478 protein-coding genes, 9 pseudogenes, 1 riboswitch and 1 other annotated feature (2 of these 489 only partly in view) are annotated in these 461,373 nt (G+C 40.5%); of the genes and pseudogenes, 85 read left to right on the top strand and 402 right to left on the bottom strand.

The window, feature by feature from the left end; genetic code table 11:
• From NKR21_RS10075 to NKR21_RS10065, 3 genes are all read left to right on the top strand, one after another.
• Nucleotides 1-197: the 3' portion of a glycoside hydrolase family 1 protein gene (locus NKR21_RS10075; RefSeq protein WP_144456536.1), read on the top strand. Its footprint begins 1,279 nt before the window's first position; only the last 197 of its 1,476 coding nucleotides appear in the window; its start codon lies beyond the left edge, outside the window; it ends in the stop codon at nucleotides 195-197.
• A 227-nt stretch (nucleotides 198-424) separates the two neighbouring features.
• Nucleotides 425-823 (top strand): MerR family transcriptional regulator, encoded by a 399-nt coding sequence (locus NKR21_RS10070; protein WP_012010139.1) that lies wholly within the window; start codon nucleotides 425-427, stop codon nucleotides 821-823.
• A 30-nt stretch (nucleotides 824-853) separates the two neighbouring features.
• Nucleotides 854-1,780 (top strand): alpha/beta hydrolase fold domain-containing protein, encoded by a 927-nt coding sequence (locus tag NKR21_RS10065; RefSeq protein WP_144456538.1) that lies wholly within the window; start codon nucleotides 854-856, stop codon nucleotides 1,778-1,780.
• Nucleotides 1,781-1,979: 199 nt separating this feature from the next.
• Here the strand turns inward: NKR21_RS10065 and NKR21_RS10060 are convergent, their stop codons facing one another.
• From NKR21_RS10060 to NKR21_RS10050, 3 genes are read right to left on the bottom strand one after another with little or no spacing between them, the layout of a single operon-like run.
• Nucleotides 1,980-2,297: a monooxygenase gene (locus NKR21_RS10060; protein ID WP_144456540.1), complete on the bottom strand. Its 318-nt coding sequence runs from the start codon at nucleotides 2,295-2,297 to the stop codon at nucleotides 1,980-1,982.
• Nucleotides 2,298-2,308: 11 nt separating this feature from the next.
• Nucleotides 2,309-3,235 (bottom strand): DsbA family protein, encoded by a 927-nt coding sequence (locus NKR21_RS10055; protein ID WP_144456542.1) that lies wholly within the window; start codon nucleotides 3,233-3,235, stop codon nucleotides 2,309-2,311.
• Between the two features lie 26 nt (nucleotides 3,236-3,261).
• Nucleotides 3,262-3,822 carry an NADPH-dependent FMN reductase gene (locus NKR21_RS10050; RefSeq protein ID WP_012010131.1) on the bottom strand — a complete coding sequence of 187 codons (561 nt, stop codon included), beginning with the start codon at nucleotides 3,820-3,822 and terminating at the stop codon, nucleotides 3,262-3,264.
• Nucleotides 3,823-4,002: 180 nt separating this feature from the next.
• Here NKR21_RS10050 and NKR21_RS10045 point away from each other — a divergent pair, with 180 nt between their 5' ends.
• The 3 genes from NKR21_RS10045 (at nucleotide 4,003) to NKR21_RS10035 (ending at nucleotide 5,496) form a co-directional block, all read left to right on the top strand.
• Entirely contained in the window at nucleotides 4,003-4,572 is a 570-nt protein-coding gene (locus tag NKR21_RS10045) for a TetR/AcrR family transcriptional regulator (RefSeq protein ID WP_144456544.1), read from the top strand.
• A 72-nt stretch (nucleotides 4,573-4,644) separates the two neighbouring features.
• Nucleotides 4,645-5,070 (top strand): MarR family winged helix-turn-helix transcriptional regulator, encoded by a 426-nt coding sequence (locus tag NKR21_RS10040; RefSeq protein WP_012010129.1) that lies wholly within the window; start codon nucleotides 4,645-4,647, stop codon nucleotides 5,068-5,070.
• 78 nt (nucleotides 5,071-5,148) lie between these two features.
• On the top strand, nucleotides 5,149-5,496 hold the full coding sequence (locus NKR21_RS10035; protein WP_088002775.1) for a DoxX family protein: 348 nt from the start codon (nucleotides 5,149-5,151) through the stop codon (nucleotides 5,494-5,496).
• A gap of 71 nt (nucleotides 5,497-5,567) precedes the next feature.
• Here NKR21_RS10035 and NKR21_RS10030 read toward each other — a convergent pair whose 3' ends face one another.
• Complete coding sequence (locus NKR21_RS10030; protein ID WP_012010127.1) at nucleotides 5,568-5,756, bottom strand: hypothetical protein; 189 nt, start codon at nucleotides 5,754-5,756, stop codon at nucleotides 5,568-5,570.
• 99 nt (nucleotides 5,757-5,855) lie between these two features.
• On the opposite strand from NKR21_RS10030, the gene NKR21_RS10025 reads away from it, so the two are divergent.
• From NKR21_RS10025 to NKR21_RS10010, 4 genes are all read left to right on the top strand, one after another.
• On the top strand, nucleotides 5,856-6,260 hold the full coding sequence (locus NKR21_RS10025) for a TetR/AcrR family transcriptional regulator C-terminal domain-containing protein (RefSeq protein WP_367399322.1): 405 nt from the start codon (nucleotides 5,856-5,858) through the stop codon (nucleotides 6,258-6,260).
• Nucleotides 6,261-6,399: 139 nt separating this feature from the next.
• The gene (locus NKR21_RS10020; protein ID WP_144456546.1) at nucleotides 6,400-7,050 is read left to right on the top strand and encodes a helix-turn-helix transcriptional regulator; all 651 of its coding nucleotides are present in this window, start codon (nucleotides 6,400-6,402) and stop codon (nucleotides 7,048-7,050) included.
• Nucleotides 7,051-7,061: 11 nt separating this feature from the next.
• A complete protein-coding gene (locus NKR21_RS10015) occupies nucleotides 7,062-7,436 on the top strand; it encodes a RidA family protein (RefSeq protein ID WP_144456548.1) in 375 nt (124 codons plus the stop codon).
• Between the two features lie 72 nt (nucleotides 7,437-7,508).
• Entirely contained in the window at nucleotides 7,509-8,612 is a 1,104-nt protein-coding gene (locus NKR21_RS10010) for a threonine synthase (protein ID WP_144456550.1), read from the top strand.
• Nucleotides 8,613-8,764: 152 nt separating this feature from the next.
• Here the strand turns inward: NKR21_RS10010 and NKR21_RS10005 are convergent, their stop codons facing one another.
• Nucleotides 8,765-9,109, bottom strand: a complete 345-nt coding sequence (locus tag NKR21_RS10005; protein WP_012010123.1) for a winged helix-turn-helix transcriptional regulator — start codon at nucleotides 9,107-9,109, stop codon at nucleotides 8,765-8,767.
• A 123-nt stretch (nucleotides 9,110-9,232) separates the two neighbouring features.
• Between NKR21_RS10005 and NKR21_RS10000 the strand changes: the two genes are divergently transcribed.
• Complete coding sequence (locus NKR21_RS10000) at nucleotides 9,233-9,814, top strand: NAD(P)H-dependent oxidoreductase (protein ID WP_144456552.1); 582 nt, start codon at nucleotides 9,233-9,235, stop codon at nucleotides 9,812-9,814.
• Between the two features lie 127 nt (nucleotides 9,815-9,941).
• Here the strand turns inward: NKR21_RS10000 and NKR21_RS09995 are convergent.
• Nucleotides 9,942-10,259: pseudogene (locus NKR21_RS09995) on the bottom strand (branched-chain amino acid transporter permease).
• A 31-nt stretch (nucleotides 10,260-10,290) separates the two neighbouring features.
• Nucleotides 10,291-10,896 (bottom strand): annotated as a pseudogene (locus tag NKR21_RS09990) (AzlC family ABC transporter permease).
• A 606-nt stretch (nucleotides 10,897-11,502) separates the two neighbouring features.
• Here NKR21_RS09990 and NKR21_RS09985 point away from each other — a divergent pair.
• The 7 genes from NKR21_RS09985 to NKR21_RS09955 all read left to right on the top strand — a co-directional run bounded on the left by NKR21_RS09985 (nucleotide 11,503) and on the right by NKR21_RS09955 (nucleotide 19,369).
• Nucleotides 11,503-11,802 carry a zinc-binding dehydrogenase gene (locus tag NKR21_RS09985; RefSeq protein ID WP_049754905.1) on the top strand — a complete coding sequence of 100 codons (300 nt, stop codon included), beginning with the start codon at nucleotides 11,503-11,505 and terminating at the stop codon, nucleotides 11,800-11,802.
• 326 nt (nucleotides 11,803-12,128) lie between these two features.
• The gene (locus NKR21_RS09980; protein ID WP_144456554.1) at nucleotides 12,129-12,560 is read left to right on the top strand and encodes a MarR family winged helix-turn-helix transcriptional regulator; all 432 of its coding nucleotides are present in this window, start codon (nucleotides 12,129-12,131) and stop codon (nucleotides 12,558-12,560) included.
• 117 nt (nucleotides 12,561-12,677) lie between these two features.
• Nucleotides 12,678-13,712 carry an NADH:flavin oxidoreductase/NADH oxidase gene (locus NKR21_RS09975; protein WP_144456556.1) on the top strand — a complete coding sequence of 345 codons (1,035 nt, stop codon included), beginning with the start codon at nucleotides 12,678-12,680 and terminating at the stop codon, nucleotides 13,710-13,712.
• A gap of 647 nt (nucleotides 13,713-14,359) precedes the next feature.
• Entirely contained in the window at nucleotides 14,360-14,992 is a 633-nt protein-coding gene (locus NKR21_RS09970; RefSeq protein ID WP_144456558.1) for a hypothetical protein, read from the top strand.
• Entirely contained in the window at nucleotides 14,985-16,865 is a 1,881-nt protein-coding gene (locus tag NKR21_RS09965) for a DDE-type integrase/transposase/recombinase (RefSeq protein WP_144456560.1), read from the top strand. Before NKR21_RS09970 ends, NKR21_RS09965 begins: the two co-directional genes overlap by 8 nt.
• A gap of 15 nt (nucleotides 16,866-16,880) precedes the next feature.
• Nucleotides 16,881-17,879: an ATP-binding protein gene (locus NKR21_RS09960; protein WP_306442824.1), complete on the top strand. Its 999-nt coding sequence runs from the start codon at nucleotides 16,881-16,883 to the stop codon at nucleotides 17,877-17,879.
• Nucleotides 17,880-17,902: 23 nt separating this feature from the next.
• Nucleotides 17,903-19,369, top strand: coding sequence for a TniQ family protein (locus tag NKR21_RS09955; RefSeq protein ID WP_144456562.1), 1,467 nt, complete (start codon nucleotides 17,903-17,905; stop codon nucleotides 19,367-19,369).
• A gap of 7 nt (nucleotides 19,370-19,376) precedes the next feature.
• Here the strand turns inward: NKR21_RS09955 and NKR21_RS09950 are convergent, their stop codons facing one another.
• Together NKR21_RS09950 and NKR21_RS09945 are read right to left on the bottom strand one after the other, a co-directional pair.
• The gene (locus tag NKR21_RS09950; protein ID WP_034325122.1) at nucleotides 19,377-19,925 is read right to left on the bottom strand and encodes a recombinase family protein; all 549 of its coding nucleotides are present in this window, start codon (nucleotides 19,923-19,925) and stop codon (nucleotides 19,377-19,379) included.
• A gap of 241 nt (nucleotides 19,926-20,166) precedes the next feature.
• Nucleotides 20,167-20,511, bottom strand: a complete 345-nt coding sequence (locus tag NKR21_RS09945) for a helix-turn-helix domain-containing protein (RefSeq protein WP_186299464.1) — start codon at nucleotides 20,509-20,511, stop codon at nucleotides 20,167-20,169.
• Between the two features lie 137 nt (nucleotides 20,512-20,648).
• On the opposite strand from NKR21_RS09945, the gene NKR21_RS09940 reads away from it, so the two are divergent.
• Nucleotides 20,649-21,653 (top strand): DGQHR domain-containing protein, encoded by a 1,005-nt coding sequence (locus NKR21_RS09940; protein WP_144456566.1) that lies wholly within the window; start codon nucleotides 20,649-20,651, stop codon nucleotides 21,651-21,653.
• A gap of 237 nt (nucleotides 21,654-21,890) precedes the next feature.
• Nucleotides 21,891-22,394, top strand: a complete 504-nt coding sequence (locus tag NKR21_RS09935) for an arsinothricin resistance N-acetyltransferase ArsN1 family A (protein ID WP_222115987.1) — start codon at nucleotides 21,891-21,893, stop codon at nucleotides 22,392-22,394.
• A gap of 30 nt (nucleotides 22,395-22,424) precedes the next feature.
• Here NKR21_RS09935 and NKR21_RS09930 read toward each other — a convergent pair whose 3' ends face one another.
• Both NKR21_RS09930 and NKR21_RS09925 read right to left on the bottom strand, forming a co-directional pair.
• A complete protein-coding gene (locus tag NKR21_RS09930; protein ID WP_144456570.1) occupies nucleotides 22,425-23,723 on the bottom strand; it encodes an NAD(P)-binding domain-containing protein in 1,299 nt (432 codons plus the stop codon).
• 60 nt (nucleotides 23,724-23,783) lie between these two features.
• Nucleotides 23,784-24,107 (bottom strand): ArsR/SmtB family transcription factor, encoded by a 324-nt coding sequence (locus NKR21_RS09925; protein ID WP_144456572.1) that lies wholly within the window; start codon nucleotides 24,105-24,107, stop codon nucleotides 23,784-23,786.
• A gap of 233 nt (nucleotides 24,108-24,340) precedes the next feature.
• Here NKR21_RS09925 and NKR21_RS09920 point away from each other — a divergent pair, with 233 nt between their 5' ends.
• The 6 genes from NKR21_RS09920 (at nucleotide 24,341) to NKR21_RS09895 (ending at nucleotide 29,083) form a co-directional block, all read left to right on the top strand.
• On the top strand, nucleotides 24,341-24,655 hold the full coding sequence (locus NKR21_RS09920; protein WP_034646476.1) for a metal-responsive transcriptional regulator AseR: 315 nt from the start codon (nucleotides 24,341-24,343) through the stop codon (nucleotides 24,653-24,655).
• Between the two features lie 12 nt (nucleotides 24,656-24,667).
• The gene (locus tag NKR21_RS09915; RefSeq protein ID WP_144456574.1) at nucleotides 24,668-25,966 is read left to right on the top strand and encodes an arsenic transporter; all 1,299 of its coding nucleotides are present in this window, start codon (nucleotides 24,668-24,670) and stop codon (nucleotides 25,964-25,966) included.
• Nucleotides 25,967-25,980: 14 nt separating this feature from the next.
• Nucleotides 25,981-26,400: an arsenate reductase (thioredoxin) gene (arsC, locus tag NKR21_RS09910; RefSeq protein WP_034325128.1), complete on the top strand. Its 420-nt coding sequence runs from the start codon at nucleotides 25,981-25,983 to the stop codon at nucleotides 26,398-26,400.
• Between the two features lie 202 nt (nucleotides 26,401-26,602).
• A complete protein-coding gene (gene thsA, locus NKR21_RS09905) occupies nucleotides 26,603-27,454 on the top strand; it encodes a Thoeris anti-phage system NAD(+) hydrolase ThsA (protein WP_053069923.1) in 852 nt (283 codons plus the stop codon).
• Nucleotides 27,444-28,016 carry a Thoeris anti-phage system ThsA activator ThsB gene (gene thsB, locus NKR21_RS09900; protein ID WP_144456576.1) on the top strand — a complete coding sequence of 191 codons (573 nt, stop codon included), beginning with the start codon at nucleotides 27,444-27,446 and terminating at the stop codon, nucleotides 28,014-28,016. Before thsA ends, thsB begins: the two co-directional genes overlap by 11 nt.
• Before the next feature lie 233 nt (nucleotides 28,017-28,249).
• The gene (locus NKR21_RS09895) at nucleotides 28,250-29,083 is read left to right on the top strand and encodes a hypothetical protein (RefSeq protein ID WP_144456578.1); all 834 of its coding nucleotides are present in this window, start codon (nucleotides 28,250-28,252) and stop codon (nucleotides 29,081-29,083) included.
• Nucleotides 29,084-29,543: 460 nt separating this feature from the next.
• Here NKR21_RS09895 and NKR21_RS09890 read toward each other — a convergent pair.
• Nucleotides 29,544-30,091, bottom strand: a pseudogene (locus tag NKR21_RS09890) (sugar O-acetyltransferase).
• A 202-nt stretch (nucleotides 30,092-30,293) separates the two neighbouring features.
• On the opposite strand from NKR21_RS09890, the gene NKR21_RS09885 reads away from it, so the two are divergent.
• The 3 genes from NKR21_RS09885 to NKR21_RS21185 all read left to right on the top strand — a co-directional run bounded on the left by NKR21_RS09885 (nucleotide 30,294) and on the right by NKR21_RS21185 (nucleotide 32,171).
• On the top strand, nucleotides 30,294-31,472 hold the full coding sequence (locus tag NKR21_RS09885; protein ID WP_144456580.1) for an MFS transporter: 1,179 nt from the start codon (nucleotides 30,294-30,296) through the stop codon (nucleotides 31,470-31,472).
• A gap of 194 nt (nucleotides 31,473-31,666) precedes the next feature.
• Nucleotides 31,667-32,002, top strand: a complete 336-nt coding sequence (locus tag NKR21_RS09880) for a hypothetical protein (protein WP_144456582.1) — start codon at nucleotides 31,667-31,669, stop codon at nucleotides 32,000-32,002.
• 43 nt (nucleotides 32,003-32,045) lie between these two features.
• Nucleotides 32,046-32,171, top strand: coding sequence for a hypothetical protein (locus tag NKR21_RS21185; protein WP_008343787.1), 126 nt, complete (start codon nucleotides 32,046-32,048; stop codon nucleotides 32,169-32,171).
• A 51-nt stretch (nucleotides 32,172-32,222) separates the two neighbouring features.
• On the opposite strand, the gene parC is transcribed toward NKR21_RS21185, so the two are convergent.
• The 3 genes from parC to NKR21_RS09865 all read right to left on the bottom strand — a co-directional run bounded on the left by parC (nucleotide 32,223) and on the right by NKR21_RS09865 (nucleotide 37,435).
• Nucleotides 32,223-34,661, bottom strand: coding sequence for a DNA topoisomerase IV subunit A (parC, locus tag NKR21_RS09875; RefSeq protein ID WP_088002818.1), 2,439 nt, complete (start codon nucleotides 34,659-34,661; stop codon nucleotides 32,223-32,225).
• A gap of 2 nt (nucleotides 34,662-34,663) precedes the next feature.
• Nucleotides 34,664-36,631, bottom strand: a complete 1,968-nt coding sequence (gene parE, locus NKR21_RS09870; RefSeq protein WP_012010116.1) for a DNA topoisomerase IV subunit B — start codon at nucleotides 36,629-36,631, stop codon at nucleotides 34,664-34,666.
• Between the two features lie 390 nt (nucleotides 36,632-37,021).
• Nucleotides 37,022-37,435, bottom strand: a complete 414-nt coding sequence (locus NKR21_RS09865) for a CoA-binding protein (RefSeq protein ID WP_144456584.1) — start codon at nucleotides 37,433-37,435, stop codon at nucleotides 37,022-37,024.
• A 154-nt stretch (nucleotides 37,436-37,589) separates the two neighbouring features.
• Here NKR21_RS09865 and plsY point away from each other — a divergent pair, with 154 nt between their 5' ends.
• Both plsY and NKR21_RS09855 read left to right on the top strand, forming a co-directional pair.
• Complete coding sequence (gene plsY / locus NKR21_RS09860) at nucleotides 37,590-38,171, top strand: glycerol-3-phosphate 1-O-acyltransferase PlsY (protein ID WP_144456586.1); 582 nt, start codon at nucleotides 37,590-37,592, stop codon at nucleotides 38,169-38,171.
• Nucleotides 38,172-38,272: 101 nt separating this feature from the next.
• The gene (locus NKR21_RS09855) at nucleotides 38,273-38,560 is read left to right on the top strand and encodes a HesB/YadR/YfhF family protein (protein ID WP_012010113.1); all 288 of its coding nucleotides are present in this window, start codon (nucleotides 38,273-38,275) and stop codon (nucleotides 38,558-38,560) included.
• A gap of 39 nt (nucleotides 38,561-38,599) precedes the next feature.
• On the opposite strand, the gene NKR21_RS09850 is transcribed toward NKR21_RS09855, so the two are convergent.
• The 7 genes from NKR21_RS09850 to acnA form a co-directional block, all read right to left on the bottom strand.
• Nucleotides 38,600-38,911: a hypothetical protein gene (locus NKR21_RS09850; RefSeq protein WP_012010112.1), complete on the bottom strand. Its 312-nt coding sequence runs from the start codon at nucleotides 38,909-38,911 to the stop codon at nucleotides 38,600-38,602.
• A gap of 3 nt (nucleotides 38,912-38,914) precedes the next feature.
• Entirely contained in the window at nucleotides 38,915-39,337 is a 423-nt protein-coding gene (locus NKR21_RS09845) for an acyl-CoA thioesterase (protein ID WP_012010111.1), read from the bottom strand.
• A gap of 103 nt (nucleotides 39,338-39,440) precedes the next feature.
• Nucleotides 39,441-39,683: a small acid-soluble spore protein Tlp gene (gene tlp, locus NKR21_RS09840; RefSeq protein WP_012010110.1), complete on the bottom strand. Its 243-nt coding sequence runs from the start codon at nucleotides 39,681-39,683 to the stop codon at nucleotides 39,441-39,443.
• Between the two features lie 13 nt (nucleotides 39,684-39,696).
• A complete protein-coding gene (locus NKR21_RS09835; RefSeq protein WP_008357830.1) occupies nucleotides 39,697-39,840 on the bottom strand; it encodes an acid-soluble spore protein N in 144 nt (47 codons plus the stop codon).
• Nucleotides 39,841-39,891: 51 nt separating this feature from the next.
• On the bottom strand, nucleotides 39,892-40,017 hold the full coding sequence (locus NKR21_RS09830) for an FbpB family small basic protein (RefSeq protein ID WP_003211002.1): 126 nt from the start codon (nucleotides 40,015-40,017) through the stop codon (nucleotides 39,892-39,894).
• 71 nt (nucleotides 40,018-40,088) lie between these two features.
• Nucleotides 40,089-40,592: a TlpA family protein disulfide reductase gene (locus NKR21_RS09825; protein ID WP_012010108.1), complete on the bottom strand. Its 504-nt coding sequence runs from the start codon at nucleotides 40,590-40,592 to the stop codon at nucleotides 40,089-40,091.
• A gap of 74 nt (nucleotides 40,593-40,666) precedes the next feature.
• On the bottom strand, nucleotides 40,667-43,396 hold the full coding sequence (gene acnA / locus NKR21_RS09820) for an aconitate hydratase AcnA (RefSeq protein ID WP_012010107.1): 2,730 nt from the start codon (nucleotides 43,394-43,396) through the stop codon (nucleotides 40,667-40,669).
• 220 nt (nucleotides 43,397-43,616) lie between these two features.
• Here acnA and sspO point away from each other — a divergent pair, with 220 nt between their 5' ends.
• The 4 genes from sspO (at nucleotide 43,617) to NKR21_RS09800 (ending at nucleotide 45,119) form a co-directional block, all read left to right on the top strand.
• Nucleotides 43,617-43,763, top strand: a complete 147-nt coding sequence (gene sspO / locus NKR21_RS09815) for a small acid-soluble spore protein O (protein ID WP_012010106.1) — start codon at nucleotides 43,617-43,619, stop codon at nucleotides 43,761-43,763.
• Nucleotides 43,764-43,779: 16 nt separating this feature from the next.
• Nucleotides 43,780-43,926, top strand: a complete 147-nt coding sequence (locus tag NKR21_RS09810) for a small acid-soluble spore protein P (RefSeq protein ID WP_012010105.1) — start codon at nucleotides 43,780-43,782, stop codon at nucleotides 43,924-43,926.
• Between the two features lie 102 nt (nucleotides 43,927-44,028).
• The gene (locus tag NKR21_RS09805) at nucleotides 44,029-44,430 is read left to right on the top strand and encodes an Hsp20/alpha crystallin family protein (protein ID WP_144456588.1); all 402 of its coding nucleotides are present in this window, start codon (nucleotides 44,029-44,031) and stop codon (nucleotides 44,428-44,430) included.
• 260 nt (nucleotides 44,431-44,690) lie between these two features.
• Nucleotides 44,691-45,119, top strand: a complete 429-nt coding sequence (locus tag NKR21_RS09800; RefSeq protein WP_044141405.1) for a DUF2621 domain-containing protein — start codon at nucleotides 44,691-44,693, stop codon at nucleotides 45,117-45,119.
• A gap of 19 nt (nucleotides 45,120-45,138) precedes the next feature.
• On the opposite strand, the gene NKR21_RS09795 is transcribed toward NKR21_RS09800, so the two are convergent.
• Together NKR21_RS09795 and NKR21_RS09790 are read right to left on the bottom strand one after the other, a co-directional pair.
• Nucleotides 45,139-45,621 (bottom strand): CcdC family protein, encoded by a 483-nt coding sequence (locus tag NKR21_RS09795; protein WP_012010103.1) that lies wholly within the window; start codon nucleotides 45,619-45,621, stop codon nucleotides 45,139-45,141.
• Between the two features lie 94 nt (nucleotides 45,622-45,715).
• The gene (locus NKR21_RS09790) at nucleotides 45,716-46,423 is read right to left on the bottom strand and encodes a cytochrome c biogenesis CcdA family protein (RefSeq protein WP_012010102.1); all 708 of its coding nucleotides are present in this window, start codon (nucleotides 46,421-46,423) and stop codon (nucleotides 45,716-45,718) included.
• Between the two features lie 208 nt (nucleotides 46,424-46,631).
• Between NKR21_RS09790 and NKR21_RS09785 the strand changes: the two genes are divergently transcribed.
• On the top strand, nucleotides 46,632-46,805 hold the full coding sequence (locus NKR21_RS09785) for an aspartyl-phosphate phosphatase Spo0E family protein (RefSeq protein ID WP_369810454.1): 174 nt from the start codon (nucleotides 46,632-46,634) through the stop codon (nucleotides 46,803-46,805).
• Between the two features lie 263 nt (nucleotides 46,806-47,068).
• Here NKR21_RS09785 and NKR21_RS09780 read toward each other — a convergent pair whose 3' ends face one another.
• The 6 genes from NKR21_RS09780 to yneA form a co-directional block, all read right to left on the bottom strand.
• Nucleotides 47,069-47,287 (bottom strand): YneF family protein, encoded by a 219-nt coding sequence (locus NKR21_RS09780; protein WP_003212379.1) that lies wholly within the window; start codon nucleotides 47,285-47,287, stop codon nucleotides 47,069-47,071.
• Between the two features lie 84 nt (nucleotides 47,288-47,371).
• Nucleotides 47,372-47,818 (bottom strand): sporulation inhibitor of replication protein SirA, encoded by a 447-nt coding sequence (gene sirA, locus NKR21_RS09775; RefSeq protein WP_012010100.1) that lies wholly within the window; start codon nucleotides 47,816-47,818, stop codon nucleotides 47,372-47,374.
• Nucleotides 47,819-48,015: 197 nt separating this feature from the next.
• Entirely contained in the window at nucleotides 48,016-50,019 is a 2,004-nt protein-coding gene (gene tkt, locus NKR21_RS09770; RefSeq protein WP_119124943.1) for a transketolase, read from the bottom strand.
• Between the two features lie 187 nt (nucleotides 50,020-50,206).
• The gene (locus NKR21_RS09765) at nucleotides 50,207-50,437 is read right to left on the bottom strand and encodes a DUF896 domain-containing protein (protein WP_003211509.1); all 231 of its coding nucleotides are present in this window, start codon (nucleotides 50,435-50,437) and stop codon (nucleotides 50,207-50,209) included.
• Nucleotides 50,438-50,506: 69 nt separating this feature from the next.
• Complete coding sequence (locus NKR21_RS09760; RefSeq protein WP_012010098.1) at nucleotides 50,507-51,154, bottom strand: YneB family resolvase-like protein; 648 nt, start codon at nucleotides 51,152-51,154, stop codon at nucleotides 50,507-50,509.
• 17 nt (nucleotides 51,155-51,171) lie between these two features.
• Entirely contained in the window at nucleotides 51,172-51,483 is a 312-nt protein-coding gene (yneA, locus tag NKR21_RS09755) for a cell division suppressor protein YneA (protein ID WP_003211955.1), read from the bottom strand.
• Nucleotides 51,484-51,642: 159 nt separating this feature from the next.
• Between yneA and lexA the strand changes: the two genes are divergently transcribed.
• Nucleotides 51,643-52,263, top strand: a complete 621-nt coding sequence (gene lexA, locus NKR21_RS09750) for a transcriptional repressor LexA (RefSeq protein WP_012010096.1) — start codon at nucleotides 51,643-51,645, stop codon at nucleotides 52,261-52,263.
• Between the two features lie 45 nt (nucleotides 52,264-52,308).
• Here the strand turns inward: lexA and NKR21_RS09745 are convergent, their stop codons facing one another.
• Nucleotides 52,309-52,743 (bottom strand): hypothetical protein, encoded by a 435-nt coding sequence (locus tag NKR21_RS09745; RefSeq protein WP_012010095.1) that lies wholly within the window; start codon nucleotides 52,741-52,743, stop codon nucleotides 52,309-52,311.
• 294 nt (nucleotides 52,744-53,037) lie between these two features.
• Here NKR21_RS09745 and NKR21_RS09740 point away from each other — a divergent pair, with 294 nt between their 5' ends.
• On the top strand, nucleotides 53,038-53,580 hold the full coding sequence (locus NKR21_RS09740) for an IseA DL-endopeptidase inhibitor family protein (RefSeq protein ID WP_012010094.1): 543 nt from the start codon (nucleotides 53,038-53,040) through the stop codon (nucleotides 53,578-53,580).
• 31 nt (nucleotides 53,581-53,611) lie between these two features.
• Here the strand turns inward: NKR21_RS09740 and NKR21_RS09735 are convergent, their stop codons facing one another.
• The 7 genes from NKR21_RS09735 to NKR21_RS09705 all read right to left on the bottom strand — a co-directional run bounded on the left by NKR21_RS09735 (nucleotide 53,612) and on the right by NKR21_RS09705 (nucleotide 63,306).
• Entirely contained in the window at nucleotides 53,612-54,460 is an 849-nt protein-coding gene (locus tag NKR21_RS09735; RefSeq protein WP_012010093.1) for an STAS domain-containing protein, read from the bottom strand.
• Between the two features lie 139 nt (nucleotides 54,461-54,599).
• Nucleotides 54,600-54,980, bottom strand: coding sequence for a NucA/NucB deoxyribonuclease domain-containing protein (locus NKR21_RS09730; protein ID WP_253602583.1), 381 nt, complete (start codon nucleotides 54,978-54,980; stop codon nucleotides 54,600-54,602).
• 261 nt (nucleotides 54,981-55,241) lie between these two features.
• Nucleotides 55,242-56,150: a trypsin-like serine peptidase gene (locus NKR21_RS09725; RefSeq protein WP_041815555.1), complete on the bottom strand. Its 909-nt coding sequence runs from the start codon at nucleotides 56,148-56,150 to the stop codon at nucleotides 55,242-55,244.
• Between the two features lie 194 nt (nucleotides 56,151-56,344).
• Nucleotides 56,345-59,488, bottom strand: coding sequence for a bifunctional cytochrome P450/NADPH--P450 reductase (locus NKR21_RS09720; protein WP_144456592.1), 3,144 nt, complete (start codon nucleotides 59,486-59,488; stop codon nucleotides 56,345-56,347).
• Nucleotides 59,489-59,509: 21 nt separating this feature from the next.
• Nucleotides 59,510-60,088, bottom strand: coding sequence for a TetR/AcrR family transcriptional regulator (locus NKR21_RS09715; protein WP_012010089.1), 579 nt, complete (start codon nucleotides 60,086-60,088; stop codon nucleotides 59,510-59,512).
• Nucleotides 60,089-60,313: 225 nt separating this feature from the next.
• Nucleotides 60,314-61,024 carry a DUF421 domain-containing protein gene (locus NKR21_RS09710; RefSeq protein ID WP_144456594.1) on the bottom strand — a complete coding sequence of 237 codons (711 nt, stop codon included), beginning with the start codon at nucleotides 61,022-61,024 and terminating at the stop codon, nucleotides 60,314-60,316.
• Between the two features lie 65 nt (nucleotides 61,025-61,089).
• A complete protein-coding gene (locus NKR21_RS09705) occupies nucleotides 61,090-63,306 on the bottom strand; it encodes an RNA ligase (protein ID WP_144456596.1) in 2,217 nt (738 codons plus the stop codon).
• Nucleotides 63,307-63,416: 110 nt separating this feature from the next.
• Between NKR21_RS09705 and NKR21_RS09700 the strand changes: the two genes are divergently transcribed.
• Nucleotides 63,417-63,608: a TIGR00366 family protein gene (locus NKR21_RS09700; protein WP_137054585.1), complete on the top strand. Its 192-nt coding sequence runs from the start codon at nucleotides 63,417-63,419 to the stop codon at nucleotides 63,606-63,608.
• A 12-nt stretch (nucleotides 63,609-63,620) separates the two neighbouring features.
• Here NKR21_RS09700 and NKR21_RS09695 read toward each other — a convergent pair whose 3' ends face one another.
• The 7 genes from NKR21_RS09695 to NKR21_RS09665 all read right to left on the bottom strand — a co-directional run bounded on the left by NKR21_RS09695 (nucleotide 63,621) and on the right by NKR21_RS09665 (nucleotide 69,612).
• Nucleotides 63,621-64,529: a DMT family transporter gene (locus NKR21_RS09695; RefSeq protein WP_144456598.1), complete on the bottom strand. Its 909-nt coding sequence runs from the start codon at nucleotides 64,527-64,529 to the stop codon at nucleotides 63,621-63,623.
• 146 nt (nucleotides 64,530-64,675) lie between these two features.
• A complete protein-coding gene (locus tag NKR21_RS09690) occupies nucleotides 64,676-65,398 on the bottom strand; it encodes a LutC/YkgG family protein (protein WP_144456600.1) in 723 nt (240 codons plus the stop codon).
• Nucleotides 65,398-66,819: a LutB/LldF family L-lactate oxidation iron-sulfur protein gene (locus NKR21_RS09685; protein ID WP_144456602.1), complete on the bottom strand. Its 1,422-nt coding sequence runs from the start codon at nucleotides 66,817-66,819 to the stop codon at nucleotides 65,398-65,400. The genes NKR21_RS09690 and NKR21_RS09685 overlap by 1 nt, the downstream gene beginning before the upstream one ends.
• 21 nt (nucleotides 66,820-66,840) lie before the next feature.
• Nucleotides 66,841-67,557, bottom strand: coding sequence for a (Fe-S)-binding protein (locus tag NKR21_RS09680; protein WP_144456649.1), 717 nt, complete (start codon nucleotides 67,555-67,557; stop codon nucleotides 66,841-66,843).
• Nucleotides 67,558-67,723: 166 nt separating this feature from the next.
• A complete protein-coding gene (locus NKR21_RS09675) occupies nucleotides 67,724-68,575 on the bottom strand; it encodes an SDR family oxidoreductase (RefSeq protein ID WP_144456603.1) in 852 nt (283 codons plus the stop codon).
• 101 nt (nucleotides 68,576-68,676) lie between these two features.
• Nucleotides 68,677-69,090 carry an Rrf2 family transcriptional regulator gene (locus NKR21_RS09670; RefSeq protein ID WP_144456605.1) on the bottom strand — a complete coding sequence of 138 codons (414 nt, stop codon included), beginning with the start codon at nucleotides 69,088-69,090 and terminating at the stop codon, nucleotides 68,677-68,679.
• 48 nt (nucleotides 69,091-69,138) lie between these two features.
• Nucleotides 69,139-69,612 carry a VOC family protein gene (locus NKR21_RS09665; protein WP_144456607.1) on the bottom strand — a complete coding sequence of 158 codons (474 nt, stop codon included), beginning with the start codon at nucleotides 69,610-69,612 and terminating at the stop codon, nucleotides 69,139-69,141.
• Between the two features lie 160 nt (nucleotides 69,613-69,772).
• Here NKR21_RS09665 and NKR21_RS09660 point away from each other — a divergent pair, with 160 nt between their 5' ends.
• Nucleotides 69,773-70,216: a DUF2188 domain-containing protein gene (locus NKR21_RS09660; protein WP_144456609.1), complete on the top strand. Its 444-nt coding sequence runs from the start codon at nucleotides 69,773-69,775 to the stop codon at nucleotides 70,214-70,216.
• Between the two features lie 23 nt (nucleotides 70,217-70,239).
• Here the strand turns inward: NKR21_RS09660 and ku are convergent, their stop codons facing one another.
• Complete coding sequence (gene ku, locus NKR21_RS09655) at nucleotides 70,240-71,088, bottom strand: non-homologous end joining protein Ku (protein WP_012010078.1); 849 nt, start codon at nucleotides 71,086-71,088, stop codon at nucleotides 70,240-70,242.
• A gap of 116 nt (nucleotides 71,089-71,204) precedes the next feature.
• On the opposite strand from ku, the gene NKR21_RS09650 reads away from it, so the two are divergent.
• Complete coding sequence (locus tag NKR21_RS09650) at nucleotides 71,205-73,070, top strand: DNA ligase D (RefSeq protein ID WP_144456611.1); 1,866 nt, start codon at nucleotides 71,205-71,207, stop codon at nucleotides 73,068-73,070.
• A 34-nt stretch (nucleotides 73,071-73,104) separates the two neighbouring features.
• Complete coding sequence (locus tag NKR21_RS09645) at nucleotides 73,105-73,800, top strand: YoaK family protein (protein ID WP_012010076.1); 696 nt, start codon at nucleotides 73,105-73,107, stop codon at nucleotides 73,798-73,800.
• Nucleotides 73,801-73,840: 40 nt separating this feature from the next.
• On the opposite strand, the gene NKR21_RS09640 is transcribed toward NKR21_RS09645, so the two are convergent.
• From NKR21_RS09640 to NKR21_RS09620, 5 genes are all read right to left on the bottom strand, one after another.
• On the bottom strand, nucleotides 73,841-74,074 hold the full coding sequence (locus tag NKR21_RS09640) for a hypothetical protein (RefSeq protein WP_144456613.1): 234 nt from the start codon (nucleotides 74,072-74,074) through the stop codon (nucleotides 73,841-73,843).
• Nucleotides 74,075-74,532: 458 nt separating this feature from the next.
• Nucleotides 74,533-75,645, bottom strand: coding sequence for a response regulator aspartate phosphatase (locus NKR21_RS09635; protein WP_144456615.1), 1,113 nt, complete (start codon nucleotides 75,643-75,645; stop codon nucleotides 74,533-74,535).
• A gap of 256 nt (nucleotides 75,646-75,901) precedes the next feature.
• Entirely contained in the window at nucleotides 75,902-76,858 is a 957-nt protein-coding gene (locus NKR21_RS09630; protein WP_253602582.1) for a BclA C-terminal domain-containing protein, read from the bottom strand.
• 44 nt (nucleotides 76,859-76,902) lie between these two features.
• Nucleotides 76,903-77,247 carry a DUF3992 domain-containing protein gene (locus NKR21_RS09625; RefSeq protein WP_012010072.1) on the bottom strand — a complete coding sequence of 115 codons (345 nt, stop codon included), beginning with the start codon at nucleotides 77,245-77,247 and terminating at the stop codon, nucleotides 76,903-76,905.
• Between the two features lie 74 nt (nucleotides 77,248-77,321).
• Nucleotides 77,322-77,975 (bottom strand): CotZ-related putative spore coat protein, encoded by a 654-nt coding sequence (locus NKR21_RS09620; RefSeq protein WP_144456617.1) that lies wholly within the window; start codon nucleotides 77,973-77,975, stop codon nucleotides 77,322-77,324.
• Between the two features lie 406 nt (nucleotides 77,976-78,381).
• Between NKR21_RS09620 and NKR21_RS09615 the strand changes: the two genes are divergently transcribed.
• Nucleotides 78,382-78,753 carry an iron chaperone gene (locus NKR21_RS09615; protein ID WP_144456619.1) on the top strand — a complete coding sequence of 124 codons (372 nt, stop codon included), beginning with the start codon at nucleotides 78,382-78,384 and terminating at the stop codon, nucleotides 78,751-78,753.
• 52 nt (nucleotides 78,754-78,805) lie between these two features.
• Here NKR21_RS09615 and NKR21_RS09610 read toward each other — a convergent pair whose 3' ends face one another.
• Both NKR21_RS09610 and NKR21_RS09605 read right to left on the bottom strand, forming a co-directional pair.
• Nucleotides 78,806-79,387, bottom strand: coding sequence for an undecaprenyl-diphosphatase (locus tag NKR21_RS09610; RefSeq protein ID WP_144456621.1), 582 nt, complete (start codon nucleotides 79,385-79,387; stop codon nucleotides 78,806-78,808).
• Between the two features lie 140 nt (nucleotides 79,388-79,527).
• Nucleotides 79,528-80,069 (bottom strand): annotated as a pseudogene (locus tag NKR21_RS09605) (GNAT family N-acetyltransferase).
• Between the two features lie 201 nt (nucleotides 80,070-80,270).
• On the opposite strand from NKR21_RS09605, the gene NKR21_RS09600 reads away from it, so the two are divergent.
• Nucleotides 80,271-80,720 carry a macro domain-containing protein gene (locus NKR21_RS09600; protein WP_144456623.1) on the top strand — a complete coding sequence of 150 codons (450 nt, stop codon included), beginning with the start codon at nucleotides 80,271-80,273 and terminating at the stop codon, nucleotides 80,718-80,720.
• Between the two features lie 228 nt (nucleotides 80,721-80,948).
• On the opposite strand, the gene NKR21_RS09595 is transcribed toward NKR21_RS09600, so the two are convergent.
• The 4 genes and pseudogenes from NKR21_RS09595 to NKR21_RS09580 all read right to left on the bottom strand — a co-directional run bounded on the left by NKR21_RS09595 (nucleotide 80,949) and on the right by NKR21_RS09580 (nucleotide 84,635).
• Nucleotides 80,949-81,992, bottom strand: a complete 1,044-nt coding sequence (locus tag NKR21_RS09595; protein WP_144456625.1) for a YdcF family protein — start codon at nucleotides 81,990-81,992, stop codon at nucleotides 80,949-80,951.
• A 51-nt stretch (nucleotides 81,993-82,043) separates the two neighbouring features.
• Nucleotides 82,044-82,394, bottom strand: a complete 351-nt coding sequence (locus NKR21_RS09590; protein WP_253602506.1) for a DUF1093 domain-containing protein — start codon at nucleotides 82,392-82,394, stop codon at nucleotides 82,044-82,046.
• Nucleotides 82,395-83,057: 663 nt separating this feature from the next.
• Nucleotides 83,058-84,313, bottom strand: a pseudogene (locus NKR21_RS09585) (Y-family DNA polymerase).
• The gene (locus NKR21_RS09580) at nucleotides 84,306-84,635 is read right to left on the bottom strand and encodes a YolD-like family protein (RefSeq protein WP_144456627.1); all 330 of its coding nucleotides are present in this window, start codon (nucleotides 84,633-84,635) and stop codon (nucleotides 84,306-84,308) included. The pseudogene NKR21_RS09585 and the gene NKR21_RS09580 overlap by 8 nt, the downstream one beginning before the upstream one ends.
• A gap of 143 nt (nucleotides 84,636-84,778) precedes the next feature.
• Between NKR21_RS09580 and NKR21_RS09575 the strand changes: the two genes are divergently transcribed.
• Together NKR21_RS09575 and NKR21_RS09570 are read left to right on the top strand one after the other, a co-directional pair.
• Nucleotides 84,779-85,396 carry a hypothetical protein gene (locus NKR21_RS09575; protein ID WP_144456629.1) on the top strand — a complete coding sequence of 206 codons (618 nt, stop codon included), beginning with the start codon at nucleotides 84,779-84,781 and terminating at the stop codon, nucleotides 85,394-85,396.
• Between the two features lie 34 nt (nucleotides 85,397-85,430).
• Entirely contained in the window at nucleotides 85,431-85,772 is a 342-nt protein-coding gene (locus NKR21_RS09570; protein ID WP_144456631.1) for a hypothetical protein, read from the top strand.
• Nucleotides 85,773-85,880: 108 nt separating this feature from the next.
• On the opposite strand, the gene NKR21_RS09565 is transcribed toward NKR21_RS09570, so the two are convergent.
• The 7 genes from NKR21_RS09565 to NKR21_RS09540 all read right to left on the bottom strand — a co-directional run bounded on the left by NKR21_RS09565 (nucleotide 85,881) and on the right by NKR21_RS09540 (nucleotide 91,348).
• Complete coding sequence (locus NKR21_RS09565; RefSeq protein WP_144456633.1) at nucleotides 85,881-86,450, bottom strand: SMI1/KNR4 family protein; 570 nt, start codon at nucleotides 86,448-86,450, stop codon at nucleotides 85,881-85,883.
• Entirely contained in the window at nucleotides 86,431-86,529 is a 99-nt protein-coding gene (locus NKR21_RS21265) for an HNH endonuclease (RefSeq protein WP_144456656.1), read from the bottom strand. The genes NKR21_RS09565 and NKR21_RS21265 overlap by 20 nt, the downstream gene beginning before the upstream one ends.
• Before the next feature lie 74 nt (nucleotides 86,530-86,603).
• On the bottom strand, nucleotides 86,604-87,083 hold the full coding sequence (locus tag NKR21_RS09560; RefSeq protein WP_144456635.1) for a TIGR01741 family protein: 480 nt from the start codon (nucleotides 87,081-87,083) through the stop codon (nucleotides 86,604-86,606).
• A 5-nt stretch (nucleotides 87,084-87,088) separates the two neighbouring features.
• The gene (locus tag NKR21_RS09555) at nucleotides 87,089-89,014 is read right to left on the bottom strand and encodes a T7SS effector LXG polymorphic toxin (protein WP_144456637.1); all 1,926 of its coding nucleotides are present in this window, start codon (nucleotides 89,012-89,014) and stop codon (nucleotides 87,089-87,091) included.
• A 167-nt stretch (nucleotides 89,015-89,181) separates the two neighbouring features.
• On the bottom strand, nucleotides 89,182-89,349 hold the full coding sequence (locus NKR21_RS09550; RefSeq protein WP_186299642.1) for a hypothetical protein: 168 nt from the start codon (nucleotides 89,347-89,349) through the stop codon (nucleotides 89,182-89,184).
• Between the two features lie 164 nt (nucleotides 89,350-89,513).
• A complete protein-coding gene (locus NKR21_RS09545; protein WP_144456639.1) occupies nucleotides 89,514-90,164 on the bottom strand; it encodes a response regulator transcription factor in 651 nt (216 codons plus the stop codon).
• 5 nt (nucleotides 90,165-90,169) lie between these two features.
• Nucleotides 90,170-91,348: a histidine kinase gene (locus NKR21_RS09540; protein WP_144456641.1), complete on the bottom strand. Its 1,179-nt coding sequence runs from the start codon at nucleotides 91,346-91,348 to the stop codon at nucleotides 90,170-90,172.
• A 188-nt stretch (nucleotides 91,349-91,536) separates the two neighbouring features.
• Between NKR21_RS09540 and NKR21_RS09535 the strand changes: the two are divergent.
• Nucleotides 91,537-92,864, top strand: a pseudogene (locus NKR21_RS09535) (IS1182 family transposase).
• A 307-nt stretch (nucleotides 92,865-93,171) separates the two neighbouring features.
• Here NKR21_RS09535 and NKR21_RS09530 read toward each other — a convergent pair.
• From NKR21_RS09530 to NKR21_RS09500, 7 genes are all read right to left on the bottom strand, one after another.
• Entirely contained in the window at nucleotides 93,172-95,739 is a 2,568-nt protein-coding gene (locus NKR21_RS09530) for a collagen-like repeat preface domain-containing protein (RefSeq protein ID WP_301287562.1), read from the bottom strand.
• A 271-nt stretch (nucleotides 95,740-96,010) separates the two neighbouring features.
• Nucleotides 96,011-96,430 (bottom strand): hypothetical protein, encoded by a 420-nt coding sequence (locus NKR21_RS09525; protein WP_144497077.1) that lies wholly within the window; start codon nucleotides 96,428-96,430, stop codon nucleotides 96,011-96,013.
• Nucleotides 96,431-96,583: 153 nt separating this feature from the next.
• Complete coding sequence (locus NKR21_RS09520) at nucleotides 96,584-96,859, bottom strand: hypothetical protein (protein ID WP_144458581.1); 276 nt, start codon at nucleotides 96,857-96,859, stop codon at nucleotides 96,584-96,586.
• 571 nt (nucleotides 96,860-97,430) lie between these two features.
• A protein-coding gene (locus NKR21_RS09515) for an IS3 family transposase (protein WP_483298366.1) occupies nucleotides 97,431-98,581 on the bottom strand; the annotation gives its coding sequence in 2 pieces (ribosomal slippage) (nucleotides 97,431-98,287 and nucleotides 98,287-98,581; 1,152 coding nt in all).
• 79 nt (nucleotides 98,582-98,660) lie between these two features.
• The gene (locus NKR21_RS09510; RefSeq protein ID WP_144458515.1) at nucleotides 98,661-98,888 is read right to left on the bottom strand and encodes a hypothetical protein; all 228 of its coding nucleotides are present in this window, start codon (nucleotides 98,886-98,888) and stop codon (nucleotides 98,661-98,663) included.
• Nucleotides 98,889-99,028: 140 nt separating this feature from the next.
• Nucleotides 99,029-99,280, bottom strand: a complete 252-nt coding sequence (locus tag NKR21_RS09505) for a hypothetical protein (protein ID WP_238389142.1) — start codon at nucleotides 99,278-99,280, stop codon at nucleotides 99,029-99,031.
• Between the two features lie 137 nt (nucleotides 99,281-99,417).
• A complete protein-coding gene (locus tag NKR21_RS09500; protein WP_238389155.1) occupies nucleotides 99,418-99,687 on the bottom strand; it encodes a spore coat protein in 270 nt (89 codons plus the stop codon).
• Between the two features lie 868 nt (nucleotides 99,688-100,555).
• On the opposite strand from NKR21_RS09500, the pseudogene NKR21_RS09495 reads away from it, so the two are divergent.
• Nucleotides 100,556-101,140, top strand: a pseudogene (locus tag NKR21_RS09495) (site-specific integrase); the annotation flags it as partial.
• A gap of 118 nt (nucleotides 101,141-101,258) precedes the next feature.
• Here the strand turns inward: NKR21_RS09495 and glnA are convergent.
• From glnA to spoVK, 5 genes are all read right to left on the bottom strand, one after another.
• Complete coding sequence (glnA, locus tag NKR21_RS09490) at nucleotides 101,259-102,593, bottom strand: type I glutamate--ammonia ligase (RefSeq protein WP_012010051.1); 1,335 nt, start codon at nucleotides 102,591-102,593, stop codon at nucleotides 101,259-101,261.
• Nucleotides 102,594-102,652: 59 nt separating this feature from the next.
• The gene (locus tag NKR21_RS09485) at nucleotides 102,653-103,063 is read right to left on the bottom strand and encodes a MerR family transcriptional regulator (RefSeq protein WP_012010050.1); all 411 of its coding nucleotides are present in this window, start codon (nucleotides 103,061-103,063) and stop codon (nucleotides 102,653-102,655) included.
• A 91-nt stretch (nucleotides 103,064-103,154) separates the two neighbouring features.
• Nucleotides 103,155-104,435: a methionine gamma-lyase family protein gene (locus NKR21_RS09480; RefSeq protein WP_144458512.1), complete on the bottom strand. Its 1,281-nt coding sequence runs from the start codon at nucleotides 104,433-104,435 to the stop codon at nucleotides 103,155-103,157.
• 18 nt (nucleotides 104,436-104,453) lie between these two features.
• Nucleotides 104,454-105,716, bottom strand: a complete 1,263-nt coding sequence (hflX, locus tag NKR21_RS09475) for a GTPase HflX (protein WP_144458511.1) — start codon at nucleotides 105,714-105,716, stop codon at nucleotides 104,454-104,456.
• Nucleotides 105,717-105,837: 121 nt separating this feature from the next.
• Nucleotides 105,838-106,797, bottom strand: coding sequence for a stage V sporulation protein K (spoVK, locus tag NKR21_RS09470; RefSeq protein WP_144458509.1), 960 nt, complete (start codon nucleotides 106,795-106,797; stop codon nucleotides 105,838-105,840).
• A gap of 320 nt (nucleotides 106,798-107,117) precedes the next feature.
• On the opposite strand from spoVK, the gene NKR21_RS09465 reads away from it, so the two are divergent.
• Nucleotides 107,118-107,876, top strand: coding sequence for an N-acetylmuramoyl-L-alanine amidase (locus NKR21_RS09465; protein ID WP_012010047.1), 759 nt, complete (start codon nucleotides 107,118-107,120; stop codon nucleotides 107,874-107,876).
• Nucleotides 107,877-107,942: 66 nt separating this feature from the next.
• On the opposite strand, the gene NKR21_RS09460 is transcribed toward NKR21_RS09465, so the two are convergent.
• The 9 genes from NKR21_RS09460 to NKR21_RS09420 form a co-directional block, all read right to left on the bottom strand.
• A complete protein-coding gene (locus tag NKR21_RS09460) occupies nucleotides 107,943-108,560 on the bottom strand; it encodes a hypothetical protein (RefSeq protein WP_144458507.1) in 618 nt (205 codons plus the stop codon).
• Nucleotides 108,561-108,644: 84 nt separating this feature from the next.
• The gene (gene nrdF, locus NKR21_RS09455) at nucleotides 108,645-109,625 is read right to left on the bottom strand and encodes a class 1b ribonucleoside-diphosphate reductase subunit beta (protein ID WP_003212452.1); all 981 of its coding nucleotides are present in this window, start codon (nucleotides 109,623-109,625) and stop codon (nucleotides 108,645-108,647) included.
• 17 nt (nucleotides 109,626-109,642) lie between these two features.
• A complete protein-coding gene (gene nrdE, locus NKR21_RS09450) occupies nucleotides 109,643-111,745 on the bottom strand; it encodes a class 1b ribonucleoside-diphosphate reductase subunit alpha (protein ID WP_012010045.1) in 2,103 nt (700 codons plus the stop codon).
• Entirely contained in the window at nucleotides 111,705-112,097 is a 393-nt protein-coding gene (gene nrdI, locus NKR21_RS09445; RefSeq protein WP_041816236.1) for a class Ib ribonucleoside-diphosphate reductase assembly flavoprotein NrdI, read from the bottom strand. The genes nrdE and nrdI overlap by 41 nt, the downstream gene beginning before the upstream one ends.
• 265 nt (nucleotides 112,098-112,362) lie before the next feature.
• Nucleotides 112,363-112,575 carry a hypothetical protein gene (locus tag NKR21_RS09440; protein ID WP_003212415.1) on the bottom strand — a complete coding sequence of 71 codons (213 nt, stop codon included), beginning with the start codon at nucleotides 112,573-112,575 and terminating at the stop codon, nucleotides 112,363-112,365.
• Nucleotides 112,576-112,647: 72 nt separating this feature from the next.
• Nucleotides 112,648-112,977, bottom strand: coding sequence for a YmzC family protein (locus NKR21_RS09435; protein WP_144458505.1), 330 nt, complete (start codon nucleotides 112,975-112,977; stop codon nucleotides 112,648-112,650).
• Nucleotides 112,978-113,134: 157 nt separating this feature from the next.
• Nucleotides 113,135-113,356 carry an RNA chaperone Hfq gene (gene hfq, locus NKR21_RS09430; RefSeq protein ID WP_003211269.1) on the bottom strand — a complete coding sequence of 74 codons (222 nt, stop codon included), beginning with the start codon at nucleotides 113,354-113,356 and terminating at the stop codon, nucleotides 113,135-113,137.
• A 25-nt stretch (nucleotides 113,357-113,381) separates the two neighbouring features.
• On the bottom strand, nucleotides 113,382-114,338 hold the full coding sequence (gene miaA / locus NKR21_RS09425) for a tRNA (adenosine(37)-N6)-dimethylallyltransferase MiaA (protein ID WP_144458503.1): 957 nt from the start codon (nucleotides 114,336-114,338) through the stop codon (nucleotides 113,382-113,384).
• A gap of 69 nt (nucleotides 114,339-114,407) precedes the next feature.
• On the bottom strand, nucleotides 114,408-114,809 hold the full coding sequence (locus NKR21_RS09420) for a YmaF family protein (RefSeq protein ID WP_012010041.1): 402 nt from the start codon (nucleotides 114,807-114,809) through the stop codon (nucleotides 114,408-114,410).
• Between the two features lie 104 nt (nucleotides 114,810-114,913).
• Here NKR21_RS09420 and NKR21_RS09415 point away from each other — a divergent pair, with 104 nt between their 5' ends.
• The 4 genes from NKR21_RS09415 to erbB all read left to right on the top strand — a co-directional run bounded on the left by NKR21_RS09415 (nucleotide 114,914) and on the right by erbB (nucleotide 116,522).
• Nucleotides 114,914-115,165, top strand: coding sequence for a hypothetical protein (locus NKR21_RS09415; protein WP_012010040.1), 252 nt, complete (start codon nucleotides 114,914-114,916; stop codon nucleotides 115,163-115,165).
• Nucleotides 115,166-115,277: 112 nt separating this feature from the next.
• Nucleotides 115,278-115,823 carry a TetR/AcrR family transcriptional regulator gene (locus NKR21_RS09410; protein ID WP_012010039.1) on the top strand — a complete coding sequence of 182 codons (546 nt, stop codon included), beginning with the start codon at nucleotides 115,278-115,280 and terminating at the stop codon, nucleotides 115,821-115,823.
• Nucleotides 115,823-116,140, top strand: coding sequence for an SMR family multidrug efflux transporter EbrA (erbA, locus tag NKR21_RS09405; protein WP_012010038.1), 318 nt, complete (start codon nucleotides 115,823-115,825; stop codon nucleotides 116,138-116,140). The genes NKR21_RS09410 and erbA overlap by 1 nt, the downstream gene beginning before the upstream one ends.
• Nucleotides 116,141-116,153: 13 nt before the next feature.
• Entirely contained in the window at nucleotides 116,154-116,522 is a 369-nt protein-coding gene (gene erbB / locus NKR21_RS09400) for an SMR family multidrug efflux transporter EbrB (protein ID WP_144458350.1), read from the top strand.
• A gap of 46 nt (nucleotides 116,523-116,568) precedes the next feature.
• Here erbB and NKR21_RS09395 read toward each other — a convergent pair whose 3' ends face one another.
• The gene (locus NKR21_RS09395) at nucleotides 116,569-117,018 is read right to left on the bottom strand and encodes an OsmC family protein (RefSeq protein WP_012010036.1); all 450 of its coding nucleotides are present in this window, start codon (nucleotides 117,016-117,018) and stop codon (nucleotides 116,569-116,571) included.
• A gap of 77 nt (nucleotides 117,019-117,095) precedes the next feature.
• Nucleotides 117,096-117,830 (bottom strand): poly-gamma-glutamate hydrolase family protein, encoded by a 735-nt coding sequence (locus NKR21_RS09390; RefSeq protein ID WP_012010035.1) that lies wholly within the window; start codon nucleotides 117,828-117,830, stop codon nucleotides 117,096-117,098.
• Nucleotides 117,831-118,415: 585 nt separating this feature from the next.
• Here NKR21_RS09390 and NKR21_RS09385 point away from each other — a divergent pair.
• Nucleotides 118,416-119,741 (top strand): S8 family peptidase, encoded by a 1,326-nt coding sequence (locus NKR21_RS09385; RefSeq protein WP_088001365.1) that lies wholly within the window; start codon nucleotides 118,416-118,418, stop codon nucleotides 119,739-119,741.
• Nucleotides 119,742-119,833: 92 nt separating this feature from the next.
• On the opposite strand, the gene NKR21_RS09380 is transcribed toward NKR21_RS09385, so the two are convergent.
• The 3 genes from NKR21_RS09380 to NKR21_RS09370 all read right to left on the bottom strand — a co-directional run bounded on the left by NKR21_RS09380 (nucleotide 119,834) and on the right by NKR21_RS09370 (nucleotide 122,685).
• Nucleotides 119,834-120,982, bottom strand: a complete 1,149-nt coding sequence (locus NKR21_RS09380; RefSeq protein WP_012010033.1) for a Rap family tetratricopeptide repeat protein — start codon at nucleotides 120,980-120,982, stop codon at nucleotides 119,834-119,836.
• A 165-nt stretch (nucleotides 120,983-121,147) separates the two neighbouring features.
• A complete protein-coding gene (locus NKR21_RS09375) occupies nucleotides 121,148-121,897 on the bottom strand; it encodes a poly-gamma-glutamate hydrolase family protein (protein WP_012010032.1) in 750 nt (249 codons plus the stop codon).
• Nucleotides 121,898-122,208: 311 nt separating this feature from the next.
• The gene (locus tag NKR21_RS09370) at nucleotides 122,209-122,685 is read right to left on the bottom strand and encodes a CarD family transcriptional regulator (RefSeq protein WP_012010031.1); all 477 of its coding nucleotides are present in this window, start codon (nucleotides 122,683-122,685) and stop codon (nucleotides 122,209-122,211) included.
• 568 nt (nucleotides 122,686-123,253) lie between these two features.
• On the opposite strand from NKR21_RS09370, the gene NKR21_RS09365 reads away from it, so the two are divergent.
• Nucleotides 123,254-123,652, top strand: a complete 399-nt coding sequence (locus NKR21_RS09365) for a hypothetical protein (RefSeq protein WP_041815536.1) — start codon at nucleotides 123,254-123,256, stop codon at nucleotides 123,650-123,652.
• 125 nt (nucleotides 123,653-123,777) lie between these two features.
• Complete coding sequence (gene bslA / locus NKR21_RS09360; protein WP_003211006.1) at nucleotides 123,778-124,311, top strand: biofilm surface layer hydrophobin BslA; 534 nt, start codon at nucleotides 123,778-123,780, stop codon at nucleotides 124,309-124,311.
• Between the two features lie 738 nt (nucleotides 124,312-125,049).
• Here bslA and NKR21_RS09355 read toward each other — a convergent pair.
• The 32 genes and pseudogenes from NKR21_RS09355 to NKR21_RS09200 form a co-directional block, all read right to left on the bottom strand.
• Nucleotides 125,050-126,330: a collagen-like protein gene (locus NKR21_RS09355; protein WP_313959871.1), complete on the bottom strand. Its 1,281-nt coding sequence runs from the start codon at nucleotides 126,328-126,330 to the stop codon at nucleotides 125,050-125,052.
• Nucleotides 126,331-126,916: 586 nt separating this feature from the next.
• Nucleotides 126,917-127,717, bottom strand: a complete 801-nt coding sequence (locus NKR21_RS09350) for a peptidoglycan recognition protein family protein (RefSeq protein ID WP_144458202.1) — start codon at nucleotides 127,715-127,717, stop codon at nucleotides 126,917-126,919.
• A gap of 51 nt (nucleotides 127,718-127,768) precedes the next feature.
• Complete coding sequence (locus tag NKR21_RS09345; protein WP_144458204.1) at nucleotides 127,769-128,032, bottom strand: phage holin; 264 nt, start codon at nucleotides 128,030-128,032, stop codon at nucleotides 127,769-127,771.
• A 19-nt stretch (nucleotides 128,033-128,051) separates the two neighbouring features.
• Nucleotides 128,052-128,264, bottom strand: coding sequence for a BhlA/UviB family holin-like peptide (locus tag NKR21_RS09340; protein WP_034324986.1), 213 nt, complete (start codon nucleotides 128,262-128,264; stop codon nucleotides 128,052-128,054).
• Between the two features lie 62 nt (nucleotides 128,265-128,326).
• Nucleotides 128,327-128,506 carry an XkdX family protein gene (locus NKR21_RS09335; protein WP_144458206.1) on the bottom strand — a complete coding sequence of 60 codons (180 nt, stop codon included), beginning with the start codon at nucleotides 128,504-128,506 and terminating at the stop codon, nucleotides 128,327-128,329.
• The gene (locus NKR21_RS09330; RefSeq protein ID WP_144470421.1) at nucleotides 128,503-128,787 is read right to left on the bottom strand and encodes a hypothetical protein; all 285 of its coding nucleotides are present in this window, start codon (nucleotides 128,785-128,787) and stop codon (nucleotides 128,503-128,505) included. The genes NKR21_RS09335 and NKR21_RS09330 overlap by 4 nt, the downstream gene beginning before the upstream one ends.
• Nucleotides 128,788-128,802: 15 nt before the next feature.
• On the bottom strand, nucleotides 128,803-130,620 hold the full coding sequence (locus NKR21_RS09325) for a BppU family phage baseplate upper protein (RefSeq protein ID WP_253602505.1): 1,818 nt from the start codon (nucleotides 130,618-130,620) through the stop codon (nucleotides 128,803-128,805).
• Nucleotides 130,621-130,632: 12 nt separating this feature from the next.
• Nucleotides 130,633-133,137: a peptidase G2 autoproteolytic cleavage domain-containing protein gene (locus tag NKR21_RS09320; RefSeq protein ID WP_144458210.1), complete on the bottom strand. Its 2,505-nt coding sequence runs from the start codon at nucleotides 133,135-133,137 to the stop codon at nucleotides 130,633-130,635.
• Nucleotides 133,138-133,176: 39 nt separating this feature from the next.
• The gene (locus NKR21_RS09315) at nucleotides 133,177-134,922 is read right to left on the bottom strand and encodes a phage tail protein (protein ID WP_253602504.1); all 1,746 of its coding nucleotides are present in this window, start codon (nucleotides 134,920-134,922) and stop codon (nucleotides 133,177-133,179) included.
• 12 nt (nucleotides 134,923-134,934) lie between these two features.
• Complete coding sequence (locus NKR21_RS09310; protein WP_144458214.1) at nucleotides 134,935-135,768, bottom strand: phage tail domain-containing protein; 834 nt, start codon at nucleotides 135,766-135,768, stop codon at nucleotides 134,935-134,937.
• Nucleotides 135,769-139,785, bottom strand: coding sequence for a phage tail tape measure protein (locus NKR21_RS09305; protein WP_144500034.1), 4,017 nt, complete (start codon nucleotides 139,783-139,785; stop codon nucleotides 135,769-135,771). It lies immediately after the preceding gene.
• A gap of 15 nt (nucleotides 139,786-139,800) precedes the next feature.
• The gene (locus tag NKR21_RS09300) at nucleotides 139,801-139,995 is read right to left on the bottom strand and encodes a hypothetical protein (protein ID WP_144458218.1); all 195 of its coding nucleotides are present in this window, start codon (nucleotides 139,993-139,995) and stop codon (nucleotides 139,801-139,803) included.
• Nucleotides 139,996-139,997: 2 nt separating this feature from the next.
• Entirely contained in the window at nucleotides 139,998-140,333 is a 336-nt protein-coding gene (gene gpG / locus NKR21_RS09295) for a phage tail assembly chaperone G (RefSeq protein ID WP_144458220.1), read from the bottom strand.
• Between the two features lie 38 nt (nucleotides 140,334-140,371).
• Nucleotides 140,372-140,998 (bottom strand): major tail protein, encoded by a 627-nt coding sequence (locus NKR21_RS09290; RefSeq protein WP_144458222.1) that lies wholly within the window; start codon nucleotides 140,996-140,998, stop codon nucleotides 140,372-140,374.
• 11 nt (nucleotides 140,999-141,009) lie between these two features.
• Complete coding sequence (gene gp17, locus NKR21_RS09285; protein ID WP_144458224.1) at nucleotides 141,010-141,378, bottom strand: tail completion protein gp17; 369 nt, start codon at nucleotides 141,376-141,378, stop codon at nucleotides 141,010-141,012.
• A complete protein-coding gene (locus NKR21_RS09280) occupies nucleotides 141,375-141,758 on the bottom strand; it encodes an HK97-gp10 family putative phage morphogenesis protein (protein WP_106072761.1) in 384 nt (127 codons plus the stop codon). Before NKR21_RS09280 ends, gp17 begins: the two co-directional genes overlap by 4 nt.
• The gene (locus tag NKR21_RS09275) at nucleotides 141,751-142,116 is read right to left on the bottom strand and encodes a phage head closure protein (protein ID WP_144458226.1); all 366 of its coding nucleotides are present in this window, start codon (nucleotides 142,114-142,116) and stop codon (nucleotides 141,751-141,753) included. Before NKR21_RS09275 ends, NKR21_RS09280 begins: the two co-directional genes overlap by 8 nt.
• Nucleotides 142,052-142,393 (bottom strand): head-tail connector protein, encoded by a 342-nt coding sequence (locus NKR21_RS09270; protein WP_144458228.1) that lies wholly within the window; start codon nucleotides 142,391-142,393, stop codon nucleotides 142,052-142,054. Before NKR21_RS09270 ends, NKR21_RS09275 begins: the two co-directional genes overlap by 65 nt.
• A 14-nt stretch (nucleotides 142,394-142,407) precedes the next feature.
• Nucleotides 142,408-142,854, bottom strand: a complete 447-nt coding sequence (locus NKR21_RS09265; RefSeq protein WP_144458230.1) for a collagen-like triple helix repeat-containing protein — start codon at nucleotides 142,852-142,854, stop codon at nucleotides 142,408-142,410.
• Between the two features lie 25 nt (nucleotides 142,855-142,879).
• Nucleotides 142,880-143,176, bottom strand: coding sequence for a hypothetical protein (locus NKR21_RS09260; RefSeq protein ID WP_144458232.1), 297 nt, complete (start codon nucleotides 143,174-143,176; stop codon nucleotides 142,880-142,882).
• 19 nt (nucleotides 143,177-143,195) lie between these two features.
• The gene (locus tag NKR21_RS09255; protein WP_144458234.1) at nucleotides 143,196-144,383 is read right to left on the bottom strand and encodes a phage major capsid protein; all 1,188 of its coding nucleotides are present in this window, start codon (nucleotides 144,381-144,383) and stop codon (nucleotides 143,196-143,198) included.
• Nucleotides 144,384-144,418: 35 nt separating this feature from the next.
• A complete protein-coding gene (locus NKR21_RS09250; protein WP_144458236.1) occupies nucleotides 144,419-145,051 on the bottom strand; it encodes an HK97 family phage prohead protease in 633 nt (210 codons plus the stop codon).
• Nucleotides 145,044-146,284 (bottom strand): annotated as a pseudogene (locus tag NKR21_RS09245) (phage portal protein). The gene NKR21_RS09250 and the pseudogene NKR21_RS09245 overlap by 8 nt, the downstream one beginning before the upstream one ends.
• A gap of 5 nt (nucleotides 146,285-146,289) precedes the next feature.
• Complete coding sequence (locus tag NKR21_RS09240) at nucleotides 146,290-146,472, bottom strand: hypothetical protein (RefSeq protein ID WP_144458240.1); 183 nt, start codon at nucleotides 146,470-146,472, stop codon at nucleotides 146,290-146,292.
• 11 nt (nucleotides 146,473-146,483) lie between these two features.
• The gene (locus tag NKR21_RS09235; protein ID WP_144458242.1) at nucleotides 146,484-148,196 is read right to left on the bottom strand and encodes a terminase large subunit; all 1,713 of its coding nucleotides are present in this window, start codon (nucleotides 148,194-148,196) and stop codon (nucleotides 146,484-146,486) included.
• Entirely contained in the window at nucleotides 148,196-148,699 is a 504-nt protein-coding gene (locus NKR21_RS09230; protein WP_144458244.1) for a phage terminase small subunit P27 family, read from the bottom strand. The genes NKR21_RS09235 and NKR21_RS09230 overlap by 1 nt, the downstream gene beginning before the upstream one ends.
• Nucleotides 148,700-148,785: 86 nt before the next feature.
• Nucleotides 148,786-149,109, bottom strand: coding sequence for a transglycosylase (locus NKR21_RS09225; protein ID WP_144458246.1), 324 nt, complete (start codon nucleotides 149,107-149,109; stop codon nucleotides 148,786-148,788).
• The gene (locus tag NKR21_RS09220; RefSeq protein ID WP_144458248.1) at nucleotides 149,099-149,458 is read right to left on the bottom strand and encodes an HNH endonuclease; all 360 of its coding nucleotides are present in this window, start codon (nucleotides 149,456-149,458) and stop codon (nucleotides 149,099-149,101) included. The genes NKR21_RS09225 and NKR21_RS09220 overlap by 11 nt, the downstream gene beginning before the upstream one ends.
• A complete protein-coding gene (locus NKR21_RS09215; RefSeq protein ID WP_186299676.1) occupies nucleotides 149,430-149,642 on the bottom strand; it encodes a hypothetical protein in 213 nt (70 codons plus the stop codon). The genes NKR21_RS09220 and NKR21_RS09215 overlap by 29 nt, the downstream gene beginning before the upstream one ends.
• Nucleotides 149,623-149,940 carry a hypothetical protein gene (locus NKR21_RS09210; protein WP_186314829.1) on the bottom strand — a complete coding sequence of 106 codons (318 nt, stop codon included), beginning with the start codon at nucleotides 149,938-149,940 and terminating at the stop codon, nucleotides 149,623-149,625. The genes NKR21_RS09215 and NKR21_RS09210 overlap by 20 nt, the downstream gene beginning before the upstream one ends.
• 148 nt (nucleotides 149,941-150,088) lie before the next feature.
• Nucleotides 150,089-150,457 (bottom strand): RlpA-like double-psi beta-barrel domain-containing protein, encoded by a 369-nt coding sequence (locus NKR21_RS09205; RefSeq protein ID WP_144458252.1) that lies wholly within the window; start codon nucleotides 150,455-150,457, stop codon nucleotides 150,089-150,091.
• 149 nt (nucleotides 150,458-150,606) lie between these two features.
• The gene (locus NKR21_RS09200) at nucleotides 150,607-152,010 is read right to left on the bottom strand and encodes a polysaccharide deacetylase family protein (RefSeq protein ID WP_144458254.1); all 1,404 of its coding nucleotides are present in this window, start codon (nucleotides 152,008-152,010) and stop codon (nucleotides 150,607-150,609) included.
• Between the two features lie 848 nt (nucleotides 152,011-152,858).
• On the opposite strand from NKR21_RS09200, the gene NKR21_RS09195 reads away from it, so the two are divergent.
• Nucleotides 152,859-153,113 (top strand): hypothetical protein, encoded by a 255-nt coding sequence (locus tag NKR21_RS09195; RefSeq protein ID WP_144458256.1) that lies wholly within the window; start codon nucleotides 152,859-152,861, stop codon nucleotides 153,111-153,113.
• 57 nt (nucleotides 153,114-153,170) lie between these two features.
• Here NKR21_RS09195 and NKR21_RS09190 read toward each other — a convergent pair whose 3' ends face one another.
• The 16 genes from NKR21_RS09190 to NKR21_RS09115 form a co-directional block, all read right to left on the bottom strand.
• Nucleotides 153,171-153,605, bottom strand: coding sequence for an ArpU family phage packaging/lysis transcriptional regulator (locus tag NKR21_RS09190; RefSeq protein ID WP_144458258.1), 435 nt, complete (start codon nucleotides 153,603-153,605; stop codon nucleotides 153,171-153,173).
• Nucleotides 153,595-154,098, bottom strand: coding sequence for a sigma factor-like helix-turn-helix DNA-binding protein (locus NKR21_RS09185; RefSeq protein WP_144458260.1), 504 nt, complete (start codon nucleotides 154,096-154,098; stop codon nucleotides 153,595-153,597). Before NKR21_RS09185 ends, NKR21_RS09190 begins: the two co-directional genes overlap by 11 nt.
• Nucleotides 154,099-154,112: 14 nt before the next feature.
• Nucleotides 154,113-154,304 carry a hypothetical protein gene (locus NKR21_RS09180; protein WP_144458262.1) on the bottom strand — a complete coding sequence of 64 codons (192 nt, stop codon included), beginning with the start codon at nucleotides 154,302-154,304 and terminating at the stop codon, nucleotides 154,113-154,115.
• Nucleotides 154,305-154,402: 98 nt separating this feature from the next.
• The gene (locus NKR21_RS09175; RefSeq protein ID WP_044139830.1) at nucleotides 154,403-154,594 is read right to left on the bottom strand and encodes an XtrA/YqaO family protein; all 192 of its coding nucleotides are present in this window, start codon (nucleotides 154,592-154,594) and stop codon (nucleotides 154,403-154,405) included.
• A gap of 96 nt (nucleotides 154,595-154,690) precedes the next feature.
• A complete protein-coding gene (locus tag NKR21_RS09170) occupies nucleotides 154,691-154,906 on the bottom strand; it encodes a hypothetical protein (RefSeq protein ID WP_144458264.1) in 216 nt (71 codons plus the stop codon).
• Nucleotides 154,903-156,228, bottom strand: a complete 1,326-nt coding sequence (dnaB, locus tag NKR21_RS09165; RefSeq protein ID WP_144458266.1) for a replicative DNA helicase — start codon at nucleotides 156,226-156,228, stop codon at nucleotides 154,903-154,905. The genes NKR21_RS09170 and dnaB overlap by 4 nt, the downstream gene beginning before the upstream one ends.
• Nucleotides 156,225-156,584, bottom strand: coding sequence for a replicative helicase loader/inhibitor (locus NKR21_RS09160; protein WP_144458268.1), 360 nt, complete (start codon nucleotides 156,582-156,584; stop codon nucleotides 156,225-156,227). Before NKR21_RS09160 ends, dnaB begins: the two co-directional genes overlap by 4 nt.
• Nucleotides 156,577-156,870: a hypothetical protein gene (locus tag NKR21_RS09155; protein WP_253602503.1), complete on the bottom strand. Its 294-nt coding sequence runs from the start codon at nucleotides 156,868-156,870 to the stop codon at nucleotides 156,577-156,579. Before NKR21_RS09155 ends, NKR21_RS09160 begins: the two co-directional genes overlap by 8 nt.
• Nucleotides 156,871-156,934: 64 nt before the next feature.
• Nucleotides 156,935-157,219, bottom strand: a complete 285-nt coding sequence (locus NKR21_RS09150; RefSeq protein ID WP_144523929.1) for a hypothetical protein — start codon at nucleotides 157,217-157,219, stop codon at nucleotides 156,935-156,937.
• Nucleotides 157,220-157,367: 148 nt separating this feature from the next.
• Nucleotides 157,368-157,778: a hypothetical protein gene (locus NKR21_RS09145; RefSeq protein WP_144458270.1), complete on the bottom strand. Its 411-nt coding sequence runs from the start codon at nucleotides 157,776-157,778 to the stop codon at nucleotides 157,368-157,370.
• Nucleotides 157,779-157,930: 152 nt separating this feature from the next.
• Complete coding sequence (locus NKR21_RS09140) at nucleotides 157,931-158,683, bottom strand: hypothetical protein (RefSeq protein ID WP_144458272.1); 753 nt, start codon at nucleotides 158,681-158,683, stop codon at nucleotides 157,931-157,933.
• 353 nt (nucleotides 158,684-159,036) lie between these two features.
• A complete protein-coding gene (locus NKR21_RS09135) occupies nucleotides 159,037-159,225 on the bottom strand; it encodes a hypothetical protein (protein WP_144534287.1) in 189 nt (62 codons plus the stop codon).
• Nucleotides 159,222-159,572, bottom strand: coding sequence for a hypothetical protein (locus NKR21_RS09130; protein WP_144458276.1), 351 nt, complete (start codon nucleotides 159,570-159,572; stop codon nucleotides 159,222-159,224). Before NKR21_RS09130 ends, NKR21_RS09135 begins: the two co-directional genes overlap by 4 nt.
• A 409-nt stretch (nucleotides 159,573-159,981) precedes the next feature.
• Nucleotides 159,982-160,632 (bottom strand): Rha family transcriptional regulator, encoded by a 651-nt coding sequence (locus tag NKR21_RS09125; RefSeq protein ID WP_144458278.1) that lies wholly within the window; start codon nucleotides 160,630-160,632, stop codon nucleotides 159,982-159,984.
• 129 nt (nucleotides 160,633-160,761) lie between these two features.
• Nucleotides 160,762-161,031 carry a group-specific protein gene (locus NKR21_RS09120; RefSeq protein WP_106035595.1) on the bottom strand — a complete coding sequence of 90 codons (270 nt, stop codon included), beginning with the start codon at nucleotides 161,029-161,031 and terminating at the stop codon, nucleotides 160,762-160,764.
• Complete coding sequence (locus tag NKR21_RS09115; protein ID WP_144458280.1) at nucleotides 161,031-161,234, bottom strand: helix-turn-helix domain-containing protein; 204 nt, start codon at nucleotides 161,232-161,234, stop codon at nucleotides 161,031-161,033. Before NKR21_RS09115 ends, NKR21_RS09120 begins: the two co-directional genes overlap by 1 nt.
• Nucleotides 161,235-161,535: 301 nt before the next feature.
• Between NKR21_RS09115 and NKR21_RS09110 the strand changes: the two genes are divergently transcribed.
• From NKR21_RS09110 to NKR21_RS09100, 3 genes are all read left to right on the top strand, one after another.
• Nucleotides 161,536-161,955, top strand: coding sequence for a helix-turn-helix domain-containing protein (locus NKR21_RS09110; RefSeq protein ID WP_144458282.1), 420 nt, complete (start codon nucleotides 161,536-161,538; stop codon nucleotides 161,953-161,955).
• An 18-nt stretch (nucleotides 161,956-161,973) separates the two neighbouring features.
• Entirely contained in the window at nucleotides 161,974-162,228 is a 255-nt protein-coding gene (locus tag NKR21_RS09105; RefSeq protein ID WP_253602502.1) for an ImmA/IrrE family metallo-endopeptidase, read from the top strand.
• A gap of 223 nt (nucleotides 162,229-162,451) precedes the next feature.
• A complete protein-coding gene (locus NKR21_RS09100; protein ID WP_144458284.1) occupies nucleotides 162,452-163,564 on the top strand; it encodes a site-specific integrase in 1,113 nt (370 codons plus the stop codon).
• Nucleotides 163,565-163,614: 50 nt separating this feature from the next.
• On the opposite strand, the gene mutL is transcribed toward NKR21_RS09100, so the two are convergent.
• The 3 genes from mutL to cotE all read right to left on the bottom strand — a co-directional run bounded on the left by mutL (nucleotide 163,615) and on the right by cotE (nucleotide 168,783).
• Nucleotides 163,615-165,516 (bottom strand): DNA mismatch repair endonuclease MutL, encoded by a 1,902-nt coding sequence (gene mutL / locus NKR21_RS09095; RefSeq protein WP_119124865.1) that lies wholly within the window; start codon nucleotides 165,514-165,516, stop codon nucleotides 163,615-163,617.
• A gap of 20 nt (nucleotides 165,517-165,536) precedes the next feature.
• Complete coding sequence (mutS, locus tag NKR21_RS09090) at nucleotides 165,537-168,113, bottom strand: DNA mismatch repair protein MutS (protein WP_144458286.1); 2,577 nt, start codon at nucleotides 168,111-168,113, stop codon at nucleotides 165,537-165,539.
• A gap of 124 nt (nucleotides 168,114-168,237) precedes the next feature.
• Nucleotides 168,238-168,783 (bottom strand): outer spore coat protein CotE, encoded by a 546-nt coding sequence (gene cotE, locus NKR21_RS09085; RefSeq protein ID WP_003212450.1) that lies wholly within the window; start codon nucleotides 168,781-168,783, stop codon nucleotides 168,238-168,240.
• Between the two features lie 334 nt (nucleotides 168,784-169,117).
• Here cotE and NKR21_RS09080 point away from each other — a divergent pair, with 334 nt between their 5' ends.
• Nucleotides 169,118-170,473 carry an IS1182-like element ISBpu1 family transposase gene (locus NKR21_RS09080; protein ID WP_253602501.1) on the top strand — a complete coding sequence of 452 codons (1,356 nt, stop codon included), beginning with the start codon at nucleotides 169,118-169,120 and terminating at the stop codon, nucleotides 170,471-170,473.
• Nucleotides 170,474-170,575: 102 nt separating this feature from the next.
• Here NKR21_RS09080 and ricA read toward each other — a convergent pair whose 3' ends face one another.
• From ricA to NKR21_RS08445, 127 genes and pseudogenes are all read right to left on the bottom strand, one after another.
• Nucleotides 170,576-171,010 carry a regulatory iron-sulfur-containing complex subunit RicA gene (gene ricA, locus NKR21_RS09075; protein WP_003211238.1) on the bottom strand — a complete coding sequence of 145 codons (435 nt, stop codon included), beginning with the start codon at nucleotides 171,008-171,010 and terminating at the stop codon, nucleotides 170,576-170,578.
• A 1-nt stretch (nucleotide 171,011) separates the two neighbouring features.
• On the bottom strand, nucleotides 171,012-172,538 hold the full coding sequence (miaB, locus tag NKR21_RS09070) for a tRNA (N6-isopentenyl adenosine(37)-C2)-methylthiotransferase MiaB (protein WP_012010025.1): 1,527 nt from the start codon (nucleotides 172,536-172,538) through the stop codon (nucleotides 171,012-171,014).
• 158 nt (nucleotides 172,539-172,696) lie between these two features.
• A complete protein-coding gene (locus NKR21_RS09065; protein WP_041815531.1) occupies nucleotides 172,697-173,875 on the bottom strand; it encodes a glycine C-acetyltransferase in 1,179 nt (392 codons plus the stop codon).
• A complete protein-coding gene (gene tdh / locus NKR21_RS09060; RefSeq protein ID WP_144456040.1) occupies nucleotides 173,875-174,939 on the bottom strand; it encodes an L-threonine 3-dehydrogenase in 1,065 nt (354 codons plus the stop codon). The genes NKR21_RS09065 and tdh overlap by 1 nt, the downstream gene beginning before the upstream one ends.
• Before the next feature lie 173 nt (nucleotides 174,940-175,112).
• Nucleotides 175,113-178,157 carry an efflux RND transporter permease subunit gene (locus tag NKR21_RS09055; RefSeq protein WP_012010022.1) on the bottom strand — a complete coding sequence of 1,015 codons (3,045 nt, stop codon included), beginning with the start codon at nucleotides 178,155-178,157 and terminating at the stop codon, nucleotides 175,113-175,115.
• 202 nt (nucleotides 178,158-178,359) lie between these two features.
• Entirely contained in the window at nucleotides 178,360-178,620 is a 261-nt protein-coding gene (spoVS, locus tag NKR21_RS09050; RefSeq protein WP_003211281.1) for a stage V sporulation protein SpoVS, read from the bottom strand.
• A gap of 201 nt (nucleotides 178,621-178,821) precedes the next feature.
• Nucleotides 178,822-179,616 (bottom strand): TIGR00282 family metallophosphoesterase, encoded by a 795-nt coding sequence (locus NKR21_RS09045; protein WP_012010021.1) that lies wholly within the window; start codon nucleotides 179,614-179,616, stop codon nucleotides 178,822-178,824.
• A gap of 87 nt (nucleotides 179,617-179,703) precedes the next feature.
• Nucleotides 179,704-181,266: a ribonuclease Y gene (gene rny, locus NKR21_RS09040; RefSeq protein ID WP_003211958.1), complete on the bottom strand. Its 1,563-nt coding sequence runs from the start codon at nucleotides 181,264-181,266 to the stop codon at nucleotides 179,704-179,706.
• A gap of 233 nt (nucleotides 181,267-181,499) precedes the next feature.
• Entirely contained in the window at nucleotides 181,500-182,675 is a 1,176-nt protein-coding gene (locus NKR21_RS09035; protein WP_144456038.1) for a serine hydrolase domain-containing protein, read from the bottom strand.
• Between the two features lie 144 nt (nucleotides 182,676-182,819).
• A complete protein-coding gene (recA, locus tag NKR21_RS09030) occupies nucleotides 182,820-183,857 on the bottom strand; it encodes a recombinase RecA (RefSeq protein WP_088001380.1) in 1,038 nt (345 codons plus the stop codon).
• Nucleotides 183,858-184,033: 176 nt separating this feature from the next.
• Nucleotides 184,034-185,284 (bottom strand): competence/damage-inducible protein A, encoded by a 1,251-nt coding sequence (locus tag NKR21_RS09025; RefSeq protein WP_012010019.1) that lies wholly within the window; start codon nucleotides 185,282-185,284, stop codon nucleotides 184,034-184,036.
• Nucleotides 185,285-185,300: 16 nt separating this feature from the next.
• Nucleotides 185,301-185,882 (bottom strand): CDP-diacylglycerol--glycerol-3-phosphate 3-phosphatidyltransferase, encoded by a 582-nt coding sequence (gene pgsA, locus NKR21_RS09020; protein WP_012010018.1) that lies wholly within the window; start codon nucleotides 185,880-185,882, stop codon nucleotides 185,301-185,303.
• A 75-nt stretch (nucleotides 185,883-185,957) separates the two neighbouring features.
• Entirely contained in the window at nucleotides 185,958-186,869 is a 912-nt protein-coding gene (locus NKR21_RS09015; protein ID WP_041815525.1) for a helix-turn-helix domain-containing protein, read from the bottom strand.
• 23 nt (nucleotides 186,870-186,892) lie between these two features.
• Nucleotides 186,893-187,684, bottom strand: coding sequence for a DUF3388 domain-containing protein (locus NKR21_RS09010; protein ID WP_003211480.1), 792 nt, complete (start codon nucleotides 187,682-187,684; stop codon nucleotides 186,893-186,895).
• Nucleotides 187,685-187,816: 132 nt separating this feature from the next.
• Nucleotides 187,817-188,074, bottom strand: a complete 258-nt coding sequence (locus NKR21_RS09005; protein WP_003211590.1) for a DUF3243 domain-containing protein — start codon at nucleotides 188,072-188,074, stop codon at nucleotides 187,817-187,819.
• Between the two features lie 73 nt (nucleotides 188,075-188,147).
• On the bottom strand, nucleotides 188,148-188,876 hold the full coding sequence (gene ymfI, locus NKR21_RS09000; RefSeq protein ID WP_088001386.1) for an elongation factor P 5-aminopentanone reductase: 729 nt from the start codon (nucleotides 188,874-188,876) through the stop codon (nucleotides 188,148-188,150).
• A gap of 31 nt (nucleotides 188,877-188,907) precedes the next feature.
• On the bottom strand, nucleotides 188,908-192,027 hold the full coding sequence (locus NKR21_RS08995; RefSeq protein WP_144456036.1) for an MMPL family transporter: 3,120 nt from the start codon (nucleotides 192,025-192,027) through the stop codon (nucleotides 188,908-188,910).
• A complete protein-coding gene (locus tag NKR21_RS08990; RefSeq protein WP_012010014.1) occupies nucleotides 192,005-192,481 on the bottom strand; it encodes a MarR family winged helix-turn-helix transcriptional regulator in 477 nt (158 codons plus the stop codon). The genes NKR21_RS08995 and NKR21_RS08990 overlap by 23 nt, the downstream gene beginning before the upstream one ends.
• 150 nt (nucleotides 192,482-192,631) lie before the next feature.
• On the bottom strand, nucleotides 192,632-193,924 hold the full coding sequence (yfmH, locus tag NKR21_RS08985) for an EF-P 5-aminopentanol modification-associated protein YfmH (protein WP_119124859.1): 1,293 nt from the start codon (nucleotides 193,922-193,924) through the stop codon (nucleotides 192,632-192,634).
• A complete protein-coding gene (gene yfmF, locus NKR21_RS08980) occupies nucleotides 193,921-195,201 on the bottom strand; it encodes an EF-P 5-aminopentanol modification-associated protein YfmF (protein WP_012010012.1) in 1,281 nt (426 codons plus the stop codon). The genes yfmH and yfmF overlap by 4 nt, the downstream gene beginning before the upstream one ends.
• Nucleotides 195,202-195,346: 145 nt before the next feature.
• Nucleotides 195,347-198,463, bottom strand: a complete 3,117-nt coding sequence (locus NKR21_RS08975; RefSeq protein ID WP_144456034.1) for an MMPL family transporter — start codon at nucleotides 198,461-198,463, stop codon at nucleotides 195,347-195,349.
• A 332-nt stretch (nucleotides 198,464-198,795) separates the two neighbouring features.
• On the bottom strand, nucleotides 198,796-200,010 hold the full coding sequence (gene bcbE / locus NKR21_RS08970; RefSeq protein WP_253602579.1) for a bacillibactin exporter BcbE: 1,215 nt from the start codon (nucleotides 200,008-200,010) through the stop codon (nucleotides 198,796-198,798).
• Nucleotides 200,011-200,112: 102 nt separating this feature from the next.
• Nucleotides 200,113-200,838: a GntR family transcriptional regulator gene (locus NKR21_RS08965; RefSeq protein ID WP_144456030.1), complete on the bottom strand. Its 726-nt coding sequence runs from the start codon at nucleotides 200,836-200,838 to the stop codon at nucleotides 200,113-200,115.
• A 165-nt stretch (nucleotides 200,839-201,003) separates the two neighbouring features.
• Entirely contained in the window at nucleotides 201,004-203,376 is a 2,373-nt protein-coding gene (locus tag NKR21_RS08960; RefSeq protein ID WP_144456028.1) for an FtsK/SpoIIIE family DNA translocase, read from the bottom strand.
• 110 nt (nucleotides 203,377-203,486) lie between these two features.
• Complete coding sequence (locus NKR21_RS08955; RefSeq protein WP_144456026.1) at nucleotides 203,487-203,723, bottom strand: YlzJ-like family protein; 237 nt, start codon at nucleotides 203,721-203,723, stop codon at nucleotides 203,487-203,489.
• Complete coding sequence (locus NKR21_RS08950) at nucleotides 203,720-204,448, bottom strand: ClpP family protease (protein WP_003212436.1); 729 nt, start codon at nucleotides 204,446-204,448, stop codon at nucleotides 203,720-203,722. The genes NKR21_RS08955 and NKR21_RS08950 overlap by 4 nt, the downstream gene beginning before the upstream one ends.
• 124 nt (nucleotides 204,449-204,572) lie before the next feature.
• The gene (gene rnjB, locus NKR21_RS08945; RefSeq protein WP_012010007.1) at nucleotides 204,573-206,240 is read right to left on the bottom strand and encodes a ribonuclease J2; all 1,668 of its coding nucleotides are present in this window, start codon (nucleotides 206,238-206,240) and stop codon (nucleotides 204,573-204,575) included.
• 171 nt (nucleotides 206,241-206,411) lie between these two features.
• Entirely contained in the window at nucleotides 206,412-207,278 is an 867-nt protein-coding gene (dapA, locus tag NKR21_RS08940) for a 4-hydroxy-tetrahydrodipicolinate synthase (RefSeq protein WP_119124855.1), read from the bottom strand.
• Between the two features lie 30 nt (nucleotides 207,279-207,308).
• Nucleotides 207,309-208,523, bottom strand: coding sequence for an aspartate kinase (dapG, locus tag NKR21_RS08935; RefSeq protein WP_012010005.1), 1,215 nt, complete (start codon nucleotides 208,521-208,523; stop codon nucleotides 207,309-207,311).
• A gap of 92 nt (nucleotides 208,524-208,615) precedes the next feature.
• Complete coding sequence (gene asd, locus NKR21_RS08930) at nucleotides 208,616-209,635, bottom strand: aspartate-semialdehyde dehydrogenase (RefSeq protein WP_012010004.1); 1,020 nt, start codon at nucleotides 209,633-209,635, stop codon at nucleotides 208,616-208,618.
• A 139-nt stretch (nucleotides 209,636-209,774) separates the two neighbouring features.
• Nucleotides 209,775-210,368 (bottom strand): dipicolinate synthase subunit B, encoded by a 594-nt coding sequence (dpaB, locus tag NKR21_RS08925; RefSeq protein ID WP_012010003.1) that lies wholly within the window; start codon nucleotides 210,366-210,368, stop codon nucleotides 209,775-209,777.
• Nucleotides 210,365-211,267, bottom strand: coding sequence for a dipicolinic acid synthetase subunit A (gene dpaA, locus NKR21_RS08920; protein WP_012010002.1), 903 nt, complete (start codon nucleotides 211,265-211,267; stop codon nucleotides 210,365-210,367). Before dpaA ends, dpaB begins: the two co-directional genes overlap by 4 nt.
• Nucleotides 211,268-211,390: 123 nt before the next feature.
• Complete coding sequence (locus NKR21_RS08915) at nucleotides 211,391-211,663, bottom strand: YlmC/YmxH family sporulation protein (RefSeq protein WP_012010001.1); 273 nt, start codon at nucleotides 211,661-211,663, stop codon at nucleotides 211,391-211,393.
• A 70-nt stretch (nucleotides 211,664-211,733) separates the two neighbouring features.
• The gene (locus tag NKR21_RS08910; RefSeq protein WP_012010000.1) at nucleotides 211,734-212,657 is read right to left on the bottom strand and encodes an aminoglycoside phosphotransferase family protein; all 924 of its coding nucleotides are present in this window, start codon (nucleotides 212,655-212,657) and stop codon (nucleotides 211,734-211,736) included.
• 73 nt (nucleotides 212,658-212,730) lie between these two features.
• A complete protein-coding gene (locus NKR21_RS08905; RefSeq protein ID WP_003212188.1) occupies nucleotides 212,731-213,960 on the bottom strand; it encodes a M16 family metallopeptidase in 1,230 nt (409 codons plus the stop codon).
• Nucleotides 213,961-213,993: 33 nt separating this feature from the next.
• Entirely contained in the window at nucleotides 213,994-214,887 is an 894-nt protein-coding gene (locus tag NKR21_RS08900; protein ID WP_224925448.1) for a polysaccharide deacetylase family protein, read from the bottom strand.
• A 174-nt stretch (nucleotides 214,888-215,061) separates the two neighbouring features.
• Nucleotides 215,062-217,179, bottom strand: coding sequence for a polyribonucleotide nucleotidyltransferase (gene pnp / locus NKR21_RS08895; protein WP_012009998.1), 2,118 nt, complete (start codon nucleotides 217,177-217,179; stop codon nucleotides 215,062-215,064).
• A gap of 180 nt (nucleotides 217,180-217,359) precedes the next feature.
• Complete coding sequence (rpsO, locus tag NKR21_RS08890) at nucleotides 217,360-217,629, bottom strand: 30S ribosomal protein S15 (protein WP_012009997.1); 270 nt, start codon at nucleotides 217,627-217,629, stop codon at nucleotides 217,360-217,362.
• 140 nt (nucleotides 217,630-217,769) lie between these two features.
• Nucleotides 217,770-218,735 (bottom strand): bifunctional riboflavin kinase/FAD synthetase, encoded by a 966-nt coding sequence (ribF, locus tag NKR21_RS08885; protein ID WP_012009996.1) that lies wholly within the window; start codon nucleotides 218,733-218,735, stop codon nucleotides 217,770-217,772.
• Between the two features lie 18 nt (nucleotides 218,736-218,753).
• Nucleotides 218,754-219,683, bottom strand: a complete 930-nt coding sequence (gene truB, locus NKR21_RS08880; protein ID WP_012009995.1) for a tRNA pseudouridine(55) synthase TruB — start codon at nucleotides 219,681-219,683, stop codon at nucleotides 218,754-218,756.
• A 68-nt stretch (nucleotides 219,684-219,751) separates the two neighbouring features.
• Complete coding sequence (rbfA, locus tag NKR21_RS08875) at nucleotides 219,752-220,102, bottom strand: 30S ribosome-binding factor RbfA (protein WP_007499525.1); 351 nt, start codon at nucleotides 220,100-220,102, stop codon at nucleotides 219,752-219,754.
• Between the two features lie 17 nt (nucleotides 220,103-220,119).
• Nucleotides 220,120-220,398, bottom strand: a complete 279-nt coding sequence (locus tag NKR21_RS08870) for a DUF503 domain-containing protein (RefSeq protein ID WP_012009994.1) — start codon at nucleotides 220,396-220,398, stop codon at nucleotides 220,120-220,122.
• Nucleotides 220,395-222,515, bottom strand: coding sequence for a translation initiation factor IF-2 (gene infB / locus NKR21_RS08865; protein WP_012009993.1), 2,121 nt, complete (start codon nucleotides 222,513-222,515; stop codon nucleotides 220,395-220,397). Before infB ends, NKR21_RS08870 begins: the two co-directional genes overlap by 4 nt.
• Nucleotides 222,516-222,534: 19 nt before the next feature.
• Nucleotides 222,535-222,837, bottom strand: a complete 303-nt coding sequence (locus tag NKR21_RS08860) for a YlxQ family RNA-binding protein (protein WP_012009992.1) — start codon at nucleotides 222,835-222,837, stop codon at nucleotides 222,535-222,537.
• Nucleotides 222,824-223,114 (bottom strand): RNase P modulator RnpM, encoded by a 291-nt coding sequence (gene rnpM, locus NKR21_RS08855; RefSeq protein ID WP_041815520.1) that lies wholly within the window; start codon nucleotides 223,112-223,114, stop codon nucleotides 222,824-222,826. Before rnpM ends, NKR21_RS08860 begins: the two co-directional genes overlap by 14 nt.
• A 15-nt stretch (nucleotides 223,115-223,129) precedes the next feature.
• On the bottom strand, nucleotides 223,130-224,245 hold the full coding sequence (gene nusA, locus NKR21_RS08850) for a transcription termination factor NusA (protein WP_007499530.1): 1,116 nt from the start codon (nucleotides 224,243-224,245) through the stop codon (nucleotides 223,130-223,132).
• A gap of 32 nt (nucleotides 224,246-224,277) precedes the next feature.
• Complete coding sequence (gene rimP / locus NKR21_RS08845; protein ID WP_003211398.1) at nucleotides 224,278-224,751, bottom strand: ribosome maturation factor RimP; 474 nt, start codon at nucleotides 224,749-224,751, stop codon at nucleotides 224,278-224,280.
• A gap of 238 nt (nucleotides 224,752-224,989) precedes the next feature.
• Nucleotides 224,990-226,123, bottom strand: a pseudogene (locus NKR21_RS08840) (glycoside hydrolase 5 family protein).
• Nucleotides 226,124-226,141: 18 nt separating this feature from the next.
• On the bottom strand, nucleotides 226,142-227,371 hold the full coding sequence (locus NKR21_RS08835) for an endo-1,4-beta-xylanase (protein ID WP_012009989.1): 1,230 nt from the start codon (nucleotides 227,369-227,371) through the stop codon (nucleotides 226,142-226,144).
• 84 nt (nucleotides 227,372-227,455) lie between these two features.
• The gene (locus NKR21_RS08830; RefSeq protein WP_012009988.1) at nucleotides 227,456-229,561 is read right to left on the bottom strand and encodes a glycoside hydrolase family 48 protein; all 2,106 of its coding nucleotides are present in this window, start codon (nucleotides 229,559-229,561) and stop codon (nucleotides 227,456-227,458) included.
• Nucleotides 229,562-229,591: 30 nt separating this feature from the next.
• On the bottom strand, nucleotides 229,592-231,442 hold the full coding sequence (locus tag NKR21_RS08825) for a glycoside hydrolase family 9 protein (RefSeq protein ID WP_144456024.1): 1,851 nt from the start codon (nucleotides 231,440-231,442) through the stop codon (nucleotides 229,592-229,594).
• 418 nt (nucleotides 231,443-231,860) lie between these two features.
• Nucleotides 231,861-236,114 carry a PolC-type DNA polymerase III gene (locus NKR21_RS08820; protein ID WP_251183697.1) on the bottom strand — a complete coding sequence of 1,418 codons (4,254 nt, stop codon included), beginning with the start codon at nucleotides 236,112-236,114 and terminating at the stop codon, nucleotides 231,861-231,863.
• Nucleotides 236,115-236,249: 135 nt separating this feature from the next.
• The gene (locus NKR21_RS08815) at nucleotides 236,250-237,947 is read right to left on the bottom strand and encodes a proline--tRNA ligase (protein WP_012009985.1); all 1,698 of its coding nucleotides are present in this window, start codon (nucleotides 237,945-237,947) and stop codon (nucleotides 236,250-236,252) included.
• Between the two features lie 79 nt (nucleotides 237,948-238,026).
• Entirely contained in the window at nucleotides 238,027-239,292 is a 1,266-nt protein-coding gene (gene rseP / locus NKR21_RS08810; protein ID WP_012009984.1) for an RIP metalloprotease RseP, read from the bottom strand.
• Nucleotides 239,293-239,298: 6 nt separating this feature from the next.
• Entirely contained in the window at nucleotides 239,299-240,450 is a 1,152-nt protein-coding gene (gene dxr, locus NKR21_RS08805) for a 1-deoxy-D-xylulose-5-phosphate reductoisomerase (protein ID WP_012009983.1), read from the bottom strand.
• 38 nt (nucleotides 240,451-240,488) lie between these two features.
• Nucleotides 240,489-241,283 (bottom strand): phosphatidate cytidylyltransferase, encoded by a 795-nt coding sequence (locus NKR21_RS08800; protein WP_041815514.1) that lies wholly within the window; start codon nucleotides 241,281-241,283, stop codon nucleotides 240,489-240,491.
• A 12-nt stretch (nucleotides 241,284-241,295) separates the two neighbouring features.
• The gene (locus tag NKR21_RS08795; protein ID WP_012009981.1) at nucleotides 241,296-242,078 is read right to left on the bottom strand and encodes an undecaprenyl pyrophosphate synthase; all 783 of its coding nucleotides are present in this window, start codon (nucleotides 242,076-242,078) and stop codon (nucleotides 241,296-241,298) included.
• Nucleotides 242,079-242,207: 129 nt separating this feature from the next.
• Complete coding sequence (gene frr, locus NKR21_RS08790; protein WP_012009980.1) at nucleotides 242,208-242,765, bottom strand: ribosome recycling factor; 558 nt, start codon at nucleotides 242,763-242,765, stop codon at nucleotides 242,208-242,210.
• Between the two features lies 1 nt (nucleotide 242,766).
• Nucleotides 242,767-243,489 (bottom strand): UMP kinase, encoded by a 723-nt coding sequence (pyrH, locus tag NKR21_RS08785; RefSeq protein ID WP_003210919.1) that lies wholly within the window; start codon nucleotides 243,487-243,489, stop codon nucleotides 242,767-242,769.
• Nucleotides 243,490-243,623: 134 nt separating this feature from the next.
• Nucleotides 243,624-244,505: a translation elongation factor Ts gene (gene tsf, locus NKR21_RS08780; RefSeq protein WP_012009978.1), complete on the bottom strand. Its 882-nt coding sequence runs from the start codon at nucleotides 244,503-244,505 to the stop codon at nucleotides 243,624-243,626.
• A gap of 92 nt (nucleotides 244,506-244,597) precedes the next feature.
• Nucleotides 244,598-245,332, bottom strand: coding sequence for a 30S ribosomal protein S2 (gene rpsB / locus NKR21_RS08775; protein ID WP_003212093.1), 735 nt, complete (start codon nucleotides 245,330-245,332; stop codon nucleotides 244,598-244,600).
• A 155-nt stretch (nucleotides 245,333-245,487) separates the two neighbouring features.
• Nucleotides 245,488-246,027: a hypothetical protein gene (locus NKR21_RS08770; protein WP_012009977.1), complete on the bottom strand. Its 540-nt coding sequence runs from the start codon at nucleotides 246,025-246,027 to the stop codon at nucleotides 245,488-245,490.
• A 21-nt stretch (nucleotides 246,028-246,048) separates the two neighbouring features.
• Nucleotides 246,049-246,816: a FliA/WhiG family RNA polymerase sigma factor gene (locus NKR21_RS08765; RefSeq protein ID WP_012009976.1), complete on the bottom strand. Its 768-nt coding sequence runs from the start codon at nucleotides 246,814-246,816 to the stop codon at nucleotides 246,049-246,051.
• Between the two features lie 24 nt (nucleotides 246,817-246,840).
• Complete coding sequence (locus NKR21_RS08760) at nucleotides 246,841-247,341, bottom strand: chemotaxis protein CheD (RefSeq protein ID WP_003212153.1); 501 nt, start codon at nucleotides 247,339-247,341, stop codon at nucleotides 246,841-246,843.
• Complete coding sequence (locus NKR21_RS08755; RefSeq protein WP_012009975.1) at nucleotides 247,341-247,967, bottom strand: chemotaxis protein CheC; 627 nt, start codon at nucleotides 247,965-247,967, stop codon at nucleotides 247,341-247,343. The genes NKR21_RS08760 and NKR21_RS08755 overlap by 1 nt, the downstream gene beginning before the upstream one ends.
• Nucleotides 247,968-247,979: 12 nt before the next feature.
• Nucleotides 247,980-248,441 (bottom strand): chemotaxis protein CheW, encoded by a 462-nt coding sequence (locus NKR21_RS08750; protein WP_012009974.1) that lies wholly within the window; start codon nucleotides 248,439-248,441, stop codon nucleotides 247,980-247,982.
• Between the two features lie 24 nt (nucleotides 248,442-248,465).
• Nucleotides 248,466-250,496 (bottom strand): chemotaxis protein CheA, encoded by a 2,031-nt coding sequence (locus NKR21_RS08745; RefSeq protein WP_119124851.1) that lies wholly within the window; start codon nucleotides 250,494-250,496, stop codon nucleotides 248,466-248,468.
• A gap of 5 nt (nucleotides 250,497-250,501) precedes the next feature.
• Nucleotides 250,502-251,575 (bottom strand): protein-glutamate methylesterase/protein-glutamine glutaminase, encoded by a 1,074-nt coding sequence (locus tag NKR21_RS08740; protein WP_144456020.1) that lies wholly within the window; start codon nucleotides 251,573-251,575, stop codon nucleotides 250,502-250,504.
• Nucleotides 251,572-252,477: a MinD/ParA family protein gene (locus NKR21_RS08735; protein WP_012009971.1), complete on the bottom strand. Its 906-nt coding sequence runs from the start codon at nucleotides 252,475-252,477 to the stop codon at nucleotides 251,572-251,574. Before NKR21_RS08735 ends, NKR21_RS08740 begins: the two co-directional genes overlap by 4 nt.
• Nucleotides 252,474-253,589: a flagellar biosynthesis GTPase FlhF gene (gene flhF, locus NKR21_RS08730; protein ID WP_144456018.1), complete on the bottom strand. Its 1,116-nt coding sequence runs from the start codon at nucleotides 253,587-253,589 to the stop codon at nucleotides 252,474-252,476. The genes NKR21_RS08735 and flhF overlap by 4 nt, the downstream gene beginning before the upstream one ends.
• Complete coding sequence (gene flhA / locus NKR21_RS08725; protein ID WP_012009969.1) at nucleotides 253,589-255,622, bottom strand: flagellar biosynthesis protein FlhA; 2,034 nt, start codon at nucleotides 255,620-255,622, stop codon at nucleotides 253,589-253,591. The genes flhF and flhA overlap by 1 nt, the downstream gene beginning before the upstream one ends.
• A gap of 29 nt (nucleotides 255,623-255,651) precedes the next feature.
• Entirely contained in the window at nucleotides 255,652-256,740 is a 1,089-nt protein-coding gene (flhB, locus tag NKR21_RS08720) for a flagellar biosynthesis protein FlhB (RefSeq protein WP_012009968.1), read from the bottom strand.
• The gene (gene fliR / locus NKR21_RS08715) at nucleotides 256,737-257,516 is read right to left on the bottom strand and encodes a flagellar biosynthetic protein FliR (RefSeq protein ID WP_012009967.1); all 780 of its coding nucleotides are present in this window, start codon (nucleotides 257,514-257,516) and stop codon (nucleotides 256,737-256,739) included. The genes flhB and fliR overlap by 4 nt, the downstream gene beginning before the upstream one ends.
• A 6-nt stretch (nucleotides 257,517-257,522) precedes the next feature.
• Nucleotides 257,523-257,792: a flagellar biosynthesis protein FliQ gene (gene fliQ, locus NKR21_RS08710; protein WP_003211206.1), complete on the bottom strand. Its 270-nt coding sequence runs from the start codon at nucleotides 257,790-257,792 to the stop codon at nucleotides 257,523-257,525.
• Nucleotides 257,793-257,808: 16 nt separating this feature from the next.
• Complete coding sequence (fliP, locus tag NKR21_RS08705) at nucleotides 257,809-258,474, bottom strand: flagellar type III secretion system pore protein FliP (protein WP_007499580.1); 666 nt, start codon at nucleotides 258,472-258,474, stop codon at nucleotides 257,809-257,811.
• Nucleotides 258,467-259,126, bottom strand: a complete 660-nt coding sequence (gene fliZ, locus NKR21_RS08700; RefSeq protein WP_012009966.1) for a flagella biosynthesis regulatory protein FliZ — start codon at nucleotides 259,124-259,126, stop codon at nucleotides 258,467-258,469. Before fliZ ends, fliP begins: the two co-directional genes overlap by 8 nt.
• A gap of 18 nt (nucleotides 259,127-259,144) precedes the next feature.
• A complete protein-coding gene (locus NKR21_RS08695) occupies nucleotides 259,145-259,507 on the bottom strand; it encodes a chemotaxis protein CheY (RefSeq protein ID WP_007499584.1) in 363 nt (120 codons plus the stop codon).
• Nucleotides 259,508-259,534: 27 nt separating this feature from the next.
• Entirely contained in the window at nucleotides 259,535-260,659 is a 1,125-nt protein-coding gene (fliY, locus tag NKR21_RS08690) for a flagellar motor switch phosphatase FliY (RefSeq protein WP_012009965.1), read from the bottom strand.
• Complete coding sequence (gene fliM / locus NKR21_RS08685; RefSeq protein WP_003212239.1) at nucleotides 260,649-261,647, bottom strand: flagellar motor switch protein FliM; 999 nt, start codon at nucleotides 261,645-261,647, stop codon at nucleotides 260,649-260,651. Before fliM ends, fliY begins: the two co-directional genes overlap by 11 nt.
• A 32-nt stretch (nucleotides 261,648-261,679) precedes the next feature.
• Nucleotides 261,680-262,108, bottom strand: coding sequence for a flagellar basal body-associated protein FliL (gene fliL, locus NKR21_RS08680; protein ID WP_012009964.1), 429 nt, complete (start codon nucleotides 262,106-262,108; stop codon nucleotides 261,680-261,682).
• Entirely contained in the window at nucleotides 262,105-262,320 is a 216-nt protein-coding gene (swrD, locus tag NKR21_RS08675; RefSeq protein ID WP_012009963.1) for a swarming motility protein SwrD, read from the bottom strand. The genes fliL and swrD overlap by 4 nt, the downstream gene beginning before the upstream one ends.
• Nucleotides 262,321-262,357: 37 nt before the next feature.
• Nucleotides 262,358-263,149 (bottom strand): flagellar basal body rod protein FlgG, encoded by a 792-nt coding sequence (flgG, locus tag NKR21_RS08670; protein WP_144456016.1) that lies wholly within the window; start codon nucleotides 263,147-263,149, stop codon nucleotides 262,358-262,360.
• A gap of 17 nt (nucleotides 263,150-263,166) precedes the next feature.
• Nucleotides 263,167-263,613, bottom strand: a complete 447-nt coding sequence (gene flgD, locus NKR21_RS08665) for a flagellar hook assembly protein FlgD (RefSeq protein ID WP_003211424.1) — start codon at nucleotides 263,611-263,613, stop codon at nucleotides 263,167-263,169.
• Nucleotides 263,613-264,944, bottom strand: a complete 1,332-nt coding sequence (locus NKR21_RS08660) for a flagellar hook-length control protein FliK (RefSeq protein WP_088001453.1) — start codon at nucleotides 264,942-264,944, stop codon at nucleotides 263,613-263,615. Before NKR21_RS08660 ends, flgD begins: the two co-directional genes overlap by 1 nt.
• Nucleotides 264,945-265,643: a MotE family protein gene (locus tag NKR21_RS08655; RefSeq protein ID WP_119124848.1), complete on the bottom strand. Its 699-nt coding sequence runs from the start codon at nucleotides 265,641-265,643 to the stop codon at nucleotides 264,945-264,947.
• A gap of 12 nt (nucleotides 265,644-265,655) precedes the next feature.
• Entirely contained in the window at nucleotides 265,656-266,099 is a 444-nt protein-coding gene (gene fliJ, locus NKR21_RS08650; RefSeq protein ID WP_034620036.1) for a flagellar export protein FliJ, read from the bottom strand.
• Nucleotides 266,100-266,107: 8 nt separating this feature from the next.
• The gene (fliI, locus tag NKR21_RS08645; protein WP_012009957.1) at nucleotides 266,108-267,424 is read right to left on the bottom strand and encodes a flagellar protein export ATPase FliI; all 1,317 of its coding nucleotides are present in this window, start codon (nucleotides 267,422-267,424) and stop codon (nucleotides 266,108-266,110) included.
• On the bottom strand, nucleotides 267,421-268,185 hold the full coding sequence (gene fliH / locus NKR21_RS08640) for a flagellar assembly protein FliH (RefSeq protein ID WP_012009956.1): 765 nt from the start codon (nucleotides 268,183-268,185) through the stop codon (nucleotides 267,421-267,423). The genes fliI and fliH overlap by 4 nt, the downstream gene beginning before the upstream one ends.
• Nucleotides 268,178-269,194: a flagellar motor switch protein FliG gene (gene fliG / locus NKR21_RS08635; protein WP_012009955.1), complete on the bottom strand. Its 1,017-nt coding sequence runs from the start codon at nucleotides 269,192-269,194 to the stop codon at nucleotides 268,178-268,180. Before fliG ends, fliH begins: the two co-directional genes overlap by 8 nt.
• Before the next feature lie 11 nt (nucleotides 269,195-269,205).
• Entirely contained in the window at nucleotides 269,206-270,798 is a 1,593-nt protein-coding gene (fliF, locus tag NKR21_RS08630) for a flagellar basal-body MS-ring/collar protein FliF (RefSeq protein WP_012009954.1), read from the bottom strand.
• A gap of 49 nt (nucleotides 270,799-270,847) precedes the next feature.
• Complete coding sequence (gene fliE / locus NKR21_RS08625; protein ID WP_003212183.1) at nucleotides 270,848-271,165, bottom strand: flagellar hook-basal body complex protein FliE; 318 nt, start codon at nucleotides 271,163-271,165, stop codon at nucleotides 270,848-270,850.
• Between the two features lie 11 nt (nucleotides 271,166-271,176).
• Nucleotides 271,177-271,629: a flagellar basal body rod protein FlgC gene (flgC, locus tag NKR21_RS08620; RefSeq protein ID WP_012009953.1), complete on the bottom strand. Its 453-nt coding sequence runs from the start codon at nucleotides 271,627-271,629 to the stop codon at nucleotides 271,177-271,179.
• Entirely contained in the window at nucleotides 271,629-272,018 is a 390-nt protein-coding gene (flgB, locus tag NKR21_RS08615; RefSeq protein WP_012009952.1) for a flagellar basal body rod protein FlgB, read from the bottom strand. Before flgB ends, flgC begins: the two co-directional genes overlap by 1 nt.
• A 286-nt stretch (nucleotides 272,019-272,304) precedes the next feature.
• Nucleotides 272,305-273,084, bottom strand: a complete 780-nt coding sequence (gene codY, locus NKR21_RS08610; protein ID WP_012009951.1) for a GTP-sensing pleiotropic transcriptional regulator CodY — start codon at nucleotides 273,082-273,084, stop codon at nucleotides 272,305-272,307.
• Nucleotides 273,085-273,118: 34 nt separating this feature from the next.
• On the bottom strand, nucleotides 273,119-274,519 hold the full coding sequence (hslU, locus tag NKR21_RS08605; protein WP_119124847.1) for an ATP-dependent protease ATPase subunit HslU: 1,401 nt from the start codon (nucleotides 274,517-274,519) through the stop codon (nucleotides 273,119-273,121).
• Nucleotides 274,520-274,535: 16 nt separating this feature from the next.
• Nucleotides 274,536-275,081 carry an ATP-dependent protease subunit HslV gene (hslV, locus tag NKR21_RS08600; RefSeq protein ID WP_003211247.1) on the bottom strand — a complete coding sequence of 182 codons (546 nt, stop codon included), beginning with the start codon at nucleotides 275,079-275,081 and terminating at the stop codon, nucleotides 274,536-274,538.
• A gap of 14 nt (nucleotides 275,082-275,095) precedes the next feature.
• Nucleotides 275,096-276,013: a tyrosine recombinase XerC gene (xerC, locus tag NKR21_RS08595; RefSeq protein WP_119124846.1), complete on the bottom strand. Its 918-nt coding sequence runs from the start codon at nucleotides 276,011-276,013 to the stop codon at nucleotides 275,096-275,098.
• Between the two features lie 62 nt (nucleotides 276,014-276,075).
• Nucleotides 276,076-277,380 (bottom strand): FADH(2)-oxidizing methylenetetrahydrofolate--tRNA-(uracil(54)-C(5))-methyltransferase TrmFO, encoded by a 1,305-nt coding sequence (gene trmFO / locus NKR21_RS08590; protein WP_034662383.1) that lies wholly within the window; start codon nucleotides 277,378-277,380, stop codon nucleotides 276,076-276,078.
• A gap of 70 nt (nucleotides 277,381-277,450) precedes the next feature.
• Complete coding sequence (gene topA / locus NKR21_RS08585; protein ID WP_058014000.1) at nucleotides 277,451-279,526, bottom strand: type I DNA topoisomerase; 2,076 nt, start codon at nucleotides 279,524-279,526, stop codon at nucleotides 277,451-277,453.
• Between the two features lie 193 nt (nucleotides 279,527-279,719).
• Nucleotides 279,720-280,622 carry a DNA-processing protein DprA gene (gene dprA, locus NKR21_RS08580; protein WP_119124844.1) on the bottom strand — a complete coding sequence of 301 codons (903 nt, stop codon included), beginning with the start codon at nucleotides 280,620-280,622 and terminating at the stop codon, nucleotides 279,720-279,722.
• Nucleotides 280,623-280,685: 63 nt separating this feature from the next.
• Complete coding sequence (gene sucD / locus NKR21_RS08575) at nucleotides 280,686-281,588, bottom strand: succinate--CoA ligase subunit alpha (RefSeq protein WP_119124843.1); 903 nt, start codon at nucleotides 281,586-281,588, stop codon at nucleotides 280,686-280,688.
• A gap of 22 nt (nucleotides 281,589-281,610) precedes the next feature.
• On the bottom strand, nucleotides 281,611-282,771 hold the full coding sequence (sucC, locus tag NKR21_RS08570) for an ADP-forming succinate--CoA ligase subunit beta (protein WP_012009945.1): 1,161 nt from the start codon (nucleotides 282,769-282,771) through the stop codon (nucleotides 281,611-281,613).
• Between the two features lie 176 nt (nucleotides 282,772-282,947).
• On the bottom strand, nucleotides 282,948-283,223 hold the full coding sequence (locus tag NKR21_RS08565) for a FlhB-like flagellar biosynthesis protein (RefSeq protein ID WP_012009944.1): 276 nt from the start codon (nucleotides 283,221-283,223) through the stop codon (nucleotides 282,948-282,950).
• A complete protein-coding gene (locus NKR21_RS08560; RefSeq protein ID WP_144456014.1) occupies nucleotides 283,220-284,956 on the bottom strand; it encodes a glycosyltransferase in 1,737 nt (578 codons plus the stop codon). Before NKR21_RS08560 ends, NKR21_RS08565 begins: the two co-directional genes overlap by 4 nt.
• A gap of 27 nt (nucleotides 284,957-284,983) precedes the next feature.
• The gene (locus tag NKR21_RS08555) at nucleotides 284,984-285,748 is read right to left on the bottom strand and encodes a ribonuclease HII (RefSeq protein WP_144456012.1); all 765 of its coding nucleotides are present in this window, start codon (nucleotides 285,746-285,748) and stop codon (nucleotides 284,984-284,986) included.
• A 76-nt stretch (nucleotides 285,749-285,824) separates the two neighbouring features.
• Nucleotides 285,825-286,673: a ribosome biogenesis GTPase YlqF gene (ylqF, locus tag NKR21_RS08550; RefSeq protein WP_088001465.1), complete on the bottom strand. Its 849-nt coding sequence runs from the start codon at nucleotides 286,671-286,673 to the stop codon at nucleotides 285,825-285,827.
• Between the two features lie 88 nt (nucleotides 286,674-286,761).
• The gene (rplS, locus tag NKR21_RS08545) at nucleotides 286,762-287,109 is read right to left on the bottom strand and encodes a 50S ribosomal protein L19 (RefSeq protein ID WP_012009940.1); all 348 of its coding nucleotides are present in this window, start codon (nucleotides 287,107-287,109) and stop codon (nucleotides 286,762-286,764) included.
• 137 nt (nucleotides 287,110-287,246) lie between these two features.
• Nucleotides 287,247-287,978: a tRNA (guanosine(37)-N1)-methyltransferase TrmD gene (gene trmD, locus NKR21_RS08540; RefSeq protein ID WP_144456010.1), complete on the bottom strand. Its 732-nt coding sequence runs from the start codon at nucleotides 287,976-287,978 to the stop codon at nucleotides 287,247-287,249.
• Nucleotides 287,975-288,499 carry a ribosome maturation factor RimM gene (rimM, locus tag NKR21_RS08535; RefSeq protein WP_144456008.1) on the bottom strand — a complete coding sequence of 175 codons (525 nt, stop codon included), beginning with the start codon at nucleotides 288,497-288,499 and terminating at the stop codon, nucleotides 287,975-287,977. The genes trmD and rimM overlap by 4 nt, the downstream gene beginning before the upstream one ends.
• Before the next feature lie 8 nt (nucleotides 288,500-288,507).
• On the bottom strand, nucleotides 288,508-288,894 hold the full coding sequence (locus NKR21_RS08530) for a YlqD family protein (protein ID WP_003211186.1): 387 nt from the start codon (nucleotides 288,892-288,894) through the stop codon (nucleotides 288,508-288,510).
• A gap of 103 nt (nucleotides 288,895-288,997) precedes the next feature.
• Nucleotides 288,998-289,243, bottom strand: a complete 246-nt coding sequence (locus tag NKR21_RS08525; protein WP_012009937.1) for a KH domain-containing protein — start codon at nucleotides 289,241-289,243, stop codon at nucleotides 288,998-289,000.
• A complete protein-coding gene (gene rpsP / locus NKR21_RS08520; RefSeq protein WP_003212139.1) occupies nucleotides 289,243-289,515 on the bottom strand; it encodes a 30S ribosomal protein S16 in 273 nt (90 codons plus the stop codon). Before rpsP ends, NKR21_RS08525 begins: the two co-directional genes overlap by 1 nt.
• A gap of 105 nt (nucleotides 289,516-289,620) precedes the next feature.
• Entirely contained in the window at nucleotides 289,621-290,961 is a 1,341-nt protein-coding gene (gene ffh, locus NKR21_RS08515) for a signal recognition particle protein (RefSeq protein WP_041117374.1), read from the bottom strand.
• Nucleotides 290,962-290,974: 13 nt separating this feature from the next.
• On the bottom strand, nucleotides 290,975-291,307 hold the full coding sequence (locus NKR21_RS08510) for a putative DNA-binding protein (protein ID WP_012009935.1): 333 nt from the start codon (nucleotides 291,305-291,307) through the stop codon (nucleotides 290,975-290,977).
• 142 nt (nucleotides 291,308-291,449) lie between these two features.
• Nucleotides 291,450-292,436 carry a signal recognition particle-docking protein FtsY gene (gene ftsY, locus NKR21_RS08505; protein ID WP_003211188.1) on the bottom strand — a complete coding sequence of 329 codons (987 nt, stop codon included), beginning with the start codon at nucleotides 292,434-292,436 and terminating at the stop codon, nucleotides 291,450-291,452.
• A 22-nt stretch (nucleotides 292,437-292,458) separates the two neighbouring features.
• Nucleotides 292,459-296,019, bottom strand: coding sequence for a chromosome segregation protein SMC (gene smc / locus NKR21_RS08500; protein WP_144456006.1), 3,561 nt, complete (start codon nucleotides 296,017-296,019; stop codon nucleotides 292,459-292,461).
• 105 nt (nucleotides 296,020-296,124) lie between these two features.
• On the bottom strand, nucleotides 296,125-296,868 hold the full coding sequence (gene rnc / locus NKR21_RS08495) for a ribonuclease III (protein ID WP_012009932.1): 744 nt from the start codon (nucleotides 296,866-296,868) through the stop codon (nucleotides 296,125-296,127).
• A 184-nt stretch (nucleotides 296,869-297,052) separates the two neighbouring features.
• Nucleotides 297,053-297,286, bottom strand: a complete 234-nt coding sequence (gene acpP, locus NKR21_RS08490) for an acyl carrier protein (protein ID WP_012009931.1) — start codon at nucleotides 297,284-297,286, stop codon at nucleotides 297,053-297,055.
• 81 nt (nucleotides 297,287-297,367) lie between these two features.
• Nucleotides 297,368-298,111, bottom strand: coding sequence for a 3-oxoacyl-[acyl-carrier-protein] reductase (gene fabG / locus NKR21_RS08485; RefSeq protein ID WP_058014008.1), 744 nt, complete (start codon nucleotides 298,109-298,111; stop codon nucleotides 297,368-297,370).
• Nucleotides 298,111-299,055, bottom strand: coding sequence for an ACP S-malonyltransferase (gene fabD, locus NKR21_RS08480; protein WP_119124838.1), 945 nt, complete (start codon nucleotides 299,053-299,055; stop codon nucleotides 298,111-298,113). The genes fabG and fabD overlap by 1 nt, the downstream gene beginning before the upstream one ends.
• A gap of 15 nt (nucleotides 299,056-299,070) precedes the next feature.
• Nucleotides 299,071-300,069, bottom strand: a complete 999-nt coding sequence (gene plsX, locus NKR21_RS08475) for a phosphate acyltransferase PlsX (protein ID WP_119124837.1) — start codon at nucleotides 300,067-300,069, stop codon at nucleotides 299,071-299,073.
• A 15-nt stretch (nucleotides 300,070-300,084) separates the two neighbouring features.
• Nucleotides 300,085-300,651 carry a transcription factor FapR gene (gene fapR, locus NKR21_RS08470; protein WP_012009927.1) on the bottom strand — a complete coding sequence of 189 codons (567 nt, stop codon included), beginning with the start codon at nucleotides 300,649-300,651 and terminating at the stop codon, nucleotides 300,085-300,087.
• Between the two features lie 112 nt (nucleotides 300,652-300,763).
• A complete protein-coding gene (gene recG / locus NKR21_RS08465; RefSeq protein ID WP_119124836.1) occupies nucleotides 300,764-302,812 on the bottom strand; it encodes an ATP-dependent DNA helicase RecG in 2,049 nt (682 codons plus the stop codon).
• Nucleotides 302,790-303,692 (bottom strand): L-serine ammonia-lyase, iron-sulfur-dependent, subunit alpha, encoded by a 903-nt coding sequence (gene sdaAA / locus NKR21_RS08460; protein ID WP_012009925.1) that lies wholly within the window; start codon nucleotides 303,690-303,692, stop codon nucleotides 302,790-302,792. Before sdaAA ends, recG begins: the two co-directional genes overlap by 23 nt.
• A 20-nt stretch (nucleotides 303,693-303,712) precedes the next feature.
• Nucleotides 303,713-304,375 (bottom strand): L-serine ammonia-lyase, iron-sulfur-dependent subunit beta, encoded by a 663-nt coding sequence (sdaAB, locus tag NKR21_RS08455; protein WP_012009924.1) that lies wholly within the window; start codon nucleotides 304,373-304,375, stop codon nucleotides 303,713-303,715.
• 149 nt (nucleotides 304,376-304,524) lie between these two features.
• Nucleotides 304,525-306,204, bottom strand: coding sequence for a DAK2 domain-containing protein (locus tag NKR21_RS08450; RefSeq protein ID WP_144456003.1), 1,680 nt, complete (start codon nucleotides 306,202-306,204; stop codon nucleotides 304,525-304,527).
• 15 nt (nucleotides 306,205-306,219) lie between these two features.
• Entirely contained in the window at nucleotides 306,220-306,582 is a 363-nt protein-coding gene (locus NKR21_RS08445) for an Asp23/Gls24 family envelope stress response protein (protein ID WP_003211680.1), read from the bottom strand.
• 271 nt (nucleotides 306,583-306,853) lie between these two features.
• On the opposite strand from NKR21_RS08445, the gene rpmB reads away from it, so the two are divergent.
• Nucleotides 306,854-307,042 (top strand): 50S ribosomal protein L28, encoded by a 189-nt coding sequence (rpmB, locus tag NKR21_RS08440; protein WP_003212514.1) that lies wholly within the window; start codon nucleotides 306,854-306,856, stop codon nucleotides 307,040-307,042.
• Nucleotides 307,043-307,111: 69 nt separating this feature from the next.
• Here the strand turns inward: rpmB and spoVM are convergent, their stop codons facing one another.
• The 17 genes from spoVM to NKR21_RS08355 form a co-directional block, all read right to left on the bottom strand.
• Nucleotides 307,112-307,192 carry a stage V sporulation protein SpoVM gene (spoVM, locus tag NKR21_RS08435; protein WP_008354550.1) on the bottom strand — a complete coding sequence of 27 codons (81 nt, stop codon included), beginning with the start codon at nucleotides 307,190-307,192 and terminating at the stop codon, nucleotides 307,112-307,114.
• Nucleotides 307,193-307,263: 71 nt separating this feature from the next.
• Nucleotides 307,264-307,908: a thiamine diphosphokinase gene (locus NKR21_RS08430; protein ID WP_144456001.1), complete on the bottom strand. Its 645-nt coding sequence runs from the start codon at nucleotides 307,906-307,908 to the stop codon at nucleotides 307,264-307,266.
• A 60-nt stretch (nucleotides 307,909-307,968) separates the two neighbouring features.
• Nucleotides 307,969-308,619 carry a ribulose-phosphate 3-epimerase gene (gene rpe / locus NKR21_RS08425; RefSeq protein WP_144455999.1) on the bottom strand — a complete coding sequence of 217 codons (651 nt, stop codon included), beginning with the start codon at nucleotides 308,617-308,619 and terminating at the stop codon, nucleotides 307,969-307,971.
• Between the two features lie 3 nt (nucleotides 308,620-308,622).
• Nucleotides 308,623-309,519: a ribosome small subunit-dependent GTPase A gene (rsgA, locus tag NKR21_RS08420; protein ID WP_144455997.1), complete on the bottom strand. Its 897-nt coding sequence runs from the start codon at nucleotides 309,517-309,519 to the stop codon at nucleotides 308,623-308,625.
• Nucleotides 309,520-309,531: 12 nt separating this feature from the next.
• Nucleotides 309,532-311,487: a Stk1 family PASTA domain-containing Ser/Thr kinase gene (gene pknB, locus NKR21_RS08415; protein WP_144455995.1), complete on the bottom strand. Its 1,956-nt coding sequence runs from the start codon at nucleotides 311,485-311,487 to the stop codon at nucleotides 309,532-309,534.
• The gene (locus NKR21_RS08410; RefSeq protein WP_144455993.1) at nucleotides 311,481-312,251 is read right to left on the bottom strand and encodes a Stp1/IreP family PP2C-type Ser/Thr phosphatase; all 771 of its coding nucleotides are present in this window, start codon (nucleotides 312,249-312,251) and stop codon (nucleotides 311,481-311,483) included. Before NKR21_RS08410 ends, pknB begins: the two co-directional genes overlap by 7 nt.
• Nucleotides 312,252-312,254: 3 nt before the next feature.
• Complete coding sequence (gene rlmN / locus NKR21_RS08405; protein ID WP_012009917.1) at nucleotides 312,255-313,337, bottom strand: dual-specificity RNA methyltransferase RlmN; 1,083 nt, start codon at nucleotides 313,335-313,337, stop codon at nucleotides 312,255-312,257.
• A 3-nt stretch (nucleotides 313,338-313,340) separates the two neighbouring features.
• Nucleotides 313,341-314,684 (bottom strand): 16S rRNA (cytosine(967)-C(5))-methyltransferase RsmB, encoded by a 1,344-nt coding sequence (gene rsmB / locus NKR21_RS08400; RefSeq protein WP_144455991.1) that lies wholly within the window; start codon nucleotides 314,682-314,684, stop codon nucleotides 313,341-313,343.
• The gene (gene fmt, locus NKR21_RS08395; RefSeq protein WP_144455989.1) at nucleotides 314,671-315,624 is read right to left on the bottom strand and encodes a methionyl-tRNA formyltransferase; all 954 of its coding nucleotides are present in this window, start codon (nucleotides 315,622-315,624) and stop codon (nucleotides 314,671-314,673) included. The genes rsmB and fmt overlap by 14 nt, the downstream gene beginning before the upstream one ends.
• Nucleotides 315,625-315,629: 5 nt before the next feature.
• Nucleotides 315,630-316,112 carry a peptide deformylase gene (gene def / locus NKR21_RS08390; protein WP_119124833.1) on the bottom strand — a complete coding sequence of 161 codons (483 nt, stop codon included), beginning with the start codon at nucleotides 316,110-316,112 and terminating at the stop codon, nucleotides 315,630-315,632.
• 15 nt (nucleotides 316,113-316,127) lie between these two features.
• Nucleotides 316,128-318,536: a primosomal protein N' gene (gene priA, locus NKR21_RS08385; protein ID WP_144469878.1), complete on the bottom strand. Its 2,409-nt coding sequence runs from the start codon at nucleotides 318,534-318,536 to the stop codon at nucleotides 316,128-316,130.
• Nucleotides 318,533-319,750: a bifunctional phosphopantothenoylcysteine decarboxylase/phosphopantothenate--cysteine ligase CoaBC gene (gene coaBC / locus NKR21_RS08380; protein WP_144455985.1), complete on the bottom strand. Its 1,218-nt coding sequence runs from the start codon at nucleotides 319,748-319,750 to the stop codon at nucleotides 318,533-318,535. Before coaBC ends, priA begins: the two co-directional genes overlap by 4 nt.
• A 117-nt stretch (nucleotides 319,751-319,867) precedes the next feature.
• On the bottom strand, nucleotides 319,868-320,071 hold the full coding sequence (rpoZ, locus tag NKR21_RS08375) for a DNA-directed RNA polymerase subunit omega (RefSeq protein ID WP_003211647.1): 204 nt from the start codon (nucleotides 320,069-320,071) through the stop codon (nucleotides 319,868-319,870).
• A gap of 3 nt (nucleotides 320,072-320,074) precedes the next feature.
• Nucleotides 320,075-320,689, bottom strand: coding sequence for a guanylate kinase (gmk, locus tag NKR21_RS08370; protein ID WP_003212381.1), 615 nt, complete (start codon nucleotides 320,687-320,689; stop codon nucleotides 320,075-320,077).
• Nucleotides 320,690-320,698: 9 nt separating this feature from the next.
• Nucleotides 320,699-320,968 (bottom strand): extracellular matrix/biofilm regulator RemA, encoded by a 270-nt coding sequence (gene remA, locus NKR21_RS08365; RefSeq protein WP_008344898.1) that lies wholly within the window; start codon nucleotides 320,966-320,968, stop codon nucleotides 320,699-320,701.
• A gap of 76 nt (nucleotides 320,969-321,044) precedes the next feature.
• Nucleotides 321,045-321,920, bottom strand: a complete 876-nt coding sequence (locus tag NKR21_RS08360) for a YicC/YloC family endoribonuclease (protein WP_119124831.1) — start codon at nucleotides 321,918-321,920, stop codon at nucleotides 321,045-321,047.
• Between the two features lie 83 nt (nucleotides 321,921-322,003).
• Nucleotides 322,004-324,679 carry a calcium-translocating P-type ATPase, SERCA-type gene (locus NKR21_RS08355; protein WP_144455983.1) on the bottom strand — a complete coding sequence of 892 codons (2,676 nt, stop codon included), beginning with the start codon at nucleotides 324,677-324,679 and terminating at the stop codon, nucleotides 322,004-322,006.
• Nucleotides 324,680-324,843: 164 nt separating this feature from the next.
• Here NKR21_RS08355 and NKR21_RS08350 point away from each other — a divergent pair, with 164 nt between their 5' ends.
• Nucleotides 324,844-326,553, top strand: coding sequence for an Rqc2 family fibronectin-binding protein (locus NKR21_RS08350; RefSeq protein ID WP_144455981.1), 1,710 nt, complete (start codon nucleotides 324,844-324,846; stop codon nucleotides 326,551-326,553).
• Between the two features lie 30 nt (nucleotides 326,554-326,583).
• Here NKR21_RS08350 and NKR21_RS08345 read toward each other — a convergent pair whose 3' ends face one another.
• The 59 genes from NKR21_RS08345 to NKR21_RS08060 all read right to left on the bottom strand — a co-directional run bounded on the left by NKR21_RS08345 (nucleotide 326,584) and on the right by NKR21_RS08060 (nucleotide 388,081).
• On the bottom strand, nucleotides 326,584-327,087 hold the full coding sequence (locus tag NKR21_RS08345; RefSeq protein ID WP_012009908.1) for a precorrin-2 dehydrogenase/sirohydrochlorin ferrochelatase family protein: 504 nt from the start codon (nucleotides 327,085-327,087) through the stop codon (nucleotides 326,584-326,586).
• A complete protein-coding gene (locus NKR21_RS08340; RefSeq protein ID WP_088001503.1) occupies nucleotides 327,068-327,853 on the bottom strand; it encodes a sirohydrochlorin chelatase in 786 nt (261 codons plus the stop codon). Before NKR21_RS08340 ends, NKR21_RS08345 begins: the two co-directional genes overlap by 20 nt.
• A gap of 75 nt (nucleotides 327,854-327,928) precedes the next feature.
• The gene (gene cobA, locus NKR21_RS08335) at nucleotides 327,929-328,684 is read right to left on the bottom strand and encodes a uroporphyrinogen-III C-methyltransferase (protein ID WP_119124826.1); all 756 of its coding nucleotides are present in this window, start codon (nucleotides 328,682-328,684) and stop codon (nucleotides 327,929-327,931) included.
• 29 nt (nucleotides 328,685-328,713) lie between these two features.
• Nucleotides 328,714-329,307 (bottom strand): adenylyl-sulfate kinase, encoded by a 594-nt coding sequence (gene cysC, locus NKR21_RS08330; protein ID WP_119124825.1) that lies wholly within the window; start codon nucleotides 329,305-329,307, stop codon nucleotides 328,714-328,716.
• A 14-nt stretch (nucleotides 329,308-329,321) separates the two neighbouring features.
• On the bottom strand, nucleotides 329,322-330,458 hold the full coding sequence (gene sat, locus NKR21_RS08325; RefSeq protein WP_144455979.1) for a sulfate adenylyltransferase: 1,137 nt from the start codon (nucleotides 330,456-330,458) through the stop codon (nucleotides 329,322-329,324).
• Between the two features lie 55 nt (nucleotides 330,459-330,513).
• Entirely contained in the window at nucleotides 330,514-331,578 is a 1,065-nt protein-coding gene (locus NKR21_RS08320) for a sulfate permease (protein ID WP_144455977.1), read from the bottom strand.
• Nucleotides 331,579-331,591: 13 nt separating this feature from the next.
• The gene (locus tag NKR21_RS08315) at nucleotides 331,592-332,293 is read right to left on the bottom strand and encodes a phosphoadenylyl-sulfate reductase (RefSeq protein WP_003211029.1); all 702 of its coding nucleotides are present in this window, start codon (nucleotides 332,291-332,293) and stop codon (nucleotides 331,592-331,594) included.
• 41 nt (nucleotides 332,294-332,334) lie between these two features.
• Nucleotides 332,335-332,388, bottom strand: coding sequence for a hypothetical protein (locus tag NKR21_RS21260; protein ID WP_224925447.1), 54 nt, complete (start codon nucleotides 332,386-332,388; stop codon nucleotides 332,335-332,337).
• A 138-nt stretch (nucleotides 332,389-332,526) separates the two neighbouring features.
• Nucleotides 332,527-332,629: riboswitch (SAM riboswitch) on the bottom strand.
• Nucleotides 332,630-332,768: 139 nt separating this feature from the next.
• A complete protein-coding gene (gene pyrE, locus NKR21_RS08310) occupies nucleotides 332,769-333,407 on the bottom strand; it encodes an orotate phosphoribosyltransferase (protein ID WP_119124823.1) in 639 nt (212 codons plus the stop codon).
• A 7-nt stretch (nucleotides 333,408-333,414) separates the two neighbouring features.
• Nucleotides 333,415-334,119: an orotidine-5'-phosphate decarboxylase gene (gene pyrF, locus NKR21_RS08305; RefSeq protein WP_119124822.1), complete on the bottom strand. Its 705-nt coding sequence runs from the start codon at nucleotides 334,117-334,119 to the stop codon at nucleotides 333,415-333,417.
• Nucleotides 334,091-335,023: a dihydroorotate dehydrogenase gene (locus tag NKR21_RS08300; protein WP_088001517.1), complete on the bottom strand. Its 933-nt coding sequence runs from the start codon at nucleotides 335,021-335,023 to the stop codon at nucleotides 334,091-334,093. The genes pyrF and NKR21_RS08300 overlap by 29 nt, the downstream gene beginning before the upstream one ends.
• Nucleotides 335,017-335,793: a dihydroorotate dehydrogenase electron transfer subunit gene (locus NKR21_RS08295; RefSeq protein ID WP_119124821.1), complete on the bottom strand. Its 777-nt coding sequence runs from the start codon at nucleotides 335,791-335,793 to the stop codon at nucleotides 335,017-335,019. Before NKR21_RS08295 ends, NKR21_RS08300 begins: the two co-directional genes overlap by 7 nt.
• Nucleotides 335,790-339,005 (bottom strand): carbamoyl-phosphate synthase (glutamine-hydrolyzing) large subunit, encoded by a 3,216-nt coding sequence (gene carB, locus NKR21_RS08290; protein WP_119124820.1) that lies wholly within the window; start codon nucleotides 339,003-339,005, stop codon nucleotides 335,790-335,792. The genes NKR21_RS08295 and carB overlap by 4 nt, the downstream gene beginning before the upstream one ends.
• Complete coding sequence (locus tag NKR21_RS08285; RefSeq protein WP_012009896.1) at nucleotides 338,990-340,084, bottom strand: carbamoyl phosphate synthase small subunit; 1,095 nt, start codon at nucleotides 340,082-340,084, stop codon at nucleotides 338,990-338,992. Before NKR21_RS08285 ends, carB begins: the two co-directional genes overlap by 16 nt.
• Entirely contained in the window at nucleotides 340,081-341,367 is a 1,287-nt protein-coding gene (locus NKR21_RS08280) for a dihydroorotase (protein WP_144455975.1), read from the bottom strand. Before NKR21_RS08280 ends, NKR21_RS08285 begins: the two co-directional genes overlap by 4 nt.
• Nucleotides 341,351-342,274 carry an aspartate carbamoyltransferase catalytic subunit gene (locus NKR21_RS08275; RefSeq protein WP_012009894.1) on the bottom strand — a complete coding sequence of 308 codons (924 nt, stop codon included), beginning with the start codon at nucleotides 342,272-342,274 and terminating at the stop codon, nucleotides 341,351-341,353. Before NKR21_RS08275 ends, NKR21_RS08280 begins: the two co-directional genes overlap by 17 nt.
• A 129-nt stretch (nucleotides 342,275-342,403) precedes the next feature.
• Complete coding sequence (locus NKR21_RS08270) at nucleotides 342,404-343,732, bottom strand: solute carrier family 23 protein (RefSeq protein ID WP_144455973.1); 1,329 nt, start codon at nucleotides 343,730-343,732, stop codon at nucleotides 342,404-342,406.
• Between the two features lie 154 nt (nucleotides 343,733-343,886).
• Nucleotides 343,887-344,429 (bottom strand): bifunctional pyr operon transcriptional regulator/uracil phosphoribosyltransferase PyrR, encoded by a 543-nt coding sequence (gene pyrR / locus NKR21_RS08265; protein WP_012009892.1) that lies wholly within the window; start codon nucleotides 344,427-344,429, stop codon nucleotides 343,887-343,889.
• Between the two features lie 170 nt (nucleotides 344,430-344,599).
• Complete coding sequence (locus tag NKR21_RS08260) at nucleotides 344,600-345,514, bottom strand: RluA family pseudouridine synthase (RefSeq protein ID WP_119124816.1); 915 nt, start codon at nucleotides 345,512-345,514, stop codon at nucleotides 344,600-344,602.
• Nucleotides 345,511-345,978 carry a signal peptidase II gene (gene lspA / locus NKR21_RS08255; protein WP_012009890.1) on the bottom strand — a complete coding sequence of 156 codons (468 nt, stop codon included), beginning with the start codon at nucleotides 345,976-345,978 and terminating at the stop codon, nucleotides 345,511-345,513. The genes NKR21_RS08260 and lspA overlap by 4 nt, the downstream gene beginning before the upstream one ends.
• 94 nt (nucleotides 345,979-346,072) lie before the next feature.
• A complete protein-coding gene (locus NKR21_RS08250; protein ID WP_088001532.1) occupies nucleotides 346,073-346,447 on the bottom strand; it encodes a TraR/DksA family transcriptional regulator in 375 nt (124 codons plus the stop codon).
• A 160-nt stretch (nucleotides 346,448-346,607) separates the two neighbouring features.
• Entirely contained in the window at nucleotides 346,608-349,373 is a 2,766-nt protein-coding gene (ileS, locus tag NKR21_RS08245; RefSeq protein ID WP_012009888.1) for an isoleucine--tRNA ligase, read from the bottom strand.
• Between the two features lie 59 nt (nucleotides 349,374-349,432).
• Nucleotides 349,433-349,671 (bottom strand) — a binding site (T-box leader).
• A 59-nt stretch (nucleotides 349,672-349,730) separates the two neighbouring features.
• Nucleotides 349,731-350,225, bottom strand: coding sequence for a DivIVA domain-containing protein (locus NKR21_RS08240; RefSeq protein WP_003211323.1), 495 nt, complete (start codon nucleotides 350,223-350,225; stop codon nucleotides 349,731-349,733).
• A 26-nt stretch (nucleotides 350,226-350,251) separates the two neighbouring features.
• The gene (locus tag NKR21_RS08235) at nucleotides 350,252-351,028 is read right to left on the bottom strand and encodes a YlmH family RNA-binding protein (protein ID WP_144455971.1); all 777 of its coding nucleotides are present in this window, start codon (nucleotides 351,026-351,028) and stop codon (nucleotides 350,252-350,254) included.
• A 53-nt stretch (nucleotides 351,029-351,081) separates the two neighbouring features.
• Nucleotides 351,082-351,363 (bottom strand): YggT family protein, encoded by a 282-nt coding sequence (locus NKR21_RS08230; RefSeq protein WP_144455969.1) that lies wholly within the window; start codon nucleotides 351,361-351,363, stop codon nucleotides 351,082-351,084.
• 6 nt (nucleotides 351,364-351,369) lie between these two features.
• Nucleotides 351,370-351,828 (bottom strand): cell division protein SepF, encoded by a 459-nt coding sequence (gene sepF / locus NKR21_RS08225; RefSeq protein WP_003212271.1) that lies wholly within the window; start codon nucleotides 351,826-351,828, stop codon nucleotides 351,370-351,372.
• A 1-nt stretch (nucleotide 351,829) separates the two neighbouring features.
• Nucleotides 351,830-352,519 carry a YggS family pyridoxal phosphate-dependent enzyme gene (locus NKR21_RS08220; RefSeq protein ID WP_144455967.1) on the bottom strand — a complete coding sequence of 230 codons (690 nt, stop codon included), beginning with the start codon at nucleotides 352,517-352,519 and terminating at the stop codon, nucleotides 351,830-351,832.
• Nucleotides 352,520-352,525: 6 nt separating this feature from the next.
• Nucleotides 352,526-353,389: a peptidoglycan editing factor PgeF gene (pgeF, locus tag NKR21_RS08215; RefSeq protein WP_144455965.1), complete on the bottom strand. Its 864-nt coding sequence runs from the start codon at nucleotides 353,387-353,389 to the stop codon at nucleotides 352,526-352,528.
• 212 nt (nucleotides 353,390-353,601) lie between these two features.
• The gene (locus tag NKR21_RS08210; RefSeq protein ID WP_008344958.1) at nucleotides 353,602-353,838 is read right to left on the bottom strand and encodes a YlmC/YmxH family sporulation protein; all 237 of its coding nucleotides are present in this window, start codon (nucleotides 353,836-353,838) and stop codon (nucleotides 353,602-353,604) included.
• A gap of 79 nt (nucleotides 353,839-353,917) precedes the next feature.
• A complete protein-coding gene (locus tag NKR21_RS08205) occupies nucleotides 353,918-354,694 on the bottom strand; it encodes an ABC transporter ATP-binding protein (RefSeq protein WP_041816233.1) in 777 nt (258 codons plus the stop codon).
• A 129-nt stretch (nucleotides 354,695-354,823) separates the two neighbouring features.
• The gene (locus NKR21_RS08200; RefSeq protein ID WP_007499733.1) at nucleotides 354,824-355,180 is read right to left on the bottom strand and encodes a PTS glucitol/sorbitol transporter subunit IIA; all 357 of its coding nucleotides are present in this window, start codon (nucleotides 355,178-355,180) and stop codon (nucleotides 354,824-354,826) included.
• 26 nt (nucleotides 355,181-355,206) lie between these two features.
• Entirely contained in the window at nucleotides 355,207-356,217 is a 1,011-nt protein-coding gene (gene srlE / locus NKR21_RS08195) for a PTS glucitol/sorbitol transporter subunit IIB (protein ID WP_012009881.1), read from the bottom strand.
• Nucleotides 356,218-356,230: 13 nt separating this feature from the next.
• A complete protein-coding gene (gene srlA / locus NKR21_RS08190) occupies nucleotides 356,231-356,761 on the bottom strand; it encodes a PTS glucitol/sorbitol transporter subunit IIC (RefSeq protein ID WP_003210918.1) in 531 nt (176 codons plus the stop codon).
• Nucleotides 356,762-356,779: 18 nt separating this feature from the next.
• Nucleotides 356,780-357,211: a transcriptional regulator GutM gene (locus NKR21_RS08185; protein WP_003212289.1), complete on the bottom strand. Its 432-nt coding sequence runs from the start codon at nucleotides 357,209-357,211 to the stop codon at nucleotides 356,780-356,782.
• 12 nt (nucleotides 357,212-357,223) lie between these two features.
• Entirely contained in the window at nucleotides 357,224-358,468 is a 1,245-nt protein-coding gene (locus NKR21_RS08180; protein ID WP_012009880.1) for an NAD(P)H-dependent oxidoreductase, read from the bottom strand.
• A gap of 243 nt (nucleotides 358,469-358,711) precedes the next feature.
• A complete protein-coding gene (locus tag NKR21_RS08175; RefSeq protein ID WP_012009879.1) occupies nucleotides 358,712-359,650 on the bottom strand; it encodes a sugar-binding transcriptional regulator in 939 nt (312 codons plus the stop codon).
• A gap of 151 nt (nucleotides 359,651-359,801) precedes the next feature.
• The gene (gene sigG / locus NKR21_RS08170) at nucleotides 359,802-360,581 is read right to left on the bottom strand and encodes an RNA polymerase sporulation sigma factor SigG (protein WP_003211879.1); all 780 of its coding nucleotides are present in this window, start codon (nucleotides 360,579-360,581) and stop codon (nucleotides 359,802-359,804) included.
• Nucleotides 360,582-360,723: 142 nt separating this feature from the next.
• On the bottom strand, nucleotides 360,724-361,443 hold the full coding sequence (sigE, locus tag NKR21_RS08165; RefSeq protein ID WP_012009878.1) for an RNA polymerase sporulation sigma factor SigE: 720 nt from the start codon (nucleotides 361,441-361,443) through the stop codon (nucleotides 360,724-360,726).
• A 58-nt stretch (nucleotides 361,444-361,501) separates the two neighbouring features.
• On the bottom strand, nucleotides 361,502-362,431 hold the full coding sequence (gene spoIIGA / locus NKR21_RS08160; RefSeq protein WP_012009877.1) for a sigma-E processing peptidase SpoIIGA: 930 nt from the start codon (nucleotides 362,429-362,431) through the stop codon (nucleotides 361,502-361,504).
• 233 nt (nucleotides 362,432-362,664) lie between these two features.
• Nucleotides 362,665-366,141 carry a S8 family peptidase gene (locus NKR21_RS08155; protein WP_144455963.1) on the bottom strand — a complete coding sequence of 1,159 codons (3,477 nt, stop codon included), beginning with the start codon at nucleotides 366,139-366,141 and terminating at the stop codon, nucleotides 362,665-362,667.
• A gap of 291 nt (nucleotides 366,142-366,432) precedes the next feature.
• A complete protein-coding gene (gene ftsZ / locus NKR21_RS08150) occupies nucleotides 366,433-367,578 on the bottom strand; it encodes a cell division protein FtsZ (RefSeq protein WP_003211613.1) in 1,146 nt (381 codons plus the stop codon).
• Between the two features lie 33 nt (nucleotides 367,579-367,611).
• Nucleotides 367,612-368,934: a cell division protein FtsA gene (gene ftsA / locus NKR21_RS08145; RefSeq protein WP_012009874.1), complete on the bottom strand. Its 1,323-nt coding sequence runs from the start codon at nucleotides 368,932-368,934 to the stop codon at nucleotides 367,612-367,614.
• A 159-nt stretch (nucleotides 368,935-369,093) separates the two neighbouring features.
• The gene (locus tag NKR21_RS08140) at nucleotides 369,094-369,462 is read right to left on the bottom strand and encodes a small basic family protein (RefSeq protein ID WP_003210988.1); all 369 of its coding nucleotides are present in this window, start codon (nucleotides 369,460-369,462) and stop codon (nucleotides 369,094-369,096) included.
• Nucleotides 369,462-370,187 (bottom strand): DUF881 domain-containing protein, encoded by a 726-nt coding sequence (locus tag NKR21_RS08135; RefSeq protein WP_144455961.1) that lies wholly within the window; start codon nucleotides 370,185-370,187, stop codon nucleotides 369,462-369,464. The genes NKR21_RS08140 and NKR21_RS08135 overlap by 1 nt, the downstream gene beginning before the upstream one ends.
• Before the next feature lie 20 nt (nucleotides 370,188-370,207).
• Nucleotides 370,208-370,897, bottom strand: a complete 690-nt coding sequence (locus NKR21_RS08130) for a DUF881 domain-containing protein (RefSeq protein ID WP_003211621.1) — start codon at nucleotides 370,895-370,897, stop codon at nucleotides 370,208-370,210.
• A complete protein-coding gene (locus NKR21_RS08125) occupies nucleotides 370,894-371,673 on the bottom strand; it encodes a cell division protein FtsQ/DivIB (protein WP_012009871.1) in 780 nt (259 codons plus the stop codon). Before NKR21_RS08125 ends, NKR21_RS08130 begins: the two co-directional genes overlap by 4 nt.
• 127 nt (nucleotides 371,674-371,800) lie before the next feature.
• Complete coding sequence (gene murB, locus NKR21_RS08120; RefSeq protein WP_144455959.1) at nucleotides 371,801-372,712, bottom strand: UDP-N-acetylmuramate dehydrogenase; 912 nt, start codon at nucleotides 372,710-372,712, stop codon at nucleotides 371,801-371,803.
• A gap of 31 nt (nucleotides 372,713-372,743) precedes the next feature.
• Nucleotides 372,744-373,838, bottom strand: coding sequence for an undecaprenyldiphospho-muramoylpentapeptide beta-N-acetylglucosaminyltransferase (gene murG, locus NKR21_RS08115; protein WP_119124807.1), 1,095 nt, complete (start codon nucleotides 373,836-373,838; stop codon nucleotides 372,744-372,746).
• A 197-nt stretch (nucleotides 373,839-374,035) separates the two neighbouring features.
• Entirely contained in the window at nucleotides 374,036-375,136 is a 1,101-nt protein-coding gene (gene spoVE, locus NKR21_RS08110; RefSeq protein WP_003212197.1) for a stage V sporulation protein E, read from the bottom strand.
• Between the two features lie 59 nt (nucleotides 375,137-375,195).
• A complete protein-coding gene (murD, locus tag NKR21_RS08105) occupies nucleotides 375,196-376,542 on the bottom strand; it encodes a UDP-N-acetylmuramoyl-L-alanine--D-glutamate ligase (protein WP_391509294.1) in 1,347 nt (448 codons plus the stop codon).
• Nucleotides 376,543-376,551: 9 nt separating this feature from the next.
• On the bottom strand, nucleotides 376,552-377,526 hold the full coding sequence (gene mraY, locus NKR21_RS08100; RefSeq protein WP_003211854.1) for a phospho-N-acetylmuramoyl-pentapeptide-transferase: 975 nt from the start codon (nucleotides 377,524-377,526) through the stop codon (nucleotides 376,552-376,554).
• Nucleotides 377,527-377,661: 135 nt separating this feature from the next.
• Nucleotides 377,662-379,137, bottom strand: a complete 1,476-nt coding sequence (locus tag NKR21_RS08095; RefSeq protein ID WP_041816230.1) for a UDP-N-acetylmuramoyl-L-alanyl-D-glutamate--2,6-diaminopimelate ligase — start codon at nucleotides 379,135-379,137, stop codon at nucleotides 377,662-377,664.
• 212 nt (nucleotides 379,138-379,349) lie between these two features.
• Nucleotides 379,350-381,269 carry a stage V sporulation protein D gene (locus NKR21_RS08090; protein WP_012009866.1) on the bottom strand — a complete coding sequence of 640 codons (1,920 nt, stop codon included), beginning with the start codon at nucleotides 381,267-381,269 and terminating at the stop codon, nucleotides 379,350-379,352.
• Between the two features lie 126 nt (nucleotides 381,270-381,395).
• A complete protein-coding gene (locus NKR21_RS08085; RefSeq protein WP_222117050.1) occupies nucleotides 381,396-383,546 on the bottom strand; it encodes a penicillin-binding protein in 2,151 nt (716 codons plus the stop codon).
• Between the two features lie 7 nt (nucleotides 383,547-383,553).
• Entirely contained in the window at nucleotides 383,554-383,901 is a 348-nt protein-coding gene (gene ftsL, locus NKR21_RS08080) for a cell division protein FtsL (protein WP_012009864.1), read from the bottom strand.
• 37 nt (nucleotides 383,902-383,938) lie between these two features.
• Nucleotides 383,939-384,871, bottom strand: a complete 933-nt coding sequence (rsmH, locus tag NKR21_RS08075) for a 16S rRNA (cytosine(1402)-N(4))-methyltransferase RsmH (protein WP_012009863.1) — start codon at nucleotides 384,869-384,871, stop codon at nucleotides 383,939-383,941.
• Between the two features lie 66 nt (nucleotides 384,872-384,937).
• Nucleotides 384,938-385,369, bottom strand: coding sequence for a division/cell wall cluster transcriptional repressor MraZ (gene mraZ, locus NKR21_RS08070; protein ID WP_003211163.1), 432 nt, complete (start codon nucleotides 385,367-385,369; stop codon nucleotides 384,938-384,940).
• Nucleotides 385,370-385,497: 128 nt separating this feature from the next.
• Nucleotides 385,498-387,117, bottom strand: coding sequence for a bacillithiol biosynthesis cysteine-adding enzyme BshC (gene bshC, locus NKR21_RS08065; RefSeq protein ID WP_144455953.1), 1,620 nt, complete (start codon nucleotides 387,115-387,117; stop codon nucleotides 385,498-385,500).
• A 64-nt stretch (nucleotides 387,118-387,181) separates the two neighbouring features.
• Complete coding sequence (locus NKR21_RS08060) at nucleotides 387,182-388,081, bottom strand: 2-dehydropantoate 2-reductase (protein ID WP_144455951.1); 900 nt, start codon at nucleotides 388,079-388,081, stop codon at nucleotides 387,182-387,184.
• Between the two features lie 209 nt (nucleotides 388,082-388,290).
• Between NKR21_RS08060 and NKR21_RS08055 the strand changes: the two genes are divergently transcribed.
• Nucleotides 388,291-388,770: an N-acetyltransferase gene (locus NKR21_RS08055; protein ID WP_003211702.1), complete on the top strand. Its 480-nt coding sequence runs from the start codon at nucleotides 388,291-388,293 to the stop codon at nucleotides 388,768-388,770.
• A 46-nt stretch (nucleotides 388,771-388,816) separates the two neighbouring features.
• Here NKR21_RS08055 and gerR read toward each other — a convergent pair whose 3' ends face one another.
• The 3 genes from gerR to NKR21_RS08040 all read right to left on the bottom strand — a co-directional run bounded on the left by gerR (nucleotide 388,817) and on the right by NKR21_RS08040 (nucleotide 390,208).
• Nucleotides 388,817-389,356 (bottom strand): sporulation-specific transcriptional regulator GerR, encoded by a 540-nt coding sequence (gene gerR / locus NKR21_RS08050; RefSeq protein ID WP_144456044.1) that lies wholly within the window; start codon nucleotides 389,354-389,356, stop codon nucleotides 388,817-388,819.
• Between the two features lie 138 nt (nucleotides 389,357-389,494).
• Complete coding sequence (gene rpmF / locus NKR21_RS08045) at nucleotides 389,495-389,668, bottom strand: 50S ribosomal protein L32 (protein WP_144455949.1); 174 nt, start codon at nucleotides 389,666-389,668, stop codon at nucleotides 389,495-389,497.
• Between the two features lie 21 nt (nucleotides 389,669-389,689).
• Nucleotides 389,690-390,208: a YceD family protein gene (locus NKR21_RS08040; RefSeq protein WP_003210956.1), complete on the bottom strand. Its 519-nt coding sequence runs from the start codon at nucleotides 390,206-390,208 to the stop codon at nucleotides 389,690-389,692.
• Nucleotides 390,209-390,414: 206 nt separating this feature from the next.
• Between NKR21_RS08040 and NKR21_RS08035 the strand changes: the two genes are divergently transcribed.
• Nucleotides 390,415-391,659 carry a nucleotidyltransferase gene (locus NKR21_RS08035; protein ID WP_186299631.1) on the top strand — a complete coding sequence of 415 codons (1,245 nt, stop codon included), beginning with the start codon at nucleotides 390,415-390,417 and terminating at the stop codon, nucleotides 391,657-391,659.
• 38 nt (nucleotides 391,660-391,697) lie between these two features.
• Here the strand turns inward: NKR21_RS08035 and NKR21_RS08030 are convergent, their stop codons facing one another.
• Both NKR21_RS08030 and NKR21_RS08025 read right to left on the bottom strand, forming a co-directional pair.
• Nucleotides 391,698-392,726, bottom strand: a complete 1,029-nt coding sequence (locus NKR21_RS08030) for a SepM family pheromone-processing serine protease (RefSeq protein WP_088001568.1) — start codon at nucleotides 392,724-392,726, stop codon at nucleotides 391,698-391,700.
• Nucleotides 392,727-392,730: 4 nt separating this feature from the next.
• Complete coding sequence (locus NKR21_RS08025) at nucleotides 392,731-393,510, bottom strand: patatin-like phospholipase family protein (RefSeq protein WP_012009855.1); 780 nt, start codon at nucleotides 393,508-393,510, stop codon at nucleotides 392,731-392,733.
• A gap of 158 nt (nucleotides 393,511-393,668) precedes the next feature.
• Here NKR21_RS08025 and ylbJ point away from each other — a divergent pair, with 158 nt between their 5' ends.
• Complete coding sequence (ylbJ, locus tag NKR21_RS08020) at nucleotides 393,669-394,877, top strand: sporulation integral membrane protein YlbJ (protein ID WP_144455945.1); 1,209 nt, start codon at nucleotides 393,669-393,671, stop codon at nucleotides 394,875-394,877.
• Between the two features lie 13 nt (nucleotides 394,878-394,890).
• Here ylbJ and coaD read toward each other — a convergent pair whose 3' ends face one another.
• From coaD to NKR21_RS07975, 9 genes are all read right to left on the bottom strand, one after another.
• Complete coding sequence (gene coaD, locus NKR21_RS08015; RefSeq protein WP_012009853.1) at nucleotides 394,891-395,373, bottom strand: pantetheine-phosphate adenylyltransferase; 483 nt, start codon at nucleotides 395,371-395,373, stop codon at nucleotides 394,891-394,893.
• A gap of 3 nt (nucleotides 395,374-395,376) precedes the next feature.
• Nucleotides 395,377-395,934: a 16S rRNA (guanine(966)-N(2))-methyltransferase RsmD gene (rsmD, locus tag NKR21_RS08010; protein ID WP_012009852.1), complete on the bottom strand. Its 558-nt coding sequence runs from the start codon at nucleotides 395,932-395,934 to the stop codon at nucleotides 395,377-395,379.
• 310 nt (nucleotides 395,935-396,244) lie between these two features.
• Nucleotides 396,245-396,517 (bottom strand): YlbG family protein, encoded by a 273-nt coding sequence (locus tag NKR21_RS08005; RefSeq protein WP_144455943.1) that lies wholly within the window; start codon nucleotides 396,515-396,517, stop codon nucleotides 396,245-396,247.
• 66 nt (nucleotides 396,518-396,583) lie between these two features.
• Nucleotides 396,584-397,033, bottom strand: a complete 450-nt coding sequence (ricF, locus tag NKR21_RS08000) for a regulatory iron-sulfur-containing complex subunit RicF (RefSeq protein ID WP_007499807.1) — start codon at nucleotides 397,031-397,033, stop codon at nucleotides 396,584-396,586.
• A gap of 57 nt (nucleotides 397,034-397,090) precedes the next feature.
• Nucleotides 397,091-397,498: a hypothetical protein gene (locus NKR21_RS07995; RefSeq protein ID WP_012009851.1), complete on the bottom strand. Its 408-nt coding sequence runs from the start codon at nucleotides 397,496-397,498 to the stop codon at nucleotides 397,091-397,093.
• A 72-nt stretch (nucleotides 397,499-397,570) separates the two neighbouring features.
• Complete coding sequence (locus NKR21_RS07990; protein WP_012009850.1) at nucleotides 397,571-397,819, bottom strand: YlbE-like family protein; 249 nt, start codon at nucleotides 397,817-397,819, stop codon at nucleotides 397,571-397,573.
• A 19-nt stretch (nucleotides 397,820-397,838) separates the two neighbouring features.
• Complete coding sequence (locus NKR21_RS07985; protein WP_012009849.1) at nucleotides 397,839-398,252, bottom strand: YlbD family protein; 414 nt, start codon at nucleotides 398,250-398,252, stop codon at nucleotides 397,839-397,841.
• Between the two features lie 109 nt (nucleotides 398,253-398,361).
• Nucleotides 398,362-399,405, bottom strand: coding sequence for a CAP domain-containing protein (locus NKR21_RS07980; protein ID WP_012009848.1), 1,044 nt, complete (start codon nucleotides 399,403-399,405; stop codon nucleotides 398,362-398,364).
• 124 nt (nucleotides 399,406-399,529) lie between these two features.
• Nucleotides 399,530-399,952, bottom strand: a complete 423-nt coding sequence (locus tag NKR21_RS07975) for a CBS domain-containing protein (RefSeq protein ID WP_012009847.1) — start codon at nucleotides 399,950-399,952, stop codon at nucleotides 399,530-399,532.
• Between the two features lie 161 nt (nucleotides 399,953-400,113).
• On the opposite strand from NKR21_RS07975, the gene NKR21_RS07970 reads away from it, so the two are divergent.
• On the top strand, nucleotides 400,114-400,479 hold the full coding sequence (locus tag NKR21_RS07970; protein ID WP_144455941.1) for a YugN family protein: 366 nt from the start codon (nucleotides 400,114-400,116) through the stop codon (nucleotides 400,477-400,479).
• A 35-nt stretch (nucleotides 400,480-400,514) separates the two neighbouring features.
• Here NKR21_RS07970 and ctaG read toward each other — a convergent pair whose 3' ends face one another.
• The 6 genes from ctaG to cyoE all read right to left on the bottom strand — a co-directional run bounded on the left by ctaG (nucleotide 400,515) and on the right by cyoE (nucleotide 406,679).
• Entirely contained in the window at nucleotides 400,515-401,390 is an 876-nt protein-coding gene (gene ctaG, locus NKR21_RS07965) for a cytochrome c oxidase assembly factor CtaG (RefSeq protein WP_144455939.1), read from the bottom strand.
• Between the two features lie 30 nt (nucleotides 401,391-401,420).
• The gene (gene ctaF / locus NKR21_RS07960) at nucleotides 401,421-401,750 is read right to left on the bottom strand and encodes a cytochrome c oxidase subunit IVB (RefSeq protein WP_003211520.1); all 330 of its coding nucleotides are present in this window, start codon (nucleotides 401,748-401,750) and stop codon (nucleotides 401,421-401,423) included.
• Nucleotides 401,751-401,752: 2 nt separating this feature from the next.
• Nucleotides 401,753-402,373 carry a cytochrome c oxidase subunit III gene (ctaE, locus tag NKR21_RS07955; RefSeq protein ID WP_003210862.1) on the bottom strand — a complete coding sequence of 207 codons (621 nt, stop codon included), beginning with the start codon at nucleotides 402,371-402,373 and terminating at the stop codon, nucleotides 401,753-401,755.
• A complete protein-coding gene (gene ctaD / locus NKR21_RS07950) occupies nucleotides 402,373-404,244 on the bottom strand; it encodes a cytochrome c oxidase subunit I (protein WP_012009844.1) in 1,872 nt (623 codons plus the stop codon). Before ctaD ends, ctaE begins: the two co-directional genes overlap by 1 nt.
• A 171-nt stretch (nucleotides 404,245-404,415) precedes the next feature.
• Entirely contained in the window at nucleotides 404,416-405,483 is a 1,068-nt protein-coding gene (coxB, locus tag NKR21_RS07945) for a cytochrome c oxidase subunit II (RefSeq protein ID WP_003212202.1), read from the bottom strand.
• Between the two features lie 278 nt (nucleotides 405,484-405,761).
• Entirely contained in the window at nucleotides 405,762-406,679 is a 918-nt protein-coding gene (gene cyoE / locus NKR21_RS07940) for a heme o synthase (protein ID WP_047201764.1), read from the bottom strand.
• Nucleotides 406,680-407,072: 393 nt separating this feature from the next.
• On the opposite strand from cyoE, the gene NKR21_RS07935 reads away from it, so the two are divergent.
• Entirely contained in the window at nucleotides 407,073-407,996 is a 924-nt protein-coding gene (locus NKR21_RS07935; protein ID WP_003210766.1) for a COX15/CtaA family protein, read from the top strand.
• A 40-nt stretch (nucleotides 407,997-408,036) separates the two neighbouring features.
• Here the strand turns inward: NKR21_RS07935 and NKR21_RS07930 are convergent, their stop codons facing one another.
• The 5 genes from NKR21_RS07930 to glsA all read right to left on the bottom strand — a co-directional run bounded on the left by NKR21_RS07930 (nucleotide 408,037) and on the right by glsA (nucleotide 415,849).
• A complete protein-coding gene (locus NKR21_RS07930; protein WP_144455937.1) occupies nucleotides 408,037-409,470 on the bottom strand; it encodes a cryptochrome/photolyase family protein in 1,434 nt (477 codons plus the stop codon).
• A 99-nt stretch (nucleotides 409,471-409,569) separates the two neighbouring features.
• Nucleotides 409,570-413,016 carry a pyruvate carboxylase gene (pyc, locus tag NKR21_RS07925; protein WP_144455935.1) on the bottom strand — a complete coding sequence of 1,149 codons (3,447 nt, stop codon included), beginning with the start codon at nucleotides 413,014-413,016 and terminating at the stop codon, nucleotides 409,570-409,572.
• Nucleotides 413,017-413,096: 80 nt separating this feature from the next.
• On the bottom strand, nucleotides 413,097-414,308 hold the full coding sequence (gene ftsW, locus NKR21_RS07920) for a putative lipid II flippase FtsW (protein ID WP_144455933.1): 1,212 nt from the start codon (nucleotides 414,306-414,308) through the stop codon (nucleotides 413,097-413,099).
• 207 nt (nucleotides 414,309-414,515) lie between these two features.
• Nucleotides 414,516-414,797, bottom strand: a complete 282-nt coding sequence (locus NKR21_RS07915) for an Fpa/YlaN family protein (RefSeq protein ID WP_003212509.1) — start codon at nucleotides 414,795-414,797, stop codon at nucleotides 414,516-414,518.
• A 122-nt stretch (nucleotides 414,798-414,919) separates the two neighbouring features.
• Nucleotides 414,920-415,849 (bottom strand): glutaminase A, encoded by a 930-nt coding sequence (gene glsA / locus NKR21_RS07910; RefSeq protein WP_012009839.1) that lies wholly within the window; start codon nucleotides 415,847-415,849, stop codon nucleotides 414,920-414,922.
• 120 nt (nucleotides 415,850-415,969) lie between these two features.
• Between glsA and NKR21_RS07905 the strand changes: the two genes are divergently transcribed.
• On the top strand, nucleotides 415,970-416,449 hold the full coding sequence (locus NKR21_RS07905) for a hypothetical protein (protein WP_012009838.1): 480 nt from the start codon (nucleotides 415,970-415,972) through the stop codon (nucleotides 416,447-416,449).
• Between the two features lie 15 nt (nucleotides 416,450-416,464).
• On the opposite strand, the gene NKR21_RS07900 is transcribed toward NKR21_RS07905, so the two are convergent.
• Nucleotides 416,465-417,787, bottom strand: coding sequence for a PhoH family protein (locus NKR21_RS07900; RefSeq protein WP_144455931.1), 1,323 nt, complete (start codon nucleotides 417,785-417,787; stop codon nucleotides 416,465-416,467).
• 140 nt (nucleotides 417,788-417,927) lie between these two features.
• Here NKR21_RS07900 and NKR21_RS07895 point away from each other — a divergent pair, with 140 nt between their 5' ends.
• Both NKR21_RS07895 and NKR21_RS07890 read left to right on the top strand, forming a co-directional pair.
• Nucleotides 417,928-418,545, top strand: a complete 618-nt coding sequence (locus tag NKR21_RS07895) for a YhcN/YlaJ family sporulation lipoprotein (protein WP_012009836.1) — start codon at nucleotides 417,928-417,930, stop codon at nucleotides 418,543-418,545.
• Between the two features lie 101 nt (nucleotides 418,546-418,646).
• A complete protein-coding gene (locus tag NKR21_RS07890; RefSeq protein WP_012009835.1) occupies nucleotides 418,647-418,877 on the top strand; it encodes a YlaI family protein in 231 nt (76 codons plus the stop codon).
• 31 nt (nucleotides 418,878-418,908) lie between these two features.
• On the opposite strand, the gene NKR21_RS07885 is transcribed toward NKR21_RS07890, so the two are convergent.
• Nucleotides 418,909-419,190 carry a YlaH-like family protein gene (locus NKR21_RS07885; RefSeq protein ID WP_049754946.1) on the bottom strand — a complete coding sequence of 94 codons (282 nt, stop codon included), beginning with the start codon at nucleotides 419,188-419,190 and terminating at the stop codon, nucleotides 418,909-418,911.
• A gap of 96 nt (nucleotides 419,191-419,286) precedes the next feature.
• Nucleotides 419,287-421,125: a translational GTPase TypA gene (gene typA, locus NKR21_RS07880; protein ID WP_144455929.1), complete on the bottom strand. Its 1,839-nt coding sequence runs from the start codon at nucleotides 421,123-421,125 to the stop codon at nucleotides 419,287-419,289.
• Nucleotides 421,126-421,238: 113 nt separating this feature from the next.
• On the opposite strand from typA, the gene NKR21_RS07875 reads away from it, so the two are divergent.
• Nucleotides 421,239-421,418 carry a DUF5325 family protein gene (locus NKR21_RS07875; protein ID WP_003211596.1) on the top strand — a complete coding sequence of 60 codons (180 nt, stop codon included), beginning with the start codon at nucleotides 421,239-421,241 and terminating at the stop codon, nucleotides 421,416-421,418.
• A gap of 274 nt (nucleotides 421,419-421,692) precedes the next feature.
• Nucleotides 421,693-422,328, top strand: coding sequence for a hypothetical protein (locus NKR21_RS07870; protein WP_012009832.1), 636 nt, complete (start codon nucleotides 421,693-421,695; stop codon nucleotides 422,326-422,328).
• A gap of 157 nt (nucleotides 422,329-422,485) precedes the next feature.
• Here the strand turns inward: NKR21_RS07870 and NKR21_RS07865 are convergent, their stop codons facing one another.
• Nucleotides 422,486-423,292 (bottom strand): inositol monophosphatase family protein, encoded by an 807-nt coding sequence (locus NKR21_RS07865; protein ID WP_144455927.1) that lies wholly within the window; start codon nucleotides 423,290-423,292, stop codon nucleotides 422,486-422,488.
• A 133-nt stretch (nucleotides 423,293-423,425) separates the two neighbouring features.
• Nucleotides 423,426-423,614, bottom strand: coding sequence for a hypothetical protein (locus tag NKR21_RS07860; protein ID WP_003211901.1), 189 nt, complete (start codon nucleotides 423,612-423,614; stop codon nucleotides 423,426-423,428).
• Between the two features lie 282 nt (nucleotides 423,615-423,896).
• Between NKR21_RS07860 and NKR21_RS07855 the strand changes: the two genes are divergently transcribed.
• On the top strand, nucleotides 423,897-424,532 hold the full coding sequence (locus tag NKR21_RS07855) for a DUF1054 domain-containing protein (protein ID WP_012009830.1): 636 nt from the start codon (nucleotides 423,897-423,899) through the stop codon (nucleotides 424,530-424,532).
• 30 nt (nucleotides 424,533-424,562) lie between these two features.
• On the opposite strand, the gene NKR21_RS07850 is transcribed toward NKR21_RS07855, so the two are convergent.
• Nucleotides 424,563-424,832 carry a UPF0223 family protein gene (locus NKR21_RS07850; protein WP_012009829.1) on the bottom strand — a complete coding sequence of 90 codons (270 nt, stop codon included), beginning with the start codon at nucleotides 424,830-424,832 and terminating at the stop codon, nucleotides 424,563-424,565.
• A gap of 190 nt (nucleotides 424,833-425,022) precedes the next feature.
• Here NKR21_RS07850 and NKR21_RS07845 point away from each other — a divergent pair, with 190 nt between their 5' ends.
• Entirely contained in the window at nucleotides 425,023-426,495 is a 1,473-nt protein-coding gene (locus NKR21_RS07845; RefSeq protein ID WP_119184394.1) for an aminotransferase class I/II-fold pyridoxal phosphate-dependent enzyme, read from the top strand.
• 43 nt (nucleotides 426,496-426,538) lie between these two features.
• Here the strand turns inward: NKR21_RS07845 and NKR21_RS07840 are convergent, their stop codons facing one another.
• Entirely contained in the window at nucleotides 426,539-426,658 is a 120-nt protein-coding gene (locus NKR21_RS07840; RefSeq protein ID WP_003212464.1) for a GapA-binding peptide SR1P, read from the bottom strand.
• Between the two features lie 316 nt (nucleotides 426,659-426,974).
• Here NKR21_RS07840 and NKR21_RS07835 point away from each other — a divergent pair, with 316 nt between their 5' ends.
• On the top strand, nucleotides 426,975-427,355 hold the full coding sequence (locus NKR21_RS07835; RefSeq protein WP_253602576.1) for a hypothetical protein: 381 nt from the start codon (nucleotides 426,975-426,977) through the stop codon (nucleotides 427,353-427,355).
• A gap of 116 nt (nucleotides 427,356-427,471) precedes the next feature.
• On the opposite strand, the gene lpdA is transcribed toward NKR21_RS07835, so the two are convergent.
• The 5 genes from lpdA to NKR21_RS07810 form a co-directional block, all read right to left on the bottom strand.
• A complete protein-coding gene (gene lpdA / locus NKR21_RS07830) occupies nucleotides 427,472-428,884 on the bottom strand; it encodes a dihydrolipoyl dehydrogenase (RefSeq protein ID WP_003211097.1) in 1,413 nt (470 codons plus the stop codon).
• A gap of 4 nt (nucleotides 428,885-428,888) precedes the next feature.
• Complete coding sequence (locus NKR21_RS07825; protein WP_088001598.1) at nucleotides 428,889-430,232, bottom strand: dihydrolipoamide acetyltransferase family protein; 1,344 nt, start codon at nucleotides 430,230-430,232, stop codon at nucleotides 428,889-428,891.
• 107 nt (nucleotides 430,233-430,339) lie between these two features.
• On the bottom strand, nucleotides 430,340-431,317 hold the full coding sequence (pdhB, locus tag NKR21_RS07820) for a pyruvate dehydrogenase complex E1 component subunit beta (protein ID WP_012009824.1): 978 nt from the start codon (nucleotides 431,315-431,317) through the stop codon (nucleotides 430,340-430,342).
• A gap of 3 nt (nucleotides 431,318-431,320) precedes the next feature.
• Complete coding sequence (pdhA, locus tag NKR21_RS07815) at nucleotides 431,321-432,436, bottom strand: pyruvate dehydrogenase (acetyl-transferring) E1 component subunit alpha (protein WP_012009823.1); 1,116 nt, start codon at nucleotides 432,434-432,436, stop codon at nucleotides 431,321-431,323.
• A gap of 410 nt (nucleotides 432,437-432,846) precedes the next feature.
• A complete protein-coding gene (locus NKR21_RS07810) occupies nucleotides 432,847-433,515 on the bottom strand; it encodes a YkyA family protein (protein ID WP_012009822.1) in 669 nt (222 codons plus the stop codon).
• A 234-nt stretch (nucleotides 433,516-433,749) separates the two neighbouring features.
• On the opposite strand from NKR21_RS07810, the gene NKR21_RS07805 reads away from it, so the two are divergent.
• The gene (locus tag NKR21_RS07805) at nucleotides 433,750-433,938 is read left to right on the top strand and encodes a YjcZ family sporulation protein (protein WP_041816227.1); all 189 of its coding nucleotides are present in this window, start codon (nucleotides 433,750-433,752) and stop codon (nucleotides 433,936-433,938) included.
• A 112-nt stretch (nucleotides 433,939-434,050) separates the two neighbouring features.
• Nucleotides 434,051-434,608, top strand: a complete 558-nt coding sequence (gene def, locus NKR21_RS07800; RefSeq protein WP_144455923.1) for a peptide deformylase — start codon at nucleotides 434,051-434,053, stop codon at nucleotides 434,606-434,608.
• A 239-nt stretch (nucleotides 434,609-434,847) separates the two neighbouring features.
• Here the strand turns inward: def (NKR21_RS07800) and NKR21_RS07795 are convergent, their stop codons facing one another.
• A complete protein-coding gene (locus NKR21_RS07795; protein WP_012009819.1) occupies nucleotides 434,848-435,627 on the bottom strand; it encodes a Cof-type HAD-IIB family hydrolase in 780 nt (259 codons plus the stop codon).
• Between the two features lie 395 nt (nucleotides 435,628-436,022).
• On the opposite strand from NKR21_RS07795, the gene NKR21_RS07790 reads away from it, so the two are divergent.
• Nucleotides 436,023-436,232, top strand: coding sequence for a DNA-dependent RNA polymerase subunit epsilon (locus NKR21_RS07790; protein WP_003211882.1), 210 nt, complete (start codon nucleotides 436,023-436,025; stop codon nucleotides 436,230-436,232).
• 5 nt (nucleotides 436,233-436,237) lie between these two features.
• Nucleotides 436,238-437,905 carry a ribonuclease J1 gene (rnjA, locus tag NKR21_RS07785; protein WP_012009818.1) on the top strand — a complete coding sequence of 556 codons (1,668 nt, stop codon included), beginning with the start codon at nucleotides 436,238-436,240 and terminating at the stop codon, nucleotides 437,903-437,905.
• A 99-nt stretch (nucleotides 437,906-438,004) separates the two neighbouring features.
• Here the strand turns inward: rnjA and ade are convergent, their stop codons facing one another.
• The 5 genes from ade to NKR21_RS07760 all read right to left on the bottom strand — a co-directional run bounded on the left by ade (nucleotide 438,005) and on the right by NKR21_RS07760 (nucleotide 443,276).
• Nucleotides 438,005-439,735, bottom strand: a complete 1,731-nt coding sequence (gene ade / locus NKR21_RS07780) for an adenine deaminase (RefSeq protein WP_144455921.1) — start codon at nucleotides 439,733-439,735, stop codon at nucleotides 438,005-438,007.
• A gap of 262 nt (nucleotides 439,736-439,997) precedes the next feature.
• A complete protein-coding gene (locus NKR21_RS07775; RefSeq protein WP_012009816.1) occupies nucleotides 439,998-440,666 on the bottom strand; it encodes a potassium channel family protein in 669 nt (222 codons plus the stop codon).
• Nucleotides 440,667-440,703: 37 nt separating this feature from the next.
• Nucleotides 440,704-441,540 carry a gamma-glutamylcyclotransferase family protein gene (locus tag NKR21_RS07770; RefSeq protein ID WP_144455919.1) on the bottom strand — a complete coding sequence of 279 codons (837 nt, stop codon included), beginning with the start codon at nucleotides 441,538-441,540 and terminating at the stop codon, nucleotides 440,704-440,706.
• Between the two features lie 4 nt (nucleotides 441,541-441,544).
• On the bottom strand, nucleotides 441,545-442,855 hold the full coding sequence (locus NKR21_RS07765; RefSeq protein ID WP_119124793.1) for an ATP-binding protein: 1,311 nt from the start codon (nucleotides 442,853-442,855) through the stop codon (nucleotides 441,545-441,547).
• Nucleotides 442,856-442,997: 142 nt separating this feature from the next.
• The gene (locus NKR21_RS07760) at nucleotides 442,998-443,276 is read right to left on the bottom strand and encodes a transcriptional regulator AbhA (RefSeq protein ID WP_034662686.1); all 279 of its coding nucleotides are present in this window, start codon (nucleotides 443,274-443,276) and stop codon (nucleotides 442,998-443,000) included.
• Between the two features lie 275 nt (nucleotides 443,277-443,551).
• Between NKR21_RS07760 and mreBH the strand changes: the two genes are divergently transcribed.
• The 3 genes from mreBH (at nucleotide 443,552) to NKR21_RS07745 (ending at nucleotide 446,104) form a co-directional block, all read left to right on the top strand.
• A complete protein-coding gene (gene mreBH, locus NKR21_RS07755; protein ID WP_012009812.1) occupies nucleotides 443,552-444,559 on the top strand; it encodes a rod-share determining protein MreBH in 1,008 nt (335 codons plus the stop codon).
• Nucleotides 444,560-444,633: 74 nt separating this feature from the next.
• Nucleotides 444,634-444,765 carry a protein YkpC gene (locus NKR21_RS07750; RefSeq protein WP_003210922.1) on the top strand — a complete coding sequence of 44 codons (132 nt, stop codon included), beginning with the start codon at nucleotides 444,634-444,636 and terminating at the stop codon, nucleotides 444,763-444,765.
• A 106-nt stretch (nucleotides 444,766-444,871) separates the two neighbouring features.
• Nucleotides 444,872-446,104, top strand: coding sequence for an aminopeptidase (locus tag NKR21_RS07745; protein ID WP_144455917.1), 1,233 nt, complete (start codon nucleotides 444,872-444,874; stop codon nucleotides 446,102-446,104).
• A 39-nt stretch (nucleotides 446,105-446,143) separates the two neighbouring features.
• Here the strand turns inward: NKR21_RS07745 and NKR21_RS07740 are convergent, their stop codons facing one another.
• Nucleotides 446,144-447,763, bottom strand: coding sequence for an ABC-F family ATP-binding cassette domain-containing protein (locus NKR21_RS07740; RefSeq protein WP_050945126.1), 1,620 nt, complete (start codon nucleotides 447,761-447,763; stop codon nucleotides 446,144-446,146).
• Nucleotides 447,764-447,906: 143 nt separating this feature from the next.
• Between NKR21_RS07740 and NKR21_RS07735 the strand changes: the two genes are divergently transcribed.
• Entirely contained in the window at nucleotides 447,907-448,182 is a 276-nt protein-coding gene (locus NKR21_RS07735; RefSeq protein WP_088003904.1) for a hypothetical protein, read from the top strand.
• A gap of 61 nt (nucleotides 448,183-448,243) precedes the next feature.
• Here the strand turns inward: NKR21_RS07735 and lepB are convergent, their stop codons facing one another.
• The 8 genes from lepB to yknW all read right to left on the bottom strand — a co-directional run bounded on the left by lepB (nucleotide 448,244) and on the right by yknW (nucleotide 456,541).
• Complete coding sequence (gene lepB, locus NKR21_RS07730; protein WP_253602575.1) at nucleotides 448,244-448,816, bottom strand: signal peptidase I; 573 nt, start codon at nucleotides 448,814-448,816, stop codon at nucleotides 448,244-448,246.
• 211 nt (nucleotides 448,817-449,027) lie between these two features.
• Complete coding sequence (locus NKR21_RS07725) at nucleotides 449,028-450,923, bottom strand: PTS fructose transporter subunit IIABC (protein WP_012009806.1); 1,896 nt, start codon at nucleotides 450,921-450,923, stop codon at nucleotides 449,028-449,030.
• Nucleotides 450,924-450,936: 13 nt separating this feature from the next.
• On the bottom strand, nucleotides 450,937-451,848 hold the full coding sequence (pfkB, locus tag NKR21_RS07720; protein WP_088003908.1) for a 1-phosphofructokinase: 912 nt from the start codon (nucleotides 451,846-451,848) through the stop codon (nucleotides 450,937-450,939).
• Entirely contained in the window at nucleotides 451,845-452,600 is a 756-nt protein-coding gene (locus NKR21_RS07715; protein WP_119124791.1) for a DeoR/GlpR family DNA-binding transcription regulator, read from the bottom strand. The genes pfkB and NKR21_RS07715 overlap by 4 nt, the downstream gene beginning before the upstream one ends.
• A 320-nt stretch (nucleotides 452,601-452,920) precedes the next feature.
• Nucleotides 452,921-454,114 (bottom strand): ABC transporter permease, encoded by a 1,194-nt coding sequence (locus tag NKR21_RS07710; RefSeq protein ID WP_144455913.1) that lies wholly within the window; start codon nucleotides 454,112-454,114, stop codon nucleotides 452,921-452,923.
• Nucleotides 454,101-454,802: an ABC transporter ATP-binding protein gene (locus tag NKR21_RS07705; RefSeq protein WP_144455911.1), complete on the bottom strand. Its 702-nt coding sequence runs from the start codon at nucleotides 454,800-454,802 to the stop codon at nucleotides 454,101-454,103. The genes NKR21_RS07710 and NKR21_RS07705 overlap by 14 nt, the downstream gene beginning before the upstream one ends.
• On the bottom strand, nucleotides 454,799-455,905 hold the full coding sequence (locus NKR21_RS07700; RefSeq protein ID WP_144455909.1) for an efflux RND transporter periplasmic adaptor subunit: 1,107 nt from the start codon (nucleotides 455,903-455,905) through the stop codon (nucleotides 454,799-454,801). The genes NKR21_RS07705 and NKR21_RS07700 overlap by 4 nt, the downstream gene beginning before the upstream one ends.
• Before the next feature lie 9 nt (nucleotides 455,906-455,914).
• Nucleotides 455,915-456,541 (bottom strand): YknW family membrane protein, encoded by a 627-nt coding sequence (yknW, locus tag NKR21_RS07695; protein WP_144455907.1) that lies wholly within the window; start codon nucleotides 456,539-456,541, stop codon nucleotides 455,915-455,917.
• Nucleotides 456,542-457,060: 519 nt separating this feature from the next.
• Here yknW and NKR21_RS07690 point away from each other — a divergent pair.
• Complete coding sequence (locus NKR21_RS07690; protein ID WP_003211488.1) at nucleotides 457,061-457,438, top strand: Rok-like winged helix domain-containing protein; 378 nt, start codon at nucleotides 457,061-457,063, stop codon at nucleotides 457,436-457,438.
• A 46-nt stretch (nucleotides 457,439-457,484) separates the two neighbouring features.
• Here the strand turns inward: NKR21_RS07690 and moaD are convergent, their stop codons facing one another.
• The 6 genes in view from moaD to NKR21_RS07660 are tightly spaced (at most 29 nt apart) and all read right to left on the bottom strand, a layout consistent with a single transcriptional unit that may run on beyond the window.
• A complete protein-coding gene (gene moaD / locus NKR21_RS07685) occupies nucleotides 457,485-457,718 on the bottom strand; it encodes a molybdopterin converting factor subunit 1 (protein WP_044142043.1) in 234 nt (77 codons plus the stop codon).
• Nucleotides 457,711-458,202, bottom strand: a complete 492-nt coding sequence (locus NKR21_RS07680) for a molybdenum cofactor biosynthesis protein MoaE (RefSeq protein WP_144455905.1) — start codon at nucleotides 458,200-458,202, stop codon at nucleotides 457,711-457,713. Before NKR21_RS07680 ends, moaD begins: the two co-directional genes overlap by 8 nt.
• Nucleotides 458,199-458,723: a molybdopterin-guanine dinucleotide biosynthesis protein B gene (gene mobB, locus NKR21_RS07675; protein WP_144455903.1), complete on the bottom strand. Its 525-nt coding sequence runs from the start codon at nucleotides 458,721-458,723 to the stop codon at nucleotides 458,199-458,201. Before mobB ends, NKR21_RS07680 begins: the two co-directional genes overlap by 4 nt.
• Nucleotides 458,705-459,982, bottom strand: a complete 1,278-nt coding sequence (locus NKR21_RS07670) for a molybdopterin molybdotransferase MoeA (protein ID WP_186299630.1) — start codon at nucleotides 459,980-459,982, stop codon at nucleotides 458,705-458,707. The genes mobB and NKR21_RS07670 overlap by 19 nt, the downstream gene beginning before the upstream one ends.
• Nucleotides 459,983-459,991: 9 nt before the next feature.
• Complete coding sequence (locus NKR21_RS07665) at nucleotides 459,992-461,008, bottom strand: thiazole biosynthesis adenylyltransferase ThiF (RefSeq protein ID WP_144455899.1); 1,017 nt, start codon at nucleotides 461,006-461,008, stop codon at nucleotides 459,992-459,994.
• 29 nt (nucleotides 461,009-461,037) lie between these two features.
• A protein-coding gene (locus NKR21_RS07660) for a molybdenum cofactor guanylyltransferase (RefSeq protein WP_144455897.1) crosses the window boundary here: on the bottom strand, nucleotides 461,038-461,373 show its 3' portion. It continues 246 nt past the right edge of the window; 336 of the gene's 582 nt are visible here — the last part of the coding sequence; its start codon lies beyond the right edge, outside the window; it ends in the stop codon at nucleotides 461,038-461,040.

Genomic DNA, 461,373 nt, shown 5'->3' with positions numbered 1-461,373 from the left:
GTGTCGACTTAATGGGGTATACGCCTTGGGGTTGCATTGACTTAATTAGCTGCGGAACATCTCAAATGAGTAAACGCTATGGTTTGATCTATGTAGATCAAGACGACAGAGGGAATGGTACATTGAATCGTTACAGAAAGGATTCCTTCTACTGGTACAAAAATGTGATTGCAACAAATGGAGAAGATTTATCATAATCTAGAATGAATGATGAAAACACCATCGCGCCCGCCTTTATTTGACGGGCGCGATGGTGTTTGATTTGTTAACTGAAAAGTAACCCAAATCATGTCATAAAAGCACTAGATATCTCCTCGCTACAATAAACAAAAACTGGTCAAAAAATGTTTCACCTTGACCTTGAAGTATAGTTCAACCTTTATAATGTACATATAGTAAGAAAAATAATGAAAAAGGAGTAACGATGGAGTTGATGACTAGAGGAGAACTTGCCAAAAAAACAGGAGTAAGTCCTGCCGCAATTCGTTACTATGAAGAGCACAACATATTGCCTGCTCCAAGACGACGTTCAAACGGTTACAGATTCTATACAGAAGACTATGTTGTGAAGATTCAATTGATCAAAGATGCAAAAACGCTGGGTTATTCATTAAAGGAAATAGCTGAAATTATGAACATGCTAAGTCAAGACATAGACCTTGATACCCTAAGGGAAATTGTCCATCTTAAACATGAAGAAATTGAAAAGAAAATTAAAAGCCTTCGTCTCATTCAAGACCTTTTATCTAACTTATTAAAAACCCCTGAAACAAAAGTACACGTCTACCTGGAATCATTTCGTGTACCAAATCAGGATGATTAATCATCATATTGAGTGTTAGGAGAGAAAAAAATGAGTGTAGAAATTTATCATGGTGAGCGTTCTAAAGAAAGTATTCAATTTGAAACATTATTCGCTTCGCAAAGTAATAAAGAGAGTTTTTCTAGTATTGAACATACAAAAAAATTTCTTGAACAAAAAGGAATTGAAAATACCCAGCCTTATACCATTGGGGATGATGTAAAGTTAATTAGTGTGGTACAAGAGGAGACATTCGAAGGCATGCAAGTGTTCACATTGAATGAACAAGCATCACAAAATCAAAAAGTCATTCTCTATCTTCATGGTGGTGCGTGGACAAATCAGCCTTTGAATGTCCATTGGTGGTTCATGGATAAAATGGCCCAATCACTCGATGCGAAAGTGGTCGCTCCTATCTACCCAAAAGTGCCTCATTATAGCTACAAGGATACGTATCCGAAAATTCTTAATCTATATAAAGACCTTCTGAAAACCGCCGGAAGTGCCAATCAATTGACAATCATGGGAGATTCAGCTGGCGGAAATATCTCACTTGGTCTGGCACACCTTTTAAAGAAGGAAGGTCTGCCACAGCCGAAGGATATTATTTTATTATCTGCATGTGTTGACATGAGCTTAAGCAATCCTCTCATGTTTGAATATGCAAAGAAGGACCCGATTCTAGGTCATGAAGGAATGGAAGTCATTGCAAAGATTTGGACAGCTGATCAACATGTCACTGATCCATTGATCAGTCCCATATACGGTGACTTCAAAGGACTTGCGAAGATTACTCATTTTATTGGAACACATGATATGTTATATCCAGATGCCCTAAAGCTCGATGAAAAACTAACAGAACAAGGAATAGACATCAAAACCTTTGTTTATCCTGAAATGCTGCATTTGTTTGTTGTCATGCCAATTCCTGAGGCACAAGATGCCGCGGAGAAAATCATTCAAGTGATCAATCGTTAGGGATTCGGTTCACACCTAGAAAGGGTACATGTTCTGATGTAAATAGGCGAAAAAGCTGCTTACTTGAAAGCAGCCTTTTTCAATTGAATATGAAATACATTCTGAATGTCAATTCACTACAGTTTAAACGGTCTTTTGGCTGGTTAGTAAAGGAGAGTGAAGTTCAGTTCATCACCTCATGTTTGATATAATTCATATCTCAATCTTTATGCGTTTTGAATGGACCTTTTGTAATATGAGTCAGCTCACAGTTTATATCAAAGATTTTCGCATTGATGTCTGTTATGCCAAAGCTCGTGATTCTTTTAGAATGCATATCGAGATATGTTTCGGCTGCTTCTTTTGTTTCAAATAAATAAATCCCGCCAGCCTCATTTTTCTCAGGATTCTCCGTCCATATCTTCCATATGAACCCGTCCTCTTCATTAATACTTCTCGCTAAATCAGAAAACTCTTTTGCCAATTCATCTCCGAAAGGACCATTCATCTTAAAATCCACTTGTAATACGTAAGCCATCATCATTCTCCTTATGTTGAAGTTGTGAAATACTGTTCTCCTAGAACTTCTTTCATTTGGAACGATTCTTGTGAAAGTTCTTTCTCCATAAAAGAACGCACATCCGATTGTTCAACATCGTACATCACTTCAATCTCTTTAGAGAAGAGACATTTTTCTTTTTCGAGTAAGGCAGAAACCACGGGGAGCTTCTTCGGTTGAAGCTCTTCTGTGTTTAAAGCTTGCTTTAATCCATCAATATAGACGTCTAATGGTCGACCACCCGTGATTTTAACTCCTTTATTTTCTTCGTTGACGAAGATGATGGTCGGAAAACCTCTTGCACCGAGGTCTCGAACAAGAGCAAAATCTTGATTTAATAAGTCTTGTCCGCTTGGGAGCTCCGCTTCATGTAAAATCACATCTCCATTCAGTCCAAGGTTATTAACGATATCAATCAAAACCGCGATATCCGATATATTTTGATTGAATGCAAATAGCGCTTCTCTTGCACGGCGTAAAAACGTATAGGCTTGTTCATCACCGTGATGTTTTTGAATCACTTTGAACACACGAGAGGATGGGTATGAGGATTGAACAGGATTGTCAATCATTAAGGACCCATCTATTGGCATGCGAGAATGTTCTCCGACTTTTCTCCAGTGACCCGCAACATCAGCAGGCTTATAAATTCCGTTTGCAGGATCAATTGGACCGTCATGCCATTTCTCTAGCAGTCCACCTAACACAGTCTGGAAATGAAAATAATGTCCATATTCCTCTTTCAAACGACGTAGGACAGGTTCAATTGCCCAGCAATGAGAACAAATTGGATCTGTTACATAGTAGAGTGTAATGGTTTTTTTAGGTTGGTGAAAGTCAATGACTTGGATATCTTCCTCTTCACCTACACCACATACACCAGTTTCTAAATCACAAAACATGTCATTGTTTTTCAAGTTATTTCCTCTTTTCTGTTTAAGTATTAATGTCTGATGGTTTTTAAAGCTGTAGACCAAGATACGACTTCAACCAGCATCGTATCAACCGTTTCTTCATGAAACGCTGCTGGCTTAAAGGTTGTCATATGTTCAAAGTCAGTAAAAAGACTTAGCCCAGGTTGAGTACGAACTGTTGCAACAGCCGGAACAGATAAAATTAACCGTAAGTTATTTGCTGCTGTCACACCTAGAGAAGAACCATAGCTGACAATTCCAGCTGCCTTGTTGTTCCATTCAGTATATAAGTAATCAATCGCATCTTTCAGTCCAGCTGTGACCGCTTTGTTGTATTCAGGCGTGACAAAAATAAACCCATCAAGCTCACTCACTTTTTTTGACCATGCATGCGCTTCTGGTGTTTGATAATCCTTTGACATGAGGGCAGGTGCTGGTTCGTTGTAGCGAGGCAGCTCATAATCCTTAATATCAACGATCTCAAAAGTAGCATCCGTTCGTTTATCTGCGATGGATTTTACCCATTCCGCTACTTGAATATTAACTCTTGAATCTCTTGTACTACCAGTGATAATCCCTATTTTAATCATGATATTTCCTCCTCAATTGTTCAGGAATACTCGTTTCCTGATCCGTTGTTTGAATCAAGCCATCATTTGCTTTACAATTGAATCTTAAGACAGAATGAGTGAGATCAACACCAATAATTTCTTCAATTTGTTGTTTATCCAACAGATTGAAGCATGTGTTTAAAAAGAAGGGGGAAGAAGATGACGCAGCCAAAGACAGATCCACGCGTATTAAGAACACGCAAATTAATAATGGAGTCATTTATCAAGCTTTCATCAAAAAAGGAATTTAACGATATTACGGTGAAAGATGTGACAGCAGAAGCCATGATTAACCGAGCGACGTTTTATTATCATTTTGAGGATAAATACGATTTATTAGATAAAACACTCTCAGAAGTATTGTCGATTAATTTAGAAAGTATCAATTTTAATAATAGTAAACTAGATGAAGATACAATGATGAATATCTTTAAAGCGCTAGCCAGTTTTCAACAATCTCTGCATAACCGGTGCCAAGTAGAATATGAAACTGAACTTGCTCCAATTGTTCGAGAACAGCTTGAAATTATTTTTTATCAATTGTTAGTGAATCAATATACTAATGTCGAAAAACAAGTGTTGAAGGTCACGGCTGTTTTTTTAAGCTGGGGGATTCACGGAGCTTCTGTTGAATGGAGAAAGAATAGTTCGCACATTTCTTCAGAAAAATTTATCAAATCAGCATTGCCGTATATCATGTCAGGTATTGATTTTAAGCATAACCGGTAGACAATTTGACAATGCGTCACCGCTCCACTAATATAAATGCTATAGCATATAAAATGATGATAGGGTGTTTACATGAAGTTACACGATTTAATAGGTTATCTCGTTCATCGCACTGATGTGAAAATGACGAATTATTTTACGAATAGGTTAAAGCCGTACGGAGTTACACCAGAACAGTGGGGTATTATTAGTATTCTTAACCATGAAAAAGGGACGACTCAAAAAGAATTGGCAGAAGGCATTGATAAAAATCAAACCACTGTCGTCAGAATGATCCAGTCAATGGAACGAAAAGGGCTTGTCAAAAAAATCTTTAATGAACAAGACCGGCGCTCGCATCATTTGTTTTTAACAGAAAAAGGAGACGAGATTAAAAAGGCGATTCTTCCTGTCGTCATAGATGCACATCGAACTGTGACAAATCAATTAAGCGATGAAGAGATTCAACAATTAAAATTACTTTTAAACAAATTATTTCATTCAGACTATCCGTCTTGATAATTCTGTAAAGCAGGAACAACCTCTATTTTCGCACGATATATGCTACGACATATAAATTTCACTTTTTAGAAAGATGTGATCACTATTTTCATTCTTATTTTACAAATTGTATTGGCCGTTTTCTTTTTCCTCACAGGAACGAAAATCATATCAGGGAAAATGGCAGAAGAGTTCAAACGATTTGGTTTACCTGCATTTTTCAATGTTTTAACGGGGGCTCTTGAGCTAATAGGCGCCGCTGGAATGCTCGCCGGCATATGGATGCCAACATTAGCATTATTATCAGGCTTATTGTTAGGAGGCACGATGCTGGCAGCTGCATTTACTCTGATCGTATTGGCCAGAGATCCCATTAAAAAAGCAATTCCTGCACTTGTTTTATTCGCTCTTAGTATTGGGGTCAGTCTATACCACTTTCTTTAAATTCATATCAAGGTAAGTCACAAACCTAAACAAATCTCCATTGTTCCATTGTTGGATGTTGTTTAGGTTTTTTAGCGATTGAATCGTCTTCGAAGAACTAAGCATGAGACAGCAAATACTACGAAAGCGCCCGCTGATCCAGCAGCAAACATCAGCTCAGTTTGTTCTGGTTTGGCTTTGAATAACAAAGGGATAGAAAGAATAAGCGCGGCACCACTAAAGCCTAATCCTAATATCAACATGGCCAATAATTTATTCATAGAAACACCTCTTACACTTAGATTTAGAACCATGGAGACCAATTGATCCAAAGTGTATCATATGATGGTGGGGGATTGGTTTCTTTTCATTAAAACACAATCATAAAACAAATAATTATAACGAACACTCTGCTATTCGAGAAACCTGGTCTCGCTGAAATTTCTCTTTCCACCATTCCACAAGGAACGAACTTTCTTCAGTTGACCGAACATCTTCTCGCTGCATTGCATGAAGGCGGGATCAAATCTACATCCGCTGCATGGGGAGTAGACCTATTGCTGTTATACGTATCTTCGGTAGCATACGAAAAGGTCTCTTGGAAAAAACATGAATCTTCGCAGGTTTCAGACACAAAAAAAGCATTTCATGATGCAGACAAGACGCGTTTTCCTTTCATTCATCGTGTAAAAGAAGAATTGTTTGCAGGTGATCCCGTTTCAATGGAACGATTCCGATGGGGAATTGACGTCATTTTGTATGGAATCCAGCAAAAAGACAATTAGAAAGGAGCACAAGTAAAAGGCAGTCAATGGCTGCTTTTTTTATATGGTATTTTTCAAAACATATAAATAAATCTATATATTGTTTTTATATATAAAAAATTATATAATCTAGTGGAATAAAAAAATGAGGTGCTTAGGCATGGAACATATTAAAAAGTTATTAGAGAGTTATATTCCTTTAGCAAAATCTACTGCAAAAATGTTTGGACCAAATTGTGAAGTGGTGATTCATGATTTAACGATCCCTCAAGCATCTGTCATGTTTACTGTAAATAACCATGTGACAGGAAGAGAAATCGGCCAATCATTTGATCATCTAGTCAAGACTGTATTACAATCAGAAGATTTTAAAGAAGATTATCTGGCTGGTTATACATTTGTAACAGAAGATAAGCGTAAAATTCGTTCTTCGACTTCATTAATACGTGATTCAAAGCAAAAAGTGATTGGCGCTTTCTGTATTAATTTTGATATTGAAGCCCTAAATCAAATGCAGCAATTTATAGATACTTTTCTTACTACACAAGTGGAAGCTCAAGGTGCAGAAATAACATCAAATGATGATCTTGAAAATGTGGAAGAAATAGTGGATCAATTGATTCAACAAATCATTCAAAATAGTGTTCACCCAGTCATGAAACGTCATGAAAAAATTGAACTAATTAAATTCATGGATGAAAAGGGCATTTTTTTAATGAAAGGATCTGTTGAAAAGGTCGCATCTATGCTAGGCATTTCCAAAGTAACCGTCTATAGCTATTTGGATGAAATTAAAAATAAATCGAGGTAAGGAGTGTCAACATGGAAAGCATACTCGAGGTAGGAAATCTAAAATCAAACGGGCACTATGCATTCGCAACCATTCATCAAAACACAGTCTATGTTTCGGGACAATTTGCCATCAATCCCGAAACGACAGAAAAAGAGTTCGGTCCCATTGAAGAAGAGACATTACAAGCGCTTAAGAATGTAGAGATGATTGTAGAGGCTGCGGGAAGTAAAAAAGAGAAGATTTTGCGCATGACATTATACATTTCGGATATTCATTTATGGGACAAAGTCGATGCTGTTTATACGGAATTTTTCGGTGAACATAAACCAGCGCGTACGATTGTTCCAACGGATGAATTACATTTTGGTTTTAAAATTGAAATAGATGCCATTGCATATATTTAAGATATTTTTTTGCCTACTCTATATAAAAAATTATATTTCATATAAAAAAATATTCAAAGGGGTAGATGATTGATGAATCAATTAATTTGTCACCATTGCGGGAAAAAATATGAGATGACACCAACTCTATGGAAATGTGATTGTGATGGCGTATTAAATCTAGTGAAAGATACCCCGAAAATAGACGTAGCAGCTTGGAATCACTATCCAAACTCCTTATGGCGTTATGTTGAAACCATGCCATTTTCAAAAGGTTCCAACACTTGGGAAACGGTCACAATGGGGGAGGGTCAATCCCCTTTAATCGTACTAGATCCTCATGAGCCAAACACTTATGTAAAAGTTGATTTTATGATGCCGACATTATCCTTTAAAGACCGAGGAGCCGCTGTGTTAATGACACATGCAAAAGAATTAGGGGTTTCAAAGGTGATTGCTGATAGTAGTGGGAATGCAGGAACGGCGATTGCAGCTTATGCAGCACGTTGCGGTATCGCCTGTGACATCTATCTAAGCGATGACACTTCACCCAAAAAAGTCGCTCAAATCAAAGCCCATGGCGCAACGATTAAAGAAATTCACGGGACGCGAGAGGACATTGCAGCTGCAGCACAAAAGGCAGTAGACAATGAAAAAGTTTTTTATGCAAGTCATGTCTATAACCCTTATTTTTTTGAAGGCACTAAAACATACGCCTATGAAATCTATGAACAACTAAATGGAGCACCTGATGCTTTAATCATTCCGGTTGGAAACGGCACTCTCCTCCTAGGGGCGTATTATGGTTTTAAAGAGTTATTTGAAAATGGTTTGATTCTTAAAATACCGAAAATCATTGCCATACAAGCGAAAAACTGTGCACCTCTTGTGAAAGCTTATCAAAATGAAGAGAAATCAGCATCGCCTGTCACAAATAAAGGGACCTTAGCAGAAGGGATAGCCATTGCTGCCCCGGCGCGCTCTAAACAAATTTTAGAAGCTGTACAAGATACCAATGGTACATTTATAGATATTGAAGAAGATGAGATATTGAATGCGCGCTCTAAACTTAGTGAGAAAGGATTTTATGTGGAAGTAACATCTGCAGTCAATTTTGCTGGCTACATGAAATATCAAAAGAAACCAGAAGAAACCATTGTCATACCTCTTTGTGGGGCAGGGATAAAATCAAAATAACCTGAGAGAACAATCACGCAGAACGCTCTCTATCTGGCAGAAGGAATGGAGTTAGCGCATCAACAAAATGAGCCAATGGGATTGAAATAAGATGAGAAGAAAGCTACTTTAGAAAGCATGGTTAAATCGCAGTAGCTTTCTTCCCAGTCTACCTAATTATTTTTCATTTGTTCCTCTCCCCAATAACATATCTCATCTAATACAGGCATCAGTGATAAACCCTTTTCAGATAAACGATATTCTACTTTTGGAGGCACTTGAGGATATTCTTTACGATGAATTAAGTGATCCGCTTCAAGCTCTTTTAGTGTGTTGGTTAATGTTTTAAAAGAAATCGTTCCTAGCATACGTTTCAGCTGATTATAGCGAACAGGACCATCGTTTGTATATAAAGCATACAGAACTGGCATTTTATATTTCCCGCCAATTAGTGACAAAGTATACCCAAAACCAGTATCTTTTAGGTCAGCTTTCGTCTGAAAGGACTCCTCATTCATTTTACACACTCCTTTTGGTTAGTATCGCACTTTAATTACCGTACTTGTAGCTTGTTATAGCATACAATAAAATGAATGTACATCAAAATATGATGCAAATCTCAGAAAAAGGGTGAATGAATAATGAAAACGATTGTCTATGCACATCCTTGGGATGGAAGCTATAATCATGCCATTTTGACTTCTATAACAGAAAATCTAGAAACAAAGAAAAAACCATTTCAAGTGATCGATTTATATAAAGATGGGTTTAATCCTGTTTTTTCAACTGAAGAATTGCAATATTTCAATAAAGGAGATACGCCTTATCAATTAGTAAAGGATTATCAAGAGAAATTAAATCAGTCAACTGAATTGATCTTTATATTTCCTGTCTGGTGGTGGGATTTACCTGCTATTTTAAAAGGATTTATTGATAAAGTGATGTTAAGAGGTTTCGCATTCTTGGAAGATAAAAATACTGGTGCTTTGAAGGGCTTATTGACAAATATAAAAAAAACAACCGTGATCTCAACATCTACAACAGATAAGGATTATATAGAGTCTGAAGCTGGAAATGCGATTCAAAGCGTTTTTATTAACAGAACGCTAGCTGACTTGGGAATTAAAAATGAAGACACCAAATGGATTCATTTTTCGAGAGTTAACTTAACAACAGATGAAAAGAGAATGATATTTTTAAAAGAAATAGCTCAAAATATTTAATTTACTGTTTCAACAATTTTCGGTAACAAATCAAATTATGTATGCAAGCAAAACAACACTCAAGATTTTGGTTCTGAACTATAGAGAGTTGATTTTAATCTAAATGAAAGAAGTGTTTTTTTACAATCTATTTAAAAACTAGTTGAACAAGCAACATATAAGTAATTGTGCCACCAGCTATTGAAAGCAACATACTCCTTTTCCAGTAATGCAGAGCAACTATTAAGAAAATAGCGATTCATTCAGGAATACCATGTGTTCCTAAATGAAAATTGACATCTCTTACGCAATAGATGACCAATAGTCCAAGAACAGCTGGTGGTAAGAATTTCCCTAAATATTGTTTGATTGTAGGATTAGGCTTATTTGCAGAAAATATAATAAACGGAAGCATGATGACTAATACGACAACTCCTAAAGTGATAATTTTCTGCGCTAATGTCATTGTTCCATAACTCGTCTTTTTGTACTCGTATTCATAATGCAAGAATGCTTAATATTAATGCCATTGCAGGTAAACTGTGATGCTTTTTTCCCTTCATCCATTAATCTAGAAAAATAACCACAAACAATGCAGCCATAACAAACTCTAAACCCTTTGTTTGAAAGTGAATAAAGGATCTAAATAAACCTCCAATCGTTGCTCCAAATACCCAATAAAAGTGATTAAGTAAGGTGATAAACAAGAACTAGCTCTTATCTATATTTTTAGATATTTTAGCTGTGCTATTAATCGCAAAAGATTCAACGCACAGACCAAAGATTAAATAGCCCTTTTTTCCCTGTCCCTTTATATTTATCCAACATTGATAAATCATAAAATAAATGGCGGGCATTCAGCCTCATTGTTAAAATGCTGCATTTAATGGATTAAAAGCTGTCAGTAACAGAATGGCTGCAACAAATTCCATAGAAACCGCAAATATTAAGAGACTCATTAATGTAGCATAAACAGGGTGGAATCCAAGTGAATTCATAAATATTCCGTAAGCTGAACCTAAAAATAAAAACCCAGTCAGAAAAGGCAGGATACTTGGAAAAGCAGCTTTAAACGCTAAAAGAATTTTTTCTCTTTGTTTCATGTTTTCACTCCCATTGAATTCATTTAATATCAGTTATAACACGCTATATACATACAGAAATAACAACTTTGTATCCACTACAATATTAAGTTTCAGAAATTAATTGCATTGAAGAGCAACTAATTCTAAAATAATGTAAAATCCCCTTACAATTAATGAAAATGTATGGGATTTAAAAAGGCGCTAAAAATGCCGATTAATTCAATCCCAAACCGAAAGAAACAGAAGTAATATTAAATTTGATAGCCGCGGGACTGAATCACTGTGATTTATTTATTCTTGATAGACACAAATCTACAGAACCACCAGTAATCATTTGATTAGATGGTACTGGAGTAATCGATGCTGTTGGTACTGAGGTGCATCTTGTTCGAGTGGGAAATCAAGTCATCATAAATCCAGGAATTGGGTGGAAGGATAACACAAATGACCTCCTGAAGGTTTTTCAATACTTGGCCATCCTGATCATGGCACTTTTGCAGAAAAAATTGCGATTACTGCTGATAATGTAGCACCTAAGCCTAAACACTTATCTTGGGATGTATTGTCACTTTGTAGCAATCGTTTATGTGACTGCACGATCAGATGAAAAGAGCCCAAAAGCGATTGAGTTTGGCGCAGATAAAGCGATTGATAGTAATGAAAATTTGGGATCAGTTGCTTGATGGAGAAAAAGTGGATCTTGTAATTGACTCAGTTGGTGCTGCTACGATTTACAAGTCTCTACACCAGGTAATACAAGTGGGGACGATCGTTACCTTCGGTGCCTCCGCTGGAGATATAGCCCAAATTAATTTGCGTGATTTTTTCAATGGACAGGTGACCCTTTTAGGCTCTACTATGGGAAGCAATGAAGAGTTTCTAGAAATGATTGAATTTATAAAACAACATGGAATTAAGTATTGATCGAGTTTATCCTTTAAATGAATTCAAAAAAGCTTTCAGTGGAATTGAATCCTCAAATCAATTGGGCAATATTGGCTTTTTTATTTAATTAAATCCAAATGAAAAATCACACACAATGGTTATATCTGTTTTTTTATTGTTATTCCCTACCTATAAGTCTATATAGTGTATCAAGCTCTATTTTAGATGTTGAGACAACAAATAAGAAAATCAGTGTTTCTTACGTATTTAAGTGATATGATTTTATCATACATGTGTTTGTAAGATGATAAGCAAATAAGCGCATAGTACAGTAGTAGCTATTTATATGTTAAAAGGGTGATGTTATGAGTAAGGAGTTGCAGCTGGAAGTTTTAAAAAACTGGGTGAATTTTAACGCGATGACAGACAAGATTATAAATGAATTAGAAACTGCTTTAAAAGAACAAAATAATATATCCCTGAAAGAATTCTATGTGATGTATTATTTATCACAAGAAACTGATCGTAAGTTGCGATTACAACAACTCCAAGAGTTGATAGGGTTAAGTCAAAGTGCAATGTCACGATTAGTAGGTAGGCTCGAAGCCAAAACGTGTGGTTCATTAGAAAGATCCACTTGCGAGGATGATAAGCGTGGTATTTATACTTCTTTAACACAATCTGGGGAAGAAAGGTTTGGACGAGCATTACAAACCTTTAATTTAGCCATGAAAGAAATCGAAGAGAATCAAAAAAGTATCATTTTTGATATTTTAAAGAAAAAAGGGAACAACTAAGAAGAGGGAGATCTTTTGATCCCTCATGTAAACATGACTATTGACAGGAACAACTAGAGATGTTAGATTAGGAAAGTAAATGCAGATGCATGCAAATTTTATGAGGAGTTGACCACAATGAAAGAGCAGAATATATTTGATCCATTTACTTTGAAAGGGTTAGAGGTAAAGAATCGTATTATGATGTCTCCGATGTGCCAATACAGTGTAGATAAGAAAGACGGCATAGCAACTGATTGGCATTATATTCACTATGTAAGTCGTGCTATTGGGGGGGCAGGGTTAGTAATGGTGGAAATGACAGATGTCGAACCTGATGGACGTATTTCAGATTATGACTTAGGTTTATGGTCAGAAGAACAAGTCCCGGCATTAAAACGAATTGTAGACGGCATTCATCAATACGGAGCTAAAGCAGCTATTCAAATTGCCCATGCTGGTCGAAAAGCTGAAGATGCAGAGGTGCCAGTAGCTCCTTCAGCCATCCCTTTTGATGAGAATTCAAAAACACCAAGAGAATTAACGACAGATGAAGTTTATGAATTGATTGAAAAGTTTCGTAGATCTGTAAGGCTTGCTGTCAAAGCAGGGTTCGACGCTATTGAAATTCATGGCGCTCACGGTTATTTAATTCATCAATTTCACTCTCCATTAACAAATAAGAGAACAGATGAATTCGGTCAAGATCTTACAAAATTCGGATCAGAAATCTTGAAAGCTGCAAAAGAGGAAATCCCAGATGATATGCCTCTCATTATGCGTATTTCTGCTAAAGAGTATGTAGATGGAGGTTATAATATTCAAGATGCTATTGAATTAGCCAAAGCATATCATCAAGCAGGTGCTGAGATTTTCGATATTTCCTCAGGCGGAGAAGGGCAGATTCCTGCGATGAATAGGCCTGGAACACACGCAGCGTACCAAGTTCCATTAGCAAGAGAAATTAAAAAAGCATTAAATGTGCCAGTTATAGCTGTAGGACGTTTAGATGATCCGATTTTAGCAAATGCAGTTGTCGGTACGGAAGATGCAGATCTAGTTGCTGTAGGAAGAGGGATGCTCCGTAATCCATATTGGGCACTGGAAGCAGCAAAACAATTAAGAAAATCAACTGACGAATTGGTTCCAAAACAGTATGAAGCTGGTTTCTAAATAGAATATTATTACAACCTCAAGGGTGCAATGATTTGGTAATTTTCATTGCACCTTTTTCGTAAGCTACTTTAAAATCCCTGATTCGATAATGTATTGGTCATAGAGCAATTTCATTACATATAAGTAAAAGTGAGTACATTATTGAAATAAAAGTGGATCTACAATAAACCCCGTAAATAAACACTTCTAATGGATCTATGTTTACTTCGTTGTACATCAGAACAACCAATTAGTGAACAGGTATGAAAATGTTAAATAAATTATTAGAAGCAGGAAGGGGGTTCAGAATGAACCCTTGTTCACGTCCTGAATGGACCCTTATTCATGTCCCTGTACAACAATGGATCCACTTTTAGTTCATTAATGGATCCATGTTTACTTCGCTGTTGTACAACGAAGTAAACATAGATCCATTATATTCGTTGTCAACACTAGTCAAATAAGTACTTTATCTTTTAATGGATCCACTTTTATGTTCCTTTTACAGGAAGTAAAAGTGGATCCATTATTATTTAGGGAAGTAAACATAGATCCATTCTGAACAACTTAACCACTACTACTGAGATATTTTGAAGATTTATAGAAGGGTATTGTAGAACATTGTCGAAATTTTATAGAAATATCTTGTTAAAAGAGGTGTATACATGTATTCGCCCATTAACATTAAAAGAAGCAGTAAATTTGGCAATAACTATTGGGAAGCATACAGTCCTAAATTAAAACGGAATGTTCGTTTGTTCAGTGATCTGGAATATGATTTTTGGGTTCTTGTTGAAACAGACCCTAAAATCCTCACTTTTTGCGAAAGACCTTTTGAAGTTAAGTATTTCAATAAAAATAACAAGGTTTTAAAAACATTTTTTAATATGTGGGTGAAGTGGAAGAATGGCCATGAGGAATTCATAGTGGTTAAATATTCAACAAATGTTACTTCAACAAATATTAAAATCCTAGAACAATGGTGTCAAGAATACAAGAAAAACTTTGCAATTCGTTCCGAAATAAATATAAGAGGCAATACTGTCCTACTAGAAAACATGAAATTAATATTACCTTATCTTAGTAATAGGAGTCACCCCATTGACACAGACCTTTATGTAATAAAACAAGAAATTCAAAGAAACAAACATTCAGTTGGTTATTTAGAAGATCGTTTAAGTATTGGTTCTTCTAGAATAAAAGAGGCAATATTTCATCTCTATAGTAAAGGGATAATCGACGCTAATCTGCATTGCATTCCTTTTGGACGTAATTTGGAGGTGTGGATTAATGAGTAGAAACCGTTTTTATGAGAGTGAAAATATTCCTTCAGAGCTTTTAGATACTTCTTTGTGGCCAAAAGTGTTAGTTGATCAATTAGATGAATCATCGAAAACAGTATTTTTAACTAGAAAACAAGCTGTTGAGCTTTATTTGAAGAATGAGAAAACATTGAATGAAATTCGTGATATTACCGGAATTACTCGAGCAAATGTCCGTAAATATACAAAACGTTGTTTAGAAACAGATAAAAACAATGAAATATGGGGTTTTCGTGCTTTAATTCCCTTCAAAAAAACGAGATCACATCAACGGAAAAATTTTAAATCTGAAAGTTTCGCTGGTGTATTTCAACAACTTCTTGATACTTATCCATCGATAGATGACATCATCCATGACTACTGTAAAAAAAATAACCGTATTAATAATAAAGTCCTCCATAAAAAATTCCTAGATGCTTGCCGAAGCGTAGGTTTAACTATTAAAGATTACCCCTTTAATACGGAATCAAATGGATTAAGAACTCTCCAAAAATATACTAAAACAATCAAAAATAGAAATTTTAAAAAACAACAAGTTTATTCTCAACACTCCATAATTAGTAGGCCATTTCAAAGAGTTCAATTTGATGGCCATAGGATCGACAGCGTTATTGCTATCACTTTTAAAACTCCAGAAGGAGACGAGATTGTAGAAGTGTTGAATCGAATATGGTTGCTCGTAGTTATCGACGTAGCTACTCGAGCGATTTTAGGTTATCACCTCTGCCTTAATAAAGAGTATTCAGCAAATGATGTATTACATTGTATTAAAAATTCAATCGTACCACACGAGCCAAAAACACTTACCATTCCTGGATTAAAGCTCTCCTCAAGTGGCAACTTTCCTTCGGAGAATATCAAATCAACTCAATGGGGATTATGGGATGAATTTCACTATGATAATGCTAAAGCAAACTTATCAAATATTGTGAGAGATCGTTTAACACAAGTAATTGGATGCTCAATTAATGCTGGACCTGTTAGAACACCTGAGCGTCGGGGAATTATTGAAAGATTCTTTAGAACTCTTGAAGAAAACGGATATCATAAACTTTCAACAACAACTGGAAGCCACCCTAAAGATCCGATACGAAGGGCTCCTGAACAAAAAGCAATTAAATACCGTGTTTCGGCTGCACACTTAGAAGAAATAACAGAAGTTTTAATTGCAAATTATAATGGCACCCCAAACGAAGGTGTGAATAATTTGACACCATTAGAAGCTATTGAACAAAGGCTCGCAAGAGGTATGTATATACGACAAATACCTGAAGAAAAAAGAAGTGAGGTGATATTTTTTTATATGAAAGCCGAACGAACTATTCAAGGAAATAAAGAAAATGGCCAACGACCACACATTAACTATGAGGGGGTAAAATATTACAACGAAATTTTATCAAGATCCTTTGAACTGATTGGAACAAAATTGACGATTTTAGTGAATACAGAAGATTTGCGAATTGTGAAAGCTTTTTTACCTGACGGCAGCGAATTTGGGATGCTTACTGCATTTGGTAAATGGGGGATTACCCCTCATGATTTAAAAACCAGAAAAACGATTAATAAGCTGCGGAAAAGAAAAATGATCCATCTATTACAGGAAGACGATCCAATTGATGTCCTGACAAAACATTTAGAAAAAGAAGCAAGAAAAAACAAAAACTCAAGAAATACACTTGCTAAACTAAACCGATATATTGAAACTCATCAAAGTACCAATGATGTTTTAATTGAGCCAATAGAAAAAGCTGATTTTGAGCAAAAAAAGAATAACAATACCTTACCTTCCAACAAAAATAAGCCTTCAGATGTTTCATCACGAAGACTCACTAAAACAATCATGTATTAAATAGGGGGTGTTTACTTGAATACGAACGAAGAGAGATCAACTATGGAGTTCATGGATAGACCTTATGTTTCAAAGGGAAGTCATCCAGTTGAAAATGGAAGGTATTTAATTGCGACTAATGAAATCGATCGATTATACGACTCTATTTGCCATTGGATAAATAATCGTGCACCTGGGGCTATCGTCTATGGAAGACCTAGATTAGGAAAGAGCAAGGCCATTGAATATATCCGCAAAATATTAACTTCAGAATTTGATATGATGTTGCCAGTTTACAAAATAATATGTCGACATTACAAAAATGCGAATGAAGGTATCTTCTTTGAAGATATTCTAAAAGATATAGGGCACAATTTACCCTTCAATGGTAAGGCAAATATAAAACGTGATAGACTCTCAAGATTTTTAATTGAGCAAGGGGAAAAGTCTAGACAACACAGAGTCATTTTATTCTTAGATGAAGCCCACAGATTACAAGAATTACATTATGGTTGGTTAATGGATATATATAATGAATTAGATTTTGCAGGTGTCCACCTTACTGTTATATTAGTTGGTCAAAATGAATTACTTTATCAAAGAACAGCTTTTATACGAGCAAAAAAAGCTCAATTAATTGGGAGATTCATGGTTCATGAATATGAATTCACAGGAATAAAAGATTTAAAAGATCTAAAACCCTGTTTATCAGGATATGATAATGATTCTGAATATCCAATAGGTAGTGGCTGGTCATATGCAAGATACTTTTTTCCAAAAGCTTTTGATGAAGGCTATAGATTAAACCAATGTGCTGAGGATTTGATGGAGGTATTTACTGAATTGCGAAGAAAAGCCGGTTTAACTAAGCCTGTGGAAATTCCAATGCAATATTTAACGCTTACCATTGAATATGCCCTCAGAAAATTTGGAGCGAACGGAGAGAACCTAGAGTGGTTATCAAAAGCTCATTGGGAAGAAGCAATCACAAGATCAGGCTATGTTGAGTCAGAAATTTACTTAGACATTATATAAATTAGGAGTGGAAAAAATTCCGAATGAAGAATCAAATACACTTTTTAGAACCAAGCCCTCTAATAAAAGAATTCGCTTGGAATAATGATTGGATTGTACCTTTCGAATCCCCATGGGGGATATTCGAGAAATTTAAATATGCTAATCGTATAAAAAGTCAAGATATCTTCAACTTGTTCGGTACTCAACACTTAAAGAAATTAAAGTCCACTACAAAAAATAAATCGGCACGTAGTTTAATTACACTTGAAGGACTAGATAATACGTCTCTTGTAAAAATTTTGAATTTTCAATTAAAGAGACATAATGAACATATTATTTCGAAACTTACTAACGTATTACCTGGCAATCACTCTATCTACTTTCATAAACATTTAAGATTCTGTCCAAAGTGTATAAAACAAGGATATCACAGCATTTATCACCAATTTAAATTAATGCATGTTTGCCCATTTCATATGGTCCCATTAACTTCAGAATGTCCGAAATGCAAAATGGCTTTTCTTTATGAAATCACAGATTCATTTACTCTTGAACCCTTTAGATGTGATTGTGGTTATTATTTATTTTCACCTAAGAAAGGGAAGAGTTACTCAGCAATTTGGAAGAAAAATAAAAAACTCAAAGTAACCTTAGAAATTTTGATGAGATGGGAAAAATTCAATTCATCAAGTATAGCTAACAAATTTCATATTCACTATCATCCAGAAATAGACTTAACCAATTACCAGGATGCTATGACGAAGATTTTAGAAGCTGCTGACCACTCAACAAATACGGAACAAGGAACTGCTCACAACATAATTAAATCAACACCCTTAATTCGAACATTACGAGAGGAACAGCACTATAGGTTTATTAAAAGAGATCAAACAAAATCAATTGAAGAAACCAGCACATATGATAATACGAAAGAGATCTATCGTTTATCAAAAGCAACGTTAAACTCACTCAATAGACATCTAGAAAAAAGCATGTATAAACATAAAAAATGTATTAAAGATTGCACATCACTTTATTTTCTCCATTCACCAAAAATCAATTGGATTTGTCCTGCAGCCTATGCATATGTTTTTTGGCAAGTATTTACAAAAGCGGAATTAAAATTTATTTGTAACAATGATGAAAGGCGAAGGTATAACCTTGGGTTGTATCATTCTAATTACGACTTCACACACTCCCAAGATATCACTTATATAAGAGATTTATATTGGTGGTTAGATAATCATTGTGATTGTAAACCTTCTGAAATAAACTGGGTATTGAAAAGAGTGCTTATTCATTTAAAGATGAATCATTTCAACAATTGGACACGAATAAGCACTAGCGGATCAAAAGAAAGACACTTTTATTACGAGCCTCCATTTAAGCTTGAAGGCTTACCATTTTATTTAATTTTAATCCCTAAAGATAAAGGTTTACCTTTAGAATTTCATTTTTGGGAAGAAGAAAGAGAACCATACTTAATAATTCATTCTAAAGAAGAGTAAACTTGTTTTACTCTTCTTTAATTGCTCTGTACAAGGTTGCTGGTGAAATACCCGTAATTTCCTGTATTTCTCGAACAGTCATTCTTTTGGAATGATATAATGCCAATGCTTGATTTAATTTCTGCTTATTAACTTTCGGTCTACCGCCTTTTCTTCCTCTAGCTCTAGCTGCCTTAAGCCCAGACAATGTTCGTTCTCGAATGATGTCCCGTTCAAACTCGGCCAAAACCGATAACATACCAAACATCGCTTTACCAGCTGCCGTACTTGTATCTAAATTATCTTGTATACTAATAAATTCAACATTTTTATTACGAAGATTTTCTGCGATCTCTATTAAACTTTTTGTTGACCTGGCTAAGCGATCTAATTTATAAACAACAAATTTATCACCAGCTCGTAGCATTCTTAAAGCATTCATTAGTTCAGTTCTATCATCTCGCGCACCTGAAACCTTTTCTTGGAAAATTTCATCACACCCAAATTCTGAGAGGGAATCTATCTGCAAGTTTAATGATTGATCAACTGTACTAACTCTTGCATATCCTATTATCAAAAAACCACCTCTTTTTTGTGAATATTCAATTAAATTATATCAAAAAGGTGCATTATTGACATATAGATATTGAGATAAGTTTTGATATAGAATTGCAACCTTAATACAAAAATTTTGGTTTTAAAAACAACATTATCAAAAACCATCGTTTTTGATACACGAAAAAGCGTGGTTAATATTCCCAACCCCGCTTTTGAAATTCGTCTGCATTTTTTCAAGGAAAATTCGCTTTTCCTTAATTTCACTTTTTGGTCTTTGAATCAATCGTTTCAAAAATTTCCTGAGATATTTTATTTATAAGCTCTACTTCAGAGTGAGATCGAGTAGAGAGTAAACTAACATGAGCTTTTAAATTTTCAAGCAAATTATCTTCTTCACTAACAGAAAAAAAAGTAGCTGGTTTAACTTCTAGTACCAGTAACAATTTTTCTAATGTGTCGAGTGTAATATTTCTTTCACCACGTTCAACACCTGCAATATAAGATGCTTGATGACCAGATTCTTCAGCAAACTTTTCTTGAGTCCATCCTTTAGCTTTTCTCAAACCTCGAAGACGTTGCCCTACGAAATTAATTAATTCATCCAACGTAATCACCTCTCTTTAAGCCTAGAGAGGTGGCTAACCTCTTAACAGATAACTAAAGTGTAAAATTACCATTGAAAAATAAACTTATAAGTACTATATTGAATTCATATTTTTGAATAAGTTCGGAGGTTTAGAATTTGACAACTAAGAAGGAACTATCTAACTCCATTGTCATAGAAAATGTAATTCAAGCAAAATTAAGAGGGAAGGTAGTTTATCAAAGTAGTGTTTCAGCTACAGAAGCATTAAAAATGGTTTTTGTAAAACCATTTAATGATCCCTCTGGCAAAGGATATCAACGACCTGTCAGTGCCAAAAGATGCAAGGACTTTGTTGATTACTTATCTACGGGGGAAAATGCTCTTTTCACACCTATTTTAATTAATGCAGGAGGGAATTGGCAGTTTACAGCATACGATAGTCTAAGACCTTCTTTCGGACGCTTGATATGCAAAAAGAGAGGGTCACTTATGGATGGTCAGCATCGATTAGGTGGAATTAAGTTATATTTAGAAGAAACAAATGCATTCATTAATGTGCCATTTTTAGCTTTTCATTATTTAGAAGATGAAGAGGAGATCAGTTTATTTGATACTATCAACACTAAAGCTAAAGGTATAGGATCTTCTTTAAGCCGATACCTAAAAAGAGACTCAGAAGATTTGAGTTGGGTGGCAGCCCAACTTATTATCCATCCAGACAGTCCATTTCATGAATTAGGAACAATTGTAGGTCTGAGAACAACTTCTAAACGTGTTACTTTACAAAACATTTATAATACTCTCGTCTATTTAACAAAACAGAACAAACTATCTGAGTTGTCAAAAGAAAAATTATTAAGAGTATCTTTAATTTATTTTGACGAAATCAAAAAGCTGTTTCCTGATGATTGGGGTAACTATAAAGAATCAAAACTAACTCATATCGTTGGGATAAATGCTTTGTCGATAATAGGTTCAGAAATCTTGCCTAAAAGTTTAAATAATGAATCCATGCAAATAGACTTAAAAATTTTAAATTCATTCTTATACAAGCTTGAAAAAATTGACTGGTCTGTTCAAGGGGAAATGAAATATTTAAAAGGCGTATCAGGTTCAAAGACTTTAGCTAAAGAACTACTTAGTCTGTTGGATGAGAAATAAGAGATTCGCAAATTAACAAACTGTACTGCAGCTCATATGATTCACTCTAGTTTTTATTTTATGAGGCGCGTTGAAAAAGACCAAAAGAATAAAATCTTTTGGTCTTTTCATGCATTCTAAGTAAAACTTTGTAATACAAATTGACTTTAATCTATTTAATTGGTTACTTTATTTAATACCGAGACTTCAATCATTAAAAGAATACAAGATTTTTAAATTCACACTATAAAGATGGAGATGGGAAGTATGCTTAAAATTAGAGAGGCCAACAATTCTGATCTGATTGAAATATTAGATATTTATAACCAAGGGATTATTGATAAAATAGCCACTTTAGAAGTTGAAAAGAAAAATATCATTTACATGACAAAATGGTTCACTGATCGGTCTGAAAAATATAAAATTGTTGTTGCTGAATTAAATTCACAGGTAGTAGGGTGGGTGGCACTTAACCCATACTCTCATCGATGTGCTTATCAAGGTGTTGCTGATTTATCTATATATATCCGTCGTAATCAAAGAGGGAAGGGTATTGGTAAAGCACTCTTATCTAATATAGAAAAAGAAGCAGTTAAATCTCAAATACATAAAATTGTCTTATTCACCTTCCCATTTAATGAATTAGGACAAGGTTTATATAAATCAATGGGGTATAGGGAAGTCGGCATATTCAAAGAACAAGGGAAAATCGATAATGTTTATGTTGATGTAATGGCTATGGAAAAAATACTATCTAATTAAGCAGACCCCAAAAAGAGGTCTGCTTTTTATTTATTCATCAATACAACAAGACGTTTTCTCAACTTTAGGTTTTAAAGCAACTTTACAAACACCCGTTTCAGGTAACTTAAGTTCTACACGCTCAGCAGATTCTTTATCACCAGTCATATAAGCAACAACAGATCGAGCCTGCTCATAACCGGTGGCTAATAAAAATGTAGGTGCTCTTCCATAACTTTTGGACCCAATGATATAAAAGTTTGTTTCTGGTTGTCTCAGTTCTTTTTCACCATGTGGTCGCACAGTGCCACAACTGTGTATGTTAGGATCAATAAGGTCAGCTAGATCCGGCACGCACTCTAATGCTGAATCAAATGTATGGCGAATTTCTCTTAGGAACTTAAAGTCAGGTCTTGCCCCAGTATTCGCAATCACTTCGTCTATATTATCGATTGTAATTTTTTCTTTTTTCTGGATGCCAATGATTTTTAACTTGCTATTAAAAGTTTGTTCAATATTTTGAATCAACATTGAAGGTAAGACTCTTACTAATCCTTTATCTAAAATTTGTCTCAATCTAATGCCTAATTGACCTCTTGCAGGCAATTGATCATTGCTTTCTCCTCCGAATACCTCACTAATATCATGCTTTCTTAAAATCCATATAATTTCTGTGTTTTTTGATGTCTTTTTTAGCTCTGCCAGCTCAAGCAAAGTGTTTACAGCAGAATGACCACTGCCAACCACTGCAACTGTTTTATTTTGATACCGAATCAGATCACGATTTAAAACATCAGGAATGCCATAATAAATCCGATCAGCAACTCTTTTTTCATTTTCAGTCATAATCCCTTCAGCATTTATTGGGTTAGGGTTTTGCCACGTACCAGTGGCATCAATAACCGCCTTAGCCTCGTAAGTTTTTTCTTCTTGATTATTTAATTTCACTCGAATGATAAAAGGTACTAGATCTCTGTCTTTTGTTTTAACTTTATCAACACCTTTTTTGCCAATATGGAGAACTGGGCTATTTAAATAAATATGTGGTTTCATTTCTGGAAGTTCAGTTAATGGTTTTAGATATTGGGTAACAATTTCTTTTCCTAATGGGAGTTCATCTTTACAAGGGAGGGGGATCTGGTGTTTTTCTAGCAATTCCCTTGCAGCTTGATCAATATTAAACTCCCATGGTGAAAACAGGCGTACATGTCCATAATCTAAAAAATGATTCCCAATTTGTTTGCCTGATTCAAATAAGAGGAATGATTCATTTCTTTTAATAAGATGTGCAGCTGCGGCAATACCAACTGGGCCACCGCCAATAATAACTACTGGTAAGTTTTTTTTCATTTTATGTAACTCCTTATAAATCAATTTTTTTTGATTAATTAGTTAAAAATAATTCCCTTCCTAGCAAGAAGGGCGAAATAAGCAACATAGCTCTGGTGAAAGTAAATGATTCACTTCTTTTTCATTTAAGGAATAATAGCTCCATGTACCTCTTGTTTCTTTTGTGATTAAATCTGCATCTAATAAGATTTTTAAATGATATGACAATTTAGATTGTGTCATCTGAAATTGCTCAATTAGATCACAAACACAAGTAGGGCCGTTTTCGCAAAGAACGTTTAATAAATACAGCCTTTTTTTATCAGATAATGCTTTGAACTTCAGTTCGTAATGCTCAAATGTATCCACTAGCTGTTTATTTTCTAAGGGAAAGGAAAGGGACATAGAATTCTCCTTTTTCATTAATCAATTTTTTTTGATGAATAAATCATAAAATAAATTAAAAAGAAAATCAATCGATAATTTTTACGAGAATAAATTTTTGTTTAAATTCATATAATCAATTGATTATATAAGTTTTCAGTTATATAATGTTGAAGGAGTTGATAACAAGGACCGTCACTTTTGAAAAAGGGGGAATCATTGTGACTGCAGATGTTTCAATTGGTGTAACAAATATGTCGAATTGTTTAAAAACACTCAGTGATCAAACAAGACTGATCATGATGAAATTGTTTTTGGAGAAAGAATATTGTGTGTGTGAACTGGTAGATATGTTCGAAATGAGTCAACCAGCTATTAGTCAGCATTTACGAAAATTAAAAAAAGCTGGATTTGTTCATGAGAACAGAAAAGGGCAGTGGCGTTATTATTCAATAAATACACTGTCTCCAGAATTTGAGACGATTCGTATCATCTTAAATCAAATTGATAAAGAAGATGACCTTTTAAAAAGTATACAACATAAAGCAACAAACATTTCTTGTTCGTAAGGAGGGATGGGTTTGAGTTTTGCCGTTTTATCATTAATCATATTTTTATTAACTTTGGTATTGGTTATTTGGCAGCCAAAAAATTTATCCATAGGGTGGTCCGCATGTGGAGGAGCTATTTTAGCATTAATCGTAGGTGTTGTGAATGTTGACGATGTGATCACCGTGACAGGCATTGTTTGGAATGCGACTTTAGCTTTTGTCGCCATTATCGTCATTTCACTCATACTTGATCGAATCGGCTTTTTTGAATGGGCAGCATTGCATATGGCAAAGGCTGCAAAAGGCAGTGGGCTACGTATGTTTGTGTATGTGACCATCCTTGGTGCAATCGTCGCTGCTCTATTTGCAAACGATGGTGCAGCACTTATTTTGACACCCATTGTTTTAGCCATGGTCAGAGCATTAAACTTCAATGAAAAAATAGTATTCCCTTTTATTATCGCGAGTGGGTTTATTGCAGACACAACTTCACTGCCCCTTGTCGTTAGTAATTTAGTGAACATTGTAACAGCCGACTATTTTAACATTACGTTTATTGAATATGCATCCAGAATGGTTGTTCCAAACCTTTTTTCATTGCTTGCGAGTATCACTGTACTGTACCTTTTCTTTAGAAAGAGTATACCTAAATGCTATGATATGAATGATTTAAAACACCCGAGTGAAGCAATAAAAGATCCAAAGATGTTTAGATTATCTTGGTATATATTAGCTTTTTTATTGATTGGTTATTTTGCAAGCGAATTCTTATCTATACCTGTATCTGTCATAGCTGGTGTGATTGCCATTTTATTCTTGATCATTGCACAAAAAAGCCCTGCTGTTCAAACAAAAAGCGTTCTAAAAGAAGCTCCCTGGGCGATCGTTTTCTTTTCCATAGGTATGTACGTTGTTGTCTATGGCATGCGAAATGCAGGTCTTACTGATGCTCTTTCAAGCGTGATTCAAGCTGTAGCAGATCAAGGTTTATTAGCAGGGACTCTTGGTATGGGATTTATAGCAGCGATTCTTTCATCTGTCATGAATAATATGCCGACGGTCATGATCGATGCATTGGCCATATCCGGCACCGATACACAAGGAATGATGAGAGAAGCGTTAATATACGCAAATGTCATTGGTTCTGATTTAGGACCAAAAATTACGCCCATTGGCTCCTTAGCAACACTACTATGGCTCCACGTCCTTTCTCAAAAAGGTGTGAAGATTTCCTGGGGGACATATTTCAAAATAGGGGTCATTTTAACTGTACCAACACTATTCATTACACTTTTAGCATTGTATTTCTGGCTAATGATTATACATTAAAGGAGACGATCAACATGTCAAAGAAAACAATATACTTTTTATGTACCGGTAATTCTTGCCGCAGTCAAATGGCTGAAGGTTGGGCTAAAAAACATCTTGGAGATGAGTGGAAGGTCTATAGTGCTGGTATCGAAGCTCATGGATTAAATCCGAATGCTGTAAAAGCAATGAAAGAAATAGGGATTGATATTTCTAATCAAACGTCTGACCTGATTGATCAGAAAATATTGCATCACGCTGACTTAGTCGTAACACTATGCGGGGACGCAGCTGATAAATGCCCGATGACTCCACCTCATGTCAAACGTGTCCATTGGGGCTTTGATGATCCAGCAAAAGCAGAAGGAACAGAAGAAGAGAAGTGGGCATTTTTCCAAAGGGTAAGAGATGAAATTGGAGATCGATTGAAACAGTTTGCTGAGACTGGAGAATAGGTGCTGACTTTAAGGCGAATTCCATTGAAAATCTAATAATGAAGAGGGCCAAGTCACTGGCTCTCTTTTTTGCATTAATTAATAGATAAGACATAATCGTTCATAAGATTTATGTTATAGTTCTAAATTCATATTTTTATTGTAATAAATTGAAAATAATCATATAATAGGTAATGTTTAAAATGCTAATATTGGAGGTTTTATGTGGAAATTTAAAGAATTAATAACAGATAAACAATTTTTAACTTGGGCTATAGGCATCCTTCTTATAACTATACCAAGTTGTGTGGGTACGATCATTTCATTTCTAGACTTGGATGCTCGTAGTAGATTGATTATTTTGCTTATGGTAGTAGCATTATCACTAGTCATAATAATTTTTCGTTTCATTAGACTACTTTTTCTGAGTAACATCACTCTTAATCTCAATGGTTCCGAAGTTGAAATTAAAAAAGGTAATATTTTTGAAGTGCCACGAAATAATTATAAAGTTATAGCATTTAATGAGTTTTTTGACACTCAGGTAGATGACGTAATAATTGCTCGCGAAACATTAAATGGTCAGTATATAAATCGATATTATTCAGATCAAGATATCTCAAAGTTAGATCAGGAAATTAAAGATGACGTGAAACTTAAAATTGAAGAAAAGAATGTTGAAAGACCTCTTGGGGGAAAAACAACACGTTACACATTGGGATCAGTCTTTAAAGATATGGATTTTTTTCTTGTCGCTTTTTCGAAGTTCGATAGGGAGAATCGTGCCCATTTAAAGCTAAATGAATATGCGAGTTGCATGCTAAATGTATGGAATGAAGTCAATACTTTACATGCAAGCAAAGAAGTGTTTATTCCATTATTAGGTTCTGGGATAACAAGACATGTGGATTCTGATGTTGGAGTCAATGAACTATTACATATAATGTTGTGGACATTTCAAATCAGTAAAGTAAAGTTTAGAGAACCAGCCAAAGTTACAATTCTTTTATACAAAGATGATCACAAGAAGATTAATTTTTATAAGTTAAAGGAGTTTGAGAAGAATGGGTTATAGAAATGGAAATTATGCAGCATTCTATGTCAGTGAACCGTTTAATGAAAGCAGTTTAGGGGCTAATGCGACAAAGGATTTTGTGTCATATAACATGTTAAGAGCATGGAAAGGCAAAGATAGTAACTACCCATTTAATGACTCCCATGATAAGACGTACAATGTACGGGACGGAAGTGACTGGGATAAAACATTAAAGCCAAGATTAAGAAAAAGATTAGATCAATCAAAAAATATAATCTTCTTCTTAAGTAAGCATACTGAAAACAGCAAAGCTTTGCGAGAAGAAATTGATTACGGAATTAATGTGAAGGGGCTACCAGTTATCGTTGTATACCCTGAATTTACCGAAAAGAGTGACATCATCGACTGCACTACAAAGACTATCAGATCCGAAGTGGTAAACTTATGGAGTAGAGTCCCTATTTTTAATGACTCTATGTTAAAGGTACCAACTATTCATATTCCATACAAAAAACACCTAATTAAACAGACTTTAGAGGACAAAGATTTTATGGTTAATTCAAAAATCGCTGCAGGTTCGTATCATTTTTATCGATGTTAATATATTAAGGGGACTTTATTCAAGTCCTATAGGTAACTCATTTAGTCAATAATTAAATTCAAAAACTTTTATGACTGATTTAATTTATTGGACATAGAGGTTTTTGATTTTTAATATTACATACAAAAAGGTAGTTGGAGATGGATAAGAGGGAGTGTACAACAATGGATCCACTTTTACCTTCTAGTACATAAATCACATTGTTCTATCTAAGTCAAAAGGAGAGGTTATTTTTGAATGACAGTAGAAGGAAAGATATCCAACAAACAGGGCGTGAGTTAGCTCTTGATACTTTTTTAAATGTTAGTAGTGACACAGCTGCTGATGTTGCAAAGGAATCTTTAACAAGCATGACAGGTGATATTCTTGTTGATGCAGCGAGTTCACTAATTCCTGGGATCTCAGGTGCGGTTCAAAGTTATAAACGTGCCCGTTTTGAAAGAAACATCAAAACATTCACAGAAGAATTGCAATCTAAAATAGAGGAAATCCGTTTAAATCTAGAATCAAAAACATTTGAACAAAAAGAACAGATTGATCAGTTATTTCAATATGTGCTGGATTACGTTATAGACGAACAACAGGAAGAAAAAATACGATATATGGTAAATGGATTTGTGAATATTACTGAACATCACGATGTTTCGAATGACTTTATCCTAACCTATTACGACGTCTTAAAAGAACTTAGAATGGTGGATATATCTGTTCTTAGACTTATGTATGTTTCTTGTTATTCATTTGATCAAGAATCAAAAGAAACGTTTCAGATAATTATGGACAGACATGAGATAAGCTATGAGCAATATGAAGCAGTACGTAGAAATTTACTTAGGATAGGAGTGGTAACAACAAGAACCGAGTTGAAAATCACGGATGATCTTGAGGAAATTTCAAATGCATTTAAAGAACTATACTCCTTTTTAGACAAGTTAACAAATCCGAAGTTTAAACGTTCATTACCAAAATTAAAAGAACCAAAATTTAAGTCAAAAGACAATTTTGAGATCTCCAAGTTTGGACGTGATTTTGTAGAATTTTTCTTAGAGTCAGAACAACCAGAATAAACAATGGATCCATTTTTAATTCGAGGACAGGAAGGGGGTTCAGAATGAACCCTTGTTCACGTCCTGAATGGACCCTTATTCATGTCCCTGTACATCAGAACAACCAGTTAGTGAACAGGAGATTTAATGAATTTGTGTTTTGCTCTTAAATTTTGTAGGAATAATGGTAACAAGTATCACTGGTTAACAGTTATGAAGAAGAACAAATTAAATTACACTTAGGGAAAGTTGAAGATTTATGTACATTAAAAAACAATGGATCCACTTTTAGTTCATTAATGGATCCATGTTTACTTCGCTGTACAACAGGACCGTTGTACATGTCCGAAAGTATGTATTCTCATTTATTAGTTTACATAATATATATTCTAGGAAGTTAAACAATGAAAGCATTTCTTTTGTCTCAATTCTAAGTATACTTATCTTATTGAGACAAAAAAGAAAAATCAAAATCCTACGTTTATTCGCCAGATTTTGATTCATCCAGATACTTTATGATTTTCGCTGGATTTCCGCCAACCACGACATTTGCTGGGACACTTTTTGTCACAACGGCACCAGATGCTATGACAGCTGGATTAATAATAGCGCCGCCGCCAATCCATACGTGGTTTCCAATGGTGACTGGTTTACCAAATTCAATGCCTTTTGCACGTTCTATTGGATCAAGCGGATGACCAGCCGTATAAATATGTACATTCGGTCCTAATAAACAATGATGTCCAATGGCAATTTTGCATACGTCTAATAACACCGCATCAAAATTCGCAAAAAATGCTCGCCAACTTCGATATTGTATCCGTAATCACACTGCAGTCTTCCTTCAAAAACGACATCATCGCCGCAAGCACCTAATAATTCCTTTAAAATGGATGTTCTTTTTTCAGGCTGATTGGTTTGCTGATATGAAAATGTCAATTGTCTCGCTCTTTCTCGATCTGCGATCAAGGTTTCGTCACTAGATACATAATGTTCTCCTTGAATCATTTTTTCTTTCTCACTTTTCATATTGATCCTCTCCTCCCCTTCTATTTATCATATCACCTATATGTTTATTTTATCTTCTTATCAGAAGAATTGGGAAGGTATGAATTTTTTGCCTAAGATTGCCCCTGTTCCTGCCCCAAGTTATTTACGAATCGCCCTGTCTCATTTATAATCGAGTAGATTTGTTCAGGAACAGATACATCTTTAAATGTGAGGGATTTACATGGAATTAAAGTGGTATAAAGCCATCATTATCATTTTCACGATGTCTGGTATCTCCATTTCCACATGGTTTTCACGGACACCAGAAGTGAGAGATTTGTTACAAGCCAATACAGGAACGATGGGTCTTATCCTACTCGGCTTATCCGTTGGTTCAATTGTTGGACTTGTTCTTTCAAATGTATTTGTTCGAAAAAAAGGCGGACGAGTGGCGATTGTCATTAGTGCTTTTTTGATGTTTCTGGGGTTCATCACACTTGCTGTTGGTTCGACCCTCTCTTCTATCTTTGTCGTCACAGCCGGGCTATTTCTTTTTGGAGCAGGTTCAGGTATGTGCAATGTGGCGATGAACCTAGAAGGGACAGAAATTGAATATAGGATTAAGAAAACCATTTTGCCTATATTGCACGCTTCCTTTAGCATTGGTACTTTAATTGGAGCAGGAGCTGGCATTCTTTTTATCCATCTAGGGATCTCTGTGTTGAATCACTTACTTGTCATTGCCCTTCTTTTCTTTCTCAGCATCTTCATTTGTACCAAGTTTATTCCGCACGGGACTGGAATGGATCAGCATGAGAAGCACTCGCAGCCAGATACATTAGATCATCATCAAACGCCGTGGCTGAATAAACGAACAATCTCTCTTGCCATGATCGCCTTATGTCTTGCGTTTGTCGAAGGATCTGCTAATGACTGGATTCCACTTGCAATGGTGGATGGATACCAGGTTTCACATTCCATGAGTACAGTCATCTATGCGTTATTTTTATGCGGGATGATTAGCGGTAGATTAATTAGCGGACGTTTGATCGACCGTTTCGGCAGGGTGTTATTGCTAAGAGTTGCGATTGTATCAGCTGCTGCTGGACTATTCTTGGTCATTTTAAAGATCTCTCTTGTGGTATGCATGATATCGATCTTTTTATGGGGACTTGGCGCTTCTTTAGGCTTCCCACTAACCATTTCTGCTGCTGGTGATGATAGCCGGTATGCCGTGAAACGAGTCAGCATTGTGACCTTATCAGGTTACACCGCCTCTCTTTCTGGTCCGCCTATATTAGGGCTTCTTGCAAATCAAGTTGGACTGCTTCACGCCTTTATTTTTGTTTTATTCGCCATATGTATAGCGGGAATCTTTACAAAAGCTGTCGCAAAACCGCATGCATCACAAATTCACTAAAAGTGTCTGATCCTCGATCATGGCACTTTTTTTAAATTTAAAAAATAAAATTGAAACCTTTCATGAAGTGAAACAGTCCTATAAATGTCCTGATGTTTATCGCTTTTTTAAAGAGGGAAAGTAAAAAAATAAGACTTTTCAAATAACAGAAAACGTGGTAAGATCATGAAAATAAACAGGAAGGGGTGAGATAAATGAAAAAAAATATGCTGCTAAAATTAGCTGTCTTATTCATAGCACTCGCAAGTTTTCATTTGTTCTCAATGCCTCATTCCGTTCAGGTATACCATCATGCAAAGGTGGTTGCCGATCAAGAATCACATGAGATGAAAATCGCTCAGACTATGGGCGATGAAAAGAAACAAAAACATGTGAGCGCAGTATTTGCCGCATTTACAGTACTGCTGATGATTGGCAGTATGACAGCTGGATTTGCACGCATCACTCATACTGATCAATATGACCGGAAAAAGAAGCATTTACTTGCAGTGTTCTATCAATCTTCTTATTTGCGACTATCTCGTGTTTAACCCAACCATTTAAATCAAAACAAAAATTGGGAGGTTTTACACGATGTTATTTTTCTTAAGAGTATTCATTCTAGGTCTATTCTCTGTCACTTCACTTTCTCTTTTCGTTTACCAAGGAATTGAAGTAGTTCACGCCATTACAAGCATGTTTGGCAACCACGAGAGCTAAGGCCTGTATATATAAGAAACCCCCTGCTGATCGCAGGGGGTTTTCGTTTGCTTATTTATTGTCATCTGGTGCAGGTTGAGGTGCGACAAGAACATGTGTTACTTCTCCCTGCTCTTCCTCATCTACAATAAATGATCCATTGCTATAGCGGTCATTCGCTCTTAGAGTAGAGATATCAAGTGGAATTGTTGCACCCTTCTCTGTATCAATCTCAAGTGTATCGTGCAGTGATGCAGCGATGACAGACACAATACGATGCGGGTTTTTCTTTAATTCTCTAAGCATCAGAACTCCGCGTTTGGCTCTAGATGTTTTATCAAATTCAGAGAGGTTCATTCGCTTCACAGCCCCTCTTTGCGTCGTCAGCACGAGGACATCGTTCTTTGGATCAATGATCTGGCCAGAGACTACTTCGTCCCCATCCTTCAAGTTGATGCCTTTGACACCAGCCGCTCTCGGACCAACAACACTTACTTCTTCTTCATCAAACCACAAACCATAACCATTTTTCGTCGCAATAAACAATTCCTGCTGTCCTGTTGTCACATGGACATCTACGAGCTCATCGTCCCCTTTTAGATTCAAGGCGACAAGCGGTTTTGAATAGCGCTGCGCTTTATATTGAAGAAGCTCTGTTTTCTTCACCATTCCGCCTTTTGTAAAGAACAGAAGATAAGATGTTTCATCAAATTCTTTAATTGGAATGGCTTTTTGGATAGATTCATCACGGTCAATCGAAATGATATTCGTAATATGCTGTCCCATGTCTTTCCAGCGTATGTCTGGCAGCTGATGCACAGGACAATAAATGTAGCTCCCTTTATTCGTGAATAGTAGGAGGACATCCGTTGTATTCATTTCAAACTGATGAATCAGGCGGTCTGTATCCTTCATGCCAAAGTCCTTACCGTTAGAAGCAGCATAGGAGCGCTGACTTGTCCGTTTGATGTACCCATCCTTCGTCACCGTGACGTAAACATCCTCTGAGGCAATCATTACTTCTAGGTTAATCTTAATTTCTTCAATTTTTTCCTCAATGACAGATCGTCTGTCATCAGCATATGTCTTTTTGAGCTTTTTCAAACTGTTTGTAATGACCTTTAACAGCTTTTTCTCGTTACCTAAAATGTCTTCAAGTTCTGCAATACGCACATCAAGCTCATTCGCTTCGTCTCTTAATTGCGTAATATCTGTATTCGTTAAACGATATAACTGGAGGGACACAATCGCTTCTGATTGTGCTTCTGTAAAGTCATATTTCTCCATCAAATTGTTTTTCGCATCTCGCTTATCATTAGAGGAGCGAATTGTGGCAATGACTTCATCTAAGATAGATAGCGCCTTAATTAATCCATCTACAATATGGTGGCGTTCCTTCGCTTTTCGAAGCTCGTATGCTGAACGGTTCGTCACCACTTCTTTTTGATGGGCAATATATGCATCAAGTATAGTTGTCAGTGTCATTAAGGTTGGTCTACGATTATGTATCGCTACCATATTAAAGTTATATGGAATTTGCAGATCTGAGTTTTTATATAAGAAATTCAAAACACCATTTGCATCTGCTTCTTTTTTCAGCTCTACTACGATTCGAAGGCCAGTCCTGTCAGTCTCGTCTCGAACCTCTGAAATTCCTTCCACTTTTCTTTCAATTCGGAACTCGTCCATCTTTTTGACAAGGTTGGCTTTATTCACTTCATAAGGAATCTCTGTGATCACAATTTGCTGGCGTCCGCCGCGGATGGTTTCAATCTCCGCTTTTCCGCGAATCATGATCTTTCCTTTGCCTGTTTCATAAGCCTTTTTAATGCCGTCTACCCCTTGAATAATTCCGCCTGTTGGGAAATCTGGACCTTTGATGACTGTCATTAAGTCCTCAACCGTACAATGCGGCTGTTCGATTCGTTTAATGACACCATCAATCACTTCTCCTAGATGATGCGGCGGGATATCAGTAGCATAACCAGCAGAAATACCTGTTGACCCATTCACAAGAAGGTTTGGGAACATCGCTGGTAAAACAACAGGCTCCTTGCTTGTATCATCAAAGTTTGCGACAAACTCGACCGTTTCCTTGTCTAAGTCCTTTAAGAGCTCTGAAGCAATCGCAGATAGCCTTGCTTCCGTATAACGCATGGCAGCAGGCGGATCACCATCGATACTCCCGTTATTTCCATGCATCTCAATGAGCACATTCCGCACTTTCCAATCCTGACTCATTCTCACCATCGCTTCATAAACAGATGAGTCTCCGTGCGGATGATAGTTACCAATCACGTTACCGACTGTTTTCGCAGCTTTACGGAAGTTTTTATCTTGCGTGTTTCCTTCTGCGTACATCGCATATAAGATTCTTCGTTGTACAGGCTTTAATCCATCTCGCGCATCTGGCAGCGCACGGTCTTGGATAATATATTTACTATAGCGACCAAACCGGTCTCCGATGACTTCTTCTAATGGTAAATCATGAAATCGTTCTTGTTGTGCCATGTTTAAACCTCCTCAGCTAGCGACAAGTTTTCATTTTCAAGAATGTTACTTTCCTCATCAAGTCCAAAGGCGACATTCTTCTCAATCCATTTACGACGTGGTTCTACTTTGTCACCCATTAATGTCGTGACGCGGCGTTCCACTCGTGCAGCATCGTCGATTTTGACTCTGACAAGTGTTCTCGATTCTGGATTCATTGTCGTTTCCCATAGCTGGTCGGCGTTCATTTCACCTAAACCTTTATAGCGCTGAATCGTGTACCCTTTTCCAACTTTCTTCAGTACGTCATCCATTTCTTCATCAGACCATGCATACTCAATCACTTCCTTTTTCCCTGAGCCTTTGCTGACTTTATATAAAGGCGGTAGTGCAATAAACACTTTGCCATGCTCAATCAGCGGCTTCATATAGCGGTAGAAGAATGTGAGCAGAAGCACTTGAATATGCGCTCCATCTGTATCAGCATCTGTCATGATCACGATTTTGTCATAATTGATGTCTTCTACATTAAAATCGACACCGACGCCTCCACCGATCGCATGAATAATGGTGTTGATTTCTTCATTTTTGAAAATATCAGCAAGTTTCGCTTTTTCTGTGTTAATGACCTTTCCACGAAGCGGCAGCACCGCTTGGAATTTACGGTCACGTCCTTGTTTTGCTGACCCGCCTGCTGAGTCTCCCTCTACTAGGTACAACTCGTTTCTTGCCGGGTTTCTAGATTGAGCAGGTGTTAATTTTCCGCTCAGGGTTGCTTCGGACTTCTTCCGTTTCTTCCCGCTCCTTGCTTCTTCACGTGCTCTTCTAGCAGCTTCTCTTGCCTGCTGCGCTTTAATCGCTTTTCTCACAAGAAGAGTTGCTGTTTCTCGGTTTTCTTCAAGGAAATAAGCTAGCTTTTCAGAAATAACAGCATCAACAGCTGAGCGAGCCTCACTTGTCCCAAGCTTTCCTTTTGTCTGACCTTCAAATTGAAGCAGTTCTTCAGGAATTCTGACAGAAATAATAGCAGACAGCCCCTCGCGAATATCAGTGCCCTCTAAGTTTTTGTCTTTTTCTTTTAAAAGGGCGACTTTGCGCGCATATTCATTAAAGGCTCTCGTCATTGCCGTTTTAGCACCAGACTCATGTGTACCGCCATCTTTTGTTCTCACGTTATTGACGAAAGAAAGAATATTTTCCGAGTAGCCATCATTGAATTGAAATGCAAAATCTACTTCAATGGATTGATGCTCTCCTTCAAATGAGACCACTTCACTCAGAACATCTTTTTCTTCATTTAAATAAGCAACGAAGGCTTCAATGCCTGTTTCATAATAAAAGGTTTCTTGTACATCATGTCGTTCATCAATCAGCTCTATTTTTAATCCTTTTAATAAAAAGGCAGATTCTCTTAAACGTTCTGATAACGTATCGAAATTATAAGTGGTGACACTAAACATGGAGCGATCTGGTTTAAAATGAATCAGTGTTCCGGTTTTTTTTGTTTTTCCGACTTTTTCAAGTGACGTCACAGGTTTTCCGCCGTTTTCAAACCGCTGATGATAGATATAGCCATCACGTTCAATTGTGACAGTAAGCCACTCTGACAGCGCGTTTACAACAGACGCCCCAACTCCGTGAAGCCCACCACTTGTTTTATATCCGCCTTGACCAAATTTTCCGCCTGCGTGAAGGACCGTTAAAATGATCTCGGGTGTCGGTTTTCCAAGCTTATGCATACCAGTAGGCATTCCACGTCCTTTATCCTGGACGGAAATGCTGTTATCTTTATGTATTTTGACAACGATATGATCTCCATGGCCAGCGAGTACTTCATCGACAGAGTTGTCTACAATCTCATAGACAAGGTGATGAAGGCCGCGTGAATCCGTTGACCCAATATACATTCCCGGACGTTTACGGACCGCTTCAAGTCCCTCTAGCACCTGAATAGAATCATCGTTATAATCTACTTGCTGCTTTTTAACCAAATGCTTAATCCCCTTTCACTAACAAACATAACCGGCAAATCATCAAATGATCTCTCTAGATTTTAATGATGATCATGCTGCTCATTACTGTCCACTTTAATAAGCTGCATCATCACCATGCATGTGTTTCAACAAAACATGCTCCTTTGCACGGCTATGAGAACTAGAAGTCCATTATAAACAAGACTGTTTGATAAGCCAAATGCAATCATATGATGATTTTTACAAAACAGAACAAATGTTCTATCTTTATCTTATCGCTCTTTTTGTTGATATGCAAGATCACCGATATGTCCCTGTCGCCTTATTTTATCGCTTTCTTCTAGAATCGCAAATATATTTCTGCAACAAAAAAGCAAAAATCCTTGAAAACCAAGGATTTTTGACGATTTAATGAGTTTTTGTCATTGCATGAGCTACCTTGATACATAAATCCATGATGGCAACCCTGCCATTTTCCTCAATTAGCCTTTTCGCTTCTTCGTGATAGATGCCTTGCTGCGCCCAAAAAACAGGTGCGTCGATTTCAAGAAATTCTTCTACCACTTCGGGCAAAAACTCTGAACGTCTGAAAACATTCACGATATCAACAGGCTCTTTGATCTCTTTTAGTGAAGCGACTGCTTTCACACCAAGTGCTTCATCGATCGTTGGATTCACCGGAATGATCTCATAACCGGCATCCTGCATCGCTTTAGATACCATATATGACGTTCGGTGCGGCTGATCTGATAATCCAACAACAGCAATTCGTTTACTGCTCTTTAAAATACGACCAATTTCTTGTTTCGAAGGATGATTCATCCAAACACCCCTTTTCTTCTATTTTAGCGAACTTCTGCTTAAAAACAAAGCTGAATCCATCTGCATTTGATTTTTTCAAAAAAAGATCCCCATGTTTTTCATAAGATCATGTTAAAATGTAAGACAAGAGGGAGAATATAAAGGAGTTATGCAGATGTTAATTGCTTTGATGTTTATTTTGGCTTATCTTCTCGGCAGTATTCCATCCGGTCTCATTGTCGGGAAAGCTGCAAAGGGTATTGATATCCGTGAACATGGCAGCGGCAACCTAGGTGCGACGAATGCATTTCGTACGCTTGGCGTAAAAGCAGGGTCTATTGTTATTTCTGCTGATATATTAAAAGGGACTCTCGCTTCTGCTTTACCGTTTTTCATGCAACTGGACATGCATCCCTTATTAGCGGGGGTTGCTGCTGTTATCGGACACAGCTTTCCTATCTTTGCAAAATTTAAAGGGGGAAAAGCAGTCGCTACATCTGGCGGCGTGTTATTATTTTATGCCCCATTCTTATTTATCACGATGATCGCTGCTTTTTTCTTATTTTTATACATTAGTAAATATGTTTCATTATCATCTATGCTGACCGGCATCTATACATTCATTTACAGCATATTCACCAAAGATGTATTTTTAATCATTGTTGTTGCCGTTCTTGCTGGTTTTGTGATCTACAGACACATCGCCAACCTCAAACGAATCCTCAACAAAACTGAACCGAAAATCAAATGGCTCTAGCCGTTTCATAAGTTTCATTCTGTGGTAAAAGTAAAGAAAAGCTGTTTTTTGCATCCTGCATTTTAAAAAAACAGCATAACTTCAAAAAAGGGGCGATCACATTGAAATTAACGATTAAAGAAGATGCACTCAATTGGTACAAGGATGAATTAGATTTAGAAAAAGGTGATCAAGTTCGCTTTTTTGTGAGATATGGCGGGTGCAGTAATGTACAAAAAGGCTTTTCTCTCGGCGTCGCAAAAGATGAACCTCAAAATGCCGGCGCAACCGCTGAAATAGAAGGTATTACTTTCTTCGTGGAAGAAAGTGATATGTGGTATTTTGACAACCATGATCTGCATATTGATTATAACGAGTCTGTAAAAGAACCAGAATTTCATTATGAATAAACAAAAAAGATACCTCATCCCTCGGGTATCTTTTTTGTTTTATCCTTCAATATATAGCCCATATTCCTGAATGTTTCCTAAAGACCGCTCCTTTTGCAGGATTCTTTTTTGCGTTTCACCGATTAAGTCAAAGTGAGGAAACCCTACGCGATCGTGAATCCATTCTTTTTTGAGTCCATGTTTTTCTCCCCATTCAATTAACTGCTTCATATCCTGACAGGCTGCTTTAGTAACGGTATTGGCATGCGGGAAACGGTCATCAAGCCAATAATGGGTTAAAAACGCCATTTCTCCTTGCTGAACAGCTGATTTCCACGCATTTAAATCGCTTCTTTTAATACCAAACGCCATGAATTAAACCTGCTTCTTCGACTGTTCATATACTTTGTGCCAGGCAGGAAATGCTTTTCTAAATTGAATAGGTCTAAAGGTGTCTTTGTCTACACAGATATGCGAGGTTGTCCCTGTAATCGCTGTTTTTCCATCAGGCTTTTGAATTTCGTAGCCATATACCGTTTTGAGTCCATTGTATTCTTCAATCCAAGTATGAACTGTTGCTGTTTCACCGTACAGGAGTGGTTTTTTATATTTCACCTGCAAATCTATAACGGGTGCAAGAGCGCCTTCTGCTTCTAGCTGTGCATAGGAAAATCCTAATTCTTTAATCAGGGCTGTTCTGCCGACTTCCATCCAGATTAAATAATTGGCATGATACACAATGCCCATTTGGTCTGTTTCCGCATAACGGACTTCTATTTCTTTTTTAGATACATACACGTTTTCATCGCTCTCCTATCAAAACCTAAGGTCTCTGCCATTTTACCACAATCGAAATGGTTCTTCTAAAAGGAGGCAATAAAATAAACCAGGAATCCCTGGTTTATTCAGTATAGCCATTTTTTCTTGCTGCTTCTTCGTCCTTAATCTCCGAACGCATAGCATCAATGCTCATTTTTCGATTTTCATTTTTTTGCTTGATCATCTGTTTTTCTTGATCTGTCGAAAGGGCCATCGCTGCTTCAGATTCATCGATATTGTCAAGGGTGTTTTCGATCATATCTTGCAGCTTTTCAACATTATCAGAACGATCATCTGGATTGGATTGATATGACTTTTCATTCATCTTAATACCCTCCTTATTCGCCCTTCGTCTGGATCACATCAGGCTGTTCATTTGATTTATTATGCATCTTTTTACCTTTATTGCGTTTGTATGCGACAGGTTTTGTCCCTAAATGGTCTGGTGTAAACTGCGCTTGTTTATCATGCTCTCTACCCATCATTCATCCCTCCCTCCTCTTTAGGATGAACGAAAAAGGAGAATTCATAACTTATTTCTGTCTAAAACGCTCTTCCAACTTTTCTTCAAGCTGGTTTAAAAATTCCTCATTGCTTAATAATTCTTTTTTATTTTCAAGTACAAGCTCTTCAAATGTACGTCGTTTTCTTCTTCTCATTGTACTCACCTCCAGTAGTTGTATTTCATTTTCGCCAAAACATTTAGAAAATAAGCAAAAAAGCTGAATCATTATAGATCCAGCTCTTGCTCAATTTCTTTTTTTGTCAGCATTTGATGCTTCACAGACATGATACGTCCTTTTTCATCTAATATGTATGTCGTGGGGTAAGAAAGCACTTGATATCGTGCTTGAATGCCTTTTTGATCCAATAAAATAGGAAAACTCAGCTTTAATTCATCTGCAAATGCTGCAACATGATCTACACTTTTTTCAGTGGTCGTCAAATTCACTGCAAGTACTTCGACTTGATCATATTCGCTTCTAATTGCGTCTAGATCCGGCATTTCTGTCCTGCATGGCTTACACCATGTCGCCCAAAAATTGACGAGCACCTTTTTCCCTTGATAATCAGATAACGAGGCCGTTTGACCGTCTAGGGTTTTCAGTTCAAAATCAGGGGCTTGATCCCCATTTTCAAGACCGATTGCGGGCTCTTTTGGTTCAAGTAAATTCCACACAAGTAAACCAATCAACAAAAGTAAAACAGCGCTTGCTATTCCTTTTTTCCACATGATGGATCCTCCACTATTTTTAAAAAAAGAAGAGAAAGCTGTCTAGGCGCCTTCTCTTCTTTGCTGTATGAGTATTAGTTGCTTGCCAATTTTTCACGAAGTACCATTTGAAGGATACCGCCATGACGATAGTAGTCAATTTCGACTTCACTATCAAAACGAACAACCACTTCAAATGTTTTCTCATTGCCATCTGTATCAATTGCTTTGACAGTGACAAGATCACGTGGACGAACAGTTTCATCAACATGAACTTCAAATGTTTCTGTTCCTGTTAGACCATAAGTTTCTGCACTTTCTCCGTCTTTAAACTGTAAAGGAAGTACACCCATGAAGACAAGGTTACTTCTGTGGATACGCTCAAAGCTTTCAGCTAGAACAAATTTAATTCCAAGAAGGTTTGTTCCTTTTGCAGCCCAGTCACGTGAAGAACCCATTCCGTAGTCTTTACCTGCTAAGATCGCAAGACCGGTACCATCTTCTTTATAACGCATGCATGCATCATAAATGGATGTTACTTCACCAGTTGGCCAATAAGTTGTATATCCGCCTTCTGTTCCTGGTGCGATTTGGTTCTTAATACGGATGTTTGCAAAAGTACCTCTCATCATGACATGGTGGTTACCACGGCGAGATCCGTATGAGTTAAAGTCTCTAGGCGATACGCCTCTTTCTTGCAAGTATTTACCCGCAGGTGTGTCTTTACCAATTGCTCCAGCTGGAGAAATATGGTCAGTCGTCACAGAGTCACCGAACTTGGCAACGACGCGCAAGCCTTTAAGCGGTTCAACCTTACCAGGTTCAACTGATAGGTTTTCAAAGAATGGCGGGTTATCAATGTATGTGGAATTTTCATCCCATTTGTACAATGCATCATCCGTCGTTTTAATTTCATTCCAGCGCTCATTGTTGTCAAAAACAGTTTCATACTCTGAACGGAAGAGTTCAGGTGTAACTGTGCTTTTCACGACACTGTTGATTTCGTCCATTGATGGCCAAATGTCATTGAAATAAACGTTCTCACCATTTTTGTCCACACCGATAGGATCTTTTGTTAAATCGATATTGACCGTACCAGCAAGTGCATACGCCACAACTAATGGTGGAGATGCAAGGTAGTTTCCTTTCACAAGCGGATGGATACGTCCTTCAAAGTTACGGTTACCTGATAAAACAGAAGTGATCAGCAGATCATTTTCAGAGACAGCATCCTCAATTTCTTGTGCAAGCGGTCCTGAGTTTCCGATACATGTTGTACAGCCATACCCAACGATATTAAACCCGAGGTCTCTTAAGTATGGAAGAAGTCCTGAGTTCACGAGGTACCCTGTCACAACCTTAGAACCTGGTGCTAGTGACGTTTTCACGTAGTTTGGCACCTTCATACCAAGCTCACTTGCTTTCTTCGCAACAAGACCTGCTCCGATTAAGACGTATGGGTTCGATGTATTCGTACAGCTCGTAATCGCTGCAATCGCAATTGCACCTGTCTTCATCACAGCTTTTTCACCATTTGCTAGATCAAATTCAATTTGTTTATCCAGCTCTGATTTTTCTAAGCCAAACCCTTGGTTACCAGCTGGGCTTTCAATGTGCTCATGGAAAGTCTCTTTCATTTTAGAAAGTGGAATCAAATCTTGTGGACGCTTTGGACCAGATAAGTTTGATTCAATTTGAGAAAGATCAATTTCCACAACATCCGTAAAAATTGGCTCTTCTGCATCTGGCGTATAGAATAAGCCATTTGCGCGAGAATATTCTTCAACGATATTAATTTGCTCTTCATCGCGTCCAGTCAGGCGAAGGTAAGCAAGAGCTTCCTCATCTACTGGGAAGAATCCGCAAGTAGCCCCGTATTCAGGCGCCATGTTCGCAATCGTTGCACGATCCGCTAACGGCAGCTGTGCAACGCCTGGTCCGAAGAATTCAACAAATTTGTTCACTACGCCTTTTTCACGAAGAACTTGTGTCACTTTTAGTGCAAGGTCAGTTGCAGTCGTTCCGTTTGGAAGCTCTCCAACTAATTTAGCACCAATGACTTCTGGTACTGGGAAGTATGAAGGCTGACCTAGCATACCAGCTTCCGCTTCAATACCACCAACGCCCCATCCAAGTACGCCGATCCCATTGATCATGGTTGTATGAGAGTCAGTACCAACCAATGTATCTGGATAAGTGATGATCTCGCCATCTTCTTCAATCGCATGAACAACACTTGCAAGGTACTCTAAGTTTACTTGGTGAACAATTCCTGTTGCAGGCGGAACAGCTTGATAATTATTAAACGCTTTCTTTGCCCAGCTAAGGAAGTTATAACGCTCTGCGTTACGTTCGAATTCTAAATCCATGTTAATGTTTAATGCATCTTCAGTTCCAGCTTTATCAACTTGTACTGAGTGGTCAATGACAAGGTCAACTGGAATTTCAGGGTTGATTTTATCCGGATCCCCACCTACATCTGCCATTGCTTTTCTTAAAGAAGCAAGGTCAACGACGGCTGGTACACCCGTGAAGTCTTGTAAAATAACACGAGAAGGTTTGAATGGAACATCGATTTCTTTGACCTCGGCAGTTCCCCATTTTGCCAAGTTTTCAACGTGTTCCTTTTTGATCACTCTACCGTCTACTTGGCGAAGCACTGATTCTAAAAGTACCTTAATGGAATAAGGCAGCTTAGAAACATTTCCAATTCCTTGTTTCTCTAGTGCTTCTAACGAATAATAGTGATACGTTTTCCCATTTGTCGAAAACGTTTTTCTAGATTGAAAAGCGTCTTGTTTAGCGACTTGCTGCTGTTTCGACATATCCAAAATCCCCCTTTTGATGATCAAGATCAATTTCAATTCTCAGAAAAATCGTCGTATTTCACCACAATTTTCTCACAATTTCATCTTAAAACAAATTCATACATAAGTAAATAACAATGCTTTTATTAAATTCAATAAGTTTATCTTATCATTAGGAAATGATTACTCTTCATAATCGAGGCAGAGCGGGTTCATACTACAATTGAGGTGATAGAACATGACAAAACGTAAAGCCAATCATGTGATTAACGGCATGAACGCAGCCAAAAGCCAAGGAAATGGTGCAGGCTATATTGAAGATGATCAGCTCGTTTTAACAGCAGAACAAAGACAAAACAATAAAAAACGTAAAAAAAATCAATAAGAAAGGAGCCAGTATCATGACGAATAAAAACACAGGAAAAGACATCCGTCAAAACTCGCCTAAAGAACATCAAAGCGGACAGCCTGAGCCATTATCAGGCAGTAAAAAAGTGAAGAACCGTAACCATACAAGACAAAAGCACAATTCTCATCACGATATGTAAGCATTCTCCTCTCATCCCGTTGCAAAGCGGGATGTTTTAGGTCTTTCACACATTTCAGTTCTCAACATATTATTTATTATGAGATGTGATGGAGGAGTGTTTATGGAGAATGAAAAGCAATCGAATTCCTCTGATTTTCTTGAAATAGACGATTGGCTCAATGTTTTAATGGACGATCCATTTGCCTGGTATGATGAACACCTCCCAATTGACCTTTATGAAACAAGCCGTGATTATATTGTTGAGATTGATGTCTCTACTCTGTCGATCACTGATGTAAAGCTGACCTTCGCTGGACATGAGCTCACTCTCACTTACACTGTACAAAAGCCAAATGATCAAGGCGAACAGCCAATTGGAAAAAGTGTCATGCTCCCTTTTTGCTTGAACGACAAAGAGATTGAAACAGAATACGAAAACCGAATCATTTCGATAAGAATTAAAAAAAGTTCTGACCATTCAAGCGGTGCATTTTCTTTTCAAATCCCGCATTTCAAACATTAAGAGCCCACCTTCATTTGGTGGGCTCTCTTCCGTTCGTGTCAAGTCAATACCTTTTGCGAACCACCATGGCCAAATAGTAGAATCGCTATATGATAAGGTATTCTTTTTCTACTAGATGGTTTGGGTCTTTCTAGTAAATGGGCACTTATGACTGAAAAAAGGCGTTCATAGAGATAAGAGACATACATTTTTGTTATTTTCTTCTATCATCTCTTCATGTAAAATAAGATAGAGATACTAGGGGTATAAGGAGTGAGAACATGTTAAGCGGCTGGTTTTTGTGGTTCATTTTATTTTGGGGTACGGTGATGATCGGATTACTCGCAATCGGTGGCTTTTTTATGTTTCGCAAATTTCTAAAACGATTGCCGAAGGAAGATGGGAAATCAGAGCTTGATTGGCAGGATGAATATATTCAAAAGAGCCTCCATTTATGGCGGGAAGAAGACAAACAGCTTTTAAATGAACTTGTCTTACCTGTTCCAGAACTGTTTAGAGATGTCGCCAAAGAAAAAATTGCAGGAAAAATTGGCGAGTTGGCATTAAAAGAACAAGCTGCCAGCATTAATTTAGACTTAATCATTCGCGGCTATATTATCGCTACACCAAAGCGTGATCATAAGTTTTTATTGAAGCGTCTTCAAGAAAAAAACATCGATCATACGCCATATGAAGCATTATTAAAATAACCTCCTTATAAAAGGAGGTTTAATTCATTTGAACCTGTTGTGGATCTAACTGCTTAGACATCTTTCTAAACGACAAATACATGGCAACGCGCCAAGGCACAATCATGCCAAAGGCAAGTATCCAAAACATTCCGCTTAGAGAGCCATAATCAATAGAAGAACTCAGGATCGTCTTCATTCCGATACGAAGAACAAGAAGTCCAATGAGAATAAACACAAATGCTTTTGACCGCTTTAAGTAAATCTCATTCCCTCTAATTTCAAACTTTGATGTTTTGATTAAAAAGATGGAGAAAAACATCCCCACTGTGATTGCCTCGAGAAATTCAGCCCCAGTTACCTGAAACATTGGAACAAAAAACATCAAAGCTCCAGTGCTCATGAAAATAGGAGGTAATATAATTTTTTTTGCAGTTGCCGGTTTTGCAGATGACTTAATGCGAATAAACATGACAGCTACCGCCATACATACCGCAATTATAGAAGAGATTAAGACCATCATATCAAATCATTCCTTTATTCTTTAAGGTCAGCCTATGTATAATATACTCCAATTGACGAAAAAAAACCATTCGCCGCGACTGTAGAAAACGATTTCAAAAGCCAGTAAATCCGCCAAATAAGGAAGAGAACATGATGATAATCCATGTGAGAAGATCAAAGAACAGCAATAACCCTACCACAATCATAATGATCCCACCAATTTTCATGATAAGCTGCTGACGCTTTCTGATCCATGCCATTTTCGTGATGAAGAAAGATAGAATAAAAAACGGGACGGCAAAGCCAAGGACATATGCAATCATATAAGGCACAGCCGACTCTGGATTGTTACTAGCAAGCGCGATAACGGCAGATAAAATTGGTCCTGTACAAGGTGTCCATCCAGCGGCAAAGCCCATTCCGATGAGAATCGACCCAAAAAAACCCGCAGGTCGGTTTTTGAACTGCATTCTCTTTTCTCCCATGAGGAATGAAGGCTGAAATACCCCGAGCGTCATAAAGCCAAAGAAAATAATAAGAATGGCTCCAACCTGACGAATGGCTTGATGGTAATCATCAAAAAACTTCCCAACAAACGATGTCCCAAAGCCAATCGCAATAAAGATAATAGAGAACCCAACTAAAAAGAATAAAGTATGAAGTAGACTTCTTCTTCTCAGCATCACCTTCTCAGATTTCACTTCATCCATACTAACACCCGTAATATAAGATAAAAAGGCTGGATAAAGCGGCAGACAGCATGGTGAGATAAAAGAAAGGAACCCTGCTCCAAAGGCTAAAAAGAAATTCAAATCTGTCAAAAGAACACCCCCTTCTTACAATATACAATAAGAGATGACAAAATCATTTCATTTTTTTTACATCCTCTCAATAAAGATGGTCTATTCTCTTAAAACCTTATATAATTTAATTTGACATCAAGATAACGAATCCTTTAAATTTGAAAATAAACCTTAAAATGGATATAATAGAATCGATTCTTTTTATCAAGATTTGCATGAAAGGAACATGACTTTGGTAAAAACATCATTATTAACTCAAATCGAAGAAAAAAGAGAAGAGCTGATGAAAGTTGTCTTGCACAATGGGATGACATCAACAGTGACCATCGAACATAGCCAGCAGCTAGATCATCTCCTCTTACAATATCAACGACACTTACACTCAAACTCAGCCAACTAATCATATCTCATGGAATTTGTCATGCCGCACGATTTTTAGATCAGTTGATATGTGTGAACATAAACGAAACAAAACCTCTGATCACAGGGGTTTTTGTTTTTTTAGAAGGAAGTTGAAGCCAAAATAAAAACCACCTTCCCTGCTTCATTTAGGCAAGTACAGTGGTTTTAAAGCGTCTGATGAAGGTGAATTCAATAAAGAAGGGACAACGCTTGTCCATTCTTTATAACCATGTTCCATCTATGATCATAATATCGTACGTATTATTTCGCTTGGTTGTTCATGGCTTTCATCATTTGATTGATTTTCTTCTGGGACGGTTTCATGCCCATTTGCATCATCATCATTCGAAGCATTTGTTCATTAATTGGTGGATTCTTTTTCAAGTAGCTCATCATATACTTACGAGCAATAAAGAATCCGAGTGCAACTCCTGCAAGCAGTGCAACAACGCCTACAAGGATGACAACCCATAAATCCATAATTCTTCCTCCTTCATGTTGTCTCGTATAAAGTGTACTAAACAAAAGGCTATTATACAACATTTCGCGTTCAATTTTATTTTTTTAAACAAAATTCCTCACTTTTACCGGATTGAGCCACCCGTGCTTCTTTGAACCGAAGTCCATCGCAAGGAAGCAAGGACTAATTTTTCTCAGCACTTCAAAAAACACTGCTTCTGCTTCATAACTGCCGGTGGCAGACATTTGGATATAGCGATCTTTTATGATAAATGCAGCCGTTCCTTTTCCATCAGGTAAGGAAGCGCTGTATATCGAGCCAATTTGTGTATAGTGAATATTCGTTAAGTTGTTCATTAATCGCTGGTGCATATGAAAAGCAGGGATTCGTTTCGTCACGTAATCCACTTGTTTCACAAGCATCACCAATTCATCTTCCGTGCGATTCGTCCAGTGTAACGACTCAAACAAATGAAACAAAATTGATTCTCTACCAAAATAATGATGCGCAAATTCATCCTCAATCCAATAAATATAATAATGGCGTTCCATGTCTATCCCTTCCTTTCACATTTCGTCAATCTCGTATATTGCTTGTATTATACAAAAATGTGAAAGAAAGAATTGTCTATATATGAAGCAAGAAGAAACTAGTTTTGTCAAAAAAACAAGAAAAAAGAAAAAAGTTTGCAGAGCGGATGAAAATGCTCTGCAAACAGTTGAAAAAAAGCATGATGCTTGGAGACTGATTATTTGTTCAGCTTCGCTTTCACACGGCTGACGACATTGCTGACCGTAAAGCCGTATTTCTCAATAATGGTTTCACCAGGTGCAGATGCACCAAATTTATCAATGGCAATTACGTCACCATCGAGACCAGTGTAACGCTCCCAGCCAAGTGAAGCTCCCATTTCAATCGCAACACGAGCCCGCACTGCTGTCGGAAGGACTGACTCTTTGTATTCGTCAGACTGCTGATCGAATCGATCCCATGCAGGAAGACTGACAACAGATGCGCGGATACCCTCTTTTTCAAGTGCCTTTTGCGCTTCAATCGCTAAACCAACCTCAGATCCAGAAGCGAGTAGAAGTGCTTCTGGCTGTGCATCAGCTGCTTCCACGACAACGTATCCACCCTTTTCTACTCCTTCATATGCCTTCTCAGGTGCTTGATCAATCGTTGGAAGGTTTTGACGAGTCAGAACTAGTGCTGTCGGTTTATCCGTTGAAGATACAGCAAGTTTCCACGCTGCAGCTGTCTCGTTCCCATCCGCAGGGCGAATGACAGAAAGGTTTGGCATCGCACGTAATGAAGCAAGCTGTTCAACCGGCTCATGCGTCGGGCCATCTTCACCAACAGCGATACTGTCATGAGTAAAGACATAAGTAACTGGAAGTCCCATTAAGGCAGCAAGACGAATCGCTGGTCTTAAGTAATCTGAGAAAACAAAGAACGTTCCGCCGAATACACGAAGGCCGCCGTGAAGTGCCATACCGTTTAATGCGGCACCCATTGCAAATTCTCTGACACCGAACCAAATGTTCTTGCCGGCATAATGATCTTTCCCAAAATCGTCTGTGTTTTTGATCGTTGTTTTGTTTGAACCTGCAAGGTCAGCAGAACCACCAATGAAGAAAGGTACTTGCTTCGCAATGCCATTTAAGACTTCGCCTGAAGAAGCGCGGGAGGCAAGACTTGAGCCTGCTTCATAAACAGGAACCTCTTGATCCCAATTCTCAGGAAGCTTTCCTTCAATCGCAAGCTTCAATTGAGCTGCTAGCTCAGGGTATTCTTTTTCATATTGCGCAAATTGTTCATTCCAAGCTGCTTCTTTTTTCTGACCAGCGTCTTTTACAGCTTCTTTGAAATGATCGTACACTTCAGAAGGTACATGGAAATCTTCTTCAAACGTCCAAGAGTATGCTTCCTTCGTCAGCTTTGCTTCGTCGCTGCCAAGTGGTGCACCATGCACACCAGACGTTCCTGCACGGTTTGGCGATCCGAAACCGATGGTTGTTTTCACTTCGATCAGTGTAGGTCTGTCTGTGCTTTGTTTTGCCTTTTCAATAGCAGCTGTCACTTCTTCAATGTTGTTGCCGTCTTTTACGTAAAGAACTTCCCAGTTCATCGCTTCAAAACGATTCTTCACATTTTCAGAGAATGAACGATCTAGGTCGCCATCTAAAGAAATATCATTTGAATCATAAAGAACAATTAAACGTCCTAAGCCTAAATGACCAGCAAGGGAAGCAGCTTCAGAGGAAATCCCCTCCATTAAGTCTCCATCTCCGCAAATGCTGTATGTATAGTGATCTACAACATTAAAGTTGTCTTTGTTATACGTTTCCGCAAGATGTCTTTCTGCAAGTGCCATACCAACTGCCATGGCAATCCCCTGTCCTAAAGGACCTGTTGTGGCATCTACGCCTTCTGTATGTCCAAATTCAGGATGTCCAGGTGTTTTGCTACCCCATTGGCGGAATTGTTTTAGATCATCGATGCTCAGGTTGTATCCGCTTAAATGAAGCATGCTATATAGAAGCATAGAACCATGTCCCGCAGATAATACAAAACGGTCTCTGTTAAACCAATTTGGGTTTTGCGGACTTACGTTTAAGTGATTCGTCCATAAAGCGTATGCCATTGGTGCAGCACCCATCGGCATTCCAGGGTGACCGGAATTCGCTTTTTCAATTGCGTCTATGGAGAGAGTACGTATTGTTGCAATAGATTTCAATTCAATCGTTTCCATATAAATCCCCTTCCGTATCTTGTGTACACCATTATCATAAATCTACTGTCCTTTTTTCACAACTATTTCACGCTGAAAAAGAGTGATTTTATCACATTTAGTTTATCGATCACCTAAAAAGTTATGCAAAAATGAAAAAAGATGAGAATGTTTTTCCCATCTTTTCAAAATTCAAGAAATCATACGCTTAATGAAGGTTTTGATCTCTTTCTCTTTTTAATTTTTCTGGTGTGACATCGTTTCCTTCAGGGTCAACGATTTTCACGGTTTTAAGTGTATTTTTCATAGAAGAACGAAAAGCTTTTAAATACTCTTCTCTTAATTGCTTTTGTTCTGTTTTTTCAGCGTCTGACAATCCGGTCTCTTTTGACTTTTTTGAAAGCTCATTGATTCTTGCAAGCTGATTTTTAGAAATCATGACTAACTCCTTTAAAACATTTTCTCTACATACTACTAAATATCGATCACTTTGACAACAAATCAAGCTTTAGGTGATCAAACCTTTTTCATATTCTTGATACCTTCTATGAACCGTTGCTTTTGAAATGTCAAAACCTAGTGCCTGAAGAGTTGCTGCGATTTCGGCGAAGGTCATGTTGTTCTTTCTTAATCGAACAATTTCTGAAATCGGCACTTCAATACGCTCACGGCCAGGCGCATGATCCTGCTGTTTTAAATTCAGTTCGGGCTGATACCCGCCTTCTACGGCTCTTCTCATTCCCCGCTTGATTTTCAGGTTATGAATTTTTCGTTGATATTCTTCAACGACTCCGACGATCTCAATCACCATTTCATCAGCTTCTGAAAGCTCAAGCTCCCCTCTATGAAACGTACTGTACACTTTCACATTTTCTTTAAAAAGACAATGAAGAAGCGCAATTTTTGCTTGTCCTCTTCCGAGACGTGTTTCATCCTGGATAAGAACAGCATCAATTGACTTTTCTCTTAGTGTAGCTAGCATATCAAACACACCATCGCGATCTAGATCATACCCGCTTGCTTTTTCTTTAATAACTTTAACCACATTCATCTTGTGCATAGCAGCTAAAGCCAGCAATTCTTCTTCTTGTCTCTTCAGCGAGGTTTCCTGCTCTTCTTTGACAGTGCTTACTCTCGCATAGATGATTGCATTCATGTCTTCAATCGACCTTTCTACTGTACTGTTGCAAGTTGATATACGACTGGATGCTCTTTTTTGACTGGTATGACAAGGATGTCACCAGGCTGGATTTCTGTTGAAGCAAGATCATTGTGCTGAGTGACCCAGTCAATAAACGCATTTTTATCAATAGATTTGCTGTCGTTTACTTGATCAGCTAACCCCCAAAGCGTATCACCTGATTGAACTTCTATTTTAACATATTGATTTGGATCATTATGGCTTGTGACTGCAATAAGTGAGAGAAATATGCCAACGATGAATGAGAATACCCCAATAAAAATAATAGATTCTTTTAACCTCATAATGTCATCTCTCCTAATAGAATGTGTGTTCGTTCTTTCTGTCACTTATTATAAATACGAACAAACGTTTCTGTCAAACGTTTTTTTCGAACCTATGTTTGTACTGTTAGGAAAAACATGCTATAATTTCTTTAAAATTGACGTTTTGAGGTGCAAAAGATGACGAAGCTATCAAAAAGACAACTCGATATCCTGACATTCATCAAAGAAGAAGTAAAAAGTAAGGGCTATCCCCCATCCGTTCGTGAAATTGGAGAAGCTGTCGGTCTAGCATCCAGTTCAACGGTTCATGGACATTTAGCTAGACTAGAAACGAAGGGCTTAATAAGAAGAGACCCGACAAAACCTAGAGCGATCGAAGTACTAGATGAAGAGGAATTGAATATTCCAAAGAGTGCTGTAATGAACGTACCAGTCATCGGAAAAGTAACAGCAGGCTTGCCTATTACGGCTGTTGAGAATGTAGAAGAATACTTCCCTCTTCCTGAAACTTTTGCAGCACCGGATGAACAAGTGTTTATGCTTGAAATTATGGGAGAAAGTATGATTGATGCAGGCATTTTGGACAAGGACTATGTCATTGTGCGTCAGCAAAGCACTGCTAACAATGGAGATATTGTCGTCGCCATGACAGAGGAAGATGAAGCGACAGTGAAACGTTTTTATAAAGAAGATACACACTTTAGATTACAGCCAGAAAACCCATCTATGGAACCGATTATTTTACAGAATGTAAGTATACTAGGTAAAGTGATTGGCGTATTTAGAAATATTCACTAAAAAAAGCCGGTATTTCATCAGCTAATGATGAGAACCGGCTTTTTTTTATGAACAAGAATAGGCAAGAATACTCGAGCTTGGGAAGGAACCAAATGTAAAGTTCGGCCAAATAAAGCCCGTTGTTCTCCCGAAAGGCTGTGAAGATAAGACATACATTAAAAATACTTGACCGTTTCTCATTAAGACAATCGTCCATCTTCTATTACATCCCGCAGCGAATTGAACCGATTGCTGCCCTCCACCTGTTTGCCCTGAAATTAGTGACTGCATGCTTTGAGGCTGTGATAATGCTTGCTGATATTGCGAAATAATATGCTGTGGTGGAGCTGGCGGGGCTGAGCCACTAGATCCGTGCCCGGTGCCTCCTCCCCCGAATGGGAATCCTGGAAATCCTCCAACTTGTGAAGGAAACGACGGAAAACCTTGCATCTGCCTATCATATGAGTACCCATTCCACATACCTTCATACGGATAATACATATTCAACACCACTTTCTTAGTCATTCATCACGATAGTATATGACATAAATGAAAAAGCGTGTTAAACGTCCAAAAAGAAACTTTTCCAAAAAACGTTTTGTTCTTCTTTAGAACGGTTAAATACTAGATATAAAGAAAAAATAAAAAAATGAAAACTTTTTGCCACCCTCAAACGTTATATATATAGAAAGAAAAGAAATAAAAAACATTTTAATTTAACACTTGTAATATCGCTGTAATTATTGTAACATTTGTAACATAAGAAGTTTTCATTGAGAAAAGGAGGCAATTGCCTTGAAAAAATTATTCGTTTTATTAACTGCTATTATGCTTATGATCTCATTACAATCTACAACATTGGCCGCTTCTAAAAAACCAGCCACTTTGACAAATAAAGAAGCGTTACATATTGCCCTTGATGCACGAGAACACTTTTGGAGTGCGATGTCAGGCTACAAAATTAAGGAACATTCTGATTACAAATTAAAATCATTTAGCTATAAAGACATGACTTACAACTATCTTTCTAAAACATTTGATACAAAGAAAAAACTAAACAGCTACCTATCTCAAGTTTTCACAAAAGAAGCCATCAATCAAGGTTTAAAAGACTACCAGTTCATTGTTCATAAAGGTAAAATGGCTGTTCCAGTTGGCGACGGAGACAATATGCTTAATTGGGATAAAGCAACACCTAAACTTGTCTCTAACAAACAAACAGTCCGCACATATGAATTCACTGTCCCAACACTTGACGGGCGCAAAGTAAAAAGAACAGTTACGTTCGAAAAAGGACAAAAAGATTGGAAAGTCACAAAAATTGACGCTGTTATCTAAATAAAAACCAGGCCATTAATCGGCCTGGTTTTTATATTGGAGAAAATTCAGTCATGCGTTCTAATGCGTGAGCAAGTGATGCTGCCGTGCGAAATTCATTAAAAGGAAGCCCGAGCTGTACAGCGGTTTGGGCAATTTCTGGTCTGATTCCTGAAATGGTTGTCTCTACTCCAATTAACCGAAGTGATGTGACAAGATCAAAAATTTGCTGAGCCACCATTGTATCAATAATGACAACGCCCGATAAATCAATACATAAATGCTGCACACCTTTTTGTGAGCACTGTTTCAGCGTATTTTCTAAAATAATCTTTGCTCTCGCTGTATCAATATCACCTACTAACGGCAATAACGCAATATGGCTTTTTAAAACAATGACAGGTGAACTTAGCTCGTAAATCATGTCTCTTTGTGCCACGAGCTTCTTCGTTGTATTTTTCACGTATTGCTGAATGAACACATGAATTGAAATATTAAATGCCTCTGAAATTAAATCATACCAATAAAAGATGCGGTCAATATCAATATCATCTTGGCGCTGCTTAATAAATTCTTTTAAGTAATGAAGGACCACTCTTTGATTAGACATGTATTCTCTCACAACATAATCTAATGGTGTGTTTAAATGCTTCGGATCACTGGCTAAGTCTTCAGACCACTTCTTAAACTCAGTATGTAAATACGTCTTGTCTTCAATAAGCGCACGTATAAAATGCTGGTAATAATCTTGATTTTGCCGTTTCAGCTCTGATATGATGCTGGAATCTGTTGAACGATAGATTGATTCTGGATCATCATCCTCAATTGAATCATACCAGGTTTCAGTCAGTTTCTCTGCATGTTGCATGAAATAGTCGTATAATGCACGGTTCTTATCCATAAGCATATATCCCTTCACATTCTGTCATTGAATTGTATCTTATAGGTCAATTGTACACTGAATCTTTTGTCCCTGCGAACTCCAATACGCTCTAAGCGAACAAAAAAGACACCTACTCATAGGCGCCACTCTTTTAGTTTTATTTCACAATAAATAATATTCTTTTCCCATCAGGATACCTACTCATCTGGTGTCCGACCCAGGAGCCTGCTCCCCTATTGTCAGACGGGCTGACATATTGAACACTCGCCCCTTTTCCTCCTTCAAGACAAACGGCCATTGGCCACTCATCTCGGTCGAATCCCGGTTTAGTCGGAATGCCTTTTAAAGATTCTTGCCTGCGAGCATCTGCTCCATTTCGGTCTATCGTACACACATCGGAATGCCCTTTTCGAATGGCTTCTTGAATATGACTGCCTGTTTCAGGATACCGTTCCTTTGGAAATTGAATGACATGATCATATCGTTCCGCACCTTTTGCCGCATGTTCCTCCCCAAAACCACCTAACAGCGTGCCCATCCATATCACAAAGCACAAAGCAACAGCAGCCATCCAGCCTCTTCTCATCTTCAAAAGTGTGAGACCTCCTCATTTTTTTCAAGCAGAATCTTGACTTAAAGGGAATGTGTCATTTTAATGTATGAGTCGTTCTCGAATGACATGTGAAAAAATGAAGAGGCTGAGAGGTCAATGGATCTTTCAAGCGTATACAGATAGACACTTATTTCCATATAAAAAAGCTTGTCCCCTATGAAGGAAACAAGCTTTAGCCTCTAGCTTTTATTGCGCTTTTGCATAGTTGATAAATTCAACAAAGGCAGCTGTCGCTTTTGGACCGCCATTAATCGTTCCGTTTGAATACCCTGCGTTATGAACCCCAACGATTTGCTGATTTTGATCTAGCATCGCTGAGCCTGAATTTCCGCTAAATGTATCAATCGTATAGTATGCGAGGTTCGTATCTTCTCTTGTCACAGAACCTGACATCTCCCATTGCGAGATCTTGCCAGTCGATCTCATTTTATCACCTGGATATCCAGAAATTTTAATCGTTGTCCCAGTTAAGTTTGTCACCTGACGGATGGAACGGTAACCGACTGTATTGCCAATGTTCGTATCTGTTTTGATTACAGCAAAATCATATTGGCTCGCACCTGTATTGATATATCCGCTTGGCACATAGAATTCCGTCATTTTTGCTGAGCCATTCACTGCTGTGCTATCGTTCATGCCTGGATACACCGATCCTTTTGCACTATAACTTCTTGATGCTGTATTGTACACACAGTGTCCGTTTGTCAAAATTTTGTTAGGGGCAATAAGTGTCCCTGTGCAGCTTGAGCCGCCAAAAGTAATATAAGCAATTGAATTGTATGGTGCTACTCTTGTGTTTGCTACTTTTGTTCTACCATCGTCTCCAATGACGACTTTCGTTTGAGAGTCTTTTAAATATTTTGATAGTGGTTTTACTTTTTCGCCAACAGTAGAAGATAGATCATCCACTTTGTCAAAGGATGAGGGGGATTTCGAATCATTGTGGAAATCACTTGAAGAGATCACCTTTCCATCAGAAGTCACCATGTCATAATCAGACGTTAGTACTGAATCCGATGCCGCATGGGCAAAACTAGGCACACTTAAAGCACCAAAAACGAGTAGAGAAGGGAGTAACATTTTCACCTTTTTCATCATATTCCTCCTTTATATCCTATATCAAAAATCATACGATTGTTTCATATTGGAGTAAATGAGAGAATATTCTTATTTTTTAAAAATATTTCATTATTAAATTAGGTGTTTTGAATCTTTCCAACTTTCATTCTATCGATCTCACCTTTCTTAATGAAAAGGAAAAACCGCCTAATTGGCGGCCTTTCTTCTTGTTAGCTCCATACATCTTTTACATATCTATTATTATTTGCTAGGGTTGTTAGCCAATTTTCAGCATCTTCCTTCGAGCATTGTTTCTCGTGTTGATAGAGGTCGATCAATGTAGACTCTACGTCTGGTGCCATGACTTTTCCGTCTCCGCACACGTAAAGGTACGCACCTTCATCGAGTAATTTGATGAGCATACCGCCGTCTTCTTTTAACAAATGCTGGACATATACTTTTTGGTCTTTGTGACGAGAATAAGCCCGGCGGATGTGAACAACTCCTTTTTGCGCTGCAAGCTGCATTTCCTCAAAATACAGATCATCTTCATGAGGGTGACGGCAGCCAAAATACAGGTGAGCTTCACCTAGTCGCTTGCCTTCCTTCTGCCACACTTCTCTTGCCTGAACAAATCCTCTAAATGGAGCGATTCCTGTACCAGGTCCGATCATGATCATCGGTGTTTCGGATGAAGGCGGCAGCTGGAATCCTGCCTGCGCTTCGTGAAGGAAGCAGGCGACTTCTTCTCCTTTTTGCAGATCGCATAAATAGTTTGATGCGACTCCTGCATATTCACCGCGGCCGCTCCACGCTTTCCCTTTCACAACCGCCACTGTGATACTGACTCTTTTTTCATCGACCTTTGGTGAGCTAGAAATAGAATAATAGCGCGGCTTCAAACCTGGTAAAAGTGCTAAAAAGTGCGCAAATGGCATTTCACATGCTTCATATTGATCTAGTAAGTCCAGCATGGTGACTCGTTTCTTTAAAATAGCTTCTTGATATGCTTCACCAGCCATTTGCTCAAGCTCCACGCAATGAGGCGGACAAACTGTATACGAGGCAAGCTCTCTTAGCTGTGTACGTGTTGCCGGTTCTTGAAGCTCAACATGTGACGCAAGTAATTCTCTTATTTGAATAGGCTGACCTAAAGGTAAGTGATTTGCTTCTTTCTCAGAAGAAAGCTTGATGTGCTGCTTAGGATCTAGATTGAAGCGATCAATCACCCGCTGAACGAGTACATCACGATTTTTCGGAACAATTCCGATATGATCCCCTTCTTTGTATTTTTTCCCTTCAGGTAGTCGCAACTCTATATGTCTTGTTTTCCGCTCACTTTTTTGAGATTGTAATTCTTCATTTTTCAGTACAACAGCTGAAAAGGCACCATATGTTTTCGCCACAGGACGTTCTACTAGCTCATTTGTATAAGCTACTGATAGTTTTGGGGTTTCCTTACCTTTCTCTTGGAAGGTGAGCTGAAATTCTTTTGCTAACTGCTCGAAGACTGTTTTCTGAAATGTTTCTTTATCCTCATCCATATCTCCGCCTGCGTCACCTTCTCCTAAATCAGCTACACGCTTTGCCCCTTTACTTTCAAGTGCTTCATCAATGAGACGAGGAATACGCTGGTACGTACTTGCCCAATTTCGATCCCCGCATCCAAACACAGTAAATGTCACGTTTGTTAAATCCTTCTCTTTATCCTGCGTGACCCAATCCACAAATGTTTTCGCATGGTCAGGCGGATGTCCATTGTATGAAGCGGTCACGATAAGAACTGCACCTTTTTCTGGTAATTTGCGTGCATAGTCATCGAGCGGAGCCGTGGTCACATCAAACCCTTTTGCTTTTCCGTCTTCAGCCAATTCGTTTGCGATTTGCTGCGCTGTACCAAGATTTGATCCATATAAAACAAGTAGTGGTGTACCATGACTCTTCACTTTAGACTCTTCAATGGTGGTGCTTTTTTTTGTTTCTTCTTTCGGTGGTGCCATAAAGAGTTGCTGCTTCCTTGGCCGCACTTTGATTTTAAAATCGTTTGGCTTAATCGTTAAAGATTCTTTTAAATTAAGTTCGTATGATGTGTTATCAATCAATTCCATGTTGTGCAAGACCATTGCCAGTACCATAGTGGCTTCATGAAGAGCAAATTGCATACCAATACATGCACGCTGTCCATTCCCAAAAGGCTTGTAGGCATGCTGCGGGATCTTTTCAGGGTGCAGAAAACGCTCTGGTTTAAATTCTTCCGCATCCTCTCCCCATACCGCTTGATCACGGTGTAATTTAGGGAGCAGAACGGAAACACTTTGGTTCTTTTTAATCGAGTATTTCCCTCCGATAATTGTGTCCTCTTTCGCATAAAGAGAGAACGTAGGCGCTGTTGGCCAGAGGCGAAGGGCTTCATTTAAAACCATACGAGTGTAAGTTAGTTTCTGTACCTGCTTAAATGTTGGCAGTTCGCCTTGCAGCACATCATCTGCTTCTTGGACGGCTTTCTTTAATTTTTCTGGATTCTTTAATAAGAAATAAATCGCAAAGGATAACAGCCCGCTTGTTGTTTCGTGCCCAGCTATTAAGAAGGTGATGATTTGATAGCGAATATTTTCATCTGACAGGCGCTCACCTGTTTCAGGGTCCTTTGCATGAAGCATGAGGGACAGTAAATCATTGCCCGTTTTATCTTGTTTTCTCCTTTCTTGAATAATATCGTCTACTAATGTCTTCATAAAATCTACATTTTCTTCAAATTTTTTTCTTCTTTTGATCATTAATTTATCTGCAACCGGCAACCTACTTGCTTGTTCCATCGCTTCGTTTAACCCGTTCAGCATGCTTTCGATGAAAGGATGCTGATTTTCTTTATAAAAGCTGTTAAACCTGAAGTCAAAACCACAAAGTCCAATCGTATCTAAAGTGAGCTTTGTCATATCCTCTGCTACTTCAATTTCTTCATCACGGCCTGTTCTTTGCCATTTTTGTACAAGCTGTGTGGCAATATCGAGCATCATCTCATGGTAGCCCTTCATGGCCTGCTGACTAAACGCCGGCATCAAGATGTGATGAGCCTTTCTCCAGTTCGGTTCTTCTGTCCAGCTTGTAAATAACCCATCCCCTGAAAATGTTCTTACTTTATTCAGACTGCTCCCGATGAATTTATCAAAACGGCTCTCATCAAATACTTCTTTGGCAAGTTCATGGCTGGAAACAAAAATACTTGTTGCTTTTGAAAATTCAAATTGAAAGATCGGTCCTAATTCATCTGCCAGCCGCCAAAAGGATTGAGAAAGCTCTCCCTTTTTGATATGAGGAATATTTTTAAAAGGTCCGTATGTTTTGGGTTTTGGAATGATTGATGTTTGTTGCATGGTCCCGCTCCCTTTCATTCATTAAGATGCAACGCTGATAGCGCGCCATAAACTTTGCTCAATGTCCTCTAGAAATTCAATCGTTGGCTCTATTCCGTCTGCAAGAATTTGTTTATGCAGCTGTACAAAGGCACCAAATACAATCGATAAAATGGTTCTACCTGAGAGATTTGGATGAATCCCATCCCTTTTTCCTTCTTCAAAGATCAGGAATAGCTCATGTAACAAATGCTGCATTTTCTCTTTGCTCGTCTCGTCTAAGTAATGGGATCTTCTATCAATTTCTAAGAAATATAGCCCGCTTGGATTCTCCTTTGTAAATAAAACGAGGCAATAGAATACATGCTTAAAGTACGCACGAATACTTGCCTTTGGATCTGGACTGTTTGTGTTCATTTTTTCGATAAAAGCAGAAAGGCTACGCTGATACAAAATATTGACGAGTGCCTCTTTACTGTCGAAATAACGGTAAATGGTTCCTGCTCCGACGTTTGCTCTTTTTGAAATCATCGGCATCGTGGTGCCATCAAATCCCCGTTCAATAAATAAGTCTAGTGAAGCCTTCATGATCTGTTCTTGTTTATCAGTCACTGCTGGCACTTCATCCCCTCCTCATCTAATAGGAATGAACATTCATTCCGCATGCGGTATATTATATTAATATTTTAATTTCTTCTATATATACTTAAACATACTTATTTTTCTTCGTCATCACATTTTCTGAAAATAATAATAATTAAGAAATGATGCCTAGTCAGGCAGCACCCAAAGGACTTAGAAACATTGACAGATATGTGTCATGCAGGGTACTTCAGCACTACACCTTCATTCTTGATCAATCGGAGAGTGAATGTGGTCGTCATATGTATCAATATATAAACTGCCATTACTTGAGCGGACTGCGTATACAATGTCCTTTAAGGAGAGCTGCCTTTTCTTAAGCTCTTCATCTATCCATTCCACAGTTAATTGATTTTCATGAATGTTTTTCAAAATGAGCTTTCCGTCCATGATCACTTCGATCGGCATGTAGACCTCGGCCTTCTTATACAATTGAAGATCCTTTCGAGTGATATTTTCAAATGAAGGATATTTTTTCACTGACATATGTCCATCTGTTTCAATCATGGCAAATTCAACTTCGCTAATATCAAAAATGTCTTTTTCTCTCAGCTGCTGATTTAAATAATCAAGGGTATACCTCATTCCCTTCATATTCTCTTCAAGAATTTTGCCATTTTGTATGACAAGGGTTGGTTTACCAGCCATAAATCCTCTCAATTTCCGGCTCCTTAAAGCAATCAGTGAAATCACATAAATGATGATGACAAGTGTGACAAAGGAAATCGTCGTGTGATGAAATGGAAGCGTTGTATTAAACGCGAGACTCGCCGCAATTGAACCTAAGCTGATGGCTGCTATAAAATCAAAAATATTCATTTGAGCAATGGTTTGCTTTCCAAGAAGACGTGCTCCGCCAAATAAAATCGCAAAAGCAAACATCGTCCGTAAAATGACTTCAATATGGTCAGGCATGTCAGGGCCACCCCTTTCATTTGCAACAAAAAAAGCCTTTTCCTTAGAAAAGACTCCTTTTTAGACTATGCATTTATTCCATCTTTATTCAACTGGGCAGCATCGCTTTGCTCAAATTGTGAGCGCAACTCGATAATGGAGCTATTTCTCACAGCATGGGCATCTTGCTCAAGAAGCCACGTATAAAATCTAGCTTGCTCTGCTGTTTGCAATGCTTGGATATATTTTTGCGTGGAACGCTTCTCTGCAACGCGCTGCTTGATCGCGCGCATCTGCTTCCAGAATTGATAATAAGGAAGTTTGAGCTTGGTCATAAAGCCGCGATGATCCTCAATGACATATCCCTCTTCTTTAATCGAATCGTCATGAGAAACGGCCTGATACCATTTATAAAAAGACGTCCAATCTTGGAACACAGCCACTTCCTGCTTGCTGGATATTCCAAGCTGTTCGCTTACTCTTTGCACTTCAGTAAATGGTGCCTTTTCATAACTTAGCTGACGCTTCACAATATCAAGTAAAATGAGTTGATCATGATCATATGTGATAACATGTGGGTCTTTCTCTGGCAAAATGACTTCAAACACAAGAGATACATTGTGGTCACTTACGTATGATTTGATGTAGTCGACCTGCACATCTCCGAATGTCTGATAGAATAACTCTTCCACCCAAGAAGCATGCTGATTTTGCTTCACATGAGATGTATACGATTTAGACGTAAACACCAATTCATCTTCCATTTCGTTATACCCAACCGTCCCTAAATATCCATTTGCTTTATCATAGACGGTAACAGGAAATTGAAGGTGGTTCACTAAATGATGCATTTTTGTCTCAGGACGCTCATCAATGTTAAAAAATTTGTTGTAGCTTCTTGAAACAATCTGTTTTGACACCATATTGACAAACAAGCCTCTTGCCTTTACATTCACATCATCCCACTTCCGCTCACTAAACGCTTTTTTCGTAAAATTAAAAGATGAAATATGATGCGGAAGCTTTAATTCCTGTACATATTCATGCTGATCTAAGTGAGCTAAAAAGTCGTCCAGTGAAATATCTGGTTGAATGGCAGCCGATGTCTTTTTCTCAGAAGCTCTATAGACTGGGTTGTCAATTTCATGAGTCTCAATCCCGTCAGCTGTGATTTTCAACACCCTAAGATGTCCCCCAAATTCAACCTGACCTTCTAGATTATAAGACCTTTCCGCTGCTTGAATAGGTAGCCTATATAAATTGCGATGCCCGTGAATTTGAATAACATCTAATCCAGCGGTATTTTGAACAAACAAGTGATCAATGTCATCTGAATATTCACCTACACCGTGGATGAGCTGCTGTGTTGAGACATGTAGAAGCTCTTCTGGCAAATGAGCAAGACCTCCGTGGGTAACTAGAAATGTCTTGCCATGGTACGTAAAATAAGTAAGCTGATGAAATGTTCTGACAAACTTCCGTACTTCTTTTAAATCAAACTCTGCTGCTTCAATTTCAGGTGCAGTATGCCTGTTGAACATATTGCTTCTTACTTTTTCACCATGTGCAAACCGGTATAAATGCTGATCATGATTACCCTCAATCACAATGACATTCCGGCATTCTCTATGTGCGAGCATCCATGCTAATACTTCCTTGTTTTCTATTCCTCTATCAAGCAAATCACCTGCAAAGATATAAAGTTCATTTTCTTTAATGTCTCCTTGCAAATAGGTGGTCAGAGCGGTATGACAGCCGTGAATATCTCCAAAGACATGAATGGCCTCATATTGATCGAAGGATCGAGGCTGATAGGTCATCACTTGCGAATATTCCTCAGGCTGCAAGACCGTCACCCATGATGGGACCTTTTCTGTTTTTAACCGCTCGTTCATTTGATATAAAACAGACTCCCGTACAACTTTGTGAGCTTCACGTGAGCGATTTTGCAGGAGAGCTGTTTCAAGTGGCACCTGCGTGAAGTCGATGACGTACACCCTGTAACGATACGATGTGGCCAGCGATTTATATTGAGATATCGATTTGCTTGAAATATGCGTGGCATCGACCACAGTAAAGTCTCCGCGTTCCATACGTGCTGTAAGCAATTCAAATAATAAAGACCAGACTTTGTGGTCATGTTTGCTTGAAATTTCTGGTTTCCCATTGACAGATAACTGAGGCGGCTGGGTCAAAAGACGGATTTGATCCGCTGATAACGTGTAAGGCTCTAAGCCTTGGGCTTTGATCCAAGTTGATTTCCCTACGCCTGGGAGACCTCGTAAAAGGACTAAAGTTCTCATATTGGTTCTCCTTTAATAAGTGATATTTTACCTATTATAGATAAATAATGGATAAATCTCAATCTTTTATTGATTATGGTGATATATAGATAGAAAGGGAGGTTTTACATATGTCTAACGGAGAGAATATGGCATTTAACATAGGTGATCTTCTATTTCAAGTGTTCTCTCTTCTATTCATTGCTGCGATCGTGACGATCATTGTCATCGCTTTTCGAATGATCAGAAGAAAACGAATGGAATTGAAGAAGGTTGAGGAAAGATTGAACAAAGTGATTGAAAAAAACGATTTAAAAGAGTAAAAAATCCGGGATTTAACCGGATTTTTTTTGTTTCATCACAATTCCTTGCCGCTGCTGCATCAAAAAGAAAAAGACACCTAAAAGGACAAGAAAACCTCCACACATTTGGAGCAGTGTGACTTTTTCTCCAAGTAGCCATACAGCAAGAATCGTGGCTCCAACAGGCTCGCCAAGGATACTCATTGAAATAGTTGTGGCATTGACATAGGTTAAAAGCCAATTATTAATGACATGAGACATGGTAGGAATGATCGCAAGTAATAAAAAGATCCCCCACTCTTTACTGGGATAACCTGTAAAAGGAGTTTGCTGAATCAAATTGAATAAAATTAAAAAAAGACCGGCAAATCCAAACACACAAAAACTATAAATCCAATGAGATATCTTTCTGACAGCCTGTTGACCTATTAATAAATAACAAACAACTGCGATCACACTTAAAAAGGATAAAATGTCTCCTAGGATGGCTTCCTGGCTATGACCTATGTCTCCCCACCCAATCATAAGTGCACCAACTATCGCGGCACACATCGTCAAAAGTGCGGGCAGCGTCGTTCGTTCACGGAAAATGAGAAAGCCGCCTAATAAGGAGACCATTGGCTGCAGGGCGATGATAATCGTTGAGCTTGCCACAGTCGTCAGCTTTAGTGAGCCAAACCACAACACAAAATGGAGTCCTAAAAAGAAGCCTGACATACATAAGAAAAACCAGTCTCTTCGCTGAATCGAGAGAAATTCTTTTTTTCGTAGCAGGATAAACGGCAACATAAAAACCGCGGCAAAGATCATTCGATACATGCTTAAAATAGCAGAAGGTGCATTTGACCATTTCACAATAATCGCAGAAAACGAAATGGCAATAATCGAAATCACAAGCGGTAGAGCAATTGATTTCTTTTGAGCAGTAGACTTCATGTCCATAAGCAGCAGCTTCCTTTACATCAGCAGTAGATGAGAAGTTCATCTTGTATGTCGTCATCTTACTATGTCAAATCCGCTAGAGGCAAGATGATTTTTAAACTTATGTAAGCTTTTTTGCATGAAAAAAGGCTTTCATCTCGAAAGCCCTATTCATCATCTATCAATAGATAAACCGCCCGAACGGGACCATGAACCCCTACTACCAAATTCATCTCAATATCCGCAGAGTTACTCGGACCTGATATGAAATGAATCGCACCTTTCGCCTGCTCTCCTTCTTCTACCAAGCGATTGAGAGTCGAAACAGCTTGAATCATCCGCGGAACCACCGTGCTTTTTTCAATACACACGATATACATCATCGGTAAAAAATGCAGTGCTCTTCCTTGGCTCTGATGGGATGAAAGGACGATCGTCCCTGATTCTGCTAAAGTGTAATCACTAAATACAACCGAATACGCCGCTTGTTCTGCTAGCCTGATATTTTCTTCCCTTGATGCCTCAGCATTCCAGCTTGTGACTGCGAATCCTTCGTGCTGCAAGCTGTCAAACATCGGATAAAATCCATACTGTTCAAAACGATGATCGCCCGATGTCATCACAGAACCCTCTCCATACTCTGTCATCAATGATCGTAGTGCAGAGGGCGCTTTCTCTGGGGTTGTTTCGATCACTCTTGTGTGAATTCGTTGACATTGCATCTTCAATTGCTCGACTAGCTCTTCTTTAGACAAAAGTCCGTTTGTTTCCCACTGCACTTGATGCTTCCAAGCCGGACGCTGAATAGAGGCAGACGAGGATGAATCTTTCCCTAATTGCTGACGGATATGAGTTAAAAACGATTCTCGGTGAGAAATGGTTCCCTTCATCACTGCTCCTCCTTCTGTCTCTTTTTAAACCAATCTCTGAATCTTTCTTTACTTGGAGCTGGCAGGTCACGAATATCTGTCCAATTCTTTAAAGGACCTATACCTTTTGAAATCTGTCCGTTTGAAGCCATACGATTCATCAATAGAGGGGCTGCTTTTGTTCCGAATTGATACATCCCGGGAGTCGATGCGCCCATTCCGAACATTTTCATCGCCATCATTTCAGATTTAGGCGCTCTTCCCTCTTTTTCAACGATGACTTGTCGATGTTTTATTAATAACTCGTGAAGCGGAATCTTTACTGGGCAAGCATCTGTACAGGCTGCGCAAAGGCTTGATGCAAAGGGAAGCTCTTGATAGTCATCATAGCCGCCAAGAAGCGGTGATAAAACAGCACCAATTGGCCCCGGGTAAATCGATCCGTATGAATGTCCGCCCACATGCCGGTAAACTGGGCACACATTGATGCAGGCTGCGCACCGAATACATTGGAGAACAGGCTGAAAGGCCGTACCTAATATATTGGACCGCCCATTGTCCACAATGACCAAGTGAAATTCTTCTGGTCCATCGACTTCTTCTTCTCCTTTTGGTCCGACGACAGAAATGTAACTCGTTAATTTCTGACCGACTGCACTTCTGCACAAAAGACCAACAAGGACATCTAGTTCCTCCATCGTTGGAACCATCCGTTCCATGCCCATAACGGCGATATGTGTCTTCGGGATAGCCGTGACTAGATCCGCATTCCCTTCATTTGTCACAAGGCAAATGGAACCTGTATTGGCGACAGCAAAATTACAGCCGGTGACACCCATATCTGCTTCGAGGAACTTTTCACGTAATATAGCTCTCACAAAACTCGTCATATCTTCAGGTGTCTCTGACATCTCATATCCGAGCTTTTCGTGAAAGACTTCTCGTATTTGTTCTTTTGTCATGTGAAGAGCAGGTGCCACAATATGTGAAGGGGGTTCATGATCATCTACTTGCAAAATATACTCGCCAAGGTCACTTTCCACCACCTCACAGCCGATCTCTTCAAGGGCTTGATTCATTTCAATTTCTTCTGTGACCATTGATTTTGATTTAACGATCTTTTTGGCTTCTTTTTTCTGTGCCACATGTTGAATATACGCTGATGCCTCTTCTTTTGTTTTTGCAAAAAAGACATGTCCTCCGCGTGCACTAACGCTTTCACTTAATTGGTATAAGTAGTCGTCAAGATGCGTCAGCGTATGCTGCCTGATTTCCTCGCCAAGTTCTCGCCACTTCTCCCAGTTACCAAGCTCTTCGCTCGCAGATAGCCGCCTTTCATACAGGCGTTCCTGCGCTGAGGAGACTGCTCCTCTCATAACTGTATCTTCTAATCCTTCCCCGATTCGTTCTTTAAAGGCCTTCGCTCCAATTTTCATACTCATGTGCCGTTCCCCCTCTTAAACTCAGCGGCTATTTAACACCTCTGCGATATGCATCACTTGAATGGGTTTATCAAGACGATTCAGTCTCCCGCCAATATTGAGAAGGCAGCCGCAGTCGGCACCAATGATGTATTGAGCGCCTGTCTCCTCTATGCTTTGGACTTTTTCATCGACCATTTGCTCAGAAATAGGTGTCATTTTTACTGAAAAGGTCCCTCCAAATCCGCAGCAATTTTCTGCACGCGGCAATGGTGTCATCGACAAATCTTTGACATTTGACAACAGTGTGAAAGGAGCTTCCTTAATTCGCAGCAGCCTCGTCATATGACAGGATGTGTGATAGGTTGCGTTGCCTTTCAGGCTCGCGCCTACATCTGTGACGTGTAATATATCAACAATAAACTCGGTTAATTCATATGTTTTTTCAGCAAGTGCTTCAGCTTGTGTTGACCACACTGGGTCTTCTTTTAAAAGTTGAGGATATTCTAAAAACATCGCCTTACAAGAACCTGACGGCGTCACGACATATTCAGCTGTTTCAAAGGCTTTGATCATGTTTTTTGCTGCTTTAATGGTTTCTTTTGTAAAGCCGCTGTTAAAGGCTGGCTGTCCGCAGCACACTTGTGATTCTGGAAATTCCACTTCAACACCGAGTCTTTCCAACACTTCCACTGTCGCCTTTCCTACATTTGGCTGCATCGTGTCAATTAAACAAGTAACGAATAAATGGACTTTCATCGGCGAACTTCCCTTCTTTGCTGCAATTTGATTCATCAATTTGGTCCTCTGATGACGAAATAACAAGTCTTATTTTCATTTTAATCCCAAATTTCTGAAATTTCAACGAAGTGATTTGTCTAAATTTGGACAAAAAAACGCCCTTTTAATTGGGCGTTTTTGATGTTTATTTTGAAATCATTTCACCAATTTTTTCTTTAATAGGTGTTAAGGGTCTGGCTAATAAGGTTTCGAAATCATGGCTTTCAACGGCTAATGCACCATCGCGAATCCCGCTTTGAATGGCTTTGACAAATGGCACCGCTTCTTTTGGTACACCATTAGAAGCTAAAAATTCTCCAAATGTGTCGACATCAATTTGCTCCACCTTGATCTCTTTTCCGCTCACTTCACTAACAATGTGAGCAAGTTCAGTATGCGTCCGAAGAGGTCCTGACAGTTCATATGTCTCCTTGTCATGTTCAGAAAGTGTTAACGCATTTGCGGCCGCTTCTGCGTAGTCATTTCTTGTTGCCCAGCCAACCTTGCCATCACCAATTGGACTTAAAAATGGTGCGCCACTTACGGCTGCTAGTATCGTATCTTTTTCATTTTCTACATACCAGTTGTTTCTTAGAAACACATGAGGAATGCCGGAGGCCACAATGGCTTCTTCAGTTTTTGCGTGGTCATGTGCAAGGACAAGCTGACTCTCTCTTGCATTCACAACGCTTGTATATGCAATAAAGGATACACCAGCTGCTTTCGCCGCTTGGATGGCAGCCTTATGCTGCTCGACGCGGTCTCCATCGGCTGTTGAAATGATCAGAAGGCGGTCAATGCCTTGAAAGGCTGCCTTAAGGGTGTCTGGCTGAGTAAAGTCTCCGTGGCGTACATCTACCCCAGTTTCCTTTAAATGTGCTGCTTTTTGCGGATCTCGAACACTCACCGCAATTTGTTCAGCTGGTACCTTTTTAAGTAAATGCTGGACAACGAGCGATCCGAGCTGTCCTGTTGCGCCTGTTACTAATAACTTCATAATGTTTGACCTCCTCATTTTTTGTTCAACGGTGATGTGTATTCGTTATAATCAAAATGGTTACAACAAAGGTGTAAAAAAAGCTCTAATGTACGAGCTTTTTATTCCGCCTCTGTCAACAATTGCTGGATTGTGACTTGTTTGAGGTAATTTTCAAGCGCTGCTTGAGCTTCTTTTAGTTCACTTCTCAGTCTTGTATCCATCGCTTGACCAATTGGACATGCGATGACTGGCTGATGAAAGTTAAACAATTCTTCATCCTCGCTTACATCGACAGCACGGTACACATCTAATAGCGTGATTTCCTCTGCCGGCCTTTTTAAGTAAGCACCGCCTACTCCGCGTCGTATCTCAATAAGACCCGCCCGTTTGAGCATTGCCATCATTTTTCGAACAATCGCTGGATTTGAATTCACACTTTCTGCAATAAAATCTCCTGTACACTCTTTTGGTACACCTGCAATAAATGACATAATATGAACAGCAATCGGATACCTACTGCTAATTTGTTTCACAATCTTTCACCACCGTTGTAATCAATATAGTTACAATAAGTGATTTTGTCAATCAATATACGGATTTTTCTTTCGATCCCAGTCTTCATATGTCATGATATCGTAGTCTTCTTCTGTATCGAGCTCAAGCGGCGCAATGCATTCAAGCAGATTTCCATCTGGGTCAAGAAAATAGATCGCTGCATGAAATTGCGGCGGATTATCAAGAACTAAAGGCTGCTCCTCTTCTGAAAAGCCAAACATTGGGTGAACACCGATGCCTTTTTCAACTAGCCAAGCCTTGATTTGTTCGATACTAGACGTTGTAATTTGAAAAGCAACGTGCCGGGTCGAAGGATGATATGGGAAGTCATTGATATCTACTTTCCACAAGCCAAGCCAGCCCTTTCCTTTTTCAATCCATAAAAAAGCAACTCGTTCATTTTCGTGAGCAAGTGTCAATTCCAATTTTTCATAAAACGCAATCGACGCCTTCAAGTCACTCACAGGTAAATGGGCTTCATACAAACCTTTTATCATCATCAAAACCACTCCTTTTCTACCTTCTATTCTGCGGGGTTTGAAAAAATTCCGCCTCAGTAAAACGATGTATTTTGCCCCCTTCATTGGTTTGAGAAAAATGATATGTTTGATCCATTACAGATGGGGGAAGGTGTTCAAATAAAAGAAAGGAGCGTTTTATATGCCTTGGACGATGAATGATTATCCGGATTCATTTCAATCGTTAGACCGCATTATTCGAAAAAAAGCACTTGAGATTGCTAATAAAATGATACAGGAAGGCTATGACGAAAGTAGAGCCATTCCAATTGCAATCAGTCAAGCGAAAGAATGGAAAAAAAACGCAACGGAGAAAGAGATCGAGGATTTCACAGCTCATGGTTCTGTGACGCCATCTAAAGACAGCAGCTCCGCAAGACCAGAACTTATGGATCATGCGCAGCATGTCGTCAAACACGAAGAAGGCTGGGCGGTTCAAACAGAGAAAGCAAAACGAGCAAGTGAGATCAAAGAAACGAAACAAGAAGCAATCGACCGGGCAAAGGAGATTGCCTCTAATAAAGGGACTTCCGTTGTTATCCATAGCAAAGATGGGAACATTCAAGACGTGTTAAAACCGCAATAAGACCGCCCATGAGCGGTCTTTTCTTATGCATTCTTTTCTTTTTTCGCTGGTGTTTTTCTTTTTTTAGGCGCTGCCTTTTTCGCTTTGGCTGGTTTTGATCGATCGATTGAAGCCTGAAGAGCTGCCATTAAATCCGTCACATTGGATGCCGGATCTTTTTTACCTGTCGTTTCTGGCTGAACGGTATGTTCTCCAGATATTTTATCTCCGATTAAATTCATCAGCTGTTCTCTGTATTCATCCTGATAGGCTGCTGGATCAAAAGTTGTGGTTAACTGTTCGATTAAAAGAAGGGCTGTATCTAACTCCTTTTTCACAATGTTTTCTTCTTGGGGGATATTCGGTACATCTGATACTTGTCTAATTTCATCTGGAAAATGAATGGTTTCCATCAGCAAAATATGTTCATAGCACCTAACGATCGCTAATTGCTCCTTTGAGCGGATCATAATCTTTGCCACACCAATTTTCCCCGATTCCTCTAAAGCTTTTCTTAATAATGAATATGCTTTCGCACCGCCGGTATCTGGTGATAAAAAATAACTTCTTTCATAATAGATTGGATCAATCTCCTCTATCTTCACAAAATCAATGATTTCAACGGCTTTTTCTTCATTTTCTTTTCGAAGTTTTTCAAGCTCTTCCTCGTCTAATTCAATGAATTTGTTTTTTGCATACTCGTACGCTTTTACAATTTGTTCTGGTGCCACCTCTTCCCCGCAGTTGGCACAAACCTTTTTATAGTTAATGGGCGTGTGACACTCTTTATGCAGCTGTCTTAATTTAATATCTTTGTTCTCTGTAGCGGTAAACAGCTTCACTGGAATATTGACTAGCCCAAAGCTAATGCCGCCTTTCCAAACCGTATGCATCGCGTCGCCTCCGTTCTTTTCTCCTTACTATGCAATGTTTTCGTCAGACTTATGTATGCGAATGAAAATTTCATCCCACTCTAAGAACACATCATATGAGGAAGTGACATGCACAAATGAAACCTATGCGATTAACGGCTGCACATGATGTTCCTACCGGTGCAGACTGGGTGTATGAATTAAAATATGACGGCTTTCGAGTCATTCTGACGTGGGATCAAAACGAAATTCATTTAGAAAGCAGAGCCGGAAAACGATTAAACGAACAGTTTCCCGAGGTGATTGAACAGTGCGAACAATTAAGGGATCATTTTGCTCCTTTATTACCATTGACGTTTGATGGAGAATTGGTCTTTTTGCTGGATGAACAACAAAGCGACTTTGCGAGGGTTCAGCAAAGGGGCAGGCTGAAAAACAAAGAGGCGATTAAGCTGCAGGCTGAGCGGTTTCCATGTCATTTGATCGCATTTGATTTATTAAGATGCAAAGGGAAATCTCTCATTGATTTGCCGTTGATGGAAAGGAAAACACAATTACAGCAAGTTTTCAAAGCAGCAAAACTCCCGTCATCTGTTCAGCTTGAGCACCCTTCCCTTCTTCAACTCATTCATACAGACACAAATTCTGAACATATGAAAAAACTGATGACGACCTATCTTGCAGAAGGACTTGTTGCGAAAAAAAGGACGAGTAAATGGCACGACCATACCCGGTCAAAAGAATGGCTCAAAGTCAAAAACTGGCGATATGTTTCTGTCATTGTGACTCGTTTTGATAAAGAAAATGGCTACTTTCAGGGCTGTATTTATCAAGATCATCATCTCACTGAGGTTGTCCAATTCAAGCATGGATTTTCTAAAGAAGAAGAACAAACGCTACGTACACTCTTTCAGACAAATGGCAAGCAAACAGGGGCATCAGCATATGAAATCCCACCATCTATCGTCGCGAGCATTGCTTGTATCTCCTTTGATGGGTCCGCCTTAAGAGAGCCACGTTTTTCTTCCTTTTTACTGGATACTGATCCAACGGCGTGTACGTTTCAGCAAATGCTCAAACAGCTATATCCTCTTCCTACTGTCATTGAGATCACTCATCCTGAAAAACCAATTGTGCCGGCTCTTCATCTGAATAAGGCAGATTACTTACTTTATTTGAGACAAGCTGCTCCTTATCTCTTGCCCTTTTTACGTGAAAGACGGCTGACTTTAATTCGGTTTCCTCATGGTGCTGGGGATGAATTCTTTTATCAAAAGTCGACACCTGATTATGCGCCAGATTATGTGTTGACCGATCAAGCTGATGATATTGCTTACACAGTTTGTAATGATCCTCAGACGCTTCTTTGGCTCGGCAACCAGTTGGCAATGGAATTTCATATTCCTTTTGAAACAAGGGATACGGACAGGCCAACCGAAATCGTCTTTGATTTAGACCCACCGTCTGTTAACGAGTTTCATCTAGCCATAGAAGCTGCTAAGCGAATCAAAACGCTTTTAGACGGTCTTTTTCTCACAGCCTTTATTAAAACAAGCGGTGGTAAAGGACTGCAAGTTTATATTCCATTAAAGAAAAATGCCTTCACATACGAAGAAACGAGAACATTTACCGCGTTTATATGTCAATTTTTATGTGAACAAGCACCTGAGTTATTTACTTTGGAACGTCTTAAAAAAAAACGTGGCAATCGCTTGTATTTAGACTATATTCAGCACGATGCTGGAAAAACAATCATTGCGCCTTATTCACCGAGAGGAAATGAACTTGGACTTGTAGCGACACCGCTTGAATGGGACGAACTCCATCAAGATGGACTTCACCCTTCTTTGTTTACCATGCCATCTGTGATAGAGCGTCTAAAGGAAAAAGGCGATCCATTCCGCCGCATGAGGCACCTTGTAAATGATGACACGTTCAGACAAGTTTTGCATCGACTTGAGGACATGATCCCAGCACATAAGATGGACATACGCGGTCATTAAGCGTTACACTTATTCATTAGAGAGTAAGAAAGGGATGACCATTTTGACCGCACATTCATTTCGAAATATCGCACTTATTTTCTTGTGCCTATCAGCAGGTATTGTGGATGTGATTGGCTATTTGAGCTTAGGGCATGTGTTTACAGCCAATATGACAGGTAATATCGTGCTGCTTGGCATTGCAGCAGGAAGCTCCTTGCAGCTTACGGCCCTTCATTCCATCACCGCACTAAGTGGATTTGTTTTAGGGGTTTTACTAGCTGTTGTGATAGGCGGAAAGCATGAGAAAACGTTTTGGCCAAAAGCCGTTACACGTATCTTTATCATAGAGGTCATGATACTACTTCTATTTGCTCTCATGACCATTTTCCCTTATACACAAGGTGCTTATTTTATGCTGATTATCCTTTTAAGTATGGCCATGGGCCTGCAGACAGCGGCCGCCCGCAAATTAAATGTGGCTGGCATTTCCACAACGGTTCTAACAAGTACACTCGCTAACCTATTTGAGGATTTGGCTCAGCGCATTTCACATCGGGAAAAAAGAAAAGCTCCCATTGAGCATGTCAGTTTCATGCGAATAGGCTCTATTGTCTTTTACTGCTTAGGTGCTGCTTTAGCGGCATACACAGATGCATTCGACCCTTTTATCATCATTTGGCTGCCTATCTCTATCCTTGGCATCATTGTGATAACTGCTTCAATTAAGCACTTTCATCAATTGAAATAGCCAATCATTAGATGGCTATTTCAATCACTGTAATGAAACACTAATAACTTCTTACATAAAAACCGGGAGGACGCCCCATAATGAACGTGGAGCCATACGGATAACCAGAAAATGTCCCGAATCCACCGTATCCAGGGAAACCGCCTAAACCTGAGAACACACCAGGGCTCACATAATACCCGCCAAAGCCGATATGAGAACCAACCGGCCCAATATGTGCTCCGCCGCCGCTAAAACCGCCTCCATGAAAGCCTCCGTATACTCGTGGATACATACAATCACCTGCCTTCGGCTAACACCTATCACATCATATGCATGACAAATGGAGCGGTGTTCCGGCTTTTTCTATTACTTCTATGTACAATAGACCAATTCGAGAAAATTTGAATGAAAAGTCCTGCAAAAAATTAAATTAAGCAAAGAAAGGTGACCTTTTTAACTTGTTGCCTTGCCCTATATTTATTTAGAATAATGGGGCAGGTAACAAATTTGCACACCCCCTTTGTTGCGAATTCTTCTTATTAAACGTTCTTGTAGCGTTTAATAAGAAGAGCCTATTAACCACATAAAAAAACCCTTGCTGACGATCATCAACAAGGGCAAGAGATACATGGTGGATTAGCCACCAATGATTTTTTCTGCTACTTCGAAAGAACCCGCAACGTTTTGAGTCAGAACTGACGCAGCGATCGCTAAACCTACAACGAATAATACTTTTAGACCTGTTTTCATTTAAATCAACCCCATTCTTTTCATATGTAAATCCGCTTCTAAACTTTTGTTCAAGTAAAAAACAGACTGCTCATAAAGTGCTTGCTTTTCACAATACTTAGCTGCAAAATGTGAAAGCTCTTTTACTTCATGATATTCGTTCTTCTCTTCTAACTTTCTTAATTTCTCATCAATTTGCTGAAATCTTTGTGGTGCATTCGTTAAGTAAAGGTCATGGACGATGCCTATTTTCAGCTGAAACACTTCATGAGAAGCATCTTTTATTCTCGCATACGCAGCCTCTATATATTGGCTTGCACGCTGCTTTTCACCAATCACACAGAGTTCCCGGCTAATCAGATACGTAGAATGGAAAAAGAAATCCGACTCGTAATATTCTTGATGGGACAATGCTTTTTCAAGGTGACGTACTGACTCTTTCGGTTTGTTCCAAAATGAATACAAAATGGCCACATTGTGATGAAGCTGAGCCAGCATAAAATCATCCTGCTCGCTTGTCAAAACCTCTTCCGCCAGACGATAATTTTCAAGTGCCTCTTCATACCGGCCGATCTCTGTCTGATTCGCCGCTATGAGAGAATACGAAAGTGCCGTTCTTCTTTCATAATGCTTATGCCGTTTATAAACGTGAAGAGCTCTGCGAATATAGCTTAATGAGAGCATGATATGACTAAGCCGGTAGTAAAGCCAGGCCACCTTAAAATCAAAATCAGCACGTTCGATCTCACTTGGAATTTTATCTAAGAGCTTTTCAGCACTTTGATACATTTGCAATGCAACCTCATAGTTCCCTTGATGTTGCTCATACACACCCTCATAAAAATCAAAATAGTAGGCAAGTCGGTTAGATAAGTCCTCCTCTTTTTTTCCGTGAAGACTTTCTATACTTTTGGTTGAAACACTGCCCTTTTGACCTCTTAAATTGTACATGAGAATGTGATGCCTCTTCTCAAGAAGAGAATAATACATCAGGATGTCCGCATCATCAATTTCCTCTACTGCTTGTTTCGCTTTAGCAAATAGCCGTTCTGCCTCATCTGCATGATCTTTTTTAATTTCCATGTTCCAGTCATTTAATAATGATGCCAATTCCGCAACAGGAATCTTGCTCATTCTACACCCCCAATCACCTTCAGCTGCAACACATGATTTCACTAAATATGGAACTTCTATTAGCAATTGCTAATTAGTCCATTTGAGATCATTTTAATATGAATCACTTGAATCTTCAATAACCGTTTCCTTTGAAAATGCGTTTCTTTCTTCTAGTCAATGAAGTTTGCGTAAAAATTCCGCCTTTTTTCAATTTTAAAGTAACCAGTCACCCTCGTGATGAAATAAAAAAAGCCCTTTTTTGGGCTTTTAGTTCTTATTCCAATCGTATGATGGTAAGTGCCGCTCCAACAGACCCTCCCCCAAGTAACACCACTGTTGCGACTAAACCGAAAATTTGGAGAGAAATTTGGTTACCCGCTGCAAGTGTTGTAATGAGTGATACGTTGTAGGTAGATGCTGATAAAGCGGGTGTTAATATTGAACCAGCAATGGCAGATCCGCTGTTAATCAGCCTTGTTCCAGCAAGCAGCGCTGCATTTGTGTTCACTTGATATGTGATGAAATAGCGACCCGAGACCGGCACTGTAAAAATCGTATTTCCACCACTTGCTGTAAAACCATCTAAGCTCTGATTATTAGGCAAAGAAACCGCTGTTCCGCCTAAGACAACAAGCACTGTACTTCCCGACGTATTGGATGCGTACATTGAGTTAGCGGTTACAATTGTGCCGGTCGCGCCGGTTACTCCAGTTACACCTGTTGGGCCTGTTGGACCCGTTATTCCGGTTGACCCAGTTGGACCCGTTGCTCCGGCTGCTCCTGTTGAACCTGTTATTCCGGTTGAGCCGGTTGAGCCTGTTGCTCCCGTCGAACCTGTTGCTCCTGTTGCACCTGTTATTCCAGTTGCGCCTGTTGCCCCCGTTGCTCCGGTTACTCCGGTTGCTCCCGTCGAACCTGTTATTCCGGTTGAGCCTGTTGCTCCGGTTACTCCGGTTACTCCGGTTACTCCGGTTGCTCCGGTTACTCCGGTTGCTCCCGTTACACCTGTTGCTCCTGTTGCTCCTATTGCACCTGTTATTCCAGTTGCTCCTGTTGCACCTGTTATTCCAGTTGCTCCTGTTGCCCCCGTTGCTCCGGTTACTCCGGTTGCTCCCGTCGAACCTGTTATTCCGGTTGAGCCTGTTGCTCCGGTTATTCCTGTTGCACCTGTTGCTCCCGTCGGGCCTGTTGGACCCGTTATTCCTCCACACATATTAAGCTGGGCGCACATGCCTCTCACTTCTTTCAAGCTGTGGAATCTTCAAGACATACACACTAATACTGATAATTGAGAGAAAAAGAAACGACAATACTCCCAGTCGAGGTCCCACCAGTAGCTACAATCCCAATGGAGTTCAGATCACTAAGTGTAATGGATTGGCTCTCTCCTGGAGCTACAGTGAAGTCTGGAACAGCCGCACCGTTGACCTCTAATGTCACAGTTGGAGCTACAGCCACGATTCCGTTGTTTTCCACCATAATGGTCCCGTTTATGACAAATGGTGTTCCATCCGTCCAAACGACTACTGGATCCGCTGCTGCTGCTAAATCGACTGTGAAACATACCGCATCATTCACAAATCCTGTTTGCTCATTACTACACCCGCCTAATATAGCCATTTTAACCCTCCTTCAACCTATTCTTGATAGACTATGATCTAGTGATCTACGAAGATTGTGCGATTATCCCAGACTCACAGCCTTATTTTTTTCCTTTGCACCATGTTCAATTGAATGTCTAGGCATGCTTGCACCTTTTCAACGGTTTGATGATTGAAAATCAACATCATATCTTTGACAGTAATCGAGCGACTTTCTCCCTTTTGAACACATATATCATGACATGCTCTTTTCGTTTGAATCGTGATAGTAACTGGCACATCTTGATCATCATGATGATGCAAAACCACTGTTGCTGTATTGAGTAATTTTGTTCCATTCCGCCAGATTTCAATCGAACTGGGCGATGTTGAAAAACCAAGAAGGATGTGGTGAGGTTCTATGTTCTTTAAAATGAGTGCATCATAGACGGGCAGATCTGCTTCAATCATTCCGCATAAAAAAGAAAGATCAACAAGGATCTTTGAACTGGATCGATATAAAACTTTCTGACAACATGTCGATCGCATGCAGCATGGGACAAGAAGCTCTAGCACCACACAATTCTGTTCTTCATTGATGGAAAGCAGAGAAAAATAGCAAGTCTTAAACACACTTTTTTCAAAGAACACCCATGAGTAGAAAGGTTCTCCATCTTCCATGAGTAGCAAAAAAGGAGGACTCATTGAACGCTTGTGAGTAAAGCTTTCATTTTTTGTTTGATTGTTTATCTCTTTCATTTTACTCATTAACAGGTTTGTCACTTTCCATCAACCCAATTCAATGCTGTATACAAATCCATATGGTCTTTTATCATATGTGCCTTTGACTATTTTGTGCGATTCGCCTAAAGATCAGTAACTAATTATCAGCGCAGCTTTTCATTTATCCAGTTTCTTTATATAATATGAACAATAACTTCCGCGCCTCAGTAGCTCTAGAAGGGAAGAGCGCCGTAAAACAAATTGTAGCTAACGGGTCGCAAGGCAAGGGTTTCAGAAGCACCGAAAAGCACACGAGCTGAGACAGGTGAAATTCCTGTCGGTGAAATTCCGTAGGGAAGCGTGTTGCCCCTAGCCTATGCTTACGAAAGGAGTGCGGGTTCGAATCCCGTCTGAGGCTTATGAGGTAAATGGAATGGGAGGATAAAACATCATGCATGTGTTTGAAGAATATGTAAGCAACATTGGTAATCCAGAGCTGAAGCAACGCACGCAAGACATTTTACAATGGATATTAGACACATTCCCTGAACTAGAGCCAAGAATTGCTTGGAATCAGCCCATGTTCACAGACCATGGCACATTTATTATTGGGTTTAGCGTGGCAAAACATCACATTTCTGTCGCACCAGAAGGTAAAGGAATTGAACACTTTTCAGCTGACATTGTACAAGCGGGTTACGATCATGGAAAAAAGATGTTTCGCATGAAGGAAAGCTTGCCAGTTGACTATCCTCTCCTAAAGAAAATCATCGAATTTAATATCGAAGACAAAGCGGATTGTACAACGTTTTGGCGAAAATAAAAAGAACCCCGATCTGAGCCATAAACAGATCGGGGCATTTTACTACAACATGTTATTTTGTACTCTTCCTTACAACGTTCTGCTCAAGCCACTCATAACAAGACAAGATGGCATTCACGCTCCTTTGGCATATCGGCAAATAGACAACAGTGACCGCTGTTAAACTCGCTATGATAGCACCTGCTAAGACATCAAATGGATAATGGACACCGACCCAAATCCTTGAAAAACCAACGGCGCACGCTATGAGCAGCCAGTAAACATGGCGTTTGTGAAAGAGCCAAAAGATTAGACAAACAGAAAAAATAAAGATGGTATGATCACTCGGAAAAGAGTTATTCACTTCCTTTTGAATCAAAAGATTGACGTGGCTCATTTCTGCAAAGGGCTGCTGATTGAAATAAAAGATCCCTGCGATTTTCCCAAGTAACTCTGCTAATATGAAGGTCAGTCCGGCAGATACGACCATCGCCCTATTGTACCTGCTGCGATTTTGAAACCATACAAACAGACACATGAGCGCTGCTAACAGCACTGTATATTCAGCTAGTCCAATAAATATCGGATTCAAGTAACCATGATCAATACTGAGCTGATTCACCCACCTAAATAAATCTTCATTGAATCGCCGCATCTCATTTCATTCCTTTTTCCCCGATTTATGACAAGGATAAATGAAATAAGATAACTCCTCCATCGAATGAACGAACAAACTATGGAATCATATGACATGTTTGTCACTTTGCTATCACTAAACATTATTCACTTTCTGGTCTAAAGAGAGTGATGTTGCTCCCATTCCTTTTTAAGTAAAGCATATTGGTACGTGTTTTCATATTTAGGGGTGCCGTCCTCATATGTAGTAAAAGAAATAAACTCAAGAAAAAAGCCTTCTTTTCGCATGCATAGTCGCTCACATAATGCCTGGGAACGGACATTATCATCTTCTACATAAGCATAAAGCCGCCTTGCTCTCTTTTCTACAAACAAATAGGACAAAAATGCTTCAGCACTCTCTCGTGCATATCCCTTTCCTTCATAAGCTTCATTGAAATTCCAGCCGATTGAATACGTATCAGGCTCCTCTTTTAATGAAACAACTCACCGATCGTCTGCCCACTTTCTTTTAAACAAACCGCTATATATGAATGATCTTCTTTTCTCTTTTGCACGATAGCCAAAGCTTCTTCTAATGTAGAAATTCGATCAGTGAGAAAACAATTTACTCTTGGATTAGACAAGTACTCAAGCATTCCTGCTGCATCTTCATCGCAAAACGGTCTAAGAATTAAACGATTCGTTTCTATTTGATTCATAAATAACTCCTCTTTGCATCATTTCGTATTTTCTAGCCTCTCCATATTTTAGATGACATGGACAGACTTTGACAATCAAGTTATCGTAAACTGTCTTCAATAAATGAAACTCATTAAAAATATTTTGCTATTAAATAATTTGATCAAAACTGATAAAATAGAACCTATGTTTCTATTTTAATGAAAAAGGGGTTACACGATATGATCAAAACAGTGGATGGCAACATTTTAGAGGCAAGTGAAGACATCATCTGTCACCAGGTGAATTGTAAAGGCGTCATGGGCGCTGGATTAGCCAAACAAATCAAAAGCAAATACCCCAATGTATACAAAGAGTATAAACAATTATGTACAGAACAAGTAGATGACTTGCTAAGTTCCGTTCAACTCATCTCAACAAATGACAGAAAAACAATTGCCAACCTATTCGCTCAAACCGGATACGGAAGAAAAAGAATGCAAACGGATTACGATGCCTTACGCAGCTGCTTACAAAGCCTAAAAGACACAGTAACCCATTCAAACCAAACGTCCATCGCCATTCCTTACGGGATCGGCTGTGGACTGGCGGGTGGCGATTGGACGATTGTGGAAGAGATGATTGAAGATGTACTGGGTGATTGTGAGGTGACGGTTTATCAGTTTAGATAATGGAATGAGGTTTTTTGAAACATAATGACAAAACCCTCCTTAAATTGGAGGGTTTTGTACTTTAGTTATCTTCTTTATTTTTTAAATAATTGAATACAGCTTCTTCTGATTCACCTAAAATATGTTCTCGAAGACTTCGAATTACTGAGATGTTAACGAATGAAATAAACAGTGTCCCCCTCTCCACCGCTGCATCACGGAATAAATTAAAGATATTACGTCTTTTCCTTAATATATAACTCTTGCTATTATACTTATTAAAACAGCTAAAATTGTTGAGATCATAACTATACCAATAATTAATGAATGTTGTCGCTTCTTCATACTTATAATAGCTACATACTCTCTTATAAAGGCATTTATCCAAAAATAAAGCTTTGTCTTAGAACCATAACCATATATTTTTAAACCCATTTCTTTAGCTATTAAAGACGCTCTCAATATATGGAAATTACTCGATACTAGTACAGCCTTATAGTTTTTACTCAATCTACTCATTATATCTTTTGAATAAAGAATGTTTTCTTCCGTTGTTTTAGAGCGTGTTTCTTCTATTATGACATTATCATTTAAACCTTTTTGTTTAGCATAGTTTGCCATTGCTTTCCCTTCGGGTAAACTTTCATCTTCTCCCTGGCCGCCAGAAAATATTATTTTAATACTTTCATTATTCTCATATTTGTTACGGATTTCTATAGCTTTATCAATTCTACTTGCTAGTAAAGGGGGTACTTTATCATTTATTAAGCCACTACCTAAGACAACAATAAAATCAGGCCGTTCAATTATAGGTAACTTTTGCAAAAAATATGTATTTACAAAAACTATAATATGTACTATAAAATATGTATAAACGATTGTAATTCCAATACTAATAAACCCTACCTCCCTAATATACTGATAATTATTTAAAATCGCAATACATACTATATATAAGATTAAACTAACTAAAACGATTAATGTTAAGCTATTTGCAAACTTTTTACCTTCTAATTTCCTTACTTTGATTCCATTATATAAAAGAAAAGGTAAAAACCACCATAAAAAACTTAAATAGAAGACCATAAGGATAACTAGTAAAAGTACGCCTAGAATGGGGATTATAGAAACTTTACCCAGCAATGAGATGAGGCTAAAGGGAAATAAAACTACGGAGGTTATTACTAAAAAACCGTTAATCATATTTCTTCGATCATACAATATTGATAGTATTAAACTGATTACTGATAATATAAATAGAAACCATAAAAATAAAATCAGCCATATATCCATAATATTCTCCAATTCATAATTATTTAAGAATCCATAAACATGCTATAATGTTTATGGATTCTTATTTTTTTCAAAATTAGACTTAGATGTTTCTTCAATCTTACTTACTATAGACCTTCTTTCTTCCCATTTAACAAGGTATGCTTGATTCTTCTTAATTGGATTCAATAAGCTCAATTTAAGATTTTCACTCTTACCATCTTTATAACCTGATACTTCATAAATATAATACTTGATTGACTTCCCTTGATCATTTGTCTCATGTTTTATTTTAGGGTCTTCAGTATTATAAATATAATAATCATTTGTTTTATAGTAACCTTGATCAGAAAATAAATAATACCCTCCGAATGATGCCATTCCTAAAATAACTAAAAATAATATTAATGCAAACTTATTCATAATTTTATTCTCCTCTTTAATCTAATAAATTGCTGTATATATAATTACAACAATAATCATTATTGACACACTTGATAAGAATATATACTTATTTCTATTTATTTTTCAAACTGTAGAATCTTCACTGTACATATACCGACTTTTAACCATATATAATCCTACTATGAAGAAGTTAAGAATTTGTATACTGTCATTCACGATAAAATCTCATCCCATAAACACGAAAAGTTTTTATAATAACACTAATAAGATAAACAGACATAATGCTTAGGGCTATGTTTATTAATATACTAGATGATAATCCATATAAAACCACAACAATAAATCCCAGTAAAACATAATGCCGGTATATTATTGCAAAACCTCTAATGAAATCTAAACTCTTTATTCTTTTATTCATTGCTCACTCCTTTTAAATTCTAAATTGCATACGTATAATAACTTCATTATCTGAGATGCTTTTTAGACATCCATTATTTTTTCCTTACATCTTTAACATATCATATTATAATAAAGGCTCACTACAATATTATGTGACAATTACTGTATCTATATAACAATATTGTCACTTTCAAAATTATAACATGTGAACAAATCAGCAAATGATTGGTGATTTAATGCAGTATTACTTATATATAACTGAAAAAATGCATATTTTCAATATTAGCTTCTATGACCACCAGTTAAACCAGCTCTGTGCAATGCAGTACCGCCTTTCGTGTATGAAACAGCCCTCAACAATGCTTTTGAACCATATTTATTTCTAGTGCCATCCTTAACATAACCCAACTGTCTTTTTTTCTCTAATCCTCTTTCATCGAATAAAGTTAACTGTTGATTGGCATCTTCTTCAATTTTCCCTAATGTGACTGAAATACTTCTGACCGTCTTATGCTGATATAACGTGTTAAACAACTCCGTACACGTGTTATAGATGTCCATAGTGATATTGGTTGGACTTTCAATTGTCTTGCTTCTGTGGAACCCACCGTCATATTCTTCTTTGCTATATCCGATACCTAAACTAATCGTTCTTCCTACTTTGTTATGATCCCTCGTTCGTTTAGCAACCTCTTCACATATTTCGAGAATGACTGCTTTTATTTCATCTTTTGTCGTGTAGTCTCTGAGTAAAATCTGACTTTTCCCAAAACTCACTTGTCCCTGTAACACTGGTGCACCTATTTCAGATAAATCAATTCCCCAAGCATGGTGGAACATCTGATTCCCCATCACTCCGAACTTCTTTTCTAAAGTTTCAAGTGAATATTTAGCTAATGCGCCAACTGTGAATACTCCCATTCGATTCAAATTTTGTTCCATTCGTCTCCCAATTTCCCACATTTTAGAGATTGGTCTAACTGGCCATAGTTTCTCTGGAATGTCTTCATATCTCCATCTGACGATACCATTTGACGCTTTCTTGCTTTCTAAATCCAAAGCAAGTTTGCTGATCAGCATATTGTCACCGATCCCAATTGTACAAGGTAAGCCAAATTTCCGCATGATAGCATCCTGTATGTGTTCTGCTATTTCTTCAACACTGTTCCACATTCTCATAACACCATCAACTTTTAAAAAGGATTCATCTATGGAGTAAGTGTGAACATCACAATCTGGAACGTAACGATAAAACAATTAAGTGATTTTCGTTGAAACGTTTATAAAGGTATCCATTTTAGGGTTAACTATATGGATTCTTGAATCATTGGGAATCTCGAATAGCCTCGATTCTGTCTTAATCTTAAAATCTTGTTTGAGTTTAGGGCTTGCTGCTAACACGACACTCCCCTGTCTCTCTGTGTTGCCAACTACAGCTAAATAACACTCTAATATCATAACTGCTGAAATGGAAGCGTAGAAGGATTTCATGTCTACACACAGTATTTTTGACGTGGAAACTTGGTGTAATCAATCATAAGAAACTCCCACTATATCATCTAATAAAATAAAGTGAATATCATCTGACATATCCTTTATATGCAGCACCTTTTTTTCGTAATTGATGTATTGTGTGAAACCTTTAAGTTTATTGACAATTCCTGACTCATAAATTGAAAAAATTAACGGCTTGTTAACACTCATTGCGTAAGCAATTGTTGCTTCAAACTCTTCTGCTTGTTGTTCATCTATAATTGGTTTATCTATTTTTTTCGTTTCTGCTAAATCATGCTTAAGTCGTGCAACATGCTCAGGTAACATCATAGCTGTCCATTTAATCGCACCTCTGTCTCTAAGCATTTAATCACTCCTTCTTGAATGATTAAATAGTTACAGAACAAACGTTCTTTATCAATGTATTTTCAGAACTTTTGTTCGATGTAAAATTGGTATACAAATTCTATCCTTCTGTTAATTTATGTATAACAATTAGGAGGTTAACAATGTCACTTACATCGAACTTAAGCAAAGTAACACAATTCAAAGAAATAGTTGCTGCTATTGCGCCTAAAAAGAAAGATTTCAAGACTGCAAGTGGGAATAATCCCTTTTCTAAAGAGTATGAAATGTTAGTGCCATACACATTGGAGAAATCATCTGATGCAAGCTTAATAGGGACTGCCTTTGATTACTTGGCAAGGTTTAGAATAGCCCAAATAATAAATAAAAAAATGAGATTCGAAGAACTTGTTGCCTATAAAGGACTAAAAAAATTGCAGAAAGACACTGGAAATAATGGCTTAGAAGATAAATATTATTCGTCTATTCAAAAAGGAATTGATATGTATGTCAAAGGTGATTTAGCATTAAATAGTGATGTTTGTGTGACCGCCTTAAAACTTGGGAATCTAGAGAGATATTCTAGAGCGAATGTGCCAGGGGTTACTGAGGCTGATATTTTCGATATACAAAAAATAGACATGTTAACTAATGAACTCACTGGATTAATGGAGACATTTGAAGAAAAATTCATTAGCAGTGGATTTGTTAAAACAGACAGCAAAGTAGTTTTCAATCCTCACTTTGGGGTTGCTTCCCTAAGATGCAGATATTCTAGTTGATGATGTGTTATATGATTTCAAAGTGGTTAAAGATGTGGGATACAAGTCTGCGGACGTTCTTCAGCTAACTGGATACTTCCTTCTTAATCAACTTTTAAAGGAAATAGAGCACAACTATAACGTATCAGAAAGCCTTCCTTTCGATGACATTGAATTCAGTAAAATTTGTCTTTATAAAGCAAGATTCGGCGAATGTGAATACTTTGATTTTAATGATATCAACGACCAAGATATTCGTGCTGCGCTTATAAGACTTGCTGAATACTTTTTGAGCAATCCTGATAAAACTGTTAAGTATACATTTTTAAAAGCAAATCCTCATTATGATCTAGCTGACTATGATGATGCTTTGCGTTCTATAGCTAATTCAAACTAAGGCACCCCTTTTTGGTGTTTTTTAAATTAAAAAGGATGCATTTCAGCAACCTTTAAACTTAAATGTCATTAAATTAAAAGCAACATTCATAGATAGTTTGTATAACTTTTAGTCTCTCTCCTTTAACATTTTTATGAGATCGTCACTAAGTTGGATATCAATATCTTCTGTATCACTATCTTCATCATCATCTTCAACAACAAATAACCCTTCAATAAACCCAGTAAAAGTATCAGCAATCAGGAACAGATCCTGGTCTCTATCTCTAAGTTCATGATCCCAAAAATAAATTTCCCCTTGATTTATTTCACTAACATCTAAACAAATTAGGTCTCCGCCATCTGCGTCTGCGATAGGAATTATTTGTTCTAGTAATTGTTCTTTATATGTTTTTATGGCTTCTCGTATATCATAATCATTCTGTTCCAATCCATAAAACAATTCGACTGGCACTGATTCACCAACTAACCAAACTGGTTTTTCTCTTAGAGAGGTATATACATTGTCCTCAATCCAACATTCCCCGTATTCATTAATAAAACTTTTATAATCAGAAGAAATGTGATATCCGTTTTCTTCTTCTATTTTATTCATTTCGTATAATAAACTATTTGTTTTGGTTGATCTGATATCAATAGTGTATTGATCAAGTTTTTCTTTAATCCATTGAAAAATCATTTTTGTAGCCTCCTCTTAAGTCTGATGCTCCACCAATATGTGGCACATTTTTATGTAAGTCAGTCGGAACAAGTTGGATCTTCTTAGCCTACTTTTTCTAGAGCCAATTCATATCTAATACAAAAACCCTCCTTTATTTTGGAGGGCAGTGTGTTAGTTGTTTTCTTCTTTATTTTTAAGATAATTCAGCACGGCTTCTTTATCTTTCTCGTCTTCGGGTAAAAACCCGAACGTTTTATACTCCCATACAGCTCTTCTCTGGATACCATAAAGCCCTATAGATAAAATATCTTCATAGCCATAATTAATTGAGAATTTACCTGTTTTATCTAATTGGAGGGTAGCTGTTGTCCAAGCACCTAAATTAATTTGTACATATGCTTTTTTCAATTCTTCAAAAATTTTACTGAGTTCGTATAATAAGTGAATGTATGTTGATTTACTTACATTATATTTAAGTGGAATTTCATGTCCATAAACATACTCTTCACTATTAGTCTCGTTGAAACAAAATGTAATTCCAGCCGAATCATCTAGTATTTCTGCATACATCCAAACTTTATCCCAATCACACGGTATTAATTCATTAATTGATTCTGCTATTTTTTTATAATAGTGTTCTATTGATTCCATTATCTTTAACCTCCAGGTTGATTCTTGATAAATTCTTGAACATAACTTTTTCCGATTTTATATTCTACAAAAAAACTCTCGGGTCTTAACAAATCACCCTGATAAATAGGCTCAATACTTACCTCTACATGTTTTGGTGGAATCTCTTTTAGTGCAGCCAACCATTCCTGCTCCATGTTGTACCATTTACCGCCACTTCTATTAATCTGTGAACTCATCGGCACAAGATTATCAATATCCCCAGACCCTTTAAAAATAGATGCAATCAAATGACCTCCGTCATCTTTTAATAATCGGTCTGGCTTACCTGAATTAGACTGAGCATATTGGTTTCTTTTGACCTCCCCGTATTTTAAATCACTTGCTTCGACTTTGACAATACGTCCATAGTGAACGGTAGTGTATGAGTACCCTTGTTTTGTTGTATAAACTACATTTGGTTTTAATACCTTCTTGCGTTTCCATTTCACATATTGATCTCCGTAACTGACAACAGTCGGTGGTGATTTTGGTGCAGGTAATCGTCTACCTGTCTTAGAGATACCATATACAGGCTGATTGTCCAAGTGTTTTGCCATGGAAAGAAGTTTACTTTTTAGATTCTCCCCATCAAACACATTGTAAGGAAGTTTCCCTCCACCAGCCATTTGAAACTTTGGTGAGTACGGCAATAGATTCGGAAGAGAGACTTTGTCTAATGATTTTGCTCCTTGTTCAAGCCCTTTCTTCACTGTAGTTTTCGCTGCGGTTGTCCACGTTTTTGTGATGGCTCCCGCCCCTTTAGAACCAAAGACAATTTCTGCGAGTGAACCAGTCGCATAGGCGAACCAGTGTGACCGTGAATACGCATCACCATCTATGACTTCTTTTTCGAATGAGTCTGAAATCGCTTTTCCAATCGCTTTTGATGTTTCAATTGGATGAGAAACAGCCGTTACGACTGATTCTACGGCGCCACCAGGATCTGTTACAAGATCGTAGATGCCTACTACTGTATCTTTGGCCACATCATATAGACCCACTGCAGCACCTTTTACACTATCAACGAATACATCTGATGCTTCTTCCTGCGCTTTGATTTGGAGCAGCTGGCTATAATACAATTTTTGATCGTAAGAAAGATTTTCATATCCAATTTCGTCTACAATCTCAAAGTATTTCTCTACTGATAGACACGAAGGATCATTGAGCTTTTCTTTCAATTCTTTGATTCTTCTTTTCTCTTTTTCTTCTTTTTTCGCCTTTAAATATGCTTTCACCTGTGCATCGATTTTATCATGATTCTTGTACACATCTGTCTCATGAAATGCTTTTGCATCATAATACATGGGCTGAGCGTTCTTACCTTTTCCTGTAGCAGCCATCTTTTTTGTATAAAAAGTTGCAAGGTGCTTCTCAATCGCTTCTGATTTTTCGTGTTCTGTTTTTAGCGCATGATCTAATGTATGTATAGCCTCAATTGCATCTTTTCTTTTTTTGTTAGCATCATCTAAATGCTCATCTACCTCTTTGTTGGAAAATGTCTGTAATTCAATCAAATCACTAATATCGTCAAAAATCGTTGATAGAGCTTCTTTTTGTTCCTTGACCATATCTTTATTGTTTTGAATGCCTTGCTTCAATTGAGCATCTAGGAAATGCTCATCAATAAATGTACTCCCTCCTAATGATTCATCATCTAGCTTCCCTTTCACTCCATCTAAAAAAGCCTTTTGCATATCGATAAAATCAAGATAAGTGTCTGTGTATAGTGCAAGATCATTATAAAAAGCTTTGATATTATCAGCACCTTTTCCAGTAAACTCATCACCTAATCCCGATACACCTTTCAGTGCTTTTTTCACAAGTTTCATCTCTTCTTGAAGCTCATGATAGGCCTTTGACCTCTGTTCGACAGCTGATAGTAAAGATGGAGCATCTAATATTTTCATATAAAAAGACTCCTTTTATGGAATATTCTTTTACTAGAATACCATAAGGAGCCTGACACTTTAATCCATTTTATTGTTTATTAACCAATTATCCATACAGAGCTACCTCTTGATGCGAAGGTTTTGAAAAACACGCCTGTGTCATGCCATGCATAAGAGCATGTCTTTTATTGATCTTTTAGTTTTTTGAAAACCACAAATTGATATAATCCAAATAGTACGGTTAAGGTGATAATTGCAGTAAATATCTGATCGACTGGAAGCAAGAAATATACGACAATAAAAGATAAAAGCAAAACAAAATAACCTATGCTGAACGCTTTTTTGAATGTCATTTATTTGACCTCCTTTTTCAATCCTATCACGTTTCACCTCACTACATAACCAATTTTCCCCTAATGAACAAAAAAAGACCCCACCCCTTTAAGGATAGGCGTTTTATTTTAATGCTTTTTGGAGTATCGTCTTTGTGGATAATTAGAAGTTCCTAATGATTCATTTAAAAATGAATGATGCCAAATTCTACTGCCGTTTTAATTGCTTCAGCTCTTGATATAACTTCTAGTTTTTGATAAATATTTGTTAAATGTTCTTTTACCGTTCTTTCTGAAATCCCTATATCAAATGCGATTTCTTTACTTCTAAAACCTCTTGCCACCGCTTGCAAAAAAAGCAGCTCTTTTCCAGTCAGCAAGCTGTTCTCTCTTTCTGTTTTTTCTTGAGTTTCCTGATGTTCTGTTGACTCAAAAATTTTTGTAGCTACATTTGATTGAAGTAAAATGTCTCCTCTTATAGCAGCTTCAATCGTGTTAAATAAATCTTCTCTACTGGCATCTTTTAATAGGTAGCCTTTTGCACCCAATTTCAGCCCTTGAACCATCAATTTATCTTCATTATATGTAGTCAGTATGAGCACTGGAATATTTAATTGAAGAGATTGCATTTCTCTCAGCATATCAAGCCCATTCATTCTAGGCATGTTCAGATCGAGTAACACAAGGTCCGGCGCTTCCTTCTTCATCACATCCAGTCCAATATCTCCATCTTCCGCTTCTCCAACTACTTCAAACCGGTGATCTGTTTCAAGAATTAATTTTAATCCTTCTCTAACTACATAATGGTCATCAACAATCACAATTCGATAAGACAATGTATTTACTCCTTTTTCAAAGGTATGGTAACCGTTACTTGTGTACCTTCATTTTTTGTACTTTTCAAGCAGATTTGTCCGTTTACGAGTCGTACACGTTCTGTCATACCAATTATGCCATAATGTCCAAAAGTGGATTCATTTTTTTTCTCATCAAATCCCACTCCATTATCTTTAACTTCTAAATAAATTTGGTCGTCTTGTTGTTCCAAGACCACCCAAACGAGACTGGCTTTGGCATGTTTTGCGATATTTGTTAAGCATTCACTGACAATATAAATAGTATGTTCTATAAGAAAAGGCGACACTTGATAAGAGTCAGATATTTTCTTATGAACTGGAATATTCGTCGCCTCCATAAAGCGATTAACTTCACTCTTAACCGAATCAGCTAAATCATGTTGATCTTTCCCTTGCATTCTAAGATCGTCAATAACCATTCGTGCCTCAGCCAATGTTTTTCGCGCTTGGCTCATTGAACCTTTAATAATATTTTGAGCACGCGTCACATTCTGCTTGTCTAAGTGTGCTTGAACTGCTTCAAGCTGCATAATAATACCTGCAAGTCCTTGGGCTAGAGTATCGTGTAGGTCTCGCGCCATTCTTTGACGTTCATTTGCAAGTGTCAGCTCCTCAACTTGTCGGTGTGCGAGCTCTAGCTCTTTTAGAAAGATTTGTGTTCTAATTCTAGCTTTCACTTGTCTAAAAAATAAAATAGAATACGCGAAGACCACAATTAAAATTAAAAATAAAATAGGAATGTATACCGTCAGATCATCTGTATCATTAACTAAAATAAGTGCAAGAAAGAAAAGCACATAAAAGCTAAGCCCTGTCAATATCACCTTCAAGGTATGATAGTACACACCAATACTTTGTGCAATGAGAACCGGTAAGAGACCTATTAGGATGACAGGGGAGGCTGCTTGCATGACTGAGACACAAAGTAAAACGATAATCCCTTGAATCAGAAAATATACCCATGGATTATTTTGGAACCAATAGAATGACCACCAATGTAATATAAGATGTATGATAATGAGTGCAGAAAAAAACAAACCCGACATCGACCATTGTGTAGTGATAAATTGAATATAAAAAAGACCTGACTGAGTGTCAGCCAGGCTCACAAAGGGGTCAATCCTATTCTTATTATAACTAAAACAAAACAGCCAACCGAACATTTGTTCTTATTTTATATTTCGAAATTTTCCAAAATAAAGTAAAATATATTTATAGATATTTTATTTAATTAAATCAAAAGGAGGCATCAAATGAACACAGGGTTATTTGAAAGTTTTATTAGGAACATGCTTAAAGAAGGACTTGATAAGATACTTCACATATCACTCTAAAGGAAGGTGTTTTTCTCATGTTCCACACTAGAAATTCTTCTCAGCACGAAGCCGAATTTGTATTGCTAGATCAACTGGTCGAAGTGGATCACCTGCTTCGTAAAATTGATCAGTACATTGACTTTTCATTTATCGTAGATAAAGTAAAACCCTATTATAGTGAGAATAAAGGTCGTCCTTCTCTTGATCCGCTTATTTTGTTCAAAATGATGTTTATCGGATACCTTTACGGTATCCGTTCTGAAAGACAACTCGAAAAAGAAATTTACTATAACATGGCGTATAGATGGTTTTTAGGTTTGAACATCAATGATCCCGTTCCCCATCACTCCACTATTAGTTGGAATCGTCGTACTCGATTTAAAAATACAACGATTTTTCAAGACATTTTCGATGAGATTGTGCTTCAAGCTATCAATCATGATATGGTAGGAGGTCGCGTTCTTTTTACTGATTCAACTCATCTTAAAGCCAATGCTAATAAACATAAATATACGAGAAAAACGATTGAACAAGATACCCAGAACTATATCAATGATTTAGAAGAAGCAGTCCAAGAAGATCGGGTGGCACATGGAAAAAAGCTCTTAAAGGTAAAAGAGGAGGTGAAAACAGAAAAAGACATTCGTCAAAGTATGACTGATCCTGAAAGTGGCTATCTATATCGCGAAAACAAGCCTGAAGGCTTTTTCTACCTAGACCACCGGACAACAGATATGAAGTATAATATCATCACCGATGCTCATGTCACGCCTGGAAATGTCCATGATTCTGTTCCATATCTTGATCGGTTAGATCACCAAATCGCACGATTTGGTTTTCAAGTAGAAGCTGTTGCGCTTGATTCAGGTTATTTGACAACACCAATTTGTAAAGGTTTATCTGATCGACATATTTTTGGTGTCATTGCCCATAGACGTTTTCATCCAACAAGAGGATTATTTGAGAAGTGGAAATTTCAGTATGATTCTGAAAATGATCATTACATATGCCCAAAAGGTGAGAAGCTTTTATATACGACAACAGATCGAAAAGGTTATCGATTCTACAAATCAGATCCTAAAAAATGTGCATCGTGTCCTTTCCTTGAAAGATGCACAAGGTCGAAAAATCATCAAAGAGTCATCTCAAGACACATATGGGAAGAACATAAAGAAAAGATCAGACAGAATCGTCTAACTGTCTCTGGAAAAGAGCTATATAAAAAAAGAAAAGAAAAAATAGAGCGAAGCTTTGCAGATTCAAAACAACTGCATGGGCTTCGCTACTGCCGGTTAAGGGGGAAACAAAATGTGCGTGCCAGAACATGAAAAAGATTGCCACACACCTAGCGAAGCTAGGCTAGGTGTGTGGGAGGCCTTTTTCATTAAATCTCATCCATCATAATTACGATGAAAATAAAAAAGCCTGTAGAAAACATGAGTTTCTCTACAAGCTGACAGACCATGTTTGGTCTGTTTTAAATTTACCTATAAATTTTGAGATATTGCATTTCTATCGATCATAGTCGTGTTTCGATCAGTCGGTGATAGTATACACTCTTCTGCTACAGCAATCCCCTTAAAAGACCTCAATAAAGAACTTTAGTGACTAATTAAACACACTTCTATTACTACAATCCTGACCCTTACATTTCAACTGAAGATCAGAAATTAATTATTGATTTTGAAAAGGGTAAGCCTTAAAGTACTAACTGTAATTGGCTGCCCGCTTATATTGACTAATCTGAACACCGTTCCTGCAGGGACTACGCCAGAAAAACCTATAGCTGATACTTGTTCACCTGTTGAAGTTCCGTTGACAATACCACTTGAAGTACCACTACCACCACCCAAAACTCCATTTGTTGAAACACCTATACTAATTGGGCCTGCTTGAGTAGCAACCGCACTAACTTGTGCAGATATATAATAGTTACCACTTTGTTGTACGGTAAATGTATCTGGAGCAGTAAAAGTTACATTATCTAAAAATTGGTTCCCAACTAATGAAAAGTTTCCATTACTAGCTACGGTTTGAGTAGTACCATTACTAGTAGAAGCCGAGGCTGTTGATAACGTTCCAGTGGCACCCGTTGGACCGGTTGCTCCCGTGGCTCCTGTGGCTCCGGTCGCTCCGGTTGCTCCCGTGGCTCCGGTTGCTCCCGTGGCTCCTGTGGCTCCGGTCGCTCCGGTTGCTCCCGTGGCTCCGGTTGCTCCCGTGGCTCCGGTTGCTCCGGTCGCTCCGGTTGCTCCCGTGGCTCCCGTGGCTCCTGTGGCTCCCGTGGCTCCGGTTGCACCCGTGGCTCCGGTTGCTCCCGTGGCTCCGGTTGCACCCGTTGGACCGGTTGCTCCCGTGGCTCCTGTGGCTCCGGTCGCTCCGGTTGCTCCCGTGGCTCCGGTTGCTCCGGTCGCTCCGGTCGCTCCTGTATCTCCGGTCGCTCCTGTTCCTGTTGCTCCCGTGACACCCGTGGCTCCGGTTGCTCCCGTGGCTCCCGTGGCTCCTGTGGCTCCCGTGGCTCCGGTTGCACCCGTGGCTCCGGTTGCTCCCGTGGCTCCGGTTGCTCCTGTCGCTCCGGTTGCTCCTGTTCCTGTGGCGCCTGTGGCGCCTGTCGCTCCCGTGGCTCCGGTTGCACCCGTGGCTCCGGTTGCACCCGTGGCTCCTGTTCCTGTGGCGCCTGTGGCGCCTGTCGCTCCCGTGGCTCCGGTTGCACCCGTGGCTCCTGTTCCTGTGGCGCCTGTGGCGCCTGTCGCTCCCGTGGCTCCGGTTGCACCCGTGGCTCCGGTTGGTCCTGTTCCTGTGGCGCCTGTCGCTCCCGTGGCTCCGGTTGCACCCGTGGCTCCGGTTGCACCCGTGGCTCCGGTTGGTCCTGTTCCTGTGGCGCCTGTCGCTCCCGTGGCTCCGGTTGCACCCGTGGCTCCGGTTGCACCCGTGGCTCCTGTTCCTGTGGCTCCGGTTGCACCTGCACCCGCTATCAACGTGTAATCTGGTGATGTTCCTGGCGTGCCCGTTGGAGGCGCCGTATTCACGATATACGTACTTCCATTGGACGTCACAACTTGACCTACTGGATAACCTGGTGATGCTGTTGGATCGAATGGTACAATTCCTGTTAAGCCTACTCCGGTCGCTCCTGTTGGACCTGCTGGGCCGCTTGAACCAGTCGCTCCACTAGTACCTGTGGCTCCTGTTGCACCTGCACCCGCTATCAACGTGTAATCTGGTGATGTTCCTGGCGTGCCCGTTGGAGACGCCGTATTCACGATATACGTACTTCCATTGGACGTCACAACTTGACCTACTGGATAACCTGGTGCTGCTGTTGGATCAAATGGCACAATTCCTGTTAAACCTACACCGGTCGCTCCTGTTGGACCTGTTGGGCCGCTTGAACCAGTCGCTCCACTAGTACCTGTGGCTCCTGTTGCACCTGCACCCGCTATCAACGTGTAATCTGGTGATGTTCCTGGCGTGCCCGTTGGAGGCGCCGTATTCACTAGATACGTGCTTCCATTGAACGTCACCGCTCTACCCACTGGATAACCTGGTGCTGATGCTGGATCGAATGGCACAATTCCTGTTAGTCCTACTCCAGTCGCTCCTGTTGGACCCGTGGCTCCTGTGGATCCTGTACCTGTTGCACCGGTAGCTCCTGTAGCACCCACACCCGCTATCAATGTATAATCTGGTGATGTTCCTGGCGTGCCTGTTGGAGACGCCGTATTCACTAGATATGTGCTTCCATTGGACGTCACCACTTGACCTACTCGATAACCAGGCGCTGATGCTGGATCGAATGGCACAATTCCTGTCAAACCTACACCCGTCGCTCCTGTTGCCCCTGCACCTGCTATCAACGTGTAATCTGGTGATGTTCCTGGCGTTCCTGTTGGAGATGCCGTATTCACTAGATATGTGCTTCCATTGGACGTCACCACTTGACCTACTCGATAACCTGATGCTGATGCTGGATCAAATGCTACAATTCCTGTTAGACCTACACCTGTCGCTCCTGTTGCCCCTGCTGGGCCGGCTGGACCTGCTGCACCCGCCGGGCCGGCTGGACCTCTCCTACCTGGTCGACCTTGAATAACACACACACACGGATCCTTTCCACAACATGGGTTTTTCCTTACTCTCTTACAGCTATCACACTCCCAACCGTAATCTTCATGCGAGTCATACCAACTTCCTCTTTTATTAGATGGACATGATTTTCCGCAATGTCTACATCTTTTCATAAGATCACCTCAAGGCCATACTATTAAATAATATGATTTTGGTTCTGATCAATTAACCCTCATTATGTTGATTTAGACATTTTATTATTGATTAGTATGTATAATGTTCTTTTTCTTATATAGTTTATTTCTTTATTATTAAGGATCATATCTAAAATATGTAATCGTTATTTGGAGAGAGCCCGATTATAGTAAGAACACCTGAATTATTATCCTTCAATTTATCAAATGGATAATAATCATTAAATTGTAGGCTTTTATCCTTTAATTTCTAGATAATTGATTCATACATGTTTCTTAGCAACTGATTATCTGATTCCCTAAAATGAGCAATTTCATGTATTCTTTTTGGATCTTCATCAATTGCTTGAACAAATTTAGTTATAGCTTTATTCGCTGAATCATTCATAGCGCCCGAGAATTCTTTTAGTGAACCTGAATACGTTGAGAGCGAATTCGAGTATAGATGATCATACCCTTCTATGATTTTATAATCTCTAATGAGACTGTCAGATAATTTATTTCTAAAGCTATTTTCATCATAAATGTCTTTACTGATATGGAAACCACCATGTAAATAGTGAACCTCCATATTTGTTAACAATTCTATATTTTTATCATAATTAGTTGTAAATATCTCATCAAACTGTGAAAACCAATTCATTAATCCTTTTGGATATAAATGGAACAATTAGTTAATATCACCATTATTATTTATAGAATCCAGGAAAAAACATTTAAGTGCTTCTTGAAAATTAAATTTTTCTGGATTCGTTATATGATTATACCTACAAAAAAACTCATGATGCATAAAAATAGTCTTCAAAACCTATTTGGTAGTATCTCAGTTTCCTTTATGGAATCTATATCTTTGTATAAAATTACGTAATTCTGCTTCTTCCCTTTTTCCTATATGTATTTGAATTTTACTTCTTATTATTTTCGAACTAAATGCATAGAGTCTTTCAAAATATTCTTTTATTTCATAAGGATAAATATCTTCAGGAAAGTTTCCTTCTTCAATATTTTTTATCGCCCTATCTATTATATTTCTATTTGTGTATTCAACACCACCAAATTGAATACTTATTCTTTTTCCAACTAATACAATACTTCTCAATAATTTCTTCCCCTTTCTTATTTAATACAATAATTTCACTGAAATGTACAGAAGTCCGTTGAAAGTCGCGACCTATTCTTTCATTCCAATTTAGTGATAAGAGTATCTAAATTTGTCTATAGATTGTTTTAGTGAATCGTACTCGAGATCTCCTGGCTGCAGATCGATACGGGGATTATTTTGGTGCAGGGTTAATTTTATGTACGGGAATTGTTTTGATATTCATAATATATCGCCTCCAATTAAAAAACACCTTATCTCCTAAGGTGTTCAGTACTTATTTAAAAATTCTATTTAGAATTTCATCCAAGCATTCTTGTAATAATCGTTTATAAAAGCTTAATTCATTTAGTTCAACTTTATCCTTATATGTAAAGTACCCCCATAGCCCAACAGCCAAAACAGCAACAAAAATAACAACAGTAATTTGAATACGTATATCTTCTATTACTACTAGAAGATAATCATTACTATATTTTGGTTGGTTACCTAAAACGAATGCTAGGATTACATAAAAAGCTGCAGTAGTATGGGACTGACCCCCGTTTTTGAGTCAGGAATCAAAACACCTTTATACAGCCAATTGCCGATAGTTTATCGGTGATTGGTTGTTTAGTTTCGTTTGAATACGAATGTTGTTATAATAATAAATGTATTCTTTGACAGTGCGTTCTACGATGGTGGTCGTAGTGCGATCAATCCTGTTAAGATAGAACGTTTCAGACTTTAGTGAGGAATGAAACGATTCGATGGAGGCATTATCAGCGGGCGTCCCTTTACGGGACATGCTCATGGTAATGCCTTTTATATGAACAGCTTTCTGATACTCGTAAGATGTATACACAGAACCTTGATCGCTATGTAACACGCAATTCTCAGGCAGTGCTGGGAGCTGATTAAGTGTGTTTAAGATAAAGTCTGTGTCCTGCTTATCACCAATCGTAAAAGCAATCACTTCTCCATTATATAAATCCAATATACTGGAAAGGTACAATTGTTTCTGTCCATAAGGCAAATACGTGATGTCCGTTACTAATTTTTCAAGAGGGCGATCAGACTGAAAATTCCGATCCAGTATATTACCGGCTACGGCATAAGGCTGCCCATTCTTCTTACGCTTTTTCATTTTAACCCGGCATTGCCACTGGTTTTTCTGCATGATACGTTGAACAGTTTTATGGTTAATACGCATTCTCATTTTTAGTATGGCTGTGATTTTCCGATAACCATATCGATATTTGTGCTTTCGGCACAACGTGCCGACCTGTTTCTCTAGTTGTCTTTTAGAATGAGTCTGAGTCAAATCCTTTTTCCATCTATAATACGAAGTACGTAAGATGCCTAAATGGACACAGATGTCCTGTACCGTCATCGTTTTGCGCAATTCTTCTACCAGTTTGATTGACGTTTCCTTATCAACCTCCTTTCAAATTCGTTGTACTTTTTTAAAACTTCATTCTGTTGACTCAAATAGCGATTTTCTACCTGTAGTCTCTCTAATTCAGAAGAGTACTCGGGACCCTTTCCATAGGTATATTGTTTTCCAACAGGTTGTTCGAACCTGTGTGTATCCCCAGCTTTATGCCATCTCACCCATGTCTGAACCTGCGTCTTATTCTTGATATTCAATTCCTGCATGATCTCTTTCATAGGTACGCCTGCCAACCTCATTTCCACAGCCTTCTGTTTGACTTCAACCGGATAACTCACTCTTGTCCCCATAGAAAAAACACCTCCATGTTTTATTTCGGATCACAACGATCCGTTTTCAAACTTGAAGGTGTTTTTTATTTGTCTCATCTTATGGGGTCAGTTCCGTATAGCTTAAAGCTTTTGTATTATGTATCATATCCTCAATCCTACCCCAAAGCATTTTAATTTGTTTTCTATCATGATCATCCTTAATTTCCTTTTTAAATTTTTCTTGTTCAGAAAAATTAGCAATATGCATATTTTTCCCAAACTGTTGCAAATATAGTTGTGCGTTTGTAGCATCATCAAATGACGTTTTACTGTTAGTTTTATTCAAAAAACTCACCTCCTAAACTTATATCGGAGATGAGTTGGGAATTTTTAGGCATTCAGTGAAATGGTTTTATTTAACGTAAAATTCAGATGTATAGAACGTACCAACAGTTTCAACGTGGTTACCATGTTTATCGTAACGTTCTACTTCAACCTTGAATCAATATGTACCTTTCTTGATATCGAATTCATCGTACTGTTTCTCTGCTGGGTTAAGCGGTTTGGTGAATTGGTTTTAATCGTCTCCCACTTTCCATAAACCTTGCGCTGCGGAATAAGGTTCGGTTCTGCGATATAGTCATTGTCATTTTTGACAGCAATACGAACAACCTTATCCTTTCCTAAAATGTGATTCGCTTTTTTTGGATTAGCAGATACACCAAATTTTGATGCCATGCTTATCAGCTCCCTTTTTATATTTTCGCGCTCCTATCCCTCACCAAAAGCACGTGCAGCCATACACCCAAAAAGATGACTATTCCCATAAAAAAAACGCCCCAGAGGGACGCTCAATATAAAAGTAAGATTAAATTTTATCTATTCACACGACGACAACAAGGATTTTTCAAGTCACTTCCACAATCGTACTCTTCAACACAGCACTCACTCTCATACGATTCTGTCACTGGATAAAAATTCTCAATCCTTTTGATGTGTTTATTTACATTTGTAATATGAGTTGGATGAATTCGTCTGATTGTATTCTCACTAGTTGTTTTTTTGACGATATTACGTGTTGGTGAAACAATTGTTTCGTCCTTACAATGATTTCCTTTACGAGAACCAAAGAAAAAATCGTCCATTCTGTTGCGGCTCATATCAACACCCTTTCAACAGTTTTTACTTTCATCACAGCATATGAAAAAATAGTCAGATTGTCCTCCACAAGTATCATTAAAAATGGAAAAATCCACTTATTAACCATGTTATTTTCTCCGGATACGGCCGCCTTGTCGAAAGTACGTTTCGCGTCTCGTGCCCATTATTTCTTCCTAATCGCGCGTCGTTATCGGATCAGCACCTCTCTTCTTACTATTAGAACAAGGAGCAATGCTTTTAAATTGCTTTAATGTCTCTTTAGAAACAGAATCCCTGATCTCATTTCACTCGCTCCTTGCCGAATAAGCACCACCATACGCTATTCGCCTAAATAGATTTAGCAATGATGACTACACTCCGAGAGGATGCCAAGTACAGTCAATCATCAATTAAAATGAAAAACTGTCCTCGATACGGCTGCCGCAGACCAGCTGCTATCCAGGCTCAGAATGCCCCTCTCGTATGGCCATATTCCTCAACACCTTTGTTCCGTATCCAGATACGCCATTGATAAGGGAAAGACGCGTCTCCCAATAAAAAAAGCGGACACCAATCAAGGCACTTAAAGTGCTCAATGATCAGCGTCCGCAGGTTCTTCCTTCTGGACAAAATATTCACGTTCGTTTTGCTTGTCTCTATCATACGATGATCCACTTAGGAAAAAAGGTACCCTTTTTATCCCCCTTTTTGTCGGTTTTTTATCGGCATTACAAATAAAAAAAGTGCCCATAAAGATGGACACTCTAGTTTTAAAAATCATGTTCAAAATCGATGTCATATAAATCAACCCATTCAACAAAATCAGGCATAGCTTTTGTACTTAAAAAGTGTTGAACAATTCTATATGCTTCTTATGGGTACATATATTATATATACTTTAAAACCTTGTTGAGCACAGGGATGCGAAAAGGTGAAGCAGCAGCTTTACAATGGACCGATATTGATTTAAAAAATAAAAAAATAAGTATAACTAAAACTCTTGATTTTAGAGCAAAAAATCAAAAGGAGCTATTCGGTGACCCAAAAACCTTTACATCAAAACGGATCATAACTATTGATCAACAATTGGCTAATGAACTACACGATTTAAAAAGACGTCAAAATGACGCCAAACTTGTTCTTAATGACGTTTACATGCATGCAATGAATTTAGTATTCTCACGGAAAGATGGTTCTCCCCTTCCGAAATCATCTTTATTCAATGCATTTGAACGTATACTTAAACAAGCTGGCCTACCAAAAATGCCTATCCATGCCCTTCGACACACCCACACCGTTTTACTTTTAGAATCTGGGGCATCTATGATATATGTTCAAGAGCGACTGGGCCACAAAAGCATTAGAGTAACATCTGATATTTATTCTCATATCAGCAAAAAAATTGACCTGGATTCAATGAATAAATATGAAGAGTATATCTCCAAGATAATGGAGTGATTTTTTTATCATTTTTTGTGGGTGAATTGTGGGTGGCGGCTTCTTCATTTTGAAATATTAGAAACACCCACAAAAATAAAATCCCCCTGAAGCCAATGGCTCCGAGGGGTTTTCTTTATTAATACTGAGACATATACTGATCGCGTTCCCATGGGTGTACTTGGGTTCTAAACATATCCCATTCGATTTCTTTTGATTCGATGAAATGTTCGAATAAGTGATCGCCTAGTGCGTTGACCATTACTTCGTTAGACTTGAGAAGCTCAAGTGCTTCTGCAAGTGTTGCAGGCAGATCAGAGATGCCGTTTTCAAGGCGCTCTTCTTTGTCCATGACATAGATGTTTCTGTCGATTGGAGCTGGTGCGTCTAGTTTGTTTTTAATGCCGTCAAGACCTGCTGCAAGTAATACGCTTAGTGCAAGGTATGGGTTTGCAGATGGGTCTACGCTGCGCACTTCTACACGTGTGCTGATACCGCGTGATGCTGGGATACGGATCAAGGGGCTACGGTTTTGTGCACTCCATGCCACATAGCAAGGTGCTTCATAACCAGGTACAAGACGCTTGTAAGAGTTCACCGTTGGGTTTGTGACCGCTGTGAAGCTTGTTGCGTGCTTCACGATACCTGCGATAAAGTGTCTAGCTGTCTCGCTTAATTGTAAATCTGCTTTTTCATCAAAGAATGCGTTTTTGCCATTTTTGAATAATGATAGGTTACAGTGCATACCAGATCCGTTTACACCGAACAATGGTTTTGGCATGAATGTCGCATGAAGTCCGTGCTTTCTCGCAATTGTTTTAACAACGAGTTTGAACGTTTGAATGTCATCACAAGAGCGGATAGCGCCTGCATATTTAAAGTCAATTTCATGCTGTCCAGGTGCTACTTCGTGGTGAGACGCTTCAATTTCAAAGCCCATTTCTTCAAGCTCAAGCACGATATCACGGCGGCAGTTTTCGCCTAGATCTGTTGGTGCAAGGTCAAAGTATCCACCTTTATCGTTTAGTTCAAGCGTTGGTTCGCCTTTTTCATCTAATTTAAATAAGAAGAATTCTGGCTCAGGTCCAAGGTTGAAATCACTAAATCCTAGGTCTTCCATTTCCTTTAAAATACGCTTTAAGTTGTTACGTGGGTCTCCATCAAATGGCGTCCCGTCTGGTTTGTAAATGTCACAAATAAAGCGTGCAACTTTACCTTTTTCTGCTGTCCAAGGGAAAATAACAAATGTGTTGAGGTCTGGGTATAGATACATATCTGATTCCTCAATACGTACGAAACCTTCAATAGATGAACCGTCAAACATACATTTGTTATCGAGAGCTTTTTCTAACTGGCTCACAGGAATCTCAACATTTTTAATCGTTCCGAGAATGTCTGTAAATTGCAGACGGATGTACTTTACGTTTTCCTCATTTACTAATTTTACGATATCTTCTCTTGTGTATTTTGCCATTTCGTAAAACTCCTCCCCTACAAAAGGTAAAATTGTATAGCAATGCTTTTGCTAATTGGTTAACGGAAGAACCTTGACATATCCCCCTGCCTAAAGGTCGTTCCTTGTTGGAAACGTCCAGCCTGAATAAGTTCCTTCTTCAGTAGCTTCCTGAGTTCATCATCTGTCAAGTTGTGCTTCGCTGTGGTTTTCTCCTCGGTCTTTGCATCAGACACTGGATGCTCTGCCTCAGCTTTGGCAAAAAGTTTTTTGATTCCTGCCATGTTTACACCTTGTTCGATGAGGTTTTTAATTTCTAGTAATTTATCAACATCATGGAAAGAAAATAATCGGCGATTCCCATCACTTCTTGCTGGAAATACTAATCCATTTTCCTCATAATAGCGAATTTGCCTTGCAGATAATTCTGTTAGCTGCATGACAATCCCAATTGGGAATAAAGGCATTGAGCGGCGAATGTTATCACTCATCTCAACTGTCTCCTCCTCTTTGCTTAAATTTATTATATGTCATGTTATATTATGTGTCAACACTATGTTAGGAATATTAACATGGATTTTTTTATTGAGCAGGTATGTCGATAAAACCTTGTTCCAATAAGGCATCTACAGCACTGCAAATTGCATTTTTTACATGTGCATACGTGAGTCCACCTTGAACATAGGCTGTATAAGGTGGTCTGATCGGTCCATCGGCTGACAATTCGATACTAGCCCCTTGGACGAAAGTGCCCGCTGCCATAATGACATCATCCTCGTATCCCGGCATATAGCTTGCATGCGGTGTGACGTGACTGTTGATCGGAGATGCATATTGAATCGCCTGGCAGAATGCAATCATCTTTTTAGGATCTCCAAATTCGACGGATTGAATTAAATCTGTTCTTTTCGCATTCCATGCTGGGTTCGTTTGGAATCCGAGCTTCTCAAGAAAACGAGCCGTGAACACTGCACCTTTTAAGCTTTGCGCCACAACATGCGGTGCTAAGAAAAATCCTTGATACATCTCCTGAAGCGCATACAGCGAGGCACCCGCTTCACTGCCGATGCCTGGAGATGTCATTCGATAAGAGCAAGCTTCTACCCATTTTTCTTTTCCAACGATGTAGCCGCCAGTTTTGGCAAGCCCGCCGCCTGGGTTTTTAATAAGGGAACCGGCCATAAGATCCGCTCCCACATGACATGGCTCTTGTAATTCAGTAAATTCACCATAACAGTTGTCCACAAACACAATGATTTCTTCATTCATCTCTTTCACAAATGAAATCATTTGCTCGATTTCTTCAATTGTAAAGGAAGGCCTTGACGCATAACCTTTTGAACGCTGAATGCCGATCACTTTTGTTTTAGAGGAGATCGACTTTTTTACTTTGTCATAATCAACGGATCCATCTTGGCGCAAATCAATGGCCTTGTAATCAATCTGGAAGTCTTTTAATGAGCCTGTCCCTTCTTTGCCGCGAATTCCTACAATTTCTTCTAACGTATCGTATGGTTTTCCCGTCATATAAATCAATTCATCGCCAGGTCTTAGCACACCGAATAACGCAATGGAAATCGCATGTGTACCGGAAATGATCTGCGGACGGACAAGGCCGCTTTCTCCTCCGAAGACATCCGCATAAATTTTTTCTAACGTGTCTCTTCCCATATCGTCGTAGCCATAACCGGTTGTTGGATTAAAGTGAGAGTCACTGACTCTATGCTTTCGGTAGCTTTCAAGCACCCGCCACTCATTTTGTTCACTCTTTTGATCAATTTGCTGATGCACGTGTAAAATGTCTTGCTCTGTTTCTGCTGCTACTTTTTCTAAAATACTACCGTGTTTTAATGTATGAAACATCTTAATTTAATTCCTTTCTTACAACATATACTTCTTGATTTGACCTAATATGGTCTGCTCCTCACCACTAAATCCGGTGATGTCATAAAGTTCTGCTTCTTTTTGAAATTCCAGTGATTCTACAAGCGTTTCTGATTTTAATGCAGAGATGAGCTTTCCTTCATACGCTGGGATTTTCACATGATATGGCTTTAAAAAGGCTTTTTTCAGCTCAGCCATGATATCTTCTTTTAACCGCTTCACATCTTCTTCGCGTCTCGCACTGATTAATAGATGACGGTGCTTTGAAGATGGGATGAAATCCGGTCTGATTTGATCTTCTTTGTTATAAACCGTCAGCATTGGAATACGATCTGCTTCTAATTCCTCTAACAACTCATGAACCGTTCGTTCGTGCCCTTCGTAATCCTCATTAGAAGAATCGATGACATGAAGTAAATAATCGGCTTCTTTCACTTCTTCAAGAGTGGAACGAAATGCCGCAATGAGTGTTGTTGGGAGGTCTTGGATAAAACCAACGGTGTCTGAAATGAGCACACTGTAGCCAGATGCTAATGTCATCTTACGTGTCATTGGATCAAGTGTCGCAAACAGCAAATCCTCTTCATGACTATCTGCATCTGTTAACTGGTTAAACAAAGTGGATTTTCCGGCATTCGTATACCCAACAATGGCGATTTGGAACACACCATTTTTCTTCCGGCGTTCCCGGTATCTTGTACGGTGTTCTTTGACGGTAGATAATTGCCCGTTAATTTCATGAATACGGTTTCGAATATGGCGTCTATCTGTTTCAAGTTTTGTTTCACCTGGACCTCTTGCGCCAATTCCGCCTCCTTGTCTTGAGAGGCTGATCCCTTGTCCGCTTAGTCTCGGCAAGGCATACTGAAGCTGAGCAAGCTCTATTTGTAGCTTCCCCTCTCTTGTCCGCGCTCTTTTTGCAAAGATGTCCAAAATCAATTGTGTTCGATCGATAATTTTCACTTCTAAGGCAGTTGCCAAAGCTTTTAGCTGACTCGGAGACAGTTCGTCGTTAAAAATAATGACATCACATTCGAATTCCTCGCAAAGCACTTCAAGCTCTTCTACTTTCCCTTTACCGATATATGTTGCGCTGTCTTGTCTATTTCTCTTCTGCGTCATTACGCTGACAGCTTCACCACCAGCCGTTTTGGTTAAGGAAGCTAATTCTTCCATTGAGTATTGAAAGCGTTCATCCGTGACATGCGGCAATTGACAGCCGACAAGGATCGCTTTTTCTGTCATTTCATGTTCATTCAACGTCAGTTGTTTCCTTTCTGTACTTAAGTTTTCAGTAGTACCATCATACCAAACACATCACACGTATACCACTATTCGGATGGTTTATTTTAGTATCTCTTTACAAAAAGGATACGCCATTTTAAGTAGGCGTATCCTCTTTCATTTGGAGATCGTGACTTTTAATCGTAAGCAAATCTTTTTTATCATAATGATCCACTAGTAGGAGTCTCATCGCTTGGGTTCGAATAGCCTTTTCAATCGTGTTTCTCACAAAGCGGCCGTTGCTGAATTTTGCTGGACTTGTGGTACTTTTAATATGCATTATATAATCACGCAGCTTCCATTCAGCTTCTTGGGTAAATATATATTCTCTGTCAGCCATCATCCGTTTGGCAATGTCCATGAGCTGATCGACGGTATAATCAGGAAAGCTGATATTGATCGGAAATCTGGATTGCAGTCCGGGGTTTAAAGATAGAAAATGATCCATTTCCTTGGAGTAGCCAGCAAGAATGAGAATAAATTCGTGCTGTTTGTCCTCCATATGTTTGACTAAGGTATCAATCGCTTCTTTCCCGAAATCCTTTTCGCCTCCGCGGGCAAGAGAATAGGCTTCGTCGATGAACAAAATGCCGCCTAGTGATTTTTTAATTAAGTCTCTTGTTTTTTGAGCAGTATGACCGATGTACTCCCCGACAAGATCTCCGCGTTCCGCTTCAATTAAGTGACCCTTTGAAAGGACATTCATTTCAAAGAAAAGCTTCCCGACTAGCCTTGCAACCGTTGTTTTCCCTGTGCCTGGATTTCCTTTGAACATCATATGAAGCGCTTGTTTACCTACCTTTAACCCTTGTTCCTGCCTTTTTTGATTGACAAAGATCCAAGCATAAATTTCTTTTATGTTTCGTTTCATTTCATCCATACCGACAAGGCTATTCATTTCACGTTCTATTTCCCGTAAGATGCTGTGTTTTGCCTCATTTTTCTGCAATGCTTCTAGGTATTCTGCCTCTGAATCTGCATCAACCAATACTTGCTTTTGTCCATTAAGTATAATATTGATTTGACCGTTGTTTTTATATGTGACAGCTCGCTCCAACGTATTCACCTCTCGCTCTTCTCTCTTTATTCTATTCGGGTGGAGCTGTAATCGTGACAATCGCCCGCTTAAGCCCAAGTTTGCTGTCAAAATGACCCGAGATACCGAATATTGTAGGGATTTCTGCGGTTTCCCAGGAAATGATGTGCTATTTCCATTGTATTCATCCCATTTAGGCGGACAAACCAACAATTTGTTTTTTCTTAGAAAAATGTAGCTTTCTCATCACAAAATGTGCAGAAAAGAGTCTCGATGATTTCCGCATTTTGTACAGGCAATTTTTCTATTTACTCATAAAATAAAGACGAGGTGATGAATAGATGGTGAAAATTTTTATTGATCCTGGCCATGGAGGAACAGATTCTGGAGCTGCTGCTAATGGACTTTTGGAGAAAAATATCACACTGCAAATTGCGATTTTATTGAGAGATATGTTGATTAGTGATTATGATGACGTTTCCGTCCGCTTAAGTCGTTCGATTGACCAATCCGTCACTTTGGCCCAGCGTACAAATGCAGCAAACAGCTGGGGAGCTGACTATTTCGTGTCTATTCATATTAATGCAGGCGGGGGCACAGGTTTTGAAAGCTATGTGTATCCTGGCGTTTCAGCACCGACCACCACGTATCGCAATTCCCTTCATGATGAAATTGTTCGCTCGGTGGATTTTGCCAACCGCGGCAAGAAAACAGCGAACTTCCACGTTCTTCGAGAAACTTCTATGCCCGCTATTTTAACAGAGAATGGTTTCATCGATACGACAGCTGATGCAAATAAGCTTCGCAACGCGACCTTCCTTCAAGGCATCGCTCGCGCTCATGCCACTGGATTAGAGAAAGCCTTTCAGCTGAAAAAAAAAGCAAGTAATCTTTATAAAGTACAGGCTGGAGCTTTCAAGGTGAAAGCCAATGCAGATGAATTAGTAGCCACGCTGAAATCAAAAGGCTTTGACGCCTTCGTTGTATTAGAGGGCGGCATGTTCCGAGTGCAAGCAGGGGCTTTTCGTACAAAGCAAAATGCGGATGACCTCGTCGCAAGATTGAAACAGGCCGGTCATGACGCATTCGTTTTCCAATAACTGAAGCTGTAATAACGAAATAAACCGGCTCAAGTTTGATGATGAGCCGGTTTATAATTGATTCGTTTATGCTAAAATGTTCACGACAAATTGAGACCACGTTTCAAGTCGATCGAAGTATTCAGGCTTTTTCAAATCGGATGATTTCATCCATTTTCCTGAGATTTGATCTGTTTCTTTCACTTCTACATGAGCACCTGGAGATAATTCAAGCGCTGATAACAGTCCAATGTGCACACGGCCGACACTGTTGTCATCATCATTAATTAATCCAAGGGTTTTCATCTCAAGCTTGTCTGCTTCTTGGATAGAAAGTTCCTCGTCTAGCTCACGGTCCGTATTTTCTTTTAGAATTTCAGCAAAGTTTTTGCCTTCGATGAAATTCATGTGACCACCAAAGCCAAGAGATAACTTATGATGCAATCGAGTCTCTCCCCCGCCTTGAAGCCTTTCATATACATACACTTCGTCCTCACGCTTAATCACGACATAAGGAATTGGCTGCTTGAAGTCAGGATTTTCTTCCGCATCGCCTCTACGCATCTGCTCGAAGTGCTCTTCGATTTCTTTCATAATTGTGTTGATTGTTTCCTCTTCACTATTCACACCATTAAACGCAAGCGTTTCATTTTGGAACACGCGAGTGCGCGGTGCAACTAGTATGATTTCATCCATTTTTCCCATGTTCGGTAACCTCCAGTATGTAACGCATTGTATGAAATGGCAAAAAGCCAAAACGAGTGATGCGTTTTGACTTTTACGCCTTACTTATGATTCATCTCCAAAGAAGAAGTCGTCATCTTTTAACGGCTCAACCGTCGCCTTTTTGTAGCCGTTCCCTTTCATTGAGAAGAAGTCATGCGATTTTGTTTTTGTATTGAGTCCGTTCAATACAATTGGATTGATCTCTTCTTCTTCAAAGTAAGGGGCAAATCCAAGGTTCATTAACGCTTTATTGGCATTGTAACGAATGAACTTTTTCACATCATGCGATAAATTGACTTGGTCATATATATCTTCCGTGTAATGAAGTTCATTTTCATAAAGCTCGTTCAAGAGGTCAATAGAGAAATCGTACAGCTCTTTTTGCACGTCAGGCGTTTGTTTGTTGTAAATTTCTTGTGCTAATAATCCAACGTATACACCATGAATCGCTTCATCACGCAAAATCAAGTTGATGATTTCACCACTTTGCATGAGCTTTCCTTGACCATAGAAATAAAGTGGGTAGTAAAAACCACTGTAAAACAGGAAGCTTTCTAAATAAACAGAAGCAACCATTGCTTTAAAGAGTGAAATCGGATCGTCCTTCTGAATCGAACGGTATAAGCTAACAATCATATCTGCTTTCTTTTGCAAGAATTTATTCTTTTTGACCCATTCAAACACTTCACTGATCGTTTCAGTTGGTGCAAGTGTCATGAAGATATTTGAGTATGATTTCGCATGTACCGCATTTTCCATCATCGCCATAAAGTTTAATACCGCTTTACGCTGATGACCTTCTACATGTTCAGCCACAATCGGCATCCCTGTATTTCCTTGTTCTGTATCAAGTAAAGTCAGTCCAGCAAGTACCTTCATGTACGTATCTCGCTCTTTTTCACCTAAATATTTCCACGTTAAGAGATCCCCGTTTAAGGAAATCTCTTCAGGAAGCCAGAACTGCTTCACATTTTGGTTGTAAAACATTTGTGTAAAATCGTCTTCGTGTTTTGACCAGTTGGCTGCATCATAAATTTTTGTCACGTTAAACTCTCCTTTAATCAAACAACACAAGAAAGACAGCCTTCCTGCCCTGTATCCTTCGTTCTCGCATAATAAAGTGTTTTAATGCCTTTATGGTGTGCATACAGATCGATGCGGTTTAGGTCACGCGTCGTCATCGTATCTTTCAGGAATAGTGTAAAGCTGATTCCTTGATCGACGTGCTGCTGAATCGTTGCGATCATATCGACCACTTTAAACATATCCATATCGTACGCTTCTTTATAGAAGAACCAGTTTTGCGCTGAAAGACCTGGCATTGGGTAATACGTTTTGCTGTTGCCGTATGTTCTTTCTTCGATACGTTCCATAATTGGCATAACAGAGGCTGTTGCCGATTGCACATAAGAAATGGAACCAGTTGGTGCAATACATAAGCGGTAGCTATGGTACATGCCATTTTCCGCTACAAAGTCTTTGAGTGCTGCCCAGTCTTCTTTTGTTGGAATATGCATGCCTTCAAATAATGCGGCTGCTTTTTCCGTTTTTGGTGTGAAATCATTCTCCACATATTTATTGAAGTACTCGCCCGTTGCGTAGCCAGATCCTTCATAACGATGGAATGTTTCTCCTTTTTCTTTTGCAAGCTCACTTGAGCGTTTAATTGAATAGTAGTTCACCATCATAAAGAACGTATTCGCAAAGTCTCTTGCTTCTTCACTTTCATAGGCCATTTGGTTTTGAGCCAAATACCCGTGAAGGTTCATCGCGCCAAGCCCGATTGATTTCATCGCCTTGTTCGCTTTTCGAACAGCCGGTGCATTGCGAATATCTGTTGTTTCAGATACAAGCGTTAGTGAGTCTGTTGCAAGTTTGACCGTTTTTTCGATCGATTTGTTTTTCATGACATTCATAATATTTAATGAACCAAGGTTACAAGAAATATCAAGACCAATTTCATCTTCTTGGTCATAGTCTGCGTAAGAAGAGACCTCTGAAGCTTGAAGCACTTCTGAGCAAAGGTTTGAGAATTTCACTCGTGAGATATGGTTTAATGCATGCTCTCTATTCACATTATCTTGGAACATGATATATGGATAGCCTGATTCTGAGCGAAGAACAGCCAATTTTTCAAGAAGCTTTCTCGGATTGACTTTTTCTTTTTTGACTTTCGGATTTTCTACAAGCTCATCATACATTTCTTCCATGTCCATCTCATCAAGATGCTGTCCATATTCTTTATAGACTGTGTGCGGATAGAAAGTGTAAGCTGTTTTATCTTCTCTTGCAAGCTCAATAAATTTATCCGGGATGACGACACCGATGGACAATGTTTTCACACGCACATCTTCATCTGCAGAGATTTTTTTTGTATCTAAGAAATCATTAATATCTCTGTGGAAAATATTAAGGTAGGCACTGCCTGATCCTTGTCTTTGTCCCATTTGATCTGCATATCTGAATGCATTATCAAGAAGCTTCATCACGCCGACGACACCTTTTGTCGCATTTTCAACATCTTTGATTGCCTCGCCTTTGGCACGAAGTTTTGACAAGTTCAAGCTGACGCCGCCGCCTAATTTTGAAAGCTGCATTGAAATATCAATCGCTCTTGAAATATCGTTTAATGAGTCATTCACTTCAAGCAAGAAGCAGCTCACAAGCTCACCGCGTCTTTTACGTCCCGCATTTAAGAATGTTGGTGTACTTGGCTGATATTCCTGATTGATCATCAGTTCTACAAACTCAAGGGCTTTTGCTTTATCTCCACCCGCAAAGAAAAGCGCTACAACTGAAATACGGTCTTCATAGCGTTCAAGGATTTTCTTTTTATCATTTGTTTTCAGTGCATAGTCGTTGTAAAACTTAAACGCACTCATGAATGATGGGAATCTAAATTTCTTCGCATATGCAGCTTCGAATACCTCTTTAATATCCGCCATGCTGTACTGTCTTAAAAATTCTTCCTCATAGTAGTCGTTTTCTATTAAGTAATCAATCTTCTCTTCTAAGTTGTGAAAGAAGACTGTGTTTTGATTAATATAATCTACGAAATAACTATGTACAGCTTCTTTGTCCTTATCGAACTGAAACTTTCCTTCTTTTTGAATCATAATCTCGTTATTTAATTGTATCCACTTTGGAACCTGATTTTGTGACAATTCTTTCTACCTCCTGTGTAAACAATTCAACATCCCTTTTTGTTCCGCTTAGTTCAAAGGTGTGCAAAATAGGAACTTGATATTGTTTAGAAATCGTATCGGCGCTTTTGGCAAAATTATCTCCCCACACTTTGTTTCCACTCACTGCTACACCAAGTAAAAGGTGAGCATTTTTCTCTAAAAAGGATTGAGTGGTACTAGGGACTTGTCCAAATCCTGTCGTAAAGGTGACGAGAATAAACGGCGTATCCAAAAACTCTTCTCCAGTCAATTTTTGTTTGTCTGTAAAAGGGGTCTTGTCCAAAAAGCGTTGAACATTTCCTGTTTTTGAATCAAATACGATTTGAATCAATTCCATCACGACCTAGTTTTTAGTATTGTTGATCATTTCGTTATTCACTATATATAGTATACTATGTTTTTTCAAAACACAACATATAGATGTTCAAAACGAAAAAAATCAACCAACCCGGCCGAACATTCATAGCCGAACTCGTACGTTCAAATAAATAGAGCAGAACAGGATCTAAAAATAGACTGCTCTACTCTCTATTCAACTGAAACCGAAATCTATCATAACACGAAAAAAAATCGCTTAGTAGACTAGACTTTTTGTTTTATTTTTTGTAGGCATCGCACTGTAAATCTTCTGACACTTCTGTAATTTCCACTTCAACACCTAATTCTTTTAGCACCGCTTCAAGCGCAGAGACGATTGAAGCTTCTCTGACTAATTCTTTCCCATTTACAGAAACGCTTGTTCCATATTCGAAACAGGAGTCGTCTTCACAAGTTTGTTCCCAATGATTAATTTTAATTTTGTGTGTCATGAACTCATCCTTTTCTGTCTAGATGTCTGATTATAGTGTAGCGACTTCACATTCATTTGTAAATTTACGTGCTTACTCTTCCACAGAATTGTCATCATCATAATCTTCGTCCCACTCATCTATGTATTTTGTTTTAATCAGGGTCAGTTCTCCCTCTTTTTCATCAAACCGGTACACCTGTACTTCATCATCTTTCACAACAGCGAAGTGATTATTTTTTAGTGCAACAGCTGATTGTAACAGACCTTCTATATCTCCATGATCATCTTGGTTAGAATAGTTATGCCAGCTTTCCTGCCTGGATTCAATGTTTGAAATGGCGCACGATCCAAATAAGACAACAATCCCAATTAGTAGAAGGATCACTCTAATTCTTCTTAATTCAAGCTCTGCGTTTTCCATATCGTTTCACCTTCCTTCATATCCAATAAGGGATTATACGCAGAATAGGCAGAAAAGTTTCATGGCATGCAAAATAGCCCCTCTGCACTGACAAAAAACGTAGCGGGTTCCGGCCGGTTTAATCGCAGATGCATGGGGCTATTAGGTCGAACATATCCTATTCTAATTCTAGATTTACATTCTTTTGAGGAGCAAATGTAGAAATGGCGTGTTTATAAATAAGCTGCTGCTTCCCTTCTGTTTCAAGCAGCACCGTGAAATTGTCAAATCCTTTCACTTGACCGCGAAGCTGAAAGCCATTCAGTAAGAATACTGTGACAAATGTATTGTCTTTGCGGATTTGATTCAAAAATTGGTCCTGAATATTAATCGGTTTCATGTTTCGTCCTCCTTGATTCTGATACCTACAGTTTCGCTTTAAGTCCAAGCTTTCCTGCTATATATGCGAAAATTTCCTCTTTTTTGTCTGAAAAGTGGCAAGGCGGTGTCATGTCGAACCAAGTGACATCCATTTTATTACGGAACCACGTGAACTGACGCTTCGCATATCTACGGGAATTTTGCTTTAATTGCTGAATGGCTTCATCCAGTGAGCAGTCACCTTGGAAATACGTATACAACTCTTTATAACCAATCGCTTGAACCGATTGACAATCCTTCAAGCCAGATTGATAAAGTGCGCTCACTTCCTCAATTAAGCCTTCATCTATCATCATATCAATTCTTTGGTGAATGCGCTCGTACAAAAGCTCTCGGTCCATTTTCAGCCCAATGAAGGCTGTATCATAAAGAGGAACTTCTTGATGACCATTTTGCATTTCCGACATTTTCTGACCTGTTGTATGGATCACTTCCAGCGCCCGGATCACGCGGCGGACATTATTCGGATGAATGGCTTTTGCAGCATCAGGGTCTACCGCCTTTAGCTTTTCGTGTAGCTGAAGGGGGCCATGCTGCTGTTCAAAAAGCGCCATTTCTTCTCTAAAAGCAGGGTCACTTTTTTCATCGGTAAATGTGTAATCATATAAAACAGATTGAATATACAAACCTGTTCCGCCGACAATCATGGGTGTTTTCCCTCTAGCGGCAATCTCTTTGATTTTCATACGGACTAGCTGCTGAAATTCAGCTGTAGAAAAAGATTCGTCCGGCTCTTTAATATCAATTAAGTGGTGCGGGACACCATCCATTTCTTCAGAGGTGATTTTAGCTGTACCAATGTCCATTCCTTTGTAAATCTGCATAGAATCACCGCTGATAATTTCTCCATTAAATGCTTTTGCTATATGAATGCTCAGTTTTGTTTTGCCGACAGCGGTCGGTCCTACTAATACAATCACTGGTTGTTTCGTTTTTTTCATAACATCACTCTCTTTTACAAACTGCCTACAGTATAGCATAACTTCTCTTTCTCTCCTATAGAACGACTATCACCAGCCGAGTGGTTCATTTCCGACCACTTCATATGTTTTTCCTTTCAAACGGTGCGTATGCGTTGGCCGCTCCTCGTCGGGGCTAAAGACGACTCCTCCATATGGAATAGGGACAGAATCGTTATAGGCTGAATACGTGACTTCCTCAATCTCGTGATAATGCGTACCGTCCACTCTCGGTATCGCAGGCCCTGTGATGCCATAATATCTGTGAAAATGCCCTCTCTCAAAAGAAGTAATTCCGCGATAGTAATGAGTATGCTGATCGGTACTGCTTCCATTGACAGGTTGGGAAATACCTTCTATTAAATGATAATGCTCTTCTGTTACATCCGTTCTTGCTTTATAAGCATGAGCATGAGGCGGACATTTTGCCCAATCAGATGGATACAGGCCCATTTTTAACATTCCTCCTTATTATAGGTGTTCACCCAAACACATATAGGCCAATCGAATACACTGTTGTCAGTTACAGTGATTTTATGTGAGAGGAGCCTTTTTTTATGAATTATTTTGATGCACCGCCATTTATGCAAGAAGACATGCGAAGACCTTTTGGTTTTGGCTTTGGACGCCCGGGTTTTGGGTTTGGGAGACCTGGATTTGGTTATGGCAGACCTGGATTCTTTGGACCTCCATTTTTAGGTGGTTTTGCTGGAGGGCTGCTTGCAGGATCTTTACTCGCGCCAGGATATGGCTATGGGTACCCTTATCCGCCGCCATACCCGCCATACGGACCATACCCTTATTATTAAATATGACGTTTTAGTGAAAACATCTGCTCATAAAATGAATCGATTGACACACTAGTTTTTCATAGGTTAACATTTACTTTACCGACCGTTCAGTAAAGTAGGTGTTTTTTTTATGTCTAAAACCAAAAAAGAGCAAATCTTTGATGCAGCTGCCCGCACGATTTTAGAAGAAGGATTAAGTCAGCTTACCCTTCAGCAAGTGGCAGAGCATGCACATATGACCAAAGCCGGCCTGCTTTATCATTTTGCAAGCAAGGAAGAGCTCATCCAAAAAATGAATGAGCACGCAATTCTTTGCTTTCGTCAGCAGCTCAAAACGTATCAAGAAACTTACAAATATGAAAAAGCGCCTTACGTCCATGCATATATATCGGCCACATTACATGACCTTGATCATCAAAACACGACTCAGCTATGTACAAGTATGCTTGCTACTATGTCATTTGATGAAACGTTATTGAACCCTTGGCGTGATTTTTATGCAGAGTTCAAAGCGAAAGCAGCTGAGGAAATCAATGACCCTGCATTGAGCCACCTAATCCGTCTTGCATGTGATGGAATATGGTTTTCAGAAATGTTTCAGCTTGAACCGCTGAACCGAGAGGAAAAAACCCTTTTACTTCATCGGATTTTACACCTATTAGAGGAGGGGGCATAATGATCCTTGGATATCTTTTTCTAGCTGTGGCCATTTTTTCAGAAGCCATTGGCGCCGTGATGTTAAAATTCTCAAATGGCTTTACTCGCTTTAAGCCGAGCGCTGTCGTTGTGGCTGGCTATACACTTGCCTTTTATATGCTGTCATTGACACTGAATATCATTCCGCTTAGCATGTCTTATGCAACATGGTCTGGGGTTGGTACAGTCCTCACGGCTATTTTTGGCGTGCTTTTTTTCAAAGAAACCTTGAACCAAAAAGCAGTCATTGGGATGGCAATGCTTGTCTCAGGGGTCGTACTTTTAAATATGTCATAAAGGATGTGAGATCATGAAAGGAATGCTCTATTTAACAGGGGCTATTTTGACAGAGGTTTTTGGCAGTACGATGCTAAAGCTTTCACAAGGTTTTTCGCAAATGCTGCCGAGTATTGGGGTCCTGATCGGATTTGGGTTGGCCTTTACATTCCTCAGTCTGGCACTTAAAACGATTGACCTTTCGTCTGCTTATGCGACATGGTCTGGTGTTGGAACAGCACTCACTGCTCTTATCGGACTTGTGATATTTGACGAAACCATTCACATAAAAGGCTTCATTGGTCTTGCACTAGTGATATGCGGCGTGATTGTCTTGAATTTGTCAAAAAAACAAAAAGAAGAAACGAAAGAACAAATCGATCAAACCGAATGGACGTTATAAAAAAAGTCATTTTCTCCATTTATTAAGAGAAAATGACTTTTTGTTTTTATCCGCCTAGTTGAATGGTTTCTTCTAAGGAAATGTCCACATTACCTTGAACAGCTCTTGAGATCATACATGAGCTTTCGGCTTTGTGCGCGAGCTTGCGTGCAAGTTCAATATCTTGCGGAGAAGCAGATGCTTTGAGGATGATGACAGGCCGGTGAATGATTTTTTCATATGTAAACACACCATTCGTTACATCGACGACCGCCTCAGAACTCATCGTGAGATCCTCTTTTTCTAATTGACTCCGCTCCATCATAGCGGCAAGTGTAATAATATAACACGTAGCCGCGGCACCTAAGAGCATCTCATCTGGATTTGTTCCAATGCCAGGACCGTCCATTTCTTTTGGAATTGAAATCTTTGTTTTTAACTGTTCACATGAGATTGTACCCACATCGTTACGCAGGCCAGGCCAACTCGCCTGAAGATGAAAATGATGTTGCGCCATATTCGTCTCTCCTTTTGTTATCACTTTTTATAGTGTAACAAGAATTCACACTGCTTGTCTTAACATGTGCACCATCTTTATGTATATTCCTCATCCAGCACTGTCCGAATCGCTCTGACATACCGGTAGAACGTCTCGTTTTTTGTACTCGACCGCCGACGAAAGTCAAAACTGTCAAATAAAGCTTCACGCTGACTTCTACTAATCTCTAACTGTACACTTTGCCCTGTTTTTGTAAGATTATTAATATTATGATTGCTTGTTCCGCTCAGGGTTGCGTGTGCGACAGCCAGTTCAGCTGAAAATCCGTTCCGCTCTAATGAGTTCACTATTTTTTCTGCACGGTCGTAATCTGTTCCACCAACGAGCGTATGGTCAATGCCTTCCTCACCTTTGTACCCATGCACTGCTAATATATAATCGTGTGCTTTTGCCTGTGCGACACCGACTGGCTCATCAAAGTTTGTACTTGTCACATGAAGTTCTGATGCATTCTCTCTTAAACCTTCAAACAAATACGTAGAGAAATCATTATCAAAAAAATGGACGATCTCGCTCACGCCGCCTTCAATTCTCCCGCCATGGGGTGACATCACAAGAAGGCGGCTTCCAGGCACTGGGTTGGCTGTAATTTGATAGCTGCTTGTTGATTCGTTTTCTTCCAGTTCTTTAAAATTGCGATAAATATCAGTTGAACCGCTTTCGTCTTCCCCACCTGATGACACTGGCTCATCATGTTCCTGTGCTTGCATTGTATAATAAACGCCCCATCCGATCGCAAGCAGGAGAAGCAAAGCAAAAAACTTCTTCATTCCCGTTCTCCTTTAACAGATTTCTAAGCCGTTTCTATGATTTATATTGAATCATCATTTCTTTTCATTTTTTCCACTTTTTCTCTCCAAATTTGATCATAACACTCTAGATCATGAGATTCCTCAAAAATAAGATAATTGCATTTATATACACAGAAACGCCTCTCGTCTTTGAAAACAGAGTTAGAATAGTATGACAGACAAATGAAGTTATGTTTAAAATGACCTAGTTCTATCCAGTCTGTTTTCTTTAATTCGGCTACTTTTTATATGGATTTGATTTTTCCCCTCTGTGACAAGTCACATTTGTATGAGCATTGGCCCTGTCTAACCCCTCCTTTTTTTCTGCAAAATTGTTTGTTTCACCGGTTCTCTAAGGAGAACTCTCCCACCTATCATCGGCTGATTCTACATGTTTTCCACCTTTTTCTATTATTTTACAAAATGTAAGCGCTTTTCTTTTTCATTAGAAGTGAGCAAGCCGCCAATATGAAGAAAAGAAGGGACAAGAATCCGAACCAAGCAGCTCTCATTCTCATAACGTAAGAGTGTACAAGAATGGATAGCTAGAATGGAGGGCATCACATGTTTGGATTTTCTATGGTGCAAATGGTCAGAACACATGCTAGTAAACTGGATCAACCTTTAAGAGAGACCGTCCTTCACCTTTATAAGCCTTTTAAATGGACACCATGCTTTCTTCATCGTTTCTTTGAAGGAAGATTAAAGAAGAGGAAGAAGCTTCGTGTGATTATTGAATTTAAGGAAGACGCGGTCGAAGCAGGAATTCAAAGCACAAAACAGCTCATGAAAAAAAGCAGAAAAACAAATATCAAAAAACACTTTTCACATATCGACTGCTGTGCTGCAGACCTAACACCAGCCGCTTTAGAGGAGCTGTTGGCAAATGGTGAGCATATTCGTAAAATTTATTTAGACCGGGAAGTTCATGCGCTTCTGGATGTAGCCACACAAGCAAGTCACGCGGATGAAGTCATCCGAAACGGCACAGCCTTAACAGGGGAAGGTATTACGGTCGCTGTCATTGATACAGGAATTTATCCGCATGAAGATGTAGATGGAAGAATTCGCGATTTTGTGGACTTAGTCAAGCAGAAAAAAAAGCCATATGATGATAACGGACATGGCACTCACTGCGCTGGAGATGTAGCTGGAGACGGAGCGGCCTCAGATGGCTTGTACAAAGGACCTGCTCCAAAAGCTCATTTAATTGGCGTGAAAGTGTTAAATAAACAAGGGGCTGGATCACTTTCTACTATTATAGAAGGGGTTGAATGGTGCATTCAGTTCAATGAAGATCACCCTGATGATCCGATTCATATTATGAGTATGTCACTAGGTGGAGATGCTCAGCGTTATGATGACGAACAAGACGATCCGATGGTGCGTGCTGTCAATGCTGCTTGGGATCAAGGCATTGTCGTATGCGTCGCTGCCGGAAACTCAGGTCCTAACAGCCAAACGATCGCGAGCCCTGCCGTCAGTCAAAAAGTGATTACGGTTGGCGCTTTTGATGACCGGAATACACCAGAATCAAACGATGATATTGTGGCACCATTTTCAAGCAGAGGTCCTACTGTTTATGGTGAGACAAAACCTGATATCCTTGCACCAGGAGTAAACATCGTCTCTCTGCGATCACCAAGATCCTTTCTAGATAAACTCGACAAATCAAGCAGAGTCGATGATGATTACACGACATTATCTGGTACATCTATGGCAACACCAATTTGCGCAGGTATTTGTGCTCTAATATTAGAGCATTCACCTGATTTAACGCCTGATGAGGTCAAAACCATGTTAAAAGAAAATACGAGCAAGTGGTCTGGGGATGATCCGACGATATACGGAGCAGGTGCCATTGACGCAGAAAAAGCCATCAAAGAATAAATAAAAAAAGCCCTTTACGGCGATTCGTAAAGGGTGTTGTTTTTGTCTGTTATTACGTGTGGAGTCTTTCATCTACTTGATCAGCTGACATGTTATGCTTCGTTCTCATACATCTCATCTCCTTTTTGAATGTGCGTACGCGCTTCGATCACAATCTCAAAAAAAGTGGAAGATTCCTTGTACATGTCGCGTTCTTTATAATAATTAGCCGCATCAAGTGCTAATTCCTCTAAATCAGCAAACATTTTTTTGCTCCGCAGTCCAAATAGTGCTGATCTTAATTGCTCACAGCTGTCTTTTTCTATATAAAGCGCCTGTAAAAATTGGAATTTCAACTGATAAATTTCATCATCCAATAAACAAGCCTCATTCATTCCTCTACGTATAGCCTCGCCTGCCCGCTGGATATCTCCAAGTTTAAACCAAGTAAGAGCAAGTGAAAACAATGATTTGATCATCGTGGATGCTTGATCTTTTTGATAAAGGGAAATGGCTTGTTCAAAAAAGACTGTCGCCGTATGGTACGTTCCCATACTATAATGACAAGCTCCTAAGTTATTAAGAGCCATCGCTTTAAAATAAGATGTGCACTCTTTCCGCTCCATCGCTTCACAGACCTTTAACGCTTTTTCTAAGTAAGGAAGCGCTTTTTGGTGCTGACTCACATCAATCCAATTACCTGCCATGACAAAATCACATTGAATGCTTCTTTTTCCATAAAGCTGATGTTTCTTATAAATGTCTCTCGCCTTTTTAGCATAATGCATGGAGAAATAAGTTTGTTTCATATGATAGTATACTTCAGCGATTTTATAGTAAAATTCCGCTTTTTCAATCTCATCTGTCACTAAGATCAGTTGATGTTCCGCATGCTTGTAATAGGAAATGGCCTCGATGTACCGGCGCTGAATAAACGCATACATTCCATGAAAAAAATGAAAGTAATAGCCAAGTAAGCCTGTCATCTCATCTTCTCCATCTTCCATTTCTTTTGGGAAAGACACAGCTTGAAGTGTTTCACTCCCTGCATGGACTGGCGTTAAATGCTGAAGCATCAGTTGATGGCGAAAATCCATTAGAGAATAATATAGAAGCAAATCTTGATCCTCTTCCATCTCATGAATTTCTTCTTCAACAAGGCGCTTCATATCGTTTGCTTGTTCGACTTCAAATTTGCAAATATGCGTGTACCATTGATTGATCTTTACACCTACTTCGGAAGATGGTATTTTATGTGCCATCCACTTCAGCCCCATTCTATCATATCAAACTGATAACTATTATTTTACATAATTTATGTTTTTAAGGCAAATTGTAAGTTATTACATAATTTATGTTCATTTCGCATATTTCTATCTTTTTTACCAAGTTTAAATAGAGTACTTTTGCCCATCAAAACGATTTTTCTACGAAGTTGGGTCAAATTCTCTTAATACTTCTTTTAAAGCACGGATATAACGCCTGAATGCTTGTTTCTTTCCTTTTCTCGTATCAAAATTGTCGAAAAAGGCCTCTCTTTGTGCCGTGCTAATTTCTAACTGAACGCTTTCACCACTTGCATTTCGATTATTAATATTTTTAGGATCTGTTCCTGAAAGCCGCTCGCCTTCTTGTACCATTTCTGCTGAAAACCCTCGATCCTTTAATTCTCGTACAACGGCTCTTTGCATTTTTTCGTTTGTCCCGCCGACTAGCGTGTGCCTTTTATCACTTTTATAGCCGTGGATGGAAATGGAGAATGGATACGTTTTAATCATTTGGACCAATATCGGTTCATCAAACTTCGTGCTTGTAATGTGCAAATCACGATTATTCTCTTGTTTCGTTCCTTCAAACAAATACGTCGAGTATCTTTGTTGAAATGCTTCTACAATTTCACTAGTTCCTGGTTCAATTTCCCCTCCATGAGGAGAAAAGACGAGTAAATCACTTCCACCCTTTTCATGAAATTCTATTTCATAGCCCTCTTTTTCATGCCGGATAAGCTGTTTAAAACTTTCATATTGATCCCCTTTTTTTCGCTCCTTTTGATACTTTTCTACCTCTTCTTGATGTTGCTTTTGCTCTTTTTTTTCTTGAACAGAATGGCTGCATTTCACCATTAAAAGAGCACACAGGACCAGAAAGATGAATCCACATATCAGTAGCCTTTTCATTTCACCGCTCCTTTTCATTCTCTTAGGTGTCATCTTATCGCATTATTTTACTATCAATGGCTAACAGAATTCAAAGGTTGTCCGGTTCATTTAAACGAATCAGGAATACTTTCCTGTTTTTTTATGCTGTTCTAGGTATTTCTGACTTCTTTGCATCATTCGCTGCTTGAACAAAAACTGCATCGTATGACCTCATTTTTGCTTTAGTTAAAATCACCTACAAAAATGGACAGATTTTTTTGATTTCAAACAAAAAAAAGCTGTAAACAAAAGGGATGCCCTTATGCTTACAGCTAATTATTGTATATCCATCATAAAACTCTTAGTTCATTCTCTAAAGCTGAAAGGACTTCATCTTGTGACAGCCCTTGTGCAAGAGAAATTTCACTCACTAACATGCCTCGCGCATCTTCAAGCATTTTCTTTTCACTTGAATTTAATGCTTTCTTCTGATTTCGTCTCATCAGATCTTTGACAACGTCTGCACCATCTTCGATCGCACCTGTTTTTAGCTTTTTCAGATTTTCATCATATCTTTGCTTCCAAGTAAGCGTGTCGTCGTTTGTTTCTTCTGCAAAATTGTTCATCACAACTTTCAGCGTTGCTTGATCTGCTACCGGACGTATACCTAGTTGATTGATTCTGCCTCTTGGGATCATCATCTGCATATTCGGCATTTGAATCAGAAAATATTCCTCCGTCTTACCTAAAATCTCTTTTTCTTCCATTCCTTCAATCACACCGGCACCATGCATAGGATAAACAATTTTATCACCTATTTGAAACAAATCCGCCACCTCCGAAAGTATTCACAATATGATTATAACACATTTCATCGTTGGATAAAAATTTATATTTTATCATGTTATTTTAGCACTAGTCAATTCTTTTTATTTGTGATTTTCAGAAAAAGCCTTTTTTTACAGAAGTTGCTCCACCATCCAGTCCCCTTGTCTCATTCTTGCATATACTAGCATTGAGTCACATTTAGGAGGGATGACAATGTGCAAATGCAAGTGCAAACATTCCCACTCAAACTGTTATAAAAAGCATGACGATCATCACCATGTTGATCCATGTAAAGAAAAGAAATATTGTCATAAAAAAGATGATTGGTTTGAGAGCGATTTCTGGGATACTTCTAGAAGCTACGATCCCTATTATTATCCTAAAAGTGTCTGCAGCAGCTGTAAGAAGCGTCGCAGAAGAAGACACAGCATCTCATTTTAGCATCTGACGCTTTCACCTGCTTTTTGTTTTCCCGGCTGAAAAGCCGGTTTTTTTGATATGGATAGGCTCATGAAATGGATCATGCTCATAGGATATGGCAACCTGACATAAAGGATGAGATATTAAATGAACAATATGAATAGCCCAATGAATTATCATCACGAAGGAAATCCGTATCACACGTTTGAGAATGTGTATACAGCCAATCATGAGCATGTGGTCGCGCCAAACATGCATGATCATATGAATATGCCAAACCATTATCATACTGGTAAAAAAGATAAGTACAGTGGCCACTATCCGCATCATCATTCAGCCTATATGCCTTTTCCAAATCAGCAGGATCCCTTTTCACATGTTCCAATGAAGGATCACCATCATCATGGTCACTATGGTGGATATGGAATGATGCCATATCATCCTTATGGATATCAAGATATGCATATGATGATGCCGAATCAGCAAATGCCAGGCTTTGGTTATGGAATGAACCAACCAAATGCACACTTCCCCCGTTATTATTAAACAAATTGACAAAATAAGGGTATAATATCCCATTTAATACCATGTAGGGATATGGTAACATTATAGGTAAATAATAGATTTAATCATCTATTATTTACCTATAATCAACAAGGGGGAATGAAGAAATGAAAAAAACATGGACAATGATCATGATGGGGATGCTCACACTGGTCATGGCACTATCGGTACCGATTGCCGCATCCGCTGAAGGAGCCACACAGGAGGGCAAGGCATCAACAAACGCCAGACCAGCTGAACTTTATGCGAAAATTACAGGTACAAGTAAGCAGGAATGGTCTTTTTCTGACATCGAGCTGACATACCGCCCAAATTCTGTATTAAGTCTCGGTGCCATTGAGTTCACATTACCTGCAGGCTTTCAAGCGACAACAAAAGACATCTTCAATGGAAAAGCACTAAAAGACAGCTACATTTTAAACAGTGGAAAAACGGTCCGCATTCCAGCTAGACTCGATTTATTAGGAATTTCACAATTTAAATTACAACTTTCACACAAAGTACTTCCTGCTGCAGGTACATATACGTTCCGTGCAGAAAACCGTGCGCTTAGCATTGGTTCTAAATTTTATGCAGAGGACACCCTCGATATTCAAACACGACCAGTTGTGGTCACACCACCAGATCCGTGTGGTTGCTAAATAAAAAAGCACTCAAATATGAGCGCTTCAGACTGTGACAAAGGGCTTTTTTAGCCCTTTGTCTTTTTTTATTTGATCACATGACCCGTTTAAACATTTTCTCCATTTCATATGTTGAATTATTTGCAGGAAATCACACAAGAACATAAGTTCTCTTGTTGTTGCGTTTCCTGCGTTTTATATTATTGTGACATCATACCACTTTATAGTTTGTTATCAATTAGTGGGCATTTAGTGGGCAAGCCCATATAAACCCTATATTAATGAAGAAAGTAGGAACATACCTCATGAAAATAAACAAAATAAGATCATTCCTTTATAAAACATCAAAAATCTTGGGAGACGTCAACGCCGTTCAAAAGGGTGCTATCGGAAAACGTATCATGCGACGTGCTGCGGGTAAAACATCCGGCAAACTAATGAAAAAGATATTCAAATAAAAAAAAGCCCCCTAAAAGGGCTTTCAGATTGTTGACAAAGGGCTAAAATGATCTTGATTTTAACCCTTTGTCTTCTTTTGAGCGTGATAGAAAACCTTTGCAGCCCTAGGAAGGACGAGTACTGGTGCGGAGCGAATTTGACATTCGTGAGCACCAGCACGCAGGACTGACACCGGCTGCTAGTGTTTGTCTACAAACTGGAAGCTCCCAAAAAGAGTTTTTTCTAATGATTTCTCGATATAGATACTAGTTTTATTTACAGCATTCTAAATGAATTACACTAATAATCAAGTTTGTTTTAAACTGATGGTCCATCTGCAAATTTAATGATACTTATACTTCCAGCAGTAGATCCATTTGTTGGTGTTATTGTCCTACTTCCTCCAGAACGATTACTTATAGATACAGTATATGGTGTTGTTGTGACTTGAATAAGAGCAGAAGAAGCTAAATTACCACCTCCAGTAGCATCATTACCAGCACCAGAAAAATTAACACCATTTTGAACTAATCCAAATCCACTTGCAGGACTACCTGCTTCTAAATTGACTTGCCAATTAACCAGGTATAGACCAGGTTCATTAATTGTGATTGTATCACCTGGAGCATTGAAACTAAACGCTGTTCCCGCAAGATCTGGACTTGTAGTAAATGTTACGAGTCCGTTATTTGGTATCACTTCAGTTGTAGTAACCAAAGTTTCTATTCCGCTAGAAAGATTGGGACCTGTTGCTCCGGTGACTCCCGTTGCACCCGTTACTCCTGTACCTCCCGTGGCGCCTGTACCTCCCGTTGCTCCTGTTACGCCAGTCGCTCCCGTTTGACCCGTGGCGCCTGTTGCTCCCGTACCTCCGGTTGCTCCTGTTGCTCCGGTTACTCCCGTTGCACCCGTTACTCCTGTACCTCCCGTGGCGCCTGTACCTCCCGTACCTCCGGTTGCTCCTGTTGCTCCGGTGACTCCCGTTGCACCCGTTACTCCTGTACCTCCGGTTACTCCCGTTGCACCCGTGGCTCCTGTACCTCCGGTTACTCCCGTTGCACCCGTGGCTCCTGTACCTCCGGTTACTCCCGTTGCACCCGTGGCTCCTGTACCTCCGGTTACTCCCGTTGCACCCGTGGCTCCGGTAGCACCCGCACCCGCTATCAATGTGTAATCTGGTGATGTTCCTGGCGTGCCCGTTGGAGACGCCCTATTCACTAGATATGTGCTTCCATTGGACGTCACAACTTGACCTACTGGATAACCTGGTGATGCTGCTGGATCAAATGGTACAATTCCTGTTAAACCTACTCCGGTCGCTCCTGTGGCTCCCGCACCCGCTATCAATGTATAATCTGGTGATGTTCCTGGCGTGCCCGTTGGAGACGCCCTATTCACTAGATATGTGCTTCCATTGGACGTCACAACTTGACCTACTGGATAACCTGGTGATGCTGCTGGATCAAATGGCACAATTCCTGTTAAGCCTACTCCGGTCGCTCCTGTGGCTCCTGTGGCTCCCGCTGGACCTGCTGGACCCGCCGAACCTGCTGGACCTGCTGGACCTCTTCTTCCAGGCGGACCTTGAATAACACACACACAAGGATCCTTTCCACAGCATGGATTTTTCCTTACTCTCTTACATCTATCACACTCCCAATCATACCCACCATACGAATCATACCAATCTCCTCTATTATTATGTCCTGAACATGTTTTTCCACAATTTCTACATCTTTTCATATTATCACCTCAAAATCATAATATATAATGATCTAATAATTGGTGACATCATTAACAAAGATGAACAAAAAGTCTAGATTAACAAATCAATAATAAAAATATTGATAAATATATAATATTCTTTTTTATTATTTTTCAAAATAGGGATAGTTAAATGAATGAATCCCAACCACAAGAAAAAAAGACAAAGACACAAAAAATAAAAGAACTTCCCAGTAAAGAATATTCTTTTCCAAATGAGGTTAACTTATCAAAAGTGTAAACATGCGATCTGTATACTAAATGTAAGTAAATTAGAAAAGTGTTTATTTATAAATTTGAGTTATTACCACTTGGAGTTTCGGGAAAATATGACAAAGTAATTCCCTCTAATCCTTGTGGGATAAAAAAGACCTCTTAATATAGGGACTGACCCCATAAAGTGAAGTCTTTTTTTATTTACTTATTTCAATGCTTTTTTAAGAGCTGATTTCGTCTTGGGTCCATAAATGCCGTCAGCCACAAGACCATGCATCATTTGGAATCGTTTGACCGCATCCGCTGTTTTCGGTCCGTAGTAACCATCAACGCCGTTATTCTTTGCGCCCTTGTCCGGGTAGTAGTAAACCGCCGCTAGGGCTTGCTGTACGGCTTTTACTGCTGATCCCTTTGTAAGAGGCTTTGTCACTTTTAAAATGCCTGTAGGCAAACCATATGACTTTTTAGTAGGCTTGGAAGCTGCTGTTTTGGATGGTTCTGCTTTTGTTGGTTTAACCGTCGGCTTTTTACTTGTGTGAGCAACGGCGATCCCGGCTTTGAAACTGTCCCAGCGATTAAGCAACTTACGAGGGCATTCTTTCCCACTCCATCTCTTATGCGGTACAACGTTGGCGAATGGAATTCCTTGCTCTTTCATGAGCTGGCGAATGACCCATTGAGCATTTTCAACCGCTTTTTCAAAATTGCCGTCTGCGTTTTCACAAATCTCAATTCCAATTGACTTCATGTTTCCGGTTCCTCGTCCATCTCCTGCATGCCAGCCGTTTTCGTTTAACGGTAAATGCTGATAGATCACATTTTCATCCACCGTGTAGTGCCAGCTTACGCCTGTACTAGATCGTTTCACAAACGATGCGTGACTAGCTGCGTTTGCCCCTTTTGCTGTGTTAGCTGTGTTATGAACCGTAATATATAAAGGCTTCATATAGTTGCCTGGTCTGTTGCGGTTACTCTTTGGAATAAAATCTTTAATGATTTTTACCACGTTCATCGTCTCCTTTTGCTGTATTAAAAAGAGCCACCTCATGGCAGCTCCTTACTTCGTTAATCCTTTTTCTTTTAAAATTTCTTTTTGTTGCTTACCTTTGTGAGTCACATAGTTGTTTTTGAACCATGCGACAAGGGTTGTTACGATTGTAAAGATCATTGAAAAAGCAAGATACAATGTCTCAGCCAACGAAGTGACTTGTTCCTCGCTAATTGGCAAGATTGGCTTGCCAAATAGAATTAACGTTTGGTTGATCAATGCCATAAAAAGAAGCACTGTGCGAATCACAGTACCTGTGTCGAAGTTTTTCATATTAGTTCCTCTTTTCTTTTTATTTTTGGTTTCTCTCGATTCTGTCTAGTTTTTCAATGACAACATCATACTTCTCACTAAACTTTGCTAGTACGTCATTTTGTGCGTCAATTTGCTCGTTTAGCTTGTTCTCACGCTCTTTAGTTGTATTGAGGACATAAAACAACACCCAACAAAAAAGAACCGCAAAGGGTCCTTGTGTCATCAGATATTGAGCCAAATCCATTTCCATTTCACTCACCTACTCCCTCACTTTAATCACCTCCTTTAAGAAGGCAAAATAAAAAGCACCTGTTAAGATGCTGTGGTTCCTAAATCTGCAGAAGCAGCTGGCTTGTCGAATGAAACGCCAGTGATCTGCTCAAATTCTTTTTTTGTGATTACTTTTAATGCGACATACTCCCGCATAATCTCAAGAGTGTAAACGCCCCAATCCCAAAATACTTTTATGTCGCCCGCCGTTGGATAAATCATGATGCCCCGCCTCTCTGCAACTGCGTAACTTGGAACGTGAGGAAAGCCGCCTGTTTTTTAAGAGTGGTTATATCATTAGGCAAAGGCGGTTTCGGCTGCATGCTCTCTATATACTCTTTGGATGCTGATTCAAACCACACTCTATCTTTCTCGTCATACTCGGGAAGATACAACCCCTCTTGCGGTCTTACATTCGTAGCGTTTTTCGGCATTTCGTCGTACTCACTGATTATATCTTCACCTGTATACATAAAATTTTCGTCATAGTAATAAATGTGCATGATGCTTCCCCTCCTTTACCACAACGGAATAGATTCATTTATTTCAAATCTGCTTACAAAAGAATTATCGTTAGCCGACATACCGTCAAAACGTAAAGAGCCGTCAGTTTCAAGTGTAAATCTAGCAGATCCATAAGAGCCTACCGTTGCGCCTAAAAATACAGTTCTAGCTGACGGCTTTTGAGCAAAACGGGCTATAACTGTTTCATTGGCTGGTATTCCCTCAAACGATCCCCGAATGCGCAACTCATTTTGACGTATAGAAAATTTGAGAGGGTTCCCGGCAAATTGTTTTGTTGATGTTCCAGCAACAAGTGTGACTTGATTCCATGAGCTTTTTAAGTCTTTTTCGGTTAACATTCGATCCCAACTTTTAAGTTTCCCGTCCGTATGAACCGTGCCCCACCAATGAAGGTTATCTCCACTACGGATAATATGGAACGTTTTTCGGTTGTTGCCGTTATCAATTACATAAATATTGAACCAAGATGAATCCGTTTTGCTTGGCATGTTGACTACGTTTGTGCCTACTGCATAGTAGTAGCCGGACGGCAGCGTTAAAATGTCCGTACCATTCGGCAATACTTGACCTTTTCCATCTTCAGATAACATGTTATGGTTTGAAAGCCTTGACCAACCACTCCACACATTATTGTTAAGGTAATTTGTATATATGTTGTTGGCGTAATCCGTAGCATACACCCATCCAAACGTGCCCTTTTCATTTTTCGCATCCGTCATGTGAAAGAACCCTCTAAAAGAACGGTGATTCGGCAAATCTTTTGAACCAGCTATAGCATAAAACGTCCCTTGACCTAACCCATTATTGATAACTTCGTCTAAGATGCTTAAAGAAGTATCCTTAATTGAGATCAACGGCATTCCATTGTCTGCTGTGATCTTAGACAATTGACCATTATTCCATTTATCTTTCTCACTCTGGGTTATTTTATCTTCCTCGGTCAATGATGACATCCAAACTGTCCAAGTTGAATCTTGATTGCGTACTCTATAGAAAGATTTTTTTCCATTCGTGTCATATGCAGTCTGTAAAAGAGTGCTACCAAAACTCAACACTATCATGAATGATTTATTGACCGATGGCGGGCCATTTAAACCCTTGTTATAGATAAGATAAAAACCGGTATCAATTATCTCGTTATAATCTGTGGTCTCACTTGTACCTTTATAAATAGGCTTACCGTTGTTTTGAGTAAGCCTATAAAGTTGCCCGTTATTCCACTTATCTTTATCCGCCTTAACAACATGGATTTCGCTATTGTTAGCATGTGCGTCTACTTTATCTTGTGCGCCTTGTTTGGTTTCAAGCGCTTCGAGATCTTCAAATTTGTCTCTTAGATCTTCAATCGTTTGAATAGACTCATCATATAAAGCGTTTATTTTTTCTCTTAACGCCTCGAACTCGTCCACATAAAACTCGGTGATCGGCACAATATCTTGGTCAATGAGAGACTTTGAAATGTTAAAAGAAAACTGATGGACGGACATAGATTGATCGTTTGCATAGTACAAATTTAATTCAGCTTTTACATTCCCATAATGCTTGATTTCTTTGTCTGACAAGATATACTCGGCTTGACCGTTCACTCTATCTACTATCGTTATGTCTCGAATGAATCGGCTGCCGTCAGACATAACTAATACAAGTTTTCCTGTGACAGCTGCTAGAGGCAAAGGGACTCCATCTTTCGTGAGTTTGAATATGAGCCTAGCTGTCTGACGATCCTGCGTCCAAAAATTTATGCTGGTTGCTACACTTGAACTGGTATATGCGTTTACATCAAAATCTAATCTCCCATTTTTAGAAACCATACATGACACCTCCTATCTAATAAATACTTTTGCAATCCCATAACCCATTTCGGAATCATAAGGCGTTTCAATATTCATCACTTGCCAATTTGACTGCCCTTTGGTCGCAACACCGTTTTTAGCTTTGACTGAATCACCAACGCTTACCGTATCATCAATCCGTACCATGACTTGTCCAACCAATCCAATCACATGCCATTCTTTACGTTCGGCTCTTGACTGATAGACATTTGACTTTTCAGGATCATAGTTAGGGTTTTCTATAGGCAAACCTTTTTGATTTATCAAAGCCCCAAAACGATCACGCAAGTATCGACCTTGCCAATCAAACGAGGCTTCTCCAAGAACAACTGCGGCAGTATTTGACACCACTCCTAGTAGATAATCCCCTGATTGTGCTGGCATAATTTTTTCGCCTTTCAGTGTAACGATTGTACCTGTTGGAATCTCATGACCATTTGCACTCTCGAAATACTCTGCGTAATCTGAAAGAGATGATCCGCCTCGTACTTGACCTGCACTCGTGATGTTTCCCGACTTAGACGAAATTTCCCATTTCAATCCGTTATATCCACCCGCAGTGGTATAGCTCTTAATTTGCGTGACGTTATGCGATGACAAGATTGTACGGGCATATCCATTACCCTTCGTGTGGCTGTTGTTTGATGCGATGACAGCTTGTCTCGATCCTTCGGTTGACGATCCCGCCCTAGAAGCTAATACACTATTTGCAGGACCTTTTGTTTTACATGAACCCGTAGCAGCAATGACCGCGCTCGAATCTGACAAAGCGTGTCCTGACGTTGAACCAGCAACCAATCCACCCTTTAAGCGTGTCGGTATCTGCTTATTCGTATTTTTAGCTAGATCTGCAGCTTTGCTATATCCGTAAGCATGTACTCCTACAATCATCGTTTGTGTATTTGGAGAATACACCCCAATGTTGCCGTTAGAATGAATAAGATTTCCTGCCATCAACTTGACTGAATAAACCCTGCCGCCTATCCCAATGCCTATAGGTGCGGAATTTTCAATATTAAAGTTTGAGATAGTCACATCATCAGCTTTTTGTGGACCACCGAAAACACGAACATCATGAGATGCCTTTTTAAATCCAGTAACTGATAATCCGTTAATATCAACCCGTCTACTTTTGTATTGAACAGCAATAATTGGATTACCTTTGTAGTCATAAGATGGATTACCTATCGCTGTAAAATTAGTGACTTTAACTCGATGGTAAGCAGATACTACAAGCGCTCTAGGCGATAACCCCTTGTACATATCGTTAAATACAGGCTCGATTGACACACAATTAGTAAACGACACATCGCGTGCGGTCGTACTTTGCGGATCTGATGCACTGTGATGACCAATGTGTCTTGCATCATAACTGCGTACATCTCGATACGATACATGATCTGATACATGAACATTTTGAGCTGCCGGCCACTCAGCATGTGCTTTGACCTCCACACCTCTTATGTTTCCGCTTGTGTAGCACCCGTCCACCCAAACATTTCTAGAACCATCATCTATCTCAATACCGTTTGAATTTGATGTGCCTGCTTTGTGCGCTTTACCACTTGGATTTGTACAGTGGCATCTATCAATAAAGATGTACTCGCTATAATGAGTAGTTATACCGTCATCACCGTACCCACTCGCCTCACAGTTCTCAATCCAAATATATCTACATCCATCTTTTGTATAATTAGATCCTGATATATTGTAAGACGGCGCCGTGAAGTCAAAATCATGTAATCCCGGATTAATGGATTGAACATTTTTCACCCAGCCAAAATGGACTTTGGCAAAAGATAATGCACTTGATGCAATGCCACCCGTTGCCTTCATGCCGCCCTGTCGATCACGATTCCAGTCTAATGAAAAACCATCAACATATATGTTTTTGTTTCCGCTATGATCTTTGTTTGTTAAAAGAATCGTACTGGCTGGTGCATCCTCATGAAGTTTAAAAGTAGTAATCCCTTTCCCCTGTCCAATCAATGCCGAATTAGAAGGAATACGTATTCCGCGAACGATGTATACGCCGGCAGATGCTTTTACTCGAACCCGACCTTTTCCGAATGCCTTTTTAAAAGCCTCTGTCGAGTCTGTCTTTCCATCAGGTACGGCTCCAAAATCGTCTACATGCACTTCACGCTTGAATCGCTTATCAATCTTTGCGAACTCGTAGTCTAGCCGATCTTTAGCCGTCTTGTGTATACTAGCGTCTGTGGCGACCCTAATATCAACAACCTCCTTGACATCATTGCCATCGTGATTTAATACAAGGTTTGTCAATCTAGCCCACACATTTTCTATCCTATTTGCGACAGTAAACAAACCATGCATAATCTGTTTAGAAGAGTGCGCTTTTTCATGGTTCTTATGAGCGTATAATTCTGTAGCGTTTTTATTAAGCTCGTTTTCAATTGTCTTCATATCCCCGCGTAACTGCGATTCATAGACTGAATTTCTTGTCGTATCGTAATCCTTTTTAAGCCGGACCAATATGTTCACTCCTTTCAATTCCAAAAAGAAAAAACGCTCCTAATTGAGCGTTCTCATTAACTGATCTATATATCTTTTTTGCTGCTTAATCTGCCGTGCCTGACTCACTTGATAATCCTGAATGTCTTTTCGGAAGTTTGCGAAAGTCATTTTAGGGCTGTCATACGGGTTGAGGGGGTTATAAGTGACAGACACTAGCCTTACATCGTCTTCAAACGTGATACCGTTTGCTGTATCAGCAATGACATGTATGGTGTCACCCTTCCAAAAATCCTCTTCTATTCCTTGTAGTGCTGGCTCATAGATATATTGATACTCTGCCTCAACGACCACGTCAGGATATGGGTTCACATGCTTTTTCAAAGCAGATACCATGTTGCTTGGTTTTTTTACTGTGTCATCTCTTATCGGCTCACCCCAGCGCGGCTTTCCTTCAATAAGAAACTTATCTTCATCAGGATGAATGTATAGGATAGGTTCGAATTCATATTCAGGCTCTTTTTCCTTTTCATCCTCGTTCGTTTTTGTATCGGTTGACTTTGCGTCACTTTTCTTAGCTTTCTTTTCTTTCTTTTCTGCACCGTAACCCCAAGCTCTTGTGGACGTGTTTTGATCATTGATCTTCAACTTAAAGCCTGGCATGTTATATCGACTGTCGAAAGTGTAATCTACTACTCTTCCCATCTTTTTATATACATAGATGACGTAGTTGTTTACATCAAGTTCAATTTCATAGTCATCAACAATCTGATCCATTAATTCGATTCTATTTTTTTCGCCGAAGCCGTCTTGATCAACGGTATCAAATGATGATTCTTTTTCTTTCAGGACATATTGAAAAGGTGTGCCAGCAAGTGCAATGTCTAGGGCTTCTTTTATGTTGAGTTTCTTTGACGTTTTTTCCTCGACCCTGTCATTTACAAGAAGTACAGTATAGACATGGTTGGCCGTTACCTTCTTCTGCAGCACGTTTTTCCTGCTCTGATCAAGCTCAATGTCTGTAATGTAATATTTTTGATGATTATAAACTTTTTCATCCAAGTACAGTATGTTGCCTGGAACGAGCAAGTCAAATTCTGCCCCATTATCCTCAGTCCGTAGAAGGGTGAATGCGAAACTCTTCTTACCTGTTGTATCATCTTGCAACTCCAACACAGCGCCCACGATCTCTACAAGCTCTTTGCCGTCCTTGGTTGATACATGCAGCTGCCTGAAATCAATATCAGAAGGTAGTCCGTCGTTTAGCTCTACATCCTTGCCTTGATACTCTTTACTTGGATAAGAAGGTTTAGTTGGTGTTTCAGGTTCGCTTGGTTCTTCTGGAACATCGTCCAAATTATCATATTGTGTGAGCTTGTAAGTAAAGATGATGCTGTTCAATTTTGTTGCATAGTTTATATCAGTGGCGTAACCAGCTTTTGAAACTGCTGCAGTAGCCTTCTTATAATCTTTTTCACCAACAACCGCTTTATAGCGACCCAAACGGGTGTACAGGCTTCCAAGATCCGCCAAACTCTCTGCGTATGATGGATACTTTCTAAACTTAGCTTGTATCCTTGTAACGTTCCCCTTCTTATCTTGCTCACTTGTCCACATCAGTACATATTTTCCGTTATATGTACCTTTGACTCCGAAGAGATTATGCGCCTTTTGAGACAGGTCACTTTTTCCGAAACCACTTTCTAGGCACCCCTGAGCGATGACAAGGCTTGCGAGGACATTATATTTTTTTTGGACTTTCTGTGCTCCCGGTGCTAGTTTCTTTATAAAATCTTTTGCAGCCATGACAACCCCCTTTTACGGAAAATAAAATCTTGTATCGAATACAATTTCAAAATCATTTGTATTCTGTATCTCAAACTCATTCATGCCCTTATCTAAGGACGGCAGCCTTCCCGACGTTTTCAATCTTTTATTGCCGACAACGGTATATTGTTTTAAGTTCCTGACCCGCTGGGACTTTTTCAGTTCGGCTTCTATTTTCAATCTTTCGTTATTCGTATGATTGATAATCGTTATGTTTTTCCCTTTTGCATTAAGAAGCACATTGTAATCATGCTGCAGTGGATTAATAGGTAAGCCAGGATTATATACACTGAAACGCTTTTTGTTTTTAAATCGGTACTGCAGATCGTCGCGCCTTTGGATACCCATTCCTGAAAACCATCTTTCATTAGAAAAGTTCTGTGCGCTTAAAGACGTGCCTTTTGACTCTGCCAGCCCCGTGATATTGTTAAAATCTACTTGGAAGGATACCTGGTTTTTTTGCTTGTCTTTAGGGATCGTAAACCCTCCGTCACACGTAACCGCAAAACGTCTCCCAGGAAGCAGATCACATGAGATGTAATACCAAGAGGGCTGAACAACGAGATCATAAAACTCGTGTCTATACTGATAAAAGTTTGCCGCGATTTTAGCATCTAGCAATATCTCAACCTTGATAGATCTTTCTTTGTACACTATATCGCGCGGATGCTGCGTCGGTACAAGTCCGTTAAACCTTGTCAACTGTACAAGCTCCCTATCAGTGCTCGGCGCGTCAGGTGCAAAGCTAAGCAACTTAAAATAGGGCAGTAACCCCGACAAAGGTTGCTCCCCCATTCCATCTCTGAAATCAAAATACAGATCCATTTATCTTTTCAGCCCTCCTTTATAGGCATTCTGCTCATATTTTTGAGCGCTCTTTTTGTCTAGAATAGATGTGTCTCCTTGATTAAAAACGATGTCTGCTAAATGCTCACCGCCAATAATGACAGGCGCAGGATGGATTTTGATTGTTTGCCCTGCCGCACTTACGCTTTCATTGTTCGTTTGTAAATTGTTTGATAGAAGACTAATAAGGGCATCTAGCTTCTGATTTAGAATAGGCGTATCAATTTCGTTTTTTACAGTCAGTTCGGCTCGCATCGTGTTTATTTCATCTGCTGCCCCCTGGATGTTGAAAACCATTCTATTAATTTCAGATTTAAAGGACGACATAGCACCTTGTGCCATAGCTGCAGTGCTCTTTTTCACTTCCGTCGATTTTTCTCCAAGCCCAATGATGAAGCCGTCACCAAAGTTCACGCCTTCTGCGATGGTTCTTTTTGCAGGTGATTTTGATTGTATGGAATCTTTCAGCGAACGTATTGCAACTTTACCGATGGCCCAGGCAGCTTTCCAAATTGTCCCGCCGGTGCCTCCCATACTACGAATACCGTTAGCAAAGCCTTTAGAAAAATCAGCACCCGTACCAGTTGTTTTTACACTTGATAAGCCTTGTTTTCCCGATTGTGCTACGGTGCTTCCCGAATTACTAGCGTTTCCGGCTTGGCTACGGATTCCCGATGCAAATTCAACACCTGCTTTTTGTCCGCCTCCGCCATCAGTTGTTTTCGCAAGCTGGGCTGTTGCTGTTGCGCTCACCGAAGATGCTGCAGTCGTATTAGCACCCTTTGTGCTTGATATTCCCGAACTGTGACTTTGTCCTTTTGTCACACCTGCTTGCGTGGCTTGCGTGGTATTTTTGTTTAGGTTTGATAACGCTGTTTGATTTACACTGCTTGCTGCCGTGCTTGTGATGCCGCTTGTTGAACTTATTCCCGCGCTAAATGATTGACCCTTTTGAGAGCCGGATGTATTAGCCTCTGCATTGCCTTCACTTAGCTTTTGATTTAGTGCTTGCTGCAGCACTGTTCCGCTGTTAGATACGTTAACTTTTGACGAATTAATACCTTCACTAAACAATTGACCTTTTTCTTGTCCTGCAATTCTAGGGATGCCGTTTTCTTCTCGCAATTTTTGATCCAGTGTTTGTTTAAGGATCGATCCACTTGCTAACGTGTTAGGCGTCGCAGCTGTTATGCCATCTGCGAATTCATCGCCCATTTTCTTTCCTGATTCACGGGCAGATGTTGCACGGTTGAATTCGTTTTCTATCTTTTCAATCGCTTCATTTGCTTTGCTCGCTGACTCTTCTGTAGAACGGCCCAATCCCTCGTTAAACTCTATAAGCGCTTGTTTCGTTTTTTCTAATGCTTCTTCTTTGCTGTCTCCAAGTTTTTGTAAGAATGCTACTTGTTTTTCGGCCCATCGTTCTTGGTACTTTGCTTCACTTTCTTCCATTTCAACAAAGATCCCCATTGAATTACTGGAATACTCTTTTTGCTTTTCAAGGGCTTTTCCTGTTTCCAAGTCCAGCAGTTTCCCGTCTTGAGCCATTTGATCAAATAGCGCTTTTGAATTGTTTTTATACGCTTCTAGGTTCTTAGCAAGATCCCTTTGGTAATCGGCATTCGTTTTCGCTTTTAACGCTTTGTATCTTTCAGCATTTTTTGCATCTTTTACAATAGCTTCATCCAAGACTTTAATTCTATAGTCTCGGTCTTCTTTCGCTGCTTTCTGACCTTCTTTGTATAGCTCTGTGATTTGATCATTGTAGCTTTTTGCATTTTTAAAAGAGAGCTTGTTTTGACTCTCGGAAACCCTCTGTTGAATAGCCAATGCGTCTTTTTGATTGGCCGCAAACTTACTCGTCGCCTGTTGAAAGAATGAAATAATGCCATCAAATTGTTTCTTTTGTGAAGCATTCATATTTGATGATAATAAACCTGTTTCATCCTTCAATTTTTCAAGTTGGCGCATTTTCTCTCGTGCTTTTTGAACATCCTTGTCGATGTTACCAACTAATTGATCTGTCCAATCTTCTCCGATTTTCTTTGTCTCTTTTTCCTGATCTTCAAATAGTCCTTTGAGAACTGCTATTGCATCAGTCTTAAATCCTTCTAACTCCTTAATAAGTGAAGTGGACATTTTTTGATAAGTAGACAATAGATTGCTTGCCATCTTCTCGGCTTCTTTTCCTGAAACCTGTGTCAGTTGGAACAGTTGTGATGTAGCTTTTTCACGTAGATTCACGTATGATCCTGCCGCTTTTTGTGTCGCTTTAGAAACGCCCTCACCATATAGAAGAGCCGATTCTTTTGCTTCTTCTTGACGTTTCTTTTGGTTTTTCAGTTGCTCGTTATACGCATAGGTTGCTACAGCAATGCCGCCTAGTAAAGCCGTTCCCCCCACAATAGCAAGCCCCACTGGACCCGTAAATGCTAAAAGCGCACCAATACCCATCGTCAGCGTTGCGACTGCTGTTGTGGCGCCTAGGACACCCGTAGCAAACAATGCTGTTTTAGCAACCGTTTGGGCTGTGGCAGAATCCATTTTATTAAACATGGTTACGATGTCTGCCCCTTTTTCAGCTAGGTTACCAAGCGCAGGAAGTAAACTTTTAGTTAGTTTAATTTTTGCTCCTTCTACAGCAGAATTAAAGGCAACTATGCTGCCTCGTGCATTATCTAGCATCGTATCTGCCATATCTTGAGCAGCACCGTCTGATTCCTTCAAAGCCTTTGTGTTCTCTTTTAAAGCCTTGCTGCCTTTTTGTAGAAGAATAGCCCAATGTTTATAAGATTCAGCACCGACAATGGTTTTTAAGGTTGCGGCTTGCTGCTCTTTCGTCATGCCTTTCATGCCCTTTTCCATTTCTGCAACGACTTCCGGCATGCTTTTCATATCTCCGGCGGCATCGAAAAACGCAAATCCTAATTTATCAATTTCCTTTTGGGCCTTTTTAGCTGGCGTTGCCAGCCTAATCAACGACGTACCAAAGGCTTGTCCTGCGATAGAACCTTGTAAACCTGCGTCACCAAACGCCATGACTGCGGCCGCTGATTCTTCTAGTCCCCATCCTAGCGAATTGGCATTAGGGGCAAGGAACTTCATGGCCTCTCCCATTTGCTCAACGTTTGTGTTTGCGTTAGCTGCTCCGTATGCAATTACATCCGATGCGTGACCTGCTTCCTCAGCTTTCAAGGCAAAGGCCTGCATCATATTAGAGGAAATGTCGGCGGCGGCAGCTAAATCTAGTTGACCTGCAGCCGCTAAATTCAACATACCTGGCATGGCTGCGTAAATATCGTTTGCTTTAAATCCAGCCATCGCAAGGAAACTTTGTGCGTCTGCTGCTTGACTAGCAGTAAAAACTGATGTTGCCCCAAGATCCATTGCTTGCTTTTCTAACTTTTTTATTTCTTGGGCTGTACCACCTGAAATAGCTTGGACTTTACTCATTTGCTTTTCAAAGTCCATACCCACTTGTACTGCATCTTTTAGCGGGAGGGCCAAGCTAGCAAAAGCAACACCTGTAGTCATTGCTACCGAAGCACCGGTACTTCTCATTTTGTTGCCAACTGTATTCATTCTTTGGCCCATTTTATAAAGCGATGAGGATGTTCGTTTTATCTCAGCTTCCATCTTCTGAATTTTATTAGTCGTTTGCGTTAACGCGTTTTGTGTTTTATTCATTTCAGCTGTTGCATAGTTCAGCCTGCGGGCAAGGGTTTGCGTTGATTCCGCATCCTTTCCCTTCTTGATGGCTGAATCTGCATACGCTCTTTCGAGTGCTTTGACCTTCATTTTATGCTGATCCATTTGCTGTGAAAGGGTTCTGACTTTCGCCTGTGACGTTTTCAATTCATTGCCCCACACACCTACGGCAGTCCGATTCTTTTCAAATTCAGACTTTATGTTCTTCATTTGAACGGCAATTGCTTTCATTTCCCCGTTAAATTGGGACGAATTAGAATACAGCTTTACTTTAATGTCTTTGCTCAATCCCTCACCACCTTTTTACAGTCCAGGTATTTGATCAATGTATAAGGGCTTATCCGATGCTGTAGCTTTCTTACTTGGCTTTTCCTTGCTCGCTTCTTTGCGTCGCGCCAGACGTTTCAAGTGATACACAATATCCATTTCGTCTATCTGATTTTGAGTAAAGCCAATGTCCTCTAATGCGTTATACATATCAAGGACAGCATCGGACAAACTTACTCCCCCGGCTCTGCTTCCTCTGCGGTTTCTGGATTCAGGATATTGCTCGCCTCGACGATATTTCCGATAACATAGTTTGCGGTTGCGTAGATTGTTCTACTTAAAAGGCGTGCATCAATACCTTGTTCAAATTCTTCTGCAGTGAATTTGTTTCCGAACACTTCACAGATAAACTCTGATTGTGCGGTTGTATAAATTCTTTCAGGATCGTTTGACTCAAAGTCTTCTGTTACTTCTACCGCAGTTCTAAACAAGGCACCTGTGATAAAGCTAGGAGTGGAAAATTTCTTTTTCTTTCCGTTTAAATGCAAAGTGATTGTCAATGCTTCCATGTTATTGCCTCCCGATTACAAAATAAAAAAGAGCGTTATTAAACGCCCTTTCCGATGTCTACTGAACTTGTGGAATCCTCTGTATCTTTTCCCGTTGAAAACGACGCACCGTCGTATACAACTTGTTTAAACCATTCATCCGGGTCAAAGCCTTCGTCGAACTCAGCTTGAGCCTTCCAACGGTTTTTCCCCTTCTTATTTTGTAAAGTCATAAAGCCTGCTTTAAACTTTGGTGTTTCAGGATCGGCTTTCCCTTCGGTAGTTTTGTGTTCATTTCCCAGCAATTCAGGAAGCCCCTTCAAGAACCAGTAATATCTGTGCCCGCCTGTGGATGTTTTCGCTCTAAACCCGAATGCCAAGAAAACCGCCTTGTCATCAGAACTTGCAAAAGAAATCCCATTTTCGACCTTGTGCCCGAAAATCTTATTTTGTACCTCTATAGGTAAATCTGCTAGTTCAGCCTCAAGGTCAATGTCACCCATGTTGTTAAATGAATCGAACACGCCGTTATCAGCCCAAAACTTAGACTGTTCTGATTTAGGATCGACTTTGACGTTTACAGCTCCTGGCAGTCTTTCAGGCTTTGCATATGCAAGTCCCTTGTCATCATCCTGAATAAGTTCAGCGTAATGAAACATGTCTAATCCGTAGATTGTTTTCCCCATCTGTTTTCCTCCTAGAAAAATGTTTTGACGTATCTCATACCTCTGTGAAAGATTTTTGTATCTGTTTCGTAAAGGTCAACGGAATCGTATCTTCCGTAACCTAAATCTTTCATAAGACGATCTATTTGTTTCGCTATTTCTGTTTCGTTTTTCCGTGTGTCTGCTTTTGAAAATATGCTTAACTGGAATCGAACCTCACTTGCTGCGGAGTGGTTGTCTCTGTACTCCTGGTCCCTATTTGTAATCTCTGAAAATACAACTCTTGGGAATGCGGCCACATCGTCAGCCACAAGATGATGAAAATCACCCGTGACAAGCTGCTTTAATTCATCATTTTTTATTAACGCTGCACTCAATTCTTTCTTTGCATCAAGACTCATTTAATAGGTGCCGTGATAATTCTTTCCATGATCTTCACAGCTTGTCCCTCCCCTTCAACTGCGCTTTTTTCAATGAATGGATGCGGCGGCATTTTAGACGTGCCCCACTCTAAAAATCGCCCTCTGTAAGCGACTTTTCTATTCGGACCAACCGAAACAAACAGCTCACCGTCTTTTGATTCTCTTGCAGCTGAAACGGTGATGTTATCGACCATGTGAGGCTGATTTTTTGAACTTTTATTCACGTTACGTTTTTGGTGCGCGGCTATTACCTCGCCCCCAGCTTTAAGGGCAACCTTTTCGGCTTTTTCGACGTCGTCACCGATTTTATTAAAATATCTCGTTAAATCTTCGAACCCTTCTATATCCATATCAGCCATTTATGCCGACCTCGTTACAAGTGACTTCAAGTCGCTTCTTTTTGTTTTCTATGTCGTTATAATCCATTACATCGAAAGTGCGATAGATTGGCTCTCCTGCCTCGTCTGTCCCAGTTTGAAGAAGGATTCGCATGTCTTGCTTTACGTCTTCTCGGTATCTTATTGTAATTTTCTTCGGTGACTTAACCCCTAGCGCGCCAGCAACAAGCGTATCTGATTTTGTTCCGGAAAATCCTTCAATTGAACCCCATGTCTCAAAGACATTTTCATAGGATTCATTCCAATTCAGCTCATCATCCTGTACCCTTTTCTTTACTTGGAAAATTAATCGGCGATTCAACTCGCTTATCTTCTTCATCCTCTTCTGCCTCCACATAGCGAAGTTGAGTTAGTTGGTCCCGAATAGTAAAAGGGATGGATGAGCCGGAAACGCCTGACTCATACACCCCTCGATTTTCGTACCAATGTGCAACAAGCATGCCTGTTACAAGCGCATACTGTGCATTTCCTTCCACATAACGTCCTATACCATTTTTGATGTATCCTTTTGCTGCAGTAAGTAAGGTTTTAAGCAAGGCGTCATCTTGATCGGTATCAATTTTTAAATATTCATCTTTCAGCATTTTTAAATCCATTGTAGACCGCCTACTTATTCAGTATTTTCTTTACCCTCAATTTGGTCTAATCGAGACTCTAAATCAGTGATTCTTTTTTGTACCTCTGAATTGATGTTGTCCCATTTAACGCTACCTTTACCGATTGTTCTGGAGTTGACAGATCCATCGCCTAAATGATCATTCTTAATAGACCCCGTTTCAATTACTGCGGGGTCTCCTTTGTCACCTTTTGGGCCTTGCTCTCCTGGATCGCCTTTTTCTCCTTTCGGTCCTTGAGGGCCTTGCTCTCCTGGATCGCCTTTTTCTCCTTTCGGTCCTTGAGGGCCTTGTTCACCAGGATCACCCTTTAACCCCTTCACATAAAGAGGATTTTCTTCGCTATTGTCTTTCACCGTAACTGCTGTGATAGGTTTACCGTCTGCGCCCGCCTCTGCAGACGTGAATACTCCATTACTTTCGTTTAGGTAATCTTTAGCCATGTTTTATCCATTCCTTTCAATTATTTTATTCTTTGTTCAGTTTGCTTTTCAGCTCTTTTATTTCGTCTTCCATACCTTTGAGTCTAGTTTCAATAGACGAATTAAGATGCTCCGGCATGACGCTTCCCGTCCCGATGTTTACCGATCGAACTGCTTTTTCGGACAGCATTTCATGTGTCACGCTTCCTGGTGCAGCTGACCCGCCACCACCTAGACTCACTTCCTGACCATCTTTGACGATTTTTCCACCTGCAAACTCTAAAACACCACCGATGACAGTTCGATCCCCGCCATCAGTGGTGTAATTTTTTGTCACTCGCATGACTTATTCACCTCTTTTTTTACTCACTAATTGACAACAGTCCGTATACTACCGCTTCTTTGTCCCAAGCCACAACGTCTTCACGTTCAATCGCTCGTACTTTCGTTGTGTTTGTCTCAAACGATCCTGCAGCAAGATTCGTATAGTCAATAGACTGTTGTTGACGATCAAATAAGACAACTGCCTCTTTTAAATCACCAACGATTACAGGTGCTTTCCCTGCTTTTGTTTTCAAGACTTTGTTTGAGATTACCACCACGCGGCGACCAAACAGCATTTTGTTAGTAGGTTCAGAAGGAATATCTTTAAGTAGATATTTGCCGTCCGCATCTTTCAATTGATCAAGGTAGTTAAACCCGTCTTGATTTGTCATGATAATTGCGCTGGATGTAATGGCCGTATCAAGAGTAACGTTTAATGTCTTTTTAATATCGTCCAGGCCTTTAAATTCAACCTTTTTCAAGCCATCAAGGATAGCTAAGATAAGAACGTTTCTTGTTGCGACTGATTTTTTAACGAACCATTTTGCAACATACGTCATGATGGCTTGGTCTGTATCTTGCAGCAATGTATTTGAAAGTGGTAAAAGCCCAGCATAGTCAGTGATGCTGTATGATAGCTTTGTAAACTTAGGCTGGTCTGTTTCTGGAATTTCTCCCATTTCCTCGATGTCTAGGAATGGTGTCATGTCTCCGTTTTTTTCAAGCATACGACTACCTGAACGGGTTGCTACCGGCTCGACCGTGACATATTGCTCAAGCTGATGTAACTGCTCTCGCTTTAATTCTTTAATGGTTCTTGAAATATCTTCGGGGATTAGGATTCCGCCATCTTCTTCATTTTTTCCTGACATCGCTCTGAATTCAGGTTTTTCTAGGAATTCACGTTCTTCATGTGTTAAGGATTTACCACGAAGAGACTTCATGAACAACTTGGTGAATTGGTTTTGACGTTCTTCTTTATCTCCCTCGGCTCCTTTTCGCCCCTCCGGGTTACGTTCTAGCTCCGGCACAAAATTTTCACCGCCAGGTAAATCCGGCACGTTCAGTGATCTTCCTTCCACCATCAATTCAATTTGATTCTTAAGCTCTTTCACTTCATCGAGAAGCTGGCGCGCTTCCTCTGTTTTTCCTTCTGCTAGTGCCTTATCCGCATCTTCTTTCTTCTGCGTAAACTGCTGACGTAATTCAATTTCTTTTTTAGACATTTGTATTTTCCTCCTCATAGAACGCAAAAAAAGCCTTATTCGGGAAGATCAAGGCTTAATAGTTCCAATTCAATTTTTAAAGTTTCATCTGTTGGTACGCTTCGTTGTTCTTTCATTTCTTCTAATTTCTCTAAGCTGCGGGCACCTACCACAGCTTCGGTATCGCTATACGCTGGTGTCGTTACAAGAGATATGTCATAAATGCGGTGAATGTTGTTTATTCTTCGTTCGTATATGTCTTCATCTTCATTTATGCGCCACTCGTCAGGTTCTTCTCCGTTATAATCCAACGAAAAAGCAAATGAACATTGATTAATAACACCGCTGCGTATATTCTCCATGAGATCGCGGGCATATGACGTGTCTGACGGCTTAAATCTGAATTTAAGACCTATGCCGTCTATTTCGAGTTCAAGCCGCCCTGACTCCCCTGAAACGGTATTTCTAGCTAGAGGAAAATCCTCTCGATGGTTAAAAAGTGCAATGACGTTTGATAGGTCGGTAGATTCTAAGGCGCTTCTACTGATAATTTCTTTGAACCACCCTAAACGTTCGGACCATTTTTCAAATTTAAGGGCATAGCCTTCCACATATTCGGATTGTCCTTCTCCATCAGAACGAATCTCAATTGGCGTCGTGAGCAGCCGCACTTCTTTTTCTTTACTCATTCTTGCTGTCACCTCCCTTCATGGCAGAACCAGCTTTAAGTCCTTGGTATTCTTCCATGAAATCAAGGAACACATAATTCAAGCTAGAAAGATATTTTTCGCCATGCTCGATAGGGTTTCTTTCGAGTAAGTCGCGAACCTCATTTTTATTTAATATTCCTGATTCGATCATAAATTTGAAATACTCGGCTTGAGTCTTACTATCTCCGCGCAGTTCACTATCAACATTGAATTTTACATAATGGCCCGCTTTTTGATCATTGTCGGTAAACAGTTTGATATTTAACTCCTGTTCAAAGTTGACTATCCAAGGCTGCAGGGTGTTTTTCATATATTCAATGGACTGGTGCTCAATATTTGAAAAGGTTGCCTTATCTAATTCATTGATCTTGTGCAACGGAACTTTATAAATCATGGCAATTTGTGCTTTATTGAATTTCATTGATTCTACAAACTGCGCTTCTTGCAACGGCATGGCAATAGATTGATATTCTAATCCATTATCAATAATCGCTATGTTTTCACCTTGATTGACTCGCTTCCATTCTTTACGGACGTTCTCTTTTGGCTTTTCATCCAAGAAAGAAGGTACTTTTAGAATGCCTCGCGGCGTGGCTTCGTTTTTATATAGTTTTGCGTTATATTTTGTAGCCGCTGCTTGAGCGCCTATGTGCTCTCGTATTACACCGATAGGCGACTTACCGTGTATGCCATCCGTTGATAGACCTTTAAAGTGAAGCACTTGGTGTTCATAAAGTTCCATCATTCTTCCATTAACAGTGGTTTGGTACCATAGCCTCCCTGAGTCGGGATGGATGTATGCTTTTGTTGCATCCGGCCGCAACGGGTAAAGATTTTCAGGGAAACCGTGCGCCCCAAACTCAATCATCGAATAGGCATTTCCCCATGTGAGGACATGCGTCATCATCAGCTTTTTCCATACATAAGCTGTCATGTACGGGTTTGGCCTTGCGTAGATCGTATAGGCTGATGGATGATCGGGATTTCTATTGACCCCCTGCTTCTCTTTTTTAAAAGTATGGATCGGCAGCTTTGCGATGTCATCAGACAAGACATTGACACATGCAAAAATGTCCGGCTGCACAAGTGAATTGCTTTCACTGACTCTTTCACCGCTTGCCGTTTCTCTACCTCCGAACAGATTGATCAACTGACTGAAACCGTCTAATGTTGTGAGTTGGATCGTTTTTCAAAAAACTTATCTATAAACATTTATTTCACCTCTCTTTCTGCCGCGCATGACTTGACAGCAGGTAGGCGTAAAACATAAAAAATACACCCGTCAGAAATAGACCGATGTTTGTATTTACCCGATACGCTGCCAGCAGAATAAAGATGCACCCTCCGATAAACAGCAAGTCATTTAAAATCATCTTTAAAAAAACAATAAATTTTTTCACTCTCTCACATCCTAAAAACTGAAATTTCCTGAAAAGTGATCGTTTAAGTTAACATTCGCGCCCATATTGTGATACATGGCCCTAGCAAAAGCATTCATAACGGCTGCAGCTGGATCTATTCTTTGAGGTGATTTCGCTTTGTCTAGCATGATGTTTTCTTGAGCGTCTTGTTTAATAATTGCATTGTTAAATGCAAATGTAAGCAATGGATCGTTTGCATGGATGACTTTACCCTCATACACCTTTTGTCTAAAGTCCTTTGTGGGTAAAGAAAGATAATGAGGCCTTTGCGGCATCTCAATCATATTAAACCCCTTACTTTCAAGCCTTTGTGCAAGGTGCAGCGCATTATACTTGTCGTAAGCGGCCTGGATGACTCTCAATTTGTTGACGTGAGCAAATTCAATAATCCACCTTTCGACAAATTGATAATCAACCGCTTCCCCTGGTGTGAATGTCATCCAACCTTGATCGCGCCATAAATCATAAGGCACTTTATCAGTAGTCATTTTCTCCTTGGCTCGTTCTTCGGGGATGAAGGAATGCTGGCCGACATAATAAAAACCATCAAGAACGCCAACCCACCCGACGGAAGTCAAATCCGTTGTCATAGATAGATCTAAACCAAGATAGATCGCCATTTCTTTTAGATCTGGTATTTCACCATGACAGGCCCGCCATTTAGACATTTTCATGTAGCCATTGTCTTTTTGATCGACCCAGCGATCCATATTTTTTGTAAGAAAACTTCTCATTTTTTCAGGGACATCTAATGCAACTTTTATCGCTGACCGTAGTGATTCTATTCCCTCTGGATAAGTTGCGACTATCGGATTTGCCTTGATCCAGTTCGACTCATCCTTTACGTCGTCTTCGGGATCAAGTTCACAGATCATAACAAAATAGTCATCGTTTTCAATTTCAATGTCGGGATCAAGAATTTTGGAAACATATTGATACTCTTTGAAACACGGCCCGTTTAAGTTGAAACCTGCGGTAGTAATGATAACCATTAAAGGACTTCTACGTGCGACCATTCCACTGTCAATAACATCATAAATTTCACTTGTTTCATGAGACATATATTCATCAACTATCCCTAGTGATGGGTTTTTCCCGTCTCCTACCTTGCGGGCTTCACGGGATAACGGTTTGATAATTGAATTTGTCGCGTATTTCGTGACCTGCCCGTTAGCGTCTGTGTATTTCCCTTCTAAAATAGGTGCGTGCTTTAGTTGTTCAATGATTGCTTGATAGACTTCATCTGACTGCTCTTTCGACCAACCCGCAATAAACACACGATGTTTTTCTTGAGTTGGGAAGATCTCATACGAAGCCATGATAGCCAGCAATTGTGATTTCGCGTTTTTTCTTGCTAACTGAATATAAGCCTTTCTAAAACGCCTGGCACCATTGATCTTTTTGTAAAACCCATAGATATTAGCTGCCATGAATAGCTGAAAGTCTGTAAGCTCAATAGGTTTACCAGCCAATACACCTTCAACATGATGAAATTGCTTGGCCCATTCATAGAAGTCTAAAACTAATTCCGCATCAAAATAATACGGGCAGTCTTCTTCTGCCAGCCGCTCTACGTCTTTAATGAACCTCTGAACAGCCCACTTGTGCTTCTTGCCTGCTTTTATTTCCCCCGATTGAATCTTTTCGCAATATGACCATACACGCTCAATTAAAAGCTCTGCGGTCATTTCCTGCGTTATCATTACATGCGCCCTCCAAAGCGTTCTTCCTCTTTTGACTTCGGCTTGTCATCCTTTTTAGGGATCACAAGTTTACAGCGAGAGGAAATGGTTAATCCTAGATCACTTGATGCTTGTCTGCATTGTTTAAACAGTTTGTCTTGATTTATTAGAAGATCACTATACTTTTGGCTCGCTACTTCAATCAGATTACCGTCCTCATCTTCAACATCAGTTATAACAGGTGTTCGAAGTATGATTTCTGTTATTTGTAAATATTGTTTTCGAGCAAACAAAAAACGGGCAAGCGCATCAACATCTAAATTTGTCATAATTCCGATGTTTTTTAGCTCGTCCGCTATCTTTTTGAATTCTCTTTTTAAGTCTTTTGGTAAGTAAGAAGGAGCTTTCACTTTGTCATCCGGTGCCTTAATTTCCTGCTCTCTTCTCTCTTGAATCTCTTTCTTGGTAAGGTTTTTCTTCCCTTTCACTAGCAACAAGTCAACTGGTTGTCTCGGCCTTGCCATCCCCTCACCTCCTTCCGAATTTTCATTTAGGGAATTTCTCGCGATGTTGAGGGAGACGCGGTCTACAGCAAATCGTTTCTAGGGATTTAACCCTGGGGGGTGCCTTCAACTTCAATGCGAAGCTGATTCATTTCTCTTTCTAAATCTGCTCGTATTGAATCTATTTTCTTTTGGTGTTGATCAAGTAGGCTTTTGTTCCTCGTCATCCGAATAGCATTATATAGCTTACTGATCCTGCTTTGCTGCTTTCTGATTTCCGCGTTTGTGTAGTAGGATGTGTACTCAGCTTTACATCCTGGACATACAAGCAGATGACGTTTAATACCACGTCCAATCTTCTTAATCCTAGAACAATATTTAACTATGAAGATTGTTCCGCACTGATCACATGTACATTTTTTATAATCCATTCCCAAACCCTCCATCTTCTTTGGCGGTCTTTCTGTTATGGCAGGACGCACACAATGGCTGCCAATTAGAAGAATCCCAAAATAGCTTTTTATCTCCCTTATGCGGTTTGATATGGTCCACTACTGTAGCAGCAATACGTTTGCCTTGTAGCATGCAAGACTGACACAACGGATGCTTTGCTAGGTAACCTTCACGCGCTTTACGCCATCGGCTATTATACCCACGGCGTGACGATGATTCACGGAACAGATCATATGAAGGCTTCGATGTCTTATGCTGCTGGCAATATCCTTCACGGGTTAGTTGAGGACATCCAGGTTCATTGCATGGTTTCAACGGTTTCATCATAGATCGGTACTCCTGGATTTAATCCATCCAATGGGTATGACTTGTCTATTTCAATAACTTCCAAACTCATTCCCGCGTCAAGAATCATAATGCCTGTTTCAATTGCTTTCTTAGCTTCTTCTCTAATGATTTCCCTTGTCTCGTTATTTAGTTGGCAATCCGTTTTAAGAACTAAAATTTTCATCTGATTTCCTCCTCATTATATGAATTACTTCAATAGCATTCTCCTTCAACCATTGAAATTCATAGCAGTTGATTATTGGATTTCGATAATAGCCCGGCAGTAAAATTAAAATTGTTTCGCTAGGATTTACCCCGTCTAACATTGCGGCATTCCTAGAAACATAGTGCGGGTATTTATATTGTGGAAATTTCTTTTTTAAATCTTGCCATAACGCTCTTGCCTCACAAGTGTTTGTCCCTACGATGAAAGTTCTTGTACGTTGTTTTGAGCAACCTTTTAAGATTAAGAGTTCTACCAAAGCTAACGCCTCCATATAAAAAGCACCGCCCTATTGGACAGTGCTTTCAACATTTGTATATAAATGAACTTAAAATCCTTGACCTTATCTATTAATTAGACAAGAAATCAGAAAGTGGACTTTTCTCGCCTCTTTTAATGTCTATATATTAATAAGTATAATACCCTTTTACAATACCTTTACTTGTTTTATACCCTAATGCTCTGAATGCTTTTGGACTCACGTCTAATACTGCGTTTGGCAATCTACCGACATCATATTTGTATACTGTAATTACTTTATGTGGTTTTGCTTTTGTTCTTACTCTTAGTTTTGTACCTTTTTTTGGTACGTCAAAACCCATTTTAGTTGCTGCATCCCAATGACCTAGTCTTTTTCCATCTGCGCCTTTTTTACCGACACCATTATACCAAGTAATATTGCCACTTACTTTTTTTGCACTTGCTTCATTTGAAAAACTAAATGCTACAAATAAACTAGCTATTGTTACGATAACCGTAATAAGTTTTATTTTCATAAAAGAATCCTCCGTATTAAATTTCTTCACTTATTATACACGAAGGGACACCACGTTATTTTACATTAGCTTTACAATTGGTATACAAGTTAACTATTTTTATAACAATTGTGTTCCGCAGGGGTTGTTTTCTTTTGCTTGTCTACTTATTATGTTTTGATCTTCGCCCTCGCATCCTTCCACTGCTCAAGCTCCGATACTGTCAATAATTGATAACCTTGTTTGGTTAATTCCTTAATAATCGTTACAGCTGCGTTTGCCGAGGTGCTATAGATGTCATGCATTAAGACTGTTTCTCCATTAGACGCATGTGTAAGAATGTAGTTGGCGATGTGTTGGCTGTTTCGATCTTTCCAGTCTTCAGGATCTACGTCCCAAAGCGTGACTTTCATATTGACGATCGCGTTGATTTTCCCGTTTGTTCCTCCATATGGCGGTCTAAAGTGAGTTGGGGTGAACCCGCCCGCTTTTTCAATGATTTGCTGGGTCTCTATTACCTGTTTCACGGCTTGTTTTAATGGCAGTCTTGTGAGTAAAGGATGACTATAGGAATGATTTCCGATCTCATTCCCACCTTTTCTAATTTCACCTAGCATATAGGGATAATATTGAACCCTGTTTCCTAATACAAAAAATGTAGCATGACCTTTATTTTCCTTTAAGGCTTTTAAAATTTTTGAGGTCGTGGATGGATTTGGTCCATCGTCAAATGTCAGGGCAATAGCTTTTTGATTTGGGTTGAATGTTGCCTGTTTTGGCAATTTGACAAGCTTTCTTTTTGAGATCGGTTCTTTTTTCTCATTTTTGTTCTTTTCTTTATGAATGTATTCAGGCTTTAACATTCCTTTAAGCAACGTTTTTTTAATCGCCAGTACTTGAGGGCCTTGTTTGCTTGGTGCGATTTGTCCTGCTGGAAAGTAGAATTCAATAAAACGATCTTTGATGGCAAAATACTGATAATGCTCTGCCGTAGGGAACGTTCCTTGTTTGAGCAAATGATCATTCTCAGCAAGAGAGCGATCTTTTTTTAATTCATCAAATGTCATATCAGACAGTTTTTGTAGATCTTCTTTCTTTGATAAAAATAGATCATCTATTGATAAAAAATGCTGTTTCTTGAAATCAAAGTTGAATACTTTCGTTTCATGTACGCCTTTTACTCCTCCTTTCAATTCATAAGTTTTAAATTTGATCGCAACGGTTTGTTTCGCATAATGAATGATCTCGTAATCTATGTTTAATTCATATCGATGATCTTCATCGACATCGCTTGCTTGGCTAAATGATGTTTTGAATCTGTCTAGCGCTGTCTCTGCGAATCTTTTCATCTCTTGATCTAGCTTTTCTTGATGAAACACCGGATAGTTGACAGCATATCTCATGAATCTCCCGTCACTCACGAGAGTGACTATTTCCACTTCTTTATAGCTCGCATCTTGTTCTACTTGCTTCTTCTCCGTCCCACTTGCCTGCTGATTATGATAAAACGCAGCAATTCCAATGATGATTGCAAGTACGGATAGGACGAGAATAATTTTTCCTTTGATCCACACAATGATTCTCCTCTCGTGATGCTTTCATGCCTAAATGACGTGTGTTTGTAAAGTTGACTACATGGATCCCGATATAGTTTACAAAGAAATGAAATCGTCATATTTTATACACATTTTAATAAAGAAATATACAAAGGGAATGATTCTCAGCCAACAAATAATTTTTCACACATAGTCGAAAAAAATTTTGTATCTTCATCTGCAAGATTTTCTCACCTATTGTGCAGCCTGTAGAGATGACGTGAACCCTCTTTAATGAGACGTACTGGTTGACTTCATTCGCTTTAAAAGCAACGCCTCTAGGCTCACCATCTTCTTATAAATTTTACCCTATAATGTAATCTATATTACATTCTAATTTTTTCCATAAAACACATTGATTAAGTCTTACCTCATTGCATATCGACTTTTACATCGAAGACCTCAATTGCTTCACGTATTGTAAAAGATTCCAGCTCACTATTTGATCCTGTTGCTAATATACACACATGGTATGTTGATCAAATTCTGTCACATCCAGACTACGCTAAAAATAAAGTCATTTTTTCTCATCTGTCTAAGTATCGTCTAGGTCCTGCATAATACAATATTACACCCTTTTTTCTGTTATACTGCGCCAACTTTACGCCAAAAATACGCCACTTTTACGCCAAAATTGCGCCAAAAATAAAAACACCGTTAATGGATGTTAGGCACTCTTTTAAAAAATATGAAAAATATCACCTGTGAAAATAGGTAAATTTAAGGTTTTTTCATTTTTCGACACAAATTATTTATTCTCTTTGATACTATCAGATTAATCCGTTAACATTTAATAGATTAAAAAGAAAATTAAGGAGATGGTTATTGTGAAAAAATCAACAATCAAAAAAGCTTTATTATCTGTTGCCTTAACTACATCAATGATATTTTCCATGAATACTGCAAGCGCAGCGAGCATCAATGCCTTAGAATGGGTCAGAGACGCTTATCCTGATGCATTGTTTTATGTATTAATCACAGAAAATGGTCAGTATTACACTCAAGTTTGGACAAGTAACAACAGTTATATCCTTGTGAAATGCGAAGAATTAATTGATGGAAAGTGCTTTATCTCAAAATAATTTTTTAAAAACGATTCCAATTTTGGGGTCGTTTTTTATTTCAAAATAAAAACACCTCTAAACGGGTGCTTTAAATACAACTTCATTGAGCGCGTAAGCCAGGTCTAGGAATGTCTTTCCTTTCAGGCGTGTATACGATCTTCCACTCATGCCTATTTCATTGTATACCTGGTAATCGAAAACGGGTTCTTGCTGCATGTAACGTTTAATAATGATTTGTCTTTCATAAGCAGGAAGACGGTTGACAGCCTTTTGTACTCTTTCAAGATATGCATTTCGTTTCTGTTCCCACTCAATACGTTTCATGGCCGTACTCTCTGTAGATGAATGAAAAGCATTCGTCACAGATGGTGGGACGATACTAAATCCGGCCGTTATTTTAGGCAGCATATCATCCGGGACCTGAAGAAGATATAAACGATAGTTGTCGAGAATCCTTTCTACTCTTTTTCTCGTTTCCTTTTTATCAATTACAGGCGGTTCACCCAACATCAGCAAATCCCCTTTCTCCCGATCTCAATTCCTCTACCTTTCGAGCGATCTTTTTTCTTGCCCTCTCTATATGTTTTTGAACCGAGCCTTTCGCTATCCCATGAAGAGCGGCGCATTTACTGAAAGATAGGTTATGGCCAATAACGGTGATGAATATCTCTTTCTCCTTCTGCGTCAGTGTCGACATGGCATACTCGAGTAAATCTAGTTCATTTTCGTTTACTGAATGCGGGTCAGATTCGGGAACGTGGTATGTTGAATATAGAAAGTCAAGGACTTCTGTTGTTGTGAATATTGTGCGTTCATAATAGGAACGGCGATCCATGCCACGTCTTGCGCTGGGTTGCCTTTCTGTTTCCATCCACTCAATCGCATACTCTAGGTCAGAAATCATTGAGCGGTACGTTTTCATTTCTCCTTCGTCTGTAGATGCTTCCAAACTTCTTTTAGTATCTGTTAACGCTGCTTTATATTCCTTGATTAAATCTTTCAAAATACCACCCCCTTTTATTTGCTTTTAAATGCCCCGCCACGCCCTCTTTTATATGTTGGGCGGTAAATACCCATTAGTTCCTTTATCTCTTCATGTGAAAGCTCCTGTGTGTGATTTTGAGTACATTTGTTCTCAGGAACGTCAGTTCTTTTCGTTGACGCAGATTTATAACCCGCTTTTATAAAAGCAGCTCTCAACGTTTTCATTTTGGTTTCTCCTTTTCTGAAAATAAAAAAAAGGGACACCAACCACACAGCGCTCATGCTGTCATGATCAGTGTCCCCCGGCTTTCCGGTAGAACGGTTTATTTGAATAGCTCGCCTTCGTTGAAGTTAACACGAGTTACCTTATTGTCATGTGTAACGATCTTTGTTTCCCCGTGCGACGGCAGCGGTGAAAATCTCGCTTTACCATCAGATATAACGAGAACAATAGGTCCTTTTCTTGTTAAAGTCTCAATATCTATAATTTTACTTGGAATGTCTTGTAATCTCAAGTCTTTCATTGCCTCCTTAATTTACATTCATGAACGCTAAAACTGAAATTGATCCGAATACGAGATAAAAGAGTAGCAACCGCTCTTTCGCTTTGTTCATACACTCGACTCCTCCAATTGAATTTTTGTATGATAGTTCTTTAAATGCTCATTCATTCTCGAATGAAATTTCGGTTGTAAGTAAAAGAAAAGTTTTTCTTCTTGATCCGTCATTTTTAACACTGCCTTTTCGTAAACAAGAAATTCGATCAGCAATATCAAGGCGTACTGATTGAGCTTTATCGCCTCTGTATACCAATCTTTCACCGTCATGAAGGACCATGATCCAAATTGACGAATTTTCCAAATTCCTTGATGAAAGCCAGCGACACAGTACCGACGGGACCATTCCGCTGTTTTGCTATGATAACTTCAATAATGTTTTTGTTCTCTGTCTCTTTGTCGTAATAATCATCACGATAGAGGAACCCGATCACATCAGCGTCTTGCTCGATCTGCCCCGACTCTCTGATATCTGACATCATAGGGCGTTTTTCCTGACGTTGCTCGACACCTCTTGATAGCTGACTCAATGCTATGACTGCAATATCCAATTCCCTTGCCATTTGCTTTAGCATTCGGCTTATTTCTCCGATTTCTGCTGTTCTATTTCCTCTGTGGACTGGATTTCCAACGATCAATTGCAGATAGTCAATAATGATCATCATGTCCTTGCCTTCAAATTCCCTTTTCATTTTGCGCGCCTTCGCCCAAATGTCATTGACAGTCATTCCAGGTTGATCAAATATTCTAAGAGCGGCACTATCTAAGACCCCGTTCACTTTGCTGAGACTACCCCACTCATCAACGTTTAAATGACTAGCTCTAATGGATTGAGCGTTAATGTTACCTATGCTAGACTGCATTCGTTTAAGTAGAGACTTGCGACCCATTTCAAGCGAAAAGATGCCAACCGCTCCACTCTTATTTAAATTGATTGGGCTTTCCATAAAGTTTTTTGCAACATTCAAACAAAAAGCTGTTTTCCCTACAGACGGACGAGCAGCAATAATAATTAATTCTTGACGCTGAAAACCCGATGTCATTCTATCCAATTCAGTGAAGCCGCTTGGCATTCCAGTAATATCACCCTTTGGCGTTTCTAACTCTTGATAGATTTCAACAAGATCATTATTGATAGACCCGTCATCGTCCGTGCCTGTCGCACCCTCTAAACTCATCAGAGAGCTTATACCCTCTTGTATAGTTTGACTCGTATTGTCGCTACTAGAAGATTCTTTAAGCGAAGCGCCTACTTTTGCTATTTCTCGCTTTTTCCAATAATCAATAATTAGATTTTCATAGAATGCTTGTTTTGCGGTAGTGATTGAGGCGTTCATCAATTCGGTTAAGTATTTTCTTCCACCGATCCCCTTTAGGTTTTCTCGTCCCACATGCTCAATAACTGACACTATGTCAATAGGGTCGCCGTTTTTATCAAGCTCTTGAAGGGTTTTGAAAATGGATTGATTTTGTTGTCGATAGAAATGAATTGGCTTGAGCTGTGAATATTTAATCAAGTCCGGCTCTTGTAAGATTGCGCCTAGATATTGTTGTTCTGCTTCGTCGTTGTAATAAAAAATAGTTCCTGTCATGATGGATCACCTATCCCAAGTACCTTTCGTATCTCTGCTTTATGCCGCTCGATTTGCTCTTGTTCTTCCTCGGTCGGTTCAGCCTTGTCCAGTTCAGAAAGATAGTTTTGTGTTTCCTCGATGTTCGGTATGGCAGCGGATCGGTCTGTTCTTGATTCTTTCGCTTTGATTAGATCAGCAACTTTTGGCGGAAACTGATTGTATTTGACATAAACAATCAACTTCGCTTCGATCTGCTCGTAATTCTCGGGCTTTAAGATTCTCGCCCATGCGTTTATTCTTTCTTGATCTATTTCAAAATGCTCGAAGTATGTCTTGATTAGCTTTAGTAATTCAAGTGTTTCTTTTTTAGTCATCCGTCAAATCAAACTCCTTTTCATTCAAGACAGCGGTTTTTCTCTTTGCCGCTTCATGGCTCGATTTTATTTTCACGACCAAATGATCAAACTGTTTTCTAAGACTTGCAGGACTCAATATATTCGCTTTCCAAAACGTATCTTGTTGTGTCCAGCCTATCAGGTATTTCACTTGTTCATCCGTTCGCTTGTCGATCTGTCTAATCAACCTAAAATCACTCGCCCATTTTTGAAGGTTCGGTTTCTTAGCTTGCGGATTATTTTCAAGTATTTTTTGATAAAGCAAATTGGCATTCTCAAGGTCACAAGGTTCGTACTTGTGACGAGAATTATTTATCTTCTTTTCGTTCTTAACATTCTTTACATTCTTGTTTGTGGTCATTTGATGGTCTTTTGTTGGTCAGACTGTTGTCGTTTTCGGAAGCTCCATCTTGATAAATAGCCCAATTATCAATACTTACAATGCTGAACTTGTTGGTCTTTTTTATTGTCAAATATCCCATTTCTTGAAGCTGTTCCAACCAACGAAAAATTGTCTTTTCTCCCTTTACCCTGTCCTTAGATTTAAGACCGGTATTGTACATGTCCATCAAAGCAAAACGACCTGTCACAAAATCACCTGGCTTTAGCTTCACTGTTTGTCTACCCACTATCTGATCATGTTCCGTATGCGAAGCCTCTGTTAGACATATTAGCCATAACCTTAATAACTGCGGATCATTGAAAATTGGGTTACTTCTAATCTTCCTATGCAACTTGATCCAACCGACCATATCAATCACCTTACTTTAGAAAATTTACGTTCTTGCTGTATGCTGCTTCATCCATCAAGTATCTGAAACCCGCTACGAATCCAGTTGCAAAAGCATCTTCAATCTCAAAACTTGCCTTTGCTGCGTGTGCTGAGTCAAGATCTTGCAATAGCTTCGCAAGATCATTTGAATTAGATAAAAACCCTTCTAGCTTATCGTATAATTCGTTTACGGTATGTTGTGTTTCTAAAGACGAGTCAGACCACTCGATTTCTGTTGTAAGCGCCCCTTGTGGATCGTAAAGGGTCTTGGCAGCAACAAACTTTAGAACGGCCACCATGCCCGCATCATACATATGAGCCTCTTTTTCATCTTGACGACCGATATGCTCTAGCTTCGCTCTCGCTTTGATTATTTTTGAAGGTGTCCCCATTAATTTCATTTGAAAAATCCCCTTTTTATCTCAAAATTGATTATTGTATTTTTTTATTAATCATGTTAGAGTCTTCCTGATACCCTTCCTTACTTGTCATCATCCTATAATGATGACAAGTAAGAATTTAGGCTGATCCGCTTTGGATCAGTCCTTTTTATTTATTTAGCTTGTTCTAACTTATATTTGTCATATCTTTGAACTGCTGCCTCGACATTTATGTGTGAAAGAATTGAGAAAAACACGTCATTGTTTTCATCTTCTAACACCCAATCATGAACAAAGTGGCAAAACGTATTAAAATCGACTTGTTTCGGAATAGAATCAATGTGGCTTTTCACTTCTTCTGCTCTCTCTTTGCTGTGGTCAATTGACAGCAAGGACAAGAATTCGTTTTTACCCATAGGGAAAAATGACAATTCGATAAGTTTAGCAATGTCTGAAACACGTTTAGGTCTCAAGAAAATGAGGTGTGTCACTTGATGCATCAACTCAAAGACTTTTCTCACTTTTTTCTTTTCATAATTCTTTCTATAAGCTGCCTCTAATTTTTCAAGCAAAGAATGAATTTTCCATAGGCGATTTCGATAATACCTAATGACTTCATCCTGCTGATCCAATTCTGTTTGAATACGTTTAGCCCAAATCAAAGCATTAAATTTGCTGTATTTCTCCACTGGTAGAACATTGTCCCATTCGAACACCTCCAGCAATTTAGGCCCCAAAAATTTGACAGCTTCTTCCCTTGGCACTCCTGCCATAATCTCTTTCAAATTAGCCTGCATGATCTTTTTAACACCGTGTGAATACATGCTTTCATACTTTTTAATAGCAGCGGTTAAGAGCGGTTCAATTTCCTTTACCTCTCTGTAAACCTTCTTTAGTCTCTTATTCCATGTTGTGATTGTTGTCATTAGTTTCGTCCTCCTAAAATATATTTTTGCCAGGAGCGGCAAAGCTTTCTTGATAAAGGGTGTGTCACCTGTGTTTAGAAAATATTTCAAATCTATCTTTTTGCTAACCTCTCAAATTGGTATAATGTTCCTATCTGTTTAGATAGGGGGTGAAACCATGGCTTTTGATGCTGCAATTATAAAAGAACAAGGTGTTACATTTACAATTGTTTCAGTGAAATCTGGTACTATCTCGTTTCCCTCAAGTAGAGATAGCGCAATTATGGGTTTTTCAAGACAATTTCCTAGTCCAATAATTTTGATGGAACAAAATTCAAGAAGTGTTCCAACCTACTATGGAAGAGAAGATATTGTCAGATTTCTAAAGAATATTCATCCGAGTCAAATACCTTGGAAGAGGTATTCTTAATTTTTTCTGGTTTTAAATCGCTAAAGTCACCCTTAGGAATAGAACTAATCCCTAACGACTTACAATCTATGGTACTTGCATACTTTTCAACCTCTGTTGCCGCAGGGGTTGTTTTATTTTGCTTGTCGCTCATGCCGTTACCTCCTGTGTTTCGATATTTTCCAATGAAATTGCATGTTCTATCGGGATATATGCCCCTTCGCCTTGTGCTTTCACTTTTGCTTTGACGTTTAGTATTTCTTGTTCTGTTGCTTCTCTCAATCGCAAGACACACGGAACACCGTTCATATAAAAGCTATTGATGACCTTGCCGCAATGATGATTTGCCAGTTTCACAACTTCGAACATAATACCGTTGTTGTTACCTTCCACTTTGGAAAACATGACAAGACCTTTACGTTCGATAACAGATCGAGTGTTTCGGATAAAGCTCTCACGATCTACTGGTTCTGGACAAATGTTTTCAATCAACAATTCCATTTGCTTTACCTTCTTTCCGTTTGTTTTGACTCCCCAAATCTGGGGAATGAGTATTTGGTTTATCGATGGGGTAACAAATCGTTACGTCATCTGCCACGTTTCAAACGACACCAGCTCATAGCTTCTTCATAATTTGACGGCTCAAATTTGAGCTATGCGATTAATTCAACATTTGACGGCGCAAATTTGCGCTGTGAGGGTGTCACAATTCACACTTAAAAAGTCGGAAAATGCGACCTTTGAGGGTGTCGGTTGAAACTACGCCCTATGTTCAACATAGTCCGTCATCGGCGGTGAATGAGTACCCTCATTTGAAATGAGAGTAATACGAGTACCATCTTGGTACTTGTGCCGGGCGCAAAGTTGCGCTGGGCGAAGAATTCGCAAAGCTCAATTTTGCGCTATGCGATTATATCAACGGTCTCCATGTGCCAATCCATGAAATAGCTTCCTCAAAGTCTAGCTTTCTTAAATCCTTGTATGTCGGCACTGAGAAAGCGTCTCTAAAATTGCGGTGAATGCTTGAGAACATACGGCGTTTGCCTTCTGAATCTTCTCCATATCGTTCAACAAGCTCATATACACGTTTGTTGATTCGTTTTTGAATCACCGTTTGCTGATACGCATTGATGCTTAGGTTGTTTTCTAATTTGCCGATACGCTGATCTGCTTCATTCTGCTTTTGTTCAAGTCTAATCATTTGTTGCAGCTGCGGGCTAAGATTCGAGAAGTTTTGTAGGTTCTGCTCCATTTGATTGAATTGAGTCACGTAAGCAGCGGTGAACAATACGCCTTTCTCGCCTGTCATTTTGTTGGCGACCATTTCACAACCTTTTTTAGTTAGAAGGTAATGAGGTCTTACTTCTCCTTTGTTATCCTCATAAGTTGAAGAAACGAAGAAATCTAACGAACGCAATTTTGCGTCGGTTAAAATCGTGTCAATATAACCTTTAATTGTTCTAATTAAATCCGAGTGACGCTTTCCAGTCATTTCAGCTACTTCCCGACTATCAACGAGATATTGTCCATTCTGTTCAATTACTTGTAAATTGTTATTCATGTTGTTCCTCCTATATCGACTCGGCAAAATATCCGAGTGAGATTTTAAAATTAGGTGCGCGGAAATTCCAGCGTACTGTGTACTAAATTTCTTGTTGCGCTCAAAATTTGAGCCGATCTACCCCCTCGTTTATCCCCTGGATTGTTCTTTCAACCAAGTTATTAAAAACTGTTCGCACTCTTTTGCAGGAAAAAGCCATTTTGTGCCGACTCGATATTTTGGAAACCTCGAATCGTAAAAAAATGTTTCTTTTATGAAGTTGAGACTCATGTTTGTTTGCTTACACAATTCTTTTGTATCCCAAAATGTAACCCTGTGTTCAATCGCTTCAAGTCTTTTTGAAAGTTCTTTTGAAACCTGTTCTTCTAAGAGGTTTTGATCAATTTCAAAAGTGATCATTAATCCCACTCACCTCTATCGGATACTCCCAATATTTTACAAATACGCTTGGCGTGTTCCTGTGCTTTCTTACCCGTTTTTTTCCCGTTGATGATGTCGCTGATATAAGCGGCAGACACACCTAACAATTCTGCTAACTGCTTTTGTGTCATACCTTGCACATACATTTCTGACTTAACTCTAGCGGCTGTGAGAAATTGCATTTAAAGTCTTGCCTCCTTCCAAAAAATATAAAAAGCTAATTAATTAGCTAAATTCCATTGACCTTTTTATGCGTATAGTTTAATATATACCCATAGCTAAATAAGACTTTAAAAAGCCTGTAATTGTACATTTCATTGCTCCCCAGCGTCTAAAATGTATTTTTCGTAGGTCGTATTTTTTATTGTCTTTTAGCTAACTAATTAGCTTATGTCACCAATGTTAAACTATAAGCATAAAATAATCAAGTATTTTTATGCTTAAAATTTAATTTTGTTTGACTAGCTCATAAGGATGGTTGATATGACGGTTTTTGACATAGTGAAAGAGTTATGCAACGAAAGAAAAATTTCTATTAATGATTTAGAACAATCGCTTGGCTATTCAAAAAACACTTTATACAGGTTAAAAACTCAAACCCCTGGAGCTGATAAACTCCAAAAAATTGCGGATTATTTTGACGTGTCAACAGATTACCTTTTGGGACGCACCGAAGTTAAAAGAAGTATTGAATTAACGGAAAAAGATGAGAAAGACATACAGAAGGAATTACAAAACATTATAAATGGTCTTGAAGGCAATAGTTATGCTGCGTTTGATGGTCAAACTCTTGATGATATGGAAGAAGAAGATAAAGAGCTTTTAATCGCTAGTCTCGAGAACACTTTGAGAATAGCAAAGAAAATAGCAAAACAAAAATACACTCCTAAAAAATACAGATAAGGAATGATATTTTAAAACATGGGCGATATTACTGAAACTGTTTCAAAATTACAAAGTAGATTTAACTCATCTGATCCTTTTTTCATTGCCAATAAACTTGGAATCATTACAATTCATGAAGACTTAGGGAATACCCTGGGATATTACAGCAAACATTTTCGTACTAAATTCATTCACATAAATAAAAAGGTAAGTGAAAAATCTAGTTTTTTTGTTTGCGCTCATGAACTAGGACACGCTTTGCTTCATGTGATTCTAATACTCCATTCTTGAAAAGACACACTTTCTTTTCAACCGAAAAAATTGAACTGGAAGCAAACTTTTTTGCGATGCATTTGTTGTTCTCTTCCGTTCAAAGGGGTATTACTTACTGTGAATTCAAGGATTACGGCATTCCGAAAGAACTTGTACAAAATTACCATAGTATTTTTTTAAACAAAAACCGAACAAACGTTCCTTAGTGGATCTAAAAAATAAAATCAGGGAGTGAATTATCTTGGCTAGCTTTAGACAACGGGGTAAGAGTTGGGAATACCGTATTATCTTTACTGACTTAAAAGGAAAAAGAAAAGAAAAAAGTAAAGGAGGGTTTAGAACAAAGAAAGAAGCGCAAATTGAAGCAGCAGAAATTGAAAAACAGATTTATTTAGGTAATCATGAAATAATCCAAAGTAAGGAGATATTATTAAAAGATTGGTTATATGAATGGCCTAATATTTACGGTTCTCAATGTCAGCCTAGCACCTTAAAAAACCGTAAATTATATATAGAAAAGAATATTATCCCTCATCTCGGACAGAACAAATTAGGTCAATTAAAAAGAATTGATTATCAAAGATATATCAACAATCTATTAAATAAGTATGCTAAATCTACAGTTCAAACTATTCATTCAATATTTTGTTCAGCAATAAATAAAGCAGTAGAACTTGAAATGCTAACACATAATAAGTATTCAAATATTTCTATAAAAAAAGATAGTAACGTAAATGATGATAAGATAAATTACCTTACAAAAGATGAGGTGAGTATATTTATTAATGCTGCAAAAAAGTCCCGTTTCCATCATTACATCATTGCATTAATTTTACTAAGAACCGGGATAAGAAAAGGAGAGTTGATCGCTCTTAAATGGGATGACATTGATTTTAACCAAAAAACGATACGGATAAATAAATCAAGAAGTGAACATGGTGTAAAGTTACCTAAAACAAAGTCTAGTATTCGTACAATCGCAATTGATGACACATTAATAACTGAACTTAAAAAATATCGTACATGGCAAAAGAAAAACAAAATTAAATATGGGATTGCATATCAAGAACCTAATTTTTTGATAGCCTCACCCAATGGAAAAGATATAGGAACTTTTGGTATTAATAAAGCTATTGACTCGATCCTGTCGAAAACAAATTTACACCACATTACACCTCATGGGCTGAGACATACTCATGCAATCATGCTCCTTGAAAGCGGAGTTGATATAAAGACAGTGAGTGATCGACTCGGGCATGCTACCATAAACATGACAGCGGATGTTTACCTTCACGTTACAAAAAAACACGAAACAGAGAGCGTTTTGCGTTTTGAAAAGTACCTTGAAAATTAATCGGTGGGCAAAAGGTGGGCAAACATATTCACCCACCATCTAAAACCTTGCTACATCACCCGCTTAAACATTTTCTCCATTTCATATGTTGAGTGATGAATGATGATCGGCCGGCCGTGCGGACAAGTGAAGGGGTCCTTTGTCTGTCTGAGTTCATCTAATAGAGCTTTGATTTCATCATTTCGCAAATGACGATTTGCTTTGATAGAGCCTTTGCAGCTCATCATAATCGCCGCTTCTTCTCTTAATTTTTTGATATCTACACGCTTCTCAACCAGCACTTGCTCTATAATTTCTTCGATCAGTTCAGCCTCTTCCCCTTTTGGAAACCACTGTGGATGCGACCGAACAATGTAGCTTCCTGAACCGAAAGGCTCTAAGAAGACACCCACTTTCGTTAGTATCTCTTTATGCTCTTCAATAATCAGCATATCGTTTTTGGAGTAGTGAAATGTTAATGGGACGAGCATTTCTTGCACTTCCTGTTCGATCTCTCCTACTTTCTCGCGATAATACTCATACTTGATTCGCTCCTGAGCCGCATGCTGATCAATAATATAAAGCCCTCGTTCATTTTGAGCCAAAATATATGTGCCATGCATTTGCCCAATGGGATACATGACCGGAACACGTTCGTTTTCTGAAATGGCTTCTGCATCATCTTCTCTCAGTACTGACTCTTCATATTCAAGAGAAGCAGCAGTTTCCTCTTTATGAACACGCTCAGATGGCGCATCTTCCCTAAATACGGGTGATGATGCTCCTGTCATTTCCTGCACAGGCATCCCGTATGTGCTCATTTGATTCGTCTCGTATACAACCGATTCGAGAGGCTCCGGCTCATAGGATAGCGGTGTTTCCATCTCGTTTGTGTTTCCTTTTTTCGCATCAAAGGTTAAGGATTGCTGCTCATTTTTGATCGCTGGCATTGGTGCTTTTTTTGGCACCGAAGCACTTGGAATGAGTTGCTGTTTTTGAAATACGTCTTTAATTCCTTGTTTGATTAGCTCATGAAGTTCCTGCTCTTTACTTAGTCTCACTTCAAGCTTAGAAGGATGAACGTTCACATCCACTAAAATGGGGTCCATCTTCATTTCAATAAATGTAATCGGATGGCGACCAATCGGCAGAAGCGTGTGATACCCTTCATGGACCGCTTTTACGAGCGGGAAATGCTTCACATATCTGCCATTTACTACAGAAGACATATAATTCCGTGATGCCCTTGTCACTTCTGGCAGGGAGATATATCCTTTCACTTCAAAATCAAGTGATTGCACATGAAGTGGCACCATTTTTTTCGCAACTGCTGTCCCATAAATAGCCGCAAGCACATGCCGCACATCCCCGTTTCCATTCGTCTGTAGCAGGACTTTTCCTTGGTGACGTAAGCGAATCGATACTTCTGGGTGAGCCAGTGCAATTCGATTGACGACATCTGATATATTGCCAAGTTCCGTATGAACAGTTTTCATGTATTTTAGTCTGGCAGGCGTATTGTAAAATAAGTTGGTAACGACAATTTCGGTACCGCGGCGGCCAGAGGTTTTTTTCTCTGAAATGATCTTTCCACCTTGCAGCACAAGGTGCGTTCCAGCTCCTTCACCAGTACTTGTTTTCATTTCCAAATGAGAGACAGATGCGATACTTGGCAGCGCCTCTCCCCTGAATCCAAGCGTTCTGACACGGAACAGATCATTTTCATCTTTGATTTTACTCGTTGCATGGCGCTGAAAGGCGAGCTTACAATCTTCGGCATCGATTCCAACACCATTATCAATCATTCTAATAGAGGAAAGACCTGCTTCTTCTACATCGATTTCAACCACTGTACTACTTGCATCGATTGCATTTTCCATAAGCTCTTTTACAACGGAAGCGGGACGCTCGACTACTTCACCCGCAGCAATTTTATTGGATAGGTCATCGGATAACTGAATAATCTTTGCCATGTTGCTCACCTCACCTTACATTATAATTTCTTTTGCAATTCATATAGCTTAGTCATCGCTTCGAGCGGGGTCATATCCATTAAATTGAATGACTTTAACTCCTCGATCACCGCTTGATCTTTCTGTTTTAGAACTGGTTTGGTTTGCGGTTTTTCTTCTACTTCAAAGAAAGAAAGTTGCTGTTTTTCCTCGGCCTTTTCTGTTTTTGGAGCTGCTGATACGTGCGGGGTCAATTCATGTGATCCACTCTCAAGCTCCGTCAAAATGGTCTGGGCCCTATCGATGATCGCATCAGGCAATTCAGCAAGCTGTGCTACATGAATACCATAGCTTTTATCAGCTGCCCCCTCTTTGATTTGATGTAAGAAAACGACCGTGCCTTCATGCTCTTCAGCTCGTACATGAACATTTTTCAGCTCGCTTAATTGAGACTCAAGAACGGTGAGCTCATGGTAATGTGTAGAAAATAGCGTTTTAGCGCCAATATGATCGTGTACAAATTCAATGATCGCCTGCGCAAGAGCCATGCCATCATAGGTGCTTGTCCCGCGTCCAATTTCATCAAATAAGATCAAGCTGTTTTTCGTTGCATGCACCATCGCATTTTTTGCTTCAAGCATCTCTACCATAAAAGTACTTTGACCAGAAATCAAATCATCTGCCGCACCAATACGTGTAAAGATTTGATCAAAGATCGGAAGAGTTGCTTTAGATGCCGGCACAAAGCAACCAATTTGCGCAAGAATAGAGATAAGTGCCATTTGTCTCATATACGTACTTTTCCCTGACATATTCGGTCCAGTAATGAGCAAGGTTTGCCGGCCATTTCCCATATGACAGTCATTCGGTACATACTCCTGGTGATCCATCACTTTTTCAACGACTGGATGACGACCATCTATGACATCTACCTCATCCTCGGAGAATTCTGGACGGATATAACGGCGCTTTTCACTGACAGTCGCAAAGCATTGGAGAGCGTCCAGCTCACTCATTTGTTTTGCGAGCAGCTGTAATCTCGGAATATATACTTTCACTTGTTCTCTGAGAGCTGCGAATAGTTCATATTCCAGTTCGCTAATATTTGATTCTGCCTCAAGAATCAGCGCTTCTTTTTCTTTCAATTCAGGTGTAATATACCGCTCTGCATTGGCGAGCGTTTGTTTTCTTTCATAACGCCCTTCCTCCAGCAAATGCGTATTCGCTCGTGTCACTTCAATATAATAACCAAATACTTTATTAAACCCGACTTTTAAAGAGCGAATGCCTGTATATTCTCTTTCTTGCTGTTCAAGACGTGCAATCCAGTCCTTCCCATTTCGGCTAGCATCACGGTATTCATCTAATTTTGCATTGTAGCCGTCTTTAATTAAATTGCCTTCTTTTAACGTCATTGGTGGATTTTCATATAGCGCATCTTCTAATAAATTCAGTAAATCATCACAAAGATCAATATCATTCGCTCTTGATTTCGCCATTTCCTCAGGCAGTGAGTGCACAAGCTCTTTGATGGCTGGCACTTGCTTTAAGGATTCCTTTAACTGAATAAGATCACGGGCATTTACGTTGCCAAAAGCTACGCGTCCTGCTAAACGTTCGAGATCATATACTTGCTTCAACCGTTCCCGCAAATCCTCTCGTTCAAAGAAATGATCCATTAAAATTTGAACCATTTCCTGACGTTCTTTAATGTGCGAAAGACGAATTAACGGCCGGTCGATCCATTGTTTGAGCAGCCTTCCGCCCATCGCTGTTTTTGTTTCATCTAACAGCCATAATAAAGAGCCCTTCTTACTTTTTGAGCGGATTGTCTCTGTTAATTCAAGATTTCGTTTTGAGTAAAAGTCAATTTTCATTGTTTGTTCGAGCTCAAACACTTGAACTTGCTGAAGGTGATCAAGACTTCTTTTTTGCGTTCTTCTTAAATAAGCATATAATGTCAAAAAGGTCGATCTTAGTTGCTCGCTCAGGCGGGACACGAGACGCTCAGCTTCATCAATTAATTCATCACTATCTTCGTATGAAATGGTCGCTTGGCATCGTTCCTTTAAGGTCTTGACTGTTTCCTCATCCAGATGCTTTGACACGACAATTTCTTTTGCACCGACAGAATAAATTTCAGACACGACTTCATCTAATCGATCGATGAAAGCCGCCATGTTTTCACCAGTAGATAAATCGGAAAGTGCAAGTCCATACCCATTTTCAAACTTTGTCACAGAGGCAATGAAGTTGTTTTCATTTTCACTTAAACCTTTTCCTTCCATCACCGTACCTGGTGTAATGAGTTGAACGACTTCTCTTTTGACTACACCTTTTGCCGTTTTAGGATCTTCCACCTGCTCACAAATTGCGACCTTGTAGCCTTTTGAAATCAATTGTTCTATGTATGCAGAAGCAGAATGATAAGGAACACCACACATTGGTATGGTCCCCCCATCTCTACTTGTTAGCGTAATTTCTAATTCTTGTGACGCTTCTTTTGCGTCATCAAAAAACATTTCATAAAAATCGCCTAAGCGAAAAAATAAAAAGGCATCTTGATACTCTGCCTTGATGTTTAAATATTGCTGTATCATGGGCGTATAACTTGCCATATTTCTAATCCCTCACTATATTACATTCGAATTCATACCATCTTTCATTATAGCATAAAAAATCCCCTTTTTTCTCCTAGATCGAACACAAAAAAACTAGGGGGATATGCGCCCTAGTCATGAATTACTCTTCTGGATCACCCGCTAGGAATTCTGGATGAATATCCTCTAACTCCTCATCCACCTCTTCTTCCCACTCGTGATCATCTTTTTCTTTCCAACTTGAATTGACCTCTACAACAATTTTTGTTTCTCCTACCACTTCAGCAATGAATTCCCGCTCTGCTTGAACGATAATTTTATTGCCGTTTGGAGAAATGGTCACTTCTAAGCAATTCGGCTGCTGGAGCACTTTTGCAATCACTTCATGCTCATCATCAAGGAAATTTTTGTCTTTATATCTCAGTTTGATGATGTCTACATATTTCACCCGTTCAGTGACAACTTCTGTTTTTGTGTTATCGGCGTAAGAATACCATACGTTAATATCGAAGGTTCCTTCAATCTCAACAGTTTTACCGACCTTTTCAGCATCATACTTATGATTAATGATCCAACCACCTAGGATGCTGGTTGGTTTTTGCGATGGAGAAATGGTGTGTGTGCTTTGGGTGAATTTCCTCCCTTTTGCAACCACCGCTTTTGTAATAATCTCTCTGTATTCAGACATTCCGGCATGCCTCCTTGTTCTTGATCGTTTTATCTTATGCTGGGCATTCGTCTAGTGTGTCACGATTTTGAACTTCATGATCAAATTAAATTCATTTCTGTTTCAGTGTATGCATGGTCGCCCATAAACTTGCCTTGAAAATTGGAAAAGTTGGAGAGTGAGAGATTTTGGGGTAACGAAGCAGGAAGTAGAATAGGAAGTGTGATTTTTGTTCTTTTGAAATGGTGATAGCAAAACAAAAAACCCCGCATCTGCGGGGTTTTCAGCTTGTAGACAAAGTCTACAAGCTTTTTTGTATAATAAGGGTAATAACAATAATCTGTGGGGGATAAACATGTTATCGAAACGTGAAGAAGAAAGAAGAAATCAATTAGAAGTAGTGGCTTTAGATGAATTAGTGCCTGAAGATCATCTTGTGCGGAAAATTGAACAAGCAATCGATTTCGATTTCATTTATGATCTTGTCAAAGATCATTATAGTTCTGATAATGGTAGACCAAGTGTTGATCCTGTTGTTCTCATTAAGATGGTCTTAATCCAATATCTATTTGGCATTCGCTCCATGCGTCAAACCATTAAAGAAATTGAAACCAATGTGGCTTATCGTTGGTTTATTGGGTATGGATTTTCGGAGAAAATTCCGCACTTTTCTACCTTCGGTAAAAACTACGTGAGACGCTTCCACGATACAGATTTATTCGAACAAATTTTTTATCGAATCTTAAGAGAAGCGATGAAAAAAGGGCTCGTTGACCCGTCTATCGCCTTCATTGATTCGACTCATGTCAAAGCGAACGCCAATAAGAAAAAACTTGAAAAGAAAATCGTTCGAGTTGAGACAAGAAGTTATCAAAATCAGCTTCATGAAGAGATCAATATTGATCGTGAAGAACATGGAAAAAAGCCCTTACCCCTACAGAATAAAGAAGAAACAAAAGAAATCAAGGTCAGTACAACTGACCCAGAGAGTGGCTATTATGTAAAGGATGAACGTGAAAAGTCATTTGCTTATTCATTTCATACAGCGTGTGATTCAAAAGGATTTATTTTAGGCTCGCTGGTCACAGGCGGAAATGTTCATGATAGTCGTATGTTGGATTCACTCGTATCAAAAGTGACAGAGAAAGCCGGAAAACCAAATGTAGTCGCAGTAGATGCGGGATATAAAACACCTTACATCGCTAAGTTCTTAATGGATCAAGAGATAAGACCTGTCATGCCCTACACTCGTCCAAGAACAAAAGCTGGTTATTTGAAAAAGAATGAATACGTATATGATGCATATTTTGATTGTTACATTTGCCCCAACGGGCAAATTCTCTCTTATCGTACAACGACTAGAGAAGGCTATAAGCAATATGTATCCGATTCAGAAGTATGTGAGTCCTGCTCGTTTTTAGATAACTGTACCCAAAGTCAAAACCACACCAAACAAATTCATCGGCATATTTGGCAGGATTATCTAGATGAAGCAGACAATCTGAGACTCACTGAAATAAATAAGAGCATCTACGCAAAACGGAAAGAAACGATTGAACGCGTTTTTGCGGATGCAAAAGAAAAGCATGGTATGCGTTGGACGAAACTTCGTGGACTAAAAAAAGTTTCAATGCAAGCGATGCTTACTTTCGCTGCCATGAACCTTAAAAAACTAGCAAACTGGACATGGAAAGTACCATGTCCAGCGTAAAACACATGATGTTTTTCAAAAAAAATGTGAAAACCCCACTTTTACTTGAAGTAAAGGTAGGGTTTGTCTACGGTCTGAAAACCCCGCATCTGCGGGGTTTTCTCATTTAATGGAGCAACTTGGTGATGAATTTTTCACTTTTGAACCGGTTTCTCCTAATAAGAGGTCACCGCCGGTTGAAAGAATGATTTCATCTGTTACTTGATTAGAAATCGTATGCGCCACGAGCTGCAATAGGGAATTGACTTCCACTTGTGATTCTTTGAATTCTTGAATCACTGGGATTTCATCCAGTTCTTCTTGCAGGGCATCGATTTTTTCTTCCACTTGCTTTAAGGCTTCATGTTTGCCGTAATGCTTTAAATTTACCGCTTGTTTTTGAAGCGCCTTAATTTGGTTAATAATCGTTGAAATTTTTGTATTTTCATTGATTTGCGCTTCTGCTTTTTTGAAGAAATCAACTTCTTCTGTTTCAGAAATCATTTTAGCGAGCTCTCTTGCGCGCTCGACAATCTCTTTTTTTGAATAAAGCGTCATTTTAATTCACCTCGATAGCTTCTCCAACCATTTCTCCGTCAAGAGACCAAGTTTTGGCTTGTGTGATTTTCACTTTGACGATGTTGCCAATCGCTTCTTTTGGTGCTTTAAAATTCACAAGCTTGCTTTTACTTGTATATCCGGCTAGGATTTCAGGGTTATTTTTACTTTCACCCTCTACTAATACTTCGACAGTCTGCCCTTCATATTCCTTCATTTTTTTCGCAGAAATTTCATTCACGAGGGCATTCAGGCGCTGTAGACGTTCTTTTTTCACATGCATCGGTACGTTGTCTTGCATTTTCGCTGCTGGTGTTCCTTCTCTTGGAGAGTAAATGAACGTATAAGCTGCATCAAACTCAACCTCGCGATAGAGGGAAAGTGTTTCCTCAAACTGCTCATCTGTCTCATTTGGGAACCCAACAATAATATCCGTTGTTAATGAAGCATTTGGCATGGCTTCTTTGATTTTGCGCACAAGATCAAGGTAACGCTCACGGTCATATTTTCTCGCCATAAGTTTCAAGACAGAAGAACTACCGGATTGAACTGGCAAATGAATATGATCGAGAAGGTTCCCACCCTTAGCTAACACTTCAATTAAGTGATCATCAAAGTCACGCGGGTGGCTTGTTGTAAAACGGATACGCGGAATATCTATTTTACGCAGCTCATCCATCAAGTGTCCAAGACCATATTCCATGTCTTCAAAATCTTTTCCATACGCATTCACGTTTTGACCAAGAAGGGTTATTTCCTTATATCCTTCTGCCGCTAAACGTCTGACCTCTTGAATAATTTCGTCAGGGCGGCGGCTTCTTTCTTTACCGCGCGTGTAAGGGACGATACAGTATGTACAGAATTTATCACAGCCGTACATAATATTCACCCAGCCCTTAATTTTTCCTTGGCGGGCTCTCGGAAGGTTTTCAATGACGTCGCCTTCTTTTGACCAAACCTCAATGACCATTTCTTTTGAAAGATAGCATTCAGATAACAACTCTGGTAAGCGGTGAATGTTGTGTGTACCGAAAATCAAATCAACAAATGGATGTTTCTTCAAAATACGGTTGACGACAGATTCCTCTTGCGACATACATCCGCAGACACCTAAAATTAAATCTGGCTTTTCACGCTTTAATGCTTTTAAATGACCAAGCTCTCCGAACACTTTGTTTTCCGCATTCTCACGAATTGCACAAGTGTTTAATAGGATAACATTTGCATCTTCCGTTGAGTTTGTCGGTTCATAACCAAGCGCCATAAAAATACCAGCCATCACTTCTGTGTCATGCTCATTCATTTGACAGCCATATGTGCGAATATAAAACTTGCGCCCGTTTCCTAACCCTTGAAAACGCTCGTCAATTTGAAATTGATTGTATTCGACTTCTTCTTTACCCCGTTTTTTTGCATCTTTTAAGGAAGGCGGAATGTACACAGCTTCAAAATACTGGCTGTAGTCCTTCTCGGATTTTTTGTCCGATGAACTTACTTGTCCGCTCGCTTTTCTCTGCTCTTCATTCATGTATTTGTACTCCTTTCAAACCAAGCTCCACCCTACAGTATAGACTATTTTGTCGTGAATTGAAAATAAATTCATATGCAGTCTTTCTATAAAAAATGGCTATTCATCAAGAAGGTCACAGCCAATCTCTTTATTAAAAAAAGAGAGCCTGCGCTCTCTCAATCAAGTATGTTTAGTTTTTTCGCTTCTTCTTCGATGATCGTCAGTGCACGGTCAAGCTCTTCTTTTGTGTGCTCTGCTGTGATGATGGCTCTAATTCTCGCTTTTCCTTTTGCTACAGTTGGGAAAGCAATGCCTTGAGCAAAAACGCCGCGCTCGATTAACGCTTTTGAAAAACGGAAAGTGAGTGCCTCGTCTCCAATCATCATTGGAATAATAGGCGTTTCTGTTGGTGCCACCTCAAATCCAAGGCCGATGACTTTTTCTTTAAAATAGGCCGCGTTCTCCCAAAGAGTTTCAATGCGCTCTGGTTCATCTAACAGCACTTCAATCGCTTCTTCACATGCTCTAGTCACAGCTGGCGGATGTGAGGTACTGAATAAAAACGGTCTTGCTTTATGTTTTAAATAGTCAATTAAAACGGCTGATCCCGCTACATAGCCGCCGAGCACTCCGACAGCCTTACTAAGTGTTCCAACCTGAATATGCACCCTGCCGTCGAGTTTAAAATGGTTGACTGTCCCGCGGCCATTTTCACCAAGCACACCCGAGGCATGTGCATCGTCTACCATCACAAATGCATCATATGCTTCTGCGAGCCTGACAATCTCAGAAAGTGGCGCAATATCTCCATCCATTGAGAACACACCGTCTGTGACGATGAGACGAACGCGGTAATTCATAGATTTCTTTAAAATTTTCTCAAGCTCTTCCATATTGGCATGACCATATACTTTTTTATCTGCTTTTGTTAACCGAATGCCGTCGATGATTGAGGCATGATTCAGTTCATCTGAAATCACAATATCATCTTTTGTCAGAATACTAGATAAAACCCCTTGATTGGTCGTAAAGCCTGATTGAAACACAAGAGCTGCCTCGGTCTTTTTAAATGCAGCGAGCTTTTTTTCAAGGCGTTCGTGCATCGTCATTGTGCCAGCGATCGTTCGTACAGATCCTGTACCAGCACCGAATTCATCAATCGCCTCTTTTGCCGCTTTCATCAGCCTTGGATGCGAGGTGAGGCCTAAGTAGTTATTTGAGGAGAGCTGTATGACAGATTGTTCATTTAATGTCACTGTGGATGATTGTTTTGAGTCAATCTCTTTCAATGTTTGGTGGGTGCCTTGCTGCTTCATTGTTTCCAGTTCATCTTGTAAATACGTGAATTCTTTCATCATTTCTTCCCCCTTTGATTTGATGGCATCATCAGTACGACTTTTCCGCACGTACCATTTCTCATGAGTTCAAATCCCTTTTCGAACTGTTCAAATGGCAGTGTATGGGTGACAACTGGCTGGACATCGATGGTATTCGTTCTTAATAACTCAGATACTTGACGCCACGTCTCAAACATTTTTCTCCCCGTGATCCCTTGCACGGTTAATCCCCTAAAAACAATTTGATTCGTAATGTCAATTGTCACTGGTCGTTCCGGCAAACTGAGGATATTCACTTTCCCTCCATTTGCACATGACTCGAGAGCTTGATTAATGGCAACTGGATGTCCTGACATTTCGCATATCACATCTGCGCCTTCCATCCGCGTGAACTGCTTAATCACCTCAACAGGATCACCTTTTCCAATATCCACGATATGGTCTGCCCCCATTTTCCTAGCAAGATCCAGCCTGTATTGGTTTTGATCGACAGCAAACACTTGGACAGCACCGGAAGCTTTCGCGACGACGATCGCCATTAAACCGATTGGTCCGCAGCCAAAAATCGCCACTGACTTACCTGAAACAGGTGTGTGAAGCACTGTATGAACCGCATTTCCAAGCGGCTCTTGAATAGACGCAAGCTCTACTGGCATTTGAGCTGGATTGTGCCACACATTTTGTTCAGGTACTTTGACATATTCAGCAAAACACCCGTCAATGTCTACCCCTAAAATTTTCGTTTCATTACACAAGTGCTGTTGCCCAGTTAAACACATAGAGCACTGATTACATACAACATGAGTCTCTGCCGATACAAAATCCCCTACTTTTGCACGTGAGACTTGCTTTCCCGTCTTGACAACTTCCCCTGTAAATTCATGTCCAAAAATGTAGGGCGCTTTCACTCTCCCCTTTGCCCAATCATCCCAATTATAAATATGCACGTCTGTTCCGCATATCGATGTGGCTTTTACCTGTATCAATACTTCATGATCATTGATTTCTGGAATCGGCATCTCCATCAACACCGCTCCGTAAGCGCTTTCTTTTTTAACAATTGCTTTCATCGTTCCACACATGACGTACAACCCCTTTGTTAAAAAACTTCTCCCAATGAGATTTTAACACGTCTTATTTTAACCGTAAATACCACTGTCTATTGTATAAGGACAAATGAACACTCCACATATTTTTTTGGATATTTTTCTAAAAAAAAGCAAATCCCCGTAGAAAAGAAGATTTGCTTTTTGATTTACCGTCTTTTTGAAACGGCAATATATAAGGCTGGCACGATTAATAGTGTCAAAATGGTTGAGAAAAAGACACCCGATACAATGCAAATAGCCAGCGGCTTAAACAGCGGATCATTGCTTAATGCTACAGGCATAAGGGCGACAAGGGCCGTAAATGCTGTAAGTAAAATTGGCCTGATCCTTGCTCTTCCCGCTTCAATGACAGCAGTCTGTTGATCGAATCCTTGCTTACGCCGCTGCTCAATAAATTCGAACAAGACAACTGCGTTTCGAACAACGATACCAGCTAATGAGACAATTCCCATTGTTGCCATAAAGCTGAACGGCGTTTGTGTAACAAATAGTCCTATCACAGCTCCAGATATCGCTAAGTAAACCGTCCCTAGAACTAATAGTGGGAGCATCAATGAATTGAACTGGAAAGCGATGGTCACATAAATGAGCAGCAAGACAACCCCAAATAAGAGACTAATTTCAATAAAGAACTGGGATTGATCTTCATTTTCTCCGCCTTGAGAAATGGCTAAATCCTTCGCTGCATTCGTTTGTCCTACTTGATCGACAACTTCTTTCATATCGTCTTTAAACGATTCTGACGTGCCAGGATACGCCTTCAACGTAATAGTCGGAATTCCATTTTCATGAGGAATGCTTTCGTACTGCTCTGTTTCTTTTTCTTTTACATATCGGCTAAGCGGCTCGAGTGAAGGCATACCGCCTTCAGTTGAATTCACAGGCACTTTTATTTTGTTTAGCTTTAATCCATTTTGATGTGTACCTACATCCTGTTTGACAACTAAGTCGATATCATTTGTTCCTTGTTTAAAGCTGCCTAATGGCATGCCTTCTGTCACAAGACCGAGCTGTCTGCTAACAAACTGAGCGCTGAGGCCATCCTCTGCCATTCGGTTACGGTTTAGTTCAAAGGAGATCGTTTTTACCGGCTGATTGACATCGTCAGTAATCAAGCTCGCTCCTTTTTCTTTCATTTCACTTGTGAGTGTTTCTTTGGCATCAATGAGCTTTGCGAAAGAGTCACCAGCAATGGTTACTGTTACAGGCGCACCAGTTGGTGGACCTTGAACAATGGTTTTCATAAAGATATCAGCATCTTTAAATTTATTACGCAATGGCTCTGTCATACGATCGATTAATTGTTTACTCGTCATCTGATCATTGTCTACTCTCACGACAACCTGACCAGTATGATCACTTGCATTTGAGATACTTTCATTAAACAGGTTCGGTACACCACCCCCTGCAAAGATCGCCGTCTCTTCAATACCTTTCTGTTTTTTCACTTCTTGTTCTATTTTCTCTAATGTTTCATTTGTTTTGTCTAATGTTGTTTCACTCGGAAGTGTGACAGTGACAACCACTTCTTTCTTATTCGCTGCAGGGAAAAATTCAAATGGTGTGACGAAAATTAGTAAAAAGGCTAGCGTTGCAACAAGCAAACCACTTAAGCCAATAAGCAGCGGACGCTTCACAATGTTCGTCAGCACGCGGTCTGCATAAAAATCAGCTAATTTTTTTAATGGTTTGCCTAGGAATCCTGGCTCCTTTTGAATTTTCTTATTTTGTCTTTTTCGGTTCACGGTATATTGATAGACTGGCACTAGTGTCAGAGAAATGACCATAGACGCAAGTACAGTCGTTACGAGAACAGACGGTAATGCTCGTATAAATGAACCGTTTGCACCTGAAAGGAAAACAAGTGGCAAGAAAGCAAACACAACCGCAAGTGTTGAGGTCAAAATAGATCCTGCCACTTCTTTGACCCCTGCAATCGTTCCTTTCAGCGGGCTTTCATATTTTTTCATCTGCCTTAAAATATTATCGTTGACGACAATCGCATCATCAACAAGTATTCCTAGGGCAATGATAAAGCCGATAATTGAAATCTGATTGAGGTCCACTTGTAAAAATGGTAGCGGAATCGTTCCGATGGTGATTGATAATGGGATGGCAAGTGAAACGATAAACGCACCGCCAATAGTAAGACCAAGTGTGGTGACAACAATAACTGCGATGACCGCAATAATGGCTTCTTTTATCAAATCATTAAAAATGGCATCAACGTCACTTTTTTGTGAATAGTAGTTTACCCACTCGACACCTTTTGGAAGCTTTTTCTCATTTTCAATAACATCACTGACTTTGTCATACATTTTCGGGATATCAAGTCCTGGTTTGATATTGACTGTAAATGAATAGGCAGGCTTTCCGTTATACGACACAATGTCACTTTTCTCTTTTTCTACTTCTTTTAAGCTGCCAAGCTGACTAATTGTCACCGGTTCACGGTTCGTTTTGGAAAAAAGCTCAAGCTTTTTCACTTGATCCAAATGGTCGTAGGTATCGATGGACAGCTTGACCTTCTCGCCGCCTGTCCGAATGTCACCTAGTGGAGATGTGTCAAACTCCTGATTGATGGTATTTGTGACATCCGTAACATTTAACCCTTCATCCTCCAGTTTGCTTGAATCTAAATTTAATACCGCTTGTTTGTCATTGAACCCTTTGATGACGACACTGTCTACTCCTTTGATGTCCTCCACCTTTTCCTTCAACGCACGAAGCGATTCCTGACTTTTTGCTAAGTCTGCTGATTGACTTGCCACAACCATATAAGAACCAACCGGTACGTTGCCAAACTCATCCTTTACATCTGGCTCCATCACTCCGTCAGGAAAGGACGATGCAGCACTTGTGGTTTCGTTCTTAATTTGACTTGCCACCTTTTGAAAGTCGGCTTGATCATCAATTTCAAGCACAATATTCGAAAAACCAATGGCAGAAACAGAGCTCGTTTTCTCTACACCATTGATATCAGATATGGCTGATTCGAGCTTATTGGTTACTTCACTTTCCACCTGTTTTGCATCCGCACCAGGAAACACGGTGGAAATCGTAACGATATTCGCTTGGAATTCTGGGAGTTCTCGCTTAGGAAGCTGCGTAAATAAATAGCCGCCAGCAATGAGAACAATAAAAAATAAAATAAAAACAAGCTTTCCTCTTTTTAAAAAAGCTTCAATCATTATTTCACCTACTTAAATATTTATTTTTGATGAAGTATTTTCAACTTAATCTTAATTTATCATCATGGTGAAAAAATGCAAGCTTTAATATGTAATTTTTATCTATTTCATGAACTGAATATGTTATATAAGAAATGTATAGTGGTAAACAAAAACAACCTGCTTACATGATGTAAGCAGGTTGAAAATAATAAAATTAGAATTATCGTGGCTCAACAATCAATTTGATGGCTGTTCTTTCTTCTCCATCGATAAGAATGTCCGTAAAGGCTGGAATGCATATCAAATCCACTCCGCTTGGTGCAACAAATCCCCTTGCTATGGCTACAGCCTTGACCGCCTGATTGAGCGCTCCAGCGCCGATTGCTTGTATTTCCGCTGCACCGCGTTCACGTAAAACGCCTGCTAATGCTCCTGCTACTGAATTCGGATTTGACTTTGCTGAAACTTTTAAAATTTCCATTTCTGCTCCCCCTTAAATTTACAATGGATAAGTGAGTGTTCATTAGAACAATCTTTGTTAGATGATGCTATTTTTTGAAAATCCATCCCCAAAATGTTTTTCAAAAATAGCAGGCTACCTACCATTTTTACTATATTCACGATAGAGGGCGCATATTCCTTCTTTCTGATTAATATTTTTCTGAAATAAATTTGTGAACATTTATTCAAAGAAAATATGGTCATCATTTATCAAAATTCGATCAATTTTGACAGCTTTTTTCGACTGTTCGTCAATTTCTACGATGACTGCACTTAATGTCGTAGGTCCTTCTGCAATCTCAAAACGGACGGGAAGACTTGTTTTGAATCGTTTAATAATTGTCTCCCGATCAACACCTAAAATGCCATCATAAGGTCCTGTCATTCCCACATCTGAAATATACGCAGTTCCTTTTGGCAAAACGCGGTTATCTGCTGTTTGAACATGTGTATGCGTTCCAACCACACATGATGCACGGCCGTCTGTATACCAGCCCATCGCTAGCTTTTCACTTGTGGCTTCACCATGAAAATCAATAAAAATGAACGGAGTACGTTTGGATGCTTCCGCAATTAACTCGTCTACTTTTTGAAATGGGCAGTCAAGTGGGGGTAAAAAAGTACGTCCTTGCAGATTGATGACGGCTAATTCTTTCCCTTGTTTTTTGATAAACGTCAGACCTTTACCAGGTGTGCCTTCTGGGAAGTTCGCCGGACGAACCATGTGGGCTGCATCATCGATAAAATCAAAAATGTCTCTTTTATCCCATGTATGGTTGCCCATTGTGAGCACGTCAGCTCCTGCTTGCAGCAGCTCATGATAGATTTTTTCAGTTATTCCTTTTCCATGAGCAGCATTTTCTCCATTCACAATGGTAAAGTGAGGCTGATATTTCTTCTTAAGTTTTGGCAAGTATTCTTTCAGTGTGTCTCGTCCAGGTGAACCGACAATATCTCCAACAAATAATATTTTCATGCGCTTTGAACCCTTCCTCTTTTAAATTGACTTCTTATCAGTGTTGCATATTTACACAAAAAATAAAGCGGCGCTAAGCGCACCGCTCTATTTTGCATACTCTACTGCGCGAGTTTCTCGAATGACCGTCACTTTAATGTGACCAGGGTAATCGAGCTCGTCCTCAATCCGCTTACGAATATCCCTTGCTAGACGGTGAGCTTCAAGATCATTAATTGAATCCGGCTTCACCATAATACGTACTTCACGTCCAGCCTGTATCGCAAACGATTTTTCAACACCTTCATAAGATTCAGAGATATCTTCTAATTTCTCAAGTCTCCGAATGTAATTTTCAAGCGTCTCACTTCTTGCACCAGGGCGTGCTGCAGATAATGCATCTGCTGCCGCAACAAGAACAGCGATAATAGATGTCGGTTCTTGGTCACCATGGTGAGAGGCAATACTGTTGATGACAACAGGATGCTCTTTATATTTCGTCGCAAGCTCAACGCCAATTTCTACGTGGCTTCCTTCTACTTCATGATCAATGGCTTTTCCAATGTCATGCAGAAGACCTGCTCGTTTTGCAAGCTTTGCATCTTCTCCAAGCTCTGAAGCCATGAGACCTGCAAGATGTGCAACCTCAATTGAATGCTTCAGGACATTTTGTCCATAACTTGTACGGAATTTTAAGCGACCGAGAATTTTGATAAGATCCGGATGCAGACCATGAACTCCGACTTCGAATGTCGTTTGCTCACCCATCTCACGGATATAATCATCGACTTCACGGCGTGATTTTTCCACCATTTCTTCAATTCGTGCAGGATGAATGCGGCCATCCTGGACTAACTTGTCCAGAGCTATCCTCGCTGTTTCACGTCTAATCGGATCAAAGCCCGATAGGATAACAGCTTCAGGTGTATCATCTATGATCAAGTCAATACCTGTTAACGTTTCTAACGTACGGATATTTCGTCCTTCACGTCCGATAATACGACCTTTCATCTCATCATTTGGAAGATTGACTACAGATACCGTCGTTTCAGCTACATGATCAGCTGCACAACGCTGTAACGCAAGTGAAAGAATGTTTTTCGCCTTTTTATCAGCCTCTTCTTTCGCTCGGTTTTCAGATTCTTTCGTCATGACTGCAATGTCGTGGGAAAGCTCATTTTCAACTTGATCCAGAATGATTTGTTTCGCTTCATCTCGAGTTAAACTTGAAATACGTTCCAACTCGGCTTTCTGCAAACGAATCATATCATCCACTTTGCTTTCCATCTCTTCAATATGTTGTTGTCGTTCATTCAGAGAATGATCTCTCTTCTCCAACAGGGACTCCCGTTTATCTAAAGATTCATCTTTGCGATCAAGATTTTCCTCTTTTTGAAGTAAACGGTTTTCTTGTCTTTGAAGCTCATTACGTCTTTCACGAACTTCTTGCTCCGCCTCTACACGAAAGGAATGAATTTCATCTTTCGCTTCCAAGAGCGCTTCTTTCTTCAATGCTTCCGCATCACGCTTTGCATCCTCAACAATTTGTTCGGCCATGTTTCTTGCGCCGGATATTTTTGCTTCTGCAATGGTTTTACGAACAAAGTAGCCAACAACTAAACAGATTAGGCTCAGCAAAATGGAGATGATCGTAAACATCGTAGGCGACATATTTTCACCTCCTCTTGCTATGAACTTGGTTTTACAAATAAAGTGTCGGCATGTACATTGTTTTGTGTCTCAACATACAGGGCCTTCACAGGGAATGAGATCCTCACTGCCCTTGTCAAGTTTAAATTAGTTATCAATCATGTTAAGAAAAACAAGTGATACATTCCCATTGTAATTGTGTCGGAAATACTTGTCAAGCTTGCCATCTTAGCGTTTGCAAAAGCAGATCAGAATTATTCTTGATTCAGCAGCTGGTATACTTTATTGTTCACTTGACCCAATTTAGTGTTATTTTGAATGTTTGAGAACAAAACAACGATGGTTTGTCCAGATTTGCTAAAGCTGTTCAAATTGTTGAAGCCCGGCATGACACCATGGTTTGAATAGCTACCGGGAGCAATGTAGAATCCCATACCGTATGTGGAGCTACTTCCTGGCGTAAACATCTTTTTATAGCTCTTCTGCGAATACAGTTTGCCGTCTATCAGTGCTTGGTCAAATTTGTACATATCTATAGCACTCATATAAATATCTCCAGCACCATACAGCTGAGATAGATCAGGCATATACGGTGTAATCGCTTTACTGCCTTTCAACTTATATCCAACAGCAGGATAAGGTTCTTTTTCATATGTTTTGTAAAAGCCTGCATGCGTCATTCCCGCCGGTTTAAAAATATGATTCGTTATATACTGTTCATAGGACTCACCGCTTACTTCAGCAACAATATAAGCAAGAATAGAATAGTTGGAATCCTTGTAGTCCCATACGCCCGGCTGATGATTAATTCCCTGACGTTCTATGTCTTTTATTAAATTTGGCGGAGTAATTACGCCTTTTCCCTCAATATGTCCGTTTATTCCCGATGTATGTGTAAGCAGATTTTTCAAAGTAATCTTTTGTCCGTTAGGGAAATGAGGTAAATACGCGCTTACCGGATCACTTGTCTGAAGTTTCCCCTTTTCCTCAAGCTGCAAAATAGCGGTTGCTATCAGCGCTTTTTGTGACGAACCGACATAAAAAGATGTCGATGGATTATTTTGAATTTTTTGTTTACGGTCTGCATAACCAAAACCTTTATTTGTTACGATTTCTCCATTTCTAACAATCATGGCTGTTCCGTTGAAACCGATCTCATTTAAATAACTGCTGATTTTTTGATTGCGGTCCACTGTTTTGATTTGTCCCTCTGATTTTTTAGCGGTTTTCTTTTTGACTTCTTTTTTCTGGCTGGTATTTGAAGCTGTTGCAGTTTGTTGAAACGAGTTGTTCTCTTCACTATTTCGATGAAGCACATTCCACATCGTGAAGCAAATCATCACTGCTAAAAAAACAAGCACAAGTTTTCCCCTTTGATTTGGTTTTCTCCGTCTATGTTTTGCAGTTCTTCTGTGGGTTCGGCTTGTCATTACTTTTTCCTCCCAAAACAAATTCCATCTTGTACAATTTAGACGGATGAGTTACTGAAAAAGTTGTCGAAAGTTTTTTTACAAAATAAAAAAGGCTGAGCTTTTTCACCCAGCCTTTTTTATCATTTCATACTGATTTTATTTTTATTCTAAACCTTCTAGCGCCTCTTCAGCTTCCTGCTGCGCTACTCCGTTATTATCCAAGCCGTAATGTTCACGAATTTGCTCCTGAATCATCAGCATGATATCTTTATTTTCTTTTAGGAACTGTTTCGCATTTTCACGGCCTTGTCCAAGACGTTCCTCTTGGTAAGAATACCAAGCACCGCTCTTTTGTACGATATCTAGTTCGCTTCCAAGGTCAATGATCTCGCCCTCTTTTGAGATTCCTTCACCGTACATAATATCTACTTCTGCAATACGGAAAGGCGGTGCTACTTTGTTTTTCACCACTTTAATTCTCGTTTTATTCCCCATAATGTCATTTCCCTGTTTCAGCTGTTCAGCACGGCGCACTTCTAAACGAACAGATGAATAGAACTTCAGCGCACGTCCACCAGGCGTTGTTTCAGGGTTACCGAACATGACCCCAACTTTTTCACGAATTTGGTTAATAAAGATGGCAATGGTTTTTGATTTATTAATGGCACCAGATAGTTTACGAAGTGCTTGGGACATCAAACGTGCTTGTAGACCAACGTGTGAATCACCCATGTCTCCTTCAATCTCTGCTTTTGGTACAAGAGCAGCTACTGAGTCAATAACAACAATATCAACTGCACCACTGCGGACAAGCGCTTCTGCAATTTCAAGTGCTTGCTCTCCTGTGTCAGGCTGAGAAAGTAACAACTCATCAATATTGACACCTAGTTTTTGAGCATAAACTGGATCAAGTGCATGCTCTGCATCGATAAATGCAGCTTGTCCTCCCTGCTGCTGAACCTCAGCAATGGCATGAAGTGCTACTGTCGTTTTACCAGAACTCTCTGGACCATATACTTCAATAATACGCCCGCGAGGATATCCGCCTATTCCCAGTGCAGTATCAAGTGCTAACGAACCACTCGGTACTGTTGAAATACGTGTATCTGTTTGCTCTCCTAGTTTCATAATAGAGCCTTTACCAAACTGTTTTTCTATTTGTTTAAGAGCCATATCTAAGGCTGCTTGACGATCACTCATTCTATTGTTTCCTCCTTTATCAATTCCACTATCTATACTATACCTTGTTTTACGTCATTTGCCAAGAAAAAAACGAACACATATTCGATTTTTTCTTGGTGGATTTTTAAGAAAAGAGTGATTTCTAATAGAAAAAACACTCTTTTCTAAAGGAGCAAACCTAACAAAAAACAAAATTAACTTTCTTTTAATAAATTGAGCAAGTGATGCAAACCGTATTTCACAGCGCGTTTGCGAATGCCCGACCGGCTTCCAGTAAACATCCATTCAAACACGTCTGTATGGTCTTTCGTAGATAGCCCGATGAACACTTTTCCGACCGGCTGTCCCTCGTGGGTATCAGGGCCTGCTACACCCGTAAAGCTAATGCCAATATCACTTCCCGTGAGCTTTCTAACACCTTCAGCAAGCTCTAAAGCACACTCTTTGCTGACAGCACCATGAGAGGACAATGTTTCCTCCCGGCAGCCAAGCACCTGCTGTTTGACTTGGTTTGTATAACAAACGATACTGCCGCTTAAAATCGACGACGCACCTTCAAGATCTGTCAGCCATTCAGAAAACATTCCGCCTGTTAGGCTCTCAGCCGCTGCCACTGTTTTCCCGTGATCGCGCAAGGCCTTGGAAGCTTCGCGGACAAGTGATGTCTCACCATACCCGTAGAAGTACTCTCCTACTCGCGCTAAAATTTTCGCTTCCGTCTCTTTTAACAGACGCTCCGTTTCTTTTTCATCCTCATGCTTAGCCGTGAGCCTAAGTGTCACTTCACCGTCAGATGCAAGAGGTGCAATCGTTGGATTGGTTTGAGCATCAATTAAATCTTCTAGGTCTGTTTCAAGCTGTGATTCACCAATTCCAAAGAAACGGAGAACAACAGACACGATTTTTTCCTTTAAACCCAGTTTCTCAGATATGAGCGGTTTTGCCTCGTTCTCAAACATCGGATGCAGTTCACTTGGCGGGCCTGGAAGAAGCATATAAAACGTATCGTTTTCTTGAATGAACATACCCGGAGCCATCCCAAACCGGTTCACGAGCACATCAGATCCTTCTAGAACGAGTGCCTGTTTTCGGTTATTCGGTGACATGTCTCGTCCAGTCTTTCGAAAGTATTCTTGAATGGATTCAAATGCTTCTTCATTTAGCACAAGCTCTTTTCCGAGCGTGCTCGCAATGGTTTCTTTTGTTAAATCATCTTTTGTTGGTCCAAGACCACCTGAGAAGATAATAAAATTCGATCTTTCCTGCGCCACTTGAATGGCTCTTTTTAAACGCTCTGGATTGTCACCAACTGCTGTATGGTAATAAACATTCACACCAATTTCAGCTAGCTGTTTGCTGATGAATTGTGCATTCGTATTCGTAATTTGCCCTAGCAAAAGTTCGGAACCGACTGCAATAATTTCTGCTTTTCTCTCTGACTTCAAAGCGTACACGTCCTTTTTAGTTAGAATTCTTTAAAGCTTCCCAGTTTTTCACAAAGTAATCCCAGCCTGACACAACAGTGAAGAACACTGCTACCCACATCGCAAGGTCACCAAACGGGAATGATACAAGTTCAAACGGCAGGTTATGCAAGAGAAGGGCTGAAATCGCAATGATTTGCGCCCATGTTTTCACTTTTCCAAGCATATTAGCTGCTACCACTTCACCGCCTCCGGCTAGTACAAGCCTTAGACCAGTTACAGCAAATTCACGGCTAATGATCACAATCGCCATCCATGCCGGCGTGAGGTTGTACTGAACAAGTATAATTAAAGCAGCTGAAACAAGCAATTTATCTGCAAGCGGATCTAAAAATTTACCAAAATTCGTCACTAAGTTCAGTTTACGCGCATAGTACCCATCAATCCAGTCCGTTGTCGAAGCAACAATAAACAGGATTGCGCCAACAAGATGCGTCACTTCGATGCTGACGTGACCAAAACGAGCAACTCCCCAATCTAAGGGTGCAAGCATAATAATCATAAAAACAGGGATCAAGGCGATCCTAGAAAGAGTTATTTTATTCGGTAAGTTAAACATGAATTTCAATCCTCCAATAAGCCATTTTTTTATGTATATATAATAGTAGGAACAAAAGAAAAGTCATCTACTTGCTTAAGATGACTTTTCCTTTCCTTTATTCACAATCACAATGTTTTGTGTCATGGTGTTCTTAGGGTCTAATTCGTACTTAAGCGTCTCATCATTCACCTTAATATCAATTCCAGTCGCATTGCCTAGACGGATATCGACCTGAGAGAGCTCAGACAAGTCTGTTTTAAACGATTCGCCATCTTTTAGTTCACCCATTTTCAGCACTTTTCCAGACTCGTCTCTGACGCGCAGCCATGAAGCTTTTGTAGCAGAAATGGTTAACTCCATCTCTTCTGTGCCTGACGCTTCATACGTTGTCGTTGAGCCTTCTGTATTTGCTGCCTTCAAAGAGATCGTTTCATCGTCTTTAGATGAATCCTTTGATGAGTCATCTTTTTTAGATGATTTTTCTTGATCATCTGACGAAGCTTTTTCTTTTTTCTTTTGATCCTTTGCAAGAGATGAATCCTCAGATACTTCATACTTAGATTCTGACTGCTGAGGAGCCGTCTGGTTGTTCTTCTGTCCGCTATCATGATTAACTGCCTGCACGATGACATAAATGATCGCGATGACCACAAGGACGCCTCCAATAATCAAGATGGTAGGCAGCAGCTCAAGCACCTTCGAGGCAGGCTTTGGCAGCTCTCTTTGCGGCTTAATATTTGATAATTTATCAGATACTTCATCGTTATACGTGCTCGGTACATCTTTACGAAATTCTTCGAACAATTGTTCAGGATTTAGTCCAACGGCTTCGGCATATTGTTTAATAAACGCTCTGACGTAAAATTTACCTGGAATAATATCATAGTTTCCTTGTTCGATTGCTAGCAAGTAGCGCTTTTGGATTTTGGTCACCGTCTGAAGATCCTCCAGAGACATCCCTTTTTCCTCTCTGGCCTCAATGAGCCGTTTTCCCAATTCAGTCAAAACAAACACCTACCATTACCATATTAAAAATCGAAGCCAGAAAAACCAGAATGATCAAACACTTGTGGTTCTTCAGCGTGCTCATATGTAATCTCTTCATCTGCACTATTACGCAATTCAATAATATAGTCGAAATCATCCATTGTATATTCTGAATTTTGAATAAAGATGTCTGGATGCTCTACTACTTTCGTTGCCGGCAGTCTCATAATTTCTCTTAAAAGCTGCAAGTGCTTCTCAGAACCTCTTCGCGTCGACACAATCCCATCAATAATAAAAACGTTATCTGGGCTATATTCATCCGCAATCAGTTGACTTCGGATCGTCTGTTTCAAAAGAGTGGATGATACAAAAAGCCATCTTTTGCTGGCACATACACTTGAGGCCACAATTGATTCTGTTTTTCCGACACGCGGCATCCCGCGAATCCCAATCAATTTATGTCCTTCTTTTTTAAATAGCTCAGCCATAAAATCAACAAGAAGACCAAGCTCGTCCCTTTCAAATCGGAACGTCTTTTTGTCATCTGCATCACGCTGAATATATCTGCCGTGACGAACCGCTAAGCGGTCACGAAGTTTTGGCTGTCTTAATTTCGTTACTTTTATCGTTTCCATTGTATTTAAAATTGATTCAAGGCGCTTAATTTGGTCTGTGTGGTCACAGCGCAGAAGCATTCCGCGTCTTGATACATCAACACCATTAATTGTCACAATATTAATTGAAAGCATCCCCATCAGAGATGAAATGTCTCCTAATAGTCCGGGACGGTTTACCTGTATCTCATATTCAAAATACCATTCGAGCTTTGCCAAATGATATTACCCCCTTCATTGTGGCAAATTTTTACCTTCCTATATCATAAAGCATTTTCACATTTTTAGAAAGCACAATGTTGTGGAAACAGTTAAAATAAAAAGAGAGGCACAAACGACCCCTCTTTTTCTTTAGTGCGAGCTATTATTTTCAACCAGTTTGACCATCATATTGGCAATTGCGCGCTGCTCATCTTCTGATGCGACGCTCCAAAGGTCAGCAAGTACTCTTTCTTGCTCGTTTTTTGCTTCAACTTCGTTAGCTAAATATCCGCCAATTTCATACGCAAGGTTATTGATGGTATCATCTTTTAAACCTTTATCCTGCGCATGATTTAAACGGTCACCTAAAAAGTTTTTCCAATGGTCCCAGTTCTCAAGTACTGACATGTCGATTCCTCCATTCGAAAAGATGAATTACAGCCATAGCTTTTGTCATGGAGTGACGAATTATACACGTTTTTTAACAGTACCAGCCACCATTAACGGATAAAATTTGACCTGTCATATAACTTGACTGCTTTGAGGCGAGAAACCAAATGACATCGGCAATCTCCTCAGGTGATGCAAGCCGGCCAAGCGGAATTTCTTCCTCCAGCATGTCAATATCTTCTTGTGTGAAGCTTTTCATCATATCTGTATGGACAGCACCTGGTGAAACAGCATTTGCTCTAATTCCACTTGGGGCAAGCTCTTTTGCCAGACCTTTAATAAACGCATTTTGCGCACCCTTCACCATGCTATACAGCACTTCACATGATGCCCCTGTTTCTCCCCATATCGAGCTTACCGCAACAATATGACCTGCTTTTTTTTGAATCATGGCTGGCAATAGCTGTTGGGTAAGTTCATATGGACTTGTGACATGAAGCTGAACCATACTGGCTAATACGTCTTTTTCTGTATCTGTCACTAATCCGACATGACTCTTACCGCTATTTAATACAAGAATATCTGGAGATACAGATAGACGGCTGACGAGCTTATCAGCTCCGCCTATTTTTGCTAAATCTGCTTGAACGACATGCGTCTGAATATGATACGCTTCTTCCAACTCAGCGGCAAGCTTGACGGCTGCCTGTTCATTTTTGTGATAATGGAGTATCATGTGGCAGCCTTCCTGGGCAAGCCTTTTGGCTGCAGCCTGCCCGATCCCGCCACTGGCACCTGTTATCAGCGCCCAACGACTCATCACATGGATTCCTACTTTCTATTTAAAATATCTATTCTTTCCGTTTAAATGGGAACCAGTTCGCTGATCCGAACAATTTCACCATCACAGGTACGAACAATGGTAGCACAACGAGTGCGTATAGCAAAAGTCCTGTGAGAACGAGTGTTGCAATCTGTAAGAGAGACAGCACTCCTGAAGGAAGCATGGCTGCAAATGTTCCTGCCAAAATAACAGCAGCAGACATAATGACAGAGCCCATATTCTTCATTGATTCGGTCATCGCAAACTGAATGTCTTTTGTTTTGTATTCATTGAACCTCTCCATTAAGAAAATCGAATAGTCGACTCCGAGCGCCATTAATATCACAAAGCCAAAGAATGGAACCGCCCAGTTAATGCCCGGATAACCGAAGAAATGAGTGAAGATAAATTCTGTCATTCCGATAGCTGTAAAGTAGGTCAAAATAAGTGAACCTACCAAGTACAGTGGCATCACAAGCGAACGGAACAGGATCACAAGAATGAGAAAAATACCGATCATCATGTAAAGAACCGTCTTATTGAAATCTTGGTCTGAAAGCTGTTTTAAATCAGCATTCATACTTGATACACCTGAAACACCAAATGATGCATCTTTTAAATTTGTTTCAGGAAGTGCCCGCTCGACAGATGCTTCTACTTGTTTGATCGTCGACAAGGCTTCATTACCATATGGATTTTTTTCTAAAATGACATCAATCTTTGTCATCTTGCGGTCATCCGACATGTATGAATCAAATACTTGCTTGAATGCTTTATTTTTTAGCACATCTTTTGGGATAAACCAGCCGGCCATGTCTTGATCTGGAGCATTTTTCAGTTCGTCTAAGTAGTCACCTGCACCCATTAATCCGCTTGAAATTTTCTCCAAGCCATCGACGCTCTTGTTCAGCCCATCAGTTAGTTTGGTCAGATTATCACCAAAGCCGCCAATCTTTTCTTTCATTTGTTTTTGACCATCAATGACTTGCCCTGCACCATTTGCAAGCTTTGGCATATTATCAGCTATTTGCCCCTGGCCTTTCGACGTTTTATCCAATCCAGTTTCAATTGCATCTAAGCCAGCAATGAGCTCATCGATTTGACTCGTTAAGACTTTTTGCTGCTCTTTCGCTTTTGCGATAAAGGCATCCGCTGCTTCAAGCTGTTTTCTAGCTTCTTTCGCTTGTTTGGCATAGCTGTCTGCCTGTTTTGCGCCTTCTTGCAAGGTCGTAGAAAGTTCATTATAGGAAGCTTTGATGGCTTGATACGATTGATTTTCTTTCACCTGCGGAATTTGTTTTTCAAGTGTACTAAATTGTTGATTTGCTTGTGTGATTAATGCTTTTACATCCGCTGCAGCAGAAGATGACGTATCCACCTTCGCTAATGCTGCCTTTAATTCTTTGGAAATGCTTTTATATAGCGACACTTGTTGATTCACTTGTGCGACTTGAGCTGTTAATTCCTTTTTCGCACCTTTAATTTTTTCTTTAATCTGTGCAACACCGTTTTTGTTTTGATCGATTCCGCTTTGCAGTTCTCTTAACGATTTTTCGATGTTTTGAATGCCTGTTTTCACTGATTCTGTCCCAGAAATCAATTTGTTAATGCCTTTTCCAGATGATTTGATTTGCGGTGTTTGATCCTCAATGGATTGACTCATTGTCGTCAGTGCATCTTGTATTTTTTTCAAGCCTTCATTACTTTTATCAAGTCCGGTATTCAGTTCTTTTGCTTGTGATTTCACGTATAGATCACTCAGCCCTTTACCGACAGGACGTGTCGCACTTCTCACTTTACTTACGCCATCTGTTTGTTCAATTGCACGGCTGAGTTTTTCAACAGCAATCAGTCCTTTATTGTTGTCTAACAGATCAGCTGATTTCACAACAATCGTTGCAGGTAGAGCTTCTCCTGGTCCAAATTTGTCAGAAATCGTATTGAATGCATTGACTGATTCATATTTATTACCAATTTCATCTAAGCTGTTATAAGAAAGCGTTCCTTTATACATAAGAATGGGCGGAAGCGTAATGATTCCTACGATTAATAAACTAAAAAGTGGTTTTTTAAATGAAAAGCGACCTGCTGTTTCCCACATTTTTGACTGCGGATGAGCAATATCACCTTTAATCGGCCAAAATAGCACTTTTCCTAAAACCGCCATAAAGAAAGGAACAATTGTGAGAAGCGCCACAATGAGCACAGCGACACCAACTGCTACTGCAACAGCTGATTTATAGAGCTGGAATTGCGCCAGGCCAATACATGTAAAGCCGATGAGCACAGCGATTCCGCTGAATAAAACAGTCTTTCCTGCTGTTTTATACGTAATGAGAATCGCCTCAATTTTATCTTTACCGTGTGCGATCTCTTCTTTAAAGCGGCTGAGAAGCAGAATGCAGTAGTCCGTTCCTATTCCAAACATGATCGCGACCATGAAGATTTGGGTAAAGGTTGAGAGCGGGAAGTCGAGATATTTAACTAAATAAGCCACGATGGATTGACTCACCAAGTAAGATAGAGCTACTGCGACTAACGGAACGAAAGGTGCCACAGCTGATCTAAAGACAAGGACTAGAACGATGAGAATAAAGCCAATCGTAATGAACTCTGTTTTCTTTAGACCCTCTTGTGAGCTTGTGATCACATCATCATCAATTAACGGCTGTCCTGTCATTTCATATGTCAGATTTAAACTCTTCAGTTTTTCATTGACTTTTTCTTTAAAAACGGAAGCTTTGATTTTGTTTGAGTCATATGTAACTGGAACAAGAAGCGTCGTTCGATCTTTAGAGAGCATCTGTTTTTTAATATCTTTATTGGCGTCAAAATACGAAGTGATGTCCTCGACATGTAGATCTTGATCCTTTTCTAAAATCTCCATTGCTTTTTTTAAAGATGTTTCTCTTTCTTTGACGATGTTCTTTTCTTGAAAGACAATGACAATTGATTTTTCTGTATCACCGTTTTCAGACATTTTCTTTAATAACTGATTTGCATATGAGGACGGATAGCCGTCTGGTACTGAAATTTGTCCTTTTTCTTTTGTTAATTGCGCCATATTAGGAGCGGTGATAAGTAACACTGCCGCTAATACGATCCATAAAATCGTGATCAGCCATCTACCCTTTATGATTGCTCTCATTAGTACTTTGTGCCTCCTCTTCGATGATTACTTGATAGATCTTTTCATATGTTTGAATAAATGATTCCATTTCTTTTTCTTCCAGTTTTTCAAAATAAGATCGAACTAAATCCTGAAGCTGTTTTTCCATTCGGCTGACCACATCTTTGCCCTCTGGCGTAACGTACAGGTGAACATTTCTTCGATCGGCTTGATCATGCTCGCGGACAATATAGTTTTTTGTAAAAAGACGATTGGTCATGGAAGTTACCGCACTTTTGTTCACATTGCATACATTTGCAAGATCAGTTGACGTACATCCAGGATGTAAATTGATGTATCGAAGTGAGTAATACTGATCAAGTGTCAGCTCTTTATCAAGCTTTTCCGTGATCATACTCGATACCTTTTTTTCCATCATGAGATAGACGTCTGCATATCTCTGAATGAGCTGTGCAATTTTATTTTGTTCCATATGTTGCTCCTTTTAGTTTAAGTGTTTAACTATTAAAGAGTTTAACTAATGAACAAAATGATTGTCAATGAAAATCCTCACAAAACACAGGCTTTTATTCATTAGACATAAAAAAGACAAACTCATTAAATCTGAGTTTGCCTTTTTTCATTATTTTGTTTTCGGAACGACTTTGAAAACAGACATCCGTTCTTCGTCAATTTCTTCCTCTAAAATGTGCTGAATGTCAGTTAATTGGATCTGTTCCAGCATGGTCACGACATCAAATAAGCTCATGTCTAAAAATGCATATCGAGTGAATTGGTTCGCAATGTATTCAGGAGAATTCATGGCTTTTAAAAAGCTGCCGATTTTCTTCTTGCGCGCGAGCTCGATTTTCTCTTCTGAGATCAAGTTCTTTGCTTGAAGAAGGGTTTCTTTTAATACTTTCGCCAATTGATCAGGATCATTTGTGTCTCCACCAACTGACGTGAAGCCGAAGCCGCCTTCTTCTGTATAATCGTAGCTGAAGGTCTCATCAATTAAACCTTTTTCATACATCTGTTCATATTGTAAGGAGCTTTTACCAAACAACGTCTCTAAAATGAGATTCATACCGAGTTCATGTTTTAGCAGATCATTCCCTTTTTTATGAGGATTCTTTGTTTTTAATCCAAACATACATTTCGAGCCTTGTACATTCATTGGAAGTTCGTACTCTTTTCGGTACACACCTTCAGGCTCGTTGATGTCTTTTCGTTTAATCTCTGGCTGATCTGTAAATGGCTTTTTCGCCTGATTTGCTCGAACTTGATCTAATATTTGCTGCGGATCAACGGGACCGACAACAAATAGAAGCATATTGCTTGGATGATAGAACGTTTCATAGCATTCGTACAAATGATCTTTTGTAATCGGAGCAATGCTTTCTACAGTTCCAGCTATATCAATTCTTACAGGGTGCTCTTGATATAGATTTTCAATCAGACCGAAAAATAAACGCCAGTCCGGATTGTCATCATACATGTTAATCTCTTGACCAATGATGCCCTTTTCTTTTTCGACCGTTTTTTCAGTAAAATAAGGCTCTTGAACAAAATCAATGAGTGTCTCAAGGTTTTGTTCGACATTTGAGGTGCTTGAGAATAAGTAAGCTGTTCTCGTAAATGTCGTAAAAGCATTTGCGGATGCCCCTTGTTTACTAAATGTATGGAATACGTCTCCATCTTCTTTTTCAAACAGTTTATGCTCTAAGAAATGGGCAATTCCGTCAGGCACTCGAATCATGTCTTCTTTACCAAGCGGCACAAATTCGTTATCGACAGAGCCATATTTGGTTGTAAAAGTTGCATAGGTTTTGTTAAACCCTTGCTTTGGGAGCACATAGACATCAAGTCCGCTCTCCATTTTTTCGTGATAGACCGTTTCTTGCAGCTGGTCGAATTGAATTGTTTTCACTGTCATGAAGCACCCTCCGTTCCTTTAAGAAAATAGGTCGTATCCCATTCGATTTTCTGACCCACTTTGATGATGTCCTCTTTTGTCACTCGATCAAGTGCTTGTAAAAAGGAATCAAGCGTTTCTCCTGTTGGCACAACGGCATGCTGATACAGGTATTCTGCTGTCCCATAAGATGTATCGATCGTTTCAAGAAGCTGATTTTTGACGACAGCTTTTGTTTGGTCAATCGCTTCATCTGAAAAATCACCTTTTTGCATCGCTTCAAATTGTTCTTTAATGATGTCTACTGCCTGCTGATAGTTGCCGACTTCAATCCCTGACATGACCATCATCAAACCTTTAAAGCTCTCAAGTCTAGACACAGCATAATACGCAAGACTTGCTTTTTCCCGAACATTGATGAATAGCTTCGAGTGCGAGAACCCGCCGAATATGCCATTAAACAAATGCAAAGCCGGATAATCGTCATCTGCAATCGTCGTATGCGTGCGAAAGCCGATATTCAGCTTCCCTTGCTTCACGTCTTCTTCATCGATGACTTCTTTTGCTTCTCTTTGCGTGCTTGCTGATTCAGCGTGTTGTTTGACCGGTTCTCTATCACTTGTTTTGAAGTATTGAGAGACCATCCGGCTGATGTCTTGTTCGTCTACATCTCCCACAACATAAAGATCAAGCTGATTTGTTTGAAGCGCATGCTGATATGCTTCAAACAGCGAATGAGCGGTGATCGTTTCGATATCTTCCATTTCTCCATTGACGTGCAGTGCATACGGTTCACCTTTGCACATTTCCTGCACAAGCCTTAAGTTTGAGTAACGCATTTTATCATCATACACTGCTTGAATCCGCTGTTTTAAAGTGCGTTTTTCTTGATCTACATATAATTGACTGAACGCTCCATCTTCAACATACGGATGGAATAGTAGATCAGATAGTAAGGCAATTCCTTTTTCTAGTAAAGGGGTTTGATCCTTTAAATATTTTTCATTTGCCATTTCTAGGCGGAAGGTAATGATGTGATTCTCTCCTTTTTTCGCCATGTCTGCTGAAACAGTCGCACCATAAAGCTCATCAAAATAAGCACGCAATTCTCCTGTTTTCGGCATTTTCTCTGTTCCTCTTAACAGCACATGCGGGAAAAGTGAACGCATGGTGACATCATCTTTCGATAGAGGCGCGAGCATTTTAAAAAGGATTGTGACCGTTTTAAATTTTTCTGTTTTGACAATATGAGTATGAAGACCAGGTGTGTCTAGTGTCTTCTCTTGTAAGTACGTCATGAGAAACCTCCTTTGTTCATCCTATTTATTATGTATTAGAACATAGCTGATATATACGTAAAACAGCCATTTAATAGACATTATATCAATCAGAGGAAAGGATAGGAAATAAAAACGCCTCTGCTATAAGCAGAGACGCTGGTCGTTATTTCATTCTAAAAGGCCACCAATTCCATTTTCCGAAAATGCGAACCATGACCGGAATAAAAAGTGGTAATACAACAAACGCATATAATAAAAGTCCAATGAGTATGACCGTTGCAATTTCAACAAGTGACAAGACACCGGACGGTAGCATAGCGGCGAAGGTCCCCGCTAATATCGCGACTGCTGAAATAATGACAGAACCCATATTTCTCATCGCTGATATCATTGATGCTTGCACATGCTCTCCCTTCCATTCATTAAAGCGATCCATTAGGAAGATCGAATAATCAATACCTAAGGTGACAAGAATGACAAAGCTGAAAAATGGGACAGCCCAGCTGAGACCATCGTAGCCAAAAAATGTCTTGAATATCCATTCTGTTAATCCGACGGATGTAAAATACGTTAAAATGAGTGAAAGTGTTAAGTATATCGGCATGACGATCGACCGTAATAATATAATTAAAATAATAAAGATGCCAGCTAGCATAAAAATGACTGTTCGAATAAAGTCACCGTCAGATGTTTCTTTTAAATCTACATTTAAACTTGAAATACCAGACACGCCGTAATTTGCATTCTTTAACCCGCTGACAGGTAAATATTGATCAAGGGTTTCTTCAATTTTTGCAACGCCTTTCATCGCTTCATTGCTGTATGGATTCACATTTAAAATAACTTCTAAGGTTGTCAGTTTACGATCTGGAGACATATACGTTTGAAAGATTTGCTTAAATTCATGGCGTTTCAGCACTTCTTCTGGAATAAACCAGCCCGTTATTTCTTCATCTGGCGCTTGCTGAAGCTGGTTTAAATAGCCGTCCGCCTCTGTGAAGCCGCTTTTGACCTGCTCGAGCCCTTCAATACTTTCACCTAATCCATCTGTTAATAATGTGAGTTTTGATGAAAGCTGATTAAATCCTTTTTTGATGGCTTTTTGTCCACCTGTCAGTTGATCGGCACCATCTTCAATTTTAGGCATTTCTTTGATCAATTGTTTTTGTCCTTCATTTGTTTGATCAAGACCGGCATAAATTTGATCCAGTCCTTCCATGAGGGCTCGCACTTGATGTTTTACTTCTTTTTGCTTGCTTGAAAAGCTTTGAATCACTGAATCTGCTTTCTTGATCTTTTCTTTAAACAGAGAAGCTTCCTCTTCATACAGATTCATTTGGTTCCCTGCTTGATCAAGCATTCCTTTTGTATCTTTGAATACTTTCTTGATTTCTTTATATTCATCCATATCTTTTACTTCTGGAAGCCGTTTTTCAAGTGCTTCAAACGATACATTCTCATACGAACTTTTTACTTTTTTAATGGTAGTTATCAGCTGCTGATTTGATTTCGCATGACGTTCTAGCGTACTCACCATTTGTTTAAGCTCTTGAATCATCGCTTCACTTCTGCGATATTCTTGCTCTAATTCCTTTTTTGCTTCTTTGATTTTACTTCGGATGGTCCCGACACCATCTTTGCTGCGCCTCACCCCATCTTCTAAAGAGATCAGGGACTCCCTTACTTCTCCAATGCCGCTTTTGATCGCTTTTGTTCCATCAATCAGCTGGTCAATGCCTTTAGCGGATTCTTGAATTTTTGGTTTTTGTTTAAGAAGGGCAAGATTTGTTTCGGTCAAACCATCTGAAATTTTCCCGATTCCTTCATGACCTTTTCCTAGTTCTCCTCCCAGCTCTTTTGCTTGAGAGGTAACGTAAAGCTGACTTAACCCATCTCCAACAGGACGAGTGACACTGCGGACTGTTTTGACTTCGTCAATGTCATTTAATTTACGGGTTAGTTTTTCAATCATGACAATCTTTTCTTGGTTATCTAACTTATTGTCACTTTCAACAAGTACATTCAGGGGCAACGCTTCCCCAAAGCCAAATTGCTCTGATATCGTATTAAATGCAGACACTGATTCATACTTTGTCCCAATCTCATTTAAGCTGTTATAAGAAAGAGTCCCGTCGTACATCAGAATAGGAGGCACCGTAATGAGTGCAACTAAACCTAGGCTGATCAGCGGCCTTTTAAATGAAAAACGCCCAGCCCATTCCCACATTTTACTTTGCGGGTGGCGAATGTTTTCTCTTTTAGATGGCCAGAAAAGAGATTTTCCAAAAACAGACATAAAAAAGGGAACGATGGTGACAAGTGCGATCAGTAGGATACCAACTCCAACCGCAACACTAACGGCTGATTGATACAATTGAAATTTGGCAAACCCAATGCTTGAGAAGCCAACTAACACGGCTAAGCCACTGAAAAAGACCGTTTTCCCTGCACATTTGTATGTGATGATAATCGACTCTTTGACATCACGACCTTGACCGATTTCTTCTTTAAAACGACTTAACAGCAAAATACAATAATCTGTTCCTATACCGAACATAATCGCTACCATAAAAATCTGAGTAAAATTAGATAGAGGAAATTGCATATATTCTACTAAAAAAGCCACAATACAACGGCTGACGGCATAAGAGATGCCGATTGTAATGAGCGGAACAACAGGTGCCAAAATTGATCTGAAAACAATAATTAAAATAAAGAAAATAAAAATGATCGTGATAAGTTCAGTTTTCTTCAGACCTTGTTGAGAGCTATTAATGACATCTGAATCCACAAATTTTTGTCCCGTCATTTCGAATGAGATATGATAGGGCTTTAAAACTTCCTCAATTTGTTCTTTAATCTTCACAGCTTTTGTTTCGTAGTGGTCGAATTTGAATGGAACAAGAAGTGTACTTTTATCCTTTGATAAAAGTTGTTTTTGAATGTCCGGATCTACATGAAAATACGAAGTAATTCCGTCAATGTGGAGGTCTGGAGCATGTGTCATGAGTGCAGATAAAGCCTTTTTTAATTCCTGCTCTTTCTTAGGGAACAGATGTTGTTCGGAAAATATAATAACACCCGTATCTTTTTTCCCATTTTGATCTGTGAGCTTATCCAATAAGTGAAGTGCCTCAGCTGTTGGTGTCCCCTCCGGAACCTTTAATTGCCCTTTTTCTCTCGTTAATTCCTCTAAATTTGGCGCAGTAATAAACAGAATTACAGCTGTTATCATCCACACCACTAATACAATCCATCTTGCTTTAATTATTTGCAACATAGCTGCTTCAAGCTCCTTCTAGTTCATCAATCAATTTGCTGTATTTGAGCGTGTCTGAAGTGCTGACTGCGTATCCTTCAACGTGCTAATGGTAGGATGATCTATTCAATTGTCTTTTCGTGTTGAAGAAACACACATTCATCATCACCACGCGAACTCAATCTCTGCCTAAAGAAAGACAGAAAATGAATGTTTTTGAACACCTCCCGTTTGGAATAATTTAAAAGATATTACTATACATTAGTTTAACTATCAAAATTTTACATGTCAATTTATAAAAAAGAAAAAAGATGGCAAAATACCGTCTTTTTTCTAGATTAAACCGTTTTTAATTATTCACTTTCATCCTCTTCATCTGGCTGGATGAAGAAGAGGACCAAAAATAGAGAAATAAGACTGCAAATGGTCGAGAGAATAAAAACGATGGAGTCTCCTTTATCCATGAGGTAAGCGTAAATCGGAGGTCCTAAAGCGACACCGATAAAACGCATACTGCTGTAAAACGATGTAATGGTTCCGCACTGCTCTTTTTCAATTCCTTCTGTGATCAGGGCATCCAGTGCAGGCAGGACAATCCCGATGCCAACACCGCCAATGCTTAAGCAGATAAACAATACGTAAAAGCTGTGATTCCACCATAAAAACATATAGGAAAGTGATAATAAGGCCATGCCTACGATTAAAAAGATTCTCATTTTCCCTTTTTCTTTTCCAATCGTTTTCCCAGCAACGTATGAGCTAATGGATAGAAAAAGGAGTGGAATGCTAAGCAGGAGCCCTTTTTTGACACCCTTAATTTGATAAGCTGCCTCTAGGTTATCAGATAAGTAAAAAAGCACACCAAAAAGAAGAAACATAATAAAACCGCCAATGGCAAAAATGGCATACAGCCAGCGTCCCTCATGCTTAAATATGGTCTTTGTTGATTTTAAAAATTCTTTGAATGAAGGCGGGTCCTCCTCTTTTTTCGCCGACTCTACCATGAATAGTACCATGAGAAAGCTGATGATGGAGAAGAACGGAATAAACCAAAACGGCACAAACCAAAACCATGAAGCCAAAAGCGCGCCAATAATCGGGCTCAATACCTTCCCAGCTGTGTTAGAGGTTTCGATGGCGCCTAGACCCGCACTGACTTCTTCATCATCATGAAACAAATCTCCAATAAACGGCATCACGACAGGTGCTGCCCCTGCTGAGCCAACACCTTGAAGGACCCTGCCAAATAGAATCCACATGTACGGTTCTTTCATGATCGTTGAGGCAACTGCTGCCACAGCCCCTCCAAGTCCTGCGATTAACAGACACGGCAGGAGTACCTTTTTTCGCCCGATTCGGTCTGATAAATAGCCAGCGATCGGAATACATAAGATCGCGACAACGGAGTATACCGTAATAATGAGGGAGACTTGAAAGGAAGTAATGGAAAGTGTCTTTTCTATCTGTGGCAATACGGGAATTAGCATCGAGTTCCCGAGTGTCATGATCAAAGGCACTGATGATAATGCAATAATATTCTTTTTACTGACTGTTTTCTCGCCCAACATCATTCACCCAATTCTATATACTGTTACGTAATAGTGTGGCAAGTTTTACGGGTATTATGTATGGGCAAACAAAAAGCAACCGCTTATGAAAGCGACTGCTCGTTAAAATCGTTTACGTATCACATGAAAGCTGAATTTATCCGCTCGAAAATAATTAAGCGAGTATAAGACCGGCTGATCATCCTGATCATAGTGCATTTGTTTTAGTAATAATAATGCTGTTTCAGGGTCACATTCTAGTATCGGAGAAACCTGATCGTGGTAGCCGATTGGTTCAATGTCAGCAACTGCATATTTAATCCCGCTGTGTGGTTCTCTTCCAAACAGCTCAAAAAGCGACTCTTCTTCATGTGTAAAAGAAGCGGGAAGATGCTTGATCGGAATTTTATCTAAACAATAAACCACGGGCTGTCCATCTGCCGTTCGAACGCGCTCCATTGAAAAAATCTCATCAGATTCATCACACTGAAAACGAATCACATCATTCTCTGTTGGCACCCCTTCTTGCGAGGATAAAAAGATGGTACCAGGCGTCATATTGACCTGCTCTATCATTTTTGTCACACTTGCCAGCTGTTCTATGCCTGTTGAAAAGAGTGGTCTTGTGTTGACAAATGTCCCCACACCATGCCTTCTAATTAAATATTTCTCTTCTTCTAATATACGAAGGGCTTCACGCAGTGTCGCTCTACTCACGCCTAAAAGCTTTGAGAGCTCAAATTCAGAAGGCAGCTTTTCTTTTTCGGCGTATACGCCTGATTGTATATCTTCTTTAATACGGTCAATCACTTTCAAATATAAATGGCGATTGTCTGTTTTGGTCGACATGTTTTCCCTCCGTCTAATCAATGCAAATGATAAGATGAGAAATCTCTATTCCGAGATAAGTTGAACATAACTATATCATGTTTTTGCAAATAAATAAATAGTCTGACTTCCAGTTAACATAATCACATTATCGTTTACTACTCTTTTTAGAAAGCTCTCTTCAATTTATGAAGAGAGCTCGTCATATTGTTCTTTTGAAAGCAGGACTTCTCTCGGTTTACTGCCTTCATAAGGACCGACAACGCCTCGCTCTTCCATTGCATCAATGAGGCGGGCAGCTCGGGTATAGCCGATACGGAATCTCCTTTGAAGCATAGAGACAGAAGCCGTCTGCATGCCGATGATGAGTTCCACTGCTTCATCATATAAATCGTCATCCACAGCTGTAAGTTGATCCTGCGTTTCTTCAGTTGGAATCATTTCTTCTTGATATTGCGCTTTTTGCTGAGTGATCACATGGTCAACGACATGTTCTACTTCTTCATCTGATAAAAAGGCGCCCTGCACACGAACCGGTTTGTTTGCCCCAACTGGTAGAAACAACATATCCCCTCTGCCGAGCAGTTTTTCTGCGCCCCCCATATCAAGGATCGTCCTTGAATCGGTTTGCGAAGACACACTAAAGGCAATTCGAGATGGGATGTTGGCTTTAATGACTCCTGTAATGACATCGACAGAAGGTCTTTGTGTGGCAATAATTAAATGAATTCCGGCTGCACGAGCCATTTGCGAAAGTCTTGTAATGGAATCTTCTACATCAGAGGAAGCGACCATCATTAAATCTGCAAGCTCGTCTACAATGACGACAATATAAGGAAGTTCTGGCTGTTTCGCCTCTTCTGATTGATTCATTCGTTTAATGTAATCATTGTACCCTTCAATATTTCTTGTCCCTGTATGAGAAAACAATTCATAGCGGCGTTCCATTTCACTGACGACTTTTTTCAGTGCCTGTGACGCTTTCTTAGGGTCCGTTACAACGGGAGCGAGCAGATGCGGGATGCCATTATACACATTTAGTTCAACCATTTTCGGATCAATCATCATCATTTTTACTTCATGAGGTTTCGCTCTCATGAGAATACTTGTGATAATGCCATTGATGCACACACTTTTTCCGCTTCCTGTCGATCCTGCTACAAGTAAATGCGGCATTTTGTTCATTTCAGCGAGCACGGCTTCACCCGAAATATTGCGGCCGAGTCCAATCAGCAGCTTCGCATTTGGACGGTCATTTTGCTTCGATTCTAATACCTCTTTTAAAGAAACCATCGCAATTTCTGCATTAGGAACCTCAATACCGATGGCTGATTTCCCAGGAATCGGCGCCTCAATCCGAATATCTTTTGCTGCGAGAGCTAGGGCTAAGTCATCACTTAGATTGACAATCTTACTAACCTTCACGCCGACATCTGGATAGACTTCATATTTGGTGACGGCTGGTCCTAAGTGAACCTGTGTAACTTTTGCTTTTACGCCGAAGCTTTGAAACGTTTTTTCAAGCTTTCTTGCATTTTCATATATATTCTTCTTGTCTGTTTGCTGTCCTGAGTGCTGCGGCTCTGCCAAAATATCCAGTGATGGCAATTCGTAGTCTTTGTTTTCAAGTTCCGTAAACGTCATCGGCGGCGCCTCTTTTGGTTCATCAGCTGAATCTGATGGAGACGGCGTACTTTGCACAGATTCTTGAAGAGGCGCTGTCTCTTTTGCCACCTGCTCTTTTTGAACGAGCGGGGTGAGAATGTCATCTCTGTCAGCAAAGCTTGAAATAATCGGCTGACTATTGTCAGGCATCGGCGCTTCCTCTTCAACTAAGATTTGATCATCTTCGTCCTCTTCCTGAATACGAGACCGTTTTTTCTTTTCAGCCGTTTTCTGAGGGGGGGCGCTCTTTTTCGCCTGCCTGATTCCTTTCATATCTTCAACAAACGCTTTCCACTGCTTCACCATAAATTGCGAGACAGGCAGTGTCACTTTCTTCACCATTTCTTGAAGAGATCGATTTGTAATGAGCACAATTCCAATCAGCATCAGAACGATTGCCATGATTTGAGAGCCTGCTTGTGCAAATAAGAAATAAGAAGCAGCAAATAATACGGCACCGATCATGCCGCCTCCTAAATCAGGAGATCCTGTCTCACCTTTCATGTCCATCAGGAAAAGCTCAAATGTATTTCTGATCACACTTTGAGAGCCTATTGCACCCGCAGATGAAAGGTGCTGAAAGAGCTTCACATGAGACAAAAGCAAGATACTCGCAATGATGCAGTATAACCCTGCCTTTCTCCTTGTCAACAAATCTGGGATTTGTTTTTTCCAGAAGATGGTGACGCCAAAAAGAAATAATCCGATAAGGCAGAGAATGAACCATTCACCTGCAAAAAATCGGAATAAATATACGAAGGTTTGTCCAACGACGCCTAGCTGTAAAATGGCAATGATCGCTATGGCAATACAGACTAACCCATTTAATTCATATTTCAGTTTTAGCTGTTTATTTTGTTTTTTTCTCGTTTTCCGTTTTCTCTTTTTCGCCATACTCATCACCTTACTACGAAAGAAAATATAACCTACCGAAAGATCAGAAAGAAAGCAGCCTGGTTTTGGCTGCATCTTGTTGTAAGTTTTCCCTTTATTATAGCATAGAATCATTCATATGACTCGGTTTGATTGGAGCCTAATTGTAACTTCAATCGCTTGCCTGGTGCAAGCTCTTGATTCAGAAAGTCCATTGGATTTGTGCTCATGACTTGAACGATTTCTGCTTCATCTTCTTTCATTTCAACCATAACTGGAACGCCTTGGATATTTACCTGCTGAAGTTTGCGATCTCCTTGTTCCTCCGCGTAAATGGCTTCATATGGCATAGGTGTGTATAAAATCATTGGATCAGCCCCTCGTTTTGAGATGCCCTTTCTCCAATCAGCTCATTCAACTTTTTAATCGCTTGTCCAACACCGCCTACTTCATTCATGAGTCCGTATTCTGCTGCCTCATGACCAACAACATTTGTACCTATGTCCCTTGTCAAATTGCCTTTTGAGAACATGAGTTCTTTAAACTTCTCTTCTGTAATATTGGAGTGGCTTGTCACAAAGTTAATGACTCTTTCCTGCATTTTATCTAAGTATTCAAAGGTTTGGGGGACACCAATGACAAGACCAGTTAAACGCACAGGATGAATGGTCATTGTGGCTGTTTCCGCAATATAGGAATAATCACACGATACAGCAATCGGAACACCAATGGAGTGGCCGCCGCCAAGTACAATCGATACAGTCGGTTTTGATAAAGACGCAAGCATTTCTGCGATCGCTAGTCCTGCTTCGACATCGCCGCCTACTGTATTTAAGATGATCAAAAGCCCTTCGATTTTTGGGTTTTGTTCTACTGCTACGATTTGCGGAATGACATGCTCGTATTTGGTTGTTTTATTTTGTGGTGGAAGCTGCATGTGGCCTTCAATTTGTCCAATAATGGTAAGGCAATGGATGTTTGTATCTTGCGGCAGCTGTGGTATGGCTGTTTCACCAAGCTGCTGTATTTTGCTCATTATGCTGTCTTTTTCTTCTGGCTTTCGCTCAGGCTGCTGTTCATTTTTTTCGTCCATTTGTCTCCATCCTTTCCTCAAACTCTCCTCCTATTATGAACAAGAAGACCGTATTCAATCCGCATTGCTCACACCTCATCAAAAAAGCCCAAAGAGCTTATGCTCCTTGGGCTTTTTCATCACATCATACTTCCATAATAATTGGAATGATCATTGGCTTACGTTTTGTTTTTTCATATAGGAATTGATTGAGTACGTCGCGCATAGATTGTTTCAATGTTGACCATTCAACAATTGAGTTTTCCGTTTGCTCTTTGACAATCCCTTTGACCATTTCTGTCGCTTTTACAATCAGTTCTTCAGATTCTCTGACATACACAAATCCTCTTGTGATGATTTCAGGTCCAGAAATTAATTGTTTCTTTTGTTTGTCGAGCGTAATGACGACAATTAAGATACCGTCTTGAGACAGTAGGCGTCTATCGCGTAACACAATGTTCCCGATATCACCAACGCCAAGACCATCGATCAAAATATTGCCTTGGTGAACTTTTTCACCAATCTTGACGTTCTGTCCTCTAAACTCGACAACATCTCCTTTATCAATCAAGAAAATGTCACTGCGTTTCATTCCCACTTCTTCCGCAATACGAGAATGTGCTTTTTGCATACGATATTCGCCATTCACCGGAATTAAATACTTCGGCTTTAGTAAGTTCAGCATAAGCTTTAACTCTTCTTGGCACCCGTGTCCAGAAACATGCACACGTTTTTGTGCAAAAATGACTTGTGCGCCGCTTCTTGTAAGGAAATCCACTGTTTTTGAATAGGTGAGTTCTTGACCAGGAAGAGGTGTAGATGCAATCACAACCGTGTCATCTTTTTCAATATGAAGCTGTTTGTGATTTTGTTTTGCCATTTTGGTTAACGCAGCAAGAGGCTCTCCGTGGCTTCCAGCTGTCAGGATGACCACATCGTTTTTCGCCATTTTCTTCACTTCTTGAACTGGTACAAATAATTCTTCGTCTGCTGTGACATAACCAAGTTTGATCGCCAGCTGAAGAGTTGTCATCATATTCTTTCCTGCTACGGCAAGCTTACGGCCATTTTGATTTGTTGCATTAATGATCTGCTGCACTCGGTTAATGTTAGATGAAGATACAGCCACAATGACACGATTTTCAGCATTGTACATCGCATTTGAGATTTCGTCTTGGACGAGCGCCTCAGAAGGTGTATAACCTGGTTTTTCAGCATTGGCACTGTCTGAAAGAAGTGCTAACACGCCATTGTTTCCAATTTTCGCAATCTCTCCGATATCACAGGCTTGGTTAAGCGCTGGGGTTTGATCAAATTTAAAATCACCTGTGCATACGATTGAACCAAGAGAGGTTTTGAAGCTGATCCCAACTGAATCAGGGATGCTGTGATTCGTTCTAAAGAATGATACCTTTGTTGTTTCAAACGTAATGACTGATTTTGCATGAACCTCACGCAAGTCAGCTTTTTGATTGAAGCCATATTGTTTTAATTTTTCTCGAAGTAACGCAAGGGTCAGCTTCGTTCCGTAAACTGGTACAGACAATTTGCTTAAGCAATGGAATACGCCTCCGATTGCTTCATCATGTCCGTGGGTAAGAAAAATTGCTTTCACCCGATCAGCACGTTCTGTTAAATAAGAGATATCAGGAATAACGACGTCAATGCCTAGCATTTCGTTTTCTGGATGCATCAAGCCTGCATCCACCACATATATGTCGGAATCAATTTCAATGACATATAAGTTTTTCCCGATTTCTCCAACGCCTCCCAGTGCAATAATTCTTACGTTCTCTGTATTTTTCTTTTTCAAAATTCTTATCCTCCTAGTCTCAAGCCCGTCCATCATCGCTTAATGCTATTATAACTGAATCTAATTTTAGAAAACAAGATGAAGTCACATTTTAAGAAAGTGTTTATGTATAAAAAACGGTCATACTCAGGGACATCTGAGAATGACCGCTTACGAAATCTTTTGTTTTGATTAGCTGTTTAAGACGCTGCTTAAATCCAGTCTATCTTCTTCTGACAAAGGTAGAAGCGGAAGACGAACCGATCCGACATCTAGTCCTTTTAGCTGAAGAGCTGTTTTAACAGGCGTTGGATTTGGCGCTGAGAATAGCTGTTTCATGATTGGGAGTAGCTTTTGATGGATCAATGCGGCATTGGCCGTTTGACCTGAAGCATAGCTTTTCAGCATTTGCTGCATATCAAGCCCTACGATATGAGACGCTACAGAGACCACTCCTTTTGCACCAACAGATACAGCTGGAAGTGTTAAGCTGTCGTCACCTGAATAAACATCGAAATCTTCTGGTGTCTCTGCAATAATTTTTGTCATAGCATCAAGATCACCACTTGCTTCTTTGATTGCGACAATGTTAGGTATTTGCGCAAGCTTAATAGTTGTTTCTGGAGCTAATGACGCAACCGTTCTCCCCGGTACATTGTAAAGCATGACAGGAAGAGATGTAGACTCGGCAATGGCTTTAAAGTGTGCATACATGCCTTCCTGTGATGGCTTGTTGTAGTAAGGTACGACAAGCATCACTGCATCAACGCCCGCTTCTTCTGCTTTTTTCGTTAGTTTGATAGACGCATTTGTGTTATTACTGCCTGTTCCTGCAATGATTTTACAACGACCATTTGCTAATTTTACCGATTGCTGAAAAAGAGCGACTTTTTCTTCAGTCGATAAAGTTGGCGATTCGCCTGTTGTCCCTGCAACGACTAACGAGTCACTGCCGTTTTTTAGCAAGTAATCAATGAGTATTGATAGCTTTTGGAAATCAATGTTGCCCTTTTTATCAAAAGGTGTAATCATAGCTGTTGCGATATTTCCGAAATTCATTTTTTTCACCTCATCATGATTCAATCACATTTATCTTGAAAGTTCAAACACTTCGTGCAGGGCATTGACAGCTGCTCTCATGTTTTCTTCGTTCACTAGCACCCAAATGGTCGTATGGCTGTCAGCCGATTGTAAAATCGGAATGTTTTGTTCGGAAAGAGCTGATACAATTTTAGATGTGACACCTGGTACACCCATGATACCTGCGCCAACAGCTGATACTTTCGCACAATTTGTTGTGACAATTGGCGTATAGCCAAGATCTTTTAGAATCGAGGTGGCCTTTTCAGTCATTGCACCTGTCACGGTATAGACAATCTCACTCGGCGTAATGTTGAAGAAATCGACACTGATTTGTGCATTAGCCATCGCTTTAAAGACCTCTGTTTGGACGCTATACTGCCCTTCTTTTGCTGGGACTTTGATTTGCGTCACATCATTGACATGTGCAATACCCGTAATGAGGCGGTCGTACACATCATGGCTCATTTTATCCGAGTAGTGTGACGTGACGAGTGTGCCCTCTTCATCAGAGTATGTTGAACGGACCCTCATTGGTACTTTTGCTTGCATCGCAATTTCGACAGCTCTCGGGTGAATGACTTTTGCTCCTTGGTATGCAAGGTTGCAAATTTCTGTATATGTCACGACTCTGAGCGGCTTTGCATTTTCAACAATACGGGGATCTGCCGTCATGACGCCTTCTACATCTGTAAAAATATCAATGAAGTCTGCCTGCAATGCAGCACCTAAAGCAGCTGCAGACGTATCACTGCCACCTCGTCCGATTGTGGTCACGTCTCCATTTTTGGCGGCTCCTTGGAACCCAGCAACAACGACAACATCATGTTCAGATAGTGCCGCTTCGAGACGCTCACACTTCATATCAATAATTTTCGCACTCGTATGCTCCTTATCTGTCACAAAACCCGCCTGAGCGCCTGTCATCGCTACAGCTTTTAGTCCGTTTTCATTTAGCATACTTGAAAACACAACAGCTGAAATATTCTCTCCGCAGGAAACGAGCAAGTCTTTTTCTCGATTTGTCATATGCTGCGCGCTACCGTAAAGCAGACCAAGCAACGTATCGGTCGCATAAGGATCGCCTTTTCGTCCCATCGCGGATACGACGACAACCGACTTATAGCCTTTCTCTTTTGCCGATAAGATATGTGCAAGTGCCCTTTTTCTACCTTGATCATCTTTGACAGATGTACCGCCAAATTTTTGGACAATTATTTTCACTGTTTTCACTCCAAGTTCATTCTGACGTAACAGAAGAGAGCAGGCGAAAGATGCCTAACTCTCTTCTGTTCGTCCTCATCATCCATTGAATGTTAAACTAATTTTAATGCTTTTAAGCTTTCTGCAATTTGAACGGAATTCCATGCAGCGCCTTTTAGCAGGTTATCAGATACAATCCACATATGGAACCCGTTTGGACGGTCCAAATCTTTCCGAATGCGGCCGACAAATACGTCATTTTTCCCGACAGCATCTGCAGGCATTGGATAAATTTGCTGAGACGGATCATCTTGCAGTGTAATGCCAGGAGCATCTTTTAGAATGGACTTGACGTCTTCAACTGTTGCGTCAGTTGATTCTAGTTCGACGTAAACAGATTCTGAATGTCCTGTCTCAATTGGAAGTCTCACACATGTTGCCGCTACTTCCAGCTCTGGCATATGCATGATTTTTTTCGTTTCATTGATCATTTTCATTTCTTCAAATGTATAGCCATTGTCTTGGAATTTATCAATTTGCGGAATCGCATTAAATGCAATTTGATAAGGCATGACTTCCGGCTTCACATCTTCTTTATTTAAAATGGCTTGTGATTGGCTATATAGCTCGTCAATGGCTTCATGTCCTGCACCTGATACGGCTTGGTAAGTGGACACGATGACTTTTTTCATGCCATACGCCTGACGAAGCGGTTCTAATGCCGCTACCATTTGAATCGTTGAACAGTTAGGGTTTGCAATGATTCCTTTATGGTCATGCAAGTCTTTTTCGTTTACCTCTGGTACGACAAGAGGGATGTTTTCGTCCATACGGAAAGCACTTGTGTTGTCTACAACAATCGCACCTCGTTTGACTGCTTCAGGAGCGAGCGCCTTGGAAACATTTCCTCCAGCACTGAATAATGCAATGTTTACTCCTTCAAAGCTTTCAGGTGTTGCTTCCTGTACAGTATACTCTTGACCTCTGAATGTCACTTTTGTTCCAGCAGAACGTTTTGAGGATAGTAGAGTCAGTGTATCCATTTCAAAATCTCTGTCAGCTAGTGTTTTTAACATTTGTTGACCGACAGCTCCAGTCGCTCCAACTACAGCTACATGCAATCCTCTTCCCATCAGTAAAACTCCTTCCGACCCATCCATGATTCTTTTCTTTCGGATGGCCATCCTATGACTTTTTACATTTTATTTTACCATAGAAAAGCAAGGCTTGAAGCATCTTTTTTGAATCTTTCATGATTTTCTAGTGAATCTATTATTCGCTTGGTCCGATTAAAATTGGTTGAATTTGTCTATGCTCTAGTGCCTCTTCTACCGTTTGAGAAAGCAGATCCATGTTTGCGACCATGGAGGTCGGTTTTTTAAACGGATCATCTTGACCAAATGGAATAAAGAAAATATTTTTTGTCGACATCAGCCTCATCAAATTTGTACCATTTAAGCCTAGCGCATCATTTGTTGAAATGCCTAAAACAACAGGACGATGATTTCGAATGGTTGCTTTTGCAGCCATTAAAACAGGGCTGTCTGTCATGGCATTTGCAAATTTCGCCATTGAATTCCCTGTTAATGGAGCAATGACCATACAATCAAGTGGCAGCTTAGGTCCGAGCGGCTCTGCTTTCACGATGGAGTCAATCGCCTTAAATCCAGTCAACTTCTCGATCCGCTCAATCCAGTCCGCCCCATCTCCGAATCTTGTATTCGTGTTCTGAACCGTATATGACACCACTGGACGCACTTCTGCTCCTTCTTTTACAAGTGCTTCGATTTGCGGATAAACAGCTTCGTACGTACAGTGGGAACCAGTTAATCCAAAGCCGATTCTTTTCCCTTTTAATGTTGTCATGATTCCATCCCCCTTTTTTCCTCTGCAAGTTCACATAAGAGCCCAGAAAGCACTTTTGCAATGATTTGCCCTGCTGTCTTTGGTGCAACAATTCCGGGGAGTCCAGGTGCAAGAAGCGCCTTCACTCCGTGTTTTTGTGCAAAGTCAAAGTCTGTTCCTCCTGGGCGGGAGGCGATATCCAAAATGAGTGTCTTTGGTGTCATGCTGACGATGACAGATGAATCTAATACAAGGCTTGGAATGGTATTGATGACGATATCTACATCCGTTACTTCTTCTTTTAACTGGTCCATTGAAAATGGATCGAGTCCCATTTCAAAGGCCCGTGCTAAATGCGCTGTATCTGCCGCCCCTACTTTTACATCCGCACCGAGTGCCCGAAATGTGCGGGCAATGGTAAGTCCCGTTCTTCCGAGTCCGAGAACAGCAACTCGTGATCCATGAATCGTATAATCCGTTTGCTGGATGGCCATCATGATAATCCCTTCAACTGTTGGAATAGAGTTATATATGGCAATATCATCTCGCTCAAACAGTTTCACAAGATTTCGATTCACCTGCTTTGCCAGATTGTCTAAGTACGTATTAGAAATACCTGAGTACAAGGTACAATGGGCAGGGGTTCTTTCTAAAAATGTTGCTTCTAGTAACACCTGCTCATTTGAGAAAACTGTCGCGACAACACCTTCATCCGTTGCCCCTGATACCGGCAGGATCATACTGTCTACCTGTTCGAATGGAAGTTCTGACATTTTTAGCTTTTCAGCCCCAATAAATCCGTGATCCAGCTGATCAAATCCAACCAAAAACACTTTGGCATGCTGCTGTGACAGCTTGCGAATAATTTCAAGCTGCCTTGCATCTCCCCCGATCACCGCAACCGTTAAACCGCTCAACATACTGACCGTTCACCTTCTTTATTTAAAAAAGTCTGTAATATTTTCTGAATCTCCCTTTCAGCATATGAGGAGAGGATTCAGCCTGTGAACAAATCGAAGAGAGAAAAGAAAAAGAGCACCCATTTATGATGGATGCTCTTTTTCCCCGGGCGGCTGAAGTGCTTCAGGCACATCGAGAATGATCATATCTGATCCTATTTTTTGAATGTGATTCCACGGGACGCGGATGTCATTTCCTTGCTTTCGAAAACCAAACCACTTCACCGAAGGTATAATGAGTGCTGTGATTTGACCGTCCTGTTCATTGATTTCAAGGTCGGTTTGTCCAAGCACGCCAAGCCGTTCCGCTCTTTTGATATCGACGATCTCTTTTCCTGACAGCTCACTTAGCCTCAAAATCGCATCACTTCCCTTCCGTATCATATATGCAGCCATAAGATGAAATAGACCGTCCCGCTTTTACAAGTTATGAATGATGCCAATTTGAATACCAAGCGGGTTTCAGTTTATGAAAGTAATCATGGTCTGCCAGCATTCTTTCCACTCGGTTCACCATATCTTTTACATGTTCACTGTCATAAGAAAGCGTCCAGACAATGGAAGAAAAGCAGCTCATTGCTGTATAAATAGAAAAAAGAAGCCAAAAATCGTCTGTCGTCTGTGAACTTACATAGTGATCCAGTTGCCCTGCTGAAAATGGAATACTATTTTCTCGGCTAAATAAGGACAATTTATAAAAGTCATGAACGGGGTCACCCCAGTCAGATTGATCAAAATCAATGACACCTGCATACTCACCTTCTTGTATGATGATATTCCCCAAATGAAAATCATCATGCTGGAATTGATTAGGTCTTGCCTTTACCGCATCAGCATGTGATTTGATAAAATCTAATACGAATTGATCCTGGGCAAAGGTCACTCCACTTGATCGATAGGCATGTACATACCGTTCATGTTTCGCCATGACTCTCTCATACCATGACGTAACATGAGAAGGAGCGGGGCATGTATGCATGAAACTCAGTGCTTCGCCCGCCCGTCTCCCGATTTCATACTGCTCTTTATTTGTAAGGAGATGAATGGCTGCTCTTGCGTTCTCTCCTTCAATAAAAGTGAAAATACGATAGGTACAGTTGAGTTCCGTATTCATTCCAATCTCCATCACTTCAGAACATAGTAGCCCTCGATCTTTTAACTTTTGCTGAATTGACGCTTTTCTTTTAAAATTTGAATACGTTTTGAGGTTTGATAGCTTGAGCACTAGCTTTTCACTTGAGGATGTTGTGACGAGATAAGTACGGTTGCCAGAAAAGCCAGATGTCATCAGCTGAAAGGAGATGGCTTGTGTCAGAAGCGGAGAGAGGCGTTTCAGTTTTTCATATTCCATGTAAGCAGTACTCCTTTCCACTTGATATACAATAAACGGCAGACCTCTTAAGAAGCCTGCCGTGTTGTTTACATTATGATGGCTGATCACCCGTAGGACTAATAAGCGAGAGCGCATAATCCTCTGTAAAGATTCGTTTTGATAAGTTATTCACACCGTCTAATGTGACTTTGTTAATTTCGTCAATAATTTCATCAAGCGTACGATGTTTGCCAAGGAGCAGTTCATTTTTACCGTTTCGGCTCATCTTGCTGTTTGTGCTTTCAAGACTGAGCATTAGGTTCCCTTTCATTTGCTCCTTAGAGTTTTCAAGCTCTTTTTGTGTGATTCCCTCACGCTTTAAGACGTCTAGCGTTTGTAAAATGGTTTCAGAGAGCAAGTTTAACTGCTTCGCTCCAGTCCCGCCATAAATCGTCAGCATGCCGTTATCTGCAAATGAACTGTGATAGCTAAAAACAGAATATGCGAGGCCTTTGTCTTCTCTTACATCCTGGAACAAGCGGCTGCTCATGCTTCCGCCAAGAACATTATTTAAGACGATTAAGTCATAGATGCCTTTATCTCCAGCTGGAAGGCCATTAAAGCCCATGCATAGATGCGCTTGCTCTGTTTCCTTTTTGCGTGTGAGCTTGTCATAGTGAAACTGCGGCGCTTCTACAGGCTGTTTTTTCCCTTTCGTTTCATACGAACCGAACAACTTTTCAACTTCACTAATGAATGTGTCATCTACATTCCCTGCAACAGAGATGACGACGCGGTCCGGCGTGTAGAATTCATCCATATAAGCTCTAAGAGAGTCACCGTTAAAGGTAGAAAGTGTTTCTTCTGTTCCTAAAATCGGGAACCCTAAAGAATGATCACCATAGATCGCTTTGCTCAACAGATCATGAACGATATCATCAGGCGTATCTTCATACATTTTGATTTCTTCATATACTACATTTTTTTCTTTTTTCAGCTCTTCTTCATCAAAAGCGGAATGGAAAAACATATCGCTCAATACATCGAGAGCGTAGCCGGCATGTGAATCAAGCACCTTTGCATAGTAGCAAGTGTATTCTTTTGACGTAAAGGCATTCACTTGACCACCGATGCGGTCAAAGGATTCTGCGATATCACGTGCAGATCTCGTCTTTGTCCCTTTAAAGAACATATGCTCTAGAAAGTGTGAGATTCCGTTAATTTCAGGTGTCTCATGTCTAGAACCCGTTCCAATCCAGACGCCAATTGCGACAGATCTTACAGTGGGATTGTTTTCAAGTACAATTCTTACTCCGTTTTGGCATGTATACGTTTTGACCAAGTTTTGCTCCTCCTATTCAACAAACAGATCGGATCACGGATGTCTTTTTTCACTTAGGAGGTCAGAAACCGTTCCTAATTCATAACCTCTTTCCTTGATTTGAGTGATAAGTGCGTCAAGACTTTTCGCCGTCGAATCTGTTGGATGCATTAATATCATCGCCCCATTGTGAATTTTCCCTAGTACCCGTTTTTGTAATATGTTTGGTGACGGTTTTTGCCAGTCAATGGTGTCTACCGTCCACATAATGGTTTCCATTCCTTCTTTTGCGGCTAGCTTCACTGTTTCTTCTTTAAAACTACCGCTTGGAGGGGCGAACCACTTCGGTTTTTTTCCAAGGGATTCTTCAATTTGACGATTCGTTTTGGTAATCTGCTCTAATGCTCGTTCTCTTGTCAGTGTGCGCATATCCGGGTGATTGTATGAATGGTTTCCAATTTCATGACCATCTGCCACGATCTTTTTAGCAAGATCCGTGCTTTTTTTCACCCATTTGCCCTCTAAGAAAAAGGTCGCCTTCACTTGATGCTTTTCCAGTGTCTTTAACATCTTGATTAAATGCTCGTCACCCCAAGCCACGTTAATGAGGAAAGCATTCATTTTTTTGTCTGGATGTCCCTTGTAAATAGGCTCAGCACCAAGTTCATGTAAATGAATAGAAGGTTTTGTTTCATTGAAAACAAGCAGCTTTTCATCAAATGACCCATGCTTTTTCATTTTTTCATAAGAGGCATCGATATTGACCGTCTGTCCATTTAGACCAGGCATCTTTTTCCACACTTTATCAATCTTAGCATTTTGCGCCTTCACTTCATAGTCAGAAGACTTCGATTCAATCTCTTGATATAAAATATCTTTTGAAACAGATGCAACCTCAGCATGCTCTTTCATTGATTCAATATATGTAACAGCAGCCGGCTGCTTCATTGTTTGATATGACACGAGCAGTAAAAATACAAACACAATGAATGGTAACGTTTTTTTCAATGGTTGTCCCTCCCCTTTACCACAAATTATGATGGGGAGAAACAAGCTAGAACTATAGTTAGCGCAAGAAAAGAAAGAAGCCTGGTACGGATACCTGGCTTCTCATATATTTCATTAAGACTGTTTTTCTTCTTTTTCCTTTTCTTCACGTAAAACAGCTTTGCGAGAAAGGTTCACACGGCCTTGTTTATCGATTTCAGTGACTTTGACAAGTAATTCATCGCCAATTTTCACAACATCTTCTACTTTGCCTACACGATCAAGCGCAAGTTCAGAAATATGAACAAGTCCATCTTTGCCGCTGAAGATTTCAAGGAAAGCACCGAATTTTTCAATGCGTTTTACTTTACCTAAGTAAAGTTGTCCTACTTCAACTTCTCTCACAAGATCTTCAATGATTTTCTTCGCTTTTTGATTCATGTCTTCTTCTGTAGAAGAGATAAAGATTGTACCATCTTGTTCAATATCAATTTTCACACCGGTATCTTCGATGATTTTATTGATTTGTTTACCGCTTGGTCCGATGACATCGCGAATTTTATCAGGATTGATTTTCATCGTTAAGATTTTTGGTGCATAACGAGACAATTCTCCTCTAGAAGTAGGAATCGTTGATAGCATGCTATCTAAAATTTCCATTCTTCCTTTTTTCGCTTGTTGGAGAGCTTCTTCCAAGATGTCTTTTGATAGACCATCAATTTTGATATCCATTTGAAGTGCAGTTACACCTTTTGATGTACCTGCCACTTTAAAGTCCATATCGCCAAGTGCATCTTCCATTCCTTGAATGTCTGTCAGCACTGTGTAGTATTCACCAGATTTCACAAGTCCCATTGCAATCCCTGCAACTGGTGCTTTAATTGGAACACCCGCATCCATCATCGCAAGTGTGCTTGCGCAAATACTTGCTTGTGAAGTAGATCCGTTTGATTCTAGTACCTCAGACACAAGGCGAACCGTATAAGGGAAATCTTTTTCAGATGGAATCACTGGTTCTAATGCTCGTTCACCTAGCGCTCCATGTCCAATTTCACGTCGGCCTGGGCCACGCATTGGACCTGTCTCACCAACACTGAATTGCGGGAAGTTGTAATGGTGCATGAAGCGTTTTGATTCTTCAACGCCTAAACCGTCAAGAATTTGCACATCGCCAAGTGCACCTAATGTACAAATACTAAGCGCCTGTGTTTGTCCTCTTGTAAATAGACCTGAACCGTGCGTTCTTGGCAGAAGTCCTACTTCTGAAGAAAGTGGCCGGATTTGATCTACACCGCGTCCATCTGGACGTACTTTCTCTTCAGTGATCAGACGACGAACTTCATTTTTGACAAGCTTGTTTAATACATCTTTCGCTTGTTTAATCGTCGCTTCGTCGCGATCTTCTTCTTCAAATTTCTCAACCACAGCTTTTTTCACAGCACTGATTGCATCTTCACGTGCATGCTTCTCATGTACTTGAATCGCTTTCAGCAGGTCTGTTTCAGCAAGTGCCTTGACTTCATCTGCTAACGTTTGATCTACTTCATATAAAGGAATATCGATCTTTGCTTTACCGACTGCTTTGACAATTTCCTCTTGGAATTCGATTAAACGTTTGATCTCTTGGTGACCATACATGATCGCTTCAAGCATTGTTTCTTCTGGTACTTCATCAGCACCAGCTTCGACCATGTTGATCGCATCTTTTGTTCCAGCGACTACAAGGTTGATGTCACTTTGTTCAAGCTGTTCTACATTTGGATTGATGATAAACTTTCCATCAACTCGTCCTACTGTAACGCCGGCGATTGGTCCCTCAAATGGAATGTCAGACACACATAATGCTAATGATGAGCCAAACATTGCAGCCATTTCAGATGAACAATCTTGATCCACACTCATAACGATACTAATCACTTGTACTTCGTTTCTAAATCCATCTGCAAATAATGGACGGATTGGTCTATCAATTAAGCGGCTCGCAAGGATCGCTTTTTCACTTGGACGGCCTTCTCTTTTAATGAAGCCACCAGGAATTTTACCTACTGCGTATAATCTTTCTTCGTAGTTCACAGTGAGCGGGAAGAAATCAAGTGGTTTTGGTTCTTTAGAAGCTGTTGCTGAGCTAAGTACAGCTGTATCTCCGTAGCGTACGAGGACCGCTCCGTTTGCTTGCTTTGCAAGCTGGCCAGTTTCAACTGTCAGTTGACGTCCAGCCCAGTCTATGGTGAAGACATGTTTCTCTTGTCCCATTCTGAGAAAAACTCCTCTCTTATCTTGAAATTTTAGTTAATTCTTATTATGAACAAAATGATTTTCACATATCAATGTGAAAGGTGTATGTAGAAGGGTTTTGCCATTCTTTCAACATTTTAACCATAAAATATTAGTGATTATACGATAAAAAAGCGGGAATCCTCCCGCTTTTTACGATTATCGACGTAAGCCTAGTTTGTTAATTAACTCACGGTAACGAGTTACGTCTTTATTACGTAGATACGTAAGAAGATTACGACGTCTACCTACCATTTTCAAAAGACCGCGACGTGAGTGGTGATCTTTCTTATGAGTACGTAAATGCTCGTTCAAGTTGTTAATTGATTCTGTTAGGACAGCGATCTGAACTTCTGGAGATCCAGTATCAGATTCGTGTGTTTTGAACTCACTAATTAGTTGAGTTTTACGCTCTTGAGTAATAGCCATCCTGTTTCACCTCCAAATCATGTTAGCCCCATCTACCTCGCAACCGTCGGTGAAGTCGGCCTGCCAAGTAAGTGGTTTTAAAGCTACAGGAATTATCATACTAAAAATATGCTGAATTTGCAAATGGTAGAGCTGTTTTTCTATGAATTTTTTGTTTGCTTTCGCTGATGTTGAAAAAATTGAATCGCTTCTTCTTTATCTAGACTGATTTGAGCCGTTAACTCCTGGATTCCGTTAAATTTTTGCTCACTGCGAATGCGCTTGAACCACTGTAATTTAATCGGTTCCCCATAGATTTCTTCGTTAAAACCAAAGAGATTTACTTCAATGGCAGGCTGATCAGGGCGTTTTTCATAAAAGGTTGGTTTATAGCCAACATTACAAACACCGTCATACATTTTGCCTTTCACTTCTGCTCTTACCGCATAAACCCCTGTTGGCGGAATGATATACTCAGCAGATAAACCGACATTGGCAGTCGGAAAGCCGATCGTCCGTCCTCGTTTATCACCATGAATGACAATACCGCGCAGCTGATAAGGTTTTCCTAAAAGCTCACTCACATATTCAACATCCCCATTTTTCAATGCAGATCGTATGAGTGTTGAGCTGACTTTTCGGTCTTGATTGGACAACTTAGGAACGATGGTGGCCGTCATACGTCCTTTTCCGTACTCATCGAAGGTTTCCATTGTGCCTGCACCAAAACGGCCGAACGTAAAATCAAAACCGGCTACTGCGTGCTTTACATTCAGCTCATCCAGATATTGATCGACAAACTCTTGAGGAGATAATGCTGCAAAGCTTTCACTGAACTGCACAATGTATACATAGTCAGCGCCCAGCTGTTCGATGAAATCGATTTTATCCTCAAGCGGTGTAATTAAGTCCTTGGGTTCACGTGCTTTTTGCAAAACGTGTGATGGGTGCGGATGAAAGGTCATGACCGCTAAAGCCAGCCCTTCTTTTCTTGCAATGCTTTTTGCTGCGTCAATTACTTTTTGATGTCCGAGGTGAACACCGTCAAAATACCCTAAAGCCATAACAGACGGGTCTTGATCCTTTTGATTCAATGTATGTGGGTGTGAAATATGTATAGTCTTCACGAGATGGTCACCTTTTCTTTAAGATTGCTTGTCCTGAGATAAGATCTTCGCCGGCTTCATCAAATTCTGTTTGGTCGGGTGCTTCATATATATCGCCATACACCGGCCTGAAGGAGCAAAGACAGCGACACGATCTTCCTCTGCGAAATGAGCGAATTCATCAGGCATTGGCAGGACTGCACCGTTTTCCACTTTACTTGCTAATGTATCATTTATCTCCCATTTCGGCAAATGATTGAGCGCACGCTCGATCGGGACAAGGTGCTCATCTACTGTGCCTTCTTCGCTTATATCTCGCAGCTCATCAAGGGTGATGCACTCATCTAGTGTAAAATCACCTGAACCAGTGCGAATGAGGTGTGACATATGAGCTGGAAAACCTAGTTTCTTTCCAATATCAACCGCTAAGGTTCTGACATACGTTCCTTTTGAACATAAAACGGTAAATCTAAATGATACTGTTCCATTTTCAAATAAAGCAGGTGTTGTCCGCTCGATACGGTGAATCGAAATTTCACGGCTCGGTCGCTCAATTTCAATGCCTTCTCTTGCATATTCATAGAGTTTTTTTCCGCCAATTTTCACTGCCGAAAACATAGGTGGAATTTGTTCAATGGTTCCTTGAAACTGTTTCAACGCAGCATCAATTTCTTCTTCTGAGATGGGGTTTTGCACCTTTTTTTCTTCTACGATTTCACCTGTTTGGTCTTCTGTTGTTGTAGAAAAACCAATCGTGATTTCTGCATCATACGTTTTCGATTTATCTGTTAAATATTCGACAATCTTCGTTGCTCTCCCGATACAAATAGGCAGAACACCTGATACCTCGGGATCGAGTGTACCTGTATGTCCCACTTTTTTTGTATGCAATATCTTTCTCACTTTGAACACACAGTCGTGAGAGGTCATCCCTCTTTCTTTATGTAATAAAAGAACACCATTTATCATCTGCGCGCTCTCCTTTCGTAAACGATGAAAAAGGACAGACGATCATCGCCTATCCTTATTTCAACGTCTTATTCGTGATCTTTTGTGTTTAGTTCAGCAATTAGGCTTTCAATTCGGTTTCCGTAATCCACGGATTCATCGAATTCAAAGTGCAGTTCTGGTGTTTTGCGAAGTCTAATTCGATTGCCAATTTCAGAACGGATATACCCTTTAGCCTTTGCAAGGCCTTTTAAGGTTTCCTCTCTTTTCTTCTCGTCACCGAGAACAGAAATGTACACTTTCGCAATTTGCAAATCACCGGACACTTCGACATCGGTTACAGTCAAAAAGCCGATTCTCGGATCTTTTAGCTTTCTGCCTAGGATGTCGCCTAATTCTTTTTTCATCTGCTCACCCACGCGGGTTGCTCTCATACTCATGATCATATCACCTCTAATTAAAACCACTCAGTTTTCGTGATCGTTCGTTCAATTTCAGGAAAAGAATCAATAAAGCTTAAAACACGCTGCAATTCCTTTTCCACTTGAACCCGAGATGAGGAAATAACGGCGATTCCAATTGAAGTACGCTGCCATGTGTCCTGGTAATCCATTTCAGCCATGGTTACATTGAATTTATGGCGCGTTCTTGTCAATATACGCTGAAGAACCGCACGTTTTTCCTTCAGTGAGGAGGCATCATAAATGATGCACTCACATTCGGTATAACCGATCATTTTCTTTCGATTTCTTGCATAACGAATGATTCCATGACATCACCTTCACGGATATCGTTGTACTTCTTAATGGTAATACCACATTCATAGCCCTGTGAAACTTCTTTCACGTCATCTTTGAATCGTTTTAATACGTCGACTTCGCCTTCAAAAATAACGACGCCGTCACGGATTAAGCGGATACCACTATCTCTTGTGATGGTTCCTTCAGTGACATAACCACCAGCAATTGTACCAATTTTAGATACTTTGAACGTTTGACGAACTTCAACTTGACCGATGACTTTTTCTTCATATTCAGGGTCAAGCATTCCTTTCATCGCTGCTTCAATTTCATCGATGACTTTATAAATAATGCGGTGTAAACGGATATCTACGTTTTCTGTTTCAGCTGTGCTCTTCGCATTTCCATCAGGACGTACGTTAAATCCGATCACGATCGCATTAGAAGCACTTGCTAAAATAATATCAGATTCTGTAATCGCTCCAACACCCGTATGGATGATTTTCACTTTTACGCCTTCTACTTCAATTTTTTGAAGAGCAGCCGTCAGTGCTTCAGCAGAACCTTGTACATCTGCTTTCACGATCAAGTTGATATCTTTCACTTCACCTTGTTTGATTTGCTCAAATAGGTCATCTAGAGATAGTTTCGCTTTGTCTGAACGCTGTTCATCAAGCTGTTTTGAAGCACGCGCCTCACCTACTTGACGAGCTGTTTTTTCATCTTTGAATACGAGGAATTGATCCCCTGCATTCGGTACATCGTTTAAACCAGTGATTTCAACAGGTGTAGATGGTCCTGCTGTTTTCACGCGGCGTCCGATGTCATTGACCATTGCACGTACACGGCCAAATGTATTTCCGACAACGATTGGGTCACCTACATGAAGTGTACCAGTTTGAACAAGAAGGGTTGCAACAGATCCTCTTCCTTTATCAAGCTCAGCCTCGATAACAGTTCCTTTTGCCGCACGATTTGGGTTGGCTTTCAGTTCTCCAACTTCACTGACAAGAAGGATCATTTCGATCAATTCGTCAATGCCTTCACCTGTTTTTGCAGATAGAGGAACGAAGATCGTTTCGCCGCCCCAAGCTTCAGGTACTAGACCATGCTCGGTTAATTCCTGCATCACACGGTCAGGGTTCGCTGTTGGTTTGTCAATTTTATTGACAGCAACAATGATTGGTACTTCTGCTGCTTTCGCATGGTTAATGGCTTCAACCGTTTGCGGCATAACGCCATCATCTGCTGCAACAACTAGAATGGTTGTATCCGTTACCTCGGCACCACGTGCACGCATCGTTGTAAAAGCTGCGTGTCCAGGTGTATCAAGGAACGTGATTTTCTTGCCATTTTCTTCAATTTGGTATGCACCGATATGCTGCGTGATTCCACCTGCTTCACCTTCAACAACTTTCGTCTTACGAATGCTGTCAAGAAGCGTTGTTTTCCCGTGGTCAACGTGTCCCATGATCGTCACAACTGGAGGGCGTACTTGCATATCTTCTTCTTTATCTTCAACTTCATACTTTTCAAGTTCAGTTTCTTCTAAAATAATGACTTCCTCTACTGGAACGCCATATTCAGAAGCGATTAATTCAACTGTATCTTTATCCAGCTCTTGGTTAATGGTTGCCATAACACCAAGCATCATCAGCTTTTTGATAATTTCAGCTGTTTCTTTTCCAAGCTCTTCAGCCAGCTGTCCGACTGTCATTGAATTAGTAAATTCAATTTTTTCAGGAAGCTCTTTTTTAGGTTTTACAGGTCTAGCTTGTTGATGCTGCGATTTGTTATTCCCACCGCGTTTATTTTTGTTTTTGTTTTGGTTGTTGTTTTTTTTGTTTTTATTAAATTGATTATTCTGCACGTCATTCTTCTTTCTATCATTGATTTTGTTAGATGATTGTTTTTTTTGTTCTGCGGGTTTCTCGTTAGCTGTCTCTTTTGCTTTGGCTTTTTTATAGATAGCGTCTAGCTTTTTCACAGTGTCGTCTTCAAGCGTCGCCATGTGGTTGTTCACTTCCACGTTCATATCCTTAAGCGCTGCTATAATATCTTTACTTGAAACATCTATGGCTTTTGCGTATTCATATACTCTCACTTTAGCCATTCGTTCACCCCCAAATAAATTAATCGAGCAAGCTTATAAGCTTCTTAGCAAAGCCTTGGTCAGTGACAGCGACAACTACGCGAGCTTCTTTCCCAATAGAACGTCCGAGAACGGAACGGTCTTCAACTTTTCTAACCGGAACATTATAAAATTTGCATTTGTCAGATACCTTTTTCTCTGTGTTCGATGAGGCATCTGCTGCAAGAAGAACCAGCTTAGCACGCGCATGTCTAATTTCTTTGATCACAAGATCTTCTCCTGACACGACTTTACGAGCTCGATTTGCTAGACCAAGCAAAGGATACCATTCAGATTGATTCATTTGGTTTTTTCACCTTTTCAGCTAGTTCTAGTAATTCTTCAAATATGTGTTCGTCAATCTGTGTCTGAAATTGCTGCTGTAAACTGCGTTTGTTCTTTGCCGCAAGAATGGTTTCTTTATCGAGAGAAAGGTAAGCCCCGCGTCCGTTCTTTTTTCCGGTTGCGTCAACAGACACTTCACCTTCTTTAGAACGAACAACACGGATCAGTTCTTTCTTTGGTTTCATTTCTCCCGTCACGACACATTTTCTAAGCGGGATTTTTTTTCGGCTATTCACCTTATACATCACCTCTTATTCGTCAGATTCCTCAGCTACTGGTTCAGCCTCTAAGAAAAGAGATTCAGAGTCTTCAGTTCTTGGGAAAATACCGAGTTCCCTTGCATCTGTTTCGCTTTTAATGTCAATTTTCCAGCTAGTCAGCTTTGCTGCAAGACGAGCATTTTGACCTCTTTTACCAATGGCTAATGACAGCTGATAATCCGGGACAATCACTGTTGTCGCCTTATCTTCTTCATTGACAATCACATCAAGTACTTTTGATGGACTTAATGCATTGGCAACAAATTCAACCGGGTCATTAGACCAATGGACAATGTCAATTTTTTCGCCTTTTAGCTCGTTGACAATTGCTTGTACACGCTGACCTTTTGGTCCAACACAAGAACCTACTGGATCAACATCAGGATCATCCGTACGAACAGAGATTTTAGAACGGTCCCCAGCTTCTCTAGCAACCGATTTAAGCTCTACAGTACCATCATAAATTTCTGGCACTTCAATTTCAAATAAACGCTTTAAAAGACCTGGATGTGTTCTAGACACATAAATTTGTGGTCCTTTTGTTGTTTTTTCGACTTTTGTAATAAACACCTTAATGCGGTCATGTGGTTTGTAGTCCTCATTCGGCATTTGTTCGTTGACCGGAAGAAGGGCTTCGATTTTGCCAAGTGACACGTAAATGAATTTACTGTCAATTCGCTGAACGATTCCCGTCATAATGTCTTCTTCGCGATCGATAAACTCAGTGTAGATCACACCTCGCTCTGCTTCTCTCACTCGCTGCGTCACGACTTGTTTCGCCGTCTGAGCTGCAATACGTCCGAAATCTTTTGGCGTGACTTCAATTTCAACGACGTCACCTACCATGTAATTCGGGTTTATATTGGCTGCATCATCTACAGAGATTTCAAGGCGAGAATCATACACTTCATCTACAACATCTTTTCTTGCGAATACGCGAATTGTTCCCGTTTCGCGGTTTAAATCAACACGAACATTTTGCGCTTGATTAAAGTTACGCTTATATGCAGAAATGAGTGCAGCTTCTATCGCTTCAATAATAATTTCTTTACTAATACCCTTCTCTTTCTCGAGAACAGTCAGGGCATCTAACAACTCACTACTCATTTTTATGGTTCCCCCTTATATCAATGAAAAGGTTAATTGAACGAAACTGCTAATCTTGCGTTAGCTATTTTTTCGTATGGAATATTGATCTCTTTCTTTCTTGTCTTGATCTTCACTGTCACTGTTGCAATCTCACCATCAAAGCTTGTAAGCTCACCTTCAAATGCTTTTTCACCATCAATTGGTTCATATGTTTTCATGAAAACATTTTTTCCAAGTGCTTTTTCAAAATCAGCTTTTTTCTTTAATGGGCGCTCCGCTCCAGGAGAGGACACTTCAAGAAAGTAGTTTTGGCTAATCGGATCTGCCTCATCAAGCTTTTCGCTCAAGGCTTCGCTCACTTTGGCACATTCTTCGATATCGACGCCTTTATCAGAGTCAATAAACACGCGAAGGAACCAGTTTTGACCCTCTTTGACAAATTCAACATCAACGAGTTCAAGCTGTAAGCCATCTAAAATTGGCTGCACCATTTCGCTTACGACATCCACTACTTTTTTGCTCATTCTCTTCCTCCTTGTGCTTTCGATAAACGCTCTTATCAATCATTCTGCATAAAAACCCTGCTTTATGTGAGCAGGGGGAGCAGAAAACGGATGAATAATGTCGAGACAAAAATTGCCTGTTCAATACAAAAGAGCGGGTTTCCCCACTCTTGTCTCGGTAATCGTTAGCATTTCCATAAAAACTATACCATATCCAATTTTTTTATGCAAATGAACTTCCTTATTCAGCAGGCATTCGTCATCGATTCTTTTCGTTCATTCTTTTCGCATGTTCACTAATAAGTGCCGCCTCTCTGCTCCCTTTTATGATGCGAAAACCGTCATAATCGGGATAGAGCGAATCATCGTCCTAAATGCTTGTTAAAATCCAAAATTGACTACCAGCCCCTCCAAGCCGCTCAACCGCTGACAGCCAGCTTTGGAACACGTCAGGACGTGCTGATTGATGTTGATAGCCAAACTCTTCTAACACAACTGGTTTTCCGATTGTCTTCCCGCGGGTGATATGGTCTTCGATCCATTTCACTCCCCAAGCAGCAGACTTGTTCCAGTGATCTGGGTATAGGTGATAGGTTCCATAATCAATATGAGAGAGAGCCGTCAAACGGTCCCAATCAACGCCCTCCCCTCCTCTGTAAAACCAATCTTCATGTCCTGGTATGCGAAAAAAACCTTCATCTCCTACTGCAACAAGGTGGTGACGATCCAGCGATTTGATCCATGTACTCATTTCATCTGCCCAATTGACTAGTATATGACCCGTTGGATCTGACTGCACTCGCGGCTCATTGGCTAATTCCCAAGTCATAATAGCTGGATCGTCCTTATATTGCACACCTGTGTACGTATTCGTTCTTTCTAAAACATAGCGCACATAGTTTTTGTAAGCTTGTTGAATACGAGGGTCTGTATAAAAGGCATCATGTGATCCTGCTTTGAACCACTTTACGTATTGATTCATTCCGCCAAAGTCATCCCAATTGTTCACTAGTGGGATGACAAGCTTTATTCCTTCCTGTCCCGCTTTATAAATCGCATAATCTAATTTTTGAAAACCTGATTCTTCATAGACCCCTGGACTAGATTGTAAGACGGAGTTTTCTTGAGGGGCTCCATCATGAAATCCCCAAATACGTATGACCTTTAAATTCATGGCTTTCATATCATCGAACACCGCATCTACCATCTTTTTAGATTTGTAATGGAAATAGTAATTATTTGTACCAGCAAAGTAAAATGGTTGATTGTTCAGCGTAAATTGTGTACCAGATGTCTGCACAAAAGCGGCGGCTTGAATCGTAAGTGAAAACCAACCGGCCCATACAGCGACTACTAGTATGAAGCAGGACACTCTTTGAGTCCACTTTTTCATTTACATTCTCCTCACAATCTATCCTTCTTCAGATACAATCACATCGAGACGAAGCGGTGTTTGTTCTTTTGAATCAAGTTCAATTGTCTGTTGTTTCAACAGTTTATTTTCTTTACCGATTCGAATCTCATATGTCCCGTGAAATGCTCGACATGTCACATGGCCATTAGCATCTGTTTTTTCAACTCTTTGTGTCGTCCACTCATTTAGAAGCTTTTCGTAACGTCTTCCTGCTTCATTTAAAGACCAATCGTAATTTACGATGGCCGCATGCTCCCCTCTCCAATGGGCACCTGCCCAAAATCCCCACATTAGTACTCCTTTTACGGCTGGATGACTAAATGCGACGCGATATAGAGCCTCTAGGTTATCCGCTCTTCTATGAGCGTCAGGATGAACAGAGTCGTACTCAGTGACCCATATAGGAAGCCCAAGCTCAGCAAGTACATCGAGCCTTTCTTTTACAACGGCTGGATCGACCCTTTCTTCAAAATGGCCTTGAACACCAATGGCCTCGATAGGTGCACCTAACTGACGAAGTTCATTAATATGCGCTTTATAAGCATGGTGCTCACCATATGAGATCACATTATAATCATTTACAAACAATTGTGCTTGAGGGTCAATTTTTTTCGTTTCTTCATACATCCATTTCCAAATACTTTTCCCAAATCGATCTTTAAAAAATGAACCATGCATCATTTCATTGTTTACATCCCAATGACGGAATCTTCCTTTAAAATGATTGCCCGCATGCTCAAGCCGTTTTTTCATGGCTTCATACACTTCGTGATTCGGTAGTGACCTCAGCCAGCTTGGATTCGCATCCTCCACCTCCCAAAATAAAGCGTGCCCCCTTACTGGAAGTTGGTGTTTATCTGCAAAATTCAGCATCGCATCTGCTTTTTCGTAGGTGATTCTCCCTCTTTCCGGCTCATTCGCATACCATTTTGCCTCATTTTCAAAAACAGCCCAGTTAAAATGCTTCACAAAAAAATCAGCATATCGTTGATTAAATAACACTTGGTCATTCATCGCTGAACCAAATGCAAATTCATGCCTGATTTGCTTCAACTCAACCTCTATTCCTGCTATTGGCTTTTTATCGTGATTTGTGACGTTTATTTCAAGATCTCTTTGTCTATGCTCTAAGATTCGTTCATCCGCCTCTTTTTTCCACTTCAGATTGATCTGCGCATTTTCGCCCTTCTTTGATGATTGATGAAGAAAGCTTCTTTCTTTGACCATGTAAACACGCCCTTCTCTTCACTGGATTTATATTTCTTAAACAAACTGCCGGCTCAAAGAAACCGGCAGCTTAAATTTGATCTGTTAGTTGATCAGACGATGATATTCTGCGTAGGCAGTGGCCATATCCACTTGAGACCAGAAACGGTGATAGGTGAAAACCGGTGCCCCGTTCTCCCATTTGCCTGTTGCTTCATTAAATGAAGACTGATATTTACTCTCGAGTGAAGACCATGCTGGATCTTGTTTAATGTTCGGACGAAGATCAGCAAAACTCGTATAGACCCCATTTCCTCCTCGCTGCGGATCAGAAGGAATAGTGCTTGAGCCAGGAATCTGATTCCCTTGACCAAATGTCCCGTTCCAACCATTTGGGAAATACACTTCTTTTTTAAAGAAGCGGTCATAGTCCTCTCTTTCTTCTTCTGTTACAATGCCCACGCCATCATTGTAATTCCACGCAACCTCAAGGAGCTGTGCGGCAGCATCTTTCGCTCTGACACCAAGCGCTGTATAATTCCCTGTTTCTAGCTTAGTAGCGGCAGCAAAGAAAGTGAAAGCCTTGACTAAACTCCCTAGTACGCCTGTATCCTGAGTTGGATCTTTTGTAACAGCTGTTAGGTTTGGATTTCCTGTTGCAGACTGAAATCCATTCCAAGTGTCAGGCTGCCCGCTCCAAGCAATATTTCCAGGAAGCCAAAACTCGCCTGGTGCACTCGTTGTAGCCACAGTAGCATTTGTTCCCCCTAGAATTCTTCGTCCTTGGTCATCTAGGAAATAACCCTCTTCATCTGACACAGGACGGCTGCCGATAAAAATGTAATCGAGTGCATAGTTCACCCATTTTGTGATGCAAGATTTAGCCATTTGGACATTTTCAGAAGTTTTGTCTCCATCTTTCACAAAAATATAATAAAGCTCTGCTACACGTTCCATCGGCCATGCCTGCATCCCAAACCAGTTATTAGAAGGCGGATCATGGTAAACAGGTGCATCCTCGTATGCCATATCGTAAAAAGTACTTCTTCCTGCCGGATAAGCACTATAGTCTCCATTCCAGCTATTGGTTGCGCCACCTGCTATCGCGCCCTCTTTTGATTGAAGCCATACATAAAATTCAAGCTGCCTTTTTAATGTTTTTTCCCAATCGCTTGCACCGGTAGCGGAAGATGGCTTTAAACCACCTTTATCTGAGGACAAAGCATAAGCGGCGACTGGGTTTTGATACCCTTGGTGACAATGGCTCGCTCCGATACGCCATGACCAGTTTGCATAATCGCCAAGTCCTCCGCCCCAAGAGGTATACCATGCCATTAAGTAATGACAGGCACCCTTTCCGTTTCCAGGGTACGGATTCCCTTGCTTACCGCTTCCAATCGTTTGAAAATACTTATCGTACATACCGTAACGGAGAAAATCACCCATTTTTTTCGCTTTATCAAGATAGGTTGAATTATTGTAGCCGAGTTCCTTTGCCCAATAGATCGCTTGTATTGCACGCGCATCAGCATCCGTTGCATTCGTATAGCGCCACTGAGCAGCTGGTACTTGGTTTTCTTTTGTGAACAAGCTCATAAAGCCTTCATTTGGCTTCCCAAACGATTTATCATCTTGGGATGGATGCGGGATCGCCTCCCAAACAGATTCCTGCTGCCCGCGCTGGAACGTGTTCACATATGCGGCTTTGTGTGATGGATTGAGCAAGTTCCCATATTTATACCAGTTATCGACATCAAGCAGCCAGTGCATTAAATACGTTTCATTTGTTCCATAGGTTGATTTCAATTCACCATCAATCGGATCTTGACCAGCAGGACGAGCCCCACTCAGCTGACTAGGATATTGATCTGGATATGGTTTTTCTGATGCGTAGGTGGCTGGACTAGAAGGGTTGTAGGCGCTCATATGTGGCTGTTCATCATTCCCATCTTCATTTACCGGGATGATGTATTTCTCCATATTGTCCCAGGCTGCCTCTAATTTGCTCCAATCTCTTGTGTAATGTCCGTACAACACCTCTAACCATAGCCAATAACTGTATGCTTCTGACGTTGTCATATGCCCATAATCAGGCGCTTCGCAAATAAGCGTCTCAATTGAATGATACGGAATTCCTTCTGGTGAAAAATATCCATTCGCATCACTTTTAATTTGATGATAAAGCGTTAAAAACCGTTCTTTGTTTGACAAATCCTTCACCCTTTCAATAAATCTTGATTTTTATTTGTCTGGAAGTGTACCAAATACTAAAGAACCATCATCAAAAACAGGTATTCTCGGTGTTTTTTGCATATTGGATGTTAAGCCTTGAAAGGAATAATCATTTGAGGCATCCCATATATTCGATCCATTTGGCGCAGATAATCGAAATTGAATTTCCTTTTTATGCTCTGATTCTCCTCCAGGAAAAATCACTACGCCCGTAAAATCAATTTCTGCATAATACACGTGGGCTGAAGCGTCATATACCTTGAGCGGAGATAAGGAAGCGCCTTCATTGTAGGCGGCTGTCACTTGAATATCTTTTTCAGTCAATCCCTTTGCAAAGACCTTACTCAAATTGACGTAATATCTAAAGGAGAGCGTTTGACTACGTCTAGCCGGCCATCCGGACCGGTTGTATAAAACCGCCTTTACTTGAGTAGATGTAGCATCGTTATTCATCACGGCTGCCTCTACAAAAAACTCATCTTCTGGTTGTTCTTTAGGCGGAAAATCGGGCAGCTTTGATTGCCCTTTTCCAAACAGCTGCACCATTTTAGCTATATTTCCAGTAAAAGCAGCATTATAATCCGTCGCCACCTCGTTTGAAACATAATCAGAGATGTCATCGTCATATTGATCCTGTGCATTAGGTCCGCCAACGAGCGCACCATAAAGAGTGTGACGATGATTCGAAGGATTTGTCAGCTGGTTAGACCATGAGCCGTGTGCCGTTCGGTGGTGTGGGTGCTTTGGCGGGTTCTGGCCAAACCCAACGACATAGCTTCTCTTTAGTGGATTATCGCCAAGCATATAGTGAGTTTGGTTGATCGCAAACGTTTGGTAACGATTCTTTTTTTCTTCATCTGACACCCAGTCAGCGTAAACAAAGGCTAAAAATGCTGCATTTGCTGTATAACGAAGTGAGCCCCATTGATCTAGCCATGCCAAACCGCCAGGCGTATACGTGATTCTTTCAACTTTTCCATTTTGTACAAAACCCGTCGTCCAGTAATCGAGATTGCGTTCTGTCGATTCTATAAATCGATTCTCTTTCGTGATCCTGGCGAGTAAGATTTGCGAAGCAAAAAAAGTATTGTCCCACGACATGGTAAACGTATAATCCCAATCTTTTGGCCATTCCTCTACTGCTTTTAGTGCTTGATTTAAATAGGTTTCTTCATTTGTTGCCAAATGCAGCCAGATTCCGCCCCAAATGAGTTCATCAATATAGCCACTCCATGAGTTGTAAAATGGCTGAGCGTTTGTGACACAATCTGTATACTCACCACGATACCTGTCAGCAAATGCATATAGCTGTTTCGCGTGCGTCAGAAGCTTTGCTGCATAAGAGGCATCTGTCTCTTTAAAAATGATAGAACCCGCTGCTAAAGCTGCCGCAGTTTGTGCGGCTACTTCTGTTCCAGGACAATTTTCATCAATTTTAAAAGCTGGCCGGCTCATCGGCATCACTTCTGCCGGTCCCCACCAAGCATGATCAGCGTTCCCATCACCTACCTGCGCCCAAAACTCGTTCGGACCTGTATGAGCTTTCAAAAAATAATCTGTTGCCCACTTGATTTGACCTAACATGTCATCAAGCAGTCCTGCCTCTTCATAGGCTTCTCGGTATTCATATACTGTCCAAGCAAGCACAGCCGCTGAGTACGCCATTGGAAGGCCAAATTTCACATGATCACCTGCGTCATACCAGCCGCCAGTTAAGTCATGACCTACATCCTTCCCATCCTCTAGTCCAGAATCTCCCCGCCAGTTGAGACGGTTGCTTTGAGGTAGCTTTCCAGACCGCTGCGCTTCATAAAACAACAAGGATTTCTGAAGAACCTCTACATAGTTATAAGATGCCATTTCTGTATGACTCACCCCTTCTTTTTAGTCAAACATGAATAGACAAGCCACCTCCTTTTATTCATAACGTGATTTGAACAGCTTTGAAAAGAATCAAATATGTTTCAAAAAAAAGCATAGAAAACAGCAATCAGCTTTGCGCTCATCGAAGTTTTTTCTCTTGATTCTTTCTGAGACTGTACCCAGAATGATCATATGTCACATGAGAACATTTCAGACGGCGAAATTCTCTTTTTTGCTCTATTTGGGTAGAAAGAATGACATACAATCTCTTCTCTTAAAACATCACGCTAAATCAAGATATATGAGTGAATTAGAAAAAGATTCCAATTGGTAGGAATTCTTTATTAGTTAACATAATAATATTATTGTATATATAAAAAGAACGCCACATTAAGGGCGCTCTGCATTGATCGTATTAAAACAAAGAAAGCTGGTTTTGATCAGGAAGTGCTTCTAAGCAGCCTTGACGATCTAAATATTCTAGGATCGTTTTCGACACTTTTCCGCGTTTTTGTAAATCTTCTTTTGAAAGGAATTCCCCATCTTGACGTGCGCGTACAATATTTAACGCAACGTTCGTTCCGAGTCCAGGGATTGAGTTGAACGGCGGAATCAATCCGTCACCATCAATGATAAACTCTGTTGCACTTGATCGGTAGAGGTCCACTTTTTTGAAATGGTAGCCTCTTTCACACATTTCAAGAGCAAGCTCTAGTACAGTTAATAGGTTTTTTTCTTTCGGTGATGCATCTAAACCTTTTGAGTTAATATCGTCCATGACTGCTCGAATCGCATTCGATCCTTTTGTCATTGTTTCAATATCAAAGTCATCTGCACGAACGGTAAAGTAAGCCGCATAGTATAAAAGTGCATGATGCACCTTAAAGTAAGCAATACGTACAGCCATTAATACGTAAGCAGCTGCGTGGGCCTTAGGGAACATGTATTTGATCTTTTTACAAGAATCAATATACCAGTTCGGTACATTATTATTCTTCATTTCTTCTTCCCATTCAGGAGGAAGTCCTTTTCCTTTACGAACAGACTCCATGATTTTAAAGGCAAGTGACGGCTCTAAACCCTGATAGATGAGATAGACCATAATATCGTCACGGCACCCAATCACTTCACTTAGTTCACACGTTTTATTGTGGATGAGCTCTTGCGCGTTCCCGAGCCATACATCCGTCCCGTGTGATAATCCAGAGATCTGAACGAGCTCTGAGAAGGTTGTTGGTTTTGTATCCTCAAGCATTTGCCGAACAAACCTTGTCCCAAACTCCGGAATACCGAGTGTACCTGTTTTACAACCAATTTGCTCTTCTGTTACACCAAGAGGCTCTGTTCCTTGGAAAATCTTCATCACTTCAGGATCATCTGTTGGAATCGTTTTTGGATCAATTCCGCTTAAATCCTGAAGCATACGAATAACCGTAGGATCATCGTGCCCTAGTATATCAAGTTTGAGCAAGTTGTCATGGATGGAGTGGAAATCAAAATGCGTCGTTTTCCAATCAGAACCTGTCGCATCTGCTGGAAATTGAATAGGTGAAAAATCGTAAATGTCCATATAATCCGGCACTACAATGATACCGCCTGGATGCTGACCCGTTGTCCGTTTTACCCCTGTACAGCCTTGTACAAGCCGGTCGATTTCTGCGCCCCTCATATGAAGATTATGATCTCCAGCATAGCCTTTCACGTAACCATATGCTGTTTTTTCTGCAACAGTACCAATCGTACCTGCTCGGTATACGTACTCTTCACCAAACAGCTCTTTTGTATAATTATGAGCTATCGGCTGATATTCACCTGAAAAGTTCAAGTCGATATCAGGGACTTTGTCTCCTTTAAAACCTAAGAACGTTTCAAACGGAATATCATGTCCGTCTTTTTTGTACGGCGTGCCACATTCCGAACAGTCTTTGTCAGGAAGGTCAAAGCCTGAACCAACAGATCCGTCGTTAAAGAATTCGGAATGCTTACAGCTTGGACATACATAATGCGGCGCAAGCGGGTTCACTTCGGTAATCTCTGTTAAAGTGGCAACAAGTGATGAGCCGACAGATCCCCTTGAACCAACAAGATATCCGTCATCAAGTGATTTCTTTACAAGCTTATGAGAAATTAAGTAAATAACGGCGAATCCATGACCGATAATACTTTTTAATTCTTTCTCAATACGGTCTTCTACGATTTTCGGCAAGTCATCTCCGTAGATGCTGCGCGCCATTTGATAACTCATTTCCCGTATTTCTTCATCTGCACCTTCAATTTTTGGTGTGTACAGATCATCTTTGATTGGTTTAATGCTTTCGACCATCTCAGAAACTTTTTTCGTATTCGTCACGACGATCTCTTTCGCTTTTTCCTCTCCTAGAAAGGAGAATGCTTCAAGCATTTCATCTGTCGTTCTAAAATGAACTTTTGGCAGTTCATGACGATTCAGCGGATTCGCTCCACCTTGCGATGAAATTAAGATTTTACGATAAATTTTGTCTTCTGGATGCAGATAATGCACATTCCCTGTTGCCACGACTGGTTTATTCAGCTTTTCACCAAGCTTCACAATGTTTGTGATGATTTCTTTTAACGCACGTTCATCTCGAACAAGCTCCAGCTGCAGCAGATGCTGATACACTTCTGGCGGATGAACTTCTAAATAGTCGTAAAATGCGGCAATGTCTTCTACCTCATCAGGTGATTTTTGCATCATTCCTTCAAACACTTCACCCTTATCACAGGCAGACCCGATAATTAAACCTTCTCGATATTTCTCAAGCTGTGAGCGCGGAATGCGCGGCACTCGGTAGAAATAATGAATATGAGAAAGAGAAACAAGCTTGAATAAATTTTTCAGTCCCGTCTCATTTTGTGCGATCAGAATGGCATGGTAAGGACGTGAGCGCTGGTACGCATTAGACTGACCCATGTTTTCATTTAATTGATCGTGATAAGCAATATCTTTTTCAGCCGCATCTTTTAACATTTTTAGCATGAGGTAGCCTGTCGCCTCTGCATCGTAAATGGCGCGGTGATGCTGCGTCAGTTCTATATCGAACTTTTTACAAAGTGTGTTCAGCCGGTGATTCTTAAATTCTGGGTATAGGAATCGGCCAAGTTCAAGTGTATCAATCACCGGGTTTGACGCTTTATCTGTTTTTAACAGGCGTTTGTACGCTGTATTTAAAAAGCCCATATCAAAGCTTGCATTGTGCGCAACAAGGATATCTTGTCCAATCCATTCTTTGAAATCCCGTACGACATCGACGACATCTGGCGCATCTCTGACCATATCATCCGTGATACCTGTTAATTCGATCGTTGTCGCTGATAATGGGTGATGAGGATTTGCAAAAGCCTCAAAACGGTCAATGATTTCTCCGCCTTTTATTTTTACTGCTGCCAGCTCAATGATCGTGTCATACACAGCTGAAAGTCCAGTTGTCTCGACGTCAAATACGACATACGTTGCATCCTCTAACAAACGGTGCTCTGGATTATAGGCAATAGGGACTCCGTCGTCAACCAAGTTGATTTCCACACCATACATCATTTTGATGTCATGCTTTCTACTTGCTGCATACGCATCTGGGAAGGATTGTACAACCGCATGATCCGTCAGGGCAATTGCTTCATGTCCCCATTTTTTTGCTTGTTCCACCAGCCTGCCGATGCCAGTAACAGCATCCATTTGGCTCATTGGGGAATGCAAATGAAGCTCGACACGCTTTTCACCCTCAGGTGCCGTATCCTCTTTCAACTGAGGTTTCATTTCATTGACGTCATTGGCAATCATGACAAGGTCTCTCACAAACGTATCGTTTTGAATGCTTCCTCTTGCTTTGACCCACATGCCTTTTTTCAATGATTTCATCAGCTGGGCATCTTCTTTTTCTCTTGCAAACATCTTGATTAAAATACTGTTTGTATAATCAGTAATTTTAAAGATACAAAGCGTTCTGCCGCTTTTCAGCTCACGTGTTTCTGCATCGAATACGTAGCCCTGGACGGTAATTCTTCTTTCCTCGTCCATAATACTATCAAGCGTACGAATTTCTTCATTGTCTTTAATTTGATAGCCAATCATGAGAGGGCCAGACGGACCTTCCTCCTGCTCCTCACTTTCCTTCTTCTCCATCTCAGTGAGGGCTTGCATTGCTCTTTCTTGATCTTCAGCAAGCTTTTGTTCTCTAAACTTCTGAATCTCTTGATCTGATACAAAAATTTCTGTATCAAATTGCAATTCTGGAAAGCCTACTTGTTTAAAAGCAGCCTGTAGCATTGGACTGTACTTCTTCTTGATGGCCAAAGCTTCTGTTTCGCTTTTCGTTTTGATGATGATTTTATGTCCAGACAGCGATGGTTTTTGCTGCTGAAGCAAGCTGATAATTGGAGGAGAAATTCCTTGAAGCTCTTCCACACAATGTGACCAATACGATTGAACGAGCTCTTCCGAGATGCTCGGATCATTGACTTCAATCGTACAAGTAACTTGTGCAATATGAGAAAATGCATTTGTCAGCCTGCTGAGAAACATTGCATATACTTTGTAAGGCAGAAGCGCCTTAAATTTAAAAAGGAAATGCCACGTTTTCGCCAACTTATGCACCGTCAATTTGACGATTTCTCCTTCTTCAAAGTAACGACTGAGGTCATCATCTGTCATTTGAATCTGATTGAGTAATATATGAAATTGCCGCCGTGTGATCGGTAATTGTTCATCCAAGACAGGACCCTCCTTTTGTCAATCAGAAAGGTACCTCTTTTCTATAGGAGGTACCTTCATTTTTTTGTTCGTTTTTTACGCTTGGCGTATAAATGAAATCAGCTCATCAACAGATACTTCATGTGATTCACCTGATTTTCTAAACTTCACTTCAACGATGCCTTCTTCTGAACGTTTTCCGCAGCTAATGCGAATTGGCAGCCCAATTAAATCACTGTCTGCAAATTTCACGCCTGCACGCTCCTGTCGGTCATCGAATAGTACGTCAAAACCCTCATTTTCTAAACGCTCGTACAACGTTTCAGCAAGCTCTTTTTGAGCATCGTTTTTCATATTTAATGCAAGGAGGTGAAGGTCATATGGCGCAACAGCTTCTGGCCAAATGATTCCTTTCTCATCGTGATGCTGCTCTACAATCGCTGAAAGCGTTCTAGAGATACCGATACCATAGCAACCCATAATCATTGGCTGCGCCCGGCCATTCTCATCCAGGTACGTCGCATCCATTGACTCAGAATAACGAGTGCCTAGTTTAAAGACTTGTCCTACTTCAATCCCCTTGGCAAACTGGATTGTGCCTTCTCCATCTGGAGAAACGTCTCCTTCTTGAATGAAACGAAGGTCTGTGAATTCTTTCACTGACACATCACGCGCAGGATTAACATTGACATAGTGATAATCCGCTTCGTTTGCACCTGCGACAGCATTTGTCATGCCTTTAACTGTAAGATCTGCATAAATATCGACTTCTGCTTCCAGCTTTACTGGGCCAACAAATCCAGGCTCTGTTCCAATGACTTCTAGTACTTCTTCGCGAGTAGCCAGCTCTACAAGCTGTGCTCCTACTAAGTTTTTCACTTTCACATCATTTACTTCATGGTCGCCTCTCGTCAGGATGAGGACATACGCATCATCTGCTTTAAACAAAACAGACTTGATACAAAGAGAAGGATCAACATCTAAAAATCCAGCGATGTCTTGAATCGTTTTTACTTGCGGTGTATGAACTTTTTCAAGTTCTTTGAAGTCCGCAGGATTTGCTTCTTCTCCTTGATAGACAGCTTCAGCCATTTCAATATTCGCAGCATAGGAAGATGTATCAGAGTATGCGATTGTATCTTCTCCTACTTCTGACAGTGCCATAAACTCATGTGTATCTTTTCCTCCCATTGCACCAGAATCTGCAATGACTGGTCTAAAATTAAGACCTACTTTTGAGAATACATTGGAGTAAGCTGTAAACATCTTGTTATATGTGTCATCAAGGCTTTCTGGTGAAGAATGGAATGAGTACGCATCCTTCATAATAAATTCACGTCCACGCAGCAGTCCAAAACGTGGTCTCTGTTCGTCGCGGAATTTTGATTGAATTTGATAAAGAGTTAAAGGAAGCTTCTTATACGATTTCACTTCGCTACGTACGAGTGATGTAATCACTTCTTCGTGCGTTGGGCCAAGTGCGAACTCGCGGCCATGACGATCTTTCATACGCATCAATTCTGGACCGTATGTATACCATCTTCCTGACTCTTGCCACATTTCTGCCTGTTGCAGCACTGGCATTAACAGCTCAGCTGCTCCTGCCTTTTCCATCTCCTTGCGAACGATGGATTGAATATGCTGAATGACTTTATGAGCAAGCGGCAGATAATGATAGATTCCGCTTGTATTTTGTCTTATGAACCCAGCTCTTACTAAGAGCTGGTGACTTTTTGCCTCAGCATCTGCTGGCACCTCTCGAAGAGTTGGTATGAAAGTCAGGGATTGTCTCATGTCGTTACACCTCATTTATGAAATAGGACTTCTCACAAAAACTCTTGTTTCCCGTAATGAGAAACAAGAGACATTGGTTTTATAAAAATAATCGCTGGATGTCATTCCACGTAACCACTAGCATTAACAGCATGAGGAATGCAACACCGATAAAGACAACAAGTGCTTCTTTCTCACGATTAATTGGTTTACCGCGAATGGCTTCAACAAACAAGAAGAGTAAACGTCCTCCGTCTAGTGCAGGAATCGGCAATAAATTCACGATACCTAAGTTGATACTAAGGAACGCCGCAAACTGCATTAATGTTAACACACCTTGCTTAGCTACTTCTCCTGTCATGTCATAGATCCCAACAGGACCTGCTAACATATCTAATGAAAATTGCCCTGTGACAATCTTTTGCAAGTTCGTTAAAATCAAACCTGCTGTTGAAATCACAGTTGTTCCTGAGGATGAAATAACCTTCAGAAATCCATTTTCCGTTGGCGGATAAGATCCGAAACGGCCAATGTTTTTCCCGTCTGCTTTCACAGCTTCTGGTACAACCTGTACAGTGCTTTCTTTGCCGTCTCGGTCAATGACGACATTCATTTTTTTCTCAGGGTTCTTTTGAACGGTTTGAACGACATCTGTCCAAGAATCCATTTTATCCCCGTTAATGGACACGATGTGGTCTCCCTGCATGAGTCCAGCTTCTGCCGCTCGGCCGTCTTTCGTCAGCTTACCGAGTACAGGATCATCAACGGTGACCCCTTGAATAAATCCTAAAGCAACTAAAATCACATACGCCAAGATAAAGTTCATAATCGGTCCAGCTGCGATCGCTTTAATACGCTGCCATACCGTTTTTGATCCAAATTGACGATTGTATGGTGCGATTTGAATTTCTTCACCATCTGCAATATAAAAACTTGTTTGACTGACATTGTAACCAGTCAAAATATCTTCATTTCCAGCTTCATATCCTGAGATTCTCATGGCGTGATCTAAATCAATCTGCTCCACTTCGATGACAAGTGCATCAGGATATTTTTCTTTATCATTTAAAATGATTTTTTCTACTTCATTTTGCTCATTGAATAAGAGCCCCACTGTATGACCTGGTTTAATTTCAATGACTTCAGGGTCCTCTCCCGCCATTTTAACAAATCCGCCAATAGGGAGCAGTCTAATGGTATAAACGGTTTCCTTTCGTTTAAAGGAGAAAATCTTCGGCCCAAAACCAATTGCGAACTCACGGCATAAAATCCCCGCTCGCTGCGCCATAATTAAATGGCCAAGCTCGTGGAAAAAAACGAGCGTTCCAAAAATAATAATAAACGCAATCACTGTATTCACGAACATACCACCTTATGTGAGGATTGATTGAACAAAGTCTCGTGTCTCTTTGTCCACTTCATGGATATCTTGCAAACTAGGCGTTGAAATCACATGATGTCTGTTCAGTGCCTTTTCAATCAATTCTTCAATTTGCAGGAACGTTACTTTGCCTTTCAGAAAGGCATCGACTGCCATTTCATTTGCTGCATTGAGCACAGCAGGCATTGTCCCTCCTATTTTACCTGATTCATAAGCAAAATGTAAGCAACGATACCTGTCAAAATCCGCTTTTTGGAAATTCAATTGTCCAATCTCCCAAAGGTTCAATGATTTCGCTTCTGGTAATGGCGCCCTGTCAGGGTATGTGAGTGCATATTGAATGGGCACTCTCATGTCAGGTGTCCCTAACTGAGCCATGACGCTTTTGTCGTGAAATTCCACCATCGAATGGATAATGCTCTCTTTATGTAACAGCACATCAATTTGTTCATATGGTATATCAAACAACCAATGCGCCTCAATGACCTCGAGCCCTTTATTCATCATCGTCGCTGAATCAATGGTAATTTTCGCTCCCATTGACCAGTTTGGGTGGTTCAGTGCTTCTTCAACCGTAACACCTTCAAGTTCAGTTCGTTTTTTATCTCGGAAACTACCACCTGAAGCTGTCACGATTAAGCGTTCAATGTTTTTAGCTTGTTCACCTTGCAGGCATTGAAAAATAGCGGAATGCTCACTATCGACAGGAAGTAAAGGTACATCATATGTTTTCGCGTACTCTTTTACTATATGACCAGCTGTCACCAGTGTTTCCTTATTTGCAAGTGCAATTGTCTTTTTTTGTTCAATGGCCTTTAATGTTGGAACAAGCCCGACACTTCCGACAAGGGCATTGACCACAACGTCCACTGCATCATAAATTGCTGCTTCGATGTTGGCTTCATCACCAGCAGCCATTTTGACATCGTATTCAAATGAATGACCTTTTAGCGTGTGATAGGCCTCTTCACTTAAGCATCCGACAAATTCAGGCTGAAACTGTTCAATAATTGGTATGGCCTTGTCTACATTCCGGCCAAACGTCATGGCTTTCAGCTTAAATTTGTCTGGGTGCTGCCTAATCACATCTAATGTTTGTTCTCCAATTGATCCTGTTGCGCCTAATAGCGAAATATATCTCAAATTGCCACTCCTTCTCTCGTTCAATAGTTTCTATGAGGTTAGCTGGCAAACGTTGCGAGCAGTAAATATAAAAACGGCAGAACGAATAAAAAGCTATCAAACCTGTCCAAAATACCGCCATGTCCAGGGAGGATTGTCCCTGAATCTTTCACGTCGTAATGACGTTTTAAAGCAGATTCCACAAGGTCGCCAAGCTGCCCAAAGATACTGAGCAAAAGCGTAATAAACATAACAAGCAGATATGATGGCAAAAATCCTGTAACCGCCTGAAACACAAATGACAACACGACCGCTGTGACGATTCCACCGATAAATCCTTCTACTGTTTTGTTTGGGCTAATCTCTGGCCAGAGCTTTCGTTTCCCCATCGATTTCCCAATGAAATAGGCACCTGAGTCAGTGGACCAAATAATCACTGCTGCGAAGAAGATCGCACTCATGCCATATAAGCCTCTAATTTGGATAAAATAATAGAAACTGACGCCAATATATAATGTCGCTAAGATCACAAAAGCAACCTCATCGAATGTGAAAGAGTTTTTGCTCAACACTGTATAAGTTAAAAGAATTAAGACTGCGAATAAAGCAATCTGCATTTTTGATGCGTCTACGTTCGGGAAGAAGCTGTTCTCTCCGCCCATTAAAAGCCAAAGCAATATTAAGCTGACAATACCGGGAATACTGAAAATCGATATCTTTTTCATTCTTAGAAGCTCAAAGAGAGCGACGCTTCCCATTAAGTAAATCAGCAGGGTAAATGGCATCTGTCCATATATAACTGCAAGTAAAAAGACTGCAGCTGCCAACACACCCGTCAAAATTCTTTGTTTCATCTGCACCACCCTCTAAATTCCACCGAACCTCCGGCCTCGGCGCTGGTATTCTCCGATAGCGCCTATAAGATGCTCATCAGAAAAGTCAGGCCATAGCACATCCGTAAAGACAAATTCGCTGTACGCAATTTGCCAAAGCATAAAGTTGCTTAATCTAATTTCTCCACTTGTGCGAATAAGCAAATCCGGATCTTGAAGAGATTCTGTCATTAAATAAGCTGAAAACATCTCTTCTGTGATGTCTTCTGCTTGAAGCTTACCTTCTTTGACTTTTTCAGAAATTTGCCTGCATGCGGAGACGATTTCTGTGCGCCCTCCATAGTTGAGCGCAAAATTCAAAACGAGTCCGTCGTTATTCGTCGTACTCTTTACTGCGTTCTCTACCGCTCTTTTCGTATGCTGCGGGAGGCCGTCTGGATCACCTGTTAAGCGCACACGAACATTTTCCTCGATGAGCTCGGGCAGGTAGATGTTCAAAAATTCTTCAGGAAGTTTCATTAAAAAGTCTACTTCTAGTTTTGGACGTTTCCAATTTTCCGTTGAAAAAGCATACAAAGTCAGCACTTTGACATTCAGCTCATTTGCAAGCTTTGTCATGCGCTTGACGACTTTCATTCCTTCATGATGTCCTGCTACCCGTGGAAGAGCACGTTTTTTCGCCCATCTTCCGTTCCCATCCATGATAATGGCGATATGTTCAGGAATTTCTCCATTTAATATGTCTTCTTTTGTCAGACTTTCTAAGTTGGAAGCTGCAGTTTGCTGATTCTTCCAATTTTTGAGTATATTGAGCATGAGATTCCTCCATCACCCAAAAAGGTTGCGTTTCCGCTAATAATATAGTCACCAACAGTATTAACAAAAAAACCCCCTGTAAACATGAAGAGGGTCTTTTCACTATTATCTATTGTACATAGTTTTTTCTTAAACTTCCATGATTTCTTTTTCTTTATCTTTCATCACGTCATCAATTTTAGCGACATATTCATCTGTCAATTTTTGAACATCCTCTGTTGATGATCTTAATTCATCTTCAGTGATCTCACCATTTTTCTCGAGCTTTTTCAACTCATCGTTTGCATCACGACGAACATTACGAACAGCTACTTTTGCTTCTTCTGAATATTTTCTTACAACCTTCACAAGCTCTTTACGTCTTTCTTCTGTTAGTGCAGGAATTGCAATACGGATCACATTTCCGTCACTTGTTGGCGTGATACCAAGATCAGACTTTTGGATTGATTTTTCGATATCACCGATAGCTGTTTTATCATAAGGTGTGATAATTAGCATACGTGCTTCTGGCACTGTGATTGACGCGATTTGGTTTAGTGGTGTTTGTGCACCATAATAATCAACCGTCACTTTATCAAGCAATGAAGCATTTGCTCTGCCCGCACGAACAGTTGCAAGTTCTCGTCCGTATGCTTGAACGGCTTTTTCCATTTTTTCTTTCGTTTGGTTCAATACTTCTTTTGACACGTTATTTCCCCCTCACAATCGTTCCAATTGATTCGCCATTTACGGCACGTTTAATATTTCCTTCTTCCATAATAGAGAATACGATTAATGGAATGTCATTGTCCATACATAATGAGGACGCAGTAGAATCCATTACTGCAAGCCCTTCTTTTAGCACATCAAGATATGAAAGCTTGTCATATTTTACTGCATCCGCATCTGTACGAGGATCAGCACTGTAGACACCGTCTACATTATTTTTCGCCATTAAAATGACATCTGCTTCAATTTCTGCTGCACGAAGTGCTGCCGTTGTATCTGTAGAGAAATAAGGGTTACCAGTACCTGCAGCAAAAATCACGACACGTTTCTTCTCAAGATGACGGATCGCTTTTCTTCTTATGTATGGTTCTGCAACCTGTCTCATTTCGATAGAGGTTTGTACCCTAGACTGAATGCCAAGCGTTTCTAGGCTGTCCTGTAGCGCGAGCGAATTCATCACTGTTGCTAGCATGCCCATGTAGTCTGCTGTCGCACGGTCCATTCCTAAGTCACTGCCTGTCTTACCGCGCCAAAGGTTTCCTCCGCCTACAACAACTGCAACCTCAACATCAAGCTCTGCAATTTCTTTTACTTGCTTTGCAATTGAATGAATGACAGTTGGGTTAATTCCATTTCCAGCATCACCTGCTAGTGCTTCGCCACTTAGCTTCAGTACAATGCGATTATATTTCGGTTTGCTCATGATAACCTCCAAGTGTAAACTATACCGTCTCTTATTATGCGTAAGAAACTGCCTTTTGTAAATCAATATCCTCTAAAAAATAGGGAACACAGTGCTTGTGCTCCCTAAAAAAGCCCCAGAGAGCTTTTCAAACATTATTTTTTCACTTGGCTCATAACTTCTTCAGCAAAGTTGTCTTGACGCTTCTCGATACCTTCGCCCACTTCATAGCGAACATAAGTTTGAATGCTTGCGTTTTTCGCAGCTACTACTTGTTTCACTTTTTCATCTGGGTTTTTAACGAAAGCTTGGTCAAGTAAGCAAATTTCTTCGAAGAATTTGTTTAGACGGCCTTCTACCATTTTAGCTACGATGTTTTCAGGTTTTCCTTCTTGTAGCGCTTGCTGTGTTAATACTTCGCGCTCACGGTTTGCTTCTTCTTCTGACACTTGGTCACGAGAAATGTATTTAGGGTTTACAGCAGCAACGTGCATTGCGATGTCTCTTGCAAGCTCTTCGTCAGTTGTTCCGTTAAGAACAGCTAACACACCGATGCGTCCGCCCATGTGTAAGTAAGAACCGAATGCTGCGTTATCTTCTTTTGTGATAACAGAGAAACGACGTAGAGTGATTTTCTCTCCGATTTTCGCAATTGCAGATGTAATATGCTCTTCAACTGTTGAACCGTTTTCCATTTTAGAAGCATGAGCTTCTTCAATTGTTGCAGGTTTAGCAGCTAGCAAATGATCAGCAAGTTCGTTAAGAAGTGATTGGAATCCTTCGTTTTTCGCAACGAAATCAGTCTCAGAGTTCACTTCTAGGATCACGCCTGTGTTGCCATCAGTTTTGATAAGAGTTAATCCTTCTGCAGCAATACGGTCTGCTTTTTTCGCAGCTTTTGCAATTCCTTTTTCTCTTAGAAGATCGATTGCTTTGTCGATGTCACCATCAGTTTCTGTTAACGCTTTTTTACAGTCCATCATACCTGCACCAGTTTTTTGACGCAGTTCTTTAACTAATTGAGCAGTAATAGCCATTTTACATTTCCTCCTTCTTATGTTAAAACACGGATTACTAGGTGAAAAAAAGGTGATAAAAGGCATTTCCCTCTTATCACCTTTTGAATAGGTTACGCAGTTGTTGTTTCAGTTTCTGTCGTTTCTTCTACAACAGCTTCTTCTTCGCCTTGTTTAGACTCAAGAATCGCATCTGCCATTTTAGCAGTTAGAAGTTTTACAGCACGGATTGCATCATCGTTTGCAGGGATCACAACATCAATTTCGTCTGGATCACAGTTTGTGTCAACGATACCGATGATTGGGATATTCAATTTACGAGCTTCTGCAACTGCAATACGCTCTTTACGAGGGTCGATAATGAAAAGTGCATCCGGAAGACCTTTCATGTCTTTGATTCCGCCTAGAAATTTTTCAAGACGTTCTAATTCTTTTTTCAGTTGAACGACTTCTTTCTTAGGAAGAACATCGAATGTACCGTTTTCTTGCATTTTTTCAATATCTTTTAAACGTTTGATACGTTTTTGGATTGTTTCAAAGTTTGTTAACGTTCCACCAAGCCAGCGTTGGTTCACATAGAACATACCAGAACGGATTGCTTCTTCTTTCACTGAATCTTGTGCTTGCTTTTTCGTACCAACGAAAAGGATTTTTCCTCCGTCAGCAGCAAGGTTTTTCGTGAAGTTGTAAGCTTCCTCTACTTTTTTCACCGTTTTTTGAAGATCGATGATGTAGATACCGTTACGCTCTGTAAAGATGTAACGCTTCATTTTTGGGTTCCAACGGCGTGTTTGGTGACCGAAGTGAACACCAGCTTCTAGCAATTGTTTCATAGAAATAACTGACATGTTGTTGCCTCCTAATATAATGGTTTTTTTTCCTCCGCTCAAGTCATGTTCACATAAAACTGCGCCACGGCAGCACCTTCATACGAATCATTAAGCGTGTGTATTTAACACCAAGAAATAATATAACACATGATGGACTGACAATCAAGAATCCTTTACAGCTTTCCGCTAAATTTTAATAAAAGCTCGATTTCTGTCTTGCCCGTTTTCAGTTCTTTCGCTATTTCTTCTAGCGAATGCCCTTTGTCATATAAGGTCTTCACCTGATCCTCGAATGTTTCTTCTATTTCACTTTCAGAAGGCACAGAAGCTTCTGATTCAAGATGTGGAACGGGTTCGTTTACCTTCTCTTCCTGCACTTCAACTTCGCTAAGGAGAGCTGACAAGTGCTCTGGTACTGGATCTTCACTTTCTACCGATTGCTGGGATTCAATTGGTGTTTGTGGCTGCTTTGGTGTCTGAAAATCCGATTTCAGCTCTTCAGCAGAAAAATCAGGGGAAGCGGCTGCCACTTTTGATAGTTTGTCATTCTCTTCTTTGACTTCCATCAAAAATGCAGCCAGGGTATTTTCCGTTTCTTCTAGAAGTTCTCGCTGCTTTTGTTCAGTTGCCTTCAGCGAATTCATTCTCGTATATAAAATGATCACAAAATAAATAAGTGCAGCATGAAGCATGAAGCTAATCAGCCATAACATATTTTTTCACTCACTAACTCTTTAAGATTGAATGGCTTTATCAAGCAGATGCTTAAGCTTGAACAATGCCTTAGAATGAATTTGCGAAATGCGTGAGGTCGATAAATTGAGCACGTGACCGATTTCCGTTAACGTCAGTTCCTCTTTATAAAATAGACTGATCACGAGCTTTTCTTTTTCCGATAGCTCGGTCATTTTTTCAGCAAGCTGTTCTATTAATTCATCTTTTAGCATCTTCTCTTCAGGTGTCACAGTTTTCTCGTCGCGAATCATGACTTGGACGTTTTCACCGTCTTCTTGATCATGAAGCTTCTCGTCGATTGAAAGCAGATTTGCAAAGAAACCTTCATTCATTGTTGTGACAACATCCTGTTCACTCATGCCAAGTTCCTCAGCCACTTCTGTCGGCGTCACATTTCGTAAATAGCGTTGTTCAAGCTTTTCAATCGCCGCTTCTACTTTTTTTGTCTTTTCTCTTGATGTACGAGGCAGCCAGTCCTCTTTACGAAGACCGTCGATGATGGCCCCGCGGATTCTGAAGGATGCATATGTATCAAACTTCAGATCTCTTCCGGGGTCAAATTTTTCAAGGGCATCATATAAACCGAGCATCCCTAGACTGATCAAGTCTTCTTTATGCACTGACTTCGGGAGACCGATGGAAATTCTTCCAACATGATATGTGACGAGCGGCATATAGCGGCGCATAAGATCATCTCCAGCAGCTGGGTCCTTCCACTCTTTCCATCTAGCCCATAGCGCCTGATCTTCGTAATTTAAGGATTGCATCTTTCTCCCCCTATACTTCCTTAGTTATATCTTCATAATGCCTTGCTTCACAGTGCGGATCTCAAGCTCTGTCGTAAGCGGATCAAATTCAATCGTACGACCATTGTTCCCGCCCGTATCCTCACTAATGATCGGGATGCGATAAAGAGACAGATGTTCTTTAACAGCTGATACATTTCTAGGTCCAATTCTCATGAGATCATTGGTTGACTTAAATTTAAACATTTCTGCGCCACCAGCAAGTTTTGCCTTTAGCGCATGTTTGCGCGCTCCTTCTTTAAGGAGAAGATCAATTGTATGCTTGACACCTGTATCTGCATATTTAGCCAAGTTCTCCACTGCCCCTTTTGCAAGGGATGAGTCTGGAAGCATGACATGAACAAGACCTGCCAGTTTTTTTTCTTGATCAAACAGAACAAGTCCTACACAAGAACCAAGTCCGGATGTCCGAATGCGGTCCGGTGTTTTCACAAGCTGAACATCCGCTATACCAACCTTTACAACTGCCGGAATCTGAACGTTCATTACAGGTTACCTAATGCTTCGAATAGTTTTTCAAACGATTCAAAGTCTGGTAATAGAAACATATTTCCTTTCAGCTCTTGCTTATTTTGATCATCAAAAATCGATGTATCAATCACAATTGCCTGATCACCTAAAGGACTAAATTGCATTAATCCTTCGCTAATGACAGCTCCGAACATATCGAGCGTAACATCTGGAACACTTGGGTGAAGCTGCAATTTTGTTAAATCGGCAAGGGCTGATAAATAAGAGCCTGCTAAAATATTTCCCAGCTCGTGAAGTGCTGAAGTCCCCATCACATGCTCGTGAATAGTATCAATATCAAATGCCGGATCTCGTACAAGCTCTCTTACAAACTGCTCTGCTTGCTCAAAGGGCATAATGAAAAAGATTGAGCCAGATAAATCTCCTTCCATTCGCAGGAAAATGCTTGCAACTGGGAGGTCTGCACCGCCAAAGAATTCCATTAACTCTTCAAACGAGAGAACCTTGACAAATGGAACAGCCATATCTATTTTGCGATCCAATAGGCTGGCAAGAGCAGACGCGGCGTGGCCTGCTCCAATATTCCCAACCTCTCTTAATACATCCAGCTGTTCATCTTTTATTTCATTGAAAATGCTCATTTCACATCCTCCTTAATGAACAGGTGCATCTTGAACACTCTTGTCGAGAACAGCACCAGGATGAATGATATTAAATAGACGCTGATCATGCTTAATGATACCTGTCACCCATGATTGCCCTTCTTTTTCAGCTGATTCAGGAGAAGATTCTACTTCTTCCTGATGGACTGTAATGACATCATTCGCTTCATCAACAATCCAGCCGACTTCAATGTCACCAAATTGTACAATAATCATTCTTGTTTCATCTGTAATTTCGTTGTCACTTGATCCAAGTCTCACTCTTAGATCGATGACAGGCGTCACGACACCGCGCAGATTAATAACACCGCATATATAAGGGGCAACGCCAGGGACTCTTGTCGGCTGCTGCCATTTTTCAATGGACTTTACTTCTGATACTGAAATGGCGTATTCTTTTTTGTTTACGATAAACACAATCATCTTTTCGCCAGTTTGGATATCTGTACTCATTTCAGACCGCTCCTCTATTGTTTTTTACTTGATCAGTGCATTACAGTCAACGATGAGTGCCACTTGACCGTCGCCTAGGATTGTTGCGCCTGAGATCGCAAACACGTTTGGCAAGTAATCTCCTAGTGATTTCAATACAACCTCTTGCTGTCCAATAAATGAGTCGACCACAAATGCTGTCAGCTTATCTCCTTTACGAACAACGATGATGTGCAGTTCTTCCTCTAATTCATTCGCATTCGGTACGTGGAATTGTTTCTTCAAGTACACGACCGGTACGATAAATCCGCGGAAATCAATTACTTCACGATCATGCGTTTGAAGGATGTCGCTTTTCTTAATGACAGCCGTTTCAATAATAGAAGAAATCGGAATCGCAAATGTTTCCTCTTCCAGTTTCACAAGAAGTACAGAAATAATCGATAATGTAAGCGGAAGCTGGATCGAGAATAGTGAGCCCTGTCCTTCTGTTGAGTTGATGCTTACAGATCCGCCTAGTGATTCCAGCTTGTTTTTTACAACGTCAAGGCCTACACCGCGGCCTGAGATGTCAGAAATCGTATCAGCTGTAGAGAATCCTGCTGCAAAGATCAGTGAATCAATTTGATGATCTTCAAGTGTCTCTGCTTCTCTATCTGTAATAACCCCGCGCTCTAATGCTTTTTCAAGCACTTTCTTACGGTTAATTCCGCCGCCATCGTCTTCTACTTCAATGAAGACGTGGTTTCCGCTATGATACGCTTTTAATAGAACGGTACCTTTTTCTGGCTTGCCTTTTTTCACACGTTCTTCTGGTGATTCAATTCCGTGATCTAGGCTGTTTCTAAGTAAGTGTAAGAGTGGATCACCAATCTCGTCGATAACTGTTCGATCAAGCTCTGTTTCAGCACCTTCAATAATCAGTTCAATTTTCTTATTCAGCTCTTTTGTCAATTGACGAATCATACGAGGGAATCGGTTAAACACCGTTTCCACAGGAACCATTCTCATATTCAAGATGATCGATTGCAGATCTCCAGAAATACGTGTCATTCTTTCAACTGTGTCTGTCAGTTCATTATTTTCTAATTCTTTGGCAATCTGTTCTAAACGTCCTCTGTCAATCACCAGTTCTTCAAACAGATTCATGAGAGAATCGAGACGGTCAATGTTGACCCGAATCGTTTTTGTTCCGCCGGCAGCTGCACCGTTATTGCCATTTGCTTTTGGCGCATCGTTTGCTGGGGCTTTCGCAGCAGGCACAGATACTTCTTCTTTTTCCTGTTCAGGTTTTGCCTCTTGTTTTTCAGCTGGAGATGCTTCTTCAAATGCAGAGACTTCTGAGATCTCAACTTGTTCAACTTCTGAGATCGTCATCACAATTTTCTTCACTTCGTCCATTGGTTGTTTAGATAAATAAGAAATACTGAATTCAGATTCGAAATCTTCTGATTCTAAAAGTTCTGCATTTGGAACTGTTTTAACGACCTCGCCTGCTTCGTTCAGTCTTTCAAAAATCATATAGACACGAACCGCTTTTAATAAGCATGCGTCACTTAATGTGACATTGAGTTCATAACATTTAAAGCCTTGTTCCCTCGCTTCATCAAGCACTGTTCGTTCAAATTCGTTATAGTCTAAGTCGTTAGCAGAAGCCGCTGATACATCCGCAGTTTCAACACTAGGAGCTGCCTCAGCATGGCTTCCTGTCACATCTAGTTTTTTACTAATCTCTGTGACATCGCGTTTCCCATCTCCGCCTTCTGCAATTGATTGAACCATTGCTTCAAGGTGATCAAGCGCTTCAAACATCGTGTCCATCGACTCAGGTGTGACAATCATTTGTTCATTTCGAATGGCATCAAACATGTTTTCTAAATGATGTGTTAGCTGAGCCATATCAGCGTAGCCCATCGTTGCACTCATGCCTTTCAATGTGTGAGCGGCTCTGAATATATCATTCACTAGCTGCAAGTCGGTTGGGTTCTTTTCTAAATCAAGAAGTTTTTCATTACAAGTTTGTAAGTGTTCTCTGCTTTCATCTAAAAAGATATCTAAGTATTGGTTTACATCCAACGTGTTCACGCCCTCTCTTTTTTCATGGAGCTTATAATTGCATGTGCGATGTCATCCACATGCCTTGTTTCATGTGCAAGGCCTGCTTTAATGACTGATTTAGGCATTCCGAAAACAACACATGATTCTTCTTTTTCTGCAATGACTTTTGTATGACCGCTTGCGACCATTTTTTTGACACCTTCTGTGCCGTCACTACCCATGCCTGTCATAATGACAGCAATTTTCTCGTAACCCTTTATATGACTGATCGATTCAAATAAATAGTTAACAGAAGGTTTGTGACGGCTTTCCGTGTCTTCTGGAGACAGTCTGATGACTAAGGATGCCCCTTGTTCATGAAGTGACATATTCATTCCACCAGGCGCTATGTAAGCTACTCCATTTTTAGCGATGTCTCCATCTTGCGCTTCTTTAATCGAAATTTGAGATAAATGGTCTAACCTAGTAGCAAGTGATGCCGTAAATCCTGCCGGCATATGCTGCACTATCAAAATGGGGGCTTCTATGTCCTTGGGCAGCTTCGTAACGACTCGTTGAAGTGCCCTTGGCCCTCCCGTTGATGTTCCGATTGAAATAATCTTTCGGAGTGAGCCGCTTTTTACTGCTTGCGGGCGAGGTGTAGCCACTGGGATTGACGGCTTCATCACCGGCTTAGAAGAAACCGGCACTTCAGTGCGTTTCCTTGACAGCCCTGCCGCAAGCACCCGCTCTACAATTTGGCCTCTTACTTTGTATAAATCAAGTGAAATACTTCCTGATGGCTTTGTGACAAAGTCAAAAGCACCAAGTTCTAAGCAATGGATGGTTAAATCTTTCCCTTGCTTTGTCTGGCTTGACACCATAATTACGGCAAGGTCGTGTTCAGCCAGAATTTGTTTTAATGCTTCTGTTCCATTTAAAACAGGCATTTCCACATCTAATGTGACGACATCTGGATTCAGTTCCTTGATCCGTTTTAAGGCATCTTCCCCATTTCGCGCCGTTCCGACGACTTCTATTTCTTGCTCGGCAGTTAGGAAGTCACTAATGAGTTTTCGCATAAAGGCCGAGTCATCTACTACAAGCACTCTAATCATGAGTCCACCTTCCTCCTTTTAAAAAAAGAGGACAACTTATCTATAAACGTATGCTGCTCTCTCTGTGCCTCTCTTATCTGCTGTTGATAAAGTGTTTCCGCCAGCATCTTAATCGTTTTACTCAGCCTTGAATGAGGCTGCTTCATATAAAATGGAATTTGTTCAGCCACTGCTTTTGGAACCGCAGGATCATCCGGGACAGCACCAGCAAATACTAGTTTTCTGTGAAGAAATGATGTGACTACTCCTGCTAATTTCCGATAGGTTTCTGACCCTTCTGACGGGGTTTTACACCGGTTGACAATGATTTGCACAGATTGTTCAAACTGGTGAATCGCTAAATGTTTAATGGCGCTGTAGGCATCCATGATTGATGTTGGTTCCGGCGTTGTCACAACTACAACTTCTCCTGCTGATAAAACAAAAGGTAGTTGATCTTTTGACAAACCAGCCCCCATATCAAAGAAGATACAATCAAAGTCGTGCATCATTCTTTCCATTTCCTCTAGAAAGAACGACCATTGATCTTTATCTAAAGAAAACAGCTGTTCAAGTCCGCTTCCGCCAGAAATGTAATAAAGGTTGTTCGTTCCTTGAGTCATAGCCGCTTGGAAGGATTTCTTCCTGACAAGAACATCTAAAATAGAGCTAGTCGATGTTTTCCCTAGTAAAATATCAATATTCCCCATACCAAAATCAAGGTCGATGACTAACACTCGTTTACCTGCATTTGCGATAGATAGTGCCATATTCAGCGTCAAATTCGATTTTCCAACCCCGCCTTTACCGCTCATGACAGCAATGGTTTTTGCCTGTCCGCTTATACCAAGAGGAGCTGGTGTGATCGTTTGATTTTGTTGAACGAGCTTTCTTAAACCTTCTGCTTGGTCAGGCTTCATCATTGTAAGACCATCCTTGTTAATTCAAGAGGAGAGCCCTCAAGAATATCCTCAGGAACATTTTGACCATTTGTTAAAAAGCCAAGTCCAATTTGAGAGTCTGCAATGATTTGAAAAATGGTGCCCATCGTGTCTGTTTCATCTACTTTTGTAAAAATAAATTGATCGATTGAAACGTGTTCAAAACGTTTCACCATGGCTTTCATGTCCTGATACTTTGAGGTCGCACTCATCACTAGGAAACTTTGAATGCTTTCATCAAATGGAATGATGTCTGTCAGCTCTTTGATATACGCTTCTTCTTTAAAGTTACGACCCGCTGTGTCTACGAAAATATGATCATACTCTTTAAATGTCTCTTGAGCTTTTACAAAATCCTCTCTCGAATAACAAACCTCAAGCGGTGCATTAAGTAGTTCTGCATATGTTTTCAGTTGTTCGATTGCTGCTATTCGGTACGTATCTGTTGTAATAAAAGCGATTTTCTTTTGCTTCTGAATGGCCGTTTTGGAAGCGAGCTTTGCAATCGTTGTTGTTTTACCAGCCCCAGTCGAACCAAACAGCACAATGTATTTAGAACGAATCATCGGATCATCAGAAGTGTGAGACGGCAGCATATCTGTCAGCAGTTGTTCAAGTTCTTTTTGAATTTGCTCTTCCTTGACAGCGCCCTTCGTTAAAAGACCTTTGAGGCATTCGTCACGAATGGCATCATCAAGACCTTGATCCTTCAGCTTTTGATCGATTGCCATGAGAGGGTCAGGCAATATACCAGCATGCCGCTCATTCCTCGCATATTCTAACGGCTGAGCTTGAAGAGGTACTGGTTTCACTGCCTCAGGAGCAAGAGACGGCTCTTTAGGTCGGTGTTGAACCTGCTCCTTTTTCGGAAATACTGGAAGAGGGGGCGCAGGCTGTCCACCTTTACCCGCTCTTTCTTCAAAATCTTGATCCAGCACTGCAATCACTTCAACCATTTGCTGTTTCTTTAAACCTAATAGCTTTCGTTTCACAACGGTTTTGGAATTTAAGATGACGGCATCCTTCCCAAGCTGCTGCCTAATTTGAATCGTTGCTTCCTGCATTGAATTCGCTGTGATTTTTTTCATTTTCATTAGATATCCACCACTCCGATGCTCTGTACTTCCACATTTGCTTCTAGTTCGTTATAAGATAGTACCGGTAATTCCGGGAAATATCTTTCTAACAGCTGCTTGACGTACATTCTTATAGGAGGTGAGCACAATAGAACCGGCGTTTCCTGACGAAGCGAAAGCTGTTCAATTTCTCTCGCCACTGATTGAATCACACTTTCAGAGGATTCTGGATCTAACGATAAGTAGTTCCCATGCTCTGTTTGCTGTACGCTGTCAGCAATCACCTTTTCCACTCGGCCCGAGCATGTCACGACTTTGAGTGATTCATTCTCTCTCGCATATTGTGCGGTAATCTGTCTTGCGAGCGCCTGTCTGACATACTCTGTTAACAAATCTGTATCCGTCGTTAACTTTCCGTAGTCTGCAAGCGTCTCAAAAATGGTGACAAGATTTCGAATAGAAACCTTTTCTTTCAGCAGTTTTGCAAGCACTTTTTGAATATCACCAACTGCTAGTGGATTTGGCGTCACCTCATCCACTAAGACAGGATAACTTTCTTTCAGATGATCGATTAATTGCTTCGTTTCTTGGCGTCCGAGCAGTTCGTGTGTGTTTTGTCTAATTTTTTCTGTGATGTGAGTAGACACAACTGATGCAGGATCTACTACCGTATAGCCAAGCATCTCAGCCTGATCTTTTTCTGCTTCTGAGATCCATTTAGCCGGAAGACCAAAGGATGGCTCGATTGTTTCAATTCCTTCAATCGGATCATCATCAGGTGTAGGCGACATCGCTAAGTAGTGATCAAGCAGTAGCTCGCCTTTTGCCACTTCATTCCCTTTTATTTTGAGTCGATACTCATTTGGGTTAAGTGCAATGTTATCCCGGATCCGGACAACTGGAATCACAAGACCAAGTTCAAGGGCAAGCTGCCTTCGAATCATCACAATCCGGTCTAACAGGTCACCGCCTTGATTTGCATCGGCTAGCGGAATCAGGCCATAGCCAAACTCAAATTCAATGGCATCCATTTGGAGAAGGTGAATGACACTTTCTGGACTTTTCATCTCTTCTACCTCTGCCTGCTCCTCTAGTACCTCTTCTATTTCTTCTTGATCCTGTTTGTTTTTTGACATCAAGTATGCGCCGAGGGCAAGTAAACCTGCGATCGGTCCTGTCAAAAGTACGCCGATTGGTGTAAACAACCCAAGAAGGAAGATCGTACCTGCCGTGACGTAAAGCATAGCTGGAAATGCAAACAGCTGTTCAGTGATATCTGACCCAAGGTTCCCATTAGAAGCAGCCCTTGTGACGACAATTCCTGTCGCTGTTGAAATGAGAAGTGCAGGGATTTGTGAAACAATCCCGTCTCCTACCGTTAATAATGTAAAGTGGGAAGCTGATTCTTGAATTGACATTCCTTGCTGAAGCATCCCAATGATAATCCCAAAAATAATATTAATAATGACGATGATAATACCTGCGATGGCATCCCCTTTGACGAACTTACTTGCTCCATCCATCGCACCATAAAAGTCTGCTTCTCTCGCTACTTTTTCACGGCGATTTCTTGCTTCACTTTCTGTCAGCATCCCAGCATTTAAATCTGCATCAATACTCATTTGTTTCCCTGGCATCGCATCGAGGGTAAATCTTGCCGCAACCTCTGAAACACGCTCAGCCCCTTTGGTAATGACAACAAATTGAATGATGATCAGAATAAGGAAGACCACAAGACCAACGAGTACATTTCCTCCAACAACAAATGAACCAAACGTTTCTACAACCTTTCCTGCGTCTCCAGTTGAAAGAATAGATCGTGTTGTAGAGATGTTAAGCCCTAAGCGAAAGAGCGTTAAGAGCAAAAGCAATGATGGAAATATTGAAAATTGCAGTGGTTCTTGCATGTTCATTGTGGTGAGAAGCACGATAAGCGCAAGAGAAATATTAATAATGATTAAAATACTTAATAGCATTGGCGGAAACGGTATGACCAGCATCGCCACAATTAAAATAACACTGAATAAAACAGATAAATCTCTTGCTGACATGCCTGTTCTCTCCTTTTAAAACCAAAAATTCATAAAATCTTTTGTTTCGTTTTATAAACATAAGCTAAAATTTCTGCGATTGCCTTAAAGTATTCCTCTGGCACCGCTTGGTCAATGTCGACCTGATCATAGAGTGCACGAGCGAGCGGCCGGTTTTCTACGGTCATAATATCGTGCTCTTTCGCAATCGTTCTAATTTTCAAAGCCAAAATATCTGTTCCCTTTGCCACAACAAAGGGCGCGTCCATCTTTTCTTCGTCATATTTCAGAGCAATGGCATAATGGGTTGGGTTTGTAATGATGACGTCCGCTTTTGGGACTTCCTGCATCATCCGTCTCATGGCCATTTCCCGCTGACGCTGTTTAATCTTTGATTTTATGAGCGGGTCACCCTCTGATTTTTTATACTCATCTTTGATGTCTTGTTTGGACATCCGTAAGTTTTTTTCATAATCAAATTTCTGATACATATAATCAAGCCCTGCTAAGACCATGAGAGCACCTGCTGCATATAGCCCCATAATCAAGGTCATACTTGCCACGAAATGAAGAGTTTCCTCTGCTGTTAGTAAAGGAAGCCTTAGGATTTCGTCAAAGTGCATCCAAAGTGCAATAAATGTCGCAAAACCAATTAAACCAATTTTTAAAATGGATTTTAATAGTTCTACGAGGGCTCGAATACTGTATATTCGTTTAAACCCTTTGATTGGATCGAGTTTTTCTAATTTTGGTTTGATTACTTCTGTCGAAAAGAGAAAGCCAACTTGCAAATAGTTACTGATAATCCCTGCCAGCATACCAACACCAAGTATTGGCATGAGGAGGAGCCCTGTTTCCTGAAGCAATTCCACAAATAGTTGATGAATATTAGATGTGCTAACTTTCATTAGCATCGTTGTTGAATAAAAACGTTCAATGAGCGCAATAATACGCTCTTTCATAAAAGGCCCAATAAAAAAGAATGATAAAAAGATTAATAGAAATGAGATGGCTGTATTGACGTCGGTACTTTTGGCAACCTGACCTTTTTTACGTGAATCTTGCCTCTTTTTCGGCGTTGCTTTTTCTGTTTTTTCACCTGCGAAAAATTGCAAGTCTAGTCTAAGCCTTGTCATCATGACGAACCACCGACCAATGCTAAGAAATTCCTCATGGTGAGTACAATCGTATCAAATGTATTTTGGACAACTCCAAAGATGACGCCCATACAGATGATAATCATAATAAAACTCACACCCATTTTAATAGGAAGTCCGACAACAAAAACGTTCATCTGCGGGACTGTTCGTGCCACAATGCCTAATGCCAAATCGACCAAAAACAAGCTAGCGACAACTGGTGCTGAGATTTGAAAGGCAATAATGAACATTTGGTTGAAGCTCTTTGCAATAAAATAAGCAAAAGATTCACTGCCGAAATTCAGTGCGTACTGATCAACTGCAATATATTGAAAACTGTAATAGATTCCATCAAGCAGCAGGTGATGTGCATTAGTTGCCAGCATCAATAGCAATGTGACCGTATAAAAAAATTGCCCCATCAGCGGCGTTTGTGCCCCTGTTTGCGGATCAATTACATTGGCGATCGCAAACCCCATTTGAAAATCAATAAATGAGCCGGCAATTTGAACAGCGGACACCATGATATATGCAATCAAACCAAGTAGAAGTCCGACCATTGCTTCTTTCACCGCAAGCATCATATAAAGACCGTCTATGTCGAGTGCTGGCGGTTCCTTAATTGTGCTAAAACTAATCACGGCTAAAAACAGTGAGAATCCAACTCTGTGTACAGCTGGGATCGTTCTATGCGCTAAAAGCGGTACTGTTACAAAAAAAGCGGTGATCCGAATAAAAACTAATAGAAAAGCAGGGAATAATTCTATGATTGACATCGCTCGTTAACCTGCAAATCGATCTAAATTCGAGAACAGCTCTGTCGTAAAGGACACAATGGTCGACAGCATCCATGGACCAAACACAACAAGTCCAATAAGAACTGCAACAATTTTAGGAATGAACGCAAGCGTCTGTTCTTGAATCTGGGTTGTTGCCTGAAATACACTGACAATCAGTCCCACAATAAGAGCGAGCGCTAGAAGCGGCCCACTGACAAGCAATACCACATACACTGATCTTTCAGCCATCGTAATGACAAATTCTGAACTCATGTTTTAAGCACCTACTCTAAAAGCTTTGCAGCAAAGATTTGACAATCAAATACCATCCATCGACTAAAACAAATAACAATATTTTGAAAGGGAGCGATATCATAACCGGAGGAAGCATCATCATCCCCATTGACATCAGGACACTTGCGACGACCATATCAATAATTAAAAATGGAATAAAGATCATGAAACCAATTTGAAATGCCGTCTTTAATTCTGAAATTGCAAATGCGGGTACCATCGCCGTTAACGGAATATCTTTTATCGATTCAGGTGTATCCATTTTTGCGTAACTAAGAAATAAAGCCAAATCCTTCTGTCTCGTATGTTTACTCATAAACTCTTTAATTGGCACTTCGGCTTTTTCATAAGCTTGATTGAGTGTAATGTCATCATTTAAAAGCGGCGTAAGTGCCTCTTTATTAATCTCTGAGAACGTGGGTGCCATGATAAAGAATGTGAGAAACAAAGCAAGCCCAACAAGTACTTGGTTTGGAGGCATTGAGTTGGTTGCAAGTGATGTTCTAACGAATGAAAGTACAATCACAATTCGTGTAAAACATGTCATTAAAATGAGAATGCCTGGTGCAACAGAAAATACGGTTAAAAGTAAAAGAAGACGGACAGACGTACTAATATTCCCTGCTCCGCTGGAATTAAATAAATCGATAAACTCATTCATTTTGTTTCGGGCCTTTCTTTCTGACTTCTGATTGGGTCTTTTTCAATTCGGCTAGCTGTGCCTTCAAATTGGCTGAAAAAGAAGAAGTGGTTGGCTGATCCTTTTTCTTTATCTGAGATGTGAATTTTTGAACGATTTTTGGTAAATCTGTTTTACTTTCCATCGCTTCTTCGTATTGTTGGACGATCGCTTCACATTCTTGTTCATCATCAATTTCTTTTAGCAGCTGGATCGAGTCCGCTACTCCGACAACTAATACTCGTTTGCCCACTTTGATAAGCTGGACTGAACGGTTTTGGCCTACCGTCGTTCCACCAATATTTTCAACATAGCGAAATGGTTTAAGTAAGCGGTTTTGCTTACCAACAAATCTCACCAATCCATATATAAGCAGGATGACAAAAAGTAAAGCACCAATCATTTTGACAAAATCCATAATGGAGACAGAAGAAGAGGGAACTTCTTCTGCCGGATTCGTTTGATTGTCAGTGGTTGTCTTTTCTGTATCCTTTTTGCTGCTTTTCTCTTCTTTGATCCAGTCATTCACTGTGCCATTTTCAGGATCTTTTGTTTCAGCAAACAGTGAGGCGGGTTGCATCGTCAAGAAAAGCATAAAACTGATCATTGCTATACATATCAAACGTTTTTTCAACAAGTCTTACACCCTTTTTTAGCCTAACGTTTTATTAATTGCTTCAAGTACGCGGTCTGCTTGGAACGGCTTCACGATAAAGTCTTTTGCACCTGCTTGGATTGCGTCAATAACCATTGACTGCTGCCCCATTGCAGAACACATGATGATTTTTGCAGAAGCGTCAATTTGTTTAATTTCTTTTAGTGCTGTGATCCCGTCCATTTCTGGCATTGTGATATCCATTGTGACAAGATCTGGAGACGTTTCTTTGTACTTTTCAACTGCTTGAGCACCGTTTTCTGCTTCTCCTACTACATCAAATCCGTTTTTTACAAGAATATCCTTTATCATCATTCTCATGAATGCTGCATCATCTACGATTAATACCTTAGTAGCCATTTACTTATTCTCTCCCTGTATGTTTGTTTATTTTAAATTAGAAAGTCTTTCTGACTGACTTAAAATATCAGTCACACGAACACCAAAGTTCTCATCAATGACAACGACTTCCCCTTTGGCGACGATTCGCTTGTTAACTAGAATGTCTACTGGCTCACCAGCAAGTTTGTCCAGTTCAATGATACTTCCTGCTGAAAGCTCAAGGACTTCTTTGACACTTCGCTGAGTTCTTCCAAGTTCCACCGTAATGGAAAGCGGAATATCCATCAGCATATCAAGATTTCCAAGCTGGCTTGTTGAATGCTGAGGCTCACTGAATGCTTCAAATTCAACTGGTGCCACATTTACAGGTGCTGCCGGTTTTGGCTTCGCCTGTCTTTTTGGCGGAGCTGCTTGCTGCGCTGGTGCAGATTGCGTTTGCGGAGCTGCTTGTTGAGGTTCAGGTGTACTCACTTGAGCTTCTTGAACCGGCTCTTCCTCTTGCGCAGGGTCTGTTAATTCTGCAATTAAATCTTTCGCAAATGTAATAGGATAAAGCTGCATGATATTTGAATCAATGAGTTCACCTATTTTTAATCTGAAGGATACTTTGACAAGCATTTCTGCAGCTGGGATCCGGTCTGTTCCTTCTCCTTCTTTCACATCAAGTAATTCGACGCGAGGCGGAGAAATATCAATCTTTTTATTAAAGACCGTCGACATGGATGTCGCAGCAGATCCCATCATTTGGTTCATCGCTTCTTGTACTGCACTTAAGTGAATTTCGCTTAAAGAAGGGTCAGCATTTGTCCCGTCTCCGCCCATCATTAAGTCCGCAATGACTGCTGCATCTGTTTGCTGGACGACAAGCAGGTTACTTGCGCTGAAGCCTTCCGTATAATTCACTTCAATCGCGACATACGGATGAGGAAATTCCTCATTCAGCATACTTTTTTGAATCACTGTAACAGTTGGGGTGGTAATCTCCACTTTTTGATTTAATAGGGTTGAAAGTGCTGTAGCAGAGCTGCCGAATGAAATATTCCCGATTTCTCCAATGGCATCTTGTTCCATTGCAGATAGGACTGTATCAGGCTCTATATCGTCATTGCTACCTCCTTTAAGGAGCGCATCGATTTCGTCTTGTGATAATTTACTTCCGTTATTCTCCATCTTCTTCACCTCTTATGTCGTGATCTAGAATTTGAATCGCCTGTTTCCGATTCACGCGGCCGGCCTGTCCCAAGAATTTCGGTTTATTTCCGACCATAACAGTAAGAGGCGCATTTACTGGTTTGTCCAAGGCAATACAGTCACCAATTTCCAAATTCAAAAACTCTTCCACCGTCATTTCCGATTCCCCTAGCTCTGCGACTACCGGTATTTTTGCCGTCATTATCCGTTTTTCAATGGCCTTTGTTTCTTGTTGTTTTGGTTCATTTCGTTCAGACTGCATCCAGTAATGTACAGACAGTTTCGGAATAATAGGCTCTAATACAACATGAGGAATACATAGGTTAATAACCCCGCTTACCTCACCTATTTGTGTATTAAGAGAAATGACGACAACTGTTTCGTTTGGTGACACCATTTGTACAAACTGGGGATTTACCTCGAAATCTGCCATTTCAGGCTCGATATCAGTTATGGACTGCCACGCTTCTCTATAATTTTCCAAAGCTCCCTCAAACATGTTTGAGATAATCTTTGTTTCGATCTCTGTAAGTGATTCTGTCTTATTATGACTAATGCCAATCCCGCCCATCAGCCTGTCCATCATGGCATAGCCGATTGTTGGGTTCACTTCAAGCATGATTCTTCCTTCAAGCGGACTGACATAAAATAAGTTTAATAATGTCATATTAGGAATCGAACGAATAAACTCTTCGTATGGTACTTGGTCAACCGAGCTGACAGTAATTTGAATATATGATCTTAGCTGAGCTGAAAAGTGTGTGGTGAGCAGTCTAGCGAAGTTATCGTGAATCCTTGTTAAACTTCGAATCTGGTCTTTCGAAAAGCGCAGTGCACGTTTAAAATCATACACCTTTACTTTTTTCGTCGTTTCTTCTTTTTTCAGCTCTTCAGCATCCATTTCGCCTGTAGATATGGCGGATAATAATGCATCGATCTCATTCTGGGAAAGCACTTCTCCTGACATTTCTTCACCTCCATCGTGTCAATTAATCGCCTCTATTGCAGATTAAAGGAGGTTATATATACTTCTTTCACCTTGCCATCTTGCAAATAGTTATTCACTTTGTTTTTGACTAGTGTTTTAAAATGTTCTCTGCCTTTTTTGCCATCAAGTTCATCTGCATTCGTGTCTGATAAAATGTCAATTACGGCGTCTTTCACTTGAAAACTTCTTTTCTCAAGCTCTTCTTTTGCTTTTTCAGAGTCTGTTTCAATATTCAATACAAGTTTGACCGCATTTCCTTCAGACTTTAAATTGGTGATAATCTCAGGAATTTCAACAGAAGCCTTTACGACTTCATCTGCTGTTGGCTCTTTTTCAGCTTTTGCTTCGTCTGAACCATTCAGCAGAAATATGATGCCTGCTCCTATTCCGCCGATGGCAATAATCATGATTAGCATTACTACGACTAATTTCTTCTTCATTCAAATTCCTCTATTCCTTGATTCAATGAAATGACTTGGATTTTTCTGTAGAAAGAAATGATTTTCTCTTGAAGCTGATCTTCATTTTCTTTCACTACGAATTTCTTTCCATTGGCTAATGTAATGGTCGTGTCTGGAAAGCTTTCGATTTGCTCGATATGGAGAGCGTTCAGCATAAATCCTTTGCCGTTCAATCTTGTTACTTCAATCATATTAAGCAGAGAAGCGATCTTCCGCTCCCCCTACCTCCTATCGTTTCAGATTCACAAGCTCTTGCAGGATTTCATCAGATGTTGTGATCGTCTTTGCATTCGATTGGAATCCACGCTGCGCGATAATCATTTCGGTAAATTCGTCTGTTAAATCAACGTTTGACATTTCAAGTCGACCTGTTTGGATGACGCCCGTTCCTTGTTCACCAGGAACGATAGGGTTACTTGGTGCACCCGAGCTTAACGTTTGACGGTAAAGGTTGTCACCAACTTTGTCTAATCCTGCTGCGTTACTGAAAGATACGAGCGAGACCTGTCCAACATTTCTAGATACGTTGTTTTCAACAACCGAAATCGTTCCATCTGGACCAACACTTACACTTGAAACGCCATCTGGAATCGTTATTTTTTGTCCATTCATTCCTAGAAGGTAGTTTCCATCAGGAGTGACTAAACTTCCTTCTGAGTCCCGTTTAAAGTTACCCGTTCTGGTATAAAGAACTTCTCCTTGACTTTCAATACGGAAAAACCCATCTCCATTGATATAGAAGTCGTAAGGTTCATCTGTGTTTTGAGAAGCTCCAGCTGACATGATTTTATCAATAGAAGATAAAGATGATCCTAAACCAATTTGTTTTGAGTTGATTGAACCAGAGTTATTCGTCGGACCACCTGAGCTTGAAATTGTTTGGCTGACCATATCTTTAAAAGTGATACGGCTTTTTTTGTATCCATGTGTGTTGACGTTGGCTACGTTGTTGGCTACAACATCTAATTTTGATTGGAAGTTTTTCATTCCACTAATTCCTGAGTAAAGTGAGCGTAACATTTATTTTCCTCCTCGAATTACTTCGTTTTTTCTCCAACTGCTGTAACATCCCAAGGGCTGATTTTCGTTCCATCTTCTAAATACAGGAAGTATTCATTGTTTATGTTTTTAACAGATTTCACAGTGCCTGATATATCTTTATCATCCAATTTGCCCGATACTTCTTTACCGATCCACCCTACATACGTCGTAAACGGATCTTGGTGAGCAACAAATGTAGACATGAGCTGATTCAGCTTGGTGATAGAATCGTTCATATTGGTTTGCTGTTCTAAAGATGAAAATGTCGCAAGCTGTGTGACAAACTCACGGTCATCTAGTGGGTTTGTTGGATCTTGGTTTTGAAGCTGCGTGAGCAATATTTTCAAGAATTGATCTTTGCCTAGCGTATCTGTTTTCTTTTCTGCTTTTGAAGAAGTGTCTGTTTGTGCGACTGTTCTATTCGTAGCATCAACTGTTGCCATTAGATTTCCTCCTCTTCTTCATCTGACCCAACAAGAGCATCCAGTACATCTTGGAATTCTGCTTCCTGTTCATCAGGGTTCTGGAAATGATGCCCTTTTGACTGTTGCTGCTTGTTTTCTTCGTTAAATTGTCCAAATAACGACTGTTCATTTGATTGAAGTGGTATATGGAAACGGTCTACTTGAACCGACATATTCGGAAGCGCCTGTTTGAGCTGCGGCAGGTGATGCTCAAGCAGCTCTTTTGCTGCTTGTGTCGAAGCAGTAATCTTACTTGCATACATACCATTTTGCTTCGTCAGCTGAATCGTGATAAATCCGAGATTTTCTGGATTTAATCGAACTGTAAAGCGTCCGCTTGAGTTGCCAAATGGCGTGAATTTCATTTGCTTCCATGTATTTAGAATTTGCTGATCCACCGTTCCCGGCTTTTCATCAGTGGTTTGTGTCTGCTGAACAGGAGCTGCTGATTGCAGTTGAAAAAACTGCTTATGACCTGGCAAGAGCGTATGAGTGATCGTTTTTTCAGAAGCAGGTGCAGCAGTGCTTTGTCCTTTGACAACTTCCTTTTTGATGAGCCACTCAAGAGAAGCAGTCCCTTTAGCAGGAGTAGTAAGAGTAGATTCTTGTCTTGGAGAGACCAATTCTTTTAACTCTCCTAAAGCAATCTTTAACTCTTTGTCTGACCCTTTTGCATTTGCCATCATATGGTCGATTAACTGATTAAAGTGTTTCAGCTCACTTTGAGACATTGAATTCAGCTTTGGTGCTGAACCCTGCTGCGAGAAAAATTGCTCTTTTACTTGCTGAATCAGTTTCTCATCTACCCCATTTTTCGAAAGAAAGTGAATGAAATCTTGACCCTTTGCTTCAATATCTTGCACTATCTTTGCATCAAAGCTGAGCGGCTGTTGATTGAGCAGTTGGTATAAGAAAAAGTGGACTTGTATGAGCTGCTCACTATGTTCAGAAGCTGGCTTATCAGCTTGTTCACCGTAAATGGAGGATTCCATTTTTTGAAACAACTCTTCTAGTGACTCGAGATCAGATGAATCAAGCGTTTGACCTTGAAGTGTTTGAAGGGCGCTAAGAAGGTTTTCGTCGATTCCTTCTTCAGGTGATTGCATCCATTTTTCAATGATTTGCATTGCATCATTGATGGAAAGAGTAGCACCCGCTGTCTCGGCATTCACAAGACCGCTTTCGCTTTGCGCGCCTGCCCCGCTAAGTAATTGTTTAAACAATCCGCTTGCAGAGTTCACGCCGCTCCCCTTTGGTCCCGAGAGACCTTGAGATGATTGCTGTAAGGCTCCAATATCCAATAGCTTCACTTATTGTCCACCCCCATTTTCACTTTCTTTTTTAGCAAGCTCTTTCGTAAACGTAGCTGCCTTCTGAGGTGTTAGTTTTGCTAATATGTCTGTTAGTTTATTTTTGCTTAGCTCTTCAAGAATCTTCAATGCCTCTTTATCACTTAATTCTGATAAAATTTTGGCGGATTTCCCTGCATCCATACTTTCATAGATACTAGCAATCTTCCCTTTAGGTTTCTGGTTAGAGGCTGCTGCCCCATCAGAAGTTGTCCCTGACGCATTATTACTTGATGTATCGCTTGATGAGCTGTTGTTTGATGAACTGTCATTCGAAGACGTATTATTTGCATCATTTTCAGATGTTTTTTCAAGTGAACTGATTTTTTGATTCAGTCTTTTAATCTCTTCATCACTTGTTTTTAAGTCTTTTTGTGCAATTTCAAGTTCATTTTTTTGCTCTTTAATGGTCTTTTTCAGTTCGTTCACTTCTGCATCGCTTTGATTATTATGTGAAGATGACGTTTTTGACGTGTCATCTGAACCAACCAAACTGCTGACGCCCGGAATGTTTTGGAGCGGCTTCTTTAGATCAAAACCTGCCATATAAAGGATTGTGCCAGTCACTAACACAAGCACAATCAATGGGATGATGACAATAAACAAGATCCATTGAAATTTTCCGCCGCTTGATTCTTTCGTTTTTTCCTTCTTAGGCATTCATCTCGACTCCTAATGTCCTTGAAACATGAATTGGCTGATAGAGATATCATCCATTTCTTTCATTTCAATGGCCTTATGTTCAAGGGAAAACTTTTCATATTGCTTTTCTTTCATTTTTTCAAACTTTTTAAATTCAATGTTTTTTTCAGTTAAATCAGATTGTTTTTCATTCATTTGATGGCGCTTCATGATCACAAGCTGCTGATAATGCTGAATGGTGTTATCTAAATTGGTCACAAATTGCTGATAATGACGCATTTCTTGAACACTCATACCACTTCTCAGCTTTTCTTCTTTGCTTTTTTCCATTAATTCTTTTTTACTCATATTTTCATAGAGCTTTTCAGCGACTTGCTCAAATGCCGAAACGGATTGTTGGTACGCTGCGAGTGACTTGTCTTTTTCACTTTCTTTCAGTTCTAAGAGCTTTTGAAATTTGTACTGATATCTCACTGTTTTCGTCAATCCTCTCTATTCATCAAACCGAGCAATACATTCACACTGTCTTCAATAGATACAGCCTCTTCTACATCCTGCTTCAAAAATGAAATCAGATGAGGATAAGCCTGCATGGCATCATCAATGTCTTTCGAGGAGCCCTTTTTATATGCTCCAATGTTAATGAGGTCTTCAGCGTTTTGATAAGTGGATAAAAGCTGGCGGAACCGGTTGGCCGCCTCCTTGTGATCATGACTTGCGATATTGCTCATAACACGGCTGATACTTTTCAGAATATTGACAGCGGGAAATTGTCCTTTGTTGGCTAAAGCACGATCAAGTACAATGTGACCATCTAAGATTCCTCTAACTGTATCAGCGATTGGCTCATTCATATCGTCACCATCAACAAGCACTGTGTAAAACGCTGTGATGGAACCAAGCTGATTCGTTCCAGTTCGTTCAAGTAATTTTGGCAGTATAGCGAACACTGAAGGCGTATATCCTTTTGTCGTTGGCGGTTCACCAGTTGCAAGACCGATTTCCCTTTGTGCCATAGCGACCCGTGTAACAGAGTCCATCATGAACATGACATTTTTTCCTCTGTCTCTAAAATATTCTGCAATAGCTGTTGCTGTATAAGCAGCCTTCATTCTCGTTAGTGCAGGCTGGTCAGAAGTTGCAACGACAACAATCGATCGCTTTAGTCCCTCCGTACCTAAATCCTTTTCAATAAACTCACGAACTTCCCGGCCACGCTCTCCAACAAGGGCAATCACATTCAGATCTGCTTCTGTCTGCTTCGCAATCATCCCCATTAAGGTACTTTTACCAACACCACTTCCAGCAAAAATCCCAATCCTCTGACCAGTACCGACTGTAAGCAGGCTGTCGATCACTCTGACACCAACGCCCATTTTTTCGCGAATAGGTGGCCTGTCCATCGGGTTTGGAGGTGACTGATCTGTGGAAACAGGTGCAAGTCCCTTTGGAAGCATACTGCCGTCCAGTGGTTCACCGAAGGCATCAACCACTTCGCCAATTAACCCCGTACCAACTTTGACCTTTAGCGACTCACCTGTCGCTTCAACTAGACTTCCTGGTGAAATGTTGGATGCTTCTACATAAGGCATGAGCAGAATATGTTCATCTCTAAAACCTACAACCTCTGCTTTTATCGGATCGTGCTTACGTCCCTTTTTATGAATGAGACACACGTCTCCGATAGAACTTTCCGGCCCCTTAGATTCAATCATCAGTCCAACAACTCGATTGACTTTACCAAATCGTTTATAAGGATCAGCGGTTTCAATCGTTTCTTTTAACACATCGATGTTCATTTGTGATCACCTGAATCAATGACTTCTAGTAGCTTTTCTTTCAACTGATTCATTTGGGTATCAACACTCGCTTCCACTTTTCCAAAGCTTGTTTCTACGTAACAAGTCCCTTTTGGCGCTTTTTCATCTGAGTAAATGGCAAGGTGTGTATCCTTTTGAAGGATTCTGATTAATTCGTCTTTATACTCCATCACATGATCGTAATGTTCAGGGTCCACATAGATGGAAATATCGTCATATTCTTTCACTTCAGAAATGACCTGCTTCACGAGAGCCAAAAATTGATCTTTCGTGTCATCAGCCGAGTACCAAACGCGTTTGGCGAGTTCAAAAGCCAGTTCCACAATTTTTTCTGCGGAGCTTTCAATTTTCTCTTCGTAATCCTGCTTGGCAAGACTGACAATGTCATTTGCTTGATCAAGAATTGATTGATACTGACTCATCGCATCTGCTTCACCCTTTTGGAAGCCATCTTGGTACCCAGCTTGTTTCGCTTCTTCAATGAGCTGCATTCTTTCTTCTTCAAAATCAGCGCGGCGCTGATTGATTTCAGCCATTGTTTTTTCAAGCTCATTATTTGCTTGTTCTACTATACGACTTGCTTGATCTTCAGCATCACTTAGTACAAGCTGCGATGCTTCTGTTTCATTGACAAGCTCTTCTTCATGATGTTCTTTTTTGAACTCCACTTGCTGCAAAGGAATCGTTTGCCGGCGTTGCTCAGGAATAACAGATGTTTCATGTTTGATAATCCTAGACAATGATATCGTCTCCTCCGCCTCGAGCTATGACAATTTCTCCAGCTTCCTCGAGTCGTCTTACGATGCTGACAATACGGGTTTGTGCTTCCTCGACATCTCTAAGCCGGACAGGTCCCATAAACTCCATTTCTTCTTTGAACGTTTCGACCATTCTCTGTGACATGTTGCGGAAGACAATTTCTTTGACCTCTTCGCTTGCCACTTTGAGTGCGAGCAATAAGTCATCATTTTCAACGTCTCTGATCACGCGCTGAATCGCTCTGCTGTCAAGTGTGACAATATCTTCAAAGACAAACATACGTTTCTTAATTTCATCAGCAAGCTCAGGATCTTGAATTTCAAGAGTGTCTAAAATGGTCTTCTCGGTCGCACGGTCTACACCATTTAGTACTTCTACAACCGCTTCGACTCCGCCCGTTTGCGTATAGTCTTGCGTAAAGGTTGAAGAAAGCTTTTGCTCAAGAATGCGTTCCACTTCATTGATGATCTCTGGAGATGTGCGGTCCATTAAAGCAATACGTCTCGCAACCTCTGTTTGTACATCCTCGCCTAATTCAGATAATATCTGTCCTGCTTGGACTGGATCTAAGTAGGAAAGGATGAGCGCAATGGTTTGTGGATGCTCATGCTGGATAAAGTTTAAGATTTGTTCTGGGTCAGCCTTTCGAGCAAAATCAAACGGCTTCACTTGAAGCGAGGATGTTAATCGGTTTAAGATGCTGTCCGCTTTGTCCTCACCAAGTGCTTTTTCAAGTACTTGTCTTGCGTACATAAGACCGCCTTGTGATATGTAGTCCTGCGCGATGGCGATGCTGTGAAACTCTTCGATGATTTCATCTTTTTTAGCAGTATCTACACTTCGTACATTGGAAATTTCAAGTGTTAATTTTTCTATTTCGTCTTCAGACAGATGTTTGTATACAGATGCTGACACGTCTAGCCCTAAGGAAATCATTAGGATTGCTGCTTTTTGTCTGCCTGTTAGTCGATTTGGATCTTTTCTCGACATGTGTATTCCTCCTAATCCTCGGACAGCCAGCTGCGTAGCAATTTAGCAAAGTCTTCTGGTTTATCTTTTGCCATTTTCTCAAGCTGATTTTTCCTCACCATTTCCTCTGTTTCTGGTTCAGTGTCGATATCAGGAACATGGAGTGGTGTACGTTCATCAAACTCAAACTCTTCTTCCTCTTCTTTTCTGCGTCTACGCACAAGAAGAATAATAAGAGCGATAATTGCAAGTAGTAGCACACCGCCTACAATATAAACCCAGATTGGAATATTGTTTGATGGGTTTTCTGCTGCTGTTTGCTGTTTACCGTCTAATTTTGATACAGATAAAACAATTTTGTTATCTAAGTCTGCTTGAGTGAGCGCTTGACCATTTGTGTATTCTTTATCAATTGACGTGCTAATGATCGTTGAAAGAATCTTTTTAATATCATCTTGCCGTTCAGCTGTTAAAGAGTTCACATCGTTTGCCGTTGGTGGTTCGACCAATGCTTGAATGCCAACATCTCTAATTTTATAAGGGCTCTCTTTGATATCTTTATGAATGCGGTTGACTTCATAGTTGATACGATCTTCGCTCTTTTCGTAATTTCCGCTACCATTCGCTCCATCGGCGCCTTGATAGTTTGTGACATCATCATCGCCAGTTCCAGCGGTTCCACCAGCTGCTGCACCGTTTCCTGAATAAGTTTCAGCAATCTTTTCAGCACTGACAGCGATGCCTTGCATGTTTTCTTTATCAACTGGTTCTACAAGGTCTTCTTTTCTTTTCTCTTCAGTAAAATCAATGTCTGTTGTGACCGATACAGCGACTTTTTCTTGACCCATCATTGTTCCGAGCAGCTGTTGAATTTTTCTTTGAAGGTTCTTTTCAATTTCTTCTTTTTTCTGCTGCTGCGCATCCATTCCACTTGCATAGGAATCGGAACTGCTGTTTAAGTCGTAGTAGTTTGAATCTTGGTCCATAATGACAATGTTTTCTGTCTTTAAATTCGGTACACTTTTTGAAATAAGATGATAAAGGCCTTTTACTTGCTGCGGCGAGAGCGTGTACCCACGTTCAACTTGCAGCACAATAGATGCTGATGCATTACTTTGCTCTTCTCCAACAAAAACGGAATCTTTTGGCAAGTTAATCATAACTTTTGAATCTTTAATTCCATCAATCGTGTTGATCAGATTGGACAGTTCTGTCTGAGTTGCGTCTACTTTCAGAACATCAAATTCATTATCTGTTAAACCGAAGCCGGAATTGTTCGCAAAGAAGGAATAATCAATCTTCCCTGTCTTGGGAAGGCCTTGAGATGCGAGTGTTACTTTTAAAGAGTCTGCCTGCTTTTCTGGAACGAGAATCGTTGTTCCATTGTTTGCAAGTTCCGATTTAATTTTTTTGCCATCCAGTTCCTGTTTGATTTGCCCTGCTTCTGACTCAGACAAATCTTTAAACAATGGAACCATTTTTTCAGAAGAAGCAAAGATGCTAACAACCGTAATAATGATTGCTAGGGCAGCAACGCCACCAATCATAAGTATTTTTTGTAATTTTGATCGATTTCGCCAAAACTCAACTGTTTTTGTTCTTAATTGCATTAAAGTACGATTCATCTTAACCCCCGGTCATTCCATTCAGTCTTTTTTTGTCCGTCAGCACCTCCTACATCTGCATTCTCATAATCTCTTGGTACGCTTCGACCGCTTTATTTCGAAACTCCGTTGCAGCTGTGAGTGTCACACTCGCTTTTTGCGAGGCAATCATGACTTCATCGAGATTGACATCTTTTCCTTGTGCAAGTGCATTTGTATACTGGTCTGATTTTAGCTGTGATTGATTTAATGCCTCAATGGAATTCTTCAGCACATCAGAGAAATTCGTTTGACTTTTAGGTGCAGCCGCATGAACAGACGATGCATTAGTCAATTCACTTGCTTGCTGAGCAGCTTGAAGCTGGAAAGGAGATATTGCGTTAACCAATTCTTTTCACCTTACTTTCCTATTTCTAAAGCTTTCATCAACATGCTTTTATTCGCATTTAGTGCGGTCACGTTTGCTTCATATGACCTTGAGCTGCTGATGAGGTCAACCATTTCCTTTAATGGATCAACATTAGGTGTTTGAACATATCCATTTTCATTGGCATCGGGATTTGTAGGATCATATTGAAGGTTGAATGGAGTTTCGTCTTCTGTAATCTTCGTTGCTTTCACGCCGTTTCCTAATTTACCGCTCGAATTCATGCTTGAATTTAATATAGATGAAAATGATTCACCTGACGGCTGTAATGTGACGAGCTTACGTCTATAAGGCTCCCAGTTGCCATCAACCTGTTTCGCTCTTGTTGTATCCATATTTGCAAGGTTAGAGGATACAACGTCCATTCTGAGCCTCTGTGCTGTTAGTGCAGAGGCTGAAGCGTTAACGCCTGAAAAAATTGACATCACTTACCTCCTGTCAAAACTGTTTTAAGAGAATTGAATTTTCCACTCATTCTTTCAACCAACGCATTATACTGAATTTGGTTTTTAGCGAGTTCACTCATCTCTTGATCAATATCGACATTATTTCCGTTTTCTTGATATGAAGTACGGTTGCTCGAAACAACTGAATAATTAGACCCTGTTTTAGAAAAATCAATGTGACCTTGGTATGTTTTTTTAGCATCTAACTTGATCGACGCATCGTTTAGCATATCATGAAATGCGACGTTTTTCGACTTGTAGTTCGGTGTGTCTATATTCGCGATATTATTGCTTATGACTTTTTGCTTAACATTCGCTCTGCCCAAGGCATTCTCAAGGTTGCTTATCGTTCCAGAAAATATATCCAAAACCATATACCTCCAATCATATGTATTTCATTCCATTTAATCATGTCGAGATTTGTAAAACCATATGTTCATTGTAAGAAATAATAGGATTAAAGTCTATGATGTATATGTAAAAAAAACTCGTAATATATATCTATTTTACGAATAGGTATAAAGACCTAGATTCAAAGAACTAAGAATTGTAAGGGTTTTCTTGGAAAAAAGAGTGTCATTTTTCGGACAAATCCTCTTTTTTTATAAAAAAAACCCCTTTTCAGCTTGTATTTCTGCTGAAAAGGGGTTTTGTTTAATGAGATTTTAAATTTTCAAGTTCGATTAAAAATTTGTTGTTTAACACTTTGATATATGTTCCCTTCATTCCAAGAGAGCGTGATTCGATGACGCCAGCACTTTCTAACTTACGTAAGGCGTTCACGATCACTGAACGAGTGATTCCTACACGGTCAGCAATTTTACTTGCCACTAGAAGCCCTTCGTTGCCATCAAGTTCTTCAAAGATGTGTTCAATGGCTTCAAGCTCACTATATGATAGAGAACTAATTGCCATTTGGACAACAGCTTTACTTCTTGCTTCTTCTTCGATTTCCTCTGCTTTCTCACGAAGGATTTCCATTCCAACAACTGTTGCTCCGTATTCAGCAAGAATTAAATCATCGTCTTTAAATGTATCTTGCAAACGAGACAGAATTAACGTTCCTAAACGATCTCCTCCTCCGATAATTGGCACAATCGTTGTCAAACCTGATTCAAATAAATCACGGTTCTCAATCGGGAAAGCTGTATACTCACTGTTAATGTCAAGGTTTGAAGATGTTTCAGGGATGTTGAATAGACTCTTTGTATATTCTTCAGGGAACTGACGGTCTTCAAGCATTTTCTTCATACGCGGATTTTCAATCTGCTGGTTGATCGAGTAGCCTAGAAGCTTCCCTCTTCTGCTTAATACGAAAATGTTTGAATCAATGACATCTCTCAACGTTTCTGCCATTTCCTTAAAATTAACTGGTTTCCCCGCTGCATCTTGCAGCATTGAGTTAATAATCCTTGTTTTTTGTAGTAACGCCATTTTAATGATCCTCCTAGATTACTTTATTCATTTGTTAAAGTATAAATTGACTTAAGTCTTTGTTATTTGCAATCTTTCCTAGCTTCTCTTCTACATACTGAGGGGTAATGGTCACTGTCCCTAGTGTAATATCAGGCGCCTCAAATGAAAGCTCTTCAAGCAGCTTTTCAAGTATGGTATGAAGCCTTCTTGCACCGATGTTATCTGTCTCCTGATTGACATGATAAGCCACTTCGGCAATCTTATGAATAGCATCGTCAGAAAATTCAAGAGATATACCTTCCGTTTCAAGTAAAGCTTTATATTGCTTTAATAATGCATTATCTGGTTCCGTTAAGATTTTCACAAAGTCTTCGATACTTAATTTATCTAATTCTACACGAATTGGGAAGCGTCCTTGAAGCTCTGGAATCAAATCTGATGGTTTTGCCATATGAAATGCCCCTGCTGCTACAAAAAGCACATGGTCTGTTTTCACTGCCCCATATTTCGTCATCACAGTTGAACCTTCTACAATCGGTAAAATATCACGTTGAACCCCTTCACGAGAAACATCTGCAGATGATGCACCACCGCTTTTGGCGATTTTGTCGATTTCGTCGATAAAAATAATCCCTTGCTGCTCTGCTTTATAGACAGCTTCTTGACTAACTTCATCCATGTCAATCAGTTTGGAAGCTTCCTCAGCTGTTAACGCCTTTCTCGCTTCTCTAACGGTCAGCTTTCTGCGTTTTTTCTTTTTAGGCATGAGATTGCCGAGCGCATCCTGCATGTTCATGCCCATTTGCTCCATACCCGAGCCCTGAAGCATATCAAACATGGATGGCTGCTGCTCTTCGATTTCAATTGTGACATAATGATCTTCAAGTTCGCCCATGGCCAGTTGATGAGCGATTCGTTTTCTTGTCGATTCAAGTTCAACTTCTTCACTTGATTGATCTCGATCACGGTCATCTTCATCAGATCCACCAAACAGCATCTCAAAAGGATTTTTCACAGACTGGCTTTTTTTCTTGCCAGGAACAAGTAAATGAACAAGACGTTTATTTGCTTGTTTTTCTGCTTCTTCTTGCACATCTTTCATCTTGTCTTCTTTGACAATTCTGATCGCTGTCTCAACTAGATCTCTGACCATTGATTCTACATCACGGCCAACGTAACCAACTTCAGTAAACTTCGTCGCTTCCACTTTAATGAAAGGCGCACCAGAAATTTTTGCAATTCTGCGGGCAATCTCTGTTTTCCCCACACCTGTTGGACCGATCATTAAAATGTTTTTCGGAACGACTTCATCCTTTAGCTTATCATGTAAAAGGCTTCTTCTGTAACGGTTTCTTAAAGCCACCGCCACTGCTTTTTTCGCATCAAGCTGACCAATAATGTATTGATCAAGCTTTTCAACTATCTCTCTTGGGGTGAACGGCTTTTTCTCCATACGTCTCATGTCCTTTCTATTCAAGCTCTTCTAAAGTGATTTGATCATTCGTGTAGACACAGATTTCTCCAGCGGTTTCAAGAGCAGCCTTTGCAATATCTCTTGCTGTGAGGTGATCACCTGCATGTGTTTTGAGTGCTCTCCCAGCACTAAGCGCATAATTGCCGCCTGAGCCAATGGCCAAAATACCGTCATCTGGTTCGATGACTTCTCCTGTCCCAGAGACAAGCAGGATACTGTCTTTGTTCATAACGATCAGCATGGCCTCAAGCTGCCTCAGCATCTTGTCACTACGCCATTCTTTTGCTAGTTCTACGGCTGCCCGCTTTAAGTTACCACCATATTCTTCAAGTTTCGTTTCAAACTTTTCAAAGAGTGTAAATGCATCTGCTACTGAACCTGCAAAACCGGCAAGCACCTTGCCTCCGAAAAGACGGCGCACTTTTTTTGCCGTGTGTTTCATCACGACAGCCTGCCCGAAAGTGACTTGACCGTCTCCAGCCATCGCACTTTTCCCTTTATGTTGAACGGCAAAGATGGTTGTTGCATGAAATGATGACATGAAAAAACCTCCTTTTAGGATCGTTTAAAAGCCCTTGGGTGATGAGACATGTACGTCTTCCTTAAAGAATCCTTTGATACATGCGTGTACACCTGAGTTGATGATAAATTCGAATGACCAAGAAGTTCTTGAACACTTCTCAAATCCGCTCCCTCATTTAAGAGGTGTGTGGCAAAGGTGTGCCTTAACATGTGAGGATGGATATGTAATGTGCCTGACGCCTTTTTCATTAGTTCAGTGAGAATGTATCGAACGCCTCTATCTGTAAGAGGCGCCCCGCGCTGATTCAAAAATACATAAGCATCAGCACGATCTTTCCCCTTCGCTTTCAGCTTGAGCCTGCCATCTTCTAAATAAGTGATGAGCGCTTCATGTGCATAGGAACCAAAAGGTACATACCGCTGCTTGCTGCCTTTCCCTTGAACTAGCACTGTATCCATCGATAAATCAAGATCAGATTCTTTTAATGAACATAACTCACTGACCCTCATACCTGTTGCATAAAGAAGTTCTAAAATCGCTTGGTTTCTTTGCCCAAGCGGTGTGCTGACATCAGAAACTGTAAAAAGCTCCTTCAGTTCCTCTTCATACAAAAATGAAGGAATTCGCTTATCCTGCTTTGGTAAGCTCACGAGTAAAAAAGGATTTTCTTTCACAAGCTGTTCTCTTAATAGAAATTTATAAAAGCTGCGAAGCGCAGAGACTTTCTTACTAATCGTTCTTCTTGTCAGGCCTTTTTCATAAGCTTCTGTTAAATAAATTCTCGTATCTTGATAGGATACCTCTTCAAAACCGTCTATTCCTTGAACGTTCATAAATCTGACAAACTCTTCAATCGCTTCTGTATATCCTGAGATGGTTAAAGCAGAATAGTTTTTTTCAATTTGCAGATATTCAATGAATAAGTGGACAAGACGCTGTTTATTCGTCATTTTTACACCTCTTTAAGGCTTTTAAATGGTATCACATATCTTGCTTTCCGTGCAATGTTTTACTACAGAGATTTCGAAATAGTTTGAATAGTTTCGATTGCGCGCTTAGCGTACTCTGCATATCGCTCTTGTTTGTTTTTAATACGAACACCAAGATCTTTCAACAAACCAAAATTCGCATTCATTGGCTGGAAGCTTTTCTTGTTTGTCGATGTGATGTAATAAGCCATGCTGCCGATCGCTGTTTCCTCAGGAAGTGTCACAAGCTCTTCTCCTTTGACAAAACGAGCGGCGTTAATTCCAGCCACTAGTCCGGACGCTGCGGACTCGACATAGCCTTCAACGCCTGTCATTTGTCCGGCAAAGAATAGATCTTCTCTATTTTTAAACTGGTACGTTGGTTTTAAAAGACTTGGTGAGTTAATGAAAGTATTGCGGTGCATCACGCCATAACGAACAATTTCTGCTTCTTCAAGACCTGGAATCAAGCGGAATACTTCCTTTTGGTCGCCCCACTTCAGATGTGTCTGGAAGCCAACGATGTTATATAAAGTACCTGCTGCATCATCTTGTCTTAATTGAACTACAGCGTAAGGTCTTTTTCCTGTTTTCGGATCTTCAAGTCCTACTGGCTTCATCGGACCAAACAACATCGTTTTCTTTCCTCTTTTCGCCATGACTTCAATTGGCATACAACCTTCAAAGAAGATTTCTTTTTCAAACTCTTTTAATGGAACTGTTTCAGCAGAAATAAGCGCCTCATAAAAACGGTCGAATTCTTCTTCTGTCATTGGACAGTTTAAATAAGCGGCTTCTCCTTTATCATAACGAGATTTCAAGTACACCTTATCCATATCAATGCTATCTTTCTCTAGGATAGGTGCCGCTGCATCGTAAAAGTACAGATACTCTTCTCCAGTTAACGATTTTAATTCTTTTGAAAGTGCTTCAGATGTAAGCGGGCCTGTTGCAATAATTGTTGGGCCTTCTGGAATGCTTTGTACTTCTTCTTGAAAAACTGTCACATTCGGGTGATTTTTGACTCGATCAGTAACGTTTGCTGCAAATTCATGACGATCTACTGCAAGCGCTCCGCCAGCAGGCACTGAGCTTTCATCTGCTGCTGCGATAATCGCTGAATCTAAATGACGCATTTCTTCCTTTAATACACCGACCGCATTTGTCAAAGCGTTGGCACGCAGTGAATTACTGCATACAAGCTCTGCAAATTTATCTGTGTGGTGAGCTGGTGTTTGTTTGACAGGTCTCATTTCATATAAGTTGACTTTAATTCCGCGTTTAGCAATTTGCCATGCCGCTTCACTTCCAGCTAAACCTGCTCCGATCACATTTACAAATTGACTCATTGTACAACTCTCCTATTTCGTAAGTTCTGTTTGATGACATAAAAAAGCAGGTGAACAAGGTTGCCCACCGCTATTTTTGTTGTTCCTCTTTATAATCACAGTTCACACATTGAACTTGCATGCCTTTTTTCAGCTTTTTCTCTACAAGCATATTTTCGCATTTTGGACACTTTCTTTCAATCGGTTTGTCCCAAGAGACGAATTCGCACTCCGGGAAACGATCACAGCCATAAAAAATGCGGCGCTTCTTAGATTTACGTTCAACAATGTTTCCTTCATGACATGTTGGGCATTTCACACCGATGTCTTTCACAATTGGTTTTGTGTTGCGGCAATCAGGAAAGTTAGAGCAAGCCATAAACTTACCGTATCGACCCATTTTGTACACCATCGGATGTCCACACTCTTCACAGTCAACTCCGGCGTATTCAGGCTCAATTTCAACTTCTTGCATTTCTGCTTCTGCTTTTTCGACCCGTTTTGCAAAGTCTTGATAGAAGCTGTCGATAATGCGAACCCATTCAATCGTACCTTCTTCAACGCTATCAAGTTCTTTTTCCATTTTCGCCGTGAATTCCACGTTAATGATTTCAGGGAAGAATTCAATGATTAAGTTGAGAACAATTTCCCCAAGCTCTGTTGGGATAAACCGTTTATTATCAAGTGCGACATAGCCACGCTTTTGAATCGTATCTAATGTTGGTGCATACGTAGACGGACGGCCTATACCTAGCTCTTCAAGTGTTTTGACAAGTCTTGCCTCAGTGTAGCGCGGAGGCGGCTGCGTGAAGTGCTGTTCAGGTTCAATATCTTTAGAAAGAACCGTATCACCTTCTTTAAGATCAGGCAACATTTTGTCCTTTTCTTCTAGCTGGTCGTCTTTCCCTTCTACATATACCTTCATGAATCCAGGGAATTTCACTTTGCTTCCGTTAGCACGGAATGTAAGTCCGTTATTATCAAGATCCACACTCATTGTATCAAGAACAGCCGGCGCCATTTGGCTTGCCACGAATCGTTCCCAAATCAATTTATACAAACGAAGCTGATCTCGGCTTAAGACATGTTTGACATCTGCTGGTTTTCTTAGCGTAGATGTCGGTCTGATGGCTTCGTGAGCATCTTGTGCATTTTCATTCTTTTTAGCGGTTCGTTTTGTTGTATTTAAGAAATTCTTACCGTACGTCTGATCAATGAAAGCAGATACTTCTTCAATTGCCGTATTGGAAATACGAGTTGAGTCTGTTCTCATGTATGTAATGAGTCCGACTGTACCTTCTTTACCAAGATCAATTCCTTCATATAATTGCTGCGCAATCATCATCGTCTTTTTCGCACGGAAGTTTAATTTTCTTGCAGCCTCTTGCTGTAAAGTAGATGTTGTAAACGGAACAGCTGGGTTGCGTTTACGCTCTTTTTTCGTCACTTTCTCTACGGAAAATTTGCTCCCTTTTAGTTTAGAAAGGATTTCTTTTACATCTTCTTTTGTTTTCAGTGGATGCTTTTTGCCATTAACGCCAAAGAAGCTCGCTTCGAAGCTTTCTTTTCCTTTTAGGAATGTACCGTCAATTGTCCAGTATTCTTCTGGTTTAAATTCATTGATTTCATTCTCGCGATCAATGATCAGGCGGAGTGCAACTGATTGAACACGACCGGCACTTAAGCCCTTTTTCACTTTCTTCCATAAAATCGGACTAATTTTATACCCAACGAGACGATCTAAGATCCGTCTTGCCTGCTGTGCATCAACTAAATCCATATTGATCATACGTGGATGCTTAAAGGAATCCTTAATAGCATCTTTTGTAATCTCATTAAAGACAACGCGGCAGTCAGAAGAGAGGTCAAGGTCAAGGCTATGCGCTAAATGCCAAGCAATCGCTTCTCCCTCTCTATCGGGGTCAGCTGCGAGATAGACTTTCTTTGCTTTTTTCGCAGCTGTTTTCAATTCTTTTAATACGGGGCCTTTCCCGCGAATCGTAATATACCTCGGTTCGAAGTCATGCTCAGTGTCAACACCAAGCTGACTTTTCGGTAAATCTCTTATGTGTCCCATTGAAGCCTTTACTTTATACTTTTTACCTAAATAACGCTCAATCGTTTTCGCCTTGGCTGGCGACTCAACGATGACTAAATAATCAGCCATACTCAAAATCCCCCTTAAGAGGTGTTCTCTCTTTATACATTTCACAATTCATATTTATGTTAATTGCACCTATCTAACAGGCAATCATTAAAAATTCTTTATGATGAACATCATTATAAACACGAAAAACAAAGTGTAAACTTAAATCCTCACTATTATTAAATATTCCTATGTCTTTTGTCAAACGATATTTTTATGAGAGTTCAGTATATTGAACACTGCGGAAGGAGAATTCCTCTAAAATATCCTTCGTTGAATGAACAAGCTTAGCTCCCTGCTGTATAAGTCTGGCTGGACCTGTAGAATTAGGATCAAAGATTGATCCTGCAACGGCAAATACCTCTTTGCCTTGCTCAAGTGCTTGATAGGCAGTAATGAGTGAACCGCTCTTTTCTTTGCACTGAATCACGATGGTTCCACTTGTGAGCGCACTAATTAAACGATTCCTCAAAGGAAAATGCCACTTTTCTGGCTTGACATAAGGTGGATGCTCAGACAAAAGCAAATGATGCTCGCCCATGTATTCAGCCATTTGCACATGTTCCTTTGGGTATAAGTGCTGAAATCCGCCTGCTATAATACCAATCGTTTTCCCTTTATTTCTTATGCACTCTTTATGTGCAAGTCCATCAATGCCTTTTGCTAAGCCACTGACAATCATCCAATTTTCCTTTACAAGTTCACCAACAATTTTTTTCACACATGCTTCTCCATAAGACGATGGAACTCGTGTGCCTACTACACCTAAACTTTTTTCTTCATTTAAATACGATATGTTTCCTTTTAGGAATAACACAGGGGGAGGATCATAAATATGTTTTAGTGTGTTGGGATACATGGGTGATGTGATGGGAATCATGTGAATGTTTTGCTTTAAATAGGCTTGAACGATGTGTTGAAAAATGGGGAATTCTTTTTCTTCGGCTTGTTTTAGGCGGGTGAAGTCGATTGTTTGTAATGATCGATCCTGTTTGAAATGATGTGTTTCTTCATTTATATATAGCTCAGGATCGACTTTCCACCATTTTGTTAACAAAGAGGGTGAGATGAGGCCTTTTAAGCGGTGAAAAATCATTCTTTCGGACACGTTGTACATACCATTCCTCCTGTTTAAGATAGAAAGAAGAAGACTTGTCAAAGAACAAGTCTTCTTGTGTCATTAATGCGTTTTACAAGCTTCAAAGAGATTCTTCTCTTTTAGTACTTTAATCAATGTTTCTCCCATGACAGATGGTGTCTCTGCCACTTCAATTCCACATTCACGCATTGTTTTTACTTTTTCATCAGCTGTTCCTTTACCACCAGAAATAATGGCACCAGCATGTCCCATGCGTTTTCCTGGAGGCGCCGTTTTACCGCCAATAAAACCAACAACAGGTTTTGTCATATTCGCTTTTACCCATTCAGCTGCTTCTTCTTCAGCCGTACCGCCGATTTCACCGATCATAATGACAGCATGTGTATCAGGGTCTTCATTGAATGCTTTTAATACATCAATAAAGTTTGTCCCATTGACAGGGTCTCCGCCGATTCCTACAGCTGTTGATTGACCAACGCCAGCTTCTGAAAGCTGATGTACCGCTTCATATGTAAGCGTTCCAGAACGAGAAACAACACCCACATGACCTTTTTTATGAATGTAGCCTGGCATGATCCCAATCTTACATTCTTCAGGTGTAATGACGCCTGGGCAGTTAGGGCCAACAAGTCTTGTCTTTTTCCCTTCCATATACCGTTTCACTTTGACCATGTCAAGTACTGGAATATGTTCTGTAATACAAATGACTAGATCGACTTCTGCATCAACAGCCTCTAAAATGGCATCTGCTGCAAATGGTGCTGGTACATAGATAACAGAAGCATTTGCTCCAGTTGTTTGAACGGCTTCAGATACTGTATTAAATACAGGAACTCCTTCTACTTCAGTTCCACCTTTTCCAGGAGTGACACCGCCAACAATATTTGTTCCGTACTCAATCATTTGTTTTGTATGGAACAATGCGGTTGAACCGGTAATCCCCTGAACAATTACTCTCGTATTTTGATTAATAAATACACTCATTTAGGTTCCCTGCCTTTCTGCTCTACTTGACTAAAGATACAATCTTTTCTGCCCCGTCAGCCATAGACTCAGCAGAAGTGATATTTAAGCCTGAATCGCTCAGGATTTTCTTCCCTAATTCAACGTTCGTTCCTTCAAGACGTACAACGAGTGGTAATGTTAAGCCGACTTGTTTCGTCGCTTCAACGACACCTTCTGCAATGACATCACATTTCATGATGCCGCCAAAAATGTTCACGAAAATCCCTTTTACATTTTGATCAGATAAGATGATTTTAAATGCTTCCGTTACTTTTTCAGCTGTTGCACCGCCGCCAACATCCAGGAAGTTTGCAGGGTCCCCGCCGTAATGCTTGATGATATCCATTGTAGACATCGCAAGACCTGCACCATTGACCATACAGCCGATATTTCCATCTAGAGAAATGTAGCTCAGATCATATTTAGATGCTTCAATTTCTTTTGGATCCTCTTCATCAAGGTCACGGTATTCTAATATATCTTTTTGTCTATATAAGGCATTGCTATCAAAGTTTAATTTCGCATCAAGTGCCATGACTTTTCCATCGCCTGTTACAACAAGTGGATTAATCTCAGCAATTGAACAATCTTTTTCAATGAACGCATTGTAAAGACTTGTCATAAACTTAACAGCTTGGCCAACTAATTTTGTTGGAATATTAATTTTAAACGCTACTTCTCTCGCCTGATAGCCTTGCAATCCAATCGCTGGGTCGATGACCACTTTGACGATTTTTTCTGGCGTTTTTTCTGCTACTTCTTCAATTTCAGTACCGCCTTCTTCAGAAGCCATCAATACAATTCTTGATGTCGCTCTGTCCAAAACAAGTCCTACGTAGTACTCCTTTTGGATATCGCAGCCTTCTTCAATAAGTAAGCGTTTTATTTCGCGTCCCTCAGGACCAGTTTGATGTGTGACAAGTGTTTTGCCGAGCAATTCCTCTGCAAACCCTTTCACTTCATCTTTTGTTTTTGCAATTTTTACCCCGCCTGCTTTGCCACGGCCGCCTGCATGAATCTGTGCTTTTACGACATATACAGAGCTTTCTAGCTCTTCTGATGCTTTCACTGCTTCATCAGGTGTAAATGCTACTTTACCATTTGGAACTGAAACCCCATATTTTCTTAGGATTTCTTTTCCTTGGTACTCATGGATATTCATTTCCCATCCTCCCAACATATGTAGAAACAAAAAATATAAAATAGACTGCGCTTTCATTTTAAAGAATAAAAAAGAGAATGTCTAGGGTTCTATGTAAAATCGTAAAATCCTTCTAAACATTCAAACTTTTATTTTATTAAAAATATAAATTTTTCATCCAAATCACTTATTTTACCTTATTTTTTCATTTTTTGATCTAACCTATAGATAAACGAAAATATTTCTGCTACAGTATCGTATAACGCTTCAGGGATCTCCTCATCCAGTGTTAAGTGGCGCATGAGTTCGACTAAATTACGGTCTTCTTGGATAGGAACTCCCGACTTTTTGGCTTCTTCAATAATATTGTCTGCCACATAGCCGCTCCCTGTTGCGACGACTTTTGGCGCCTTTTGTTTTTCTTCATCATAATGTAGAGCGACCGCCCTTCTAAGCGGTTTTGAATCCTTCATACTCGTAAGTCCAGCCCTTTCTCGCTGATTTTATGAAAGTGTTCATCTAGAAAGTGAGACGGATCTACTGGCTCTTGTCTCTTCTTTGCTGTAATCCCTGTAAGGCTATATCCTAAGGCATTTAAATTCTCCCGAACAGCTGGAATCATCGGATTAATGATTCCTTGAAGTTCATGACCAGTTTCAACTGTAATTGACATAACCTTTTGCTGAATCGTACAGTCGATTAATGTTTCCTCGAGGTTTTCCATGTTTAAGTAAAACATGAGCCGACACTGAGAAATATCTATAGACCCATCTTTTTTCTTATGTCCTTTTAGAATAAAGGTTAAATCTTGAACACTATGTTTTGAAAAGAGCGGATAAGAGACCATCATTTGGCTGATGGTTTGATTTTCCTGCTGCACAAATAACTGCCCGTTCAATCTATGAAACAATTGATCGACTTCTTTTTTTACGGGCTCTGGTAAATCAGACTGCCTCACATCATTTAAAACGAGCTTTAATTGGTGAAGCTCCTGATTTTTTACATCCTGACTGCCTTTTTCGAGCAGTTTCAGCATACCGATTTCATCACGTACACCTATTGCCTTTTTCATCGTCATGAGTAAATCGAGCACATCGGTTTTATTGCTTAATACGGGTTCCGTCTGCTGTACCACCTGAGCCAATGCTTTCGCCTCTGTTTTTGAGAGGAACGGAAATTCTTTTTGGAGCACAGTTGCTTTTGCATCCGGCTGAGATCCTGCCTGCTGAAGCCCTTGCAGCAATGACGTGAGCTGTTTTAAGTTAGGCTCTTGCTGCCCATCTGCACCTTGTTTCATCAAACTTGTAAGTATCCGCTCAATTTGCTGAGGCGGGATTTGCAGCTCTTTTGGACTTGTTGATTGCTGCACGTTAGATTGAATAACTTGGGTCGTCTGACGCTCTTGTGCTACTGGGTTCTGACTAGTTTCTTTTGGTTGAGACAGATTAGATTGAGGCACTACAGGTAGATTTCCTCCTTGCTTCGCCGCCCCTTCTCTCGCTGCTAGAAGGAGCGATAAGAGCTTTTCTGCATGGACAGTTGTCTCAGCACCTATAACTGATCGAACGGCTTGTGTAAGGGCCTGTGTGGCGTCTGAGTGCTTCGGGAGCTGTGTTAAGCGTTCTAGCAGCGCTGTCATATCCTGATGGAGAGCAGAGGATGATTTCACGGCTAAAATGGATTGAAGTACTCCTTCCTGAATCGGCAAGTCTTTTTTTAAAGCAAATAGGAGTGACTGGAGACCTTTTTTCACATCAGTTCCTTGAAGCTGTTCGATCCATTTCACTGCCGTTTTTAATTCTGCCTCATTGATGACGGACTTTTCTTTTAAAAAAGCTGTAGCTGTTAAGATGTTTTCAAGTCCGTTTTTCAGAGAGAGACCTTCTAATAATTTAGCAGCTGCATCCTTTAATGTCTTAGGATCTTGGTCAAATTGCTGGACTGGCCTTAGTTTATTGAGGCTGCCTCCACCCTCTTGTTCAAATTGGAACCAATAAAATGCGTCTGCTTTGAGCTGAGCCGCTAGCTGCGCTTTTATTTTTGTTGAGCCTATTTGAACAAGGGCCGTATCATCTCCGAGCATTTTCAGTACTTTACCGAGAATCAACCGATGCACATTTTCCTTTCCTTCGGTGTTTAATGGCACAGCTTCTGCCGTATTCAGCCGGCTATTCAGTGCTGTATGTATATCCTCAACTCTTGTCATCACAGGCAGCCTCCTTAGGTCATAAATTTATGATATAACGGATTTCACCGGCGCAAATGATAATCGATGGATTGGGGCAGCTCCATGTGTTTGAATGGCAGCCAGATGCTCTTTTGTTCCGTACCCTTTATGTTTTTCAAATTGATACTCAGGGTACTGACGCCCGTATTCTTCCATCATCTGATCTCTTGTCACCTTTGCAATACATGCACCTGCTGCGATAGATGCACTTTTTGCGTCTCCTTTGATGATATTCTCCTGGTGAATAGGAAGCGGGAGCGTCATGGCATCTATGAGTAGATAATCAGGTGTATGAGCTAATTGCTCCACTGCTCTCACCATCGCCAGTCTTGATGCCTCGTAAATATTGATTTCATCAATCGTAGCCGCATCAACAATGCCGATTCCGATATCAAGTGCTTCTTTCTGAATCAAGTCATAATATGCCAATCTTTTTTTCTCAGATAATTGTTTTGAGTCGTTTAAACCGAGCAGGACTGTATCGTCCTTTAATATGACAGCTGCTGCGACAACTGGGCCTGCCAGCGGTCCTCTTCCTGCTTCATCTATTCCAGCAATACATGTGTATCCCTGCGCCTTCGCATTGTTTTCAAATTGCAGCATCTCATGCCATGCTGCATGAAGTTGCTGCTGCTTTTCTCTCTCTTTGTGCCACTTCTCTATCAGTTTTTGGACACTTTTTCTCTTGTCATCTTTTACAAGCTCATGAATGTATGACTCGTCTTGCGAATGCTTTTCTATCAATTCTTTTATTTGTTTCACTGTGTACATAGGCTTTTTGTCAGCCTCCTTCTTTATATCGGCAGTTTTCCGCAAAAAATAAAGACCCGCATGAGCTGCGTGTCTTTTAGCTTTCAGGCTTCTCAAAAGTGAGGGGACCAAATTTTTCTGTTCGAATATCCCGAATAATGATTTCGGTGGTTTTGTCGTAATTAATAAATCCACCGCTCATAAGACAGCCGCGCTTTGTACCTATTGCATCAAACAGCTCAGCCGTATCTTCAGGGATGTCTGTTAGGTCATAGCGCTTTTTTAATCTCTCTGGATAGTTTTCTTCTAGAAAACGAAGTCCATACACAGCGACATCCTGTAAGTTAATGATAGAATCTTTGATCGCTCCAGTTACTGCTAGCCTGAGCCCTACTTTCTCATCTTCAAACTTCGGCCAGAGGATTCCAGGTGTATCGAGCAGTTCTAATTCTTTCCCTACCTTCACCCATTGCTGTGAGGTGGTAATACCAGGACGGTCTCCTGTTTTGGCAATGTTCTTTTTCGCTAAACGATTGATTAAGGTCGATTTCCCGACGTTGGGAATTCCGATAATCAGCGCCCGAATTGCACGTGGTTTGACACCTTTGGCTTTCATGCGGTCGAATTTTTCTTTTAAGATTTCTTTTGAAGTTGTGATGATCTGATTTAACCCTTGTCCATCGACAGAGTTAATAGCAAGTGACCGAACGCCTTGCTGCTCAAAGTGCGCCTGCCACTCCTTTGTCACACGAGGATCCGCTTTATCCGCTTTGTTTAATAGCATGATTTTGGGTTTGTTCTGAAGGATTTCTTCGATCATTGGGTTTCTAGAGGACATCGGAATTCTAGCATCGGTTAATTCAAATACGATGTCGATGAGCTTTAATTTTTCTGTGACTTCACGTCTTGCTTTTGCCATATGGCCTGGAAACCATTGAATCGTCATATGTGCACCTTCTCTTCTATCGATTATCTCTATACATTGTACAAAAAAAGAGCCTGTTACAGGTAACAAGCTCTTTCTTTTGATATCATTATCGTCTGATTTCTTTGATACGAGCCGCTTTACCGCGAAGTTCACGTAGGTAGTAAAGTTTCGCACGACGTACCTTACCGTGACGTACAACTTCGATGTTAGCGATTTTTGGTGTGTGTACAGGGAATGTACGCTCAACGCCTACACCGTAAGAAATCTTACGAACTGTGAAAGTTTCGCTGATTCCACCACCACGACGCTTAATTACAACACCTTCAAAGATCTGGATACGCTCACGAGTACCCTCGACAACTTTAACGTGTACACGTAAAGTGTCACCAGGACGGAACGCAGGAAGATCAGTGCGTAATTGTTCTTTTGTGATTTCTTCAATCAATTGTTGCATCGTTTTCAACTCCTTCCAACAGATGCTCATGTCCTCTTTCTTCATTGCAGCGGAACATCGTTTTCAAACTTGAATCGGCAAGCCGTCCAAGTCACAAGTAGTATCATACCATACCTATATGCAGTGTGCAATACAATCTAGTCATTATGAAGCTGCCAAAGCCATCTTTTTTCTTCTTCTGTTAACGTTTTGCAAGAATCGATCAAATCTGGCCGTCTTGTATAAGTTCGCTTCAAAGATTCTTTGCGCCGCCACTCTTCTATTTTGGCATGATTTCCAGAAAGGAGCACATCCGGCACTTTTAGTCCTTTATAATCGGCTGGCCTTGTATAGTGAGGATGCTCTAGCAAACCTGTACTAAATGAATCTTCAATGTGAGACGCTTCTTTTCCAAGCACATGAGGCAAAAGCCTGACCACACTGTCTGCAATCATCATCGCTGGCAGCTCTCCGCCTGTGAGAACGAAATCTCCGATTGAGATTTCATCTGTGACAAGATGCTCCCTGATGCGCTCATCGTAGCCTTCATAATGGCCGCAAATGAACATAAGGTGTTCTTCTTTTGCAAGTTCCTCTGCCTTCTTTTGTGTATATCTTTCTCCTTGAGGACAGACAAGAATAATTCGGGGCTTCTTGCTTGCTTTGTTCGTCAAATCTTCTACCGCATCGAATACGGGCTGAGCTTTCAGTACCATACCAGCACCGCCGCCATACGGATAGTCATCTGTTTTATGCTTATGATCCGAATACTCTCTAAAATTGACAACATTGAATGAGACAGCTTCTTTCTCCTGTGCCTTTTTCAAGATCGATGAGTGGAGCACACCTTCGAACATTTCAGGAAAAAGTGTTAAGAAGTCGATTTTCATTCGTCAATGAGTCCTTCCATCACTTCAATGTGTATGGTTTTAGATGAGATATCGATCTTTTTGACGACAGATGGAATATAAGGAATTAAGGCATCTTTTTTACCTTTTCTTCCGACGACCCAGACATCATTTGCCCCTGGTGTTAAAATCTCTTTGATTTGACCGACAAGCTGATTCTCTTCATCGTATACTTCACAGCCAATGATTTGGTGGAAATAAAACTCTCCTTCATCTAAAGAGCCGAGATGTTCTTTTTCTACTTTTAAGATTGATTCTTTCAATAGCTCTGCGTCATTTAATGAGCTAATTTCTTCAAATGTGAGCAAATCAAACTGTTTATGCTGCCTATGTGATGCAACAGTGACTTTCAGCGGCTCCCCTTGACCTTGTTTAAAGATATAGAGGACGCTTCCTTTTTTGTAACGCTCTTCTGGGAAATCTGTCTTTGACACGACGCGTACTTCTCCGCGTACTCCGTGTGTATTGACAATCTTTCCAACATTCAACCATTCTTGTTCCATGTTCTCAATCACCCCTGACGTATTTCCACAATGGTGCCGTCTTTCACAACGATGACATTATCTTGCATTTTGTCATCCCATTTATCACCTATGTTCACTTCAACCAGCGCATCCACTTCTGTCTCTTTCATTTCACTTCCAAGCGGCAAAATATGCAGCTGCTCTACTTGAAAGTCAATTTGCTGGATTTTCTCCTGCCGTTTATCGATGGCTTTTTGAAATTGAGGGATGGCTTCTTGCTGATGTGGTTCTTTTTCATGTTTTTTCAGTTGAAAATATAGTTGATTGCATTCACGCTCTAGTCTTTCTTTTTTCTCCAAAAAAGTCGTTAACAGTTTGTCCTTACTGCTTTCAGTTAATACTTGCATGACGGTGACATGTTGAATGATCTGCATCTTCCTTTTTGTCCCCCTATCCGAAGGCATTTGTCCTCTACAGTATAACGAAAAATAGATTTAAACGTGTAAAAAAAGGGGAGGTCCTAAGCCCTCTCCCTTTTTAGTCAGCAATCTCAAGTTGAACTTTCTTAGAAGACTCTGCACTTGCTGCAAACATGACTGTTCGTATCGCTTTTGCTGTACGTCCCTGCTTTCCGATCACCTTTCCGGTATCTTCAGCATTGACAGACAGTGTGTAAATCACTTGCTCATCTTTTTCTAATGAAGATACGTGAATATCTTCAGGGAAATCAACAAGTGGCTCGACGATGGACACAATCAATTCTTCCAAGGACAGCTCATTCATTATTTGCTGTTTTTCGCATTATGAAATTTTTCAAGAATTCCTTGGCTTGAGAAAAGGTTGCGAACTGTATCAGATGGTTTCGCACCATTTTGAAGCCATTTAAGAGCTAATTCTTCGTTGATTTTCACCTCAGCTGGTGATAACACTGGATTGTATGTTCCAACTGTTTCGATGAAACGACCGTCACGTGGTGAACGAGAATCTGCTACTACAATACGATAGAAAGGAGATCTTTTTGATCCCATACGTTTTAAACGAATTTTTACTGCCATTTTACTAGCACCTCCGAAAATATTTCAACAAGATAGTATATTAACAATGATAAAAGGGTTTGTAAAGTGTTTTTTCTTAACAACGGTTTTATCATGTATAACCAATTACATAAATGGTAATTTAAAGCCTTTTTTCTTTCCTTTGGACATGTTGGTCATTTGCTTCATCATCTTTTTCATTTCGTCAAATTGCTTTAAAAGGCGATTGACTTCCTGTACAGATGTTCCGCTTCCTTTTGCAATCCGTTTTCTTCGGCTTGCATTGATGACCTCTGGCTGTTCTTTTTCCTCGGTCGTCATTGATTTAATGATCGCTTCGATGTGATTGAGCTGCTTTTCGTCTACTTGGACGTTTTTGAGCCCCTTCATTTTACCGGCTCCCGGCATCATTTGGATCAATTCATCAAGTGGACCCATGTTACGAACTTGGCCAAGCTGCTCGAGGAAATCATCGAGTGTAAAGCTCATGGTCCGCATTTTTTGTTCAAGCTCTTTCGCTTTATCTTGGTCCACGTTTGCCTGTGCTTTTTCAATCAGTGTAAGCACATCTCCCATGCCAAGAATTCTTGATGCCATCCGTTCTGGGTGGAATGGTTCAATCGCGTCAAGCTTTTCACCTAGTGCGGCGAATTTAATCGGCGTATTGGTGACAGCTCGAATGGAAAGGGCTGCACCGCCTCGTGTATCACCGTCTAGTTTCGTTAGAACGACACCTGTTAAACCAAGCTGTTCATTGAAGCTTTTTGCTACATTGACAGCATCTTGACCTGTCATAGAGTCAACAACAAGGAAAATTTCTTCTGGATTCGCTACTTCTTTTACTTTCTGAAGTTCATCCATCAATTCTTCATCAATATGAAGACGTCCTGCTGTATCTAAAATGACATAATCATGGTGTTCTTCTTTCGCTTTTTCGATTGCCTGTTTGGCAATCTCGACAGGACTGACTTGATCACCTAATGAAAACACAGGCATATCAAGCTGTTTCCCAAGCGTTTGAAGCTGCTGGATCGCTGCTGGTCTGTAAATATCTGCAGCCACCATCATCGGTTTGCGATTATGTTTTTTGCGAAGTAAATTAGCAAGCTTCCCAGTTGTGGTGGTTTTACCTGCCCCTTGAAGACCAACCATCATAATGACCGTCGGAGATTTTTTCGCTACAGCGATTTTACTCTCTTCTCCGCCCATTAATTCAGTGAGCTCTTCTTTTACAACTTTAATGACCTGTTGTCCAGGGGTAAGGCTTTTCATGACCTCTTGTCCAACTGCCCGCTCACTTACTTTTTTCACAAAGTCTTTGACTACTTTAAAATTGACGTCAGCTTCAAGAAGGGCAAGGCGAACCTCGCGCATCATTTCTTTTACATCTTGTTCTGACACTTTTCCTTTGCCGCGGATTTTTGAAATCGTCTGCTGCAGTCGGTCGGCTAATCCTTCAAATGCCATACTGTGCCGCCTCCTAATCTAATTTCTCAAGCGATTCAATTAAAGCTTCTGCTTCTTCCGTCTGAGCGGAATCTGCTACGAGCTCTCTCATTTTTTTGAGAAGTTCTTTACGCTCTTTAAATTTCTTAAACAAGAGCAGCTTTTCTTCATATTGTTCAAGCATCGCTTCAGTCCGTTTAATATTATCATAAACAGCCTGTCTTGATACTTCATATTCATCCGCAATTTCACCGAGGGAAAAATCGTCTAGGTAGTAAAGCGACATGTAGCTCTTTTGCTTTGCGGTTAACAACGATTGATAGAAGTCAAACAAGTAGTTCATTCTCGTTGTTTTTTCAAGCGTCATGGGCTCTCTCCCCTTTGTTAAGTTCATTCCCTTTACATCAACTAAGTTTACACGGTTCTCTACTGTGTGTCAAGTTTTTATCTTGTCACTTCATAAAGCGGCGTATAAATAAAAATGCCAGCAGATTTTGCCGGCATTTTTGTTAGTCTTCTTGATCAATTACGTCTGAGAATAATCCATACACATACGATTCTGCATCGAATTCTTGCAAATCGTCTACTTTTTCACCTAAACCGACAAGCTTCACAGGGATGTTTAGCTCATTTCGAATGGCAAGGACAATCCCGCCTTTTGCAGTCCCGTCAAGCTTTGTTAAAGCAATTCCTGTCACATTCGTCGCTTTAGAAAATTCCTTCGCTTGTGCCATCGCATTTTGACCTGTTGTTGCATCAAGAGCAAGTAGCACTTCATGCGGTGCATCTGGAACCTCGCGTTCAATGACTCTCTTGACCTTCTCCAGCTCTTTCATCAAGTTGACTTTGTTTTGCAGTCTTCCTGCTGTATCACAGATAAGGACATCCGCATTTTTCGCTTTTGCTGATTGAACAGCATCATAGATGACCGCTGCTGGGTCAGAGCCAGCCGTCTGTTTGACAACAGGCACGCCTGAACGCTCCCCCCATACTTCAAGCTGCTCAATGGCACCGGCACGGAATGTATCACCTGCTGCCAAAATGACAGATTTCCCATCATTTTTCAGCTTATTTGCAAGTTTGCCGATCGTCGTTGTTTTCCCAACGCCATTGACACCTACAAATAAAATGATATTTAATCGCCCATCTTCGATATTCAGCGCAGAGATTTGTTCCTCTCCGCTATTGTAGATTTCAACTAGTTTTTCAGAGATGACCGATTGTACTTCACTTGGGTCTTGAATGTTTCTTAGTTTTACTTCTTTCTTCAGCTCATCAATCAGTTCCATCACCGTTGTGAAACCAACATCTGCTCCAATCAGAACTTCTTCTAATTCTTCAAAAAAGTCTTCATCCACTTTACGGTAGCGTGAAATGAGTTCGTTTACTCTTCCTTGAAAGGAGTTTCTCGTTTTTTCAAGTCCATCTTTAAACTTTTCTGATACTGAATCGGTTTGCTGTGTAAATTTTTCTTTTAATTTCTTAAAAAAGCTCATTTGGTTCCAAAACCTCCTTTAATTACTGGACAAGCTCTTTCGTTTCTTCTAGTTTGACGGATACAAGTTTTGAAACACCTGACTCCTGCATCGTCACACCGTAGAGCACATCCGCTTCTTCCATTGTTCCTTTGCGGTGCGTAATGACAATGAACTGTGTTTCTTGACTGTATTTCTTTAAATATTGAGCAAAGCGGAAAACATTGGCTTCATCAAGTGCCGCTTCTACCTCATCTAATACGCAAAATGGTACTGGTCTGACTTTTAAAATAGAGAACAGTAAGGCGATCGCTGTTAATGCTCTCTCTCCGCCTGAAAGCAGGCTTAAGTTTTGCAGCTTTTTCCCTGGCGGCTGCGCGACAATATCAACACCAGAGTTTAGTAAATCGTTTGGATCTGTTAGTTTAAGGTCTGCTCTTCCGCCGCCAAATAACGCTTGGAAAACTGATTCAAAATGTCCGCGAATTTGCGAGAATGTTTCAGAGAAGCGCTTTGTCATCTCTTGATCCATTTCTTCGATCACTTGGAATAATGTATTTTTCGCTTCTGTCAGATCATTTCGCTGTTCTGTTAAGAAGAGGTAGCGTTCATTCACTCGTTCATACTCATCAATGCTGCCTAAGTTCACTGTTCCTAGCTCTTCAATGGCTAATTTGATCAGCTTCACTCGTTTTCTTGCTTCATCTGGCGATAGCGTCAGATGATACATCTCTTTTGCCCCTTCAAACGAAAGTGCATACTCTTCGTTCAAATAAGCGATGAGGTTGTCGAGCTCAACTTCCATACGGCCAAGCTTAATCTCTTCATCTTTTAAGCTTGTGGTGAGTTGCTTGTAAAGGCGTTTTTGTTCTTTCAGTTCACGTTCAGCAAATTCTAACGTTTCAGAAAGAGCAAGGCGCTGTTTACGCCGCTCTGAAATGAGTGCGGTTGTTTTGTTTTTGTTTTCCAGTTTCTCTTTCGCTGCTTCTTCCAGCTGTTCTGCCCCGCTTGAGCTAGACGTCATTTCACTTGTTAAGAGTGACAGATCTTCTTTTGTTTCCGTCAGCGTTTGTTCAGCCTCTTCTAATTCTGCCATTAAGCTCGAAAGCTTTTCTTGTTCATTCGCTAAGGACTGCTCTTTTTTAGCAAGTGAGATTTTCAGCTCTGTTAATTCGGCAGAAATGGTTTCTTTCGTTGAGCTTTGGGTTTGCTTACGCTTTGTTAATGTATTGATCTCTTGATCTAGGGTGGTCAATTTCTCCCCTATCGAAACTTCAAGAGCTGCCTGCTCTTTGTCCTTATCTATAAGTTCAGTAGAACGCAGCTGTAATTCTTCTTTTTCTTGGTCATAGAGTTCAAGGTGAGCATTAATATTTTTTTCTGCTACTTGCAGTTCGTATAGCTTCCCTTTGAGCTCTTGCTGCTGTTCACGAAGCGTTTCGCCGCGCTGACGCAGTTCGTTTAATTGGCTTTCATTTGCAGCAATTAATTGCTTCGTTTCTTTTGTTTCCTTTTCAAGGATCGTTGTTTTTTCTTCCATTTCAACGAGCTGCTTTGTTAATGTTTCGATCTCCCTGTTTCTTGAAAGAAGGGAGTTGTTCTTTTTCTTTACACCGCCACCGGTCATTGAACCACCTGGGTTTACGACATCGCCATCAAGGGTCACGATGCGATAACGATGACCAAGCATTTTTGCGAGTTCATTGGCGCCTTTTAAGTCTCTAACGATTAGAACCGTTCCAAGCAAGTTCTGTATGACCTTTTGATATTTTTCATCAAAGGAAACAAGTTGACTTGCTACACCGATAAATGCAGCATGCTGCTCGGCTGTTTGGACGTCTCTATGCTGAATGGTTCTTTCTTTGATCACATTCATCGGCAGGAAAGTTGCTCGTCCAAAGGAGTGCTGCTTTAAGTATGCAATTGCTTGTCGCGCGGCGGCTTCATTCTCTGTGACGACGTGCTGCGTTGCTGCGCCTAACGCGATTTCAATCGCTGTCTCATGCTGCTGATCTGTTTGAATCAACTCTGCAATGGCACCGTGAATACCACCTAACCGTTCTTTTGCCTTTAAAACCTCTTTTACTCCTTGGAAAAAGCCTGAGAAATCTTCCTGCATGGATTCTAGCATCTCTTTTTTTGACTTTGCCTGCTGCACATATTGATAGGCTTGATAAAGAGCCGTTTCTTTTTTCTCGTATTGACGTTTTATTTGCTCAAGCTTTTGTACCGCTTCTCTAAACCGCTTGACCTGAGCCAAAATGTCTTCTTCTAGAGCTGAAAGCTGCTTCTGAGCCTCTGTTTTCTTCTCTTTGACAGATACACGCTCTTCAATGTGTTTTTGGTTATTTTGTGTGAGCCGATCCAGCTGCATAGCCGCTTGTCGCTGCTGTTCTTCTAACAATTTGCGTTCGTTGCGAATGGAAGCCTGTTCATTGAGCAGATCAAAATAATCGCTTTTTAGCTGTTCAATTTGACCTTCCACATCTTCACTATGAAGCGACAGTTGATGCTGCTTCGTTTTCACTTCATCTTTTAGCTGCTGCACTTCTTTTTGAAGGCTATCGCGCGTGATTTTCTGCTGCTGAATTTTTCCGGTTAGCTGCGCCTGCTTTTCAGTTAAGCGAATGAGTGTTTCTTCTAGCTGTCCCTGGTTTGCGGCAGCATTTTTCTTCCGTTCTTTTAGTACTTCTTTTTTACCTTCAAGCTTTTCTAATTCCTCACTTGTGAAAAGAAGAACTTCTTGCAAGTCATTAATTGATTCGTCAAGCGCTTGAATGCGGTCTCTTGATTCTTCAATTTTTGCTTCTTTTGCTTGAATCTCTGTGGATTGCTTCATTTCATCTTGTTTGAAGCGCTCGACAGCTTCACCAAGTGTTGTCCATTTTTCATGAAGTGCTTCGATGTCATGGACAGTTAAGGCGATTTCGACATTTTCAAGCTCTTCTTTTTTTTGCAAATAGTCCTTTGCAATAGATGCCTGCATTCTTAAAGGTTCTACTTGATCTTCTAGTTCATGCAGAATATCTTCTACTCGGTTTAAGTTGTCCTGCGTTTCAAACAGTTTATTCTCGGCTTTTTTCTTTCTTGTTTTATATTTCAAAACACCAGCCGCTTCTTCAAAGATACTTCTTCTCTCTTCTGCCTTACTTGATAGAATTTCTTCTACCTTCCCTTGGCTGATGATCGAGAAGGCTTCCTTTCCAAGTCCTGAATCCATGAAAAGATCAATAATATCCTTTAAGCGGACAGATTGATTGTTTATGAGAAATTCACTTTCTCCTGATCGATAGACTCTTCTTGTCACACTGACTTCGTGAAAATCGATCGGTAAAAAGTGGTCTTCGTTATCTAATGTTAAAGTCACTTCTGCTAGATTGACTCTTTTCCTTGAGTCGCTTCCTGCAAAAATGATGTCTTCCATTTTTCCTCCGCGGAGGCTTTTCGCTGATTGTTCTCCAAGTACCCAGCGGATGGCATCGGTAATATTACTTTTGCCGCTTCCGTTTGGTCCGACAACAGCTGTAACCCCTTTGACAAAGTCCACGGTCACTCGCTGCGCAAAAGATTTGAATCCTATCACGTCTAAACGTTTGAGGAACATGAGAGTGATCCTCCTTATGTATTTAAAGTACTATCATCTTACCATATGAAGTGAAAAAAGATGATGGAAAACAGAGTGAAATCCCCCTGAATCACGAGGGGGATTTTATTGGTTCATATGATGTTTCTGCAATTTAGCAAGTGCTTCCTGTGCAGCATGCTGTTCTGCTTCTTTTTTACTGCGACCATTTCCAATTCCAAGCACTTCCCCGCGAAGGGAGACATTTGCTTCAAATTCACGGTTGTGTGCTGGTCCTTTTTCATGCAAAATGCGGTATTCGAGTACACCTTTTCCATCGCGCTGAACGAATTCTTGCAGCTGGCTTTTAAAGTCCATGACATGCGAGAACGCTCCATCATTAATTTTCGGATAAACATAGGCTTCTAGGAATCGTTCTACTGGCTCAAGCCCTTGATCTAAATAAAGTGCTCCGATAAATGCCTCAAATACGTCTGCTAAAAGTGCTGGACGTTTTCTACCGCCGGTCATTTCTTCGCCTTTTCCTAAAAGAACAAGGTCTCCGAAGGACAGCTCATGTGCCAGAGACACAAGTGATGGTTCACATACGATCGCTGCTCTTAGTTTTGTTAAATCTCCCTCGCTCATCGCAGGGTATTTCGCAAATAAGAATTGAGAGATGGTCAATTCTAAAACAGCATCTCCTAAAAATTCAAGTCTTTCATTATCCTCGTATGGTTTTTTCCGGTGTTCATTCACATAAGAGGAATGCGTAAATGCTTGATATAGAAGTTTTTCATTTTGAAAGTGTACAGAAATACGCTGCTGGAATTCTCTAAATTGCTCTAGTTTTTTGCTCTGTTTCTGTTTGTCTTTATATTGTTTTGGCATAGCAACCTCCAGGTAGGCTTAATCGCCTTTAAGGATACTGATTATATGGAGTCTCTCTTTCTACATGCAAGGAAACAATGCTCCTTAGCATCTGAAAAAGGCTGACAATTGATCAGCTGAATATGTTGAAACTAACATAAATTTTGAAAGTCCCGTCATGAAAATAGACGGGACTTTGTTACGCTTATTGCTGGCTATTTATGTAGTTCACAGCGTCACCGACTGTTGCAATTTTTTCAGCATCTTCGTCAGAAATTTCCATATCGAACTCATCTTCAAGTTCCATAACTAGCTCAACTACATCAAGGGAATCAGCGCCTAAATCTTCTTTAAATGAAGCTTCCATTTTCACGTCAGCCTCATCAACGCCAAGGCGGTCTACAATAATTTTTGTTACACGCTCTAATACGTCTGCCATTGCCTTTCACCTCCCCTCAAAGTATTATAGTTGATTCGTTTTTAAAAAACTAGAGAAAACCTAATGAAATTTTGATATTTCTTAGGACATGACCATTCCGCCATCTACTTGGATGGTTTGGCCTGTAATATAACCTGCTCCTTCTGAAGCTAAAAACACAACAACGTTGCTAATATCTTCAGGTGCACCAAAGCGTGCAAGCGGGATCTGCTTAAGCATTTCAGTCTGTACATTCTCATCAAGCTTGTCTGTCATATCTGTTGAAATAAAGCCTGGTGCTACTGCATTGACTGTAATATGACGGGTTGCCAGCTCTTTTGCTGTTGTTTTTGTTAATCCGATGACACCAGCTTTTGCTGCAACATAGTTTGCTTGTCCAGGGTTTCCACATACGCCAACCACTGAAGCCAAGTTGATGATTCTTCCACTGCGCTGTTTCATCATTTGACGAGTCACGGCTTTTGTACAGTTAAAGACACCTTTTAAGTTTATGTTAATGACGTCATCCCATTCATTTTCTTTCATTCTCATAAGCAGGTTGTCTTTTGTAATCCCTGCATTATTGACAAGGATGTCAATTGAGCCAAATGTGTCAATCGCTTGTTTCATGAGCGCTTGTACTTCTTCAGCATTCGAAACATCAGCTTTAACGGCAAAAGCCTGCTGGCCAAGTGCTTTGATTTCATCTACGACTTCATTTGCTTTTGCTTCGTTTCCAGAATAGTTGACGACAACATTTGCACCATTCTTTGCTAAATCGATCGCAATAGAACGGCCAATCCCGCGTGATGCACCTGTTACAACGGCTGTTTTATTTGTAAGCATCAAGAATCCCCCTTCAATGTTTCAATGGCTGCTTCAATTGTTTCCTGATCTGAAACTGAAATGGTTGTCAGGCGGCGATTGACCTTTTTCACAAGACCTGAAAGCACTTTGCCCGGACCGATTTCAATAAACGTTGTCACGCCTAAATCAATCAGACGTTCTACGCTTTCTTCAAATCGAACAGGAGAATACAATTGTTCAATGAGCTTTGTTTCAATAGCATCACGAGATGTGACGATGTCTGCTGTGACATTTGAGATCACTGGTGTTTTGGCATCTGAAATATCTAGCTTTGACAAAACATCTGTGAATTTTTCAGCGGCTGGTTTCATTAAGGCAGAATGGAAAGGTCCACTCACTTCAAGGGCAATCGCACGTTTTGCGCCCTTTTCTTTCGCTTTTTCTGAAGCGAGTTCGACACCTTTTGCTGTACCAGAGATTACAATTTGACCAGGACAGTTTAAGTTAGCGAGTTCTACAAGATGGCCACTCTCTGTCACTTCTTTTGTCACTTCTAAAAGCGCTGTTTGATCTAAGCCAAGGATCGCTGCCATAGCGCCCTCTCCTGCTGGAACAGCTTCGTTCATTAATTCGCCGCGCTTTCTCACTGCATAAACAGCATCTTGAAAAGATAGTGCGCCTGCAGCAACAAGGGCCGTATATTCCCCAAGGCTATGTCCTGCTGCGTAATCTGCTTTGATTCCGCTCTCTTCAAATTTCTTTAAGATGGCGATACTTGTTGTTAGAAGAGCTGGCTGCGCGTTATAAGTGAGCGTCAGTTCTTCTGCATCTCCTTCAAAAATCATTGAAGATAAGTCAAAACCGAGGGTCTTGTCTGCTTCTTCAAATACAGCTTTAGATACTGCTTCTTGGTCAAATAAATCTTTCCCCATGCCAATTTTTTGAGATCCTTGGCCAGGGAATAAAAATGCAATTTTAGTCATGCTGCTATACCTCCATTAAGACTCGTTCGTGGTTTCTTTTTGGACTTCTTGATGAATGATGGCTGAAACGTCTTTTTCTACGATATCACGTGCCTGACGAATGGCATGAAAAATGGCGTTTTCATCAGAGGAACCGTGCGCTTTAATGACAGGTGCTTTTAAACCAAATAAAGCGGCACCACCATATTCGGAGTAATCCATTTTGGATTTCATCTGCATCAATTTCGGCTTCATCATACCAGCCGCTATTTTTGCTGTGAAGCTGGATGTTAAGGTTTCTTTCAGCATTTTAAATACAGAAAGAGCTGTGCCTTCAATCGTTTTCAGAGCAATATTTCCTGTGAAACCATCTGTGACAACGACGTCAGCTACACCTTCTAATAAGTCACGAGACTCCACATTTCCTACGAAATTCAAGTCTGATGCTTTTAACAATTCAAAGGTTTTTTTCGTGAGATCGTTGCCTTTTTTATCTTCTGTTCCTACATTTAACAATCCTACACGCGGATTTCTCTTTGGAAAAACACGCTCTGCGTAAATTGAACCCATCATCGCATATTGTACAAGGTGTTCTGGTTTGGCATCAACGTTAGCGCCGACATCTAGTAATAAAAACCCGCTGCCATCAAGTGTTGGCAGTGTCGGAGCAAGTGCTGGTCTATCGATGCCATCAATTCTTCCTACGATAAACAGTCCTGCTGTCATAAGTGCGCCAGTGTTTCCTGCTGAAATACAGGCATCTGCTCGTCCTTCGGATACTTCTTGCGCCATTTTCACCATAGATGAATCCTTTTTACGCCTAACTGCACGCACTGGTTCATCTGTCGGTTCAATGACTTCTTTTGCATCTAAAATCGTGATGCGCTCGTTGTTTGTTATGTATGGTTTGATTTTATTTTCATCGCCGACAAGTGTAATCTCGATATCTGAAAATGCCGTTAAGCTTTTTTGCACACCGTCAATAATGGCTTTAGGGGCATGGTCTCCCCCCATTGCATCGACTGCAATTCTCATATTACGTGCCACCTTTTACTTTTGTTTTGAGCGATACATGACAAAGTCTCCTGAGAAGACAACTTCTTCACCGACATAGCTGTTCACTTCAACTACAGTTCTGCCTTTTTCTTTATCATGCGAGGCTACTTTGGCTTTTGAGACGACTCGTTCGCCTTGTTTAACCTGCCTTGTAAATTTAATATTTGCTTTTGCTGTTAAAGCCAGTTCATCGTCAATGACCGCTACTGCAAGCGAATTTGCCTGGGCGAAGAGATGATGTCCCCTGGCAATTTGGTTTCGGCTAAATACATGCTCTTTTCTCACTTCTAAAATGGAAATAGCTTGGTCATCAAGCTCTACATCAATCATTTCTCCAATCACTTCATCCAGTGGAAGTGATTTCACTTCATCCTCTAATGTCTTTTCGGCCACATGCTTAATTCTTTCGCGTAATTCAGGGATTGACAATTCCAAACGATCAAGACGAACCGTTTGAATGCTTACACCGAATTTAGTTGCCAATTCTTCATCAGTAATGAACGGAGTCGAGCTGATCGTTTGCTGGAGAAGTTTTTGACGTTCTTTTTTATTTAGTTTCATATGCAGACACCATCCGTACATTTATGACTAGGTACTAATAGTAGTATATAATCTCATAGATGATAAATCAATCCTTGTTTCAAAAAGACAAGAAAATTCCTCCAGCGCCTGATCAGCTTAATTTATCTCCGCCCAGCACCCCGCTGTCTACCAGCGTTTGCCGAAGTTCTTTATATTCCGGATCTGTCCAAAATGCATCTGACTGCACAAGTTCTGCCGCATCTTTTCTAGCAGTTTCCAGTGCTCTGTAGTCATGAACCATATCGGCTACTTTAAATTCAGGCATTCCGCTTTGTTTTTTACCGAAGAAATCGCCGGGTCCTCTTAGCTCTAAGTCCTTTTCAGACAACTCAAAGCCGTCGGTCGTTTCAGACATAATCCTCATCCGCTCTTTTCCGGTTTCTGATTTTGGATCCGCCATTAAAATACAAAATGATTGATGCTCTCCTCGTCCAACTCGGCCTCTGAGCTGATGAAGCTGAGACAGCCCGAAGCGGTCTGCATCGTAAATGACCATGATGGTCGCATTGGGTACGTTGACACCCACTTCAACGACTGTTGTTGAAACAAGAATTTGCACTTCATTTGCTGTAAAGTCTCTCATCACCTGATCTTTTTCATCACTCGCGAGTTTCCCGTGCATTAAGCCGATCGACCACTTACCGCGGTATGCCTCTGTCAGCATGCTGTGGACATCAATCGCATTTTGCACATCGAGTTTGTCTGATTCTTCTATGAGCGGACAAATAATGTATGCCTGTCTTCCTTTTTTCAGCTCTTTATCTACAAATGCAAGAATCCTCTCAAGCATGTCATGCTTGACCCAATACGTTTCGATCTGTTTTCTGCCGGCTGGTAATTCATCAATGACGGATACGTCCATTTCTCCAAAAACAGTGATCGCAAGTGTGCGCGGAATAGGTGTGGCCGTCATGAACAAGACATCTGGGTCCTGTCCTTTACTTCTTAGTTTTTTCCGTTGTTCTACGCCAAACCGGTGCTGCTCATCTGTAATTACGAGACCAAGCTGCTGAAATTCGACTTCGTCTTGAATGAGCGCATGCGTTCCGACTAAAATATCAATCTCGCCCTCTTTTAGACGCTCCAGCAATTCTCTGCGGCGCTTTCCCTTTACAGAGCTTGTTAGTAGAGCGATATTGAGTCCCCATTTTTCAAACAACTGATAAAGGGAATCAGCATGCTGTTCTGCCAAAATCTCTGTTGGAACCATTAATGCACCTTGATAGCCAGATAAATGAGCGGCATATAGTGCAATTGCTGCAACAGCTGTTTTCCCTGAGCCTACATCCCCTTGAAGCAGTCGGTTCATCCGGTATGGGGACGCCATATCAGACATAATTTCATCAAGCACTCTTGATTGTGCCTTTGTCAGCGGAAATGGCAGGCTGTGAACAAACTCAAAAACAGCCTCTTTGGAAAACGGATGCTGGATGCCCGATGTTTTTTCTCGTTCTTTCTTTCTGATGGCCTGCATCTTCAGCTGGAAAATAAGAAATTCCTCGTACACAAAGCGTCGTCTCGCTTGCTTGAGTGAGTCTCTTGTTTCTGGCAGGTGAATGGTTTTTAATGCTTCTTGATAGGACATGAGTTTATAGGTAGAGACAAGCTGCTTTGGCAGTGGATCTTCAGCTTTATCTACATAAAGTGACAAGGCTTGTTTGACAAAACGCCTCATCATCTTCACGGTTACATTTTCTTTGACTGAATAAACAGGCTCTATACTGCCATCTTGCTCGTGCGTCCCTTTTTTAAATTCCTGCACCATGATCGATTGACGGTTTTTATCCCATTTCCCAGTGACGGATACCGTATCACCTAACACAAGGCTTCTTTTTAAATAAGGGCGATTGAAACAAATTGCTGTGATGAGGAAACGCCCGACAAGCAGCCTGAATGTCAGCCTGCTTCGTTTTTTTCCATAATAGGTGAGGACGGGCTCACTGTGCACTTTTCCTTCAACTGTGACACGTTCGTCATGCTTTACTTCTTCTAAGTTACGAAGCTCATAGTCGTCATATCGATAAGGAAAGTAGCCAAGTAAATCGGCTACTGTGTGGATCCCAAGTTCATTGAGTGTTTTTTCGGTTTCTTCTCCAATCCCCTTGAGGACTGAGACGTTATCTTGCAGTTTCTGTATCACGAGATGAGGTCACACCTCCGAAAATCTTCTTTTCAAGCTCTCTTGCTGTCGGTGTCGCAGCAAGTCCGCCTTGTGCTGTTTCACGAAGTGCCGTTGGCATGGTTTGACCGATTTTATACATCGCATCAATGACTTCATCACACGGAATTCGACTGGTGATGCCGGCAAGTGCCATATCTGCTGCGATCATTGCATTTGATGCACCCATTGCGTTTCGTTTTACGCACGGTACCTCGACAAGTCCAGCGACTGGGTCACAAACAAGTCCAAGCATATTTTTCAGTGTAATCGCCATTGCTTCAGCAGATTGCTGAGGCGTACCGCCTGCCATTTCAACAATGGCTGCTGCCGCCATCCCTGAGGCTGAACCTACCTCAGCCTGACAGCCGCCTGCTGCACCAGAGATGCTCGCATTATTGGCCACAACAAAACCAAATGCGCCAGAAGTGAATAGGAATCTGACCATTTGTTCCTTTGTTGGCTTTAATGTTTGTTTTACTGCAAATAATGTCCCTGGCACAACACCTGCTGAACCTGCTGTAGGCGTTGCACAGATCGTCCCCATTGCGGCATTGACTTCATTTGTTGCTACTGCCTTACTGACAGCATCTAATATCGTATGACCAGACAGTGTTTTGCCCGATGCGATATACGCTTGAAGTTTGACCGCATCTCCGCCCGTTAAACCCGATAATGATTTCACACCTTTTAGCCCGTTTTCTACGGCCTGTTCCATCACTTCTAGGTTGCGGTACATTTGGGAGAAAATATCTTCACGTGACTTCCCTGTCACTTCCATTTCTTGCGTAATCATGATTTCTGAAATGGAGGTATTCCGTTCTTCTGTGAGCTGTACGAGTTCTTTGACGTTTTTAAACATCATTCATAACCTCCTTGTTGTTACTCTGCAATTTGTGTGACTTGAATAATGTTTGGCAATGTTTCAAGCTCTAATAGGACAGCTGGGTCAATATTTTGATCCACTTCGATGGTCATCAGAGCTTCTTGCCCGACATCTTTACGCGCCACTTCCATATGACCGATGTTGATGGCAAATTTCGCTAACACGTTAGCGACTGCTGCGATCGTGCCATAGCGATCGTTATGAACCACAAGAATGGCAGGATGATTTCCTGAAAGTCTGAGCTCAAAGCCATTCAATTCAGTAATTTCAATTTTACCACCGCCGATGGAAATCCCGATTAATTCAAGGGTTCCATTTGCATCTGATATCTCTACTTTTGCTGTATTCGGGTGCGCTGGCACTGCATCTTCTTCTTTAAATTCAATGTCGATGCCTTTGCTTTTTGCAATATCGATCGCTGTTTTGATGCGTTCATCAAATGTATCAAAGTCAAGAACGCCGCCGATAATGGCGACATCTGTACCGTGTCCTTTATACGTATCTTTAAAAGAGCCATAAAATGAAACGACAATTCGTTTCGGCTCTCTTCCGAATAAACTGCGAGCCACTCTTCCTATTCGAGCTGCACCCGCTGTGTGCGAACTTGATGGACCAATCATGACGGGTCCAATAATATCAAACACACTTCTAAATTTCATAGGTCTTCCCCTCTCATAACCACTCACATATTGGTTTGGTTCTTTCTTTAGACTAATGGATTCAATCGTTTCCCGCAACTCATTTCACCGTTGAATCGGTAGTAAAAAATTGCAAAAGAAGAAGAAGGGCTTTATTTGCCCTTCTTTCGTTATTCCACAGCCAAAATATATGAATAAAGCGGCTGTTTTCCATCGTGGACTTCAACTTCTATATCTTCAAATGTTTCTTCAATAAAGGCTTCTAACTCGTCCATCTCTTCAGACGATGCATCTTCCCCTTTAATGATCGTAACGATCTCATCATCTTCTGTCACCATTTTGGTCAAAAGTTCCTTAGCTGCATCTAATTGATTTTTCGCAGTTAAGGTGATTTTTCCGTTATAGAGACCCATATAATCTCCTTTAGCAATATCGATTCCATCGATTTGGGTATCTCTCACTGCAAAGGTGATTTGGCCGCTTTTCACGTTGTCAATGGCATCTAGCATCGCCGCTTCGTTGTCTTCGTTTGAAGCTACTTCATTGAGAGAAAGAAGTGCCGACATCCCTTGAGGAACGGTCTTCGTTGGAATGACCACAACCTCACGATTTGAGACAGTTGCCGCCTGTTTCGCTGCCATGACAATATTAGAATTATTAGGTAAGATAAAGACGGTTTCGGCATGTACGCTTTCAATTGCTGTGACAATGTCTTCTGTGCTCGGGTTCATTGTCTGTCCGCCTTCAATGACGACGGAAGCCCCGATACTTTTAAACAAGTCAGCAATTCCTTCTCCCATTGCGACACTGACGACGCCAAAGCGCTGTTTTTCAGCAGCAGCAGATGCCTTTGGTGTAGCAGCAGGTGCATGTTCTTTTTCTTCGTTCACAATTGAGCTATGCTGCTCTCTCATGTTTTCAATTTTCATATTGATCAGGCTGCCGTAGCGCTGTGCATAGGATAAGACATCCCCAGGCTGCTCTGCATGAATATGAACTTTTGCCAGCGTTTCATCTGATACCACAAGAAGTGAATCTCCGAATTCGCTTAAGTCTTCTCTGAAAGCATTCTCATCAAAGGACTGTTTGTCTTCTTCAAATTTCACCATAAATTCAGTACAATAGCCAAATTCGATATCTTCAGTGTTCATATGGCTTTGTGCACTTTTATGATGCTCTGCACTGACAAGCTCTTTTAACGTTGGCAAAGAGGCCATCTTCGAAGGAAGTTCCTCTCCTCTTAATGAAGCAAGGAAACCTTCATATACGCAGAGAAGTCCTTTACCTCCACTATCGACAACGCCTACTTCTTTTAAAACAGGAAGCAGATCTGGCGTTCGATCAAGTGATGCTCTCGCTTCCTCAATCGTTAACTCAAGAACGCGGTCAATGTCATTTTCGGTTGCTGAAACAGCAACCGCTTTCTTTGCTGCATCCTTTGCGACCGTTAAGATGGTTCCTTCAATCGGCTTCATCACGGCTTTATATGCTGTATCGACACCTGCCTGTAAGGCAAGGGCAAATTCTTTTGCATCAATCATTTCTTTTTGTTCGATTTGTTTACTAAAGCCTCTAAAGAGCTGTGATAGGATAACGCCTGAGTTCCCTCTTGCGCCCATTAATAGTCCTTTTGACAAGGCCACGCCGACCTTCCCAATATGATCGGTATTTGTTTCTTCAACTGCTTTTGCCCCTGAAGTCATTGACAAATTCATATTTGTCCCCGTGTCTCCGTCTGGCACTGGAAAAACATTTAACGCATCCACAATTTGTGCGTTTTGAGAAAGATGGTGAGCACCTGCAAGAATCATTTTTGCAAATGAGCGGCCATCAAGATTTCTAATAGACAATATATTTCCTCCTTACTACGGGTTCGTAACTCTTACTCCTTGTACATAAATGTTGACCGAATCAACAGAAAGCCCAACTGTGTGAGAAATTGTATATTTGACTTTCGTTTGAACATTATGTGCGACTTCTGATATTTTTGTACCGTAGCTGACGATGATGTACATATCAATATGAATGCGGTCTTCTTTTTGACGCACAAGAACACCCCGGCTGAAGTTCTCTTTGCGGAGAATATCCGTCAAGCCGTCCTTGATTTGATTTTTGGACGCCATCCCAACAATACCATAGCAATCGATCGCAGCGCCTCCTGCCACCATTGCAATGACTTCATTTGATATATCAATTTGTCCGTATTTCGTTCTAAGTTCAATGGACACATTGGTTCCCCCTTTTTGAGAAATTGCCCTGAGTTATCACTATTTTACTATAAGACCCTTCTTTTTAAAAGAAATCATTCAATCCGACCCAATCCTACTTATACTATAGCCTTGATTTTTTATCAAGATGTCAAGGTAATTTTCTTGAAAGAGGAGTAAACAATCCTTGCAAACCCCTTGAAGCTGTGGTAAATTATTAAAGTATCTTGAGGCATCTCTAAGTACGTATATGAAGAATATGATGATGTTTTCGCAGTTAGGAGGGAAACAAATGGCACGTAAATGCGTTATTACAGGCAGAAAAACAAAAGCTGGGAACAATCGTTCTCACGCAATGAACTCTACAAAACGTACATGGGGCGCGAACCTTCAAAAAGTTCGTATTCTAGTGGACGGTAAGCCTAAAAGAGTATATGTATCAGCTCGAGCTTTGAAATCTGGTAAAGTTGAGCGTGTATAAGCAAGAGTAAACGCCTGCTACAATAACTTGTAGCAGGCGTTTTTATGTGGAAATAAAGGAGATTACTCATTAATCTTTCTTAAATGAACCAAGCATCGCACGGACAATGCCGCCAAGAAATCTAGGCAGTTTGATTGTATAAAATTTCATTTTGTCCCCCTCCTAAAAGTACCGCTTGCAGCACAATTGAGCTTAATCAGCCATCCACATTGATAGGTTGGTCAATCTTTGCTTCTTACCATTATTAATATGCCTTCATGAAAAGAAAAAGTACCATTAGAGTGGATGAGTTCGTTACTAATACATAGTGTGGAACCAGGCTCAATATGACAATTTTTCAGAGGATATTTGAAACCTTTTAATGTCAGCTTTTCAACAGGTGTTCCAAAGGGTAAAAACGATACATACTTTTTATCCTGATCTTCTTTTATTTCGTATGTACCAGGTTCAAACATTTGAATGATATTTTGTTTGTCTACAAGGGTGATATTCTGCTTGAGCTGAAGCCCTTTATAAAGAAGATGGATATTTCCTAGAAAATGATCCGCCCTTCCTCCTGTAATACCGTAAATGTCAATATGTGCTGGGTGCTGACTCAGTGCCCAGTTCAGCGCAAGCTCTAAATCGGTTTCATCCTTTTCAGCTTGAAATACATTCAGGGCAGGCAATTTTTCTTTTAGCTCCCGAAGCTCTTCTTCTGTCACACTGTCAAAATCACCAAAAGCTTTGGCAGGGGTAATGCCGTGTTCTAGTAAGAAGAGAGTTCCACGGTCTACGCCAATCCAGAGAACATTCTCTTGTGATGCTTCACGTTCAAGTGGCGGGATGTATTCAATAGGACCGCCGGCTACGATATGTATGTGCATGATATACGCTCCTCTCCATGTAAAAAGAACCAAAGATCACAATGACTTTGGTTCCTTCTTTTATGCTTCTCGAATTGCTTGGATCGCTGCTGCGCGGTTGTCTTTACCGTATACTGCAGATCCCGCGACGAGTAAATTAGCGCCAGCTTCCTTGCAGCTCTTTGCAGTCTCTACATTGACACCGCCGTCTATTTCTATCAGTAAATCGGTTAAGCCCTTTTGTTCGCTTAGTTCTTTTACTTCTTTTACCTTCTTGAGGACAGATGGAATAAATGCCTGTCCACCAAAACCAGGGTTCACAGTCATGAATAACACTAGGTCCACATCATCTAATACATGCTCAATGTGAGACACAGGTGTGTGAGGGTTCAAGACGACCCCTGCTTTTACACCTTGTTCTTTTATATGTTGTATTGTTCGATGTAAGTGCGGACAAGCTTCCACATGAACAGAAATAATATCAGCGCCAGCTTTTGCGAATGCAGGAATATACCGATCTGGCTGCTCAATCATGAGGTGAACATCAAGCGGAAGACGCGTATGCGGTCTAATCGCTTCGACGACATTTGGTCCGAATGTCATATTCGGAACAAAATGACCGTCCATGACATCAATATGGATGTAATCTGCACCGCCTTGTTCCACATCACGGATATCTTTCTCCAAATTGGCAAAATCTGCTGATAAAATGGAAGGGGCAATATAAACCATGATTTAGTACCTCGGCTTTCTGTCTTTGATTTCAGTTAAAAACTCTAGATAATGATGATATCGATACTCTTTGATTTGATCATGCTCAACCGCATCTTTTATCGCACAGCCAGGCTCTTTCACGTGTAGACAGCCTCTAAATTTACAATCTGCACTCCGCTCCCTGATGTCTAAAAAGTATAGACCTAGATCTTCTGCTTCGATGCCAGTAAACTCGAGCGAACTAAAGCCCGGGGTATCTGCAATGAGCCCGTTTGCTGTTCGAATGAGCTCGACATGTCTTGTCGTATGCTTTCCTCGTCCGAGATGGGATGAGATATCATCTGTTTTCAGCGCCAATTCAGGACTCATCGCATTTAAAAGGGACGACTTGCCTACACCAGACTGACCGGCAAATACCGTGATTTTATTGTGAAAGTGCGGAGTCAGCTTCTCAATGCCGTCTCCTTCAATCGTAGAAGTTAAATGAACCTCATAGCCAATTTGCCGATAGTCGTCTGCATATGCCATGATCGTTTCACGCTCTTCGTCTGTTTTCAATAAGTCCATTTTAGTAATGCAGATAATCGGTTCAATATGATTGGCTTCAACAAGCACTAAAAATCTGTCTAAAAGTGATGTGCTAAAGGTTGGTTCTGTCGCTGAGAAAACAAGTACCGCTTGGTCAACGTTACTGATAGGCGGACGAACAAGTTCATTTGTCCGTTCTTTTACTTCTAATAAGTAGCCTTCTTTATCGTTGTCTGCTTGATAGACGACGTAATCGCCAACAAGAGGTGTAATTTTGTTTTTTCGAAAGATGCCTCTCGCTCTGCACTGAACCACTTTTCCACTTTCTTGTGACTCATCTAGCACATAATAGAATCCACTTAATGCTTTTATAATTTTGCCCTCAGGCATAAAGTCCCTCCTTTATTCATCATCAGGGTATTCGATCGTTTTCGAGCTGACAACTTTATCATCAACCGTCACTTGATAATATCCTTTTTGACCTGGTTCAATCTTAAATTTAATGGTCCGTTCAGTCGGCGCAGTGATTTTAAAGCTTTCGTACGAATCAGAGATGCTATGCTCGGCATCATCAATGGAAATTTGGACATTCATCTCCTGCCCTTCCGCTTCTGGTTCATAAGGGATCGAAATCTTTTCAGTCACCGTTTTGGCTGGTTTTTCCTTCGGTCCAAGAGAGAATGTAATCTTGACCGTGTCACCTGGTTTAACAGCCGTTCCTGCTCCTGGTTCCTGCTTCATGACCTCGCCTTTTGGCACATCATCAGAATACGCTTCTTTTTCATCAAGCTTTAAGCCGTTATCCTCTAAATAATTCGATGCCGCTTGCTTACTATACGTCGTTAAATCACGTAATGTAATATCGGCAGGACCTATGCTGACAGTCAACGTGACCTCTTCATCTGCTGCTACAAGTTCCGTATTCGCTGAAGGACTCTGTTCCATGACAATCCCAGATTCGGTGTCATTATCATTCACTTCCTCCACAACGACCTGTTTAAACCCTTTTTTCTCTAATATTTCTTTTGCTTTATCGACCTTTTCACCTGTCACATCAGGTAATTCGGTCTTTTCCTTGCCAGTACTTTCGTAAAGCTGAATCTCTGTTCCTTCTTTGACCTTTGTACCGATTTTCGGATCTGTTTTGACAACGAGACCTTTTTCAATTTTCTCATCAGCAATCTCTATTGACTCCGAAGCGACGGTAAACCCAGCTTTCTTTAAGGCATTTTCTGCTTTTTCAACCGTCATGCCAGATACGTCTGTGACTTCCACATCTTTTGGAAAAAGCATCCCAGGAAACACAGTGATGGCTAAAATTGTCGCAGCAATCAACATAAATAAGATGGATGCCACAATCCATGGCCATTTTTTTCGTTTCTTTTTCGGCTTTTGTTTCTCTTTTTTCTTCGGTTTTTGAGCCGGGTGGACGGCTGTTTTTTCATTGTCTTGATCGATCTGATGATCTTGAATGATTGGGATCGCTTTCGTTGCTTCATGGTCTTCTTCAATAACAAAGCGTTTTTCTCTTAATCTGGCTGGATCGAAAGCGGTTTTTAAGTCCTTTTGCATTTCAGATGCATCTACATATCGATAAAATGGATCTTTGGCCATCGCTTTTAAAATGATATTTTCCACGCTTTGTGGAACAGAAGGATTCCACCTTCTCACAGATGGCGGCTCTGATTGCAAATGCTTCAGTGCAACACTGACAGCCGATTCCCCTTCAAATGGCATACGTCCTGAGATGAGTTCATAGAGCACAATCCCAAGCGAATAGATGTCTGACTTTTTTGTTGCCAGTCCTCCGCGTGCTTGTTCTGGAGACAAATAGTGGACGGAGCCTAGGACAGAATTTGTATGGGTAATGGTTGCTGAGCTTAGTGCTATGGCAATCCCGAAATCAGTGACTTTAATATTCCCCATATTGTCTATTAATATATTGTGAGGCTTAATGTCACGGTGGACGAGCTGTTTCGCATGGGCTTCTTCCATCGCCGCAACGACTTGCTCCATGATGCGAACGGCTTCTTTCGGATGAAGCGGGCCATTGGCGTGTATGTATTCTTTCAGCGTCATCCCCTCGACATACTCCATGACAATATAATAAATGTCATCTTCTTCCCCGACATCGTAGATGCTGACAATATTCGAATGATCTAAGCTTGCAGCTGACTGCGCTTCCCTTCGGAAACGTCTAATAAAATCATCATCGCTTGCAAAGTCAAATCGCAAAATTTTAATCGCTACTTCGCGATCTAAAATCATATCCTCCGCCAAATAGACGTTTGCCATTCCGCCTCCGCCTATGACGCGAAGAATTTGATAACGGCCGCTGATCCTTTTTCCGATCAACACTTGCTGTCACCCTCTTCTGGCTGGGAGGAGATTTCTAACAGTACTGCTGTAATGTTATCTTCACCGCCGTTGTCATTCGCTGTTTGTATTAACTCTGTTACTTTTTCCTCTGGTGCGGTTGTTTGCGTTAAAATATGAATCAAATTCTCTTCTTCTACTTTATTCGATAGACCATCTGAGCAAAGCAAAATTTGATCTCCTGGGTCCATCTCAAAAGTGCGTGCATCAATTTGAACACGTTTATCTGTTCCTAATGCTTTCGTGAGCACATTTTTTCTTGGATGATATTCTGCATCCGCTTTTGAAATTTCACCTGTTTTCACAAGCTCGTTCACGAGTGAATGATCATCTGTTAATTGGGTCAGTGCTCCTTCTCTTAGCAAGTAGCAGCGGCTGTCTCCAATATGCGCAATTGTGACCGTTTGCAAATGAACGAGTGCGCATACAATGGTCGTCCCCATTCCTTGGCACTCCTCATTGTTTTGCGCATGTTCATAAACTTGATCATTAATGTCACTGATTTTTGAGATTAACCAGCTTTCTTGATCGGCTGGCTTTTCTGGAATTGAAGATGTTTCTTCCCAGTATTCTTTTAAAGAAGAGACTGCCATCTTGCTGGCGACATCACCAGCAAGATGACCTCCCATGCCGTCTGCAACAACAGCGAGAAGTGAATCTTCTTTTGCTTCAAAAATACCTGCATCATCTTCATTATGCTGACGGACTTTTCCTGTATCGGTAAGAAAGGCTGCCCTTATCAACATTCGTCACCTCGTCTCTTCCTGACGCTCCTTCGCTCTTAGCTGACCGCAAGCAGCATCAATGTCATGGCCTTGCTCTCGTCTAATCGTTACGTTTACGCCGCGTTCTTTCAGCGTTTTTTCAAATAGGAAGATTTGCTCTCTAGGTGTTCTCACATAATCTCTTTCTGGTACATAGTTCACCGGAATGAGGTTCACGTGGCACTTGATTCCTTTTAATAGGTCTGCTAGTTCTTCTGCATGGTGAACCTGATCATTTACTCCTCCAAATAGGCCGTATTCAAAGCTGACACGTCTACCCGTCTTTTGAATGTAGTATTCGATGGCTTCCATTAATTTTGGCAGCTTATATGCCTTATTGATCGGCATTAAACGGCTTCTGATCTCTGTGTTCGGTGCGTGCAATGACACAGCAAAGTTGATTTGCATTTGCTCATCAGCGAATTGATAGATTTTTGGAATGATTCCACTTGTCGAAACCGTAATATGGCGTGCACCGATATTTAAGCCGTTATCATGGTTGATGATTTTAAGGAAGGCGAGCATTTCTTCAAAGTTATCAAACGGTTCGCCAATACCCATGATGACAACAGAGCTGACTCTCTCATCTGTTTCGTCAAGTGCCTGCTGCACTTTTAATACTTGTGCAACGATTTCCCCGGCTTCAAGGTTTCGTTTTAAACCGCCAAGTGTAGATGCACAGAATGTACAGCCGATTCTACAACCAACCTGTGTTGTCACGCAGACAGAGTTTCCATATTCATGACGCATAAGCACTGTTTCAATTGTATAACCATCGTGTAGTTCAAATAAAAACTTGATCGTACCGTCTTGAGACGTTTGTTTGATCACGGTTTTTAAAGTTGTGATCGCAAATTGAGCTTTTAATTTTTCTCTTAATTCTTTAGAGAGGTTAGACATTGCATCAAAGGATGTCACACGTTTCTCATAAAGCCACTCAAAAATTTGAGCTGCGCGGAAAGGCTTTTCGTCTTGTTCTTTTAACCATTCTTTCATTTCGTGAAGCTCAAATGAATAAATCGATGGCATATCTGTTTTCAGTTCTTTTCTTACTTTTTGTTCTGTCATTTTTTATCCCTTCTTTCTCATGCTGCAAATAAAGAAACCATCTGTTCCGAAATAATGAGGAAGAATTTGCACACTTCCGTTTTGAACAAACGGAGCAACCTGCTCAGGCAGCCGTTCATTAAGAGATAGATCGGGTTCGAAGTCTTGGTGTTCTTGTAAAAACGCATGAATCACTTGTTGATTTTCTGTTGGGTCCATTGTACATGTACTATACACAAGGGTTCCGCCAGGTTTTAAAAGTGGAGCTGTTTCTTTTAAGATTGCCTGCTGAATTGTAGCAAGTCTTGCTGAGTCTTCTGGAGACTTTGTATATTTCATATCTGGTTTTCGTCTAATGACGCCAAAACCAGAACACGGTGCATCAATCAGAATTCGGTCAAAGGAAGCTTCGCTGTAATCGTCCTTTACTTTCCTTGCATCGAGTGCTTTTGCTTCAATCTGAGTAAGGTTTAGACGTTTTGCTGCTTGTTTGATGAGTTTCACTTTATGTTCGTGCAAATCAAGTGAAACAATTTGTCCTTCGTCGTTCATACGCTCAGCGATATGTGTTGATTTTCCGCCCGGAGCCGCACAGGCATCAAGTACAGTTTCTCCCGGCTGAGGGTCTAGTGCTCTTGCAACAAGCATTGAGCTTTCATCTTGAATGGTCACATAGCCTTCTTGAAAAGAAGGCGTTGAAACGATGGACCCTTTCATTAGCTTGAGTGCATCTTCAGATAAGTCGCCAAGCTCCGTTTCGATTCCGGCATCCAGCAGTTTTTGCTTCAATGCTGCGCGGTCCGTTTTTATTCGGTTGACACGAAGGGTTTGCTTTGGCGGTACTAAGTGAATGCGGCACATGCTTTCTGTCGCTTCAAATCCGTACGACTGAACCCATTCCTGCACGAGCCATAATGGGTGGCTTGTCTCAATCGATAGCCGCTTAACTGGATCTTTGATGTCATCAAAAGCCGGAACGCCTTCTCTTTGCACGGAACGAAGAACCCCGTTCACAAGTGAAGAAATGCCCTTGTGCCCTCTCTTTTTCGTTAGCTCTACAGCTTCATGGATGGCTGCACGATCTGGAATCTTTTCAAGGTAGACCATTTGATAAAGAGACATCCGCAAAAGCTGCATGACCCACGGAGCCACCTTTTGCGGTTTTTTCACAAATGGTGCCAGCATATAATCTAATGCCAGCTTGTTTTGCAGTGTACCGTACACAAGCTCTGTTAAGAGCGGCTTGTCTTGATCTGCCAAGTCTTTGTCTTTCATGACTGACTGCAACAGTAAATTACTATAAGCTTGGTTTTGTTCGAGTTTGATTAAAGCGTCCAGCGCTACTTCTCTCACATTACTTTTCTTCATTCATTAACCCTAATTTCTGTCCAATTTCGATATTTGCACCTCTTAGGAAGTCTTCGCCGCTCATCTTTTTCTTACCAGCTGGCTGTACACCTGTTAATAGAAGGCCCTGTTTATTCCCAGTTCCAATGACTGGACCTTCTTTTTGAAGCTCAATCACTTTCCCAGCTTCTTCTTGCACTTCGAGTGGAACTTTTTTTGCTTCCCATACTTTTAATTGAGCCCCGTTCCATTCAGTATAGGCAACTGGCCATGGATTTAAGCCGCGAACTTGGTTGTAAAGCTCTTCACCGGTCTTTGTCCAGTCTAACCTTTCCTGCTCTCGCTTTATATTAGGTGCGTACGTTGCGGCATCTTCATTTTGCGGAATTGGCGAAATAGATCCGCTCAGAACATTCGGCACAGTATCTTTCAATAGGGCAGCACCTGCTACACTTAACTTGTCATGCAATGTACCGACATTGTCTAATTCATCGATTTCCACTTCTACTTTACTGATCATATCCCCTGCATCAAGTCGTTCCACCATGTACATGATCGTAACGCCTGTTTTCTTTTTACCTTGAAGGATCGCATAATGGATCGGCGCGCCCCCTCTTAGTTCTGGGAGCAGTGAGGCATGTACATTGATACAGCCAAACTGAGGTTCATCCAGCAGTCGTTTTGGTAGAATTTGTCCAAATGCCGCCGTGACAATTAAATCCGGCTTTAATGTAAGCACTTTATCAATTTCTTCATCAAGACGTACCTTTTCAGGCTGCAAGACCGGAATGCCATGCTTTAAGGCTTCCACTTTCACAGGAGGCGGCGTGAGAACTCGTTTTCTGCCTTTCGGGCGATCTGGCTGCGTGACGACCCCGACAACTTCGTATCCTTCTGTTATGAGTGTTTGCAGCACAGGTACTGAGAAATCAGGGGTTCCCATAAATACAATACGTGCCATTTTCTTCACCCTTCCATTTCCGCTAGTTCTTTTTCTGTATAAGTTTGAATGATTTTCGACGTAAATAATATGCCGTCTAAATGATCAATTTCGTGCAATAAAGCTCTTGCTAAAAATCCTTCTGCTTCTATTGTATATGGTTTGCCTTTCTTATCAAAGGCTTTTACCTTCACATAGCTTGGTCTTTCTACTGTACCGTATAAAGATGGAAAGCTCAGGCAGCCTTCAATATCTGTTTGACTTCCTTTTACTTCAAGAACCTCGGGATTCACTAAATCAATTCTGCCAGATTCTTCACCGATATCAACAACAGCAATTCTTTGTGAAATGCCAATTTGTGGTGCTGCTAGTCCGACTCCGTCTAGCTCAAGCATTGTATCATACATATCATCAAGTAGCTTTTTAAGCTTTTTATCGAACGTATCGACAGACTCTGCCTTTTGTTCGAGTACTTCTGCCGGATGTATGACTATTGGTTTTACTGCCACTTAAAGCCCTCCGTTTTACATCATCATATATGGATTCATATCTATTGAAATCATCAATTGTTTTTGTTCCATTTCCTTTTGATAATGATCTTGTATTTTCCGTAGTAAACTTGCCAGTTCATTTTCCCTTTTGTATTTTATCACGCATTGATATCGATATCTATCTTTGATCTTAGCGATTGGTGATGCAGCCGGACCAAGGATTCTTGTATTCGGTGCACAGTTCATTTTTAGAAACTGAACGATTTGATCCGTGACATGCGCTGCCTTTGTCACTTCCTCATGTGATACAGTCACCATCGCCAAAAAGTAATACGGCGGATAAGACTGGTGGCGGCGATGCAGCATCTCCTGTTCATAAAAGGCTTCGTAGTCATGCTGCTTCGTTAATTCAATACTATAGTGAGAAGGCGTATACGATTGAATGATGACAGAGCCCGCTTTTTCATGTCGTCCTGCCCTGCCGCTGACCTGCGTGAGCAACTGAAATGTTTTTTCACTTGAACGGAAATCAGGAATATGAAGAGACGTATCCGCACTTAGAACTCCAACAAGTGTGACATCTGGGAAATCTAACCCTTTTGCAATCATCTGCGTCCCGAGCAAGATGTCCGCTTCTTTATTGCCAAAAGATGTAAGGAGTTTTTCGTGAGCACCTTTACGAGACGTTGTATCCACATCCATTCGAATGACTCTTGCCTCTGGCAGTACTTTTGTCAGCTCTTCTTCTACACGCTGCGTACCCGTACCAAAATAGCGAATATGCTCACTATGGCATTCTGGACATTCTTCTGGCACTGGTGCTTCGTGACCGCAATAATGGCATTTCAGACGTTTTTGATAGCGGTGATAGGTAAGAGAAATTTCGCAATGAGGACATTGCTCCACATATCCGCAATCACGGCACATCACAAAGGATGAATAGCCCCTTTTATTCAGAAATAAGACAGCTTGTTCTTTTCTTTCAAGCACTTCCTTTAATCTGAGCATTAATTCTTCTGAAAACATAGATCTGTTACCATTTCTCAATTCTTCTCTCATATCAATTAACGAAACGTGCGGCAGCTTCTGCTGGTTGACTCGGTGCTTAAGCGTGAGCAGTGTAAACACACCTTTTTTGGCACGCGCGTACGTTTCAAGTGAAGGGGTTGCACTGCCTAAGACGACTGGACATTGATGCCTTTTAGCTCGTTCAATGGCGACGTCCTTGGCATGATAACGGGGCATTTCCTCTTGTTTATAAGAAGATTCATGCTCTTCATCTATGATAATCATGCCTAGATTTTCAAATGGTGCGAAAACTGCCGATCTCGCGCCCACAACAAGCTTGACTTCTTTGCGGTGGATTTTCCGCCATTCATCATATTTTTCCCCTGTCGATAAGCCGCTATGAAGGACAGCCACATTTGAACCAAATCGTTCTTTAAACCGTTGAACCATTTGAGGGGTCAACGAGATTTCTGGGACAAGAACGATCGCTTCTTTTCCTTTTTGAAGAGCATGATCAATCGTCTGCAAGTATATTTCCGTTTTACCACTTCCTGTTACCCCGTGCAGCAGAAAGGTCTCGTGCCGGTCATCACTGACTGCTTGATGAATGTGTTTTGCCGCTTCTGCTTGTTCAGGCATGAGGTCAAGTGAGGCAGAAGGTGTAAACGCCCGGTCCCGATAAGGATCGCGGTAGACCTCTTCATAGCTTTCTATTAACAGCCCTTCTTGAATCAAGGTTTTAAGCGTTTGAGAACTTGCGCCTGTTTGTTGCTGCAAGTCTTTCGCTAAAAAGGTCGTCTCACTCGCTTGAAGCAAGAAGGAGAGCAGTGCCTTTTGTTTGACCGCATTTTTCTTCAGCTGCTGCTGCTTTTCTTCAAGCTTATCTTTCGAAGCTGCTAGTTGGAGCATGCGCACTTTTTTCTTTCCAGATTTTTGCGAGACGTGATACCTTACCTCTAGATGCCCTTTTTGGACATGCTTTTGAATCTGTTTTAGTTGTTCAGCTGGAATGTCAGCGTAAAGAATGCTATCTCGCTGACCGAAAAGCTCTTTCAATGACTGCGGAAGTTCTTCATCTGACAGCACTTGAATTTCTTTTTCATACTTCGCCTTCATGGCTGCAGGCAACATCGATTGAAGTGCCGTTATGTGATAGGACAATGTTTTTTCCGTCAGCCAGTGGGAAAGCTCCATTAGCTCATCTGTCAGAACAGGTGATAAATCAAATAAATCGACAATGTCCTTTATGCTTCCTGTTTTTACGTCTGTTTCTTCTTTGACTTTTGTCACAAACCCTTGAATCTTCCTCGGGCCAAAGGGAACGACCACCCTCATTCCCGCTTTGACGAGATCTTTGAATCGATCTGGTACACGGTAATCGAATGGCCGATCAATGGCTTTCGTCGTGACATCTACGATGACTTCAGCAATCATGCTCGATCACGCTCTTTTGGCAACAGCTGTTTTGCCTCCTTTAAGATTTCAAAAGCGAGGTCTTTTTTGCTCATCATCGGCAGTTCTTTTGTTGTACCATCTGCTTTGATGATGGCTGCTACATTTGTGTCTGTCGCAAATCCTGCACCTTCTTTTGTGACGTTGTTGGCCACAATCATATCTAAATGCTTAGATTCGATTTTCTTTTTCGCATAATATTCTACATCCTGCGTTTCAGCTGCAAAACCGACAAGCACTTGATGCTCTTTTCTTTTCCCCAGCTCTTTTAAAATATCTTTAGTCCGGGTAAATTCTATCTCTAAGGCACCGTCCTGTTTTTTCATTTTATGTGGATATGAGGTCACGGGGGTATAGTCGGCGACGGCTGCTGATTTAATGACAAGGTCCGCTTCCTCATACTCAACTAATGCGGCTTGATACATGTCCTCTGCCGATTCAACGTGCACCACATGGACATGATCAGGTTCAGTTAAAGAAACAGGTCCTGAAATGAGCGTGACATCTGCGCCCATCTGCTGCGCAGCCTCTGCAATCGCATAGCCCATTTTTCCTGACGATCGATTTGTAAAGAAACGCACAGGATCGATGACTTCTCTAGTAGGACCTGCTGTCACCACGACTTTTTTACCTGAGAGCGGTAAGCTTTTTGGCTCTTCAAAAAATGCACGGATGTGCTCTACGATTTTTTCAGGCTCCTCTAATCGCCCTTTTCCAATGTAGCCACACGCTAAATAACCTTCGCTCGGTTCAATGAACCGGTAACCATCCTCATATAATGTACGAATGTTCCGCTTCACAGCTGGGTGATCATACATATGCACATTCATCGCTGGTGCAATCCATACAGGAGCGGTTGAAGCAAGTAAGGTCGTCGTGAGCATATCATCTGCAAGCCCTGCCGCCATTTTGCCAATCGTATGTGCTGTTGCAGGGGCAACTAGAATGAGATCGGCCCAGTCAGCTACATCAATATGCGCTATGACCTTTGGATTGTTTTCTTTAAATGTATCCACATACACCTCATGTCGAGACAGAGCTTGGAAGGTAAGCGGAGACACAAACTCACGAGCAGATTCCGTCATAATGACTCTTACATTTGCGCCCGCCTGTACGAGTTTACTAGTAAGTGCAGCTGCTTTATATACGGCGATTCCTCCGCTGACGCCGAGCAAAATATTTTTTGACTGTAACATTAGTTTGTCCCCCTTAACGGCCTTTTTCACAAATTCGTCTACAATTCAAAAAAGTCAAAACCAATCATAGTTTTGACTTTTTTGAACGTATCGTATCTGCATAGCAGAAGCGATGTGTTATTCTTGATCCTCTTTTTCAAATGTCAAAAGACCGGCATCGATTTCTTCAAGTGCTTTGCCTACAAATTTGTAAGACTTCGTATTTTCGATTTGCTGATCTTGGTGGATCTGCATTTCACGTGCACGGCGTGCAGATACTGTTACAAGTGTATATTTTGAATCAAGTTTGTTCATCAATGAGTCAATTGAAGGATCTAACATGGTTTATTCTACCCCCAGCATTTTTTTATATCTTGGTGCGACTCTGTCTCTGCGCAAGTGTTCTGCAAGGACGATCGCTTTGATTCTTTCACAAGCAAGCTCGACATCATCGTTTTCGACGACATAGTCGTAAGCATCCATCATTTCAATCTCTTCTTTTGCAGCAGCCATTCGATTTCGAATGAGCTCCTCAGACTCTGTACCACGCGTAATGATGCGGTTCTGAAGTTCTGAAAGACTAGGCGGTGCAAGGAAAATAAAAAGACCTTCTGGAAATGCTTCTCTTACTTGAAGTGCACCTTGCACTTCGATTTCAAGGAAAACATCTTTTCCTTCGCTTAATGTCTGTTCTACATAGTCAACAGGCGTGCCGTAGTAATTCCCGACATACTCTGCCCATTCTAACAGCTTTTTGTTTTCAATCATATGTTCAAATTCTTCCCTGGATTTAAAGAAATAATCGACACCATTTCTTTCACCTTCACGCGGTTTACGTGTTGTCACAGAAATAGAGTATTCAAATTTCGTATCTTCCTGGGAGAAAATGGCCTGTCTGACCGTTCCTTTTCCAACTCCCGAAGGTCCAGAGAGAACGATTAAAAGTCCTCTTTCTTTCATAATGGCGTATTACCCCTGCCCTTCATCTATGATTTCTTCTTTTACAGAAAGTCTTTGCGCGACAGTCTCAGGCTGAACGGCAGATAAGATGACATGGTCACTGTCCATAATGACAACAGCACGGGTTCTTCTTCCGTATGTAGCATCTATGAGCATGCCTCGATCTCTTGCGTCTTGTATCATTCGTTTAATCGGTGCTGATTCCGGACTGACGATCGAAATCATCCGATTCGCTGAAATGATGTTTCCAAATCCGATATTGATCAACTTTATGGTCATCTTCTAACGTCCCCCTGTATTATAAACGTCTCTAGTCTCGCCGAAAGAGACGTACTGTAAACAGCATACACAATGACTATTCTATATTTTGCACTTGTTCTTTTATTTTTTCAATAGCACTTTTCATTTCAACCACGAGCTTAGTTAAATGATGATGGTTCGCTTTTGAGCCAATGGTGTTCACTTCACGGTTGAGCTCCTGTACAAGAAAATCAAGTTTTCTTCCGGCAGCACCGCCTTGCATCAAGATTTGCTGGAATTGTTGAAAGTGACTTTTCAATCTCGTAATCTCTTCTGTAATGTCACACCGGTCAGCAAAGATCGCAGCTTCTGTTGTCAATCTGCTTTCGTCAAGCGCCTCTCCAACCCACTCTTGCAAACGCTGATTGAGCCTGTCTTTATACTGACTCACAACCTCTGGTGCAAAGACTTTGATTTCTTCTGTATAGGCTTCTAATTCAGAAAGCCTCAGCTCACAGTCTTTTTGAAGTGATGTCCCCTCCTGCTCTCTCATGAAACAAAGCTCCTTGACAGCCGTTTCACAAGCTTCCATCAGCAATTGCTCTAATTGCTCATTTCGGCTGGCGGATTCTTCTACTTGAACGGCATGCTCTAGCCCAAGTAAGTCATGTGCATGCTGAATGCCTGAAATGTGATAGCGCTTCTCGAGATCTTTTGCGGCTTTCATGTATTCATCAAGCAGCGACCAGTCGATCTGCAAGGACCGGCTTGCTAGTTTACCGCCTTCAATCGTAACAAACAGCTCAATTCTACCACGCTGCACGTGACGAAGAATGATTTTTTTTAATGTGTCTTCGAAATATAAAAGCGGCCTCGGCAAACGGGCATGAACCTCTTTAAAACGGTGATTGACCGATTTTAGCTCAACTGACACTGTCAGTTCTCCATCCGTTTTACTCGCTTGACCGAATCCCGTCATACTGCGTATCATGTCAAAACACCCAATTCTTTCATATTAATAAAATGAAAAAGGTAATAGCAGACACTATTACCTCAAAATTATACCATAACGAATTATTTTTTTCTTGTCAAAAGTGATCCTGCCAGTAAAAAAGTTGGCAGTGCAGACATACCGATGATCAATAGCCAATCAATTGGTGCAATCGCCACCGTTTTGAAAATCGGCTGTAGCGGCGGATAATAAATGACCACAAACATCAATAAAAGTGATGACAAAACCGCACCGATTAAGTAAAGATTCCCGAATGGATTCCGCTCAAAGATGGATCGTTCACTGCGGCAGTCAAATACATGAATGAGCTGCGCCAACACAAGCGTACTAAATGCAACAGTCTGCGCATATGGCAGATTGTTTGGATCACGGTGATACACAAACATAAATGCTAAAAGGGTCGCAAGTCCAATGAGGAACCCTCTAGATACAACCTTCCAGCCGAGTCCTCTAGCAAAAATCCCCTCTTTCATATTCCTCGGCTTCCTTTTCATGACATCGCCTTCTGGCTTATCCATGCCAAGCGCCATCGCCGGGAGACCATCTGTGACGAGGTTGACCCATAAAATTTGAATAGGAACGAGAGGAAGCGGAAGCGCTAGAAGCATCGCAAACAGCATAACCAAAATTTCCCCCACATTTGATGCGAGCAAATAACGGACAAACTTACGGATGTTTTCATAAATATTTCGGCCTTCTTTAATAGCCGATTTAATGGTCGCAAAGTTGTCATCAAGTAAAATAAGAGAGGACGCTTCCTTGGCTACGTCTGTTCCAGTGATGCCCATAGAGATACCGATATCTGCTTGTTTAATTGCAGGCGCATCATTGACCCCGTCACCTGTCATCGCTACAATATGTCCATTTTTTTGATAGGCCTTCACAATTCTCAGCTTATGCTCCGGTGATACCCGTGCAAAGACGTATACATTTTCAGCCGTCTGCTCAAGCTCTTTGTCACTCATCTGATCTAGCGCTTTTCCGTCGAGCACCTTTCCCTGCTTTGGTAAAAGGCTCAAGTCTTTCGCAATCGCTTTGGCTGTTTCCACGTGATCTCCTGTAATCATGACTGTTTTTATACCCGCATCCCTGCACTCTTTAATCGCCCGTCTCACTTCAGGACGAGGGGGATCGATCATGCCTTCTAGCCCGATAAATGTTAAATCAGTTTCAGCCTGCTGGACAGAGGTGATGGTTTCGGTCAGACCAACTTTTTTATACGCAATGGCGATCGTTCTGAGCGCTTGTCTTGCTAAACTTTGAATCGCAGCCTCTGTTTCTTGCCTATGAGTGGTTGAAAATGACGCTGTACGGCCGCCGTGCATGATATGGCTGGAACGGTTCATTAGGACATCCGGTGCACCTTTTGCAATGACGTACCGCTCTTTTTGATTCGTTTCGACGACGACTGACATCATCTTTCTTTCTGAATCAAAAGGAAACTCTTCTACCACGTGAAATCCTGCTTCGATGAATTGCTCTGTAAAACCCGCTTTACGTGCTGCGGTGAGAAGTGCCCCCTCTGTCGGATCACCATCAAGCCTCATTTCGCCATCTTTTTCAACGATGGTCGATGCATTACAAAGCGCACCGTATAGTAACACCTTTTGCAAGCTTGGATGTTTGTCAACATGGACAAGTTCTCCGTTCAAGGTGAAATCACCAGATGGCTCATAGCCCGTACCAGAAATATTCCACGTTTTGCCCTCTGCCCATACATGGGTCACAGTCATTTTATTTTGCGTCATGGTTCCTGTTTTATCTGAACAAATGATCGACGCACAGCCAAGAGTCTCCACCGCCGGGAGTTTTCTGACAATCGATTTTTGTTTGATCATCCGCTGCACGCCTAATGAAAGTGCGACGGTGACAATCGCAGGTAGGCCTTCAGGAATGGCAGCAACTGCAAGTGATACTCCCGCCAGGAACATATGATACAAATCATGTCCTTGCACAACGCCAAGAACAACAACGAGCACCGTTAAAAATAAAGCAGCGACAATGAGGATTTTCCCAAGCTGTTCGAGACGTCTTTGCAGCGGTGTTTCCATATTCCCTGCTGCATCCAGCATGCCAGCAATTTGTCCCATCGCTGTATTCATCCCTGTCCCAATGACAACGCCCACGCCGCTTCCTCTAGTGACAAGCGTCCCCATAAAGGCCATGTTCGTCAAATCACCAAGCGAGACATGGTTGCTAGAAAGCGGACTTGCGTGTTTGACTGCTGGGATGGATTCGCCAGTGAGAGCAGACTCCTCGATTTCCAGGCTCTTTGTTTCTAGTAATCTAATATCCGCCCCAATTCGGTCTCCACTTGAAAACTTCACAATATCCCCTGGCACAAGATGTTTAGACGGGATCTTGATCCATTCATTATTTCTCCTTGCATACACATGCGGGGTTGATAATTCCTTTAGCGCTTGAAGGGATTTTTCCGCCCGGCGCTCTTGATAAAAGCCGAGCACTCCATTAATGAGAACAATCGCTACAATGGCTACTGCATCAATGTATTCACCTAGAAAAGCAGAAATGATCGTTGCTGCAAGCAAGATTAACACCATAAAATCTTTAAATTGCGCTAAAAAAATGATCAGAGCCGAAGCCTTTTTCCCTTCTTGCAATTCATTTGGCCCGTGTTTTTCAAGCCGTTTTTGTACATCTTTTTCTGACAGTCCGTCACCTATCGATGTATTCATTGTTTTTAATAAATCGGTTTGGTTCAGTTCATGCCAATTCATTTGACCTCGTCCACTCCTCTTTTGTTCTCTCTCATATGCAGTGTTCTATAAGCCAGTTTATTCAGACTCGTCCTAAATCATGCTATAATAATAAGACTGCCTAAAGAACGAGAAATGGAAGGTTCTTTCAGTAGATTTGTGTGAAAGAAGAGGGTGTATCCAACATGTCATTTGACGGCATTTTTACATATGGTATGACAAATGAATTGCAAGAGACATTAACTAGCGGTAGAATTTCAAAAATCCATCAGCCATATAAGCACGAGTTGATTTTTCATATCCGAGCAAACGGAAAGAATCATAAGCTCCTTTTATCCGCTCACCCGAGCTACGCTAGAGTGCAGCTCACAGAGCAGCAATATGACAATCCTAGCGAACCTCCAATGTTTTGTATGCTCCTTAGAAAACATCTTGAGGGCGGATTCATTGAACGTTTCGAACAAATTGGATTTGACCGAGTGATCGTACTTCATGTGCGTAGCCGAAATGAAATTGGCGACGAACAGACTCGAAAGCTCTACATTGAAATCATGGGAAGACATAGTAATTTGATTCTTGTCGAAGATGACACGCAGCAGATCATCGATGGCCTGAAGCATCTTTCTCCATCTGTGAACAGCTACCGGACAGTGCTTCCTGGTCACGAATACCTTCTGCCGCCTGCTCAGCAAAAATTAAATCCGTTTGCAGTAACGAAAGATGATATTTTAAAACATTTACGCTTTCAAGAAGGCATGATCGCAAAGCAAATTGTCGATACATTCTCTGGGGTTTCTCCGCTGTTTGCAAAGGAAGCTGTACACAGGGCCGGTCTTGCCAATCAGGAAACCATTCCAAATACACTGCTCGACATGTTCCAGCTTATTCGCATGCATTCCTTTACTCCGCAGCTCACAAGAAAAGATGGGAAAGAATATTTCTATTTATTAGAACTACAGCATATCGATGGTGAAATGAAAACATTCGACTCTCTCAGTCAGCTGCTTGACCGCTTTTATTTCGGCAAAGCTGAAAGAGACAGAGTGAAACAACAAGCGTCTGACCTTGAACGGTTTGTCGTAAATGAAAAAAAGAAAAATGAAAACAAGCTCAAAAAACTGAACAGAACCCTTGAGGAATCTCAAAATGCCCATAAATATCAGCTCTATGGCGAATTGCTAACAGCCAATTTATATGCCATCAAAAAAGGGGATAAAGAGGCGACTGTCATCAATTATTACGATGAAGATGGCGGAGAAATCACGATACCGCTCAAAACAAACAAAACCCCTTCTGAAAATGCGCAAGCATATTTCACAAAATATCAAAAGGCAAAAAATGCAGTAGAAGCGGTCAATGAACAAATTGAGCGGACGCATGAAGAGATTGCTTATTTTGATGAGTTGATTCAGCAGCTGTCCTCTGCCTCACCGAAAGATTTAGAGGAAATGAGAGAAGAGCTTGTTGAGGGGAAATATTTACGCGCCAAACAAAAGCGTAACGCCAAAAAGAAAAAAACGGCGGCGATTCAGCTCGAATCGTATGAATCGTCTCAAGGGATTCCGATCTTGGTCGGAAAAAACAACAAACAAAACGAATATTTAACCACAAAAGCGGCTGCCCGTGACGATATTTGGCTGCACACGAAAGATATTCCTGGATCACACGTCGTCATCCGTCATCAAACGCCTGATGAACAGACGCTGCTTGAAGCGGCTCAAATCGCTGCCTACTTCTCGAAGGCAAAAGAGTCGAGCTCCGTACCTGTCGATTACACGAAAATCCGGCATGTGAAAAAACCAAATGGAGCCAAGCCCGGTTTTGTGACATATGATCAACAGCAAACATTGTTTGTCACCCCTGACGAAGATGTGGTTCTAAAGCTCCGAAAATAATAATAGCCGATAAAATCTTTTAAGGAGATTTTATCGGCTTTTTCTTTGTTGTTTTTTTCTTTCGATATAGAGAGCGTCAAGTGCATCTACATCCTCTTGTTCAAGCAATGTCTCAATTTCCGCAGCCAGCTGTTTTGTCCGAGCTGGGCTCGCACCGCTTGTAGAGACTGAAATCGTCACTCTCCCTGCTTTGACCACCTTTGGCACGATCACATTGCCAAGTTCTGATTGGCTCACACAATTCACAAGCTGATGGGGCCTTGCTGTTTGGGCAATCCATTCATTTACCGCCGGATCATTTGTAGCAGCGACAATGAAAAAAGCATCCTTTAAATCTTCAGCATCCACTTTCTTTTCTTTCCAATTCAGGTTGTATGTATCAATGAGACGTGCCATCTCTTTAGAAATGTCAGGACTCACGATGGTGATATGGCAAGGCTCTATACATAGCGCCTCTGCCCTTCTTGCCGCTATTTTTCCACCGCCGGCAATGAGCACTTGTTGATTGGTTAAATCAAGATGGACTGGAAGCATGGCTTTCTCCTTGGAATTGAAACTCATCGTCTTTGTTTAAAATGGTTTCTTGCACACGTTCAATATAAGCTGCTTTCACATGCGGATGAAAACCAATATACCGGCATACCCGGACATCTTTCAGTCTCTCTCTCGCCTGAGCCGCTTCATTTTCAATCTCTTTCATTAAAATACCCGTAAACAACAGGTAAGGAACAAGATAAACAGGCGCATCATCATCTACTGTTAATTGCGCCAGAACATCGCGGTAATTTGGTTCACATGCTGTAATAAAACATGGCAGGACTTCTGCAAGAGGCAGCAGGCGCCTGACATCGTCCGCAATGCCAAACACATCCCGCTTCACATCTGGATCAGAGCTTCCACGGCCAATTAAAAGAATCCGTGCTTTCTCGCCTTGATATCCTGCTTCTTCAATTCTTGCAGCAACTGCTTTTGTCACTTCTTGGTTGACCCCGATTGGTTTTCCGTATGTGACCTTCACTAGCGGGTGTCGTTTTTGTACTTTCTCAATCTCAACTGGAATATCTGATTTAGCATGCATAGCAGTTAAAAGGAGGAGCGGGACGATCGCAATGTGTGTCGCTCCTTTTTTCACACAAGCTTCAAAACCTTCTTCTATAGAAGGGGCTGTCAGTTCTAAAAAACAAATCTCTTGTATATCGGCTTCTACTAATGGCATACAGCTTTTCATAAAAGAAATGGCTTTATCTTGTGCTTCTTTTACCCTGCTTCCATGTCCAACATAAAGGACAGCTTGTTTCATGTGACTCCTCCCTCTCACTTTGTTTTGTTCAGACGAAAAGACACGATCAATGTACGTGTCTCTTCTTTATTATTCTCATTTCTCAATGAGAGCAGGTTCAAACCAGTTCAGCTTTTGGTGAAAATGAACGACATCCCCAACCACGATTAAACTTGGATGCTCGATGCCTTCTTTTTCAACGGTTTCAGACAGTGTCGCTACAGTGCAACAAGTCGTCTTTTGCCTCGTCGTGGTTCCCCAGTGTATAAACGCTGCTGGCGTTGCAGGATCGCGTCCATTTTTTATCAGAAGCTGCTGCACTCTTTCTACGTTTTTGACGCCCATGTAAATCACAAGGGTATCAATCCCCGTAGCCAGTGCTTCCCATTTTTCTTCAAAATGCTCATCTTTTTGATAGTGACCCGTAACAAACGCAACATTCGAGCTGAATTCACGGTGGGTTACAGGAATGCCTGCATAAGCTGCTGCTGCAATGCCAGAAGTAATTCCTGGGACAACTTCATATGGAATTCCATGCTCAGCTAAGCATTCGATTTCTTCACCGCCGCGTCCAAATACAAAGGGATCGCCGCCTTTCAGCCGGACGACAACATTCCCTTCTTTTGCATGGGTGACAAGGGCTTCATTAATGGCTTCCTGTCTCATCGTATGATGATTCGGCAGCTTTCCGCAATAAATTAATTCCGCCTCGGGTTTGGCGTGGGCGAGTATTTCTTGATTGACAAGACGATCATATAAAATGACATCTGCCTGCTGTATTGCCTTATGGGCTTTTAATGTAATTAAGTCTGGATCCCCAGGTCCAGCCCCCACAATGTATACTTTCCCCATCGTGCTTTTCTCCCCCTGCCATCAGGCGATTATTTCGCTTTTTCTTTTACATAATCAACAAGACGTTGTTTGGACTCTTCACGCGATAATTCACCTGTATCTAGAACGAGCTCAGGTGCTGCTGGCTCTTCATATGGTGAATCAATTCCGGTGAAAAATGGAATTTCGCCATTTCTAGCTTTTTTATATAACCCCTTTGGATCACGTTCTTCGCATACGTTCAAATCACATTTCACAAACACTTCGTGAAATTCCCCTGCTTCCACTAACTGTCTGACAATGCGGCGGTCTTCTTGAAATGGAGAAATAAAAGCCGTGATAACTATCGTTCCTTGCTCAACAAACAATTTCGCCACTTCTCCGATGCGGCGGATGTTCTCTTTTCTGTCATCATCTGAAAACCCTAAATCTTTATTCAATCCATGCCGCACATTATCACCATCAAGAACGGTCACTTGATAACCTTGTTCAAACAGCTCTCTAGCCGCTGCATTTGCAATTGTTGATTTACCTGATCCACTTAGACCTGTGAGCCAAATAATGCCGCTTTTATGATTGTTTTTCTGTTGATATTCTTTTTTTGTAATAGATGAATCATGCCACACGATATGTTCGTTGCTCATGCCATACCCTCCCATTAAGATACCGTCGTTTTTAATCCTTCGATTAATGTTTCAATGACTTCTTTTCGGCTGAACGTGCTTGGCGGTAATTCTCCGTTTCTTAGCATCGTTCGAACCTTTGTACCTGAAAGAATGACATGCTCGCTTTTATCGTGAGGACATGTTTTTGGTGTTGCCATTGCTTCACATGTATTACAGTAGAAGCTATGTTCAAATTTTAACGGGGTAATGCCAATTTCTTCGCTTGTAAATTGTTCAAATAACTCCTGCGCCTCGTATGTGCCGTAATAATCACCAACACCTGCATGATCTCTTCCCACAATAAAGTGAGTACAGCCATAATTTTTACGAACAAGTGCGTGAAAGATTGCTTCCTTTGGTCCAGCATAACGCATTGCCGCAGGAAAAACACCTAAAAAGACGCGATCTTTTGGGTAATAACCGTTCAATAACACTTGATAACTTTTCATTCTCACATCTGCCGGAATATCGTCTGATTTTGTTTCGCCGACAAGTGGATTTAAAAACAAACCATCGACGGTTTCAAGTGCTGTCTTTTGAATATATTCATGGGCACGGTGAACAGGGTTTCTCGTTTGGAAACCAACAATGGTTTTCCAGCCGTTCTCCTTAAAATGACGTCTTGTTTCTTCCGGCTCATACGTAAATTGAGGGAATGGTTTTTCCCTGCGTTTCGTCAGTGTAATTTTACCACCAATGTAAGTGTCACCGCGTTCAAATAATTTTTTCACACCTGGATGATTGCGGTCATCAGTTTTGTACACATTCACCGCTTCTTTTTCTTTATCTGGTGTGTACTGATCCTCTACTTCAATTACGCCATATACAGTTCCATTATACGATAGACGCACAATATCGCCTTGATAGATTTCCGCTGCCTTTTCCTTTGTCACTGGCAGTGTAATAGGAAGAGACCAAACGACACCACTTGCTAGCCGCATACTGCTCACAACGGATTCATAATCAGCTTTTGTTAAAAATCCTTCAATTGGGCTATACCCACCAATTGCTATGAGTTCAAGGTCTGCAAAAGAGATAGCATCTAGTTCAATTTCCTTTGCAACCGTGCTGAGATCATATTCTTCATTTACTCGATTAATTAATACGCCACCATGTGGTGTTAAACTCATTTGTATCTTCCTCTCAATGTTCATATTTAGTAGATGTTAATAGTCGGATTTAACATTAAATCCCGCCGCCCTGTTCATGAATCGAGCTGCTCTCATTTTTGACTGCCTTCATCAGACTTAGCGCACCAAGTGAGGCAAGCAGTACACTCATCATGATAAAGATAGAGTAATAGTCACCTTTTAAGAAAAGGCTCACTAGCAAATACGATAGACTAAGTGATAAAAAGGGTGATACTACCCACACTTTCAGCATTTTTTTCACCACATGTTTATGAAAAATATTAGGTCCACCTTTTGCCATGCCAAGTCCAATGATAGACGAGGAGGTGATTTGGGTAAGTGGAACAGGTAGCCCAAAAATAGAGCTGATGATGACAAGTCCAGCACCGGTACCTGAAAGCAATATCCCTTCGCCCGTTTGATAGCGGGTGATTTTCTTTCCGTTTGTTTCTAGTACCCTTCTTCCTAATAAAAGGGCACCAAGTGCAACGAAAAGCCCACCGTAAAGCGTTCCTTGCCCAACAGATAAAATGCCTGAAGCAACAAGGGGACCTACAGCATTGGCGACATTGTTCATCCCAGCAGAAAATGCTTCTAGAAATCCACTAATGATCAAAATAATCGATAAAATCAAAGTGCCTTTTTTTGAAAAGGTTCGTTTCGGGAACATTCTGATGATTCTGACTACAATGAATGTAAAAAGAAAAGCAACAATAGGAATGATGACCCAAAAGGACACGATGACTAAAATGGATTTCACATACAATACTTTATACGCTACCGCAACTCCAACGACAGCACCTACTGTCACCTCACTCGTTGATAAAGGGATCGCCATCAAATTCGCTATAAAGAGTGATAATGCAGCAGAACCAATAATAATACAAACAATTTCAAGTGTAATGACGGATTCAGGCATAATCCCAGAACTGATGGTTTTGACGACCTCACCGCCGCCAATGACTGATCCTGCTAAAATCCCAACCGCACATACACTGAGTGCAAAGATTGGCTTTCGAATCGCGCCTGATCCGTATGCGATGCCCATTGAAGCAGCTGCACCACTCGCGCCAATGTTTAGCGCGAAAAATAAACTAAATAAAATTGCGGCAATTTCCATACACTATGCTCCCTTACTCATGTAATCCGCACTCAGTCTTAGCTGTGCCTGACCATCTGCCAGACCGCAGATCCTCGGCAGTAAATGCTGGCTGTGTACACGGCGCACAGCCGATACTTGGATATCCCTGATCATGCAGCGGATTATAAGTAAGTTCTTCTCTAGATGCATATCTCCATATGTCCTTCCACGTCCAGTGGATAAGGGGACATACTTTCACTGATTTGAATTTTTCATCCTTATTTAAAAAGTTCGTCCCTGCTCGCTTAGGTGACTGCTCTCTTCTTAAGCCAGAAAGCCATGCAGGATAGCCTGATAACGCTTCTTGCAAAGGAATGACCTTCCGCATATGGCAGCAGCTTTGAGGATCCGTTTTCCATAGTTGATCACCATGTTGCTCGTTTTGCTCCTCCACCGTCAGCTCAGGGGTTTTCAGCACAATATCTAAACCCGGGTATCTTTCCTTTACCGCATCAATTGTGTCGTACGTTTCCTTAAAATGCAGACCTGTATCTAAAAAGACAATTCTTGCATCCTTTTTTACTTTCGCAATCAAATCAATAAGGACAATGCCTTCAATACCAAAACTACATGCATAAACGAGCTGATCACCATAATGACCGTATGCCCATTTCAGCACAGATAAGGCCCCTTTATACAAATCATCTTCTTGAAATGTAATGGACGGCTCTTGCCAATTTTCATAAGTTAACATTGTTTCTCCCCTTCCGGAGTATCACTACTCTTCGCACTACGTCAACTGATTTTTCTGTTTTCTTCCACTTGAATCACTTGACCGTCCTGAACAATCAGTGCAACTAAACTGAATTCATATCCCCAATCAGTTTCTGCATAGTCTTCATCCTGCTTTTGCTCTCACTTCCCCCTCACCATTAAAATAAAAAAACTTCCTTTCAGTCCGAAAGAAAGATGAGGAAGCTCACGATTTCCTTATCTTTCAAAATAGAATCATTTTGCAGGAAGTAGCACCTTGCATATCGCAGGTTGCCGGGCTTCATCGGGCCAGTCCCTCCACCTCTCTGGATAAGTGTTTTAATTTGTCTTAAATATTAACACAATTCAAACAAAAGTCAACCCGACTTTATTGATAGGATTAGTTTTTATTTAAATTTGAGTCTATTTTACTATTTTTAACCAAATAAAAAAGCTGTGCGATTGTGCGCAGCTTTTTAAAAGGTTTCTTCCATCCAAGATTCAGAGGAAGGATCTTGTCTCCAGCGTTTTAATTTATTCATAGCAGAAGGCTCGATTGCTTTCAGCTCAAGTGCCACGTCTGTCAGTGTGTCATAGTCTGTTAGAGTAACATATGGAATGTTTTTCTCTTGGAATGCTGCCGTAGCTTTTGGCAAACCGTATGTGAAGATCGCGGCAACGCCTAGTACGTCACAGCCCGCTTCTTGAAGAGCAGCGACCACTTCAAGCACACTGCCTCCTGTTGAAATTAGATCTTCTACGACGACTACCTTTTGGCCTTTTGATACGGCACCTTCAATTTGATTCCCTTTTCCATGTGCTTTTGGCTTACTTCTGACATAACACATCGGAGCATTCAGACGGTCTGCCGCTAATGCCGCATGCGGGATGCCTGCTGTTGCAGTACCAGCAATCACCTCTGCTCCCTCAAAATGAGTGAGAATCAACTCTTTCAGACCTTCGGCAATGTCGTGTCTGACTTCTGGATAGGACAAGGTAAGACGGTTGTCACAATAGATCGGTGATTTGATACCGCTTGCCCATGTAAACGGTTCGTCTGGCTTCAATGAGACCGCTTTGATTTGTAATAGGTGTTTAGCGATTTTCGTTTTCATCTGGCAGTCACTCCCACTCTTTCAAAATTTGATGATAGGCTTCCAATGGTTTATCAGCTTTTGTGATTGACCTTCCGACAACAATTTGTGAAACTCCTTGCTTTTTTGCATAAGCAGGGGTCGCCACGCGCTTTTGATCATCGGTCTGATCATTTAGTAAACGAATCCCTGGCGTAACAGTGAGGAAGTCAGGTGAGATATGCTCATGAAGGGCTTTGGATTCATGAACAGAGCAAACAACACCGTCTAGTCCACTTTCATATGCCAATTGCCCGTACCGGATGACAGTCTCTTGCAGCGAACGTTCTATAAGTAATTCGCTTCTCATCATGTCTTCTGACGTACTCGTCAGCTGAGTCACTGCAATAATGTCTGGACGTTTGTGTCCAGCAGGCGTTCCGCTTTCAAGCCCTTCTAACGCAGCTTGCATCATCTGTTTCCCGCCAGCAGCATGTACATTAACTAGATCAACGCCAAGTGCGGCAAGCCGGTTCATTGCTTTTTTCACCGTTGTTGGAATGTCATGTAATTTGAGATCGAGGAAAATGTGGCAATTTTTTTCTTTAAGCGCCTCAAGGATGACTGGCCCTTCTTGGTAAAACAGCTCCATGCCGACCTTCACAAATAATGGTGTCCCTTTAAAGGGTTCTAAAAAGGCGAGCGCCTCCTGTCCTGATGGAAAATCAAGCGCGATGATGGGCAAGTGCTTCATGTTTCCAGCTCCTTCCGATACATTCCTCTACAGATGAATACCCATAGGCTGCTAATACGTTTGGCAGTTCTTCAATGATTTCTGGGCAAATAAATGGGTTCACAAAATTGGCTGTGCCAACAGCTACTGCACTCGCACCTGCTAGTAAAAATTCAAGTACGTCTTCAGCATTTTGCACCCCGCCCATTCCGATAATCGGGATAGAAACCGCTTGACTGACCTCATGCACCATGCGTACAGCGACAGGTTTGATCGCAGGACCTGATAATCCGCCTGTTTTATTGGCAAGAATCGGTTTCCCTGTTTTTAGATCTAAACGCATACCGATTAACGTATTAATCATCGTGAGTCCATCTGCTCCAGCAGATTCAATCGCTTTCGCAATCTCCACAATATTAGCTACGTTAGGAGACAATTTGACATAGACAGGAACGGAGGAAACGTCCTTCACCGCTTTTGTCAATGCTGCTGCCATTTGAGGATCTGTCCCAAAGGCTATTCCGCCTGTTTTAACATTCGGACACGAGATATTCAGTTCAAGGGCATGGACATTTTTTGCTTGGCTGATCTGCTTCGCTACTTCTACATAATCATCGACCTGTGAGCCAGCCACGTTTGCAATAATAGGCGTATCAAACTGCTCAAGCCAAGGCAATTCATTTTCCAGCACACCTTTTAGGCCAGGATTTTGAAGACCGATGGCGTTGAGCATCCCGGCACCTGTCTCCGCTACCCTTGGTGTTGGGTTACCAAATCTTGGTTCTAGGGTTGTGGCTTTGATCATGATACTGCCAAGCACAGATAAGTCATATAATGAAGCAAATTCTCTCCCGAATCCAAAGCAACCTGATGCAGGGATAATCGGATTCTTTAAAGATAAGCCGGGTAACTCAACGTTTAGCATGACAATGCCACCTCCTCTGCTTTAAATACAGGTCCGTCCAGACAGACTTTGACGTACGCTTTTTCGTGCTGGTCTGTATGACAGACACAGGCAAAGCAAGCACCGATTCCGCAGCCCATTCGTTCTTCCATTGAAATGTAGACAGGCTTATCGGGATATGAGTCTTTTAGCGCTTTTAACATAGGAGTCGGCCCGCAAGAAAGCATGACATCAAAACTCAAATCATTCTCTTCAATGACATTTGTCACGAATCCCTTCGCGCCATATGTCCCGTCAACTGTTGCAATGAATGTATCTCCGAGTGCTTGGAATTTCTCCTCGTAAAATACATCCTTTTTCGATTGAAAGCCAAGGACATGCTTGACGATGACGCCTTTTTTCGTTAATCGCTTGGACAGCTCATATAAAGGCGGTACTCCAATTCCACCACCGACTAGTAACGCTGTCTGACCTGGCTGAACAACTGAAGGATCATATCCGTTGCCAAGCGGCCCTAATACATCGATGGATTCCCCATCTCGCTTTTGGGAAAGGAGCTTTGTGCCCTCTCCCTCTGCGCGATAAATGATGGTTGCTTCTTGTTTCTCGGCATGAATATTGGCAATACTGATCGGTCTTCTCAGCAGCGGTGTCATGGACTCGCTGACCTTGATATGAAGAAATTGTCCAGCCGTTTGAAAGGAGTCCACAAGGTCACCTTTTAATGTCATTTCGTAAATATGATCAGCGATCTCTCGATTTGAGACGACCGTCAAGTATGCTTTTTTCATATCGTTACTGTCACCTCAGCATTCGTTTTCACTTCTGGCATTTCGTCTGCTCTAAATGTCATACTTTCTAGTACTCTTAAAATGGCTTCTGCTGTATCTAGCGATGTTAAGCATGCTACGCCATTTTCAACAGCTTCACGTCTGATTCTAAAGCCGTCTCTTGCTGGCTGTTTTCCTTTTGTCAGAGTGTTGATGACAAATTGGGCTTCCCCGTTTCGAATGACATCGAGAAGGTTTTTGCCTTCTTCTCCTATTTTGCCGACAACACTTGATGGGATGGAAGCTTGTTTTAAGTAATTCGCCGTTCCCTCTGTCGCTAAAATATGGTAGCCGATTGAATGGAATCTTCTCGCAATCTCAAGTCCTTCTTCTTTATCCTTATCAGCAACTGTCAGAAGAACTGTCCCGTCTTTAGGAATTTGAATGCCTGATGCAATTAATCCTTTGTAAAGAGCTTTTTCGATTGTGACATCTTTCCCCATGACTTCACCTGTTGATTTCATTTCAGGTCCGAGTGTAATATCGACTCTTCTTAGTTTTGCAAAAGAGAAGACTGGAACTTTGACGTACACGCCTTCTTGCTCTGTGTGAAGTCCTTCTTCGTAGCCATAGTTTTTAAGTTTTTCTCCTAAAATAACTTTTGTCGCCAGGTTTGCCATCGGGATGCCCGTGATTTTACTTAAGAAAGGAACTGTCCGGCTTGAACGCGGGTTCACTTCAAGTACGAACACTTCACCTTTTGAGAGAACAAATTGAATGTTTAGTAGCCCAATGATGTTGAGTCCTTTTGCAAGCTTGATCGTGTATTCTGCAATCTTCGCTTTGATCTCTTCAGATAAGGTTTGCGGCGGGTAAACCGCAATCGAGTCACCAGAGTGAACCCCAGCTCTTTCAATGTGTTCCATAATGCCTGGGATCACGACAGTTTCGCCATCAGACACGGCATCTACTTCAATTTCTTTACCTGTCAAATACTTGTCAATTAAGACTGGGTGCTGCGGATTGACTTTCACCGCATTCTCCATGTAGTGAAGAAGCTCGGCTTCTTGATAAACGATTTCCATTGCGCGACCGCCTAATACATAGGAAGGGCGGACAAGGACTGGGTAGCCGATCTGATTGGCAATCGCTACAGCTTCTGGCACTGACGTAGCTGTTTTCCCTTTAGGCTGCGGCACGCCAAGTGTTTCTAATGTTTGTTCAAACTTGTCTCGGTTTTCAGCTCGATCTAGGTCTTCAAGAGAAGTGCCGAGAATCTTCACTCCTCTATTTGATAGTTCGTCTGCTAGGTTGATGGCTGTTTGTCCGCCGAACTGGACAACGACTCCTTCAGGCTGCTCTAGATCAATAATGTGCATCACATCTTCTACAGTAAGTGGTTCAAAGTAGAGCTTGTCCGAAATACTAAAGTCTGTTGAGACCGTTTCAGGGTTGTTGTTAATAATGATTGCTTCATAGCCTGCTTGTTTAATTGCCCACACAGAATGAACAGTCGCATAATCAAATTCTACTCCTTGCCCGATTCTGATAGGACCTGAGCCTAATACGATGACACTTTTCTTGTCTGTACGTTCTGATTCATTTTCATTTTCATATGTGCTGTAGAAATATGGCGTCTCTGATTCAAATTCAGCCGCACACGTATCTACCATTTTGTAAACAGGTACGATGCCTGTTTCTTGTCTTAGCGTGTAGACATCCGCTTCATTCATATTCCACTCGCGGCTAATATAGATGTCTGAGAAGCCTTTTTCTTTCGCTTCTTTTAATACGTCTGGATTGCCTTTGTTTTCTTTTAATGTCTTTTCAAAAGCGATGATGCCTTCCAGCTTATGAAGGAAGAAGTAATCAATTTTTGAGAATTCATGTATTTGTTCAACCGTATACCCTCTTCTAAGCGCCTCGGCGATATAGAATAATCGTTCGTCTCCCGCCTTGATAATCCGCTTTTCAAGCACTTCGTTTGTGATATCTGCTTCATCTTTTAATTCAATGTGATGCACATCAGCTTCAAGTGAACGGACAGCCTTTAGAAGCGACTCTTCTAACGTACGGCCGATCGCCATTACTTCACCCGTTGCTTTCATTTGTGTGCCAAGACGTCTGTTGGCAGATTCGAATTTATCAAACGGCCAGCGCGGAATTTTAGACACAATATAGTCAAGTGCCGGTTCGAAGGCGGCATAGGTTTTACCTGTGACTGGGTTCATCATTTCATCAAGCGTTAAGCCGACAGCAATTTTCGCTGCAAGTTTCGCAATTGGATAACCCGTTGCTTTCGACGCAAGTGCTGAAGAACGACTCACACGCGGATTCACTTCAATGATATAGTATTGAAAGCTGTCTGGATCAATCGCCAGCTGTACGTTACATCCGCCTTCAATCCCAAGTGCACGGATCAGCTTGAGCGACACATTGCGAAGCAGCTGATATTCACGGTCACTTAACGTTTGGCTTGGCGCCACAACGATACTGTCACCTGTGTGGATACCGACTGGATCAAAGTTTTCCATGTTACAAACAACGATTGCATGATCACCGCTATCACGCATGACTTCATATTCAATTTCTTTAAAGCCTGCAATACTTTTTTCAAGTAAGCATTGTGTGACTGGACTTAGCTTCAACCCGTTTTCGACGATTTCCTTTAGTTCTTGCTCGTTTGTACAAATTCCGCCGCCTGTTCCGCCTAATGTATAAGCTGGTCTCACAATGACTGGGAAACCGATTTGGTTCGTAAACGCCATCGCTTCTTCTAGGTTATGGATGATTTCACTTTCTGGTACAGGCTCATTTAGTTCATTCATCAAATTTCGGAATAGATCTCTGTCTTCTGCTTTTTGAATAGCTGACAGCTTTGTCCCTAATACTTCAACACCGCATTCAGCGAGTACGCCAAGATCTGATAATTCAACAGCTAGGTTCAATCCAGTTTGTCCGCCAAGTGTTGGCAAGATCGCATCAGGACGTTCTTTTCGAATGATGCGTGTTAAGAATTCTGGTGTCAGTGGTTCGATGTATACCTTATCGGCCATTTCTGTATCTGTCATGATCGTCGCAGGGTTCGAGTTCACAAGAACGACTTCATAGCCCTCTTCTTTTAGCGCTAAGCAAGCCTGTGTACCTGCATAGTCAAACTCTGCTGCCTGACCAATGATGATTGGACCTGATCCGATCACTAAAATCTTTTTGATATCTACGCGTTTTGGCATACTTCTTCCCCTTCTTTCTCAGTTGTATGAATCATATCCATGAACTGGTCGAATAAGTAGTTCGCATCTTCTGGACCTGGTGATGCTTCTGGATGGTACTGGACAGTGAATGCTGGTGCTTCTTTATGTTTTAAACCTTCAATTGTATTGTCGTTTAGTGCGATATGTGTGACTTCGAGCACGTCCTCGTTAATGGCACTAACTGTGTAGCCATGGTTTTGAGATGTCAATGTCACCTTGCCAGTTGCTAGTTCTTTCACTGGATGATTTGAGCCTCTGTGACCGAATTTCATTTTTTCAGTACTTGCGCCGCATGCCAGCGCGAATAATTGATGTCCTAGGCAAATACCAAAGAGTGGAACCTTTCCAATCAATTGCTGAATCATCTCGACTGCTTCTGGTACATCCACAGGATCCCCAGGGCCGTTTGAAAGCATGATTCCATCTGGCTTAAGCTGCAGTACTTCATCTGCCGTGATATTGTACGGCACCACAATGACATCACAGTCCCGTTTATTAAGCTCTCGCAAAATACCGTGCTTCATACCGTAATCGACAAGGACAATTCTTTTTCCTCTTCCTGGGCTTGGGTACGCATTTTTCACAGATACTTGACTTACTTGATCTGTTGGCAGCTGCATCGTTTGAAGGCGGCTCACAACGTCTTCTACTTGTTCATCCGGTCCTGCAAAAGCTCCTCTTAATGTGCCTGCACTCCGAATCATGCGTGTCAGCTTGCGTGTATCTATTCCGCTAAGACCCGGGATGTTTTTCATTTTTAAATACTCATCAAGCGAGTATGCAGAGCGCCAGTTTGAGGGCTTTTCACAAAGTTCCTTCACAATCAACCCTTTTACAAACGGTGTGATCGATTCAAAATCATCACGATTAATGCCGTAGTTGCCGATAAGCGGGTAAGTGAGTGTGACAATTTGTCCGCAGTATGATGGATCAGACAAAATTTCTTGATAACCTGTCATCCCTGTATTAAAGACGACTTCTCCGACTGATGATTCTAAGCTGCCAAAGCCTGTTCCTTCGAATACTGTTCCATTTTCTAGCACTAAGCGTCTCTTCATTTTACTAGTCTCCCCTCTTCATACACGACTTTCCCAGATGCAAGTGTCATGACCGGCCATCCTGATACAGTCAATTTGTCAAACGGTGTATTTTGTCCTTTAGATAAGAAGCTTTTTTTATCGATAGCCATTTCTTTGTTTAAATCAATGAGTGTGATATCAGCGATTTGACCTTCTTCCAGCTTTCCATAAGGAAGGGAGAAGGCCTCTGCTGGCTTGATCGTCATATAATCAACGAGTTCTTTTAATGTCCATTCACCCGTTTTGACAAATCGTGTGTACAGAAGCGGGAACGCTGTTTCAAGCCCGACTATTCCAAAAGGTGCGCGCTGCATCGTTTCGTTCTTTTCTTCTTCTGTATGCGGTGCATGGTCTGTTGCGATGAAATCAATCGTTCCATCTAACAGCCCCTCAATTAGTGCCTCGCGATCCTCTTTTCCTCTGAGCGGTGGATTCATTTTATAGTTTGTATCAAGACCTGGGATGTCGGCATCACATAAGAGCAGGTGATGCGGTGACACCTCTGCTGTCACGCGGATGCCTGCTTTTTTTGCATCGCGAACGACTCGCACAGATTCTTTCGTACTGATATGACATACATGATAATGACAGTTCGCTGCTTCTGCTAAAAGAACATCTCTTGCAATATGCACCGATTCACAAATGGACGGTATTCCGTTTAATTCATTTGCTTTTGAAAATTCTCCTTCATGGACGCATCCTCCGTAAATGAGCGAGTTATCTTCACAGTGTGCCACAATCGCTTGATCAAGACTTGCTGCCTTTTTCATCGCTTCGTACATCATGCCTGCTGTTTGGATGCCAACCCCGTCATCTGTGAAAGCGAAGGCGCCTGCTTCTTTCAGTGCTGCAAAGTCTGTCATCTCTTCCCCAATTTGTCTTGTTGTGATGGAGGCGTATGGCAGCACTCTGACAGAAGAGGTCTCTTCGATTCGATTCATGAGCCATTCCATTTGCTCTTTTGTATCTGGAACTGGGCGCGTATTCGGCATCGCTGCAATTGTTGTATAGCCGCCTCTTGCTGCCGCTTTAGAGCCTGTTTCAATCGTTTCCTTTTTCTCTCCTCCTGGCTCTCTTAAATGCACATGCAGATCAATTAATCCTGGTGAAACAAATAGCCCTTTAGCATCAATGACCTCTTCTCCGTCTTCTCTTTCTAAGTGACCAATCGCTTGAATCACTTCTCCTTCTACCCTAATATCCTGCTGCACTTTTTCACCTGTGCTTGTTAAGATAAAACCATTTTTAATGAGATACGACATAGACAGACTCTCTCCCTTTTTGATGTAGTTTGCTATTTTGAAAAGCTCTTTTTAATACTGCCATTCGGACATAAACACCATTTTCCATTTGCTTGAAAATTCGTGACTGTTTTGATTCTACGAGAGAATCATCTATTTCCACACCTCTGTTTACTGGTGCTGGATGCATAATAATGGCTCGTTCTTTCATGTTCTTTGCCCTGTTTACTGTTAATCCATAAGTCGATAAGTAATCTTCATTGCCCATTTTTTCAGTGTGCCGTTCATGCTGGATTCTAAGTAGCATCACCACATCAGATTGTTTAATGGCTTCGTCTACTTGGACATATGTTCCGTGAGGATTTTGCTCATCTTGGAAGGAAGCAGGCCCTGAGAAAAGGACGGTCGCCCCCAGCCTTGAGAGCACTTCAGCATTCGACCTTGCCACCCTGCTGTGCTTGATGTCTCCATGAATTGAAATCGTTAAGCCCTCAAAGCCGCCAAACTCTTCATAGATGGTCATTAGGTCAAGTAGTGATTGGGTCGGGTGCTGCCCGCAGCCATCTCCAGCATTGATGATGGGAATCCCAACCTTCCCAATCAGCTCGTTGTAGTATTCATCTGTACTGTCTCTGATCACACAAGCTTTCACGCCGATGGATTCGAGCGTTTTTACCGTATCGTATAGTGTTTCGCCTTTTTGAACGGAGGTGCTTGCCGCATCTAAGCTCAGTACATTCATCCCCAGTTTCTTTTCAGCGACTTCGAAGCTAAATCGTGTTCTTGTACTTGGTTCAAAGAAGAGGTTTGCTACAAATTCTCCTGCTAAACCAAGTTCTTGCTTACCCTTTTTGAGAGCTGTTGCTTCTTCAATCAGCTGTAAAATCTCTTCTTTAGTTAAGCTACTCATTGTCGATAGATCATTCATTTTTCTTCCCCCTCTAGTTTTTCATCACTTTCAGGTTCAAAAAAACCCTAAGCCTCGGCAGCTTAGGGTTCTCCAAAAGAAGCAGCGGCACGTTCGTGCATTCTGCTCATTTTAGAACCCTTGTCAGCCTCACTGGACTTCTTTTAAAAGGTTTTCTGTATTCGATTCATTTGACTCGTCATAATCCGCTTTTGGCTGAGGCAGGATCAGGTTTAACAAGACACCTGTGATGGCAGCAAGTGCCATTCCAGATAGCGTGAGGTTGATTTGTTTCACCTCAATGAATGCCCCGCCAATTCCGATCACTAAGATGACAGATGCGATAATGAGATTACGCTTTTCTTCAAAATTCACTTTATGATCAATCAGGATTCTCAGGCCGCTTGAGGCAATGATCCCAAAGAGCAGGAACGAAACGCCTCCCATGACCGCGGACGGCACTGTACTGATTAATGCTGAGATTTTTCCGACAAAGCCGAAGCAGATGGCAAAGACTGCTGCTCCTCCGATGACGAAGATACTGAACACTCTTGTAATGGCAAGGACGCCGATGTTCTCTCCATACGTTGTTGTCGGTGGTCCGCCAATGAGTGAAGCGAAGATTGTCGCTGCACTGTCTCCTAAAATGGAGCGATGAAGACCAGGTTTTTTAATGAAATCTTGCCCTACAACTTTACTTAACACCACTTGGTGGCCAATATGCTCAGACATTGTCACAAAGGCAACCGGCACCATCACAGTGAGAATGCTTAATGTCACAGCAGGTGTGTAATCGACAAATGGTACGACGAAGTCTGGTACAGCAAACCATTTTGCATCTATGACCGGCTGAAAATTTACAATGCCTTGTGATAAGGCAAAGAGATAGCCGCTGATAATGCCGATTAATACAGGAATCAAGCTTAGGAAACCTCTTAGGAAAATCATGCTGATAATCGTGACAGCCAGTGTGAAGCCGGCGACCGTTAAGTGCTTCAGGCTGTAAACAAGCTCAGTGGCATTTGGATCAACATACATCGCCATGTTAACAGCTGTTCCAGCGAGTCCAAGTCCGATGACCATAATGACCGGCCCTACGACGACTGGCGGCAGAAGTTTCATCAGCCAGCCTGTGCCAAGCCATTTTATAAATAATGCAATGAGTGCATACGCGACACCCGCCATGAAGGCACCAACCATTGCGGCCCCAGGGCCGCCTGTTGCTTTGACATTCAGTATGGGGGCGATAAAGGCAAAGGACGAACCAAGATACGCCGGAATTTGGCCTCTTGTGATGATTAAGTAAACAATCGTTCCAACACCGCTTGAGATGAGCGCGACGGCTGGACTCATATCGATGATTTTTGGTACTAGAATGGTCGCACCAAACATGGCAAACAAATGCTGAAGGCTAAGCGACAGCCATGTGAACGGTTTTGGGATATCTCGAATGCCTAAATTGGCTTTTTGCTGACTCATGATTTTTCCTCCTAGATGTGTCCTTTTTCATTAAAAAAGCCTCTTTGCAAGTATGCGCAAAGAGGCCTAGAAAAACCGTACACGTCTTGTTAACCGTGCTCAGTGTCTCTGTTATTGCCCTCTTTGCAAACTCTCTGGAATGCATTTAAAAAGGTTATTTTTCATATATAGCGACAAGGTCGTTTTGATCTACTTCATTCAGTTGAACCATCACTGTCTCTGCTTTTGATGTCGGAATGTTCTTCCCGATATAATCCGCTCGAATCGGCAGCTCACGGTGTCCCCGGTCGACGAGAACAGCAAGCTGAATGGAAGATGGTCTCCCTACATCCACTAGGGCATCCATGGCTGCTCTGACGGTTCTACCTGTAAATAGGACATCATCCACGACGATTAGTGTTTTGTCATTAATGTCAGCTGGAATGTCTGCACCCTTCACAAGCGGGTCTTGGTTGTCTGTCTTTTTTGTCAGGTCATCACGGTATAGCGTAATATCAAGTTCACCCACTATGACTGGATTTCCTTCAATTTGCTCAATGCGCTCTGCAAGGCGCTTTGCAAGATGAATGCCTCTTGTCTTGATCCCCGCAAGGATGACATCTTTCATCCCTTTGTTACGCTCAATCATTTCATGTGCAATTCGGGTCAGCGCTCGTCTGATCGCTTGTTCATCAAGAATGACTGCTTTTTGTTCCATCTTTTACACCTCTTTTTGACAAATAAAAAGCCCCTTCTGCAAAGGGCAGAGAGGGGCGTTCATTTGTGCATACACGTGCACAAATTGATCCGTTATCCTTCTCAGCCTCTCTGGACTGTTTTAAAGAATCTTGATTTCTTCGTTCATTATTTCAAAAAAAGAACGGCCTGTCAATCGTTATTTCTTAATGAATCGATAAAGCCCCGCATATCAGCAGGAACTGGTGCTGTGAACTCGATATATTCACCTGTTCTTGGATGATCAAATCCTAAAACACCTGCATGCAGCAGCTGACCATTGAAATCGACTGTCTTTCTCGGTCCATATTTCGGATCTCCTGCAAGCGGATAGCCGATATATTTCATATGAACACGAATCTGATGTGTTCTTCCTGTTTCCAGTCGGCACTCCACCAACGTGAAATCCTCAAAGCGTTCAATCACATCAAAGTGAGTGACGGCTTGTTTTGAACTTTCTTTTGTCACTGTCATGCTTTGGCGGTCTTTTTTGTCTCTGCCAATTGGGGCATCAATTGTACCTGTATCATGCTGGATAATGCCATGAACAACGGCTGTATATTTTCTTGTGACAGTCTTAGCCACAAGTTGATTGACGAGTGATTCATGCGCCATATCGTTTTTTGCGACCATTAACAGCCCAGACGTGTCTTTATCAATGCGGTGGACTATACCAGGACGCATCACTCCATTAATCCCTGATAAATCTGTGCAATGGGCCATTAGACCATTTACTAGTGTTCCTGACACATGACCTGGCGCTGGATGAACGACCATTCCTCGTGGTTTATTCACTACGAGCACATCTGCATCTTCATAATAAATATCAAGATCCATTGCTTCTGCTTCTACATCTAGTGCTTCTGGTTCTGGAATCTCGACTTTAATTTGATCTCCAGCTTGTACTTTGTAATTGGCTTTCACTTGCTTCCCATTTACTTCGATCAGCCCATCTTTTACCCACTGCTGGACCTGGGTTCTTGACCATTCTGGTTCTGTCGTGCTTAGAAATTTATCAAGCCGTTCACTTGTTTGTTCTTCTGAAACGGCAATATTTACTTGATTCATGTAGTTGACTCCTTCGTTTTCTTTCCATCTAACAGCATTTGAATGAAGAGCAGAATAACTCCTACACATAGAGAAGAATCTGCAATATTAAAGATTGGGTAGTGATAATTCCCAAAGACGAAATGAGCAAAATCTACCACTTCCTGACGGAAAACGCGGTCGATAAAGTTCCCAATCGCTCCGCCAAGCATTAAGGCAAGTGCAACTCCAAGCAGCTTGTCCTTTTGTCCATGCTTTTGCAAATAATAAACAATTCCCGCAATAACAACGAGTGTGATCACATAGAAAAACCACATTTGTCCTTGGAGAATTCCCCATGCGGCGCCTGAATTTCGGTGAGACGTTATATAAAAGAAGCCATCAATCACTGGATAAGAATCTCCGAGCATCATATTTTTGACAATGAGCCATTTTGTTAATTGATCTAAACAAATCATCACGAATGCGATTATGTAATAGAACACACACGTTCCTCCACTTTCATACTTTGATCTTTAAGCATTTTATCAAGAAAACAGGGAGGAGTAAAGAAACTTTAGTTGACAGACAAAAACCTCCCTACATGTGGAAGGCTTCAAAATGAGAATCATCTGATTCATGAGGATAAGGAGTGAATGCTTTTTTCTCGTATTGCTTATGATATAAAAAGTCGTCAACTGTGCGGGCGGTAGGAAGAATACTCATTTGTTCAAGCGGAATGACATCACCTGTTGCCTCACAAATACCATAGGTTCCTTGCTCAATTTTTGCAATAGCGAGAGACACATCTTGAAGTTCTTCTTTGATGTGGTAAAGAAGCGTGGCCGTTTGGACCTCGTTCATTGAGATATGCTCAGCGGATGAACGAAATGATGTGTATTCAAACAGTTTAGCTTGCAGCTCTTCTCTCATTTGAAGGAGTTCCGTGTAAATCGTCTCTAGGTCGCCAATCATGTCGCTATTTCAACTCCTGCCCTGTCGTGATAATCATATTGTTGCCCTGGCTGTCCACTTTAAAGCCATAAGATTTTTCCTTTCGTTCTAAACGCTGTCATTTTCGCAAAAAAGAAAACGCCCCGCATATGGCGGGGCGCTAGTTGGTCTTATCACACTGTTAATTCTGGTAATATTTTTCCACGATTTCAGCATTTTTCAGTGACAATGTTGGGTATTTCGGATTTGCACCAACATCTTTAGAAATAATACGAGAACGTTCGCATAGTTCTCCTTCTGCTTTTTGAACCACAATTCTTCCTGAAGTGTATTCAGGTGCGGATGTGTCAGCATTTTGCGCATCTTCTACCGTTAATTCAGAGATGATAAAGAGCTGCTTCACATCTTCTTTAATGGATGCAAGAAGATTTTTCACTTCTTCTGTCGCATAAAGGGTCACACTTGCTTCAAGAGAACGTCCGATCACTTTCTCATTACGTGCAATTTCGAGCGCTTTTAGCACATCGTCACGCACTTCCATAAAGCGGTCAAACTTCGCTTCTGTCGCATCCGCTTGAGAAACCGTCACACCTTCTGGCATATCTGTTAATTGAACACTTGGCTCTTCAACAAAGCTTAAGTGGCTCCATAATTCATCTGCTGTATGCGGAAGAATTGGTGCTGTCAGTTTCACTAACGCCATCAATGTTTCGTAGAAGACCGTCTGCATGCTGCGGCGGTCTGGATGATCCGCATGCTCAATGTACACGACATCCTTTGCAAAGTCGAGATAGAAAGAACTTAGCTCAATTGTACAGAAATTGTGAATCGCATGATACACGACCGCAAATTCGTAATCATCATATGCCTTTTTCACTTTCTCAATCAATTTGTTTAATTTGATCAAGATATATTGATCCACTTCGCGAAGCTCTTCTACAGGCACCGCATTGACTGCTGGATCAAAGTCAAATAGGTTACCGTGCAGGAAGCGGAACGTGTTACGGATTTTACGATAGACTTCTGCTACTTGTTTTAAGATATCATCAGACACCGGGTGATCGGCTTGATAGTTGACAGAAGATACCCAAAGTCTTAGAATCTCCGCCCCAAGCTGCTTCGCTACCTTTGTTGGGTCAATTGTATTGCCTAATGATTTACTCATCTTGCGTCCTTCTTTATCAAGCGTAAAGCCGTGGCTCAGAACACCTTTATACGGTGCTTTTCCAGTGACCGCAACTGCTGTTGATAAGGAAGAGTTAAACCAGCCGCGATATTGGTCAGATCCTTCAAGGTAAAGGTCTGCCGGACGAACAAGGTCATCTCTTTCTTCTAAAACGGCTTGGTGAGAAGAACCGGAATCAAACCATACATCCATGATGTCCTGCTCTTTTGTGAATTCACCGTTCGGACTGCCTGGATGTGTAAAGCCTTCTGGCAATAGTTCTTTCGCTTCTTTTTCAAACCAAATATTCGAGCCATGTTCTCTAAATAATTGAGAGACATGCTGAATGGTTTCGTCCGTGATGATTGGCTCCCCATTTTCAGCATAAAAGACCGGAATTGGAACGCCCCAGACACGCTGTCTTGAAATACACCAGTCGCCTCTGTCACGCACCATATTGAAAAGGCGTGTCTCGCCCCATGCTGGCACCCATTTCGTTTCTTTAATATTATCTAGAAGCGCTTCTCTGAAGTCTTTAATCGACGCAAACCACTGAGCGGTTGCACGATAAATCGTTGGCTTTTTCGTTCTCCAATCATGCGGGTAAGAGTGCGTGATAAAGTCGAGCTTTTTCAGCGCGCCTTTTGCTTCAAGCTGTTCTGTGATAGCTTTATTCGCATCTTCGTAGAATAGTCCTTCAAAACCAGGCGCTTCTTCTGTCATGACACCTTTTTCGTCTACTGGACATAGTACGTCTAGACCGTACTTCATGCTGACAATAAAGTCATCCTCCCCGTGACCTGGCGCTGTATGAACACAGCCTGTACCTGCATCTGTTGTCACGTGATCACCAAGCATCACAAGTGAATCTCTACCATAAATCGGATGCTCTGCAACGACGTTGTCTAATTCTTTTCCTTTTAATGTTTTCACAACTTCATACTCTTCAAAACCAAGCGTTTTTGCCACTTGTTCAACGAGTTCAGATGCAACAACATATCGCTCAGCACCCACTTGAAGAACGCTGTACTCTAGGTTGGGATGAACACAAATACCAAGGTTTGCAGGAAGTGTCCAAGGTGTTGTTGTCCAGATGATGAATTGTTCGTCGTTTTCAAGTACGCCTTTTCCATCTTTCACTTTAAATGAAACGTAAATGGATGGTGAACGTTTGTCTTTATATTCAATTTCCGCTTCAGCAAGAGCTGACTCACTTGAAGGAGACCAGTTAACTGGTTTTAATCCTTTGTAAATATAGCCTCTCTTCGCCATTTCACCGAAGACAAGAATTTGCTGCGCTTCGTACTCAGGCTTTAGCGTGACATATGGATTGTCCCAGTCTGCTCTGACGCCTAATCGCTTAAACTGATTGCGCTGTCCTTCGATTTGCTTCCAAGCATACTCCTCGCATAGTTTGCGGAATTCAGCTGTAGACATTTCTTTGCGTTTGACTTTTTTATTTTTTGTGAGTGCTGTTTCAATTGGTAAGCCATGTGTATCCCAGCCCGGTACGTACGGTGCGTGGAACCCATTCATTGATTTAAAACGGACAATAAAATCTTTTAGAATTTTATTGAGGGCGTGCCCCATATGAATGTCACCATTCGCATATGGAGGTCCATCATGCAAAATAAAGGTCGGGCGTCCTTTTGTCCGCTCTAAAACCATTTGATAGATGTCTTTTTCTGCCCACTCCTCTTGGATTTCAGGCTCTTTGTTCGGCAAGTTCCCTCTCATAGGGAATTCTGTTTTCGGCATTAATAAGGTGTCTTTGTAGTTCATACCCATTCCTCCATATGCAAATTCTGATTAAAAAACAATAAAAAAAGCCCTCTCATCCCATAAGGGACGAGAAGGCTTGTCTCGCGGTACCACCCTTTTAGACAAGCGCTATTTAAGGCAGCCGCTTATCCACTCTAAAATCGTAACGTGATCAGACGCCTTTTCTTACTGGTCATTTCAGAAAAGGAACTAAAGGGGTGATCTCATTGCAGCGTCTCGTAATGTCAGGCTTCCACCATCCCTGATTCGCTTAATTACGTATATGACAACTGCGAGTGTCCCTTTCAAACGTTTATCTCTTGTTAATTTATGATGGTATTATATGCAACATGAGCGTGTCATGTCAAGATGATGCGCTTATTCTTTTTCGTCAAAGACAGCGTCAACTTCATATTCCAGTAAATGATCCCAATCGTCATTTTTTAGAAGATCAAGCTGAGCTTCGATGAGCATTTGGAAGCGAGTTCTAAAGACTTTTGACTGCTTCTTAAGCTCTTCGATTTCCATCGCAATCTTTCTTGATTTAGATAGCGCTTCGTTGATAATACGATCTGCATTTTTCTCTGCTTCACGAATGATCAATTTCGCTTCTTTATCAGAATGACGTTTGACGTCTTCTGCTGCTTCCTGCGCCACAAGAATTGATTTGTTTAACGTTTCTTCAATTGTTGCAAAATGACCTAGTCTTTCGTCAAGCTCGTTTACTTTTTCTTCGAGTTCATTCTTTTTGCGAAGCACGATTTCGTAATCTTTACGTACTTGGCTTAAAAACTCATTTACTTCATCTTCGTCATAGCCGCGAAAGCTTTTTGTGAACGTTTTATTATGAATATCATTAGGTGTTAATGGCAACCTCGCCACCTCCAGATTCAAGTTCGTTATGTCAGAAGCTCAAATGTTACTTTAAATTTATCTTTTTTGGTCTTCCCATCAATCGTTTTGAGGCTAAAGCGGCCAAATCCCCTGACAGAGAGCTGATCGCCTTCGCCAATTGTAAAGGAAGGGTCCTCAGTGACTTTCCAGTTAACTTTAACAAGCCCATTTTTGACCAAAAGTTGTGCCTTTTGCCGAGATTGACGGCTGATTGCAGCACATACCGCATCAAGCCGTAGTGAAGAAATCGTATCTTCTTTGATGTCAGTCTTACTGGTAACCGGCTTTAAATCTGCCTGCGTGATTTCCTCTAATGATACGGAGGCTCTGCCGACATGCGTCAGCTGCGCCCGTACAAAATCAGCAACATCACTCGTACAAATAAACTGCACATCTTCCTCTGAAAATAACAGATCTCCAAATTTTTGACGCTTCAAGCCTGTCCCAATCAGTGAACCAAGGAGCTTCGGATGTTCTAGCGAAATAAACTTTTTCGCATAGTTCACTTGAAAATAAGACAGCTCAGCATCCTGAGTAGCCGGTTCTAAATATTCAGGATAAATGAGCGCTCTTTTCCGCTCCGCGCCTTCATACCCGCCAAAAAACATGATTCCAAGCTCATCAGCATGCTGGATGACGGACTGGGTAATAAACTGCTCCCGCGGATCAAGAAAGTCTGTTAATTTCATTCGATATTGGTCAAGTGCGATTTTTTTCCAGCCTAACACTTGGTCAACAAATGGCTGTTCGTCTTTTCTAAAATGTTGATAAATATCGCTCATTTTGTTCCCCTCTTATGTAAAAGAGCCTGGCAGTGCCAAAAACGGCAGCCTGTCTACATGAAGCGTGCAATCATATTGTAAAGACCAGTTAGTCCATATAATGATGCAAAACGAATCACAAGCAATGCCACAATTGGCGAAATGTCAATCATGCCAATTGGCGGAATAATTTTACGAAATGGTTCTAAATACGGTTCACAAATATTTGTCAGAAAGCGCCCAATTGCTGTTTCTCTTGCAGATGGCACCCATGACATGAAGATGTAAATAATAATCGCGAACGAGTAAATCGTTAATGCAGTTTGCAAAAACTGGAAAATGTAATATAGAATCACTATGATTTACCACCTCTGAGGTTCTTCCTCTGTCAGAAGTTCTGATATTGTGCCAGATACATCCACATTATCAGGTGTGCAGAGGAATATATTCGAGCCAATGCGCTGGATGTCTCCACCGATTGCATAAACAGTTCCGCTTAAGAAGTCGATGATTCGCTTTGCTTGATCGTGCTGAATGCGCTGCAAATTGACGACGACTGCACGTCTGTTTTTAATATGGTCTGCAATCTCCTGCGCTTCTGCATAAACACGCGGCTCACTTAACACCACTTTAGAGGATTTCTGCACGCTTTGCAAGCTGACGACATTTTGTTTCCCAGTCTGCGGACGCTCTTGAAATGCCGCTTTGTCTTTCGTTCCTTTTTCTTCTTGGACTGGTTCTCTTTCTTCATCAATATATTCGTACTCATACTCTTCATCGTCGAGAGTGAAAAAGCTTTTAAACTTATTTTTTATGCTCATGTCACGCACCTCCTGTTTCATTTCCAACAAGTGAAGAGCCAATCCGAACGAATGTCGCACCTTCTTCAATTGCGATTTCAAAATCATTTGACATGCCCATCGATAAATGCTGACAAGGTGCATTTACTTGGTTAAGATGTTTTACTTCTTCTTGAAGGTTTTTTAATGTTTTAAAGCAGTTTCGTATCACAGTGTGATCATCTGTAAATGGAGCCATCGTCATCAGTCCAGCAATTTCAATCTTTTTGAAATCAGCGAGCTGCTTCACAAATGGAATCACGTCTTCACTTTGCAGGCCGTGCTTTGACTCCTCCAGCGATGTATTCACTTGTACAAAACAGCGAACCGTGTGATCCGCTCTTTTTTCAATTTCATTCGCAAGTGAGATCCTATCGAGCGAATGTAAGTAGTCAATGGTCTGAATGACAGATTTTACTTTTCGTGTTTGTAGACTACCGATGAAGTGCCAGCTAATGCTTTCATCGGTTATAGATGCTTGTTTTTCAAGTAACCCTTGGTCACGATTTTCACCAAAATGCAAAATTCCTGCTTCTTTGGCTTCTTGTGCTCGTTCAATTGAGACATATTTTGTGACAGCGACGACGGATACATCGTCTGGGTTTCGACCGGCTCTTTTACATGCTTCGTTTATTTGTTCATTTATTTGTCTGAGATTCTCTCGTACATTCAATTGCTCTTATGCCTCCTTAAACCCGACAAAAGACATCATACGTCCTGTTTTTCCTTGATCACGCCGGTGTGAGAAGAATAGCTGATCATTGCAGCTTGTGCACATCGAACTGACATGTATGTTTTCTTCTTTCATCCCTGCATGAAGCAATACGTTTTTGTTTAATGTTTTTAAGTCTAATTTATATTGTCCTTGTGATATCTCGGAATACACATCCTCTGTAGAAAAGGGAAGCTGTTTCACTTGATTTAAGACTACATCATCCACTATGTAGCAGCAATTGCCAATGGATGGTCCAATGACGACTTGTATTTGATCGATCTTAGCACCTTCTTGGTTGACCCATAGATCTACCATCTTTGCACCAATTTGCTTGACGGTTCCTTTCCATCCGGCATGGGCTGTTCCGATGAGGCCATGTTGCGGAGCTAGAAAATAAAGCGGAACACAATCGGCGAAACAAAGAGCGAGCATGATGTTCGGTTCAGACGTGTATAATCCGTCAGTTCTAGGCAGTGCCTCATGATAATGAAGACTTCCTCTTCCTCTTTGCTCCTTGGTGACTTTCTTGATGCGGTCCTCGTGTGTTTGGTCTGCAAACACCCAATCAGAGAGCGGCACAGCAGTAGCATCTGCTATGACTTGACGATTCATTTGGACACTAGAAGCATCATCTCCTACATGGAGTCCAGTGTTCAATGATTGATATGGAGAAAGGCTGAAGCCGCCATTTTTTGTCGTAAATCCGGCCAATACCTCTTTACCAGAACATGTCATGTTCGTCCAATCATGAATCATCATTGCATCAGGTGATTTCTGCTGAAAGGGGTCATAATTGTGTGTCAAAGCTGCCTCCCACCTTTCATTCATCTCTCTTTATATCGCTCCTATTTTACCACAAGACATGCGTAGACAGTTAGTGGGATTCATTAAATATTACACTCAAATGTGCCCTTTCTACAGGTTTTTTTGCAAATTGATATGAAAACGTAATCTTTTTACCCGAAAAAGACATTGTTTGCTGAGAATGGAGAGCTTTTGTTAAGGATTCTTAAATGATTCATTGAGGAGTTATACGAATTTTAGGAAGATAATCGGACAAGTATCACATCTTCGCCAATTTTTACTATATTTCGCCACGGCACAATCATTTCCTCTTCTTTTCCGAAAAATCCCATCATTTTACCTGTTCCGCCGATAATGATTGCTTGTATTTTACCGCTCGTCACATTGATATCAATGTCCCCAATGGTGCCTAGTTTTTTTCCGCTTGACACATCGACAACATCCTTGATTTGGAATTCAGAAATACTGATCATCTGTCCTTCCCCGCCTTTCGTTTTCTACTATAATATGTATGATGGAAAAGCAGGGACGCAGACCAATAGTTTCTTTTATCTACAATTTACTTAAGTGAGGACGGCCATTTCTCCACATCACATCTACCGCACATTCAAAGAAGGAAGAAAGCAAATCGCTTGTCATCATCTCTTTTGTTTTCCCTTGATCAAAAACAGATCCATTTTTTAATAATAAAGTGTGCTGAAAAACGGGCAAAATCTCTTCTGCATGATGGGTCGTGTAAAGCATCGTAGGCGCATCAGGCTTTGATGCAATGAATGAGATGGTCTCTAGCACCTGTTCTCTTGCTAAAAAATCAAGACCCGTCACAGGCTCATCTAAAATCAGGAGCTTAGGATCATTCATTAAAGCTCTCGCAATCAGGACTTTCTGCTTTTCTCCTTGTGAGAGTGTTTCATATGTCCGGTTCGCATATTTGAACGAACCAAATGCTTTTAATAGATCAATGGCTTTTTCTCTTATCTCATCTGTCGGGGTTTCGTAGAGTCCAATGGAGGCAAATGCCCCGCTGAGCACAATTTCAAATGCATTATCGTCTCTGTGCAGTTTCTTTTCAAGTCCTGCAGAAATGAGGCCAATTTTCTTCCTGAGCTTTTCGCCAAGAGCCTCCTTGCCAAAGACATGCCCCAGCACGGTCATCTCACCTGATGTAGGGAAATAATATGAGCAGAGCATATTTAATAAAGCGGTTTTCCCCGCACCATTTAAACCGTAAAGCACCCAGTGCTCCTCTTTGTTCACCTGCCAGTCAACAGACTGAAGCAACCATTTTCCATTTCGTTTTAAAGAAACATTCTTTAATTCAAGTGACAACATCATTTCCTCCTGATTAAAAATTCTGAATAAACAAATAATGAATGTTTACAGCATACCGCAATTGATCTTTCTGGTAAACCTCATATAAAAAAGCTGCTCCTTTTGAGGAACAGCTTTTCTTTAACGTTACGAAATTTCAATTCGTACGCCTTCTTTTATATCAGGAAACGTGTGCGGAGATGCAAAGACAGCTCCCGGTAAAACATCATCAAACGGCTCTTGGAAGTAGATCGAAATATGGCCGAGTTCTTTAAAGTTGTCATTTGCTTTATTGCCGAGGGCTGTAATCGTGTACGTTTGATCGCCCACTTGAATGGTACCGCCCAGTTTCAACGGCTCTTCTTCTAAGTGTTCGAACTCGTGAATGACGGACATATCTCTTAATTCCTGCGGCGCTGCGGGTCCAAATAAAACAATCAGCTTATCTTCTTTAAATTGCGGGACTAATATCCCGATTTCTTTTACGACAGATTGTGTAACCATGTATCTCGATTCCTCCTTTAATACGTTTAATACATACCGAAGCTGGCAGCGTATGCGATCACAACAGATAGAACCCCTGTAATGAGACGGCTATACAAAACAGCTGGTACTCCATATTGTACCGTTTCCGGCTTCGCTTCACCAAGTGATAGCCCAACTGGAATGAAATCACACCCTACTTGACCGTTGATAGCAAATAGTGCAGGAAGTGCAAATTGAGGCGGGATATTCCCTAGTGCAATTTGACTACCAATGAGAACACCGATGACTTGTGCAATGACTGCACCAGGTCCTAAGACAGGTGATAGGAATGGCAATGTACAGACGACAACGAGTAGTAAGAGTCCCCATATAGATCCTGCCAGTGGTGATAGAAAATGGGCAATCAAGTCACCAATTTTTGTATAATTGATAATTCCAATTAACATACTGACAAATGCCATGAATGGAATAATGTTTTTCAAAAGCATATCAACGGAATCACGACCAGCCTGATAGAACGTACCGGTAACTTTGCCAATTCCTCTTGAGAACCTCATCAAGAAATTCCCTTTTTCCTGACGCTCGAGATTTTCTTCTTTCAGTTTTGAATAGGTTTCTTTGAAATTCTCTTTGTCAATCGGCTCACTGTTATCCTGACCTTCTACTTTTGCCTCACCACTTGATGCATCCGCAAAGGAAATATCTTTTTCTGTGACGCCTGATACGAAGATATCCTCTGTAATATGTTTTGCAAGCGGTCCAGAAGGAGAGGATGCCAAAACGTCTACAGTTGGAATGCGCTTCATTGGATACAGTCCGATTCGCGCAGTTCCTCCGCAGTCAATGACAACACACATCATTTCATCTTCTGGTATCGAGTTTTTAAAGCCATCACATGCTTCTGTCCCTGTCATTTCTGCAATTTTACGTGCAACTGGGTGAATGCCTCCCCCTGTAATGGAAACAACCTTTCTTCTTTTACCGGTTGGTTCAAGCTCCAAGCCTTGGCCCCATCCGCCAGCACCTTTTGCTACAAATACTTTGTGGTTTGTCATGTCTAACCCTCCCCTATTGTGAATTCGCTTTCATTTTTCCTGCTAAGTACTTTGTAATCCATTCAGTAATAATACCGCGAAGTAAAATGACGACGATCCCGACTAAGAAGTACCGAACAGCAAGCTCTGACATTGAGTACCCTGCTTCTTTAATCCCGTTCGCAATCCCTAAGTAGACAAACAGTTCTCCTGCGTTGGCATATGGGAACAGTGATGTCACCGGATGAACAAATGAAACAGCTGAATCATAGAATGCTGGTTTTTGTTTTTCGGGTAAGAATCGGCCAAACGTATAAGCCATTGGGTTTGTCAAAATAAGAACGGATAAGATCGGCATTAACGTGTAGCGCAAAATGGTATATTTCGCAGCAAACTGAATTGCTCTATTCACTCGCTCTTCTCCAATAAACTTCATGACAGCATAAGTGAAAGTAAGTAACACAACAAGCGTTGGAACGATACCTGTAACAAGACCCATGAATTGCTTTCCGCCGGCTTCAAACATTCCGATAAAGTGCTCTCCAAACCATTGAATCCATTCCATGTTTCATCTCCCCTTTCTTTAGTTCACATTTGTTATATTTTTTTTCGAAATCGAGACAAGTGCCTGTTCAGCTGCCATGGAAAGTGCGTGCATGACAGCTGGCCCCTTTTTGCGTTTTTTCAACGTCTGCTTCATCATATGGTGCTCGTCTAACACAGCCCCTACATGCTTTCCTTCATATGAAGGGACTTCTTTAAACTTAGATAAGATCGACACACCGCCAAGCACATGGCATTTTTGAATGATATACGATTCATCCACAATGATGAGCGCAATGGCACCAGGGCCAACTTTGCGCCGCTCCATTCCTGAAAATAAGTGGTAACCTTGCTTCCCTCTGTAATCATCAATAAGTGAATCCATGCTCTTGCGGTAGTACTTGATTTGAATAAAAGATAACCCGTACTGCACAATGAGAATGATACAAAGTACGATCGCTAATTTTTCCACAGCTTCACGCCCTTATGATTGAAATAAGTGATCTTGTAATGAACGCAGCTTCCAGACCGTTGTGTTTGAATCAAGCTCTACATCATCGTGAGTGAGGAATTGTCCTAATTTGATGTCTTTTTTCGCTACGACTTTTCCGCTAATTAAGCCAATTGGAATGTGGCCGTTCGTTTTCATGTCTTGATGTGTTTCAAGAACACCTCTTACGGAGTATCCGCCAATTCCGTCAAGTGATTCTCCAGCTTTGATATCTCTTTTCGCCACAGCGACTGTTTCTGATACTGGTACACCAATTGGGTGAATAGATGAATCATGCTGTAAGACCGCTTTTGCGATGGTAACAGGTGTTTCAAGACTCGCTAAGTGGAAAGGACGGTAAAGTGTGTAGTGTGGGCCTTTTCCAACTTTTAAGTAACGCAGCTCTTCATCTACTGGCTCAAGATCACTCTTCACGATGACAAATACACCTGGTGCAAGTCCATTGACATATTCAACGACTCCGAAGTTATCGAGCACGCCGCCTTGCTGTTTTTGATTCAATTTATCTGCTACATTTTCTAAATTTGCTTCGACTCCATGCATACCGACTTTATCAGGCAGAAGCCCTGTCGCGTTACTTAATAAGTTCATTTCCGCCATTGTTTTTGTTCCGTCTTGGAATGCAGCTAGCATATGTGCACTCATATGTTTACTATCTGCTTCTGCTTTACACGTATCTGGATTTGCTTCTGGGAAGAATGGGTTGTTCTTTCCTTTACCAGCAACGAGTACCTCAAGCCCCATTGTTTTCGCAAATTCATATAATTCTAGTGTTGCTGCTGGTTCGTCTCCAGCTGATCCTGAGTAAACAAGTCCTGCATTTGTGAACAACTTATGCATAACCAAGCCGATGGTAATATCAACTTCTACATTTAAAAGAACGAGATGTTTTTTCGAATTAAGCGCTTCCAAAGAAATGTTTGCTCCGACCTCTGGGACACCTGTTGCGTCTACGACAACTTCCACGGAATCTGATTGAATCACTTCTCTGTAATCATTTGTAACAACCATTTGATGCGGTTTTGCATGCTGCTTGTAAAAATTCGCTGCCTTCTCTGCTGCACTAAGGTGGATATCACAAACACCAGCAACAATCATGCCTGGAATTTTAGAAATTTGTGAAATGAGTCCAAAGCCCATTTGGCCTGCACCAATAATCCCTACTTTGATTGGATCTCCACTACGTTCTCGAGCTAACAATTGTTGATAGATTGACATCTAAATCATCCTTTCAGGTTTTCTTGCTTCTCGGGTAGATTGCTAGAAATATAATCTGAAACTTTTAACAAATGTTATAAAAATTAACAAAAATCTGTTTCTTGTAACATTTGTTATTTTATTTATCATTTGTTATGAACTTAGTTTATATGATGTGTCAACTTTGTGTCAAGCTAAAATCGATAAAATTTTCAATCTTTTTGAGTCTAAAGACTCAAAAAACTACCTAATATCATTAGGTAGTTACTTTAATAAGGCATCTCCAGTTCGTTCATCGGTAATTAATACATGAATTAATCCACCTGCTAATGCCGCCCGAATGGCTTCAATTTTCTCTTCACCGCCAGCGACACCTATGACAAGCGGAATTTCTTTTAGCTTTTGCGGGCTTATGCCCATCACCCGGTCGTTCCATGGGTGGGGATATACTTCCCCTTGATGGTCAATAAAGTTATAGCAAATGTCACCTGCTACATCTTTCGCTTGAAGGATGTCTTCTTCGCCGCTTGTCATATAAGATTTCACCATCGTTGAATGCTGCGGGACACCACCAATTCCGACAACTGCGATATTTGATGATTCTCCTAGTTCAATGACTTTTTTGATCGACGGCTGCCGGATCAGGACATCTTTCGCTTCTTTCGTATCAAGCATGACGGGTACATGTAAAAATTCACATTTAGATTTGAGTGCCTCTGTGCATCTCGCAATAATATAGTTGGCGTGGATATCAACGTCTTCATTTCCCACACCTCCGACAAGCGGAACAAATGTCACGGATGGATAATGCTGAACAGACGTAAGCGCTTTTGCCATTTCATGCAGCGTAGTCCCTGAGGAAAACCCAATGACTTGTCCATCTTTCATCACTTTTAATAAAAAGTTTGCCGCCGCGGCTCCGATTCGGCTTTTGGTTGTGTCTTTGCTGAGTGTTTCCACACAGACAACTTCTCTCAGTCCATATTTGCGTTCTATTTTTCTTTCTAACGATCCATACTGTTGGTTGACTTCATCATGAATAATGATTTCCACGATTCCTGCTTCACGTGCTTTTGCCAAATATTTCGATATGAGCGAACGACTAACCCCAACCGCTTCTGCGATGTTAGATTGAGTGGCGCCTTCTTCATAATACATATGCGCAACCTTAATGAGCAGCCTTCTTTCATCATGGAATGTCATAATAACCCTTCTTTCCGCTTAAGTGTTCCCTAACAAATGCTATCTAAAATAACATTTGTTAAAAACAGATTAAATGAAAAAAATAACAGAGTCAATACTAGAAGCGTGTTCTCTCATAAGAATGAAAAAAGCCGCACATGAAGCGGCGGCTTTAAAAGATGTTTTTATTCATTTGTTTAATGGCTGCTTTTTCAAGCCTCGAGACTTGTGCTTGAGAAATTCCGATTTCCTCAGCGACTTCCATTTGCGTTTTGCCTTGGAAGAAGCGTTTGCGAAGAATCATTTTTTCCCTGTCGTTCAATCTGCGCATGCCCTCTTTTAAGGCCAATTCTTCCACCCATTGTGTATCTTTGTTCCGTTCATCACTAATTTGATCCATCACATAAATCGGATCTCCTCCGTCATTATAGATCGGTTCAAACAAAGAGACAGGATCTTGAATCGCATCTAAGGCAAAGACAATTTCCTCATGAGGCACTTCCAGCACTTTGGCAATGTCTTCTGCAGTTGGCTCCTTGCTTGTCTCACTAATCAGCCTCTCACGGACCTGAAGTGCCTTATAGGCAATATCTCTTAGTGAGCGAGACACCCGAATCGGGTTGTTATCACGCAAGTATCGACGGATTTCTCCTATGATCATAGGAACCGCATAAGTTGAAAATCTGACATTGTGGCTTAAATCAAAATTATCAATTGATTTCATTAATCCGATACAGCCTACTTGAAAGAGATCATCGACATACTCGCCTCTGTTGTTGAAACGCTGAATCACACTTAAAACCAACCGTAAATTGCCATTGACTAGCTTTTCTCTTGCTGTATCGTCACCCTCATCTTGCAGCTGTCTGAACAATTTTCTCATCTCGTCATTTTTCAGAACAGGCAGCTTGGAGGTGTCGACTCCGCAGATTTCCACTTTATTTCTGGACACTTTTTTCCCTCCCTACAGGAGCTGTTGTACAAAGTTCAGTATCTCCTTGGGATGGAAAAATATGCACGAGCGATGACGAGAATCATGAGAAAAAAGGTTGTTTCCTTTGACAGTGCAGGGACAGAGCTTTCCAAAAAAATTTTTAGACCATTTTATTAAATTCTTTTTGTAATCGTTTAATGATTCTTTTTTCAAGCCTCGAAATATAAGACTGAGAAATCCCAAGCATGTCAGCAACATCTTTTTGGGTTTTTTCCTCACCGCCAACTAAGCCAAATCTAAGTTCCATGATCTGCTTTTCGCGGTCATTTAATTGCTCTAGCGCTTTTTTTAGCAATTTTTTATCTACATTTGCTTCAATATCGCGTGTGATAATATCATCATCTGTTCCAAGTACGTCTGATAAAAGCAGTTCATTTCCGTCCCAATCAATGTTGAGCGGCTCATCAAACGAAACTTCTGACCGGATTTTGTTATTTCGACGCAAGTACATCAAAATCTCATTTTCAATACATCTCGACGCATATGTTGCAAGTTTGATCTTTTTTTCTGGGTTAAATGTATTGACTGCTTTGATCAAACCAATGGTTCCGATACTAATTAAGTCCTCAATATTAATACCCGTGTTCTCAAATTTTCTTGCGATGTAAACGACTAAACGTAAATTTCTTTCAATTAAAATCGCTCTTGCGGTTTGATCACCTTTTGGTAATTTGACAAGCAGCTCCTGCTCTTCATCCTTTGATAATGGAGGCGGGAGCGCTTCACTTCCACCAATATAATATATTTCATCACTCTTTAGACCTAGCTTCATGAGGAGTTTATACCAGTAGTAAGTGAGTTTAAATTTTATTTTTTTCATCTTCTTCTCCCTTCTAAATGTCAAGTTGACCTCGTAAGATAAAAGACATCACCAAAAACTACGACACCCCCTGGATGATTTTCCCGTCTAACATATCTGGATGAATGATGGATTGAAATTCCTGATCTGCCGATAAGCCGCTCAGACTCAACCCTACAAAACACTTAGCTGGCTGAATCATATGCGTCTTTGAATAAATGACAACTGTATCTGGTTTTAGGCATAGTAGAAAGCCGTGATCATGACCGACTGCTCGATATGGAACAAGTCTTAATCGATCAAGAAGAGGAAATTGATCATCGATCTTTTGCATGACTTCAACAGGATGAGACTGTTTCATGAGGTCTATAAACGATTCTCCGCAAATGGCCGTTAGATGGTCGGCCTGGACGATCATAACCGGTGTTTTGGTCATAGGATCATACAGCTGGTTGCCAGAATCAACGAGTCCCTTTAAACGAATGGTCTCTCCGTGAATGTGTAGTTCCACAAGCACTTGTTCATCATATTGTCTTTTTTTCGTACCAACCTCTCCTAATCTTTTCTTTGAAAACAGCCAAATTGCAGGAAACCCAGTTAAAACAAAAAGCCAGCTAATTGGATCACCAAAGCCATCATTTTGTGAAATCAGCAGACCATTTTGAATCACTGTATTGGTTTGCAAAAATGAATGAACCCCGATCATGCCTCCTCCCATCAAAAATGTTACAAAGTAAAAAGCAAACAGATTTTGAAAAAAGGAACGAAATCTTTGAAAACCAAAGGTTGCAAGAACGATGAAGATAGAAAAAAGTAGTTTGCCTAAAGGGTGTGACACAACCATTGCAAATGGTGTAAAGAGCAAGAGAACAATGCTCGATCCAATGAGAGCTCCTAACATATATCGCCTTTTTTTTACTTGTCGTTTGAGAATAAATGCAGTGAGTAAGAGAAGCAATAGATCAAAACAAAAGTTTAACAGCCAAATCACATCTAAATAAATGACCACCTTCTGCTCCTTTCATCTGAAACAAAGAATCAAAAGCAGTACTTGCACTTGTTTGTACCAGTATAAAACAGTCATGAGATGGAAGTCTGTCAATTCTTGTTGGGGATGATAGAGAACTTTTGGTGGATTGTTATTGTTTTTGTCGAGGATTGAGAGAGATTTTTCTGGACGAGCCTTCAAACCTTTTTGAAAGAAAAAAGACACGCTCCTAGAAGTCGTGTCTTTTGTTTAAATTACTTTTCATTGATATTTAATGTGCCTGAAGCTTTTTGTCTTGTGACATTTCCATAATCATCTCGCACAATCACCTCAATGACCGCACTTTTTGCTTTAGCGGTAGAAGTAGCAGTCCAGTACCCTTCATACGTACCGCTCGATACTTCGCGAAGCGGCAGCTCTGTAGTATTTTGAAGCTTTGATCTCGCGTTTGTCAGCGGCATGTGAATGACAAACGTTGCGTCTAGCTTTTCTCTGCTGTGGAATGAAATTTTAACAGACTCCCCTGATGCAAGATGGACATTCTCTGCTGGAGTCAGCTCAGAAATCTCAGGTGCCTCATATTGGACATCGATATTGATTTTTTTAGTCGTTTTGTTTCCTGCTGCATCTTTCGCTATGACTTTGATCGTATTTTTCCCGTTCTCAAGTAGTATTCTTGCGGAATATGTCCCATCTTTTATGGTTGCCTTTTTTCCATTTACGGTGACTTGATCAAGATGATCGTCTGTGGCCTTTCCTTCTACAGTGAGCGATTCTTTATTTGTCTTTTCCCCTTTTTTCGGTGTATCGATGGTAAGCGCTGGAGCTGTTTGATCAATGATCACCTTTACTGGTGTTGATCGTTTTGTTGCGCCTTTATCCGTAACAGTTGCAGCCGTGAATACATGCTCTCCGCTTGAAACTGTGACCTTTTCTTTGAAAGCGCCTGACTGATCTGCTTTCACTTTGGCAATCTCTTCATCGTTTTGATAGATCGCCACATCAAGCCCAGGAGAGGCTTTGCCTTCAATCTCCAGTTCACCTTGGTTCGTAATGATTCCTGCCTTTGGTGATGTAATCTCTGGCACATCTGCTTCATAGTCAACAAGCGCACGAATCATATAATTCCCCTCTTCTTTTGGAGAAGGAGAAAAAGCACCGCTTGTGAGCTGCCAGCTTCTTTCAGCATTTGGTCCATCCTCATCAGTTGCAAGGCCTGGAGATTCTGTATTCTTTTTCGTTTGAATATAGACAAGATAGAAATCTCCATCCACCGTAATGGCTTGGTCTTCTAAGTCTACTTTTGTCCATTCACCATTACGCAGTGCATTTGCTTTTAGAGGTCCTGCTATTTTCTCTCCTGGAGCTCCGTTCTTCCCAGAAGCGTCATACACTTCCACCGCAAATTCATTCCCTCCAGGAGCTGGCCACTCTGATGACCAGAATCGGAAAAGCCCTCCTGTGAGTTGCGCTTGTTTCTTCCCCTTTTCTAGTGAAAACTTCACAGCCCAGCCATTGCCTGGATCATAGAAGGCTCTCGCATTTTCAGCTGTACCGTCATCATAGCCAATCTCACCAGCAAATCCGATGAATGGCTCTAGCTGAATGGCTTTTTCCACCGGCTTTTCTGTCACATCTGCTGTAAAAGAATATCCTTTAAACCCTTTGGCAAATACTTTGACGGTATAGGCACCGCTCAATGCCTCTATAGAAAATTCGCCAGATTCATTTGTTTTCACCGGCTTAATTTTCGCATCCTCTACAAGATAAACCGTTGCATCCTTTATTTTTTCACCCGTTGTTTCGTTGGCAATTGTGCCAGATATCGTTCGTTTCTTTAGTGGCTGTAAGGCGAAATTCGCCTCAGCCGTTTCATTTGAAGAAATATGGACGGTTTGTGTGCGTGATTCAAATCCGTAAGCTTCCGCTTTCACTGTGAATTCTCCTGCACTATGAGGAAGCTGATATCTCCCTGTCGCTTCATCTGTGTACGTTGACTTGCCGCTTTCAAGAACACTGATTTCCGCTTTCATAGGAAGAGCTTTGATGAACGGAGTAGTTAGATTTTTTTCTTTTTTATGTGGATGTACAGCCTTATTTTTTTTAGGCATGGTTTGATCTGGAATTTTCATCTCATCTAAATGAACATCTTCGTTTGTCACCTGTCCTTCAACCATCCCAATTCCATCTGTTAATGCTGTAATTGCCTCTCTTGCATCAACTAAACCTGCCCCATAGCCATTGTTAGGTGATTCTGGGAATTGCTGATCAGTTAACGGCTTCGCAGTATCAATCAGTATTTGTTCAATCTGTTCAACTGAAAGATCTGACTGTGCTTGGCGAAGAAGAGCCACAACAGCTGACACATGCGGGCCAGCCATCGACGTCCCGTTCCAGCCATCTTCATACCCTTTCCCAGGAATGGATGAACGAATGTTTACCCCTGGCGCCGCAATGTCTGGTTTCATGACGCCATATGGAGACGGACCTTGCAGTGAGAAAGACCCCAATTTATTATTTTGATCCGTAGCGCCCGTTGCAAAGGCCTCTTGATAGTTCGCAGGATTCGCAATGGAGCCTTCACCACCAGGGTTGAATAAATCGGTATTGCCAGCTGAAAACTCTGGGAAGATGTCTGCGGCTCTCCAAGCATTGACGACATCCTTATACCAATCATCAAGACCAGGTCCACCGCCCCAAGAATTATTGACGACATCTGGTGCCTTTTCTGGATGTGGGTTTCCTGCGTCATCTTTTGGTGCTAAAATCCACTCACCTGCGTCAAGCAGATCAGCATCTGTACCACCATCTTCTGAGAAAGCTTTCACCGCGATCCATTTTGCCCCCGGTGCGACTCCGATTTGATTCTTTCCATCTGGCTCAGAGCCAACCATCGTTCCCGTTACATGGGTACCATGCTCTAAATCATCATATGGTGCTTCAGATCCTGTCGTAGCATCGTACCAATTGAATTCATGCGTTGGTTCATTCGGATGTGCTGGATCAAACCCGCGGTATTTTTCCTTTAAAGCAGGATGATCCCATTCCACTCCTGTATCAATACTTGCCACAACTGTACCAGTACCGTCATAACCTAAAGCCCATGCGTCTGGAGCATGAATTTGAGAAATGTTCCACTCGACTCCATCTACTGCTTTCATTTGTTTTTTTTGCTTCGTCTTCAAATCAACGGGGCGGTGAATTTGACGAGTTTCATTTGGCAGCACTTGATCTACTTCCGGGAAGGCAGCCACCTTTTCCATGACTTCTTTCGTTCCCGTCACCGCTAGACCATTCACAATATAGTACGAATGAATCTCCTTCACTTGCTTTTTCTTTTTCTCTTTTTGTAAATACGTAAGCAGCGCTTGCTGCGTCTCCTCAGATGTTGCTCTTAATTCGGATACGACAGCTGATCTTTTTGTGTATTGTGTTTTAGCCGCTGTTAATTTCTGTTTTTTGGCTTTGGACACCGCTTCCTTCGCCACTTTTTTCGTATTTGTTTGCTCTTTCATTTTGATTAAAAAAGTCACCTGATCATCCTGCTGAAACTGTTTCATTAATCTAGATGAGATCTTTGCTTTTGTTGTCTTAGAGGAGACAGCTTCCTCCTGATATGAGGTAGAAGTCGATTTTGCTTGAACCATCCCAAAGCTTGTCATCGTTAAAGTACCAATCACCAAAAGACTCATCAAACGATAGCCGGCGGTCTTGCGAAACTTCAATTTCAATCAAATCCCTCCTCCTCAAATGGCCAAACAGAGTATAGGTCTCACTCCTTTCCTTCTATTGTTCATGACAAGATTCATGTTGTTCTATTTAATGTAGTCAAATAAAGTTCATCATTTTGTCGTTTTTTGTAAGAGGGAGTAAAAATGATTCTTTTTTCTTAAACACCATAAGTCAAATTACACATGGAAGTTGAAATGACTTTCTCGCACTTAAGACTTTTTGATTAGATTCTCTTATACGTTGAGACATGAAAAAACCCCTTCCAATGGAAGGGGTTAAGCGATACTTGATTAGCGTTTATTGCGGTTGCGTAAGAACGTTGGAATGTCTAGCGTATCATCACTTGATTGTGTATTTTGTCTAGGCTGAGATGATGGCTGTTGATGTTCCTCGCGTTTTACTTCACGTTTTTGAGGAATGGATTGATTTTGCTTTAATCCTTGTCCTAATGGGTTTCTTTGTGATTTTGTCACTTCTGGTTCTTGCTCGATGAATCCAGTAGCGATCACAGTCACCACAATTTCATCCTTCAAGTTATCATTGATGACAGACCCGAAAATCATGTTTACATCTTCGTCAGAAGCAGAAGCCACAATATCTGCTGCTTCTTGCACTTCATAAAGACTTAGGTTCGTACCACCCGTAATGTTCATGATGACGCCTTGAGCACCATCAATCGCTGTTTCTAGAAGTGGTGAAGAAATGGCTTTCTTCGCAGCTTCAGCAGCACGATTTTCGCCTGTAGCGACGCCAATTCCCATTAGAGCCGATCCTTTATTGGACATGATTGTTTTCACGTCAGCAAAGTCAAGGTTAATCAGACCTGGTGTTGCAATCAAATCGGAAATCCCTTGAACACCTTGTCTTAGCACGTTATCTGCTGCGCGGAACGCTTCCAGCATTGGCGTGTTTTTATCAACAATTTCAAGCAAGCGATCGTTTGGAATCACAATTAATGTGTCAACTGCTTCTTTCATAGAAGCAATTCCTTCTACTGCTTGAAGCTGACGTTTTCTTCCTTCAAATGTGAAAGGACGAGTCACAACTCCAACTGTCAATGCACCAGAATCTTTTGCGATTTTTGCAATGACAGGTGCAGCACCCGTACCAGTTCCACCGCCCATACCAGCTGTAACGAAGACCATGTCTGCGCCTTTTAATACTTCTTCAATCTGCTCTTTGCTTTCCTCAGCAGCTTTTTTACCGACCTCAGGATTCGCACCTGCTCCAAGCCCTCTTGTCAGCTTAGCACCGATTTGCATTTTAGTTTCTGCTTTTGATAGATTTAATGCCTGTGCATCAGTATTGACTGCAATAAAATCGACACCTTGTACGTCATTTTCGATCATTCGATTGACAGCGTTATTCCCGCCGCCACCTACTCCGATTACTTTAATTGATGCTAGGCCGTCTATATTTGTTTCAAACTCCAACATGCTGAATCCTCCTAATCCGTCGAAAATCTAATTCTATTCCCAGAACATATTAAATAGTTTTTTCATTTTGCCCGGTTTTTTATTTGTCTCTTGTTGTGCTTTTTGTTTTACTTTCGGTCTTGGCTGCGCTTCTTTCACTTGTGGTGCAGAAGAAACCGGCTCCATGGATGCGCCTACTTCATGAAACGCCTCATCTGGCATTTGGAATCCAACCTGTCTGCCCTGAATCTTTGCATTGCGATAAGCAAAGTGGATCAGACCCACTCCTGTCATATATTGAGGCTCTCTCACCCCGATATAATTCGGACTTGCAATCCTAACATTGTTTTGCAAAACCGTTTGTGCAAGAGAAAGGATACCTGGTATGGCTGCTTGTCCACCTGTGAGAACGAATCCACCAGGCAAATCATGAACACCCATATTTCTTAATTCCTCTGCAACAAAGAGCAAGATTTCCTCCAGCCGCGCTTCAATAATGTTAGCTGCATCAAGCTGTGTATACGTTTGTTTTTGATCAGTACCGATCACAGAAACTTCAAATGTCTCTTCCGTCGATGCCTCATCATAAAACGCATGCCCAAATTGTTTTTTGATTCGTTCAGCTTCTTCAGTGGAAGTTCTAAGTCCTATAGACAAATCTTTTGTTATGTTCTCTCCGCCCAAAGGGATACTGTGAGTAGAATAGAGATGCCCGTTTTCAAATACGGAAATCGTTGTAGATCCGCCGCCGATATCGACAAGAGCTACCCCGAGATTTTTTTCATCTTTCGATAATGCTGCTGAGCCCGATGCGAGTGGCTGCAAGCATATATCCATAATTTCAATTCCAGCTCTTTCTACACATCGGAGCCAGTTATGTAGAATCGTTTTAGAACCTGTAATTAACGATCCTTCCACCTCTAGCCGAACACCAAGCATTTTTTTCGGATCTGTGATCTCATCTCTTCCGTCCACGATAAATTGTCTCGGAATCACGTCTACGACGAGATGTTCTTGAGGAATAGATACTACTTGTGCAGCATCTAAGACACGTCTCACATCTTCAGCATGTATTTCTTTGTTTTCACTAGATACTGCGACTACGCCGCTCGTATTCTGAATATGAATGTGGTTTCCGTTAATTCCGACAATCGCCTTTTGTAAAGGAAAACCTACCATTCTCTCAGCCTGTTCAAATGCTTGTCTAATAGAATGAACTGTCTCATCTATATCAACAATCGATCCTTTTTTTAACCCCTCTGAAGGGACATTTCCAACACCTATAATGTTAAGCGAATCATCCGCCATTTCTCCGACGATGACTTTTATATTGGATGTACCGATGTCAAGGCTGACGTAAATTTCATTGTTGTTCATTCTATGGCACCTCCTCACATATCAATACTTTCTATTCTATTATTTGCTGAACAACAATACAATGAATGTGTTTTTACAAGTGTGTAACAAAACTTAAAAAATCAACATTTTTTATTAGGATTACTGAAAATATTCGTTACATCATATGTATATCCTTTTTTATGACTCACTTTTTTTCTTTTTTTCTCTAGAAATTGTCCATTTTGTTAGTAGAATTCTTCTGATTACTGCTATATTTTGAAACAATCTAACGCCGAATGCAAACATTCCAACTAAGTACAAGTCTACACCAAGATGGACGCCCAGAAAAGCTAAACTTATTGCCAGTATAATATTAAAGAAGAAGCCTGATACAAACACTAGTTCATCGTATGCCCCTTGCAGATGTGCCCGGATACCACCAATCAATGTATCAAGCGCAGCAAGTACAGCGAGGGAAAGATAATTGGAATACTCATTCGGTATCGTAAAATTAGTTAAGAAACCGATCGCAACTCCTATGATTAAGCCAAGTACAGGAAGCCACATTAAGATTTTCCCTCCTTTACATCGTCAAGAGGCTTCAATTCGTTTACTTGAATTGCACCGTCATATGCTTTTAAATGAATTTTTTTCTTCGGCTGGCTTATACTCAAGCTGAAGTTTTCCTGAGCAAACAAGTCACCAATATCTGATACATTTAAACGGCTGTATAATTTGTCGGCCTGCTCACCAATCATTTTAATGGTGACTTCATCACTATCTAAGCTGTAGCCATCCATTTTTGTCGTGCCATTAATATCTCGAATCACACTTGTATTAATCACACGGCGATCATTAATAGAAATATGTTTTGCCCCAAACATATTGGCTTCGTTAATTAACTTTTTCAGAAGATCAGGTGGGATATTTTTCACTTCTTCTCCGGTAAGGTCCTTGGAAAAAAGCTGAGAAATGTCAATTTCAATCCCCTCCCCTTCCACTTCTGTAAAACCAGCCTTTTCTTTTAAATCTTTTAACGTTTTTGTTAATTGTGCTTCTTTTGATCGATCTCCTTGATGACCATATTTTTTAAGCATCTCGTCGTATTTATCAATTTCTTTCAATAAATCCAATTCCTTACTTTTAGATGCAGATAAATCCTCTCTCAGTTCCCACACATCACGAGTATCTCGAACTTCGGGCTTCTGTAAGGAATTGAATTGGATGGAGACCATGATGCCAAATATGATCATTAAAACTGTTAAACTAAGTAAAGGCTTCTTTTTCCTCAACACCACTCACCTTTTCACTTTTAATCTTTGTTTCTTAAAAGAGGGTTCATACGAATATCCGTTTTCTCAATCGTCATTGAAATGTGATCACTTGTCAGCTGATCGACCACTCCCCCTGCAATATTTAAAGCAGGTATTAACACAGCTGGATCACCAATAGCAGATATGACAAATGGTGCTGGATGCTGAACACCATCTACTGTGACAACTGGTCCGTTACAATGTATGTATGATTGGTGTGTGATTCTTTGTCCATTAATAGATACAGCAGAAGCACCTGATATAAATAGTTCGTTTATCACATGAAAAATATGGCTCTCATGCACAATGTAATTATTGACATTTTGTCCACTCGGGATATAAGATGCATCTTCAAGAGACACTTTTACCCCTTTTCCTTTTACACCGATCTCTCCTGTAAACATTCTGTATTTCTCAACATCTTCCAATACATTAAAATACTGCTCTTTTTCATTTTTCAAATTAGACTCTGTTGCTTGTACCTTTGATTGAAGACTATATAATTCTTTTTCGAGTTTCTGATTCGCCTTTTCTTGCGTTGTGAGCTGACTTTTCAGAGAGTATTCTTTTTTCCATTGCTCTGTCCGAATGACATCTGCCTGATGCTGCTTTGTATATTGGTATGAAAAAGATATCAGAAAGCCAAGAACAAGCATGACAATTGAGAATATAACTGTTTTGCCCCTCAACGCTCATCATCCTTTTTCTTAGATTTAAACGCTTCGAAATACGTAGCGACTTCCATATGAATTGTGCCTTTTTCAGATGACGAAAGCTCTTTAACAATGGCTGGATAGGTTTTCATTTTATCACCGAATGTTTTAATTGAAGCAATCACAGTGTTTCCGTCATTCATATAAAATTTAACTAGCCACTTGTTTGAATTTGTCGGCACATAATAAACTTCTGAGATGAGTTCCTGAATAGAGGCTGGCAGTTGATTTAAAGATTTAACCGTTTGCTTCAGCTTCTCCTTATTGTCCCAATCGACAAAAATAGGTCCTGCATGACTCGGTGTCACTTCTTCTGGTAATGCGGTCCCATTTTCAAGAAGCTCATAATATAGATTTCCCTTTTGAAGATACGCAATATTTGCATATTCTTTGACAGCAATACTCACTTTATTTGGGAAATGTTTTTTGATACTGACACTTTTAATCAGTTTATTTTGTTTAATATGATCTGCTGTTGTATCTTTATTTAAATTCCAAAACTCTGTTTCGCCTTCTTTAATTTGTGAAAGTTTAACAAGCTGTTTTGTAGAGACATGTTCGTTACCTGTGATGGTTAATGAAGATATCTTGCTGATAGGTGTCTGCAAATAAATAATGATTAAAACCATGATAAAAAACAGTAGTATAAAAGAGATCAGTCTCCGGTTCGCTTTTTGCTTCCTTTGTTCTTTAATTTTAGGAATTCGCTCTTCTATATTGACGATCTTTTCATTTTCATGATCAGGCCGCATATATACTCTTCACCTCATTCAAAGCTGCTTGTCCACACCTTTGGGTCATCATTTTGATGAGAAAACAAACGGCATTCTTTCATGCCGTTTGTTTTCTTCTGATGTGATCATTCATAAAAACTACCTGTTAATTTTCTTCACCGATAATTTCTACTTCTGTATGCATCTCTACGTTATAGTCTTCTTTAATTTTATTTTGGATGAACTGAATTAAGTCCAGTACGTCTTGAGCAGTGGCTCCACCAGCGTTGACAATAAAGTTGCCGTGCATATCAGAAATTCTAGCTCCGCCGAGTTGGTATCCTTTTAAATTCGCTTTTTCTACGAGCTGTCCTGCATATTCAGGCAGCGGATTCCGAAAAATACTGCCAGCACATGGCCGATTATAAGGCTGGGTTTCTTTACGATAATCTTTATTTTGTTGCATCTTCTTTGTGATTTTCTCGCGGTCATCCTGCTTGAGCTTAAACACAGCTTCGAGAACAATGCCAGGTCGTTCCTTTTGAAGGACTGACGTTCGATAGCTAAAATTCATTTGCTCATTTGTAAGCCACTCGATACTTCCGTCTTCAAATAAGATTCTAGCTTTCACAAGAATTTTACTGATGTCAGATCCATGTGCACCTGCGTTCATATACACAGCGCCGCCAATAGACCCCGGAATACCAGCTGCAAATTCCAGGCCTGAAAGACCCTGTTTACTAAGCGATGTTGCGAGCCTTACGACAGAGTAACCACCGCCGACTGTAATTTCTTCATCATTTACAGTTAGGTGATCCAGTCCAGTACCCAGCTTTAGGACAACTCCTCGAATTCCTTTATCGAGTACAAGTAAATTCGAACCTCTTCCAATAACCGTCCAATTCGTCTGGTGTTTTTTCACATGATCCATGATCGTTTTCACTGCATCGATATCTTTTGGGATGATCAAAAGATCTGCTGGTCCGCCTATTTTCATTGTTGTATGATTCGCAAGCGGCTCGTTTTCAAGTACTTTACCAACTTGCGCTTCTAATAATTCATTCTTCAAGTTCTCCATATTACCCTCCGCCTTACCTAATATCATTCCATCATGTAGTCGTAATTTCTTTTAACACATTATATAAACGTGTAGCCGCATCTGGTACTCCGAGTTCTTTCGTTAAACGGCTCATTTGGTTGAGCTTTTCTTCATTACCAGCAATTTCATCAATAGCATGCAGCAGACGATCCCCTGTAAGTTCTGATTCTCTTAAAACAATCGCAGCATCATGTTTTTCAAGTGATCTTGCATTGATTTCCTGATGATTTGCCGTCACGTATGGGCTCGGAATAAAAATGGTTGGGATTCCAAGAGCCGTTACTTCAGCAATAGTTGTAGCTCCTGCTCTTGCAACAATCACATCGATCGACTTTAGGTACTCCGGCATCTGATGCAAGAAAGGTTTTGTGATCATGTTAGGTGCTAAACCTTTTTCCTTTAGTTCATTCAACACCTTTTCATAATGAACCTCGCCTGTGATATATAAAAGCTGGTAGTTTTTTGCCTTTAAACCCTCTTGCATTTCAATCACTGCTCTATTGATTGGAGCAGCGCCTCGGCTCCCGCCGAAAATAAGAACCGTTTTTTTGTTTTCATCAAGCCCAAATTCTTTAAGAGATTTCCCCTCTTTTATAGAGACGACTTCAGAGGCTCTAGGGTTTCCCGTAAATACAACCTTTTCAGAAGGAAAATGTGCCTTTGCTTCATCAAAGCATATGGCTACCTTATTAACATATCTCGCTAGGAACTTATTTGTAATACCAGGCAGGCTGTTTTGTTCGTGTATAATAGTCGGGATCTTCAGCTTAGAAGCTGCATAAACCACAGGACCACACACATAACCGCCTGTTCCAATAACCGCATCAGGCTTGAATTCTTTTAAGTAAGATTTGCTTTTTTGAACGCCTTTTAAAAATCTCATCACCGTTTTGACGTTATCAAAGGAAAGTTTTCGTTTAAAACCTGAAATTTCTATCGCCTTGAAAGGGATATTTTCTCTTTCTACAATTTTCTTTTCAAGTCCATTTTCAGTACCAATATATAAAAATTCCACATCAGGATGCAGCCTTTTCACTTCTTTAATAAAGGCTAAGGCCGGATAAATATGTCCGCCTGTTCCGCCTCCACTGATTACTATACGCATTATACCATTTCCCCTCGATTTTTTTCTGCTCTGAACAAAGTATAAACCCTGTTTTAAACAACAGGGCTCCATTAAAACCTGTAAAGAAGAGTCAAAATACACGTTTTCGAAACAAAAACTGTCATTTTCACTCTTCAAATCATTTTTTTATACTTTTGCAAAATAAACGTCAACATGTTTTCATTAGCTACATCAAGCTAATATCTTGCGTACCTGCTGACATTCAGAAGTACGCCAATCGCCATCAGCATTAATGTCAATGATGAGCCGCCATAACTAAGGAATGGGAGCGTAATACCTGTCACAGGAATCAGTCCAGTGACAACTGCGATGTTAATCATTACTTGAATGGCAACCATTGAAATAATACCAACTGCTAGGAAACTCCCATATAAGTCTGGCGCTCCAAGTGCTATTCGTATGCCTCTCCATAATAGAACACTAAAGAGGAGTAAAATAAGTGATCCTCCTATAAAGCCAAGCTCTTCAGACAATATCGCAAAGATGAAGTCCGTTTGGGGCTCAGGTAAATAGAAGAATTTTTGTCTACTTTGACCAAGTCCCATTCCGAACAGACCACCTGGACCAACAGCATATAAGGACTGAATAATTTGAAACCCACTGCCTAGCGGATCTTCCCAAGGATTTAAGTATGATGTAATTCGTTTTATTCGGTAGGGTGCTGATAAGACAAGCGCGGCAAACCCGCTGAGCCCTATAAGACCGAGAAATATAAAGTGAGCAATTCTCGCACCTGAAACAAATATCATGATAATACAGGTTCCAACCATTACCGTTCCTGTTCCCAGATCTGGTTGAAGCATAATGATGGCAAATGCAGAAAATACAATGCCTAAAGCTGGGGCAAAACCTTTGCGAAAGGATGTGATATTTTTTTGTTTTTCAGATAAGAATTTTGCAAGAAACGCAATCATCGCAAGCTTCATAAATTCAGAGGGCTGAATACTAAACGCACCGACACCGATCCAGCTTCTTGATCCATTTCTCTCCATACCGATGCCAGGAATAAGTACAAGCAGCAAAAGGAGAAAACAAACAGCAATCAATATCTTTGACCAAGTCCGCCACGTCCAATAATCGACTCGCATAATGAAAAACATTGCGATAACTCCGATTCCGGCAAACAACAGCTGTCTTTTTGCAAAATAAAACGAATCATCAAATTTATACGATGCCCACACTGCACTAGCGCTGTACACCATAATTAAACCAATCGTCAATAAAAGTAACGTAATGACAACAAGCAAAAAATCCGGAGAAGTTTTCTTATTCGTCAAGAGACCGACACCCCAAGCATAATTTCATTTGGGCTGTCAGTCGTATGAGAGACAAGCCCTTATTTAAGCATATGCACGGCGTTTACAAACATGTCTCCACGTTCTTCAAATGTTTTATGTTGATCCCAGCTTGCACAAGCCGGAGATAATAAAATCACATCTTCTTCTTCAGATATGTTAAACGCCGCAGGTACTGCTTGTTCAACATTATCGACATGTTTTACATGATGTATTCCAAGCTCTTCACCAAGCTTCACAAACTTAGATGCAGTCTCACCAAATGTGATCATTCCTTTTACATGTTTCATAAAAGGTTTCAATTCATCAAATTCATTGCCTCGATCAAGTCCACCTGCTAACAAAATAGTCGGTTGTTCGAAAGCTGACAATGCTTTACTTGTTGCCAAAATATTGGTTGCTTTACTATCGTTATAAAATTTCCGACTCTGAATTGTATCTACAAATTGCAGACGATGCTTCACTCCACCAAATGTCGTGAGAACGTGAACGATTGCATCATTTGAGCAACCTGCATTTTTCACAACACAAATAGCTGCCAAAATGTTTTCTTGGTTATGTTCACCAGGAAGGACAACATCCTTTACATCAATGATATGTTCATTCATGTAGTAAATTGCACCATGTTGAATAAACGCACCATGTTCTACTGGCTCTTTCACTGAGAAAAACACTTTTTTTGCTTTTGAACCTTCTGCTAATTTTACAACTGAAGGATCATCTAAGTTAATGACAGCAATGTCATCTTCATGTTGATGTGCGAATACTTTCTGCTTTGCTTTTTCATATTCTTCACGAGTGTGGTGATAGTCTAAATGTGCATCAAAAATATTTAATATTAAGCTGATTTTCGGTCTAAATTCAACTGTCCCCATTAACTGAAAAGAAGAGAGTTCCGTTACGATCCACTCATCGCCATCTGCATTTGCAGCGACTTCACTGGCAACTGTTCCAATATTACCAGCCACTAATGTTTTTTGGCTGTCTTTTTTCAGCATTTCATAAATTAATGTCGTAGTAGTGGTTTTTCCATTCGATCCAGTAATCCCAATAAAAGGAGATGAGGTTAAATGATACGCTAATTCTATTTCAGTCCAAACTGGAATTTGACGGCGAAGCGCTTCTTGAACCATCACATTTTCATAAGGAATGCCTGGATTTTTAATTAAAATTGTAATGTCTTTATCTTCGAATATACGAAGAGGATGACTGCCACAAACGACATCAATCCCCTTTTCAGAAAGTAGCTGAGCAGGTTCATTCTCTTCAAATGGTTTTTGATCATTTACCGTCACATTTACTCCATGTTCATGAAGAATTGAAGCTGCCGCATATCCGCTTTTAGCAAGACCTAATACTAGTACATGTTCGTTTTTTAACATTTGCATCTTATTCAATTATAACCACACCTCGATGTAAATTCCTAAAACAGCCAGTAATAAACCAGCTGTCCAGAAGGTGACAACTACTCTCCACTCTGACCAGCCAACTAATTCATAGTGGTGGTGAAGTGGACTCATCTTAAAGATTCTTTTGCCGGTTGTTTTAAAGGAAATGACTTGAAGAATAACGGATAACGTCTCTACAACAAATACCCCACCAATAATGACAAGTAAAATTTCAAGCTTCGTTAAAATCGCAATTGCTACAATAGCTCCGCCTAAAGCTAGAGAACCTGTATCACCCATAAATACTTTTGCAGGATGTGCGTTAAACACAAGGAAGCCAAGGACGGCGCCTGCAACAGCTACTGAGAAGATTGCTACATCATACTGCGATTGATTCCAAGCCAGTATAGCAAATGCACCGAAAGCAATAGCAGCTGTTCCAGATAAGAGACCATCCAGTCCATCTGTTAAGTTTACGGCATTAGAACCTCCGACAAGCATGAAGACAACAAGGATAAAGTAAGCCCATCCTAAATCAAAGCTGACGTCTGTGCCTGGAATGCGAATTGTCGTTGCAAACTGATAATAATGGAAAACTGCATAAAAGATCACAGCGATCACAATTTGACCGATTAATTTCTGTTTCGATGTTAATCCAAGATTTCGTTTCATCGCTACTTTAATATAATCATCTAAAAATCCTAATAGGCCGTAACCAAGTGTGACAAATAACAGTAAAAACATTTCTGGACTAATCTCAGAAAATTTGTTGATCATCACAATTGTTGTAATAGTGATAGAAAAGATAATCATGATGCCGCCCATTGTCGGCGTTCCAGATTTCTTTTGGTGCGATTGCGGGCCTTCTTCTCTAATACTTTGACCAAATTTTAGCCTTCTTAAAAACGGTATAAAAATCGGGGATAAAAGAACACTGATTAAAAATCCCATTATGATTGTAAACAATATCACCTGTTCAAGCATCGTTCTTTACTCCTTCCGAATTTCCAAAGCCGTTTCCCATCAGAAAATTGCATTCATTATTATGGTATTCATTCTTGTTCTTCGTATGTTGTTTTTGTACAAAATGCTTCATTTCATTACACTCTTTTCATCATTTTAAGATTTGTTTAGGTCTAAAATAGCGTCAACAGCAATTTTTGCATCATCAAAGTCATAGACTTGATCGCCAATAATTTGATAGGTCTCATGGCCTTTACCCGCTATTAGGACTGTATCGCCTTTTTTTGCATTGGCAATGGCAAAGAAAATCGCTTGTTTCCGATTCACAAAGCTATGATAATATGCGTCTGGTACCCCATTTTCCATATCTTTTAAAATGGCTGAAGGATCTTCGCTTCTTGGGTTGTCTGACGTAAATACAGGTTCATCTGCATATTTCACAGCGATTTGAGCCATTTGAGGACGCTTTGTTTTATCACGATCACCACCGCAGCCAATCACACAGAAAATTTTGCCCTCTGTTAATTCTCTACACGTTGTGAGGACATTTTCTAAACTGTCAGGTGTATGCGCGTAATCGACGATGACCGGGAAATCTTGATCGCAGTTTACAAGTTCAAATCTGCCTTTGACTCCTTCAAGCTCTTCAATCGCACTCACGATCGTCTCAAATGTTAAGCCAGATACGATCCCAACTGATACAGCTGCAAGGATATTATACACATTGAACTTCCCGACGAGGGCAACCGTCACTTTCTTGGTGCCGATTGGAGTGACCAAATCAAATTGAGTTCCCTTCGGCATGATTTGAATATTTTTTGCCATGACATCTGCTTTTTGCTCTAGGGCATACGTCATGACTTCAGCAGCAGTGACTTTTTCAAAATAACTCGAAGCCTCATCATCTGCATTTAAAATCGCATGCTTCGGTTTATTGTGATGAAAGGCACTTCCAAGCTGAGAAAACAACAAGCTTTTCGCATGTTTATATTCTTCCATTGTGTTGTGGTAGTCAAGATGGTCCTGTGTAAGGTTTGTGAAAACCGCAATATCATAATCACATCCATGTACTCTGCCAAGATGGAGGGCATGTGATGATACTTCCATGATGGCTGTGTCTACATCTTGATCAAGCATCTGTTTAAACGTTTTCTGAAGTGTGACACTTTCAGGTGTGGTATTTTTCACGTCGAGAATGTCATCATTCACTTTCATATACATCGTACCGATTAAGCCTGTTTTCTTTTCGGCTTTTCTCATCACTTGTTCGATCATGTGTGTTGTTGAGGTTTTTCCATTTGTACCAGTGATCCCAATGAGATTCAGCTTATGAGTGGGCTGTTCATAAAACGCATCAGCTATTCTTGCAAGTGCTCTTTGAGAGTGTTTCACAATAATGACTGGTACATCTGTTATGTTAAGTGGGTGTTCTGCTACAATGGCTGCAGCCCCGCTTTTCACCGCTTTTTCAGCGTAATCGTGTCCATCTACTGTATAGCCTTTTATACAGACAAAAAGGCTTCCCTCTTTCACCTCTCTTGAATCCATTTCAATGGAAGTGATATCAGGATTTTCGTTTATCAATTCGTTGTTTTCACTTTTAAAGTATGTAAGCAGTTCTTGTAATTTCATTTTCATATCAAACCTCTCAAATTCGTTCACGTGCATGTCTTGTGAAAAAAACACACAGTCTATATTTTATCGTAAAAAAAAGGATACATCCAGCGTATTCCTTAAGTTTCTGTTGGAAAAAACACACTTTGGACTCTTTTTTTCAAACTGTCCTTCTCTTTCAACAAAAAGAGGTAGCCAAATGAGTGCGGCTACCCTCTGTCTATTCTTTATTATTCATCGTTTAAGTATAATCTGATCGTCGAGCCTTCTTTGACCTTTGTCCCCGCAGCAGGTGATTGCTTCACTACCTTACTGCCAGTTCCTGAGGCATCGATCTTTAAGTTAATCAAGAGGGATTCAAGATCTGAAACAGATCCTCCTACAAGATTCGGTACTTCAATGGTTTTTGTGTCCAGCCACTGATACTTCTTTTCAATTTGGCCTTTTCTTTTTTTCACACCCATCTCAGGCAGGCTATCCCGCATAATATGACCAACAATTGGCGCGGCAACGGTACCACCAAATTGAATGGTGCCTTTTGGGTTATCCACAGCCACATAGACTACGATACTTGGGTCATCGGCAGGCGCAAAACCGATAAACGACACAATATGGTTATTCTCCATATACTTTCCGTCCTTTACCTTCTGGGCTGTTCCTGTTTTTCCGCCGACCCGATACCCTTCAACAAATGCATTTCGGCCAGTTCCTTGGGCGACTACACTTTCAAGTGCATACCTGATTTCTTTAGATGTTTCTGCTGAAATCACTTTCTTTTTGGCAATAGGCGATTGCTTTTTCACGACCTCTTTTGTGATTGGATCTATCCACTCTTTTGCAATATATGGCGTGTAAAGTGTCCCACCATTTACTGCAGCTGCTACTGCAGCCACTTGTTGAATCGGTGTAACAGAAACACCTTGACCAAAGGCCGTGGTCGCCTGCTCTACAGGACCTACACGATCAAGCGGGAACAAAATCCCACGTCCTTCTCCTTGAAGGTCAATTCCGGTTTTTTGGCCAAATCCGAAATTTTTGATATAAGAAAATAATTTTTCTTTACCCAGTCGGTCTCCCAGCTCGACAAAGCCGGGGTTACAGGAATTTTGAACGACTTCCAAGAATGACTGCGATCCATGTCCTCCTTTTTTCCAGCACCTAAGCCTTGCACCATCAACCGTCACAGATCCGCTGTCAAAAAATGAATCACGTTTTAAATTAACTTTCTTCTCTTCTAATGCTGCTGCAAGTGTAATAATTTTAAATGTTGAACCCGGCTCATATGTGCTCCACACCGGTAGATTTCGGTTGAACACTTTTGAATCAACTGATTGATAATCAGCTGGATCAAAATCTGGTCTGCTCGACATTCCGAGCACTTCACCATTTTTCGGATTCATCGCAATCGCAATCATACCATCAGGATTATACTTTGCCTGCGCGTTGTCTAATTCCCGTTCTATGATAGTTTGTACTTTTGCATCGACTGTCAATTTCATATCAAGACCATCTTTAGGGGGTGTATAATCATCTGCTTCATCTGGCATTTTTTGCCCTTTTGCATCAGAATAAAATTTCACAGAGCCTTTTTCGCCTTTTAGGTCGTCATCATAGTAGGCTTCAAGTCCAAGTAAGCCTTGATTATCGATTCCAGCAAAACCAAGTACATGTGAAAGAAAGCTGCCAAACGGATAATGTCTGATGCTGTCTTCTGCTACATACACACCTTCTAAATCAAGCTCTCTCACTTCTTTTGCTTTTTCATGTGATACCTTTCTGCCCTCAGGTGAAATTCGTTCTATTGATGTTTTCTTCGTGACGTGTTTGTACGCTTTCTCTTCAGACATATTCAGCACTGCTGCTAATTTCTTACTTGTTTCTGCAGGATCTTTAATTTGCCGAGGGACAACTAAAATAGATGGAGCACTTTTGTTCGTCGCAAGCTCTACTCCATTCCGGTCCAAGATATCTCCTCGTTCCGGTTCGAATGGAAGGTTTCTACTCCATGAATCTTTTGCTAAGCTTGTCAGCTTCTCGCCCATAATAAACTGCACATATCCTAATCTAGTATCTATGATGAAAAAAATGATCACCCCAAACAGCAGCACGAAAAGCAATCGTTTTCTCACTGTTACACTCGACACTCGCACGCCCGGTTCACTCCTTACATATGGCTTATTTTCATCATATGCAGGCCCGTCCTTTTGTAGAACGCTCCTTGATATTCTGCTGGAGCAACAGAAAAAAACCTAGCAAGTGATTTGCTAGGTTTCAAGTTAATTTGGACTTTTAAATGTCACAGTGACGACTTTGTCTGAAATCTCTGCTCCACTTTTGACACTTTGTTTCACAGCATATCCTTGTCCATTTGTTTCTATATGCACACCGGCAATCGAAGCATATTGAAGGACTTCCCTTCTGGACCAGCCTGTCATATCAGGCATCTTAATGGTTTTACCTGCTGTTTTCAAGAACACTTTCTGGTTTTCAGAGAATTCAGAGCCGGCACTCGGCCACTGGCGTTTAATGGAGAGCCCGTCGCCGATGACAACAGGCGTTAAGTGTTTCTTTTTGGCTTCTGTTTCTGCCTGCTTCACTTCTAAATCCAGGTAAGAAGGCATCGTTTCTTGTTTCACTTTTTCTTCGCCTGATTTCTTATCGTCTGTTTTTGTTGGTGCAATATTTAAATATAGCAAACTATTTTTCATGACAGGGTTAAAGATTTGAGAAACCGGAGCCGACCCCGTTTCTGTTTCAGACAGCTGCGGCTGCTGAACAGCCACATACACAAGTAGCTTCGGATCATCTTTTGGCGCCATTCCCATAAATGAAAAGACATAATCGTTTCGTCCTTGGAGGTAACCGCCGGCACCACCAATTTGCCCCGTTCCTGTTTTCCCAGCAACGTCGAAGCCTTTGATTTGGTAAGGCTGACCTGTTCCAATTTTTGAAGAAACAACCTCACCTAAAATGTCCCGGACTTGCTTCGCTGTATCAGATGAAATTGGTTTTCCTGCTGCTGTTGGTTCGTGCTGCAAAATCGTTTTGTTTGTGTTCGGGTCTGTAATATGGTCAATGACGTATGGCTTCATCATTGTTCCGCCATTTGCTATCGCTGTGGCTGCTTCAATTTGTTGAATCGGTGTGATAGCTGATGCTTGACCATAAGCAGTCGATGCTTTGTCATATTCATATCTATAATTGATTTTGCTAGACGCCTCGTTCGGCAAATCAATCCCCGTTTTGTCATAGAAATGGAACTTTTGCAAATATTGTTCGTATCGTGTGAAGCCTAGTTTTTCTTTTGCGAGCTTTGCAAAGGCCACGTTTGATGAGCGAAGAACCCCTTGATGAAAATCAATTTTGCCCCAGCCATTTCCATTGTTGTGGTCTCTTACAAGTCCGCCGCCTACTTTATAAGTACCAGATTGATATTTATCATTGCCTTGGTAGACCCCTTCTTGGATCGCCGCTGCTAAGGTAAAGATCTTCATCGTTGAACCTGGTTCAAACGCATATGAAATCACATCATTGTTATAATTCGTAATGTCTAGTTCATTTAAATTAAAGCTTGGTCGCTGTCCCATTGCGAGAACCTTTCCAGTTTTCGGATCAACGACTGTAGCAATGATTTTCTTCGGCTTATACTTTTTGGCAACCTGTGTCATACTTTCTTCAAGAAACGCTTGAATTTTCTGATCAATGGTCAGCGTGACATTTTTCCCATCTTTCGGTGCGACAATGTCTTCTTTACTATTCGGCAAGGCCCATCCGCTTCTGTCACTGTTATATGTCACATAGCCGTCTTTTTCTTTTAAATATTTGTTCAGTGCCTTCTCAAGTCCCATTGCACCTGACATGTCCTTTGTCGCCTCATTTAATCTGGCGTAACCGATGAGGTTAGAGGCAAACATGCCGTTTGGATAATAGCGCTTCGTGTCTTTTTCAAAAGCAATACCTGGAAGTTTTAGCTTTTCAATTTTTTCCTTCGTTGAAAAACTAATATCCTTCCCCGCTTTACCAAACTCCACTTGGAATGCATCTTTTGTATTGAGACGCTTTAAAATTTCGCTTTCGCTCATATCGATGACTTTTGAGAGCTCTTTTGCCGTCTTTTCTTTATCGACGACATGCATTGGATGCTTAAGATCCACTGTCATTTTCTTGCTCATGACCGCAATGAGTTTATACACAGATGTATCCTCAGCGATCACATTTCCATTCCGGTCTAAAATAGATCCCCTTTTGGCTTCAAGTGTTTTCTTCGATTGATATTGTTCATTTGCCTTAGCGGCTAATACTTGTCCATCAACCGTTCCAGTAATTTGAATATAGATAAAACGTGCTAGGATGATAAAGAAAAACAGGGCGAAGCAAATACTTGCAATTGCCGCGCCTCTGTTCATCATTTTATTCTTTTTAGGCATCGCCATGTTAATCGACCTTCTTAACATCTTTCGATATGCTTAAGCCTGCTTTTTTTGCAGCTTCGATGATTCTTTCTGGTTCACTCAGCAAGTCTTTTTCCTTTTGTAACTCAGTGATTTTCTTCGATTCTAAAGATACTTGCTGTTCTAGCTTCTGCACTTCGATATTGGCATGATAGACAGCAAAAGCTTTAGAAATGATGAGAATCGAGCTGCACATAAGAGCCATGACAAACATGACAAGTAAGATTTTTTCACCAAGTGTGATAGAACCTCTTCTTTTAATGACAACCGATTGGCCTTGCTGCTCTGTTTGATGTTGCTTCACTTCTCTTTGATAAGCCAAATTACTCATAAGAAACCTCCTTTTTATCATCATCTATGGTGTCGTTTTACTTTTTTTCTGCAATTCGGAGCTTCGCTGAACGGGCACGGTTGTTATGTTCCAGCTCTTGTTCTGATGCAACGATCGGTTTTCTCGTGATCAGCTTCAGCTTTGGTTCAAGTCCTTCTGGAATCACTGGTAGTCCGTGCGGAAGTTCTGGAAGAGAAGACATTTCTCTAAATGTACTTTTACAAATCCGGTCTTCAAGTGAATGGAATGTAATGACAGAAATTCTCCCCTTCGGATTGAGTAACTCTATTGCTTGTTCTAGTGCTTCTTCAAATACTTTCAATTCATCATTTACGGCAATTCGGATCGCTTGAAACACTCTTTTCGCTGGATGTCCGCCAGTTCGTCTTGCAGGTGCCGGAATTCCTTCTTTGATGATGTCGACAAGCTCACCCGTTGTTTCAATTGGCGCTTTTTTTCTTGCTTCTTCAATTTTGCGTGCGATTTGCTTGCTGAACTTTTCTTCCCCATATTTGTAGAAAATCCGAACTAGATCTTCAAATGGCCATTCATTGACCACTTTTTTTGCCGACAATGCGGCTGATTGATCCATTCGCATGTCAAGAGGTGCATCATGATGATAACTAAAGCCTCTCTCTGGTGTGTCGAGCTGAGGAGATGATACCCCAAGATCAAAAATCACACCATCTACGCTTGTAATACCTTGTTCATTCAGACGTTCTTTTAAATATCGGAAGTTGCTTTTTATGAAAAGAATGTTCGCTTTAGAACCCGCGAGCTTCTCTCGTGCATGATCCAGTGCAGCATCGTCTTGGTCAAAACCAATCAATGTACCTTTTTCTGATAATTGAGATAGTAAATATGAGCTATGACCTGCTCCGCCTAGCGTGCAGTCCACATATGTACCGTCTTCTTTTACGTTTAAACCGTCAACTGTTTCTTTTAATAATACTGTCTCATGTTGAAACATGATGTTATGGTCCCACCTTTTTCAAATAGAAATGAATGTGTAGAAAGCTTGCTGCACAAGGGATTATTATATATCAAATCCAATCATGTTTTCAGCAATTTCAGCAAAAGAATCTTCTTGCTCTTCTGTATATTGTTCCCAGATCGACTTACTCCACAACTCAATTCGATTTGAAACGCCGATGACCACACATTCTTTTTCGAGTTTTGCATATTGGAGTAGGTTTGATGCGATGTTAATACGCCCCTGCTTGTCCAGATCGCATTCGACTGCGCCAGAGAAGAAGAACCGGGTAAACGCACGTGCATCTTTTTTCGTTAGCGGTAGTGCTTTGAGTTTCTCTTCGATTAGTTTCCACTCACTCATAGGGTAGCCAAATAAACATTGATCAAGCCCTCTCGTCAGCACAAACTGTTCTCCGAGACCGTCTCTAAATTTAGCAGGGATGATCATGCGCCCTTTTGTATCAATCGTATGTTGGTATTCACCCATGAACATGATAATCAGAGCCCCACTTTCTCACCCTTACTCTCCACTATCCACCACTTCTCTCCACAAAACTTATTCTACACTGTTTCTCCATAAAAAAAAACCCTGAACTAGTCAGGGTTCATTAAAACTTTATTTCAAAGTTTGACAATTTGTTGCTTGTTTTGAAATGAAAATGGCAGATTTTTGAACGTTTTGAAGAATTCTGGACCATATTTGTTTAAAAAGTACATGATGTTCCAAATTCTTTCTTGTGGGGCATCTAGTGGTTTTAAACTATTTTCAATCCGTTCAAAGTCCCGAAGGATATATCCTTCCTTCTCTTCCACACGCTGCGCAACCTTTTGATACACAAATTGAAGCTGGTCTTCAATAAATTTGGCATTTTTATCTAGCAGCTGCTCGAAGTTTGGTTCAATCTCCAGTGCTTCTTGTCTCATCACGCCATGAGCATTAGCCAATTCACGTTTGGCATGTTCAACCGCTTGAACAAAGCTGTCTGGAAGGCTTTGCTGAAAGTGAGCGTCTTTCTTTTCTTTTACTCCATTTGTGAGCACTTCTTCTACCGACAGTTCTCTAACTGGCAGTTTCTTGTCGATGTGTCTTTCAAGAATGGTCACATGCAGTCTCGGAAGAACAGGCGCCATCTTTAATTGAAAATGCTCAAAGATTCCTTTCAGCTCTCCCCAATAGTTAACCTCACCGTGTCCTGCCATAAAAGCAAGTGTCGGGAGAAGGGTTTCCTGCATCAAGGGACGCGTCACCACATTGTTGCTAAATCGCTCTGGGTGCTCCTCAACTTCCTTCAAAAGCTCTTCCTTTGTCCATGTAAGCCCCACTTCTGATATCAAAAACCGGCCGTTCTCTTTTTCAATTAGGAAACGTTCCTCATCATATTCGTAAAACAGATTCGCCTGATTGTCACCGGCTTCAATAATCGGCTGATATCCTGCTCGTTTCATAGCAGCCTGTGATTCATTTAAACGATTAGTAACCTCATCATTTGTCTCGACAATGTGCTTGAATAACGTACGCTCGAGTGGTTTGACACCTAAGTCACCTGAATTAAATAAAAGCAGCCCATCTTCTTCAAAGAGGTCACATACAATCCATTCAAAGAAATCAGTAAACGTTTGTGATTTGCGTAAACATCGAAGAAGCTGTACAAGCAAATCATTGGTATATGCAGATTCTTCATATGTTGAAAATACATCACGGAGCCATATCTCAGTTTTTTCTTGATCAAGCGGGATTCTTTTCGCAGCCGCTTTTTTGACGTTATGTAATGACAGTTTTTGTTTCACTGGCCCTTTTTCGCCAGATGTGTACACAAAATTAATTTCATCTACGTCATGATCCTCACCGGCTACCCAAAAGACCGGAATCACTGGGACGCCAAGTTCTGTTTCTTTTTCTTTTGCAAACTGAATGATGGATATGATTTTATGTATGGTATAAAGCGGTCCTGTTAATAAACCAGCCTGCTGCCCTCCGACCACCATGACACTCCGCTTGTCACGGATCTTTTCAATGTTCTGACGCATCGCTGCCGATTCAAACTTTGTGTGGTATGCACTCATATAATCCGCTAAAGCCTCGCGCGGGAAGCTCATTTCCATGAGATCGTCGTATCTCTTTTTCCATGTGTGCTCAGAATGTATATCATAATCAAAAAAAGTCGTCATCTCTTTTTTTTCTTCTATATAATCACGTATGAATAAATTCTGACTTCGGATGGAAAGTTCAGTCAATTGCATGTTTAGAACTTCCTTTCTTCAATAAATAGTTAGTTTCCCGAAAAAGTATAGCATGTAAATGAGCTCACTCAAAAGATTTTGTTTGCTTTTTTTCCAATACTTCCAAGCTTCGATCAAAGAAAGTGAGATGTGGCACCGCAACACCTTGTGCTTGAGCCTTTTTTAAAAGATAGCCAAGGATAGCTTTTCTTTCGGTTTGGCGGCCTTTTACTATATCTTGAAGCATAGATGATTGATTCTCAGCCGTATTCTCGCAAACAGTATTGACATAAGCCCAGAGTCGCTCTTTTTCAGGTAAGCTCAAGATAGAAACTGCTTCTTCAAATGCACATTTCATCATGTATTCATATGAAGGATTTTGAATTAATGCCCCGTTTCTCACATGCAGTAAAGTCGTAAGCGGATTAATACAGACATTGACAAGCAGTTTTTCCTGCAGCACCTTTTTCCATTCATCCGTATAGACCATCTGAAAATGGAATGATGTCTCATTCAATGCTTTTTTTATATCAGCTGCTGCTTCATGCTGAAATGCCCCCCACTTGATGACACCGATACCTGTATGGTTCACTTCATGATCTGACATCTTCATAGCTCCGTGCTCTACCACACCTATGTATAATGAATGTCCCGTTTCCCAATTCTCCAAATCTAATAAGTGAGCCATTCCGTTCTGTAAAAATAAGATACGATGAGGAGATAATGTCGATAGTTCACTAAGCACATCTTGCAAATGATGATATTTCACTGTCACGATGAGCAAATCAAATTCTCCTGTTATTCCTGTTTGTGCATGAACAAACGCATGGCATGTTTCTCCTTTTACTGTTCGCTCAATACCGAATGCTCGAATCTCTTCTGCCTGTTCGTTTCTTCTTGTAAAGACTGTGACGTCATGATGCTGCGTTAAATAACTAGCACAGAGCAGACCAATCGCACCGCCGCCAATGATTCCAATGTTCAACTGCCGCACATCCCTTTTTCGTTTACTTCCTGATATCAACTATTTTAACAGGTTCATGTCGTGATGCAAAAAGCAGATGACGCGCTACGATTGAATTTTTTAAATTTAAAAACTATAATAATAAGTGTAAAAACTTTTTGAGGCGGATGGGATGAAAACGCCTTCAATGACATCACTGTCGACATTATGTGTGTAAGGGGGAAGATCATATGGCACAAGTAAAACGACTTCTAATTAATTACAAAACTTTAGAGGAATTTAAACAATTTAAGGAATACGGCATACAAGAGTTATCCATGCTTGAAGACCTTGAAAGCAATATGATTGAAAACGATAGCAACTCTCCATTTTATGGGATTTATTTTGGAGATAAGCTAGTGGCACGTATGAGCCTTTATCAAGTGGACGGCTCAACGACAACGTATTTTAACCACAACCATGATTATTTAGAGCTGTGGAAGCTGGAAGTGCTTCCTGGGTATCAGCGCAAAGGGTACGGCGAAGCACTTGTTGAATTCGCTAAATCGTTCGGATTGCCAATTCGGACCAATCCGCGTGTCAAATCTGCCGGTTTTTGGGATAAAATGGGCTTTGAAGCAGTCAAATATGATATGGAGCGCGATAAGGGTGAAAATCCACTCATCTGGGAGCCCGCACATATTCAAAAAAATACAGGTGAATCCGCTTAAAGGCTGATCACAAAACGCCCCTCCTTTCTCTGTGAGGGGCGTCTCTTTATTTAGCATATTCTTTTAAGCTTATATTCTGTTTGACTCTTTCAACGATACTTATGAGTGCCCGGTAATCTTCTTCTGTCATTTTTAATTGCCGCTTTAAGTGTTCATTTTCTTTCGTAAGTGACTTTAATTGATGCTGTGCATCTGCCAGTTCTTCGCGTAAATGAGCAGGTCCATCAGGTTCTTTTTCAAGCTGCTCTAAAAACTGAATCACTTCTCGAAGGGTCAATTCTGCCTCGTTTGAAGATGTCTTCTCTTCTATGGTTAACGCATGTTGTGGTAAACCAGAGGAATGAATCCCTATTTTTTTACGCAATTCTTTCCGCTGTTTTTTTGCCAGTTCTATGCCTGCCTGATATTGTTTTCTCACGTATGAATTCCACCTGAAACCGCATGCTGCCGCGGTTCTTGACAATGCCTTACCAACTTCCTCAAATGCGGAAAGCTGCGTTCCTCCATCTCGAATGTGCCTTAAGACGACTTCTGCTAAAAGTAAATCTTCATCCTGTGTCCATGCGTCCTGCCTTGTAATCGTCAATTGATCATCCCCCCCTGAATCTGAATACCACATCATATGCGCCTACTAGAGTAGATAGACTATTTGCAGGAGAGAATCGTAAAAAATAGACAAATAAAAAAACGCAAGGGAAGATTCCCTCACGTTTTTTATCAAGCATTAGTTGCTTTTTACGTCTTTGCCTTTGTATGTTCCGCAAGATTTGCAGACACGATGAGAAATTTTCATTTCACCGCATTCTGGGCAAGCTACCATACCAGATACTTGTAGTTTGAAATGCGTACGACGCAATCTTTTTTTCATTTTAGAAGTTCTTCTAAAAGGTACAGCCATTATTCCCACCTCCTTAAAGAGTTAAGATTCATTATTTTCTTCTAAGAGCTTCTTCAAGCCTTCCAAACGAGGATCAATTCGGTTTTGATGTGCATCTTCCGAAATGACCGCCCAGTCATTCCCTTCTTGTGGTGCAGCACCTTTTACGTCAGTTTGATCGCAAAAGATTTGCATCGGCACTTCAAGAAGAATTTCTTCCTTGACTAAAGGCGTTAAGTCGATGATGTCGTCTTCTACAATAGAAACGTCTTCATCTTCTATGTCGTCTGTCTTATGAAGTACAAATAGTTCTTTCGTTGAAATCGCAAATGGATAATTTACATCAACAAGCGTTCTCGAACAAGGCAATGTCATTTCACCTGTGATGGTTAAATCAAATGCGACTTGCTTTGATTCGATCACTCCAGTCCCTTTCACCTCTACTGGTGAAATGCGACGTATATCTGAATGAAGGCTAGTAAGTTCATTTAAGTCAACCGTCTCATGAAAATCGAAGCTGTTTTTAGCTTTTTGATGTAACTGATAAACTGTCCATTTCAATTGTATCACCTCTAAGAGCAACAAACATGATTATAGCTTTCATCATGTTATTTGTCAATATTTTTTCTTTACAGTCCTTTGTGATGTCAGAGCGTTGTTTGACATCAGTTCTCGGAATGCCTACACTGAAAAAAATGGGCTTCATTTTTCCCTTATGCTACTGTAGCATAGACCATTTAACCATAGCAAGAAAGGCGGGACATCTATTGAAAGCAACAGGAGTCGTTGTCGAGTATAATCCATTTCATTATGGACATGCCTACCATGTTCGTCAGGCGAAAATACATACCTCCTCAGATGTAGCCATTGCCGTCATGAGCGGTTCCTTCCTCCAGCGTGGTGAGCCTGCCATCGTCTCAAAGTGGGCGCGAACAAAAATGGCACTACAAAACGGTGTAGACATTGTGTGTGAGCTTCCATACATATACGCAGTGCAAAAGGCAGAAACCTTCGCAAACGGTGCTGTGGCGATTCTAGATGCTTTAAAATGCCACTCCCTTTTTTTCGGCAGCGAGGATGGTGACATCAAAGCATTTGAGCGAACGGCTCATGCTTGGCATGAGAAAAAAGAAGAAATTGACCTTTTCACAAAAGAAAAAGTAAGAGAAGGCCTAAGTTATCCAGCAGCATCTGCTGCTGCGTTTCAAAAGGTAATTGACCCTAAGCACTTACTGGATTTGTCTCTGCCCAATAATATTTTAGGTTTCCATTATGTCAAAGCCATCATGGAGAGATCTCCTCACATGCAGCCCTTTACCTCTCAAAGGATTTCATCTGGTTATCATGATGAAGAACTACCTGAAAATCAAAAAATCGCAAGCGCAACAAGTATACGAAAAGCGTTAAAAGATCATGGTACATTTGAAACAGTTGCTGCTTATCTCCCAGAAGCTACGCTCAAGCAATTACATGACTATCATTCTTCATATGGTCTTCTACATACACAAGAAGCCTACTTTAGCTTCTTAAAACATGTTTTTCACACAATGGATACGGCAGAACTAGAAGACATCTATGAAATCGAAGAAGGCATCGAACACCGCATGCAAAAAGCGATTACACATGCATCCTCCTACGAGGAATATCTATCACTTGTGAAAACAAAACGCTATACGTGGACAAGACTGCAGCGAATGAACACACACCTCTTAATGAGGGTGAAGAAGAGTGCCATGCATGAGCTGCTGAAAGAGAAAAAAGCACCTTACATTCGGTTGCTTGGTATGTCAAAGAAAGGGCAGCAATACTTATCTCGTGTGAAAAAAGATTTGGACGTGCCGCTCGTCAGTAAACTGTCTGCCTTTTCACATCCCGCACTTGATCTTGATATACGTGCATCCCGCGTCTTCAGCCTACCCGTTAGTGAGCCAGTGCAAACGAACTTAACGGAAGCGGAATTTAAAACATCACCGATCCGATATGATGAAGAAACTGGTCTCTTCCAGTCTTAGCAAAAAAGAGCAGCCTTTATAAAGGTTGCTCTTTTTGATTAAGATGCTTTCTCTTTTAATTTATTTAAATAGTTCAGAGCATCTTGCATTGTATCTACAGGTACAATTTTCATATCACTTTTAATATCTTTCGCTGTTTTGACAGCATTTCGGTAGTCTGAATTTGGATCACCTTTATCGTTCGGTGCAAAGAATATATCTTTGCCGGCTTTATCTGCCGCCACGACCTTTTGATCGATTCCGCCAATTGGGCCGACCGTTCCATCGGCGTCAATCGTTCCCGTTCCTGCAATCGCATAGCCATGTGTTTCGTCTTCTTTTGTCAGCTGGTTATAAATTTCAAGTGACATCATAAGACCTGCTGATGGGCCGCCGATATTTTCAATATCCACCTTAATAGAAGGTGAAACTTTCACATTTCGGTCTGTAAATAATGATACACCAATTCCAACTCGATTCGGCTCTTCTTTAAATGGTTTTAATGTCACTTTCTCCGTGATATCTTTGCCATTTCGTTCAAGGACAAAACGGACAGGTGTACCTGCTTTTTTGCTGCTGATATACGAAACCATTTTATCAGCAGAATCATACGTCTTGCCATCTACGCTTTTGATTCGGTCGCCCACTTCAATTTTACCGTAGGCAGGCATTCCTTTCATCACATAGCTTGCATATACGCCGTTAAACGTATAATCTACTTTTTTTCCTGCTTTTGTATATGCTGCAATCATCGCATTTTCTTGAGAACTTTTCATCAGCTGAAGCTGCCTTTTCATATAATCTTGATCCGACTCCCCGTCCGCTTTAATATTTTCTTCTGGGACGATTTCGTCATATTTATTCATTTTCGCAAGCAAATACGTATACGGATTAGCTGGACCTACTTTAATTGTCATGAGAGAGAAGCTGCCCTTCTCGCCATATCCGCCGTCTACTTGAATGTGGGGAGCAATCTCGGTTGCATCACCCGGCTTTGTCACGTAATATGGCAGTTTGACAAAGGTTAAGCCACATAATACAAGGATCACGACAAAAAAGCTAAGCCAGCGAATATTTAATTTTTTCATTCGATTAACACTCCCATTTATCAATAACATCTTTTAGCTTACCTGTTAGTTGATCTGCGGCAAGCTCACCTGCTTCAATCATCTCCTGCACCTGTGTAAACGCACTCGAGCTAAATGTTTCAAGCCTCGGCCGGATCATGACATCAGCATGAATGGTTTGATGACGGACCAATTCATTTTGAAGGATGTCCAAACTTTGCATAATTACATCCGATAATCTCGTCGCCTTTTCTGTTTTTTTCACCCTTGATACATCAGAGGCGATAATGAGGTCTGCACCCATATCTTTTAAAACAGATACAGGAATGCGGTCTACAACCGCTCCATCCACTAGCTGTCTGCCGCCCATTTCATGAGGAACAAACACGCCCGGAATACTGATGCTCGCTCTGACTGCTTGTGAGACAGATCCTTTTTTAAACACGACCTTCTCCCCTGTCTCGAGGTCACAGGCAACCACAGCAAGGGGCATTCTTAATTCTTCGAATTTTTTCCCATATGTAAACGTGTGGATCAACTGCAAAATTCGATTTCCTTTTAGAAGACCGATTTTTGGCAGTGTATAGTCAGCATAATACTTTCTTCTGAAGACAAGTGCAAGTTTTTTCATTTTTTCTACGTCTTGTCCTGCCGCATAAAAACTCCCAACAAGTGCGCCAATACTGCTGCCAGCGATCATATCTACCTGAATACCTTGTTTCTCAAGACTAGATAAAACTCCGATATGTGCCATTCCCCTCGCACCTCCAGAGCCTAACGCAAGCCCGATGACTGGTCGCCTCATGAAAATCCACCCTCCTCTTTTCTATGCATATATACGAATCTATTGGTCTAAACATGCCCCTTCTGATCGTATAGTAATAGAAGACAGGCTCGGCTAGTTTCTTTCTTTTTTGATCACGAGCTCGCCAATAGATCATAACGGCAAGGGGCGAAATCTCCATGAAAAAATGGAACACTCTGTTCATCGCTGCTTTTTTTATCTTTTTAACAGCCACTGTGATTACACATCCACAAGCCTCTTTGCAAGCGTCTAAAAATGGACTTGCAATGTGGTGGGAGGTTGTATTTCCATCATTGCTTCCTTTTTTTATTTTGTCCGAGCTATTAATTAGTTTCGGGATTGTCAGATTTGTCGGTGTATTATTAGAACCATTTATGCGCCCTATCTTTCGAGTGCCTGGTGTAGGCGGATTTGTCCTAGCGATGGGAATGGCTTCAGGCTTTCCTTCTGGTGCGAAATTAACCACACGACTCAGGCAGGAAGGACAACTGACACAAATCGAAGCAGAACGCCTCGTTTCCTTTACAAATTCATCGAATCCATTGTTCATTTTCGGTGCGGTGGCTGTTGGTTTTTTTCATCATCCAGCTTTAGGAATTGTTTTGGCGTGCGCACATTACTTAGGGAATCTCGCTGTTGGGGTCACGATGCGGGGATATAAAGCACGGCATGATGCTCATTTGAGAAGCCGAAAGCGATTATTATTCCCACCGTTTCAAGAGGCATTCAGCGCTCTTCATACAGCAAGACTCGCAGAGAAAAGACCGCTCGGCCAAATTTTAAGTGATGCGGTCATGTCATCAGTCCAAACACTCTTTATGATTGGCGGCTTTATTATCTTATTTTCTGTGTTTAGCAAAATGCTATCAGTTGTTCATGTGACGGACCTCTTATCCGTCGGGATCGGATATATGCTGCAAACGATGCACCTTCCGCCAGAATTAGATCTTGCGATGATTGCCGGTTTATTTGAAATCACGTTAGGAAGTCAGCTGACAGGGTCACAGGAAGTTACCCTTCTTGCTAAAACGGTTGTCGTCAGTTTTATATTAGGATTCAGCGGGTTTTCTGTTCAAGCTCAGGTCGCCGGCATTCTAGCGGCAACAGATATACGCTTTAAACCATTCTTCTTCGCTCGTTTGCTCCACGGCATTTATGCAGCTATTTTTGCCTTTTTATTGTTCAAGCCTCTTTATGTCTCTCGATCTGATATGGCTCTCCCAGCGGGTGCCTTTGAAGCAAGCCAGCAGGTCGTCATGTACAGCAGTGTGCTTTGGAATCAGCTTGTGACGGCTGGCCCTTTGATTACGCTATGCAGCTTGATCTTGTATATGGTGCTATACTATCAAAAAGTAAAAAAAGGATGAGTGCACGTTGCACTCATCCTTTAAATTTTTCTATCAACGCTTCTTCTACCTCTTTTGGCACAAGACCTTTAACTGAACCATCATATTTCGCTACTTCTTTAACAATGCTGGAGCTTAAGAAAGAATATTGATTGTTGGTCATCATGAAAAATGTTTCAATGTCATCGTTTAACACTTTATTCATTGATGTCCCTTGCATTTCATATTCAAAGTCTGTCACAGCTCTTAATCCGCGTAAAATGACTTTGGCTTCTTTTTGTTTCGCATAATCAACAAGCAGACCGTGAAAGGATTCAACTTTGATATTTGGCAGATCCTTCGTCGCTTGGCGAATGAGCTCACACCGTTCTTCAACGGTAAATAACGGTTTCTTGGATGAGTTATTTAGTACACATACATACACTTCATCAAAGATCTTTGCACCTCTTTTGATGATATCCAAATGGCCCAATGTGACTGGATCGAAGCTACCCGGACAAACGGCTATGTTCCCCATGCTTTAATTTCCCCGCTTTCTATAGATCGTAATACCAGTCAACCCGTACAATTCCTGTCTTGATATGTAAAGCTGTCCAGCTTCCTCTGGTAGTGTGACGTCCTTATCATGCTCACACACGATCACGCCGTCATCTGTTAATAAGGCATGCTCATCAATCATGTCAAGAAGTGCTTTTAGCTGTTGATCTTTATAAGGCGGATCAAGAAAAATTGCTTGAAAGGATTCCTCTCGTTTCACAACGGCTGCGAGTGCACGCTTTGCCTCGTTTCGAAACACTTCACTTTGATCACTCAGCTCTAATTGATTGAGGTTTCCTTTTATCGTTTGAATCGCCTTCATATCTCGATCAACGAATATGCAATGATCGAATCCTCTAGAAAGCGCTTCAATCCCTAAGCCACCGCTTCCCGCAAATAAATCAAGCGCCCATCCGCCATCAAAATACGGGCCGATCATGTTAAATATCGATTCTTTTACTTTATCTGTCGTCGGTCTTGTTGATTGACCTGGTACCGCTTTAAGTGTGCGGCCTTTTCTCGTTCCAGAGATGACTCTCATTTTTCCACCACTTTTTCTGCTTGCTTCTATTGGTTATTGTGTATGACAAAAAATCCAACATTATCTTACCACAACACACTGCTAGGGACAATGCGCGTACTTTCATTCATTTTCTATGTATAGATCAAGGAAAGCGGGGTCATACTACTTATAACAGCATCTGATGTGGTGCTGTTGCCAACCGCGGAGAAGACTTACGTTTCCCCATAAGTTCTTCCTCCGGTTTCTCCTCTCCCTTTGCCTTCTCCTTAATGAATCATTAAGAATAGAAGGACCCCGCGGGTGATGCCGCGGGGGTTTTTTTGTGTCTTTAAAAGCCCACTTTATAATCATACTCTTTTGCTTTGTCCAATTTGGATTCGTACTCTAATTTAATAAAAGGCTTATATGAAGGCTCAACACGCTTCACAAATGGCAATGAGCTGAGCTTAGCCATATGGCGCTCGAGATCATTCATATCGCAATAGATCACTGCATATTTCATTTCCCTTGAAATATAGTGAACATTTCCAAATTTTCTTAGCGCCTTTGACTGCTTTAACGAATGCAGCCAAACGACCATCCCTTGACGTTTGGTTTCCATCTTTTCACCTGCCGCTTTTTCAATTCTTTTCAGTTATTATGTAAAAGACGAGACATTCAAGTCTCGTCAAGATACTTTACAGCCACAGCTGCCACCAGATCCACAGCCACCGCCGCATGATGATAGACCATCAAAATATGGGTTCCCTGTTGGAACTTTGATATATGCTGATACAGCTTGACCGATTTCAATACTAATCTCATCTAAGATGGATTGAATCGCTGTTTCTGCTTTTTTGAAATCAACCACTGTATCGTGAAGATCTAACTTTCTTTTGACCTCACGCATTTCCTTTGAGATCGTTCTATAGTCCGGATGGTATTTGCCGAACCGCTGCACATCCTCATATTGCTCTTTTACTTTTGTAAAATGGGCAATAATTTGTTGGGCTTCTTCGTCTTGCTGGAGACGCTTAAAGCAGTTGCGGTAATGTTCAGCCTCCTCCGACTGAAGAATCATGGCAGCCAATTGATTTGCTTCCTCTTGGAGCTCCACGGATTCGATTGTCGCATACATAAATGTTGCACCTCCAATTCATAGTTTACCACGAAACCTATGGATCAGAAAATGCTTTTACGTCACAAATACATCCCACGTCTCTCTTTTCTCCCTATATTCTGGATGACGAGAATTGATCACAACGGTCATTTTATGCTTACCTTTTGAAAGATGCTTGACCACAAATGCAGCAGTATACTCATTGCCTGCACGTTTTCCGTCTACATACACTGTAAAATATCCCGCCTTCTCATCCTTTTTTAGTTGCGTCGACTCAAGATGAAAATCTTGAAGTGTACTTTCTATATAAACAGAAGATCCCTGCACTTTGTATTTTAAAAAACCTTGCTGCTTCATTTCACTTTGGACTTGCTGCATCACTGGTACAGCTGGATCTTGCTTCGTGATTTGCTTCTCTTCATGTTGACTTTGACACCCGGTGACAAGAAAAAGCAATGCGCATATTGACAGCATCCATTTCATCATCTGATTCTCCTTTCATCTACTTTTATAGGATGCTCAGGAAATAGACATCTTAATCAACTCAAAAAAGCCTCACCCGGCTCCATTTTGATTGCGCATTGCTTGGAACATTTGAATCATCATTTCAGCCATTTGGACACTGTTACTCAACTGACTCACACGATGAGGAATGGTTTTTTCGTAAAAATTCATTTTATCTAATTCAAAGGACGATAGCTTATCAGGATGTCGAGTCAACTGTCTATACCAGAGAGGACGCTGTCTGATGAATTTGATTCGTTCCTCTTCGGCCATGACAAACTCCTGTACGTCTTTCCGCACCAAAAGCATCCCCTTTCAATTAATCTTTCCTGAAGGAGAATGGGTGCTGACTGCCTCCAGATGAACCTTTCTTTGAGCCATTTGATGAAAATTGTCCGAGTAAGCTTTGTAAAGAGGAAATAGACTGGCTCATTTTGTTGATTTGTTCATTCATTTGATCAGCGTCCATTTTTTTCACAGCAGAAACCATTTTAGACATAAAATCTGCTTTTCCCGATTCACTTGGCTTTGAGGCTTTTTCTTCTTTCACGTCCTCAGATTGCGTTTGCCGGTAAGGAGACCACATCTCATCTTCCTCACCAAACATGACCCAATTCTCGTATACACTTTGCCAACTTTTTTCTTGCGTTTGCACTTCTTGAATTAACTTCGGATGGCGTCTGACGAATTGTTTAAATTCATCAATGGATGTTTGTTTTTGCTTGTTTGTCATATCCTCACCCCCCATACAAATGCCTACTATACTATATACATCAGCAGTTATTTTGGTGAGCCTCTTTTTTGAAACAAAAAAACAGCTGCGATGGTGCAGCTGTTTTCGTTTAAGATGTTTTTTTGATGAAGTTTTGGGTGTAGTATTTTTCTTTCACACCGACGCCAAGATGTGTGTAATCTTTATTTAATAACGCCTTCCTATGACCTTCACTATTGAGCCAGCCTTCTACCGCTGCAGGTCCATCTACATAATTATAGGCAATGTTTTCACCTGCGAGCTGAAATGCCACCTCGCCTCTTTCTAATCGGTCTTTCAGCGTACCGTATTTTTTCGATTCATGGGAGAAATAATGATTCTCTTTCATGTCCTCACTATGCATGAATGCCACTTCAGAGGTTTCATCATCCCAGTTTAAGATCGGCAGTTTATATTTATGACGAATAATATTGGTCATATCAAAAATTTGTTTTTGACTGGACGCTTCGATCTCTTTCCATTTTTCACCTGATATTGCCTCTGGTTCTATCAATTGACCTCGATAGACGACTTCGTATGGCTTTTGTTTCACAAATGTATCTGCGTTAAACGCCCTAATACTAGAAAGGGTGCTTTCAAACTTATCCATGTAAAGCTGAACATATACATCATCGTCCACTTTCACGGTGGGTCTTGTATTCATATCATCTTCTGAGAATTCAAAGCGGTATGAATTTTGTTCATCCTCTACATGAATGTAAGGTGCAATTTGTGTTTTTTTAAATACCTCACTTGTGGCTTGACCGATTTTAAATGGTTCAACATTGAGCCCGTCTCCTGTTGCAAACAATGTCACCACTTTGCTATCCTTTACCCCTACTTGAATATAGTGCTTCTTCGATTGATTGTAGATCCACCAGTCATAATCATATGCGGAAGGATCAATGCGATCTGGTTCTCCCAGCTGTTTAAGCACTTCGTTTGAAGATTTCCCCATAAAGGACATGAGCCCCTTTTTTGGGATGTTGATCGGCTTATCGCTAGATGTTTCTTCATTAGACACCTTCGGTTCATTGCTGTTTTCTTTTTCTGGTGAAGATCCATATTGAATAAACAGAACGTACGTTCCAGATATAATCAGGAGGATGAGGAGTGTTTTGAGCACAGTTTTCAAATAAACACCTCCGTTAAATTGGCAAGGTACAAAAAAAGTACCTTCTACTGTCATTTAAACAAAACTCGCTTCATTTATCAACGACAATACAGCCTATTTAACACGAATTTAAAATATGCCCCTCTTAATGGAGAAATCCTTGTCCATGATCTTGATCCTGTTGAGAGATTTCTGTCAGTGCATCTCCTGCGCGATCATTAGATAAATCTTCAACGGATAAATCTCCAAGAGCGACAATCCCTGTTAATGCACCGTTTTTCACAACAGGAATGCGGCGAAGCTGGTGCTCTGACATCAGCCGAACAATTTCTTCAAGTGTTGCATCTTCTTCTGCTGTCAGTACTTCCTTCGTCATTATCGAGCCTACTTCCTGTGAGTTTGGCTTTTTTTCTGCAATGCCTCTGAGTACAAGGTCACGGTCAGTGACAATGCCAACGAGCTGATCTCCGTTAACCACAGGAATGGCACCAATGTCTGCATCTCTCATTTTGACTGCGGCTTCATACGAATTGTCATCTTGCTGACATGTCACTACTTTTTTTGTCATAATATCTTTGATTTTTTTTGTTTTCACGTTGATTCCTCCATCTGTTATTTTCTTTATTACTGTAACCAGGTTATAAAAGAACATACCTTTCACAGTTGAAAGTTTAACGCTTTCATACTATGATTGTCAGTAAAGGGAATTTTTATAAGGAGGGGTTTTGGGTGAAGTTTGAAGGTACGGGGATTGAAAAGGTAGCAGCTGACTTAAATAAATTAGATTTCATCATGGAAAGTGAAGGATTTGTACGAGCCGATCAATGGGATTATGAGCGTGTGACGTACGACAGAAAGTATAACATGGTAGAGGGAACCTTTTATTTACGGATTTCCGGCTACGCCACCGAAGGAGATGTTGATTCAAAAAGAGCACGCATACAGCTTCTCACACCTTTACTCGGAAAACATTATTATCCGCATGGTGTTGAATACGGCGAAGGCGAAGATTTCCCTAAGTCTCTCATTCAATCAAGCAAAAAAACGCTTGATCAGCTGAAAGAAAAACTAGAAGCAATGACTGCAGAAGCATAAACGAAAGCACAGCCATATGGCTGTGCTTTTTTCATTCATATTTCGGAAATCAGCGCATCTGGTACGGCATCTTTCGCTCTTTCTTTTCTTGCCCAGTCAAAGAAGACAACAGCAAGGATCGAGCCGTACACAATCTCCTGAATAATTTTCATCAAAATCGCGCCTAGCTGCTGGTCTTCTAGCAGCGGCAAGGTATGGAACATTTCAGGACCTGTGAGTGCAAGACCTGCCAGCGTATCACTTGGAACGCATAGATGCAGCGCCTGTATCCATGCACCAGCGTCAGAATAGGTTGCATAGATTGGTGCCTCACTAAACATGATGAGTGCACACGCAGGAGTCATTAATATCCCGTCTGCCATGATATAACCAAGCTTTAAAATGCCTGTAATCTGCGGCTGACTTTGGACTTTATGAACGAGCGGCCACCACATGAAAAAGGCAGCGATAAAAATGACTACTGTCATCAGCGCATGATAAAACGGATCTGTTTTCACAAAGTCAAACACTAGCGGAATATGATACATCGAAAACAAGCCATTAAACCCGAGCAATGCAATTAAAGGCTTGGAAAACAAACGAAACATCTGCTGAATGCCTGGTGTTTGTATGATCCGCTCCCATATAGCCGCAGGCAATCCTGTAATAAGGAGGGGCGGAATGACTAAATAGAGCACCGCCATTTGCGCCATATGTGCACTAAACATAATATGTCCCATTAAATCAATTGGGCTCCCTTTCACGGCGTATAACAGAACAAGCCCCGTCAGAAACAACGTTTTCTCTTTTACCGTCGCACGATGCTTCCCCTTTGTCACAAGAAGCAGATAAAGAGCAGCTGCTATGACAATGCTAGTCAAATAGTAAGGGCTCCATAACGCCCGAAATCCGAATATCTCTAAGTTCTCCATTGCTGCGCCTCCTTCAAGGGCAAAGCGGACTTACCACCAAATAATCGTCAAAAAGGCTAAGACGGTAATAAACGCGACAAACACACCTGAATAAAGAAACAATGCGGGTGTTTCATGCCCTTTTTGGTTCATGTGCATAAAATAATAAAGCTGAAAAGCCACCTGAATCACGGCAAGCAGTAAAATAAATGGTACTGCGAACCAGTTTCCTACGTCTTCAGAAGCGATTGTTAAAAAGGCAACAAAGGTTAATCCAATCATCAAGCCGAAAGAAATGAGCTGATGCTTCATTTCTTCGGCATTTTTCTTTTTACGGTATACAAGATCGACTTTAGACTGATTTGTGTTTTTATTTCCCATTCTTATCCCACCATTCCCATTAAGTATACAACGGTAAAGATGAAGACCCACACAACATCAATGAAGTGCCAATACAGACTTGCTACATAATATTTTGGCGCATTGTATAAATCGAGTCCGCGTCTCATATTTCGAATCATAAGAGCGGTAATCCAGCAAAGTCCGAAGGCAACGTGAGCTCCGTGAGTTCCTACAAGTGTATAGAAGGAGGAACCAAGAGCTGAGCTGGTAATGGTAAAATCATACGCATGCACATAGTGATAGAACTCATAAATCTCCACCCCTAAAAATGAAGCACCTAATAGCACAGTCACGCCAAGCCAAAGCTGCATCTTTTTAAAGGCAAAGTTTTTCATATGATACATTGCATACACACTCGTTAAACTACTCGTCAGTAGAAGCATTGTGGCAATAAAGACAAGTGTGAGATCAAACATATCAGTTGTTTTTGCTCCGCCTGCATTAGAGTTTTTCAGCGCCAAATACGTGGCAAAGAGCGATGCAAACAGAACAGTTTCTCCCCCAAGAAACAACCAGAACCCGACAAACTTATTCTTTCCTTCTAACGTGGCTTTCTCAGGAGAAGCCGGAAAAGTTTCTGCTGTCATTTTTTGTGGTTCCATTATGCTTTCACCCCTTTATCATCGTCATCGGTCAGATCTTCTTTGTGAATATGATACCCATGATCGTCTTTAAGAGAGCGAACCAGCATGGTCGCAAATGTAATACCAAGACCAATAAGAATCACTGGAAGTCCCCAGCTGTGCTCTTGGCGATACATGAAACCAAACGCTGACACAAATAGACCGAATGAGATAATGACAGGTAAAATGGAATTATTCGGCATGTGAATATCATCGAGCGGTTCAGATGCTGTCATTCCTTTTTTACCATCCATTTTTTCAATCCATAATGGATCTAGTCCTCTGACAAGTGGAAGCTGTTTAAAGTTATATTCTGGCGGAGGTGAAGACACTGCCCATTCAAGCGTTCTTCCGTCTCCCCAAGGATCACCCGACACGCGCTCTCCTTTCGCTGTCGTCCAGATGACGTTAATCAGCAGGATGACAACAGCTACAAACATAAACAGCGCCCCAATTGTACTAACCAAGTTCCCAAGGTCTAACCCCTGATTTGGCAGGAACGTAAAGACTCGGCGCGGCATGCCCCAAAGACCGAGGAAATGCTGAATAAAGAAAGTTAAATGAAAACCGACGAAAAACAGCACAAAGCTAATTTTCCCTAGCTTCTCATTCAGTATTTTTCCAAACATCTTCGGCCACCAGTAATGCACACCAGCTAAAATACCGAATACAACCCCGCCGATAATGACGTAGTGGAAATGCGCCACGACAAAGTACGTATCATGGAACTGATAATCTGCTGCAGCGGCTGCAAGCATGACTCCAGTTACCCCGCCAAGTAAAAATGACGGTATAAAAGCAACGGAATACAGCATCGGTGTTGTAAACTTCACATTACCGCCCCATATGGTGAGCAGCCAGTTAAATACTTTAATTCCTGTCGGCACCGCAATTGCCATTGTGGCGACAGCAAAGATCGCATTGGCAATCGGACCAAGTCCTGTTGTAAACATGTGATGCGCCCACACCATGAATCCAAGGAAACCAATCAATACAGTCGCAAACACCATGGACGAATAGCCAAATAGCCTTTTTCTTGCAAACACTGGAATGATTTCAGAAAATATCCCGAATGCTGGCAAAATTAAGATATAAACTTCTGGGTGTCCGAAAATCCAGAACAAATGCTCCCAGATGATTGTGTTACCGCCAAGCTCTGGATTGAAAAAGCTCGTATCAAACATTCTATCAAGCATCAGCATTGCAAGCCCTGCTGTAAGCGGCGGGAATGCGAATAAAATCAGTGCTGAGGCGACAAATGTCGTCCAAGTAAAGAGCGGCATTCTCATATACGTCATACCAGGTGTTCTCATATTAATAATCGTTGCAAGAAAGTTGATCCCGGCAATTAGCGTACCAATACCCGCTATCTGCAACCCTAAAATATAGAAATCCATGCCGTGTCCTTCTGAATTCAGCGTGAGTGAAGCGTATGCAGTCCAACCTGCATCAGGTGCCCCGCCCATAAACCATCCAAGGTTTAAGAAAATTCCCCCGAAAAAGAATAGCCAAAAACCAAGTGAATTCACAAACGGAAATGCTACGTCACGTGCACCAATTTGAATAGGTACAACCGCATTCATTAATGCAAATAAAAGCGGCATCGCTGCAAGGAAAATCATCGTTGTTCCGTGCATCGTCATGACTTCATTGTAAAACCCAGCACTTACAAAATCATTTTCAGGGATGGCTAGCTGAATACGGATTATCATCGCTTCCAGGCCGCCAATTAAAAAGAAAAATCCCCCTGCCACTAAATATAGTACGGCTATTTTTTTGTGGTCAACCGTTGTCAAGTAATCCCATAAGACAGCGCCAAACCCCCGCTTTTTAGCTATTGTACTCACCATGAAATCCCCCTCTTATCTCCCATTTGCCCCTTTTTCATATCGATGTCTATTTTAACTTTACACAGACTGTGTCTGACAGATGGCTATTTCTTGGTTGTAGAGACATATTCGGGAGCTCTTAACAAAAACTTCACATCGATTACATACCCTCTTGCACATTCCTATTAGAAATTACTCGATTTTAAGTCCTTTTAAATACTCATAAAGTGCATCTGCTTCTGAGTCATTTAATTTAGGGTACGTTCCTGTCATTTTATTTCCTGGTTTAAAGCTCTCTGGATCTTTCAGCCATGCTTTCACATTTTCTTTGTTCATGTCTTTAATTCCAGCTACTTTCGTTCGTTCTCCGAAGGTTGCAAGGTTTGGTGCTGTCCTTGCCGCTTCCGGCCGTTCGTCCCCAGGCTCCACCGCGTGACAGCTCAAGCAGTTTTTCTCTTTAAATAATTTTTCACCTTCAAGAGCAAGATCTTTTGTGGATGTAGGCTTCTTGTAATCAGCCATTTTTTTCGTCCATCCTAAAAACTCATCTTGAGAAAGCGTTTTAACTTTAAAGTCCATTAAAGCATGCGATGGACCGCAAAGCTCCGCACATTTCCCGTAGAAATATTCTCCTGCATCTTTCGTTCGTTTTGAATCAAAGGTTAAATAAAACTTGTTTTCATTGTCTGTGTTTGTATCAATTTTACCGCCAGCTGATGGAACCCAGAAAGAGTGTTTCACATCAGATGCTTTCAGCTTAAAGTACACCTTTTGATCTGTCGGTACAATTAATTCTTGACTTGTAACAATCCCATAATCAGGGTATTCGAATTCCCACCAATATAAACTGGCTCTTACATTGACAACAAGTGTCTTTTCAGGATCTCGTTTTTTCTTATCCATAGCGCTTGTATCCCCAAGCTCAAGCGTGTATGCCACAACTGGCACAACGAGAATAATGAGGAGAAGAATCGGAATCGCTGTCCACGTAATTTCTAGGTTACGGTTCCCTTCCACCTGCTTTGGAATCGTATCTTCTCCCACTTTAGAACGTTTGAATTTAATGATGACGTAAAAGAAAATGATCGATACAACAATGACGACAAGAACCATAATAAGTGTACTCAGTACCGTTAGGAAGAATTGTTTATCTGCTACTTCCCCAACTGGTTTGAGTGTTGATAAGTATGGTTCACCACAGCCCGCCAAAACGAGCGTCAATAAGAGAAACAGTGAATAAACACGCCATTTTCTTATCATAATTTGTCCCAACCCCTTTTGCTTGATCTCCTTTGCCTTTCGCTTTTTACCTCTTATTTATAAAATCACTTTTCACCCATCCATAACCCCCGCCTCTTATAAAAGCACTTACATTTCCTCTTTTCATAAAAAAATGATGTTTTTACTCAAAATACCATCTATGTATAAACAGAAAGCCGCCTAAATAGAACTGAATATCAGGCGGCTTTCATAGTTGTTAGAAAATGTTGTGTTATAAGATATAGCCTTGTTTTGATGTGATCAAAGTGTATTTTACTCTAGAATAGTGTAATAATAATCATCGCAACGAAAAAGATGGTTAAGTAATTTAATGAATAAACGAACATAAGCGTTGACCACTTCATGACGTCTTTCATTTTAAAGCCCATGAGGCCAATGACAAGCCATCCAATATTCAGCAATGTGCCAAGTGCGACAATCGGCCATCCTAATCCACCTAAGAAAAATGGAAGTGGGAGAAGACATGCTGTCCAAATGATGATTTGGCGTTTCGTGACTTCAAAGCCATAAACAACTGGCAGCATTGGAATACCTGCCTTACGGTAATCTTCCGTTTTCTTAATTGCAAGTGACAGGAAGTGCGGGATTTGCCAAATGAACATAATCATAAACAAAACCCAAGCCGTTGTGTCGATTGTACCTGTGACAGCTGTCCAGCCGATTAATGGCGGCACTGCACCAGATACACTTCCAATAACGGTATTGATGGTGTAATGACGTTTAGACCACATGGTGTAAAGAACCGCATAAGTAAAGACGCCAATAAATCCAATCACTGCTGATGTTACGGTTGTCATCAGAAGCATGATGAGTCCAAGTACAACAAGCAAAATACCAAATGCATACGCTTGCCCCGGCTGAATCTTACCTGTAACCGTCGGTCTTGTTTTTGTTCTTTCCATTAATATATCAATATCACGGTCAAACGCATTATTAATGGCGCATGAACCGGCAATAATAAGAGAAGAACCAATCATTGTTAACAGCACAATATCTAGATTTCCTAGGAAACTCATCCCTGTAAAATAAAACGCAAGCCACATTCCAGTAAATGTCGTAATGAAGTTGGAATTGACGATGCCCATTTTAATCAGAGCAAGAAAATCTTTCCAAGCTGTTGTTTCTTCTATTTGTCCATGAATAGCTGCTTCCGCGGCTGTTTTGGAATTTGCCAATGTGTATAACCTCCCTTGCCCAAACCTTCAAACGAACGATGAAACGTAAATTCGTTACAACTCTATCATACAAGATAAACAGCTGTAAAAAAACATCCTATTAAATAATAAACGACAATCTCGAAGTTATTTGTGAACTTTTCGTGAATTTATTAGGATTTATCTGTGTTTCAGAAGGCGGTGCAAAATGAAATATTCTCTCCTCTATTTCTATCAGACTGTGAAAGAAAGATCAAGCACTCTAAATCTGTAAACTTTGTGAACTAACATATCATTTTTTTGTGAACTTTGGTCATTATGAATTGCAACAGAACACGCATTTGGCTTAAACTTGAGAGCATGTGAGGTTTTTCATTTAGATCAGAAGTTTTTTAGAGAAGGTGAAATAATTTGATGAAATTTGCTTTAAGGTTATTGAGCGTGATTACAACGTTTGTGATGCTGATCGTTTTGATTGGTGGTGCGCTTGTGACAAAAACCGGCTCGGGTCTTGGTTGCGGCAGACAGTGGCCCCTTTGCCACGGTCGTTTCTTCCCTGAAATGAACCCTGCTTCCATCATTGAATGGAGTCACCGCATGTCAACAGGGGTTTCAACCATTCTTGTCTTGGCACTGGCGGTCTTATGCTGGAAAAAGATTAGTCCAGTATTCCGTGAAACCAAATTTTTGGTCATCATGTCGATTATATTCTTACTGCTACAAGCACTGTTAGGGGCTCTTGCCGTCGTGTTTGGTTCCAACGCACTTGTCATGGCACTGCACTTCGGTATTTCACTCATTTCTTTTGCTTCAGTGCTATTGCTTGCGCTTCTTGTATTCGAGGCAACGCGATCTGAAACAAAGCTAGTGAAGCCGCTTCATATCGGCAAAAAAATGCAGTTTCATATTTATGGTTTGATCACTTATACGTATATCGTGGTGTACACGGGTGCTTATGTAAGGCATACAAAATCAAGCCTTGCTTGCTCTGTTTTCCCGTTTTGTTCAAAAGACGGTGCACTTCCAGCGTACTTCAATCAGTGGGTGCAAATGTCTCACAGAGCAGCAGCACTTCTTTTATTCGTCTGGATATTTGTTGCGATGTTCCATGCCATGAAACATTATAAAGAACAGAAGCAGCTGTATTATGGATGGATCATTTCAGCCATTCTCATTACACTTCAAGCGATTTCAGGTGTGATGTCTGTGTATTCCCAGCTCGCACTAGGCTATGCGCTGGCTCATTCATTCTTTATTTCCTGTTTGTTTGGAGTACTCTGTTACTTCTGCCTACTCATTGCCCGGTTTAAATATGAAAGCAAAGAGCCATTCAAATAAGAATTTGTATCCCCCTTCCATATGGACTGGGGGATTTGTTTTATTGTTGTTTTGCTTCTTCAAATAGCGAAATGGCTTTTTTGCGTCTTTCCTGGTGGTCTACCGTCGGAAGCGGATATGTATCACCTAGCACACATCCCGATTTCAATTGCTCATCAATCGGCATTTTACTTGGTTCATGAATCCATTTTTCATCGACATGTTCTAGCTCTGGTACATATTTTCTAATAAATTCCCCGCTTGGGTCAAATCGCTTTGACTGAGTGATCGGGTTGAAAATACGGAAGTACGGCACCGCATCTGTTCCGACGGAGGCTGCCCATTGAAATCCTCCGATATTTGACGCTTCATCATAATCCACAAGTTTTTTTGCAAAATACGCTTCGCCTTTTCTCCAATCAATCAAATAATCCTTTGTTAAAAATGAGGCTGTAACCATTCGCAAGCGGTTATGCATCCAGCCCTCCTCATTTAATTGTCTCATCCCTGCATCAACGAGCGGAAAGCCTGTTTCTCCTTTACACCAAGCTTCAAACAGCATCTCATCTTCATTCCATTTCATCCCTTGAAACGTTGAATTGATTTCTTTTTCTTTCATCTCAGGATAATGCGCATAAATCATATGGTAAAAATCACGCCAAGCCAGCTCTTTGATAAAGGTCTCTCTGCCCTCGTCTTCATAGAGTGCTTCTTCATATATCGCATGAAAGATCGTTCGAATCGAAATAGTGCCTGTTTTTAAGAACCGCGACAGCTTGCTCGTGCCAAAAACAGACGGAATATCTCGTTTCTCCTGATAACGCGTTAATCTTTTTTGAATAAATTGCTGCAGCGTGTTCATCGCTTTCTCTGTGCCAATTTGATCAAACTTCCTTGAGCAGCCCTTTATCAAGTCTCGTAGTTTCTCATTTCCTTTTTGTGAAAGTGACTCATCACAAATCATATACCCACTGCTGAAAAATGATTTGTCAACTTTTATCACAGGCTGCTTCTCTTGCTTACGCCATGATTGATAGTATGGGGTAAACACTTGATAAGGTGATCCATCTGCTTTTAAAATATCTCGCGCCCCGTGAAGGTGTGTATCTTGCCACGTTGATACATGAATGCCCTTCTTTTCTAAAAAATCGGTTACTTGCTTGTCACGCCTTTGGCCAATACCCACTTCATCTTCATTAAAAAAGACGGCGTTGATGTTATACACATCCATAACCTGCTGAAAGGCGCGCAGGACATCATCATGGAGAAGGTGAACATACACTTGAGATTTTCTTGCTTCCTTGACGAAATACGCCAAGTTTTGAAAGAAATGTTCGTTATTTAAATCCATTTTCATTTCAGTAAAAAATGGATCTAAATGATAAAGAGCCAATAATTTGTACTCATGTTTTTTTGCATATGTGATCGCTTTAGATAAAGCGATATGATCATCCAATCGCATATCTCGGCGAAACCAAATCACGACAATTTCCAACTTTCTTCACCTCACTCTATAGTGTAATCACTCTTGCAGACTGCTGCACATTTTAATGCGCTCAAAAAAAGACACATCACGTTGGATGTGTCTCACTTATTATTCGGGCTTCAACACAATGAGCAGATCTCCGGTTTGAATCGGTTCTCCATTTGTCACATGTATTTCATCTACAACCGCAGTGAATGGGGCTTGTACAGTCGTCTCCATTTTCATGGCTTCATTGATCATCAAATGCTCACCTTGCGAGATTTTCTGTCCTTTTTCCACGAGCACTTTAATGACAGTGCCTGGCATTGAAGCGGCAATGTGATTTGGATTTGAGCGGTCCGCCTTCATTTTTTCTTGAACGGATGATTTGATGCTTTCATCCTTAATCACGACTTCACGCGGCTGTCCATTTAGCTCAAAATAAAGAACTCTTGTCGCGTCTGGATTCGGTTCTCCAATTGACACGAGTTTCACAATGAGTGTTTTTCCTTTTTCGATTTCTACCTCGATCTCTTCACCAAGCCTCATCCCATAGAAAAATGTTGGTGTGTCAAGAACCGAGATGTCCCCGTAGCTTTCAGCTGTTTGGACAAATTCTGAAAAGACTTTCGGGTATAAGGCATACGCAATCGCATCTTGCTCTGTCAGCGTCAGGTCATGAGATTCTTTGAACTGCTGCTGAATAGCTTCAAAGTCAACTGGCTTCAGCTTCTCACCAGGTCTGACAGTAAGCGGTTCTTCTCCTTTTAAAATGAGCTTTTGCAATTTTTCAGGGAATCCGCCATGCGGCTGACCTAAATATCCTTTAAATAGTTCCACAACAGAATCCGGAAAGTCTAAAGTTGCTCCTTTTTCATAGACATCTTCCTCTGTTAAATCATTTTGCACCATATAAAGTGCCATATCTCCGACTACTTTAGAAGAAGGTGTCACCTTCACAATATCACCAAACATGTCATTTACACGTCTGTACATTTCTTTTACTTCGTTCCAGCGGTCACCAAGTCCGACACCTTTCGCCTGCTGCTGCAAGTTACTATACTGTCCGCCAGGCATTTCATGCTCATAAATTTCTGTATGAGGTGAATTCATGCCACTTTCGAATTCACGATAGTATTTTCTGACAGAATCCCAGTATTGAGAAAGATGTTCGACAGATTGGACATTCATATCTGGCTTTCTTTCATGCCCATCTAAAGCATAGTACAGTGAGCTTGCGCTTGGCTGTGATGTGAGTCCTGCCATAGAGCTAACGGCCACATCGACAATATCAACACCTGCATCAATTGCCCTTGCATAGGTGAACAGTCCGTTTCCACTCGTATCATGTGTATGAAGATGAATAGGGATCGTGAGCTCGTCTTTTAAAGCAGAGACTAACTCATAAGCTGCCTGCGGCTTTAATAATCCCGCCATATCTTTAATACCTAAAATATGCGCTCCGGCAGATTCAAGCTCTTTCGCAAGAGATACATAGTACTTAAGATCATATTTCGGACGAGATGGATCGAGAATGTCCCCTGTATAACAAATAGCTGCCTCTGCCACTTTGCCTGATTCACGAACAGAATCAATGGCAAGAGTCATGCCTTTCACCCAGTTTAAGCTATCGAAAATACGGAACACGTCAATGCCTGCCTCGGCAGATTCTTTTACAAATGCTTTAATCACATTATCCGCATAGTTTGTATATCCAACAGCGTTTGATGATCTTAAAAGCATTTGGAACAACGTGTTTGGCACTTCTTGGCGAAGCTCTTTTAATCGCTGCCAAGGATCTTCTTTCAAGAAACGATACGCAACATCAAATGTAGCACCGCCCCACATTTCCATACTAAACAGCTCTAGCCATAAACCTGCTGTAGGCTGGGCCACTTTCTTTAAATCATGCGTTCTGAAGCGAGTCGCAAGCAATGACTGATGCGCATCCCTAAAGGTTGTATCTGTTAAAAGAACGTTCTTTTGTTCTTTTACCCAATTGGCTAGGCCCTCAGGTCCATGGGCATCTAACAATTGTTTAGTCCCAGATGGAATTTCTCGCTTGAGAGGAAGCTTCGGTACAACAGGCTTGTCAAAATGAGGCTTCTTTTTCTCTGCAATGCCAGGGAATCCATTAATGGTCACGTTACCAATATAAGTCAGCATTTTCGTTCCACGGTCTTTTTGCTTAGGGAAATTAAATAGCTCTGGCGTTGAATCGATAAACGACGTATCGTACTCCCCTTTTAGAAACTTCTCATGCTTTGCCACGTTTTCAAGAAACGGAATGTTTGTTTTAATCCCGCGAATTCTAAATTCCTGTAAGTTTCGAACCATTTTGGCAGCAGCTTGGTCAAATGTGAGCGCCCATGTGGACAGCTTGACCAATAGTGAATCGTAATAAGGTGTAATGACTGCACCTTGAAAGCTGTTCCCTGTATCAAGTCGTACTCCAAATCCTCCGCCTGAACGGTAGGCCATAATTTTTCCTGTGTCTGGCATAAAATCATTTAAAGGATCTTCTGTTGTAACCCTTGATTGAATAGCAAAACCATGTGTGAAAATATCTTCTTGCTTTGGTATACCAACTTCCTTACTGTGAAGGTCATGACCTTTCGCGACAAGAATTTGGGTTTGGACAATATCGACACCAGTGATCATTTCAGTGATCGTGTGTTCTACCTGTACCCTTGGATTGACTTCAATAAAATAAAACTCTCCATTTGCAACAAGGAATTCTACAGTTCCTGCATTGATATATGAGACATTCTGAGCCAGCTGAACAGCCGCTTCGCAAATGTCTTCACGCAGTTGATCTGTAAGAGACACACTTGGCGCCACTTCAATGACTTTTTGATGTCGCCTTTGAACAGAGCAGTCACGCTCATATAAATGAATGATATTGCCGTGATTGTCACCAATCACCTGCACCTCAATGTGTTTCGGATTTTCAATCAGTTTTTCAACGTATACTTCGTCATTACCAAAAGCCGCTTTTGCCTCTGACTTCGCACGGTCATAGGCTTCCTTCAGCTCTTCTTTCGTTCTGACAATCCGCATACCCCGGCCGCCGCCGCCTAGTGAAGCTTTAATAATAAACGGGTAACCGTATTCTTCACCGAATTTTTCGACTTCTTTCACTGAATTAACTGGTCCGTCACTTCCTGGAATGACTGGAATTCCAGCTTTTTTCGCTTCTTCTCTTGCCTTTACTTTATCTCCAAACATATCTAAATGCTGAGAAGTTGGACCGATAAATTGAATGCCTTCCTCTTCGCATCGTCTTGCAAAATGAATATTTTCAGATAAAAATCCGTAACCTGGATGGATTGCATCCACGTCATTTCGTTTTGCAATTTCGATGATCCCCTCGATATCAAGGTAGGCATCAATCGGTTTTTTCCCTTCTCCAACTAGATATGCTTCATCTGCTTTATAGCGATGATAAGAGCCCGAGTCTTCTTTGGAATAAATGGCTACTGTACGTAAATTGAGCTCCGTACAGGCCCTGAAGACTCTGATAGCAATTTCCCCTCTGTTTGCAACTAGAACCTTTCGAATTGTTCTCTGTGACATTTCTCACTCCTCCATATCCCTTAAAATTTTATATGTACTCTATAATAAAGGAAGAAATGAAAACTGTACACTTTTGTTTTCTAAAGATTCAAAGTTTTCTGCATTCCATTTTTTTGAACTGATGGTTTGTTCATTGATTTTTTCTTTTTGTAACGCTCTTTATATTCAGTAAACATGCTGATATTCAGCAATATTCCCATACAACCACTCAGTAAAATAATAGACGATCCCCCGTAGCTAATAAACGGAAGCGTGACCCCAGTAATCGGAATCAGACCTGAAACACCGCCTAAATTAATGCATGTTTGGATGGCAATCATGGATGAAATTCCTATTGCAAGCAAACTTCCAAATGGATCTTCACACTTTCTTGCAATATAAAAACCTTTCACGACGATGAAGCCAAGGAGAGCGAGTACAAAAAATACACCGAAAAAGCCAAGCTCTTCTGAAATGATTGCCATGATAAAATCTGTGTGTGGCTCTGGAAGATATCCGTACTTTTGAACGCTTTCTCCTAATCCCAGTCCAAAAAAACCACCTGATCCAATGGCGTAATAGGAATTAATCAATTGGTGTCCCGTAGCCCCTGCATCTTTAAAAGGATCTTGGAAACTCTCAAAACGCCCAAGACGATTTTGCGTGAAAATTTTATCCCAAAAAAGAATAATAAATGGGGTCACGACGACCATCACGGCACTAAATAGCGCCAGCAGCTTCGCAAGTGTTTTCCCGCTAAACCCTGAACATAAAATCATCGCAAGCGCAATCATGCCAATGATAAAAGCTGTCCCATAGTCTGGCTGCAAAATGATAAATCCGCATAAGATCGAGACAATCACGATTGGAGGTGTGACTCCTCGTAAAATATGATCAATATAATGCTGCTTTTTTGCATACACAGCAGCAAGATAAATAATGACAACAATCTTCACAAATTCCGCTGGCTGAAGACTGAATGGACCTACTTTAATCCAGCTTCTTGCGTTCCCTGCAATATGACCGCCAAAGTACACATAGATGAGGGAAAAAACAGATAGCAGCAGCATACCGATTTGAAATTTCTTATTTGAAAACAACTGATATGGAACGAGTGCTGTAAAGAGCAAAATGACCGCTCCAACGATCATAAATAAAAGCTGTTTCTTAAAAAAATTATCTGGTGCAGCATCGTATCTGATCACAGATGTAATCATACTTGAGCTATACACCATGACCAAACCGAATGCGCTAATTAAAATAATGGCGAACAATAATGAGTAGTCATACGATTTTAGCATTCTCTTTAACATATAATCCTCTTCCTAACGTCTGTTTCTACTGCTTGATATCCTCTTAGCTGTTTTTATTCTACTACATTTTCTCCGTTTGATCTCGTTTTACCTCTTTTATATTGTTCGTCATTCATGAAAGAATCAAGTCCGTTTGACATGAATCAATGAAAAAATAGAGGACAAAAAAACTCAAACTTATGTTCAAGAAGTTTGAGTTTTCAATCATTATTTTTTTGTGAACGCATCATGAAGTGCGGAAAGCTCTCTCTCAAGTTTATCGAGTAGTTTCTTACCTTCATGTTGATCAACTAATCCAAGCCGGACAGCGAAATCAATTTCTCTCGATAATCCGAACATTTGAGTATCTAAAACCTCTTCATAAAGAGGACATTGCGGCATCGTTAAGTTGTCCATTTGCACTTGGATCAATTTTAAAATTTTATCTGCATCCAATTTTAATAAAGCCAGTGCTTTTTGCCGATGATCGACTAAAATTTCTGACGCCAAAAGTATCCCTCCGTTCCCCAGGCGAGTACCTAATTCTTCTATTTATCATAAAGCGAAACGCCCAAAATTGCAAGCAGATTTGTACAGTTCGCTTTGTAAAAATAAAAAGAAGCCTTCCTTCATTAAAAGATACTCATCTCGTATTTTTCACTCATCAGCTCAAGCAGCTTAATCCCAGCAATACTATTCCCTTTTTCATCCAGAGCCGGACCGAAGATACCGATTCCAAAATCATATGGTGCAGCTCCCATAATCCCACCTGAGACACCGCTTTTTGCAGGAATTCCGATGTTAATGGCAAATTCTCCGCTCGCATTGTACATGCCGCACGTCACCATAAAGGTTTTACAAATTCTAGCGACATCTTTCGAAAGAATTTGCTTTCCCGTTTCTGGATGCCTGCCGTCTAATGAAAAAACACAAGCAATTTTCGCCAAATCCAAGCTGTTCATCATGATGGCACATTGTTTCGTATAGACGTCCATGACTTCTTCTACGTTCCCTCTAATAATATGATATTGCTTCATATAATAGCACATCGCCCGGTTAATCATCGATGTCTCAAATTCGGACGCAGCGGTTTCCTTGCAGTATGTAATGCTTTTGTCATTTGCAAGCTCTCTAATGAAGCTAAGCAACCGGCCCAGCTGAGCTTCTGGGGTCGCTCCCCTGATTAAACTTGTGACGGCGAGCGCCCCTGCATTAATCATTGGATTCAGCGGTTTATTCGGGCTGGCTGTTTCCAGTTTGATCATTGAATTAAACGGGTCTCCTGTTGGTTCTTGTCCAACAAATTGAAAGACTTTTTTTGGCCCTTCTTCTGAGAGCACAAGCGCCAGTGCTAATACTTTTGAAATACTTTGAAGCGTAAATCGTTTATCTACATCTCCAGCGGAGTGGCACGTATTACTCACATGATACACAGCCACAGATAAATCCGTCTGATCCGCTTTGCCGAGAGCAGGAATATAGGATGCTACTTGACCATCTTTGGCCACTTTTTTTGCTTCTTCTACAAATCGCTGAAGCTCTTCATTGTCGCGACATGCCATGCCTCATACACTCCCTATCTTTCATGTACGATTAGTGTGTACAAGGTGTAGCCTGTTTATGAAAGTGACAAATTGGACGAAAACTTCTATAATTTATGTTGGAAAGGGGTTGTCTTGAACATGAGCATCATTCAAATCAAGGGGAACGTACAGTACAAGATCACCATTGATCCAAGTGTATGGATTTTTGATGACCGCAAATTTTTAATGGATTCATTTTTTGAAAATGCAGCAAGTGAAGAGAATCAGCTAGATCAGGAGCTTGACCAAGAGCGGGTGATAAGAGAAGGTCAAACACTTCCACCTACGTTAAAAACAGAGAAAAAGTACGAGAAGGAAAGACTCGTCACTGGCAGCTTCGGTATGAAGCTTGGCGATATGCTAAAAAATGCTGAGCCGCTTGAACATGCGGATACATGCGAATTTGTCACAGAAACTGGTACAATTGCTGTCCCTCTTTCTCAGGCAATGGAAAGCATTGCTCATTTCAGCCAACATGGTAAACCCATCATAGAAGAAGGACCAATCCACGTCTATTTCGCGGATCAGTCCAACCTCACTCAGCCGATAAAAGGTGTCAAAGAGCTCGTCATTACATAAGTTAGAGGGTCTGGACTATAGCAAATCAGCAGCAAGCTGTGCAAGTCCAGACCTTTCTCCTTTGACAAGCTTGACATGTCCAGATATTTGCTGCCCTTTGAACCGCTCGATGACATACGTAAGCCCATTATTTAAACTGTCTAAATAAGGGTGATCAATCTGCTCTGGATCTCCCATCAGCACAATTTTACTTCCCTCTCCGACTCGCGTTAATAATGTTTTCACCTCATGCTTTGTTAAATTCTGCGCCTCATCAATGATAATAAATTGATCAGGGATGCTTCTTCCCCGAATATACGTCAATGCTTCGACTTGAATAGATCCAATTCCCGCCAAAATCGCATCAAGCTCACCCGGCTTTTTTGTATTAAATAAAAACTCTAGGTTGTCATAGATCGGCTGCATCCATGGTCTGAGCTTTTCTTCCTTTTCTCCTGGCAAGTACCCTATATCTTTCCCAACAGGCACGATGGAGCGCGCCACAATTAACTTTTTAAACATACCGAGGTCCTCTGTCTGCATTAACCCGGCAGCAAGTGCAAGCAATGTTTTACCAGTCCCTGCTTTTCCAATCAGTGTCACGAGCGGAATGTCACGACGCAAAAGCAACTCGAGTGCCATCGTCTGCTGGACATTCTTTGGACGGATTCCCCAAATGTGCTCTTGATCATAAACGAGCCGTTTTACATGCTCTGCCTTTTGATCAAGCATTCCTAAAGCAGAACCACCTTCATTTCCCTTCATGATGACAAATTGATGAGGGTTGAATGGTGCACTTGTGACCTCTTTTATTGGTAATCGATTTTGCTTATAAAATGTATTCAATTGCTCAGTCGGAATGTAAAGCTCATGATAGCCATTATCGATGTCTTCATTTTGCAAAACACGGTCACTTAAGAAGTCTTCTGCTTGAAGCCCTATAGCATCCGCTTTTACCCGCACTAGCACATCCTTGCTGACCAAAATAACAGGCCGGCCATGAGGCTTAGTTTCTTCCTCTAAGCTTAAGTTTTTCGCGACTGCCAATATTCGATTATCGTTCGTTTTTTCAATAAAAATTTCTTGAAGCTCATGAAAAGAGCGGTGATTCAGTTCAATGCGCAGTGTCCCTTTTGACTCTAGTGTAATTTTTTCATGCAGTTTCCCTTTCGATCTTAAACCGTCGATTAGGCGTGAGACGCGCCGGGCATTTTGTCCAACCTCGTCGATATATCTCTTTTTTGAGTCTACTTCTTCTAACACAACGGCTGGTATGACGACTTCGTTGTCTTCAAATGAAAAGATTGAATTCGGATCCTGTAATAACACATTTGTGTCTAATACATAAATTTTACTCAGGTCCTTCGCCTCCTGATCGGGGTTTCATTCATCCTTGTCTTTCCCAAAACGATTGTTAAAATATATGTTTTCATGAATAAAGTTAGAAGGTTAATTCAACAATAAAATAAATCATGCAGTTTGTGAAGGAGGGAATACAGATGCGACTATTTTTGACATTATTCATGGTTCAAGCCATCATGCTGTTAGGCGCTTGCCAGCAGCAGGAAAAGAGTGAGGCAGTGGACAAGCAAGATGGACGCCAGCACGTAGTAAGAGTGTCAGATTCCACTAAGAAAAAGACCAATCAAGCTAGGTCATCCACAGATGTCGCGCAGCATCTTGTCAAAGTAACAGAGCACGTAGCAGATGTTAATGATGCAACGGCAGTCGTCATCGGCCGCTATGCCGTTGTTGGTATTGATGTAAAAGATGATTTAGATAGAAGCAAAGTAGAAACCATTAAATATTCAGTTGCAAAAGCGCTGAAAAATGATCCAGAAGGTGCGAATGCTGTTGTGGTCGCTGATCCGGATACAGTCAGCCGGTTAAAAGAAATGGGTAAAGAAATACAAGCAGGACGCCCTGTCAGTGGGATTATGGATGAACTAGCCGCCATTGTCGGCCGCGTAATGCCAGAGATGCCAAGAAATGAAATTGATCGCCGCGAAACAGATCCAACAAATGAACCGAATGATCAGCTCAAACAAAATGATCAAAAGAGGTTAGACGAACATCAAAACGATCAATCAAACCATCATATGAATCAGAAGAAATAAAGAGAACGGCTTATATCTCCTGTGATATAAGCCGTTTTCTACGCTGATTTTAAGTAGCTGGAAAACATGCTATAATAAATGCAATAAGTGAGGTGAAAAGGATGAGAGTGAAGTGCTCATTATGTGAGAAGCTTGAAACCATTGATGATGATACACTCGTTGCTAAACGGTTAAGAAATCGACCGATTCATACATATATGTGCGATGACTGTCAGGAACGTATTAAAGTAAAGACAGAAGCACGCATCAAGACTGGCAGATTCTCTCTTTATCAAGATCCTGCGACGAAAGAGAAAAAGAAGAAAAAAGGAAAAAAAGAACAAAAGACATAAAAAAAGACCTGACACAAGTTCAGGTCTTTTTTTACGTATTCACTGTTCCTTCTTTTTTCGCACGATGCAGCCTGATTTTATAAATAATCAAAATGGCAGCTGCCACGACTAGCCCTTCCGCTACTGGCAGGAAGATTCCTAGGAATGTGAGAAACGTGCAGCCAAAAATCAAAAACAAGTAAATCACGACCGCTTTTAAAATCGGTAAACGTCTAGCAAAGCCGAGCTTAAAAACAATAATTGCTAAAACAAGGATGGTGCCATATAGGAGCCACATCCCTGTTTGCGGATTTTCATCGACACGAAACAGCATCGCGAAAAAGGATAGATTTTCACTTACTTCCTGTTCATTCAAAAAGATTCCCTCCCCTTATCTTTCAGGGTTCTATCTTTTTAATTCTTCATGGAATTACGATAATCCTGCTAGCTTTTTCTTCTTCGCTGCTTTCTCACGTTCGTTTTTATCTAAAATTTTCTTTCTTAAACGAATTGATTCAGGTGTAACCTCACAGTATTCGTCCTCATTCAAGTACTCAAGAGATTCCTCAAGTGACATAATACGTGGTTTTTTCATGCTCACCGTTTGATCTTTCGTCGCTGAACGCACGTTTGTTTGTTGTTTCATACGACTTACGTTGACAACAAGATCGTTCTCACGGTTATGCTCACCAACAATCATTCCTTGGTATACTTCAACACCCGGCTCAACGAAAATCACACCGCGCTCTTCAACGCCTTGGATTCCGTAAGCAGTCGCTTTACCTGTTTCCATTGAAACAAGTACACCTTGACGACGTCCGCCGACTTGACCAGACTGCATTGGCTGGTAGCTGTCAAACGTATGGTTCAAAATACCAAAACCACGAGTTAATGAAAGAAATTCAGTTGTATATCCGATTAAACCACGTGATGGCACTGTAAAGATCAGGCGAACTTGACCATTACCATTATTGATCATGTCAATCATTTCACCTTTTCGTGCGCCCATTGAATCCATGATAGAGCCAGTATGCTCTTCTGGCACATCAATTTGAACGCGTTCAACAGGCTCACATCGAACACCGTCAACTTCTTTTACAATAACTTCTGGCTTCGATACTTGTAATTCAAATCCTTCACGTCTCATATTCTCAATAAGAATGGATAAGTGAAGCTCTCCGCGTCCAGATACAACCCAAGCATCAGGCGAATCAGTTGGATCAACACGAAGACTAACGTCTGTTTGAAGCTGCTGCTCTAGGCGCTCTTCAATTTTACGTGATGTTACATATTTTCCTTCACGGCCTGCAAATGGGCTGTTGTTCACAACAAACGTCATTTGAAGAGTTGGCTCATCAATACGAAGGATTGGCAGAGCCTCTTGGTGTTCAACAGGACAAACCGTTTCACCTACGTTAATGTCTTCCATTCCAGATACTGCAACAAGATCTCCTGCTTTCGCTTCGTTGATTTCCACTCGTTTTAACCCTTGGAAACCAAAAATCTTCGTCACACGGAATTGTTTCACACTGCCGTCCACTTTCATTAAGGCTACTTGCTGTCCTACTTGCATTGTTCCTCTAAATACACGACCGATCCCAATTCTTCCAACATAATCATTGTAATCAAGTAGCGCCACTTGGAATTGAAGCGGCTCTTCATGGTTATCAACTGGGCAAGGGATATGGTTAACAATGGCTTCAAACAGAGATTCCATGTTTTCATCTTGCTTGCTTGCATCGTTACTTGCTGTACCATTGATTGCTGATGCATAGACAACTGGGAATTCAAGCTGTTCTTCTGTCGCATCCAATTCAATGAACAAGTCAATTACTTCATCGACTACTTCAGCCGGACGAGCAAAGTCGCGGTCAATTTTATTGACAACAACAATTGGTGTTAAGTTTTGCTCAAGTGCCTTTTTCAGGACAAAGCGTGTTTGAGGCATACAGCCTTCATAAGCATCCACAACGAGAAGTACACCATCTACCATTTTCATGATACGCTCAACCTCACCACCGAAATCGGCGTGTCCTGGTGTATCTAAAATATTAATGCGTGTATCTTTATAATGGATCGCAGTATTTTTAGCTAAAATCGTAATACCGCGCTCTCGCTCTAAATCATTTGAATCCATGGCTCTCTCAGCGATATTTTCATTCGCACGGAAAGTACCAGCTTGATGGAGCAATTGGTCAACAAGCGTCGTTTTACCATGGTCAACGTGGGCAATAATTGCGATGTTGCGAAGATCTTTTCGAAGTTTCACATTTTCATCTCCTAAAATAATTAGATAACTTTCATATTATATCACAATCCCCTTTAAATGCCGATCGTTTTTCTGTAAACTTATATTAACTCTAAAAAAAGGGATGGAGAAAAATGAAACAAATCAAATGGCTTCTATTATTATGTGCATTACTTGCGGTTGTCAGTATGGCGTTTATTGGGGTAACTCTTGCAGAAAAAAACGTGCTGGGTATTTGTCTAAGTATTGTGTTTGCCATGATTTTCATGGGTACAGGATTTACATTAAAAAGAAAATTAAACGTGCAATCATAAAATTTCTCAAAAGCCTTTTACATTCTATATGTAAAAGGCTTTTATTTTTGGTCAAAACAAGACCAACCACCTATGAAAAGGCGAGTATAAAGACAGAACATATCATTTAGACTTGGCAAAAGTAAGTCATCTGAACCTCTCCATTTTTCGACAATAACGTTTATAGTTCTCCAAAATCAAACATAAAGTTACAATTTTCCTATTCTTCCACAAAGTTTCTCGTGATATGCTGTTCTTGCAACAAAATTTAACAGAAAAGGGAGAGAAAAGAAGCATGAAGAAGATTTTGAGCAAATCGCTCAGCTCTGTTGTATTTTTCGCTTTAGCTATTATTCTTACTTTCACAACAGTAGCTCCTGGGCAAGCAAGTGCTGCAACTTTCAAAGGGATTCCTTTTGAGCAGCAACAAGTCATTAAAGAATTATTGGAGAAAAACGAGCGTGTCATCAACATTCTCATCAACTCATTTGTTGAGGAAGACAACAACTACACATTTGATGTAAAAAAAGCTGTTGAGCTCGGACTAACTGAAGAAGAAGCGGCGACTGCTGAGAAATTCTTAGATCGCGCTGCTGTTCTGACAATCGTTTTCAGTGAGAGCGTCACTAAAAACGAAAAAGGAAAATTAGTTTTTGATGCAGCGAAAGCTGTTGAACTTGGTCTTACAAAAGAAGAAGCAGCTAAATTTGAAAAGCTGTTTAAATCAGTGATCAGAATCGCTGATCTTGCTGGTGATGCACTTGTTTTAGACAAAAAAGGTAATGTTGTCATTGATTCAAAAATCGCAAAAGGTATTGGATTCAGCTCTACTGAATTACTTGTTTTCAACCAAATGCTGAAAAAAATCCCTCAAGAGCAATTAAAATCAGTCTATGATGCAATTCAAATTGCTAAAGAAAAATTAAGTTAAGCTCAGAAAACCCCCCACCTGGATCGCCCAGATGGGGGGTTTTTATTTCAGCCAATAAAGAATGATCATCTAGCTTTTTCATATCGATAGCCAGTTGTGTTTTTTTAAAAATTCATCAAACACAAAAAATCACTTCATTCTCATGAAGTGATTTGGTTTATTTTTTATTTTCACTGCCTTTTATGTAATCGTGTAAAATTTTTTCACAAACGGATCGATTTCCAGCGACGATGCTGTTTTTGTCTAGGAACGTTAGGCGTTCTCCGTGTATATTTGAGTAGACGGCCCCTACTTCATCAAGCAGCACACAGCCTGCTGCATAATCCCACGGCGCAAGCCTTAACGTGACGTATGCGTCACTTCTGCCGCTTGCGATATAAGCGAGCTCCAAGGCAGCTGATCCAATCGTTCTCGTCCCTCTCACATCACGCACAAGTCGGGCGAACGGTTTCGCATCAAAATAAGGGCTTTCAATCGCCCAGGTCGGGTTAATGCCCACGATGGCTTTTTCAATCGCTACATCTTTTAATGGAGGAAGTAGGGTATCATTCATATAAGCCCCTTCTCCTTTAATCGCATGGTAAAGCTCGTCATGAATGACGTCATAAATGAGACCGATTTTCCCAATGCCATTTTCAAATATCCCGATTGAAATGGCAAAGTTTCGTTTTTGATGGACAAAGTTCATTGTGCCATCGATTGGATCAATGATCCACACGACCCCATCAAGTGAGGTCACCTCTTCCCCTTGTCCTTCTTCACCTAAAATATGATGATCTGAAAATGTCGATTGGATCTTTTCAATGAAAAAAAGTTCTGTTTCTTTATCGATATTTGTGACAAGATCATTTGGATTTGATTTTGTTTCAATTGATAGACCATCCTGCATGGACGCTTTAATACGGCTTCCTGCTTCTTTTACCCAAAGCTTTGCAAGACGGTCAATTTCCACCCAGTTTGTCATCAGACTGTAAACCTCTTTTCTATGTAATACCTATTTGTAATAGCATACTGATATTATGTACGTAAAAGCAAGAAAAAAGCAGCTTCATACAAAAACGAACCGATGAATTGGTTCGTTTTTACCTCACCTTGTTTTACCCTTTAAGCTGCTCCCATTCTTTTCTTAGGCGCTCAAGCTTTCGTTTGCTGCGTTCGATTTGGATGTCATCTTTTTGCTCGATGGCTTCATGAAGCGTAGAAAGCTCATAGTCCACCTCTAATCTCCACACAGCGATGCGATTCTTCTTCTCCTGTCTATACCCCTGCTTCACGATTTGCTTCATTTGGTCAACGCCCCTTCCAGAGAATGATTCATTCCTTGTCAGTTTTCATTGATAACAATCGATAAGAGAATTGGTTCTTGCTTATATCGTATGAAGCGATCGCATAACCGCAACGACATTCTGAAAATTGTGTCTTTACCTATTTGTTATGTACCACAAAATCGTTGTTTTTAAACGCTGACTCACGTCCTCTACAATCTTTGATCTGACGATGCATCTTTTTTTGAGCTTAACCCAAGCTATGATAAAATATGATCAGCGAAAGAATACAGGAGGCATACGATGAGTGAAATGCGTTTTAGAGATGAAGATTTTGAGACATTTACAGTTGACGGTTTAGATGAACGAATGACCGTATTAAAAGAAAGAGTCCGTCCAAAGCTTGAGGCACTTGGAGAACACTTTGCACCACTTCTTTCTTCTATTACAGGAGACGAAATGTTTGTACACGTCGCAAAGCATGCTAGAAGATCAGTCAATCCGCCAAATGATACGTGGGTTGCTTTTGCAAACAGCAAGCGTGGGTATAAAAAGCTCCCTCATTTTCAAATTGGGCTTTGGAAAACACATGTCTTTGTATGGTTTGCTCTTATTTATGAATCTCCTGTAAAAGGCGAATATGGTCAGCTCTTCGAAAAAGAACTAGATACCATTCAGAAGAAAATACCACAAGATTTTGTTTGGTCTAAAGATCATATGAAACCAGATGTCATGCGTCACAGCGAACTCGATGCAGAACAGTTGAAAACACTGTTTGAACGTGTCCAAACGGTGAAGAAAGCCGAGCTTCTTTGCGGCATTCAGCTACCTAGAGAAGAAGTCGTTCAAATGAATAATGAAGAATTCTTATCAAAAATTGAAGATGCCTTCCGAACGGTGACATATCTATACCGCTTTACACAAAAACAATCTGTATAAAAAAACGAGCCCATACAGGCTCGTTTTTTCTTACATACGAATAATGGTAGACTCTTCTGCTTCTCTTGCCGTTTTCACTGTACGATAAGGAGAATACCCGCTTTCTTTTTCAAACGCTGCACAATGCGTCTTTTCTTCTGCTTTTGATGGCACAATCTCTTTAAAACGTTTATAAGTATCTAATAACTCCTGCTTCGGTATTCCTTTTTCATAGGCTTTTTCAACAGCTTGAAAAAACGAAATAACCGCAATCTTTTCCTCTGTCGTCCAGTCAACGTCCATTGGATATTGATATTCCATTTACTTGTCCCTCACTTTAACACTCATTTCTTATTTGAGCTTTTATTATAGCATCTGTTCGATCAGAAACCGATTGATTTTATGCTTTACATTCCGATCAGTTCATAATATAATTCTTTTGTTTTATGCAATGAAATCTGTCGTTATTGGCACAATAATAGCAGGTATTTCAATGAAGGTGGGAAAGCAATTGTCACAACATGATACACCCTTATACACTGGACTAAAAAAACATGCAGCAACCAATCCAGTTCAATTTCACATTCCAGGCCATAAAAAAGGAGCCGGAATGGACCCTGAATTTAGAGCATTCATTGGCGACAATGCATTAAGCATTGATCTCATTAATATAGAACCTCTTGATGATTTACACTCACCTCGAGGAATGATAAAAGAAGCACAAGATTTAGCTGCTGAAGCCTTCGGTGCTGACCATACGTTTTTCTGTATTCAAGGAACAAGCGGCGCCATCATGACAATGGTGATGACCGTATGCGGACCTGGGGATAAAATTATCGTTCCGCGTAACGTCCATAAATCAATTATGTCCGCGATTGTATTTTCTGGCGCAGTTCCTGTTTTTATTCACCCAGAAATAGACAAAGAGCTTGGCATCTCTCACGGCATTACACCAGAATCAGCGAAAAAAGCACTCACAGAGCATCCAGATGCCAAAGGTCTACTTGTGATTAATCCGACGTATTTCGGCGTTTCAGCAGACTTAAAATCGATTGTAGACATTGCCCATTCATTTCATGTGCCTGTCCTTGTCGATGAGGCACACGGCGTGCATATTCATTTTCACGATAAGCTCCCACTATCAGCCATGCAAGCAGGTGCCGACATGGCAGCAACAAGTGTCCATAAGCTTGGCGGTTCCCTTACTCAGAGCTCTATTTTAAATATGAAGGAAGGGCTTATCTCAAAAGATCGTGTGCAATCGATTTTGAGCATGTTGACGACAACGTCTACATCTTATTTGCTCTTGGCGTCACTTGATGTCGCTCGAAAGCGATTAGCCACTGAAGGAAAGGCACTTGCAGATGAAGCCATCCGTTTAGCGGAATCAGCGAGGAACCGTTTGAATCAAATTGATGGCATTACGTGTATTGGCAAGGAAATACTCGGTTCAGCTTCTACGTATGATTATGATCCAACAAAATTAATTATTTCAATTAAAGACCTTGGGCTCAATGGTCACGATGTCGAAAAATGGCTGAGAGAAAGCTACCGGATTGAAGTAGAGCTTTCTGACCTTTACAACATATTATGTATTGTGACCCCTGGTGATTCTGATGAAACAATCGATGCGCTGATCACGGCCATGAAAGACATTGCCGCAACCTCTACAAGTGAGAGCGGCACACAAGAGGTAACTGAAGTCTTGCTACCTGAGATTCCATCACTTGCCATGACGCCGCGAGATGCCTTTTACGCCACAACAGAAGTAGTTCCGTTTAAAGAAGCAGCGGGCCGCATCATCGCAGAGTTTGTCATGGTGTACCCGCCAGGCATACCTATTTTTATACCAGGAGAAATTATCACAGAAGAAAATATCTCCTATATCTTTAAAAACATTGAAATTGGTCTCCCTGTGCAAGGACCAGAAGATTCAACGCTGGAAATGATTCGTGTCATTAAAGAACAAAAACCAATTTTATAAAAAAGAAACATGCAGCCCCAAATGGAGCTGCATGCTTTTTTATTTATTCAGAGGCTTCATCACAGCAATGACAGTGACCACACGTTCCGTAGAGTGTTGTCACTTTTTCATTTTCAAATTGATCAATGGTCTCATTGCAATCTTGACAAATAATTGTACCCACGTACATTCCCCTTTTCTTCATTCATTATTTGAAAGCGTTTAATCTAATTCACACTTCTATAATATGATGTCATATTTAAGTTGTCAACGGTTAATTGTATGACACATTTAATTATTTTTTATGAATATGTGCTGTTTTCTCATCATATTGAGGGAACGTTTCAATTGTATTTTGCTTCATATCAATTCTGTAACAATTGGGTAACAATCGAAAATTGTCAAAAAGGACATGATACACTAGAGTGACTAACAGGTAACCAGCTCCTAAAAATGTTGGGACAACCCCAAAGGATTTTGAGGTGAATAGATTGAATTTTATGAGGACACTTCTCATTATATTCCCCATGCTCTTTGTACTTAGTTCATGCTCATTAGCGTATATCTTACCGAATCAGACAGACCAAGTCAGTCATATTCAAAAACCAAGAATTCTCTTTTTTACAGATGCAGAAAATCTTGATAAAGAAAGTCCTTATTATGATGCAGTCCTCGATTTAAAGAATGAATACCCGAAAGAAATGTCAAAAATGATTGTGAAAGAAGATCTTAAAGGCTGGAAAAATGAAGTAGACGAATTGCCGGCTATTTTACTTGTAAATAATGAAAAAGTCATTGTGAAGGTTGAAGGAAATGTCAGTAGTAAAGAGGATATTTTATCGCCATTATGCCACGCTTTAGACCGCGTGAATACAAATTAATGACCTCTCCTTGCACTTATATATCCATATGAAAAGCCCCTCATGAAATGAAGGGTTTTTTTCATGCAGCGCTCAAAAAACCCCTCTCCTTGATGGAGAGGGGTTTAATAAGTTCATTATTTTACGATATGGATTGGGCTTCCGATTGCTACTTCAGCCGTTTCCATTGTAATTTCACCTAAAGTTGGGTGAGCGTGAATTGTCATTGCGATATCTTCAGCAGTCACTCCAGCTTCGATTGCAAGGCTAAGCTCTGAAATCATATCAGAAGCGCCAACACCTGCGATTTGTGCACCGATCACAAGACCATCCTCTTTACGAGTGATCATCTTCATGAAGCCATCAGTTGCATCAAGAGAAAGTGCACGTCCGTTTGCTGCGAATGGGAATTTCGCTGCAACGATGTCGATTCCTTCTTCTTTTGCTTCTGCTTCAGTGTATCCAACAGTTGCAAGTTCTGGCTCAGAGAATACAACAGCAGGAATACCAAGGTAATCAATTTCAGCTGGCTCTCCAGCGATTGCTTCAGCTGCAATTTTACCTTCGTAAGAAGCTTTGTGTGCAAGTGGTGGTCCATCAACGATGTCACCAATTGCATAGATGTTAGATACGCTTGTACGGCATTGTTTGTCTGTTTTGACAACTCCGCGGTCAGTTAATTCAACACCAACTTGCTCAAGACCAAGCTCATCTGTGTTTGGACGACGACCAACAGTCACAAGTACGTAATCAGCATCAACTGTTTTTTCTTCACCTTTTACTTCGAAAGTAACAGTGACACCATCAGATTTTTCTTCAACGCCTTTTGCAAGAGCGTTTGTATGGATTTCAACGTTTCCTTTTTTCTTCAGGTTACGTTTAACCAATGAGCTCATTTGCTTTTCGAAACCTGGAAGGATTTCGTCTCCACCTTCAAGGATGACAACTTCTGTTCCAAAGTTTGCATAAGCAGTACCAAGCTCAGTACCGATATATCCACCACCGATTACAACTAACTTCTTAGGTACTTCTTTAAGCGCTAAAGCACCAGTTGAGTTGATCACGCGGTCTGTGTATTTAAAAGTAGGCAATTCAATTGGACGAGATCCAGTTGCAAGAATTGCATTTTTGAAAGTGTACGTCTGTGCTGAATTTTCATCCATTACACGTACAGAGTTGCTGTCTACGAAATAAGCTTCACCTTTAACGATGTCTACTTTATTTCCTTTAAGAAGACCTTGAACTCCACCTGTTAATTTGTTTACAACAGAAGCTTTCCACTCTTGAACTTTTGTGAAATCAACTGTTACGTTTTCAGCTTTGATACCCATGTCTTCAGAATGCTTAGCATTTTCGAAACGATGGCCAGCATTGATTAATGCTTTTGAAGGAATACAACCAACGTTTAGACATACACCGCCAAGTGTTCCTTTTTCAACGATTGTTACTTTTTGTCCAAGCTGTGCAGCACGAATAGCAGCTACATATCCACCAGGACCTGCACCGATGACAAGAGTATCTGTTTCGATTGGGAAATCTCCTACTACCATGACATTACGCCTCCATTAAAATTAATTGTGGATCATTCAATAAACGCTTGATGTGGTTAAGGGCATTTTGCGCAGTAGCTCCGTCGATCATACGGTGGTCAAAGCTTAGGGAAAGAGCTAAGACTGGAGCTGCAACGATTTCGCCATCACGAACAACCGCTTTTTCAGCGATACGGCCAATACCAAGGATCGCTACTTCTGGGTGGTTGATAACTGGAGTAAACCATTGTCCACCAGCAGAACCGATGTTTGTGATTGTGCAAGATGCACCTTTCATTTCAGCTGGAGCCAATTTACCATCACGTGCTTTTGTTGCAAGCTCGTTGATTTCGTTAGATACTTCGAAAATTGCTTTGCGATCTGCATTTTTCACAACTGGAACAAGCAAGCCTTTTTCAGTATCAGCTGCAATTCCGATGTTGTAGTAATGTTTTTGAACAACTTCATCTGTTTTATCATCGATAGAAGTGTTAAGTACTGGGTACTTTTTCAAAGCAGAAGTAAGAGCTTTTACAACGTAAGGCAAGTAAGTTAACTTGATTCCTTGATCAGCTGCAACTTGTTTGAATTGTTTACGATGAGCAACAAGGTTCGTTACATCCACTTCATCCATTAATGTTACGTGAGGAGCTGTATGCTTAGAGTTCACCATTGCTTTCGCGATCGCTTTGCGGATTCCGCTCATTTTCTCGCGAGTTTCTGGGAATTCTCCTTCAAGAACTGGAGCTGCTGCTGCCGCTTTAGGAGCTGCTTCTTCTTTTGCACTTTCAGCTGCTTGAGGCGCTGCTTCTTGAGTTGCAGAACCACCATTAACGAAGCTGTCGATATCTTCTTTTAACACACGTCCGTTTTTACCAGAACCTGCAACTTTGTAAATTTCAATGCCTTTTTCGCGGGCATATTTACGTACAGATGGCATAGCGATAACGCGTTTGTTTGGATCAGCATCTACTTGCTCTTGTGCGCCTGCACCAGTTGCTGCTGCCGCTTCTTCTTGTGCTACTTCTTTCTTCTCTGGCTCGTTACCAGCTTCAGCAGTACCTTGTACCTGAGCTTCAGTTTTTGCTTCGCCTTCTTCTTCGCTGCCTTTAAATTGAAGATTTTCGTAACCAGGTGCATCAAACGTAATGATTGTTTGTCCTACAGTTGCAACTGTTCCCTCTTCAACTTTTAATTCTAATACTTTTCCTTTAACAGGTGAAGGAATTTCTACAACTGCTTTATCGTTTTGTACCTCTGCTAAAACGTCATCTTCATTAATTTCGTCGTTTGGTTTTACAAACCACTTAACGATCTCACCTTCGTGGATACCTTCTCCGATGTCCGGAAGTTTAAATTCAAATGCCACTGTTTTTCGCCTCCTAGATTTTGTTGAATCCTTGTTGTGTATGTTTACACGGTCATGTAATTGATAAAGGGGAAGAGAAATAAATTCTTTTCCCCTCAGTCATTTAATTAAAATTCAAGAACTTTCTTAGCTGTTTCAAGCACGTCTTTATGGTTTGGAAGCCATACGCTCTCAGCTTGAGAGAAAGCAAATACAGTATCAGGTGCAGCTACACGAAGTACTGGTGCTTCTAGGCTAAGGATTGCTCTGTCATTGATTTCAGCTACTACGTTTGCAGCAATACCAGCTTGTTTTTGTGCTTCTTGAACAACGATCGCACGACCTGTTTTTTCAACAGAAGCGATAATTGTTTCAATATCAAGCGGGCTTACTGTACGAAGGTCGATTACTTCAGCAGAAACGCCTTCTTTTTCAAGTTCTTCAGCAGCTTTAAGTGATTCGTGAACCATTGCACCGTAAGTGATGATTGAAAGGTCAGAACCTTCACGTTTCACGTCAGCTTTACCGATTTCAATTGTGTACTCTTCTTCAGGAACTTCCTGACGGAAAGAGCGATACAGTTTCATATGCTCAAGGAATACAACCGGATCATTATCTCGGATTGCAGAAATTAATAGTCCTTTTGCATCGTAAGGTGTTGAAGGAATGACCACCTTGATACCAGGCTGTTGAGCGATAAGACCTTCTAAGCTGTCAGCGTGAAGCTCAGGTGTGTGAACTCCCCCACCGAATGGAGAACGGATTGTCACTGGAGAATGCCAGCGTCCGCCAGAACGGTAACGCATACGAGCCATTTGTCCAGAAACAGAATCTAATACTTCGTAAACGAATCCGAAGAATTGAATTTCCATTACTGGGCGGAATTCTTGTAGTCCAAGGCCAATTGCAAGACCGCCAATACCAGATTCAGCAAGTGGTGTATCGAATACACGATCCTCACCAAACTCTTTTTGCAATCCTTCAGTCGCACGGAATACGCCGCCGTTTTTACCAACGTCTTCTCCGAAAACGAGAACGTTTTCGTCATTTTTCAGTTCTGTGCGTAACGCATCAGTGATCGCTTGAATCATTGTCATTTGCGCCATGGCTTACTTCGACTCCTTCTGTTTGTAAATTTCAAGCTGTTCAACTAAGTTGAATGGTTTCACATCGTACATGTTTTCAATCAAGTCAGTGACTTTTTGCTTAGGCTGTTCGTCAGCTTCTTTGATCGCTTGTTTGATTTGTTCTTTTGCATCTTCGATGACTTTATTCTCTTCTTCTTCAGACCATAGGCCTTTGTTTTCCAAGAATTTGCGGTAGCGTACTAATGGATCTTTTTGCTCCCACTCGTTTTCATCTTCTTTTGTACGATATCTTGTTGGATCGTCACCAGCCATTGTATGAGGGCCGTAACGGAATGTAAGAGTTTCAATTAATGTTGGACCTTCGCCATTAACAGCACGCTCACGAGCTTCAGCAGTTGCTGCATATACAGCTAATGCATCCATACCGTCAACTTGTACGCCTACGATACCAGCTGCAGCCGCTTTTTGTGCAATTGTTTGCGCAGCAGATTGCTTCTCAACAGGAGTAGAGATCGCATATCTGTTGTTTTGGACAACAAAAATCGCTGGCGCTTTGTAAGCCCCTGCAAAGTTGATACCTTCGTAGAAATCACCTTGTGAAGCTCCGCCATCACCAGTGTAAGTGATTGCAACAGCATTTTTACCGCGCTTTTTCAAACCAAGAGCTACACCAGCAGCTTGAATGATTTGTGCACCGATAATGATTTGTGGTGAAAGTGCATATACATCTTCAGGCATTTGGTTACCAACAAAGTGTCCACGAGAGAACAAGAACGCTTTTGTTAATGGAAGGCCATGCCAGATTAATTGTGGTACATCACGATATCCTGGAAGAATGAAATCTTCTTTCTCAAGTGCAAAGTGAGTTGCAAGCTGAGAAGCCTCTTGTCCAGCTGTTGGCGCATAGAAGCCAAGACGTCCTTGACGGTTCAATGAAATTGAACGTTGATCTAATACTCGTGTAAACACCATACGGCGCATTAATTCTTTTAATTGGTCATCTGAGAGATCCGGCATTGCCGCTTCGTTTACGACTTCGCCTTTTTCGTTTAAAATTTGAAACGTTTCAAACTGCTTTTTGATGGCATCAAATTGCTTTTTGCTATCAACAATTGCTTTTTTTGTTTTTGCAGCCATTCTAAAGTCACCTCTTCCTTTCTTTTAACAGTCAATTTGTCGTGAATCCATTTATACATACAGATATAGGATAACCCAAAATACGCATATGACTCCTGTATATAATAGCCACTGGGATCGTTGTCGAAACATTGAATGATCACTCGTTTTTGAGTTCTTCTAACTGTATTAACGATAGTTCACAAATAACTAATACAACTTCTGTTAACAAGGACTAGTTTACAACAAGAAAAATAGTCCGTCAATTGATTTAACGGCTTTATTTAAATAAATGTATTCGCTTTACTTTTTATGGTGAGCTGTATCAATCTGTTTAACAAACAACTCCATCTGTACTAGTATAGAGTGTACTACTGTACTACAATAGAAAATGTTTGTTTTTGTCGAAAAATAAAAAAAGAGCTGTTTTTTCAGCTCTTTTTCGACTCTTGATCTGCCGCTTTAGACAAAGCCTGTTTATGCTCATTCAATTGCTTTGTATATTGATTAAACTTTTTACCTTCTTTTCTGACTTTGCTATAAGAACGGTTCACCGTCTTCAGTTTGGATTTTAGCTCTTTATATCCTAAGTCCTTCTTCTTTAAAGATTGATATAAATGCTGATCTTGTTTCAGCGCTTTTTGATATTCCTTGTAAAGCTGGTCATACGATGCATATCTTTTCTCAAGCGATTTGACCGTTTCATCTGCTTTTTCTTTTAAATCCGTATCTTGTATACGTTCCGCAGATTCTTTGACCGTTTTCAATTCTTTTTTCGATTCATCCATGCTGTCTTTTTCTGTTTTCAAATGTTCTTCTCTTTTCGCTGCAGATGCTAGCGCCTGATCAGAAAGGCTTGACACTGTTTTTGTGTGATTCTTTGTGGTTTGAATCATTTTTTTATAGAGCTGTTGCTCTTTTTTCTCATAGCTTTGCAGTGTACCTTGCTCTTTTTCAAAGGATGCCTCTTTTTCGCTCATTTTCGTCATTGCCTCTTGCATGTCATGAAACGAACTTTGACCACCGCATCCCGTCAGCAAAAGGGTACATATCCCCGCTAAAGCAGCACCTGCTTTCATGCTTCTTCTTATTTGTTTCATCACAAGGTTCCCCCTTTATATCTCCACATACCACTATAATTTTTATAGGCGTTTGTGACAAGGAAAGAGGTCATTTTGAGGAGCCGAAGAAGATTTTTTTCAAGTGATAGGCGCATGACTATACAAATAGTGCATTCATACATAGTTTATATTACACGCTTCGCCTTCACTTATGAGAGGCCGAGTGTATTTCCAAAGGAGGTCAAAAGTATGTCTAATTATAGTCATGGAAGTATGTATGGTGGATACGGCGGTTACGGATATGGATACGGTGGTGGATATGGCGGTGGCTGTTGTTACCCAAGTTATGGCGGTGGGTACGGATACGGTGGAGGACGCACATTCGCTTTAATCGTTGTCCTTTTCATCCTATTAATCATCGTTGGCGCAGCATTCTTAGGCGGCGGTGGCGGCTGCTGCTAATGGCTGTTTAAGCCTCTGACCGGTCTCACAGGACCGGTCTTCTTTATTTCATTGCATATGTTGTGTATCATTTTATATACTTTACATACAAAGGAAATAGGAGTGAAGATTTGTGATTACCATGGAAGATATCGTACGGGATGGACATCCCGTCTTAAGACAAACAGCTGAAGCGGTCGAGCTCCCGCCAACAGAAGAGGAAAAACAGCAATTAGCTGATATGATTGAATTCGTCAAAAATAGTCAAGATGCTGAAATGGCTGAAAAGTTTGGACTCAGACCCGGCGTTGGACTCGCTGCTCCGCAAATTAACATTAGTAAACGAATGATCGCTGTTCACTGTGAGGATGAAGATGGAGAGGAATACAGCTGTGCCCTTTTCAACCCACGCATTGTCAGTCATTCTGTCAAAAGAGCTTATTTAAAGACAGGTGAAGGCTGCTTATCTGTTGATGAAGCCATTCCTGGATTTGTCCCTCGATACCAAAAAATCAGGGTGAAGGCCACAACGCTTGAAGGTGAGGACATTGATATTCGCCTAAAAGGGTTCCCAGCCATTGTGTTTCAGCATGAAATCGACCATTTAAACGGCATTATGTTTTATGATCATATTCAAAAGGATCAGCCATTCGCTGAGCCAGACAACTCTGTTGCGATCGGCAGATCATAAAATAAAAAGAAGACCCAATAACCTATGGATCTTCCAAATTGTTTACAAAGGGCTAAAATGATCTTGATTTTAGCCCTTTGTCTTTTTTTCAGCGTGACATGAAAACCTTTGCAGCCCTAGGAAGGACGAGCACCGGAGCAGAGCGAATTTGACATTCGTGAGCACCGAAGCGCAGACCTGACAACGAATGTGAGGGTTTGTCTATACGCTGAGACCCAATAACCTATGGGTCTTCTTTTTTATTCTTCAATCAGACCTAGATGAGTCACTGCGTGGAATATACCGTCTTCATCTACTGGCTTTGTCACAAAATCAGCCAAATCCTTTAATTCGTTCACAGCATTTCCCATGGCGACTCCTGTACCAGCAAATGAAATCATCTCTCGATCGTTCAGACCGTCTCCAAAGGCAACGGTATCCTTTTGTTCGTAAGGTAGTCTTTCGATAACTCGTTTAATGCCTTCAGCTTTCGAACCGCCCTTTGGCACGACATCTGTTGACAGCTCGTGCCACCTGACAAGATCAATTTCTTCGCTGAACGCCTCGTACTTGACTTCCTCTTCAGCCTTACAGAATAACAGTATTTGAAAAATCTCGTTTTCTTTAAAGTAAGACAAATCATGTTCAGGATGCTTTATTTTTAGAGTCCCAATCCCCTCATGGATAAACGGATGATTTGGCACAGAAGCCTTCAGCGCTTTTTCCCCCATGAAAACAAGCGGATGATCTTGACGATCTGCCGTTTCATAAATTTTCTCCATCAGCTCCAGTTTAAGCGGATTGCCGTAAATGACTTCTCCCTCATACATGACATACTGACCGTTATAAGCAATAAAGGAGTCAAGCCCTAATTCCTCTAAAATAGGCTTAATTAAAAAAGGCGAACGCCCAGATGCAATGAAGAGATGATGGCCTTTTTCTTTTAATAAATGAACCGCTCGTTTCGTTGATTCAGGTATCTTTTTATCATGATCATATAAAGTACCATCGATATCAAAGAAGATGACTTTTTTATTCATATCCCGTCTCCTGTCTCTTGTTATGTATACCTACTCCCTTTCATCATACAGAAAGATTTCTGCTTTCGAAACCACTTCCGATGAAAACGCCCATTTCCCACATATAACCATGTAACATTCAATGGAAACGTCATATAATACAAGTATAAAGAGAGAACGGAATACAAGGTATAATCTAATTTCAATTCGAAAGGAGGCGACCTGTGATGCTTCGTCGTCTGCGTAAGAAAATTAGAAGACAATGGAAGGACATGCTTCGTAAAAAATCGATCGCTTAAAAGGATCTTCCGCACATTTGCTGAGGGTCCTTTTTTCTCAGAGACTTTTCTTATGCGCGTTTTTTTAATATAATAGAAATAGCGAGTGTAACATACGGTATTTAAGGAGAGATTTGGATGATATATAAGGTATTTTTTCAGGCAAGTACTACTGAGGTACCTGTAAGAGAACACACAGATTCACTATACGTTGAAGCAGTTTCTGAAAGAGACGTACGCGATAAGTTGAAAAAACATAGCTACAACATTGAATTCATTCAACCTGTAGACGGTGCTTTTTTAGACTATGAACGAGAAAGTGAAAATTTTAAAGTATTGGAGCTATGAGAGGAATGAAATTTGTAAAAAACGATCAGGCGGCAGTTTTTGCGCTCGGCGGATTAGGCGAGATCGGTAAAAACACGTATGGCGTTCAATTTCAAGATGAAATCATTTTAATTGATGCTGGTATTAAGTTCCCTGAAGATGAGCTTCTTGGAATTGACTACGTCATCCCTGACTATACGTACTTAGTTAAAAACGAAGATAAAATCAAAGGTCTTTTCATCACTCACGGACATGAAGACCACATCGGCGGTATCCCTTACCTTCTCAAGCAAGTGAATATTCCAGTTTACGGCGGCAAACTCGCAATCGGCCTACTTCGTAATAAATTGGAAGAACATGGTCTCTTGAGACAGACAAAACTTCACATTTTTGAAGAAGAAGATACCATTAAATTTAGAAAAACAGCTGTGTCTTTCTTTAGAACAACTCACAGTATTCCAGATTCTTATGGAATTGTCGTGAAGACACCTCCTGGTAACATCGTACATACAGGGGATTTCAAGTTTGACTTTACGCCTGTTGGCGAACCTGCTAACTTAACAAAAATGGCTGAAATCGGGAAAGAAGGCGTTCTATGTCTTTTATCCGATAGTACAAACAGTGAAATTCCAGAATTTACGATGTCAGAAAGACGCGTAGGCGAAAGCATTGATGACATCTTTAGAAAAGTTGACGGACGTATCATCTTTGCGACGTTTGCTTCGAACATTCACAGACTTCAACAAGTAATCGAGTCCGCTGTTGCCAACGGCCGAAAAGTTGCGGTGTTTGGACGTAGTATGGAGTCTGCTATTGATATTGGACAAGATCTTGGCTACATTAAATGTCCGAAAAACACGTTTATTGAACACAATGAAATCAACCGCCTTCCAGCAAACAAAGTGACGATCCTATGTACTGGAAGCCAAGGTGAGCCGATGGCTGCTCTTTCTCGTATTGCAAACGGCACTCATCGCCAGATTTCGATTAATCCTGGAGACACAGTTGTCTTCTCATCTTCACCGATTCCTGGTAACAATATTAGCGTAAGCCGCACCATTAACCAGCTGTACCGTGCTGGCGCTGAGGTCATTCATGGCTCACTTAATAATATTCATACATCTGGTCACGGCGGACAAGAAGAACAAAAGCTGATGCTCCGTTTAATTAAACCAAAATTCTTTATGCCGATTCACGGTGAATACCGCATGCAAAAAACGCATATTAAACTGGCGAATGATTGCGGAATTCCTGAGGAAAACTGCTTTATCATGGATAATGGTGAAGTTCTTGCACTTAAAGGCGACGAAGCAAGTGTCGCTGGCAAAATTCCATCAGGGAACGTGTATATCGACGGAAGCGGAATTGGTGATATCGGGAATATCGTCTTAAGAGACCGCCGCATTCTTTCAGAAGAAGGTCTAGTCATTGTAGTCGTCAGCATGGATATGAAAGAATTCAAAATCTCTGCTGGTCCTGATCTCATCTCAAGAGGCTTTGTCTACATGAGAGAATCTGGCGACCTCATCAACGACGCACAAGATCTCATTTCAAAGCATCTTGAAAAAGTAATGGAACGTAAGACAACTCAGTGGTCGGAAATTAAGAACGAAATTACGGACACTCTTGCTCCTTTCCTTTACGAAAAAACAAGACGCCGCCCAATGATCTTACCGATTATTATGGAAGTGTAATCATAAAAGAGACACAAGCCGATTGGCTGTGTCTCTTTTTTTCATCAAGTATTAAAAAAAGCCGCATATATACATCGTACACATGCGGTTTCTTACTTTTTATGATTGAATAGGGAGGTGCTGAAAGTTTCTGACATCAAATAAGCCTTTTGTTGTCATTTTCACATCAGGAATGACTGGAAGTGCCAAGAAAGAAAGCGTCAAAAACGGATTAAAGTCTAAGGAAAAGCCAGTTTCTTTTAGCGCTTCATGAAGTGAATGAAGGCTTTCATTGACGAGATGTGCCGGCTGATCTGACAACAAACCAGAGATTGGTAATGGCAGCGTATGAAGTGACTGCCCCTCTTTAACAACAGTCAAACCGCCGCCTGCTTCTTTTAACGCCTCAATCGCTTTGATAATATCAGCATCATTTGTGCCGACTGCAATTAAGTTATGTGAATCATGTGCAACCGTTGTTGCAATTGCACCTTGTTTGATGCCGAAGCCGCTGACAATTCCTACACCCATTTCAGATAAACCTTGATGACGTTCAACAAGCACCATTTTTAATACATCTCTGCCTGTATCACTTGTAAATTGTCCGTTCATTTCTGAAGGAGAGACTTGTTCTAACTTTGTTTCAAGCTGATTCGGAATAATACGGATGACATTCATATGCTGATCACCCGTAATAGGTAGTGCAATGTCTTCCTCTTGAACATCTACGGCATGAACAGATTGTAATAATGCTGGGCTCGGTGCGATCTTTTCGACACTCGGCTTGTACTCTCCGTTCTGTGCAACCAATTCACCTGCGATAAATACGCTTGTAATATCTACATGATGAAAGTCTGAAACGAGCATAAAATCAGCATCATAGCCTGGTGCAATGGCTCCCTTTGTTTTAAGACCAAAACACTCTGCGGCATTTAAGCTTCCCATTTGATAAGCTAAAAATGGATCTAATCCTTCTTTTATGGACATCCGTACTTGCTCATCAATACTTCCCTGTGCCATTAGATCATCCAAATGTTTATCATCTGTACAAAAGAAAAAGCGTCGCGCATTCTTTTCATTGACAGCGGGTAAAACATTTTTCACGTTTTTGGCAACAGATCCTTCTCTCAGCATCACATACATACCTCTTTTTACACGTTCGAGGGCTTCCTGTGCAGTTGTCACCTCATGGTCTGTTTGGACACTCGCTGTCCGGTAGACGTTGATTAATCGGTCTGTTAAGCCTGCTAGATGGCCATCAATCAGTTTATTCTCGTGTTGCGCATCAAGCAGCTTTTGAAGCATATCTTCTTCTGCCTGCTCCACACCGACATAGTCCATCACCTCTGCAAGACCAAGCACTTCCTTCTCTTGATAAAGAGGCTTTAAATCTTTTGCTTTTAATGTAGCACCTGATCGTTCAAAACTGACTGCCGGTACACAGGAAGGCAGCATGAAATAAATATGTAAGGCAGCTTTTCTCGCTTCTTCCAGCATAAAACGGATGCCTGTTATACCTGACACATTGGCGATTTCATGCGGATCTGTTACGACAGTTGTCACACCGTGAGGAACGACAGCTTTGGAGAATTCGGCAGGGGTAACCATAGAAGACTCGATATGAACGTGGCCATCAATAAAACCAGGCACAAGCATTTGACCTGCTGCATCAAGCTCCTGTTCTCCCTCGTACTCTCCTATCCCGACGATTTGTCCATTTTCAACAGCGACATCTGCGTCTATCCATTCCTGGTTAAACACATCCATGACTTTCGCATGTTTTATTACGAGGGCTGCTTTTTTTCTCTTTGCTGCTACCTCAATTTGATGTCTGAAAAGCTCCTTATCCAACGACACTGCCTCCTCCAAGTAAACAATATAATGTTTCTTATCGTAAACGAATCTGTTTGTCCAGTCAATGACATTTAGAGAAAATCAACCATATCAAAACACTGATTTTTATTTCTGAATAGTGATAATTGCATGAAAAATAAGATGACTTATTTTTGCGGTTATACATGATCAAAGCAACCATTTTCAGTTTCTATTTTCGCCTCAATGTCCACCTGTCATGAACACATTCATGTAAAAAAACACCCCGTCTTCGGAGTGTTTAATAATCGTTCTGCATTTCTCGTTTTTCAAAGCGTCCTATATCGGCTACTGCCCCAATGACAATGAGGATATCTTCTTTTTGGATCATTTCATCTGCCAGCGGGGAAACAATGACTTCCTTTCCGCGCTTGATCGCAACAATATTGATACCGTATCTTGCCCTAATATCAAGATCTAGAAGAGAATGTCCCGCAAGCCTGTTGTTTGCAACGATCTCAATCAGGCTGTACTCATCTGACAGTTCGAGGTAATCAAGCACGTTATTTGAAATGATCTTATGTGCAATCCGTCTCCCCATATCTCGCTCTGGATGAACGACGCGATCCGCTCCGATTTTGTTAAGCACCTTTTCATGGTAATCATTTTGCGCTTTCACAGTAACCATTTTCACGCCAAGCTCTTTCAGCATAATCGTTGTTAAAATACTTGCCTGAATGTTTTCGCCAATCGCAACGATGACATGATCAAAATTGCGAATACCAAGATTTTTTAAAACGTTTTCGTCCGTCGAATCACCAATAACCGCATGTGAGGCTATTTTCGCGTACTCGTTTACTCGATCTTCGTTCATATCCATTGCCATGACTTCAAGTCCTTCTTCGCTCAGCGCCTTGCAAATACTCCCACCAAAGCGTCCAAGACCAATGACCGCATATTCCTTTTTCATGTTCAGACTCCTTTTATCTCACTTACCATGCATTTTACTACGGTTTGATTAATGAATCCATATGTGAACGGATTTTTTTACGGAACGCTTCACTTAAATAAAGGTCTGCTCCTTTTTCGATTTCACTGCGATAATGAGCTGGCGGAGCGATTTCTTCGCTTTTTTGAAGCACAAGAAAGGTTAAACAGTCTTCATACATTTGATCACCTATTTTGACATCGACAAATGCTGGAAGATATGTACCTTCATATACGCCTTCTCTTTTATACAAATAACGAATGGCATCAAAAGGAACTTCATATAAAACACCCTCTGTTTCCCCGCCATCTTCTACCATATCAGCTCTTGATCCATCTGGCCTCACCAAGGTAAATCTCGTTGTAAAACCATTTAGTACTCCACCGCCGATGATTTGTTTGAAATGATGATCGACTTCTGCGAGCTTAAATCTAGCATCATCCATACAGGAGCCATAGGCAAAATAATAGAAGGATGATGGTTTTTGCTGCCACAGTTGATAAGCTTTCCAGCACCCTCTCTTTATTTCTTTCAGCACTGATGCCTTTTGCTCTGGCAACGTGTATGTCACGGCTGCTAACTGACCTCGATCCGTCATGACATTGATTTCCTGCTTGTCATACCCTTCCTCTAGTACGTCTATCTTATTCAACGCGTCAGCGGTTACCTCGTACAATTCCCCGTATACAGTGCCTTTTTCTGAAGGAATACATGCTGGATATCCTTGACCTGTATCATAAATCCTTCCACTCATCCAAGCAGATTTAGCTAATAGCCTGCTTTCCTTCATGTACGTTTCGTGGTGCTTTTCATGCTGCAATAGCGTTCCATATACAAATAAAACCTTTACCGTCATGACTTCACGTCCTCTCAACTTGCTGCTGTCTGCTTTTTTGACACACTGGCAAATAAATATGAAAAGCTGTGCCTTTTCCAAGCTCACTTGACACGTCCATTCTTCCGTGATGATCTTTTAAAATTGTCGCACAGATGGTCAGACCAAGCCCTGTTCCTTCTTTTTTCGTGGAAAAGAAAGGATCATATATTTTTTGAATATCTTCTTCAGACATCCCTTTTCCTTCATCTTGAATGGTAATCTTCCATTCATTCAATACTTTTTCTGTAGATATGTATATGCTGCCACCTTCAGGCATTGCCTCAATCGCATTTTTGATTAAATTAATGAACAGCTGCTTCATTTGATTAGCGTCTGCGAGGATGGCGCCGGCATCCTGCCTTTTAAATGGCTGCTTGAGGTCAATATTTGACAGAACGGCATTTGTTTTTAATAAAGTAATCACTTGTTCTAGAAGCTCATGAAGCTGGACTTCTTGAAAATGGACCGATTGAGGCTTAGCCAATACAAGCAGCTCACTTAAAACAAAATCAATCCGTTTAATTTCTGAAAAGATAATGTCAAAATAATCGGTTCTTTCAGGATATTGTGTCTTCATCAGCTGCAAAAAACCATTTACGGATGTCAGTGGATTTCTGACTTCATGGGCGATTCCAGCGGCTATTTGTCCAGCGACTGCCAGCTTTTGCGCCTGCATTTGCAATTGCTGATTGGATCTTTCAAGCTCAAGCTTCGCCTGCTTTTGTTTCGTAATATCAGCTACCGTTCCAATTCCTCCGGTAAACTGGTGGTGCTCGTCAAAATAAAGCTTGTAATGAACGTCTCCCCATACCTTCTTTCCCTCTTTATGGAGAAGCTGCAGTTCTACCCGTCCCGCATCCTTATGCTCCTTGATCACAGATAATAAATGCTGGACCACGCGTTCCTCTTGATCAAAGTACTGATTGTACATGGTACCTAGACATTCATCGATGTCATAGCCCGTCATTTGTGTCCATGCTTGATTTAAGAAAATAATTTCACCTTTTTCATTTGTTTCAAAGACGATTTCTTGCAAGTTATCTGTGATTCGATTCAGCCGCTCTGTCAGTTCGTGTGCTTCTTTTTCTCTCGTATTTAAGTCTGACACAAGTAGATTTAAGCGGTCTACATAGCCTGATATAACCCAGATCCCTGTTAGAACAAGGACTGTAAAGGCTAAATCGAGCGGCCAATTAATTTGATAGCCACCTAGATAATAAAAGAAATCCCAGCTTAAAATTAAAATAAATGCAAGAACAGATAACACGATCCGCACTTGATATGTTTTGTTCAAATGATTCCACCTGCCGCCCTGAGATTCTTTGTCAATTGTACCATTTTTCACTTATTTTTTGAGGGAGATGGGGCATTTTTAAGGAACTTTTTCAGAAAAAAAGCCTGTTCTCAGCACAAAGGAAGAGATCAGGCTTTTTTCATTACTGCTGAAGAGCTTCTTGAAGTTCTTTTAACAGTAGTTCTGCGCCTTCAGCGCTTAATGTAATTTGACCATTACCATAATCATGGTTCTCTGATGTAATCTCACCAGTCATGAGGCAAACACCTTCTGGCTGGTATTTTTTCAAGACGATTTTCTCCCCATCTATAAAAAATTCCATACTGTCTTTAATAGCAATATCAAGTGCTCTTCTTAATTCGATTGGCATCACAATACGCCCTAGTTCGTCTACTTTTCTTACGACTCCGATAGATTTCAAATTCGTTCCCTCTTTCTTTCATTAGCTCAAGATCAATCTGTTTTTCACCAATTGATATATCGTAGACGTAAGAGATTCTCAAAAGGTTTCTCTTCCATAAAATTTTTTTTCATAAAAGAAAAAACAAAGGGAAAATTTATTGTGATTGTCAAAATGATACTTGAATTTTACAAGTTCATTTCAAGGTTATCACAAACCCCCACAAATGACCTCAATCCTTTGAACTTTTAAATGTAAAATTGTTTAAATAGCAAAAATAGAGATTGGGTGAAAACATGTTTCAAAATGCCGAAATTGGAATTGATTTAGGAACAGCTAACATATTGGTTTATAGTAAAAATAAGGGAATTATTTTAAATGAACCGTCCGTCGTGGCAGTCGATACAGAAACAAAAACTGTACTTGCCGTCGGAACAGAAGCAAAAGAAATGATTGGGAAAACTCCTGGGAAAATTGTGGCGATCCGTCCAATGAAAGACGGTGTCATCGCTGATTATGATATGACAACAGATTTACTCAAACAAATCATGAAAAAAGCAGGAAAAAATATCGGGTTTACTTTCAGAAAACCAACGGTCGTCGTCTGTACACCTTCTGGTTCAACAGCTGTTGAGCGCCGCGCCATCAGTGATGCTGTGAAAAACTGTGGAGCAAAGCACGTGCATTTAATCGAAGAACCTGTTGCAGCGGCAATCGGCGCTGATCTGCCAGTAGATGAGCCTGTTGCAAACGTCGTAGTCGATATTGGCGGAGGAACAACAGAAGTTGCCATCATTTCGTTTGGCGGCGTGGTCTCTTGTCATTCCATTCGAATTGGCGGAGATCAGCTTGATGAAGATATCATTACGTTTGTGCGAAAGAAATATAACCTATTAATCGGCGAGCGGACAGCTGAACAGGTTAAGATGGAAATTGGTTATGGTCTTATTGAGCATGAGCCAGAGTCATTAGAAGTACGTGGACGTGATCTAGTAACAGGTCTTCCAAAAACGATCACACTTGAATCTCATGAAATTCAAGGTGCTATGCGAGAGTCACTCCTTCATATTTTAGAGGCGATTCGCGCCACATTAGAGGACAGCCCCCCGGAGCTTAGTGGTGACATCGTAGACCGCGGCGTGATCTTAACTGGCGGTGGCGCTTTGTTAAACGGAATTCAAGAATGGCTCTCACAGGAGATTGTCGTTCCAGTTCATATTGCTGCAAATCCACTTGAATCTGTTGCAATCGGAACAGGTCGTTCACTCGAAGTCATTCATAAATTACAAAAAACTTTAAAATAATCCTCTTGTTCTACTTCTTTTTTTATCATTTCGATCATATCGTGAGGAATGGATAAACGTGAAGGAGGAAGAACATGTTGCTTGATTTAGGTAAACGGGTCGTTGTCACAGTCATTTTAACGGGTATTATCTTAGGAGGAATGAGCCTGTCGTTTTCACATATGCCCCCTTCTAATGCACAGCCTGTGAAACAACTGAACCGCTAAAAAAGCCGCACGAAAGCGGCTTTTTTATTTTGGCTTTCCGCGTGCTCCCCATTTTCCTTTTCGGTCTTAAATCTGATATGATGAACATGACTAAAGGAGGGTTTTTATGAGTTCATTTGAAAAACAACTAGATCAATATGCGAAGACCATCGTTGAAGTCGGTGTGAATGTTCAAAAAGAACAAGAAGTCGTCGTATCCGCATCAACTGAATCTTCAGACCTTGTTCGTCTTGTCGCGAAACATGCGTATGAGCGCGGGGCGAAAAACGTACATATCCGCTGGAGTGACGGTGTTCTTGCTCGTTTAAAATATGAACATGCACCGCAGGATGTGTTTGAGCAATTCCCTGAATGGGAAGCACAGATGATGGAAACCATTGCAAAACGCGGCGGCGCTTTTATCACGATCTTGTCAGAAAGCCCTGACCTTCTGCGAGGCATTGATTCGAAAAAAATCGCTGCACAGCAAAAAGCCGCTGGATCCGCCCTTCATACATATCGCCAATACGTTCAATCAGACAAAGTGGCTTGGACGGTCGTCGGCGCTGCATCAAAAGATTGGGCGAAAAAGATTTTCCCTGACCAGACAGACGAAGAAGCTATTGCTTTATTATGGGATCAAATCTTTAAAGTTGCTCGCGCTGATCAAGCAGATCCTGTGGAGGCTTGGAAAAAGCACGATGAATCGCTAAATGAAAAGGTTAAAATCCTAAATGAGCGCCACTACCACAAGCTTCATTATGATGCTCCTGGAACTGATTTAACGATTGAACTCCCTGAACAGCACATTTGGGTAGGTGCCGGCAGCGTGAGTGAGCGCGGCGTCTCTTTCATGGCCAACATGCCAACAGAAGAAGTGTTTACCGTACCTAAAAAAGATGGTGTAAATGGGACTGTCTCAAGCACAAAACCGCTCAGCTATGCAGGAAATATCATTGATGAGTTTACTTTAACATTTGAAAATGGCCGAATTGTCGATGTGAAAGCGAAGGAAGGCGAAGACATTTTAACTTCACTCGTTGAAACAGATGAAGGCTCTCATTATCTAGGTGAAGTTGCTCTTGTACCAGATGATTCACCAATCTCAAATTCAAATATTCTCTATTACAATACCCTTTATGATGAAAACGCATCGAATCACCTTGCCATCGGCAGCGGATATGCGTTCAATATCGAAGGCGGAAAAGAGATGAAACGTGAAGAATTGGATGCAGCTGGTGTAAACAACAGTATTACACACGTCGATTTCATGATTGGTTCAAAGGAAATGAATATTGACGGTATTACAAAAGACGGGAAACGCGAACCGATCTTCCGTAATGGGAACTGGGCGATTTAACCGAAAAAAAGACATCCATTTGTGGATGTCTTTTCTTATTTACGCATAAAGCTCAACGAGTCTCTTTTGAATCTCTTGATCTGATAAGAACTCATCATATGTTGTTTGTTTATCGACGATGCCATTTGGCGTCACTTCGATAATACGGTTTGCCACTGTTTCAACAAACTGGTGGTCATGAGATGAGAAGAGCATCGCTCCTTTAAAGCTCATTAAACCGTTATTCAGCGCCGTAATGGATTCTAGGTCTAAGTGGTTCGTTGGCTCATCTAGAAGCAGTACATTCGCTCCTGACAGCATCATTTTCGATAACATACAACGAACCTTTTCTCCTCCTGATAAGACGCTTGCTTTTTTCTTTACTTCTTCTCCAGAGAAAAGCATACGTCCTAAGAATCCGCGTAAGAAGCTCTCGCTTTGATCATTAGGAGAATACTGGCGAAGCCAATCCACTAGATCAACATCGTTTCCTTCAAAGTATTCACTATTGTCTTTCGGGAAAAAGGCTTGAGATGTTGTGACGCCCCATTTATATGTCCCGCTGTCTGGTTCCATCTCACCAGCAAGAATTTTAAATAAAGTAGACACTGCCAGCTCATTACGGCTTAGGAACGCAATTTTATCCTCTCGATTCATGATAAAACTGACGTTATCAAGTACTTTCACACCGTCAATCGTTTTCGATAGACCTTCTACTTGAAGGACATCATTTCCGATTTCGCGCTCTGGCGCAAAATGAACATACGGATATTTACGTGAAGATGGCTTAATATCGTCTAAAGAGATTTTATCAAGCAATTTCTTTCTTGAGGTCGCTTGCTTCGATTTAGAAGCGTTCGCACTGAACCGAGCAACGAACTCTTGAAGCTGCTTAATTTGCTCTTCTTTTTTCTTATTTGCATCTTGACTAAGTTTCAGCGCTAGCTGGCTGGACTCATACCAGAAATCATAGTTACCGACATATACTTGAATTTTTCCGAAGTCTAGGTCCGCAATATGTGTACATACTTTGTTTAAGAAGTGACGGTCATGCGAAACGACGATCACGGTATTTTCAAAATTAATGAGGAACTCTTCCAGCCACTGGATGGCTTGTAAGTCCAAGTGGTTCGTTGGCTCATCCAGAAGAAGAACGTCAGGCTTGCCAAATAAAGCTTGAGCTAGTAATACTTTGACCTTTTCAGAACCGCCAAGCTCAGACATTTTCTTCGATTGAAGGCTCTCTGGTATGCCAAGACCTTTTAATAAGATTGCTGCTTCACTTTCTGCTTCCCAGCCGTTTAACTCAGCGAACTCACCTTCAAGCTCTGCTGCACGAATTCCGTCTTCATCTGAGAAATCAGGTTTCATATAAATCGCATCTTTCTCCTGCATCACATCATATAGACGTTTGTGACCCATCATGACCACTTTTAATACTTCAAATTCTTCGTATTCAAAGTGGTTCTGTTTTAAAATCGCTAAACGCTCACCAGGGCTCATATGAACATCGCCTGTCTGAGCCTCGATTTCACCTGAAAGAATCTTTAGAAACGTTGATTTACCAGCTCCATTGGCACCAATTAAACCGTAGCAGTTGCCAGGAGTGAATTTAATATTTACTTCTTCAAATAGTTTACGATCAGCAAATCGCAAACTAACATTATTTACTGCAATCATTTATTAATCCTCCATCACTCATTCATCATTATGAAGTATAACATGAATAACGTTTGTTAGAAACGTCTCTCACAAAGAACGAAGGCAAATTGTCCAATATGGTATAATAAGTAGGAATGATTGATTGAAGGAGTTCGTGCGATTTGAGATTACTTACACTGATGGAATACTGTTTATTGATTTTCTTTATGGGTATTTATTTATCTGCAACAGGCTTTAATGCGAGGGATTTTGGCCTTTATATTGGGCTTGTGCTTATTTACACACTGGTACACATCTTTTCGAAACGCTTTTTACAAAAGCGAGGGAAAGAAAATCATAAGGTCGGATTGTTCCGATCTGTTTTAGCCATTACTGGGTCTGTCTTTGCTTCTGTGTTGGCGATTGTGCTCATTGTTACGGTGCTCACGCCAAATTAAAAACGACCCTACTTTTAAGGGTCGTTTAAGCACTTTTCTCACACACCTGAGAAGAGTGCTTTTATTTTGTTTGCCGAATGTCGCCAAATGGGAAGAAAACAAATTCTGATGTCCCGACAACCCGATCCTTTTCAATGAGTCCAAGTCCATTTCTGCTGTCCATGGAATTGAGTCTATTGTCCCCCATCACAAAATAATCGTTTTTCGGTACTTTCACTGGACCAAAATCCCCTGTCAAATGCACTTCATACTCTTTCGCATGTGCCTTGTTCTCTTTTAAATAAGGCTCATCAACTTTTTTACCATTAATGTAAAGTGTATCATCCTTCATTTCAATCGTGTCTCCCGGGAGACCGATTAATCGTTTTAAATAATGAATTTTCTGGCCATCTTTTCCATTAATAATCACGATGTCACCTCGTTTGACACCACCTAGATAGTTAATGGTTTTGTTGACGAACAGTTTTTCCCCATCATGAAGGGTCGGTTCCATCGACTCTCCTTCCACCACATACGGCTCAAATATAAACGTACGGATGAGCAAGACGAGCGCAAGTGCAATTAAAATGGCTTTGATCCATTCAAACAGTGAACTTTTCTTCTCTGTTTTGGCTTGTTTTACATCAGATTGAATATCATTTTCGTTTTGTTTGTTTTCTTCGTTCAAAATACTGCTTCCTCCTAAGACTTTCTGCTAAAAGACTTGAAACACGAATTGAATAACTTTACTTTATCACATGTCATTTAAAAATTCACAAGACAACCATTCAATTAGATATTTTTTCCTAATTTGTTCATTATTAAACAAAAAGAAGCACCGCTCTTCACGATGCTTCTCTTCTGAATTACGCTTCTAGTTTCACTGGTTTTTTCAAAATACCGAGTAAAATCGCTGTTACAACGGCACCGATTAAGATGCTGATAATATAAAGAACTGGATGATTTGTTACCCAGAAAACGAATAGTCCGCCGTGCGGTGCAGGAAGCGTGACTCTAAAGAATTCTGTTAATCCGCCAGCCACAGCTGCTCCAATGACAGCTGAAGGAATCACTCGTAGAGGGTCAGCCGCTGCAAACGGAATCGCCCCTTCAGTAATAAAGGCAGCTCCCATGAAGTAGCATGTAATCCCTGCTTCTCGGTCACGTTTTGAGAATTTATTTCTAAAAATTGTTGTAGCTAGTGCAATACCTAGTGGTGGTACCATTCCGCCTGCCATAATAGCAGCGTGCGGTGCATAGTTTCCAGCAGCAATCATCGCAAGACCAAAGGTGTAAGCCGCTTTGTTAATTGGGCCACCCATATCAATTGCCATCATACCTGCTAAGATAATGCCCATTAAGACAAGGTTACCAGTACCTAAAGTTTCAAGCCAATGAGTTAATCCGTCCATCACCATTTTTACTGGTGTGTTCACAATGTAATGCATGATGATACCTGTGAAGAAAATACCAAACAATGGATACAGCAGAACCGGTTTAATTCCGTCGAGTGACTGCGGTACGAATGTGAATACTTTTTTAAGTAACACAACGACATAACCAGCAAGGAAACCGGCGATGAGTCCGCCTAAGAACCCAGCACCTGCTGCTGACGCCATAAATCCACCGACCATACCCGGCGCAAAACCTGGACGATCTGCAATACTCATCGCAATAAATCCTGCTAATACAGCCACGATTAAGGCAAGTGCATTATCTCCGCCAATTCCTTTTAATACAGCTGCAAATGAATTAAATGAAGGGTCTTTAGGATCTGCTGAGTTAATTCCCCAGAAGAATGAAATTGCAACAAGAATACCGCCTCCGACAACAAATGGAAGCATGTTGCTTACACCGCTCATTAAGTGCTTGTAAAAACCACTTCTCCCTTTGCCAGATGACTCATGTTCGTCTTTTGAAGAACTGCCGCCAGAGCCTTTATAGATCGGCGCATCTTGATTAACTGCTTTTTCAATCAACTCCTGCGGACGACGGATTCCTGCTGTCACAGGTACTTCAATGACATGTTTGCCTTTAAAGCGTTCCATTTCAACTTGCTTGTCCGCTGCCACAATAATGGCTGGAGCTTCTTCGATTTCCTTTGCAGTAAGGGCGTGTTTAATACCGCCAGAGCCGTTTGTTTCGACTTTAATGTCAATGCCCATTTCTTTCGCTTTTTCTTTCAAAGCATCTGCTGCCATAAATGTATGTGCAATACCTGTTGGACAAGCTGTTACTGCTAAAATCTTAGCTGGTTTACCTGCTACAACAGGCTCCTCTTGAACTTCCTCTTCTTCTTCTTCATCGTCCTTATCATGCGTATTGATGATATCAATGATTTCATCTTCAGTAGCCGCTTCAAGTAGCTGCTTTCTGATTTCTTCACGCATCAAAAGTGTTGATAAACGAGAAAGCGCTTCTAAGTGCGTGTTGTTCGCGCCTTCAGTTGCTGCAATCATAAAGACAAGATGACTCGGCTGCGCATCCAGTGATTCATAATCTACACCAGCTGTCGAGCGGCCAAATGCAATGGCAGGCTCTTTGACACTTGCTGTTTTAGCGTGAGGGATAGCAATTCCTTCACCAATACCAGTAGAGCTCTGTTTTTCACGGTTGAGCACTGCTTCTTTGTAGCCCTCTTTATCATTTAGCTTGCCTGCTGTATCTAAAACAGTGACTAGTTCTTCAATGACGGCTTCTTTCTGCTGGCTGTCTAATTGAAGCTTAATGGTCTGTTTTGTGAGTAGTTCTGTTATTTTCATGATGACTCCTCCTTTAAATGCGTGTGACTTTTACTTGTGGTAATAGTGTGTCGACAAGCTCTTTGGTCCCAAGCTCCTCAGAAAATGCTGTAGCACTGCCTGATGTGACGCCAAGCTTAAATGATTCTTCAATCGAAAGACCTTTCGAAACGCCGGCTAAAAATCCTGCAACGACTGAATCCCCTGCACCAACTGAATTAACAAGCGTACCCTTTGGAACGTTGGACTGATAAATCCCTTCCTTACTGAATAAGAGAGCACCATCTCCAGCCATGGATACGATGACATGTTCAGCACCTTGTTCTAACAGCTTCTTCCCATAAGGAATGGCTTCTTCCGCAGTAGAGATGCTTGTCTCAAACATTTCACCTAGTTCATGATGGTTTGGCTTCATTAAGAACGGTTTCAAGCCTGCTGCTTTTTTTAAGGCTTCTCCAGAAATATCAAGGACCACTCTAACGCCTTGCTTTTCGCATACCTCAGCGATACGTTCATACGTGTTATGCGGCAATGAAGAAGGAATGCTGCCAGCTAACACAACGACATCACCTTCAATCAATGAAGTAAATTGAGACAGAAACGAATCAAATTGCGCTTCAGTAATTGATGGGCCAAGTCCGTTGATTTCGGTTTCTTCTCCGGTTTTTAGTTTCACATTAATTCGTGTATCTTCTGACACCTCGTGAAAGGCTGTTTGTAATTGTTCGTTTTGTAAAAAGTCTTGAATATATTTGCCTGTAAATCCACCTATGAATCCAAGCGCCTTTGATTCAACACCGTGACGTTTTAAAAGCCTTGAGACATTGATCCCTTTTCCGCCTGGATATTTTTTGTCATAGGTTGAACGATTCAAACCGCCGACTGCAAAATCCTCCACGTGTACGATGTAATCAACTGATGGGTTTAAAGTAACTGTATAAATCATGTTTTCACTACCTTTATAACCGTTTTTTCATGGTAATTATCGAATGAATCCTCTTTTGCGTCGTTTGTGATAATGGTGGCTTCCTGTAAACTAGCAAAGGTTGAAAACGATATTTCGCCAAACTTCGAGGCATCTGTTAAGATATAGGTTTTTTTCGCCTGCTTCATGGCCCTTTTTTTCATGAGCGCTTCCTCTGGATCAGGTGTTGTAAACCCCGCCTCGGGATGAATGCCGTTCGTCCCAACAAAGCTTTTGTCAAAACGATAATGTTCCATCGCCGTCAAAGCTGCGGCTCCGACCATGGCTCCTGTTCGATGTTTCACTGATCCGCCTATCAAGTAAAAAGAAATGCCTTTTCTCATGAGTGCTTCAATGTGCATAACACCGTTTGTCACCACAACAATATCTTGATCTGGATCGATATATTCAATCATTTGCTGTGTGGTCGTACCAGCATCTAAATAAATACAATCGCCTTGTTTTAAAAGTGCAGCAGCTGCCTCCGCAATCAATGATTTTTCTTGAAGGTTTTTGGCAGATTTCTCAAATACATCTGGTTCAAGTCGGATACTTGATATCTTGGCTGCTCCCCCGTGGACTCTTTTTAGAAATCCTTTTTCTTCAAGGGCTGATAAATCTCTTCTAATAGTAGATTCAGATGCATCCGTCATAATCGTTAAGTCCTGTATTTTGATGACATCATTTTCTTCTAAACAGTCGATAATGAGTTGATGTCTTTCCGGTGTTAACATGAAAACACCCCCTTTTGAAAACGTATTCATTTTGCGCGCACCTTTATTGTAATCGCTTTTTCAACATTATCAATACAAAACAATCAAATACATTCAATAACTATCAAAATCTTTCACCATGGTCATCTTACCTTTATATGTACCATTTGTAAACTGAAAAATATGTGACATTAAGATGAAAGTCATGATCTTAGCATTTCTATCATTTTTCATTTCATTCAATAGAACTAAAAAAAGCTTTTATGCGATGTGCATAAAAGCTTTTGATACTTGATTACAGCGGAATTCACACTGATTGTATGCTTTTTCTCTTTCCGAAATTATTCATATCTAAGAGAATCAATCGGATCTAGTCTTGCTGCTTTATTCGCAGGAATTAACCCAAAAACAATCCCAATTAGCATACTAAACAGCACACCTATACAGATGATTTGCCAAGATACTAAGGACGGCCAGCCAGCAATGAGTGATACTAACGAGGCACCGCCTATACCTAGTGCAATCCCCATCAACCCACCGATCATGGTTAACACGACAGACTCAATTAAAAATTGAACGAGTATTTGAGCTCTCGTTGCTCCAATTGCTTTTCGAATACCGATTTCCCTTGTCCTCTCTGTCACAGAAACAAGCATGATATTCATCACTCCGATACCGCCGACAAGTAACGAAATTCCAGCTATTGAGCCAATGATTGTTGTCATAACGGACGTGATTTGACCGATGCCTTCTGCGATTTCTTCCATATTGATCATTTCATAAGCATCTTCTGTATGATGATTTTCATTTAATAATGCAGCCGCATTCTTCCCTACTTCCTTCATTTGATCAGCATGTGCGACTTGAATTGACAACTTATCGTATTCATTGATCCCAAATGTGGAGGTAAGCATTGCAAATGGGACATATACTTCATTCATATCGAATGAAAGCATCCCTTTCTGTTTGGCTAGAACACCGATGACTTCAACTGGCTGTCCGTTCATCCAAATCATTTCGCCCAAGGCCTTCTTGCCATTAAATAATTCTTTTTGTAAGCCTTCAGAGATCAGGGCGGCTCTTCTGCCGCTTCTAAAGTCAATATCTTTTAAATTCTGTCCTTCTGCTATTTGTAATGAATGGACATTCGTATACCCTTCATTTATACCGTTAACTGTCGCATCCACTGTCGTATCTTGAAATCTCAGCTGCATTCCTTGCGCAGTCGAAGAGGCAACCTGATTCACTCCATTTATTGTCTTAATGCTTTTAATGTCTTCTTCAGTAAATGTGGCGTCGAATAAAGCATTAGGATTTGCATTTAACTCTTCGTCAGAAGGCGTATACGTCATATCAACGGTATTGTTTGGACCTGAAATCGATCCTTTTAGCATTTGCTCGCCGCCTTGACCGATTGCTACAACCGCAATGACTGATCCAACACCAATAATAATCCCAAGCATCGTTAAAATAGAACGTAATTTATGAGCTAAAACAGAATTCATCGCTATTTTGATATTTTCAAAGAGTTTCATTCATAGCGTCCCCTTGTGTCAATCTATCTTCAACGAGTCGTCCATCTCTTACAACGACCGTTCGATTTGTATATGCAGCTATTTCTTCTTCATGGGTAACAAGTACAATCGTTGTCCCTTCCTCATTCAACTTCGTAAACTGTTCCATGATTGAGAAGCTTGTTTTTGAGTCAAGAGCGCCTGTCGGTTCATCTGCTAAGATAAGCTGCGGCTTATTGACAATTGCACGAGCAATTGCCACCCTTTGCTTTTGCCCTCCCGACAACTCACTCGGCATATGTTTCATTCGGTCTGCCAAACCAACCTTTTCAAGTGCCATCTCTGCGCGTTCTTTTCTTTCCTTTTGACTGATACCGGCGTAAATCATCGGAAGCTCAACATTACGCCTCGCATTTAACCTCGGCAACAAGTGAAATTGCTGAAAGACAAATCCAATGAATTGATTTCGAATCACTGCGAGGTCTTGATCCTTTGCTGCTGACAGCTCTCTTCCTTGAAAATGATATTGTCCTGTAGTTGGCCGGTCTAAACAGCCAATGATATTCATTAACGTCGATTTTCCAGAGCCAGACGGGCCCATAATGGACATATACTCGCCTTTTTCAATGACAAGATCGATCTCACTTAATACATCAAATGCTTCTTGGGCAACCTCATAGCTTTTTGTCACGTTTGAAAGCTGAATCATTCAGCATTCACTTCCATTCCGTCATACATGTCATCTGATGGTTGAGAAATGATTTGATCCTCAGCTACGACACCTTTTGTCACTTCAAAGTCTTTACCTGACGTTTCCCCTAGCTCCACTTTTATTTTTTTAAGTACATTCTTTTTGACAACATAAACGTATTGCCCATCATCCTCTTTTTTTACAGCTGATTCGGGAATCGTTAGGGCTTGACGCTTATCTGTTTCAATTTCCATGATCATTTTAAAACCAGGTTTTGCTTCAGGTTTTTTTCCCTTTATTTCGATTTCAACTGGATATTGCACCGTTTGATCACCTGCAGTTGTTTCAGATGCTGCCTGAGCAGGTACACCCCCTACTTTTTTCACGACTCCTTGCCAGCTCTTTCCGCGAATGACATCAGATGTGATCTTTACTTTTTGTTTCTTTTTCACTTTTATGGCGTCATACTCAGAAATCAATCCTCGCACAATCATTTTTTTCTCATTGCCAATATGAATAATCGGCTGCCTTTCTTCCGGCTTTCCTGCCCCTTCTTCTTGTTCAATGGAAATCACTGTACCGTCAATTTTACTATGTACGGTTAAATCTTCTATTTGTGCTTTTACTTTTTCTTGGCTGATCTCTGCTTGTTTTTGTTCTAATTCAGCTGCTTTCAGTTCTAACTCAAGCTGGTCTCGCTCATTTTTAGGATTTGTGGCGGATTCGCCTTCTTGTTTTTTGTCTAATTCGCTCAATCTATTTTGTAATTGTTCGCGTTTTAACGTACTAGATTCAGCCGCAAGAGCTTGCTGCTCTTCTTCAAGCTCCAGCTCTCTATTTTCATATGTAAGAAGCGGCGTCCCAGGCTTTACCTTTTCTCCTTCTTTTACAGAAATCCCCTTCAAATGTCCCTTGTCCTCTTCTGCATAAATAAATTGCTCTTCAGAGAATGAAAGTGTGCCTGGTGTCATGACCTTAGTGGTGATTTCTTTTTGCATGGGTTTTACTGTTTTAATCGCTGCTGTTGAAGCAGGCTTTGATTGATTTTTTGCAATGTTAAAGCCAATAAATAGACCGATAACAATAATAAAAATGGATCCGATGATGATTTTCTTTCTCATAAAGACATTCTACCCCCAGCTTACTGATATGGTGATTGCAGTTCCTACATATTGAAAAATGATAGATAAGAGATAAAAGACTCCTATAATAGTCCAAGTTATTCTTGGCGATATATGACAAACTTTCATCAATAAAAAGCCTGTTAAAACAAGATTCCAGATCACAAATAGATCTATATTGGCAAGCACAGCATGCCATGGACCAGACGTTTGAATGAGTGCATTTAATGAGGTGATTGTGGTGTTTTTTGGTACATGGAACAGAATGATGGACAGATGAGAAATAATCGTCCCAACGATCGTAACTGGTGTAATAAACAGGACCGCTGAAAACAGCTGCTGAAACGATGCATCACCCTTTGCTAAAAATACGATGAGCTTATATATTGCAGCATTAACCACAAGCCCGAGAAGGAGACCGATGAGCGTCACCACATAAACGACCGATACCGGCAAGCTTAAATCTGCCCACATTCCTTCATTCACCAGCTCTGACAAATAAGTCACAATCACTGTTAAAAGAAGGACACAAGTTAAAGGCCACCAAACCACCGGATTCTCCCATACTCTTTTCAGGTGCTCTGAAGGTCTTGTACTCACCCCAATGATCGTAGGCTTTTGCACATTTTCTTTCATCAAATGTCATCCTCTCTATGCTATACAAGTATGCAAACGCACATGTTCTCTCTTTATCTTTCTATTTTATCAAAAGATTGCCAATAAGTGATGGATGATTTGATTTTCTTGTTTTCATTGCGGAAAAAATGATCTATTATTCTATTTTCATGTATGAAACCCTCCAAATGACACCGTGACCAGACCATATTCATATCAAAAAATTGAGGTTTTACTGACGTAAAAACGTTTTATCAAAAAAAAAACACATGTCTTTCGGAATAAATATCCTTTTCCTTTGAATTTGGTTGATCTTCGTGAGACACAACAATTTTTTGTTAAAATAATCCTAGTAATTTCAACAAATCCCGGCTTTATAGGACTATGATTGTTTTCTTTTATAGAACAAATGAGCCTTTAGTAACAATACTTTCATATTAAAAAATTAAAAATATCATGATTTTACTTGATCAAAAGTTATTTTTTCATATAATGTAAAATAGAGGTAGGTTAAATGATAGTGGAAATGGAGTCAAGTGAATGTTAAGAGAAAAATTGAAAACGCAATTGATTTTACTTTATGAAAAGGAACAAGAAGCATGGCAATACTTTCGAAAGGAAAGAGAACTGATTTATCATGAGCTCAAATTACTTGATATGAAAGAAAGCAGACCTTCTAATGACAAAATATACTACGCTGCTAGATGTGTAGATATTATTAAAGAGAAAAAGGGAAGCATTGTGAGCACAAAAGAATTAAAAGAACAGCTTCAAGCCCAGACAGATTTCAATGTGAGACGAATTAGCGAATTGTATGATCTGATACAGCAGCTCGATCCTCACATTTCTAAAGCACGAAGGGGATGTTTTATTTACGAAGATCACACCCAAATACCTCTACAATCTTTTCACACATAAAAAATTGGTTACAGCCACTGGCCATAACCAAATCCTCTAATATCTATTATCCACCACTTACAGGAGGAATGAATGCAACAGTGTCCCCGCTACGCACTTCAGCGTTTCCCCTCGTATATCGTTCGTTGACTGCAACCATCACGTTTTGTGCAGCATCAACACCATATACCTCCTGTAATTCTAATTTAATCTCATCAACCGTTGTTTGATCTTTTTGAATGATGATTTGTTGTTTACCGGCCTTCTCAGCAAGGCCGGCGAACAATAATACACTAATCAAGCTCATCACCTTCTTTCTTTGCTAGTTGAAGATCGTTAGGTTTACCCTCAGGATATGAAACTGTTTCAAGCTGATCACCTATCCAGGCTTCCCCGTCTTCCCAATATTCTTTTTTCCAAATCGGCACGATTTCCTTAATTCGCTCAATGGCATATTCGTTCGCTTCGTATGCAGCCTTCCTATGAGGAGATGAAACGGCTATCGCAACAGCAATATCCGTTATATCAAGTGTCCCGATCCGGTGCACAATCGCCGCTTCAGTATCAGGCCACCGTTTCTTGATTTCCTGTCCAATTTGACTTAGCATGCTTTCGGCCATTGGTATGTATGCTTCATAAGTTAAGCGCAGCGTTTTCTTACCTTTTGTCCACTCTCTGACCGTCCCGATAAATGTCGTAATGGCCCCTGCATTCCGACTTGTCACGTGCTGAATCAATTCATTCACATCAATCGGCACTTTTGTTATTTTAAACAGTTCACTCAAAAAGAGCCGCCTCCCTTCAATAAGTTATAACAAAATGTATTCGCATCCTTTTCAAAGGCTGAAAACACTGGAAAAGAATAATTTTCGGCTAACTGAAACTCTTGAGAAAAATAAATAGCTGCTTCTATATTGGAAAGGGTTGAAAGATCAATAAGCTCCTCTTCATTCTTCACACAAATGATTTTGCGGTATGGTGCCTGTTTATACCCTTCTATCAAGACTGCGTCTAATGGAAGATGCTGACACATGCTGAGCAATTGCTTTAACGTGATGTGCTGCATCGAAAAGTGAAATTCACCCTCCCCTTCCACGCCAGCGGCAAATGCACCCGCCCCGACATATCGATCGGTGTCTTTTTCTTTCAAAAGACGATCTGGTTTACCGCCATGTCCATGGTGTTTAAAGCAGCCTAGCTTCAGCCCATCAAGTACAGCTAGCTGACAGATCTTTTCAATTAACGACGTCTTTCCGCTGTTTTGATAACCGACCACCTGTAATATACTTAATGTGTCATCCAGCATAGGGAACCCTCACCTTCGTGCTGAAACAGCAGAACATGTACCTGATCACCGGCCTTAAAACCTCTTGTTCCACCTGGCAGCACGATGAAGCAGTTAGCCTCTGCAATTGAGGTGACGGCACTTGATTTATCAAGACCTGTTGGGGTCACACTGAGCTGACTGCCCGTGAATTGAAGTGCTGCTCTGACAAATCGAGTGAACGGATTGGCTTTTGGAAAATCGTGTGTCAGCTTCGCCTCAGCAAAATCAGGGAACGGCTGTTTCTTCAAAGACCATTTATAGATCATCGGTTTCACAAATAATTCAAAGCCAACAAAACAGGCAGCAGGATTTCCTGACAGGCCAAACAGCAGTTGACCATTTGGCATTGCAGCAACCGTCGTCACACTTCCGGGTCTCATGGCCACTTTATTAAATAGTACTTCAGCTCCCAGTTTTTCATAAATTGCGGGGAGAAAGTCAAAATCACCTACTGAAACTCCGCCTGTTGTGATTAAGAAGTCTACCTTCTCTAAGGCTGCTTTGACTGCTTGATAGCTTTTGTCAAAATCATCGGACACACCACCTAAATCAAGCGGCTCACCCCCAGCTTCGAGGATCTGGGCATAAACCATACTAAGGTTACTGTTTCTAATCTTCCCATCCACCATCGCATCACTCACTTGAAGAAGCTCTGTACCTGTTGAGATGATGCCAATCACTGGCTTTTTGACCACTGGGACGACCGCATATCCAAATGTAGCCAATAGGGCTGTCACGCCCGGAGTAACTTTGGTTCCTTTTTTGAGCATCACATTCCCTTCAAGTACCTCTTCTCCTTGACGAGAAATATTGTCCCCTTTTTTCAGCGGTCTTTTAAGTGACATATATGATTTTCCATCTTTTTCAAAGGTTTTAGTCAGCTCAAGCATGATGACGACATTTGCTCCATTCGGGATTTTTGCTCCTGTCATGATACGGATGGCTTGGAAGGAACCGATGGTTTTTGCTGAGACCACTCCTGCTCCAATATGATCAATGACCTCAAATTCAACCGGATGCTCGCTTGACGCTTCTTTTGTATCCTCTGCCCTAAGTGCAAAACCATCATACGGGGAACGATCAAATGCAGGAACATCATGATCTGCCAAAATATCTTCTGCAATGAACCTTTCAAGGCTATTTCTTAAAGGCACCCATTCTACTTGTCCATCCTTTTCATATTGATGGACTTTCTGAATGGCTTCTTGTACTGGAATTGGCTGACGTCTTTCCATCACACTTCACTCCTATATCCCTAGCAGTTTTGCTAGTAATGAATTGGCTGCTTTTTCATCATTTGTCCCATGAATTAATGCACGTCCACCTTTGAAAATGACAATACGATATGACTCATAGCGGACATGGATTAAGAAGTCATTCACTTCCATCTCACAAATAGATGACAGCCGTTCTTTCACATGCTGAAATGATAGGTTAGCTAAATCCTTAGATACAACTTGTACGGTATCCCGCCCGCATAGAATCGTCGTTTTTTTACGTTGCTCGTGTAAATAAGGATAGGTTCTATCTTTGCCGCAAGATGGACAGTCCTTCTGCTTAGTATGAGACAAATCCATTTTAAACGAGGTCGCCTGCCAAAGATCAAATGTGACAAATTTCCGTTCGATTTGATCTTCATGTCCTGTTAAATATTTTAGCGCCTCTGTTTGCTGATAAGCAGAAACCATCTGAACTGCTGGAGAAATAATCCCCGCTGTATCACACGTCAAGCCGCCAACAGGCATTTCTGTAAAGACACACGATAAACACGGCGTTTTATCCGGCAAAACGGTCATATACATCCCCTGACTGCTTACACAAGCGCCATATATCCAGGGCGTCTTCGTTTCCTGCGATAAATCATTCATGATCATTCTCGTCTCAAAATTATCCGTCGCATCAATGACTATATTTGCGTTTTGAAATAACGGTCTTAACAGCTCAACACCTGCATCTTCAATTAGGGCATCTATGGTTACTTCATGATTGATCTCTTGGAGACGTTTTTTTGCCGCAGCTGCTTTTGGCACATGTGCCTTTGCATCATGTTCTGTGTAAAGCTGCTGCCGCTGTAAATTTGAAAACTCTACATAATCACGATCAACTATCGTTAACGTGCCGATTCCAGACCGGACAAGCCCTTCTGCTGAGGCCGTTCCAAGTGCACCCGCTCCAACAATTAGAACATGACTGTCAGCAAGCGCACGCTGACCCTTTTCCCCAACCGGAGGGAACAAGATTTGTCTTGAATATCGATCATTCAATGCTGTTCTCTCCTCACCATTTTTATGTATCATATCATACCGTTTTCAGGTAAATCGTTTCTTTTATTGATATTTCGAAATTCGTTTGGCGTTGCGTTCAGTTCCTCCTCTGAGACGATACGAACCTTTAGCCTTTGTATTAAATCTTTCATGGCTAATTGGTTCTCTTTTAAACACGCATCAATGGTCAGCAGACAGCGGTGGTGATAAAGCGCAAATAAAGGCTGTAATCTGCCCTGAACAAGCGGGATCATTGCGTCTACGTGCTCGCTACAATAGGACGATAATGCTTCGGCGGTCTCCCTCCGTATGAAAGGCATGTCACATGCCGTTACTAAATACCATGCTGCTTCTTTCTTTTGCAT

The organism is Bacillus sp. 1735sda2 (assembly GCF_024159245.1).
Lineage (GTDB): Bacteria > Bacillota > Bacilli > Bacillales > Bacillaceae > Bacillus > Bacillus pumilus_O.
Note: the sequence above shows the minus strand (reverse complement) of the source record. Positions and strands in the feature narration are given on the sequence as shown.

Bases quoted from the DNA above. Each gene is read 5' to 3' on its own strand.
- NKR21_RS08995 (WP_144456036.1), bottom strand. From the start codon at position 192,027: ATGAGAGCAATCATAAAGGGTAGATGGCTGATCACGATTTTATGGATC.
- NKR21_RS10010 (WP_144456550.1), top strand. From the start codon at position 7,509: ATGAATCAATTAATTTGTCACCATTGCGGGAAAAAATATGAGATGACA.
- codY (WP_012009951.1), bottom strand. From the start codon at position 273,084: ATGGCGTTACTACAAAAAACAAGGATTATTAACTCAATGCTGCAAGAT.
- NKR21_RS07835 (WP_253602576.1), top strand. From the start codon at position 426,975: ATGAGGACACTTCTCATTATATTCCCCATGCTCTTTGTACTTAGTTCA.
- rseP (WP_012009984.1), bottom strand. From the start codon at position 239,292: ATGTTCGTGAATACAGTGATTGCGTTTATTATTATTTTTGGAACGCTC.
- NKR21_RS09700 (WP_137054585.1), top strand. From the start codon at position 63,417: ATGTCTAACGGAGAGAATATGGCATTTAACATAGGTGATCTTCTATTT.
- NKR21_RS09005 (WP_003211590.1), bottom strand. From the start codon at position 188,074: ATGTCAGTACTTGAGAACTGGGACCATTGGAAAAACTTTTTAGGTGAC.
- NKR21_RS08510 (WP_012009935.1), bottom strand. From the start codon at position 291,307: ATGACGCTTGAAAAAACAACGAGAATGAACTACTTGTTTGACTTCTAT.
- rpsP (WP_003212139.1), bottom strand. From the start codon at position 289,515: ATGGCAGTAAAAATTCGTTTAAAACGTATGGGATCAAAAAGATCTCCT.
- NKR21_RS07885 (WP_049754946.1), bottom strand. From the start codon at position 419,190: ATGCTGTTTCGTGTCGATGAAAATCCGCAAACAGGGATGTGGCTCCTA.
- NKR21_RS09620 (WP_144456617.1), bottom strand. From the start codon at position 77,975: ATGAGTAAAATGAAAGAGATAAACAATCAAACAAAAAATGAAAGCTTT.
- rsmH (WP_012009863.1), bottom strand. From the start codon at position 384,871: ATGTTTCAACATGAGACAGTATTATTAAAAGAAACAGTTGACGGTTTA.
- ricF (WP_007499807.1), bottom strand. From the start codon at position 397,033: ATGTATGCGACAATCGAATCCGTGGAGCTCCAAGAGGAAGCAAATCAA.
- NKR21_RS09375 (WP_012010032.1), bottom strand. From the start codon at position 121,897: ATGAAAAGGCTACTGATATGTGGATTCATCTTTCTGGTCCTGTGTGCT.
- NKR21_RS10015 (WP_144456548.1), top strand. From the start codon at position 7,062: ATGGAAAGCATACTCGAGGTAGGAAATCTAAAATCAAACGGGCACTAT.
- gp17 (WP_144458224.1), bottom strand. From the start codon at position 141,378: ATGAGTCTTGATGCAAAGAAAGAATTGAGTGCAGCGTTAATAAAAAAT.
- NKR21_RS07895 (WP_012009836.1), top strand. From the start codon at position 417,928: ATGCGACTATTTTTGACATTATTCATGGTTCAAGCCATCATGCTGTTA.
- mreBH (WP_012009812.1), top strand. From the start codon at position 443,552: ATGTTTCAAAATGCCGAAATTGGAATTGATTTAGGAACAGCTAACATA.
- NKR21_RS08355 (WP_144455983.1), bottom strand. From the start codon at position 324,679: ATGAATTGGCATGAACTGAACCAAACCGATTTATTAAAAACAATGAAT.
- NKR21_RS09220 (WP_144458248.1), bottom strand. From the start codon at position 149,458: ATGATGAAACCGTTGAAACCATGCAATGAACCTGGATGTCCTCAACTA.
- NKR21_RS08360 (WP_119124831.1), bottom strand. From the start codon at position 321,920: ATGATACGCAGTATGACGGGATTCGGTCAAGCGAGTAAAACGGATGGA.
- NKR21_RS09105 (WP_253602502.1), top strand. From the start codon at position 161,974: ATGGGCGATATTACTGAAACTGTTTCAAAATTACAAAGTAGATTTAAC.
- trmFO (WP_034662383.1), bottom strand. From the start codon at position 277,380: ATGAGTCAATTTGTAAATGTGATCGGAGCAGGTTTAGCTGGAAGTGAA.
- NKR21_RS07725 (WP_012009806.1), bottom strand. From the start codon at position 450,923: ATGAAAATAACAGAACTACTCACAAAACAGACCATTAAGCTTCAATTA.
- NKR21_RS08345 (WP_012009908.1), bottom strand. From the start codon at position 327,087: ATGCTTCCAGTCCATCTTGATTTAACCAATCAACAAGTGCTCATTGCC.
- NKR21_RS08975 (WP_144456034.1), bottom strand. From the start codon at position 198,463: ATGTTGCAAATAATTAAAGCAAGATGGATTGTATTAGTGGTGTGGATG.
- NKR21_RS09730 (WP_253602583.1), bottom strand. From the start codon at position 54,980: ATGGGCACGCTGTTAGGTGGTTTTGGGGAGGAACATGCGGCAAAAGGT.
- NKR21_RS09615 (WP_144456619.1), top strand. From the start codon at position 78,382: ATGCATGTGTTTGAAGAATATGTAAGCAACATTGGTAATCCAGAGCTG.
- NKR21_RS09380 (WP_012010033.1), bottom strand. From the start codon at position 120,982: ATGGCACATAAAATACCATCTTCCGAAGTAGGTGTAAAGATCAATCAA.
- NKR21_RS08320 (WP_144455977.1), bottom strand. From the start codon at position 331,578: ATGGAAATTGCCGCAATTTTATTTAGTTTATTTTTCGCGCTAAACATT.
- rpsO (WP_012009997.1), bottom strand. From the start codon at position 217,629: ATGGCTATTACTCAAGAGCGTAAAACTCAACTAATTAGTGAGTTCAAA.
- pdhA (WP_012009823.1), bottom strand. From the start codon at position 432,436: ATGGCTGCAAAAACAAAAAAAGCAATTGTTGATAGCAAAAAGCAATTT.
- srlA (WP_003210918.1), bottom strand. From the start codon at position 356,761: ATGGAATGGATTCAATGGTTTGGAGAGCACTTTATCGGAATGTTTGAA.
- NKR21_RS09625 (WP_012010072.1), bottom strand. From the start codon at position 77,247: ATGGCTATATTAGGCGGGTGTAGTAATGAGCAAACAGGATTTGTGAAT.
- swrD (WP_012009963.1), bottom strand. From the start codon at position 262,320: ATGATTGAAGTAACAAGATTGAACGGCAAAGGATTTATGCTGAACGCT.
- NKR21_RS09935 (WP_222115987.1), top strand. From the start codon at position 21,891: ATGGGAAGTATGCTTAAAATTAGAGAGGCCAACAATTCTGATCTGATT.
- NKR21_RS07975 (WP_012009847.1), bottom strand. From the start codon at position 399,952: ATGACAAAAAAAGTAGTGACATGTCAGCAAGATGACAATTCGTATGAA.
- asd (WP_012010004.1), bottom strand. From the start codon at position 209,635: ATGGGAAGAGGATTGCATGTAGCTGTAGTTGGAGCGACTGGAGCTGTC.
- NKR21_RS09710 (WP_144456594.1), bottom strand. From the start codon at position 61,024: ATGCCTGACCATATTGAAGTCATTTTACGGACGATGTTTGCTTTTGCG.
- NKR21_RS09135 (WP_144534287.1), bottom strand. From the start codon at position 159,225: ATGAGCGACAAGCAAAATAAAACAACCCCTGCGGCAACAGAGGTTGAA.
- topA (WP_058014000.1), bottom strand. From the start codon at position 279,526: ATGGCTGATTATTTAGTCATCGTTGAGTCGCCAGCCAAGGCGAAAACG.
- NKR21_RS09530 (WP_301287562.1), bottom strand. From the start codon at position 95,739: ATGAAAAGATGTAGACATTGCGGAAAATCATGTCCATCTAATAAAAGA.
- NKR21_RS07715 (WP_119124791.1), bottom strand. From the start codon at position 452,600: ATGTTAACACCGGAAAGACATCAACTCATTATCGACTGTTTAGAAGAA.
- NKR21_RS10070 (WP_012010139.1), top strand. From the start codon at position 425: ATGGAGTTGATGACTAGAGGAGAACTTGCCAAAAAAACAGGAGTAAGT.
- NKR21_RS09110 (WP_144458282.1), top strand. From the start codon at position 161,536: ATGACGGTTTTTGACATAGTGAAAGAGTTATGCAACGAAAGAAAAATT.
- NKR21_RS09480 (WP_144458512.1), bottom strand. From the start codon at position 104,435: ATGTTTCATACATTAAAACACGGTAGTATTTTAGAAAAAGTAGCAGCA.
- NKR21_RS09540 (WP_144456641.1), bottom strand. From the start codon at position 91,348: ATGTTCGGTTGGCTGTTTTGTTTTAGTTATAATAAGAATAGGATTGAC.
- flgC (WP_012009953.1), bottom strand. From the start codon at position 271,629: ATGTCAATTTTTTCAGGCGTTAACGCTTCAGCCTCTGCACTAACAGCA.
- NKR21_RS09190 (WP_144458258.1), bottom strand. From the start codon at position 153,605: ATGTTGGGTGAACCGCCTGTAATTGATAAAAAGGAAACGAGAAAAAGA.
- remA (WP_008344898.1), bottom strand. From the start codon at position 320,968: ATGACCATAAAGTTGATCAATATCGGATTTGGAAACATCATTTCAGCG.
- NKR21_RS08735 (WP_012009971.1), bottom strand. From the start codon at position 252,477: ATGATGAAGCCTGACCAAGCAGAAGGTTTAAGAAAGCTCGTTCAACAA.
- ffh (WP_041117374.1), bottom strand. From the start codon at position 290,961: ATGGCATTTGAAGGATTAGCCGACCGACTGCAGCAGACGATTTCAAAA.
- acnA (WP_012010107.1), bottom strand. From the start codon at position 43,396: ATGTCGAAACAGCAGCAAGTCGCTAAACAAGACGCTTTTCAATCTAGA.
- fliY (WP_012009965.1), bottom strand. From the start codon at position 260,659: ATGGAGAATAACGGAAGTAAATTATCACAAGACGAAATCGATGCGCTC.
- tsf (WP_012009978.1), bottom strand. From the start codon at position 244,505: ATGGCTATTACTGCTCAATTAGTTAAAGAACTGCGTCAAAAAACTGGT.
- NKR21_RS07905 (WP_012009838.1), top strand. From the start codon at position 415,970: ATGAGCATCATTCAAATCAAGGGGAACGTACAGTACAAGATCACCATT.
- NKR21_RS09595 (WP_144456625.1), bottom strand. From the start codon at position 81,992: ATGGATATATGGCTGATTTTATTTTTATGGTTTCTATTTATATTATCA.
- bcbE (WP_253602579.1), bottom strand. From the start codon at position 200,010: ATGTTGGGCGAGAAAACAGTCAGTAAAAAGAATATTATTGCATTATCA.
- NKR21_RS08235 (WP_144455971.1), bottom strand. From the start codon at position 351,028: ATGAGCGATATTTATCAACATTTTAGAAAAGACGAACAGCCATTTGTT.
- NKR21_RS07745 (WP_144455917.1), top strand. From the start codon at position 444,872: ATGAGTTCATTTGAAAAACAACTAGATCAATATGCGAAGACCATCGTT.
- NKR21_RS09215 (WP_186299676.1), bottom strand. From the start codon at position 149,642: ATGAAAATTTTAGTTCTTAAAACGGATTGCCAACTAAATAACGAGACA.
- NKR21_RS09260 (WP_144458232.1), bottom strand. From the start codon at position 143,176: ATGCGAGTGACAAAAAATTACACCACTGATGGCGGGGATCGAACTGTC.
- NKR21_RS07850 (WP_012009829.1), bottom strand. From the start codon at position 424,832: ATGGAATATCAATATCCAATGGACGTTGACTGGACGACAGAGGAAAAG.
- NKR21_RS09235 (WP_144458242.1), bottom strand. From the start codon at position 148,196: ATGATAACGCAGGAAATGACCGCAGAGCTTTTAATTGAGCGTGTATGG.
- NKR21_RS09850 (WP_012010112.1), bottom strand. From the start codon at position 38,911: ATGGCGTTTGGTATTAAAAGAAGCGATTTAAATGCGTGGAAATCAGCT.
- bslA (WP_003211006.1), top strand. From the start codon at position 123,778: ATGAAAAAAACATGGACAATGATCATGATGGGGATGCTCACACTGGTC.
- NKR21_RS09170 (WP_144458264.1), bottom strand. From the start codon at position 154,906: ATGACGGTGAAAGATTGGTATACAGAGGCGATAAAGCTCAATCAGTAC.
- fapR (WP_012009927.1), bottom strand. From the start codon at position 300,651: ATGAAACTAAATAAAAAAGAACGTCAAAAACTTCTCCAGCAAACGATC.
- NKR21_RS10040 (WP_012010129.1), top strand. From the start codon at position 4,645: ATGAAGTTACACGATTTAATAGGTTATCTCGTTCATCGCACTGATGTG.
- sat (WP_144455979.1), bottom strand. From the start codon at position 330,458: ATGAGTTTAACACCACATGGTGGCGTATTAATTAATCGAGTAAATGAA.
- NKR21_RS09290 (WP_144458222.1), bottom strand. From the start codon at position 140,998: ATGGGGAAAACAATCTACGGATTAGACATGTTTCATTACGCTGAACTT.
- xerC (WP_119124846.1), bottom strand. From the start codon at position 276,013: ATGACGAATAAACAGCGTCTTGTCCACTTATTCATTGAATATCTGCAA.
- NKR21_RS08910 (WP_012010000.1), bottom strand. From the start codon at position 212,657: ATGGAATATGAAAAACTGAAACGCCTCTCTCCGCTTCTGACACAAGCC.
- coaBC (WP_144455985.1), bottom strand. From the start codon at position 319,750: ATGTTACAGTCAAAAAATATTTTGCTCGGCGTCAGCGGAGGAATCGCC.
- parC (WP_088002818.1), bottom strand. From the start codon at position 34,661: ATGGCACAACAAGAACGATTTCATGATTTACCATTAGAAGAAGTCATC.
- NKR21_RS10030 (WP_012010127.1), bottom strand. From the start codon at position 5,756: ATGAATAAATTATTGGCCATGTTGATATTAGGATTAGGCTTTAGTGGT.
- miaA (WP_144458503.1), bottom strand. From the start codon at position 114,338: ATGAAAAAAACGAAACAACCAGTGATTGTATTAGTAGGACCGACCGCT.
- pdhB (WP_012009824.1), bottom strand. From the start codon at position 431,317: ATGGCGCAAATGACAATGATTCAAGCGATCACTGATGCGTTACGCACA.
- NKR21_RS07710 (WP_144455913.1), bottom strand. From the start codon at position 454,114: ATGAAACTCTTTGAAAATATCAAAATAGCGATGAATTCTGTTTTAGCT.
- NKR21_RS08315 (WP_003211029.1), bottom strand. From the start codon at position 332,293: ATGTTAACTTATGAAAATTGGCAAGAGCCGTCCATTACATTTCAAGAA.
- NKR21_RS10005 (WP_012010123.1), bottom strand. From the start codon at position 9,109: ATGAATGAGGAGTCCTTTCAGACGAAAGCTGACCTAAAAGATACTGGT.
- lpdA (WP_003211097.1), bottom strand. From the start codon at position 428,884: ATGGTAGTAGGAGATTTCCCAATCGAAACAGATACTCTTGTCATCGGT.
- NKR21_RS07985 (WP_012009849.1), bottom strand. From the start codon at position 398,252: ATGACAAACAAGCAAAAACAAACATCCATTGATGAATTTAAACAATTC.
- mutS (WP_144458286.1), bottom strand. From the start codon at position 168,113: ATGGCAAGTTATACGCCCATGATACAGCAATATTTAAACATCAAGGCA.
- NKR21_RS08755 (WP_012009975.1), bottom strand. From the start codon at position 247,967: ATGAGCATTTTCAATGAAATAAAAGATGAACAGCTGGATGTATTAAGA.
- NKR21_RS08200 (WP_007499733.1), bottom strand. From the start codon at position 355,180: ATGGTTACACAATCTGTCGTAAAAGAAATCGGGATATTAGTCCCGCAA.
- NKR21_RS08770 (WP_012009977.1), bottom strand. From the start codon at position 246,027: ATGTTATGGCTGATTAGCTTCATGCTTCATGCTGCACTTATTTATTTT.
- NKR21_RS09395 (WP_012010036.1), bottom strand. From the start codon at position 117,018: ATGGCGCAACATCATTTTCATCTTCAGGCGAGTTGGCCTGGCCTGCGT.
- hslU (WP_119124847.1), bottom strand. From the start codon at position 274,519: ATGGAGAAAAAGCCGTTCACCCCAAGAGAGATAGTTGAAAAGCTTGAT.
- NKR21_RS08005 (WP_144455943.1), bottom strand. From the start codon at position 396,517: ATGGAAACCAAACGTCAAGGGATGGTCGTTTGGCTGCATTCGTTAAAG.
- pfkB (WP_088003908.1), bottom strand. From the start codon at position 451,848: ATGATTTATACAGTTACTTTAAACCCATCAGTTGATTACATCGTACAC.
- ricA (WP_003211238.1), bottom strand. From the start codon at position 171,010: ATGACGCTTTATTCAAAAAAAGAGATTGTCGAGCGCGCAAGAGAGCTC.
- NKR21_RS09705 (WP_144456596.1), bottom strand. From the start codon at position 63,306: ATGAGAACTTTAGTCCTTTTACGAGGTCTCCCAGGCGTAGGGAAATCA.
- NKR21_RS09275 (WP_144458226.1), bottom strand. From the start codon at position 142,116: ATGAAGAAGATAAGCGAGTTGAATCGCCGATTAATTTTCCAAGTAAAG.
- ftsW (WP_144455933.1), bottom strand. From the start codon at position 414,308: ATGTTAAAGAGAATGCTAAAATCGTATGACTACTCATTATTGTTCGCC.
- NKR21_RS08270 (WP_144455973.1), bottom strand. From the start codon at position 343,732: ATGAGTCAGCAAAAAGCCAATTTAGGCATTCGAGATATCCCAAAACCG.
- NKR21_RS09555 (WP_144456637.1), bottom strand. From the start codon at position 89,014: ATGAAAATATTAGATGCTCCATCTTTACTATCAGCTGTCGAACAGAGG.
- truB (WP_012009995.1), bottom strand. From the start codon at position 219,683: ATGATAAATGGTGTTCTTTTATTACATAAAGAAAGAGGGATGACCTCT.
- NKR21_RS09270 (WP_144458228.1), bottom strand. From the start codon at position 142,393: ATGGATTTAAAAATGCTGAAAGATGAATATTTAAAAATTGATACCGAT.
- NKR21_RS09500 (WP_238389155.1), bottom strand. From the start codon at position 99,687: ATGGACGATTTTTTCTTTGGTTCTCGTAAAGGAAATCATTGTAAGGAC.
- acpP (WP_012009931.1), bottom strand. From the start codon at position 297,286: ATGGCAGACGTATTAGAGCGTGTAACAAAAATTATTGTAGACCGCCTT.
- NKR21_RS08695 (WP_007499584.1), bottom strand. From the start codon at position 259,507: ATGGCTACTAAGGTATTAATCGTAGATGATGCAGCATTCATGAGAATG.
- NKR21_RS07775 (WP_012009816.1), bottom strand. From the start codon at position 440,666: ATGAAAAAGGAATATGCGGTCATTGGTCTTGGACGCTTTGGTGGGAGT.
- thsA (WP_053069923.1), top strand. From the start codon at position 26,603: ATGTGGAAATTTAAAGAATTAATAACAGATAAACAATTTTTAACTTGG.
- NKR21_RS09685 (WP_144456602.1), bottom strand. From the start codon at position 66,819: ATGAGTATGAAAATTGGAGCGAAGGCCTTTAAAGAACGAATCGGGGAA.
- NKR21_RS09645 (WP_012010076.1), top strand. From the start codon at position 73,105: ATGACCATTTTGACCGCACATTCATTTCGAAATATCGCACTTATTTTC.
- NKR21_RS08795 (WP_012009981.1), bottom strand. From the start codon at position 242,078: ATGCTCAATATACTCAAAAATTGGAAGAATCAGCAAACTGCAGCTTCC.
- pyrR (WP_012009892.1), bottom strand. From the start codon at position 344,429: ATGGAACAAAAAGCAGTCATTCTTGATGAACAAGCGATCAGACGAGCG.
- NKR21_RS07870 (WP_012009832.1), top strand. From the start codon at position 421,693: ATGAAGAAGATTTTGAGCAAATCGCTCAGCTCTGTTGTATTTTTCGCT.
- glsA (WP_012009839.1), bottom strand. From the start codon at position 415,849: ATGGCATGTCGCGACAATGAAGAGCTTCAGCGATTTGTAGAAGAAGCA.
- rpmF (WP_144455949.1), bottom strand. From the start codon at position 389,668: ATGGCTGTACCTTTTAGAAGAACTTCTAAAATGAAAAAAAGATTGCGT.
- fmt (WP_144455989.1), bottom strand. From the start codon at position 315,624: ATGGCACGTATTGTATTTATGGGAACCCCTGATTTCTCAGTACCTGTG.
- NKR21_RS09930 (WP_144456570.1), bottom strand. From the start codon at position 23,723: ATGAAAAAAAACTTACCAGTAGTTATTATTGGCGGTGGCCCAGTTGGT.
- NKR21_RS09805 (WP_144456588.1), top strand. From the start codon at position 44,029: ATGGAGAATGAAAAGCAATCGAATTCCTCTGATTTTCTTGAAATAGAC.
- NKR21_RS09825 (WP_012010108.1), bottom strand. From the start codon at position 40,592: ATGTGGAAAAAAGGAATAGCAAGCGCTGTTTTACTTTTGTTGATTGGT.
- NKR21_RS09565 (WP_144456633.1), bottom strand. From the start codon at position 86,450: ATGATTTTTCAATGGATTAAAGAAAAACTTGATCAATACACTATTGAT.
- NKR21_RS09065 (WP_041815531.1), bottom strand. From the start codon at position 173,875: ATGAAAGAATTCACGTATTTACAAGATGAACTGGAAACAATGAAGCAG.
- nusA (WP_007499530.1), bottom strand. From the start codon at position 224,245: ATGAGTAGTGAGTTGTTAGATGCCCTGACTGTTCTCGAGAAAGAGAAG.
- NKR21_RS08260 (WP_119124816.1), bottom strand. From the start codon at position 345,514: ATGAATCAAGTAAATATTGCCGTTTCAGAAGAACAAACAAGTGAACGG.
- ylqF (WP_088001465.1), bottom strand. From the start codon at position 286,673: ATGACGATTCAATGGTTTCCAGGCCATATGGCAAAAGCAAGACGTGAA.
- flhF (WP_144456018.1), bottom strand. From the start codon at position 253,589: ATGAAAATGAAAAAAATCACAGCGAATTCAATGCAGGAAGCAACGATT.
- NKR21_RS07700 (WP_144455909.1), bottom strand. From the start codon at position 455,905: ATGAGAAAGAAAATCATCATCGGATCCATTTTTATTATTGTTATCGGT.
- fliI (WP_012009957.1), bottom strand. From the start codon at position 267,424: ATGAACATCGATGTGTTAAAAGAAACGATTGAAACCGCTGATCCTTAT.
- spoVS (WP_003211281.1), bottom strand. From the start codon at position 178,620: ATGGAAATTTTAAAAGTTTCAGCAAAGTCAAATCCGAATTCAGTAGCA.
- NKR21_RS09880 (WP_144456582.1), top strand. From the start codon at position 31,667: ATGAAAAAAAATATGCTGCTAAAATTAGCTGTCTTATTCATAGCACTC.
- NKR21_RS09365 (WP_041815536.1), top strand. From the start codon at position 123,254: ATGAACAATATGAATAGCCCAATGAATTATCATCACGAAGGAAATCCG.
- NKR21_RS10050 (WP_012010131.1), bottom strand. From the start codon at position 3,822: ATGATTAAAATAGGGATTATCACTGGTAGTACAAGAGATTCAAGAGTT.
- rpoZ (WP_003211647.1), bottom strand. From the start codon at position 320,071: ATGTTAGATCCTTCAATTGACTCATTGATGAACAAACTTGATTCAAAA.
- rny (WP_003211958.1), bottom strand. From the start codon at position 181,266: ATGTCGCCTACGATGTTTACGATCATCTCCATTTTGCTGAGCCTAATC.
- cotE (WP_003212450.1), bottom strand. From the start codon at position 168,783: ATGTCTGAATACAGAGAGATTATTACAAAAGCGGTGGTTGCAAAAGGG.
- NKR21_RS09835 (WP_008357830.1), bottom strand. From the start codon at position 39,840: ATGGGTAGAGAGCATGATAAACAAGCGCAGTTTACACCAGACCATTTA.
- NKR21_RS08295 (WP_119124821.1), bottom strand. From the start codon at position 335,793: ATGAAAAAAGCATACTTGACGGTCGTCTCAAATCGAGAGATCGCTGAT.
- NKR21_RS09560 (WP_144456635.1), bottom strand. From the start codon at position 87,083: ATGGAATCAATAGAACACTATTATAAAAAAATAGCAGAATCAATTAAT.
- NKR21_RS08765 (WP_012009976.1), bottom strand. From the start codon at position 246,816: ATGCAATCCTTAAATTACGAAGATCAGGCGCTATGGGCTAGATGGAAA.
- NKR21_RS09390 (WP_012010035.1), bottom strand. From the start codon at position 117,830: ATGAAGAAGTTTTTTGCTTTGCTTCTCCTGCTTGCGATCGGATGGGGC.
- cobA (WP_119124826.1), bottom strand. From the start codon at position 328,684: ATGGGGAAAGTATACATTGTGGGGGCTGGACCTGGGGATCCAGACTTA.
- fliR (WP_012009967.1), bottom strand. From the start codon at position 257,516: ATGTCAATCATAGAATTATTCCCTGCTTTTCTATTAGTTTTTATTCGG.
- fliP (WP_007499580.1), bottom strand. From the start codon at position 258,474: ATGAATGAGTTTATCGATTTATTTAATTCCAGCGGAGCAGGGAATATT.
- rimM (WP_144456008.1), bottom strand. From the start codon at position 288,499: ATGGAACAAGAATGGTTGAATGTTGGAAAGATTGTCAATACACACGGA.
- NKR21_RS08095 (WP_041816230.1), bottom strand. From the start codon at position 379,137: ATGAAATTACAAGAACTGCTTACATACTTTAAAAGTGAAAACAACGAA.
- rsmD (WP_012009852.1), bottom strand. From the start codon at position 395,934: ATGAGAGTCATCTCTGGAACGAGAAAAGGCCGCACACTTAAAGCGGTA.
- NKR21_RS09080 (WP_253602501.1), top strand. From the start codon at position 169,118: ATGTTATCGAAACGTGAAGAAGAAAGAAGAAATCAATTAGAAGTAGTG.
- NKR21_RS07890 (WP_012009835.1), top strand. From the start codon at position 418,647: ATGAGAGTGAAGTGCTCATTATGTGAGAAGCTTGAAACCATTGATGAT.
- NKR21_RS09415 (WP_012010040.1), top strand. From the start codon at position 114,914: ATGAATTATTTTGATGCACCGCCATTTATGCAAGAAGACATGCGAAGA.
- NKR21_RS09160 (WP_144458268.1), bottom strand. From the start codon at position 156,584: ATGACTAAAAAAGAAACACTTGAATTACTAAAGCTAATCAAGACATAC.
- NKR21_RS07935 (WP_003210766.1), top strand. From the start codon at position 407,073: ATGAAATTTGCTTTAAGGTTATTGAGCGTGATTACAACGTTTGTGATG.
- infB (WP_012009993.1), bottom strand. From the start codon at position 222,515: ATGGCTAAAGTGAGAGTATATGAATACGCAAAAGCCATAGATGTTTCA.
- NKR21_RS09035 (WP_144456038.1), bottom strand. From the start codon at position 182,675: ATGACAAGCCGAACCCACAGAAGAACTGCAAAACATAGACGGAGAAAA.
- NKR21_RS08965 (WP_144456030.1), bottom strand. From the start codon at position 200,838: ATGTCGACCAAAACAGACAATCGCCATTTATATTTGAAAGTGATTGAC.
- NKR21_RS07790 (WP_003211882.1), top strand. From the start codon at position 436,023: ATGATATATAAGGTATTTTTTCAGGCAAGTACTACTGAGGTACCTGTA.
- NKR21_RS09325 (WP_253602505.1), bottom strand. From the start codon at position 130,620: ATGGTTTCTAAAAATGGGAGATTAGATTTTGATGTAAACGCATATACC.
- NKR21_RS09590 (WP_253602506.1), bottom strand. From the start codon at position 82,394: ATGAATAAGTTTGCATTAATATTATTTTTAGTTATTTTAGGAATGGCA.
- ymfI (WP_088001386.1), bottom strand. From the start codon at position 188,876: ATGAGTCGTTGGGCGCTGATAACAGGTGCCAGTGGCGGGATCGGGCAG.
- srlE (WP_012009881.1), bottom strand. From the start codon at position 356,217: ATGACAAACCACAAAGTATTTGTAGCAAAAGGTGCTGGCGGATGGGGC.
- NKR21_RS07855 (WP_012009830.1), top strand. From the start codon at position 423,897: ATGAGTGAAATGCGTTTTAGAGATGAAGATTTTGAGACATTTACAGTT.
- NKR21_RS09460 (WP_144458507.1), bottom strand. From the start codon at position 108,560: ATGGGAAAAATGGATGAAATCATACTAGTTGCACCGCGCACTCGCGTG.
- mraY (WP_003211854.1), bottom strand. From the start codon at position 377,526: ATGCTTGAACAGGTGATATTGTTTACAATCATAATGGGATTTTTAATC.
- NKR21_RS08825 (WP_144456024.1), bottom strand. From the start codon at position 231,442: ATGGCATCTTATAACTATGTAGAGGTTCTTCAGAAATCCTTGTTGTTT.
- NKR21_RS08750 (WP_012009974.1), bottom strand. From the start codon at position 248,441: ATGAGTACAGATATCCAAACTGGCGAAAAGATGATTGTGTTTATCGTA.
- dprA (WP_119124844.1), bottom strand. From the start codon at position 280,622: ATGTACAACGTGTCCGAAAGAATGATTTTTCACCGCTTAAAAGGCCTC.
- tdh (WP_144456040.1), bottom strand. From the start codon at position 174,939: ATGTGTGGAACGATGAAAGCAATTGTTAAAAAAGAAAGCGCTTACGGA.
- flhB (WP_012009968.1), bottom strand. From the start codon at position 256,740: ATGATGACAAGGCTTAGACTAGACTTGCAATTTTTCGCAGGTGAAAAA.
- NKR21_RS07805 (WP_041816227.1), top strand. From the start codon at position 433,750: ATGTATGGTGGATACGGCGGTTACGGATATGGATACGGTGGTGGATAT.
- ftsY (WP_003211188.1), bottom strand. From the start codon at position 292,436: ATGAGCTTTTTTAAGAAATTAAAAGAAAAATTTACACAGCAAACCGAT.
- coaD (WP_012009853.1), bottom strand. From the start codon at position 395,373: ATGGGGAACATAGCCGTTTGTCCGGGTAGCTTCGATCCAGTCACATTG.
- mobB (WP_144455903.1), bottom strand. From the start codon at position 458,723: ATGCTGGATGACACATTAAGTATATTACAGGTGGTCGGTTATCAAAAC.
- NKR21_RS08410 (WP_144455993.1), bottom strand. From the start codon at position 312,251: ATGTTGATAAGGGCAGCCTTTCTTACCGATACAGGAAAAGTCCGTCAG.
- NKR21_RS09145 (WP_144458270.1), bottom strand. From the start codon at position 157,778: ATGAAATTAATGGGGACACCTTCAAAAATAATCAAAGCGAGAGCGAAG.
- NKR21_RS09735 (WP_012010093.1), bottom strand. From the start codon at position 54,460: ATGGATAAGAACCGTGCATTATACGACTATTTCATGCAACATGCAGAG.
- NKR21_RS09580 (WP_144456627.1), bottom strand. From the start codon at position 84,635: ATGCTTAGAGACAGAGGTGCGATTAAATGGACAGCTATGATGTTACCT.
- NKR21_RS09045 (WP_012010021.1), bottom strand. From the start codon at position 179,616: ATGAAAATATTATTTGTTGGAGATATTGTCGGTTCACCTGGACGAGAC.
- hfq (WP_003211269.1), bottom strand. From the start codon at position 113,356: ATGAAACCGATTAATATTCAGGACCAATTTTTGAATCAAATCCGCAAA.
- NKR21_RS08955 (WP_144456026.1), bottom strand. From the start codon at position 203,723: ATGATTTTATACACACCTATGCCATATGAAGCCATTTACGCGGAGGAA.
- NKR21_RS07740 (WP_050945126.1), bottom strand. From the start codon at position 447,763: ATGATTGCAGTAAATAATGTTAGTTTGCGATTTGCTGATCGTAAACTA.
- NKR21_RS07865 (WP_144455927.1), bottom strand. From the start codon at position 423,292: ATGACAAACTGGGTGGAAATTGACCGTCTTGCAAAGCTTTGGGTAAAA.
- glnA (WP_012010051.1), bottom strand. From the start codon at position 102,593: ATGGCAAAATACACAAGAGAAGATATCGTAAAATTAGTAAATGAGGAA.
- fliM (WP_003212239.1), bottom strand. From the start codon at position 261,647: ATGTCAGGAGAAGTGCTTTCCCAGAATGAGATCGATGCATTATTATCC.
- gpG (WP_144458220.1), bottom strand. From the start codon at position 140,333: ATGGAAGCATTGACAATCACTTTGCATTTAAACGGAAAGAAAAAGAAA.
- NKR21_RS08900 (WP_224925448.1), bottom strand. From the start codon at position 214,887: ATGAAGCAGCCGGCTGCTGTTACATATATTGAATCAATGAAAGAGCAT.
- yknW (WP_144455907.1), bottom strand. From the start codon at position 456,541: ATGAAAGAAAATGTGCAAAAGCCTACGATCATTGGGGTGAGTACAAGA.
- NKR21_RS08760 (WP_003212153.1), bottom strand. From the start codon at position 247,341: ATGAACGTTCAGATTCCGGCAGTTGTAAAGGTTGGTATAGCGGATGTT.
- sucC (WP_012009945.1), bottom strand. From the start codon at position 282,771: ATGAATATCCATGAGTACCAAGGAAAAGAAATCCTAAGAAAATATGGG.
- coxB (WP_003212202.1), bottom strand. From the start codon at position 405,483: ATGATAAGAAAATGGCGTGTTTATTCACTGTTTCTCTTATTGACGCTC.
- NKR21_RS09130 (WP_144458276.1), bottom strand. From the start codon at position 159,572: ATGGAATTGTTGATTGAAAACATTTGTCCAGAACCAGTAGATCGTGAG.
- mutL (WP_119124865.1), bottom strand. From the start codon at position 165,516: ATGGCAAAGATTATTCAGTTATCCGATGACCTATCCAATAAAATTGCT.
- NKR21_RS09955 (WP_144456562.1), top strand. From the start codon at position 17,903: ATGAAGAATCAAATACACTTTTTAGAACCAAGCCCTCTAATAAAAGAA.
- NKR21_RS09280 (WP_106072761.1), bottom strand. From the start codon at position 141,758: ATGGCTGATATGGATATAGAAGGGTTCGAAGATTTAACGAGATATTTT.
- NKR21_RS09435 (WP_144458505.1), bottom strand. From the start codon at position 112,977: ATGGAAAACGCAGAGCTTGAATTAAGAAGAATTAGAGTGATCCTTCTA.
- rsgA (WP_144455997.1), bottom strand. From the start codon at position 309,519: ATGCCTGAGGGCAAAATTATAAAAGCATTAAGTGGATTCTATTATGTG.
- flgG (WP_144456016.1), bottom strand. From the start codon at position 263,149: ATGTTACGCTCACTTTACTCAGGAATTAGTGGAATGAAAAACTTCCAA.
- gmk (WP_003212381.1), bottom strand. From the start codon at position 320,689: ATGAAAGAAAGAGGACTTTTAATCGTTCTCTCTGGACCTTCGGGAGTT.
- NKR21_RS09465 (WP_012010047.1), top strand. From the start codon at position 107,118: ATGGTGAAAATTTTTATTGATCCTGGCCATGGAGGAACAGATTCTGGA.
- NKR21_RS09975 (WP_144456556.1), top strand. From the start codon at position 12,678: ATGAAAGAGCAGAATATATTTGATCCATTTACTTTGAAAGGGTTAGAG.
- NKR21_RS09925 (WP_144456572.1), bottom strand. From the start codon at position 24,107: ATGTCCCTTTCCTTTCCCTTAGAAAATAAACAGCTAGTGGATACATTT.
- NKR21_RS09340 (WP_034324986.1), bottom strand. From the start codon at position 128,264: ATGGAAATGGATTTGGCTCAATATCTGATGACACAAGGACCCTTTGCG.
- NKR21_RS09225 (WP_144458246.1), bottom strand. From the start codon at position 149,109: ATGGATTATAAAAAATGTACATGTGATCAGTGCGGAACAATCTTCATA.
- sirA (WP_012010100.1), bottom strand. From the start codon at position 47,818: ATGGAACGCCATTATTATATTTATTGGATTGAGGATGAATTTGCGCAT.
- NKR21_RS08870 (WP_012009994.1), bottom strand. From the start codon at position 220,398: ATGATCGGTTATACCGAATGTGAGTGCATCATTTATGATGCCTCCTCA.
- NKR21_RS09310 (WP_144458214.1), bottom strand. From the start codon at position 135,768: ATGGATCTGTATTTTGATTTCAGAGATGGAATGGGGGAGCAACCTTTG.
- NKR21_RS07770 (WP_144455919.1), bottom strand. From the start codon at position 441,540: ATGACGGTAAAGGTTTTATTTGTATATGGAACGCTATTGCAGCATGAA.
- rnc (WP_012009932.1), bottom strand. From the start codon at position 296,868: ATGCCAAAACAATATAAAGACAAACAGAAACAGAGCAAAAAACTAGAG.
- NKR21_RS07995 (WP_012009851.1), bottom strand. From the start codon at position 397,498: ATGAAATGGATGCTGTCAATATGCGCATTGCTTTTTCTTGTCACCGGG.
- bshC (WP_144455953.1), bottom strand. From the start codon at position 387,117: ATGCAATTGACTGAACTTTCCATCCGAAGTCAGAATTTATTCATACGT.
- pyrH (WP_003210919.1), bottom strand. From the start codon at position 243,489: ATGAGCAAACCGAAATATAATCGCATTGTACTGAAGCTAAGTGGCGAA.
- rpe (WP_144455999.1), bottom strand. From the start codon at position 308,619: ATGGTTTATATTGCCCCTTCCATTTTATCAGCAGATTTTGCCAATTTG.
- NKR21_RS08820 (WP_251183697.1), bottom strand. From the start codon at position 236,114: ATGACAGATGATGACCTCAGTCGTTACTTTGAAGAAGGAGAAATCGTC.
- NKR21_RS10060 (WP_144456540.1), bottom strand. From the start codon at position 2,297: ATGGCTTACGTATTACAAGTGGATTTTAAGATGAATGGTCCTTTCGGA.
- NKR21_RS08140 (WP_003210988.1), bottom strand. From the start codon at position 369,462: ATGTGGCTTCCTGTACTTGGCTTAATCATAGGAGTTGCGATCGGTTTC.
- pgeF (WP_144455965.1), bottom strand. From the start codon at position 353,389: ATGAATGAAAGGTGGGAGGCAGCTTTGACACACAATTATGACCCCTTT.
- NKR21_RS09505 (WP_238389142.1), bottom strand. From the start codon at position 99,280: ATGGCATCAAAATTTGGTGTATCTGCTAATCCAAAAAAAGCGAATCAC.
- NKR21_RS07705 (WP_144455911.1), bottom strand. From the start codon at position 454,802: ATGATTCAGCTTTCAAACGTGACAAAAAGCTATGAGGTTGCCCAAGAA.
- NKR21_RS08835 (WP_012009989.1), bottom strand. From the start codon at position 227,371: ATGGTCAAAGAAAGAAGCTTTCTTCATCAATCATCAAAGAAGGGCGAA.
- NKR21_RS08350 (WP_144455981.1), top strand. From the start codon at position 324,844: ATGTCATTTGACGGCATTTTTACATATGGTATGACAAATGAATTGCAA.
- sucD (WP_119124843.1), bottom strand. From the start codon at position 281,588: ATGAGTGTATTTATTAATCAAAATACGAGAGTAATTGTTCAGGGGATT.
- NKR21_RS07750 (WP_003210922.1), top strand. From the start codon at position 444,634: ATGTTGCTTGATTTAGGTAAACGGGTCGTTGTCACAGTCATTTTAACG.
- NKR21_RS07875 (WP_003211596.1), top strand. From the start codon at position 421,239: ATGAAACAAATCAAATGGCTTCTATTATTATGTGCATTACTTGCGGTT.
- NKR21_RS08030 (WP_088001568.1), bottom strand. From the start codon at position 392,726: ATGAAAAAATTAAATATTCGCTGGCTTAGCTTTTTTGTCGTGATCCTT.
- NKR21_RS09335 (WP_144458206.1), bottom strand. From the start codon at position 128,506: ATGATTTATCCAACGGCGGGCGACATAAAAGTATTTTGGGATTGGGGC.
- NKR21_RS07795 (WP_012009819.1), bottom strand. From the start codon at position 435,627: ATGAATAAAAAAGTCATCTTCTTTGATATCGATGGTACTTTATATGAT.
- NKR21_RS09115 (WP_144458280.1), bottom strand. From the start codon at position 161,234: ATGCAATTTCTCACAGCCGCTAGAGTTAAGTCAGAAATGTATGTGCAA.
- NKR21_RS09250 (WP_144458236.1), bottom strand. From the start codon at position 145,051: ATGAGTAAAGAAAAAGAAGTGCGGCTGCTCACGACGCCAATTGAGATT.
- NKR21_RS08300 (WP_088001517.1), bottom strand. From the start codon at position 335,023: ATGCTAAACGTTGAGTTACCCGGCTTATCTTTAAAGAATCCGATTATC.
- NKR21_RS09765 (WP_003211509.1), bottom strand. From the start codon at position 50,437: ATGATTTCTAAAAATCAGCTTGCAAGAATCAATGAGCTTTCAAAAAAG.
- fabG (WP_058014008.1), bottom strand. From the start codon at position 298,111: ATGCTTACAAATAAAACAGCCGTTGTAACAGGTGCATCACGCGGGATT.
- NKR21_RS09330 (WP_144470421.1), bottom strand. From the start codon at position 128,787: ATGCACATTTATTACTATGACGAAAATTTTATGTATACAGGTGAAGAT.
- NKR21_RS08555 (WP_144456012.1), bottom strand. From the start codon at position 285,748: ATGTACACAGTGAAACAAATAAAAGAATTGATAGAAAAGCATTCGCAA.
- NKR21_RS08280 (WP_144455975.1), bottom strand. From the start codon at position 341,367: ATGTCGTATCTCATTAAAAATGGTTTTATCTTAACAAGCACAGGTGAA.
- recA (WP_088001380.1), bottom strand. From the start codon at position 183,857: ATGAGTGATCGTCAAGCAGCCTTAGATATGGCTCTTAAACAAATAGAA.
- tkt (WP_119124943.1), bottom strand. From the start codon at position 50,019: ATGGAAACGATTGAATTGAAATCTATTGCAACAATACGTACTCTCTCC.
- cysC (WP_119124825.1), bottom strand. From the start codon at position 329,307: ATGAGCAACGAACATATCGTGTGGCATGATTCATCTATTACAAAAAAA.
- ctaF (WP_003211520.1), bottom strand. From the start codon at position 401,750: ATGGGAAATAAAAACACAAATCAGTCTAAAGTCGATCTTGTATACCGT.
- NKR21_RS09980 (WP_144456554.1), top strand. From the start codon at position 12,129: ATGAGTAAGGAGTTGCAGCTGGAAGTTTTAAAAAACTGGGTGAATTTT.
- NKR21_RS08340 (WP_088001503.1), bottom strand. From the start codon at position 327,853: ATGAAACAAGCTGTCCTTTATGTTGGACATGGAAGCAGGGTAAAAGAA.
- NKR21_RS10020 (WP_144456546.1), top strand. From the start codon at position 6,400: ATGGAACATATTAAAAAGTTATTAGAGAGTTATATTCCTTTAGCAAAA.
- sepF (WP_003212271.1), bottom strand. From the start codon at position 351,828: ATGAGCATAAAAAATAAGTTTAAAAGCTTTTTCACTCTCGACGATGAA.
- NKR21_RS08860 (WP_012009992.1), bottom strand. From the start codon at position 222,837: ATGAATCAATCTGAATGGTATCCTTTGCTTGGTCTAGCAAATCGAGCT.
- yfmF (WP_012010012.1), bottom strand. From the start codon at position 195,201: ATGACGTACTTACAAGAGAAGACACTAGACACACCTGGTCTTCATACT.
- NKR21_RS09575 (WP_144456629.1), top strand. From the start codon at position 84,779: ATGTCACTTACATCGAACTTAAGCAAAGTAACACAATTCAAAGAAATA.
- sdaAA (WP_012009925.1), bottom strand. From the start codon at position 303,692: ATGTTTAAAAACGTCAAAGAACTCGTACAGCTCACAGAAGAACGGAAT.
- lexA (WP_012010096.1), top strand. From the start codon at position 51,643: ATGACGAAGCTATCAAAAAGACAACTCGATATCCTGACATTCATCAAA.
- NKR21_RS09255 (WP_144458234.1), bottom strand. From the start codon at position 144,383: ATGTCTAAAAAAGAAATTGAATTACGTCAGCAGTTTACGCAGAAGAAA.
- NKR21_RS09920 (WP_034646476.1), top strand. From the start codon at position 24,341: ATGTCGAATTGTTTAAAAACACTCAGTGATCAAACAAGACTGATCATG.
- NKR21_RS09125 (WP_144458278.1), bottom strand. From the start codon at position 160,632: ATGAATAACAATTTACAAGTAATTGAACAGAATGGACAATATCTCGTT.
- NKR21_RS09550 (WP_186299642.1), bottom strand. From the start codon at position 89,349: ATGACATTCAAAAAAGCGTTCAGCATAGGTTATTTTGTTTTGCTTTTA.
- rlmN (WP_012009917.1), bottom strand. From the start codon at position 313,337: ATGACAGAACAAAAAGTAAGAAAAGAACTGAAAACAGATATGCCATCG.
- NKR21_RS08250 (WP_088001532.1), bottom strand. From the start codon at position 346,447: ATGATTGGCGACCTAGAGACGATTTACACGGAACTCCTTCAAATGAGA.
- NKR21_RS08175 (WP_012009879.1), bottom strand. From the start codon at position 359,650: ATGACATTCCATGATGAAAGAAGGCTGCTCATTAAGGTTGCGCATATG.
- rbfA (WP_007499525.1), bottom strand. From the start codon at position 220,102: ATGAGTATGAGAGCAACCCGCGTGGGTGAGCAGATGAAAAAAGAATTA.
- ctaG (WP_144455939.1), bottom strand. From the start codon at position 401,390: ATGGAGAACTTAGAGATATTCGGATTTCGGGCGTTATGGAGCCCTTAC.
- carB (WP_119124820.1), bottom strand. From the start codon at position 339,005: ATGCCAAAACGCGTAGATATCAAAAAGATTTTAGTGATCGGATCAGGT.
- NKR21_RS09650 (WP_144456611.1), top strand. From the start codon at position 71,205: ATGAAACCTATGCGATTAACGGCTGCACATGATGTTCCTACCGGTGCA.
- NKR21_RS08960 (WP_144456028.1), bottom strand. From the start codon at position 203,376: ATGGCGAAAAAGAGAAAACGGAAAACGAGAAAAAAACAAAATAAACAG.
- NKR21_RS09795 (WP_012010103.1), bottom strand. From the start codon at position 45,621: ATGATGGTCTTAATCTCTTCTATAATTGCGGTATGTATGGCGGTAGCT.
- NKR21_RS08530 (WP_003211186.1), bottom strand. From the start codon at position 288,894: ATGCAGATCATTCAACATGTCACCGTCATGCAAGTATTAACTGAAAGC.
- spoVM (WP_008354550.1), bottom strand. From the start codon at position 307,192: ATGAAATTTTATACAATCAAACTGCCTAGATTTCTTGGCGGCATTGTC.
- fabD (WP_119124838.1), bottom strand. From the start codon at position 299,055: ATGACTAAAATTGCATTTTTATTCCCTGGCCAAGGATCTCAAAAAATT.
- NKR21_RS09865 (WP_144456584.1), bottom strand. From the start codon at position 37,435: ATGAATCATCCTTCGAAACAAGAAATTGGTCGTATTTTAAAGAGCAGT.
- NKR21_RS09120 (WP_106035595.1), bottom strand. From the start codon at position 161,031: ATGATCACTTTTGAAATTGATCAAAACCTCTTAGAAGAACAGGTTTCA.
- NKR21_RS09810 (WP_012010105.1), top strand. From the start codon at position 43,780: ATGACGAATAAAAACACAGGAAAAGACATCCGTCAAAACTCGCCTAAA.
- pgsA (WP_012010018.1), bottom strand. From the start codon at position 185,882: ATGTTTAACTTACCGAATAAAATAACTCTTTCTAGGATCGCCTTGATC.
- pnp (WP_012009998.1), bottom strand. From the start codon at position 217,179: ATGGGACAAGAGAAACATGTCTTCACCATAGACTGGGCTGGACGTCAA.
- pyc (WP_144455935.1), bottom strand. From the start codon at position 413,016: ATGTCACAGAGAACAATTCGAAAGGTTCTAGTTGCAAACAGAGGGGAA.
- NKR21_RS10065 (WP_144456538.1), top strand. From the start codon at position 854: ATGAGTGTAGAAATTTATCATGGTGAGCGTTCTAAAGAAAGTATTCAA.
- ftsL (WP_012009864.1), bottom strand. From the start codon at position 383,901: ATGAGTAATTTGGCTTATCAAAGAGAAGTGAAGCAACATCAAACAGAG.
- sdaAB (WP_012009924.1), bottom strand. From the start codon at position 304,375: ATGAAATTTAGAAGTGTGTTTGATATTATTGGACCCGTCATGATTGGT.
- NKR21_RS09345 (WP_144458204.1), bottom strand. From the start codon at position 128,032: ATGAAAAACTTCGACACAGGTACTGTGATTCGCACAGTGCTTCTTTTT.
- dnaB (WP_144458266.1), bottom strand. From the start codon at position 156,228: ATGACAGGAACTATTTTTTATTACAACGACGAAGCAGAACAACAATAT.
- flgD (WP_003211424.1), bottom strand. From the start codon at position 263,613: ATGGCAACAGTTGATGCTACGAATAGAACAGTCGCACAAACAGACACT.
- NKR21_RS08125 (WP_012009871.1), bottom strand. From the start codon at position 371,673: ATGCGGCCTGATCATGAAAATGAAAAGATCGTCAATATAGAAGAGCGA.
- NKR21_RS09720 (WP_144456592.1), bottom strand. From the start codon at position 59,488: ATGCAACAAACATCAATCATTCCAAAACCCAAAACATACGGACCTTTT.
- yfmH (WP_119124859.1), bottom strand. From the start codon at position 193,924: ATGACAGTGAAAACAATTCAATTCGACCAGCTGCAAGAAACGGTCTAT.
- NKR21_RS09965 (WP_144456560.1), top strand. From the start codon at position 14,985: ATGAGTAGAAACCGTTTTTATGAGAGTGAAAATATTCCTTCAGAGCTT.
- NKR21_RS09230 (WP_144458244.1), bottom strand. From the start codon at position 148,699: ATGGCAAGGCCGAGACAACCAGTTGACTTGTTGCTAGTGAAAGGGAAG.
- NKR21_RS09485 (WP_012010050.1), bottom strand. From the start codon at position 103,063: ATGAGTGATAACATTCGCCGCTCAATGCCTTTATTCCCAATTGGGATT.
- NKR21_RS09680 (WP_144456649.1), bottom strand. From the start codon at position 67,557: ATGAAAGTCCATTTATTCGTTACTTGTTTAATTGACACGATGCAGCCA.
- ileS (WP_012009888.1), bottom strand. From the start codon at position 349,373: ATGAACTACAAAGACACCTTATTAATGCCGAAAACAGAATTCCCTATG.
- NKR21_RS09610 (WP_144456621.1), bottom strand. From the start codon at position 79,387: ATGCGGCGATTCAATGAAGATTTATTTAGGTGGGTGAATCAGCTCAGT.
- ftsA (WP_012009874.1), bottom strand. From the start codon at position 368,934: ATGAACAACAATGAAATTTACGTCAGCCTTGACATCGGTACATCCAAT.
- murG (WP_119124807.1), bottom strand. From the start codon at position 373,838: ATGCGTATAGTAATCAGTGGAGGCGGAACAGGCGGACATATTTATCCG.
- NKR21_RS08815 (WP_012009985.1), bottom strand. From the start codon at position 237,947: ATGAGACAATCCCTGACTTTCATACCAACTCTTCGAGAGGTGCCAGCA.
- fliG (WP_012009955.1), bottom strand. From the start codon at position 269,194: ATGTCGAGAAAAGATCCAAATCGACTAACAGGCAGACAAAAAGCAGCA.
- NKR21_RS09745 (WP_012010095.1), bottom strand. From the start codon at position 52,743: ATGTATTATCCGTATGAAGGTATGTGGAATGGGTACTCATATGATAGG.
- NKR21_RS08800 (WP_041815514.1), bottom strand. From the start codon at position 241,283: ATGAAACAAAGAATTTTGACGGGTGTGTTGGCAGCTGCAGTCTTTTTA.
- mraZ (WP_003211163.1), bottom strand. From the start codon at position 385,369: ATGTTCATGGGTGAATACCAACATACGATTGATACAAAAGGGCGCATG.
- NKR21_RS09780 (WP_003212379.1), bottom strand. From the start codon at position 47,287: ATGGATTTATGGGTTGTCATCCTTGTAGGCGTTGTTGCACTGCTTGCA.
- NKR21_RS21185 (WP_008343787.1), top strand. From the start codon at position 32,046: ATGTTATTTTTCTTAAGAGTATTCATTCTAGGTCTATTCTCTGTCACT.
- murD (WP_391509294.1), bottom strand. From the start codon at position 376,542: ATGCAAATGTTAAAAAACGAACATGTACTAGTATTAGGTCTTGCTAAA.
- ctaE (WP_003210862.1), bottom strand. From the start codon at position 402,373: ATGGAACCACAAAAAATGACAGCAGAAACTTTTCCGGCTTCTCCTGAG.
- plsY (WP_144456586.1), top strand. From the start codon at position 37,590: ATGTTAATTGCTTTGATGTTTATTTTGGCTTATCTTCTCGGCAGTATT.
- NKR21_RS08275 (WP_012009894.1), bottom strand. From the start codon at position 342,274: ATGAATGATCTATCGACAATGAGTAGCTTAACTAAAGAAGAGATTTTA.
- fliF (WP_012009954.1), bottom strand. From the start codon at position 270,798: ATGAATCGTACTTTAATGCAATTAAGAACAAAAACAGTTGAGTTTTGG.
- ylbJ (WP_144455945.1), top strand. From the start codon at position 393,669: ATGAAAAAATGGAACACTCTGTTCATCGCTGCTTTTTTTATCTTTTTA.
- erbB (WP_144458350.1), top strand. From the start codon at position 116,154: ATGAAAGGAATGCTCTATTTAACAGGGGCTATTTTGACAGAGGTTTTT.
- NKR21_RS09675 (WP_144456603.1), bottom strand. From the start codon at position 68,575: ATGAAGTTATTAGTAACAGGCGCAACAGGACAGCTCGGATCGCTCGTT.
- murB (WP_144455959.1), bottom strand. From the start codon at position 372,712: ATGGAGAACTTGAAGAATGAATTATTAGAAGCGCAAGTTGGTAAAGTA.
- NKR21_RS09140 (WP_144458272.1), bottom strand. From the start codon at position 158,683: ATGACAACAATCACAACATGGAATAAGAGACTAAAGAAGGTTTACAGA.
- NKR21_RS08655 (WP_119124848.1), bottom strand. From the start codon at position 265,643: ATGCCTAAGAAGGAAAAAACGAAAGAATCAAGCGGCGGAAAATTTCAA.
- flhA (WP_012009969.1), bottom strand. From the start codon at position 255,622: ATGTCAGCAAGAGATTTATCTGTTTTATTCAGTGTTATTTTAATTGTG.
- tlp (WP_012010110.1), bottom strand. From the start codon at position 39,683: ATGAATGAAAAGTCATATCAATCCAATCCAGATGATCGTTCTGATAAT.
- NKR21_RS09440 (WP_003212415.1), bottom strand. From the start codon at position 112,575: ATGACACACAAAATTAAAATTAATCATTGGGAACAAACTTGTGAAGAC.
- NKR21_RS09630 (WP_253602582.1), bottom strand. From the start codon at position 76,858: ATGTGCGCCCAGCTTAATATGTGTGGAGGAATAACGGGTCCAACAGGC.
- ftsZ (WP_003211613.1), bottom strand. From the start codon at position 367,578: ATGTTGGAGTTTGAAACAAATATAGACGGCCTAGCATCAATTAAAGTA.
- NKR21_RS09665 (WP_144456607.1), bottom strand. From the start codon at position 69,612: ATGATGATAAAAGGTTTGTATGAAGCCCATTTACCTGTGAGTGACTTG.
- fliL (WP_012009964.1), bottom strand. From the start codon at position 262,108: ATGAAGAAGAAATTAGTCGTAGTAATGCTAATCATGATTATTGCCATC.
- NKR21_RS09635 (WP_144456615.1), bottom strand. From the start codon at position 75,645: ATGAGCAAGATTCCTGTTGCGGAATTGGCATCATTATTAAATGACTGG.
- plsX (WP_119124837.1), bottom strand. From the start codon at position 300,069: ATGAGAATTGCAGTCGATGCAATGGGGGGAGACCATGCCCCTAAAGCC.
- NKR21_RS08055 (WP_003211702.1), top strand. From the start codon at position 388,291: ATGGCACAAGTAAAACGACTTCTAATTAATTACAAAACTTTAGAGGAA.
- NKR21_RS07690 (WP_003211488.1), top strand. From the start codon at position 457,061: ATGTTAAGAGAAAAATTGAAAACGCAATTGATTTTACTTTATGAAAAG.
- NKR21_RS08990 (WP_012010014.1), bottom strand. From the start codon at position 192,481: ATGGAACAAAATAAAATTGCACAGCTCATTCAGAGATATGCAGACGTC.
- pyrF (WP_119124822.1), bottom strand. From the start codon at position 334,119: ATGAAGCACTTGCCCATCATCGCGCTTGATTTTCCATCAGGACAGGAG.
- NKR21_RS09420 (WP_012010041.1), bottom strand. From the start codon at position 114,809: ATGGGCCTGTATCCATCTGATTGGGCAAAATGTCCGCCTCATGCTCAT.
- priA (WP_144469878.1), bottom strand. From the start codon at position 318,536: ATGATTGCTGAAGTCATCGTAGATGTCACGACGAAAGCCATTGATCGG.
- rpsB (WP_003212093.1), bottom strand. From the start codon at position 245,332: ATGTCAGTTATTTCTATGAAACAATTGCTAGAAGCTGGTGTTCACTTC.
- NKR21_RS09690 (WP_144456600.1), bottom strand. From the start codon at position 65,398: ATGAAGGGAACCATTTCTCACCGAGAATCGTTTTTAACTCATATCCGT.
- NKR21_RS08430 (WP_144456001.1), bottom strand. From the start codon at position 307,908: ATGCACATACATATCGTAGCCGGCGGTCCTATTGAATACATCCCGCCA.
- NKR21_RS08210 (WP_008344958.1), bottom strand. From the start codon at position 353,838: ATGATCAGTATTTCTGAATTCCAAATCAAGGATGTTGTCGATGTGTCA.
- NKR21_RS08025 (WP_012009855.1), bottom strand. From the start codon at position 393,510: ATGAGGCGACCAGTCATCGGGCTTGCGTTAGGCTCTGGAGGTGCGAGG.
- sigE (WP_012009878.1), bottom strand. From the start codon at position 361,443: ATGAAAAAAATAAAATTTAAACTCACTTACTACTGGTATAAACTCCTC.
- NKR21_RS09695 (WP_144456598.1), bottom strand. From the start codon at position 64,529: ATGGACATGAAGTCTACTGCTCAAAAGAAATCAATTGCTCTACCGCTT.
- NKR21_RS09660 (WP_144456609.1), top strand. From the start codon at position 69,773: ATGCCTTGGACGATGAATGATTATCCGGATTCATTTCAATCGTTAGAC.
- rnjA (WP_012009818.1), top strand. From the start codon at position 436,238: ATGAAATTTGTAAAAAACGATCAGGCGGCAGTTTTTGCGCTCGGCGGA.
- ku (WP_012010078.1), bottom strand. From the start codon at position 71,088: ATGCATACGGTTTGGAAAGGCGGCATTAGCTTTGGGCTAGTCAATATT.
- NKR21_RS08525 (WP_012009937.1), bottom strand. From the start codon at position 289,243: ATGAATGAGCTGTCCTTGGAAGAATTGATTGTGTCCATCGTCGAGCCA.
- NKR21_RS09760 (WP_012010098.1), bottom strand. From the start codon at position 51,154: ATGAATGCAATCATCTATGCGAGAGTAAGCACTGTCAAAGAAGAGCAG.
- NKR21_RS08950 (WP_003212436.1), bottom strand. From the start codon at position 204,448: ATGGACGAAAAAAATGAACAGCAGCCTGAGCGAAAGCCAGAAGAAAAA.
- sspO (WP_012010106.1), top strand. From the start codon at position 43,617: ATGACAAAACGTAAAGCCAATCATGTGATTAACGGCATGAACGCAGCC.
- NKR21_RS09410 (WP_012010039.1), top strand. From the start codon at position 115,278: ATGTCTAAAACCAAAAAAGAGCAAATCTTTGATGCAGCTGCCCGCACG.
- rimP (WP_003211398.1), bottom strand. From the start codon at position 224,751: ATGAGCAAAAAAGTAGTGGATGTCGTAAGCGAAATGGTGCAGCCAATT.
- thsB (WP_144456576.1), top strand. From the start codon at position 27,444: ATGGGTTATAGAAATGGAAATTATGCAGCATTCTATGTCAGTGAACCG.
- dpaA (WP_012010002.1), bottom strand. From the start codon at position 211,267: ATGTTGAGCGGTTTAACGGTTGCGGTGATCGGGGGAGATGCAAGGCAG.
- NKR21_RS09800 (WP_044141405.1), top strand. From the start codon at position 44,691: ATGTTAAGCGGCTGGTTTTTGTGGTTCATTTTATTTTGGGGTACGGTG.
- NKR21_RS09600 (WP_144456623.1), top strand. From the start codon at position 80,271: ATGATCAAAACAGTGGATGGCAACATTTTAGAGGCAAGTGAAGACATC.
- NKR21_RS09725 (WP_041815555.1), bottom strand. From the start codon at position 56,150: ATGAAAAAGGTGAAAATGTTACTCCCTTCTCTACTCGTTTTTGGTGCT.
- NKR21_RS08085 (WP_222117050.1), bottom strand. From the start codon at position 383,546: ATGCCTAAAAAGAATAAAATGATGAACAGAGGCGCGGCAATTGCAAGT.
- rplS (WP_012009940.1), bottom strand. From the start codon at position 287,109: ATGCAACAATTGATTGAAGAAATCACAAAAGAACAATTACGCACTGAT.
- erbA (WP_012010038.1), top strand. From the start codon at position 115,823: ATGATCCTTGGATATCTTTTTCTAGCTGTGGCCATTTTTTCAGAAGCC.
- trmD (WP_144456010.1), bottom strand. From the start codon at position 287,978: ATGAAAATCGACTTCTTAACACTTTTTCCTGAAATGTTCGAAGGTGTG.
- NKR21_RS09205 (WP_144458252.1), bottom strand. From the start codon at position 150,457: ATGAAAATAAAACTTATTACGGTTATCGTAACAATAGCTAGTTTATTT.
- yneA (WP_003211955.1), bottom strand. From the start codon at position 51,483: ATGAGGTTAAAAGAATCTATTATTTTTATTGGGGTATTCTCATTCATC.
- NKR21_RS10045 (WP_144456544.1), top strand. From the start codon at position 4,003: ATGACGCAGCCAAAGACAGATCCACGCGTATTAAGAACACGCAAATTA.
- NKR21_RS09055 (WP_012010022.1), bottom strand. From the start codon at position 178,157: ATGATTGAAGCTTTTTTAAAAAGAGGAAAGCTTGTTTTTATTTTATTT.
- NKR21_RS09180 (WP_144458262.1), bottom strand. From the start codon at position 154,304: ATGAAAACGTTGAGAGCTGCTTTTATAAAAGCGGGTTATAAATCTGCG.
- NKR21_RS07810 (WP_012009822.1), bottom strand. From the start codon at position 433,515: ATGAAACAAATAAGAAGAAGCATGAAAGCAGGTGCTGCTTTAGCGGGG.
- NKR21_RS09315 (WP_253602504.1), bottom strand. From the start codon at position 134,922: ATGGCTGCAAAAGATTTTATAAAGAAACTAGCACCGGGAGCACAGAAA.
- dpaB (WP_012010003.1), bottom strand. From the start codon at position 210,368: ATGACAACATTAAAAGGGAAAAGAATCGGCTTTGGATTAACTGGTTCC.
- NKR21_RS09265 (WP_144458230.1), bottom strand. From the start codon at position 142,854: ATGGCTAAAGATTACCTAAACGAAAGTAATGGAGTATTCACGTCTGCA.
- NKR21_RS08285 (WP_012009896.1), bottom strand. From the start codon at position 340,084: ATGAAGAGACGCTTAGTGCTAGAAAATGGAACAGTATTCGAAGGAACA.
- NKR21_RS10000 (WP_144456552.1), top strand. From the start codon at position 9,233: ATGAAAACGATTGTCTATGCACATCCTTGGGATGGAAGCTATAATCAT.
- NKR21_RS09385 (WP_088001365.1), top strand. From the start codon at position 118,416: ATGTTTGGATTTTCTATGGTGCAAATGGTCAGAACACATGCTAGTAAA.
- fliQ (WP_003211206.1), bottom strand. From the start codon at position 257,792: ATGAGTTCAGAATTTGTCATTACGATGGCTGAAAGATCAGTGTATGTG.
- smc (WP_144456006.1), bottom strand. From the start codon at position 296,019: ATGTTCCTCAAACGTTTAGACGTGATAGGATTCAAATCTTTTGCGCAG.
- rpmB (WP_003212514.1), top strand. From the start codon at position 306,854: ATGGCACGTAAATGCGTTATTACAGGCAGAAAAACAAAAGCTGGGAAC.
- NKR21_RS08565 (WP_012009944.1), bottom strand. From the start codon at position 283,223: ATGAAGGATTCAAAACCGCTTAGAAGGGCGGTCGCTCTACATTATGAT.
- NKR21_RS08740 (WP_144456020.1), bottom strand. From the start codon at position 251,575: ATGATTAGAGTGCTTGTAGTAGATGACTCGGCCTTTATGCGAAAACTC.
- dapA (WP_119124855.1), bottom strand. From the start codon at position 207,278: ATGAATTTCGGAAATATCGCAACAGCTATGATTACACCTTTTGATAAA.
- NKR21_RS09885 (WP_144456580.1), top strand. From the start codon at position 30,294: ATGGAATTAAAGTGGTATAAAGCCATCATTATCATTTTCACGATGTCT.
- NKR21_RS08560 (WP_144456014.1), bottom strand. From the start codon at position 284,956: ATGACAAGAGTTGAGGATATACATACAGCACTGAATAGCCGGCTGAAT.
- pyrE (WP_119124823.1), bottom strand. From the start codon at position 333,407: ATGAAAACGAAAATCGCTAAACACCTATTACAAATCAAAGCGGTCTCA.
- ctaD (WP_012009844.1), bottom strand. From the start codon at position 404,244: ATGGTGAGTACAATAGCTAAAAAGCGGGGGTTTGGCGCTGTCTTATGG.
- NKR21_RS09830 (WP_003211002.1), bottom strand. From the start codon at position 40,017: ATGAGAAGAAGAAAACGACGTACATTTGAAGAGCTTGTACTTGAAAAT.
- NKR21_RS09785 (WP_369810454.1), top strand. From the start codon at position 46,632: ATGACTTTGGTAAAAACATCATTATTAACTCAAATCGAAGAAAAAAGA.
- hslV (WP_003211247.1), bottom strand. From the start codon at position 275,081: ATGTCATCATTTCATGCAACAACCATCTTTGCCGTTCAACATAAAGGG.
- arsC (WP_034325128.1), top strand. From the start codon at position 25,981: ATGTCAAAGAAAACAATATACTTTTTATGTACCGGTAATTCTTGCCGC.
- NKR21_RS09970 (WP_144456558.1), top strand. From the start codon at position 14,360: ATGTATTCGCCCATTAACATTAAAAGAAGCAGTAAATTTGGCAATAAC.
- NKR21_RS09640 (WP_144456613.1), bottom strand. From the start codon at position 74,074: ATGTATCCACGAGTATACGGAGGCTTTCATGGAGGCGGTTTTAGCGGC.
- NKR21_RS07860 (WP_003211901.1), bottom strand. From the start codon at position 423,614: ATGAAGCAAATCGTGAAGCAGGGGTATAGACAGGAGAAGAAGAATCGC.
- rsmB (WP_144455991.1), bottom strand. From the start codon at position 314,684: ATGAAGAAAAGTAATGTGAGAGAAGTAGCGCTGGACGCTTTAATCAAA.
- NKR21_RS08180 (WP_012009880.1), bottom strand. From the start codon at position 358,468: ATGTCAATCTATCAACAATTGTTAGCTCGAGAACGTAGTGGAGATCCA.
- miaB (WP_012010025.1), bottom strand. From the start codon at position 172,538: ATGAATGAAGAGCAGAGAAAAGCGAGCGGACAAGTAAGTTCATCGGAC.